390 protein-coding genes, 7 tRNA genes, 3 rRNA genes and 4 pseudogenes (2 of these 404 running past the window's edge) are annotated in these 461,373 nt (G+C 66.9%); 227 read left to right on the top strand and 177 right to left on the bottom strand.

Annotated features, from left to right (window positions below; genetic code table 11):
- Together ACZ50Z_RS13655 and ACZ50Z_RS13650 are read left to right on the top strand one after the other, a co-directional pair.
- Positions 1-958, top strand: the 3' portion of a protein-coding gene (locus ACZ50Z_RS13655) for an NAD(P)-dependent malic enzyme (RefSeq protein WP_464484032.1). Its footprint begins 242 nt before the window's first position; 958 of the gene's 1,200 nt are visible here — the last part of the coding sequence; the start codon falls outside the window, past its left edge; its stop codon occupies positions 956-958.
- The gene (locus ACZ50Z_RS13650; RefSeq protein WP_464484031.1) at positions 955-1,827 is read left to right on the top strand and encodes a glycine betaine ABC transporter substrate-binding protein; all 873 of its coding nucleotides are present in this window, start codon (positions 955-957) and stop codon (positions 1,825-1,827) included. Before ACZ50Z_RS13655 ends, ACZ50Z_RS13650 begins: the two co-directional genes overlap by 4 nt.
- Positions 1,828-1,830: 3 nt before the next feature.
- Here the strand turns inward: ACZ50Z_RS13650 and ACZ50Z_RS13645 are convergent, their stop codons facing one another.
- From ACZ50Z_RS13645 to ACZ50Z_RS13630, 4 genes are all read right to left on the bottom strand, one after another.
- Positions 1,831-2,682, bottom strand: coding sequence for an SDR family NAD(P)-dependent oxidoreductase (locus ACZ50Z_RS13645; RefSeq protein WP_464484030.1), 852 nt, complete (start codon positions 2,680-2,682; stop codon positions 1,831-1,833).
- Positions 2,683-2,793: 111 nt separating this feature from the next.
- Positions 2,794-3,621, bottom strand: a complete 828-nt coding sequence (locus tag ACZ50Z_RS13640; RefSeq protein WP_464484029.1) for an SDR family NAD(P)-dependent oxidoreductase — start codon at positions 3,619-3,621, stop codon at positions 2,794-2,796.
- A gap of 87 nt (positions 3,622-3,708) precedes the next feature.
- Positions 3,709-7,425 carry a multifunctional oxoglutarate decarboxylase/oxoglutarate dehydrogenase thiamine pyrophosphate-binding subunit/dihydrolipoyllysine-residue succinyltransferase subunit gene (locus tag ACZ50Z_RS13635; RefSeq protein ID WP_464484028.1) on the bottom strand — a complete coding sequence of 1,239 codons (3,717 nt, stop codon included), beginning with the start codon at positions 7,423-7,425 and terminating at the stop codon, positions 3,709-3,711.
- A gap of 199 nt (positions 7,426-7,624) precedes the next feature.
- Complete coding sequence (locus ACZ50Z_RS13630) at positions 7,625-8,404, bottom strand: hypothetical protein (RefSeq protein WP_464484027.1); 780 nt, start codon at positions 8,402-8,404, stop codon at positions 7,625-7,627.
- 272 nt (positions 8,405-8,676) lie between these two features.
- Here ACZ50Z_RS13630 and ACZ50Z_RS13625 point away from each other — a divergent pair, with 272 nt between their 5' ends.
- The gene (locus tag ACZ50Z_RS13625) at positions 8,677-10,686 is read left to right on the top strand and encodes an MFS transporter (RefSeq protein WP_464484026.1); all 2,010 of its coding nucleotides are present in this window, start codon (positions 8,677-8,679) and stop codon (positions 10,684-10,686) included.
- Here ACZ50Z_RS13625 and ACZ50Z_RS13620 read toward each other — a convergent pair.
- Positions 10,683-14,105: a TM0106 family RecB-like putative nuclease gene (locus tag ACZ50Z_RS13620; protein ID WP_464484025.1), complete on the bottom strand. Its 3,423-nt coding sequence runs from the start codon at positions 14,103-14,105 to the stop codon at positions 10,683-10,685. The two genes, ACZ50Z_RS13625 and ACZ50Z_RS13620, sit on opposite strands and share 4 nt — an antisense overlap.
- A 60-nt stretch (positions 14,106-14,165) precedes the next feature.
- Positions 14,166-14,771, bottom strand: a complete 606-nt coding sequence (locus ACZ50Z_RS13615) for an LppP/LprE family lipoprotein (RefSeq protein ID WP_464484024.1) — start codon at positions 14,769-14,771, stop codon at positions 14,166-14,168.
- 177 nt (positions 14,772-14,948) lie between these two features.
- Between ACZ50Z_RS13615 and ACZ50Z_RS13610 the strand changes: the two genes are divergently transcribed.
- Positions 14,949-16,649 carry a DEAD/DEAH box helicase gene (locus ACZ50Z_RS13610; RefSeq protein ID WP_464484023.1) on the top strand — a complete coding sequence of 567 codons (1,701 nt, stop codon included), beginning with the start codon at positions 14,949-14,951 and terminating at the stop codon, positions 16,647-16,649.
- A complete protein-coding gene (locus ACZ50Z_RS13605) occupies positions 16,646-17,797 on the top strand; it encodes an acyltransferase family protein (protein WP_464484022.1) in 1,152 nt (383 codons plus the stop codon). Before ACZ50Z_RS13610 ends, ACZ50Z_RS13605 begins: the two co-directional genes overlap by 4 nt.
- A 5-nt stretch (positions 17,798-17,802) precedes the next feature.
- On the opposite strand, the gene ACZ50Z_RS13600 is transcribed toward ACZ50Z_RS13605, so the two are convergent.
- The gene (locus ACZ50Z_RS13600) at positions 17,803-18,384 is read right to left on the bottom strand and encodes a TetR/AcrR family transcriptional regulator (RefSeq protein ID WP_464484021.1); all 582 of its coding nucleotides are present in this window, start codon (positions 18,382-18,384) and stop codon (positions 17,803-17,805) included.
- Positions 18,384-19,625 carry a cytochrome P450 gene (locus ACZ50Z_RS13595; protein WP_464484020.1) on the bottom strand — a complete coding sequence of 414 codons (1,242 nt, stop codon included), beginning with the start codon at positions 19,623-19,625 and terminating at the stop codon, positions 18,384-18,386. The genes ACZ50Z_RS13600 and ACZ50Z_RS13595 overlap by 1 nt, the downstream gene beginning before the upstream one ends.
- Before the next feature lie 236 nt (positions 19,626-19,861).
- Between ACZ50Z_RS13595 and ACZ50Z_RS13590 the strand changes: the two genes are divergently transcribed.
- Entirely contained in the window at positions 19,862-20,845 is a 984-nt protein-coding gene (locus ACZ50Z_RS13590) for an NAD(P)/FAD-dependent oxidoreductase (protein WP_464484019.1), read from the top strand.
- Positions 20,846-20,962: 117 nt separating this feature from the next.
- Here ACZ50Z_RS13590 and ACZ50Z_RS13585 read toward each other — a convergent pair whose 3' ends face one another.
- Entirely contained in the window at positions 20,963-22,330 is a 1,368-nt protein-coding gene (locus ACZ50Z_RS13585) for an FAD-binding oxidoreductase (RefSeq protein ID WP_464484018.1), read from the bottom strand.
- A gap of 65 nt (positions 22,331-22,395) precedes the next feature.
- Here ACZ50Z_RS13585 and ACZ50Z_RS13580 point away from each other — a divergent pair, with 65 nt between their 5' ends.
- The 3 genes from ACZ50Z_RS13580 to ACZ50Z_RS13570 are packed head-to-tail and all read left to right on the top strand — an operon-like array spanning position 22,396 to position 25,435.
- Positions 22,396-23,232, top strand: coding sequence for a uracil-DNA glycosylase (locus ACZ50Z_RS13580; RefSeq protein ID WP_464484017.1), 837 nt, complete (start codon positions 22,396-22,398; stop codon positions 23,230-23,232).
- Entirely contained in the window at positions 23,229-24,359 is a 1,131-nt protein-coding gene (locus tag ACZ50Z_RS13575; RefSeq protein WP_464484016.1) for an FAD-binding protein, read from the top strand. The genes ACZ50Z_RS13580 and ACZ50Z_RS13575 overlap by 4 nt, the downstream gene beginning before the upstream one ends.
- Before the next feature lie 44 nt (positions 24,360-24,403).
- Positions 24,404-25,435 (top strand): LLM class flavin-dependent oxidoreductase, encoded by a 1,032-nt coding sequence (locus ACZ50Z_RS13570; protein ID WP_464486227.1) that lies wholly within the window; start codon positions 24,404-24,406, stop codon positions 25,433-25,435.
- Between the two features lie 7 nt (positions 25,436-25,442).
- On the opposite strand, the gene ACZ50Z_RS13565 is transcribed toward ACZ50Z_RS13570, so the two are convergent.
- Both ACZ50Z_RS13565 and ACZ50Z_RS13560 read right to left on the bottom strand, forming a co-directional pair.
- A complete protein-coding gene (locus ACZ50Z_RS13565) occupies positions 25,443-29,282 on the bottom strand; it encodes a diguanylate cyclase domain-containing protein (protein WP_464486226.1) in 3,840 nt (1,279 codons plus the stop codon).
- A 224-nt stretch (positions 29,283-29,506) separates the two neighbouring features.
- Positions 29,507-29,941, bottom strand: a complete 435-nt coding sequence (locus ACZ50Z_RS13560) for an HIT family protein (protein WP_464486225.1) — start codon at positions 29,939-29,941, stop codon at positions 29,507-29,509.
- A gap of 84 nt (positions 29,942-30,025) precedes the next feature.
- Between ACZ50Z_RS13560 and ACZ50Z_RS13555 the strand changes: the two genes are divergently transcribed.
- A complete protein-coding gene (locus tag ACZ50Z_RS13555) occupies positions 30,026-31,411 on the top strand; it encodes an amidase (protein ID WP_464484015.1) in 1,386 nt (461 codons plus the stop codon).
- A gap of 6 nt (positions 31,412-31,417) precedes the next feature.
- Here ACZ50Z_RS13555 and ACZ50Z_RS13550 read toward each other — a convergent pair whose 3' ends face one another.
- Positions 31,418-31,912 carry a DNA-deoxyinosine glycosylase gene (locus tag ACZ50Z_RS13550; protein ID WP_464484014.1) on the bottom strand — a complete coding sequence of 165 codons (495 nt, stop codon included), beginning with the start codon at positions 31,910-31,912 and terminating at the stop codon, positions 31,418-31,420.
- A gap of 40 nt (positions 31,913-31,952) precedes the next feature.
- Here ACZ50Z_RS13550 and ACZ50Z_RS13545 point away from each other — a divergent pair, with 40 nt between their 5' ends.
- Both ACZ50Z_RS13545 and ACZ50Z_RS13540 read left to right on the top strand, forming a co-directional pair.
- Complete coding sequence (locus ACZ50Z_RS13545; RefSeq protein WP_464484013.1) at positions 31,953-33,077, top strand: adenylate cyclase regulatory domain-containing protein; 1,125 nt, start codon at positions 31,953-31,955, stop codon at positions 33,075-33,077.
- Positions 33,078-33,355: 278 nt separating this feature from the next.
- A complete protein-coding gene (locus tag ACZ50Z_RS13540) occupies positions 33,356-33,940 on the top strand; it encodes a hypothetical protein (RefSeq protein ID WP_464484012.1) in 585 nt (194 codons plus the stop codon).
- 43 nt (positions 33,941-33,983) lie between these two features.
- On the opposite strand, the gene ACZ50Z_RS13535 is transcribed toward ACZ50Z_RS13540, so the two are convergent.
- The 4 genes from ACZ50Z_RS13535 to ACZ50Z_RS13520 all read right to left on the bottom strand — a co-directional run bounded on the left by ACZ50Z_RS13535 (position 33,984) and on the right by ACZ50Z_RS13520 (position 40,866).
- Positions 33,984-35,765 carry a serine/threonine-protein kinase PknH/PknJ gene (locus ACZ50Z_RS13535; protein ID WP_464484011.1) on the bottom strand — a complete coding sequence of 594 codons (1,782 nt, stop codon included), beginning with the start codon at positions 35,763-35,765 and terminating at the stop codon, positions 33,984-33,986.
- A 163-nt stretch (positions 35,766-35,928) separates the two neighbouring features.
- Positions 35,929-37,074, bottom strand: coding sequence for a BTAD domain-containing putative transcriptional regulator (locus ACZ50Z_RS13530; protein ID WP_464484010.1), 1,146 nt, complete (start codon positions 37,072-37,074; stop codon positions 35,929-35,931).
- Between the two features lie 124 nt (positions 37,075-37,198).
- On the bottom strand, positions 37,199-39,103 hold the full coding sequence (locus ACZ50Z_RS13525) for an ABC transporter ATP-binding protein (RefSeq protein ID WP_464484009.1): 1,905 nt from the start codon (positions 39,101-39,103) through the stop codon (positions 37,199-37,201).
- Positions 39,100-40,866 (bottom strand): ABC transporter ATP-binding protein, encoded by a 1,767-nt coding sequence (locus ACZ50Z_RS13520; RefSeq protein ID WP_464484008.1) that lies wholly within the window; start codon positions 40,864-40,866, stop codon positions 39,100-39,102. The genes ACZ50Z_RS13525 and ACZ50Z_RS13520 overlap by 4 nt, the downstream gene beginning before the upstream one ends.
- A 162-nt stretch (positions 40,867-41,028) precedes the next feature.
- Between ACZ50Z_RS13520 and ACZ50Z_RS13515 the strand changes: the two genes are divergently transcribed.
- A complete protein-coding gene (locus ACZ50Z_RS13515; protein ID WP_464484007.1) occupies positions 41,029-41,586 on the top strand; it encodes a DUF3558 domain-containing protein in 558 nt (185 codons plus the stop codon).
- Positions 41,583-42,137 carry a DUF3558 domain-containing protein gene (locus tag ACZ50Z_RS13510; protein ID WP_464484006.1) on the top strand — a complete coding sequence of 185 codons (555 nt, stop codon included), beginning with the start codon at positions 41,583-41,585 and terminating at the stop codon, positions 42,135-42,137. Before ACZ50Z_RS13515 ends, ACZ50Z_RS13510 begins: the two co-directional genes overlap by 4 nt.
- Positions 42,138-42,220: 83 nt before the next feature.
- Here the strand turns inward: ACZ50Z_RS13510 and ACZ50Z_RS13505 are convergent, their stop codons facing one another.
- A complete protein-coding gene (locus tag ACZ50Z_RS13505) occupies positions 42,221-42,724 on the bottom strand; it encodes a SixA phosphatase family protein (RefSeq protein ID WP_464484005.1) in 504 nt (167 codons plus the stop codon).
- A gap of 163 nt (positions 42,725-42,887) precedes the next feature.
- Between ACZ50Z_RS13505 and ACZ50Z_RS13500 the strand changes: the two genes are divergently transcribed.
- From ACZ50Z_RS13500 to ACZ50Z_RS13490, 3 genes are all read left to right on the top strand, one after another.
- Positions 42,888-44,039, top strand: a complete 1,152-nt coding sequence (locus tag ACZ50Z_RS13500) for a metallophosphoesterase family protein (RefSeq protein WP_464484004.1) — start codon at positions 42,888-42,890, stop codon at positions 44,037-44,039.
- Positions 44,036-46,657, top strand: a complete 2,622-nt coding sequence (locus ACZ50Z_RS13495) for an AAA family ATPase (RefSeq protein WP_464484003.1) — start codon at positions 44,036-44,038, stop codon at positions 46,655-46,657. The genes ACZ50Z_RS13500 and ACZ50Z_RS13495 overlap by 4 nt, the downstream gene beginning before the upstream one ends.
- Positions 46,658-46,752: 95 nt before the next feature.
- Complete coding sequence (locus ACZ50Z_RS13490) at positions 46,753-47,997, top strand: alpha/beta hydrolase (RefSeq protein ID WP_464484002.1); 1,245 nt, start codon at positions 46,753-46,755, stop codon at positions 47,995-47,997.
- Here the strand turns inward: ACZ50Z_RS13490 and ACZ50Z_RS13485 are convergent.
- The 4 genes from ACZ50Z_RS13485 to ACZ50Z_RS13470 are packed head-to-tail and all read right to left on the bottom strand — an operon-like array spanning position 47,984 to position 53,382.
- Positions 47,984-49,618, bottom strand: coding sequence for an ABC transporter family substrate-binding protein (locus ACZ50Z_RS13485; protein WP_464486224.1), 1,635 nt, complete (start codon positions 49,616-49,618; stop codon positions 47,984-47,986). The genes ACZ50Z_RS13490 and ACZ50Z_RS13485 overlap by 14 nt on opposite strands.
- A 34-nt stretch (positions 49,619-49,652) precedes the next feature.
- Positions 49,653-51,488, bottom strand: coding sequence for a dipeptide ABC transporter ATP-binding protein (locus ACZ50Z_RS13480; protein WP_464484001.1), 1,836 nt, complete (start codon positions 51,486-51,488; stop codon positions 49,653-49,655).
- Entirely contained in the window at positions 51,485-52,357 is an 873-nt protein-coding gene (locus tag ACZ50Z_RS13475) for an ABC transporter permease (protein WP_464486223.1), read from the bottom strand. The genes ACZ50Z_RS13480 and ACZ50Z_RS13475 overlap by 4 nt, the downstream gene beginning before the upstream one ends.
- 47 nt (positions 52,358-52,404) lie before the next feature.
- Positions 52,405-53,382: an ABC transporter permease gene (locus ACZ50Z_RS13470; protein WP_464484000.1), complete on the bottom strand. Its 978-nt coding sequence runs from the start codon at positions 53,380-53,382 to the stop codon at positions 52,405-52,407.
- Between the two features lie 186 nt (positions 53,383-53,568).
- Here ACZ50Z_RS13470 and ACZ50Z_RS13465 point away from each other — a divergent pair, with 186 nt between their 5' ends.
- Entirely contained in the window at positions 53,569-54,060 is a 492-nt protein-coding gene (locus ACZ50Z_RS13465) for a beta-class carbonic anhydrase (protein WP_464483999.1), read from the top strand.
- A 65-nt stretch (positions 54,061-54,125) separates the two neighbouring features.
- Here ACZ50Z_RS13465 and ACZ50Z_RS13460 read toward each other — a convergent pair whose 3' ends face one another.
- Entirely contained in the window at positions 54,126-54,566 is a 441-nt protein-coding gene (locus ACZ50Z_RS13460) for a PaaI family thioesterase (RefSeq protein ID WP_464483998.1), read from the bottom strand.
- Positions 54,567-54,674: 108 nt separating this feature from the next.
- Between ACZ50Z_RS13460 and cysD the strand changes: the two genes are divergently transcribed.
- From cysD to ACZ50Z_RS13445, 3 genes are read left to right on the top strand one after another with little or no spacing between them, the layout of a single operon-like run.
- Complete coding sequence (cysD, locus tag ACZ50Z_RS13455; protein WP_464483997.1) at positions 54,675-55,604, top strand: sulfate adenylyltransferase subunit CysD; 930 nt, start codon at positions 54,675-54,677, stop codon at positions 55,602-55,604.
- Positions 55,604-57,454, top strand: coding sequence for an adenylyl-sulfate kinase (gene cysC, locus ACZ50Z_RS13450; RefSeq protein WP_464483996.1), 1,851 nt, complete (start codon positions 55,604-55,606; stop codon positions 57,452-57,454). Before cysD ends, cysC begins: the two co-directional genes overlap by 1 nt.
- 58 nt (positions 57,455-57,512) lie before the next feature.
- Positions 57,513-57,998: an Rrf2 family transcriptional regulator gene (locus ACZ50Z_RS13445; RefSeq protein WP_036458436.1), complete on the top strand. Its 486-nt coding sequence runs from the start codon at positions 57,513-57,515 to the stop codon at positions 57,996-57,998.
- A 17-nt stretch (positions 57,999-58,015) separates the two neighbouring features.
- Here ACZ50Z_RS13445 and ACZ50Z_RS13440 read toward each other — a convergent pair whose 3' ends face one another.
- Positions 58,016-58,405 (bottom strand): VOC family protein, encoded by a 390-nt coding sequence (locus ACZ50Z_RS13440; RefSeq protein ID WP_464483995.1) that lies wholly within the window; start codon positions 58,403-58,405, stop codon positions 58,016-58,018.
- A gap of 55 nt (positions 58,406-58,460) precedes the next feature.
- Positions 58,461-58,874: a VOC family protein gene (locus ACZ50Z_RS13435; RefSeq protein WP_464486222.1), complete on the bottom strand. Its 414-nt coding sequence runs from the start codon at positions 58,872-58,874 to the stop codon at positions 58,461-58,463.
- Positions 58,875-58,940: 66 nt separating this feature from the next.
- On the opposite strand from ACZ50Z_RS13435, the gene ACZ50Z_RS13430 reads away from it, so the two are divergent.
- Both ACZ50Z_RS13430 and ACZ50Z_RS13425 read left to right on the top strand, forming a co-directional pair.
- A complete protein-coding gene (locus ACZ50Z_RS13430; protein ID WP_464486221.1) occupies positions 58,941-59,819 on the top strand; it encodes an LLM class flavin-dependent oxidoreductase in 879 nt (292 codons plus the stop codon).
- Positions 59,820-59,893: 74 nt separating this feature from the next.
- The gene (locus ACZ50Z_RS13425; protein ID WP_464483994.1) at positions 59,894-60,760 is read left to right on the top strand and encodes a tetratricopeptide repeat protein; all 867 of its coding nucleotides are present in this window, start codon (positions 59,894-59,896) and stop codon (positions 60,758-60,760) included.
- A 16-nt stretch (positions 60,761-60,776) separates the two neighbouring features.
- On the opposite strand, the gene ACZ50Z_RS13420 is transcribed toward ACZ50Z_RS13425, so the two are convergent.
- Positions 60,777-62,495, bottom strand: a complete 1,719-nt coding sequence (locus ACZ50Z_RS13420) for an NAD-binding protein (protein ID WP_464483993.1) — start codon at positions 62,493-62,495, stop codon at positions 60,777-60,779.
- A 196-nt stretch (positions 62,496-62,691) separates the two neighbouring features.
- Positions 62,692-63,063, bottom strand: a complete 372-nt coding sequence (locus tag ACZ50Z_RS13415) for a nuclear transport factor 2 family protein (RefSeq protein WP_464483992.1) — start codon at positions 63,061-63,063, stop codon at positions 62,692-62,694.
- A 119-nt stretch (positions 63,064-63,182) separates the two neighbouring features.
- Between ACZ50Z_RS13415 and ACZ50Z_RS13410 the strand changes: the two genes are divergently transcribed.
- Positions 63,183-63,662 (top strand): NUDIX domain-containing protein, encoded by a 480-nt coding sequence (locus tag ACZ50Z_RS13410; protein ID WP_464486220.1) that lies wholly within the window; start codon positions 63,183-63,185, stop codon positions 63,660-63,662.
- 76 nt (positions 63,663-63,738) lie between these two features.
- Positions 63,739-64,248: an Rv2253 family sensor-like surface protein gene (locus tag ACZ50Z_RS13405; RefSeq protein ID WP_464483991.1), complete on the top strand. Its 510-nt coding sequence runs from the start codon at positions 63,739-63,741 to the stop codon at positions 64,246-64,248.
- 13 nt (positions 64,249-64,261) lie between these two features.
- Here the strand turns inward: ACZ50Z_RS13405 and ACZ50Z_RS13400 are convergent, their stop codons facing one another.
- Positions 64,262-64,954, bottom strand: a complete 693-nt coding sequence (locus ACZ50Z_RS13400; protein WP_464483990.1) for a glycoside hydrolase — start codon at positions 64,952-64,954, stop codon at positions 64,262-64,264.
- A 198-nt stretch (positions 64,955-65,152) separates the two neighbouring features.
- On the opposite strand from ACZ50Z_RS13400, the gene ACZ50Z_RS13395 reads away from it, so the two are divergent.
- Positions 65,153-65,455, top strand: coding sequence for a hypothetical protein (locus ACZ50Z_RS13395; protein ID WP_464483989.1), 303 nt, complete (start codon positions 65,153-65,155; stop codon positions 65,453-65,455).
- Between the two features lie 65 nt (positions 65,456-65,520).
- Here ACZ50Z_RS13395 and ACZ50Z_RS13390 read toward each other — a convergent pair whose 3' ends face one another.
- Positions 65,521-66,540 carry a Fic family protein gene (locus ACZ50Z_RS13390; protein ID WP_464483988.1) on the bottom strand — a complete coding sequence of 340 codons (1,020 nt, stop codon included), beginning with the start codon at positions 66,538-66,540 and terminating at the stop codon, positions 65,521-65,523.
- A 332-nt stretch (positions 66,541-66,872) separates the two neighbouring features.
- Between ACZ50Z_RS13390 and ACZ50Z_RS13385 the strand changes: the two genes are divergently transcribed.
- From ACZ50Z_RS13385 to ACZ50Z_RS13370, 4 genes are all read left to right on the top strand, one after another.
- Complete coding sequence (locus ACZ50Z_RS13385; protein ID WP_464483987.1) at positions 66,873-67,187, top strand: hypothetical protein; 315 nt, start codon at positions 66,873-66,875, stop codon at positions 67,185-67,187.
- 78 nt (positions 67,188-67,265) lie between these two features.
- Complete coding sequence (locus ACZ50Z_RS13380; RefSeq protein ID WP_464483986.1) at positions 67,266-68,045, top strand: TIGR04255 family protein; 780 nt, start codon at positions 67,266-67,268, stop codon at positions 68,043-68,045.
- The gene (locus tag ACZ50Z_RS13375; RefSeq protein ID WP_464483985.1) at positions 68,042-68,542 is read left to right on the top strand and encodes a hypothetical protein; all 501 of its coding nucleotides are present in this window, start codon (positions 68,042-68,044) and stop codon (positions 68,540-68,542) included. The genes ACZ50Z_RS13380 and ACZ50Z_RS13375 overlap by 4 nt, the downstream gene beginning before the upstream one ends.
- Positions 68,539-68,991, top strand: a complete 453-nt coding sequence (locus ACZ50Z_RS13370) for a hypothetical protein (protein WP_464483984.1) — start codon at positions 68,539-68,541, stop codon at positions 68,989-68,991. Before ACZ50Z_RS13375 ends, ACZ50Z_RS13370 begins: the two co-directional genes overlap by 4 nt.
- Before the next feature lie 231 nt (positions 68,992-69,222).
- Here ACZ50Z_RS13370 and ACZ50Z_RS13365 read toward each other — a convergent pair whose 3' ends face one another.
- The 6 genes from ACZ50Z_RS13365 to ACZ50Z_RS13340 all read right to left on the bottom strand — a co-directional run bounded on the left by ACZ50Z_RS13365 (position 69,223) and on the right by ACZ50Z_RS13340 (position 70,975).
- A complete protein-coding gene (locus tag ACZ50Z_RS13365) occupies positions 69,223-69,612 on the bottom strand; it encodes a hypothetical protein (protein WP_464483983.1) in 390 nt (129 codons plus the stop codon).
- 150 nt (positions 69,613-69,762) lie between these two features.
- A complete protein-coding gene (locus ACZ50Z_RS13360; RefSeq protein ID WP_464483982.1) occupies positions 69,763-69,993 on the bottom strand; it encodes a hypothetical protein in 231 nt (76 codons plus the stop codon).
- Positions 69,990-70,148, bottom strand: a complete 159-nt coding sequence (locus ACZ50Z_RS13355; protein WP_464483981.1) for a hypothetical protein — start codon at positions 70,146-70,148, stop codon at positions 69,990-69,992. The genes ACZ50Z_RS13360 and ACZ50Z_RS13355 overlap by 4 nt, the downstream gene beginning before the upstream one ends.
- Positions 70,149-70,223: 75 nt before the next feature.
- Positions 70,224-70,397 (bottom strand): hypothetical protein, encoded by a 174-nt coding sequence (locus tag ACZ50Z_RS13350; RefSeq protein WP_464483980.1) that lies wholly within the window; start codon positions 70,395-70,397, stop codon positions 70,224-70,226.
- Positions 70,390-70,770, bottom strand: a complete 381-nt coding sequence (locus tag ACZ50Z_RS13345; protein WP_464483979.1) for a hypothetical protein — start codon at positions 70,768-70,770, stop codon at positions 70,390-70,392. The genes ACZ50Z_RS13350 and ACZ50Z_RS13345 overlap by 8 nt, the downstream gene beginning before the upstream one ends.
- Positions 70,771-70,899: 129 nt before the next feature.
- A tRNA-Arg gene (locus ACZ50Z_RS13340) sits at positions 70,900-70,975 on the bottom strand.
- A gap of 115 nt (positions 70,976-71,090) precedes the next feature.
- Here ACZ50Z_RS13340 and argS point away from each other — a divergent pair.
- The 21 genes from argS (at position 71,091) to ACZ50Z_RS13235 (ending at position 92,887) form a co-directional block, all read left to right on the top strand.
- A complete protein-coding gene (gene argS, locus ACZ50Z_RS13335; RefSeq protein ID WP_464483978.1) occupies positions 71,091-72,743 on the top strand; it encodes an arginine--tRNA ligase in 1,653 nt (550 codons plus the stop codon).
- A complete protein-coding gene (lysA, locus tag ACZ50Z_RS13330) occupies positions 72,740-74,158 on the top strand; it encodes a diaminopimelate decarboxylase (RefSeq protein ID WP_464483977.1) in 1,419 nt (472 codons plus the stop codon). The genes argS and lysA overlap by 4 nt, the downstream gene beginning before the upstream one ends.
- A gap of 3 nt (positions 74,159-74,161) precedes the next feature.
- Positions 74,162-75,487, top strand: a complete 1,326-nt coding sequence (locus ACZ50Z_RS13325; protein ID WP_464483976.1) for a homoserine dehydrogenase — start codon at positions 74,162-74,164, stop codon at positions 75,485-75,487.
- Positions 75,484-76,566: a threonine synthase gene (thrC, locus tag ACZ50Z_RS13320; protein ID WP_464483975.1), complete on the top strand. Its 1,083-nt coding sequence runs from the start codon at positions 75,484-75,486 to the stop codon at positions 76,564-76,566. The genes ACZ50Z_RS13325 and thrC overlap by 4 nt, the downstream gene beginning before the upstream one ends.
- Before the next feature lie 85 nt (positions 76,567-76,651).
- Positions 76,652-77,596 (top strand): homoserine kinase, encoded by a 945-nt coding sequence (gene thrB, locus ACZ50Z_RS13315; RefSeq protein WP_464483974.1) that lies wholly within the window; start codon positions 76,652-76,654, stop codon positions 77,594-77,596.
- A gap of 267 nt (positions 77,597-77,863) precedes the next feature.
- Positions 77,864-79,729 carry a transcription termination factor Rho gene (gene rho, locus ACZ50Z_RS13310; RefSeq protein ID WP_464483973.1) on the top strand — a complete coding sequence of 622 codons (1,866 nt, stop codon included), beginning with the start codon at positions 77,864-77,866 and terminating at the stop codon, positions 79,727-79,729.
- 183 nt (positions 79,730-79,912) lie between these two features.
- The gene (gene rpmE, locus ACZ50Z_RS13305) at positions 79,913-80,146 is read left to right on the top strand and encodes a 50S ribosomal protein L31 (protein ID WP_464483972.1); all 234 of its coding nucleotides are present in this window, start codon (positions 79,913-79,915) and stop codon (positions 80,144-80,146) included.
- Between the two features lie 99 nt (positions 80,147-80,245).
- Positions 80,246-81,319 (top strand): peptide chain release factor 1, encoded by a 1,074-nt coding sequence (prfA, locus tag ACZ50Z_RS13300; RefSeq protein ID WP_464483971.1) that lies wholly within the window; start codon positions 80,246-80,248, stop codon positions 81,317-81,319.
- 46 nt (positions 81,320-81,365) lie between these two features.
- A complete protein-coding gene (gene prmC, locus ACZ50Z_RS13295; RefSeq protein ID WP_464486219.1) occupies positions 81,366-82,277 on the top strand; it encodes a peptide chain release factor N(5)-glutamine methyltransferase in 912 nt (303 codons plus the stop codon).
- Between the two features lie 48 nt (positions 82,278-82,325).
- Complete coding sequence (locus tag ACZ50Z_RS13290; protein ID WP_464483970.1) at positions 82,326-82,985, top strand: L-threonylcarbamoyladenylate synthase; 660 nt, start codon at positions 82,326-82,328, stop codon at positions 82,983-82,985.
- A gap of 26 nt (positions 82,986-83,011) precedes the next feature.
- A complete protein-coding gene (gene rfe, locus ACZ50Z_RS13285; RefSeq protein WP_464483969.1) occupies positions 83,012-84,223 on the top strand; it encodes a UDP-N-acetylglucosamine--decaprenyl-phosphate N-acetylglucosaminephosphotransferase in 1,212 nt (403 codons plus the stop codon).
- 216 nt (positions 84,224-84,439) lie between these two features.
- A complete protein-coding gene (locus ACZ50Z_RS13280; protein ID WP_464483968.1) occupies positions 84,440-84,934 on the top strand; it encodes an ATP synthase subunit I in 495 nt (164 codons plus the stop codon).
- Entirely contained in the window at positions 84,927-85,685 is a 759-nt protein-coding gene (gene atpB / locus ACZ50Z_RS13275) for a F0F1 ATP synthase subunit A (RefSeq protein ID WP_464483967.1), read from the top strand. The genes ACZ50Z_RS13280 and atpB overlap by 8 nt, the downstream gene beginning before the upstream one ends.
- An 84-nt stretch (positions 85,686-85,769) precedes the next feature.
- Positions 85,770-86,018: a F0F1 ATP synthase subunit C gene (locus ACZ50Z_RS13270; RefSeq protein ID WP_024636915.1), complete on the top strand. Its 249-nt coding sequence runs from the start codon at positions 85,770-85,772 to the stop codon at positions 86,016-86,018.
- A gap of 9 nt (positions 86,019-86,027) precedes the next feature.
- Positions 86,028-86,561 (top strand): F0F1 ATP synthase subunit B, encoded by a 534-nt coding sequence (locus ACZ50Z_RS13265; RefSeq protein ID WP_464483966.1) that lies wholly within the window; start codon positions 86,028-86,030, stop codon positions 86,559-86,561.
- A gap of 6 nt (positions 86,562-86,567) precedes the next feature.
- Entirely contained in the window at positions 86,568-87,908 is a 1,341-nt protein-coding gene (locus ACZ50Z_RS13260; RefSeq protein WP_464483965.1) for a F0F1 ATP synthase subunit B/delta, read from the top strand.
- A 69-nt stretch (positions 87,909-87,977) separates the two neighbouring features.
- On the top strand, positions 87,978-89,633 hold the full coding sequence (atpA, locus tag ACZ50Z_RS13255) for a F0F1 ATP synthase subunit alpha (RefSeq protein WP_464483964.1): 1,656 nt from the start codon (positions 87,978-87,980) through the stop codon (positions 89,631-89,633).
- Between the two features lie 6 nt (positions 89,634-89,639).
- The gene (locus ACZ50Z_RS13250) at positions 89,640-90,554 is read left to right on the top strand and encodes a F0F1 ATP synthase subunit gamma (protein WP_464483963.1); all 915 of its coding nucleotides are present in this window, start codon (positions 89,640-89,642) and stop codon (positions 90,552-90,554) included.
- Between the two features lie 26 nt (positions 90,555-90,580).
- Positions 90,581-92,032, top strand: a complete 1,452-nt coding sequence (atpD, locus tag ACZ50Z_RS13245; RefSeq protein ID WP_464483962.1) for a F0F1 ATP synthase subunit beta — start codon at positions 90,581-90,583, stop codon at positions 92,030-92,032.
- 39 nt (positions 92,033-92,071) lie between these two features.
- Complete coding sequence (locus ACZ50Z_RS13240) at positions 92,072-92,437, top strand: F0F1 ATP synthase subunit epsilon (protein WP_464483961.1); 366 nt, start codon at positions 92,072-92,074, stop codon at positions 92,435-92,437.
- A gap of 6 nt (positions 92,438-92,443) precedes the next feature.
- Positions 92,444-92,887 (top strand): DUF2550 domain-containing protein, encoded by a 444-nt coding sequence (locus ACZ50Z_RS13235; RefSeq protein WP_464483960.1) that lies wholly within the window; start codon positions 92,444-92,446, stop codon positions 92,885-92,887.
- Between the two features lie 30 nt (positions 92,888-92,917).
- Here the strand turns inward: ACZ50Z_RS13235 and ACZ50Z_RS13230 are convergent, their stop codons facing one another.
- Positions 92,918-93,502 carry a cob(I)yrinic acid a,c-diamide adenosyltransferase gene (locus ACZ50Z_RS13230; RefSeq protein WP_464483959.1) on the bottom strand — a complete coding sequence of 195 codons (585 nt, stop codon included), beginning with the start codon at positions 93,500-93,502 and terminating at the stop codon, positions 92,918-92,920.
- A gap of 92 nt (positions 93,503-93,594) precedes the next feature.
- On the opposite strand from ACZ50Z_RS13230, the gene murA reads away from it, so the two are divergent.
- The 4 genes from murA to rrf all read left to right on the top strand — a co-directional run bounded on the left by murA (position 93,595) and on the right by rrf (position 100,336).
- Positions 93,595-94,848, top strand: coding sequence for a UDP-N-acetylglucosamine 1-carboxyvinyltransferase (gene murA / locus ACZ50Z_RS13225; protein WP_464483958.1), 1,254 nt, complete (start codon positions 93,595-93,597; stop codon positions 94,846-94,848).
- A 371-nt stretch (positions 94,849-95,219) separates the two neighbouring features.
- A 16S ribosomal RNA gene (locus tag ACZ50Z_RS13220) occupies positions 95,220-96,750 on the top strand.
- A 281-nt stretch (positions 96,751-97,031) separates the two neighbouring features.
- Positions 97,032-100,142 (top strand): 23S ribosomal RNA (locus ACZ50Z_RS13215).
- Between the two features lie 81 nt (positions 100,143-100,223).
- A 5S ribosomal RNA gene (rrf, locus tag ACZ50Z_RS13210) occupies positions 100,224-100,336 on the top strand.
- The 16S, 23S and 5S rRNA genes sit together here, the layout of an rRNA operon.
- 341 nt (positions 100,337-100,677) lie before the next feature.
- Here rrf and ACZ50Z_RS13205 read toward each other — a convergent pair.
- Together ACZ50Z_RS13205 and ACZ50Z_RS13200 are read right to left on the bottom strand one after the other, a co-directional pair.
- Entirely contained in the window at positions 100,678-101,853 is a 1,176-nt protein-coding gene (locus ACZ50Z_RS13205) for a PPE family protein (RefSeq protein WP_464483957.1), read from the bottom strand.
- Positions 101,854-101,865: 12 nt separating this feature from the next.
- Positions 101,866-102,165: a PE family protein gene (locus ACZ50Z_RS13200; RefSeq protein ID WP_464483956.1), complete on the bottom strand. Its 300-nt coding sequence runs from the start codon at positions 102,163-102,165 to the stop codon at positions 101,866-101,868.
- Between the two features lie 358 nt (positions 102,166-102,523).
- Between ACZ50Z_RS13200 and ACZ50Z_RS13195 the strand changes: the two genes are divergently transcribed.
- Positions 102,524-103,678 carry a PPE family protein gene (locus ACZ50Z_RS13195; RefSeq protein ID WP_464483955.1) on the top strand — a complete coding sequence of 385 codons (1,155 nt, stop codon included), beginning with the start codon at positions 102,524-102,526 and terminating at the stop codon, positions 103,676-103,678.
- Between the two features lie 56 nt (positions 103,679-103,734).
- Here the strand turns inward: ACZ50Z_RS13195 and ACZ50Z_RS13190 are convergent, their stop codons facing one another.
- From ACZ50Z_RS13190 to ACZ50Z_RS13175, 4 genes are read right to left on the bottom strand one after another with little or no spacing between them, the layout of a single operon-like run.
- On the bottom strand, positions 103,735-104,451 hold the full coding sequence (locus ACZ50Z_RS13190; protein ID WP_464483954.1) for a hypothetical protein: 717 nt from the start codon (positions 104,449-104,451) through the stop codon (positions 103,735-103,737).
- Between the two features lie 23 nt (positions 104,452-104,474).
- A complete protein-coding gene (locus ACZ50Z_RS13185; protein WP_464483953.1) occupies positions 104,475-104,792 on the bottom strand; it encodes a hypothetical protein in 318 nt (105 codons plus the stop codon).
- A gap of 53 nt (positions 104,793-104,845) precedes the next feature.
- Positions 104,846-105,337 (bottom strand): methylated-DNA--[protein]-cysteine S-methyltransferase, encoded by a 492-nt coding sequence (locus tag ACZ50Z_RS13180; protein ID WP_464483952.1) that lies wholly within the window; start codon positions 105,335-105,337, stop codon positions 104,846-104,848.
- Positions 105,334-106,821 carry an AlkA N-terminal domain-containing protein gene (locus ACZ50Z_RS13175; protein WP_464483951.1) on the bottom strand — a complete coding sequence of 496 codons (1,488 nt, stop codon included), beginning with the start codon at positions 106,819-106,821 and terminating at the stop codon, positions 105,334-105,336. The genes ACZ50Z_RS13180 and ACZ50Z_RS13175 overlap by 4 nt, the downstream gene beginning before the upstream one ends.
- Before the next feature lie 213 nt (positions 106,822-107,034).
- Between ACZ50Z_RS13175 and ACZ50Z_RS13170 the strand changes: the two genes are divergently transcribed.
- Entirely contained in the window at positions 107,035-108,108 is a 1,074-nt protein-coding gene (locus ACZ50Z_RS13170) for a GGDEF domain-containing protein (protein WP_464483950.1), read from the top strand.
- A gap of 13 nt (positions 108,109-108,121) precedes the next feature.
- On the opposite strand, the gene ACZ50Z_RS13165 is transcribed toward ACZ50Z_RS13170, so the two are convergent.
- Positions 108,122-109,747 carry an adenylate/guanylate cyclase domain-containing protein gene (locus tag ACZ50Z_RS13165; protein ID WP_464483949.1) on the bottom strand — a complete coding sequence of 542 codons (1,626 nt, stop codon included), beginning with the start codon at positions 109,745-109,747 and terminating at the stop codon, positions 108,122-108,124.
- A 45-nt stretch (positions 109,748-109,792) separates the two neighbouring features.
- Here ACZ50Z_RS13165 and nucS point away from each other — a divergent pair, with 45 nt between their 5' ends.
- Both nucS and ACZ50Z_RS13155 read left to right on the top strand, forming a co-directional pair.
- Positions 109,793-110,464, top strand: a complete 672-nt coding sequence (gene nucS, locus ACZ50Z_RS13160) for an endonuclease NucS (RefSeq protein WP_464483948.1) — start codon at positions 109,793-109,795, stop codon at positions 110,462-110,464.
- 23 nt (positions 110,465-110,487) lie between these two features.
- Positions 110,488-110,796 carry a hypothetical protein gene (locus tag ACZ50Z_RS13155; RefSeq protein WP_464483947.1) on the top strand — a complete coding sequence of 103 codons (309 nt, stop codon included), beginning with the start codon at positions 110,488-110,490 and terminating at the stop codon, positions 110,794-110,796.
- Positions 110,797-110,807: 11 nt separating this feature from the next.
- On the opposite strand, the gene mce is transcribed toward ACZ50Z_RS13155, so the two are convergent.
- A complete protein-coding gene (gene mce / locus ACZ50Z_RS13150; RefSeq protein ID WP_464483946.1) occupies positions 110,808-111,275 on the bottom strand; it encodes a methylmalonyl-CoA epimerase in 468 nt (155 codons plus the stop codon).
- A gap of 89 nt (positions 111,276-111,364) precedes the next feature.
- On the opposite strand from mce, the gene ACZ50Z_RS13145 reads away from it, so the two are divergent.
- Both ACZ50Z_RS13145 and ACZ50Z_RS13140 read left to right on the top strand, forming a co-directional pair.
- Entirely contained in the window at positions 111,365-112,546 is a 1,182-nt protein-coding gene (locus ACZ50Z_RS13145; protein ID WP_464483945.1) for an acetyl-CoA C-acetyltransferase, read from the top strand.
- 182 nt (positions 112,547-112,728) lie between these two features.
- A complete protein-coding gene (locus tag ACZ50Z_RS13140; RefSeq protein WP_464483944.1) occupies positions 112,729-113,637 on the top strand; it encodes a co-chaperone YbbN in 909 nt (302 codons plus the stop codon).
- Between the two features lie 53 nt (positions 113,638-113,690).
- On the opposite strand, the gene ACZ50Z_RS13135 is transcribed toward ACZ50Z_RS13140, so the two are convergent.
- From ACZ50Z_RS13135 to ACZ50Z_RS13125, 3 genes are all read right to left on the bottom strand, one after another.
- A complete protein-coding gene (locus tag ACZ50Z_RS13135) occupies positions 113,691-114,881 on the bottom strand; it encodes an IS30 family transposase (protein ID WP_464483774.1) in 1,191 nt (396 codons plus the stop codon).
- A 146-nt stretch (positions 114,882-115,027) separates the two neighbouring features.
- Positions 115,028-117,229, bottom strand: a complete 2,202-nt coding sequence (gene glgB / locus ACZ50Z_RS13130; RefSeq protein ID WP_464483943.1) for a 1,4-alpha-glucan branching protein GlgB — start codon at positions 117,227-117,229, stop codon at positions 115,028-115,030.
- Positions 117,230-117,264: 35 nt separating this feature from the next.
- On the bottom strand, positions 117,265-119,358 hold the full coding sequence (locus tag ACZ50Z_RS13125; RefSeq protein ID WP_464483942.1) for an alpha-1,4-glucan--maltose-1-phosphate maltosyltransferase: 2,094 nt from the start codon (positions 119,356-119,358) through the stop codon (positions 117,265-117,267).
- 293 nt (positions 119,359-119,651) lie between these two features.
- On the opposite strand from ACZ50Z_RS13125, the gene glgP reads away from it, so the two are divergent.
- Positions 119,652-122,312, top strand: coding sequence for an alpha-glucan family phosphorylase (glgP, locus tag ACZ50Z_RS13120; RefSeq protein ID WP_464483941.1), 2,661 nt, complete (start codon positions 119,652-119,654; stop codon positions 122,310-122,312).
- Between the two features lie 10 nt (positions 122,313-122,322).
- Here the strand turns inward: glgP and ACZ50Z_RS13115 are convergent, their stop codons facing one another.
- Both ACZ50Z_RS13115 and ACZ50Z_RS13110 read right to left on the bottom strand, forming a co-directional pair.
- Positions 122,323-124,347, bottom strand: a complete 2,025-nt coding sequence (locus tag ACZ50Z_RS13115; protein WP_464483940.1) for an ATP-dependent DNA helicase — start codon at positions 124,345-124,347, stop codon at positions 122,323-122,325.
- 8 nt (positions 124,348-124,355) lie between these two features.
- Positions 124,356-125,663 (bottom strand): nicotinate phosphoribosyltransferase, encoded by a 1,308-nt coding sequence (locus tag ACZ50Z_RS13110; protein ID WP_464483939.1) that lies wholly within the window; start codon positions 125,661-125,663, stop codon positions 124,356-124,358.
- 66 nt (positions 125,664-125,729) lie between these two features.
- Here ACZ50Z_RS13110 and clpS point away from each other — a divergent pair, with 66 nt between their 5' ends.
- From clpS to rph, 7 genes are all read left to right on the top strand, one after another.
- Positions 125,730-126,035 carry an ATP-dependent Clp protease adapter ClpS gene (gene clpS, locus ACZ50Z_RS13105; protein ID WP_055404466.1) on the top strand — a complete coding sequence of 102 codons (306 nt, stop codon included), beginning with the start codon at positions 125,730-125,732 and terminating at the stop codon, positions 126,033-126,035.
- A gap of 24 nt (positions 126,036-126,059) precedes the next feature.
- Positions 126,060-126,641 carry an oxidative stress transcriptional regulator AosR gene (gene aosR, locus ACZ50Z_RS13100; RefSeq protein ID WP_464483938.1) on the top strand — a complete coding sequence of 194 codons (582 nt, stop codon included), beginning with the start codon at positions 126,060-126,062 and terminating at the stop codon, positions 126,639-126,641.
- Positions 126,642-126,646: 5 nt separating this feature from the next.
- On the top strand, positions 126,647-127,711 hold the full coding sequence (locus ACZ50Z_RS13095; RefSeq protein WP_464486218.1) for a P1 family peptidase: 1,065 nt from the start codon (positions 126,647-126,649) through the stop codon (positions 127,709-127,711).
- Between the two features lie 60 nt (positions 127,712-127,771).
- A complete protein-coding gene (locus tag ACZ50Z_RS13090) occupies positions 127,772-128,443 on the top strand; it encodes a rhomboid family intramembrane serine protease (protein ID WP_464483937.1) in 672 nt (223 codons plus the stop codon).
- Positions 128,440-129,255 (top strand): glutamate racemase, encoded by an 816-nt coding sequence (gene murI, locus ACZ50Z_RS13085; RefSeq protein WP_464483936.1) that lies wholly within the window; start codon positions 128,440-128,442, stop codon positions 129,253-129,255. Before ACZ50Z_RS13090 ends, murI begins: the two co-directional genes overlap by 4 nt.
- Positions 129,256-129,327: 72 nt before the next feature.
- Complete coding sequence (locus tag ACZ50Z_RS13080; RefSeq protein WP_067170375.1) at positions 129,328-130,110, top strand: cyclic nucleotide-degrading phosphodiesterase; 783 nt, start codon at positions 129,328-129,330, stop codon at positions 130,108-130,110.
- 35 nt (positions 130,111-130,145) lie between these two features.
- Positions 130,146-130,925, top strand: a complete 780-nt coding sequence (gene rph, locus ACZ50Z_RS13075; protein ID WP_464483935.1) for a ribonuclease PH — start codon at positions 130,146-130,148, stop codon at positions 130,923-130,925.
- Between the two features lie 62 nt (positions 130,926-130,987).
- Here rph and ACZ50Z_RS13070 read toward each other — a convergent pair whose 3' ends face one another.
- Positions 130,988-131,434 carry a nitroreductase family deazaflavin-dependent oxidoreductase gene (locus tag ACZ50Z_RS13070; protein WP_464483934.1) on the bottom strand — a complete coding sequence of 149 codons (447 nt, stop codon included), beginning with the start codon at positions 131,432-131,434 and terminating at the stop codon, positions 130,988-130,990.
- 152 nt (positions 131,435-131,586) lie between these two features.
- Between ACZ50Z_RS13070 and rdgB the strand changes: the two genes are divergently transcribed.
- Positions 131,587-132,201 carry an RdgB/HAM1 family non-canonical purine NTP pyrophosphatase gene (gene rdgB, locus ACZ50Z_RS13065; protein ID WP_464483933.1) on the top strand — a complete coding sequence of 205 codons (615 nt, stop codon included), beginning with the start codon at positions 131,587-131,589 and terminating at the stop codon, positions 132,199-132,201.
- Between the two features lie 167 nt (positions 132,202-132,368).
- Here rdgB and ACZ50Z_RS13060 read toward each other — a convergent pair whose 3' ends face one another.
- Positions 132,369-132,719 carry a DUF3817 domain-containing protein gene (locus ACZ50Z_RS13060; protein ID WP_464483932.1) on the bottom strand — a complete coding sequence of 117 codons (351 nt, stop codon included), beginning with the start codon at positions 132,717-132,719 and terminating at the stop codon, positions 132,369-132,371.
- Complete coding sequence (locus ACZ50Z_RS13055; RefSeq protein ID WP_464483931.1) at positions 132,716-133,096, bottom strand: hypothetical protein; 381 nt, start codon at positions 133,094-133,096, stop codon at positions 132,716-132,718. The genes ACZ50Z_RS13060 and ACZ50Z_RS13055 overlap by 4 nt, the downstream gene beginning before the upstream one ends.
- A gap of 78 nt (positions 133,097-133,174) precedes the next feature.
- Here ACZ50Z_RS13055 and ACZ50Z_RS13050 point away from each other — a divergent pair.
- A tRNA-Leu gene (locus ACZ50Z_RS13050) sits at positions 133,175-133,258 on the top strand.
- 96 nt (positions 133,259-133,354) lie between these two features.
- Positions 133,355-133,597: a hypothetical protein gene (locus ACZ50Z_RS13045; protein WP_464483930.1), complete on the top strand. Its 243-nt coding sequence runs from the start codon at positions 133,355-133,357 to the stop codon at positions 133,595-133,597.
- A gap of 8 nt (positions 133,598-133,605) precedes the next feature.
- Here the strand turns inward: ACZ50Z_RS13045 and ACZ50Z_RS13040 are convergent, their stop codons facing one another.
- Positions 133,606-134,031, bottom strand: a complete 426-nt coding sequence (locus ACZ50Z_RS13040; protein WP_464483929.1) for a thiol-disulfide oxidoreductase DCC family protein — start codon at positions 134,029-134,031, stop codon at positions 133,606-133,608.
- A gap of 280 nt (positions 134,032-134,311) precedes the next feature.
- Between ACZ50Z_RS13040 and ACZ50Z_RS13035 the strand changes: the two genes are divergently transcribed.
- From ACZ50Z_RS13035 to ACZ50Z_RS13025, 3 genes are all read left to right on the top strand, one after another.
- A complete protein-coding gene (locus tag ACZ50Z_RS13035) occupies positions 134,312-136,936 on the top strand; it encodes an ABC transporter ATP-binding protein/permease (protein ID WP_464483928.1) in 2,625 nt (874 codons plus the stop codon).
- Positions 136,933-138,669, top strand: a complete 1,737-nt coding sequence (locus tag ACZ50Z_RS13030; protein WP_464483927.1) for an ABC transporter ATP-binding protein — start codon at positions 136,933-136,935, stop codon at positions 138,667-138,669. The genes ACZ50Z_RS13035 and ACZ50Z_RS13030 overlap by 4 nt, the downstream gene beginning before the upstream one ends.
- An 87-nt stretch (positions 138,670-138,756) precedes the next feature.
- Positions 138,757-139,836, top strand: coding sequence for a phosphotransferase family protein (locus tag ACZ50Z_RS13025; protein WP_464483926.1), 1,080 nt, complete (start codon positions 138,757-138,759; stop codon positions 139,834-139,836).
- 4 nt (positions 139,837-139,840) lie between these two features.
- Here ACZ50Z_RS13025 and ACZ50Z_RS13020 read toward each other — a convergent pair whose 3' ends face one another.
- Genes ACZ50Z_RS13020 through ACZ50Z_RS13010 form a run of 3 tightly spaced genes read right to left on the bottom strand, consistent with a single transcriptional unit; the run spans position 139,841 to position 142,332 of the window.
- Positions 139,841-140,269, bottom strand: coding sequence for a pyridoxamine 5'-phosphate oxidase family protein (locus tag ACZ50Z_RS13020; RefSeq protein ID WP_464483925.1), 429 nt, complete (start codon positions 140,267-140,269; stop codon positions 139,841-139,843).
- A 48-nt stretch (positions 140,270-140,317) separates the two neighbouring features.
- Positions 140,318-141,139 (bottom strand): mycofactocin-coupled SDR family oxidoreductase, encoded by an 822-nt coding sequence (locus ACZ50Z_RS13015; protein WP_464483924.1) that lies wholly within the window; start codon positions 141,137-141,139, stop codon positions 140,318-140,320.
- A complete protein-coding gene (locus ACZ50Z_RS13010; protein ID WP_464483923.1) occupies positions 141,139-142,332 on the bottom strand; it encodes an acyl-CoA dehydrogenase family protein in 1,194 nt (397 codons plus the stop codon). The genes ACZ50Z_RS13015 and ACZ50Z_RS13010 overlap by 1 nt, the downstream gene beginning before the upstream one ends.
- Positions 142,333-142,445: 113 nt before the next feature.
- Between ACZ50Z_RS13010 and fabG the strand changes: the two genes are divergently transcribed.
- The 6 genes from fabG to ACZ50Z_RS12980 all read left to right on the top strand — a co-directional run bounded on the left by fabG (position 142,446) and on the right by ACZ50Z_RS12980 (position 148,033).
- A complete protein-coding gene (gene fabG, locus ACZ50Z_RS13005) occupies positions 142,446-143,195 on the top strand; it encodes a 3-oxoacyl-ACP reductase FabG (RefSeq protein ID WP_464483922.1) in 750 nt (249 codons plus the stop codon).
- 87 nt (positions 143,196-143,282) lie between these two features.
- Positions 143,283-144,500, top strand: a complete 1,218-nt coding sequence (locus ACZ50Z_RS13000) for an acetyl-CoA C-acetyltransferase (protein WP_464483921.1) — start codon at positions 143,283-143,285, stop codon at positions 144,498-144,500.
- A complete protein-coding gene (locus tag ACZ50Z_RS12995; protein WP_464483920.1) occupies positions 144,497-145,699 on the top strand; it encodes a CoA transferase in 1,203 nt (400 codons plus the stop codon). Before ACZ50Z_RS13000 ends, ACZ50Z_RS12995 begins: the two co-directional genes overlap by 4 nt.
- A gap of 23 nt (positions 145,700-145,722) precedes the next feature.
- Positions 145,723-146,916 (top strand): acyl-CoA dehydrogenase family protein, encoded by a 1,194-nt coding sequence (locus ACZ50Z_RS12990; protein WP_464483919.1) that lies wholly within the window; start codon positions 145,723-145,725, stop codon positions 146,914-146,916.
- Between the two features lie 4 nt (positions 146,917-146,920).
- Positions 146,921-147,595, top strand: coding sequence for a GntR family transcriptional regulator (locus tag ACZ50Z_RS12985; RefSeq protein ID WP_464483918.1), 675 nt, complete (start codon positions 146,921-146,923; stop codon positions 147,593-147,595).
- A gap of 75 nt (positions 147,596-147,670) precedes the next feature.
- Entirely contained in the window at positions 147,671-148,033 is a 363-nt protein-coding gene (locus ACZ50Z_RS12980) for a hypothetical protein (RefSeq protein WP_464483917.1), read from the top strand.
- Here the strand turns inward: ACZ50Z_RS12980 and ACZ50Z_RS12975 are convergent.
- The 6 genes from ACZ50Z_RS12975 to ACZ50Z_RS12950 form a co-directional block, all read right to left on the bottom strand.
- On the bottom strand, positions 148,030-149,559 hold the full coding sequence (locus ACZ50Z_RS12975; RefSeq protein ID WP_464483916.1) for a class I adenylate-forming enzyme family protein: 1,530 nt from the start codon (positions 149,557-149,559) through the stop codon (positions 148,030-148,032). The genes ACZ50Z_RS12980 and ACZ50Z_RS12975 overlap by 4 nt on opposite strands.
- Complete coding sequence (locus ACZ50Z_RS12970; RefSeq protein ID WP_464483915.1) at positions 149,552-151,093, bottom strand: class I adenylate-forming enzyme family protein; 1,542 nt, start codon at positions 151,091-151,093, stop codon at positions 149,552-149,554. Before ACZ50Z_RS12970 ends, ACZ50Z_RS12975 begins: the two co-directional genes overlap by 8 nt.
- A complete protein-coding gene (locus tag ACZ50Z_RS12965) occupies positions 151,083-152,552 on the bottom strand; it encodes a class I adenylate-forming enzyme family protein (protein ID WP_464483914.1) in 1,470 nt (489 codons plus the stop codon). Before ACZ50Z_RS12965 ends, ACZ50Z_RS12970 begins: the two co-directional genes overlap by 11 nt.
- Positions 152,552-153,346, bottom strand: a complete 795-nt coding sequence (locus ACZ50Z_RS12960; RefSeq protein WP_464483913.1) for an enoyl-CoA hydratase/isomerase family protein — start codon at positions 153,344-153,346, stop codon at positions 152,552-152,554. Before ACZ50Z_RS12960 ends, ACZ50Z_RS12965 begins: the two co-directional genes overlap by 1 nt.
- Positions 153,343-154,155, bottom strand: coding sequence for an enoyl-CoA hydratase/isomerase family protein (locus ACZ50Z_RS12955; protein WP_464483912.1), 813 nt, complete (start codon positions 154,153-154,155; stop codon positions 153,343-153,345). The genes ACZ50Z_RS12960 and ACZ50Z_RS12955 overlap by 4 nt, the downstream gene beginning before the upstream one ends.
- Before the next feature lie 104 nt (positions 154,156-154,259).
- Positions 154,260-155,081: an enoyl-CoA hydratase/isomerase family protein gene (locus tag ACZ50Z_RS12950; protein ID WP_464483911.1), complete on the bottom strand. Its 822-nt coding sequence runs from the start codon at positions 155,079-155,081 to the stop codon at positions 154,260-154,262.
- A gap of 225 nt (positions 155,082-155,306) precedes the next feature.
- On the opposite strand from ACZ50Z_RS12950, the gene ACZ50Z_RS12945 reads away from it, so the two are divergent.
- Both ACZ50Z_RS12945 and ACZ50Z_RS12940 read left to right on the top strand, forming a co-directional pair.
- Positions 155,307-156,002 carry a hotdog family protein gene (locus tag ACZ50Z_RS12945; RefSeq protein ID WP_464483910.1) on the top strand — a complete coding sequence of 232 codons (696 nt, stop codon included), beginning with the start codon at positions 155,307-155,309 and terminating at the stop codon, positions 156,000-156,002.
- Positions 155,999-156,895, top strand: coding sequence for an enoyl-CoA hydratase/isomerase family protein (locus ACZ50Z_RS12940; protein WP_464483909.1), 897 nt, complete (start codon positions 155,999-156,001; stop codon positions 156,893-156,895). The genes ACZ50Z_RS12945 and ACZ50Z_RS12940 overlap by 4 nt, the downstream gene beginning before the upstream one ends.
- A gap of 19 nt (positions 156,896-156,914) precedes the next feature.
- On the opposite strand, the gene ACZ50Z_RS12935 is transcribed toward ACZ50Z_RS12940, so the two are convergent.
- Entirely contained in the window at positions 156,915-157,715 is an 801-nt protein-coding gene (locus ACZ50Z_RS12935; protein ID WP_464483908.1) for a TetR/AcrR family transcriptional regulator, read from the bottom strand.
- Positions 157,716-157,907: 192 nt separating this feature from the next.
- On the opposite strand from ACZ50Z_RS12935, the gene ACZ50Z_RS12930 reads away from it, so the two are divergent.
- Positions 157,908-158,705 (top strand): SDR family NAD(P)-dependent oxidoreductase, encoded by a 798-nt coding sequence (locus tag ACZ50Z_RS12930; RefSeq protein ID WP_464483907.1) that lies wholly within the window; start codon positions 157,908-157,910, stop codon positions 158,703-158,705.
- A gap of 53 nt (positions 158,706-158,758) precedes the next feature.
- A complete protein-coding gene (locus ACZ50Z_RS12925) occupies positions 158,759-159,775 on the top strand; it encodes a dihydrodipicolinate synthase family protein (protein ID WP_464483906.1) in 1,017 nt (338 codons plus the stop codon).
- A gap of 62 nt (positions 159,776-159,837) precedes the next feature.
- Here the strand turns inward: ACZ50Z_RS12925 and mbp1 are convergent, their stop codons facing one another.
- On the bottom strand, positions 159,838-160,077 hold the full coding sequence (mbp1, locus tag ACZ50Z_RS12920; RefSeq protein ID WP_464483905.1) for a microaggregate-binding protein 1: 240 nt from the start codon (positions 160,075-160,077) through the stop codon (positions 159,838-159,840).
- 263 nt (positions 160,078-160,340) lie between these two features.
- On the opposite strand from mbp1, the gene ACZ50Z_RS12915 reads away from it, so the two are divergent.
- Genes ACZ50Z_RS12915 through ACZ50Z_RS12890 form a run of 6 tightly spaced genes read left to right on the top strand, consistent with a single transcriptional unit; the run spans position 160,341 to position 167,110 of the window.
- Complete coding sequence (locus ACZ50Z_RS12915; protein WP_464483904.1) at positions 160,341-161,165, top strand: enoyl-CoA hydratase; 825 nt, start codon at positions 160,341-160,343, stop codon at positions 161,163-161,165.
- Between the two features lie 19 nt (positions 161,166-161,184).
- On the top strand, positions 161,185-162,387 hold the full coding sequence (locus ACZ50Z_RS12910) for an amidohydrolase family protein (protein WP_464483903.1): 1,203 nt from the start codon (positions 161,185-161,187) through the stop codon (positions 162,385-162,387).
- A 22-nt stretch (positions 162,388-162,409) separates the two neighbouring features.
- The gene (locus tag ACZ50Z_RS12905; RefSeq protein WP_464483902.1) at positions 162,410-164,035 is read left to right on the top strand and encodes an acyl-CoA synthetase; all 1,626 of its coding nucleotides are present in this window, start codon (positions 162,410-162,412) and stop codon (positions 164,033-164,035) included.
- The gene (locus ACZ50Z_RS12900) at positions 164,032-164,862 is read left to right on the top strand and encodes an amidohydrolase family protein (protein WP_464483901.1); all 831 of its coding nucleotides are present in this window, start codon (positions 164,032-164,034) and stop codon (positions 164,860-164,862) included. Before ACZ50Z_RS12905 ends, ACZ50Z_RS12900 begins: the two co-directional genes overlap by 4 nt.
- Before the next feature lie 2 nt (positions 164,863-164,864).
- Entirely contained in the window at positions 164,865-165,917 is a 1,053-nt protein-coding gene (locus ACZ50Z_RS12895; RefSeq protein WP_464483900.1) for an acyl-CoA dehydrogenase family protein, read from the top strand.
- Complete coding sequence (locus ACZ50Z_RS12890; RefSeq protein WP_464483899.1) at positions 165,917-167,110, top strand: acyl-CoA dehydrogenase family protein; 1,194 nt, start codon at positions 165,917-165,919, stop codon at positions 167,108-167,110. Before ACZ50Z_RS12895 ends, ACZ50Z_RS12890 begins: the two co-directional genes overlap by 1 nt.
- A 66-nt stretch (positions 167,111-167,176) precedes the next feature.
- Here ACZ50Z_RS12890 and ACZ50Z_RS12885 read toward each other — a convergent pair whose 3' ends face one another.
- The 4 genes from ACZ50Z_RS12885 to ACZ50Z_RS12870 all read right to left on the bottom strand — a co-directional run bounded on the left by ACZ50Z_RS12885 (position 167,177) and on the right by ACZ50Z_RS12870 (position 172,190).
- Complete coding sequence (locus ACZ50Z_RS12885) at positions 167,177-168,409, bottom strand: amidohydrolase family protein (RefSeq protein ID WP_464483898.1); 1,233 nt, start codon at positions 168,407-168,409, stop codon at positions 167,177-167,179.
- A gap of 87 nt (positions 168,410-168,496) precedes the next feature.
- Positions 168,497-169,642, bottom strand: coding sequence for a thiolase family protein (locus ACZ50Z_RS12880; RefSeq protein WP_464483897.1), 1,146 nt, complete (start codon positions 169,640-169,642; stop codon positions 168,497-168,499).
- A 102-nt stretch (positions 169,643-169,744) separates the two neighbouring features.
- Entirely contained in the window at positions 169,745-170,959 is a 1,215-nt protein-coding gene (locus tag ACZ50Z_RS12875) for a CaiB/BaiF CoA transferase family protein (protein ID WP_464486217.1), read from the bottom strand.
- Positions 170,960-170,981: 22 nt separating this feature from the next.
- Entirely contained in the window at positions 170,982-172,190 is a 1,209-nt protein-coding gene (locus ACZ50Z_RS12870) for a cytochrome P450 (protein WP_464483896.1), read from the bottom strand.
- A gap of 109 nt (positions 172,191-172,299) precedes the next feature.
- On the opposite strand from ACZ50Z_RS12870, the gene ACZ50Z_RS12865 reads away from it, so the two are divergent.
- On the top strand, positions 172,300-173,796 hold the full coding sequence (locus tag ACZ50Z_RS12865) for an aldehyde dehydrogenase family protein (RefSeq protein ID WP_464483895.1): 1,497 nt from the start codon (positions 172,300-172,302) through the stop codon (positions 173,794-173,796).
- Entirely contained in the window at positions 173,793-174,998 is a 1,206-nt protein-coding gene (locus ACZ50Z_RS12860; protein ID WP_464483894.1) for a cytochrome P450, read from the top strand. The genes ACZ50Z_RS12865 and ACZ50Z_RS12860 overlap by 4 nt, the downstream gene beginning before the upstream one ends.
- Here ACZ50Z_RS12860 and ACZ50Z_RS12855 read toward each other — a convergent pair whose 3' ends face one another.
- From ACZ50Z_RS12855 to ACZ50Z_RS12830, 6 genes are all read right to left on the bottom strand, one after another.
- Entirely contained in the window at positions 174,999-175,841 is an 843-nt protein-coding gene (locus ACZ50Z_RS12855) for an SDR family NAD(P)-dependent oxidoreductase (protein ID WP_464483893.1), read from the bottom strand.
- The gene (locus tag ACZ50Z_RS12850) at positions 175,838-176,311 is read right to left on the bottom strand and encodes an SRPBCC family protein (RefSeq protein WP_464483892.1); all 474 of its coding nucleotides are present in this window, start codon (positions 176,309-176,311) and stop codon (positions 175,838-175,840) included. Before ACZ50Z_RS12850 ends, ACZ50Z_RS12855 begins: the two co-directional genes overlap by 4 nt.
- 1 nt (position 176,312) lies before the next feature.
- Positions 176,313-177,965 (bottom strand): acyl-CoA synthetase, encoded by a 1,653-nt coding sequence (locus ACZ50Z_RS12845; protein WP_464486216.1) that lies wholly within the window; start codon positions 177,963-177,965, stop codon positions 176,313-176,315.
- An 85-nt stretch (positions 177,966-178,050) separates the two neighbouring features.
- The gene (locus tag ACZ50Z_RS12840; RefSeq protein WP_464483891.1) at positions 178,051-178,671 is read right to left on the bottom strand and encodes a PaaI family thioesterase; all 621 of its coding nucleotides are present in this window, start codon (positions 178,669-178,671) and stop codon (positions 178,051-178,053) included.
- The gene (locus ACZ50Z_RS12835; RefSeq protein WP_464483890.1) at positions 178,668-179,297 is read right to left on the bottom strand and encodes a cysteine hydrolase family protein; all 630 of its coding nucleotides are present in this window, start codon (positions 179,295-179,297) and stop codon (positions 178,668-178,670) included. Before ACZ50Z_RS12835 ends, ACZ50Z_RS12840 begins: the two co-directional genes overlap by 4 nt.
- The gene (locus ACZ50Z_RS12830; RefSeq protein WP_464483889.1) at positions 179,294-180,301 is read right to left on the bottom strand and encodes a Rieske 2Fe-2S domain-containing protein; all 1,008 of its coding nucleotides are present in this window, start codon (positions 180,299-180,301) and stop codon (positions 179,294-179,296) included. The genes ACZ50Z_RS12835 and ACZ50Z_RS12830 overlap by 4 nt, the downstream gene beginning before the upstream one ends.
- 84 nt (positions 180,302-180,385) lie before the next feature.
- On the opposite strand from ACZ50Z_RS12830, the gene ACZ50Z_RS12825 reads away from it, so the two are divergent.
- The 5 genes from ACZ50Z_RS12825 to ACZ50Z_RS12805 are packed head-to-tail and all read left to right on the top strand — an operon-like array spanning position 180,386 to position 185,004.
- Positions 180,386-180,838, top strand: a complete 453-nt coding sequence (locus tag ACZ50Z_RS12825) for a nuclear transport factor 2 family protein (protein ID WP_464483888.1) — start codon at positions 180,386-180,388, stop codon at positions 180,836-180,838.
- Positions 180,831-182,453: a flavin-containing monooxygenase gene (locus tag ACZ50Z_RS12820; RefSeq protein WP_464483887.1), complete on the top strand. Its 1,623-nt coding sequence runs from the start codon at positions 180,831-180,833 to the stop codon at positions 182,451-182,453. Before ACZ50Z_RS12825 ends, ACZ50Z_RS12820 begins: the two co-directional genes overlap by 8 nt.
- An 18-nt stretch (positions 182,454-182,471) precedes the next feature.
- Positions 182,472-183,590, top strand: a complete 1,119-nt coding sequence (locus tag ACZ50Z_RS12815; protein WP_464483886.1) for an alpha/beta fold hydrolase — start codon at positions 182,472-182,474, stop codon at positions 183,588-183,590.
- Positions 183,590-183,970: a nuclear transport factor 2 family protein gene (locus ACZ50Z_RS12810; RefSeq protein WP_464483885.1), complete on the top strand. Its 381-nt coding sequence runs from the start codon at positions 183,590-183,592 to the stop codon at positions 183,968-183,970. Before ACZ50Z_RS12815 ends, ACZ50Z_RS12810 begins: the two co-directional genes overlap by 1 nt.
- Positions 183,967-185,004, top strand: coding sequence for a TIGR03857 family LLM class F420-dependent oxidoreductase (locus tag ACZ50Z_RS12805; protein WP_464483884.1), 1,038 nt, complete (start codon positions 183,967-183,969; stop codon positions 185,002-185,004). Before ACZ50Z_RS12810 ends, ACZ50Z_RS12805 begins: the two co-directional genes overlap by 4 nt.
- A 68-nt stretch (positions 185,005-185,072) precedes the next feature.
- On the opposite strand, the gene ACZ50Z_RS12800 is transcribed toward ACZ50Z_RS12805, so the two are convergent.
- Positions 185,073-186,578, bottom strand: a complete 1,506-nt coding sequence (locus ACZ50Z_RS12800; protein ID WP_464483883.1) for an acyl-CoA carboxylase subunit beta — start codon at positions 186,576-186,578, stop codon at positions 185,073-185,075.
- Between the two features lie 216 nt (positions 186,579-186,794).
- Between ACZ50Z_RS12800 and ACZ50Z_RS12795 the strand changes: the two genes are divergently transcribed.
- Positions 186,795-188,015 (top strand): cytochrome P450, encoded by a 1,221-nt coding sequence (locus tag ACZ50Z_RS12795; RefSeq protein ID WP_464486215.1) that lies wholly within the window; start codon positions 186,795-186,797, stop codon positions 188,013-188,015.
- A 53-nt stretch (positions 188,016-188,068) separates the two neighbouring features.
- On the top strand, positions 188,069-188,911 hold the full coding sequence (locus ACZ50Z_RS12790; protein ID WP_464483882.1) for an SDR family NAD(P)-dependent oxidoreductase: 843 nt from the start codon (positions 188,069-188,071) through the stop codon (positions 188,909-188,911).
- A 2-nt stretch (positions 188,912-188,913) separates the two neighbouring features.
- On the opposite strand, the gene ACZ50Z_RS12785 is transcribed toward ACZ50Z_RS12790, so the two are convergent.
- Together ACZ50Z_RS12785 and ACZ50Z_RS12780 are read right to left on the bottom strand one after the other, a co-directional pair.
- Entirely contained in the window at positions 188,914-190,071 is a 1,158-nt protein-coding gene (locus ACZ50Z_RS12785) for a Zn-dependent alcohol dehydrogenase (RefSeq protein WP_464483881.1), read from the bottom strand.
- Positions 190,068-191,300 carry a cytochrome P450 gene (locus ACZ50Z_RS12780; RefSeq protein WP_464483880.1) on the bottom strand — a complete coding sequence of 411 codons (1,233 nt, stop codon included), beginning with the start codon at positions 191,298-191,300 and terminating at the stop codon, positions 190,068-190,070. The genes ACZ50Z_RS12785 and ACZ50Z_RS12780 overlap by 4 nt, the downstream gene beginning before the upstream one ends.
- A 316-nt stretch (positions 191,301-191,616) precedes the next feature.
- Here ACZ50Z_RS12780 and ACZ50Z_RS12775 point away from each other — a divergent pair, with 316 nt between their 5' ends.
- The 3 genes from ACZ50Z_RS12775 to ACZ50Z_RS12765 all read left to right on the top strand — a co-directional run bounded on the left by ACZ50Z_RS12775 (position 191,617) and on the right by ACZ50Z_RS12765 (position 195,164).
- Positions 191,617-192,573, top strand: a complete 957-nt coding sequence (locus tag ACZ50Z_RS12775; RefSeq protein ID WP_464483879.1) for an alpha/beta hydrolase — start codon at positions 191,617-191,619, stop codon at positions 192,571-192,573.
- A 198-nt stretch (positions 192,574-192,771) separates the two neighbouring features.
- Complete coding sequence (locus tag ACZ50Z_RS12770; RefSeq protein WP_464483878.1) at positions 192,772-193,923, top strand: acyl-CoA dehydrogenase family protein; 1,152 nt, start codon at positions 192,772-192,774, stop codon at positions 193,921-193,923.
- A complete protein-coding gene (locus ACZ50Z_RS12765) occupies positions 193,920-195,164 on the top strand; it encodes an acyl-CoA dehydrogenase family protein (protein WP_464483877.1) in 1,245 nt (414 codons plus the stop codon). Before ACZ50Z_RS12770 ends, ACZ50Z_RS12765 begins: the two co-directional genes overlap by 4 nt.
- On the opposite strand, the gene ACZ50Z_RS12760 is transcribed toward ACZ50Z_RS12765, so the two are convergent.
- A complete protein-coding gene (locus ACZ50Z_RS12760; protein ID WP_464483876.1) occupies positions 195,161-197,128 on the bottom strand; it encodes a SpoIIE family protein phosphatase in 1,968 nt (655 codons plus the stop codon). The genes ACZ50Z_RS12765 and ACZ50Z_RS12760 overlap by 4 nt on opposite strands.
- 336 nt (positions 197,129-197,464) lie before the next feature.
- On the opposite strand from ACZ50Z_RS12760, the pseudogene ACZ50Z_RS12755 reads away from it, so the two are divergent.
- Positions 197,465-197,938: pseudogene (locus ACZ50Z_RS12755) on the top strand (DUF421 domain-containing protein); the annotation flags it as partial.
- A gap of 30 nt (positions 197,939-197,968) precedes the next feature.
- On the opposite strand, the gene ACZ50Z_RS12750 reads toward ACZ50Z_RS12755, so the two are convergent.
- From ACZ50Z_RS12750 to ACZ50Z_RS12715, 8 genes and pseudogenes are all read right to left on the bottom strand, one after another.
- Entirely contained in the window at positions 197,969-199,177 is a 1,209-nt protein-coding gene (locus tag ACZ50Z_RS12750) for an amidohydrolase family protein (RefSeq protein WP_464483875.1), read from the bottom strand.
- Between the two features lie 81 nt (positions 199,178-199,258).
- The gene (locus tag ACZ50Z_RS12745) at positions 199,259-200,314 is read right to left on the bottom strand and encodes a hotdog fold thioesterase (RefSeq protein ID WP_464483874.1); all 1,056 of its coding nucleotides are present in this window, start codon (positions 200,312-200,314) and stop codon (positions 199,259-199,261) included.
- Positions 200,315-200,825: 511 nt separating this feature from the next.
- Positions 200,826-202,328, bottom strand: a complete 1,503-nt coding sequence (locus ACZ50Z_RS12740; RefSeq protein ID WP_464483873.1) for a class I adenylate-forming enzyme family protein — start codon at positions 202,326-202,328, stop codon at positions 200,826-200,828.
- A 7-nt stretch (positions 202,329-202,335) separates the two neighbouring features.
- Positions 202,336-203,271 carry an acyl-CoA dehydrogenase family protein gene (locus ACZ50Z_RS12735; RefSeq protein WP_464483872.1) on the bottom strand — a complete coding sequence of 312 codons (936 nt, stop codon included), beginning with the start codon at positions 203,269-203,271 and terminating at the stop codon, positions 202,336-202,338.
- Positions 203,268-204,425 (bottom strand): acyl-CoA dehydrogenase family protein, encoded by a 1,158-nt coding sequence (locus ACZ50Z_RS12730; protein ID WP_464483871.1) that lies wholly within the window; start codon positions 204,423-204,425, stop codon positions 203,268-203,270. Before ACZ50Z_RS12730 ends, ACZ50Z_RS12735 begins: the two co-directional genes overlap by 4 nt.
- Positions 204,422-204,847, bottom strand: a pseudogene (locus tag ACZ50Z_RS12725) (acyl-CoA dehydrogenase family protein); the annotation flags it as partial. The gene ACZ50Z_RS12730 and the pseudogene ACZ50Z_RS12725, both read right to left, overlap by 4 nt.
- Positions 204,848-204,904: 57 nt before the next feature.
- Positions 204,905-205,483 (bottom strand): annotated as a pseudogene (locus ACZ50Z_RS12720) (acyl-CoA dehydrogenase family protein); the annotation flags it as partial.
- Positions 205,484-205,524: 41 nt separating this feature from the next.
- Complete coding sequence (locus tag ACZ50Z_RS12715; protein ID WP_464483870.1) at positions 205,525-206,604, bottom strand: acyl-CoA dehydrogenase family protein; 1,080 nt, start codon at positions 206,602-206,604, stop codon at positions 205,525-205,527.
- Positions 206,605-206,680: 76 nt separating this feature from the next.
- Here ACZ50Z_RS12715 and ACZ50Z_RS12710 point away from each other — a divergent pair, with 76 nt between their 5' ends.
- Entirely contained in the window at positions 206,681-207,538 is an 858-nt protein-coding gene (locus ACZ50Z_RS12710) for an LLM class flavin-dependent oxidoreductase (protein WP_464483869.1), read from the top strand.
- 3 nt (positions 207,539-207,541) lie between these two features.
- On the opposite strand, the gene ACZ50Z_RS12705 is transcribed toward ACZ50Z_RS12710, so the two are convergent.
- Both ACZ50Z_RS12705 and ACZ50Z_RS12700 read right to left on the bottom strand, forming a co-directional pair.
- Entirely contained in the window at positions 207,542-208,258 is a 717-nt protein-coding gene (locus tag ACZ50Z_RS12705; protein WP_464483868.1) for an SDR family oxidoreductase, read from the bottom strand.
- Positions 208,259-208,277: 19 nt separating this feature from the next.
- Positions 208,278-209,099 (bottom strand): FadR/GntR family transcriptional regulator, encoded by an 822-nt coding sequence (locus ACZ50Z_RS12700; RefSeq protein WP_464483867.1) that lies wholly within the window; start codon positions 209,097-209,099, stop codon positions 208,278-208,280.
- Positions 209,100-209,193: 94 nt separating this feature from the next.
- Here ACZ50Z_RS12700 and ACZ50Z_RS12695 point away from each other — a divergent pair, with 94 nt between their 5' ends.
- From ACZ50Z_RS12695 to ACZ50Z_RS12665, 7 genes are all read left to right on the top strand, one after another.
- Positions 209,194-211,599, top strand: a complete 2,406-nt coding sequence (locus ACZ50Z_RS12695) for a CaiB/BaiF CoA-transferase family protein (RefSeq protein WP_464483866.1) — start codon at positions 209,194-209,196, stop codon at positions 211,597-211,599.
- A gap of 19 nt (positions 211,600-211,618) precedes the next feature.
- Positions 211,619-211,813, top strand: a complete 195-nt coding sequence (locus ACZ50Z_RS12690; RefSeq protein ID WP_009957531.1) for a ferredoxin — start codon at positions 211,619-211,621, stop codon at positions 211,811-211,813.
- Between the two features lie 254 nt (positions 211,814-212,067).
- Positions 212,068-213,195 carry an aromatic ring-hydroxylating oxygenase subunit alpha gene (locus tag ACZ50Z_RS12685; protein WP_464483865.1) on the top strand — a complete coding sequence of 376 codons (1,128 nt, stop codon included), beginning with the start codon at positions 212,068-212,070 and terminating at the stop codon, positions 213,193-213,195.
- 10 nt (positions 213,196-213,205) lie between these two features.
- Positions 213,206-214,771 (top strand): AMP-binding protein, encoded by a 1,566-nt coding sequence (locus ACZ50Z_RS12680; RefSeq protein ID WP_464483864.1) that lies wholly within the window; start codon positions 213,206-213,208, stop codon positions 214,769-214,771.
- Positions 214,772-214,807: 36 nt separating this feature from the next.
- Positions 214,808-215,233 (top strand): nuclear transport factor 2 family protein, encoded by a 426-nt coding sequence (locus tag ACZ50Z_RS12675; protein ID WP_464483863.1) that lies wholly within the window; start codon positions 214,808-214,810, stop codon positions 215,231-215,233.
- Between the two features lie 13 nt (positions 215,234-215,246).
- The gene (locus ACZ50Z_RS12670) at positions 215,247-215,777 is read left to right on the top strand and encodes an FAS1-like dehydratase domain-containing protein (RefSeq protein ID WP_464483862.1); all 531 of its coding nucleotides are present in this window, start codon (positions 215,247-215,249) and stop codon (positions 215,775-215,777) included.
- On the top strand, positions 215,774-216,235 hold the full coding sequence (locus ACZ50Z_RS12665; protein WP_464483861.1) for a MaoC/PaaZ C-terminal domain-containing protein: 462 nt from the start codon (positions 215,774-215,776) through the stop codon (positions 216,233-216,235). Before ACZ50Z_RS12670 ends, ACZ50Z_RS12665 begins: the two co-directional genes overlap by 4 nt.
- Before the next feature lie 223 nt (positions 216,236-216,458).
- On the opposite strand, the gene ACZ50Z_RS12660 is transcribed toward ACZ50Z_RS12665, so the two are convergent.
- Positions 216,459-217,925, bottom strand: coding sequence for an aldehyde dehydrogenase (locus ACZ50Z_RS12660; RefSeq protein WP_464483860.1), 1,467 nt, complete (start codon positions 217,923-217,925; stop codon positions 216,459-216,461).
- Positions 217,926-218,062: 137 nt separating this feature from the next.
- Between ACZ50Z_RS12660 and ACZ50Z_RS12655 the strand changes: the two genes are divergently transcribed.
- Complete coding sequence (locus tag ACZ50Z_RS12655; protein WP_464483859.1) at positions 218,063-219,418, top strand: lipocalin-like domain-containing protein; 1,356 nt, start codon at positions 218,063-218,065, stop codon at positions 219,416-219,418.
- On the opposite strand, the gene ACZ50Z_RS12650 is transcribed toward ACZ50Z_RS12655, so the two are convergent.
- Both ACZ50Z_RS12650 and ACZ50Z_RS12645 read right to left on the bottom strand, forming a co-directional pair.
- Positions 219,407-220,552 (bottom strand): aromatic ring-hydroxylating oxygenase subunit alpha, encoded by a 1,146-nt coding sequence (locus tag ACZ50Z_RS12650; protein ID WP_464483858.1) that lies wholly within the window; start codon positions 220,550-220,552, stop codon positions 219,407-219,409. The genes ACZ50Z_RS12655 and ACZ50Z_RS12650 overlap by 12 nt on opposite strands.
- Before the next feature lie 76 nt (positions 220,553-220,628).
- Positions 220,629-221,474, bottom strand: coding sequence for a helix-turn-helix domain-containing protein (locus ACZ50Z_RS12645; RefSeq protein WP_464483857.1), 846 nt, complete (start codon positions 221,472-221,474; stop codon positions 220,629-220,631).
- Positions 221,475-221,559: 85 nt separating this feature from the next.
- Between ACZ50Z_RS12645 and ACZ50Z_RS12640 the strand changes: the two genes are divergently transcribed.
- From ACZ50Z_RS12640 to ACZ50Z_RS12620, 5 genes are all read left to right on the top strand, one after another.
- Positions 221,560-222,000, top strand: a complete 441-nt coding sequence (locus ACZ50Z_RS12640; protein ID WP_464483856.1) for a hypothetical protein — start codon at positions 221,560-221,562, stop codon at positions 221,998-222,000.
- A 49-nt stretch (positions 222,001-222,049) separates the two neighbouring features.
- Positions 222,050-222,772, top strand: a complete 723-nt coding sequence (locus ACZ50Z_RS12635; protein WP_464483855.1) for a DUF1906 domain-containing protein — start codon at positions 222,050-222,052, stop codon at positions 222,770-222,772.
- A 551-nt stretch (positions 222,773-223,323) separates the two neighbouring features.
- Positions 223,324-232,575, top strand: a complete 9,252-nt coding sequence (locus ACZ50Z_RS12630) for a fatty acid synthase subunit beta domain-containing protein (protein WP_464483854.1) — start codon at positions 223,324-223,326, stop codon at positions 232,573-232,575.
- A 9-nt stretch (positions 232,576-232,584) separates the two neighbouring features.
- Entirely contained in the window at positions 232,585-232,977 is a 393-nt protein-coding gene (gene acpS, locus ACZ50Z_RS12625) for a holo-ACP synthase AcpS (protein ID WP_464483853.1), read from the top strand.
- Positions 232,974-234,359, top strand: coding sequence for a M20/M25/M40 family metallo-hydrolase (locus ACZ50Z_RS12620; protein WP_464483852.1), 1,386 nt, complete (start codon positions 232,974-232,976; stop codon positions 234,357-234,359). Before acpS ends, ACZ50Z_RS12620 begins: the two co-directional genes overlap by 4 nt.
- On the opposite strand, the gene ACZ50Z_RS12615 is transcribed toward ACZ50Z_RS12620, so the two are convergent.
- Positions 234,356-234,796: a nitroreductase family deazaflavin-dependent oxidoreductase gene (locus ACZ50Z_RS12615; RefSeq protein ID WP_464483851.1), complete on the bottom strand. Its 441-nt coding sequence runs from the start codon at positions 234,794-234,796 to the stop codon at positions 234,356-234,358. The two genes, ACZ50Z_RS12620 and ACZ50Z_RS12615, sit on opposite strands and share 4 nt — an antisense overlap.
- Positions 234,797-234,928: 132 nt before the next feature.
- Here ACZ50Z_RS12615 and ACZ50Z_RS12610 point away from each other — a divergent pair, with 132 nt between their 5' ends.
- Positions 234,929-236,287: a cytochrome P450 gene (locus ACZ50Z_RS12610; RefSeq protein ID WP_464483850.1), complete on the top strand. Its 1,359-nt coding sequence runs from the start codon at positions 234,929-234,931 to the stop codon at positions 236,285-236,287.
- On the opposite strand, the gene bcp is transcribed toward ACZ50Z_RS12610, so the two are convergent.
- Entirely contained in the window at positions 236,288-236,761 is a 474-nt protein-coding gene (bcp, locus tag ACZ50Z_RS12605) for a thioredoxin-dependent thiol peroxidase (RefSeq protein ID WP_464483849.1), read from the bottom strand. It lies immediately after the preceding gene.
- A gap of 78 nt (positions 236,762-236,839) precedes the next feature.
- On the opposite strand from bcp, the gene ACZ50Z_RS12600 reads away from it, so the two are divergent.
- Entirely contained in the window at positions 236,840-237,067 is a 228-nt protein-coding gene (locus ACZ50Z_RS12600) for a DUF3618 domain-containing protein (protein WP_464486214.1), read from the top strand.
- Here ACZ50Z_RS12600 and ACZ50Z_RS12595 read toward each other — a convergent pair.
- From ACZ50Z_RS12595 to ACZ50Z_RS12580, 4 genes are all read right to left on the bottom strand, one after another.
- Positions 237,054-238,793: a DUF3556 domain-containing protein gene (locus ACZ50Z_RS12595; protein WP_464483848.1), complete on the bottom strand. Its 1,740-nt coding sequence runs from the start codon at positions 238,791-238,793 to the stop codon at positions 237,054-237,056. The genes ACZ50Z_RS12600 and ACZ50Z_RS12595 overlap by 14 nt on opposite strands.
- Positions 238,794-238,900: 107 nt before the next feature.
- Positions 238,901-239,167 carry a hypothetical protein gene (locus ACZ50Z_RS12590; RefSeq protein WP_464483847.1) on the bottom strand — a complete coding sequence of 89 codons (267 nt, stop codon included), beginning with the start codon at positions 239,165-239,167 and terminating at the stop codon, positions 238,901-238,903.
- Positions 239,168-239,304: 137 nt separating this feature from the next.
- A tRNA-Lys gene (locus tag ACZ50Z_RS12585) sits at positions 239,305-239,380 on the bottom strand.
- A 191-nt stretch (positions 239,381-239,571) separates the two neighbouring features.
- Positions 239,572-240,810: a GNAT family N-acetyltransferase gene (locus tag ACZ50Z_RS12580; protein WP_464483846.1), complete on the bottom strand. Its 1,239-nt coding sequence runs from the start codon at positions 240,808-240,810 to the stop codon at positions 239,572-239,574.
- A gap of 195 nt (positions 240,811-241,005) precedes the next feature.
- Here ACZ50Z_RS12580 and ACZ50Z_RS12575 point away from each other — a divergent pair, with 195 nt between their 5' ends.
- The 3 genes from ACZ50Z_RS12575 (at position 241,006) to ACZ50Z_RS12565 (ending at position 245,717) form a co-directional block, all read left to right on the top strand.
- Positions 241,006-243,372 (top strand): MMPL family transporter, encoded by a 2,367-nt coding sequence (locus tag ACZ50Z_RS12575; protein ID WP_464483845.1) that lies wholly within the window; start codon positions 241,006-241,008, stop codon positions 243,370-243,372.
- A gap of 74 nt (positions 243,373-243,446) precedes the next feature.
- A complete protein-coding gene (locus ACZ50Z_RS12570; RefSeq protein ID WP_464483844.1) occupies positions 243,447-244,349 on the top strand; it encodes a DMT family transporter in 903 nt (300 codons plus the stop codon).
- Between the two features lie 156 nt (positions 244,350-244,505).
- Positions 244,506-245,717, top strand: coding sequence for a L,D-transpeptidase (locus tag ACZ50Z_RS12565; protein ID WP_464483843.1), 1,212 nt, complete (start codon positions 244,506-244,508; stop codon positions 245,715-245,717).
- A gap of 8 nt (positions 245,718-245,725) precedes the next feature.
- Here ACZ50Z_RS12565 and ACZ50Z_RS12560 read toward each other — a convergent pair whose 3' ends face one another.
- From ACZ50Z_RS12560 to orn, 3 genes are all read right to left on the bottom strand, one after another.
- The gene (locus ACZ50Z_RS12560) at positions 245,726-246,139 is read right to left on the bottom strand and encodes a hypothetical protein (protein WP_464483842.1); all 414 of its coding nucleotides are present in this window, start codon (positions 246,137-246,139) and stop codon (positions 245,726-245,728) included.
- Between the two features lie 84 nt (positions 246,140-246,223).
- Positions 246,224-246,299 (bottom strand) — tRNA-His (locus ACZ50Z_RS12555).
- Positions 246,300-246,348: 49 nt separating this feature from the next.
- On the bottom strand, positions 246,349-246,996 hold the full coding sequence (gene orn, locus ACZ50Z_RS12550; protein WP_464483841.1) for an oligoribonuclease: 648 nt from the start codon (positions 246,994-246,996) through the stop codon (positions 246,349-246,351).
- Between the two features lie 257 nt (positions 246,997-247,253).
- Here orn and ACZ50Z_RS12545 point away from each other — a divergent pair, with 257 nt between their 5' ends.
- Entirely contained in the window at positions 247,254-248,819 is a 1,566-nt protein-coding gene (locus ACZ50Z_RS12545) for a helicase HerA-like domain-containing protein (RefSeq protein ID WP_464483840.1), read from the top strand.
- 244 nt (positions 248,820-249,063) lie between these two features.
- Here the strand turns inward: ACZ50Z_RS12545 and cmrA are convergent, their stop codons facing one another.
- Positions 249,064-249,870 carry a mycolate reductase gene (cmrA, locus tag ACZ50Z_RS12540; RefSeq protein ID WP_464483839.1) on the bottom strand — a complete coding sequence of 269 codons (807 nt, stop codon included), beginning with the start codon at positions 249,868-249,870 and terminating at the stop codon, positions 249,064-249,066.
- Positions 249,871-249,938: 68 nt separating this feature from the next.
- Between cmrA and ACZ50Z_RS12535 the strand changes: the two genes are divergently transcribed.
- Positions 249,939-251,279 carry an MFS transporter gene (locus ACZ50Z_RS12535; protein ID WP_464483838.1) on the top strand — a complete coding sequence of 447 codons (1,341 nt, stop codon included), beginning with the start codon at positions 249,939-249,941 and terminating at the stop codon, positions 251,277-251,279.
- 44 nt (positions 251,280-251,323) lie between these two features.
- On the opposite strand, the gene ACZ50Z_RS12530 is transcribed toward ACZ50Z_RS12535, so the two are convergent.
- Together ACZ50Z_RS12530 and ACZ50Z_RS12525 are read right to left on the bottom strand one after the other, a co-directional pair.
- Positions 251,324-252,103, bottom strand: a complete 780-nt coding sequence (locus ACZ50Z_RS12530; RefSeq protein WP_464483837.1) for an MmpS family transport accessory protein — start codon at positions 252,101-252,103, stop codon at positions 251,324-251,326.
- Between the two features lie 62 nt (positions 252,104-252,165).
- Entirely contained in the window at positions 252,166-252,807 is a 642-nt protein-coding gene (locus ACZ50Z_RS12525) for an SACE_7040 family transcriptional regulator (protein ID WP_464483836.1), read from the bottom strand.
- 195 nt (positions 252,808-253,002) lie between these two features.
- On the opposite strand from ACZ50Z_RS12525, the gene ACZ50Z_RS12520 reads away from it, so the two are divergent.
- From ACZ50Z_RS12520 to ACZ50Z_RS12485, 8 genes are all read left to right on the top strand, one after another.
- Positions 253,003-254,592 (top strand): carboxyl transferase domain-containing protein, encoded by a 1,590-nt coding sequence (locus ACZ50Z_RS12520; protein WP_464486213.1) that lies wholly within the window; start codon positions 253,003-253,005, stop codon positions 254,590-254,592.
- A 5-nt stretch (positions 254,593-254,597) separates the two neighbouring features.
- Positions 254,598-256,595: an acetyl/propionyl/methylcrotonyl-CoA carboxylase subunit alpha gene (locus ACZ50Z_RS12515; protein WP_464483835.1), complete on the top strand. Its 1,998-nt coding sequence runs from the start codon at positions 254,598-254,600 to the stop codon at positions 256,593-256,595.
- Positions 256,592-257,758: an acyl-CoA dehydrogenase family protein gene (locus ACZ50Z_RS12510; protein WP_464483834.1), complete on the top strand. Its 1,167-nt coding sequence runs from the start codon at positions 256,592-256,594 to the stop codon at positions 257,756-257,758. The genes ACZ50Z_RS12515 and ACZ50Z_RS12510 overlap by 4 nt, the downstream gene beginning before the upstream one ends.
- Positions 257,740-258,252 carry a MaoC family dehydratase gene (locus ACZ50Z_RS12505; protein WP_464486212.1) on the top strand — a complete coding sequence of 171 codons (513 nt, stop codon included), beginning with the start codon at positions 257,740-257,742 and terminating at the stop codon, positions 258,250-258,252. The genes ACZ50Z_RS12510 and ACZ50Z_RS12505 overlap by 19 nt, the downstream gene beginning before the upstream one ends.
- Complete coding sequence (locus ACZ50Z_RS12500; RefSeq protein WP_464483833.1) at positions 258,249-259,070, top strand: HpcH/HpaI aldolase/citrate lyase family protein; 822 nt, start codon at positions 258,249-258,251, stop codon at positions 259,068-259,070. Before ACZ50Z_RS12505 ends, ACZ50Z_RS12500 begins: the two co-directional genes overlap by 4 nt.
- Positions 259,071-259,319: 249 nt before the next feature.
- Entirely contained in the window at positions 259,320-260,402 is a 1,083-nt protein-coding gene (pdhA, locus tag ACZ50Z_RS12495; RefSeq protein WP_464486211.1) for a pyruvate dehydrogenase (acetyl-transferring) E1 component subunit alpha, read from the top strand.
- A gap of 9 nt (positions 260,403-260,411) precedes the next feature.
- Positions 260,412-261,467 (top strand): 3-methyl-2-oxobutanoate dehydrogenase subunit beta, encoded by a 1,056-nt coding sequence (gene bkdB, locus ACZ50Z_RS12490; RefSeq protein WP_464483832.1) that lies wholly within the window; start codon positions 260,412-260,414, stop codon positions 261,465-261,467.
- On the top strand, positions 261,464-262,648 hold the full coding sequence (locus ACZ50Z_RS12485) for a dihydrolipoamide acetyltransferase family protein (protein WP_464483831.1): 1,185 nt from the start codon (positions 261,464-261,466) through the stop codon (positions 262,646-262,648). The genes bkdB and ACZ50Z_RS12485 overlap by 4 nt, the downstream gene beginning before the upstream one ends.
- A gap of 17 nt (positions 262,649-262,665) precedes the next feature.
- Here the strand turns inward: ACZ50Z_RS12485 and ACZ50Z_RS12480 are convergent, their stop codons facing one another.
- From ACZ50Z_RS12480 to ACZ50Z_RS12470, 3 genes are all read right to left on the bottom strand, one after another.
- A complete protein-coding gene (locus tag ACZ50Z_RS12480) occupies positions 262,666-263,436 on the bottom strand; it encodes an enoyl-CoA hydratase (RefSeq protein WP_464483830.1) in 771 nt (256 codons plus the stop codon).
- Between the two features lie 453 nt (positions 263,437-263,889).
- Entirely contained in the window at positions 263,890-264,300 is a 411-nt protein-coding gene (locus tag ACZ50Z_RS12475; protein WP_464483829.1) for a hypothetical protein, read from the bottom strand.
- A 956-nt stretch (positions 264,301-265,256) separates the two neighbouring features.
- Positions 265,257-265,330 (bottom strand) — tRNA-Arg (locus ACZ50Z_RS12470).
- A gap of 186 nt (positions 265,331-265,516) precedes the next feature.
- On the opposite strand from ACZ50Z_RS12470, the gene lipQ reads away from it, so the two are divergent.
- From lipQ to ACZ50Z_RS12420, 10 genes are all read left to right on the top strand, one after another.
- On the top strand, positions 265,517-266,764 hold the full coding sequence (gene lipQ, locus ACZ50Z_RS12465; protein ID WP_464483828.1) for an esterase LipQ: 1,248 nt from the start codon (positions 265,517-265,519) through the stop codon (positions 266,762-266,764).
- A gap of 158 nt (positions 266,765-266,922) precedes the next feature.
- Positions 266,923-268,392: a WS/DGAT/MGAT family O-acyltransferase gene (locus ACZ50Z_RS12460; protein ID WP_464483827.1), complete on the top strand. Its 1,470-nt coding sequence runs from the start codon at positions 266,923-266,925 to the stop codon at positions 268,390-268,392.
- Positions 268,389-270,122, top strand: coding sequence for an HAD-IB family hydrolase (locus tag ACZ50Z_RS12455; protein WP_464483826.1), 1,734 nt, complete (start codon positions 268,389-268,391; stop codon positions 270,120-270,122). Before ACZ50Z_RS12460 ends, ACZ50Z_RS12455 begins: the two co-directional genes overlap by 4 nt.
- On the top strand, positions 270,119-272,473 hold the full coding sequence (locus ACZ50Z_RS12450) for a glycerol-3-phosphate 1-O-acyltransferase (protein ID WP_464483825.1): 2,355 nt from the start codon (positions 270,119-270,121) through the stop codon (positions 272,471-272,473). Before ACZ50Z_RS12455 ends, ACZ50Z_RS12450 begins: the two co-directional genes overlap by 4 nt.
- Positions 272,474-272,501: 28 nt before the next feature.
- Positions 272,502-274,544: a bifunctional copper resistance protein CopD/cytochrome c oxidase assembly protein gene (locus ACZ50Z_RS12445; RefSeq protein WP_464483824.1), complete on the top strand. Its 2,043-nt coding sequence runs from the start codon at positions 272,502-272,504 to the stop codon at positions 274,542-274,544.
- Between the two features lie 215 nt (positions 274,545-274,759).
- The gene (locus tag ACZ50Z_RS12440) at positions 274,760-275,242 is read left to right on the top strand and encodes a single-stranded DNA-binding protein (protein ID WP_464483823.1); all 483 of its coding nucleotides are present in this window, start codon (positions 274,760-274,762) and stop codon (positions 275,240-275,242) included.
- A gap of 78 nt (positions 275,243-275,320) precedes the next feature.
- The gene (gene ettA, locus ACZ50Z_RS12435; protein WP_464483822.1) at positions 275,321-276,997 is read left to right on the top strand and encodes an energy-dependent translational throttle protein EttA; all 1,677 of its coding nucleotides are present in this window, start codon (positions 275,321-275,323) and stop codon (positions 276,995-276,997) included.
- Positions 276,998-277,075: 78 nt separating this feature from the next.
- Entirely contained in the window at positions 277,076-281,920 is a 4,845-nt protein-coding gene (locus ACZ50Z_RS12430; RefSeq protein ID WP_464483821.1) for an NAD-glutamate dehydrogenase, read from the top strand.
- Entirely contained in the window at positions 281,917-282,330 is a 414-nt protein-coding gene (locus ACZ50Z_RS12425; protein WP_464483820.1) for an acyl-CoA thioesterase, read from the top strand. The genes ACZ50Z_RS12430 and ACZ50Z_RS12425 overlap by 4 nt, the downstream gene beginning before the upstream one ends.
- A complete protein-coding gene (locus ACZ50Z_RS12420) occupies positions 282,318-282,989 on the top strand; it encodes a DUF8185 domain-containing protein (RefSeq protein ID WP_464483819.1) in 672 nt (223 codons plus the stop codon). The genes ACZ50Z_RS12425 and ACZ50Z_RS12420 overlap by 13 nt, the downstream gene beginning before the upstream one ends.
- Positions 282,990-283,068: 79 nt before the next feature.
- Here the strand turns inward: ACZ50Z_RS12420 and ACZ50Z_RS12415 are convergent, their stop codons facing one another.
- The 3 genes from ACZ50Z_RS12415 to ACZ50Z_RS12405 form a co-directional block, all read right to left on the bottom strand.
- Entirely contained in the window at positions 283,069-284,085 is a 1,017-nt protein-coding gene (locus ACZ50Z_RS12415) for a pyridine nucleotide-disulfide oxidoreductase (RefSeq protein ID WP_464486210.1), read from the bottom strand.
- 79 nt (positions 284,086-284,164) lie between these two features.
- Positions 284,165-285,757, bottom strand: coding sequence for a glycoside hydrolase family 13 protein (locus ACZ50Z_RS12410; protein WP_464483818.1), 1,593 nt, complete (start codon positions 285,755-285,757; stop codon positions 284,165-284,167).
- Positions 285,757-286,152, bottom strand: coding sequence for a globin (locus tag ACZ50Z_RS12405; protein WP_464483817.1), 396 nt, complete (start codon positions 286,150-286,152; stop codon positions 285,757-285,759). The genes ACZ50Z_RS12410 and ACZ50Z_RS12405 overlap by 1 nt, the downstream gene beginning before the upstream one ends.
- A gap of 145 nt (positions 286,153-286,297) precedes the next feature.
- On the opposite strand from ACZ50Z_RS12405, the gene ACZ50Z_RS12400 reads away from it, so the two are divergent.
- The 3 genes from ACZ50Z_RS12400 (at position 286,298) to ACZ50Z_RS12390 (ending at position 287,702) form a co-directional block, all read left to right on the top strand.
- Positions 286,298-286,945 carry an HNH endonuclease gene (locus tag ACZ50Z_RS12400; protein WP_464483816.1) on the top strand — a complete coding sequence of 216 codons (648 nt, stop codon included), beginning with the start codon at positions 286,298-286,300 and terminating at the stop codon, positions 286,943-286,945.
- 66 nt (positions 286,946-287,011) lie between these two features.
- Positions 287,012-287,248, top strand: coding sequence for an aa3-type cytochrome oxidase subunit CtaJ (ctaJ, locus tag ACZ50Z_RS12395; RefSeq protein WP_464486209.1), 237 nt, complete (start codon positions 287,012-287,014; stop codon positions 287,246-287,248).
- Entirely contained in the window at positions 287,235-287,702 is a 468-nt protein-coding gene (locus ACZ50Z_RS12390; protein ID WP_464483815.1) for a DUF5130 domain-containing protein, read from the top strand. Before ctaJ ends, ACZ50Z_RS12390 begins: the two co-directional genes overlap by 14 nt.
- Here ACZ50Z_RS12390 and pepN read toward each other — a convergent pair.
- Complete coding sequence (gene pepN / locus ACZ50Z_RS12385) at positions 287,699-290,311, bottom strand: aminopeptidase N (protein ID WP_464483814.1); 2,613 nt, start codon at positions 290,309-290,311, stop codon at positions 287,699-287,701. The genes ACZ50Z_RS12390 and pepN overlap by 4 nt on opposite strands.
- 91 nt (positions 290,312-290,402) lie before the next feature.
- On the opposite strand from pepN, the gene ACZ50Z_RS12380 reads away from it, so the two are divergent.
- The 5 genes and pseudogenes from ACZ50Z_RS12380 (at position 290,403) to ACZ50Z_RS12360 (ending at position 292,811) form a co-directional block, all read left to right on the top strand.
- Positions 290,403-291,026, top strand: a complete 624-nt coding sequence (locus tag ACZ50Z_RS12380) for a mycothiol-dependent nitroreductase Rv2466c family protein (protein ID WP_464483813.1) — start codon at positions 290,403-290,405, stop codon at positions 291,024-291,026.
- Between the two features lie 50 nt (positions 291,027-291,076).
- Complete coding sequence (locus ACZ50Z_RS12375) at positions 291,077-291,556, top strand: ribose-5-phosphate isomerase (RefSeq protein ID WP_464483812.1); 480 nt, start codon at positions 291,077-291,079, stop codon at positions 291,554-291,556.
- Positions 291,557-291,573: 17 nt separating this feature from the next.
- Positions 291,574-292,380, top strand: a complete 807-nt coding sequence (locus tag ACZ50Z_RS12370; protein ID WP_464483811.1) for an Fpg/Nei family DNA glycosylase — start codon at positions 291,574-291,576, stop codon at positions 292,378-292,380.
- Positions 292,381-292,438: 58 nt separating this feature from the next.
- A pseudogene (locus ACZ50Z_RS12365) lies at positions 292,439-292,573 on the top strand (hypothetical protein); the annotation flags it as partial.
- Between the two features lie 85 nt (positions 292,574-292,658).
- Positions 292,659-292,811 carry a hypothetical protein gene (locus ACZ50Z_RS12360; RefSeq protein ID WP_464486406.1) on the top strand — a complete coding sequence of 51 codons (153 nt, stop codon included), beginning with the start codon at positions 292,659-292,661 and terminating at the stop codon, positions 292,809-292,811.
- Here the strand turns inward: ACZ50Z_RS12360 and ACZ50Z_RS12355 are convergent.
- Positions 292,804-293,994, bottom strand: coding sequence for a serine hydrolase domain-containing protein (locus ACZ50Z_RS12355; protein WP_464483810.1), 1,191 nt, complete (start codon positions 293,992-293,994; stop codon positions 292,804-292,806). The genes ACZ50Z_RS12360 and ACZ50Z_RS12355 overlap by 8 nt on opposite strands.
- Before the next feature lie 32 nt (positions 293,995-294,026).
- Positions 294,027-294,097: transfer RNA gene (locus ACZ50Z_RS12350), tRNA-Gly, on the bottom strand.
- A gap of 149 nt (positions 294,098-294,246) precedes the next feature.
- On the opposite strand from ACZ50Z_RS12350, the gene ACZ50Z_RS12345 reads away from it, so the two are divergent.
- The 4 genes from ACZ50Z_RS12345 (at position 294,247) to clpP2 (ending at position 297,107) form a co-directional block, all read left to right on the top strand.
- A tRNA-Pro gene (locus ACZ50Z_RS12345) sits at positions 294,247-294,323 on the top strand.
- 65 nt (positions 294,324-294,388) lie between these two features.
- Positions 294,389-295,756, top strand: a complete 1,368-nt coding sequence (tig, locus tag ACZ50Z_RS12340) for a trigger factor (RefSeq protein WP_464483809.1) — start codon at positions 294,389-294,391, stop codon at positions 295,754-295,756.
- Between the two features lie 128 nt (positions 295,757-295,884).
- Positions 295,885-296,475, top strand: coding sequence for an ATP-dependent CLP protease proteolytic subunit ClpP1 (clpP1, locus tag ACZ50Z_RS12335; protein WP_008255177.1), 591 nt, complete (start codon positions 295,885-295,887; stop codon positions 296,473-296,475).
- The gene (gene clpP2 / locus ACZ50Z_RS12330; protein ID WP_464483808.1) at positions 296,472-297,107 is read left to right on the top strand and encodes an ATP-dependent CLP protease proteolytic subunit ClpP2; all 636 of its coding nucleotides are present in this window, start codon (positions 296,472-296,474) and stop codon (positions 297,105-297,107) included. Before clpP1 ends, clpP2 begins: the two co-directional genes overlap by 4 nt.
- 21 nt (positions 297,108-297,128) lie before the next feature.
- Here the strand turns inward: clpP2 and mmuM are convergent, their stop codons facing one another.
- Positions 297,129-298,058 (bottom strand): homocysteine S-methyltransferase, encoded by a 930-nt coding sequence (mmuM, locus tag ACZ50Z_RS12325; protein WP_464483807.1) that lies wholly within the window; start codon positions 298,056-298,058, stop codon positions 297,129-297,131.
- A 339-nt stretch (positions 298,059-298,397) separates the two neighbouring features.
- Here mmuM and clpX point away from each other — a divergent pair, with 339 nt between their 5' ends.
- From clpX to proB, 15 genes are all read left to right on the top strand, one after another.
- Positions 298,398-299,678: an ATP-dependent Clp protease ATP-binding subunit ClpX gene (gene clpX, locus ACZ50Z_RS12320; RefSeq protein ID WP_067252479.1), complete on the top strand. Its 1,281-nt coding sequence runs from the start codon at positions 298,398-298,400 to the stop codon at positions 299,676-299,678.
- A 426-nt stretch (positions 299,679-300,104) separates the two neighbouring features.
- Entirely contained in the window at positions 300,105-302,060 is a 1,956-nt protein-coding gene (locus ACZ50Z_RS12315) for a 2-oxoacid:acceptor oxidoreductase subunit alpha (protein ID WP_464486208.1), read from the top strand.
- A 49-nt stretch (positions 302,061-302,109) separates the two neighbouring features.
- Complete coding sequence (locus tag ACZ50Z_RS12310) at positions 302,110-303,210, top strand: 2-oxoacid:ferredoxin oxidoreductase subunit beta (RefSeq protein ID WP_464483806.1); 1,101 nt, start codon at positions 302,110-302,112, stop codon at positions 303,208-303,210.
- 28 nt (positions 303,211-303,238) lie between these two features.
- Positions 303,239-303,820: a molybdenum cofactor guanylyltransferase gene (gene mobA, locus ACZ50Z_RS12305; RefSeq protein ID WP_464483805.1), complete on the top strand. Its 582-nt coding sequence runs from the start codon at positions 303,239-303,241 to the stop codon at positions 303,818-303,820.
- Positions 303,821-304,683: 863 nt separating this feature from the next.
- Positions 304,684-305,238: a transglycosylase family protein gene (locus tag ACZ50Z_RS12300; protein WP_464483804.1), complete on the top strand. Its 555-nt coding sequence runs from the start codon at positions 304,684-304,686 to the stop codon at positions 305,236-305,238.
- 110 nt (positions 305,239-305,348) lie between these two features.
- Positions 305,349-306,608, top strand: coding sequence for a saccharopine dehydrogenase family protein (locus ACZ50Z_RS12295; RefSeq protein WP_464483803.1), 1,260 nt, complete (start codon positions 305,349-305,351; stop codon positions 306,606-306,608).
- A gap of 58 nt (positions 306,609-306,666) precedes the next feature.
- Complete coding sequence (locus tag ACZ50Z_RS12290) at positions 306,667-309,315, top strand: valine--tRNA ligase (RefSeq protein WP_464483802.1); 2,649 nt, start codon at positions 306,667-306,669, stop codon at positions 309,313-309,315.
- Positions 309,312-310,781 (top strand): bifunctional tetrahydrofolate synthase/dihydrofolate synthase, encoded by a 1,470-nt coding sequence (gene folC, locus ACZ50Z_RS12285; protein WP_464483801.1) that lies wholly within the window; start codon positions 309,312-309,314, stop codon positions 310,779-310,781. The genes ACZ50Z_RS12290 and folC overlap by 4 nt, the downstream gene beginning before the upstream one ends.
- 80 nt (positions 310,782-310,861) lie before the next feature.
- Positions 310,862-311,164 (top strand): DUF4233 domain-containing protein, encoded by a 303-nt coding sequence (locus ACZ50Z_RS12280; RefSeq protein WP_464486207.1) that lies wholly within the window; start codon positions 310,862-310,864, stop codon positions 311,162-311,164.
- 62 nt (positions 311,165-311,226) lie between these two features.
- Positions 311,227-311,637: a nucleoside-diphosphate kinase gene (gene ndk / locus ACZ50Z_RS12275; RefSeq protein ID WP_464483800.1), complete on the top strand. Its 411-nt coding sequence runs from the start codon at positions 311,227-311,229 to the stop codon at positions 311,635-311,637.
- A gap of 342 nt (positions 311,638-311,979) precedes the next feature.
- Positions 311,980-314,826, top strand: a complete 2,847-nt coding sequence (gene rne / locus ACZ50Z_RS12270) for a ribonuclease E (protein ID WP_464483799.1) — start codon at positions 311,980-311,982, stop codon at positions 314,824-314,826.
- A 211-nt stretch (positions 314,827-315,037) separates the two neighbouring features.
- Positions 315,038-315,349 carry a 50S ribosomal protein L21 gene (gene rplU / locus ACZ50Z_RS12265; RefSeq protein ID WP_007769829.1) on the top strand — a complete coding sequence of 104 codons (312 nt, stop codon included), beginning with the start codon at positions 315,038-315,040 and terminating at the stop codon, positions 315,347-315,349.
- 47 nt (positions 315,350-315,396) lie between these two features.
- A complete protein-coding gene (gene rpmA / locus ACZ50Z_RS12260; protein WP_064943816.1) occupies positions 315,397-315,663 on the top strand; it encodes a 50S ribosomal protein L27 in 267 nt (88 codons plus the stop codon).
- A gap of 90 nt (positions 315,664-315,753) precedes the next feature.
- On the top strand, positions 315,754-317,253 hold the full coding sequence (obgE, locus tag ACZ50Z_RS12255) for a GTPase ObgE (RefSeq protein ID WP_464483798.1): 1,500 nt from the start codon (positions 315,754-315,756) through the stop codon (positions 317,251-317,253).
- Positions 317,250-318,353 (top strand): glutamate 5-kinase, encoded by a 1,104-nt coding sequence (proB, locus tag ACZ50Z_RS12250; RefSeq protein ID WP_464483797.1) that lies wholly within the window; start codon positions 317,250-317,252, stop codon positions 318,351-318,353. Before obgE ends, proB begins: the two co-directional genes overlap by 4 nt.
- 73 nt (positions 318,354-318,426) lie before the next feature.
- On the opposite strand, the gene ACZ50Z_RS12245 is transcribed toward proB, so the two are convergent.
- Entirely contained in the window at positions 318,427-319,077 is a 651-nt protein-coding gene (locus ACZ50Z_RS12245) for a TetR/AcrR family transcriptional regulator (RefSeq protein ID WP_464483796.1), read from the bottom strand.
- Between the two features lie 105 nt (positions 319,078-319,182).
- Here ACZ50Z_RS12245 and ACZ50Z_RS12240 point away from each other — a divergent pair, with 105 nt between their 5' ends.
- Complete coding sequence (locus tag ACZ50Z_RS12240; protein WP_464483795.1) at positions 319,183-320,460, top strand: cytochrome P450; 1,278 nt, start codon at positions 319,183-319,185, stop codon at positions 320,458-320,460.
- Here ACZ50Z_RS12240 and ACZ50Z_RS12235 read toward each other — a convergent pair.
- Both ACZ50Z_RS12235 and ACZ50Z_RS12230 read right to left on the bottom strand, forming a co-directional pair.
- Positions 320,457-321,305: an NAD-dependent protein deacetylase gene (locus ACZ50Z_RS12235; RefSeq protein ID WP_464483794.1), complete on the bottom strand. Its 849-nt coding sequence runs from the start codon at positions 321,303-321,305 to the stop codon at positions 320,457-320,459. The two genes, ACZ50Z_RS12240 and ACZ50Z_RS12235, sit on opposite strands and share 4 nt — an antisense overlap.
- Positions 321,306-321,321: 16 nt before the next feature.
- Entirely contained in the window at positions 321,322-321,867 is a 546-nt protein-coding gene (locus ACZ50Z_RS12230; protein ID WP_464483793.1) for a cysteine hydrolase family protein, read from the bottom strand.
- A 59-nt stretch (positions 321,868-321,926) separates the two neighbouring features.
- On the opposite strand from ACZ50Z_RS12230, the gene ACZ50Z_RS12225 reads away from it, so the two are divergent.
- Positions 321,927-323,969, top strand: a complete 2,043-nt coding sequence (locus ACZ50Z_RS12225; protein ID WP_464483792.1) for an NAD(+) synthase — start codon at positions 321,927-321,929, stop codon at positions 323,967-323,969.
- Between the two features lie 23 nt (positions 323,970-323,992).
- Here the strand turns inward: ACZ50Z_RS12225 and ACZ50Z_RS12220 are convergent, their stop codons facing one another.
- Complete coding sequence (locus tag ACZ50Z_RS12220; protein ID WP_464483791.1) at positions 323,993-324,871, bottom strand: ribokinase; 879 nt, start codon at positions 324,869-324,871, stop codon at positions 323,993-323,995.
- Between the two features lie 154 nt (positions 324,872-325,025).
- Here ACZ50Z_RS12220 and ACZ50Z_RS12215 point away from each other — a divergent pair, with 154 nt between their 5' ends.
- From ACZ50Z_RS12215 to ACZ50Z_RS12170, 10 genes are all read left to right on the top strand, one after another.
- Positions 325,026-327,215 (top strand): adenylate/guanylate cyclase domain-containing protein, encoded by a 2,190-nt coding sequence (locus tag ACZ50Z_RS12215; RefSeq protein ID WP_464486206.1) that lies wholly within the window; start codon positions 325,026-325,028, stop codon positions 327,213-327,215.
- Positions 327,215-328,618: a mechanosensitive ion channel domain-containing protein gene (locus tag ACZ50Z_RS12210; protein WP_464483790.1), complete on the top strand. Its 1,404-nt coding sequence runs from the start codon at positions 327,215-327,217 to the stop codon at positions 328,616-328,618. Before ACZ50Z_RS12215 ends, ACZ50Z_RS12210 begins: the two co-directional genes overlap by 1 nt.
- 214 nt (positions 328,619-328,832) lie before the next feature.
- On the top strand, positions 328,833-330,116 hold the full coding sequence (locus tag ACZ50Z_RS12205; protein ID WP_464483789.1) for a glutamate-5-semialdehyde dehydrogenase: 1,284 nt from the start codon (positions 328,833-328,835) through the stop codon (positions 330,114-330,116).
- Positions 330,117-330,151: 35 nt separating this feature from the next.
- On the top strand, positions 330,152-331,027 hold the full coding sequence (locus ACZ50Z_RS12200; protein WP_464483788.1) for an AAA family ATPase: 876 nt from the start codon (positions 330,152-330,154) through the stop codon (positions 331,025-331,027).
- A 10-nt stretch (positions 331,028-331,037) separates the two neighbouring features.
- On the top strand, positions 331,038-332,486 hold the full coding sequence (locus ACZ50Z_RS12195) for a vWA domain-containing protein (RefSeq protein ID WP_464483787.1): 1,449 nt from the start codon (positions 331,038-331,040) through the stop codon (positions 332,484-332,486).
- A gap of 128 nt (positions 332,487-332,614) precedes the next feature.
- Positions 332,615-333,283: a nicotinate-nucleotide adenylyltransferase gene (gene nadD / locus ACZ50Z_RS12190; RefSeq protein ID WP_464483786.1), complete on the top strand. Its 669-nt coding sequence runs from the start codon at positions 332,615-332,617 to the stop codon at positions 333,281-333,283.
- Positions 333,280-333,675, top strand: coding sequence for a ribosome silencing factor (gene rsfS, locus ACZ50Z_RS12185; RefSeq protein ID WP_464483785.1), 396 nt, complete (start codon positions 333,280-333,282; stop codon positions 333,673-333,675). The genes nadD and rsfS overlap by 4 nt, the downstream gene beginning before the upstream one ends.
- Positions 333,672-334,346 carry a glucosyl-3-phosphoglycerate phosphatase gene (gene gpgP, locus ACZ50Z_RS12180; RefSeq protein ID WP_464483784.1) on the top strand — a complete coding sequence of 225 codons (675 nt, stop codon included), beginning with the start codon at positions 333,672-333,674 and terminating at the stop codon, positions 334,344-334,346. Before rsfS ends, gpgP begins: the two co-directional genes overlap by 4 nt.
- Entirely contained in the window at positions 334,336-335,136 is an 801-nt protein-coding gene (gene octT, locus ACZ50Z_RS12175) for a diglucosylglycerate octanoyltransferase (protein ID WP_464483783.1), read from the top strand. Before gpgP ends, octT begins: the two co-directional genes overlap by 11 nt.
- 5 nt (positions 335,137-335,141) lie before the next feature.
- A complete protein-coding gene (locus ACZ50Z_RS12170) occupies positions 335,142-335,975 on the top strand; it encodes a DegV family protein (protein WP_464483782.1) in 834 nt (277 codons plus the stop codon).
- A gap of 51 nt (positions 335,976-336,026) precedes the next feature.
- On the opposite strand, the gene ACZ50Z_RS12165 is transcribed toward ACZ50Z_RS12170, so the two are convergent.
- From ACZ50Z_RS12165 to ACZ50Z_RS12135, 7 genes are all read right to left on the bottom strand, one after another.
- On the bottom strand, positions 336,027-338,930 hold the full coding sequence (locus ACZ50Z_RS12165; RefSeq protein WP_464483781.1) for an MMPL/RND family transporter: 2,904 nt from the start codon (positions 338,928-338,930) through the stop codon (positions 336,027-336,029).
- Positions 338,927-339,391, bottom strand: coding sequence for an MmpS family transport accessory protein (locus ACZ50Z_RS12160; protein ID WP_464483780.1), 465 nt, complete (start codon positions 339,389-339,391; stop codon positions 338,927-338,929). Before ACZ50Z_RS12160 ends, ACZ50Z_RS12165 begins: the two co-directional genes overlap by 4 nt.
- Positions 339,392-339,556: 165 nt before the next feature.
- Positions 339,557-340,615, bottom strand: a complete 1,059-nt coding sequence (locus tag ACZ50Z_RS12155) for an NAD(P)H-dependent amine dehydrogenase family protein (protein ID WP_464483779.1) — start codon at positions 340,613-340,615, stop codon at positions 339,557-339,559.
- A gap of 83 nt (positions 340,616-340,698) precedes the next feature.
- The gene (locus tag ACZ50Z_RS12150; protein ID WP_464483778.1) at positions 340,699-342,465 is read right to left on the bottom strand and encodes an AMP-binding protein; all 1,767 of its coding nucleotides are present in this window, start codon (positions 342,463-342,465) and stop codon (positions 340,699-340,701) included.
- A gap of 10 nt (positions 342,466-342,475) precedes the next feature.
- Entirely contained in the window at positions 342,476-343,588 is a 1,113-nt protein-coding gene (pe, locus tag ACZ50Z_RS12145) for an acyltransferase PE (RefSeq protein WP_464483777.1), read from the bottom strand.
- Between the two features lie 57 nt (positions 343,589-343,645).
- Positions 343,646-346,648 carry an MMPL/RND family transporter gene (locus tag ACZ50Z_RS12140; RefSeq protein WP_464483776.1) on the bottom strand — a complete coding sequence of 1,001 codons (3,003 nt, stop codon included), beginning with the start codon at positions 346,646-346,648 and terminating at the stop codon, positions 343,646-343,648.
- Between the two features lie 97 nt (positions 346,649-346,745).
- The gene (locus tag ACZ50Z_RS12135) at positions 346,746-348,167 is read right to left on the bottom strand and encodes a condensation domain-containing protein (protein ID WP_464486205.1); all 1,422 of its coding nucleotides are present in this window, start codon (positions 348,165-348,167) and stop codon (positions 346,746-346,748) included.
- Between the two features lie 320 nt (positions 348,168-348,487).
- Here ACZ50Z_RS12135 and ACZ50Z_RS12130 point away from each other — a divergent pair, with 320 nt between their 5' ends.
- A complete protein-coding gene (locus tag ACZ50Z_RS12130) occupies positions 348,488-359,530 on the top strand; it encodes an SDR family NAD(P)-dependent oxidoreductase (RefSeq protein ID WP_464483775.1) in 11,043 nt (3,680 codons plus the stop codon).
- A gap of 157 nt (positions 359,531-359,687) precedes the next feature.
- Positions 359,688-360,878 carry an IS30 family transposase gene (locus ACZ50Z_RS12125; RefSeq protein ID WP_464483774.1) on the top strand — a complete coding sequence of 397 codons (1,191 nt, stop codon included), beginning with the start codon at positions 359,688-359,690 and terminating at the stop codon, positions 360,876-360,878.
- A 70-nt stretch (positions 360,879-360,948) separates the two neighbouring features.
- On the opposite strand, the gene ACZ50Z_RS12120 is transcribed toward ACZ50Z_RS12125, so the two are convergent.
- From ACZ50Z_RS12120 to ACZ50Z_RS12110, 3 genes are read right to left on the bottom strand one after another with little or no spacing between them, the layout of a single operon-like run.
- A complete protein-coding gene (locus ACZ50Z_RS12120; protein ID WP_464483773.1) occupies positions 360,949-361,371 on the bottom strand; it encodes a PPOX class F420-dependent oxidoreductase in 423 nt (140 codons plus the stop codon).
- Positions 361,372-361,374: 3 nt separating this feature from the next.
- A complete protein-coding gene (locus ACZ50Z_RS12115) occupies positions 361,375-362,490 on the bottom strand; it encodes an acyl-CoA dehydrogenase family protein (protein ID WP_464483772.1) in 1,116 nt (371 codons plus the stop codon).
- Positions 362,491-362,497: 7 nt separating this feature from the next.
- Positions 362,498-363,658, bottom strand: a complete 1,161-nt coding sequence (locus tag ACZ50Z_RS12110; RefSeq protein ID WP_464486204.1) for an acyl-CoA dehydrogenase family protein — start codon at positions 363,656-363,658, stop codon at positions 362,498-362,500.
- Positions 363,659-363,857: 199 nt separating this feature from the next.
- Here ACZ50Z_RS12110 and ACZ50Z_RS12105 point away from each other — a divergent pair, with 199 nt between their 5' ends.
- The 3 genes from ACZ50Z_RS12105 to holA are packed head-to-tail and all read left to right on the top strand — an operon-like array spanning position 363,858 to position 367,252.
- Positions 363,858-364,712 (top strand): ComEA family DNA-binding protein, encoded by an 855-nt coding sequence (locus ACZ50Z_RS12105; protein ID WP_464483771.1) that lies wholly within the window; start codon positions 363,858-363,860, stop codon positions 364,710-364,712.
- A gap of 50 nt (positions 364,713-364,762) precedes the next feature.
- The gene (locus ACZ50Z_RS12100; protein ID WP_464486203.1) at positions 364,763-366,268 is read left to right on the top strand and encodes a ComEC/Rec2 family competence protein; all 1,506 of its coding nucleotides are present in this window, start codon (positions 364,763-364,765) and stop codon (positions 366,266-366,268) included.
- Positions 366,269-366,298: 30 nt separating this feature from the next.
- The gene (gene holA, locus ACZ50Z_RS12095) at positions 366,299-367,252 is read left to right on the top strand and encodes a DNA polymerase III subunit delta (RefSeq protein ID WP_464486202.1); all 954 of its coding nucleotides are present in this window, start codon (positions 366,299-366,301) and stop codon (positions 367,250-367,252) included.
- 9 nt (positions 367,253-367,261) lie between these two features.
- Here the strand turns inward: holA and rpsT are convergent, their stop codons facing one another.
- On the bottom strand, positions 367,262-367,522 hold the full coding sequence (rpsT, locus tag ACZ50Z_RS12090; RefSeq protein ID WP_464483770.1) for a 30S ribosomal protein S20: 261 nt from the start codon (positions 367,520-367,522) through the stop codon (positions 367,262-367,264).
- 145 nt (positions 367,523-367,667) lie between these two features.
- On the opposite strand from rpsT, the gene ACZ50Z_RS12085 reads away from it, so the two are divergent.
- The 4 genes from ACZ50Z_RS12085 to ACZ50Z_RS12070 are packed head-to-tail and all read left to right on the top strand — an operon-like array spanning position 367,668 to position 371,870.
- Positions 367,668-369,356 (top strand): circularly permuted type 2 ATP-grasp protein, encoded by a 1,689-nt coding sequence (locus ACZ50Z_RS12085; protein ID WP_464483769.1) that lies wholly within the window; start codon positions 367,668-367,670, stop codon positions 369,354-369,356.
- Positions 369,343-370,320, top strand: a complete 978-nt coding sequence (locus ACZ50Z_RS12080; RefSeq protein ID WP_464483768.1) for an alpha-E domain-containing protein — start codon at positions 369,343-369,345, stop codon at positions 370,318-370,320. The genes ACZ50Z_RS12085 and ACZ50Z_RS12080 overlap by 14 nt, the downstream gene beginning before the upstream one ends.
- The gene (locus tag ACZ50Z_RS12075; RefSeq protein WP_464483767.1) at positions 370,320-371,159 is read left to right on the top strand and encodes a transglutaminase family protein; all 840 of its coding nucleotides are present in this window, start codon (positions 370,320-370,322) and stop codon (positions 371,157-371,159) included. The genes ACZ50Z_RS12080 and ACZ50Z_RS12075 overlap by 1 nt, the downstream gene beginning before the upstream one ends.
- A gap of 18 nt (positions 371,160-371,177) precedes the next feature.
- Complete coding sequence (locus ACZ50Z_RS12070; protein ID WP_464483766.1) at positions 371,178-371,870, top strand: hypothetical protein; 693 nt, start codon at positions 371,178-371,180, stop codon at positions 371,868-371,870.
- Positions 371,871-371,882: 12 nt separating this feature from the next.
- Here ACZ50Z_RS12070 and ACZ50Z_RS12065 read toward each other — a convergent pair whose 3' ends face one another.
- Positions 371,883-372,725 carry a ribonuclease Z gene (locus ACZ50Z_RS12065; RefSeq protein ID WP_464483765.1) on the bottom strand — a complete coding sequence of 281 codons (843 nt, stop codon included), beginning with the start codon at positions 372,723-372,725 and terminating at the stop codon, positions 371,883-371,885.
- 169 nt (positions 372,726-372,894) lie between these two features.
- Between ACZ50Z_RS12065 and ACZ50Z_RS12060 the strand changes: the two genes are divergently transcribed.
- Entirely contained in the window at positions 372,895-373,323 is a 429-nt protein-coding gene (locus tag ACZ50Z_RS12060; protein WP_464483764.1) for a CBS domain-containing protein, read from the top strand.
- Positions 373,324-373,489: 166 nt separating this feature from the next.
- Here the strand turns inward: ACZ50Z_RS12060 and ACZ50Z_RS12055 are convergent, their stop codons facing one another.
- Positions 373,490-374,092 (bottom strand): type II toxin-antitoxin system PemK/MazF family toxin, encoded by a 603-nt coding sequence (locus ACZ50Z_RS12055; RefSeq protein ID WP_464483763.1) that lies wholly within the window; start codon positions 374,090-374,092, stop codon positions 373,490-373,492.
- 117 nt (positions 374,093-374,209) lie between these two features.
- Here ACZ50Z_RS12055 and lepA point away from each other — a divergent pair, with 117 nt between their 5' ends.
- Genes lepA through ACZ50Z_RS12040 form a run of 3 tightly spaced genes read left to right on the top strand, consistent with a single transcriptional unit; the run spans position 374,210 to position 377,620 of the window.
- Positions 374,210-376,081: a translation elongation factor 4 gene (lepA, locus tag ACZ50Z_RS12050; RefSeq protein ID WP_464486201.1), complete on the top strand. Its 1,872-nt coding sequence runs from the start codon at positions 374,210-374,212 to the stop codon at positions 376,079-376,081.
- A 2-nt stretch (positions 376,082-376,083) separates the two neighbouring features.
- Complete coding sequence (locus ACZ50Z_RS12045) at positions 376,084-376,842, top strand: sensor domain-containing protein (protein ID WP_464483762.1); 759 nt, start codon at positions 376,084-376,086, stop codon at positions 376,840-376,842.
- 34 nt (positions 376,843-376,876) lie between these two features.
- The gene (locus tag ACZ50Z_RS12040; RefSeq protein ID WP_464483761.1) at positions 376,877-377,620 is read left to right on the top strand and encodes a sensor domain-containing protein; all 744 of its coding nucleotides are present in this window, start codon (positions 376,877-376,879) and stop codon (positions 377,618-377,620) included.
- A 143-nt stretch (positions 377,621-377,763) separates the two neighbouring features.
- Here the strand turns inward: ACZ50Z_RS12040 and ACZ50Z_RS12035 are convergent, their stop codons facing one another.
- Positions 377,764-379,803 (bottom strand): glycoside hydrolase family 15 protein, encoded by a 2,040-nt coding sequence (locus ACZ50Z_RS12035; protein WP_464483760.1) that lies wholly within the window; start codon positions 379,801-379,803, stop codon positions 377,764-377,766.
- Between the two features lie 127 nt (positions 379,804-379,930).
- Between ACZ50Z_RS12035 and ACZ50Z_RS12030 the strand changes: the two genes are divergently transcribed.
- The 5 genes from ACZ50Z_RS12030 to ACZ50Z_RS12010 all read left to right on the top strand — a co-directional run bounded on the left by ACZ50Z_RS12030 (position 379,931) and on the right by ACZ50Z_RS12010 (position 384,273).
- Positions 379,931-380,125: a hypothetical protein gene (locus tag ACZ50Z_RS12030; protein WP_464483759.1), complete on the top strand. Its 195-nt coding sequence runs from the start codon at positions 379,931-379,933 to the stop codon at positions 380,123-380,125.
- Between the two features lie 336 nt (positions 380,126-380,461).
- Positions 380,462-381,493 carry a sulfate ABC transporter substrate-binding protein gene (locus tag ACZ50Z_RS12025; protein ID WP_464483758.1) on the top strand — a complete coding sequence of 344 codons (1,032 nt, stop codon included), beginning with the start codon at positions 380,462-380,464 and terminating at the stop codon, positions 381,491-381,493.
- Positions 381,490-382,362, top strand: a complete 873-nt coding sequence (gene cysT / locus ACZ50Z_RS12020; RefSeq protein ID WP_464483757.1) for a sulfate ABC transporter permease subunit CysT — start codon at positions 381,490-381,492, stop codon at positions 382,360-382,362. The genes ACZ50Z_RS12025 and cysT overlap by 4 nt, the downstream gene beginning before the upstream one ends.
- Positions 382,359-383,177: a sulfate ABC transporter permease subunit CysW gene (gene cysW / locus ACZ50Z_RS12015; RefSeq protein ID WP_464483756.1), complete on the top strand. Its 819-nt coding sequence runs from the start codon at positions 382,359-382,361 to the stop codon at positions 383,175-383,177. Before cysT ends, cysW begins: the two co-directional genes overlap by 4 nt.
- A 13-nt stretch (positions 383,178-383,190) precedes the next feature.
- Positions 383,191-384,273 (top strand): sulfate/molybdate ABC transporter ATP-binding protein, encoded by a 1,083-nt coding sequence (locus tag ACZ50Z_RS12010; protein WP_464483755.1) that lies wholly within the window; start codon positions 383,191-383,193, stop codon positions 384,271-384,273.
- 16 nt (positions 384,274-384,289) lie between these two features.
- Here the strand turns inward: ACZ50Z_RS12010 and ACZ50Z_RS12005 are convergent, their stop codons facing one another.
- From ACZ50Z_RS12005 to ACZ50Z_RS11995, 3 genes are all read right to left on the bottom strand, one after another.
- Positions 384,290-385,033: a phosphoadenylyl-sulfate reductase gene (locus tag ACZ50Z_RS12005; RefSeq protein WP_067171593.1), complete on the bottom strand. Its 744-nt coding sequence runs from the start codon at positions 385,031-385,033 to the stop codon at positions 384,290-384,292.
- Complete coding sequence (locus ACZ50Z_RS12000) at positions 385,030-386,697, bottom strand: nitrite/sulfite reductase (protein WP_464483754.1); 1,668 nt, start codon at positions 386,695-386,697, stop codon at positions 385,030-385,032. The genes ACZ50Z_RS12005 and ACZ50Z_RS12000 overlap by 4 nt, the downstream gene beginning before the upstream one ends.
- Positions 386,698-386,809: 112 nt before the next feature.
- Positions 386,810-386,866 (bottom strand): Ms4527A family Cys-rich leader peptide, encoded by a 57-nt coding sequence (locus tag ACZ50Z_RS11995; RefSeq protein ID WP_350494663.1) that lies wholly within the window; start codon positions 386,864-386,866, stop codon positions 386,810-386,812.
- 238 nt (positions 386,867-387,104) lie between these two features.
- Between ACZ50Z_RS11995 and hemW the strand changes: the two genes are divergently transcribed.
- Positions 387,105-388,277, top strand: a complete 1,173-nt coding sequence (gene hemW / locus ACZ50Z_RS11990; RefSeq protein WP_464483753.1) for a radical SAM family heme chaperone HemW — start codon at positions 387,105-387,107, stop codon at positions 388,275-388,277.
- Between the two features lie 17 nt (positions 388,278-388,294).
- Here hemW and ACZ50Z_RS11985 read toward each other — a convergent pair whose 3' ends face one another.
- Together ACZ50Z_RS11985 and ACZ50Z_RS11980 are read right to left on the bottom strand one after the other, a co-directional pair.
- The gene (locus tag ACZ50Z_RS11985) at positions 388,295-389,494 is read right to left on the bottom strand and encodes a sodium-dependent bicarbonate transport family permease (RefSeq protein WP_464483752.1); all 1,200 of its coding nucleotides are present in this window, start codon (positions 389,492-389,494) and stop codon (positions 388,295-388,297) included.
- 280 nt (positions 389,495-389,774) lie between these two features.
- The gene (locus ACZ50Z_RS11980) at positions 389,775-389,987 is read right to left on the bottom strand and encodes a hypothetical protein (RefSeq protein ID WP_464483751.1); all 213 of its coding nucleotides are present in this window, start codon (positions 389,985-389,987) and stop codon (positions 389,775-389,777) included.
- 345 nt (positions 389,988-390,332) lie between these two features.
- Between ACZ50Z_RS11980 and ACZ50Z_RS11975 the strand changes: the two genes are divergently transcribed.
- From ACZ50Z_RS11975 to ACZ50Z_RS11965, 3 genes are all read left to right on the top strand, one after another.
- Complete coding sequence (locus tag ACZ50Z_RS11975; RefSeq protein WP_464483750.1) at positions 390,333-391,685, top strand: salicylate synthase; 1,353 nt, start codon at positions 390,333-390,335, stop codon at positions 391,683-391,685.
- A 172-nt stretch (positions 391,686-391,857) separates the two neighbouring features.
- Positions 391,858-392,874, top strand: coding sequence for an acyl-ACP desaturase (locus ACZ50Z_RS11970; RefSeq protein ID WP_464483749.1), 1,017 nt, complete (start codon positions 391,858-391,860; stop codon positions 392,872-392,874).
- 156 nt (positions 392,875-393,030) lie between these two features.
- Positions 393,031-393,153: a hypothetical protein gene (locus tag ACZ50Z_RS11965; RefSeq protein ID WP_464483748.1), complete on the top strand. Its 123-nt coding sequence runs from the start codon at positions 393,031-393,033 to the stop codon at positions 393,151-393,153.
- 70 nt (positions 393,154-393,223) lie between these two features.
- On the opposite strand, the gene ACZ50Z_RS11960 is transcribed toward ACZ50Z_RS11965, so the two are convergent.
- The 6 genes from ACZ50Z_RS11960 to ACZ50Z_RS11935 all read right to left on the bottom strand — a co-directional run bounded on the left by ACZ50Z_RS11960 (position 393,224) and on the right by ACZ50Z_RS11935 (position 399,603).
- A complete protein-coding gene (locus tag ACZ50Z_RS11960) occupies positions 393,224-394,141 on the bottom strand; it encodes a MerR family transcriptional regulator (RefSeq protein WP_464483747.1) in 918 nt (305 codons plus the stop codon).
- A gap of 14 nt (positions 394,142-394,155) precedes the next feature.
- Positions 394,156-395,658 (bottom strand): flavin-containing monooxygenase, encoded by a 1,503-nt coding sequence (locus tag ACZ50Z_RS11955; RefSeq protein WP_464483746.1) that lies wholly within the window; start codon positions 395,656-395,658, stop codon positions 394,156-394,158.
- A complete protein-coding gene (locus ACZ50Z_RS11950) occupies positions 395,655-396,575 on the bottom strand; it encodes a ferritin-like domain-containing protein (RefSeq protein ID WP_464483745.1) in 921 nt (306 codons plus the stop codon). The genes ACZ50Z_RS11955 and ACZ50Z_RS11950 overlap by 4 nt, the downstream gene beginning before the upstream one ends.
- A gap of 27 nt (positions 396,576-396,602) precedes the next feature.
- Complete coding sequence (locus tag ACZ50Z_RS11945; protein ID WP_464483744.1) at positions 396,603-397,445, bottom strand: SDR family NAD(P)-dependent oxidoreductase; 843 nt, start codon at positions 397,443-397,445, stop codon at positions 396,603-396,605.
- Positions 397,446-397,447: 2 nt separating this feature from the next.
- Complete coding sequence (locus tag ACZ50Z_RS11940; protein WP_464483743.1) at positions 397,448-398,452, bottom strand: alpha/beta hydrolase; 1,005 nt, start codon at positions 398,450-398,452, stop codon at positions 397,448-397,450.
- A gap of 119 nt (positions 398,453-398,571) precedes the next feature.
- Positions 398,572-399,603, bottom strand: coding sequence for a fused (3R)-hydroxyacyl-ACP dehydratase subunits HadA/HadB (locus tag ACZ50Z_RS11935; RefSeq protein ID WP_464483742.1), 1,032 nt, complete (start codon positions 399,601-399,603; stop codon positions 398,572-398,574).
- Positions 399,604-400,018: 415 nt separating this feature from the next.
- Here ACZ50Z_RS11935 and ACZ50Z_RS11930 point away from each other — a divergent pair, with 415 nt between their 5' ends.
- From ACZ50Z_RS11930 to ACZ50Z_RS11920, 3 genes are all read left to right on the top strand, one after another.
- The gene (locus tag ACZ50Z_RS11930; RefSeq protein WP_464483741.1) at positions 400,019-401,389 is read left to right on the top strand and encodes a tetratricopeptide repeat protein; all 1,371 of its coding nucleotides are present in this window, start codon (positions 400,019-400,021) and stop codon (positions 401,387-401,389) included.
- Between the two features lie 118 nt (positions 401,390-401,507).
- A complete protein-coding gene (locus ACZ50Z_RS11925; protein ID WP_464483740.1) occupies positions 401,508-401,771 on the top strand; it encodes a hypothetical protein in 264 nt (87 codons plus the stop codon).
- Between the two features lie 109 nt (positions 401,772-401,880).
- Complete coding sequence (locus ACZ50Z_RS11920) at positions 401,881-403,500, top strand: thiolase C-terminal domain-containing protein (RefSeq protein WP_464483739.1); 1,620 nt, start codon at positions 401,881-401,883, stop codon at positions 403,498-403,500.
- A gap of 10 nt (positions 403,501-403,510) precedes the next feature.
- Here ACZ50Z_RS11920 and ACZ50Z_RS11915 read toward each other — a convergent pair whose 3' ends face one another.
- From ACZ50Z_RS11915 to ACZ50Z_RS11895, 5 genes are all read right to left on the bottom strand, one after another.
- Positions 403,511-404,674 (bottom strand): NDMA-dependent alcohol dehydrogenase, encoded by a 1,164-nt coding sequence (locus ACZ50Z_RS11915; RefSeq protein ID WP_464483738.1) that lies wholly within the window; start codon positions 404,672-404,674, stop codon positions 403,511-403,513.
- A 29-nt stretch (positions 404,675-404,703) separates the two neighbouring features.
- The gene (locus tag ACZ50Z_RS11910) at positions 404,704-406,176 is read right to left on the bottom strand and encodes an aldehyde dehydrogenase family protein (protein WP_464483737.1); all 1,473 of its coding nucleotides are present in this window, start codon (positions 406,174-406,176) and stop codon (positions 404,704-404,706) included.
- Positions 406,170-406,964, bottom strand: a complete 795-nt coding sequence (locus tag ACZ50Z_RS11905; RefSeq protein WP_464483736.1) for an SDR family oxidoreductase — start codon at positions 406,962-406,964, stop codon at positions 406,170-406,172. Before ACZ50Z_RS11905 ends, ACZ50Z_RS11910 begins: the two co-directional genes overlap by 7 nt.
- A 2-nt stretch (positions 406,965-406,966) precedes the next feature.
- On the bottom strand, positions 406,967-408,247 hold the full coding sequence (locus ACZ50Z_RS11900) for an amidohydrolase family protein (protein ID WP_464483735.1): 1,281 nt from the start codon (positions 408,245-408,247) through the stop codon (positions 406,967-406,969).
- A 118-nt stretch (positions 408,248-408,365) separates the two neighbouring features.
- Positions 408,366-408,998, bottom strand: a complete 633-nt coding sequence (locus ACZ50Z_RS11895; RefSeq protein WP_464483734.1) for a TetR/AcrR family transcriptional regulator — start codon at positions 408,996-408,998, stop codon at positions 408,366-408,368.
- Positions 408,999-409,119: 121 nt separating this feature from the next.
- Between ACZ50Z_RS11895 and ACZ50Z_RS11890 the strand changes: the two genes are divergently transcribed.
- Complete coding sequence (locus ACZ50Z_RS11890; RefSeq protein WP_464483733.1) at positions 409,120-410,262, top strand: ABC transporter substrate-binding protein; 1,143 nt, start codon at positions 409,120-409,122, stop codon at positions 410,260-410,262.
- Here ACZ50Z_RS11890 and ACZ50Z_RS11885 read toward each other — a convergent pair.
- A complete protein-coding gene (locus tag ACZ50Z_RS11885) occupies positions 410,254-411,309 on the bottom strand; it encodes an NAD(P)H-dependent amine dehydrogenase family protein (RefSeq protein WP_464486200.1) in 1,056 nt (351 codons plus the stop codon). The two genes, ACZ50Z_RS11890 and ACZ50Z_RS11885, sit on opposite strands and share 9 nt — an antisense overlap.
- Positions 411,310-411,440: 131 nt before the next feature.
- On the opposite strand from ACZ50Z_RS11885, the gene ACZ50Z_RS11880 reads away from it, so the two are divergent.
- The 3 genes from ACZ50Z_RS11880 to ACZ50Z_RS11870 are packed head-to-tail and all read left to right on the top strand — an operon-like array spanning position 411,441 to position 414,801.
- Positions 411,441-412,679, top strand: coding sequence for a cytochrome P450 (locus ACZ50Z_RS11880; RefSeq protein ID WP_464483732.1), 1,239 nt, complete (start codon positions 411,441-411,443; stop codon positions 412,677-412,679).
- A 15-nt stretch (positions 412,680-412,694) separates the two neighbouring features.
- Complete coding sequence (locus tag ACZ50Z_RS11875; RefSeq protein ID WP_464483731.1) at positions 412,695-413,759, top strand: NAD(P)H-dependent amine dehydrogenase family protein; 1,065 nt, start codon at positions 412,695-412,697, stop codon at positions 413,757-413,759.
- A gap of 43 nt (positions 413,760-413,802) precedes the next feature.
- Positions 413,803-414,801, top strand: a complete 999-nt coding sequence (locus ACZ50Z_RS11870; RefSeq protein ID WP_464483730.1) for a hypothetical protein — start codon at positions 413,803-413,805, stop codon at positions 414,799-414,801.
- A 6-nt stretch (positions 414,802-414,807) separates the two neighbouring features.
- Here the strand turns inward: ACZ50Z_RS11870 and ACZ50Z_RS11865 are convergent, their stop codons facing one another.
- On the bottom strand, positions 414,808-415,611 hold the full coding sequence (locus tag ACZ50Z_RS11865; RefSeq protein WP_464483729.1) for an SDR family NAD(P)-dependent oxidoreductase: 804 nt from the start codon (positions 415,609-415,611) through the stop codon (positions 414,808-414,810).
- 15 nt (positions 415,612-415,626) lie between these two features.
- Complete coding sequence (locus tag ACZ50Z_RS11860) at positions 415,627-416,406, bottom strand: SDR family oxidoreductase (protein ID WP_464483728.1); 780 nt, start codon at positions 416,404-416,406, stop codon at positions 415,627-415,629.
- Between the two features lie 294 nt (positions 416,407-416,700).
- On the opposite strand from ACZ50Z_RS11860, the gene ACZ50Z_RS11855 reads away from it, so the two are divergent.
- Genes ACZ50Z_RS11855 through ACZ50Z_RS11845 form a run of 3 tightly spaced genes read left to right on the top strand, consistent with a single transcriptional unit; the run spans position 416,701 to position 419,528 of the window.
- Complete coding sequence (locus ACZ50Z_RS11855; protein WP_464483727.1) at positions 416,701-417,717, top strand: hypothetical protein; 1,017 nt, start codon at positions 416,701-416,703, stop codon at positions 417,715-417,717.
- Positions 417,718-417,723: 6 nt separating this feature from the next.
- A complete protein-coding gene (locus ACZ50Z_RS11850; protein ID WP_464483726.1) occupies positions 417,724-418,827 on the top strand; it encodes a dihydrodipicolinate reductase in 1,104 nt (367 codons plus the stop codon).
- Positions 418,824-419,528 (top strand): alpha/beta hydrolase, encoded by a 705-nt coding sequence (locus ACZ50Z_RS11845; protein ID WP_464483725.1) that lies wholly within the window; start codon positions 418,824-418,826, stop codon positions 419,526-419,528. Before ACZ50Z_RS11850 ends, ACZ50Z_RS11845 begins: the two co-directional genes overlap by 4 nt.
- 45 nt (positions 419,529-419,573) lie before the next feature.
- Here ACZ50Z_RS11845 and ACZ50Z_RS11840 read toward each other — a convergent pair whose 3' ends face one another.
- Positions 419,574-421,184, bottom strand: coding sequence for a class I adenylate-forming enzyme family protein (locus ACZ50Z_RS11840; protein ID WP_464483724.1), 1,611 nt, complete (start codon positions 421,182-421,184; stop codon positions 419,574-419,576).
- 76 nt (positions 421,185-421,260) lie between these two features.
- Here ACZ50Z_RS11840 and ACZ50Z_RS11835 point away from each other — a divergent pair, with 76 nt between their 5' ends.
- The 4 genes from ACZ50Z_RS11835 (at position 421,261) to ACZ50Z_RS11820 (ending at position 424,989) form a co-directional block, all read left to right on the top strand.
- Positions 421,261-421,830: a nuclear transport factor 2 family protein gene (locus ACZ50Z_RS11835; protein WP_464483723.1), complete on the top strand. Its 570-nt coding sequence runs from the start codon at positions 421,261-421,263 to the stop codon at positions 421,828-421,830.
- 135 nt (positions 421,831-421,965) lie between these two features.
- Positions 421,966-423,198 carry a CaiB/BaiF CoA transferase family protein gene (locus ACZ50Z_RS11830; protein WP_464483722.1) on the top strand — a complete coding sequence of 411 codons (1,233 nt, stop codon included), beginning with the start codon at positions 421,966-421,968 and terminating at the stop codon, positions 423,196-423,198.
- On the top strand, positions 423,195-424,427 hold the full coding sequence (locus ACZ50Z_RS11825; RefSeq protein WP_464483721.1) for a cytochrome P450: 1,233 nt from the start codon (positions 423,195-423,197) through the stop codon (positions 424,425-424,427). Before ACZ50Z_RS11830 ends, ACZ50Z_RS11825 begins: the two co-directional genes overlap by 4 nt.
- A gap of 13 nt (positions 424,428-424,440) precedes the next feature.
- On the top strand, positions 424,441-424,989 hold the full coding sequence (locus tag ACZ50Z_RS11820; RefSeq protein ID WP_464483720.1) for a hypothetical protein: 549 nt from the start codon (positions 424,441-424,443) through the stop codon (positions 424,987-424,989).
- On the opposite strand, the gene ACZ50Z_RS11815 is transcribed toward ACZ50Z_RS11820, so the two are convergent.
- Genes ACZ50Z_RS11815 through ACZ50Z_RS11780 form a run of 8 tightly spaced genes read right to left on the bottom strand, consistent with a single transcriptional unit; the run spans position 424,947 to position 431,664 of the window.
- Positions 424,947-425,564 (bottom strand): TetR/AcrR family transcriptional regulator, encoded by a 618-nt coding sequence (locus ACZ50Z_RS11815; protein WP_464483719.1) that lies wholly within the window; start codon positions 425,562-425,564, stop codon positions 424,947-424,949. The genes ACZ50Z_RS11820 and ACZ50Z_RS11815 overlap by 43 nt on opposite strands.
- Positions 425,565-425,577: 13 nt before the next feature.
- Positions 425,578-426,756, bottom strand: a complete 1,179-nt coding sequence (locus tag ACZ50Z_RS11810) for a lipid-transfer protein (RefSeq protein WP_464483718.1) — start codon at positions 426,754-426,756, stop codon at positions 425,578-425,580.
- On the bottom strand, positions 426,753-427,205 hold the full coding sequence (locus ACZ50Z_RS11805; protein WP_464483717.1) for a MaoC family dehydratase: 453 nt from the start codon (positions 427,203-427,205) through the stop codon (positions 426,753-426,755). The genes ACZ50Z_RS11810 and ACZ50Z_RS11805 overlap by 4 nt, the downstream gene beginning before the upstream one ends.
- The gene (locus tag ACZ50Z_RS11800; RefSeq protein ID WP_464483716.1) at positions 427,202-428,311 is read right to left on the bottom strand and encodes an acyl-CoA dehydrogenase family protein; all 1,110 of its coding nucleotides are present in this window, start codon (positions 428,309-428,311) and stop codon (positions 427,202-427,204) included. The genes ACZ50Z_RS11805 and ACZ50Z_RS11800 overlap by 4 nt, the downstream gene beginning before the upstream one ends.
- Positions 428,312-428,331: 20 nt before the next feature.
- Entirely contained in the window at positions 428,332-428,745 is a 414-nt protein-coding gene (locus ACZ50Z_RS11795; RefSeq protein ID WP_464483715.1) for a Zn-ribbon domain-containing OB-fold protein, read from the bottom strand.
- Positions 428,745-429,296, bottom strand: a complete 552-nt coding sequence (locus ACZ50Z_RS11790) for an FAS1-like dehydratase domain-containing protein (RefSeq protein WP_464483714.1) — start codon at positions 429,294-429,296, stop codon at positions 428,745-428,747. The genes ACZ50Z_RS11795 and ACZ50Z_RS11790 overlap by 1 nt, the downstream gene beginning before the upstream one ends.
- Positions 429,293-430,492 (bottom strand): acyl-CoA dehydrogenase family protein, encoded by a 1,200-nt coding sequence (locus tag ACZ50Z_RS11785; protein ID WP_464483713.1) that lies wholly within the window; start codon positions 430,490-430,492, stop codon positions 429,293-429,295. The genes ACZ50Z_RS11790 and ACZ50Z_RS11785 overlap by 4 nt, the downstream gene beginning before the upstream one ends.
- A complete protein-coding gene (locus ACZ50Z_RS11780; RefSeq protein WP_464486199.1) occupies positions 430,492-431,664 on the bottom strand; it encodes a cytochrome P450 in 1,173 nt (390 codons plus the stop codon). Before ACZ50Z_RS11780 ends, ACZ50Z_RS11785 begins: the two co-directional genes overlap by 1 nt.
- Positions 431,665-431,895: 231 nt before the next feature.
- Here ACZ50Z_RS11780 and ACZ50Z_RS11775 point away from each other — a divergent pair, with 231 nt between their 5' ends.
- Complete coding sequence (locus ACZ50Z_RS11775) at positions 431,896-433,356, top strand: aldehyde dehydrogenase family protein (protein ID WP_464483712.1); 1,461 nt, start codon at positions 431,896-431,898, stop codon at positions 433,354-433,356.
- On the top strand, positions 433,353-435,722 hold the full coding sequence (locus ACZ50Z_RS11770) for a CaiB/BaiF CoA transferase family protein (RefSeq protein WP_464483711.1): 2,370 nt from the start codon (positions 433,353-433,355) through the stop codon (positions 435,720-435,722). Before ACZ50Z_RS11775 ends, ACZ50Z_RS11770 begins: the two co-directional genes overlap by 4 nt.
- A 101-nt stretch (positions 435,723-435,823) precedes the next feature.
- On the opposite strand, the gene ACZ50Z_RS11765 is transcribed toward ACZ50Z_RS11770, so the two are convergent.
- From ACZ50Z_RS11765 to ACZ50Z_RS11755, 3 genes are all read right to left on the bottom strand, one after another.
- Entirely contained in the window at positions 435,824-436,300 is a 477-nt protein-coding gene (locus ACZ50Z_RS11765; RefSeq protein ID WP_464483710.1) for a MaoC family dehydratase, read from the bottom strand.
- Positions 436,297-437,490: an amidohydrolase family protein gene (locus ACZ50Z_RS11760; protein ID WP_464483709.1), complete on the bottom strand. Its 1,194-nt coding sequence runs from the start codon at positions 437,488-437,490 to the stop codon at positions 436,297-436,299. Before ACZ50Z_RS11760 ends, ACZ50Z_RS11765 begins: the two co-directional genes overlap by 4 nt.
- 100 nt (positions 437,491-437,590) lie before the next feature.
- Positions 437,591-438,220 (bottom strand): isochorismatase family protein, encoded by a 630-nt coding sequence (locus ACZ50Z_RS11755; RefSeq protein WP_464486198.1) that lies wholly within the window; start codon positions 438,218-438,220, stop codon positions 437,591-437,593.
- Positions 438,221-438,270: 50 nt separating this feature from the next.
- On the opposite strand from ACZ50Z_RS11755, the gene ACZ50Z_RS11750 reads away from it, so the two are divergent.
- A complete protein-coding gene (locus ACZ50Z_RS11750; RefSeq protein ID WP_464483708.1) occupies positions 438,271-438,705 on the top strand; it encodes a nuclear transport factor 2 family protein in 435 nt (144 codons plus the stop codon).
- A 7-nt stretch (positions 438,706-438,712) separates the two neighbouring features.
- Here the strand turns inward: ACZ50Z_RS11750 and ACZ50Z_RS11745 are convergent, their stop codons facing one another.
- Positions 438,713-439,615, bottom strand: coding sequence for a TIGR03619 family F420-dependent LLM class oxidoreductase (locus ACZ50Z_RS11745; RefSeq protein ID WP_464483707.1), 903 nt, complete (start codon positions 439,613-439,615; stop codon positions 438,713-438,715).
- On the bottom strand, positions 439,612-440,727 hold the full coding sequence (locus ACZ50Z_RS11740) for an acyl-CoA dehydrogenase family protein (protein ID WP_464483706.1): 1,116 nt from the start codon (positions 440,725-440,727) through the stop codon (positions 439,612-439,614). Before ACZ50Z_RS11740 ends, ACZ50Z_RS11745 begins: the two co-directional genes overlap by 4 nt.
- A gap of 321 nt (positions 440,728-441,048) precedes the next feature.
- On the opposite strand from ACZ50Z_RS11740, the gene ACZ50Z_RS11735 reads away from it, so the two are divergent.
- From ACZ50Z_RS11735 to ACZ50Z_RS11720, 4 genes are read left to right on the top strand one after another with little or no spacing between them, the layout of a single operon-like run.
- The gene (locus tag ACZ50Z_RS11735; protein WP_464483705.1) at positions 441,049-442,245 is read left to right on the top strand and encodes an amidohydrolase family protein; all 1,197 of its coding nucleotides are present in this window, start codon (positions 441,049-441,051) and stop codon (positions 442,243-442,245) included.
- Between the two features lie 7 nt (positions 442,246-442,252).
- Positions 442,253-443,218: an acyl-CoA dehydrogenase family protein gene (locus tag ACZ50Z_RS11730; protein WP_464483704.1), complete on the top strand. Its 966-nt coding sequence runs from the start codon at positions 442,253-442,255 to the stop codon at positions 443,216-443,218.
- A 2-nt stretch (positions 443,219-443,220) separates the two neighbouring features.
- Positions 443,221-444,426, top strand: coding sequence for an acyl-CoA dehydrogenase family protein (locus ACZ50Z_RS11725; RefSeq protein WP_464486197.1), 1,206 nt, complete (start codon positions 443,221-443,223; stop codon positions 444,424-444,426).
- Positions 444,423-445,979 (top strand): class I adenylate-forming enzyme family protein, encoded by a 1,557-nt coding sequence (locus tag ACZ50Z_RS11720; RefSeq protein ID WP_464483703.1) that lies wholly within the window; start codon positions 444,423-444,425, stop codon positions 445,977-445,979. The genes ACZ50Z_RS11725 and ACZ50Z_RS11720 overlap by 4 nt, the downstream gene beginning before the upstream one ends.
- Before the next feature lie 4 nt (positions 445,980-445,983).
- Here the strand turns inward: ACZ50Z_RS11720 and ACZ50Z_RS11715 are convergent, their stop codons facing one another.
- The 11 genes from ACZ50Z_RS11715 to ACZ50Z_RS11665 form a co-directional block, all read right to left on the bottom strand.
- Positions 445,984-447,168 carry an amidohydrolase family protein gene (locus ACZ50Z_RS11715; protein WP_464486196.1) on the bottom strand — a complete coding sequence of 395 codons (1,185 nt, stop codon included), beginning with the start codon at positions 447,166-447,168 and terminating at the stop codon, positions 445,984-445,986.
- Between the two features lie 65 nt (positions 447,169-447,233).
- Positions 447,234-447,992: an SDR family NAD(P)-dependent oxidoreductase gene (locus tag ACZ50Z_RS11710; RefSeq protein WP_464483702.1), complete on the bottom strand. Its 759-nt coding sequence runs from the start codon at positions 447,990-447,992 to the stop codon at positions 447,234-447,236.
- The gene (locus ACZ50Z_RS11705) at positions 447,989-448,627 is read right to left on the bottom strand and encodes an SDR family oxidoreductase (RefSeq protein WP_464483701.1); all 639 of its coding nucleotides are present in this window, start codon (positions 448,625-448,627) and stop codon (positions 447,989-447,991) included. The genes ACZ50Z_RS11710 and ACZ50Z_RS11705 overlap by 4 nt, the downstream gene beginning before the upstream one ends.
- Complete coding sequence (locus ACZ50Z_RS11700; protein WP_464486195.1) at positions 448,596-449,000, bottom strand: hypothetical protein; 405 nt, start codon at positions 448,998-449,000, stop codon at positions 448,596-448,598. The genes ACZ50Z_RS11705 and ACZ50Z_RS11700 overlap by 32 nt, the downstream gene beginning before the upstream one ends.
- 31 nt (positions 449,001-449,031) lie before the next feature.
- Positions 449,032-449,718 carry a hypothetical protein gene (locus tag ACZ50Z_RS11695; protein WP_464483700.1) on the bottom strand — a complete coding sequence of 229 codons (687 nt, stop codon included), beginning with the start codon at positions 449,716-449,718 and terminating at the stop codon, positions 449,032-449,034.
- Positions 449,719-450,050: 332 nt separating this feature from the next.
- Entirely contained in the window at positions 450,051-451,514 is a 1,464-nt protein-coding gene (locus ACZ50Z_RS11690; RefSeq protein WP_464483699.1) for a class I adenylate-forming enzyme family protein, read from the bottom strand.
- Positions 451,511-452,311, bottom strand: coding sequence for an enoyl-CoA hydratase/isomerase family protein (locus ACZ50Z_RS11685; protein ID WP_464483698.1), 801 nt, complete (start codon positions 452,309-452,311; stop codon positions 451,511-451,513). The genes ACZ50Z_RS11690 and ACZ50Z_RS11685 overlap by 4 nt, the downstream gene beginning before the upstream one ends.
- Positions 452,308-453,123 carry an enoyl-CoA hydratase/isomerase family protein gene (locus ACZ50Z_RS11680; RefSeq protein ID WP_464483697.1) on the bottom strand — a complete coding sequence of 272 codons (816 nt, stop codon included), beginning with the start codon at positions 453,121-453,123 and terminating at the stop codon, positions 452,308-452,310. The genes ACZ50Z_RS11685 and ACZ50Z_RS11680 overlap by 4 nt, the downstream gene beginning before the upstream one ends.
- A complete protein-coding gene (locus ACZ50Z_RS11675; RefSeq protein ID WP_464483696.1) occupies positions 453,120-454,379 on the bottom strand; it encodes an acyl-CoA dehydrogenase family protein in 1,260 nt (419 codons plus the stop codon). Before ACZ50Z_RS11675 ends, ACZ50Z_RS11680 begins: the two co-directional genes overlap by 4 nt.
- 7 nt (positions 454,380-454,386) lie before the next feature.
- The gene (locus ACZ50Z_RS11670) at positions 454,387-455,193 is read right to left on the bottom strand and encodes an enoyl-CoA hydratase/isomerase family protein (RefSeq protein WP_464483695.1); all 807 of its coding nucleotides are present in this window, start codon (positions 455,191-455,193) and stop codon (positions 454,387-454,389) included.
- A gap of 4 nt (positions 455,194-455,197) precedes the next feature.
- Positions 455,198-456,448 carry a hotdog family protein gene (locus ACZ50Z_RS11665; protein WP_464483694.1) on the bottom strand — a complete coding sequence of 417 codons (1,251 nt, stop codon included), beginning with the start codon at positions 456,446-456,448 and terminating at the stop codon, positions 455,198-455,200.
- An 89-nt stretch (positions 456,449-456,537) separates the two neighbouring features.
- Between ACZ50Z_RS11665 and ACZ50Z_RS11660 the strand changes: the two genes are divergently transcribed.
- The gene (locus tag ACZ50Z_RS11660; RefSeq protein WP_464483693.1) at positions 456,538-457,371 is read left to right on the top strand and encodes an enoyl-CoA hydratase/isomerase family protein; all 834 of its coding nucleotides are present in this window, start codon (positions 456,538-456,540) and stop codon (positions 457,369-457,371) included.
- An 11-nt stretch (positions 457,372-457,382) separates the two neighbouring features.
- Here ACZ50Z_RS11660 and ACZ50Z_RS11655 read toward each other — a convergent pair whose 3' ends face one another.
- On the bottom strand, positions 457,383-458,249 hold the full coding sequence (locus ACZ50Z_RS11655) for an SDR family NAD(P)-dependent oxidoreductase (RefSeq protein WP_464483692.1): 867 nt from the start codon (positions 458,247-458,249) through the stop codon (positions 457,383-457,385).
- A 106-nt stretch (positions 458,250-458,355) separates the two neighbouring features.
- On the opposite strand from ACZ50Z_RS11655, the gene ACZ50Z_RS11650 reads away from it, so the two are divergent.
- Positions 458,356-459,882, top strand: a complete 1,527-nt coding sequence (locus tag ACZ50Z_RS11650) for a class I adenylate-forming enzyme family protein (RefSeq protein WP_464486194.1) — start codon at positions 458,356-458,358, stop codon at positions 459,880-459,882.
- On the opposite strand, the gene ACZ50Z_RS11645 is transcribed toward ACZ50Z_RS11650, so the two are convergent.
- Positions 459,879-460,283 carry a Zn-ribbon domain-containing OB-fold protein gene (locus ACZ50Z_RS11645; protein WP_464483691.1) on the bottom strand — a complete coding sequence of 135 codons (405 nt, stop codon included), beginning with the start codon at positions 460,281-460,283 and terminating at the stop codon, positions 459,879-459,881. The genes ACZ50Z_RS11650 and ACZ50Z_RS11645 overlap by 4 nt on opposite strands.
- Positions 460,283-461,373 carry the 3' portion of an acetyl-CoA acetyltransferase gene (locus ACZ50Z_RS11640; RefSeq protein WP_464483690.1) on the bottom strand. Its footprint extends 55 nt past the window's final position, so the window shows 1,091 of its 1,146 coding nt (coding positions 56-1,146); its start codon lies beyond the right edge, outside the window; the stop codon is at positions 460,283-460,285. Before ACZ50Z_RS11640 ends, ACZ50Z_RS11645 begins: the two co-directional genes overlap by 1 nt.

Genomic DNA, 461,373 nt, shown 5'->3' with positions numbered 1-461,373 from the left:
CGACGGCAGTGCGGTGCTGGGCCTGGGCGACATCGGGCCGGCGGCGTCGTTGCCGGTCATGGAGGGCAAGTGCGCCCTGTTCCAGGCATACGGCGGGCTGAACGCCATCCCGATCGTGCTCGACACCAAGGATCCCGACGAGATCGTGGAAACCCTGGTGCGACTGCGCCCGACGTTCGGCGCCGTCAACCTCGAGGACATCTCCGCGCCGCGCTGCTTCGAGATCGAGCGCCGAGCCATCGAGGCGCTGGACTGCCCGGTGATGCACGACGACCAGCACGGCACGGCCATCGTGGTGCTGGCCGCGCTCATGGGTGCCAGCAAGCTGCTCGGCCGGGACATGAGCTCGCTGAAGGTGGTCGTTTCCGGGGCGGGGGCGGCTGGCGTCGCGTGCACCAATCTCCTTATGGTGATGGGTGTTTCGGACATCACCGTCCTGGACTCGCGCGGAATTCTGCACACCGCCCGCGACGACATGAACGACGTCAAGGCGGCTTTGGCGCGGCGCACCAATCCCGACGGCCTGACCGGCAGCGCCGCGGAAGCCATCCGGGGCGCCGACGTGTTCCTCGGTCTGTCGGGCGGCGTGGTCCCCGAAGAGATGATCGCCACGATGGCGCCCAACGGGATCGTGTTCGCTTTGTCCAACCCCGATCCGGAGATCCACCCCCAGATCGCGGCCAAGTACGCCTCGGTGGTGGCCACCGGCCGCAGCGACTTTCCGAATCAGATCAACAACGTGCTGGCGTTCCCCGGGGTTTTCCGCGGTGCGTTGGAAGCCGGCGCCCGCCGGATCACCGAGAAGATGATGGTCGCCGCGGCCGAGGCGATCTTCTCCGTGGTCAGCGACGACCTTGCTCCCGACCGGATCGTTCCCAGCCCGTTGGACCTGCGCGTCGGGGAAGCCGTTGCCGCGGCCGTGGCCATCGCCGCCGACACGTCCGTCTCCGAGGGGTGAGAATCGGCCGGCTGGCGGCACCGCTGCTCGCCGCCATACTCGCCGTTTCCGGTTGCTCGACCGACACCGGCGGCGATCGTCGCGCCGGCGCGGAAGTGGTGGTCGGGTCCCGCTCCGATACCGAGTCGGCGCTGTTGGCCGGCATCTACGCGGCCGCGTTGCGGTCCTACGGATTTGGCGCGCGGTTCCAGGCAACCACCGATCCGAAGGCCCAATTGGATTCGGGCGCAGTCACCGTCGTTCCCGCCGTCACCGGCCGGGTGTTGCAGGACCTGCAGCCAGGCGCGACGGCGATGTCGGGCAAAGACGTCTACCGCGCGATGATCGCCGCCCTGCCCGAGGGCATCGTGGCCGGCGACTACACCACGGCCGCCGAGGACAAACCCGTGCTGCTGGTGAGCCGGGCCACCGCCAAGGCGTGGGGCGGCAGCGAAGTCAGCGCGGACCTGAGCACGCTGCCGCAACACTGTGCCGCTCTCGTCGTCGGGACCATCGCCGGCCACCGGGCGCCATCGGTCATCGGCCCCTGCCGCCTTCCGGTTCCGCGTGAATTCCCGAATGGCACAACGATGTTCGCGGCGATCGCGGCAGGACAGCTGACCGCGGGATGGACGACGACAGCCGACCCCGGCACGCCCGCGGACCTGGTCGCCCTGGCCGATGCCAAGCCCGCGCTGGTTCGTGCCGAGAACGTGGTGCCGCTGTATCGCCGCAACGCGCTCAGCGATCGGCAATTGTTGGCGATCAACGAAGTGGCCGGCGTGCTGGACACCGCCGCCCTGATCGACATGCGCCGGCAGGTCGGCACCGGCGCCGACCCGCAGGCGGTGGCGGCGGGCTGGCTCGCCGAGCACCCGCTCGGGCGCTAGAGGTCAGCGCTTGGGCAGTAGCCGGGTGACAAAGTCCTTCACCCGGCCCATGACGGGCCCGCCGACCAGTCGCTCGTAGTTGGGACCGGCGACCCGGACCAGCAGGTCCATCGCCTTCACGTCGGGTCCCACCAGCACCCGGGCCTTGTTCTTGCGCACACCTTCGAGGATGAGCTGAGCCGCCCGCTGCGGGGTGGTCTTGGCCTGCTGTTCCTCGAACACGCTGGCCAGCTCGGCGTGGTCGAGCCCCTCGACGCCGGTCGCGTTGCGGGCGAACGCGGTCTTGATGCCGCCGGGGTGCACTGTCGTCACCCGCACCGGGTGACCGGCCCGCGCCATCTCCTGGTGCAGCGCCTCGGTGAAGCCGCGGACGGCGAATTTGGCCGAGACGTAGGCCGCCTGGCCGGGCGCGGAAAACAGGCCGAGCGCGCTCGAGATGTTGATGACGTGTCCGTCGCCGGAGGCGATCAAATGCGGAAGAAACGCCTTGGTGCCGTTGACGACGCCCCAGTAGTCGACGTCAATCACGCGTTCGATGTCCTTGAACCGGCTGTCCTCGATGGACCCGATGAACGTGATGCCGGCGTTGTTGTAGATCTGGTTGACCGCACCGAAATGCTCGTGGACCGCGTCGGCATAAGCCAGGAAGGCGCTGCGCTCGGTCACGTCGAGCTGGTCCACCTTGACCGGCGCTCCGATTGCCGCGAGCTGCTCGGCGGTCTGCGCCAGCCCTGCGGTGTCGACGTCGCTGATCGCTAGTTTGGCGCCGGCGCGGCCCAACTCGACCGCCAGCGCCTGGCCGATGCCCGAGCCGGCGCCGGTGACCACGGCGACCTTGCCGGCGAACCCATCCATGCAACACTCCCTCGACCAGGCTTGACCGCGTTGACGCTAATCGTTACCAGCGATGGTGACCAGAGCAGGGGGAAATGGTGAATCGACGAGCCCGACGCACTGAGAGATCGGTCACTGCTTGGGCAGCAGCCGACCCATGACGGGCCCGAACAGCTGCTGGTAACCCGAACCGGTCAGGCGAACCAGGACGTCCAACACCTTGGCGTCCGCCCCGACGAGCACCCGCGCCTTCTTCTTTCGCACCGCGTCAAGGATGATCTGGGCGGCGCGGTGTGGGGTGGTCTTAGCCAGCCGCTTGTCGAACAGCTTGGCCAGCTCCGCCTGGTCGAGCCCCTCGGCGGTGGTGGCGTTGCGCGCGATCGCAGTTTTGATGCCGCCCGGGTGCACCGTCGTCACCGCCACCGGGTGGCCGGCCGCCGCCATCTCCTGGCGCAGCGCCTCGGTGAAGCCGCGAACGGCGAACTTGGCCGAGTTGTAGGCCGCCTGTCCGGGCACCGAGAAGAGCCCGAACACGCTGGAGACGTTGATGACGTGACCGTCTCCGGAGGCGATCAGGTGCGGAAGGAACGCCTTGGTGCCGTTGACGACGCCCCAGAAGTCGACGTCCATCACGCGTTCGATGTCCTTGAACTGGCTGACCTCGACGTCACCGGTAAAGGCGATGCCGGCGTTGTTGTAGATCTGGTTGACCGTGCCGAAGTGCTCTTTGACGGCGTCGGCGTAGGCCAGGAACGCTTCACGTTCGGTCACGTCGAGGCGATCCACCTTGAACTGCGCACCGATGGCCTTCAGCTGCTCCTCGGTGTGGCCCAGGCCTTCGAGGTCGACGTCGCTGATGGCCACCTTGGCCCCCGAGCGAGCCAACTCCAGGGCCAGCGCCTGCCCGATCCCCGAACCCGCGCCCGTCACTACCGCGACCTTGCCGGCGAACCCTTGCATGAGCACCCTTCCTAGTTGGCCCGTTTGCGTCGAGGCTAGCCGGTACCGGCGGTCCCTGATACCTGCGGGTCGCCGATACAGACCGAATCAGCCGAAGGCGGTGTCGATGATCTCTTGCTGCTCGACGGCGTGCACCTTCGACGAGCCCGACGACGGCGCCGACATCGCCCGGCGGGAAATCCGCTTGAGTCCGGTCAGCTTGTCGGGCAGGAGCTCGGGCAGTTCCAGGCCGAAGCGCGGCCAGGCACCCTGGTTGGCCGGCTCCTCCTGGACCCAGAAGTACTCCGTGGCGCTCGGGTAGCGATCCAGCGTCTCGCCCAGCCGGCGCTTGGGCAACGGGGCGAGCTGCTCGATCCGCACGATCGACACGTCGTCCCGGTTGTCCTTGGCCTTGCGGGCCACCAACTCGTAGTAGAGCTTGCCGCTGGTCAGCAGGACCCTGCTGACCTTGCTGCGATCGCCGATGCCGTCCTCGTAGGTCGGTTCTTCGAGCACCGAGCGGAACTTGATCTCGGTGAAGTCCTTGACGTCGCTGACCGCCGCCTTGTTGCGCAGCATCGACTTGGGCGTGAACACGATCAGCGGGCGCTGCACGCCGTCAAGGGCGTGCCGGCGCAACAAGTGGAAGTAGTTCGACGGCGTGGACGGCATCGCGATCGTCATCGACCCCTCCGCCCACAGCTGCAGGAAGCGCTCGATGCGGCCCGAGGTGTGGTCGGGGCCCTGGCCTTCGTGGCCGTGCGGCAGCAGCAGCACCACGTTGGACAACTGACCCCACTTGGCCTCACCGGAGCTGATGAACTCGTCGATGATCGACTGTGCGCCGTTGACGAAGTCCCCGAACTGGGCCTCCCACAGGACGAGGGCGTCGGGATTGCCCACGGTGTAGCCGTACTCGAAGCCGACGGCGGCATATTCCGACAGCGGGGAGTCATAGACCAAGAACTTGCCGCCGGTGGGCGCGCCGTCGGCGTTGGTCGCCAGCAGTTGCAGCGGCGTGAACTCTTCGCCGCTGTTGCGGTCGATGATCACCGAGTGCCGCTGCGAGAAGGTGCCGCGGCGGGTGTCTTGCCCCGACAGCCGCACCAGCTTGCCCTCGGCCACCAGCGAGCCCAGCGCCAGCAGTTCGGCGAAGGCCCAGTCGATCTTGCCCTCGTAGGCCATCTCCCGGCGCTTCTCCAGCACCGGCTGCACCCGCGGGTGCGCGGTGAAGCCCTCGGGCAGCGCCAGGAACGCGTCACCGATGCGGGCCAGCAACGCCTTGTCCACCGCGGTGGACAGGCCCGCGGGCAGCATCTGGTCGGCCTCCACCGATTCGCTCGGCAGCGCGCCGTGCTTCTCGAGCTCGCGGACCTCGTTGAACACCCGCTCGAGCTGGCCCTGGTAGTCGCGCAGGGCGTCCTCGGCTTCCTTCATCGAGATGTCACCGCGGCCGATCAGGGCTTCGGTGTAGCTCTTGCGGACCCCGCGCTTGATGTCGACCACGTCGTACATGGCGGGGTTGGTCATCGACGGGTCGTCGCCTTCGTTGTGCCCGCGCTTGCGGTAGCACAGCATGTCGATGACGACGTCCTTTTTGAACTCCTGCCGGAAGTCGACGGCCAGCTTGGCCACCCACGCGCACGCCTCCGGGTCGTCGCCGTTGACGTGGAAGATCGGCGCCCCGATCATCTTTGCGACGTCCGTGCAGTACTCGCTGGACCGCGAGTACTCGGGCGCGGTGGTGAACCCGATCTGGTTGTTGGCGATGATGTGGATGGTGCCGCCGACGCGGTAGCCGTGCAGATTCGCCAGGTTCAGCGTCTCGGCGACCACGCCCTGGCCGGCGAACGCCGCGTCGCCGTGCAGCATCATCGGCACCACCGAGAACGCCTTGTCGTCGCCGTGGTCCTCGGCGCCGCGGTCCAGCAGGTCCTGCTTGGCCCGAACCAGGCCTTCGAGCACCGGGTCGACGGCTTCCAGGTGCGACGGGTTGGCGGTCAGCGAAACCTGAATGTCGTTGTCGCCGAACATCTGTAGGTACACGCCGGTGGCGCCCAGGTGGTATTTGACGTCCCCGGAACCGTGCGCCTGCGCCGGGTTGAGATTGCCCTCGAACTCGCTGAAGATCTGTGAGTACGGCTTGCCGACGATGTTGGCCAGCACGTTGAGCCGGCCGCGGTGCGGCATCCCGATGACCACCTCGTCGAGCCCGTGCTCGGCGCACTGGTCGATCGCCGCATCCATCATCGGAATGACGCTTTCCGCTCCTTCCAGCGAAAACCGTTTCTGCCCAACGTATTTGGTTTGCAGGAAAGTCTCGAAGGCCTCGGCGGCATTCAGTTTGCTCAGGATGAACTTCTGCTCGGCAACCGTCGGTTTGACGTGCTTGGTCTCGACACGCTGCTGTAGCCATTCCTGTTGTGCGGGATCGAGAATGTGGGTGTATTCCACACCGATGTGGCGGCAGTAGGCATCGCGCAGCAGGCCCAGCACGTCGCGCAGCTTCTTGTACTCGCAACCCGCGAAGCCGTTGACTTTGAATACCCGATCGAGGTCCCACAGCGTCAGACCGTGGTTGAGGATCTCGAGGTCGGGGTGGCTGCGGAACCGGCTGCCGTCCAAGCGCAGCGGGTCGATGTCGGCCATCAGGTGACCGCGATTGCGGTAGGCCGCAATCAACTCCATCACCCGGGCGGTCTTGTCGACGATCGAGTCCGGGTTGTCGGTGCTCCAGCGCACCGGCAGGTAAGGGTTGCCCAGCTCGCGGAAGATCTCGTCCCAGAACGCGTCCGACAACAGCATCTCGTGGATGGTGCGCAAGAAGTCGCCGGATTCCGCGCCCTGGATGATGCGGTGGTCATAGGTCGAGGTCAGCGTGATCAGCTTGCCGATCCCCAGCTCGGCGATGCGTTCCTCGCTGGCGCCCTGGAACTCGGCGGGGTATTCCATGGCGCCGACGCCGATGATGGCGCCCTGGCCGTTCATCAGCCGCGGCACCGAGTGCACGGTGCCGATGGTGCCCGGGTTGGTCAGTGAAATCGTTACGCCGGCAAAGTCTTCGGCGGTCAGCTTGCCGTCGCGGGCCCGCCGCACGATGTCTTCGTAGGCGGTAACGAATTGCGCGAACCGCATGGTCTCGCAGCCCTTGATGCCGGCCACCACCAACGAACGCCTGCCGTCCTTGCCCTGCAGGTCGATGGCCAGACCGAGGTTGGTGTGCGCCGGGGTGACAGCGGTTGGTTTGCCGTCGACCTCGGCGTAGTGCCGATTCATGTTCGGGAACTTCTTGATCGCCTGCACCAGCGCGTAGCCGAGCAGGTGGGTGAACGAGATCTTGCCGCCGCGCGTTCGCTTGAGTTGGTTGTTGATGACGATCCGGTTGTCGATCATCAGCTTGGCGGGAACCGCACGCACACTGGTCGCCGTCGGCACGTCCAGTGAGGCCGACATGTTCTTGACGACGGCGGCCGCGGCGCCCCGCAGCGTCTGCAACTCGTCGCCCTCGGCCGGCGGGGGAACGGCGGCCTTCGCCGGCGCGGGCCGTGCCGGGACCCCGTTGCCGGCGGCCGTGCTGACGGGGGGCGCGGGCTTGGGGCTCTGGGGGGCCGCCGGGGTCGGCTTCGCGGGCGCGGGAGCTGTGGCCGGCCTGCCATCACCGCTGGTAGGGGCCGCCGGCGCTGCCTCACCCGTCGACTCGGGGTTGTAGTCGACCAGGAACTCATGCCAGCTCGGATCCACCGACGAGGGGTCATCGCGGAACTTGCGGTACATCTCCTCGACCAGCCATTCGTTTTGACCGAACGGTGAACTTATGTTGCTCACGACCGCAGTTCGCCTCAATCCCTTTGTCCTACAGGGTCACCGCGGCGGCTATCGCGCGGCGCCTGCACCCTCCTCGGTCCTGGCGGGCCGAGCACCTCATACCCATGGCGGTACCCATTGCTTCCGCCCTATAAAGGCTAACCTCTCGCCACCAATCTGCCAGGCGGACCGGGGGGCTCCGGGGAGGGCTTGGTGGGTGCTAGCCGGCTTCGTGGATCGGGGGCACCAGATGCAGCGCGCGGGGCCAGCGCGCGGGTGGAGCGCCGAACGCCCGATTGGCGTTACGGACCATCTTCTTGCCGGCGAGGTAATTGCCGACCGCTCCCACCACGACACCGATCCCGACAGGCAGCAGTTTGCCGAACAACAGGGCGCCCCGCCGCACGGTGTACCTCCTGACCCACGACTTGAGCAGCCGCGAGTTCAGTCCCGACATCGACGACAGCGGCAGGGCGGCCAGGCTCTCGGAAATCCAGCCGCCGCTGGTGCGTCGCGCACCTATCAACTGCGCGACGGCGTGCTCGCTGTCGTCACCGACGAGCACCGCGAGCACCAGGGCGCGGCGTCGTTCCCGGTGATCGGCCGGGATGTCGTGGACTACCGCGACCGCCAACACGAAGAACGCGGTGGCCTCCAGGAACGTCACCGTTTCCGCGGCCGCCGCGGACAGCGCACTCAACGTGCCGATCCCGGGGACGGTCGCTGCGGCCCCCACGGCAACGCCGCCGGCCGTCACGATGGCCACGTAACGCTTCTGCAGCTTGGCCAGGATCTGCGCCGGGCTGGCATCGGGATCGGCATTGCGCAGCCGGGTCACGTAGGCCTCCGCGGCCGGCCCCTGTATCCGCGAGCTGCGCTCGATGACCTGCGCCAACGCCCGCGCGGACATCTTGGGTCGACCGTGCTTGCCGGTCGGCGCCTCTCCCGCGTTGGCCATGGTGAAAAACCGCTTCGGCGACCTGTTCCGTCGGGCCCGCATACTGTCTCTCCTGCAAATGGGGTTCTTTCAGGCTAACGTGCCCGCGGCAAATCCTGACGAGTTATCGATCCTCCGCGGATCCGTGGCTGCCGGCCCTCTTGCGCCACCGGGAATAATGCAGGCTGGATGTCTGCGACGGCCAGGCCGTTGGTCGGTCGTCGTGATGAACGGTTCGCCGTGCGCGCGGTCGATGACCTGGTAGTTCGGTCCGGTCGACCAGACGGGCCGATGCGGCGTAACGGCATCGTCGGGAGCGAAACGAGGTGGGGTGGATGACCACGGCTGCGCCCCGCACGCCCCGAGGTGAGTGGCGTGCGGGTTCGGGGCCGGCGCAGGCCGCCCATCGCTGGGATTTCATCACCCGCAGCTCGCCGCACTCACAGAACCCGTGGAACCCGCTTTGGGCGATGATGATCGGCTTTTTCATGATCATGGTCGACTCGACCATCGTCGCGATCGCGAACCCGACGATCATGGCCAACTTGCGCATCGGCTACGACACGGTGGTCTGGGTGACCAGCGCCTACCTGCTGGGTTACGCCGTCGTGTTGCTGGTGGCGGGGCGTCTCGGCGACCGGTTCGGCCCCAAGAACCTGTACCTGATCGGCCTGGTGGTCTTCACCATCTCTTCGGTGTGGTGCGGACTGTCGGGCAGCGCGGCGATGTTGATCGCGGCCCGCGTCGCCCAAGGCATCGGAGCGGGCGTGCTCACCCCCCAAACCTTGTCGACGATCACCCGGATCTTCCCGCCGGAGCGGCGCGGCATCGCGGTGAGTTTGTGGGGCGCCACCGCGGGAGCCGCCAGCCTGGTGGGTCCGCTGGCCGGCGGTCTGCTGGTCGACGGGCTGGGCTGGGAGTGGATCTTCTTCGTCAACGTCCCCATCGGTGTGATCGGGCTGGCGTTGGCGTACTGGCTGATCCCGGTGCTGCCCACCCAGTCACACCGGTTCGACCTGATCGGCGTCGGGCTGTCCGGGGTGGGCATGTTCCTGATCGTGTTCGGGCTACAACAGGGCCAGGCCTCGCACTGGGAGCCCTGGATCTGGGCGTTGATCGTCGCGGGATTCGGGTTCATGACGGTGTTCGTGTTCTGGCAGTCGGTGAACCCCCACGAACCCCTGATTCCGTTGGTGATCTTCGGCGACCGCGACTTCTGGCTGTGCAACGTCGGGGTGGCCATCGTCTCGTTCGCCGCGACGGCGATGATGTTGCCTCTGACGTTTTATGCGCAGGCCGTTTGCGGGCTGTCGCCGACGCGCTCGGCCTTGTTGATCGCGCCGATGGCGATCGCCAACGGGGTGTTCGCGCCGTTCGTCGGCAAGATCGTCGACAAGTACCATCCGCGGCCGGTGCTCGGTTTCGGCTTTTCGGTGCTGGCGATCGCGCTGACCTGGCTGACCTTCGAGATGTCGCCGACGACGCCGATCTGGCGGCTGGTGTTGCCGTTCTTCGCGATGGGCGTCGCGATGGCGTTCGTGTGGTCGCCGCTGACGGCGACCGCGACGCGTAACCTGCCGGCGCAGCTGGCCGGCGCGGGGTCTGCGGTGTACAACTCCGTTCGCCAGCTCGGCGCGGTGCTCGGCAGCGCCGGCATGGCCGCATTCATGACCTGGCGGATCAGCGCCGAGATGCCGCGGCGACCGTCCGGTGGGGGCCTGGACGAGGACGCGATCACGTTGCAGTTGCCCCGGTTTCTGCGCGAACCGTTCGCGGCCGCGATGTCGCAGTCGGTGCTGCTGCCGGCGTTCATCGCGTTGTTCGGGATCATCGCCGCCCTGTTCTTGGTGGGCTTCGCGCCCTGGTCCCGCACCGGCCGGGGCGGCGACGATTTCGGGCCCGACGAGGATGACATCGTCGACGACGATTATGACGACGACGAGTACGTCGAACTCGTCCTCCTGCGCGATTCCGATGTCGAGCGCGGTGGCGCGCCGTCAGGGGAGCGGGCTGCCGCGGCGCCCCCGCCCGCCGGGATGCGGCATCGCGGCCCGGGCGATTCGTGGCACGGCGTGCTCGACGAACCCGTCGCGCAAGTCCAACCAATTGGCTTTGCCCACAACGGGTCTCATGTGGACAGTGGCAAGCGCCTGCGTCAGGTGGCGGTGCGGCGCTCGGTCAAGCCCAGCCCGCCGGTGGAGCGACTGACCCGGCCGCCACGCCGTCCCCACAGGGGTCCGGCGGGTCACCACTTCACCGACGGTGACTCGCTGCGAGGTCAGCACCACCGCGCCGATCCCGACGATGATCCCACCGGTTACGGCCGGCACTCGTCGGGCAACTAGGCGCCGCAGCGCAGATCGGGTTGGGCGAGCGCCAGGAATGCGCCCAGGTCGGTCAGGCCCGCGGGCGTGGCGGGCAGGTACTCCGTCAGCGACGGCGACCGCACGATCACCGCGGCATATTGCGCCCGGCTGACGGCCACGTTGAGCCGATTCCTGTTGAGCAGAAAGGAGATTCCGCGCGGCACCACGTCCATGGACGACACCGTCATCGAGACGAACACCACGGGCGCCTGTGCGCCCTGGAACTTATCGACGGTCCCCACCCGCACCCCGTCCAGCCGGGCAGCGCTCAACCGGCGACGCAGCAGGGCCACCTGCGCGTTGTAGGGCGCCAGCACCAGCACATCGGCGGCCGTCAACGCCCGGCAGCCGTGCTCATCGGTCCACGACGCGCCGATCAGTCGCCCGATCTCGGCGGCGATCGCGTCGGCCTCCTCAGGGCTTTCGGTCGAATTTCCCTGGTGCTCAACCGAAATCAGCTGCACGCCGGGCCGGTATCCGTCCAGGCGGCGGGCGCCGGCGCATTCGTGGGAATGCAGCCTGCCTTCGTAGGACAGCGCGGAAACCGCGGCGCAGACGGCCGGGTGCATGCGATAGGAGAGATCCAAAAAGTAGCCACGTTCGTCGGGCAGGGTGCGCTGGCCGTCGACCAGCCAATCCAGCGCGGAGCTGTCGACTGGCTCGGGGTGGGTGCCCTGGCTCACTTGCGGCAACTGCTGAGGGTCCCCGAGCAGCAGCAGATTCGCGGCGGCCGGGGCCACGGCGATGGTGTTTGCCAGACAGAATTGGCCGGCCTCGTCGATCACCAGCAGATCCAGGCTCCCCGGCGGTATCCGATTGAAGTTGGCGAAATCCCATGCGGTGCCGCCGATCACGCAACCCGGCGTGTCGGCGAGGAATGCGGCGTATGCGCTGCCGTCGATCTCTCGCCAGCGCGGAGCCTGGTGGTCATAGCGTTTCTTCGCGATCCGTTGCGGATCCAGTCCGGCGTCGATCACACAGTCCAGCAGGTTTTCGACCGTGGCGTGCGATTGTGCGACGACACCGACGCGCCAGCCGTGCTGGGTGACCAGGCGTTGGATTACCCGCGCGGCCGTGTGCGTCTTGCCGGTGCCGGGCGGCCCGTGCACCGCCAGGTACGACGAATCCAAATCGAGTAGCGCGGCGGTGATGTCGGTGACGGTGTCGGTGCCGCGGGGCAGGGGAGTGCCGCTGCGCGCGCGGGGCGCGCGGCGCAGCAGGACATCGACGATGGCGCTGTCGGGCAGGCGCGGCAGCCCGTCGCCGACCGCGGCGGCGGTTGCCCCGATCGACTCCCGCAGCGCCGTGGTCGGAATGGGTGGCCCGGGGGTCAGCGCGAAGGGCAGCTGGTGAAATGGCTTGCCGTCGCTGCTAACTCGTTCGAGGACGACCACTCTGGTGGGCACCGCAGGGTCGTCGGCTTCGACGACGGTCGCCCGTCCGGCCGCACGCCGGTCCGGACTGTCGGTCATGCCGGGCGGCGCCGGCGGTTTGTACAGCGCAAAGACGTCGCTCTTCAGCTCGCCGCGCGCCAGCTCGCCGCGCAGCTCCAGCCGGCGCTGAGGTTTGCGCGCGCGGGGCGGTGTGTGCCAGTCGACGCTGACGGATGCGGCCTCGGCGACGAAAACGTCGGTGTTGTCCGCCCATTCGTCGACGGGGAAGTTCAGCCGGTCGAAATGCGCCCACCAGAACGGTTTGTCCTCGCGCCGGTGGTAGCCGCGCGCAGCGGCCACCAGCGCCACCGCCGTCTGCTCCGGGGTGCGCTCGTCGATGCCGGCAGCCCCGGTGAACGCCGACAGGGTCACCGCCAGCTGGTCGCGGTCCTCGACGGTGTTGCCGTCCCCCACGGGCTGGGCGCCGATCGGTACGACGCCGGATTCATAGGCGCGCAGCATCAGCCAGTTACGCAATTCCTGCGTCGATCGGCAGTCGTAGTGGTTGTAGTCCTCGATCTCCTTGAGCACGGAGGCGGCCTCGTCGTCGCGGCCCTCGGCGCGCAGGCCGCAATACCGCGCGTAGGAGGTGATCGAACCGGCGGCGGTGGTCACGTCGCCCGCGCGCAGTTGGGATCCCATGTAGAGCGGCTCGAGCGCCTTGAGACTGAATGACTCCGCGCCGACGCGAATGCTCCTGCGCACCAACGGGTAGAGGTCGACGAGCGTTCCGCTGCGCAGTAGTTCGTCGACTTCGTCCTCGCCGACGCCGTAGCGCCCGGCGAGCCGCAGCAATGCGGTCTTCTCGTAGGGCGCGTAGTGATAGATGTGCATGTTGGGGCGACGCTTGCGCCGTTTGGCCACCATCGCGAGGAAATCGGTCAGCGCCTCGCGTTCGTCGGCCCGGCTGTGTGCCCACAACGGGCGGAACTTGCCCGCAGGCCCGGCCTCCAAGACGCCGAACAGATATTCCAGGCCCCAGTCGCGACCGTCGATGGTCCACAGTGGGTCGCCTTCGAAGTCGAAGAACAGATCACCGGGGTCCGGCTCGGGGAGCAGCGCCAGCGGCTGCGCGTCGATGACCTGGACCTGCGGAATACCGGTGTCGCGTTGGCGCACTTGCAATTTCGCCTGGGCCCTCAACGTGGTGACGACACCCGCGGCCAGCTCGGGTACCGGCCCGCTGTGGGCGGCCAGTTCGGCGACGGTGGTGATGCCGGCGTCGAACAGTTTGTCCCGCTGGCTTACTCGCAAGCCGGCGACCAACAGCACGTCGTCGGTGGCCCGCAACTGCTCGATGCAGGACGGACAATGAAAACAGGCCGCCACACTTTCGTCGTCCCACCGCACCGGGGTTCCGCCCGCATGGTGGTCGTCGAGCAGCCTTTGCAGCCGCGCCCGCTGTGAACGATAGACCGGGACCAGGTCGCAGACGCGGTGCCGCACAGCCGTTCCGTCCCCGAGCCGCAGTTCGGCCTCGGGCGCGACCGGCACGCCCGAGGCGGCCAGCACATCGGCGTAGGCGGCCAGTTGCAACAGCGCGGTCACCTTTTCCGAGCGGGCCAGCTTGGTGTCGACGACCCGATACTGCTCGCCGTCCCGTATCAGAAAGTCGGCGAATCCGAGGAAGCGGCCGTCGAACATCGCGGCCTGATACACCGCGGGGGCGCCGCGAGCGGCGGCGCGCAGCGTCGCGTCGGTGGCCGCCGCCAGCCCGGCGGGGGTGTAGGCCGGGCGGCCGATGACCGCGAGGGCATCCCCGAACCGCTCGCGCAATCGCGCGAGCTCGCGTCGCTCATGCTCGTCGCCGAGGGCGGCTGTGCGCGTGAGCAGTTCGTCCTCGATCGTGGTCGCCGGTCCGCGGCCAAGTTTCGCGTCGAAATCCCGCAGCAGCGCGAATTCGCAGCGGGCGGCAGCGGCAAGGTCCGACGCGCTGTAAACGATGTTGTCGCCGGTCACGAACACTGGAGCCACTGTAGGTGAGGGCTCCGACATAGCGACCGCGCCCGCCGCGCGTGCCCGGGATCAGTGTGCGGGCGTATTGCCGATCAGTTCGACCGCGTTGCCGTTCCAATGGAACTTCACATCGGTGTTCAAGCCCTTGATCCCGCCCGGGTAGGTCAGGGCTACCGTGTCGCCCGTGGTTTGTGCCGGATCAATGCCATTGAAGCCGTAGGTGTCGGGGACGCCCTGCGGGATGAACTGGCCGAGGTGGAACAGCACCGCGCGGGTGGTGGGACTGACCGCGTTGGTGTTGGCCTTGATGATCACCGCCGACAGCTGCGCGCACTGGTTGTAGTTGCCGGCCAGCGGCTCGGGATTCCACGGCTGCTGGCTGCGCGGGTCGCGGGGCAGTTCGGAGACCACCTTCGCGATCGTGGGCGAGGCGAGGTTGACCGCGCACGGATCGACCGGCGACGCGTTGCCGGGCTGGGCGGCCGGCGATGGCGTGGCCGGCGCCGTGATCGACGCGGTCTCGGAAGTCGTCCTGGCCTGCGGCGTCTTGGCGACCGTGGAATCTCCCGAGCCGCAGCCGGTCAACGTGACAGCGATTAAAGCGACAGCGGCCGAGCAGGTCAGTGGCTCGGTACGGCACGGTAGCGACCACACATCGACGCACCGTACCGTCATCGGCTCCGCGGGTGTGGCAGGCGTGGCCGGGTCCCGTCCGGCTGTGCTGATGATCACGCCGGCCGCCCGTGGCGCTCAGCGGCCGCTGAGCTCGCGATCCCCACTGGAGTCTTCTGGTGGTGACCCGCAGCGCTCAGCGTCCGCTGAGCTCGCGATCCCCACTAGACTCCTTGGGCGATGACCCTCTCAGACAGCTCGACGGGAGCTGCCTCCACGACGTTTGCCGACCTGCAGATCCACCCCTCGGTGCTGCGGGCGGTCGCTGACGTCGGCTACGAATCACCCACCGGCATCCAGGCCGCGACGATCCCGGCGCTGATGGCGGGCTCCGACGTCGTCGGGCTGGCGCAGACCGGCACCGGCAAGACCGCCGCGTTCGCGATCCCGATCCTGTCCAAGATCGACGTCACGAGCACCGCCACCCAAGCCCTGGTGCTCGCCCCGACCCGGGAACTGGCCCTGCAGGTCGCCGAGGCGTTCAGCCGGTACGGAGCCCACCTGCCCAAGATCAACGTGCTGCCGATCTACGGCGGCTCGTCCTACAGCGTGCAGCTCGCCGGGCTGCGCCGCGGCGCCCACGTCGTGGTCGGCACGCCCGGTCGGGTGATCGACCACCTCGAACGGGGAACGCTGGACCTGTCCCACGTCGACTATCTGGTGCTCGACGAGGCCGACGAGATGCTCACCATGGGCTTCGCCGAAGAAGTCGATCGGATCCTGTCCGAGACCCCGGAATACAAACAGGTGGCACTGTTCTCCGCGACCATGCCGCCCGCGATCCGCAAGCTCACCACCAAGTACCTGCACGATCCGCTCGAGGTCAGCACCAAGGCGAAAACCGCTACCGCCGAGAACATTTCGCAGCGCTACATCCAGGTCGCGGGCCCTCGCAAGATGGACGCGCTGACCCGGGTCCTCGAGGTCGAGCCGTTCGAGGCGATGATCATCTTCGTCAGAACCAAACAGGCCACCGAGGAAGTCGCCGAAAAGCTGCGGGCGCGAGGTTTCTCCGCGGCCGCCATCAACGGAGACATCCCGCAGGGCCAGCGCGAGCGGACCGTGGCCGCCCTGAAGGACGGCAGCATCGACATCCTGGTCGCCACCGACGTGGCCGCGCGCGGGCTCGACGTGGAGCGGATCTCGCACGTGCTCAACTACGACATCCCGCATGACACCGAGTCGTACGTGCACCGGATCGGGCGCACCGGCAGGGCCGGACGTTCGGGAACCGCGCTGCTATTCGTCTCCCCGCGAGAGCGCCACCTGCTCAAGGCGATCGAAAAGGCCACGCGACAAACGCTCACCGAAACCGAGTTGCCCACGGTAGAGGACGTCAACGCGCAGCGGGTGGCCAAATTCGCCGATTCCATCACCACCGCGCTCGCAGCCCCCGGCATCGACCTGTTCCGCAAGCTGGTCGGAGACTACGAACGCGAGCATGACACCCCGATGGCCGATATCGCCGCCGCGCTGGCCCTGCAGTCCCGGGACGGCGAGGAATTCCTGATGGCGCCCGAACCCCCGCGCGAGCGGCGTGAGCGGCGTACCGAACAGCGTGATCGTCCCGAAAAGCCACGGTCGACAAGGCCTTTCGCCACGTACCGCATTGCGGTGGGCAAGCGTCACAAGATCGGTCCGGGCGCCATCGTCGGCGCCATCGCCAACGAGGGCGGGCTGCATCGCAGCGATTTCGGCCACATTGCGATCGGGCCGGATTTCTCGTTGGTGGAGCTGCCGGCCAAGTTGCCCAGGTCGACATTCAAAAGACTTGAGCAGACCCGTATTTCGGGGGTGTTGATCAACCTTCAGCCGGACAGGTCCTCCGGCAAGGCCCGTGGCCGGGACGGCGGGAAGCCGCGCAGGAAACACGGCGGATGACACTGTCCGAAGAACAGGACGCCCAGGGCGGGCTCGAGCAGACCTCGCGCGTCGATCGCGTCGCCTCGCTGACCGGCGTCCGCGCCGTCGCCGCGCTGCTCGTCGTCGGCACCCACGCGGCCTACACCACCGGCAAATACACACACGGCTACTGGGGCCTGGTCGGTTCCCGGATGGAGATCGGAGTGCCGATCTTCTTCGTGCTCTCCGGTTATCTGTTGTTTCGGCCGTGGGTGAAGTCCGCCGCGAGGGGCGGCCCGCCGCCGTCGCTGAGTCGCTATGCGTGGCACCGGGTTCGGCGCATCATGCCCGCCTACGTCGTCACTGTGCTGTTCGCCTACGTGCTCTACCACTTTCGTGAGGCGGGGCCAAACCCCGGACACTCGTGGCTGGGATTGGCGCGCAACCTGACCCTGACGCAGATCTACTGCAACGGCTATCTGGGAAAGTATCTGCACCAGGGGCTGACCCAGATGTGGAGTCTGGCGGTGGAGGCGGCGTTCTACGTCGTGCTGCCGTTGCTTGCGTACCTGTTGCTGGTGCTGATCTGCCGGCGCCAGTGGCAACCGAAACTGGTGCTTGGCGCCCTGGCGGGGATGACGTTGATCAGCCCGGCGTGGTTGGTCCTGGTGCACACCGACCACTGGTTTCCCGACGGCGCCCGGCTCTGGCTGCCCACCTATTTGGCGTGGTTTCTCGCCGGCATGATGCTCACGGTGTTGCAGGAGATGGGCGTGCGCGGGTACGGGTTCGTGGCGATCCCGCTGGCGATCATCAGCTATTTCATCGTGTCCACTCCCATCGCCGGCGCGCCCACCACCTCCCCGGCAACGCTGAGCGAAGCGTTGTTCAAGACCTGCTTCTACGCCGTGATCGCCGCGCTGGCGGTGGCGCCGCTGGCTCTGGGCGGCGCGCCCGGTGCTCAAGGCTGGTATTCGCGGCTTTTGGCCAGCCGCCCGATGGTGTGGCTGGGGGAGATCTCCTACGAGATCTTCCTGATCCACCTGATCACCATGGAATTCGCGATGGACTACATCGTCGGCGCGCGCGTCTACACCGGTTCGATGCTGTACCTGTACGTCGCGACGCTGGTGGTGACGATCCCGCTGGCGTGGCTGCTGCACCGGTTCACCCGTGTGCGGGATTGAGCAGGTTAGTCCCGGGCGGAAACCGGCGTCACGATCGGGACGACGAATTCCTCGATCATCGCCCGCTCCTCGTCTTCGTCGCGGCCCGGATAGGTCAGCAGCGAAACGATCACCCGCACCATCCAGCGACCGCGGCGCTCGATGACGGCGGGATCGTCGGGTCCTAACGACTGCAGGAACGCCACCGCCAGGGCCGCGATGACGTCCGACTGCCCGGCCAGTTCACCGCCCACCGGCGGGCGGGTGGTGGCAAACCACGATGCCAGCGCGGGGCTTTCGCGAACCATTTCGAGTGTGACGAGAATGCTCGCGATCAGCCGTTCGCGCGGGTCCTCGATGCCGCCGGTGCGCGCGAGGATCTTGCGGCCCAGCCGGTGGGTTTCGCGGTGAATGTAGGCGGTTCGCAGCGTCTCGCGGTTCTCGAAATACCGGTACAGTGTCGCGCGGGAACAGCCTGCCGCGCGGGCGATTTCGTTCATGCCGATCGAGTCCGAGTCGCGCTGCGTGTAGAGCTGCTCGGCCGCATCGAGGATCCGGTCGGCGGCCGCTTCGCTCCGGTGCGTACCCAGCCAGTCGTTGCCGGGCATCAGGACTTCATCCGAATCGGCACCGACAACGGGCGCCGCACATAATTGCCGCCGGCCCAGACGATGCCGGATTCGTCCACCTCGAAGCTCGGGCAACGGGTCAGGAGTTCGGTCAGCGCGACGCGGGATTGCATCCGCGCGGCGGCGGCGCCCAGGCAATGGTGGGCGCCATGGCTGAAAGTCAGGATGTTGCGGGGGCATCGGGCCACGTCGAGTTCGCCTGCATCCGAACCATACTGGCGTTCGTCGCGGTTGGCCGAACCGTAGAGCAACAGCGCCCTGCGCCCAGCCGGGATGGTCGTCTCGCCCACGGTCACGTCCCGGGTCGCCGTGCGGGCCAGGCCCTGCACCGGCGAGGTCATCCGCAGCAATTCCTCGACCGCATCCGGAATGCGGCCGGGGTCGTCCACCAGCAGCTGACGTTGGTCGGGGCGTTCGTGCAGCAGCGGCATCGAACCGCCGAGCATGCCGGTGACGGTGTCGTTGCCGCCGGTGACCATGGTGAAGGTGAACGCCAGGATCGACAGGGTGCCGGCGATGTCACCGTCGGCGCCCACTCCGGCGGATACCAGGTGCGAGATGGTGTCGTCCGCGGGCTCGGTCCGGCGCCTTTCGATCAGCCCGGTGAAGTAGGTCATCATCGATCCGACCGCATCGCCGACGGTTTCCAGCGCGCCGGCAACGCCGCCTTCGGCGGTGTTGGCCGCGACGATGGCCTGGGTCCAGCCGTCGAACTGAGCCCAGTCCTCCTCGGGCACACCGAGATAGTGGGCGACCACCATCGACGGCAGCGGTTTGAACAGCTCCGCGACGATGTCGCCGCCGCCGGCCGAACGCAACCCCTCGATGCGCTCGACGACGAATTCGGTGACCTTGGGCTCCACGGCCTCCACCTGCCGCGGCGTGAAGCCGCGCGACACCAGCTTGCGGAACTCGGTGTGTACCGGTGGATCCTGCATCACAAACGGTGGATTATCCTGCAGCCCAATTAGTTCCAGGTCATCGTAGTTGACGGTCAGGCCCTTGGCGGAGGAGAAAGTCTCGTGGTCGCGGGCCGCGGCCCACACGTCGGCGTGCCGGGAGAGCACGTAGTAGTCATGCTCGGGGTGATTGGGTGGCACCACGTGGTGCACCGGGTCGTGATCGCGCAAGGCGCGGTACATCGGCCACGGATTGGGCCAGGTGTCGGCGGTGGCCAGCTGGAAAGCGACCGGTGCTTCGTGAGACATAACGACAGCCATGTCTCATTCGTACGACAATGATTACGCTCTGTCAACCCGTCGGGCTCAATCGGAACGCATATGCATTGCTCACATTGCTCATTGGCCGCCCGGGCAGCGACTGGCACCAGGCACGAGGTGGACACCCGGGCGTCGTGTCGCGAACCGCGGCGCACCCGGGCGTCGACAAAGTCCCTCGTTTGCCTGCATGGCAAACAAGGTTGGCGTTTTCGGCGGTCGTAGGCAAGCTTGGATGCATGAGTGAGTCATGGGATTGCGTGATTGTCGGAGGCGGTGCCGCCGGGCTTAGCGCCGCATTGGTGCTCGGACGGGCTCGCCGACGCACACTCCTTGTGGACGGCGGCGCGCAAAGTAACAGGGCCGCTCATGGAATAGGCGGTCTGCTGGGCCATGATGGCCGCCCGCCTGCCGAGTTGTACTCTGCTGGCCGGGCCGAGTTGGCCGCGTATCCGAGCGTTGAGATTCGAGACGGTGAAGTCCTCTCCGCTGAGCACGGTTTCGTCGTCGGGCTGGCCGACGGGCGGCGCGAGCGTACCCGCACGGTGCTGTTGGCTACGGGGATGGAGTACCGCGCGCCGAACATTCCGGGGCTACAGGATCTTTGGGGACGGTCGGTGTTTCACTGCCCGTTCTGTCATGGCTGGGAGGTCCGCGATCAACCACTCGCTGTCGTGGCGAATGGTGAGCGGGCGGTGCATTCCGCGTTGCTTCTGCGCGGCTGGAGTGATGACATCGTTGTCCTCACCAACGGACCAGCCACGCTGGCTGCCGAGCACCATCGGCTGCTCGGGGCGGCGGGGATCGCCGTGGATGAGCGGCCTATTGCGCAATTCGCCTCGCATGCAGGTGACTTGACGGGGGTTGTGTTCGACGACGGCTCCCGCATGATGCGCGCCGGTGCGCTGGTGGTGGCGACGCTGCACCAGCGTTCCGCGCTGGCCACTCAACTGGGTGCCGCCGTCGCCCCGCCGGGACCGATGGCCGCCGACGCCCTTGCAGTTGATTCCTTCCAACGCACATCGGTGCCCGGCGTCTTCGCCGCCGGTGACCTCTGCGCCCAGGTGCCGCAGGTGGCGGCGGCGGTGGCCAGTGGCTCGCTGGCCGGCGCCGCCGTCGTGCAGGGCTTGTTGGGCGGTGACGTGGGATTGCCGACGCCGCCATGGCCCACGGTCGCGGCGAACGACAACGACTATGCCGATGCCTCAACACCGACACGGTGACCCTGGCACTGAGGGCTGAATCCTTCGAAGTTCGCGAGCGCCGAGTGTGCGGCCAGCCGCACGCTGGTGACCGGGTGTGCGGCTAGCCGCACACCTGAGCCGACTTCGGACAGGGAACTAGATGCCCGATCCGGGGTTGAGGATGCCCTGCGGATCCAACGCCTGCTTGATCCGCCGGTTGAGGTCCATCACGTCGGGGCCGAGATAGCCGGCCAGCCAGGGCCGCTTCAACCGGCCGACGCCGTGCTCCCCGGTGATCGTGCCGCCGAGACCGACGGCCAGGTCCATGATCTCACCGAACGCCAGATGGGCGCGTTCGGTCATGTCAGCGTCGGCGGGGTCGTAGACGATCAGCGGGTGGGTGTTGCCGTCGCCGGCGTGGGCGATCACTGAGATCATCAGGTCGCGTGCTGCGGCGATGCCCGCGATCCCGGTGACCAGTTGACCCAGCGCCGGAAGCGGCACGCCTACGTCCTCGAGCAGTAAAGAGCCTTTGGCTTCGACCGCCGGGATGCAAAACCGCCGCGCGACGACGAACGCTTCGCCCTCGTCGGGGTCGTCGGTCGAAAACACTTCCGTGGCAGCGCTTTCCGCGAACACCTTGGCCATGATCTCGGCGTCCTCGCTGCCGGCGCGGCCACGCTCGTCGGACCCGGCCACCAGCATGGCCGCCGCCCCGCGGTCCAGGTCCATGCGCAGCGTGTCTTCGACGGCGTTGATCGCCACCGAGTCCATGAACTCCAGCATCGAGGGGCGAAGCCGCGCGGTGACCCCGAGCACCGCGTCGACCGCGTCCTGCACCGACGCGAAGCTGGCGACGACGATGCTCGACGCGTTCTGCTTGGGGACCAACCGCAGCGTCACCTCCGTGACGACGCCCAGGGTGCCTTCGCTGCCGACGAAGAGTTTGGTCAAAGACAGGCCGGCGACGTCCTTGAGTCGCGGCCCGCCCAGCCGGACGGCGGTGCCGTCGGCCAGCACCACCTGCATGCCCAGCACGTAGTCGGTGGTGACGCCGTACTTCACGCAGCACAGGCCGCCGGCGTTGGTGGCGATGTTGCCGCCGATGCTGCAGATTTCGAACGACGACGGATCCGGCGGATACCACAGGCCGTGTTCGGCGGCGGCTTTTTTCACCTCGGCGTTGAACAGTCCGGGCTGACATACCGCGGTCCGGGTCACCGGGTCGACGGCGATGTCGCGCATCTTCTCCGTCGAGAGCACGATGCCGTTGTCCAGGGCGGTCGCCCCGCCGGACAGGCCGCTGCCGGCGCCGCGGGGCACGACGGGCACCCGGTTGGCGGTGGCCCAGCGCAGCACGGTCTGCACCTCCTCGGTGCGTCGCGGCCGTACCACGGCCAGCGGTTTGCCGGCCGACGGGTCGAACGCGCGGTCCTGGCGATAGCCCTCGGTCACGGCGGGATCGGTGACGACCATCCCGTCGGGCAGGTCGGCGATCAGGCTGGCCAGGGCGTCAGAGCTCACGGCCCGATAGTAAGCCCGCTTCTCGGCCTCGGACGGCGCCCGGGTCTGCGGGGCGTCGCGGCTGAATGCAGGATGTTCATGTGCTCGACCATCCCCGTACCGGCCAGCCGTTCGACTCTCCGGTTGGCGCGGGTACTGGATGGCCGGGTGATCCGGCCACGCCGCAGACCCCGGTGGCGGCCGATGCCGCGCGGGTCGTCTCGCTCGCGCAACAGGCCACCTCGATCCCCGCACTCGACGCCCTGGTCAGCGTGTGCCGGGCCTGTCCGCGGCTGGTCGACTGGCGCGAAGAGGTCGCCGTCGTCAAGCGCCGGGCCTTCGCCGACCAACCCTATTGGGGGCGACCGGTGCCCAGCTGGGGAGCGGCGCGACCCCGGCTGTTGATCGTCGGGTTGGCGCCCGCCGCGCATGGCGCCAACCGCACGGGCCGGATGTTCACCGGCGACCGCTCCGGCGACCAGTTGTACGCGGCGCTGTTCCGGGCGGGCCTGGTGAACCAACCGACCAGTGTCGATGCCGCGGACGGGTTGCAGACCAAGCGGATTCGGATCGTCGCGCCGGTGCGGTGTGCGCCTCCCGCCAACGCCCCAACCCCCGCCGAGCGGGACACCTGCTGGCCGTGGCTGCAGGCCGAGTGGCAACTGGTGGCCGAGCACGTTCGCGTGGTCGTGGCCCTCGGCGGTTTCGGCTGGCAGATCGCGCTGCGATTGCCGGGCGTCTCCGGTAGGACAGCGGGGCGCAAGCCCCGGTTCGGCCACGGCGTGGTTGCCGACCTGGCGCCCGGCGTGCGGCTGCTCGGCTGCTACCACCCGAGCCAGCAAAACATGTTCACCGGTAGGTTGACACCGGCAATGCTCGATGACGTCTTCCGCGACGCAAAAGAACTGGCAGGGATCAAGTGAGCGAGATTCTCGTTTCCGGCGCCAGCGTGGCGGGCACGGCTGTCGCGTTTTGGCTTGGGCGGCATGGCCATTCGGTTACCGTGGTGGAGCGTCATCGAGGCCCGCGGCCGGGTGGTCAGGCGATCGACGTGCGGGGCCCGGCGCTGACCGTTCTCGACCGCATGGGTCTGCTGGCCGCCGCCCAGAAACGCACGACGCAAATCCGCGGCTCCTCGGTGGTCGACCGTGACGGCAATGAACTGTCCCGTGACACCGAGTCGACGCCCACCGGCGGACGTATCGACAGCCCCGACATCGAACTGCTGCGCGACGACTTGGTCGAATTGCTATACGGCGCAAGCCAATGGACGACCGATTACCTTTTCGACGACACCATCACCGCGCTTGAGGACGATGGCGCGGCCGTCCGCGTCACCTTCGAGCGCGCCGCGCCACGCGCATTCGACCTCGTCATCGGCGCGGACGGATTGCACTCCAACGTACGGCAATTGGTGTTCGGGCCGGAGGAGAATTTCATCGAGCGGCTGGGCACGCACGCGGCGATCTTCACTGTGCCGAATTTCTTGGACCTGGACTACTGGCAGATGTGGCACTACGGGGACTCCACCATGGCGGGGATCTACAGCGCCCGAAACAACACCGAGGCCCGGGCCATGTTGGGTTTCATGGAGCCGGAGCTGCGGATCGACTACCGCGACGCCGAGGCCCAGTTCGGTGAGCTGGAGCGGCGGATGGCCGGTGAAGGATGGGTTCGCCCGCAACTGCTGGAGTACATGCGGACCGCACCGGATTTCTACTTCGACGAGATGTCGCAGATCAAGATGGACCGCTGGTCGCGTGGCCGGGTGGCGCTGGTCGGCGACGCCGGGTATTGCTGCTCGCCCCTGTCTGGGCAGGGAACCAGCGTCGCGCTGCTGGGCGCGTACATCCTGGCCGGCGAGCTCAAGTCCGCTTCCCAGGACGGGACCACCGATCACGAACGCGGATTCGTCGACTATCAGCGTGAGTTCGTCGACTACGTGCAGCGCAACCAGTGGCTCGTTGTGGACAACATCCCGGGCGGCGCCCCGATACCGCAAGAGGTGTTCGACCGCATCGTCGCCTCGATCACCCTCAAGGACTATTGAGCGGGTCCGGGAACGTTTGCGTGGCCGCGCACGTTGACGCCATCGTGCGTCTTTCCGTCCTTGACCTCATCCCGGTGCGCACCGACCAGACGACCGGCGACGCCCTGGCGGCCACCGTGCAGCTGGCGCAAGCCGCGGATCGGCTGGGTTTTACCCGCTACTGGGTCGCCGAGCACCACAACATGCCTTCGGTCGGTGCGACCAGCCCGCCGGTGGTGCTCGCCTATCTGGCCCCGCAGACCTCGCAGCTGCGGCTCGGCTCGGGCGGGGTGATGCTGCCCAACCACGCGCCGCTGGCCGTGGCCGAACAGTTCGCGCTGCTGGAAGCGGCCGCGCCGGGCCGCATCGATCTTGGCATCGGCCGGGCGCCGGGATCCGATCCGGTGACCTCCTACGCGCTACGGGGCGGGCAGGACGGCCGGGACATCGAGAACTTCCCGGAATACCTCGACGACGTCGCGGCGCTGATGAGCGCGCGCGGCGTGCGGGTTCCGTTGCGCTCGGGCGACTACACACTCAAGGCCACCCCGGCCGCCGCGACCGAACCGCGCCTGTGGCTGCTGGGTTCGTCGATGTACTCGGCGCACCTGGCCGCCGCCAAGGGGCTGCCGTACGTGTTTGCACATCACTTCTCCGGCAAGGGAACCGAAGAGGCGCTCGAGGTTTACCGCTCCCGATTCAAGCCCAGCGCCGTGGCCACGGAGCCGCGGACGTTTTTGACGGTCAACGCGGCGGTGGCCGAAACCCGCGAGGAGGCAACGGCTTTGATGCTTCCTAACCTGCAGATGATGGCCAAGCTGCGCACCGGGCAGCCGCTCGGGCCCGTGCCGCTGGTGGAGGAGGCCGCGATGGCCGAGCTGACGGGACAGCAGCAAGGGATAGTCGACAGCGGCCTGCGACGCGCCGTCCTGGGCGCGCCGACGGAGGCCGCCGAGCAGATCCGGACGCTTGCCGAGCGTTTCGGCGTCGACGAGGTGATGGTGAACCCGGTGGCTTCGGCCCGCGCCGGCACCGAGGCCGACGAAGCACCGGCGCGCGTCGCGACGCTGGAGCTGCTCGCCAAAGAGCTGTTCTGAGTCCCGCTCACACCCGGCGGTTGGACTGGCTGGAGTGCGGTTCGGGCGCGTGGGTGGCGATCCAGTTCCGTAACTCGTCCGGCGGCAGGGGAGGGCAGTGCACGAAACCCTGGGTGATCATGCAGCCGTACCGGCGCAGCGCGTTCAGGGTCGCCTCGTTCTCGACACCCTCGGCGACGAGGTCGGCGCCCAGGTTGTGCGCGAGCGCCACCGTGGACCGGACGATGGCGACCGATCGCGCGTCGTGCGCCAGGCGGGTGACGAAAATTCGGTCGAGTTTGAGCTCGTCGACCGAAACCTCTTGCAGCCGAGCCAATGACGACCAGCCGGTGCCGTAATCGTCCAGCGATATGCGAATTCCCAGGCGTTGCAATGCCGCGACGGTGTTGCGGGATCGTGCGGAATCCACCAGCGCGCTCTCGGTGATCTCGAGGATGAGCGCGTCCGCGGGCAGGTCATAACTCGCGAGCAACCGCTCGACCGTGCCGACGAGCTCTATGTCGAGCAGGTTGGTCGTCGATAGGTTCACCGCGACGGTGAGCGTGATGCCCTGCTCGCGCCAGCACCGGACCTGTTGCAGAGCCATGCTCAGGGTGCGGTTGGAGATCTTGCGCATCAGGCCCGCGCGTTCGGCGACGGGCAAGAACTCCTCCGGCAGCAGCGTTCCGCGGGTGGGGTGCTGCCAGCGCAGCACAGCCTCGATGCTGTGAACGCTGCCGTCGCGCCCGTCGATCTTGGGCTGGTAGTGCAATCTCAGCTCGTCGGTGTCGAACAAAGCCGTCCGCAAGTCCTCGATAAGGTCGGGGTCGTTGTTCCGATACACCTCAAACGACGAGTCGTAGACCGCGATCTTGCTGCGGGCGGATTTGGCGTGCGCCATGGCGGTTTCGGCGCGGCTCAGCAGTTCTTGCGGATGGTCGCAGTGGTCGGGACACAGCGCGATGGCGATGCGGCCTTCGACTTGGACGGTGATCGGATCCAAGGCGATCGGCTCACTCAACGCCTCCAGCAGCCGGCCAGCCTGCGCGCTGGCGGCGGTGAGATTGGCTCCGTCTGCGAGCAGCACGGCGAATTGGTCGTCACCGACCCGCGCAAGTATGTCGTCGCGACGGACACTGCCGGACAACCGGTTTGCGATATGGCACAGCAATTCATCGCCGAATTGTCCGCCGATCGACTCGGTGATCTCGTGAAAATCACTCAGGCTCAACAACAACAATGCCCGCCGTGCGTGCGCTCTGCCCGGCACCGGCGATGCCGTAGCGGGCAGCGCGGTCAGGGCGCTCGTCAATGAGTGCCGGTTGGGCAGCGCGGTCAACTCGTCGGTCATGGCGTGCTTGTCGTTCGTGTGCAGCAGGCTCACGTCGCGGAAGGTCAGCGAGAATCGAGCGGTCGCCACGACCAGGCTCAACGCCGCCAGTGTCGCGGCCAGTCGCGAATGATGCGCCAGGACAATGACTCCCAGAGCGACAATGGAGGTTGTCACCGGGGTGATGTACGGGCTGAATCGGTGTCTGGGTAATGGTGCCGTCGACGACGAAGGGGACCAGCTGGCCATCGCGATGAGCAACGATGACGCCGGCCAACAGGCATCCAGGAAGGTGCCGATCCGATAGGAGCCGGCGGTCGTCTGGAATAGATAGGCCACGTCCGCCACCGCAAACAAGACCAGCCCGCCCGCCAGCAGCACCCAGCGAACTTCTTTGCGCCAACCGAGTATTGGCAACATGCCGGCGGCCAGCGCCAGGAGCACCAGGTCAATCCACGGGTAGACCAAGCCCATCCACACCGTCGCCGGCGTGCGTAACGTCGCCGCACGCATGGGGCCCTCCGTCACGGCGGCGGCCACCGCCGCCAACGTCAGGGCGCACACCACCGAGTCGAGCTGAATATAGATCGGCAGCCGCTTGAAGCGTGCCCGCATGAGCAGCAGCAGCCCGGCGTAGACCAGCGGGTAGTACGCCAAATACACCGGGTCGGCCACCGATGGGGATCGACCGTTGGGCACCCACAGGGCGTAGACGATGTCACCCAAGGCGGCGAACGCCATACCGGCGGCGATCAGGGACCAGGCCGACCGGTCCGGCGCGACGCGGTACGCGCGAAGCCCAACCAGACCGGCGGCCAACACATTCAGCGCCGAATACAGCGTCGTGGCCGAGAGCATCCCGTGCCCCGCATCCGGATGCACGACGCTGGAGGCGGCGAAGGCGATCAAGCCAATCACCAGCACCGCGAAGCCAACCCGGACACCCCTCGATGGCCCATGGTCAGCGTCCGCAACATCGTCGGCGGGTGGTGTCGCGACGTCGGAAGCGGGCGGTGGAGCCTGCGGCGCCGCTTCGGCGGCGACGCCGACGGCGACACGCGAGGCGACCGCGGATCCGTGCGAGCCCGGCGACGGCGGGAACGCATACGGTAGCGGCAGGTCTGGCATGAAGCTGCGGATGCATTGTCCGCCTTCGCGTTTGGCGGCGTACATGGCGAGGTCGGCATGGCGCAGCAGCTGATCGACCGTGCAGGCCGACGCGCCGGTGCACACCGTGAATCCGATGCTGGGACGGACCGTGATCGGAATGCCGTCGATCAGGATCGCCCCGGCGAACGCGTCGAGGATCCGATGCGCGGTCGCCTGCGAGTCTTTGACGGAAGCCTCGATGACCGCCGCGAATTCGTCGCCGCCAAGGCGGGCGATCGTCCCGTTTTCTCCCAACGCCGCGGTGAGCCGCCCAGCCACCCGGACCAGGAGTTCGTCGCCGGCCGGATGGCCCAGGGCGTCGTTGACCGACTTGAAGTTGTCGAGGTCCAGGCACAACACCGCGATGGGCGTGCCGTTGGGATGCCGGCGCGCCACGGCCTGTTCCAGCCGCTGTAGGAACAGGGCCCGATTCGCCAGACCGGTCAGGTTGTCACGAAAGGCCTCGCGCGCGACTTCCGACAACAGGTTCTGGTTGTCGACCAGGACGACGAATTGCCGGGCCAGGACCGCGGCCACCAGGATGCCCAGGGCGGCCAGCATGGGGTCGTGCACCGAGTTGCCTGCCACGTGCGCCCAGCCCACGGCGGCGGCGAGGATCAGCGGCAGGTAGGGCAGCCACAGCCGGGCACGGAACTCGACCTCCTCCGGCGATGCCGGCGCGGGACGCTCGTGCGCGGCGGCCAACGCCGCCAGCGCCACTATCGCCAGACCCACCACGCGGCCCAGGTCACCGACGCCGCCCGTGTGATAGCTGGCGATACCGGCATGGAAGACCAGCACCATGTCGGCGATGCAGATGGTCGCGATCCCGCCGGCGAGCAGGCTGCGGCTCGGCCGGTCGCCGGGGCGAGCCCGCGACAGCATCAGGATCGCCGTCGTCACCTGGACGATGTCGGCGAAGACCTCCGCCGAGGTCACCACCCGCGCGCCGGAATGCTTCTGCAGCTGCGCTTCGACCACGAACACCCAGGCAAGGACGAACAGCGACGTCGCCACGATGAGACCGTCGAGAAGCAGACGCCGGGGACTGTTGCGAGACAACTGGGACAGCAGCACCAACGAGGCCATGGCGCCGAACGGCCACAGCAGCAGCACGAAATCGGCGGCCGCAGGATGGCTGGCGTGGTCGAATTCCGGGCGGACGTCGTACACCGCCCAGATGACCTCGCCGGCGGCCCAGCCGAGCAGGGCCGTCACCAGCGCCAGCCAGCCGCAGCGCTGCCGCGCGGCCTTGAAGCGGGCCGCGCGCCCGGCGTATGCCGCGGTGATGGCAAGGCACACCGCGATGACGAACCCGCTGACCGGGTGCGGTCCGTGCCAGTCCTCGTAGGAGGACAGCAGGATCAACAAACCGGCTGCGCCGTAAATGCCGGCGAGCAGCCACCCGGCGGGCGCGGGCACCCCCGAGCGTCGCCACGGATTCACCGCCCGCCGTTTCATCACCGCTCCAGCCGCTCCCCTGCTGTGTGGTGAAGAAAGGAACAACTTCACCACGAGTTACAGGGCATTAAACCGCTGCAGACGTGCGCCAAGTGTGGCTTTTGCCAGGTTGGTGCGGCCTTGTGCTCCAAGGGGGGCGGCCGGCACCGCACCTAATCCGGCTGACTTGCGTCGATGCGAGCCAGTGCGTTGCGGAGGATCTCGCCGGTGGCGTCGCGGTCGGGGTCGCGGCGCAGCAGCATTCCTTTGGCCACCGACAGCTTGTCGCCGTTGCGGCGCGGCAAGACGTGCAAGTGGATGTGGAACACCGTCTGAAAGGCGGCGCTGCCGTCGTTGATGGCGATGTTGGTCGCGTCGGCCAATTCCGTCGTGCGCGCGGCCCGGGCGATGCGTTGACCCAGGGTGACCATTCCGGCCAGCGTCTCCGGTGTGGTGTCGGTGAGATCGACGCTGTGCCGCTTGGGCACCACCAGCGTGTGGCCGCGAGTGAAGGGGCGGATATCGAGGATCGCCAGGTAGTCGTCGTCTTCGTAGATCCGGATGGCCGGAGCTTCGCCGGCGACGACCGCACAGAACACGCAGGACATGTCGCCCACGGTACTTAATGCTGCGCCATCACCACGGCGAGACCAGCGGCCACCCGGCTCGATTTTGGGCGATAGGCTGCCGCAGTGAACGATCTCGCCTTCGCCGGCGCAGCGGCACAAGCGCGCATGCTGGCCGACGGTGAACTGACCGCACCGGAGTTGCTCGAGGTCTACCTGGACAGGATTGCCCAGCTCGACAGCCAGCTGCGGTGCTACCGCGTGGTGCTCGCCGACAAAGCCCGCTACGAGGCCGCCGCGGCGCAGGAACGGCTGGATGCGGGCGAACGGCTGCCGCTGCTCGGAGTGCCGATCGCGATCAAAGACGACGTCGATGTCGCGGGGGAGGTGACGACCTTCGGCAGCGGCGGGTACCGCCCCGCGGTGAGCTCCGACGCCGAGGTGGTGCGCCGGCTGCGCGCCGCGGGCGCCGTCATCGTGGGCAAAACCAATGTGCCCGAGCTGATGATGCTGCCGTATACCGAGTCGCTGACCTTCGGAGCCACCCGCAACCCGTGGGATCCTCGATGCACGCCGGGCGGCAGCAGCGGTGGCAGCGCCGCCGCGGTCGCGGCCGGGCTGGCCCCGCTGGCGTTGGGATCCGACGGGGGCGGCTCGATCCGCATCCCGGCGACCTGGTGCGGCGTGTACGGCCTGAAGCCGCAACGCGATCGGGTGTCGCTGGAACCGCATGACGATGCCTGGTACGGGTTGAGCGTCAACGGCCCGATCGCCCGCACGGTGATAGATGCGGCTTTGTTTTTGGATGCGACCTCGACGGTGCCTGGCCCCGAGGGGGAGTTCGTGACCGCGGCCACGCGAAGCCCCGGTCGGCTACGAATTGCGTTGAGCACCAAAGTCCCAACCCCACTGCCGGTTCGGGTCGGCAAGCGAGAGTTGGCCGCCGTCGACCAAGCCGGCGCGTTGCTGCGCGATCTCGGGCATGACGTCATCACGGCCGACCCGGAGTATCCGGCCGCGCCGATACTCACGAACTACCTGCCCCGCTACCTGCGCGGCATCTGCGACGACGCGGACGCCCTGGCTCATCCGGAACGTCTGGAACCACGCACCCGCAACATGGCGCGCTTGGGGTCTTTTTTCTCGGACCGTCGGATGGAGTCCATCCGGGCGGCCGAGGGGAACGTCATCGCGCGGATCCAGGCGATCTTCGACGATGTCGACGTCGTCGTCACGCCCGGAACAGCAACGGGCCCATCGCGTATCGGCGCCTATCAACGGCGCGGCGCCGTGTCGACGCTGCTGAGGGTGGGCCAATACGTTCCCTACCAACAGGTCTGGAATCTGACCGGACAGCCCGCCGCCGTCGTGCCCTGGGACTTCGACCGCAACGGTATGCCGATGTCGGTTCAGCTCGTCGGCCGGCCGTTTGACGAGGCGACGCTGTTGTCGTTGTCGGCGCAGATCGAAGCCGCCCGTCCGTGGGCCCTTCGCCGGCCGCCGGTGTCCTGAGCGGGCCTAAGCGTTCGCCACCACCGCCCACGCTGCGAGCTTGGCCCCCGGCCGCATCGCGTGGGCCGGGCTGCTCGACGGCAGTCGGTGGTACTGGATCTCGTCGGGTGGTACCGCCCGCCTGCGGTAGAGCTCGGCGGCCTTGACGCCGTTGAAGTACACCGTCTTGATGGCGGGGTGATCGGCGAAGAACTCGCCAAAATCGTTGACCACCAGGCTCGTCGGGTCGATGGCCGAGTCGGCGCTGCCGCGGCGGCGGCACGCGTGAAGCACATCCCAGAGCGCAATGCCGCGGGATTGCACTTCCGCCAGACGCCTGTCGTAGGGTGCGGTGGCCTCGAAGCCGAACAGCTCACCGGTGATCGACCAGAACGCGTTGCGCGGATTGGCGTAGTACTGGCCGGCCACCAGCGATTGCGCACTGGGGAACGAACCCAGGATCAGCGCCCTAGCGCGCTCGTCGACGACCGGTGGGAATCCCCGCAGCAACGGTGTGTTCATCACCCCACATCATGACCCGCCGGCGTTGTACGTTGGCGACGTGCGCGACGGGGACGACCACAGCATCGACGACCTGCTCGAAGGGCTCGAGGGAACCGCGCGCACGGAACGGGCCGAACTGGTGCAGTGGCTGTTCGAACAGGGCGTCACCGCCCAGGAGATCCGGGCGACCAATCCGCCTCTGCTGCTGGCCACCCGCCACCTCATCGGTGACGACGGCACGTACGTGTCGACGCGGGAGATCAGCGAGACCCACGGCATCGACCTGGGACTGCTGCAGCGCGTGCAGCGCGCCATTGGCCTGGTCCGCGTCGACGACCCCGACGCCGTCGTTCACATGCGCGCCGACGGTGAAGCCGCCGCCTTCGCCCAGCGGTTCGTCGAGGTGGGCCTGGACCCTGAGCACGTGGTTCTCGTGATCCGGGTGCTCGCCGAAGGCCTGTCGCGGACCGCGGAGGTCATGCGGTACTCGGCGCTTTCGGCGATCATGCGCCCAGGCGCTACCGAGCTCGAAATCGCCCAAGCCTCAAAGGCTTTAGTCACCGAAATCGCGCCCATGCTCGGCCCGATGATCCAGCACATGTTGTTCATGCAGCTGCGCCACATGATGGAGACCGAAGCGGTCAATGCCGCCGAGCGCGCCGCCGGCAAGCCGCTCCCGGGCGCGCGCCAGATCAGCGTCGCCTTCGCCGACCTGGTCGGCTTCACCCGCATCGGTGAGGCGGTCACGCCCGAAGAGCTGGGGCATTTGGCCAACCGGCTGGCCATCCTCGCCCGCGACATGACCGTCCCCCCGGTGCGTTTCATCAAGACCATCGGCGACGCGGTGATGTTCGTCTGCCCCGAGCCGCAGCCGTTGCTCGACGTCGTCGTGAAACTGGTCGAAGCGGTCGATTCCGACAACGACTTCCCCCGGCTGCGGGCGGGGGTCGCCTCCGGCATGGCGGTCAGTCGCGCCGGCGATTGGTTCGGCAGTCCGGTCAACGTGGCGAGCCGTGTCACCAGCGTGGCGCGCCCGGGCACGGTCCTGGCGGCGGATTCGGTGTGGGACGTCATCGGGGAGCGCGGCGAGTTTTCCGGATCGTTCGCCGGCGCCCGCCGCCTCAAGGGCATCAAGGGCGAGGTCAAACTGTTTCGGATCCGGCGCGGCGACGGGGAGGAGTGACGGCCGCCGGCAGCGCTGGTATCGATATGGGCAGGCCCGGTGCGACTCCTGGGGGCGTCTGACTCCGTCTTACGCGTGTCCTACGCGGCCGGATTCCTACCCCGTGTTCCGGCACTTCGAATTGGTCGCTTCCCGGGCCTGCTTCGCTACCCAAAATACGCCGTCGAACAGCCCGGATCAACGGTTTTTCGGGTCCGGGAACGAGTTCGGCACCCGGCGGTCTTTCGCCCCCGGCGAACGGTGTTCCGTTACATCTGCAACGGTGTAATCATGTAATCATGAAAGCCCATCACACACACGGGCGGCGATACGGCCGCCCCGGAGGCTGGCAGCAAGCCCAGCAACCCGACCCCGGCGACGCCGCAGAATGGTTCGCCGGTCGTCTCCCGGAAAAGTGGTTCGACGGCGACCCCACGGTGATCGTCGACCGCGAAGAAATCACCGTCATCGGAAGGCTCGCGGACGCGGCGAGCTCCGAAAGCGGGGAGACCGAAGCCCGCGCGGCCGGACGGGCGTCACGATTCCGCGAGGAAACGCGATCCGAGCGAATGCATATCGCCGACGAAGCCCAGGATCGGTACGGACGCAAGGTTTCCTGGGGGGTCGAGGTCGGCTCGGCATCGGGCACCGAACGAATCCTGTTCACCCACATCGCCGTACCTGTCATGACCCGCCTGAAGCAGCCGGAACGCCAGGTGCTCGACACGTTGGTCGACGCCGGCGTCGCCCGGTCCCGCGCCGACGCCCTGGCGTGGTCGGTGCGGCTGGTCGGTGAACATGCCGAGGAGTGGCTGGCGAAATTGCGCGACGCGATGACGGCGGTCGACGACCTGCGTGCGCAGGGCCCCGATCTGCAGTCTTAGCAAAGCCGTAGCGCCTTAACGGCATTGGCGCGTCACCGTCGCGCTACTCGTTGTCGATCCTGGCGACAATCTTGTCCGCGATCTGACCGCCTTGATCGCTGATGTGGTACCCGCAGGCGTTGATATCGACGATCACGTTGTTGGCCAGGCTCAGTGCGCGCTGGCACTCCCAGCCGTCAGCGCCTTCCTGGGTGTCCATCAGCGTGATCTTCGGCGGGGCCCCTTGAACCTGAGCGAACGTCCACCGGTAGGTCTTGCTCTTGTTCGTGACGGTGACCGTCTTGCCGGCGCAGCCCTTCCACTTCTCCGCCGAGTTCTCCAGGAAGCTCCTGGCCTTAGCGACGGACGGAAACAGCACGACCGCTTGGTTGACCCAGTGGTCGTAGTTGTCACCCGGCTCCGAGGACACCAGTCCGCTCACCGAGGTGTAACCGGTGCCCGCATACACCGGGTCTTGCGTCGTGTAGAGCGCGCCCTGGCAATCCGGCGTCGACACCGTCACCGACGAATTGTCCGTTGACGTAATGGGTTTGCCCGGCTGAATGGTCGACGAGCCCATCACGGTGTTGATATCGGACGGAGCGAGCAGAAGGCCGCTGAGACGGTCGGCCTCCAGCGGGGCGGAGGGCGGCGGTTCCGGATTGGGCCGCACGACGAGCCAGATGCCCAACCCGCTCCCGATGAGAACGAACACCAGCGCGACGGCCGCGATGACGGGCCAAAGCTTGCGGCGCGGCCTGGGCGGGGGCTGGCTCCAGGGCCCCGAGTGGACGAACTGCGGGGGCGGAGCTCCCCAAATCGCGTTGCCGCCTTGGTAATACGGCGCCCCGACCGGCGGCGGCGGCGGGGCGTTGAATGCGGGCTGATACGGCGGAGGGGGCGGCACGGGGGGCGCCGGTGCGGTGCTCCGCCGGGCGTCGGCGTTGCCGGCCGCGGGCAGTGCGGCCTCCTGGCTGCGGCGCAAGATGGTGGCGGCGCGGTCTCGGTCGGGGTGGCTCAGAGCTTGCTTGGCGGCCAGTGCGAGGTCACCCGCGCTTGCGTAGCGGTCCTCGGGCTTTTTGGCCATGCCGCGGCCGATCACCGCATCGAAGGCTTTGGGGATATCCGGGCGCTGCTGACTGGGCGCGGGTATGGGGTCCATCATGTGCGCGGAGATCAGCACGCCGGCGCTGTCTGCCCGATAGGGCGGGGACCCCGTCAGGCACTCGAACAACACACACGCCAACGCGTAGATATCCGCGCGGTAGGTGACCTCGGCATCGGAAAACCGTTCGGGCGCCATGTATTTCCAGGTGCCGACCGCGGTGCCGAGTTGGGTGAGTTTTTCGTCGGTGGTGGCGCTGGCGATGCCAAAGTCGACGAGGTAGGCGAAGTCGTCGCTGGTGACCAGGATGTTTTGCGGTTTGACGTCGCGGTGCATGACCCCGGCGGCGTGCGCGGCGTCGAGCGCGGACGCGACCTGTGTGATGACCGCGACGGCGCGTGGTGGGCTCAGCGGGCCGAAACGTTTGAGCACGCTGTCCAGGTCGATGCCCTCGACCAAACGCATCTCCAAGAAGATCTGGCCGTCGATTTCGCCGTAGTCGTGTATGGGCACCACGTGGGGTTCCTGCAAACGTCCGGCGGTGCGGGCTTCACGTTTCATCCGCTCGCGAAACACGGGGTCTCTGCTGAAACTTTCGGAGAGCAGTTTGACCGCTACGGTCCACTCTTTGACGGTGTGCTCGGCCTCGTAGACCTCACCCATCCCACCGCGGCCCAGCAGCCGTTTCAGGTGGTAGGGCCCGAACATCGACCCCGCCCGTGAGGCCTGCTCGTCGCTCATTTTTCATCCTTCCAACCCGACCCCCGGCCCGCCGGTCCTACGGCAACGTTGCGGGCACACGCACGGTCGCGACCCGTGACCGAGCAATCATGACGGTAAGCGCCCACCGGCCCGGCCGCACGATAACCGCGACAATCGCCGGTCGTGTCGGCGCGTGTGGTTGCTAGGCCCCGTTCGGGTTGTCAGCAGCCAGTTGGAAGGTGAATTCGTGGTCGCAGATGCGTATCCGGTCACCATCCTGCAGGCCGGCGGCGGCGGCGATCCGTTGGTTCTGCACGTGCACACCGTTTGAGGACCGCAGGTCGTTGATCATGTAGCTGCTTCCCGTGTCGACGATGACGGCATGGTGCCGGCTGACTTTGGGGGAGTCGAGGACGATGTCGTTATCGCTAAGGCGCCCAATCGTCGTCGACGCGTGCAACGGATACCTGCGCCCGGACGCGTCGTGCAGATGCGCGACGGCGTTGCGGTCTGACGCCGCGGTGTACTGCTCGAGCACGGTGATCGTGACCGCCGCCGTCGTCATGGCGTTCTTCTTGGCGTCCAGCGGTTCCTGGCGCAGGATCCGGTCGTTGAGGGCGCGCAGGTTTTGGCCCGGGTCGATCCCGAGGTCATCGGCGAGCGATTTCTGCACCCGGCGGTAGGCCGCCAGCGCGTCGGACTGGCGGTCGGTGAGGTAATAGGCCGTCATCAACTGGGCCCACAGTTGCTCGCGGTACGGATGTTCCTGGGTGAGCGTCTCGAGCTCGGTGATGACGGTAAAGGCCCGCCCACAGGCGATCTCGGCCTCGGCCTTCGCCGTGTGAGCGAAAATCTTCTCCTCGACGAGGGAGGTGGTGAACGCGCCGACGAACCGAAAGTCCGCCAGGTCCTCGAGCACCGGGCCGCGCCATTGGGCCAGCGCGGCCGAGAGGTGCTGACTGGCCTGTTCGAACCGGCCCGCGGCCGCCGCGTGCAGCCCGGCGGCGTTTTCGGCGTTGAACCGGCCGAGATCGCAAGCGTCCTTGGGGACATTGAGCCGATAACCCGGCGGGGCCGCGAACAACACCGCGCGCGGGTCGACTCCGGCGCCGCTCAGCAGCTTGCGCAGATTGGACACGTAGGAGTGGATGCTGGCCCGCGCCCCCGACGGCGGCGACTCGTCCCACAGGGCGGTGATCAGCCGGTCGACGCCGACCGGGTTGTTGCGGTTCATCAGCAGCACGGCCAGCACCGCCCGCTGCTTGGGCGTGCCCAACGGCACCAGGGCGCCGTCAACGCTCATCTCCAACGGCCCGAGTAGCCCGAAGTCGAGACGTTTGTCCGCCATCGCGCCTACCAGCCTTTCCCGTCCGCGGCGTCGGGTGCCCACGAGGTCACGAGTGTGATTGTGCCGTCAAGCGCGCGGATTCGTCGGGAATCCCAGCGTGGCCTGTGCCGGACGTTTTCGCGTGTCAGGCCCGCGTCATCGCGTAGTAGGCGCCGCGCCGGGCCAGCAGTTCGGCGTGGTTGCCTTGCTCGACGATCCGGCCGCCCTCGACTACGAGGATCCGGTCGGCGTCGCGGATCGTCGAAAGGCGATGCGCGATAATGAAACTCGTACGATCCCGGCGCAGTTCGCACATAGCGCGCTGGATGAGCGCCTCGGTGCGGGTATCCACCGAGCTGGTCGCCTCGTCCAAGATCAGCAGCTGCGGGCGGGCGAGGAATGCGCGCGCGATGGTGATCAGTTGTTTTTCGCCGGCGCTGATGTTGGCGCCGTCGCCGCTGACCCGGGTTTGGTAGCCGGCGGGCAGCGATCGCACGAACCGGTCGGCGTATGCCGCCTTGGCGGCGGCTATCACCTCGTCGTCACCGGCCTCGGGGCGCCCGTAGGCGATGTTCTCGGCGATCGTCCCGTCGAAGAGCCAGGTGTCCTGCAACACCATGCCGATCCGCGACCGCAGCGAATGCCGGTCCATAGTGGTGATGTCCACCCCGTCGAGGAGGATCTGACCGGCGTCGACGTCATAGAACCGCATCAACAGGTTCACCAGCGTCGTCTTGCCCGCCCCGGTCGGTCCGACGATCGCCACCGTGCTCCCCGGTTCGGCCACCAGCGACAGGTCTTCGATCACCGGGATGCCCGGTCGATAGGCGAACCCGACATGCGCGAATTCGACCCGCCCGCTGGATCTCGGGGCGGCGCCGGAGGCGGGCTCGGGATCGGGCGATTCTTCGGGTTCGTCGAGCAGGGCGAAGACCCGTTCGGCACTGGCCACCCCGGATTGCAGGGTGTTGTACATCCCGGCCAGTTGGCTCAGGGGCGAATTGAACTGCCGCACATACTGAATGAACGCCTGGATGTTGCCCAGGGTGATGCGCCCGGTGGCCACCTGCAGCCCACCTACCACGGCGACGGCGACATAGCCGAGGTTGCCGATGAACGTCGTCGCGGGCGCCACCAGGCCGGAGAAGAACTGGGCGCCGAAACTGGACCGGTAGACGTCGTCGTTGAGGGCGCGAAACTGTTCGCGGGCGGCGGCCTGGTGGCCGAACGTCTTGACCACGGTGAATCCGCTGTAGGTCTCCTCGATGTGGGCGTTGAGGCGCCCGATGCTCGTCCATTGGGCGAGGAAAAGGCGCTGGGAACGGCGTGCGATCGCCCGCGTCGCCAGCAGCGACAGCGGCACCGTGAAGACGGTGATCCCGACCAGCAGCGGCGAAATGGACAGCATCATCGCCAGCACCGCCGCCACGGTGAGAACCGATGTCAGCAGCTGGCTGATCGTCATCGACAGTGACGATTGGACGTTGTCGATGTCGTTGGTGACCCGGCTGAGCAGCTCGCCGCGCTGGCATCCGTCGAAATACGACAACGGCAACCGGTGGACCTTGTCCTCCACATCGGAACGCAGCGCTACCATGGTGCGCTGCACTGTAACGTTGAGCAGCCGGGCTTGGGCCCAAACCAGCACCGAGGCAACGAGATAGAGGGACAGCGCCAGCATCAGCGTTCGTGCGACCGCGCCCAGGTCCACACCGTGACCGGGCACCACGTTCATCCCGGACAGCAAGTCGGCGAAGGTGCCCTCACCCCGGGCGCGCGCGGCGGAAACGGCCTGTGCCTTGCTGATGCCGGCGGGCAGCCGGCGGCCGATGACGCCGTTGAACAGCAAATCGGTGGCATGGCCGAGGATTCGCGGAACGATCACTCCGATCACCGTGCCAGCGACGCCTAGCGTGATCACCGCGATGCTCAGCCCGCGTTGCGGCGCAAGCTGTTTCACCAGCCGGGCGGCCGACCCCCAGAAATCGCGGGACCGCCCGGCCGGCGCCGGGGCGATGCCGCGGGTCGCGGTGCCGGCCGACGGGGTCATGGCGCGCCCCCGAGCCGGCCCGACGGCATGGCGCCCACGGCTTGTGAATCGGCGAATTCCGCGTAGGTCGCGCTGTCGGCCAGCAGCGACTCGTGCGTGCCGGCGCCGACCAGTCTTCCGCCGTCGATGACGATCACCTGGTCGGCCTGGGCGGCGGTCGAAACCCGTTGAGTGACAACGATGACGGTGGCGTGCCCGGATATATGTTCCAGGGCCGCGCGCACCCGAGCGTCGGTGTGCACATCGAGGGCGCCGAAGGAGTCGTCGAACAGATAGATGGCCGGGCGCCGGATGACGGCCCGCGCGATGGCGAGTCGTTGTCGTTGCCCACCCGAGAAGTTGCTGCCACCCTGGGCCACCCGGGTGCGAAGCCCGTCCTCGTGGGCCGCCACGAAATCGTCGGCGGCGGCCACCCGCAACGCTTCCCACATGTCCTCGTCGGCGATGTCCTGCCCCGGGGCGGCGCCGTAACGCAGGTTGTCGGCGATCGTTCCGGAAAAGAGGTAGCCGCGCTGGGGGACCAGACCGATCGCCGACCACAGCCGCTCGGTGTGGTAGTCGCGGACGTCGACGCCGTCGACCAAAACAGCTCCGCCGGTCACGTCGTAGAGCCGGCAGATCAGGGAGACCAGCGTCGACTTTCCCGAACCCGTGCTGCCGACGATCGCGGTGGTGGTTCCGGGTCGGGCGCTGAACGAAATATCTTGCAGCACTGGACGGTCAGCGCCGGGATAGGTGAACGTCGCGCCGTCCAGGGAGACGACGCCGGTGATGCCGCCCGGCGGAGAGGTCGGACTCGACGGGTTGGTGACGGCGGGGCGGGTGGCAAGCACCTCGGTGATCCGTTCGGCGCATACCGTCGCTCGCGGCAACACCACCAGCGTCATCGTCGCCATCAACACGGCCATCAGGATCTGGGTGAAGTACGCCAGGAAGGCGGTCAGGGAGCCGACCTGCATTTGGCCGCGATCGATGCGCAGCCCGCCGAACCAGATCAGCGCCACGCTGGACACGTTGATGGTCAGCGTGGTCACCGGAAGCATCAACGCCTGCCAGTTGCCGGCCCTCAGTGCGGTGTTTGACAGCGCGGCGTTGACTCGCGCGAAGCGGTCACGCTCGAAACCCTCCCGGGCGAACGCCCGGACCACCCGGACGCCGGCCAGCTGGTCCCGCATCACCCGGTTGATGCCGTCGATGAGTCCCTGCATTCTGCGGAACAGGGGCAGCATGTGCGACATCACCCAGAAATTGGCCACCGCCATGATCGGCACGCTGACCAGCAACAGCCACGTCAGCGCCGCCTCCTGGTGGAGGGCCATGACGATTCCGCCGAGGCACATGATCGGGGCCGTCACCAGCACCGTGGCCGTGATCTGGACCAGGTACTGGATTTGCCGCACGTCGTTGGTGCTGCGCGTCAGCAAGGTCGGTGCACCGAATCGGGCGCTCTCGCGCTCGGAAAAGGTGACGACGTGTTCGAACATCGCCGCGCGCAGGTCGCGGCCGAATCCCATCCCGGTCCGGGAGCCGAAATAGACCGCGCCGACCGCGCACAACGCCTGCAAGCCGGTGGCCCCGAGCATCACCATGCCGAGCCTGCCGATCGTCGCGGTGTCGCCCTTGGCGACGCCCTCGTCGATGATGGCCGCGTTGACGGTCGGCAGGTACAGCGACGCGAGGTTGCTGATCAGCTGCAGCACCATCAGCGCTGCGACCAGCCGGCGGTACGGCTGGATGTACTGGCGCAGCAGTGCCAGGAGCATGGGGTAACTGTCGCACACCGTCGACGCCGAGGGTCGACGCACGCGCGGCACGCGTTGACGGCACGGAAATACCTGCTCAGGCGCGTCGGTGGTTGACCCGCTGGGCTGCCGCTACAGTGCATCGTGTGGACCAGCAGCGGGCGGAACGGAAGCAGGGCAGCGGTGCGGCGTAGCGCGAGGGCGCTGGCTCTTGTGGCGTCAGCATTGACGATCCTGATTCCCGCGGTGGCCGCCTGCTCCGATTCCGGCGGCAACAAACCCGGGGCGACAGCATCCTCGACGCCGCAGAAGGGGCAGGGGAACCACGGGCCGATGTTCCCGCAGTGCGGCGGCATCAGCGACCAGACGGTCGCCGAGCTGACCCGGGTGTCCGGACTGATCAACACCGCCCGCAACTCCGTCGGCTGTCAGTGGCTCGCCGGTGGCGGCATCCTTGGCCCGCACTTCTCCTTCTCCTGGTATCGCGGTAGCCCGATCGGACGCGAACGCAAGACCGAGGAGCTCTCACGTGCCAGCGTCGACGACATCAACATCAACGGCCACGGCGGTTTCATCGCTGTCGGGAACGAGCCGAACCTGGGTGACTCGCTGTGCGAAGTAGGCATCCAGTTCCAGGACGACTTCATCGAGTGGTCGATCAGTTTCAGTCAGAAGCCGTTCCCGCCGCCGTGCGATATCGCGAAAGAGCTGGCTCGTCAATCGATTGCGAACTCCAAGTGACGGCCCCGAGCAGGACGACCGCTCGTGCCGCCGCGGCGGTTTTGATCGCTGCGCTGCTGGTGCTGACGGGGTGCTCGCGGTCGATCGGGGGCAACGCGGTCAAGGCGGGCGGCAACGTGCCTCGCAACAACAACTCCCAGCAGCAGTACCCCAACCTGCTCAAGGAATGTGAGGTGTTGACCAGCGACATTCTGGCCAAGACCGTGGGCGCCGACCCACTGGACATTCAGAGCACGTTCGTCGGCGCGATCTGCCGGTGGCAGGCGGCCAACCCGGCGGGCCTGATCGACATCACGCGGTTCTGGTTCGAGCAGGGCAGCCTGAGCAACGAGCGCAAGGTCGCGGAATTCTTGAAGTACAAGATCGAGTCGCGGCCCATCGCCGGCATCGACTCGATTGTGATGCGTCCCGACGACGCCAATGGCGCGTGCGGCGTGGCCAGCGACGCGGCCGGGGTGGTCGGTTGGTGGATCAACCCGCAGGCGCCGGGCATCGATGCGTGCGGGCAGGCCATCAAGCTGATGGAGTTGACGCTGGCCACCAACTCCTAGCGGGTGCGCCGTGCCGTCGAACGTCGACGTCTTGTCGTCGATTTCGTCTTGAGCTCAACAAGTCGACGTTCGACGCAGTGCGGTTAGCGCGGGACGACGAAGTCGACCAGCGATGCACCCCCGAGTTCCAGCTCTTCCCATGCACACGGCACCGACAGGACCGCGATCGCGGACGTCGGGAACTTGGCTGAAATGCGTTCGGCCGCAGCGACATCGGTGCCCGTGGCGCGGCCCAGCCCCAGCGCCAGAGCCGACATCGTCGGCTCGTGTCCGATGACGAGCAGCGTGGCGATGCCGTCGTCGACCGTGTTGATCTCGTCGATCAGCGTGCCCGGGGTGCTGGCATAGAGGCGCTCGCTGTATCGCACCGGCGCGTCGATGCGGGTGTTCCGCAGCGTCTCGCGGGTCCGCGTCGCCGTGGAGCACAGCACCGCGTCAATGGCGGGCGCGCTGGCGCGCAGCCAGTCGCCGGCGAGCCAGGCCTGCCTGATGCCGCGGGGCGCCAGGGGCCGATCGTGGTCGGCGACCCCGTCCGGGTAGTCGGACTTCGCGTGCCGCATCAGCAGCAAGGTGCGCTCGGCAGTCACGAAGAATCAGATTAATCAGTGCGCCAAGCCGGCCGGGCATGCCCTCGGCACAAGATTTTGCGCGGGGCCGAGACCTGCCGATCGAGGTCCCGCGTCTTGTCGGTGCGCAGACCTAAACTCGCGATGCCCCGGTAAACACGCAGTTCGAAAGGGGGTCGCCCGCATGCGATTCCTGCACACCGCCGACTGGCAACTGGGCATGACCCGGCACTTCCTCGCCGGCGATGCCCAGCCACGCTATTCGGCGGCCCGCCGCGACGCGGTTGCCGGTCTGGGTGCGCTCGCCGCGGAGGTGGGTGCCGAGTTCGTCGTGGTGTCGGGTGACGTCTTCGAGCACAACCAGCTTCCGCCGAAGGTGATCGGACAGTCCTTGGAAGCCATGCGCGGCATCGGAATTCCGGTGTATCTGCTTCCGGGCAATCACGACCCCCTGGACGCGTCATCGGTGTACACGAGCGCGATGTTCACCGCCGAGCGTCCCGACAACGTGGTGGTTCTCGACCGTGCCGGGGTTCATCAGGTTCGTCCCGGGCTGGAAATCGTCGCCGCGCCGTGGCGGTCGAAGGTGCCGACCACCGACCTGGTCGCCGAGGTCCTCGATGACCTTCCGGCGGCGGCGGGCACCCGGATCCTCGTCGCGCACGGCGGGGTCGACGTCCTGGACCCCGATCGCGACAAGCCCTCGCTGATCCGGCTCGCCAAGCTTGACGACGCGCTGTCCCGCGGCGCGGTGCACTATGTGGCGCTGGGGGACAAGCATTCTCTGACCCAGGTCGGCGGCACCGGCCGGGTGTGGTACTCCGGGTCGCCGGAAGTCACCAACTTCGATGATGTGGAATCCGACCCGGGTCACGTCCTGGTCGTGGACATCGACGAAGCCGACCCGGGGCGCGCGGTCTCGGTAACCGCGCGGCACGTCGGACGCTGGCGTTTCGTGACGATGCACCGGCAGGTCGACACCCGCCGCGACATCGCCGATCTCGACGTGAACCTGGACCTGATGACCGACAAGGAACGCACCGTGGTGCGCCTGGCGCTGACGGGCTCGCTGACGGTCACCGACCGCGCCGCGCTGGACGCATGCCTGGACAAATACGCGCGGTTGTTCGCCTGGCTAGGTCTGTGGGAGCGGCACACCGACCTCGCGGTGATCCCGGCTGACGGTGAGTTCAGCGATCTCGGCATCGGGGGATTCGCCGCCGCGGCGGTCGAGGAGCTGGTGGCGACGGCGCGCGAGCAGGATTCCGCCACCGCCGTCGACGCTCAGGCAGCCCTGGCGCTGCTGCTGCGGCTCACCGATCGGGGCGCGGCGTGAAGCTGCATCGGTTGATCCTGACGAACTACCGCGGCATCTCGCACCGGGAGATCGAATTCCCCGACCACGGCGTCGTGGTCGTGTGCGGCGCCAACGAGATCGGCAAGTCATCGATGATCGAGGCCCTGGATCTACTCCTGGAATCCCGGGATCGGTCGACGAAGAAAGAGGTCAAGCAGGTCAAGCCCACCCACAGCGACGTGGGATCCGAGGTGTCCGCCGAAATCAGCTGCGGCCCTTATCGTTTCGTCTATCGAAAGCGGTTTCACAAGAAGTGCGAAACGGAGCTGACGGTCATCACGCCGTACCGCGAACAGCTGACCGGCGACGAAGCCCACGAACGGGTCCGGGCGATGCTGGCCGAGACGGTGGACAGCGACCTGTGGCACGCCCAGCGGGTGCTGCAGTCGGCGTCGACCGCCGCGGTGGATTTGTCCGGGTGCGACGCGCTGTCGCGTGCGCTCGATGTCGCCGCCGGCGACAGCGGCGGGCTCTGCGGCACTGAGCCGTTGCTGATCGAGCGAATCGACGCCGAATACGGGCGGTATTTCACCCCGACCGGGCGTCCGACGGGACAGTGGGCTGCCGCGATCGCCCGGCTGGCCGATGCGGAGGCCGCCCTTGCCGAGTGTGCGGCCGCCGTCGCCGAGGTCGACGAGCGGGTCTCTCGCCACGCTGTTTTGACCGAGCAGGTGGCCGACTTCTCCCAACGACGCATCGCCGCCGGCCCGCGCGTTGCGGCCGCGCAGGAAGCCGCCGAGCGGATCGCCGAGCTCACCGCCCAGCATCGTGAAGCCCAATTGGTGGCCGCGGCCGCGGAGGCCACCAGCGCCGCGGCGGCCGCCGCCCACACCGGGCGCGCGCAGCTGCTCGCCGAAATCGACACCCGCGCCGGCGCCGTCGCCGAAACGGAAGCCCAGGCGCATCAGGCCGCGGCCGCGCACTCGGCGGCGCGTGCCGAGGCCGAGGCATGCGACGCCACGCTCCAGCAGGCCACCCAGGTCTTGGCCGACTTGCAGCGCCGGGTCGACGCCGCGCGGCAGGCCGTTGACCGGCTCGCAGACCGCGAGGAGGCCGACCGTCTGAGCACCCGACTGGCCAAGGCCGATGCCATCGAGCGGGATCGTGAGCGAATCTGCGCCGAGCTCAGCACGATCGTGCTCACCGAGGAATCGCTGCGCCGAATCGAGGACGCCTGCGCCGCGGTCGATCGCATCGGAGACCAGTTGGCGTCGACGTCGGCCGCGATCGAATTCACCGCCGCCGCGGACATTCATTTGGTGGTCGGCGGCGAACGAATCTCGTTGTCCGCGGGGCAAAGCTGGTCGATCACCGCCGTCGGGTCCACCTCGGTCGAGGTTCCCGATGTCCTGACCGCCCGGGTCACCCCGGGCGCGGCCACGCTGGATATTCATGCGAAACATGATGCGGCACAACAAGAAATGTCCGCAGCGTTGGAGGCAGGCGAGGTGGCCGATCTCGCCGCCGCGCGGTCGGCCGACCAGCGGCGCCGGGAGCTGCAGAGTACTCGCGATCAGCTCAACGCCACCCTGGCCGGATTGCGCGGTGACGAGCAGATCGACGAGATGCGCTCGCGCCTGGCGCAGCTACGCGCCGAACACCCGGCCGACCCGCGGCTGGGTGGCACGGACATCGTCGCTGCCCGCGCTGAACTCGAGGCGGCCCAGCAGGGTCACGCGGCCGCGTCGACCGACTGCGAGGCTCGCCGTCAGGCCGCCACCACCGCCGCCACCGCGCTGGCCGAATTATCCACCCGGGCAACCATTCTGCAGAACACAGTGGGCGTTCAGCGCGCGGAGCTGCAGGCGGCCGCGGGCCGGCTGGCCGCCGAGCGCGCCTCGGCCAGCGACGAAGAACTGGCGTCGTCGGCCGACTCGGCGGCGCGCGCCGAAAAGGCCGCGGAACAACGGGTCAGCGAGCTCGCCGGCGCCCTGGACGCCGCGTCCCCCGATGCGGTCGCCGCCGAATTAGCCGAGGCCACAAAGGAAGCCGAGTCGCTGCAGGAGCGCTACGAAGACGCCGCCCGCGCGTTGCGCGAAATCACCATCGAACTCTCGGTGTTCGGCAGTGAGGGGCGACAGGGCAAACTGGACGCCGCGCAGACGGAGCGCGAGCACGCCGCCACGGAGCACAGTCAGATCGGCGGGCGGGCCCGGGCCGCGCAACTGCTGCGCTCGGTCATGACCCGCCACCGGGACACCACCCGGAGACGCTACGTCGAGCCCTACCGGGCCGAGCTGCAGCGGCTCGGACGTCCCGTGTTCGGTCCGAGTTTCGAGGTCGACATCGACAGCGACTTGTGCATCCGCAGCCGCACGCTCAACGGCATCACGGTGCCCTACGAATCCTTGTCCGGCGGCGCCAAGGAGCAACTCGGCATCCTGGCCCGGCTGGCCGGCGCCGCCCTGGTCGCCAAGGAGGACGCCGTCCCGGTGGTCGTCGACGATGCACTGGGTTTCACCGACCCCGACCGCCTGGCCAAGATGGGGCAGTTGTTCGACAGCGTCGGCACGCACGGGCAGGTCATCGTGCTCACCTGCAGCCCCGACCGCTACGACGGTGTCCGGGGCGCGCATCGCATCGATCTCAGCGCCTAGCGCGCGCGCTGACCTCGGCCGATACGGTCGGTGCGACGATCCAGCGTCGCCGTGGCGCCGTGCCTGCAGAATGGGACCATGGCGGTCCGACACGAATGACGATGAACGCGAAGCGGAGCCGGGTACAGCAAAAGCTGGCGGAACTGCCCGGCGTGCGCGCCGTGCGCCGGCCGATCTCCCCGCACAGCGCCGAAGAGTTCGATCTGTACTACGTGCGCACGGGCTGCAAGTCCCCTCACCCGCTCGTCATCATTCCCGGCGGCCCCGGGGTTGCGTCGGTGCAGATGTACAAGGGGCTGCGGCGACGCGCCGCGGCGGCCGGTCTCGACGTCATCATGATCGAACACCGCGGGGTAGGGATGTCGCGCCACGACGATTCGGGTGCCGATCTTCCCCCACAGGCGATGACCGTCAACCAGGTTGTCGACGACGTCGCGGCGGTGCTCGACGATGCCCACGCGAACTCGGCCATCATCTATGGCGCGTCCTACGGCACCTATATCTCGGCCGGGGTCGGAGTGCGCCATCCCGACCGCGTCCACGCGATGGTGCTCGATTCGCCGCTGCTGTCGCGGCACGACATTGTCATTGTGCGGCGGGCGATCCGCCGGTTGTTGCTCAGGGGGGATAGCCCCGAGACCGTCGGATTGGCGCCGAAAATGCGCAAACTCGTCGATGCCGGCGTCATGACCCCGGCCGCGACTCAGGTCGTCGCGACCATTTACGGCTACGGTGGCGCCGGGTTGCTCGAGCGTCAACTCGATCTGTTATTGGAGCGCCGGAAGCTGTTGTGGTGGACGCTATCCCGGTTCACGACGCTGAGCAATCTGCCGTACCGCTATGAGGAAGATCTGGTGAGCCGCATCGCGTTCCGCGAGCTGGACTATGCGGCCGAACCCGACGGCCTGCCCCTGGATCCCGCCGTGGCCGAAAGCGAAGCACGCACCCAGCGAGTGAGCTTCGAGGACGAGCCCTACGACCTGCCCGCCGAAATGCCGAGTTTCAGATGGCCCACCGCGGTGATTTCCGGGGGTCGGGACCTCATCACCCCGCCGGCGGTGGCCGATCGCGTCGCGTCGTTGCTGCCCAATGCGGTGCTGTTGAGCCTGCCGAGTATGGCGCACAGCGCGCTGGATTTTCGCGAGCCCGTCGCGCTCGCCGCGGCCGACGCGGTTCGGCGCGGCGACCTGAAGGGGCTTGCCGCCCGGGCATCGGCGCTGGACGCGCTTCCGCCGCGGCCCGAGGTGCGTCTGCTGTGGAAGTTGATCGAAACGGCGGCCGCCGCCGAAGGCGCACTGCCGATCCCGACGCGGCTGCTGCGCCGGCTCAGCCTCGCGTGAATCCGATGGCGGTGTAGTCCAGGTCGCCAAGGCCCGCCGCGCCGAAGTTGGCCAGCGTGCTGCGCACCGCGATATCGCCGGGCGACTGGGTGAGCGGGAGGCTGAACCCCTCCGCCCAGATGAGTTTGTCGAGGTCGTTGGCCAGTGCCCGCGCCTTGTCGGGGTCGAGTTCTTCCAGGGTCCGTTCGATGGCGAAGTCGATCTGCGGGCTGCCGATCTTGCCGAAGTTGCTTTCCCCATCGGACTTGTAGATCTGGGTCAATGACGAGAGCGGGAAAGCGTCTCCGAGCCAACCGAACTGGGCGAGATCGAAGGCGCCGACATTGATGTAGTTGGTGAAGAAGCCGCTGCCCGCGCGGGCGACAAGTTCGAGCTTGACGCCGATTTGAGCGAGGCTGTGCTGGGCGATCTGCGCGAACTGCCTGTTGCCCTGGGCATCGTAGAACAGGTCACGAATGACGAGCTGGCGCCCGTCCTTCTCCCGGAACCGGCCGACCTGCTTCCAGCCCAAGGCGTCGAGCTCGCGCTTGGCCGCCGCCGGGTCATAGGGAGCGACGGTGCTGTTGTCCTGATAGCCCTTTTGGCCCGCGACGTAGATGTGGTTGCCCAGTGCCACCGGGTCGCTGGTGAGGCCGTATTGGACCACCTCGGCGATGGTCTGCCGGTCGATTCCCTTGGACACCGCGACCCGCAACGCCTGGTCGGCCAGGATTGATCCCGGGGCGCCGTTGAATGTGATGTGAGACCAGGCCGGGCCGGGGGCGCGCCGGATGGTGATTCCCTTGGTGCGCTGCGCGATGGTCAATTGATCGATCGTGCTGAGCCCGGTGGCGTCGATCGTGTTGTTCTGCAGCGCCGGCAGCCGGGCGGCATCGTCGAGCACCAGGTAGGTGATGTTGTCCAGGCGAGGCCGCGGGCCCCACCATTTAGGGTTGCGGCTCAACACAATCCGCTGGGTCGTCCGATCCAACGATGTTGCGACGAACGGACCGGCCGACGGGCCGGGCCCGTCGAGCTGGCCCTTGTTGAACGCCTCCGGGGTAGCCGTCATGCTTTTGGGCAGCAGCATTCCGTTGCCGGCGAACATCCCTCGCCACTCGGCGTATGGCTTGGCGAACGTCATGACGGCCTGCCGGTCGTCGACTCCGCGCGTCACCGAGGCGACGCGGTCAGCACCGCTGGGCCCGGCGATCTCGAAGTTCTTGTCGGCACCGCTCAGGGCGTGAACCTGGCTGGCGATGTCCTCCCAGGTGATCGGCGTGCCGTCCGACCACACCGCCTTGGGGTTGATCGTATAGGTCACCACTTGCGGTGCGGTTCCGGTTAATTCGATGCTGGTGAAGTAGTCGGTGTCGACCGCCGTCGAACCGTCCGGCCCGATGACGAAGGCACGCGGCAAGGTGGCCTTCGTCATCGCGGCGACCTCGGCGGAATTGCCGTCGATATGCAAGATGTTGAAGTTCGGCGGGAAGGCGGTGAGCGCGAGCCGCAGGTCGCCGCCGTCTTGCAGGGTGGCCGGATCGTGCGGGTTGATGTCGCTGGTCGTCCCGATCCGCGCGTTTTGCCCCGCTTCCGGAATCACGTTGATCGCCGGTGAACAGCCCGGCAGCGCCAGTGCCATGGTGAAAAGCACTGCCACGAGACGGATACCGCGGCTACCCACGGCGGCCCGGATCCGGTTGCGGCACCGCGGCCAGCAGGTGCCGGGTGTATTCGTGTTGCGGGTTGTCGAAGACCTGCCGGCTGTCGCCCTGTTCGACGATCGTTCCGGCATGCATCACGACCACCTCGTGCGCGAGGTGCTTGACCACCGAAAGATCGTGGGAGACGAACAGATAGGACAAATCGAACAGCGCTTGCAGATCGAGCAGCAGGTTGATGATCCCGGCCTGAATGGAGACGTCGAGCGCGGAGACGGGTTCGTCGAGCGCCAGGATCTTCGGCTGCAGCGCCAGCGCGCGCGCGATGCCGATGCGCTGCTTTTGCCCGCCGGAGAACTCGGCGGGGTAGCGGATCGCGTCAACGCGGCGCAGCCCCACGATGTCGAGCAACTCGGCGACCCGTGCGTTGGTGCGGCTGTTGTCGAACCCATTGGCGCGCAATGGTTCAGCGAGGAGCTCGAACACCGGCAGGCGCGGGTCCAGCGAGGCGACCGGGTCCTGGAACACGACCTGAATGTCGCGCCGCAGCGATCGTCGGCCGGATCGGCTCAGCGTCGTGACGTCGGTGCCCAGCACCTCGATCGATCCCGATTCGGGGCCGGTGAGTTCCAAGATTTCGTGCAAGGTGGTCGATTTCCCCGAACCGGACTCGCCGACGATGCCCAGGGTGCGGCCCTGCCGCACGTCGAAGCTGACGCCGTCGACCGCGCGCACCTCGCCGGCGCTGCGACGCAACACGCCCTTCGTCAGTCGGTAGGTCTTGGTCAGGTCACGCACCCGGACGACCACCGACGCGTCACCGGATTCCGCCGAATGGGCCGTAGTGCTGACACCGTAGATGTGCGCGGCGCTACGGCCACCGACCTGATCGGTGCGGATGCAGGCGGCCCGGTGCTCGGTGCCGACGAGAAGCAATTCCGGCTCCTCGAGCCGGCATTCGTCGATGGCCAGCGGGCAGCGGGGCGCGAACGGGCAGCCGGGATCCAGGCCGGCCAGCGACGGCGGCGCGCCGGGGATCGGCACCAAGCGGGTGCCCTGCGCGGCGTCCAGCCGCGGAACCGAACCCAACAGGCCGACGGTGTATGGCATTTGGCGGGCCCGGTAAAGGTCGTGCACTTCGGCGGATTCGACGACCCGTCCCGCGTACATCACCAGAGCCCGGTCGGCGAACTCGGCGACCACACCGAGGTCGTGCGTGATGATCAGCACCCCGGCGCCCGTGACGTCGCGTGCGGTCTTGAGGACGTCGAGGATCTGCGCCTGCACGGTGACGTCCAGCGCGGTGGTGGGCTCGTCGCAGATCAGCAAATCGGGGTCGTTGGCGATCGCGATAGCGATGACGATCCGCTGTCGTTCGCCGCCGGAGAGCTCGTGCGGAAAAGCGCGGGCGCGGCGCTGCGGCTGGGCGATACCCACCAGCTCGAGCAGTTCGGCCGCGCGGTGACGGGCCGCTCTTTTGCCCACCCTCGGCTGGTGGATCTCGATCGCCTCGGCGATCTGGTCGCCGACGGTGTACACGGGCGTCAGCGCCGACATCGGGTCCTGGAACACCATGCCGACCGTCTTGCCGCGAAACCGCGACATCGCGTCGTCGTCCAGGCCCAGCAGCTCGGTGTCGTGCAGCTTGACCGAGCCGCGCACCCGCGCGTACTCGGGTAACAGGCCCACGACCGCCATCGCCGAAACGGACTTGCCCGAACCTGATTCGCCGACCATGGCGACGACTTCGCCCCGGTCGACGCGGTAGCTCACGCCACGCACCGCGGTCACCGAATCGCCGCCGGTTGCGAAGGTCACCGCCAGGTCGGTCACCTCGAGCAGGGGGCTCATCGACCGCCCCGAACGGGCGTGCTGCCGGGGTCGAGCGCGTCCCGCAGGCCGTCGCCGGTGAGGTTGGCGCACACCAGGATCAGCACCAGCACCCCAGCGGGAAACAGGAACACCCACGGGAAGGTGGTCGCCGACTGGGTGCCATTGGCGATCAAGGTACCCAGCGACACATCCGGTGGCTGAATGCCGAAACCTAGGAAGCTCAAGCCGGTTTCGGCCAGGATGGCCGAGGCGACGTTGAGCGCCGCGTCGATGATCAGGATGGAAGCGACGTTGGGCACCACATGTCCGACGATGATGCGGCGGCTGGACACGCCCATATACCGCGCGGCGCGGATGAATTCGCGCTCGCGCAAACTCATGGTCATCCCGCGCACCATGCGGGAGCTGACCATCCAGCCGAACCCGGCCAGCAGTAGGACCAGCGCCAAGACATTGGCCGAGTCCTTGATTCGCGGCGTCACGATGGCGATGAGGATGAACGCGGGCACCACCAACAGCAGGTCGACCACCCACATCAGCACGCGGTCGCGCCAACCGCCGAAATAGCCCGACACCGACCCGACGGTGGCCGCGATACCGGTGGAGATGACTGCGACGCAGACACCGATCAGCATCGACTTCTGCATTCCCCGCAGGATCTGCGCCAGCAGGTCTTGGCCCAGCGCGTTGGTGCCCAGCCAATGGCGCGCGCTGGGCGGCTGCAGCAGCGCGGTGAAATCGAGGTCCTCGTAGGAATAGGGCAGCACTGCGGGCAGCGTGTAGCAGCCGACAAACAGCAGCACCAACAAGCCCAGCGACGCCACCGCGAACCGATTGCGCACGAACCTGCGCAACACCAGCGTGCGGCGCGAGGTGAAGGCCGCCACTTCGTGCCCCGAAAAGCCATGGGCGCCATCGGTGTTCGCCTGGGCGGTCATGACACCCGGACCCGCGGGTCGAGGGCCGCGTAGAACACGTCCGAGAGCAGACCGGCCAGCAACACCACGGCGCCGGAGAACAAGGTGATGGCCGCGATGATGTTGGTGTCTTGCGTCGCGATGCCCTGCACCAGCCATTCGCCCATGCCGTGCCAGCCGAAAATCTTCTCCACGAACACCGCCCCGGTGACCAGCCCGGCCACGCCATAGGCGAACAGGGTGGCCAGCGGGATCAGCGCGGTGCGCAACCCGTGCTTGATCAGCGCACGCCGACGGGTCAGTCCCTTGGCGCGGGCGGTGCGAATGAAATCCTGGCCGAGCACGTCGAGCATCGCGTTGCGCTGATAACGGCTGTATCCGGCCGCTGCGGCCAGCGCCAAGGTCAACGACGGCAACACCAAATGCCGCAGCCGGTCGAGTAACTGCGCGGCGGTCCCACCGGTCACGCCCGGTGAGGTCTCCCCGGTGTAGTCGAAAATGTGTAGGTCCACGGCCCAGTTCACCCGCAGCGCGGCAAGGATCAACAGGCTGGCGATGACGAAGGTCGGGGTGCTGAGGACCAGCAGGGCCGCCATGGTGACGACCCGGTCGCTGAGTCGATATTGCCGAATGGCGCCCCACGCCCCGGCCGCGATGCCCGCGATGGTGCCCACCAGCGAACCAATGATCAAGAGGCGCAGCGTGACTCCGATACGGCGCCCCAGTGACGCTGCGACGGGCTGCCCGGTGATGGTCTTGCCGAAGTCGCCGCGCACGACGTGTGACGCCCAGTGCGCGTAGCGGATCGGTACCGGCTCATCCAGACCCAACGTGTGGGCCTTGGCGTCGATCACGGCTTGCGGGGGGCGGGGATTGCGCTGCAACAGGCTGTCCAGCGGCTTGAAGGCGACCGACGTCAGGCAAAACGTCAAAAACGATGCCAGCGCCAGCAGCACGACGTAGTTGAGCAATCGGCGTGCCAAAAACCGAGTCATGCCCGTCCGCACAGCCCACGTCGCATTGGGACAGGTTATCGAGCCGGCAGCATCGCGTCGCGGCTCGGCGCCCGGCGCGTTTGGTGGCCTTTAGATCTGCATGATTCTCATGCGTGAATCGCGTGTGATCGGTTGTTAGCATCCACCCCGGTACTAAGCGGCCGCGACAGTCCCGAGGAGGCTTGCGTGACGGTTACCGAGGATTACCTGGCCAACAACGCCGACTACGCGAGCACCTTCAACGGGCCGCTGCCGATGCCACCGAGCAAACATGTCGCGGTCGTCGCGTGCATGGACGCCCGGCTCGACGTCTACCGCGTGCTCGGGCTCAGCGAGGGGGAAGCCCACGTCATCCGCAACGCAGGCGGAGTCATCACCGACGACGTCATCCGCTCGCTGGCCATCAGCCAGCGACTGCTGGGAACGCGGGAGATCATCCTGATCCACCACACCGATTGCGGGATGCTCACGTTCACCGACGATGACTTCAAGCGCAGCATCCAGGAGGAGACCGGGGTCAAACCACCGTGGGCGGCCGAGGCGTTCCCGGATATCGCCGAGGACGTCCGGCAGTCGCTGCGCCGCATCGAGGGGAGTCCGTTCGTCACCAAGCACGTCTCCGCGCGCGGATTTTTCTTTGACGTCGCCACGGGCAAGCTCAACGAGGTCACAATCTAGAAGCTTGCGCCGAGCGTGCAGCCACGGCGAAAATGTGGCCTGGTCCGTGCACGTTCGGCGGCGCTTCAGCCGACCTTGTACGTCGCCAGCGCCTTGGCGACCAACGTGCCCCCCGCGTCGACGATCTCGGCCTCGCAGTTGACCAGCGACCGGCCGCGTCGCAGCACCCGGCCGATGCCGATCACGTCGGTGGCCCGAGCCGGGGCCATGAAGTCCAGCGCCATCGAAACCGTCACGCCGCGCAGTTCCGGCGGGGCCGGGACGCCGCACCACGCCGCCGCCATCACGGTGAGGTCGGCGAGGGTGGCGATGGCCCCACCGTGAACCATGTCGCCGAGCGTCACGTTGGTCGGGTCCCACGGCAGCCGCAGCCGCACGTCGCCCTCCTCGAGCCGGTCGGCGACGATGCCCAACTTGACGACGAACGGGGACTGGGGGAGGAACTGCGCGATGACGTCGCGACCGCTCGACGCGGGCGGGCCAGAACGTCCGCAGGTAGAAGTCATCCGTCCATGCTTTCGCACCTCAGGTTGACAGCGCCAGCGTCAACTGGTGTCATATATCGCTAAGCTACTAAATATGGTCAGTTCTGCCAGGTTTAACTAGAGGAAGCTATGACCAGCGATCTGAAGACGGCCCCCACCGTCGGACAGTACGAATTGAGCCATCTGCGCTCGCTGGAGGCGGAGGCGATCCACATCATCCGGGAGGTGGCCGCCGAATTCGAGCGGCCGGTGCTGCTGTTCTCGGGCGGCAAGGACTCCATCGTCATGCTGCACCTGGCGTTGCGGGCGTTTCGCCCCGGCCGGTTGCCGTTCCCGGTCATGCACGTCGACACCGGGCACAACTTCGACGAGGTGATCGCGACCCGCGACGAGTTGGTCAACGAGCACGGGGTGCGCTTGGTCATCGCCTCCGTCCAGGAAGACATCGATGCCGGCCGGGTCGTCGAGCCGCGCCAGGGACGCAACCCGATTCAGACCGTGACACTGCTTCGCGCCATCCGGGAGAACAAGTTCGACGCCGCGTTCGGCGGGGCGCGCCGCGACGAGGAGAAGGCCCGCGCCAAGGAGCGCGTGTTCAGCTTCCGCGACGAGTTCGGTCAATGGGATCCGAAGGCGCAGCGGCCCGAGCTGTGGAATCTATACAACGGCCGCCATCACAAGGGTGAGCACATCCGGGTCTTCCCGCTGTCCAACTGGACCGAGTTCGACATCTGGTCCTACATCGGCGCCGAGAAGATCGCCCTGCCGCCGATCTATTACGCGCACCGGCGCAAGGTGTTTCGTCGCGACGGCATGCTGTTGGCGGTCGATAAGAACATGCACCCGCGCGATGACGAACCCGTCTTCGAGGCGACGGTGCGCTTCCGCACCGTCGGGGACGTCACGTGCACCGGATGCGTGGAATCCGAAGCCGCCACCGTCGACGAGGTCATCGCCGAGACCGCGGTGTCCCGGCTCACCGAACGCGGGGCGACCAGGGCCGACGACCGGATCTCGGAGGCCGGCATGGAAGACCGCAAACGACAGGGATACTTCTGATGGCCCCGCCCACCACGCTATTGCGCCTGGCAACCGCAGGTTCCGTCGACGACGGCAAGTCCACCCTGATCGGTCGCCTGCTGTATGACTCCAAAGCCGTCATGGAAGACCAGTGGGCGGCGGTGGAGCAGACGTCGAAGGACCGCGGCCACGACTACACCGACCTGGCGCTGGTGACCGACGGCTTGCGGGCCGAACGCGAGCAGGGCATCACGATCGACGTGGCCTACCGCTACTTCGCCACTCCCAAGCGGAAATTCATCATCGCCGACACCCCCGGCCACATCCAATACACCCGCAACATGGTCACCGGGGCGTCGACCGCCCAGCTGGTGATCGTGCTCGTCGATGCGCGGCACGGCCTGTTGGAACAGTCACGCCGGCACGCCTTCCTGGCGTCGCTGCTCGGCATCCAGCACATTGTGCTCGCCGTCAACAAGATGGACCTGATCGGTTGGGACAGAGAGAAATTCGAGGCGATCCGCGACGAGTTCCACGCCTTCGCCGCGCGGTTGGACGTCCATGACGTGGCCACCATCCCGATCTCGGCGCTGCACGGCGACAACGTGGTGACCAAGTCGGACCAGACGCCGTGGTACGACGGGCCGGCATTGTTGTCACACCTCGAAGAGGTGTACATCGCCGGTGATCGCAACATGGTCGACGTGCGGTTCCCGGTGCAATACGTCATCCGCCCCCACAGGCGCGAACATCAAGACCACCGCAGTTACGCCGGCACCGTCGCCAGCGGCGTCATGCGTGCCGGGGACGAGGTCGTGGTGCTGCCCGTCGGCAAGCACACCCGCATCACCGCGATCGAGGGTCCGAATGGTCCGGCGGAAGAAGCGTTCCCGCCGATGGCCGTATCCGTGACCCTCGCCGACGAGATCGACATCTCGCGGGGTGACCTGATCGCCCGCACCCACAATCAGCCCAGGGTCGCCCAAGAGTTCGACGCGACGGTGTGTTGGATGGCCGACGGCGCGGCGCTCGAGCCCGGCCGCGATTACGTCATCAAGCACACGACCCGCACCACGCACGCCAGGGTGACTGCGCTCGAATACCGACTCGACGTCAACACGCTGCACCGCGATAAAACCGCGACGGCGTTGCAGCTCAACGAGCTTGGCCGCATTTCACTGCGCACCCAGGTTCCGCTGCTGCTCGACGAGTACACCCGGAACCCCAGCACCGGGTCGTTTATTCTCATCGACCCGCACACCAACGGCACCGTGGCGGCCGGCATGGTGTTGCGCGACGCCTCGGCGCAGGCGGCGAGCCCAAACACCGTGCGGCACAAGCCCTCGGCGATCGCCGAGACCCGGCCCCGGGGCAAGACGGTGTGGTTCACCGGTCTGTCCGGTTCCGGGAAGTCGTCGGTGGCCATGCTGGTCGAGCAGAAGCTCCTCGAAAGCGGCGCTCTGGCTTACGTTCTCGACGGGGACAACCTGCGCCACGGTTTGAACGCCGACCTGGGCTTCAGCATGGCGGACCGTGCCGAGAACCTACGCCGGCTCGCGCATGTGGCGGCGCTACTCGCCGACTGCGGCAACGTCGTGCTGGTGCCGGCGATCAGCCCGCTGGCCGAGCAACGCGAATTGGCCCGCAAAGTGCACGCCGAGGCCGGCTTCGACTTCATCGAGGTGTTCTGCGACACCCCGATCGACGAATGCGAAAAGCGTGACCCCAAGGGGTTGTACGCGAAGGCCCGCGCCGGTGAGATCACCCAGTTCACCGGCATCGACAGTCCGTATCAGCCGCCGGCGAACCCCGACCTGCGGCTCACTCCGGACGGCACCATCGAGGAGCAGGCGCAGCAGGTCCTCGACCTGCTCGAATCGCGCGGGTAGCGCGCCGGCCCCGCCCGGCTGCACCGAAATCCCCGCAGCGGATGGCACAATCCTGAGAGTGCGCATGTCAGCGAAGGCGGAGTACGCCGTGCGGGCGATGATCCAGCTCGCCACGGTGGCCGACGGGACGCTGGTGAAGACCGACGACTTGGCGCAAGCCCAGGGCATCCCGCCGCAATTCCTCGTCGACATCCTGACCAACCTGCGCACCGACCGGCTGGTGCGCAGCCATCGTGGCCGCGAGGGGGGCTACGAATTGGCCCGTTCCGGGAGCGACATCAGCATCGCCGACGTGCTGCGCTGCATCGACGGACCACTGGCCAGCGTCCGGGACATCGGTCTCGGCGACCTGCCGTATTCGGGACCGACCGCCGCGCTCACCGACGTCTGGCGCGCGCTGCGTGCCAGCATGCGATCCGTGCTGGAACAAACGACCCTGGCCGACGTCGCCACCGGCGGCCTGCCCAAGCATGTCGCGCAACTGGCCGACGACTACCGGAAACAGGAAAGCCAGCGGCACGGCTCGGCGCGCACCGGCGACTAGCCAACGCGCTCAACGACTCAGCCCGCTGACCCGTAGGGGCGGGTGAGGATCTCCATGGCATGACCGGAGGGGTCGGTGAAATACACCCCGCGCCCGCCGTCATTGTGGTTGATCTCGCCGGGACGCTTGGCGCCCGGATCCGCCCAATGCTGCATGCCACGAGACCGGATCTTGTCGTAGATCGTGTCGAACTCCTGCTCGGACACCAAGAAGGCGTAGTGCTGGCGCGGGATGTCCGCGCCGTCGGGCGCGTCCGCGTAGTCCAGGTTGGCGCCGTGCTCGAGTTCGACAACCATGAAGTGGCCGAACGGCTTTGGGCTGGGCAGCCCGAACAGCTCGGTGAGGAACTCGGCGGATTCTCGCTTGTCGCGTGACGCGACGATGGTGTGGTTGAAACTGATGCTCATAGTTCTGTCCAGTCAACCACCGGTCGCCCGGAGCGACAACGCTCCAAGCCGTGCGCTACTTGGGTGCGGTCAGCTCCAGCGCGATGTTGTCGGGGTCGCGAAACTCCAGGATGTATGACGGCCCGATGTCCTTGATCGGCTCGTGAGCCACGCCGAGTTCATCGAGATGCGCTGCCGCCGAATCTAATTCGGCACGACTGGTGAGCCGGAACGCAATGTGGTCCAGCCCGACGCGGTCCTCGTCGAAGCGGTCCGCGGCGACGGGCCGCAGCCCGAGCAGCGTGCCGCCGAGGTCGTAGATGACACCTCCGAACAAAAAGCTCAACTGGGTGCGGGTGGATTCGTCGGCGTTGTCGGGGACCTCGAGCAACACCGGCCAGCCGAACACGCTCTCGTAGAACTGCCGGGATCGCTCGATGTCGGTCACGGTCAGGCGGACATGCGCGATGGAGGTGCTGGTGAAGTCCACTCGCTCCATGGTTCCACTGATGGGCGACATGTTAAACATGCCAGAATCGCCGTCGTGCAGATAGCGATGACCATGCCGGTGATGGAACCGGATCTGGATGCGGCGGTGCTCGAGACCTGGGCGCGCGCCATTGACGAGGGGCCGTTCTCGTCGCTGTGCTGGGGCGAGCGCATCGCGTTCGACAACCCGGACAACCTGACGCTGCTGGGCGCGCTGGCCGCCTGGACCGACCGGGTGCGGCTGCTGACGACCGTGATCGTGCCGCAATTGCACGACCCGGTCATGCTCGCAAAGGGGCTGGCGACCGGCGACTTGCTCAGCGGCGGCCGATTGACCGTCGGCATCGGGGTGGGCGGCCGGCACGAGGATTACCACGCGGTCAGTGCGGACCCGGCCACGCAGACCATGCGCGACATGGCCGAACGGGTGGCCGTGATGAAGCGCGTCTGGGCGGGGGAAAAGACCACCGACTCGGTGCTGCCCGTCGGACCGGCACCGGTGCAGCCCGGGGGTCCACCGTTGTTCGTCGGCAGTATCGGTCCGAAAACGATCCGCAGCGCCGCGGCGTGGGCCGACGGGCTGGCCGGCACCACCCTGGATCTCGACGTGGCCAAGCAGAACGAGCTGTTCGACGTCACGCGCGACGCGTGGGCGCAGGCCGGCAAGCCAAAACCCCACCTCAGCACGTCGTTTTGGTTCGCGTTCGGGTCGCCCGAGGAATCCCGCGCCCAGATGCACCGCCATCTGCGTCGCTACATGAACTGGATACCGGCCGAATACGTCGACGCCCTGGCGCCGACGACCGGCTGGGCGGGCAGCGAGGACGAGCTGCTGGAGGTGTTGCGCGCGTTCGAGGAGATCGGCACCGACGAGGTTCAACTCATCCCGACGAGCTCGGATGTCGACCAGGTCCGCCGCGCCGCGGACGTGGCCGCGCGACTGTAGCCCGTCCGGCCCGGGCCGGGGGGCCGGCACAGGGTGAATTGCCGCATCGGCGCGGTGGCGTTTTCATTAGCGGCATGACGCAGCAGGAGCTGCCCGCCCCGCTGGCCGAAATGACCGGGCTGATGGCGAAGTGCGCGAACAACGGTGATTTCGCCGGGGCCGCGCTGCAGGCAAACGAGCTGGTGACCCTGTGCCGGGCCACGCTGGGGGAGCGCGATCCCAACGTCCTCGAGCTCAAGGTGGCGTTGGCCACCGTGCAGCTGCGGGCGGGCGAGGACGCCGCCGTCTACGCCGACCTCCAAGGATTGATCCCCGACCTGGTCGAGGTACTCGGCCGCGATCACCTGAGCACTTTGACCGCTCGGCATCTGCTGGCGGGCCGCCAACAGCCCCCGTTGTCGTCCCTGTCGGAATGGTCACGGCTCGTCGCCGACGAACAACGCGTCCTGGGGGCCGAACACGAGAGCACGCTGATGGCTCGCGAAAGGGTCGCCGAGAAGCGTTGGGAGATCGGTGATTTTGACGCTGCCATGGCCGAGGGGCAGCACGTGCTCGGGGCGCGGCGCCGGGTGCTCGGTGACGATCACGCCGACACCCTCGGGACGCGGTTGATGCTGGCGATCTGGCGGGGCCGGGCGGGCGACATCCCGTCGGCGGTCACCGAACTCGAGTGGCTGATCGGCGAACTGCGCGACAAGCTCGGCGGCGACCACGTTCACCTGCTCATGGCGCGGCACATGTTCACGCTGTGGGCCCCGGACCGGGCCGGCGTGACGGACGGGGTCGCGGCATGGGAAGCGTTGGTCGAGGAAGAGACCCGCGTACTCGGCGACGAGCATCCGGTGACCGTCGCGGCCCGCCAGGAATTGGCCGGCTGGTGTGCCCGGCACGGCGGGCGCGCGCAGGGACCCGGTACTCCGGTGGACTGGTCTGCTTCCTGAGCTGGATATTCCGCGGTCAGGTCGCCGCTTTGTCCGCCGGGCGCTCGTCGTCGACGGAAGGCTCCTGAGGCGGCTGCCCCTTGCGCAGCGTCTCCAGCAGCTCCCGGTACGGCCCGACCAGGTAGACGGTGTCGCCGCCGCGCAGCCAGGCGTCGCGGCGCGGGTGTAGCTCGACCGGGGTGTCCCGACGGGTGATCGCGATGACCCGGGTCTGGGTGGACATCTCGAACATCCGCAGCCCATCGAGTTCGCTGCCGGCCGCCACGTGCATGGCGCCGACCATGAAGGAACGCTGCCCCACGGAGAACGTGCCCAGCACCTGCAGGCCCATCGCGGCGCCGATGAACCAGGGGGCGGCCAGGTCGACCGTCGACCGGACGTTCTCGAACCCGAACCGCTTGGCCACCGCGTCGCCGAGGGTGCGGTCATAGATACGCAGCACGATCGGCACGTCGGGCCGGTTGACCTCGGGCATCACCCGGGGACCCAGCATCTCGCGCAGCACGATGCCGATCTCGATGTTGACCATGTCGTCCTGAGTCAGCACGGCCACGGCCCGGGCGCGGTCGACGCGCGCCGATTCCAATGTCTGGCGCAGCGTCGCGTCGCCGAAGATCACCGGCACGTCGAGTTCGGCAGCCGTCGACAGGAACCGGTTGTTCTCGTCGCGTTCGATCACCGCGACGTCGTATCCGGCCGCGGTCAGATCGCCGACGACGCGGCTGCCAAAGGAACCCAGTCCAACCACGATGATGTGGTCGCGTAGGTGGCGCGCGCGCCGAACTCCGGCCGATTGCAGGACGCGGCGCGACAGCAGCAAGTCCGCCACGAAGGCGACGAGCAGCGCGGTGGTGGTCACGCCGGCGAACATCAGGGCGACGGCGAAGATCCGTAGCCACGCGGATTGCTGGGCGAAGGTGAATTCACCGTATCCCACGGTGGTGATGGTCTCCGCGGTGAAATACATTGCGTCCAGCCAGGACAGGCGGGGCTTCGTGTAGGAGAAGTGCACGACGATCGTCGACGCGAGCAGCAGGCTGAGTGCGAGCAGCATGGCGGGGAAAAGCATGGGGTTCACGTCGTCACGCATCGCGCGTGCGGCGTCGGAGGCGCGTCGCACCCATGATCGGCGAGAGCGCGTGGCGGTCGCCTCGGGTGTTTTGATGCCGCGCGCGGCCAGCTCGTCGGCGCTGCCGATCATCGCGGTCCAATCGCCGGCGCGCACTTGATGGTCGCGGCCGGGACAGGGCACCACCTCGTCGGGGGTGGCGGAGTTGTTGCCGTGGATCACGGCCACCGGTGCCAGGTCGCCGTAGATCTCTCGCAGGGTCGCGTCGCGCGGCGCCTCGGCCCCCGACACGACGAAGTTGATGCCGGCCGCCTCGACCGGATGGGTGTTGCTCGCCAGGCAGGCCTCGACCACCGAGGGCGCCGCGAGGTCGGCGACGTCGAGGATGGCGCCGGGACCGTTGTCGGCGGCCACCGCTCCACGCAGCACGTCGTTGCCCAACCGGGCGACCACGCGCAGATTCGGATTCGTTTTCCTTGCCAGCAAAGCGTTTTCGAGATTCTTCGCGTCGTCATGTCCGGCACAGACGATGGCGCTCGCCCGGGAAAGGTCGGCGCCGGCGAGCTCTTCGCTGGGCAGCTTGACTATGGTGGCGCCCGCGCGCTTGAGCTCCTTGGCAATGGTGGTTGCGAGCACGTCGTCGCCGCTGACGATGATGTCACCCATAAACCCCACCTTTGATGACATTGGCGCTCACTTGTTGTTACGACTATCGGGCACCGTGTCGATTGACGCCAGTGCGACATGTTCTGGAACGCGATTTGAATTTGGCGGGTCGCCGCGTTGTGAGCCGCGGCCAAGGCGCTGCGACCGTGGGTGCAATTCCGAGTGGAGTTGTATGCCAACCGAATTGGCGGGCGGGCTATAAGACCTGAACGTCAGAGGGTGACCAGAACGCCCGCATCGACGTGATTTTGGCGTCCGCGTCGAACGACATCGTCGAGATGGGTGAGATCCGGGTGCGGCTGTCGCCGGCGTCCAGCGTGAGGTGCCAGAAGAAGGCGGCTTCGCTGCCGGAGACCCGCAATTCGGCGAGTTCGGTGTCCTTCTTGGCGTCTTGGAAACCCGCGTAGAACCCGCGGATGGCGTCATGGCCGCGGCGGATGTCGGCTCCGATCGGATCCTCGATGGTGGCGTCGGCGGCGTACAGGGTGACGATGTCGTCGGCGGTGCCCGTGGCGACGAGCGCGAGGTAGCGATTGACGGTCTCGGTGATGGCTTCTGGGGACGGCATGGATTCGGACGCTACTCCCTCACCATGGCGGCCGCGTCAGGTGCGGCAGTCACGGCGATACTGGCGGCGTGACGTTTATCGAATGCCTCGCGAGCCGCGAGATCTACCGGAATCCGTGGATGGTGCTGCGCGAGGATGACATCCGGCGCCCGGACGGCAGCGCGGGCATCTACGGCGTCATCGACAAGCCGGCCTACGCGCTCGTCATGCCCTACGACGGGCACCGCTTCCGGTTGGTCGAGCAGTTTCGCTACCCGATCGGGCAGCGCCGGTGGGAGTTTCCGCAAGGCACCGCGCCAGATCTGGCCGACGCCGAACCGGCCGAGTTGGCCGAGCGTGAGCTGCGCGAGGAAACCGGGTTGCGCGCAACGACGTTCGAGGCGCTCGGCCAACTCGACGTGGCTCCCGGGATGACCAGTCAGCGCGGCTGGGTGTTTCTGGCCACGGGGATCATCGAGGGCGAAGCCGACCGCGAACACGAGGAACAGGACATGCGCAGCGCGTGGTTCGCGCGCGACGAGGTCGAGCGGATGATTCGCGCGGGAGTCATCGCCGACGCGCAGTCGATCGCCGCCTACGGCCTGTTCCTGTTGCGCTGAGGACCGCCGCCGCGAAACACCGCGATCGTGTCCTCGCCGAGATCGCACCGCGTCATCGGGCGCCCACCATTGATCCATGCGACCGAGGTTTCGGGTAGTTGCGGTGCTCGTTGCCGCGGCTGCCTCGGTCGCCGGAACGCCCGCGGTCGGCGCGCAGGCGGCGGCGCCGTCGTGGAACGGCAAATACTCGCTGGTGCGGTATGCGGCCGGCAAATCCGGCACCAGCGTCGCCGCGAGGCAGGCCGAACCCAACTTCAGCGCCGACTACGTCTTCACCACCGCCTGCTCGTCGGGCCAGTGCGTGGCCACCGCCACCGACGGCCCCGCGCCGAAGAATCCGACCCTGCCTCAGCCGTCGCACTACACCTGGGATGGCGCGAAATGGGTGGAGCGCTTCGACTTTCAATGGGATTGCTATATGGGCGAAGGCGTGCAGAAGGTGTGGGCGCCGGCGCGGTCGTGGGCCTTCTACACCCCGCAGGCGGACGGATCGTTGCGCGGTGTCTGGCACACCGACATCAACGGCGGCCCGTGCCGCGGGACCGTCGAGATGCCGGTGGCCGCGTTTGCCGCCGGGCGGGCCTGACGGAGGCGCCTTATCAGTCCGGCGGCGCGCCGGTCATGGAGGCGATGTAATAGACCTCGCGGCCGGTGGGATAGCCGCCCCCACCGGTGGCGATGTGGACGTGGTCGTAGTGGTCGGCGGTCTCTGAGCCGAGGTCCGCCATCCAGTTGCCCCCACCGACGCCCGGGTAGATCTTCTGCCGCCAGATGACGTGGTTGATGCCCCACCGCTTCGCGTTCGCCAGCGCATACCCGGCGATCTGATTGCCGAGTTCGATGCCGTCAGGAGTGTGGAAGTTCGGGATCATCACGTCGATCGCCAACCCGTGGGGATGCCACGGCAGCGGGTCCTCGCGATATCCGTAGATCGTCTTGATCTGGGGGAAAAGCACGCCGATGACGCGGGCCGCCCAAATGGTCTTGACCTGTAGCCGATCCTCGGACGCCACGCCGCGGGGCAACGCGAGCTGGAATTGCTGGCCGGCGGACGGGGCGGGTGGTGCCAGCGCGGTGAGTGCCTCCACCTCGGCGGGGCTGGCGGTGTGCGGCGGGGTGACGGGTGACGGAGCCGCCGCGGCGCCGGTGGTGGGGCTGGGGGTCGCCGCGGGCGTCTCGACGCAGCAGCGCGGCTTGGTGCCCTGGGCGTGGATCATGGCGGCCGAGACGACGAGCGACGCCGCGATGGCCAGCCATCGGCCGGCGCCCTTGGTGAACACTTTCACGCCCACGGCCAGCAGCTTAATGGCGCCTGTGACGCGTGTGGCGGTGTTTTCACAACACCGGCCCCGTGGCCAGGTTTCCGTAGCGGCCGACGGCGCCGCCACGTGTCTTTCAACCACATGCGACCGTCTCGGCGACGGCAGAAGTGGGTAAACAACGCACGTATCTGGTTCGGGATCGAGTCACCGGTTGAAAGGCGGCATCACATGGTTCGTCACGAGGGAGGCCGCTGGGACGTTGGAGTCAAGGACGCCGCGGTCTATGTCGAGCGCATCTCCGACAGCGACGAGCGCGTCTTCGAGGATTCGTTAACCGCTGAGGAGGCCCGGGACGTAGCCGGGCTGTTGACGAAGTACGCGGACAAACTCGACGAGGCACGGGACGCCGATAAGGCGAAGGAGACCGACGAGAGCGAGACCGAGCGGTCCGACGAGCAGAGCAAGTCGGACGAGGATCAGGAGTCCGACACGGACGAGGCGTCCGACGAGGCAGAGAATTCCGGCAACTGACTTAGCCGCTGCACGCTGGGTAACGCGTTAACGTTGTTGCACAGCGCAATAACTCGTTATAGAAGTCAGCCTCGCCGGCCGGCCCGATCGGCGAATGCGTCGAGCGCGGCGAGCACTTCAGGAGAACGCCACACCCGGTTGCGGGGCCCGCTTGTTGTCCCCACGAGGATTCCCGCCTCGGCGAGCGGGTTGAGATAGCGGTGAGCGTTAGTGGATTCGATGCCGAGCTCCTGAGCCAGTATTGCGGCGTTAACGACCGGGCGGCGGGTCAACAGATCGGCGACCTTCCACACCGTCGAATCGGACCGCGCGGTGATTACGTCAGTCCAGCGTTCCCTGATACCGCGAATCTCCGCGACCAGTTGACGTCCGTTCCCGATGGCCAGGACACTGGCCAGCGAGAAGCGTTCGGTAATCGGCGCGGCGTCGCCGTCACGGTAGGCGGTGAGCGCGGCGAAGTACGAATCGGTATCGGCCAGCAGCCCTGCCGAGATCGGCACCGTCACCTGGTGGGTCAGACGTTTGTTGCGCAGCATGGCTTGCACCAATGCCCGACCCGTGCGTCCGTTTCCGTCGGTAAACGGATGAATGGTCTCGAACTGAGCGTGGGCCACTGCGATCTGCGGCAGCGCGAGAACATCGGCGCGCCGCGCGAAGGTGAGCAGGTCATCGATGGCGCCGGGGATTAGCTCGTGGCGTGGGCCGACGAATGTCGCGCCGATGGGAGTGGACCCACCGCCGATCCATACCGGCTCGGTGCGGAATTCGCCGGGGGTATGGCGTGGCTCGCTCGCCGTCAGCGCACGGTGCATCGTCAGGATCGCGTCGGTGTCAACGGTGTCGGACAGGGAGATCGCTGCTTGCATCGCGACGGTATTGGCGACGATCATTTCGGCGTTGCGCTTCGCCTTGCCGCCGGGCAGCTCGGCCTCGGCGATAGCTCGCGATGATGCGGTCAGGTTTTCGATTTGCGAGCTGGCCGCGGATTCCGACCGCATCAACACGGCAGCAAATGGTGCGATTTCGCCTCCCAGCTCGGCGTCGAAACGCGTGATCTCGCGGCTGGCGGATTCGGCTTCCGCCAATGCGGACGGCGGCAAGTCCAGGACCAGGTCGGCAATCTTGGCCGGCACGGCGGGGTGGTAGGTGCCGTACTTCGGCCGCGTTGCGCTCGCGTACCGCGCCCCTTGTGGTTCCCAACGGACGCGGTCGTGGGCGACGGGGCGAAGTGAAGTCATGGATCCCAGTTAACGTCACTTACACAATTAAGTGAAGTTAATATTGCTCGTTGGCTTCACTTAGCGTGCGCGGCCGTCAATCCCGGTCCGGTTGAAACGCCTGGTAAAAGGGGTGCCCCCGGCAGGATTCATCGACCGGTGTTCGCCGGGCGTCCGATTGGTCGGCCCCGAGGTGTTTCGTGCAGTGCCCGCATTGCGGCGGTGAGCATCGCCACGAGCGGCGGGCGATGGGCAGCCAAAACGGTCTTGGCCGGCTGTCATCGCGGGCCTGGTCATCGCGGGCCTGGTTGTTGCCGCACGTACGAGATCCCGCGGGACCGGAAACGCCCGTGGTGACCCGGTGGCGGTGGTGGTCGCTGCGGCGGCGCCTGGCCGACCTCAGGGCGCGGATCGCGGCGTTGGAAGCCGGGCGGCCGCCGATCGTCACGTGGAAGCCGGATCTGGCGGCGCGCGGGCGGCCCCGGTTGCAGGGATGCAACACTCGGTCACACTAGATTGGAGTACATAGCGCAGCGATGAATGGAGCCACAGGTGGTTCGACGCCGTTGACCAGCGCATTTTCGCGAGGAGGCTTGCCGTCGTTCAGCTCGCCCCCGGCGGTGGAGGTTGTCGTCGGTGTTGAGTTCCTTCCCTTGCCAGGTCTGGGACCGATCAAGCTTGTCGGACTCCACGGGCTGTGGGCTGACCGGTTCCCGAAACTACTTGAACAGCCGGCATTGCCACCCACAGCACCACCGGCAAGTGGGGCGCAGGGTTTTTTTCAGTTCCAGATCAGCCTCGGGGCGCCGGCTTTGCGTCTCTGGATGCTCAACGAGAGCGAAGATGAGCTCCTTCAAGTTCAAAACGACCGGTTGGTGCTCAACTGGCGCCGAACGCTCGGCGACGACCGCACATATCCCCGATACGATTACTTGCGTGACATCTACCAGCGCGTTTACGCAGATTTTCACGAGCAAGTAGCACGTTTGAACGTCGGCACTTTTCGCCCCCACACGGCCGTTGTGAGTTATATGAACAGGTTCGAGCTCGGAGCGGATGAACAGCTCAAAGACGTCATCGCGCCACTCAATCAATCTTGGAATCTGCTCAGCAACGCGACGCCGGAAATTACTATGAACGTACCTGTCACGTCCGGCGACAGCCCCGATGCGCTGAGCGGCCAACTGACGGCCAAGGCGTCGATCGACCAAATGGATCGGAAATATGGGTACCTGGAAGTTATTACGCGCATCGGCGTGAGTGAGCCCGGCGGCGATGTGGTTGCCTGTCTTGACCTGGCACATTGGTCTTGCGTAAACGGTTTTGACCGCCTCACAACCGAAAAAATGCACAAAAGATGGGGGAAAGAATGACGGCAACCCTCGAACCATATGTTCGCGACCCGGCCACCCGGCGCTGGGTCAAACAAGCATGGCAGCCCGACGTTCCTCCCACTCGCGACGAACTGCTCACATACGCGCAGACGCGAATCGCCGCGCTCACTGCGGCGGATGCACCCCGTCAGGCCCTTGGATGGCAGCCCGTCCACGGCGTGGTCGCGAGCTTCGCTATGGCCCTGCTCAACACCGTGGTTGATGGAGATGACCGAGCTACACCACAGGTCGCGCCAACACCAGACGGTGGCCTCGATATCCAATGGCTGGTATCTGGCGATTCCCTAGAAATCACAGTCGATCTCGATGACGGAATTTCTATTGTCGGACGATATGACAACGGCGAGTACGCTTTTGAGCCTGTCGACTGGACGTTTGATGGAGATGTCAAACTGTTGTATGAAGCGGCGCTTTCAGCCGGACGCTTCCTTGAGAAGATCAGCACAGGGATCCAGCGCCGTGTTCCGATCCGGTGAAGGCGGATGACCCCTCCATTGACGGGGCCGAACAGCTGTACTGGCGCGCACCGGAGCTCCCGCTAGACAACTGGACGGTTTTCGACGAAGGCCGAGAGAGCCACAGAGTTCGAGGCGGGGCCTTCGTCTGGAATGAAGACGGGGTGTCCTGCTACATGCACAGCATCCTCACCGAGCTCGGATTGGATTTTCACGCGATCAAAGATGAACCACAAAACGGCATCCTGTCCGTCCTAGCCCAAAACGTCCGGGAATCTGAATTGGGCGTGGCGGCCGATCCGAACCCTGACTACATCTCAGCCGACCAACTGCAGCCGCGCGACCGAGCTCACGCCCTGATCGTTCACGGCGATGACGTCGGAAAGAAAAAGCGCAAAAGACTTACCTCGACGCTTGCACAAACTGCGCGGATCGTGCATTGGGGCGAAGCCGGCAGTGAGCCGAGGTGATGGGACGACGGTTGAGTCTCTTCGCCCAAGCCGAGGTGGGCTAGCAGCCGGTCACACCGACCCCGGTTGGTCGAAACCCCAGTTGTCGCATCGCGACACGGAAATCGTCCGGCGGCAGGGAGACTAGGCGAGGCCCTGCGCTGCGGTCGTTGGCCCGCCACGCATTAACGGCGGCGTCCAATCCTGGTGAGTTGGTCAATTGTGTTGCTTCCCTTCGGTGTTGGTGATTGGTCAGTGGAATAGGCTCACGATGAAGCCGACAAGCATGCAGCCGCCGAACAATGCGCCAATGACGACCAGCGTTGCCTGGTTCTCCGACATCCGGCCAAGCCAGTTCGCGGTCGGCGACGCAGGTGCCCCTTTTGTGCGTCGCACGTGGCCGCTTTCGTCGACGCTCACCGTGGTGCGCTTCTCGCCGCCGTCGATCGCCAAGATGATCCACACCGGCAGCCATAGACCTAACAAGAGAACGGTTACCAGCAGGTGCAAAACGTGATTGACCGGCTTGCCCGTGGCCACGACGGCCGACGTCGGCATGCGTGCCTCGACGCGGCCGCCGCGTGCCACCGCCGCCATTAACTCCTGGTCGAGCGCGCTGGCACGCTCTGATTCGGACAGCATTTACGTCACCTCCGGTAGGCCATGGAAAGCGGCTCACGGTAACAACCGTCGCCTGTGGTGCGGGCGTGAATTGGTCGCGCTCATACAGATGCCACAGAAAATGCCCCGCCGGGGTCCGGCGGGGCGCTATTCCTGGCTGGTTAAGCCGGGCTACACGTTGGGCGGTGAGGCCGGCGGTGTCCCGGCGGCACACATCTGCTGTAGGAACCAGCGGTACATGACCGCGCCCATCGGGTTTTGCATGTCGAGCCGCGGGTCGGCCGGTTTGAGCTGCCCATTGCACTGCACGTAGCCCGGCGGCGGCGCAGGGTCTGCGTGTGCGGTTGGGCGTCCCATCCACACCGCGGCGACCGCCGTAGCGGTGATCAGCGCGGCCCTCACCGGGCGTCCCAGATGAGCGCGGCGGTGACGGCCGCGGCGATGAGGCCGCATACCAGGAGGAACGGGGCGTAGTTGAACACCGCGCCCCACGACGCCGGCACCGGATCCTCCTGGCCGGGATCGTCGTCGGCCCACGCCAGCGAAGGGGTGGGCATCCTGCGCCTGGGTCGGAAGCATGTCGGTGGGATTCGCCGCGGCCCCAACCGTGGTGCCCGCTGCGTGGTTGTCGGTCATCGCTTCCCGCCCAGGTATTGGCCGAGGAGGATTGCGCCCCACAGCATCGCGCTGAACGCGCCCGCGAGAAGGCCGTCGGCTACCCCAACCTCGGCGGCGCCGAAGTATGTCACGGCGAGGGTCACTGCGACCGCGGCGGCAACACGTTCCAGCCAACTGCGGTTACTCATCGGGCGCCGCCCAGGGCGGACACCCTGCCGGGTGGCGCTGCTTGGTGGCGAGGATCGCCCGCTGGTAGTCGGCCCGGGCGGCGTCCAGTTCCCGCACGACGAACGCCCACGCCTCGGCGGCGTCGGCGGATTGCGTGGTGTCGTCGATCCAGTCCGCTGGCGTGGAGGCGTCAATGTGCCCGGTGAACGTGACGTCGCCGTCTGGGCCGACGCGGCGGCGGATGACGCCGGTGACGTGCGGCAGGTTCAGCGCGGCTGTGTCGTGGACGATGAAACGGTCACCGCGGAGGTGCAGGTCTGCGACGGCTGGCACGGTTGGGCGGTCGATGTGGGCGGTGTTGACGTCGTGGGTGTTGACTGGCTGGAGGGGCATTGTTGTGGCTCCTGTGTGTCGCGGTTGGGGTGATCCGCGAGCAAACTGGAGCGGCGTGGCCGAATAACAGCCGGACAACAGTGCGGTCGTCTGCTAGGGTCAAAAACCGTTCCTGACCTGCATAAACACTGGTGCCCCCGGCAGGATTCGAACCTGCGGCCTTCTGCTCCGGAGGCAGACGCTCTATCCCCTGAGCTACGGGGGCGCGACAACTTTGTTGGTGCACCATTGGGCTCCGACAGACTAGCGCATCGAGGCGGCCGCGCTGGCACCGCAATGGATTCGAGGCCCGGGCACCCGAGCCAATAGGATGGACGCTCGTGACCCCCGCTGACCTCGCCGAGCTGCTCAAAAACACCGCCGCCGCGGTGCTGGCCGAGCGCGGGCTGGACGCTGCCATGCTGCCGGCGACGGTGACGGTGGAGCGGCCCCGCAATCCCGAGCACGGCGATTACGCCAGCAACCTGGCGATGCAGCTGGGCAAAAAGGTGGGCGCCAACCCCCGCGAGCTGGCCGGATGGCTCGCCGAGGCGCTCACGGAGGCCGACGGCATCGTGTCTGCGGAGGTGGCCGGACCGGGCTTCATCAACCTGCGCCTCGAGGCGTCGGCGCAGGCGGTCGTCGTCAACAACGTCATCGACGCCGGTGCTCGCTACGGCCACTCCGACGCGCTGGGCGGCCAGCACGTCAACCTGGAATTCGTCTCGGCCAACCCGACCGGACCGATTCACATCGGCGGAACCCGCTGGGCCGCGGTCGGCGACGCGTTGGGCCGGTTGCTGTCCACCCAGGGCGCCGACGTGGTGCGCGAATACTATTTCAACGACCACGGCGCCCAAATCGACCGCTTCGCCAGCTCGCTGATCGCCGCCGCCAAGGGCGAACCCACTCCGGAAGACGGCTACGCCGGCGCCTACATCAACGACATCGCCGCCCAGATCCTGCAGAAGGCGCCCGACGCGCTGAGCCTGCCCGGCCCCGAGATGCACGAGACCTTCCGCGCCATCGGCGTCGACCTGATGTTCACCCACATCAAGGAGTCGTTGCACGAATTCGGGACCGACTTCGACGTCTACACGCACGAAGACGCGATGCACACCAGCGGCCGGGTCGACGAGGCCCTCGCGAAACTGCGTGAGTCCGGCAACATCTACGAGAAGGACGGCGCAACATGGTTGCGCGCCAGCGCGTTTGGTGACGACAAGGATCGCGTCGTGATCAAAAGCGACGGGAAGCCGGCCTATATCGCCGGTGACATCGCCTACTACCTGGACAAGCGGCACCGCGGCTTCGACCTGTGCATCTACATGCTCGGCGCCGACCACCACGGGTACATCGCCCGCCTCAAGGCCGTGGCCGCCGCCCTCGGCGACAACCCGGCCACCGTCGAGGTGCTCATCGGCCAGATGGTCAACCTGGTCCGCGACGGCCAGCCGGTCCGGATGAGCAAACGCGCCGGAACCGTGCTCACGCTCGACGACCTGGTCGAGGCGATCGGGGTCGACGCCGCGCGCTACAGCCTGATCCGGTCCTCGGTGGACACCCCGATCGACATCGATCTGGCGCTGTGGTCGTCGGCGTCCAACGAAAACCCGGTCTATTACGTCCAATACGCGCACGCCCGGCTCTCGGCGCTGGCCCGCAATGCCGCCGAACTCGGCCTGAGCCCCGATACCGGCAACGTCGGGCTGCTCAGCCATGACAAGGAGGGGGCGCTGTTGCGCACCCTCGGCGAATTCCCCCGGGTGCTCACGACGGCGTCGTCGCTGCGCGAACCGCACCGGATCTGCCGCTACCTGGAAGACCTCGCGGGCGATTACCACCGGTTCTACGACTCCTGCCGGGTGCTGCCGCAGGGCGACGAGGAACCCACCGATTTGCACACCGCGCGCCTGGCGCTGTGCCAGGCGACCCGCCAGGTGATCGCCAACGGCTTGGCGATCCTCGGCGTCACCGCCCCGGAGCGAATGTGAACGTTCATCCCGCCGGTCCCCGGCACGCCGAAGAGACCCGCCACGCCGAAAGCCCACCACGGCCGCAATCGGCCGAGGAGTTGCTGCTGCTGGCGCCAAACGTGTGGCCTCGCAACACCGCTCGCGACGAAGCCGGTGTCGCCAGCATCGCGGGCGTTGCGGTGACCGACCTGGCCCAGGAGTATGGGACCCCGCTGTTCGTCGTCGACGAGGACGACTTCCGCTCCCGCTGCCGGGAGATCGCGTCGGCGTTCGGAGGCGGCAAGAACGTGCACTACGCCGCGAAAGCCTTCCTGTGCAGTGAGATCTCCCGCTGGATCGACGAGGAAGGTCTGTCGCTCGACGTGTGCACCGGCGGCGAGCTGGCCGTTGCGCTGCACGCCAACTTCCCGCCGGAGCGGATCACCTTCCACGGCAACAACAAGTCGATCGCCGAGTTGACCGCGGCGGTCAAAGCCGGTGTCGGCCATGTTGTTTTGGACTCGATGACCGAGATCGAGCGGCTGAACACCATTGCCGGCGAGGCCGGCATCGTCCAGGACGTCTTCGTCCGTCTCACCGTCGGTGTGGAGGCGCACACCCACGAGTTCATCTCGACCGCACACGAGGATCAGAAGTTCGGACTGTCGGTGGCCAGCGGCGCGGCGTTGGCCGCCGTGGGCCGGGTGTTGGAAACCGAACACCTGCGGGTGGTCGGTCTGCACAGCCACATCGGGTCGCAGATCTTCGACGTGGCCGGCTTCGAACTCGCCGCCCGCCGTGTCCTCGGCTTGCTGCACGAGGTCGTCGAGCAGTTCGGTGTCGAGAAGGCCGCGCAGATCTCTACCGTGGATCTCGGTGGCGGACTTGGTATCTCGTATCTGGCCGCCGACGATCCGCCGCCGATGGACGAATTGGCCGCCAAGCTGAGCGCGATCGTGAAGAACGAGTCGGAGGCCGTCGGGTTGCCGACACCGCGGCTGGTGGTCGAGCCCGGCCGCGCCATCGCCGGACCCGGCACCATCACCCTCTACGAGGTGGGCACCGTCAAGGACGTGGACGTCAGCGCTACGGCTCACCGGCGCTATGTCAGCGTCGACGGCGGCATGAGCGATAACATCCGCACCGCGCTCTACGACGCCCAATACGACGCCCGGTTGGTTTCGCGGCTCAGCGATGCGCCCGCGGAGTTGGCGCGCGTCGTCGGAAAGCATTGCGAGAGCGGCGATATCGTCGTGCGCGATACGTGGGTCCCCGGCGACCTGCACCCCGGCGACCTGATCGGCGTGGCCGCCACCGGTGCCTACTGCTATTCGTTGTCGAGTCGTTACAACATGATCTGCCGTCCCGCCGTCGTCGCGGTGCGCGACGGGCGCGCGCGCCTGCTCCTGCGCCGCGAGACGGTCGACGATCTACTGAGTCTGGAAGTGAGGTGAACGGTGCCCCGTGACGAAAAGCCGGTCGGTGTAGCCGTACTCGGGTTGGGCAACGTCGGCAGCGAAGTTGTCCGAATCATCGAGGACAGCGCCGATGACCTCGCGGCTCGCGTGGGCGCGCCCCTGGTGCTGCGCGGCGTCGGAGTGCGCCGCGTCGCCGACGACCGCGGCGTCTCCGCCGAGCTGCTCACCGACGACATCGAAGCTCTCGCCGCGCGCGACGACGTCGATATCGTCGTGGAGTTGATGGGGCCGGTCGAGCCGTCCCGCAAGGCCATCCTGTGCGCCCTCGAGCATGGCAAATCGGTCGTCACAGCGAATAAGGCGCTGCTGTCCATCTCCACCGGAGAGTTGGCGCAGGCGGCCGAAAGCGCGCATGTCGACTTGTATTTCGAGGCGGCGGTCGCGGGTGCCATCCCCGTCATCCGGCCGCTCACCCAGTCGCTGGCGGGGGACACGGTGTTGCGGGTCGCCGGCATCGTCAACGGCACCACCAACTACATCTTGTCCGCGATGGACAGCACTGGCGCCGACTACGACACCGCGCTGGCCGAAGCCAGCGCGCTGGGCTACGCGGAGGCCGACCCCACCGCCGACGTCGAGGGCTACGACGCCGCGGCCAAGGCGGCGATCCTGGCGTCCATCGCCTTCCACACCCGGGTGACCGCCGACGACGTCTATCGCGAAGGCATCACCAAAGTCACCCCGGCCGACTTCGAGTCCGCCCGAGCCCTGGGCTGCACCATCAAGCTGCTGTCCATCTGCGAGCGCATCTCGGGTGACGATGGCCAGGAACGGGTTTCGGCCCGCGTCTATCCCGCGCTGGTGCCGCTGTCGCATCCGCTGGCCACGGTCAACGGCGCGTTCAATGCGGTGGTGGTCGAGGCGAAGGCCTCCGGAAGGCTGATGTTCTACGGCCAGGGCGCCGGCGGGGCGCCGACCGCGTCTGCCGTGGCCGGTGACCTGGTGATGGCTGCGCGCAACCGGGTGCTCGGCAGCCGCGGGCCGAAGGAATCCAAGTACGCCCAACTCCCCGTGGCCCCAATGGGTTTGATCTCCACGCGCTACTACGTCAGCATGAACGTGGCGGATAAACCCGGCGTGTTGTCCTCGGTGGCAGCCGAATTCGCCAAGCGCGAGGTGAGCATCGCCGAGGTGCGGCAGGAGGGCGTCGCGGACGAGGACGGACGACGGGTGGGGGCCCGGATCGTCGTCGTCACCCACCGCGCCACCGACGCCGCGCTGTCCGAAACCGTCGACGCGCTCGCCGATCTCGATGCCGTGCAGAGCGTGACAAGCGTGCTGCGACTGGAAGGGACCACCCTATGAGCGCACCGCGCACCGCCGTCCATCAGCCGTGGCCCGGCCTCATCGAGGCCTACCGGGACCGGTTGCCGGTGGGCGACGACTGGACCCCGGTCACCCTGCTCGAGGGCGGCACCCCGCTGATCCCGGCGGCCCGCCTGTCGGAAAAGACCGGCTGCAGAGTTCATCTCAAGGTCGAGGGCCTCAATCCCACCGGCTCCTTCAAAGACCGGGGCATGACGATGGCGGTCACCGACGCGGTGGCACGCGGCCAGCAGGCCGTATTGTGCGCCTCGACCGGCAACACCTCGGCGTCGGCCGCGGCGTATGCCGCGCGCGCCGGGATCACCTGCGCGGTGCTGATCCCGCAGGGCAAGATTGCGATGGGCAAGCTCGCGCAGGCGGTGATGCACGGCGCCAAGATCATCCAGATCGACGGCAACTTCGACGACTGCCTGGAACTGGCTCGCAAGATGGCCGCCGACTTTCCGACGATCTCGTTGGTCAACTCGGTCAACCCGGTGCGCATCGAAGGCCAGAAAACGGCCGCCTTCGAGATCGTCGACGCACTCGGCGTCGCGCCCGACGTGCACGCCCTTCCGGTCGGCAACGCGGGCAACATCACCGCGTATTGGAAGGGATACACCGAATATCACCACGAGGGCCTGATCGACAAGCTGCCCCGCATGCTGGGCACCCAGGCGGCCGGCGCCGCACCCCTGGTGAACGGAGCGCCGGTCAAGAACCCCGAAACGATTGCGACCGCGATCCGCATCGGCGCGCCCGCGTCGTGGACGGCCGCGGTCGACGCGCAGCAGCAATCCAACGGCCGCTTCCTGGCGGCCACCGACGAGGAGATCCTGGCCGCCTACCACTTGGTGGCCGAGTCCGAGGGTGTCTTCGTCGAACCCGCGTCGGCGGCCAGCGTCGCGGGTCTGCTCAAGGCCGTCGACGACGGCTGGGTGGCCCGTGGGTCGACGGTCGTGTGCACGGTGACGGGCAACGGCCTCAAGGATCCCGATACGGCGCTACGGGATATGCCGACCGTGACCGCGCTGCCGGTTGATCCGGTCCTGGTGGTCGAAAAGCTGGGGCTGGCCTAGTGGCGATCGCAAGCGCGGCGGAGCCGGGCGCAGCGGGTCGGCACGCATTGGGATCTCTTGAAGCTCGCGCACCGAAGGGTTGTCGGTGACCTCGACGCTGCCCGTCGGGCTGGTGGCCACCGCCGTGGTGTCGGCGTCCAGCGCCAACCTTGGCCCGGGCTTCGACAGCCTCGGTCTGGCCTTGAGTCTTTGTGACGAAATCATCGTAGAGACAACGTCTTCCGGCTTGGTGGTTTCGGTCGAGGGGGAAGGCGCCGGCCAGTTGTCGGTGGGCCCCGACCATCTGGTGGTGCGCGCTATCGAGCGGGGTCTGCAAGCCGCCGGGGTCCGCGCTCCCGGTCTGGTGGTGCGCTGCCGCAACGCCATCCCGCACTCCCGCGGCCTGGGCTCGTCCGCGGCGGCGGTGGTCGGCGGCCTCGCGGCCGTGAACGGCCTTGTTGCACAGACGGATTGGACGCCGCTCAACGATGCCCAGCTGATCCAGCTGTCGTCGGACTTCGAGGGTCATCCCGACAACGCGGCGGCCGCCGTGCTCGGCGGGGCGATCGTGTCGTGGGTCGACCGCGGCGCTGATCACCCGCGGTACGCGGCGGTGCCGCTACGGCTTCACCCCGACATCCAGCTGTACTGTGCGGTTCCCGAGGAACGCTCCCTGACCGCGGAGACCCGGGTGCTGTTGCCGGCCCAGGTCAGCCACGACGATGCGCGCTTCAACATCAGCCGCACCGCATTGCTGGTGGTCGCGCTCACCGAACGCCCCGATCTCCTCATGGCGGCCACCGAAGACGTGCTCCACCAGCCGCAGCGCGCGCCGGCCATGCCCGCGTCTGCGGAATATTTGCGGCTGTTGCGGCGTCATAACGTGGCGGCGACGCTTTCGGGGGCCGGTCCCTCGCTGATCGCGATGACCACCGCGGCGGAGTTGCCCCCGGAGGTGGTGGAGTACGGCGCCACAAACGGATTTGCCCTCATCAAGATGGCCGCCGGCGAACGAGTTCGCTGGACTCCGGGAGTCACCGTCTCGGGTTGATCAACAGCGTGGCCGGAGGGTTTGCTTGCTTCCAGCAGGGATGGGGGCTATCCTCGGAGCCGTCCAGCAATTGCAGCATCTGCATCTGCATCCATACTGCCTTTCCGCTAGGACAACACCAATTCTTCTTGTGGACGAGGTTCGCCGTTTACTCCGCCGATCCAGGCGATCACCGTTGCAGACTCGATGATTGGGCGCACTCGGCAATTTGGCTGATTGCAACGAACCCCCCGTATGACGTGATCAGCGGGGGAAGAAAGGAACTCCGTGACTGATACGGACCTGTTCACGGCTGGCGAAAACACTGACGCCAATCAACTGACCAATGCCGTGACCACCGACGCTCCCGCCGCGAAGACGAACGCTTCGGCCGGTGCCTTGTCCACCATGGTGCTACCCGAGCTCCGTGCGCTGGCTAATCAGGTCGGCGTCAAAGGGACGTCGGGCATGCGTAAGAACGAACTGATCGCCGCGATCAAGGAAGTCAGGGGACAGGCCAACGGCGCTCCCGCCAACGGCACGAAGTCCGCTGAGGACAGCGGCAAGTCGGGCACCAAAGACGCCGACACCAAAGACAATAAGGACGACAACGCCGCCGACGCACCGGCGGCCAAGGAAGGCCAGAACGGCGCGGCCACCGAGGCGCCGCGCCGCGAACGACGCGGTGCTTCCCGCGATGCGGGTTCGGCCGCCCGCGGCAACGACGACGCCGATCGCGAGCGCACCGGCAGCCGAGATGGCGGCGCCACCGGCGAGGCCGATGGCCGCGAGCAAGGCAAGCAGGACAAAGACAACCAGAACGAAGACCGCGGCCAGGGCGGCGGCGAGGATCAGCAAAGCTCCGGCGGCCAGCAGGGTCGTGGCGGGTCGAACCAGCAGGACGACGACGGCGAGGGACGTGGGGGCCGGCGGGGACGCCGCTTCCGCGACCGCCGGCGCCGGGGCGAGCGATCCGGCGAAGGCGGCGACGCCGAACTGCGCGACGACGACGTCGTACAGCCCGTGGCCGGCATCCTTGACGTTCTCGACAATTACGCCTTCGTGCGTACGTCCGGTTACCTGGCCGGCCCGCACGACGTCTACGTGTCGATGAACATGGTGCGCAAGAACGGCCTGCGCCGCGGTGACGCCGTCACCGGCGCGGTCCGCGTGCCGAAGGAAGGCGAACAGCCCAACCAGCGGCAGAAGTTCAACCCGTTGGTCCGCCTGGACAGCGTCAACGGCGGCTCGGTCGAGGACGCCAGGAAGCGGCCCGACTTTTCCAAGCTGACGCCGCTGTACCCCAACCAGCGCCTGCGTCTCGAGACCACCGGCGACCGGCTGACCACCCGGGTCATCGACCTGATCATGCCGATCGGCAAGGGCCAGCGCGCGCTGATCGTGTCGCCGCCCAAGGCGGGTAAGACGACGATCCTGCAGGACATCGCCAACGCGATCACCAAGAACAACCCGGAATGCCACCTCATGGTCGTGCTCGTCGACGAGCGCCCCGAGGAGGTCACCGATATGACCCGCTCGGTCAAGGGCGAGGTCATCGCCTCGACCTTCGACCGGCCGCCGTCGGACCACACCTCGGTCGCCGAGCTGGCGATCGAGCGGGCCAAGCGGCTGGTCGAGCAGGGCAAGGACGTCGTCGTGCTGCTGGACTCGATCACCCGCCTCGGGCGCGCCTACAACAACGCGTCGCCGGCGTCGGGCCGCATCCTGTCCGGTGGTGTCGACTCCACCGCCCTGTATCCGCCCAAGCGGTTCCTGGGCGCCGCCCGCAACATCGAGGAAGGCGGATCGCTGACCATCATCGCCACCGCGATGGTCGAGACGGGATCCACCGGTGACACGGTCATCTTCGAAGAGTTCAAGGGCACCGGTAACGCCGAGCTCAAGCTGGACCGCAAGATCTCCGAACGGCGAGTCTTCCCGGCGGTCGACGTGAACCCGTCCGGCACCCGTAAGGACGAGCTGCTGCTGTCGCCGGACGAGTTCGCGATCGTGCACAAGTTGCGCCGTGTGTTGTCGGGGCTGGATTCGCATCAGGCCATCGACCTGCTGATGTCGCAGCTGCGCAAGACGAAGAACAACTACGAGTTCCTGGTCCAGGTGTCCAAGACGACGCCTGGGATGGACAACGACTAGCTCGTTCGGAAAGGCCTGAGAGCACCCGGGAATGCGGGGGCGCGGTCCTGTGTTTGGGATGATGGTGGTTGACCTGGCATAATCGGGGCTCGATTATCCGCAAACCGCCTGAGGTTCTGCAGTTCACGCCCGACCGTCTGGTTCCCGGACGGGGGCGGGCGACAAACGATCGAAGAGGACACCATGAAAGCTGACATTCACCCCGCGTACGCGGAGACCACGGTGCTCTGCGGGTGCGGCAACACCTTCCAGACGCGCAGCACCAAAGAGGGCGGTCACATCACCGTCGAGGTCTGCTCGCAGTGCCACCCCTTCTACACCGGCAAGCAGAAGATTCTGGACAGCGGCGGCCGGGTCGCCCGCTTCGAGAAGCGCTACGGAAAGCGCAAGGCCGGAGCTGCTGCCGACGACAAATAGCTCGGTTACCGACGCCCGAACTGTGCGTGCTGTCGCACAGGCCGGGCGTCGGTTTGCGTTTGCGGGACTGACGGGCGACAACGGGGCAGGAGGTGTGGCATGACGAAGCCGGTACAGACCATTGACGTGCTGCTGGCCGAGCACGCCGACCTCGAGCAACGGCTGGCCGACCCCGAACTGCACAGCAATCCCGACGAGGCCCGCAAGGCCGGACGTCGCTTCGCGCGGCTGGCCCCGATCGTCGGCACCTACCGCAAGCTGACGGCAGCACGCGAGGACCTCGAGGCCGCCCGCGAGCTGGCCGCCGACGACGCTTCGTTCGCCGCCGAGGCGACCGACCTGGAATCCCGGGTGGCCGAGTTGGACACTCAGCTCACCGACATGCTGGCACCGCGCGACCCGCACGACGCCGACGACATCGTGCTCGAGGTCAAATCCGGCGAGGGCGGCGAAGAATCGGCGCTGTTCGCCGCCGACCTGGCCCGGATGTACATTCGGTACGCAGAGCGGCACGGCTGGACCGTCACCGTCCTGGACGAAACCACCTCGGACCTCGGCGGTTACAAGGACGCCACGCTGTCCATCGCCAGCAAGGGTGATTCGGCCGACGGGGTCTGGTCGCGGATGAAGTTTGAGGGCGGGGTGCACCGGGTGCAACGCGTCCCGGTGACGGAATCCCAAGGCCGCGTTCATACTTCGGCGGCCGGTGTGCTCGTCTACCCCGAACCCGAAGAAATCGGCGAGGTGCAGATCGACGAGTCGGACTTGCGCATCGATGTCTACCGCTCGTCGGGCAAGGGCGGCCAGGGCGTCAACACCACCGACTCCGCGGTGCGGATCACGCACTTGCCCACCGGCATCGTGGTCACCTGCCAGAACGAGCGCTCGCAGCTACAGAACAAGGCCCGCGCGCTGCAGGTGCTGGCGGCTCGCCTGCAGTCATTGGCCGAGGAACAGGCGCTGGCGGACGCGTCTGCGGACCGGGCCAGCCAGATCCGCACGGTGGACCGCAGCGAGCGCATCCGCACCTACAACTTCCCGGAGAACCGGATCGCCGACCACCGGATCAACTTCAAGTCGCACAATCTCGATCAAGTGCTCGACGGCGACCTGGACACCTTGTTCGACGCGCTGGCCGCCGCCGACAAGCAAAGCCGGCTGCAACAGGCATGACGGCCCGTCGACGATGCAGGGTGAACCGATGAGGGGGAGCGGGACAATCCAGCTCGTCCTGTGGCGCGCGATCGACGATGCGACAGCCACCCTCGCCGAAGCGGGAATCGATTCCGCGCGTTGGGATGCCGAGCAGCTGGCCGCGCACCTGGCGGGCGTCGACCGCGGCCGGCTGGCCTTGCTCGAGTCGCCCGGCGAGGACTTTTTCGGACGCTACCGCGAGGCGGTGGCCGTCCGTTCGCGACGCGTGCCGCTGCAGCATCTGCTGGGGACGGCGGCGTTCGGTCCGGTGGTGCTGCGGGTCGGTCCCGGCGTCTTCGTTCCCCGACCCGAAACCGAGGCCCTGCTGGAATGGGCCAGCGCGCAACAACTTGCGCCGCGGCCAGTGGTCGTCGACCTGTGCACCGGGTCCGGCGCTTTGGCGGTGGCGCTGGCCCGCCATTGGGCCGCGCTGGGTCGGGAGGCGCGAATCGTCGCTCTCGACAACTCCGATGCAGCTCTCGAATATGCGCGGTCTAACGCCGACGGCACGGCGATCGAAATCGTGCGCGCCGACGTCACCGAACCCGGCCTGCTTCCGGAACTGGACGGACGGGTCGACCTGATCGTTGCCAACCCGCCCTATGTTCCCGACGGCGCGGTTCTGGATCCCGAAGTCGCCCAGCATGATCCCCACCGAGCGGTGTTCGGCGGGCCGGACGGGATGGCGGTGATCGCGCCGATCGTCCGCCTGGCCGGCCGCTGGCTGCGTCCCGGCAGGCTGATCGGCATCGAGCATGACGACACCACGTCGCGCCAGACGGTGGAATTGTTCGGCCACACGGGGCTTTTCGAGCACGTCCAGCCGCGGCACGACCTGACCGGCCGGCCTCGATTCGTGACAGCTCGCAGGAGTGGCGCCCGTGACGTGCGTCGCGACGATGCAGAGCGCAGCGATGAGGAGGAGTGGCGCCCGTGATGTGCGTCGCGACGATGCAGAGCGCAGCGATGAGGAGGAGTGGCGCCCGTGACTGACGTCTTTGACTGCGCCGACCCCGACCAGCGCGCGCTCGGAATCGCCGCGGCGGCAGGGGCCCTCAAAGGCGGGCGCCTCGTGGTCATGCCGACCGACACCGTGTACGGCATCGGCGCCGACGCTTTCAACAGCGCCGCGGTCTCGGCGCTGCTCTCGGCGAAGGGGCGGGGCCGTGACATGCCGGTGGGCGTGCTGGTCGGCTCCTGGCACACCATCGAGGGACTCGTCTACACCATGCCGGACGGGGCCCGCGATCTGATCCGCGCGTTCTGGCCGGGCGCCCTCAGCCTGGTGGTGACCCAAGCGCCGTCGCTGCAGTGGGACCTCGGCGATGCCCGCGGCACCGTGATGCTGCGGATGCCACTGCACCCGGTCGCCATCGAGCTCCTGCGTGAAGTGGGACCCCTGGCGGTCTCGAGCGCCAACATCTCCGGTCGTGCGGCCGCGGTGAACGCCGGCGAGGCGCGCACTCAGCTCGGAGATCTCGTGGACGTCTACCTGGAAGCGGGTCCGTCCGAGCAGGGCGCCGCCTCCACGATCGTGGACCTGACCGGTGCCACGCCTCGCATCCTGCGGCCGGGCCCGGTGAGCGCGGAGCGCATCGCCGAGGTGCTCGGCACCGATCTTGAAAGCCTGAGCGTCGAGGCCTGACTGGAGCGGTTGTCGAGCTCCCAGGTTTGTGCACTACGGTCTCGTTGGTGTCCAGCGACGTGACCAACCTTGCCGGTGGTTTGCTCGCCCTTTCCGATCGCGGCGCCGGTGTTCCGCTGCGCGAGCTGGCGCTGGTGGGATTGACCGCGGCGATCATCACCTATTTCGCGACCGGTCCGGTACGCGTGCTGGCGACCCGGCTGGGCGCGGTCGCGTACCCGCGGGAGCGCGACGTCCACGTGACGCCCACCCCGCGCATGGGCGGCCTGGCGATGTTCCTCGGCGTTGTCACCGCCGTGTTTTTGGCCTCCCAGCTCCCGGCACTCACCCGCGGGTTCGTCTATTCCACCGGTATGCCGGCGGTCCTGGTGGCCGGCGCGGTCATCATGGGGATCGGGCTGATCGACGACCGTTGGGGATTGGATGCCCTGACCAAGTTCGCCGGCCAGATCACTGCGGCCAGTGTGCTGGTCACCATGGGCGTGGCCTGGAGCGTCCTGTACATCCCCCTGGGTGGCGTCGGCACCATCGTGCTCGACCAGGCGTCGTCCATCCTGCTGACCCTGGCGCTGACCGTATCGGTGGTCAACGCGATGAACTTCGTCGACGGGCTCGACGGTCTGGCCGCCGGACTGGGCCTCATCACCGCGTTGGCGATCTGCATGTTCTCCGTCGGGCTGCTCCGCGACCACGGCGGCGATGTCCTCTTCTATCCGCCGGCGGTGATCTCGGTGGTGCTCGCCGGGGCGTGTCTGGGCTTTCTGCCGCACAACTTTCATCGCGCCAAGATCTTCATGGGTGACTCCGGTTCGATGCTGATCGGCTTGATGCTGGCCGCCGCCTCCACGACGGCGGCCGGGCCCGTTTCGCAGAACGCCTACGGCGCCCGGGACGTGTTTGCCCTGCTGTCGCCGTTCCTGCTGGTGGTGGCGGTGATCTTCGTGCCGATGCTCGATTTGCTGCTGGCCATCGTGCGCCGCACCCGAGCCGGCCGCAGCGCGTTCAGCCCCGACAAGATGCACCTGCACCACCGGTTGCTGCAGATCGGCCATTCGCACCGCCGCGTGGTGTTGCTGATCTACCTGTGGGTCGGCATCGTCGCGTTCGGCGCGGCAAGCACGATCTTTTTCCGTCCCCGCGACACCGCCGCGGTCATGCTGGGCGCCATCGTGGTCGCCGGCGTCGCGACGGCGATCCCGCTCTTGCGCCGGCGCGACGACTACTACGACGAGGAGTAGTAGTAGGGGCCTGTTGTGTGGTACGGTCCAGGTAGAACCCCAAAAAGCCGCACAGGCGACCGGCCCCTCGGAAGCTCATCCGATCGGGCTGGTTCAAGACCGGCCTCGGGAGATACCCCTTGGGTGATTCAACTGTGACGTGCGATACGCTCGGCGGGCCACCGATCAGTCGGTCGAGGGGTTCCCGTTTCACCAACCTGGGATTGAGGTGCTGCAGTGACGACACCAGCGCAGGACGCGCCGTTGGTGTTTCCCTCTGTTGCCTTCCGTCCGGTTCGGCTTTTCGCGATCAGCATTGCCATCACGGCGGTAGCGGTGCTCGCCGCCGGATTGTCCGGGCACCTGATGGTCGGCGTCTTCTTCGGGATCGGGCTGTTGCTGGGTTTGCTCAACGCGGTACTCGTGCGTCGCTCCGTTGAGTCGATCACCGCGAAGGATCACCCGCTGAAACGGTCGATGGCCGTCAACTCGGCGTCACGGCTGGCCCTCATCACCGTGATCGGGCTGATCGTCGCCTACGTCTTCCGGCCCGCCGGACTGGGCGTGGTGTTCGGATTGGCGCTGTTCCAGATCCTTTTGGTGGCATCGACAGCGCTGCCGGTGTGGAAGAAACTGCGCGCCGGCGACTGGGCGGAATCCGCGGACGGTGCCGGAGGCGGCGTCATCGCAGGATCGGAAGGTACGGAAGGAAGGAACACCACCGATGCCTGAGACGACGTTCCTGGCCGAAGGTGCGATCGAGGTTGGCGAACACAACCACGCCACCTGGCTCGGCATGACCGTCAACACCGACACCATCATGTCGACGGGGATCGCCGCGCTGATCGTGCTCGCGCTGGCCTTCTTCCTGCGGGCGAAGATCACCTCGACCGGTGTCCCCAGCGGTGTTCAGTTGTTCTGGGAGGCCATCACGGTCCAGATGCGCGATCAGATCGAGAGCGCGGTCGGCATGCGGATCGCGCCGTTCGTGTTGCCGCTGGCCGTCACCATCTTCGTGTTCATCCTGATCTCCAACTGGCTGTCGGTGCTCCCGCTGCAATACACCGACGCCGCCGGGCACACCACCGAGCTACTGAAGTCGGCGGCCGCGGACATCAATTACGTTCTGGCGCTGGCTCTTTTTGTCTTTGTCTGCTATCACGTGGCCGGCATCTGGCGCCGCGGCGTCGTCGGACACCCGCTCGCCGTGCTCAAGGGCCACGTGGCATTCCTGGCGCCGATCAACGTTGTCGAGGAGCTGGCCAAGCCAATCTCGTTGTCACTCCGACTTTTCGGCAACATCTTCGCCGGTGGCATCCTGGTCGCGCTGATCGCGCTGTTCCCGCCGTACATCATGTGGGCGCCCAACGCGATCTGGAAAGCCTTCGACCTGTTCGTCGGGGCGATCCAGGCCTTCATCTTCTCGATCCTGACGATCTTGTACTTCAGTCAAGCCATGGAGATCGAGGATCACCATGACTAAAGCCACGATGAATTGTTTTGTCCCACGCACCATTACAGAGGCCTGGTAGACCCCTACCAGATATCAAGGAGGATAAGAATGGCTCTGGACCCCCAAGTCGCTGCCGCTGCACTCATCGGCGGTGGACTCATCATGGGCGGCGGCGCGATCGGTGCCGGTATCGGTGACGGTATCGCCGGTAACGCGCTGGTTTCCGGGATCGCCCGTCAGCCCGAGGCGCAAGGCCGGCTGTTTACGCCGTTCTTCATCACCGTCGGTCTGGTTGAGGCGGCCTACTTCATCAACCTGGCCTTCATGGCGCTGTTCGTCTTCGCCACACCCGTCGGCACCTAGTTCGCTGTGATGGGTGACGCGAGCCTGAGCGTTCTGGCGTCCAGCCAGGTGGTGGCAGAGGGAGGCAACAACTTCCTCGTTCCCAACGGCACCTTCTTCTTCGTGCTGGCCATCTTCCTGATCGTGCTGGCCGTCATCGGCACGTTCGTCGTGCCGCCGGTCATGAAGGTGTTGCGCGAGCGCGACGCCATGGTCGCCAAGACGGTCGCCGACACCAAGAAGGCGGCCGAGCAGTTCGAGGCGGCCCAGGCCGATTACGAAGAAGCCATGACCGAAGCCCGAGTGCAGGCGTCGTCGTTACGCGACAACGCGCGCGCCGAAGGCCGCAAGGTCGTCGAGGACGCACGCGCCCGTGCCGAGCAAGAAGTGATGTCGACGTTGCAGCTGGCCGCCCAGCAATTGAAGCGGGAAAGGGACGCCGTGGAATTGGATTTGCGTGCCAACGTGGCGTCCATGTCGGCGACGTTGGCCAGTCGAATCATCGGCATCGACGTCGCTCCCGCTGCAGCGACCACATCCGCAACCAAGACATCCGGACGGTAATTACGTATGTCGACTTTCATCGGCCAGTTGGTGGGCTTTGCGGCCATCGTGTTCCTGGTGGTGCGCTATGTCGTGCCGCCGGTGCGTCGGTTGATGGCCACGCGGCAGGCCACGGTGCGCCAGCAGTTGAAGGACGCCGCCGCGGCAAGCGATCGGTTGACCGAGTCGACCACCGCCCACAGCAAGGCCGTGGAGGACGCCAAGGCGGAGTCGAAACGCGTTGTTGAAGAGGCGGAGTCGGACGCCAAGCGCATCACCGAGCAGTTGGAGGCGCAGGCCGGCGTCGAGGCGGAACGCATCAGGTCGCAGGGCGGCCGCCAGGTCGACCTGCTGCGCACCCAGCTGAGTCGTCAGTTGCGCCTGGAACTCGGTCACGAAGCGGTGCGCCAGGCCGGCGAGCTGGTGCGGAACTTCGTCGCCGACTCCGCGCAGCAATCGGCCACCGTGGATCGATTCCTCGACGATCTCGACGCGATGGCGCCCGTGGGCACCGACGTCCAATATCCACTGATGACGGAGATGCGCTCGTCGAGCCGCATCGCGCTGACCAACCTGGCCGAGCGGTTCAGCACCATCGCCAAAGACCTTGACAACAAGGCGCTTTCCACCCTGTCCGGGGAACTGGTCGCGGTGGCCCAGGTCCTGGATCGCGAAATCGTCGTCACGCGGTATCTCACCCAGCCGGCCGAGGACGGGTCACCCAGGGCCCGGTTGATCGAGCGGTTGTTCACCGGCAAGGTCGGTGATCCCACCCTCGACGTGCTGCGCTCAGCCGCCTCGGAGCGGTGGTCGGCCAACGCCGACCTCATCTCCGCCCTCGAGCACGTGTCGCGGCAGGCGTTGCTCGAGGTCGCCGAGCGCGAGGACAAGGTCGACGAGATCGAAGAGCAGCTGTTCCGGTTCTCGCGCATTCTGGACGCGCAACCGCGTCTGGCCATCTTGTTGGGCGACTACGCCGTTCCGGTGGAAGGCCGAGTTGGGTTGCTGCGCAAGGTGCTCGCCGGCGCGAACACCCGGGTGAACCCGATCTTGGCCGCCCTGCTGACCCAGACGATCGAACTGCTCAGGGGCCGGCCGGCCGAGGAGGCCGTTCAGTTCCTGGCAAAGGTCGCGGTGGCGCGCCGCGGCGAAGTCGTCGCGCAAGTCAGTGCGGCAGCCGACCTGAGCGACGCCCAGCGCACTCGTCTCACCGAGGTGCTCAGCCGTATCTACGGTCACCCGGTGTCGGTGCAGCTGCAGATCGATTCCGAACTGCTGGGCGGGTTGCTCATCGCCGTGGCTGACGAAGTGATCGACGGGACGCTCTCGTCCCGCCTGACCGCCGCCGAGGCGCAGTTGCCCGACTGACCAAGACCGACCAATCACAAACCTATTCCGACACACGCGAACGAAGATCAAGTAGGAAGACGAAAAGCCATGGCCGAGTTGACAATCTCCGCTGATGACATTCAGAGCGCCATCGAGGAGTACGTAGGCTCTTTCAGCTCCGACACCTCCCGCGAAGAGGTCGGTACCGTCGTCGACGCCGGTGACGGCATCGCCCACGTCGAGGGCCTGCCGTCCGTGATGACTCAGGAGCTGCTCGAGTTCCCCGGCGGCGTGCTCGGCGTCGCGCTCAACCTCGACGAGCACAACGTCGGCGCGGTGATCCTGGGTGACTTCGAGAAGATCGAAGAAGGCCAGCAGGTCAAGCGCACCGGCGAGGTCCTCTCGGTGCCCGTCGGCGACGCCTTCCTGGGGCGTGTGGTCAACCCGCTGGGCCAGCCGATCGACGGCCAGGGCGACATCGAAACCGACGTCCGGCGCGCGCTGGAGATCCAGGCGCCCTCGGTGGTTCAGCGGCAAAGCGTGAAAGAGCCGCTGCAGACCGGCATCAAGGCCATCGACGCGATGACCCCCATCGGTCGTGGCCAGCGCCAGCTGATCATCGGCGACCGCAAGACCGGCAAGACCGCCGTGTGCGTGGACACCATCCTCAACCAGCGCCAGAACTGGGAGTCCGGCGACGAGCGCAAGCAGGTGCGCTGCGTGTACGTGGCCATCGGCCAGAAGGGCACCACGATCGCCTCGGTCCGGCGTGCCCTCGAAGAGGGTGGCGCGATGGACTACACCACCATCGTCGCGGCGCCGGCCTCCGACTCGGCCGGGTTCAAATGGCTTGCGCCCTACACAGGTTCGGCGATCGCCCAGCACTGGATGTATGACGGCAAGCACGTGCTGATCGTCTTCGACGACCTGAGCAAGCAGGCCGAGGCCTACCGCGCGATCTCGCTGCTGCTGCGCCGCCCGCCCGGCCGCGAGGCTTACCCGGGCGACGTTTTCTACCTGCACTCAAGGCTTTTGGAGCGCTGCGCCAAGCTTTCCGACGAACTCGGGGGCGGCTCGATGACCGGCCTGCCGATCATCGAGACCAAGGCCAACGACATCTCGGCCTACATTCCCACCAACGTCATCTCAATCACCGACGGGCAGTGCTTCCTTGAGTCCGACCTGTTCAACCAGGGTGTGCGGCCGGCCATCAACGTCGGTGTCTCGGTCTCCCGCGTCGGTGGTGCCGCGCAGATCAAGGCGATGAAGGAAGTGGCGGGTTCGCTGCGTTTGGACCTGTCGCAATTCCGCGAACTGGAATCGTTCGCCGCGTTCGCCTCCGACCTGGACGCGACGTCGAAGGCCCAGCTGGACCGCGGTGCGCGGCTGGTGGAGCTGCTCAAGCAGCCGCAGTACCAGCCCATGCCCGTTGAGGAGCAAGTGATTTCGATCTTCCTCGGCACCGGTGGTCACCTGGACTCGGTGCCCGTGGAGGACGTCCGGCGCTTCGAAACCGAATTGCTGGACCACATCCGGGCCTCCGGAGAGACGATCCTGTCGGGGATCCGCGACACCCAGAAGCTCTCCGACGAGGCCGCCGAAGAACTCGAGAAGGTCATCAAGAACTTCAAGAAGGGCTTCGCCGCCACCGGTGGTGGTTCGGTGGTGCCCGACGAGCACGTCGAGGCGCTCGACGAGGGCGAGCTCGAAAAGGAATCGGTGAAGGTCAACAAGCCTGCGCCCAAGAAGAAGGCAAAGAAGTAGCAACCTATGGCTGCCACACTTCGTGAATTGCGCGGACGCATCCGCTCGGCTGGGTCGATCAAAAAGATCACGAAGGCCCAGGAGATGATCGCCACATCGCGCATTGGAAAGGCGCAGGCCCGCCTGGAAGCCGCCCGCCCTTATGCGTTCCAGCTGACCGCGATGCTCACCACGCTGTCGGCCGAAGCGGCGCTCGATCATCCGTTGTTGGTCGAGCGACCGGAACCGAAGCGGGCAGCCGTCGTGGTGGTCTCGTCCGACCGTGGTTTGTGCGGTGCGTACAACTCCAGCATCTTTCGGCGCTCCGAGGAGTTGTTCTCCCTGCTGAGGGACGCCGGTAAGACGCCGGTGCTCTACACGGTGGGCCGCAAAGCGTTGAACTACTTCAAATTCCGCAACTGGGATATCACCGAGTCGTGGACGGGCTTCTCCGAACAGCCCACGTACGAGAACGCTGGGGACATCGCGTCGACCTTGGTCGATGCGTTCATGAAGGGCACCGGCGACGAGGATCAGCAGTCGGATGGCGGCGAAGGCGTCGACGAACTACACATCGTCTACTCGGAATTCAAGTCGATGATGTCTCAGGCGGCAGTGGCGCACCGGATCGCCCCCATGGTGGTCGAATACGTCGAGGAACAGCCCGAAGTACGTACCCTGTATTCGTTCGAGCCGGACGCGACAACGCTTTTCGAGTCGTTGTTGCCGCGATACCTGACCACCCGGGTGTACGAGGCGCTGCTCGAATCCTCCGCCTCGGAGCTGGCATCGCGCCAGCGCGCGATGAAGTCGGCCACCGACAACGCGGACGATCTGATCAAGGCTCTGACGCTGATGGCGAACCGCGAGCGGCAGGCCCAAATCACCCAGGAGATTAGCGAAATCGTCGGTGGCGCAAACGCGCTCGCCGATGCGCGCTAGATAGGCCCCACGAGGAAGCGAAGAAAATGACTGCTACTGACGAAAAGACTGAAAAGTCGACCAAGAACGACACCAGCGGCCGCGTGGTACGGGTCACCGGACCGGTCGTCGACGTCGAGTTCCCTCGGGGTTCCGTGCCGGAGCTGTTCAATGCGCTGCACGCGGAGATCTCGTTCGAGGAATTGGCGAAGACCCTCACGCTCGAGGTCGCCCAGCACCTCGGGGACAACCTGGTGCGCACCATCTCGCTGCAGCCCACCGACGGCCTGGTGCGCGGTGTCGAGGTGACCGACACCGGTCGCTCCATCACGGTGCCGGTCGGCCAAGAGGTCAAGGGCCACGTGTTCAACGCGCTGGGCCACTGCCTGGACAAGCCCGGGTACGGAGAAGAGTTCGAGCACTGGTCGATTCACCGCAAGCCGCCGCCGTTCGAAGAGCTGGAGCCTCGCACCGAGATGCTCGAGACCGGCCTGAAGGTCGTCGACCTGCTGACCCCGTACGTGCGTGGTGGCAAGATCGCGCTGTTCGGCGGTGCGGGTGTGGGCAAGACGGTGCTCATCCAGGAGATGATCAACCGTATTGCCCGCAACTTCGGTGGTACGTCGGTGTTCGCCGGCGTGGGGGAGCGCACCCGTGAGGGCAACGACCTCTGGGTCGAGCTGCAAGAAGCCAACGTGCTCAAGGACACCGCGCTGGTGTTCGGTCAGATGGACGAGCCGCCCGGCACCCGTATGCGAGTGGCGCTGTCCGCGCTGACGATGGCGGAGTGGTTCCGCGACGAAGCCGGCCAGGACGTGCTGTTGTTCATCGACAACATCTTCCGGTTCACCCAGGCCGGCTCGGAGGTGTCGACGCTGCTCGGTCGTATGCCGTCCGCGGTGGGTTACCAACCCACGCTGGCCGACGAGATGGGCGAGCTGCAGGAGCGCATCACCTCGACGCGCGGTAAGTCGATTACGTCGATGCAGGCGGTGTACGTGCCCGCTGACGACTACACCGACCCGGCGCCCGCGACGACGTTCGCGCACTTGGATGCCACCACCGAGCTGTCGCGGGCGGTGTTCTCCAAGGGCATTTTCCCCGCGGTGGACCCGCTGGCGTCCAGCTCGACCATCCTCGACCCGGGTGTGGTCGGCGACGAGCACTACGCCGTCGCGCAGGAGGTCATCCGAATCCTGCAGCGCTACAAGGATCTTCAGGACATCATTGCGATCCTTGGTATCGATGAGCTGGCCGAGGAGGACAAGCAGCTGGTGCAGCGCGCACGGCGCATCGAGCGATTCCTGTCGCAGAACATGATGGCGGCCGAGCAGTTCACCGGGCAGCCAGGTTCCACGGTTCCGCTGAAGGAGACCATTGAGGCGTTTGACCGCCTGACCAAGGGTGAGTTCGACCACGTGCCCGAGCAGGCGTTCTTCTTGATCGGTGGCCTGGACGACCTGGCCAAGAAGGCCGAGAGCCTTGGTGCCAAGCTCTAATTCGCAGCTGGACCGAGACGGATCGAAAGGTGGTGTGGAGTGGCCGAATTGAACGTCGAGATCGTCGCCGTCGACCGAAAGATCTGGTCGGGTGAGGCGACGTTCCTTTTCACCCGCACCACTGTCGGTGAGATCGGCATCATGCCGCGGCACATTCCGCTGGTGGCACAGTTGGTCGACGACGCAATGGTGCGCGTCGAACGCGAAGGCGAAGACGATCTGCGGGTCGCGGTGGACGGCGGATTCTTGTCCATCACCGAGGAATCGGTGACGATCCTCGCCGAATCCGCCGAGTTCGAGTCGGAGATCGACGAGAGCGCCGCCAAAGAGGATTCTGAGTCTGACGATCCGCGTATCGCCGCCAGGGGGCGTGCGAGATTGCGCGCCGTCGGCGCGATCGACTAATCGCCGATGAGCGCGCCCATGACGGCGATGGTCGTGCTCGTCGTCGTGCTGGGGGCCGCCGTCGTCGGGCTGAGTTATCGGCTGTGGAAGCTTCGCCAGGGCGGCACGGCGGGGATCATGCGAGACATTCCCGCGGTGGGCGGTCACGGCTGGCGGCACGGCGTAATCCGTTACCGCGGCGGCGAAGCCGCGTTCTACCGGCTTTCCAGCCTGCGACTGTGGCCGGACCGACGGCTGAGCCGGCGAGGCGTGGAGATCGTGACCCGTCGCGCGCCGCGTGGCGACGAGTTCGACATCATGACCGACGAGATCGTCGTCATCGAGCTGCGTGACACGACCCAGGACCGCAGGTCTGGCTACGAGATCGCTTTCGACAAGGGCGCATTGACCGCGTTCTTGTCCTGGCTGGAGTCGCGCCCGTCGCCGCGCTCACGCCGGCGCAGCATTTAGACCGCAGCACCGAACGCTCTGCGGTTTGGGCTAACTCGGGCTGGCTTCTCCGCCGCCCGGCTTCCACAGCACATCGCCGTCGGGGTTGGCGACCCGCGACAGGATGAAGAGCAGATCCGAAAGGCGGTTCAGGTATTTCGCGGGTAGGACGTTGACCTGCTGTGGCGCGGCATCGATCGCGGCCCATGCCGAGCGCTCGGCCCGGCGCACCACGGTGCGGGCGACGTGTAAGTACGCCGACAATGGCGAACCGCCCGGCAGCACAAAAGAATTCAGCTTCGGCAACGACTCGTTATATGTGTCACACCACTTTTCGAGCCGGTCGATGTAGGGCTGGGTGACCCGCAAAGGCGGGTATTCGGGGTTTTCGACCACCGGGGTGGACAGATCCGCGCCGGCGTCGAAGAGATCATTCTGGATCTGGCGCAGCACGGCCTTGAGCTCGTCGTCGGGGTGCCCGATGGCGACGGCGACGCCGATCGCCGAGTTGGCCTCGTCGCAGTCGGCGTAGGCCACCAGGCGGGGGTCGGTTTTGGGAACCCGCGAGAAGTCGCTCAATCCGGTGGTGCCGTCGTCGCCGGTCCGCGTGTAGATACGAGTCAGGTGCACTGCCATGAGCAAACGGTACTGCGGAGCGTGCCGGGGCCGGGACTGGGCTCGATGCTGGCCGACTGACAACCCGATACCGCTTCACTAGACTGACGCGGGTGGCTGAGCGATTCGTGGTGACCGGCGGCAACCGGTTGTCAGGCGAAGTCGCGGTGGGGGGCGCAAAGAACAGCGTGCTCAAGCTGATGGCCGCGGCGTTGTTGGCCGAAGGCACCAGCACCATCACCAATTGCCCGGACATCCTCGATGTGCCGCTGATGGCCGAGGTGCTGCGCGGCCTCGGCGCGACCGTCGAACTCGACGGCGACGTCGCCCGCATCACGTCGCCCGATGAGCCCAAATACGACGCCGACTTCGCCGCGGTGCGCCAGTTCCGGGCTTCGGTGTGCGTGCTGGGCCCACTGGTCGGTCGGTGCAAGCGGGCCCGCGTCGCCCTCCCGGGCGGAGACGCGATCGGGTCGCGGCCGCTGGACATGCACCAGGCCGGCCTGCGCCAGCTGGGCGCGCATTGCAACATCGAGCACGGCTGTGTGGTGGCGCAGGCTGATACGTTGCGCGGCGCGGAGATTCAGTTGGAGTTTCCGTCGGTGGGGGCTACCGAGAACATCCTGATGGCCGCGGTCGTGGCCGAAGGCGTGACCACGATCCACAACGCCGCACGAGAACCGGACGTCGTCGATCTGTGCACGATGTTGAACCAGATGGGCGCGCAGGTCGAAGGCGCCGGTTCGCCGACGATGACCATCACCGGCGTCCCGCGGCTGCACCCGACCGAACATCGCGTCATCGGGGATCGGATCGTCGCCGCCACGTGGGGTATCGCCGCCGCCATGACGCGCGGAGACATCGAGATCACCGGCGTTGACCCGGCGCACCTGCAGGTCGTGCTGCACAAGTTGCACGACGCGGGCGCCACGGTCACCCAGACGGAAAACAGCTTTCGCGTGGCCCAATACGAGCGGCCGAAGGCCGTCAACGTGGCGACCCTGCCGTTTCCCGGATTCCCCACCGACCTGCAGCCCATGGCGATCGCGCTGGCATCGATCGCCGATGGCACGTCGATGATCACCGAGAACGTGTTCGAGGCGCGGTTTCGTTTCGTCGAGGAAATGATTCGGCTGGGTGCCGACGCCCGCACCGACGGGCACCACGCCGTCGTGCGCGGGCTGCCGCAATTGTCGAGCGCGCCGGTGTGGTGTTCGGACATTCGGGCAGGTGCCGGCCTGGTGTTGGCGGGGCTGGTCGCCGACGGAGACACCGAGGTCCACGACGTCTTTCACATCGATCGCGGCTACCCGTTGTTCGTGGAAAACCTGGCGATTTTGGGAGCGGAGATCGAGCGGGTAGAGTAACCAAAGTCAGTGCCCCACAAGCCCGATCACCAACGCGAAGGTGGACGAAGTCGGGGCTTGACTCCCTCGCTGGATTGGTACTAGCCTGGCACGGCTGCTCCCGAAACGGTCTCTGGAAGACCAAAACTGGGAGTTGACGAAACTGCCGGAACTGTATTAAGCTGGCAGGGTTGCCCCAAAACGGGCGAAACAAGTGTTGTTTGAGAACTCAATAGTGTGTTTGGTGTTTTTGTTTGTTGTTGTTTTTTGGCCATATCTATAACACCCCCGTGTGCGGATATGGCCGGTTATTTTGATGCCAGTTAATGGTGTCTTTTTGTTAGGTCAGATTTTCTCTGATTGTGAATTCACCTCGTTCATCGAGGAGTTTTTGTTTGGAGAGTTTGATCCTGGCTCAGGACGAACGCTGGCGGCGTGCTTAACACATGCAAGTCGAACGGAAAGGCCCCTTCGGGGGTACTCGAGTGGCGAACGGGTGAGTAACACGTGGGCAATCTGCCCTGCACTTCGGGATAAGCCTGGGAAACTGGGTCTAATACCGGATAGGACCTTTAGACGCATGTCTTTTGGTGGAAAGCTTTTGCGGTGTGGGATGGGCCCGCGGCCTATCAGCTTGTTGGTGGGGTGATGGCCTACCAAGGCGACGACGGGTAGCCGGCCTGAGAGGGTGTCCGGCCACACTGGGACTGAGATACGGCCCAGACTCCTACGGGAGGCAGCAGTGGGGAATATTGCACAATGGGCGCAAGCCTGATGCAGCGACGCCGCGTGGGGGATGACGGCCTTCGGGTTGTAAACCTCTTTCACCATCGACGAAGGTTCGGGTTTTCTCGGATTGACGGTAGGTGGAGAAGAAGCACCGGCCAACTACGTGCCAGCAGCCGCGGTAATACGTAGGGTGCGAGCGTTGTCCGGAATTACTGGGCGTAAAGAGCTCGTAGGTGGTTTGTCGCGTTGTTCGTGAAATCTCACGGCTTAACTGTGAGCGTGCGGGCGATACGGGCAGACTAGAGTACTGCAGGGGAGACTGGAATTCCTGGTGTAGCGGTGGAATGCGCAGATATCAGGAGGAACACCGGTGGCGAAGGCGGGTCTCTGGGCAGTAACTGACGCTGAGGAGCGAAAGCGTGGGGAGCGAACAGGATTAGATACCCTGGTAGTCCACGCCGTAAACGGTGGGTACTAGGTGTGGGTTTCCTTCCTTGGGATCCGTGCCGTAGCTAACGCATTAAGTACCCCGCCTGGGGAGTACGGCCGCAAGGCTAAAACTCAAAGGAATTGACGGGGGCCCGCACAAGCGGCGGAGCATGTGGATTAATTCGATGCAACGCGAAGAACCTTACCTGGGTTTGACATGCACAGGACGCGTCTAGAGATAGGCGTTCCCTTGTGGCCTGTGTGCAGGTGGTGCATGGCTGTCGTCAGCTCGTGTCGTGAGATGTTGGGTTAAGTCCCGCAACGAGCGCAACCCTTGTCTCATGTTGCCAGCGGGTAATGCCGGGGACTCGTGAGAGACTGCCGGGGTCAACTCGGAGGAAGGTGGGGATGACGTCAAGTCATCATGCCCCTTATGTCCAGGGCTTCACACATGCTACAATGGCCGGTACAAAGGGCTGCGATGCCGCAAGGTTAAGCGAATCCTTTTAAAGCCGGTCTCAGTTCGGATTGGGGTCTGCAACTCGACCCCATGAAGTCGGAGTCGCTAGTAATCGCAGATCAGCAACGCTGCGGTGAATACGTTCCCGGGCCTTGTACACACCGCCCGTCACGTCATGAAAGTCGGTAACACCCGAAGCCAGTGGCCTAACCCTTGGGAGGGAGCTGTCGAAGGTGGGATCGGCGATTGGGACGAAGTCGTAACAAGGTAGCCGTACCGGAAGGTGCGGCTGGATCACCTCCTTTCTAAGGAGCACCACGAAAAGCACTCCAATTGGTGGGGTGCGAGCCGTGAGGGGTTCTCGTCTGTAGTGGACGGGAGCCGGGTGCACAACAGCAAATGATTCCCAGACACACTATTGGGCCCTGAGACAACACTCGGTCAGTCCGTGTGGAGTCCCTCCATCTTGGTGGTGGGGTGTGGTGTTTGAGTATTGGATAGTGGTTGCGAGCATCTAGATGAGCGCGTAGTCCTTTGTGGCTGATGCGTTTATCGAAATGTGTAATTTCTTTTTTAACTCTTGTGTAAGTAAGTGTTTAAGGGCGCATGGTGGATGCCTTGGCATCGAGAGCCGATGAAGGACGTGGGAGGCTGCGATATGCCTCGGGGAGCTGTCAACCTAGCATTGATCCGAGGATTTCCGAATGGGGAAACCCAGCACGAGTGATGTCGTGTTACCCGCATCTGAATATATAGGGTGCGGGAGGTAACGCGGGGAAGTGAAACATCTCAGTACCCGTAGGAGAAGAAAACAATTGTGATTCCGTCAGTAGTGGCGAGCGAACGCGGAACAGGCTAAACCGCACGCATGCGATACCGGGTAGGGGTTGTGTGTGCGGGGTTGTGGGAGGATACATCTCAGCTCTACCTGGCTGAGGGGTAGTCAGAAAGTGTCGTGGTTAGCGGAAGTGACCTGGGATGGTCTGCCGTAGACGGTGAGAGCCCGGTACGCGAAAACCCGTCACCTACCTTGTATCAATTCCCGAGTAGCAGCGGGCCCGTGGAATCTGCTGTGAATCTGCCGGGACCACCCGGTAAGCCTAAATACTTCTCGATGACCGATAGCGGATTAGTACCGTGAGGGAATGGTGAAAAGTACCCCGGGAGGGGAGTGAAATAGTACCTGAAACCGTGTGCCTACAATCCGTCAGAGCCTCCTTGTGGGGTGATGGCGTGCCTTTTGAAGAATGAGCCTGCGAGTCAGGGACACGTCGCGAGGTTAACCCGTGCGGGGTAGCCGCAGCGAAAGCGAGTCTGAATAGGGCGCATCCCCTTTGGGGTGTAGTGGCGTGTTCTGGACCCGAAGCGGAGTGATCTACCCATGGCCAGGGTGAAGCGCGGGTAAGACCGCGTGGAGGCCCGAACCCACTTAGGTTGAAGACTGAGGGGATGAGCTGTGGGTAGGGGTGAAAGGCCAATCAAACTCCGTGATAGCTGGTTCTCCCCGAAATGCATTTAGGTGCAGCGTTGCGTGGTTCACCACGGAGGTAGAGCTACTGGATGGCCGATGGGCCCTACTAGGTTACTGACGTCAGCCAAACTCCGAATGCCGTGGTGTAAAGCGTGGCAGTGAGACGGCGGGGGATAAGCTCCGTACGTCGAAAGGGAAACAGCCCAGATCGCCGGCTAAGGCCCCTAAGCGTGTGCTAAGTGGAAAAGGATGTGTAGTCGCAGAGACAACCAGGAGGTTGGCTTAGAAGCAGCCACCCTTGAAAGAGTGCGTAATAGCTCACTGGTCAAGTGATTATGCGCCGATAATGTAGCGGGGCTCAAGCACACCGCCGAAGCCGCGGCACATTCACCTTTACGGTGGATGTGGGTAGGGGAGCGTCCCTCATTCAGCGAAGCCTCCGGGTGACCGGTGGTGGAGGATGGGGGAGTGAGAATGCAGGCATGAGTAGCGATAAGGCAAGTGAGAACCTTGCCCGCCGTAAGACCAAGGGTTCCTGGGCCAGGCCAGTCCGCCCAGGGTGAGTCGGGACCTAAGGCGAGGCCGACAGGCGTAGTCGATGGACAACGGGTTGATATTCCCGTACCCGTGTATGGGCGTCCCTGATGAATCAGCGGTACTAACCACCCAAAACCGGATCGACCATTCCCCTTCGGGGGCATGGAGTTTCGGGGCTGCGTGGGACCTTCGCTGGTAGTAGTCAAGCAATGGGGTGACGCAGGAAGGTAGCCGTACCAGTCAGTGGTAATACTGGGGCAAGCCTGTAGGGAGAGCGATAGGCAAATCCGTCGCTCATTAATCCTGAGAGGTGATGCATAGCCGGTTGAGGTGAATTCGGTGATCCTCTGCTGCCAAGAAAAGCCTCTAGCGAGCACATACACGGCCCGTACCCCAAACCAACACAGGTGGTCAGGTAGAGAATACCAAGGCGTACGAGATAACTATGGTTAAGGAACTCGGCAAAATGCCCCCGTAACTTCGGGAGAAGGGGGGCCGGAATACCGTGAACACCCTTGCGGTGGGAGCGGGATCCGGCCGCAGAAACCAGTGGGTAGCGACTGTTTACTAAAAACACAGGTCCGTGCGAAGTCGCAAGACGATGTATACGGACTGACGCCTGCCCGGTGCTGGAAGGTTAAGAGGACCCGTTAACCGTAAGGTGAAGCGGAGAATTTAAGCCCCAGTAAACGGCGGTGGTAACTATAACCATCCTAAGGTAGCGAAATTCCTTGTCGGGTAAGTTCCGACCTGCACGAATGGCGTAACGACTTCCCAACTGTCTCAACCATAGACTCGGCGAAATTGCACTACGAGTAAAGATGCTCGTTACGCGCGGCAGGACGAAAAGACCCCGGGACCTTCACTACAACTTGGTATTGGTGTTCGGTACGGTTTGTGTAGGATAGGTGGGAGACTGTGAAATACAGACGCCAGTTTGTATGGAGTCGTTGTTGAAATACCACTCTGATCGTATTGGACACCTAACGTCGAACCGTATATCCGGTTCACGGACAGTGCCTGGTGGGTAGTTTAACTGGGGCGGTTGCCTCCTAAAATGTAACGGAGGCGCCCAAAGGTTCCCTCAACCTGGACGGCAATCAGGTGACGAGTGTAAGTGCACAAGGGAGCTTGACTGCGAGACTTACAAGTCAAGCAGGGACGAAAGTCGGGACTAGTGATCCGGCACCCCCGAGTGGAAGGGGTGTCGCTCAACGGATAAAAGGTACCCCGGGGATAACAGGCTGATCTTCCCCAAGAGTCCATATCGACGGGATGGTTTGGCACCTCGATGTCGGCTCGTCGCATCCTGGGGCTGGAGCAGGTCCCAAGGGTTGGGCTGTTCGCCCATTAAAGCGGCACGCGAGCTGGGTTTAGAACGTCGTGAGACAGTTCGGTCTCTATCCGCCGCGCGCGTCAGAAACTTGAGGAAACCTGTCCCTAGTACGAGAGGACCGGGACGGACGAACCTCTGGTATACCAGTTGTTCCACCAGGAGCACGGCTGGATAGCCACGTTCGGACAGGATAACCGCTGAAAGCATCTAAGCGGGAAACCTTCTCCAAGATCAGGTTTCTCACCCTTTTAGAGGGATAAGGCCCCCCGCAGACCACGGGTTCGATAGGCCAGACCTGGAAGCTCAGCAATGAGTGCAGGGAACTGGCACTAACCGGCCGAAAACTTACCAACACACAATCGCAACCACAGTCCAATTCATGGCTTCATTGCCGTGTAACACCGCACCCCCCACCAAACAAATTTAAATAGAGTTACGGCGGCCACAGCGACAGGGAAACGCCCGGTCCCATTCCGAACCCGGAAGCTAAGCCTGTCAGCGCCGATGATACTGCCCATACGGGTGGAAAAGTAGGACACCGCCGAACATACACAAAAACACCCCCGGCAACGGGGGTGTTTTTGCATTTGCAGCCAAAAGCGGTGGGGGACAGGCAGTTCCGGTGAGGGCGCCGGCAGTTGGAGAGATATCGGCGCCACGGTCAGCTCATGTGCACAGCCTCTGCTTCGGAGCTGGATCGCGGCGGACGGTTCACTCGACGGGTATGCGGGGGTCCGGCCGGGGCGTGGCGAAGTGCCAAACCTGCGTCGCCTCAGTGGGTGTCGATGCGCGCGGCCCGGCCGGCAGGGCGTCGCCGTGACCGATGTTCAATCGAACGACGTTGTCGTGAACCGGATGTCGACCGGGACGCGCGGGGTGATCGTTGAGCTATCCGGCAAACGGCGGGCGTGCCATCACCGTGGGACGGATCCCATAGCGCGGACCGGCACCGGACGAGCCGGCGCCGGCACCCGCCAGTGGCATCCCGCCCAGCAGGTTTCCGGGCCCTGACGTTTCCGGAGTTGTGATGAAGCGGCTGAGCGGAATTGGCGAAGCCCCAGAGGCCACGGCCGGGCCTGCGGCCGAGGCCCAGCTGGCCGGCACGGAGAGGCCGCCGACCGGGGCCGCGCTAGCCAGACCCGCTGAGATGGCACCGCCTGCGGCGCCCACGGCCCGCCCAGCAGCGGGTACGGCCGCCGCGGCAGCGGCGCCCGCCCCTTCGGCGGCCGCTTTGGCGGCCGGCGCCACGGCCTTCGACAGCGATAGAAAGTGGGTCGACATGCCGGTAACGCGATAAACCATCGCGAGGGTGTTCTGGGCGGGGCTGGCATATTCTGCCCAGGCGTCAAACGCGGGATTCTGTTCCAGCAGATCCGTGATCGGCACCGGGGCCGTTTCCCCGGCCGTCGGCGAGGCGAGTGTCTGCAGCGTGGGCGGCACTGAGGACAGCAACTGTGATTGCGTGGACTCAGCGCCGCCGGCCGACGTGCCGGCCGCCCGGGCGACCGAGGCGGCTTGCATGGCCTCGCCGCCGGGGTTCGTCGTCTCAGTCGGTCGAGTGAACGGCGTTACTTGGGCAACCGGAGCGCTCTGGCCGGCGTAGCCGTACATCGCGCCTGCGTCTTGAGCCCACATTTCCGCGTACTGCGCCTCGAGCTGCGTGATCAGCGGCGTGTTTTGACCCAGGACATTGGTCGACACCGCCTGCACAAGCTGGATGCGATTGGCCTCGATCAGGGGCGGAGGCACGGTGGCGCTAAACGCGGCCTCGTACGCGGCCGTTGCGGCCCTGGCCGAGATGGCGGCTTGTTCGGCCTGCGCGGCGGTGGTTCGCATCCAGGCCACATAGGGTTCGGCGGCGCTTGCCATTTGCGCCGACGCCGGGCCCATCCACTCTTCGCTGACCAGTTGCGTGATGATCCTCTCGTAGTCAGCCGCAGCGGAATCTAACTCGGCCGCCAGCAGGTTCCAGGCCCGTGCCGCAGCCATCAGCGACGCCGGCCCCGCGCCGGAATACATGCGCCCAGAATGGATCTCCGGGGGTAACGCTCCGAAATCCAGCATCTCTCACCGTCCTCAGCTGGATGCGGCGGCGTTGATGGCCTCGGTTGCCTCATAGGAGCCGGCGCCGAGGTGCAGCATTCTCACGAAGCTGTCGTGAATCATCGTGGCCTGGGCGCAGACCGTCTGATACATCTGCGCGTGCGTGGCGAACTGAGCCGCGACCAGCACCGAGACCTCGTCGGTTGCCGCGGGAACCACGCCCGTTGTGGGCGTCGCCGCGGCTGCATTCTGTGCGGCCAGCGCCGAACCGATAGCGGCCAGGTTCCGTGCTGCGGCGGATAACGCTTCCGGTTGGGTCGTCACGAACGACACGGTGATTTCTCTCCTCGCTGGTTCAGGTTTCCGGCGGCCTCCAAAAAGCCGCTCCCCCAGCGAGGTTAGGTGCTGCGTGACCAATAGTGTATTAATAAAGACAAGTGTTCATCTTCAGCTACATTCAGTTCATTTCTATGAACTTTCACGTACATATATGTACCTACGATCACATATGTGAACCGTCGTCCACTCATACGGGCTAGTTGCCGCGGTCGCAGAGGGGCACCGCGTTCGTGACTGAACGGCTGACGCTGTCGGCTGCGCCGGGCGGTACTCGTGCACAAATATCTGACCACAGTTTCGGGCGGCACTGGCGCGTATGCGAAAGCCGCCGACCAGGCGAGGGGACCGATTAGTGGATTACGGCGCGCTTCCGCCGGAAGTCAACTCCGGGCGTATGTACGTCGGGGCGGGTGCGGGGCCGATGTTGGCGGCCGCCGCAGCCTGGGACGGGCTGGCCACCGATTTGTACATCGCGGCCGCGTCCCACACCTCGCTGATCTCTGAACTCACATGCCTATGGACGGGTCCCGCGTCGGCATCGATGGCCAGCGCTTCGGCGCCGTACGTGGCGTGGCTGGCCGCGACCGCCGCGCGCGCCGAGCAGACGGCCGTCCAGGCGAAGGCCGCCGTCGCAGCCTACGAGGCAGCGTTTGCGATGACGGTTCCACCACCGGTGATTGCCGCCAACCGCGCGCAATTGATGATGTTGGTCGCGACGAATTTCTTCGGGCAGAACGTCCCCGCGATCGCGGCGACCGAGGCCCAATACGCCGAGATGTGGGCCCAGGATGCGGCCGCGATGTACGGCTACGCCGCGGCGTCGGCCGGCGCGTCGGCGTTGACCACCTTCGATGAGCCGCCCTCCACCACCACCCCGGCGGGGCAGGGCGGACAAGCGGCGGCGGTCGCCCACGCCGCCGACACAGCGGCCGGAACGAGCACCCAGCCCGGCGCATCCACCTCCGGGCTGGCAAATCTCAGACTGGTCTCCGACGGACTGGTGGATGCATCGACTGGGTCATCGGGATCGTCCACATCGGAATCCTGGAAAAAGTGGACATCCCTATATACCAGCCACCTTGGGATCGCCTATAACCATATGGGCGACTGGGAGCACATGATGAAGCTCTGGGAAGGTGCCATGCCGGCCGCCGCTACCAGCAAAGGTATTACCGCAGCCACGGCCGTGCCCGGTGTGGGCGGAACCCTCGGTGGCGGCCCGGTGTCCTCGGGCGCGTCGTCGGCTGTCTCGGCGGGTCTGGGCAGGGCGGGCACGGTGGGCCACTTGTCGGTGCCGCAGAGTTGGGCCGCTGCGGCCCCGGCGACGACCGCGGAAAGCAACCTGTCGGCGCTCAGCAGCGCCACTGTTGGCTCCGAAGCAAAGGGAGGGGGCCTGCTCCGCGGCATACCGCTGACCGGCACGGGCCGGTCTGCCGGTGGGAAGGTGGTTGGACAGCGATACGGCTTCCGCCATGCCGTCATGGCGCGGTCGGTGGTCGGTGGATAAACGCCGAGACTGGTGACTCGCGCCGATCGCTGGTGTCGACGTTCGCGCGAGTTGGCCTATTTGTCCGAAGTGAACCAGGCAACCTTGGCCTGCCACGATCGGGCAGACCCGTAGGCGAAGCCGATTGCGCTCAGGCAGGCGCACAACCAGACGGGCAAGACGATATCGGAGCCCGCCCAGGCAGTGCCCATCTGAATCACGGTGGCTGCCACGCCGAATGCGGCCGAGGTCAGATAAAGGTCGACGGTCGTCGTCGAGCGGGGATCCGTCCGCAGAATCAGGAGCAGTCGTCCGGCGTAGCCGAGTAGGTAGATCATCAGGGCGCCCAATACCAACCAGTAAGCCGCAAGCCAGACGTCGCTGGCCGGGGCGGCGAAGAAGTCCAGGTGATGGCCTTCGTCGGCGATGATGAACAGCGCCACCAGCAGCGGTACCGCAAGCCGCAGCGGCCGTGTGACGTGCTTGCGGAACAGATTGCGCTCGTGGGTTTCGTCGACGAGACGGATGAGGCCATGCCGGATGATGGCCGTCACCGCGAAGATCCAGCAGATGTGGCCGAGGAGATGTTGTACGTTCCACAGCCCGAAGACGCGGTGCAGGGGTGGGCCGAGCGCGGCCGCCGCCCAGTGCGACATCAGCAGCACGGCGCAGCCGTGCAGGGCGATGTTGCGGGTTGCGCCGGCCTCCCATCGGGAGCGCCAGGTGTCGCGTCGGATCCACAGGCTGCACAGGATGGCGGCCAAGGTGGCGATGATGAGTGCGGTTTTGATCATTAAGTGGGTCCCGGCAGTGCCGCTCAGACGGGCGGACTGTTGGGATCGGGGCGAAGGTCGCGCAGTCTGGGCGGGCCGGCCTGGCCGGCCTGGGATTCCAGGTACTCGGCGACCGACGCGGGTTCGATCAGGCCGTAGCGGACCTGCAGGTCAATCGGGTTCAGCCCCAAATATTTAGCCGCCCTGATCAGGTTGTCGGCGGTGATCAGCCTGCCCTCGCGCGCCGCCTTGTAGTACGCGGACTTGCGGTAGCCGAATGCTTCGTAGACCTCGGTGGCCGCCAAGGGCCTACCCACCAGGTACGGCAGGACCACGGCTGGGTCCTTCGCACTGTCGTCCACAAATATGGACGATAGCGCCGTTCGACGCACCTCGCAAAAGAAGCGCGGGGGCGTCAATCGAACAGCGTTGCGCAGCTGTGGGTCCGTTCCAGATCCAGCAGTGTGCGTTTGCGCTGGAGGCCGCCGCCGTAGCCGGTGAGGCTGCCGTTCGCGCCGATCACCCGGTGGCACGGGACGACGATGGCGATCGGGTTGTGCCCGTTGGCCAATCCCACGGCGCGGGCGGATCCGGGAGCCCCGATCTGTTCGGCGATTCGTCCATACGACCTGGTCTCTCCGTAGGGGATCGTCAGCAACGCCTTCCACACGCGCCGCTGAAACTCGGAGCCGTGCAGATCGAACTCGAGATCGAAGTCGGTGCGCTCGCCGGCGAAATAGGCGGTCAGCTGCTCGACGGCAGCGCCGAAGGCCCGCGGGTTCGGCGACCAGCCGGTGCGGCTCGGCTCATATGTCTGGTCAACCATCCGTAGGTTCGTCAGCACCGAGCCGCGACCGGCCAGGGTCAGCAATCCGATGGGGCTGTCGATGGTGCGGTACTCGATCATGCGACCTCCTGTGGCGGCCAATGGTTTACGGGATGCTCGAGGGTGGTCCAAAGATATTGGGTGGCATAGGAACGCCAGGGGCGCCAACGGGCGCCACGTTCGACGAGGGAGCGTTCGTCGGACGGCAATCCCAGCTGTTTGGCGGCCAGGCGCAGCCCGAGATCGCTGGCGGGGAAGGCATCCGGGTCGCCGAGGCCGCGCATCGCAATCACTTCCGCGGTCCAGGGGCCCACCCCGGGCAACGCGAGCAATTGTCTGCGGGCACTGTCCCAGTCGCAGCCCGTGTGCAGCACGATGTTGCCGTCGGCGAGGCCGGCGACCAATGCGCTCAGCGTGCGGCGGCGGGCGTTGGGCACCGCAAGGTGGACGGGGTCGATCTCGGCGAGCTCTTCGACGGACGGGAAGGTGTGGGTCAACGTCCCCTCGGCATCGTGGACCGGCCGTCCGTACGCGGCGACCAAACGCCCGGCGTGGGTGCTGGCGGCCCTGGTGGACACCTGCTGTCCGAGCACCGCGCGCACCGCAAGTTCGGCCTCGTCGACCGTGCGCGGAATGCGCTGCCCGGGCGCCTTGGCCACGACGGGGCGCAGCTCCGCGTCCCCGCCCAGTGCTTCGTCGACCGCTTCGGGGTCCGCATCCAGGTCCAGCAGCCGCCGGCAGCGGGCGATCGCCGTGGTCAGATCGCGGAAATCGTCGAGCACGAGGACGCACCGGACATGGTCGACGGCGGGCGCCAGCGTCACGATGGCGTTGCCGAACGGAAGGCGCAAGCTGCGTCGGTACGCGCCGTCGCGGACCTCCTCGCAACCTGGGACCGTGCCGGCCGCGAGATGACCGAAGACGCCCTCGTAGGCGAAGGGTGTGCGGACCGGAAGCCGAAGGCACACGGTGCCAGGCGAATTGGCCTGCGCTGCGGTCCGCGCGGCGGCGCGCTCGCGCAGGGCGCTCGGTGTGCCTTCGAACACCGAACGCACGGTGTCGTTGAACTGCCGGATGCTGGAAAAACCCGCGGCGAATGCGACGTCGCCGAACGGCAGGTCCGTCGTCTCGATCAGCACGCGGGCGGTCTGCGCCCGCTGCGCACGGGCCAGTGCGAGGGGTCCGGCACCGACCTCGGCCTGCAGGAGCCGTTCGAGCTGGCGCGTGGTGTAGCCGAGGTGGGCGGCCAGACCGCCGACGCCATCGCGGTCCACCGTGCCGTCGGCGATGAGCCGCATCGTGCGCGCCACCACGTCACCGCGCACGTTCCATTCCGGGGATCCTGGAGAGGCGTCGGGACGGCACCGTTTGCAGGCCCGAAAGCCGGCCCGCTGGGCGGCCGCCGCCGTGGGGTAAAACCGCACGTTACGGGCGAACGGCGGCCGCACCGGGCAACTGGGACGGCAATAGATTCCGGTGGTCAGCACGGCGGTGACGAACCAGCCGTCGAACCGCGCGTCCTTGGACTGGACGGCGCGGTAGCAGCGGTCGAAATCGTCGTGCACGCTTCCAGGCTTACACCCGCGGACCGACAAAACTAGCGGAAAAGCGACATCGTGGTGAGCGGCCGGCGCACCGGCGCCGGTCGGCTCACGTCCAAGTGGCTTTCTTGTCGATTCGAGGTATTTCCAGCACACGATGGTATTTACTGTGACCCAACTCGCCGGCTCGGACGGCGTGACCCGACGGGGTGAGTGAGTTCGGGGAAAGGCGAACTGATGAAGCGGCTGGCGACGTGGTGGGGGCAGGACGACCACTTCGATTGGCTGACAGGCTATTTGCAAGCGCACGGGCTGAGCACCTACACCCGCAGGGTGTTGGCGGTGGTGGCGGCGTCATTGATGCTGGTGCCCGTGAACGTGTTCTACGGCCCCGTCCCGTTGTATCCACATGTGGCGCTGACGGTTTCGGTTGTGGCCGCGGTGATCGGAATGGCGATGACGGTGCTGTGGTTGAGTGGGTGGCCCACTCGGCGCCAGTCGATTTTCTACATCATGACCGGCACGGTCTCCATTGGCGGTGGCTGCCTGTGGCAGCCCCAGCCGCTCGTCGGCCTGATGGCGTGCTCGGCGCTGTCGGTGACAGGCGGCTACATCGCGTTCTTCCACACCTCCAAGCTCATGACGCTCAACTTCTGCGCGGCCAGCGCGATCGGCGCCTGGCAAGCGGTGCGCCTGGCCGCCACCGGGCAGGCCGTGCTGGCCTTCACCGGCTACTTCCTGGTGCTGGAACTCAACGTGGTCGTCCCGCTCGCCATCCAGGTCGTGGTGCGCGCCCTGTGGGTGGATCTCTCGCGGGCCAACCGCGACCCGCTGACCGGCTTGCTGAACCGGCGCGCCTGCGACCGGGCGATCGTCGGCCGGATGCTCGCCGGCGCCCACCACATGTTCCTGGCGGTGGCGATGGTCGACCTGGACCGCTTCAAAGAGCTCAACGACACCCGCGGGCACGCCGCCGGCGATGAGGCGCTCATCGAGGTGGCGGGCACCCTGACGACCGCCTGCGGTGAGACGGCCATCGTCGGGCGCGTCGGCGGGGAGGAATTCTTGGTCGCCGACATCGTCACCGCCGAACAATTGCCGGAGTGGGGCCGACAGCTCTGTGACGCGATCGCCGCGATGGATACGTCGGTGACCGCCAGCGTCGGAATCGCCACCCTGGCGTTGCGCAGCGTCGTCTCGGACTATGCCGAGCACTCATTCCACCAACTGGTCGCCCAGGCCGACACCGCGATGTATGAAGCCAAACGGTGCGGCGGCAACCAGAGTCGCCACCGTCAGGTGGCGGTCTGAGCCCGCCGAAGACCTACTGAGCGGGTGGAGCGACGTCGACGAGTGACGCCAAGCGGGTGGGACGCTCGTGCCCGCGCAGGGTGACCGTGTCGCCCAACGACCAACGGGCCCGCTCTTTTTCGCTTGCTCCCTCGATGGCGTCGGCCGTCGCCAGCAGACGGTTGGTGTGTGACTTGGCGAGCTCGCACAGCCGCGCCGCCTCGTTGACCGGCTCACCGATCACGGTGTATTCGAATCGTTCTTTGGCGCCGACATTTCCGGCAATGACCTGACCCGCCGCCACACCGATGCCGGCCTCGAGGTCGGACATCTCGTCGGCCAGCCGTTCGGCGATGCACCGCGCGGCGGCCAAGGCCGCATCTTCGGGACTATCCAGCCGGTTCGGCGCACCGAAGATCGCCAGCGACGCGTCGCCCTCGAATTTGTTGACCAGCCCGCAGTAGCGGTCCACCTCCTCGACGACGATCGCGAAGAAACGGTTCAGCACCGCAACGACTTCGGCCGCAGGTTGGCTCGTCACCAGCTGCGTCGAACCCACGATGTCGATGAAGACGACGGCCACGTGGCGTTCCTCGCCGCCCAGCTTCGGCCGTTCGCGTTCCGCGGCCAGCGCGACCTCACGCCCGACATGGCGGCCGAACAGATCGCGCACACGTTCGCGCTCGCGCAGGCCGTCGACCATCGTGTTGAAACCGCGTTGCAGCTCGCCGAGTTCGGTGCCGTCGAACACCACGAGGTCCCCGCGCAGATCGCCCCGCTCGACGCGCGCGAGCGCCGCACGGACCACCCGCACGGGCGTCGCGGTGAGCCAGGCCAGGATCCACATCAGGACGCATCCGAAGATCAATGGCGCCATCGACACGATCAAAACCGCCACCGCGAACTGCGTCTGGGTCAGATTGCGCAGCACCAGCTCGAAAAAAGCCAGCATCATGATCCCGATGACGGGCACGGCCGAGCCGAGGAACCAGACCACCATCGTCCGGCCCATGATGCCCGCCGCGAACCGCCGCGGCGGTGGCCCCGCCTCGAGCGCCTGGGCGGCCACGGGACGCAGCGCGAACTCCGCGAGCAGATAGCTAGCGGTGGCGACCACCACCCCGCAAAAGCTCACGACGAGAAGGAACCGCGGGATGAACTGGGTGTTGGCCAAGCCGAACAGCGTCGTCAGCAGTATCGTCCCGACGCCCCACAAGACGAGGTCGACAAGCGCGATGCGCCACGGGGCCACAAAGGTGTTCCGCTCGTCCTCGGCAGTCGGCGTGCGCTCCTCGATCGCCCAGCGCAGCGCGATCACGGTCCGGCGGGTGATCCAATACGTGCCCCACGCCGAGGCCGCCACGATGTAGGCCGGTGAAGCCCCGAAGGTGATCCACGCCGGCGCGTCGTCGAACACGCTCGGCACCGGAATGGCGACGGTCACCAAAAACAGGGCGACGGCCACGCCGATCAGGTTCGCCCCCAGCACCAGCACCGTCATGATGATCTGGATGCGCACCCGGCGACGCCCCTGGCTCTCCGACACCCGCCCGAGCAGCAGGGAGCCGTAGGCCGGCGTCTTCGGCAGACGGCCGCTCTGACGGGTGACGCGCTCGAGCACCCGGCCTATTCGTTGCGCCAAAGACCTGTTGGCCGACATGGTGGCGTCAGCCTAATTTGTCGGCCACGCTCTAAGGTGAGTCGGGTGCGTCTAGTGATCGCTCAATGCACCGTTGACTACGTCGGCCGGCTCACCGCGCATCTGCCCTCCGCGCGCAGGCTGTTGCTGTTCAAGGCCGATGGGTCGGTCAGTGTGCACGCCGACGACCGCGCCTACAAGCCGCTGAATTGGATGAGCCCGCCATGCTGGCTGACCGAGCAGCCCGGTGATCCCGCGCCGGTGTGGGTCGTCGAAAACAAGGCGGGCGAACAACTGCGCATCACCGTCGAGGAGATCGAACACGACTCCAGCCACGATCTCGGCGTCGACCCGGGGCTGGTCAAGGACGGCGTCGAAGCCCACCTGCAGGCGCTGCTCGCCGAGCACGTGCAGCTGCTGGGCGAGGGGTACACCCTGGTACGTCGCGAATACATGACCGCCATTGGCCCGGTCGATCTGTTGTGCCGCGACGAACGCGGCGGCTCGGTGGCGGTGGAGATCAAGCGGCGCGGCGAGATCGACGGTGTCGAGCAGCTCACTCGCTACCTCGAGCTGCTCAACCGGGACACCCTGTTGGCGCCGGTGCAAGGGGTCTTCGCGGCTCAGCAGATCAAGCCGCAGGCGCGCACCCTCGCCGTCGATCGCGGGATCCGTTGCCTCACATTGGATTACGACAAGATGCGTGGCATGGATAACGACGAGTACCGGCTGTTCTGACGGCCCGTCACTAAACTGATCGCATGTCTCGGCGCCGCACCCCGCCACGTAGGCAGCGGCCGGTGGCGCCGCCGCCGGCGCTGCGCCGGGTGGAGGTCGGTCCCGACGGCCACGAGTACGAGGTTCGTCCTGTCGCGGCGGCCCGCGCGGTCAAGACCTATCGGTGCCCCGGTTGCGATCACGAAATCCGCTCCGGCTCAGCGCATCTGGTGGTGTGGCCGATCGATACGGCGCTCGGGGGCGGCGCGGGTCACGTCGAGGACCGCCGGCATTGGCACACGCCGTGCTGGGCGCACCGGACTACCCGCGGTCCCACCAGGAAGTGGTCTTAAAGGATCGGGTCTCAGGCGGCCGGTTCGACGAGCTCGATCAGCACGCCGCCGCCGTCCTTGGGGTGGATGAAGTTGATCCGGGAGTTTGCCGTGCCGCGACGGGGCGCGTCGTAGATCAACCGCACGCCTTGCTCGCGGAGCCGCTCGACCATGGTGTCGAGGTCGCTGACCCGAACGGCCATCTGCTGGATGCCCGGCCCGCGCTTGTCGAGGAACTTCGCGATCGTCGAGGAGTCGTCGATCGGGGCCATCAACTGGATCTGTGCGGTGCCCGCCGGGGCGCCCCGCACCGCCAGCATGGCTTCGCGGATTCCCTGCTCCTCGTTGACTTCCTCGTGCACCAGGATCATGCCGAGGTGGTCGTGGTACCAGTCGATGGCGGCGTCCAGGTCGGCGACTGCGATGCCGACGTGATCGATCGCCGTCACCAGCGAGGTGGCCAGGATCTGACGGGCGTCAACTTGATCGGTCGTCATCACATAACGGTAACCTGGCGGCAAAGATTGCGCTTCTCCGGGAGGCCGAAAGGGCCGTCGGGGGAGCGCCTAGCAGGCCTTAGGAGATAGTCATGACGACGTCGGTGATCGTTGCTGGAGCACGCACACCCATCGGCAAGTTGATGGGTTCGCTGAAGGATTTTTCGGGCAGCGATCTGGGTGCCATCGCGATCGCCGGCGCGCTGGAGAAGGCCAATTTGCCGGCCTCCGCCGTCGAGTACGTGATCATGGGCCAGGTGCTGACGGCCGGGGCGGGTCAGATGCCCGCACGCCAGGCGGCCGTGGCGGCGGGCATCGGCTGGGATGTTCCGGCGCTGACGATCAACAAGATGTGCCTGTCCGGAATCGACTCCATCGCGCTGGCCGACCAGCTGATCCGCGCCGGGGAGTTCGACGTGGTGGTGGCCGGTGGTCAGGAGTCCATGTCCAAGGCGCCCCACCTGCTGATGGACAGCCGCTCGGGCTACAAGTACGGCGACGTCACGGTGCTGGACCACATGGCCTACGACGGCCTGCATGACGTGTTCACCGATCAGCCGATGGGCGCGCTCACCGAGCAGCGCAACGACGTCGACAAGTTCACCCGCGCCGAGCAGGACGAGTTCGCTGCGGGTTCGCACCAGAAGGCGGCCGCGGCGTGGAAGGACGGCGTCTTCACCGACGAGGTGGTGCCCGTCAACATCCCGCAACGCAAGGGTGATCCGCTGCAGTTCACCGAGGACGAGGGCATCCGCGCCAACACCACGGCGGAGTCGCTGGCCGGCCTCAAGCCGGCGTTTCGCCGCGATGGCACCATCACGGCCGGTTCGGCCTCCCAGATCTCCGACGGCGCGGCGGCGGTGGTGGTGATGAGCAAGGCCAAGGCGCAAGAGCTGGGACTGAGCTGGCTGGCCGAGATCGGCGCCCACGGTGTGGTGGCCGGACCGGACTCCACGCTGCAGTCGCAGCCGGCCAACGCGATCAAGAAGGCGATCAGCCGCGAGGGCATCTCGGTTGACCAGCTCGATGTCGTGGAGATCAACGAGGCGTTTGCCGCGGTCGCGCTGGCCTCGACCCGCGAGCTGGGCGTCGATCCCGACGTCGTCAACGTCAACGGCGGTGCGATCGCGGTCGGGCATCCCATCGGGATGTCGGGAGCGCGCATCACCCTGCACGCGGCTCTGGAATTGGCCCGGCGCGGGTCCGGCTACGCCGTCGCGGCGCTGTGTGGGGCCGGCGGGCAGGGCGACGCCCTGATTCTGCGGGCAGGTTAGCCAGGGGCCGCGGCTCCCAGCGAGGTTGCTGGCACGCCGCGGCAGCAAAAGTTTTGTGATCTTCGTCATACAGGCCGATCACACCCCATTTTTGCGGCGATTCGCGGTCCCGACGAACCCGTGCCCGAGCGCCGCTGCCACCGGGTGGAGCGGTAGCCCGCGCGCATGACAAACTTGACGACGTGACGCGTCCGCGACCTTCCATCGGCCCCGCACTGACCGGCGCTGTCGATCTGTCCGGTCTCAAGCAGCGCGCCCAGTCGCCCCCTCCCGGGGGACCCGCGCCGTCGTCCGGCGAGGGCGGCGGCATCACCGCGGTCACCGAGGCCAACTTCGAGGCCGAGGTTCTGCTCCGATCCGAGGAAGTGCCGGTCGTCGTCCTGCTGTGGTCCCCGCGCAGCGACGCGTGCGTCCAGCTGCTCGACACGCTGTCAGGACTGTCGGGCCAGGACAACGGCAAGTGGTCGCTCACGACCGTCAACGTCGATGTCGCGCCCAGGGTCGCGCAGATCTTCGGTGTCGACGCGGTCCCGACCGTGGTGGCGCTGGCGGCCGGGCAGCCGATCTCGAGTTTCCAAGGCGTGCAGCCGACCGAGCAACTGCGCGGCTGGCTGGATCAAATCCTTTCCGCGACTGCCGGGAAGCTAAGGGGGGCAACGGGTTCCGGCGAACCCGACGTCGTCGACCCCGAGCTGGCGGCGGCCCGCCAACAGCTGGAGGACGGCGACTTCGAGTCCGCCAAGGCGTCCTATCAGTCGATCCTGGACGCCAACCCGGCCAGCGCGGAAGCCAAAGGTGCGATCCGCCAAATCGACTTCCTGACACGCGCGACCGCGCAACGCCCGGACGCCGTCGCTGTCGCCGACGCCGCGCCCAGCGACATCGAAGCCGCCCTCGCGGCCGCCGACGTGCAGATCCTCAATCAGGACGTCGCCGCCGCCTTCGAGCGCCTGATCGCGTTGGTGCGCAGCACATCCGGCGATGATCGCGCGTTGGTGCGCACCCGCCTGGTGGAGCTGTTCGAACTCTTCGACCCGGCAGATCCCGAGGTCGTCGCCGGGCGACGCAACCTCGCCAACGCGCTGTACTAAGGCGAATTCAGCTCAGCGAACGTCGAGTTGTTGGGGCAACCAGCGCGGCGGTTTCACGCGGTGTTTGCAACAGCGGGTGGTTTTGACGGGTTGGAGAGTAGTTCGTCGAGGGCTTCGGCGGGGGTTTTCCAGCCCAGTGTTTGGCGGGGCCGGTTGTTGAGTTTGGCGGCGACGTAGTCGAGGTAGTCGGCGGGAAACGCGGATAGGTCGGTGCCTTTAGCAAAGTATTGGCGCAGCAGTCCGTTGGTGTTTTCGTTGGTGCCGCGCTGCCACGGTGAGTGGGGGTCGCAAAAGTAGATATCCAGTTGGGCGGCCTCGGCGATGGCGATGTGGTTGGCCATTTCTTTGCCTTGATCCCAGGTCAGTGTTTTGCGCAGGATTGCCGGCAGCTGCGCCATTTTGGCCACGATGGCCTCCTGCAGCGCCAGCGCTGTGTGGTCCTCAGGCAGGTGCAGCAGCATCACGAACCGCGTCATCCGCTCCACCACGGTGCCGATCGCCGAGGCCGATGCGGCGCTGCCCAGGATCAGATCGCCCTCCCAATGCCCGGGTACGGCGCGGTCTTCGACCTCGGGTGGGCGCTCGCTGATGTTGACCATGTTCGGGATGCGGCCGCGGCGCTGATCGGCGCGGCGCTGGGGTTTGCGCAGTGCACGCCCGGTGCGCAGGCAGCTGTGCAACTCGCGGCGCAAGTTCCCTTTGCCCTGAACGTAAATCGCTTGATAGATCGTCTCGTGGGACACCCGCATCTCCGCCTCGTCGGGAAAATCCATCACCAGCCGCTGAGCAATCTGGGTGGGACTGTGCTGGTCTTGCAACCGAGTCTGCACCTCATCATGCAGCCGCTGGTTGGTGGCCAGCTTGCCCGGTTTGGGCCGGCGAGCCCGCTCCCGGGCGCGCGCATGGGCCTTACTCGCGCGATAACGCGGCCGGGGATCCCACCCGCCGCGCCATCGGGCGCCGAATCGATACCGCGCCCGGTAGCGCCCGCGGCACCACCCATTGCGGTTGATCTCACGCATCACCGTCGTTGGGTGACGACCCAACCGATTCGCGATGTCACGGATCGACTCGCCACGGGCCACACCGTCCTGGATCTCTTCGCGCTCCTCATAGCTCAGCCGAGGCCGCGAGCGGGGCCCAACTGCTGGAAACTTTGGTCTCACCCCGCCAGCATCAGCAAACCATTGCTGACCACTGGACATCGACACGCCGACAGCCACCCCGGCCTCACCGGGCGACATTCCCTCCTTGATGTGATCCCAAAACCGACGGCCCAACCATGACAACGACGACGGACGCACAACAACTCCTCATCTAGAAGCTGTTGCATTCACCCCCTGAAGGGAAGCGCCGTAATCGCGTAACGAGTCGACGGTCGGCGCGGTAATCAGCCCAAATCCGGTTCCAGCCACAGGGCCGACGTGGGCGGCAACACCAACACCGCCGACGCCGGGCGACCGTGCCACGGGTCTTCGGTGGCGTCGACGCCGCCCAGGTTGCCGACTCCCGTGCCGTTGTAGATGGTGGCGTCGGTGTTGAGCACCTCGCGCCACCGGCCGGCCGACGGCAGGCCTAGTCGGTAACCGCCGTGTTCGGCACCGGCGAAATTGAACACGCACGCCATCACCGAGCCGTCCTTGCCGTAACGCAGGAAGCTCAAGACGTTGTTGCCCGAGTCGTTGGCGTCGATCCAGGAGTAGCCGTCGGGGACGGTGTCCTGGCTCCACAGCGCCGGGTGGCTGCGGTAGATGTCGTTGATGTCGCGCACCATGCGCAGGACGCCGTTTGAGAATCCCTGCTCGTCGAGCTGCCACCAATCCAGACCGCGCTCCTCGGACCACTCGGCGCGCTGGCCGAATTCCTGGCCCATGAACAACAATTGCTTGCCCGGATGCGCCCACTGGTAGGCGAGCAGGCTGCGCAGACCGGCGGCCTTGACGTGATTGTTGCCGGGCATCCGGCCCCACAGCGTCCCCTTGCCGTGGACCACCTCGTCGTGGCTGATCGGCAGCACGTAGTTCTCGCTGAACGCATACAGCATCGAGAACGTCATCTCATGGTGGTGATAGCTCCGATAGATCGGATCGCGGCTGATGTAGTCGAGCGTGTCATGCATCCAGCCCATGTTCCACTTCATCGAAAAGCCAAGGCCGCCAAGGTTTGTCGGCCGGGTGACGCCGGGCCACGAGGTCGACTCCTCGGCGATGGTGACGATGCCGGGGGCGCTCTTGTGCGCGGTGGCGTTCATCTCCTGCAGAAACTGGACGGCCTCCAGGTTTTCCCGCCCGCCGTAGATGTTCGGGGTCCAGCCGCCTTCGGGGCGTGAGTAATCCAGGTACAGCATCGAGGCGACGGCGTCCACCCGTAGGCCGTCGATGTGGAATTCCTCGAGCCAGAACAAGGCGTTGGCCACCAGGAAGTTGCGCACTTCCCGACGGCCGAAGTCGAAAACATAAGTGCCCCAGTCGAGTTGCTCACCGCGCTGAGGGTCGGAGTGCTCGTAGAGCGGGGTGCCGTCGAAGCGGGCAAGCGCCCACGCGTCCTTCGGGAAGTGTGCGGGCACCCAGTCCACCAGCACGCCGATGCCGGCCTGGTGCAGGGCGTCGACCAGGCCCCGGAATTCGTCCGGGGTGCCGAACCGCGACGTCGGCGCGTAATACGACGTCACCTGGTATCCCCAGGATCCGGCGAAGGGGTGTTCGGCGACCGGCAGCAACTCGACGTGGGTGAAACCGTGTTCCACAACGTAATCCGTCAGCTCGCGGGCCAACTGGCGATAGTTGAGCCCGGGTCGCCACGACCCCAGGTGAACCTCGTAGGTGCTCATCGGCTCGAACACCGGGTTGCGCCCGGCGCGCGCCGTCATCCAGTCCGCGTCTTCCCAGGTGTACTTGCTGCGCGTCACCCGGGAGGCGGTGTGCGGAGGTACCTCGGTGGCAAATGCCATGGGGTCGGCGCGCTCGGTCACCACGCCGTCGGCGCCGTGGACGCGGAACTTGTACAGCCCCTCGAGGGGAAAACCGGGCCAGAACAGCTCCCACACACCCGACGAGCCCAACACCCGCATCGGGGCTTCGTTGCCGGTCCAGCCGTTGAACTCGCCGATCAGGCTGACGCCCTTGGCGTTGGGCGCCCACACCGCGAAGGACACCCCGTTGACGACGCCGTCGGCCGTGGTGAACGAGCGGGGGTGTGCGCCAAGGACTTCCCAGAGTCGCTCGTGGCGCCCTTCGGCGAACAGGTGAAGATCGACCTCGCCCAGGGTGGGCAGGAAACGGTATGCGTCGGCGACGACGTGCGGGTCAGAACCCTCGTAGGTGATCTGGAGCCGGTAGTCGATCAGGTTGGTGAAGGGCAACGCCACGGCGAACAGGCCGGCCTCGACGTGCTGCATCGGAAATCGGTCGTCGCCCACGAGCGCGACGACTTCCACCGCGTGCGGCCGGTATGCCCGGATGACGGTGTGGTCGCCGTACTCGTGGGCGCCCAGCATGCCGTGCGGGTTGTAGTGTGCGCCGGCGACCAGGCGCGACAGGTCGGCAGGATCGGGCGCCAGGTGCGTCCGCGCGAGTTGGTCGGCTTGGCTCATGTCCCTTTCGCCTCCGGTCCGTTTCATGTCCTGTCTCAATGCCTGCGCAGCAGCGTCATTCGAGCGTCATGCGGCACTAGCGGCATGTTGATGATGTGTGCGACCGCCTGCCCAGGATCGATGCGAACGTAATTGGCCTGCCCCCATTGGAATTCCTGGCCGGTAATCTCGTCGCGCACCCAAAACCGCTCGTAGGGCTCCATACCCAGTGCGGCCATATCTAAAAACAGGGTCGCTTCCTCGGGGCCGAACGCGTTGAGCGTCACCACCACCAACACGCAGTCGCCGGTGGCCGGATCGAACTTGCTGTAGGCCATCAATGCGTCGTTGTCCACGCTGTGGAAGTGGATGGTGCGCAGCTGCTGCAACGCGGGGTGCAGGCGGCGAATCGCGTTGAGCTGCGTGATGAACGGCTCGAGCGAGCGTCCTTCGGCGAGCGCACCCGCGAAATCGCGGGGCCGCAATTCGTACTTCTCCGAGTCCAGGTACTCCTCGCTGCCTTCCCGTACCGCGCGGTGCTCGAACAACTCGTACCCCGAATACACGCCCCAGGCGGGGCCCATCGTCGCTGCCAGTACCGCACGGATGGCGAACATCCCGGGCCCGTTGTGCTGCAGGATGGCGTGCAGGATGTCGGGGGTGTTGACGAACAGGTTGGGCCGACGGAAATCGGCCAAAGCGGCGATGTCGTCACCGAATTCGGTCAGCTCCCACTTCGCCGTGCGCCAGGTGAAGTAGCTGTAGGACTGGGTGAACCCCAGTTTGGCCAGCCCGTACTGGCGGGCCGGCGGCGTGAAGGCCTCGGAGAGAAACAGCACATCGGGGTCGATGGCCTTCACCGCGGCGATCAACCACGCCCAGAAGTCCGGTGGCTTGGTGTGCGGGTTGTCGACGCGAAAGACCTTGACGCCGTGGTCCATCCAATGCCGGACCACGCGCAGCACCTCGTCGTAGAGGCCGGCCGGGTCGTTGTCGAAGTTGATCGGGTAGATGTCCTGGTACTTCTTCGGCGGGTTCTCCGCGTAGGCGATGGTGCCGTCGGGCAATTCGGTGAACCAGTTGCGATGGTTTCGCGCCCAAGGGTGGTCCGGTGCGCATTGCAGCGCCAGATCGAGCGCCACCTCCATGCCCAACTTGCGTGTGGCGGCGACGAACGCGTCGAAGTCGGCGATGGTGCCCAAATCCGGGTGGACGGCGTCGTGGCCGCCCTCGTCACTCCCGATCGCCCAGGGGGAACCCACATCTCCGGGAGCGGCGGTCGGGGAATTGTTGCGCCCCTTGCGATGTACCCTGCCGATCGGATGGATCGGCGGCAGGTAGACGATGTCGAATCCCATGGCCGCGATCCGCGGGAGCGCGGCGGTCGCCGTGGCGAAGGTGCCGTGCACCGGGTTGCCGTCGGCGTCCCATCCGCCGGTCGAGCGGGGAAACATCTCATACCAGGAGCCGAACCGGGCCAACGGCCGATCGACCCAGACGCTGTACTGCTCGCCGCGAGTGACGAAATCGCGGAGCGGGTAGTCCGCCAGGATTTCCTCGATCTCGGGCCCCAGCGCCGGCGCGGTTCGGGTGACCGGGTCCCCGGGCGCGCGGAGTGCCGCAGCGGCGGCCAGCAACGGCTCGCGCCGGGCGCGCGGCACCTCGGTCGCGGCACGTTCGAACAACCCCGCGCCGACCAGCAGATCGTTGGACAACTCCTTCTCGCCCTGCCCGGCGTCCAGTTTGGCGACCAACCCGTGTCGCCAGGAGTGAATCGGGTCGCCCCACCCGTCGACGCGGAAGGTCCACAGCCCGACCTGGTCGGGCGTGAACTGGCCGTGGAACACATAGGGCTCCAGGCCCATCGTCATCGGCAGCGCCAGCGGCTTGATCCGTTGTTGGTCGACCTTGCCGTCGCGGTCGGTGACCGGCTTTGCCGGGGCCTGAACCGCTTTGACTCGCCGCGTCTCCGTCACCTGCGGATAGCCGGGCCCGAGGTAGCGCACGACCAGGGTTGCGGCCACGGCCTCGTGGCCTTCTCGCCATACTGCGGCGCTGACGGGCACGACCTCGCCGACTACGGCTTTCGCGGGAAACGCGCCACAGGAAACGACCGGCTGGACGTTATCGATCTCGACACGACCGGGCACCACCACTCCGTTCGATTTGCCCGGTCCCTCTGCGCCCCGCTTAGCGGGCCGCAATCGTCACCGGGGCGATCCGATTGTGTGCGGCCAGTCCGGCGTGTGCTGCGTGCGGAATGCCGCTCGTCGGGAAACTTCCTGTCGTGGGGAACTTTCTGTGCGGGGAAGCATCGTTGCGACCCCGATAACTAACCGATACCCACCCTAGTCTTCGGTCACACCCCGCCAAGGACAGCGAGCGAAAAGCGGTCTTTCCCGCCGCCGTGCGCGGGCTGGAATCCTCAGTAAGGTAGGGACGCGTGAAAGCCCTCCGCCGGTTTACCGTCCGTGCTCACCTTCCCGAGCGTTTGACCGCGCTGGACCAGCTCTCGACCAACCTGCGGTGGTCGTGGGACAAGCCGACCCAAGATTTTTTCGCGACCATCGACCCGGACCTGTGGCAGCGGTGCGGCAGCGATCCGGTGGCGTTGCTGGGCGCGGTCAACCCGGCGCGGCTCGACGAGTTGGCGATCGATGAGGCGTTCCTTCGCCGGCTCGACGAGCTGACCGCCGATCTGGACGACTACCTCAGCCGTCCGCTGTGGTACCAGCAACAGCAAGAACACGGTGCGGAAATGCCTGCCGCCGTCGCCTACTTCTCGATGGAATTCGGCATCGCCGAAGTCCTGCCCAACTATTCCGGCGGACTGGGCATCCTCGCCGGTGACCACCTGAAGTCCGCGTCGGATCTGGGGGTGCCGTTAGTGGCGGTCGGCCTGTATTACCGCTCCGGCTACTTCCGGCAGTCGCTGACCGCCGACGGGTGGCAGCACGAGACCTATCCGTCGCTGGACCCGCAGGGGCTGCCGTTGCGGCTGCTGACCGACGCCACCGGCGAACCCGCCCTGGTTGAGCTGATGCTGCCGGATTCCGCGCAGTTGCACGCCCGGATCTGGGTCGCGCAGGTGGGCAGGGTCCCGCTGCTCCTGCTCGATTCCGACGTCCCCGAGAACGAGCACGATCTGCGCGGCGTCACCGACCGCCTGTACGGGGGCGATCAAGAACACCGGATGCGCCAGGAGATCCTCGCCGGCATCGGCGGCGTGCGGGCGATCCGCGCCTACACCGCCATCCACGGCCTGCCCGCGCCCGAGGTGTTCCACATGAACGAGGGACACGCGGGGTTCCTGGGCGCGGAACGCATTCGCGAGCTGATGACGGGTCCGGGGCTGGACTTCGACACCGCGCTGGCGGTCGTGCGCTCGAGCACGGTGTTCACCACGCACACCCCGGTGCCCGCCGGCATCGACCGTTTCCCCATCGACATGGTGCGGCTGTACTTCGACGACCACCTCGGCGACGACGCGGGATCCGGCCGCGACGGCGCGGCGTCCGATGCCACGAGCGCGCCCGTGTTGCTGCCGGGGGTGCCGACGGCACGCATCCTGGCGCTCGGGGCCGAGGATGACCCGGCCAAGTTCAACATGGCCCACATGGGTCTGCGCCTGGCCCAGCGGGCCAACGGGGTCTCGTCGCTGCACGGCCGGGTGAGCCGGGCGATGTTCAACGACTTGTGGCCTGGATTCGACGGCGCCGAGGTGCCGATCGGGTCGATCACCAACGGAGTTCACGGGCGCACGTGGGCGGCGCCGCAGTGGTTGCAGTTGGGCCGTGAGCTGGCGGGGGCGGATTCGTTCAGCGATCCGGGGGTGTGGCTGCGCCTGCAGCAGGTCGATGCGGGTCACCTGTGGTGGATTCGTTCGCAATTGCGGGCACAGCTGGTCGACGACGTGCGGCGCCGGTTGCGCCGCTCATGGCTGGAGCGTGGCGCTTCGGACGCCGAATTAGGTTGGATAGCAACGGCTTTCGATCCGGAAGTGCTGACCATAGGGTTCGCTCGCCGGGTGCCGACGTACAAGCGGTTGACGCTGATGCTGCGCGATCCACATCGCCTGGAGCAGCTGCTGCTCGACAGCGAACGTCCGATCCAGCTGATCGTCGCCGGCAAGTCGCACCCGGCGGACGACGGTGGCAAGGCGTTGATCCAGCAGGTGGTGCGCTTCGCCGACCGGCCCGAGGTTCGGCACCGCATCGCGTTTCTGCCCGACTACGACATGTCGATGGCGCGGCTGCTGTATTGGGGCTGCGACGTCTGGCTGAATAACCCGCTGCGGCCGTTGGAGGCCTGCGGCACTTCGGGAATGAAGAGCGCCCTCAACGGCGGGCTGAACCTGTCCATCCGCGACGGCTGGTGGGACGAATGGTACGACGGCGAAAACGGTTGGGAGATACCGTCTGCCGACGGGGTGGCCGACGAGGAGCGCCGCGACGATCTGGAGTCCAGCGGCCTGTACACGCTGCTGGAAGAGGCCGTGGCGCCGAAGTTCTACGAGCGTGACGAACGCGGGGTGCCGCCGCGGTGGATCGAAATGGTGCGCCACACCGTACAGACGCTCGGCCCGAAGGTCCTGGCGTCGCGCATGGTGCGCGACTACGTCGAGCAGTACTACACGCCCGCGGCCCAATCGCTGCGCAGGACGGTCGCGCCCGCCGACGGCGCGGACGACGCGGCGGCTGGCGGCGAGTTCGGCGCCGCCCGCGAGGTGGCCGCCTATCGCCGGCGCGCGTACGGGGCATGGCCGAAGATCGTGATCACCGACGTCGACAGCACCGGCCTGCCGGACAGTCCCGTCCTCGGCTCCAAGCTGACCCTGACCGCTACCGTTCAGCTGGCCGGGCTGGCGCCCGACGAGGTCACGGTCCAGGCGGTGGTCGGCCGGGTCGACGCCAGCGATGCCCTGCTGGAACCGGTCACCGTCGAGATGTCGTACACCGGCACGGCCGAGGGCGGCAACCAGGTGTTCTCGACGACGACGCCGCTGCCGCTGGCGGGATCGGTCGGATACACCGTGCGCGTGCTGCCCCGCCATCCGATGCTGGCCGCCAGCAACGAGCTCGGCCTGGTCACCCTGGCCCGGTAAGCGGACCCGTTCAGGCCGACAGGCCTTCTTGCGGGTCCGAGGCGCCCCGCAGCCGCTGCAGCGCCTCGCGCACCTGCCCCCCGTTGGTGGTCTGCCAGAACGGCGGCAGCGAGGCCCGCAGGTAGCCGCCGTACCCCGCGGTGACCATGCGCGAGTCGAGCACCGCGACCACCCCGCGGTCGGTAACGCGGCGCAACAGCCGGCCGGACCCCTGCGCCAGCAGCAGCGCCGCGTGGCTGGCCGAGACGGCCATGAAGCCGTTGCCGCCGCGCGCGGCGACCGCGCGCTGGCGCGCCCCCAGCAGGGGGTCATCCGGGCGGGGGAACGGGATGCGGTCGATCAGCACCAGCGACAGCGACTGCCCGGGCACATCGACGCCCTGCCACAGCGACAACGTGCCGAACAGCGAGGTCTGCGGCTCGGCGCTGAACCGTTCGACCAGGGCCGACGTGCTGTCATCGCCCTGGCACAGCACCGGCGTCGACAGCCGTTCGCGCATGGCCTCGGCGGCCGCGCGGGCCGCCCGCATCGACGAGAACAGGCCCAGGGTGCGCCCGTCGGCCGCGGTGATGAGCTCGGCGATCTCGGTCAGCTGCTCGGCCGAGCCGATGCCGTCGCGCCCGGGCGGAGGCAGGTGCGCGGCCACGTACAGGATCCCGGCCTTGCCGTGCTGAAACGGCGACCCCACGTCCAGGCCGCGCCATCGCGCGTCGCCGTCGTCGCCCGTCGCGGCGGTGAGGCCCCACGCCGCGGCCATGGCGTCGAAAGAGCCGCCGATCGTCAGCGTCGCCGACGTCAACACCACGGTCGACCGTGAGAACACGCGCTGACGCAGCAGCCCGGCGACCGACAGCGGGGCCACCCGCAACACCGGGCGCGGTGAACCCCGGTTCTCCTCGTGTTCCAGCCACACCACGTCGGTGCGGTCGGGGATGGCCGGTCCGAACGACGCGAGCACCCGCGACGCGGTGTCCGAAATCTCGCTGAGCGCGGCGACGGCTTCCGCGCGCGCCGACGCCGCCTTGGCGTCATTGGTGGTGTCGATCGCCGAGCGCGCCGCGGTCGCGACGTCGCGCAGCGCGGTCAGATACGTCGCCATGTCCTCGTCGAGGCGGTCGATGCGTCCCGGCGTGCCGTCGTGGATCGCCGCGGCGAAGTTGGCGGTCGTCGCGTCGAGGCGCTGGATCAGCTCCGGGCCCACCAGCCGGCTGATCCGCCGCGAGGCCACCCCGAGCGCGGCCGACGTCAGCTCCGCGGTGGCCACCGAGGTCACCCGGTCCACCAACTCGTGTGCCTCGTCGACCACCAGCAGCGCATGCTCGGGCAGCACCGCGGATTCGGACACGGCGTCGATGGCCAGCAGCGCGTGGTTGGTGACCACCACGTCGGCGCGGCCGGCCAGGCCCCTGGCCCGCTCGGAGAAGCACTCGGTGCCGAACGGGCAGCGGGCCACCCCGAGGCATTCCCGCGCGGAAACGCTGACCTGAGACCAGGATCGGTCGGGGACGCCGGGTTTCAGATCGTCGCGGTCGCCGGAGTCGGTGGTCGACGCCCACTCGGTGAGCCGTTGCACGTCGCGGCCCAGCGTGCTGACCGCCATGGGGTTGAACAGTTCCTCTTGCGGCCGTCCGTCGGCGTCCTCACCGTCGGCCGCGCCACCATTGTGAATCTTATTGAGGCACAGATAGTTTCGTCGACCCTTGAGCAACGCGAACTGCGGGCGGCGCGGCAGTGCGTCGGCCAGCGCGTCGATGAGCCGGGGCAGATCGCGATCGACGAGCTGACGTTGCAGGGCGATGGTGGCCGTCGACACGACGACGGGGGAGTCGTCGCTCAGGGCATGCACGATCGCGGGCACCAGATAGGCGAGCGACTTGCCGGTGCCGGTGCCGGCCTGCACGACGAGGTGCTCGTCGGTGACGAAGGCCTGCGCCACCGCGGCGGCCATCTCCTGCTGGCCGCTGCGTTCACTGCCGCCCAGCGCGGCCACGGCGGTGGCCAGCAGCTCGGGCACGGACACGTCGGACGTGGTCACTCCCTCGGTCAGGTCCGGATCTGCGTCGTCGTGACCGCGGGTTCGCCATGCGACAAGTTCAAACCCTCCCACGGCAGACTGCGCAGCCCGGAAGCTACCAGCTCGCGCGCCGCGGCGAGGTTCGGTTTGGACACCAGCTCCCCACCGCGGACCAACGGGACGGTCAGCACCCGGGCCGGTTCGCCGACGTCGGGCTGACGGCCGGCCGGATACAGCACCTCCTCGGTGATGGTGCCGGTAGTGCGCGAGATACGCAGCGCCTCTTTGTGTCCGCCGTGGGATTCCTTGTGGCTGCTGCGCTTTTCCACCGCCAGGCCGTCCACCTCGACGAGCTTGTACACCATGTTCGCCGTCGGTGCGCCCGAGCCGGTCACCAGCGACGTGCCGACGCCATAACTGTCCACCGGCTCGGCGGCCAGCGCGGCGATCGAGAACTCGTCGAGGTCACCGGAGACCACGATGCGGGTCCCGGTGGCTCCCAGCTCATCGAGCTGCTGACGCACCTGGCGGGCCAGCACGCCCAGCTCGCCGGAATCGATGCGCACCGCGCCGAGCCCCGTGCCGGCAGCGGCCACCGCGTTGGCCACGCCGGTCGTCACGTCATAGGTGTCCACCAGCAGGGTGGTGTCGACGCCGAGCGCCTCAACCTGCGCCCGAAAGGCCGCCAATTCGGTCGATTCCGCGGGGGTGTCGGCGCGCGCGTGCAGCATCGTGAACGCGTGCGCGGAGGTGCCCTCGGCCGGTATTCCGTAGCAGCGCTGGGCCTCCAGGTTGGAGGACGCGGCGAAACCGGCGATGTAGGCGGCCCGGGCCGCGGCGACGGCCGCCTGCTCGTGGGTTCGCCGCGACCCCATCTCGATCAGCGGGCGGCCCCTGGCCGCGCTCACCATCCGCGCGGCGGCGGACGCGACCGCGGTGTCGTGATTGAAAACCGACAGCGCCAGCGTTTCGAGCACCACGCATTCGGCGAACGTCCCGCTGACCGACAGCACCGGGGATCCGGGGAAGTACAACTCGCCTTCGGCGTATCCGTCGATGTCGCCGCCGAACCGGAAATCACGCAAGTACCGCAACGTGTCTGGATCGAGGAATTGCCTGAGCGACTGGCAGGCCTCGTCATCGAACGTGAACCGGGGCAGCGCCTCGAGCAGCCGGCCGGTGCCCGCGACGACGCCGTAACGCCGCCCCGCGGGAAGGCGGCGGGCAAAAAGCTCGAAGGTGGTGCGGCGATTGGCGCTGCCGTCCCGCAGCGCCGCCGCCAGCATCGTCAACTCGTACTTGTCGGTCAGCAGCCCCGTGACGAGCGGGTCGTTCATTCCATAACGGTATCGGCTGCCCTGCGGGCTCGGTCACGTCGTCCATCCCTCGGTATCGTGTAGGCCATGGTTGTTATGTCAGCGCCCACTAAGCCGGGCACTACAGGACAACGCGAGTCCGCTCCGGTCGAGGTCACGGCGAGCCCCTGGGTCACGATCGTCTGGGACGACCCGGTCAACTTGATGACCTACGTGACCTACGTGTTCCAGAAGCTGTTCGGCTACAGCGAGCCGCACGCCACCAAACTGATGCTGCAGGTGCACAACGAAGGAAAGGCCGTGGTGTCCGCCGGGAGCCGGGAGTCCATGGAAGTCGATGTGTCCAAGCTGCACGCCGCCGGTTTGTGGGCGACGCTGCAGCAGGACCGCTGACGCTCGAGGCGCTGGCGATTCCCTGTGCGCAAATGGAAGCGCGTCGAGACCGCGAACGGTCCCCGGTTCCGGTCGGCCCTGGCGTCCCACGAGGCGGCGCTGCTCAAAAACCTGGCCACGGCGATGATCGGTTTGCTCGACGAGCGTGAATCATCTTCGCCGGCAGACGAACTCGAGGAAATCACCGGCATCAAGACCGGGAATGCCGAACCGCCGAAAGACCCCACCCTGCGCCGGCTGCTGCCCGACTTCTACCGAGACGACGACCAGGACACCGCGCCTCCCGATGCCGCGGACAGCCTGAACGCCGCGCTGCGCAGCCTGCACGAACCGGGCATCGTCGAAGCCAAACGCGTTGCGGCACAACGGTTACTGGACACGGTCCCCGAGGTCGGCGGCAAATTCGAGCTGAGCGAGGACGACGCGAACTGTTGGATCGGGGCCGTCAACGACATCCGGCTGACGTTGGGCGTCATGCTCGAGGTCGGACCGGAGGGCCCCGAGCAGTTGCCCGCCGATCATCCACTGGCCGTGCACTACGACGTCTATCAATGGCTCACCGTCCTGCAGGAGTACCTGGTGTTGGTGCTCATGGGGTCCCGGTGACCGCGATGGGCGCGATCACCGACGTCGCCGGAATCCGCGTGGGTCACTACCAACGATTGGACCCCGACGCCTCGTTGGGAGCGGGCTGGGCCTGCGGCGTCACCGTGGTGCTCCCGCCTCCGGGGACCGTCGGCGCGGTCGATTGCCGCGGCGGGGCCCCCGGCACCCGGGAGACCGACCTGCTGGACCCGGCCAACACCGTGCGGTTCGTGGACGCGGTGCTGCTCGCCGGGGGCAGCGCCTACGGCCTGGCCGCCGCCGACGGCGTCATGCGGTGGCTCGAAGAACAGGAACGCGGCGTGGCAATGGGTGAGGGCGTCGTGCCCATCGTGCCGGCAGCGGTGATCTTCGATCTCCCCGTCGGTGGCTGGCAGTGCCGCCCGAGCGACGAATTCGGCTACCTCGCCTGCGCGGCCGCCGCGCAAGAAGGCGCCGACGGTGCGGCGATGGGCGTCGGGAACGTCGGCGCCGGGGTGGGGGCCCGGGCGGGAGCGCTCAAGGGCGGTGTCGGGAGCGCCTCGACCACACTGCCGAGCGGTGTGACCGTCGGCGCGGTGGCCGTGGTGAACTCCGCGGGCGAAGTCGTCGACCGGGCCACCGGTTTGCCGTGGATGGCGGACCTGATCGAGGCGTTCGGACTCCGGCCGCCGCCGCCCGAGCAGATCGATGCGCTCGCCCAGCTGCCGTCCCCGTCGGACCCGTTGGACAACCCGCTCAACACCGTCATCGCGGTCGTCGCCACCGACGCCGCCCTGAGCCCCGCGGCGTGCCGCCGGGTGGCAATCTCGGCCCACGACGGCCTGGCCCGCAGCATCCGGCCGGCGCACACGCCGGTCGATGGCGACACGGTGTTCGTCCTGGCCACCGGGGCGGTCGAGGTTGACCCCCCGTCGTCCGGTCCGAACCCAGTGCCGGCCGCGTTCTCCCCGGAGACGCGACTGGTCACCGAGGTCGGCATCGCGGCCGCCGATTGCCTGGCGCAAGCGGTGCTGGGCGGTGTGCTGGCCGCCGAATCCATCGCCGGGATACCGAGCTACCGCGACGTGCTGTCCGGCGCGTTCGGCCGATGAGGAATCCGCCCGCCGCGCCGGTAGCCTTGACGATGCTGGAAACGCGCTGGAAGGGCCGCCATGGGTAAGACCGCTCCGAGGGCGTCCGGCGCCCGGGCGACGAAGCGGTCCACTGCGGCGGTGGGCGCCGCCACGATCCTCACGTTCGTCGTGCTGCTCTATTTCGTTGAGCTGATCGACCAGATGACCCGGCATTCGCTGGACGCCAACGGCATCCGGCCGCTGGAGGTCGACGGCCTGTGGGGCATCGTCTTCTCCCCGCTGCTGCACGCGAGCTGGGAGCACCTGATGGCCAACACCGCGCCGCTGCTGGTGCTGGGATTCCTCATGACGCTGGCGGGGCTGTCCCGGTTCGTCTGGGCGACCGCCATCGTGTGGATCGTGGGTGGCTTCGGCACCTGGCTCATCGGCGACGTCGGCAGCAGCTGCGGCCCCACCGACCACATCGGGGCTTCCGGCCTGATTTTCGGCTGGCTGGCCTTCCTGTTGGTGTTCGGGATCTTCGTCCGTCGAGTGTCCAACATCATCATCGGGCTGGTCGTGATGTTCGCCTACGGCGGCGTCCTGCTGGGCGCCATGCCGGTGCTCGGAGTCTGCGGTGGCGTGTCCTGGCAGGGTCATTTGTGCGGGGCGATCGCCGGCGTGATGGCCGCCTATTGGTTGTCCGCGCCGGAACGCAAGGCCCGGACGGGAAAGGCGGCCGGCGCCGCGTCGCCGCGCCCCAAGACATGAGCGCAGCGCTGGCGCCCGTCGGGGTTTTCGACTCCGGGGTCGGGGGATTGACCGTCGCGCGGGCGATCATCGACCAACTGCCGGACGAGGACATCATCTACGTCGGCGACACCGGCCACGGGCCCTACGGCCCGCTGACCATCCCCGAAGTCCGGGCGCACGCGTTGGCCATCGGGGACGACCTCGTTGGGCGCGGAGTCAAGGCGTTGGTCATCGCCTGCAACACGGCATCGGCGGCCTGCCTGCGCGACGCCCGCGAGCGCTACGACGTGCCCGTCGTCGAGGTGATCCTGCCCGCGGTGCGCCGCGCCGTCGCGACCACACGCAACGGGCGCATCGGCGTCATCGGCACCCAGGCGACCATCAACTCGCACGCCTATCAGGACGCCTTCGCCGCCGCCCGCGACACCGAGATCACCGCGGTGGCCTGCCCGCGGTTCGTCGACTTCGTCGAGCGCGGCGTGACCAGTGGGCGTCAGGTGCTCGGTCTGGCCGAGGGCTACCTGGAGCCGCTGCAGCGCGCGCAGGTGGACACGCTGGTGCTCGGTTGCACGCACTACCCGCTGTTGTCGGGACTCATCCAGTTGGCGATGGGTGAGCACGTGACGCTGGTGTCCAGCGCGGAGGAAACTGCCAAGGAAGTCGTTCGGGTGCTCACCGAACGGGACCTGCTTCGGCCCCATGACGCGTCGCCCGCGACCCGTGTCTTCGAAGCCACCGGCGACCCCGACGCCTTCACCACATTGGCGGCCCGATTCCTCGGTCCCGCCGTGTCCGGAGTCCGGCCCGTTCATCAGGTGCGCATTGATTGACCACCGGGCGAGATTCTCGTCACACCAATGCGGCCATGTTTTCGTCATGGTCCTATCGGGCATGGCACAGTAGTGTCCGTGCGAATAACCGTGCTCGGCTGCTCGGGCAGCGTGGTGGGTCCGGATTCGCCTGCGTCGGGTTATCTGCTCCGGGCACCGGACACTCCGCCGTTGGTCATCGATTTCGGCGGGGGTGTCCTCGGCGCGCTGCAGCGCTATGCCGACCCCGGTTCCGTGCACGTGTTGTTGTCCCATTTGCACGCCGACCACTGCCTGGATTTGCCCGGACTGTTCGTGTGGCGGCGCTATCACCCGACGCGCCCGCTCGGTAAGGCCTTGCTGTACGGCCCCGGCGACACCTGGTCGCGGCTGGGCGCGGCGTCCTCACCGTACGGCGGTGAGATCGATGACTGTTCGGACATCTTCGACGTGCGTCACTGGGTCGACGGTGAGCCGGTGACGATCGGCGCGCTGACGGTGACGCCGCGGGTGGTCGCTCACCCGACCGAGTCCTACGGGTTGCGCATCACCGATTCCTCAGGCGCATCGTTCGTCTACAGCGGTGACACCGGTGTCTGCGATCAGCTCGTCGAATTGGCACGCGGTGCCGACGTTTTCCTCTGCGAGGCGTCCTGGACGCACTCGGCGGACAGGCCGCCCGCGCTGCATCTGTCCGGGACCGAGGCCGGCCGGGCCGCGGCCGAGGCCGGTGTTCGCGAATTGCTGCTGACACACATCCCGCCGTGGACTTCGCGCGAGGACGTGATCAGTGAGGCCAAGGCCGAGTTCGACGGTCCCGTGCACGCGGTGGTGTGCGGTGAGACGTTCGATATCCGCCGCTCCGAGAGGGTCTGAGTACACCCGGTTAGGGTTGGCTTAGGGTTGGCGTCGTGACGAGACGAGAAGACGGCCGCCTCGACGACGAGCTTCGGCCCGTCGTCATCACCCGCGGTTTCACTGATCACCCCGCCGGTTCGGTACTGGTCGAATTCGGCCACACCAAGGTCATGTGCACCGCCAGCGTGACCGAGGGTGTGCCGCGCTGGCGCAAGGGTTCGGGCCTGGGGTGGCTGACCGCGGAGTACGCGATGCTGCCGTCGGCGACCCACACGCGCTCGGACCGCGAATCGGTCAAGGGACGGCTGTCGGGGCGCACCCAGGAGATCAGCCGGCTGATCGGACGGTCGCTGCGGGCGTGCATCGACCTGGCGGCGTTGGGGGAGAACACAATTGCCGTCGACTGTGACGTGTTGCAGGCCGACGGGGGCACCCGCACCGCGGCCATCACGGGCGCATTCGTGGCGTTGGCCGACGCGGTGACTTATCTCGGGGCCGCGGGCAAGCTGTCGGATCCCCGGCCGTTGTCGTGCGCCATCGCGGCGGTCAGCGTCGGAGTGGTCGACGGCAGGGTCCGGGTGGATCTGCCTTATGAGGAGGACGCCCGCGCCGAGGTGGACATGAACGTCGTCGCCACCGACACCGGCACCCTCGTCGAGGTGCAGGGAACCGGTGAGGGCGCGACCTTCCCGCGTTCGACGTTGGACAAGCTCCTCGATGTGGCGCTGGCCGCCTGTGACAAGTTGTTCGCCGCCCAGCGCGAGGCGCTGCAGCAGCCCTATCCGGGTGAGCTCCCGGAGGGGGCGCCGGTGCCGAAGGCGTTCGGCAGCTGACCGTGGCTGATAGTGACGACCCGCTGCGCCCGGCTTCGCCGCGCTTGCGATCGTCACGGCGGCTACTGGTCGCCGACCTTCCGCAGCTCGAATATTGGGATGGTGCGGGCGGTTTTTGACTGGTAGTTCGAGAAGGCGAACGCGGGTACGGTCGCGTTGATCTTGGGGATGACCGCCTGGCGTTCGGACGCGTCGAGCTCGTGCGCGACGACATCGAACGAGTCGGTGGCGACTTCAACGTGCGCGCGGGGGTTGGCCCGTAGGTTGTGCACCCACCCGGGGTGGACGTCGGCGCCACCGTAACCGGCGACGATCAGCAGCTTGTCGTCGATACGGAAGACCACCAGCGGCGCGACGCGCGGCTCGCCGGACTTCGCGCCTTTCGTAGTGAGTAGCAACAGCTCGTTGCCCTCGAATCGTCCGCCCACCTTGCCGGCGTTGGCGCGAAACTCGTCGGTGATGTTGTTATTGAGCGCCCTGAGCGTCTCGTTATCGGGTTTTTGACTCACTCTGGACGAAGCTGGTTCGTCGCCCCGTCTATTCCTTGCGGTGCGTGTCGCGTCGGCACTGCTAATGCGATTCGCCTCAGCGACCCGTATCTCGCACTCCGTAAAGTTGCCGGCGTACATCGGCAACAGCTCAGACGCGTGTTTAGGAAGAGATGATGACCCGGCTACTGGTCGCGAGCCGCAACCCGAAGAAGTTGGCCGAGTTGCGCCGGGTCCTCGACGCCGCCGGCCTGACCGGACTGACGCTGGTGTCGCTCGACGACGTCGCCCCGTTCGAGGAGGCGCCGGAGACCGGCGCGACTTTCGAGGAGAACGCGTTGGCCAAGGCGCGCGACGCGTTCACCGCGAGCGGATTGCCCAGTGTGGCAGACGATTCCGGGCTGGAGGTGGCCGCACTGAACGGCATGCCGGGCGTCCTGTCGGCGCGCTGGTCGGGAAACCACGGCGATGACGCCGGCAATACCGCGTTGCTGTTGGCGCAACTGCGCGACGTGCCCGACGAACGGCGCGGCGCGGCGTTCGTGTCGGCCTGCGCGCTGGTGTCGGGGGCCGGTGAGGTCGTCGTCCGCGGCGAATGGCCCGGCAGCATTGCGCGGGAACCGCGCGGCGAGGGCGGTTTCGGGTACGACCCGGTGTTCGTGCCCAGTGGGTACGAGCGCACGGCGGCGGAGCTCAGCGCCTCGGAGAAGGATGCGGTCTCGCATCGCGGTCGCGCGCTGCGGGCGCTGCTGCCGTCGCTCGAGATGCTTGCCCGGTCCGGGGGCTGAATCCTCCGCGTTTGAGGCGTTGGCAACAGGGGTCACACCCGTCGCTGCGCGGGGTGACAGGCAAAGTGCCCGCCTCTCAGCGACAAACCACGGTCGCGCGGCGTTGTCGCGCGGAGGTGGGCATTACGCGTCTCGCCTCCGGGAGAGACGGGTGTGGCTGCTGTGGCCTACAGGCCGAACTGGGCTTTGACGTCGCGGGTTTGGAAGTGCTCGACGATGATCCCGAGCAGCGGGATGGTCCCGGACAGCAGCACGCCGACCGTCTTGCCGATCGGCCAGCGGACCTTGATCGCCAGGTTGAATGCGGTCAGCACGTAGATGAAATACACCCAGCCGTGCACCACTTCGATCCACCGGATCTCGTGGTCGAAGACCAGGTGCGAGACGATCTCGTAGCACAGCGCGATGAGCCATAGGCCCGTCGTCCAGGCCATGATCCGGTAGCCGAGCAAGGCGGTGCGGATCTTGTCGGCGGGCACTGCGGGCACTGCTCCGCCGGGCGTCTCCGGTGTGGTCATGCTGTTGTCCTCTTTTGCTTTTCGGCGTCTTGTGCGGCGAGTTCGGCCAGGTAATGGTTGTACTCCCGCAACGCCGGGTCATCGGGCGCCCGCGGGGCGGGCATGGGTCGCTCGGGCAACAGCCCGGCGGGGATCTCGGTCACGGTGTCGGTGCTGCGCGGCTGTGGTGGTTCCTCTTCGTAGCGCACGAATTTGCGGTAGGCGTATACGCAGAACCACGCGAACAGCGGCCACTGCAACGCGTAGCCGAGATTCTGAAACGATCCGGAGACCGATTGGAACCTGGTCCACTGCCACCAGCCCAGGGCCAGGCAGCCGCACGCCGCGATGATCACCAGGGCGATCAGCGCGGGTCTGCGACGGTGTGTAGTGGACACCCCTTGACCGTACCGCGCGCGAATGCGCGCCCGTCGCCGACGAGTTGGCTATGTCACAAGCGGTACGATCGGCACGCCGCGGGCGTGGCGAAATTGGCAGACGCGATGGTTTTAGGTGCCATTGCTCGAAAGAGCTTGGGGGTTCGAGTCCCCCCGCCCGCACACAGGTGAACACCCGAGCACGAAATCTTGCGCGGTGTAGGCGCCGATCTCTTCTTGCGGGGTACATGAAACCCACAGGACACAAGGGAGAACGCCATGCCCACCGGATATGAGTCATTACCGCGAGGCGAAAAGGCCTTCACCGCAGACGATGTCGCGACCGCAGAACGCCGAGCCGCCATGGCCCGCGCACGCGCCGCGCGCGCCGCGGCGCGCAGCCTCGAGCAATCCGGGGACCAATATGAGCGCGTCGGCGAGATGCAAGACCGGACCGTCGCACCGGGCATGCCTCACACGGACCTGCACCAAGCGGACCCCGCTTCCGGCGCCGGCTACTGACCGACGCCTCAGTCCTCCACGAAGCGGGCGCGAACCTCCGGGGTCGGCAGTGGACAACTGTCGTACTTGCCGAAGACCCGATAGCGGATGGCGGCGAACCCGTCGTAGAGCCAGTCGCGCAGGGGAGTCGGCACCAGGCGGGCGATCTTGAGCACCCTCCATGGACCGCCCAGGTAATCCACGACGCGCAACGCGGCCTCGGACCGGACGGCCACCCGTTCGGAGGGCTGACCCGGGTCGTCGACGAACACCACCGAGTCGACGTTGCCGATCTCCGGATGGCGCTCGATGATCGCTTTGGCGAAAACGCTCTCCAGGGCCGCAAACCGCAGGACACCGGCGGGATCGACGCGAAGTATCGTGCGCACCGCCCGGTTGCACACGCCGCAGACGCCGTCGTACAGCAGTACCGGCGCCGCTGACTCACTGCTCATAGTTCCCACGTTACTGACCGCCGCGGAAGGTGGAGAGGTACTCAGGTTGACCTATGGTAAGGCAACCCTTAGTTTGTGGGGGTAACGTACCAAGTCGTGACCGGCCGGCCAGTGATCCACGGCGGGGTGCCGCCTGGACGGGGGCGCGGCAGATGTCGAATTCACAGGTTCTGCGGCCCTCGCCGGCCGCATCGATCCGTGGCCCTAGGGCGGTGATCCCGCCGGGCCGTCAGATCGGCGAGGCCGTCGCGGCGCGGGGCGCCGCGAGAAAGGACCGCTAATGGCACGCGGATTCTCCGGTGTGATGTTGCGCAGCTTCGGCGCGCGCGACCACACCGCGACGGTGATCGAAACCGTCCGGATAGCCCCGCACTTCGTGCGCGTGCGCATGGCGTCGCCGACGCTGTTCGAAGACGTGGACGCCGAACCGGCCGCATGGCTGCGGTTCTGGTTCCCGGATCCGGACGGTTCGAAAACGGAATTCCAGCGCGCGTACACGATTTCGGAGGCCGACGTTGCCGCCGGGCGCTTCGCGGTCGACATCGTGCTGCACGATCCCGCCGGTCCGGCGTCGCAATGGGCGCGCACCGTGCAGCCCGGCGCCACCATCGCCGTCATGGCGCTCATGGGTTCGTCGCGCTTCGACATGCCCGACGAGCAGCCGGCCGGATACCTGCTCCTCGGCGACTCGGCGTCCATTCCGGGGATGAATGGGATCATCGGCGTCGTCCCCGAGGACGTCCCGATCGAGATGTACCTCGAACAGCACGACGACAACGACACACTGATCCCGATCGCGCAGCACCCCCGTCTGCGTTTACATTGGGTCGCCCGTCACGACGAGAAATCCCTTGCCGCGGCGATCGAAAGCCGAGATTGGTCCGACTGGTACGCGTGGGCGACGCCGGAGGCCACGACGCTCAAGCAGGTGCGGACCCGGCTGCGCGACGAGTTCGGCTTCCCCAAATCCGAGGTGCACGCCCAGGCCTACTGGAGCGCCGGGCGTGCCATGGGCACCCGCCGCGGCGACGAGCCCGAGGGATCTGAAAGCGTCACCCCCAGCGTCGCCCCGGAAGCGGTTGCGGTGCAACTGGAGTCGGCTCAGCAGGTTCCCGAGGCGGTGCCTGCCCCGGTGCCCCGTGGAAACTGGCGCGCCCAGGCCGCCGGCCGATTGCTCGCGCCACTACGCGGGGCGCTCATCCTGTCGGGTGTGTTGCAGGCGGTGATCACGCTGGTGCAGCTGGCGCCGTTCGTGCTGCTGGTCGAGCTGGCCCGGCTCCTGGTATCCGGGGCGCCCGCGTCCCGGCTGTGGAACGTCGGTATCGCCGCGGTGTCGCTGCTGGGCCTGGGGGCGTTGCTGGGCGCCGCCCTCACCCTGTGGCTCCACGTCGTCGACGCGCGATTCGCCCGCGATCTGCGTACGAGCTTGCTGCGCAAGCTGTCTCGGCTTCCGCTCGGCTGGTTCACCGCCCGCGGATCGGGTTCCATCAAGCAGCTGCTCCAGGACGACACGTTGTCCCTGCACTACCTGGTCACCCACGCCATCCCGGACGCGGTGGCCGCGGCCGTCGCGCCGGTTGCGGTGCTGGTCTATCTGTTCGTCGTCGACTGGCGGGTAGCGCTGGTGCTGTTCGCGCCCGTGCTGGTTTACCTGGTGCTGACGTCGGCGCTCACGATTCAGTCGGGCCCGCGCATCCCGCAGTCGCAGCGCTGGGCCGAGACGATGAGCGGTGAGGCCGGCGCCTACCTGGAGGGCCAGCCGGTGATCCGCGTCTTCGGCGGTGCCGCCGCATCGAGTTTCCGGCGCCGCCTGGACGAATACGTCGGGTTCCTGGTCGCCTGGCAGCGCCCGCTGGCCGGCAAGAAGACGTTCATGGATCTGGTCACCCGTCCCTCGACGTTCCTGTGGCTCATCGCGGTCACCGGCACCCTGCTGGTGGTCGGGGGGCGGATGGATCCGGTGAACCTGCTGCCATTCCTGTTGCTGGGCACCACCTTCGGCGCACGCCTGCTCGGGATCGCCTACGGCCTCGGCGGCATCCGCGCCGGCATGCTGGCCGCCCGGCGACTGCAGAACACGCTCGACGAACCCGAACTCGCCGTGCGCGATCACGGCGAACCAAACGGGGAGTCGGCCAAGGCGGTGGCGTTCGACAGCGTCAGCTTCGGCTACCGTCCCGGCGTTCCCGTGATCCACGACGTGTCGCTGACCTTGCGGCCCGGCACGGTCACCGCGCTGGTCGGCCCGTCGGGATCCGGCAAGTCGACGCTGGCGGCCTTGCTGGCCCGGTTCCACGACGTCGATCGGGGCTCGATACGCGTTGGGGGACAAGATATCCGGTCCATGACGGCCGACCAGCTCTACACCCAAGTCGGATTCGTGCTGCAGGAAACGCAATTGGTGCACGGCACCGTGGCGGAGAACATCGCGCTGGCCGCACCCGATGCCACGGCGGCGCAGATCGAACAGGCGGCGCGCGAGGCGCAGATCCACGACCGCATCATGCGGCTGCCGAACGGCTACGACACCATGCTGGGCGCCGGTAGCGGCCTGTCCGGCGGGGAGCGTCAACGCCTCACCATCGCCCGCGCGATCCTGGCCGACACCGGCGTTCTCATCCTCGACGAAGCCACCGCGTTCGCCGACCCGGAATCGGAATACCTTGTGCAGCAAGCGCTCAACCGCTTGACACACGACCGCACCGTGCTGGTGATCGCCCATCGGTTGCACACCGTCACCCGGGCCCACCAGATCGTCGTGCTCGATCACGGCCGCATCGTCGAACGGGGCACCCACGACGAGTTGCTGGCCGCCGACGGCCGATACCGGCGCCTGTGGGAGGGCGGCCATCGGGACCACAGTGATCAGGTGGCCGCCGGCGCGGCCGGGAAGGGCGCCCGATGATCCGCACGTGGTTGAGCCTGGTGCCGGCGGATCGCCGCAACCGGGTGATCGCCTACACGGTCCTGGCGTTGATCTCCGTGGTGGTGCGGGCGGTCGCCACCGTCCTGCTGGTTCCTTTGGTGGGCGCGTTGTTCAGCGACGCCCCGCACCGCGCGATGGTGTGGTTGGGCTGGCTGAGCGCCGCCACCGCGCTCGGCTGGGTGATCGACACCGCGACGGCGCGCATCGGCTTCAATCTGGGCTTCGCTGTGCTGGACCACAGCCAGCACGACGTGGCCGACCGACTGCCCGGCGTGCGGCTGGATTGGTTCACCGCCGAGCACACCGCGACGGCGCGGCAGGCAATCGCCGCGACCGGCCCCGAACTCGTCGGCCTCGTCGTCAACTTGCTCACGCCGCTCATCTCGGCGGTGCTGCTGCCGGCCGCCATTGCGGTGGTCCTGCTGCCGGTCTCCTGGCAACTGGGCCTCGCCGCCCTGGGCGGACTGCCGCTGATGCTGGGCGCGTTGTGGGCGTCGGCACGCCTGGCGCGTCGCGCCGATTCCACTGCCGCCGAGGCCAATAGCGCGCTCACCGAGCGGATCATCGAGTTCGCCCGCACCCAGCAGGCGTTGCGCGCCGCGCGGCGCGCCGAACCGGCCAGGAGCCTGGTCGGCGACGCGCTGGCCGCCCAGCACGGCGCGACCATGCGCCAGCTCTCCATGCAGGTCCCGGGTCAGCTGCTGTTCAGCCTGGCCAGCCAGCTGGCGCTGATCCTGCTGGCCGGGGCGACCACCGCCCTGACCGTGAACGGGACGCTGTCGGTGGCCGAGGCGATCGCGCTGATCGTCGTCATCGTGCGCTACCTCGAGCCGTTCACCACGATCAGCGAGCTGGCGCCGGCGCTGGAAAGCACCCGCGCCACGCTCGACAACATCCGCTCGGTGCTCACCGCGCCGCTGATGAGTGCCGGCGCCGGCGCCCTGGCGGGCAACGCGGCGCGCCGTATCGAGTTCGACGATGTGGTGTTCCGCTATGACGGCTCCGGTGCGCCGGTGCTCGACGGGGTGAGCTTCTCGTTGGAGGCGGGCGGCACGACGGCGATCGTCGGACCGTCCGGGTCGGGCAAGAGCACCATCCTGGCGCTGATCGCCGGACTGCACGAGCCCACCCGCGGACGGGTGCTGATCGACGGTATCGACGCGGCGACGCTGGACGCCGACGCCCGGCGCGCGGCGAGCAGCGTCGTGTTCCAGCATCCCTACCTGTTCCACGGGTCGATCCGCGACAACGTGTTCGCCGGGGATCCCGGCGCCGGCGAGGACCGGTTCGCCCGCGCAGTGGCGCTCGCCCGGGTCGACGAGCTCGTCGCACGGTTGCCCGACGGCGCCGACAGCGTCGTCGGCGAAGCCGGCTCGGCGCTCTCGGGCGGTGAACGCCAACGGGTCAGCATCGCCCGCGCGTTGCTCAAACCCGCGCCGATACTGCTGGTAGACGAGGCGACCAGCGCGCTGGACACCGAGAACGAGGCCGCGGTCGTCGACGCGCTGACCGCCGACCCGCACTCGCGCACCCAGGTGATCGTCGCGCACCGGCTGGCCAGCATCAGTCACGCCGACCGCGTCCTGTTTCTCGACGGTGGCCGGGTGGTCGAGGACGGCACGGTCGACGAATTGCTCGCTGCGGGCGGTCGTTTCGACGAATTCTGGCGGCAGCAGCACGAGGCCGCCGAATGGCGCATTCTGGCCGATTAGTTCACCGCTGTTGACCGCAACTCTTGCGGTATGCCTTACAGTTGGTCAGTCGGATCGAGCTGTCCGCGGACAGGAGGCGTGCTGGGAATGAGTGCTGTGCTGTCGTCGATACCGCGTTATCCCGGCGATGTGACCCCGGCGTGGTTGTCGGCCGCGCTCAGTGGCCGCGGCACGCCCGTCGAGGTCGCCGAGGTGGACGTGGCCGCGATCGGCACCGGACAGACCGGCGCCACCTACCGGGTGAGCGCCCGCTACGCGACGGATCCCGGTGACCTGCCGCGGACCTTCGTGATCAAACTGCCGGCCCAGGACGACACCGTGCGCGACCGGGTCGTCATCGGATACCGCAGCGAATGCGCGTTCTACTCGTCGGTCGTCGACCGGGTGCAGGTGCCGACCCCGCGGTGCTTCTACTCCGAGATCACCGAGGACGCAATGGATTTTGCCCTGTTGCTCGCCGATCAGGCGCCGGCCGTGCAGGGCGATCAGCTCATCGGCTGCGGTGAAGCCGAAGCGCGGCTTGCGGTTACCGCCCTGGCCGGCCTTCACGCGCCCAGCTGGTGTGACCCCGCCTGGCTCGATTTCCCCGGCATCGCGTTCGCTCGGCCCGACGAGGCCGGTGCGGTCGGCATGGGCGAAGTGGCGAAGATGAGCGTCGACATCACGCTGGAGAAGCTGGGCGATCGGATGAGCGCCGAGGACCGCGATACCTTCAGCGCGGCAATGGGTTTGATCACGCCGTGGCTGCTGTCCGAGTACGACCGGTTCGCCCTGCTGCACGGCGACTACCGCCTGGACAACCTGCTGTTCGACCCGGACCGGACCCGGGTCAGCGTCGTCGACTGGCAGACGCTCGGCGTCGGCCTGCCGGCCCGTGATCTCGCCTACTTCACCGCAACCAGCCTCAATTCGCAGCTGCGCGCCGACGTCGAAGAGGACCTGGTCGCCGACTACCACCGCTCACTGACGGCCGGCGGCGTCAGCGACTACGACCGCGAAACATGTTGGCGCGATTACCGGCTCGGGGTGCTGCAGGCGCCGCTGATTTCGGCGCTGGGGTTCGCGTTCGCCTCCGCGACCGAACGCGGCGACGACATGGTGCTGGCCATGCTCAGCCGCGGCTGTCAGGCGATCCGCGAGCTGGGCACGCTGGAACTGATCGGCTGAGACCTCAGAGGTCGCCGGTGAAGTCGGCGCTCAGCCAACGGTCGGGCCGGATGGTGAACAGCACTTCCTCGACGCCTTCCATGCTGGCCACGAACGCCTGCCCGCCTTCCTCGCCGAGGTAGCGAACGGCGATGGCTTCTTGCAGATCGGTCGGCGCCGGTTTGGTGGTCTCGACCACCGCGCCCTCGACCACCACGTACTGGTACGGCGGCTCCTCGCGCTGGACGACCAGCGTCACCACCCCGGCCCGTTCGATGAGCCGAGCCTTGCGGCTGGACGCGCCCGTCATGATCCGGACGTTGCCGCCCGGCGTGTAGTCGTACCAGATCGGGACGCTGGCCGGCGGGCGGCCGTCGGTGGCCGCGACGGACAGGACGCCGACGTGCTTGGCGGCCAGGAACTCCTGACGTTCGGTCTCGGTGAAGGCTTTCATGTGGCCTGAAAGCGAGGATGCGGGCGATCTATTCCCGCCGCGCCGGTCTCAGTACTGCGTCGAGCCCTGATCGACCGGGATCTGCGCGGCGGTGACCTTGCGGGACTCGTCGCTGGCCAGCCAGCACACGGTGTCGGCGATCTCCTCCGGCTCGGCGACCCAGTCGGGCAGGAACGGTGTGAGGACGTGGGAGAGCTGCGGATTGGTCTCCATCGTCTTGCCCACCGCTGTGACCATGTCGCCCGACCCCATCGGCGTGTTCACCGGCCCGGGATGGACACTGTTCACCCTGATCGAATGCTTACCCAACTCGGCGGCGAAGGCCCGCGCCAGACCGGTGACGGCGTGCTTGCTGGCGGTGTAGTGAATCATGAACGGCTGCATCTTCATACCGGCCGCGGAACTGATCAGGATGATGGAGCCGCCGCGGCCGCCCTCGATGATCTTGTCCGCACCGGCCATCACGGTGTTCCACGTGCCCGTCACGTTGATGTCCATGACGTCGCGGAAGTCTTCCGGCGTGATGGTGTCCCAGGCCTGGGGCGCAGCAACGCCGGCGTTGGCGACGATGATGTCCAGGCGCCCCAGCGCGGCGACGCCGTCCGCGACGACCTTGCGGAGTCCGTCGAAGTCACGCGTGTCCACTACCGAGGCGATGATGCGGCTGTTCGACTCTTCGACCAGGCGCACGGTTTCGCTCAGGTCGTCCGGACTCGCCGGGTCGTAGGGAACGCACGACGGAAGCTTGCCGGCGATGTCGACGGCGATGATGTCCGCACCCTCGGAGGCCATGCGCACCGCATGCGCCCGGCCCTGGCCGCGTGCCGCACCGGTAATCAATGCCACTTTTCCGGCAAGCTTGCCTGCCATTAACGCTCCTTCGTTGTGGTAACCCGCCCGGCCGCCTTGACCAGATTCGAGCCGATGATGAGACGCTGAATCTCGCTGGTGCCCTCGTAGAGCCGCAGCAGGCGCACGTCACGGTAGATGCGTTCGACCGGAACGCCACGCATGTAGCCGCTGCCGCCGTGGATCTGCACCGCGAGATCCGCGACACTGCCGGCCATTTCGGTGCAGAACAGCTTGGCCGCCGACGGCGCGATCCTGCGGTCCTGATCGGTGACCCACAGCCGCGCGGCGTCGCGCACCAGCGCCCGCCCGGCCATCACGCCGGCCTGCTGGTCGGCGAGCATCGCCTGCACCAACTGGAAGCTTCCGATTGCCGCCCCGCCCTGCGTCGCGGTGGCGGCATACGCGACGGATTCGTCGAGCGCGCGTTGGGCGGCGCCCACGGCGAGGGCGGCGATGTGCACTCGCCCGCGGGCCAGCGAGGTCATCGCCGCCCGATATCCGATGTCTTCGCTGCCGCCGATCAGCGCGCCGTTGTCCACCCGGACGTCGTCGAAGGCGACGTCGGCGGTCCACGCGCCTTCCTGGCCCATCTTGGCGTCCTTGGTGCCCACCTGCACGCCGGCGGCATCGGCGGGAACCAAGAAGACCGCGATCCCCGGTCCCTGGTCGTCGGCCGGCCGGGTGCGGGCGAAGACCACGAAAAGGTTGGCGACCGGCGCATTGGTGATGAAGCGCTTCTGCCCGGAGATCACCCAATTATCGCCGTCGCGAACGGCTTTGGTGCGCAGGCCGGCAGGGTTCGATCCGGCGCCGGGTTCGGTCAGTGCGAAGGAGGCGACCACCTCGCCGGACGCGATCGACTCCAGCCAGCGCGACTTCTGTTCGTCGGTGCCGAACCCGACCAGAACCTGCCCGGCGATGCCGTTGTTGGTGCCGAACATCGACCGCAGCGCCAGTGAGGTGTAACCCAGCTCCATCGCCAGCTCGACGTCCTGCATCAGGTTGAGGCCAAGACCGCCCCACTCCTGGGGGATCGCGTAACCGAACAGCCCCATCCTCTTGGCCTCGTCGCGCAGGTCGTCGGGGACGCGATCGTCGTCGAGGATCTCCTGCTCGCGCGGGACGACCGCGCTGCGGACGAATTGCCTTGTCTGAGCCAGGATCTCGCGAAAGTCCTCGTCGGAGACTTCGGCGAATTCGGCGGCGGCCATCGGCTCCACGCTCCTCTCCCGATCCGGGGCACCCCGGTTCAGGGAAGGATCCTATATCAAATATGATATTTGCCTGGTGGGTGCCCGATGGTGGCGATAACAGAGAAGGATGTGTGATCGGAGTGTCGTTGTTGGCAGGTCAGACCGCAGTAATCACAGGCGGAGCGCAAGGACTGGGTCTGGCCATCGCGGAGCGCTTTGTCGCCGAGGGAGCGCGGGTGGTGCTCGGCGACGTCAATCTCGAGGAGACCCAGGTGGCGGCCAAGCAGCTGGGCGGCGACGACGTCGCGGTCGCGGTCCGCTGCGATGTCACGCAGTCATCCGACGTCGAGACGCTGATACAGACCGCGATCGAGCGGTTCGGCGGCCTGGACATCATGGTCAACAACGCCGGGATCACCCGGGATGCGACGATGCGCAAGATGACCGAGGAGCAGTTCGATCAGGTCATCAATGTCCACCTGAAGGGGACCTGGAACGGCACCCGGCTGGCCGCCGCCATCATGCGGGAAAACAAGCGCGGCGCGATCATCAACATGTCCTCGGTGTCCGGCAAGGTCGGCATGGTCGGCCAGACCAACTATTCGGCGGCCAAGGCCGGCATCGTCGGCATGACCAAGGCGGCCGCCAAGGAGCTGGCGTATCTGGGCGTGCGGGTCAACGCGATCGCGCCCGGCTTGATTCGATCGGCCATGACGGAGGCCATGCCGCAGCGCATTTGGGATTCGAAGGTGGCCGAGGTGCCGATGGGCCGCGCCGGTGAACCCAGCGAAGTCGCCAGCGTGGCGCTGTTCCTGGCGTCTGATCTGTCGTCGTATATGACCGGCACCGTCATGGAAATCACCGGCGGCCGACACCTGTGAGCACTCGCGCGAGCAGACGCAGAATCGCACAATCCGCACGGCATCAATGCGATTTTGCGTCTGCTCGCCACCAAGACAGGAGTCACAATGCGTGAAGCCGTCATCTGTGAGCCGGTGCGGACTCCGATCGGCCGCTACGGCGGAATGTTCAAGGCGCTCAGCGCCGTCGATCTTGGTGTCACCGCCCTGAAGGGTCTGCTCGAGCGAACGGGGCTGGCGACCGACGCCGTGCAAGACGTGATCCTCGGCCACTGCTATCCCAACAGCGATGCGCCGGCGATCGGGCGCGTGGTGGCGCTGGATTCCGGTCTGCCCGTGACGGTTCCGGGCATGCAGGTCGACCGGCGCTGCGGTTCGGGTCTGCAAGCGGTGATCCAGGCGTGCCTGCAGGTGGGCCACGGTGACCACGATCTCGTCGTCGCCGGAGGCTGCGAAAGCATGAGCAACGTCGCCTTCTATTCCACCGATATGCGGTGGGGCGGCGCCCGCGGTGGTGTCCGGGTGCACGACGGTCTGGCGCGCGGCCGCACGACCGCCGGCGGACAGCACTACCCGGTGCCGGGCGGAATGCTGGAAACGGCCGAGAATTTACGCCGCCAGTACGGGATTTCACGCCAGGAACAAGACGCGCTTGCGGTGCGGTCGCATCAGCGCGCGGTGGCGGCACAGAAAGACGGTGTCCTCGCCTCGGAAATAGTTCCAGTGGTCGTTCCCGCCCGACAGGGTGACGAAGTCATCGACACCGATGAGCACCCGCGCGCGGACACGTCGTTGAACTCGCTGGGCAAGCTCAAACCCGTTCTGCTGAAGGAGGACCCGGAGGCAACGGTGACGGCCGGCAACTCCAGCGGCCAGAACGACGCCGCCTCGATGTGCGTGGTGACCACACCGGAGAAGGCCGATGCGTACGGCCTGACGCCGCTGGTGCGCCTGGTGTCCTGGGGTGTGGCGGGGGTCGCGCCCAACATCATGGGCATCGGGCCGGTCCCCGCGACGGAGGTGGCGCTGGCCAAGGCGGGCCTGCAGTTGTCCGACATCGACCTCGTCGAGCTCAACGAAGCCTTTGCCGCGCAAGCGCTTGCCGTGATGCGGGAATGGAATTTCGGTGCGGCCGACCAGGAGCGGACCAATGTGCACGGTTCGGGCATCTCGCTGGGCCACCCGGTCGGCGCGACGGGCGGACGGATGCTGGCCACGCTGGCGCGCGAGCTCAACCGCCGGCAGGCGCGCTACGGGCTGGAGACCATGTGCATCGGTGGCGGCCAGGGACTCGCCGCCGTCTTCGAACGGGTCGCATCGAGATGACCGAACCCGGGTTGCCCCTGAACGGCCTCACCGTCGTCGAAGTGTCCAGCTTCGTCGCCGCGCCCCTGTGTGGCATGACGCTGAATCAACTTGGCGCAGAGGTGATTCGGATCGACCCGATCGGCGGTGCGTCCGATGTGCGGCGCTGGCCGCTGACGGCGGACGGTACGTCGATCTATTGGACCGGCCTGAACAAGGGAAAGCGTTCGGCCACCATCGATCTGCGCTCCGCCGACGGCCAGGCATTGGTGCAGCGGCTGATCGTCGAGGGCGACGGCATCGTCGTCACCAACGCCGCGGGGCTGTCCTGGCTGAGTCACGACGTCTTGGCGGCCGAGCGTCCCGACGTCATCCACGTCCAATTGCTCGGGCGCGGTGACGGTTCCACCGGCGTGGATTACACGGTCAACGCCGGCCTCGGCTATCCGCTTGTCACGGGTCCGGCAGATCATGCCGGTCCGATCAATCACGTCTTGCCGGCCTGGGATGTGTGCTGCGGACTGTACGCCGCGCTGTCCGTCGTCACCGCCGTCCGCCACCGAGAACAGACCGGGGCGGGGAAGCGGATCACCCTGGCGCTGGAGGACGTCGCGCTGGCCACCGCCGCCAACCTGGGGCTGCTCACCGAGCCGCAGGTCAATGGGACGCAGCGCGAACGGCTGGGCAACGCCATCTATGGCCAGTACGGGCAGGACTTCACCAGTCGCGACGGCGCCCGGTTCATGGTCGTCACCCTCACCAAGCGACACTTTCGCGATCTGGTCGAGGTCACCGGCACCCATGCCGCGGTGTCGGCACTCGCCGAGGCGCTCGGAGTGGACTTCGGGTCCGAAGGCGACCGGTACCGGTACCAGGACGTGCTGTCCGGGCTGTTCGCCACCTGGTTCAGCGACCACAACGCCGACGAGGTCACCGCCGCGCTGTCGAGTACCACGGTGCTTTTCGAGCGGTACCGAACCTTCGCCGAGGTGGCGGCGGGACCGAAAGTCACTGACAACCCGCTGTTTTCGCGATTGCAACAGCCGGGCCTGGGTGACTACTTCGCGCCCGGCCTGCCGGCCGCGTTCGACGGCGCCCATCCCGCCAGCGCTCCCGCGCCCGCCTTGGGACAGGACACCGCCGATGTCCTTCAGCGGCTGTTAGGGCTCACCGCCGCCGAGGTCGAGCGCCTGGCGAACGCCAAGACCATCGCGGGCTGAGCAGCCGGAAGGAGCCACAGCACATGACCAGACTCGCCCAGACGCTCGGCTTGACCGAGGTCCAGACCGAGATCATCGCCACCGTACGGCAATTCGTCGACAAGGAAGTCATCCCCAACGCGGTCGAATTGGAACGCGCCGACACCTACCCGCAGGCCATCGTCGACCAGCTGCGTGACATGGGTCTGTTCGGACTGATGATTCCCGAGGAGTACGGCGGCCTGGGGGAATCGCTACTGACCTACGCCCTGTGCGTCGAAGAGCTTGCGCGCGGGTGGATGAGCGTGTCCGGGGTGCTCAACACCCATTTCATCGTGGCGTACATGCTGCGCCAGCACGGCACCGACGAACAGAAGCAACGCTTCCTGCCGCGCATGTCGACCGGCGAGACGCGCGGCGCCTTCTCGATGTCGGAACCCGAGCTGGGCTCCGACGTCGCCGCGATCCGCACCCGGGCCCGACGCAACGACGACGGCACCTACGCCATCGACGGCCAGAAGATGTGGGTGACCAACGGCGCCACCTCGACGCTGGTGGCGGTGCTGGTGCGCACGGACGAGGGCTCGGACAAGCCGCACCGCAACCTGACCGCGTTCCTGGTCGAGAAGCCGGTCGGATTCGGCGAAGTCGTTGCTGGCCTGCGCATTCCGGGCAAGATCGACAAGCTGGGCTACAAGGGAATCGAAACCACCGAGATGATTTTCGACGGCTATCGGGCCAGTGTCGATGACGTTCTCGGCGGGGCCACGGGGCAGGGCTTCTTCCAGATGATGGACGGCATCGAGGTCGGCCGGGTCAACGTGTCGGCGCGCGCATGCGGGGTCGGGATTCGCGCTTTCGAGCTCGCGGTGCGCTACGCACAACAACGCGAGACCTTCGGCAAGCCGATCGCCGAGCACCAGGCCATCGCCTTTCAACTGGCCGAGATGGCTACCAAAGTCGAAGCCGCACACCTGATGATGGTGAATGCGGCACGGCTGAAGGACTCGGGGGAGCGCAACGACGTCGCGGCCGGGATGGCCAAGTACCTATGCAGCGAGTACTGCGCCGAGGTCACCCAGCAGAGCTTCCGGATTCACGGCGGCTACGGCTATTCCAAGGAATACGAGATCGAGCGGCTGATGCGTGATGCGCCGTTCCTGCTCATTGGCGAGGGAACCAGCGAGATCCAGAAGAACATCATCAGCAAGCGACTGCTCGCCGAGTACCGGGTGTGAAACGATGAGCATTCCGGATTTCGCTGCGCGGCCTCAACTTTCCGAGGACGTTGCCCGCTTGATCCGCAGCAGGATCTTCGACGGCACCTACGCCGCCGGGTCCTACGTCCGGCTCGATCAGCTGGCCGCGGAGCTGGGCATCAGCGTCACCCCGGTGCGCGAGGCGCTGTTCGCGTTGCGCGCCGAAGGCTTGATCGCCCAACAGCCGCGCCGGGGTTTCGTGGTGTTGCCGGTCACCGGCCGCGATGTCACCGACGTGGCGAACGTGCAGGCGCACGTGGGCGGTGAGCTGGCCGCGCGGGCCGCGATCAACATCACCGACGATCAACTGCGCGAGCTCAAAGAGATCCAGGCGCAGTTGGAAGATGCGTATGCCGGTGATGAGCACGAGCACACCGTCGGCCTGAACCACGAATTTCATCGGGCCATCAACATTGCCGCCGATTCGCCGAAGCTGGCGCAGCTGATGTCCCAGATCACCCGCTATGCCCCCGAATCGGTTTTTCCGGCGATCGAGGGCTGGCCCGAACAGTCGATGAAAGACCATCGGCGGATCTTGTCCGCGCTGAAAAAGCGCGACGGCAAGCTGGCGCGCGAGGCGATGTCGGAGCACCTCGCCGCCGGTGCGATTCCGTTGATCGATCACCTCATCGCGCACGGTGTGGTGGTGGAGGAATAGCCGCCACCAACCCTTGTCGCACGGCCGGGCCGGGCCTACGCTGCGATCAGGGTGGGCAACGAACGGAGAGACAAGATGCCCGCAAAGCTTCGCGCATCGGCCCTATTCGTTGCAACGCTGACAGGCCTCGCCCTCGCGGCGCCGGCCCGCGCCGACCAGGTCGACCCGATCCCCGGTAACGGTATTTTTGTCGTGGGGCCCGACATCGCGCCCGGCCTCTACCACACGGGTGGCTCGGGGTCGGCCTTCGGTGTGTGGATCAACAATGTGCCGACCCAGGACTCGATGTGCTCGTGGTTCACCTACAGCACCCCTGACGCGAACAAGGACCATGTGCTGCAGACGAATACCTCGATCGGCCCGATGTACGCGAACATCAACTCCGCGGTCAAGGCCTTCGAGTCGCAAAACTGCCAGCCCTGGACGCGGGTCCCCTAGGACCGGCTAGCGGCGACCAACATCTCCCGCAGCCGGCGGGCGTCGATCTTGCCGGTGCCGCCGCGCGGCACGTCGTCGTCGCAGTCCAGCAGCAGCCACACCGTGGGTACCTTGAAGGCGCTCAGCACTTTTCGCGCCGACGCGTGAAGCCGCTCGGGGGTGAGAGCGTCGTCGCACACTACCGCCGCGCCGACCCGTTCGCCCCCGGGGCCGGGCACGTTGGTGACGAAGGCGTTGTCCACGCCGTCGATGGTGCGCAGCGCGCGCTCGACCTCGCTGGGGTAGACGGTCGCACCGCTGACTTTGAACATGTCGTCGGATCGCCCGTGGTAGAACAGGAATCCCTGGTCGTCGAGATGGCCGAGGTCGCCGGTCGGATAGAAGCCGTCCGCGGTGAAGAGCTCTTCACGGCGGCGGCCGCAGATGCCTCGCAGCGTGTGCGGTCCGCGGATCTGGATCATGCCGGCGGTCCCGGTCGCGGCGGGCTCACCGCTTTGGGGATCGACGATGCGAACTTCCATGCCCGCAAACGGCTTTCCGCAGCTGCCCCACGCCGTCGCGGGCATGTCCGCGTCGGCGGGGTAGCCGCAATACGGCCCGAACGCCTCGGTCATGCCGAACAGCGTCGCACGAGCCCCGGGCTGGGAGCGCTGCTCGGGCGGCAACAGGGCTTCGAGGCTGCCGGGTCGCAGCGCCGAGAGATCGACGCCGACCGAGTCGGCGTGCCGCGCCAGCGCCTCGGCCTGGTCGGGCCAGCCGCGAAACAGGGTGACCCGTTCGCGCTCCAGCAGTCGCAGGGTGGTTTCGGGCCGGGGGATTTCCTCGGTCACCAGGGTGGCGCCGGCCAGCAGGGCGGACAAGATCCCGCTACCGAACCCACCCACCCAGAAGAACGGCATCGGTAGGTACAGGCGGGTTTCGGCGGTGATGCAGCGTGCCGCCAGCCCCGACTGCACGGCGCCCAGCGCGTTGCCATGGGAGTGCACGACTCCCTTGGGTAATCCGCTGCTGCCCGACGTGAACATGATGACCAGCGGGTCGGCGGGAGTGACCGTCTCGGTCATCGCGTCGATGATCCGGCGGGCCCGCTCGCTTCGTTCGGCGTTGTCGAGCTGATCGGCCCGCCAAACCTGTTGCAACGCCGGAAGTTCGGATTTCGCCACCGTCTGCAGGTCGTCGAGATAGCGATGCCCGCGGAATTCCTCGACGCTCACCAGGAACTGAACGGCGGCGACCCGCAGTTGATCGGCGAGTTCGCCGGCCTGCAGCAGGGTGCTCAGCGGCACCAGGACGGCGCCGATGCGGGTGAGCGCGATGGCGATCTGTACCCAGCGGGTGCCGTTGGGCATGATCAACCCGACCCGGCTGCCCTTGCCGACACCGGCCTCGACGAACGCCGCGGCCAAATCGCGTGTGGTGATGTCGAGTTCGCGGTAGCTGATCCGCGACGTGGGATCGATCACCATCGACGTGTCCGCGTCGTGCTGGGCGCGAAGCCTTACCAGTTGGTCGATGGTGCTAGGCATCGAAGAGCTTTCTCAGGCGCCGCATGTCGACCTTGCCGCTGGACAACAGCGGCAGGTCGGTGCGGGGCAGGGCGAGAAACCGTTTGGGAATCTTGTACGACGACAGCTCCCCTTTGAGTTTTTCCCGCAGGGCCGATTCGTCGAAATCCGGCTGGACGACCACGGCCGCGACCAGTTCTCCCCGTTGGGTATCGGGGACGCCCATCACGTACGCCTCGGCGCCCGTGACCCGGGTGATGGCCTGCCCGACCTCGGCGGCCGAGACGTTGGCGCCCGCGGTCTTGATCATGGCGCTGAGCCGGCCGACGAAATAGACGAATCCGTCGGCGTCGGTGCGCACCAAATCGCCGGTGTGAAACCAGCCGTCGGCGTCGAAGCACTCCTCGCGAGTGCGCTTGTAATAGCCCTGCATCACGTACGGCCCCCGGATGCAGAGTTCACCCACTCCGGAGTCGTCCGGATCCGCGATCATCGTCTCGAAGCCGGGCGCGGGCTTACCGAACGATCCCCGCCGCGTTTCGGGTTGATCGGATTCGTCCCCGCTGATCAAGACGACGCTGCCGGCCTCGGTCATCCCGAGCATGTTGTGCCGCAGCTCCGGGTCGGCCGGCCTGGTGTCGGGGGCCATGATCGGGTAGAGGTTGCCGCGCCGCATCGATGACAGATCACGCTCGGGGTAGCTGGGGTGGTCGGCGAGGTGAGCGATCCCGGCCGCGAAACCGTTGGTCATGGTCGGCCTTTCGGCCTCCAACAGGTCGAGCGTGGCCGCCGCGTCCACGGCGTTGGAGCAGACCAGGGTCGATCCGGCCATCAAGGTGGCCAGCAGGCCGAAGGCGAACCCGCCGATCCAGAAGAACGGCGAATTGCAGAACAGCTTGTCCGAAGCGGTCAAGCCGCGGATCGTGTTGAGGTTTCTTTGGTGGCCGAGCAGTGCGGCGTGCGTGTGCACGACGCCTTTGGGGGCACTGGTTGATCCGGACGTATAGACGATCGCCAGCGGATCGCAGTCGTAGACAGCGTCTTCGGCCGCCCGCAACAGCGCCGGATCGACGGCGCCGGCCAGCGCGCACACCGTCTCGTGAGCGAACGCCACGCGGCGCAGTTGCGGTACCGCGGGGCACAACACGCGATCGCCGGAATCGACGTCGACCCCCGGAAGAACTTCGGACAGTCGCCGGGCATAGTCATGAGACCGAAAAGACCTGACGCTCAACAGGATTTCGACATCGCTGTCGACGAGTTGTTCGCCCAGTTCTCGAGCCGTGACGAAGGTGGAGAACGGGACCACCACAGCACCGATTCGCGCCGCCGCCAGCATACCGACGACGAAGTCGGGCCCGTTCGGATGCAGCAGTCCCACATGGGTTCCCTTGCCGGCGCCGAGGGCCATCAGACCGCGGGCGAGCTCGGCCGACCGGCGGTCGGCTTCGACGTATCCGATGCGGTCGCCGTCGCAGACCAGGAGCGGGTGATCCCCGCGCGAACGCGCTTGGTGTCGCAACGTCGCGGCGACCGTCAAAGGATCAGCGCGCATGGTTGCGCGGCGCCGCGGGCTCGCGGAAGTGGTCCCGGATCGCGCCGAGGTCGGCCTTGCCCGACGGTGTTCGCGGAATGGTGTCGACGATCGCGATCTCGGTCGGAATCTCATACCGCGCCAAGCGCTCTCGTAGATGCTCCACAAGCGCGTCGGCATCGGCGGCACCAGGCTCGCGCAGTTCGACCATCGCCACCGGCGTCTCACCGAGCCGCTCGTCGGGCCGGGCGATCACCGCCGCGCCCGCCACCGCGGGGTGGCTCTCCAGCGCCGTGCGGACGTCGTCGGGCATCACCTTGAAGCCGCCGCGGATGATCGCCTGGTCGGCGCGGCCGACGATCCAGAGGAACCCGTCGGCGTCGATGCGTGCCATGTCCGTGGTCCGCATCCACTGCGCGGCGGGCCCCAGTTGCCCCGGTTTGACCTCCAGCAGGCCGACGTCATCTGGGCCCAGCGGTGTTCCGTCGTCGGCGACCACCCTGAGCTGAGCGCCCGGATTGGCCCGGCCGACGCTGCCTCGTTTGGCCTGCCAGTATTGCTGATAGTCGGGAAGGGTCCAGCCCGCCACCCCGCCCCCGAATTCGGTTGCCGCATAGGACGTCAGCACCGGGATGCCGTACTTGTCGGTGAAGGCGTCGGCGTCGTCGGCCGACAGCGGCGCCGTGCCGCAGGTGACGGCCCGGACGCTGTCCAGGTCGGCTCGCGGCACGTCGGAGTGTAAGACGGTGCGCAGGGCCGCCGGCACCAGCGAGACGGCGCGGGGCCGGTGCTTGCGTACCGCCTCGGCCCAGGCGTTGAGCTCGAATCGCTCCAACAGCACGAACGGTCTGGCCTCGGCGATGCATTGCAGCACGCGGAACACCCCGCCGATGTGCACCAGCGGCGAGTTCACGATCGCGACGCCACGCCGCAGCTCGGTCGGCGCCGGGGCACGGGCGGGTTCGGTGCCCATCACGCTGCGCGCCAACATGTCGTAGCTCAGGTCGATTCGCTTGGGTGGGCCCGTTGTGCCGCTGGTCAACATGCGCACCGCGACACCGCTCGGCGGACCGGGCGCCGCGCCGGGTTGGCCGGACACGTCGACGTCGTCGGACGGCCCCGCAATCGCGACCGTCGGGGTGCCCGACGTCACCAGCGCCGTCAGATCCTCGCGCTCGCCGACGATCAGGGGAAGCCGCAGTCGCGCGATGTCGGCCTTGGTGCGCTCGTCGCCGCGCGCGGGGTTGATGACCACGACGGTTCCGCCGCCCAACAGCACACCCAGAAAGGCCGCCACGTGCCCCGGCCGGTTGCGCAGCAGCATCCCGACTTCGCCGCCGGCGGATAGTCCGGCGATGCGCTGCGCCAACGTGCCGACCTGGGCCCACGAGATCCATTGGCCGCCATACTCGATGGCGGGTGAGTCGGGCTCGAGGCCGAGCACGTCGGCGATGCGCCGGCTGAGCGGGTGACGCGGCATCAGCGGATCTTCGGCGTGCGCGTGGTGGGCCGGTCGCCGGAATTCGTCTGCGCGGCCAGTTCCGCGGTGCCCAGCGGGTTTCCCAGCCGGGTGTAGATGAGGTTCTGTTCCAGCGCGGCGCGATACGGCTTGTCCAGCGATTCCCAAATCGCTTTCACCGTGCCCTGCGTCGCCGTCGGTGGCTTGGCGGCGATCGTCGCCGCGATCTCGTGCGCGCGGTCCCAGAGCCGATCGGCCGAGACGACCTCGGACACCAATCCGATGCGCAGCGCGGTGTCGGCGCCGACCCGCTCGTCGTTGCCCATCAGCGCGATACGCAGCGTCTCGCCGAGACCGACGCGGCGCATCAGGCCGATCGGTTCCAGCGCGCAGACCAGACCGGCCGACACGTGGGAGTCGAAGAACGTGGCGTCTTGCGAGCAGATCACCACGTCGGATTCGTTGATGAAGTAAAACGCGCCGGCGGTGCACATGCCCTGGACCGCACAGACCACCGGCTTCCACATCTTCTGCCATTTGGGACTCAGGGCTTCGCCGGGATCTTCGTGGTTCCAGATGTTTTCGGGTTGCCCGTAGGGCGTCTTGATGTCCAGTCCCGCGCTGAACGCCCGGTCGCCGGCGGCCCGCAGCACCACCGCGTGCACCGACTCGTCGAGCTTGACCGCGCGCCAGGCGCGGGCCATCTCCTCGCACATGGTGCGATTGAACGCGTTCAGCTGCTCGGGCCGGTTCAGCGTGATGGTGGCGACGTGGTCGGTGGGGTCGACCTCGAGCAGGATCGTTTCGAACGTCATCGGCACTGCCAATTCGGTTTGCGTTTCTCGACGAACGCCTTGGGTCCTTCGGCCGCGTCCTCGGTGCGCAGCACCCGCTCGCGGAAGGTTTCGGCGAGGATCTCCGCCTCGTGCAGCGGCACATTCAGGCCCTTGAGGATGGCCAGCCGGGTGCCCCGGACGGCCAGCGGCGCATTGGAATTGACGATGTCGGCGATCTCGTGGGCCCGGTCGAGCAGGCGGTCGTGCTCGACGACTTCGCTGATCAGTCCGAGCTCGTAGGCGCGTTCCGCGCTCATCCGCTCGTGCTTGCCCATCAGCGCCATCCGCAGGGCGATCGAGCGGGGCAGCACGCGGGACACCCGCACCAATTCGCGTCCGGCCACCAGCCCGATGCTGACGTGCGGGTCGAAAAACGTCGCCTGGTCGGAGGCGATGACGATGTCTGTCGTCGTGACCCAATCCATGCCTGCGCCACAGCAGATTCCGTTCACCGCGGTCAGCACCGGCTTGGCCGTGGTGCGAAACGGCGGCGTGCCCTCCTGCGGCGCCTCCCATTGGTCGTACGTCGAGAGGTAGGGCCGCTCGTAGATCACCTTGCCGTCTTCGGGAATCTCTTTCACGTCGGCGCCGGTGCAGAACGCGCGGCCGGTACCGGTGACGATGGTCAGCCAGACGTTGTCGTCGTTCTCGGCCTCGTCGTAGGCCGCCCGCAGCTCGGTGATCATGTGCGGGCTGAGCGCGTTGAGGGCGTCCGGGCGGTTCAGGGTGATGGTCGCGGTGTGGCCGTCGACCTCGTATTTGATCGTGTCGAACGAATCAGTGGGCATCAGTCATTCCTTCGTCTAGCGCTGCGTGTGAACGTCGAGCGTGGGGCGTATGGACGAATTCGAGGCGGTTGCCGTGCGTAGGGCCCACACTCGACGCCCGAGATCTAGCGTCCACGAAAGTCCGGATCCCGCCGCTGCCGGAAGGCCTCCAGGCCCTCCTTGAAATCGCCCGTCCGGCAAGACAACTCCAGGTTGAACAACTCCTGGTTCAGCGACTGGCTCAGCGTTGCATGCTGGCCGAAGTTCAGGGCCTGCTTGGCCAGCCCGATCGCGACGGTGGGTCCGGAGGCCAGCCGGGCGACCAGCTCGTCGGCGGTGCGGTCGAGGTCGGGCCCGCTCACGGCCTGGTGAATGAGACCCCAGTCGGCCGCGTCGTTCCCACTCACCCGCTCACCGAGCAGCAGCATCCGCCTGGCCCGCGCCAGGCCGACGAGCCGTGGCGCCAGCCAGGTGGACCCCGAGTCCGGGCTGAATCCGCGGTCGAGGAATGGTTCCCAGAAGACCGCATCGCCGGCGGCCACGGTGAAGTCAGCGGCCAGCGCGAGATTGCACCCGAATCCCACGGCCCATCCCCGCACGCTGCACACCACCGGCAGCTGAATGCCGGCGACGAGTTCGATCACGCGATGAGCGGCATGGGGCACGCGGCGCACCAGATCACCGGTGCGGGGACGTTGGCCGCCGGGGTCGTTGGCGGCCACCCAATCGGAGCCGGTGCAGAAATCGTCGCCGGCTCCGCGGATGTGCACGGCGCGCAGCGAGTCGTCGGAGGCGACGGCGGTCAGCGTCTCGATCAGCGTCCCGATCATCAACGGCGTCAACGAGTTACGCCGGGATGGGCGATCGAGCGTGAGCAGTAACACCGCACCCTCTCGATGCGCTGTCACCGAACCCTCGGCTCCGGCCGCGCCGGCCCCTTGACTCACCGTCGATCCGGCCTTTCTCCGCCGTTACGGTTACCCATACAGTAGGCAATACGATTGATACGCTGTATAAGTTAGCAAGGATACGCTGCCTGCGAAACTACCCGGGTAAAAGAGGGAATCATGGCCCACGCTGGTGGCCCTGCAGAGCGCAGCGATGAAAAGGAGTGGCGGCTATGACCGCGCCGACGACGATGCAGAGCGCAGCGATGGGGAGGAGTGGCGCCTATGACCGCGCCTGAGGAATACGCCGCGCCGGCGTCGACGCATGACGACGGCGCCAGATTCGGCGAGGCGCCGCTTGCCCAGACCGTGGCCGCCGCCGCGGCCATGCGCCGCCTGAGCTCACTGCTGGTGTCGCTGGAGCATCCGCACCCGGCGGTGGACGCCATGTTGGACAAGTTCGCCGAGTGGGAGGGCGAGTTGTCGGCTGCCGCGCCGACCGACAACGCGCCGCGCATCGGCGAACTGCCCGACGATCCCCGGCGCGTCTATCTCAATCACGCCACCGACATCGGCGCCTACAACCCGTGTTTTCCCGAGTACTGGTTCACCGAATTCGATGCCGAGACGGCAACGGGAGGCGTCGAATTCCCGGTGATCTACGAAGGGCCGCCGGGACTGGTGCACGGGGGATTCCTGGGCGTCTTCTTCGACTGCGTCATCCAGCACCACAATTGCGTCACCGGCCTTTCCGGCAAAACCCGATCCTTGGCCGTGACGTTCCGCAGACCCACACCGGTGTTGACCGAACTGCAATTCGACATCGCGCGCTCGGAAAACGAACGGGGCATCACGTCGACCGCGCGACTGTTGCTCGACGATGAAGTGCTGTGTACGGGTGAGGTCAACACGTTGGCGTCACGGCCGGAGAAGCTTGCCGGATCGCGATTCGGCAGGCGCCGAAAGGAGTCCGACAAATGACCGCTTCGAGCACCTCTGATGATCGCGTGCTCTTCGACGTCGACCCCGAGCGGCGCATCGCGACGATCACGCTGAACAATCCCCAACAGCGAAACTCCTACGACGCCGCCATGCGCGAGGCCGTCGCCCGGTGCCTGGACCGGGTGGCCGAGGACGACGACCTCACGGTGGTGTTACTGCGCGGGGCCGAGGGCGTGTTTTCGACCGGAGCCGACATGAACAACGCCTACGGGTGGTACGGCGACAAGGCCAAGTCCTCCGATGACGCGGCCGCCAAACGTCGGCCGAGCCAGCGGCGCCGACTCACCGTGGACCGCAAGACTTTCGGCTTCTATCACAATTTCATGGGCTTCCCGAAGGTGACGGTGGGGGAGATCGCCGGCTACGCGCTCGGCGGCGGCTTCGAGATGGCCCTGATGACCGACATCGCGGTCATCGCGCGTGATACCAAGATCGGCATGCCGGCAACCCGCTTCCTGGGCCCCGCGTTGGGCAGCTTGCACATGTTCTTCCACCGGCTCGGGCCGGTGCTGGCCCGGCGGCTGCTGTTGACCGGTGACATCATCGAGGCGGGCGAGATCGAACACCTCGGAATCTTCACGGAGACCTGCGATCCCGGTTCGGTGACGGCCCGGGCGCGCTACTGGGCCGAGAAGGCGGCGAAGATGCCGGCCGACGGGGTCGTCATCGCCAAGGAGGCGTTCCGGCTTGTCGAGCAGAGCCAGGTGTACCAGGGTGAGGAGGTCGCCAGCTATCTGTTCCACGCCTTCGGTACCAACCTGCAGTTCGGCCCGGACGAATTCAACTTCGTCAAGACTCGAGCGCAGCACGGCGCCAGGGAAGCCTTCCGGCTACGCGACGAGCACTTCCACGTGCCCGAACCCGAGGCGTGACTAGCGTTTTCGGGTCAGGCTAGCGATTCGCCGGCGCCTTGGATCGCCCTCGCGCGGTCGACGCCTTGCGCTGGCGGCTCGCCCCCGTCTTGCCGTTGGACTTGTTGCTCTCGTCGATGAGCCTGCTCGCGTGATCGAGGATGCAGGTGAGGCCGTACTCGAAATTGGTTTCGTCCGGGGCCCCGATTCGGTGTCCGATTCGGGTGACTTGGGCAAGAAGCGGGGTCTTTTCGGGGTCGATGGCGACGGCGTCCTCGATGGCGCGGGGGCCGACGTCCGACGACTGGTTCTTTTCGTACAGCCGTTGCAACACCACCGATCCGCGGACGTGAACCGAGATCGCCGAATAGGTGTCGAATGCGTCCTCCGGCGACAGGCCGGCCTGCACCAGATTGGCCACCGCCTTTTCCATCTCCTGTGCGCCCATCCGCGCGGCTTTCGGAGACAGCGCCGCCCGAATCAGAATCAGGTCGCACAGAATTGGGTTACCCATGAACGTCTTACGCATCAGGCGCGCGTGGTTGGCCAACGTCTCGCGCCAGTCGCTGGCTTCGACATAGGGGGTGGCGAACACGTACTTGCTCAGGGCGCGGTCAGTCATCGCGTTGAGCAGGTCGTCCTTCTTGCGGAAGTACCAGTAGATGCTCGTCACACCCACGCCGAGATGTTTGCCGAGCAGCGGCATGCTCAGGTTGTCGATCGACACCTGTTCCGCGAGTTCGAATGCGCCACTGATGATGTCGTCGGGATTGATGGACCCGCGTTCGCGTCGCTGACGCTTATCGGCGGTTGCCTGTTTTGCCACTACGGGCACCTCCATCAACATCTGTTTCGTGCATGCAGTCTGCCAGCCGTGTTGCCGGTAAAGTCGAATTTACCGGCTCTTCTGTTCTGACCTGCGTATACGCTTTCGTGTCGTAATTTCCCTCTGCTACTGTAATACCTATCGTAGGCTTTTTGGTAAATCGGCTGGACAGGCGAAAATGCCCAGGTTAGAGCTACGGATTAAGCAATGGATCTAGGGCTGGCAAAGGCCACCGCGGTGGTGGTCGGCGGTAGCCGCGGTATGGGTTTGGCCACCGCGCGCTGCCTCGCCGACGAGGGTGCCCGCGTCGCAGTGGTCGGCCGTAGCCGTGACGCGCTGGACTCCGCGGTGACCGATCTCACGCAGCGGGGTAGCCCGGACGCGCTCGGGCTCGTCGCCGACATCGGGGACGACACCGCCGTCAACAACGTGTTCGGTGAGCTTTCACGACGCTGGGACGGCGAACTCAACGCTCTGGTCATCACGGTGGGGCCTGGCGCCGCGGGCACCTTCGAGGATTTGACCGATGACCACTGGCGGCAGTCGGTCGAAGACGGGGTGCTGGGCATGGTGCGCTGCGTGCGGGCCGCGCTGCCGCTGCTGCGCAAGGCGCAGTGGGCGCGGATCGTGAACTTCTCGGCGCACTCGACCCAGCGACAAAGTGTGATGCTGCCCGCGTACACGGCGGCGAAGTCGATGCTGACGAGTGTTTCAAAGAATTTGTCCCTGTTGCTGGCCAAGGACGAGATCTTGGTCAACGTGGTATCGCCGGGCAGCATCGCCTCGGAATCACTGGTGGGCTGGGCGGATTCGGTGGGTGTCGACGGCCACGATCCCTATGCCCTGATGGAGGCCATCGGCAAGCATTTCGGTCACCCCGCGCATATGCCGCGGGCCGGCCTTCCCGAAGAGATCGGCCCGGTCGCCGCGTTCCTCGCTTCGCGGCGCAACTCCTACATGACCGGAGCCAACGTCAACGTCGATGGTGGTTCAGACTTCACCTGACTTCCCCTGACCATGGGTCGAAGAAATCGATTGGTAGACAGAAGGAGTCGACTGTGGCTACGGCAGCAGAAGCGCGCGCGTGGGCGCCTGGCGCATTGCGGGGGATCGGTGACTCCCTTTATACCCCGTTCTGCGGCACCGACGGCGACGACATCGACTGGGACGCCTACCGGACGCTGGTGCGTTACTGCGTGGGTGATCTCGGACACCCGATGTTGTGGTGCACCAGTGGGATCGCGGAGTTCTGGTCGCTGACACTCGACGAGCGGAAGCGCCTGCTGGAGGTTGCGGTCGAGGAGGCGCGCAGCCTCAATCCCGGTGTGGTGGTGCAGGCGTGCACGGCGGCGATGTCGGCCAAGGACTGTCTGAATTTGACGCTGCACGCCCAGGAGGTGGGTGCCGACATCGTTTACATCCAGACGCCGATGATGGAAGCCCACGGGGGCGAAGGCGTGCTGCGCTTTTTCCAATACATCGCCGCGCGCACGAATATCGCTCTGGGCATGTTCAATTCGCCGTCGTCGGGCTACGTGTTGACTCCGGCCGAGAGCGCACGCATCTACGACGAGGTGCCCGCGGTGTGCGCCACGAAGGAGGGCGCCTTCCGGCCGGCGAGCAGCCGTCTGCTGCACGAGCTGGCGCCCGGTCTGACGGTGTGGGAATGCGACAAGACGGTCTACCGGGCCGGGTGGCTGCGTGACGGGATCGTGTGCCCGGCCCAACTGGGCACCGCGGGCTACCTGTTCGAAACGCCTGAGCGGCGATTGTTTTCCGAGTATTGGGATTTGGTGCAGAGCGACAAGCTCGTCGAGGCCATGGATTACGGCCGCGAGTCCGGGATGGATCAGTTCGACCTCGACGTCGGGTCGTGGTGGACGTGCTACCCGGGGCGCGCGGATTACTTCACCCACTGGGGTGGCGCGTTCAAGTACGCCGCTTCGCTGCTGGGGTTGCCGATCGGTGCGTATCCGCATTCCCGCCCCCCGCAGGCCGAATTGCCCGCCGAGGCGAAGACTCAGATCGAGCGGGCCTACTACCGCCTGGGCTTGATCCAAACGGTGTTGCACTAGAACGGATTACAACGCGAAGCGGGCCCGGTCGGATCACCGGGCCCGCTCGCTCAGCTGGCCGTTTACTGCTGCTCGGCCCGCTCGCGTTCCTCGTACGTCTTGGCCTTGCCGCGAGCCTTCTCGGCGGCGGCTTCCTTTTTCCCGGCGCTGCGCTGGGCGTCGGCCTTGTCCTGCTGGGCCTTGCCCTCTTCGATCAGGTCGTTGTGGCCGATGATGATGCCGATGACCTGCTTGGTCTTCCCGAGGACGTCTTCTACGATGCCCCGAACGAGTTCGACCGGGCCGCTCTTGGTGTCAACCATTGCCTCTCCTTCCCCCATGTGATGGTTGGCTTCTCTACGCGTTCCCGATCACGGGGTCGAAGCAAACATGGGTCAGCGTGTCGATCGCCACAGCCGTTGCCGCCCCTCGGCTCGGGGCGTCGTCGCGGTGGGGGCCACGACGCCCAAAATCGCTGTTTAGTCGCCGTTCACGGCGGTTTGGGCGCAGTTGTGGAATGCGGTACCGATAGGTATACAGTATGGGTACAAACTCGCCAGCTGGTCAGCTATGAGGGGACGGTTCGATGAGTGCCGCCGACCGTGTGGTCACCGATGAAGCGGTGCTGTATGAAACCACTGAAACCGGTGTTGCGGTCGTGACCTTCAACCGCCCCGAGCGGCTCAACGCCTGGGGTCCCGACATTTCGAGGGGCTTCTACGCGACCATCGACCGTGCCGAAGCCGACCCCGCGGTCCGGGTGATCGTGCTGACGGGTGCCGGCAGGGGATTCTGCGCGGGCGCGGATCTGGGTGGCGCGGGATCCATCGACGAAAAGCTCGGCGACGGCGACACGGACGTCACCAAGTTGGTGGGCGATCGTCACCCGCACTTCCTCACCGGGCTGCGCAAGCCGATCATCGCCGCAGTCAACGGCGCGTGCGTCGGCATCGGTCTAACCCACGCGCTGATGTGTGACGTCAGGTTCGCGGCGACCGGAGCCAGATTCGCCACCGCATTCACCCGCCGCGGTTTGATCGCCGAGTACGGGATCTCTTGGATCCTGCCGCGGCTCGCCGGTTGGGGCCCGGCGATGGACCTGCTGCTGAGCGGGCGCACGTTCTTCGCCGAGGAGGCCGCGGAACTGGGACTGGTCACCGACGTCGTCGCGCCAGATCAGCTGATGGCCCACGCCATGGCGTACGCCGAAGACATCGCGCGCAACTGTTCACCGGCGTCGCTGGCGGTGATCAAGCGGCAGGCCTACGGCGACGCGCTGCGCGATGTCGCCGATGTCAGCGCCCGCGCCGAAACACTCATGCACGAGTCGCTGTTGCGGCCCGACGTTGTCGAAGGCATCACGAGCTTCCTGGAGAAGCGGCCACCGCGGTTCCCGCCGTTGGCCACCTAACCAGCCGGAAAGGAACATCATGACCACCCTGAACTATCAACCGATCGATGTCGACAACCACTACTACGAGCCGCTGGACTCGTTCACCCGTCACTTGGACAAGCGGTTCAAGCGACGCGGCGTCCAGATGGTCAACGAGGGCAAGCGCACCTGGGCCGTAATCGGGGACCGCGTCAACCATTTCATCCCCAACCCCACCTTCGACCCGATCATCGTGCCGGGCTGCCTGGACCTGTTGTTCCGCGGCGAGATTCCCGAAGGCGTCGACCCGGCCTCGCTGATGAAGGTCGAGCGGCTGGCGGCTCACCCCGAATATCAGAACCGCGACGCCCGCATCGCGGTGATGGACACCCAGGACATCGAGACGGTGTTCATGCTGCCGACTTTCGGCTGCGGGGTGGAAGAGGCGCTCAAACACGACATCGAGGCGACGATGGCCTCGGTGCACGCGTTCAACCTGTGGCTCGACGAGGACTGGGGCTTCGACCGTCCCGATCACCGCATCATCTCCGCGCCGATCATCTCGCTGGCCGATCCGGTCAAAGCCGTCGAAGAGGTCGAGTTCGTGCTGGCGCGCGGCGCCAAGCTGGTGCTGGTGCGGCCGGCGCCGGTGCCCGGCCTCGTCAAGCCGCGGTCGCTGGGCGATCCCAGCCACGACCCGGTATGGGCCAGGCTGGCAGAAGCGGGAGTGCCGGTGGGATTCCACCTGTCCGACAGCGGCTATCTACACATCGCGGCGATGTGGGGCGGCAAGTCGACGTTCGAGGGGTTCGGTGCGAAAGACCCTCTGGATCAAGTGCTTCTCGACGACCGGGCCATCCACGACACGATGGCCTCGATGATCGTGCACGGGGTGTTCACCCGTCATCCGAAGCTCAAGGCGGTCAGCATCGAAAACGGTTCCTACTTCGTGCACCGGCTGATCAAGCGCCTGAAGAAGGCGGCCAACAACCAACCCCAGCATTTCCCCGTAGACCCGGTGGACCAGCTGCGCAGCAACGTGTGGATCGCCCCCTACTACGAGGACGACCTGCCGGAGCTGGCCGAAGTCATCGGCGTCGACAAGATCCTGTTCGGTTCCGACTGGCCGCACGGGGAAGGGCTCGAATCGCCGGTGTCGTTTGTCGAGGAGCTGAAGGGTTTCGGCGAGTCCGACATCCGAAAGATCATGCGGGACAACGCGCTCGACCTCCTCGGCGTCCAAGTCGGCTCGGCGGCCTGACTATCGGGGCGCGGGTACTTCCGTGAGTGAATGGACCATCGGGGCGGTGCTCGACGAGATCGCCGACGTCATCGGCGACCGGACGATGACGGTGTGCGGCGAGCGTCGCAGCACCTTCGCCGAATCGGCGGACCGTACCCGCCGGCTGGCGAACTTCTTGGCGAGCAGGGGATTTGGTGCGCACCGGGAGCGCGCGGAATTGCAGAACTGGGAATGCGGGCAGGACCGTGTTGCGCTGGTGATGCACAACGACCTGTACCCCGACATGGTCATCGGCTGCCTCAAGGCGCGGACCGTCCCGGTGAACATCAACTACTACTACACGCCGCGCGAGGTCGGTGAACTTCTCGATTACGTACAGCCTCGGGCGGTCATTTACCACCGTGCGCTGGGCGCCAAGTTCGCCGACGTCCTGGCCCGCGCGGGCACCGATCTGTTGATCGCGGTCGATGACGGCAGCGAGGCGCCGGACCTTCCGGGCGCGGTGGCACTGGAAGACGCGCTGGCGCAAGGGGATGCCGATCAGCGTGTGACCGGTTCGCCGGATGACCTGCTGATGATCTGCACCGGCGGCACGACCGGTCGGCCCAAGGGTGTGCTGTGGCGGCAGTCCGACATCTATGTGTCGTCGATGGTGGGTGCGGATCATGCCTGCGCTGCGGAGATTCACGACAAGGTACGGGGGGCGGCCGGGGCGCCGTGGTTCGCGGTGTCGCCATTGATGCACGCGGCCGGCATGTGGACGGCGTTCTCGGCGATCATGGCGGGCACGCCCGTGGTGATGTACGACACCGGCAAAAAACTCGATCCGCGAACGGTGTTGGAAACGGCGCAGCGGGAGAAGGTCGGTTTGATGACGATGGTCGGCGACGCCTACGCCGCGCCATTGGTGGCCGAACTGCGTCGCGGCACCTACGACCTGTCGTCGCTGTACGCGATAGGCACCGGCGGCGCCGCAACGAACCCGAAATATCAACGCGCCCTTGTGGAGTTGATCCCCCAGGTCACGGTCATCAACGGGTACGGCTCGTCGGAGACCGGAAACATGGGATTCGGCCACAGCCGGCGCGACACGCAATCCGAGACGTTCACCCTGCGGGACGGGGGACTGGTTCTCTCCGAGGACTACAGCCACTTCCTGTGTCCGGGCGAGCCCGAGGTGGGCTGGGTCGCCAGGGAAGGCCGAATCCCGTTGGGCTACTTCAACGATCCCGACGCCACCCGCAAGACCTTTCCCGAGATCGACGGCAAGCGGGTCGTGATATCGGGCGACCGCGCCGGGCTGGAGCCCGACGGCACGCTGCGGCTGTTCGGCCGGGACTCGCTGGTGGTCAACACCGGCGGCGAGAAAGTCTTCGTCGAGGAGGTCGAAGAGGTGCTGCGCGCCCACCCGGCGATCGCCGACGCGCTGGTGGTCGGGCGCCCCAGCGAGCGCTGGGGAGAAGAACTCGTCGCTCTCGTCGAAGTCCGCCCGGAGGCCGCCGCGACGCCCGACGAACTGCACACGCTGTGCACCGCACAACTGGCACGGTTCAAGGCGCCCAAGGAATTCCTCTTCGTCGAGCACGTCCAACGCCTGGGCAACGGCAAGGCCGATTACCGTTGGGCGAAACGTCACGCGACAGCAAAGGCGCCGATGTCCACATGAAAGCAATCGATTGCCTGGTCAACGTGCATTTCGGCGAGACCGAGAAGCAACCGACCTGGATGCTCAAGGTACGTGACGACTACTTCAAGGGTCCGGAGTCCATGTTCGCGCCCGTCGAGTTGTCCGCGCTGATCGACGAAATGGACGAACAGGGCGTGCACAAAGCCATCCTGATGGACAACCTCGTTAAGCCGTCGGTGACGGCGCGCAAGTTCGTCGAGGAGAAGCCCGAGCGGTTCGCCCTGGCGATGGGCGGGGTGAACCTGCTGCGGCCCATTCCTTCGCTGCGGGAACTCTCTGCCGTCGTCGACGACCTCCCCGTGGCGTATGCGGCTGTGGGGCCGAGCTTTTGGGGCGACGGCCAGTACCCGCCCAGCGACGCCGTCTATTACCCGCTCTACACCAAATGCGCCGAGCTCGAGTTGCCGCTGTGCATCAACACCGGCATCCCGGGTCCACCCATTCCCGGGGAGGTGCAGAATCCGATCCATCTCGACCGGGTCTGTGTGCGATTCCCGGAACTGAAGCTGTGCATGATCCACGGCGCGGATCCCTGGTGGGACGTCGCGATCAGACTGCTGATCAAATACGCCAACCTGCGCCTGATGACGTCGGCGTGGTCGCCGAAGCGATTACCGGAGAGTCTGCTGCACTACATGCGGACCCGCGGGAAGGGCAAGGTGATGTTCGCTTCCGATTGGCCCGTCCTGAAAATGCACCGCGTCGTGCCCGAGGCCGCCGCGCTGGATCTGCCCGCCGATGTCCTCGAAAACTATCTCTACAACAACGCCCACGAATTCTTCTTCGGTGGCCAGGAGGAGCGCTGAGTATGGACCGTTACGAACTTCGCAGGCTCGACTACAGCCTGACGTCGGATCACGAGGCGTTGCAGGCCGCGTACCGCGATTTCTTCAAGACGCATTGCCCGATCGAGACGGTGCGCGCCGCGGAGGAGACCGGCTTCGACAAGAACCTCTGGGAGCGGTTGTGCGCCATGGGCGCAACGACGATGGCCGTGCCGGAATCCGCGGGCGGAGACGGTGCGACGCTCGTCGATCTGACCTTGGTCGCCGAGGAGGTCGGCCGGTCGCTGGCGCCGGTGCCGTGGATCGACCAGGTCTGCACCGCGCGTCTGCTGGCCCGGCTTGGCGCGGCGGAACCCGATGTGGTTCAAGGTAAGCGACTGGCCGCGTTCGATCCGCAGCACGACAGCACCTCCGGGTTGCGGCTGCTGCCCACCGGGTCGATCGCCGACCAGATCATCGTGCGCGACGGCGCGGATGTCGTGGCGCTGAGTTTCGGTACCCGCCCGACGAAGGTGGACAACATCGGCCGGCTGCCGATGGCTTGGGTGGATCCGGCGGCCGCCGACACGCGCACCGTGTTGGCCGGCGGCCCAGAGGCGCTGGCGGAATATCAACGGGCGCTGGATGAGTGGCGTGTGCTGTCCGCCGCGGCGCTGGTGGGTCTGGTGGAAGAGACCATGACGATCGCCGCCGAGTTCGCAAAGACCCGCTACACGCTTGGAGTGCCGATTTCGACCTTGCAGGGGATCTCGCACCCGCTGGCCAACATCGCCATCACCGTGCAGGGCGGCCGCAATCTGGCGCGCCGCGCGGCGTGGTTCCTGGACAACGAGCCCGACGAACGGCCCGAGCTCGCGCCCTCGGCGTTCGTGTTCATGGCCGAGGAGGCGGCGAAGGCCGCGACCATGGCGGTGCATGTGCAAGGCGGCCTCGGTGTTTCGGCGGAGGCGGCGGCGACGGCGTATCTGGTGCGTGCCCGCGGCTGGGCCCTGGCCGGCGGGGATCCCGGCGCCAGCGCGAAGTACATCGGCGAGCTCGTGGCGGCACGCGAAGGCGACTCGAGAAAGGGCGCATAGTGGATTTCTCCCGCGTCACGCTGTCCGACGACGACCAGCGTTTCCTCGACGAAGCGCGCGATTTCCTGCGCACGCATGTGACGGAGGACGTCAAGCGCCGGGACCGCGAGACAGGCGACAACTTCGACGAGGGGGTGCACCTGGCGCTGGGTGCCGCCGGATACCTGGAACGCGAATGGAAGCCGGAAGCCGAAGGCGGTTTCAGCCGGGTGCATCGCCGTATCTGGGAACTGGAGAAGCGGCGTGCCCACGTGCCCTGGGTGACCTGGGGGACCACCGCCATGGTGGCGCGTTCGGTCGCGAGGTTCGGGTCCGCCGAACTGAAGGAGGAAGTGCTGCCGGGCGTCTTCAGCGGCCATGTTCGGCTGTGCCTGGGCTACACCGAGCCCGAGGGCGGATCCGACATCGCCACCTGCAAAACCCGTGCGGTGCGCGACGGCAACGGCTGGATTGTCAACGGCTCCAAGATGTTTACCACCGGCGCACACAACTGCCGATACGTGTTCCTCATCACCAACACCGACCCGACTGCCCCGAAGCACAAGAGCCTGACCATGTTCCTGGTCCCGCTGGACTCAGAGGGCATCGAGATCCAGGGCATCCGCACGGTCGACGGCGATCGCACCAATATCGTCTACTACAGCGACGTGCGCGTCGACGACAAGTACCGGCTGGGCGACGTGAACGCGGGATGGACCGTGCTGCGCGAACCGCTCAACGTCGAGCACGGTGCGGTGGCGGCCTCCCCCGACGGCCTGCAGGATGTGTCGATCATGATGCATCAGGCCGGTTTCATGGCCGACGCGCTGGACAAGGCCGCCGGCAAGGTGTCAGAGCCGGATCCGAACGGGCGCAGGCTCATTGACGATTCGGCGGTGGCGTACCGGTTGGGGCGCAGCGCCGCGCGGATGGAAGCCGCGCTCAGCGCGCCCAGCATCTTCGGCCGCGTCGCGCTCGCGCAGACGATGCGCGATATCTCCCCGGATCTGATGGACATCCTGGGCACGGCGTCCACCCTGCCGATCGGCACCGACGGTGCGGCCGACGACGGCGCCGCGGAGTATGTCTTCCGGTTCGCGCCGCTGGTCGGGATTTACGGCGGCACCCTCGAGGTCTTCCGCAACATGATCGCGCAATACATGCTCGGCCTCGGCAAGCCGGCCTATGCGCCGGTCGCACAGAAGGCTTCCTAGCGCGAGCAGACGCAGAATCGCACGTCCGAAACTCGAATCGTGCGATTCTGCGTCTGCTCGGCGGGGCTAACCGGTGCCTGCGAGGGCGGGCGGGTTGACCGCCGTGGGGTCGGGGTTGGCGATCGGCAGGCCCATGAAGCGGCGCGCGTTGTCGCCCATGAAGTCATAGGTGCGCCGCTCGTCCATGTCGTCGGCGTATTTCCAGAAGCCCTTGGGTTCGGGGAGGCCTTCGGGGTGCGGGTAGTCGGAGCCGAACAGCACTCGGTCCCATCCGACCGTGTCGACGACGTCGGCCACGCAGCCCTCCCAGAACGGGCTCACCCAGATGTTGCGCCGGAACACGTCGTGCGGATGCTCCGGGAAATTCTGCGGCATCTTCTTGTACAGGTCTTCGAAGTCGTTGAACAGCGGGAAGATCGACGAACTGCCGTTCTCGACGCTGGCGATGCGCAGCTTGGGGAAACGGGTCAGGGTGCCGTGGCAGATCAGGCTGGTGATCATGTCGGCGATTTCGCGATGGCCCAGCACCATCCAGCGAAAAGCGCTCATGGCCATGAAGTTCTGGGTGTGGGGCGGTTCCCACGTGCCGACATAGTCGTCCAGCGGCGGGTAGCTGGCATGCAGCACGATCGGCAGGCCCGCGGCCTCGACATCACGCCAGAACGGGTCGAATTCGGGTAGGGCCGGCGACCGCCAGCCGTGGACGCCGTTCACCGGACCCGGTTTGATCAGCGCCGCCCGAACGCCGTTGCCCAGCAGGTAGTCCAGCTCGCGCTGGGCGGCATCGACCTCGGACAAATTGATGATGGGCGTGGAGAAGACGCGCTCGGCGTAGTTGTAGGTCCAGTGTTCGGCCATCCACTGGTTCAACGCGTGGACGATCGCCAGCGTCAACTCGGGGTCGTCGGCCGAGGAGTGCTCGACCAGGCTGGCCAGCGTCGGGTAGTTCAGCGCCTCGACGACACCCTGGCGGTCGAGTTCGGCCAGCCGATCGACGGGATTGCGGGTCGCGGCCGGCGCCGCGATGGCCGCGCCCTGCATCTCGCGCAGCGTGAGGCCCTCGGTGTTTTCCCCGGCGAAGAACCTCTCGTGCGCGCCGGGCGCGGCGACGCGCTCGAACGTCGGGTTGGGGATGAAGTCACTGACCCTGTTGTTGATCACGATGCGGGTTTGCCGCCCGAATTGGGCGAATTGGACGGCCCGCGAATACCTTTCCGGAAGGAACTTCGTCAGCGCTTCCGGTGTTTCGTACATGTGCTGGTCGGCGTCGAAGATCGGCGCCCTGGTGAATTGAGCCATCGGACAGGTGCCCTTTCTTTGCGCGAGCAGACGCAGAATCGCAGATTCGAGACTCGAATCGTGCGATTCTGCGTCTGCTCGCCGAGGTCAGGTGGTGAGGATGGTGGCCGCGGCGGTACCGGGCGCGCCGTAGAGCTGGGCGAAGCCGACGCGCGGTTCGCCGGGCACCTGGCGATCGCCCGCCTCGCCGCGAAGTTGGCGCACCAACTCGTGGATCTGGCGCAAACCGGACGCCCCGATCGGTTCGCCGTTGGCGATCAGCCCGCCGTCGGTATTGATCGGCATCGAGCCGGTGATCTCGGTGGCACCGTCGGCTAGCAGCTTCTCCTGCTCACCGTCGGCGCAGAACCCGCATTCGGCCATGTGAATGATCTCGGCGCCGGCGTCGGTGTCCTGCAGCTGAATGACGTCGACGTCCTTCGGTGCCACACCCGCCTTTTCGAATGCGGCCCTGGCTGCATATACGGTCGGCGCCACATCCTCGTCGACCGGGGCGAAGGTGGTGTTCACCTCGTAGGCGCCGTAGCGGCGGGTGCGCACCTCGACCGCCCGCAGGAAGACCGGCTTATCGGTATAGCGGTGCGCGATGTCGGCGCGGCACATGACCACGGCGGCGGCACCCTCGTCGGGCGCACAGAACATGTACTGCGTGAGCGGATAGTTCAACATCGTCGAGTTGAGGATCTCGTCTTCCGGAATCGGTTTGCGCCGAAACGCGTTCGGGTTCTGCGCGCCGTTACGGAAGTTCTTGGCGGCCACCTTGGCCAGCGACCGCTGGGAGATGCCGTGCTCGTGCAGGTAGCGGTTGGCCTTCATGCCGAAGAACTGGGTGGTCAGGTACTGCCCGTTCTCGGCATACCAACGCGGCATCCCTACCAGAGCCGGGTCCTCGATGAACGCGCCGCGCGGATGCTTGTCCAGGCCGAGGGCGATCCCGATGTCGTAGTCGCCCAACCGGATTCCGTCGGCGCAGGCCTTGGCGGCGCTGGCCGCCGTCGCGCAGGCGTTGAACACGTTGGTGAAGGGAATACCCGAGAGCCCGACCATGCCGACGATCGCGTCGGGGTTGGCGACCGTCCAGCTGCCTCCGGTGGCGGCCTGGACGTCCCTCCACTGCACGCCCGCGTCGTCGACCGCGATCCGGATGGCGTCGACACCCATCTCCATCGCGGACTTGCCTTCGAAGCGTCCGAAGGGGTGCAGGCCCACGCCGATGATCGCGACGTCATTCATATGCGCCTCTCCTCCTCATCGCTTCGCTCTGCATCGTCGCCGGCGCGATTCATATGCGCCTCTCCTCCTCATCGCTTCGCTCTGCATCGTCGCCGGCGCGATTCACGCGATAGCTCCTGATTCTTTGAGCTCGGCGATACGGTCCCACTCCATTCCGAGTTCCATCAGAACGATTTCGGTGTGCTCGGATGCCTGCGGGGCCCGAGTGGTGACGAGCGGTTCGTGGTTGAACTGCACCGGTCCGCGGACGACCTTGAATGGTGCACCGCCGTCGTTGGCCTCGACTTCGACGATCATGTCGTTGGCGAGCGCTTGCTCGTCGCCGGCAAGATCGATGAGGCTCTGGAACGGCGCCCACTGGCCTTTCATCGTCTTCAGGTGCTGTCGCCAGTAGTCGAAAGGCTTGCCGGCGAAGGCCTTTGCGATCAGTTCGGCGGCCGCATCGGCGTTTTGGATCAAGGGCAGCACGTCGGAGAAGCGGGGGTCGTCGGCCGCCTCGGGCATGCCGAGGTGCTCGAAAGTGTCGCGAATGTAGCCCGTCGGGCTGACGATGCACAGGTTGATGGTGCCGCCGTCGGACGTTTCGTAGTTGCCCAGAAAGGGATTCACGGATGCGGCCGCAGATCCCGGCATGGGGGTGCGCATGACCTCGCCGGTTTCCATGCCCTGCGTGACGCTGGCGCCCGCCGCCCACCACGCCGTGCTCAGCAGCGACACATCGAGCTCGACGGCCTCGCCGGTGCGCTCGCGGTGCAGCAACGCGGCCGAGATGCCGCCCGCGATGAACATGCCGCCGATCGAGTCACCGAATGCGGGAATGCCTTGTCCCAGTGCGCCGCCCAACTCCTCGGGCGTCAGCGCGTACCCCACGCCGCTGCGCGTCCAGAACGCGGTCCCGTCGTAGCCGCCGACGTCACGTTCGGCTCCCTTGTCGCCGTAGGCGCTGCCGCGGGCATACACGATGTTGGGGTTCACGGCGCGGATGTGTTCCACATCGAACTTGTGCTTCTGCCGCTGCGCAGGCATGTAGTTGGTCAGGAACACATCGGCGGTCTTGGCCAGCTCGTAGATCACTTCTTGACCGCCGGGCGTGGAGACGTCGATCCCGACGCTGCGCTTGCCGCGGTTGGGATGCTCTATCAACGGATGCCGGTCGGGATCGAGCTGGAACCCACCCATGTTGACGAAGCCGCGCTGGGTGTCGCCGCGCGCCGGGTGCTCGACCTTGATGACGTCGGCGCCCCAGTCGGCGAGGATCGCACCGGCGGCGGGGACGAACGTGAACTGCGCAACCTCGAGGACCCGAAAGCCCTGCATTACCTTGACCATTCCCGGGACCCTACTTCGCGTCGAACGTAACCGGAAGCGCGGTGGGCGAACGGAACGGCTGACCGTGGACATGCGGATCGTCATCGGTGAGCAGGTTGAGGTTGGTCACCCGATCCAGCAGGCATTCGAGTGCGACCCGGGTTTCCATGCGCGCGAGGTGCAAACCCAGGCAGGTGTGCTCGCCGGCGGCAAACGAGATGTGCGGTACGTGCGCACGGAAGATATCGAACTCTTCCGGTCGCTCCCAGCGGCGTTCATCGCGATTCGCCGAGCCGATACACACGTCGAGAACCGACCGGGCCGGAATCTTGACCCCCTCTAGTTCGGTGTCTTCGGCGGTGAACCGCTGCACCGTGGTCAACGGCGTCTCGAAGCGCAGCCCCTCCTCGATCGCCGGGGCGATCAACGTGCTGTCGGCCTGCACCGCGGCGAGCTGCTCGGGGTGGGTCAGGAGCAGGAAGAGCAGGTTGCCCGAGGACCGGTAGGTGGTTTCCAACCCGGCGGGCAGGAGCAGCCGCAAAAACGAGTAGATGGCTTCGTCGCTGAGCTTTTCGCCATCGATCTCCGCGGTGACCAAGTCACCGATGATGTCTTCGGTCGGCTTGGCCTTGCGCGCTTCGATCTGCTCGAGGAAGTAGTCCTTCAACGCCGCCGACGCTTCAAAGGCGCGTTCGTACTTGACCGCGTAGCTGATCAATTCCACCGCGCGCCGGTGGAACATGGGCAGGTCATCTTCGGGCAGACCTAACAGCGTGGCGATGACCCGGGTGGGGAACTCGAACGTGATCTGGCGGACCAGATCGGCCTGGCCGGCGTCGATGAATTCGTCGATGAGGGCGTTGCAGATCGGCCGCACGACGGTGGGCTCCCAGCGGGCCAGGGCCTTGGACTTGAACGCCGCGGACACCAGGTTGCGGTGGTCGCGGTGCTTTTTGCCCTCCATCGCCAGGATGGTCGGCCCCATGAACAGGCCGATGGTGGTGTCGTACATCGCCGAACTGAACACCCGGCCGTCGCGAAACGCCTTGTTCACCGCGTCGAACGACACCGCCGCGAAAGACCGCTTGGGTCGCAGCGACTCGGGGGTCTTGGCGTAGTCCATGACGGTGCCGTGATAGACCCCGCCCTCGCTGCGCTTCCGCGCGAAGTAGGGGTACGGGTCACGGAGGTAGTCGTTCGGCTTATCGCCGGCGACGGCGTCCTGAAGCTGACTTTCCACGGCTGCTCTCTGGCTCGGGTACACGGTCGCACTGAAAGGATTGCCTCGTACTGTAAAGATTACAGTAGACTATATCGTCGCGGCTACGGCTGCCGTAAGCTGTGCAGCCATGGGTGCAGTTGGCCAACAGGTTGACAGTCCGGCGGGGCAGCAGCGGGCCGATTTGCAGGCGATGCTGGACCGGCAGCGGCGATCCTTTGTGGACGAGGGGCCGCCCACCGCCGCGGTCCGGTGCAACCGCATCGATCGGCTGATGGCGCTGCTGTTGGACAACAGCGACGCGTTCATCGAAGCCATGGCGGCCGACTACGGCACCCGGTCCAGGGCGGCCTCGTTGTTCACCGAGATCATCGGGATCACCTCGGTGGTCGAACACACCAGATCCCATGTGGCGCAATGGATGCGTCCGTCCAAGCTGATGCTCGCCGCCCGGCTGTGCGGGCTGCGGGCCGAAGTCCAGCCCACCCCGCTCGGCGTCGTCGGGGTGATCGGACCGTGGAACTTCCCGGTCAATCTCGTGGTGCTGCCCGCGTCGGCGGCGTTCGCTGCCGGTAACCGGGTGATGATCAAGATGTCGGAGATCACCGCGCACACCGCGGATCTGATGGCGGCGACCGCGCCGAAGTACTTCGACCCGACCGAGCTCGAGGTGGTCACCGGCGGGGCCGATGTCGCGGCCGCGTTCGCGGAGTTGCCCTTCGATCACCTGTTCTTCACTGGCTCGCCGTCGGTGGGCGCACTGGTGCAACGCGCGGCCGCCCGGAACCTCGTTCCGGTGACGTTGGAACTCGGCGGCAAGAACCCGGTGGTCGTTGCGCCGGGCGCTGACATCGCACGGTCGGCGGCGCGCATCGCCCGCGCCCGGATGGTCAACGGCGGACAGGTCTGCGTCTGCCCCGATTACGTCATGGTGCCCGACGACCACGTCGAGGCCTTCGTCGACACCGCCCGCGAAACGCTGCGCGGCATGTTCCCGACGGTGATCGCCAACGCCGATTACTGCTCCAGCGTCAACCAGGCAAATTTCGACCGGGTGGTGCGCCTGATCGACGATGCGCGGGCGCACGGTGCGCGCGTGGAAACGATTGCACCGGAGCGTGAATCACTGCCCGACCCCGCCAGCCGCAAAATCGCGCCCACCCTTGTCCGCGACATCGACGACCGGATGCTCATCGCCGACGAAGAGGTCTTCGGCCCCGTGCTGGCCGTCCTGGGCTACTCGCGCCTGAACGAGGCGATCGACTACATCAACCGCCGGCCGGCGCCCCTGGTGGCCTACTGGTACGGTCCCGACGGCGACGATTTCCGCACCTTTGTCCGCAACACCCGCAGTGGCGGCGTGGCCCGCAACGACTTTGCGGCGCAGATGATCCCGTCCGCGGCGCCGTTCGGGGGAGTGGGGCGCAGCGGGATGGGCGCCTATCACGGCAAGGCCGGCTTCGACGCGTTCAGTCATTACCGCACCGTGGTCGGCAACGACCTGCCGTTCAGCATCACCGGAACCGCGGCGCCGCCATTCGGCAGTCCGTTGCGGTTCTATGCCAATACCGCCCTGCGGATCGCGCGGGCCCGCACCCACCGGCGGCTCAAGGAGGCGTCGAAATGACCGTCGCCGAACTGGAATTCGACCCCTTTTCGGAGGACTTCTTCAACGGGCCGTACGAGACGTATCGCCGGATGCGGGAGGAAGCCCCGGTCTACTACAGCGAACGGTACGATTTCTACGCGCTCAGTCGCCACGTGGATGTCGCTACGGCGTACAAGAACTTCGAGACGTATTCGTCGGCGCGCGGGGTGGACCTCGCGGCGGTGCGCTCGGAGGAACCCATGGGGCACAAGTCGATCATCATGATGGACCCGCCCGAGCATCGGCACATGCGCGGCCTGGTCAACAAGGTGTTCACTCCGCGCGCCATCGAAGCGATGCGCCCGCTGGTGACCGGCCTGATCGACCGCTATCTTTCCGCCACCGATCCCGCGGGATTCGATGTCGTCCAGGATTTTTCGGCGTTGTTCCCCGTCGAAGTCATCACAACCATGCTGGGCGTCCCCGAGGAGGATCGCCAGCAGATCAGGCTGTGGCTCGACGAATTCCTGCACCGTGAGCCGGGCGAGGTCGAGATGTCGGAAGCCGGCTTCCAGGCCGCCACGCAAATGGCGATCGCCTACTACCAGTTGGTGAAGGAGCGCAGGGCCGCGCCGCGCGACGACATGATCAGCGCGTTGGTGGCGGCCCGGGTGGAGCGCGAGAACGGTGAGCTCACCGCGTTGGACAACATCGAAATCGCCCAGTTCGCCGTGCTATTGGGCGGGGCGGGCGCCGAGACGGTGACCAAGCTGGTCGCGAACGCGGTGGTGCTGTTTGCGCACCATCCCGAGCAGTGGCAGAAGCTCCTCGACGACCGCAGCAGGGTCACGGCCGCGGTTGAAGAGGTGCTGCGCTACGAATCCCCGAACCAGTACAACGTGCGCTGTTCGCGCGAGGATGTCACCCTGCACGGCGTCACCATCCCGGCCGGCAAGCCGGTGTTCCTGCTCCTGGGCTCGGCCAACCGTGATCCCGACGCCTGGACGAAGCCAGAGGTCTTCGACATCGACCGCGACCGCGCCGAGGCTCAGAACCTCGGGTTCGGCTACGGCATCCACAGCTGCCTCGGGGCGGCGCTGGCGCGGATGGAAAGCGTTGTCGCACTGCAGAGGTTGCTCGATCACATACCGCGCTACGAGGTGGACTGGGCCGGCTGTCGCCGCGTCAACATGCAAAACGTCGCCGGCTGGAACAACGTCCCGGTCCGAGTGCTGCGCTAGTCAGGTGCCGGCGCGGCCCGAACGGGCGTTCGTCACTCGTGCGGCGTGGGCCTGCAGAGCGGCGTAGTGCGCGCCGAGCAGCCGGGGCATCGCGGCTATCGCGCGTCCGTCGGGCCCGATGAGGATTCTGGCCCGGTTCTTCTCGGCCCCGCGGAGAATGAGGCGAGCGGCCTTCTCGGGCGAGGTGAGCGCTGCGCGCGCGAAGAGTTTCGCGGCCATGTCGGGATCCTCGGTGGCCGCGGCGCGCATGTTGGTCCCGAAGTTGGTTCGGACCACGCCGGGGTGCACGCAGTGCACCGTCACCGGATGGCGTTCGATGATCATTTCCTGGCGCAGCGCCTCGGTGAAACCGCGCACCGCGAACTTCGCCGTGCTGTAGGCGCCCTGATAGGGCACCGCGATCAGTCCGAAGGCGCTGGACAGGTTCACCAATCGCGCGGGGCGCTCCGAAGTGCCGGACTCGATCAGCTGCGGCAGGAACGCCTTGGTCCCATTGACAACGCCGCCGACGTTGATGCCGATGAGCCAATCGAAATCGGTCCACGACATGTCCGCCACGCTCGCGAACAGGTCAACTCCGGCATTGTTGAACAACATTGAGGCGGGCCCGAGCTGCCCGCGCACGTCCTCGGCGAAGCTCAGCACCGCGTCCCGGTCCGCCACGTCGACCCGGTACGGCGTCACCTGGCCGGGCCGGCACGCGGCCTGGGTCTCGGCAAGGCCCTTTTCGTCGATGTCGGAAGCCGCGACGTGCGCGCCGTCCGAGGTGAGCGACCGCGTCAATGCGCGGCCGATGCCAGAGCCGGCACCTGTGACGACGGCGATACGCCCTTGATACTTCATGAATTTCCCGCTTCCACGATCGCGCGGATCCGGTCCACCGAAAGGTCAAGGTTCCTTTGCAGGTCCTTGCGACGATCCCTGACGAACAAGAACAGGTACTCGAAAATCAGCACGCCGAAAGGCAGTTGAACGCACATCCGGAACTCTTCGGTGAGGCGCGCCGTGCCGGCGGTGGAACCGGGTTCGATGAGATACGTCCACTGCGTCCAGTCCCCGCCCATGGCCTGGACGACGAACGAAAACCTCTGTCCTGGCGCCGCTTCGACGACGTTCGCCACGGTCCGCCACCGGCCGAGTCGGCGACGATTCCACGCACGGAAACGGTCCGGACCCAGCCACTCCGCACGTGTCGTCTCGGGACTCCACTCGGGGATTCGCGTGACGTCGGAGATGACGGCGTAGATGCGCTCCGCCGGAGCGCGCACCTCCGTCGACGCCGTCAGTGTCTCGCCCTCGTGGAGCAGCGGCATTTCAGCCGTTCACCGCCTGATCGCGCGCCCACCGATAGTCGGCCTTGCCCGACGGGCTGCGCTCGATGACCGGTCGGAACACGATCGCCTTGGGCAGCTTGTAGCGCGCCAGCGACTGCGCCGCGTGGGCCACCAGCTCCGCGGCCTCGGCGCCGGCGCCCGCGGCGAGCGCCACCACGGCGACAACCTCCTGGCCCCATCGCTCGCTCGGCCGCCCGGCGACCACCACGTCGGCCACCGCGGGATGCGACGCGATGGCCGTTTCGACCTCCTCGACGAAGATCTTCTCGCCGCCGGAGTTGATGGTCACCGAATCCCGGCCCAGCAATTCGATGGAGCCGCCGGCGCCGTGGCGCGCGCGGTCGCCGGGGACGGCGTAGCGAACGCCGTCGATCACCGGAAAAGTCTTGGCCGTCTTGGCCGCATCGCCCTTGTAACCGAGCGGAACATAGCCCCGCTGCGCCAGCCAGCCCATCCCGTCGTGCCCGGGTTCCAGGATGGCCGTCAGATCCTCGGCCGCGACGAACGTGTCCGGCCCGGCGTTGAACGTGCCGGTCGCCACCGCCCCCGAGCTCGACATGTGATGCATCTGCGCGCCCGTCTCCGACGACCCGACGCCGTCGATGACAACGGCGTTCGGCAGCACTTCGATCAACCGTTGCTTGACGTACGGGGTCAGCAGGGCGCCGCCGTTGGCGACCACCGCCAGCGACGACACGTCGGCGATCCCCTTCTCGATGGCGGCGACCAGCGGGCGCGCCATCGCGTCACCGACCACCGTGACCACCATGACTTTCTCCCGCTCGATGGTGCGCACCACGTCGTCGGCGTCCAGATGATCGACGACGGTGGGAAAGACGACGGACTGGCCCGTGGTGATCGCCGTCATCACGCTCCACTGCGCCGCGCCATGGATCAGCGGGGGCAGAATCATCAGCTTGGTGCCCGGGCCCGCGGCGGCGCGCTCCACGATTTCGTCGACGGACGCCGAGGGCTCGCCGGTCATCAGGTTCCGGCCGCCGAAGGACGTCATGAAGATGTCGTGCTGGCGCCACAGCACGCCCTTCGGCATCCCCGTCGTGCCCCCCGTGTACAGGACGTACAGGTCGTCGGCCGAATGCTGCACCGCTGGCGGTTCCGGGTCCACCGACGCCAGGGCGGCCTCGTAATCGATTGCGCCGTCGAGCAAGTCGTTGCCCGAGTCGTCGGCGATCTGGATCAGCACGCGCAGCTGCGGCAGATTCGGGAGGATCTCGGCCACTCGCGGGGCGAACGCGGCGTGGTAGAGCAGCGCGGTCGCCCCGGAATCCGCGAGCAGATATTGCAGCTCGCTCTTCACGTAGCGGAAGTTGACGTTGAACGGGGCGACCCGCGCCTGGAAGCTGCCCAGCAGCGCCTCGACGAATTCGTTCCCGTTGTAGGCGTAGAGGCCGAGCAGGTCTTGGCCCACCTCGTGGCCGGCCAGCGCGGAGCGCTCGGTGTGGCAGCCCAGTCCTTGGGAGTGTAGGTAGGCCGCGAGCCGATTCGAGCGGTCGATCACCTGCGCGTAGGTGTAGCGACGGTCCCCCTGGATGATGAGCTCGCGGGCGGGGAGGGCGGCCGCGACGGCCTGCGCGACCGCCGGCACCGTGAATGTTGTTGTGGTGTCCACTATTTCCTTTCCGCCGAGCAGACGCAGAATCGCATGCGCGAGGCTCGCGCAGTGCGATTCTGCGTCTGCTCGCCAAACCGGGGCCGTCTCACGGCTGGTGGGGTAGCAGGCGAACCATCAGGCCGTTGGCTTCGCTGAGCAACGTGCCGCCGGCGTCTGTCATAGTAGCGTCAATGAAAACTTTCCTGCCCTCGGCTTTGGTGATGCGGCCCTGGGCGGTCAGCGGCCGGTCAATCGGGGTGATATTCCGGTAGTCGACGTGCAGGTACGCCGTGCGCGTCGGCCGGATGTCCGCGGTGGACACGACCATGCCGAACACCCAGTCGTAGAACAGCGGGATCATGCCGCCGTGCACGGCCCTGTTCCCGCCGATGTGCGCGGTAGTGAAATGCCCGGTCATCTGCACGCCGCCGGGGCCGGACTCGGTCACCATCCAGGGCGGCAGCAGGGGATGGGCCAGCCCGGGCAGGCTCAGCACCCGGCCCGCCACCGCCTCGATCTCCGGGACCTGGTGACCGTCCAGCAGCGCGCAGGCGTTGTCCAGGTGCGCGGTCGCGGCGGCCCACAGCGCGGGGTCCGGCTTGGTGGACACGGTCAGGTCCTGCAGACGCCGGAGCGCGGCGACAAACGGGCCCAGTTCGGCGGGGGCGTCCTCGACGGGTTTGACGTCGGGGAAGCCGCCGCGGACGTCCGGCGCGGTGTCGGTCATCGCGTTCCCTCATCCCAGACCCGGAGCAGATCGTCGGTGCTGGTGATGGTGGCCAGCAGCGACAGCGTGTTGGCGATCATCGCTGCACCATAGTCGGCGGGAATACCGGCGACGGCGTCGCGGGGCACGACGACCCGGTAGGCGGCGTTGACGGCGTCCATGACGAGGTTGGGGATCGCGATGTTCAGCGAAACCCCCACCACGACGATGGTCGACACCCCGAGATTGCGCAGCACCGCGTCCAGGTCGGTGCCGCCCATCGGGCCGACGCCGTGCCAGCGACGCAACACCAAATCCGAAGGCTGCGGCCCCAATTCGGGCAATAGCTCCGCGCCCGGCGTGCCGGGCGTGATGTCCACCTGGTTGCCGCCGCCCATCGCGAAGATCTTCGCGTTGTGGTTGGAGCCGAGCCCGTCGGGCCGCCGCTGCACCAGGCAGTGCACGACCCGCACGCCGGCCGCCCGCGCCACGGGCAGCAGCCGCGCGATGTTGGGCAGCGCCTCGCGGCGGGCCTCCTCGGCGAGCATCGCCAGTCCGGCGTCGGGACCCATCACCGCGCCCTGGCACTCCTGGGTGACGATCGCGGTGTGCGCGGGCGTGGTCAGCGCGGCCAGCCGGTCCGTCATGCGGGGGCGCCCACCGGCGCGACGTCGTAGAACTGCGTCGCCCACTTCCTCAGCGCCATATAGCCTTTCGCGTCGGTCTTCGACAGAGCGGGGTTCTCCACATACTTCTGGTAGCGCCAGATCTGCAGGTCGTCGAACACCGTGGACAAAAACTGGTTCTCGATGAGCTCCCGCAATTTGCCTTCGGGGACGGGTGCGGTGTCGCCGGGGATTCGCGGCCACCAGATCGAATAGAACAGGTCCGAGCATTCGTCGTCGACGGGTGTGCAGGTGAAGATCAACCGATGGTTCTGCACGCCCTCGAAGACGCTGATCGCCCCGCCGAGCCCGAACAGGTGGCTGTGGAACCGCAGCGCGAGGTCTTGCGCGTCGTCGCTGCGCGCGTTGGGCCAGCCCGCAATGAACTGCCACTCGTGGTCGACGATTTTCCAGTCCAGCACCCGGGGCGTCACGGTGGCGTGGTGGACGTACTCGAAATGGGCGCTGTCGGGGGCGTTTTCGGCCACGATCTGCGGGTGCACCGGCTCGCGCTCCGCGCGCCGGGAAAACTCCGGATACGCCCGGTAGTACTGCGCGGGATCGGTCTCGAATTGCGGGAACTTGCGGAAGATATCCGGCATCTCCCACTGCGGTTCCTTGCCGTCGGGGTGGTGCCAGATGAACACGCAATCGTATTGCTCCTGGACGGGATACACCTTCAGTCGTAGCCCACGGTTCGGGCGGTCCGGCTGGTAGGGGATGTACTTGTTGCATCCGTCCGGACCCCAGCGCCAGCCGTGGAACGGGCACTCCACGCAGTCGCCGACGACCTTGCCGCCGTGGCCGATGTGGGCGCCGAGATGCTTGCAGTGTGCTTCCAGGACGTGCAGCTCACCGGACTCGTCACGGTAGGCGACCAGATCCTCGCCGAAATAGTGCAGCGGCCGGACCTCGCCGGTGGGAAACTCTGGCGACCAGCCGACCATGAACCAGCCGGTGACCTTCCAGGTGAATGGGACTTTCACGCCGAGCGCCTCTCGTGGTCGTTGATACTAAATCCATTACAGTATAGATTTCAGCAGTCCGGCCCGCGAGCGGCAAGGAGTGACATGACGACAGCGGCTGACGAGCTGGAAGCCATCCGGCAACTGAAGGCGCGCTACTGCCGTTTCCTGGACACCAAAGACCTCGAATCCTGGCGCGCCGTGTTCACCACCGACGTCGTGGTCACCCTGGACATGGCGGTGTCCACCGCGGGTGCCGACCCCCAGACCGCGCCACCGATCGAGGGGCTGGAGAACTTCGCGCCGATGGTGATGGGCGGTCTGCAGGGCGTAGCGACCAAACACCATTGCCACACCCCCGAGATCACGCTCACCTCCGCCACCACTGCGACCGGAATCTGGGCGATGGAGGACTTGCTGATCTTCGGTGATGGCCGCGAGTTGTACGGGGCCGGGCACTACCACGAGACCTACGAGAAACGGGACGGTTGCTGGCAGATCAAGACCTTGCACCTCACCCGAACCATCTTGAGGATGACCGGAGGTGACAATGACTGACGGTCAGTCCCCTTTCGACGTCCTCGTCATCGGCGCCGGATTCTCCGGGCTGTACATGCTGTACCGGCTGCGGCAACTCGGGCTACGCACCCGTGTGGTGGAGATGGCCGAAAACGTGGGCGGCACCTGGCTTTTCAACCGTTATCCCGGAGCCCGCTGCGACATCGAGAGCATCGAATACTCCTACAGCTTCTCCGAGGAGATTCAGCAGGAGTGGGTATGGACCGAGTCGATGCCGGCCCAGCCCGAGATCGAGGCCTACCTGAACTTCGTGGCCGACCGGCTCGACCTTCGCCGCGACATCCAATTCGGCACCAAGGTCGTTGCGATGACGTTCGACGAAGAAGCCGCGACGTGGTCGGTGCGCACCGAAGCCGGCGAGACGTTCCGGGTTCCGTTCGTCGTCGCCGCCTCCGGCATCCTGTCGGTGCCGCTGGAACCCGACATCCCCGGGATGGGCACGTTCGCCGGGCTATCGCTGTTCACCAGCCGCTGGCCCGACGGGGGCGTCGACCTCACCGGCAAGCGGGTCGGCGTCATCGGCACCGGCTCGACCGGCGTGCAGCTCATTCCTGTAGTTGCCCGAGAAGCCCTGCACCTGTCGGTGTTTCAGCGCTCACCCGCGTACACCTTGCCCTGGCGGGTGCATCGGTTCTCCCCGGGCGAGCTCGACGACATGAAGGCCCGCTACGGCGAAATCCGCGCGGCCCAGCGCGCCCACCCGATCGGCGCGGCCCGGCTGAGCGCCTTCTCGGTCCTGCTCGAAATGCTCGGCAGGCCGCCGCTGAAGTCGGCGACGCGCGAAGAACAACTGCGCGCCATCGAGGAGAACGGCGTCATGGGCGCACTGAACTGGGGCGACATCTTCTTCGACATCGACGCCAACCGGATGGCCGCCAAGTTATACGGCGAGGCGGTGGCCCGCATCGTCAAGGACCCCGACACCGCCGCATCCCTGGTGCCCGTGCATCCCTTCGCCTGTAAGCGCCCGATCATCGACCAGGGCTACTACGAAACGTTCAACCGGGACAACGTCACCCTGGTCGACCTGCGGAAGTCGCCGATCCGCGAAATCACGGCCGCGGGCATCCGCACCGAGGACCGATTGCACGAACTCGACGTCCTCGTCTACGCCACCGGGTTCGATGCCATGACCGGCGCGCTCAGCCGGATCGACGTCCGTGGCCGCGGCGGTATGTCGCTCGGCGAATTCTGGTCCACCGAAGGACCGCTGTCGTATCTGGGTCTGGCGGTCGCCGGGTTCCCGAACCTCTTCACGGTTCAGGGCCCGGGCAGTCCGAGCGCCGCGACCAATTTCGTCGCCGCCCTCGAACAGCACGTGGAGTGGATCGGCGATTGCCTGGCGTATCTGCGCGCCAACGACATCCGGACGATCGAGGCGCGCAGCACCGCTCAACAGGAGTGGATCGACCACGCCACGGCGCTCGTCGCGCCGACGGTTCTGGTCCATCCGTCGTGCAACTCCTGGTACAACGGTGGCAACGTGCCGGGTAAGAAACGGATGTATATGGGCTATACCGGCGGGATCCCCGAGTACCGGCGCCGCTGCGACGAAATCGCGGCGGGCGGATACACCGGGTTCAAACTGGCGTAGCTGTTGAAGGTGAGCGACATGGCGAAGGCATTGACCGGGCTGAGCCTGGCTAAAGATGTGGCCCGGGAACTCGGAATGCTGGTGCCGCGTACGGTGGCCGGCCTGCAGGAGTCCACCGGTTGGTCCCCGCTGTCGCCACGCGGTGCGCGCCAGTTCGGTGAAGTCATGCTCGACGAGCTTGTGCTGAGCGGATTTTCGCTGTTGGGCGGCAGCCCCGCGGCGATGCGCCCGCTGGATGCGTGCACCGCGGCCGCCGAGGAGCTCTCTGCGCTCGGCATCGACCGCGCGCATGGTGAGCCGAAACCGTTGCGGGCGACCTCGATACGCCGGCGCCGCATCGGCGGCCTGGCGTACGAGCGGCTGAGCTTCGAACACGATCCGGCCTTGCCGCCGACGCTTCGGGCCGACGGCTTGGGCGGCCCGGCGCGGGCGGTGGTGCATGTGTGCCGACACCGCGATGGGCCCCGGCCGTGGCTGGTATGGGTGCACGGCGCCGGGCAGGGCGGCACCGAGGACCTGCTGATGTCCGGGATCGGCCGGATACACCGCAAGCTCGGGTTCAACATCGCGATGCCGGTGCAGCCCGGGCACGGCTGCCGGCGCGGGCAATGGCCGGCGTACCCGGACATGGATCCGCTCGGCAACGTCGCGGGAATGATGCGCGTCGTCTCGGAGGTGCGCACCGTGGTCCGCTGGGCGCAGGCGCAGGCCACTGCCGTTGTGGTGGCCGGGATTTCGATGGGAAGCCCGGTGGCGGCGCTCGTGTCGCACCTGGAACAGATCGATGCGGTGGCCCTGTACACGCCCATCCTGGGACTCAACGCGATGATCGCGCGGCACCTGCAGCGTTGGGGGCCATCGCGCCAGGGGTTTCGCGAGTTGCTGGAATCTCCCGTGGTCACCCAGTTGACGTCGGTGATCGACCCCTTGGCGGTCACGCCGTCGCCGCCGCCGGAACGCCGGCTCATCGTCGGGGCGTGGCACGACCGGATGGCGATGCGCGAGCCCACGACGTCATTGCAGGAACATTGGGCCGGCCAGCTGTACTGGTACGACGGCAGCCACGTCGGGCACATCTTCTCCCGGCGCGTGCAGCGCATCACCGACCGATTCCTGCGTGACGCGGTGCCCGGCTGATGGCGCCCACGTGGACGGCGCGGACGGTGGTCGAACTCTACAACCTCGTCGTGTGGAACGAACGCAACGTCGAGCTGGCCGAGGAGTTGTTGGGCGACACCGTGATTCGGCACGAGGTCGGCACGTCGCGCACGCTGACCCGCGCCGAAGCGGTCCAGCGGGTGGTGGACATGTGGCAGGCGGCCGAATCGTTGCACTTCGACCTCAATGTCGTCATCGAGGGCGACGACGGCGAACACGTGGCGATCGTCTACAACTCGACGATCAGGACCAAGGACGGCACCGAGACCAATATCGCCAGCATCGAAGTGTTCCGCGTCGTCGACGGCAGGATCACCGAGGTGTGGAACAGCGGCTATCAGCAAGGAGTTTGGAATTGAGTGACCGTACGCTTGATGAATTGGGCTTCTATCTGCTGGCCGGCGCCGGGGGCGAGGGCCCGGCGACGTTGATGGACGAGGCCCGCCGCGGCGAGGAACTCGGCTTCGGCACCGCATTCATCTCCGAGCGGTGGAATGTCAAAGAGGCGTCGTCGCTGGTCGGGGCGGCGTGCGCGGTGACCGCGCGCATGCAGATCGCCACCGCCGCAACCAATCACAACACCCGCCACCCGCTCATCACCGGCTCGTGGGCGACCACCATGCATCGCCTCTCGGGCGGCCGATTCACCCTGGGCGTCGGCCGGGGCATCGCCGCGATCTACGGGGCCTTCGGCATACCGGCGGTGACGACGGCGCAAATGGAGGACTGGGCCCAGGTCATGCGCCGGCTCTGGCACGGCGAGCTGATCTTCAACCACGACGGCCCGATGGGCAAGTACCCCATCCTGTTTCTCGATCCGGACTTCAACGAGGACATTCGGTTAGCCCTGGTGGCGTTCGGCCCCAACACGCTCGCGCTCGGCGGCCGCGCGTTCGACGACGTCATCCTGCATACCTACTTCACTCCGGAAACCTTGCAGCGCAGCGTCGAAACCGTGAAGTCGGCCGCGGAGAAGGCGGGCCGCGACCCCGACAGCGTGCGGGTGTGGTCGTGCTTCGCGACCGTCGGCGACCACCTGCCCGAAGAGTTGCGACTCAAGAAGACCGTCGCGCGGCTGGCCACCTATCTGCAGGGCTACGGCGACCTGCTTGTCCAAACCAATGACTGGGATCCCGCTGTGCTGCAACGGTTCCGCGAAGACCCGGTCGTCACATCGATCGCGGGCGGGATCGACCACAAGGGCACGCCCGAGCAGATCGAGCACATTGCCACGCTGATCCCTGACGAATGGCTCGAGCCCTCCGCGACCGGGTCGGCCGAGCAGTGCGTGGATCGCATCCGCAAGGAGTTCGACTACGGGGCCGACGCGGTCATCATGCACGGCGCGACACCCGACGAGCTCGAGCCGATCGTCGCGGCCTATCGGTCTTGACCGCGAAAGTGCAACTGGCGACGCGTTTCCCGAGAGGCGCAGTCGGTAGATGCACTCTCGCGGCGGTCCTACGGAAGAATCACGGTCCGGGTAACCGGCTCGGCGGCGGCCTGCCTGCTGTTCAGGCCGCGCTTCAGCGCAGCGAGCAGGGCGTCGCGTGTCTCGCGGGGATCGATCAGTTCGTCGAACCCCATGTGCTCGGCCGACCGATACGACGCCTCCAGCTCGGCGTTGCGCAGCTTCGCCGAGAGGTCTTCGCCGGCGTGTGAGGCGCGGCTCAGCGCCGCCGCGCTCATGGCGCCCATCGTCGCGCCGGGGTAGGCGAAGGTCGCGACCTGATGATCAAAACCCAACAGCGACATGACCATCGAGCCAAACCCGTACGCCTTACGCAGCGTGAGGTGCAGCTTCAACGTGGTGGCCGCCGTCTGCGCGGCGAACATCCGCGCGCCGGCGCGCAGCACGCCGGTGCGCTCGGATCGGCTGCCGGGCAGCATGCCGGGATTGTCGGCGAGGAACACGATCGGCAGGTGGAAGGAGTCGGCCACCATGATGAAGTGGGCCGCCTTGTCCGCGGCGTCGGCGTCGATGGATCCCGCGAGCACCTGAGGCTGGTTGGCCACCACCGCGACCGGGTGGCCGCCGAGGTGGGCGAGCGCGCAGACGATCGCCTTGCCGAACTGGGGCTGAACCTCGAACCAGTCGGGGTTGTCGAAGACCACGTCGAGCACGGCGCGCATGTCGTACACCCGGCGGTTGTCGCGGGAGACGATGTCGAGCAGCTCCGGCGTCGGCCGCGGCTCGCCGGCTGCCCCGGCTTCGGAGGCGGATTGCGGCGACGGGTATGACCATGCGCTCGGCGGGAAGTAGGACAGGTAGCGGCGGACGTCGTCGAGCACCGCTTCGTCGTCCTCGGCGACGTTGTGGATGACGCCGCTGGGCAATGCGACGTCCGGGCCGCCCAGGTCCTCCTTCGAAATCTCTTCTCCGGTGGACTCTTTGACGACGGGCGGCCCGGCGGTGAAGATCGCGCCCTGTCGGCTCATGATCCGAAAGTCGCAGACCGGGGCGACCAGGGCGCCGTGTCCGGCCGAGGGGCCCAGGACGGCGGCGACGGTCGGGACGCGCCCCGAGCATTGGGCCTGCGCGAGCAGGTCGGTCGGCGTGCGCCCGTAGTGCCCGCCGGTCGGGCGGAAGCCCGCACCTTCGAGCAGCATGACCAACGGAATCTTGTCGCGCAGCGCCAGTTCGGCGATGCGGTACCGCTTGGAATTGCCGCCGGGTCCGATGCTGCCGGCCAGGGTGGTGAAGTCCTCGGCGCCCAGCATCACCGGTGAGCCGTTGATCGAACCGGAGCCGACGACCAGCCCGTCGGCGGCGGTCTCCCCACCGACCAGCGTGCCGAGCTCGCGGAACGTGCCGGGGTCGAGGAGATACTCGATCCGCGCGCGGGCATCCAGCTTGCCCTTGCCGCGGTGCTTGTCGAGCCGCTCCGGCCCGCCCATTTCGAACGCGTGCTGACGGCGCCGCTCGAGATCGTCGAGCGTTTCTCCCCAGTCCTGGGCTTTCGGCATGCCTATGTCCTACCTCATGGGGGATTGGTCGCGCGACCAGTCCTATGGTGGCGACCCGCCGCACCCGCGCTTCTGATTCCCACTGGCTTGCAGGGTCACATACTGGATTGCTTACTGTAAAGTTACCCGCATGCCTGATGCCCCGCGCCTCAAGGTCCGTCTTTCGCCCGCGGGGACACCCCGAATCGAGGAGTTTCACCAGTGAGCACAACCACGATGGACGGGGCCGCCAACCTGCTGGCGGACCCGTTGGCGTACACCGACGAGCAAGGGCTGCACGCGGCGCTGACCCACCTGCGCGCCAACGCCCCGGTGTCCTGGGTGGAGGTCCCGAACTACCGGCCCTTCTGGGCGATCACCAAGCATGCCGACATCATGGACATCGAGCGCGAAAACATGCTCTTCACCAACTGGCCGCGCCCGGTGCTGACGACCGCGGAAGGCGACGAGATGCAGGCCGCCGCCGGCGTGCGCACCCTGATCCACATGGATGACCCCCAGCACCGGGTCGTGCGCGCGATCGGCTCCGACTGGCTTCGCCCAAAGGCGATGCGGGCCCTCAAGGTTCGCGTCGACGAACTGGCCAAGATCTACGTCGACAAGATGATGGCCGCCGGGCCCGAATGCGACTTCGTCCAGGAAGTCGCCGTCAATTACCCGCTCTACGTGATCATGTCGCTGCTGGGCCTGCCCGAGGCCGACTTTCCCCGCATGCTCAAGCTGACCCAGGAGCTGTTCGGCAGCGACGATTCCGAGTTCAAGCGCGGTAGTTCCAACGAGGATCAGCTGCCGGCGTTGTTCGACATGTTCCAGTACTTCAACGGTGTGACGGCGTCGCGCCGTGAACACCCGACCGAGGACCTCGCCTCGGCGATCGCCAACGCCCGCGTCGACGGCGAACCGCTGTCGGACATCGACACCGTGTCCTACTACCTCATCGTTGCCACCGCGGGCCACGACACCACCAGCGCCACCATCTCCGGGGGCCTGCAGGCGCTCATCGAGAACCCCGACCAGCTGCAACGCCTGCGCGACAACCTCGACCTGATGCCGCTGGCCACCGATGAGATGATCCGCTGGGTCACCCCGGTCAAGGAGTTCATGCGCACCGCCGCCAGCGACACCGTCGTGCGCGGAGTGCCCATCGCCGCAGGCGAATCCGTGCTGCTGTCCTACGTATCGGCCAACCGCGACGAGGAAGTCTTCGACGAGCCCTTCCGCTTCGACGTCGGTCGCGACCCCAACAAGCATCTGGCGTTCGGGTATGGCGTGCACTTCTGCATGGGCGCGGCGCTGGCCCGCATGGAGGTCAGCAGCTTCTTCTCCGAGCTGCTGCCACGCCTGAAATCCATTGAACTGACCGGTGACCCGGAGCTGGTCGCCACGACGTTCGTGGGCGGACTCAAGCATTTGCCGGTCCGTTACTCGCTGACCTGATCGCTTCGGGCCACCGGCGCTGACGATGCGGTGGGGATCGATACACTTCTGCCGTGACGTCAAAGACGATCGTCATCACGGGCGCCAGCGACGGCATCGGCGCGGCGGCGGCCCGCCGGATCAGCCGTGGCGGGGACAATGTCGTTTTGGTGGGCCGGTCGGAAAGCAAGACCGCGGCTATGGCCGGGGAGTTGGGCGCGCGCTACCTCCTGGCCGACTACTCCGACCTGTCCCAAGTTCGGACGCTGGCAGACGAAATCCGGTCCGCCTGCCCGCGCATCGACGTCTTGGGCAACAACGCCGGGGGAGTGTTCTCGAAGCCGCATCGAACGGCCGACGGCCACGAGATCACGCTCCAGGTCAACTACCTCGCGCCGTTCTTGCTCACCACGCTATTGCTGGACGTGCTCCTCGGCTCGCATGCCACGATCGTCAATACGTCCAGCTCGTCGCAGCGCCTGCTGCGCAACGTCAAGCTGGCCGATTTCGACACGACCGACCGGCGCCGGCCCAGCACCGCCTATGCGCTGGCGAAGTTGGCAAACATCTTGTTCACCAGGGAATTACATCGGCGCTACGGCCCCGATGGGCTCTCGGTTGCGGTGGTTCACCCCGGCTTTGTCAACACCAACATCGGTCACTCGTCCGGCTCGCGCTTTCTGACGACCATGCAGCGCACGCCGGTCAGCCGGATCATCGCGACCGCGGACAGGGGCGCCGATCAGCTGGTCTGGCTGGCGACCAGCTCGCCCGGCGTCGACTGGACCGCCGGCGAGTACTACGTGAAAGGCAAAGTCGCGAAAGCCAATCGTGCGGCCGACGACCCCGTTCTCGCGCGTGATTTGTGGGAGCGCACCATGGCCAAGGTCGTTCAGGGCGCCGCGCCCTCGAGCTGAGGTCAGCCGATCCCGAAATCGATGATGCCGCGGACGATCTTGCCGTTGAGCAGATCGTCATAGGCGTCGTTGACCTCGTCGAGGCGATAACGCTTGGTGATCATCTCGTCGAGCTGCAACTGACCGGTCTCGTACAGCTTCGCCAGCCTGGCGATGTCCGCCTTCGGGTTACATGAGCCAAAGATGGTGCCGGCCAACGTCTTATTGGTCAAGATGAAGTCCTGTAAGTCAAGCTTGACCGACCGGGTCAATTGCGACGTCATGCCGGTGAGCACGCAGGTGCCCCCCTTGCGGGTGAGCCGAACCGCATCGCGGACGTCGTCGGCGGTGATCAGCGACGGCGAGACCACGACGGCGTCGGCCATCACTCCGTACGTCAGGCCACGCACCAGGTCCAGCGCCTCGGCGGTGGTCGCCACGCTGTGCGTGGCACCGAATTGCAGCGCCGATTTCTGTTTGAAGTCAACGGGATCGACGGCCACGATCTGTGCGGCGCCGTTGATCCGGGCGCCCTGGATGGCACCCGTGCCGATCCCGCCGACACCGATCACCACGAGGGTGTCGCCGGCACGCATGTTGGCCCGATTGGCGACCGAACCGTACCCGGTCGGGATGGCGCAGGACAGCAGCGCGCTCGACGTCAGCGGCAGGTGCTGCTCGATCTTCACCAGTGAATTCGTCGACACCACCGTGTGTTCGGCGAAAGCGCCGATCTTGGAGATATGACCCAACTTCCGGCCGTCGGCGGTGTGGTGGCGGAACGTGCCGTCGGTCGGCATCCCGGGCACCATGGTGCCGATGCCCTGGTCACAGAGGTACTCGATTCCGCTGGCACACCAACGGCATTGGCCGCACACGGCGACGAAGGACATCACCACGTGGTCACCCGGCGCCAAGTCGGTGACGCCGGGCCCGACCTCGCGCACGATGCCGGCGCCCTCGTGGCCGCCGATCGTCGGGAACATGGTCGGCAGACCGAGGGATCGCATCACCTCATTGGGCGCCGACATGTCTCCTTTGAGGATGTGGTCGTCGGAGTGGCACAAACCGGCGGCGGCCATCTGCACCAGGACCTCACCGGCCTTGGGCGGATCCAGTTCGAATTCCTCGACCGACCACGGCCCGCCCACGTCGTGCAGGATCGCTGCGCGGCTTCTCATGCGGCGGGGGCGAAAGTGACCGGAAGCTTGTTGGGCGACCGGAAGGTGAGCCCGACGATCTTGGATTCCACGCCGGTTCCGTCGTCGGGAACGAACGCCAAATCGTCGACGCGGTCGAACAGGCTGTTCAACATGACTCGCGTTTCCAACCGTGCCAGGTGCATGCCCAGGCACATGTGAATGCCGCCCGCGAACGCGATGTGGGCTTGGCGCGGGCGGCGGATGTCGAACGTGTTGGCGTCGGTCCAGCGGCTCTCGTCGCGATTGGCCGAACCCATACACATGTCGATCTGGGCGTCGGCCGGGATTGTCTTACCGCCGATTTCGACCTCCTCGGTCGTGGTCCGCATGACCGTGGTCAGTGGCGTTTCGAAGCGTAGGCCCTCCTCGATCGCCATCGGTAGTAAGGACCGGTCCCGGCGCACCATCGCGAGTTGTTCGGGGTGGGTCAACAGCAGGTACAGCAGATTGCCCGACGAACGGTACGTGGTTTCCAGCCCGGCGGGAAGGAGTAGTCGCAGAAAGGCGATGATGGCCTCGTCGGTAAGCTTCTCGCCGTCGATCTCCGCGGCGACCAGGTCGCCGATGATGTCATCGGTGAGCTTGCGCCTGCGTTGCTCGACCTGCTTGAGGAAGTAGACGTAGAGCTCGGTGGCGGCGTTCAACCCCGCCTCGATGTCGGTCGGGATCGAGATCAGGTCGAGCGACAGCCGCCTAAACAGGTCGAGGTCTTCGGCGGGCAGACCGAGCAGCGTGGAGATGATCCGCGTCGGGAACTCGAATGTCACCGCCTTCACCAGGTCGGCCTGGCCGTCGTTCTTGATTTCTTCGACGAGCTGATCGCACACCGGCCCGATGACCGACGGCTCCCACCGCGCCAGCGCGGTGGCGCGGAAGGCTTTGGCCACCAGGTTGCGATGATCGTGATGTTCCCTGCCGCCCATCGCCAAAATGGTGTGTCCCATCACCAGTCCGATGGTCTTGTCGTAGGCGGCCGACGTGAAGACCCGGTCGTCGCGGAACGCCTGGGAGACACCGTCGTAGTCGAACAGGACCCATTCGTCGTCGGGCCGCAATTCCTCGGGCAGCTGCCCGGGATCGCCCAGCGAGCCATGCCAGACCGGGTCCGTGTGCCGCATGTACTCGAAGAACGGATAGGGACTGGTTTCGCCGGTGAAGTCGAGCGGGGGGACCACGGGCAGACCGTTCTGGTCAGTGCTGAGCGTCATCAGCGCTTCCTCCTGGAAACAACCGAGTAAGGCCGTTCGCGCGGACCGATTGTCGACCGCCCGCGAGTCCACGGCGGGTTTGTGCCGAGCGGAATTTAGCTATCATAGTATAAATAGCAACGAAGCCCAACGGCCCGCGCGATGGCTGCCACCCGTAAGGGCATTCCGCACCGCATTCGATGCGGTCGCTCTCCTGCGCCGCGTCCGCCGGGATTCGTCGCGCGTCGATACCTACCTCGTCTGCCGCCGGTTAAATGCGCAGGTCTACCTTGAAGGTGGTTTAGCGTGCATGACGAGCCGGAGAAAATGAATAGGTATGACACAAACGAACCTGGCCCGGCCACACGGCCTCACCCGCATCGACCCGGTGCTGCGCGATGCCGCCGTTGAGTTAGGCGCCTTCGAATTCCGCGCCGAGACGCTGGACGCCGAGCGGGAGCACGCCAACCTGCTGGCCGCCCAGCGCGCCGCGGCGGCCGACACCAGCGGCGTCTCCATCGACTCCCGATCCATCGCCGGGCCGGGCGGCCAGCTGGGGCTTCGCTTGTACCGCGGCCGCACCGAATCCGCCACGCCTCTGGTGGTGTACGCCCACGGCGGCGGGTTCGTCACCGGGAACCTGGAGACAGACCATGCGCACTGCGTGGAGTTGGCCCGCGAGGGCGACTGTCTGGTGGTTTCCGTCGACTACCGCCTGGCGCCCGAGAATCCGTGCCCGGCGGCGCTGGACGACGTCGAAGCGGCCTTCCGTTACGCGGTCGACAACAGCGCGGAACTGGACGCCGACGCGAGCCGCATCGCGGTCATGGGCCGCGACGCCGGCGCGGCGCTGGTCGCCGGTCTGACCCAGCGAATGTTCGATCAGGAAGGTCCACCCATCCTGATGCAGATCCTGCACCAGCCGATGCTCGACTCCGACGCGACGCCCTCGCGCCGGGAGTTCCAGCGCACCCCGGGCCTCAACGGTCCGGCCGTGAGCCGGGCGTGGAACCACTACCTCGGCCACGCCAGCGCCAGTGGGCAACACGTCCCCGCGCACCGGGCGAACCTCGAGGGCCTGCCACCCACGTTCGTCAGCTGCTCCGAGATCGATCCGTGCCGAGACGAGGCCATCGACTACGCCAATCGGCTGCTGCATGCCTACGTCCATACCGAATTGCATGTGATCGCAGCGACCTTCAATGGCTTCGACTCGATGGTGCCGGATTGGATTGTTTCCCAGGAGAACCGGGCGCTGCACGCTCAGGCGGTGCGCCGTGTGTTCGCTATGTAGGAACGGTTCGTCAGGCTAACCCGCGGATTCTTCGTCACCGTTGTTACCGACTGAACTCCGGTATCTCTTACCGTATCGCCCGTTGCTAACATCAGAAACGCCAGCCAACCGAGGACCGATCGGGCGGATGATCAAAGAGCCAAACCATTTCCGTTGCACCCGCAGCGATCGAATGTCAAGAAGGATCCCCTCGGCACCATGACCACCATCGACTCTCCCGAAAAGATCCTTTTCGCCTCGACCACCCAAGCCTTTCTGGAAAAGGAAGTGCCGCTGCGCCGGGTACGGGAGCTCCATGCCGAGGGCACGTCGTTTGACCCCGCGTGGTGGCGACGCGCCGCCGAGCTCGGCTGGACGGCGCTGCTCGTCCCGGAGGAGCTGGGCGGCGGAAGCGTATCGGAGAGCGGCTTTGCCGATCTGGCGATGGTCGCCGAGCAACTCGGAAAGACGGTGGCTCCCGGGCCGCTGTATCCGGTCAGCACCGTGCTGTCGGCGCTCGCGGAGTGCACGAATTCCGACGCGCACACCGACACCATCGACTCGCTGATAGCGGGTGAATCGGTGGCTTCGTGGGCGGTTTATGAGCCCGGCCGGGGCTGGGCACCGCTGGATCCCTCGGTGACGGCCACCGAGACCGACGCCGGTTACCGCATTGACGGCATCAAGGACCGCGTCGAGGCGGGCGCCCAGAGCGCGGCGCTGCTGGTGGTGGCCCGCTGCGGCCCGAATGCCGGTGAGATTCGCCAGTTTCTGGTCCCGACGGACGCGCCGGGCGTCGGTGTCGAGGCCCAGCAGTCGGTAGATCTGGTCAAGCACTACGCCCAGGTGCGCTTCGACGGTGTCGTCGTACCACGGTCCGCGGCGGTCGGCACCGCCGACGAGACCGCCCCGCTCATCGATCGGGAAAGCCAGATCGCCCAGGTGTTGCAGTGCGCCGAGGTGGTCGGCGTCCTGCAAACGGTGTTTGACTTCACCGCCCAATGGGCGCTGGACCGGCACACATTCGGTCGCCCCCTGGCGTCGTATCAGGCCCTCAAGCACAAGTTCGCCGACATGAAGCTGTGGCTGGAGGCCTGCCGGGCCACCACGTGGGCGGCGGTCGACGACGTGGCCGCCCGCGCGCCGCAAGCGGGTTTGTCGGCCAGCATCGCCAAGTCCTATGTGGGGGAGATGGCCGGGCAGATCGTCCAGGCCTGCGTGCAGATGCACGGCGGAATCGGCGTCACCTGGGAGCATGACCTGCACCTGTATCTTCGGCGGGTTGCGTTGTACCGCGGCATGTTTGGCACACCCGAGGAACACAACCTGCGGGTGTACGAGTTCGAAAAGGCGGGGCGTTCGGACCGATGACGCACACCGAATCTGTCGCAGAATTCGCCGCCCGGGCCAGGGCATGGCTGGCCGAGAACATGCCGGCCATCGACCGCGACTCCCCACCACCGGCCCCACGCGACGATGAACGGGCGTGGCTGCGGGCCCGAGAACTGCAAAAACGCTTGTACGACGGCGGATTCGCCGGCATCTGCTTTCCCCGCGAGTATGGCGGCCTGGGGCTGGACTACGAATACCAGAAGGCATTCGACGCCGAAACCCTCGACTATGAAATGCCGTTGATCCTCAACACCCCGACGTTCACCATCTGCTGTGCCACGCTGCTCGACACCGGCAGCGAAGACCAGAAGAAGCAGCACATCGCCGCGGCGCTGCGCGGCGAAGAGGTGCTGGTGCAACTGTTGAGCGAACCCAGCGGCGGATCGGACCTGGCCGGCGTGCTCACCCGGGCCGAACGGCAGGGCGACCGTTGGATCATCAACGGCGCCAAGACCTGGAGCACGAGCGCGTTCGCCGCCGATTACGGCCTGTGCCTGGCCCGCACGAATTGGGATGTGCCCAAACACGAGGGCCTGACCATGTTCCTGGTGCCCATCGCCCACCCGGGAATCACGTTGCGGCACATCACTATGTTGAGCGGTTCCACCGAATTCTGCGAGGAGTTCCTCGACGGGGTCGACGTTTCAGACGACGCGGTCGTGGGGGAGGTCAACGGCGGCTGGGCGGTCGCCTCGCGACAGCTGTACCACGAACGCCGGGCCGTCGGGCAGGGCTCGGAGTTCGCCAGCGGCAGCGGCAGCGAGGGAGGCAACGCGATCCCGGTCGACTACGTGAGCCTCGCGGAGAAGACCGGGCAGGGCGGCGACCCACGTGTGCAGGAGAAGGCCGGCCGGGTCCTGGTGCACCGGGCCGTGGCCGAGCAGTTGATCGGCCACGTGTCGCGCAGTGTCAGAGACGGCGTCCTGCCGCCGGCGGCCGGAACGCTCATCAGACTGTTTCACTCCGAGACCGTGACCACGGACGTCGACACGGCGCTGGAGATTGCGGGAAGCGCCGGCGTGGTGGGGGAGCAGGGCGCCGGTCTTGAGGCGGGGCTGCGCTACTTGTCCCGGCAGACGGTCGCGATCGGCGGCGGGACAACGGAAATGGCCCGCAACGTCATCGGCGAACGGGTGCTGGGCTTCCCCCGCGAATATGCCGCCGACCGCGGTGTGCCGTTCAACCAGGTGCGGCACGGCGAGCGATCCGAGCGGTCCTAGCCTTCCGCGACGACGTTCTCGGCCAGGCCGCTGACCACCGGGATCTGTACCAGTGACAAGACGTGATGCGCCGGGCTTCCCGGTGGGGCCACCAGCACGTACTCGCTGCCCTGCCGGCGCGCCCGCTCCCGGGCGGCGGCGAGGGCGCTGACGCCCGCCGAGCCGAGGTGAGTGACCGCGCTGAGATCGATCGTCAACGGTGCAACGCCGGAACGGCTTTCGACCGCGATCTGACGGTCCAGGGTGGACGCGGTGTTGGAATCGACGTCGCCGCTGACCACGATGCGCCCCGGTTCGGTGACCGCGGAGACGAATTCGGAATTGACCGTCCGCCGACCGGTCGCGCGGCTGACCAGCGAGTCGGTGACGAAGTCCGCCGGCCGCGACAGGTGGTGCGTCACACTGGCGGTCGTCCCGTCGGGGCCGTGACTGACGTGCGCCTGCGACACCAAGGCTTCGGCCATGGCGAGGCCGCGGCCGCGGCCGGTCTCGCCTTCGCGGTGATCCTTCCATCGTCCGCGGTCGATCACCGAGACGTGCAGATCGCCTTCGCCGGACAGCATCCCTTCGACGACAACGCCGTCGGAGACGTCGGTGGCGTATCCGTGTTCGACCGAGTTCTCGACGAACTCCGAGATCGCGTGCACGACATCGGAGATGTCGTCCGCGTTGGCGCCGATCTCCGACAGCCACTGCCGCAGCCGATTGCGTACCGTGCGGGCGGCGTGCAGCGTCGCGTCCAGCGTCATGGTCAGCGCTGCGGGCGGCGTGCGGCGCTGCGCCGCAAGCAGTGTCACGTCGTCGCTGTAGCCGGTCGCACGCAGCAGCAATTCCAGTGTCTCCGAACAGATTCGGTCGATCGGTCGCACCGACGATTCGATGACGAAGCCGCGCTGGCCTCCCACGATATTCGCGGCAAGCTCGGCGAATTCGGCCGTGCTGGCGCCCAAGGGCCGGCCGGGCCGCTCGATCAGGCCGTCGGTGTACAGCAGGATCGAGTCGCCCACGTCGAGGAACTCGGTGCGGACCGGAAAACCGGTGCCGCTGCCGAGCGGACCGGCGCCGGAAGGCTCGAGATAGCGCGAGGTCGCGTCCGACGTCACCAGCAGCGGTGGCGGGTGACCGGCGGTGCAGTACCGGAATTCGCCCGTGCCGAAGTCGAGCGCGCCGACGCAGATCGTGGCCGTGTTCGACCCGGGCACGTGCTTGCGGAACCGGTCGACGGCCTCGAGCGCCTCGGCGATCGGATATCCCGCCACGATCTGCATCCGCAGTGCGGTCCGCAGTTGCGACATCACCGCCGCCGCTTCGACACCATGACCCACGACGTCGCCGACGACGAGAACCAGCCTGTCCCCCAGGGGAATCGCATCGAACCAGTCGCCACCGGCCGCGGTGTCCTCCGCGGCGACGAGATACTGCGCGGTGACGTCCGCGCCGGGAATGACGGGCACCGACGGCGCCAGCAACGCCTGCTGCATGACGGTGGCGGAATCGCGGACGTTGCGGTACCTCTGCGACAGCTCCTCGAGGCGCGCCTCGGCGGCCATCCGCGTTTGCACCCGGTCTGTGACGTCGGTGAATGCCAGCTGCACGCCCTCGATCGTGCCGTCCCCGTCGCGGCGGGCCGTGACGACGAAGTCGAAGAAGTGTTCCTGCGCTTGCCCCGCGCCGTCGAAGTCGGCTTGGACCCGCCACTCCGTTCCCGATTGCGGCTCGCCCGTTTGGTACACCCGGTCGAACATCTGGATGATTTCTTGGCTCACCAGCTCGGGATAGACCTCGCGCGTGAGTAGCCCGATCGAGTCGATGGGCGGACTTAGGACGCGGTAAGCCGCGTTGACCGCGACAAATCGGTGGTCGGGCCCCTCGAGCCCGACCAACAGCATGGGGACATGCTCGAAGACGCGCCGTACATCCTCGGCGGCACCGACTGTTCTGTCCCAGTCCTTTTCGGCCACCATCTGGCCGTTCCTCCTCGCAGTTTTCGACGGGCCTGCGGGCAATGCAGTGTCGTAAACCGGGTCAAATGAGTTGACCTATTTTGCACACGTAGATGTTCAGATTAGCAATGGTATTAGTTGCATATCGCAACGGTTTGATACCGGAGTGTTATATCAACTCATTTTGACGGAAGCCCAAATTAACGCTCTCGCAAATCGATAGCCGTCGACCCCGAAAAGGTCCGTTTGTGCGCGCACGGGCGGGGTACCACGCCGCCGTGGCCGTGCGGACGGCATTGTGCCTTCGCAACTGGATTACACCGGCCGCAGGCGATTGAGACCGAGTGGGGGATTGCGATGCGTGACCTGCTGGTGCAGTTCTTCGATGGGTGGCAGCCGGCGGTTTCCGCAGCGCTCAAGGCGCTTGCGCTATTTCTCACAGCGGCGATGGCCTTCCGGCTCATGCTGCGGCGCACTATCGCCGAGTTCACGCCGTTCGACTGGGTAACCGCCGTCGCGGTCGGCGCCATCGTGGGACGCACCGCGACGGCCGCCGACACCTCGTGGTTCACCGGGACCGCAGCACTGCTCACGTTGATCGCTGCCCACGATCTAGTGGCGCGATTGCGTTTTGTCCCGTGGGTACGCCGACTTGTTGACCCGCCGGTGCGGGTGCTGATCAGCGACGGCAAAGTAAATGGGGCAAACCTCAAGCGCTGCAGGCTAACTCGGGAAGACCTGGACGCGATCCTGCGCCAACATGGTCATCAAACGGCCGCCGATGTTCGCTTGGCCGTGTTCGAAACCAAAGGTGCGGTCTCCGTCTTCGCCGATGCCGAACCGGCCGACACCGAGCGTCAATCAGGCCGAGACGGGCTTCTTCGACGCCGGCGCGGAAACCTTCATCAGCTTCATCAGGTTGCCGCCCATGATCTTTGCCTTGTCTTCGTCGCTGAAGTCGGCCAGCTCGTCGACGAACGTGATCGGGTCCTTCAGGCCCTCAGGGTGCGGCCAGTCGGATCCGAAGACCACCCGGTCGGTGCCCACCATGTTGACGATCTCGGTGAAGCGGTCCTCCCAGAACGGGCTGACGTAGACGCACCGCTTGAACGTCTCGATCGGGTCCTCGGCGAACGCTTGCGGCATCTTCTTGTAGACGCCCTTGAGGCCCCGGAACAGCGTCGGCACCCAATCGGCGCCGTTCTCGATGGACAGGATCCGCAGGTCAGGGTTGCGGGTCAGCGCGCCATGGCAGATCAAGGCGCCAAACGCATCCTCGATGGGTCGATGACCCATGGCCAGGCTGCGGAAGGCGGTCGGCTTGAACGGCAAAAACTCGTCGCCCGGCTCCCAGATGTTGAGCAATTCGGAATACCCGCTGTCCGAGGCGTGCATCGAAACGGGGATCTCGGCACGCACGCAGGCCTGCCAGAACGGGTCGAATTCTTCGAGCCCGAACGACCGGCTGCCGCGGTAGCCGGGCACCGGCGCGGGCCGCACCAGCACGGTGCGGGCGCCGCGTTCCAGGCACCACTGCAACTCCTCGAGCGCGCGGTCCACGATCGGCAGCGTGATCACCGGGGTGGCGAAGATGCGGTCCTGGTAGTTGAACGACCACTGCTCGTACATCCACTCGTTGAGCGCGTGGATGACGTCATGGGTCATCTCCGGGTCGTCCTTCATGCGCTCCTCGACCAGGCTGGCCAGTGTCGGGAACATCAGCGCGAAGTCGATGCCGAGTTCGTCCATGACCTCGAGGCGCGCGCCCGGTTCCCGGAAGGCCGGGATGGCTTTCATTGGCTCGCCGAGGATTTCGCGATAGCTCTTGCCCTGCGACCCATTGCGGAAGTAGTCCTCCTGGGCACCGGGACGGGCCACTACTTCGAACGTCGGGTTGGGGATGTAGTCGCTGATGTGGCCGCGCACGACGATCTTGGTGCGGCCGCGGACCTGGACGTAGTCGATGACGTGCTTGCGCTTGTCCGGCAGGAACTTGGTCAGCGCTTCCTGCGGCTCGTACATGTGGTTGTCCGCGTCGAAAACGGGGAAGGGAAGCTCGCGAGACGGCATGGCGATCTCCTTGCAAAAAGTTCTAAATTCTCACTGCGTGGTAACGACGTTACCACTGTTGGGCAGCGAGGTATACCCGCGTTACCCGTCCGCCCGCGGCGCGATCGTCGGCGTCACGCCGTTGATGATGGCGAAGTTGACCGTGGCGGTGGCGAGCAGCTCGTCGTCGCCGTTGCCGTCGCCATCGCCTGCGCCTTCGCCGAAGATGTCGACCTGCATCACCATCGCCCGTCGCCCGGATCGCAACACCTTGGGCACCGCGAACGCCGAGCCCTGCCGAGCGGGCCGCAGGTAGCGGACGAACAGATCCGAGGTCGTCATCGTGGTGCCCGGCTCCAGATAATCCAGCCCGAATTGGCCGCCCGCGACGTCCACCAGTGTCGCGATCAGGCCGCCCTGTAAGGCGCCGGACGTGTTGACCACCTGCGGGCTGACCGGCATGGTCATCGCGAATTCGCCGTTGCGGCTGCCGGGGCGCATGCCGATCTGGGCGAACAACTCGGCCAGCGACGGGACCGTCGACTCCCCGTCGGTCTCGCGGATGCCCAGCGCGCGGCTGCAGAAGTCGTAGAGCGCGCCGGTGTCGACGGGTGTGCCGTTCAATTCCGAACCCAGCCAATGCAATCGCTGCGCACCCATCACCGTCTGCATGACGATGGCGGCGGCCGCGCCGACATCCAATCCGGGGTTGAAGACGCCCTCGGTGATGCCCTGCCCGACGATGTCGCGAATCAGCCGGTGCAACGGTGAGAGCACCCGGGCGTAGTCGCGGGGGCGGGTCTCGGCCAGGTGCTGGTTGTAGAGGGTCAGCGCCCGATTCAGGCTGTCCTGGATGCTCGATTCCGGTTGCTGGCTGAGGCGCTCGATCAGCAATTTCAGTGCCGAGGTGCTGTCCAGTCCCGTGGTTTCGGCGCGCCATGCGTGCACCGACTGGGCGATGGTTCTGTCGAACAGCGCCAGCAACAGTTCGTCCTTGCTGCTGAAGTGTTGGTAGAAGGCGCGCAGCGACGTCTTGGAGCGGGCGACGACCTCCTGCACGGTGAAATCGGTGCGGCCCGTTTCCCCCAGAATCGCGACGGCGGTCTTGATGAAGCGGTCGCCGCGCGTTACTTCGGCTTCGTCGTTCAGGGCGGTCATGGGCCAATTCCCTTCGGCTGCGCTGGTCAAGCTTTGAGAATGAGGTTACCGCGCTCGGTGGCATATGTGTGAAGACAGAACTGAGGCCGGTCCGCCCTGTGACGCGGGCTGTGCCGGATCACGCGGAAGATCGACCGGGCGGGACCCCCATTTGACGGTGCGTCGATGGCGCCTCATTCAATTCGCGGTTCATAACAGCCTCAGCGCAAGCGCATATGCCACCGCTGAGGAGGTCGGTTGCGCAGGTCGGCTGCACCGACCGCGCTTTGGTGCACCTGACATGGCCGTAGATCGGTGCGTTCGACGTCTCCTATTGTGACGAGGGTATCGCTCATTCGAGCCGTCATTTTCACCATCTGCACATCGTGGGAAACAAAGACAGCCCTCAGATGCGCTCTGTCGCAATGGTTTTACGCTGAATTGAGCACTTTTCTCGGCCAGCTCCGTGAGCAACCTAGCGGACACCTTCGCGTGGAGTTCCGCCAACGGCTGACGCAAGATGTGGCAACCCTCAGCCGCCCCGGGCCTCGATCATCGCCGAACGGTTGACCTTGGTTGCCGCGGTGCGCGGTATCGCGTCGACGAACTCCACCGTCTTGGGCGCCTTGTACGGGGCCAGGCGGCTCTTCGCGTAGTCGATCACGAGTTGTTCGGTGAGGGACTCGGCGCCGTCGGCGCGCTGGATCACCGCGTGCACGCGGCGACCCCACTGCGGATCGGCGAGGCCGATCACGACGACATCGGCGATGCCGGGATGGCCGGCCAGTGCCGACTCGACCTCGGCCGGAAAGACATTGGCGCCGCCACTGACGATCATGTCCACGCGGCGGTCCACGATGTAGAGAAAGCCGTCCTCGTCGAGATGGCCCATGTCCCCGGCGGAGCGAAAGCCGTCCTCGGTCGACGGCAACGGCGGCGCCCCGCCCAGGTAGCGGTAGCCCGCGCTCATCGCCGCCCGCAGATACACGTCCCCGTCCTCGCCGGGGCCCAGCGGCCGCTTCTCGGCATCGAGGATCCGGATCTCGGTGTCCCGGAACCCGCGGCCCACGCTGCCCGGGTGGGCGAGCCACTCGTCGCCGCGCAGCGCGGTGAGACCCAGGTTTTCGGTCATGCCGTACGCCGTCACGATCTGCTCCGGGCTGAGCAGTTCGAACCAGGTGTGCAGCAGCGACGGCGGCATCACCGCGGCGCCCTGCAGGATGAAGACGATGCTGGACAGGTCGCGCTGTCGGACGTCGGGGCGGGCCGCGATGCGCGCCAGCATGGTGGGCGTCGCGGTGAAGTTGGTGATCCGGAAGCGCTCGATCACATCGAGAGCCAATGCGGCGTCGAACTTTTCGAGTATCACCAAATGGTCGCCGGCCAGCAGCATGAGCAGGGTGGCAAAACCGTTGGTGTGATACATCGGCGCGGGCACCATGATGGTCTGCGGCTGGGAAACCGGTGTCCAGTTCGACAGGAACGGTTCCCCCTGCTGGGGGATCCACAGCGAGGGCGCCAGGTTGAGGATCACCTTGGGCACGCCGGTGGAACCGCTGCTGCAGATCCCGTTAGCTGTGGGGGAGACGGCGACCGGCAGCGGATCGTCGGGCTCACCGGCCGCGCGGGCGTCGAGGTCCCAACGGCTCTTTTCGTCGACGACGACGGCGGGATCGATCACCTCGCGCACCCGGTCGCGCTCCCACTCGGGAAGGTCCCAATGCATAGGGACGGGAACCGCGCCGATCTTCCAGCAGCCCAACGTCGCCAGCACGAGATGCTGGGAGTTCGGAATGGCAAGCGCCACAAGGGAACCAATGGACGCACCGCTGGCGGCGAGCGCCCGGCCCCACTGGTTGGCGCGGGCGTCGAGTTCACCGAACGTCAGCGCCTGCGCGGTGCCGTCGAGCGCCACGATCGTGACGCCGCTATCGTCTCGCCGTTGCTCGGCGAGCTCTTGCAGCTTGGTTCCGAACGGAACTCCGTCCGCGAACGGGTTCGCCGCCGCGTCAGCCGCGACAGGTTCGGTCGTCATATGCGGCTCACGCGGATACCGGCTCGCTGAACAGCGTTTCCAGCGACCCGTCCGACACGCTGGGGATCAGGCGCAGCGCGAGTTCGTCGGTGCCCAGCGGCAACCGGATCAACGGCTGAGTGTGCCGGTCGAGCACGCTGACGTCGGACTCGTCGCAGAAACCCAGGGCGCCGAGTAGCTGGTGCGATGTGCGCATCACCTGCCGGGCTGTATCGGTGGCCTTGAGCCGAAGCACCAGGGCGTCGGCCGAATGAATCTGCGGCGGCAGCGATTCGGGTCGGCAGGTCGTGTACTTCGCGAGTTCGTAAAGCCCGCGGACCGCGACGGCGGCATCCGCGACGGCAAACCTGACGGCCTGAAAGTCCGCGAGCGGCTTGCCGAACTGGATCCGGGCGCGCACATGCTCGGTGACGATCTGCAACGACTGCTGCACCGCTCCCAGAATCCGCCATGATCCCAGCACGAGATGAAGGTTAACGTCGGTGGCCGGGACGCTTCCCTCGGGTGCGCCCAAGGTGGCCGGAACCAGGAAGGGGCCCAGCTTGGCGCCGGTCCGCGCCGCCGGCTGCGGCCGGTACCGATTGCCGTCCAGGTCCGCGGCGATCCAGTCACCGGCAAGATCGTTGTGGTCGATGCGTGGGGCCCTCGGATTCACCAGGGCCAGGCGCGCGCCGTCGATCGACAGCAGCTCCTCCACCAGTGGATAGGGCAGTACCGTGGCGCCGGCGGCCTGGCACAGCACCGCGGCGGCCAGCAGATCGTCGCGGGCCGAGCGCACGTCGAGGTCGAACGCGCCCACCTCGTTCAGCGCGGCGCGCGCGGCGTCGCGGACGGTGTCGTCGGTCTCGGCGCGCAGCGCGGCCGGCGGCCCACCCAACCGGGTGAGTCGCTTGCCGGCGACGGCGGCGAAATCGCTGATGTCCTGCGGCAGATCGGTTTTCACCGGCTTCCTCCCAACACGTCCCGTGCCACCAGCATCTTCTGCACCTCGATGGTGCCCGATGCCACGGTGGCCGCCTGTGCATAACGCCAATGGTCTTCGATGGCCCCGTGCAGCGGTGCGGAGCTGCCGTTGTCCAGCGCCGTGGGGCCCAGCACGTCGAACAGCAGCTCGGCCACCTGCTGATCGAGGGTCGTCGTGACGATGCGGGCGGCGCTGGCGGCCGCCCCCGCCGCCGGATCGTCCTGCAATGACACGGCGCGATAGGCCAGCAGCCGGGCGACGCGCAGGTCGACCAGCGCCCGCACCCACCGGGTACGAATCGTCTCGGGCAGCTCATCCCACTCGTCGCCGAGTTGACTGCGCATCCGTTCGAGTAGCGACTCGCACCGCGCGTACCGGGCGATGCCCACTCGCTCGAAGGCCAGCGCCTCGCGCATCACCCGCCAGCCGTCGCCGACCTCACCGAGCACGTCGCCGGGAAACGCCTGCACGTCGTCTAGGAACATCTCGTTGAGGTGGTGCGGTCCCAGCATCGACGGGATCGGCCGGACGGTGAAGCCGGGGCGGTCCATCGGGATCAGAAACAGGGTGAGCCGCTTGTGTTTTGGGGCGTCGGGTTCGGTGCAGGCCGCCAGCACGCACCAGGACGCCATCAGCGCGTACGACGTCCATACCTTCTGGCCGGTGATGCGCCACCCGTCACCGTCGGCGACGGCGCGGGTACGCAACGACACCAGGTCGGTTCCGGCCTCGGGCTCCGAAAAACCCTGGCACCAAATGACATCACCGGCGGCGATGGCCGCCAGGTGCTTGGCCTTCTGTTCTTCGGTCCCGTAGCGCATCAGCGCGGGCCCGACCCAGTTGATCCCCATGTACTGCGGACCGCGGGGCTCGTGTTGGGCCCACATCTCCTCGCGCAGCACCGTCTGCTGCCAGACCGAACCCCCGCCGCCACCATGCTCTTTCGGCCACGCCAGCGCCAAAAGGCCCTCGGTGGCCAGCAGTTTGCAGAACGTCTCGGTGGTGGCGAGGTCCTGTGGGTTTTCGGTGCAGGCGCCGAGGAATTCGGCGGGGATGTGGTTGGCCACCAGCTCACGCAGGTGGCTTCGCAGTTGCCCGGCGTCGTCGCCGAGGTCGTAATCCATCGTGGTCATCCCTTCGGCAGTCCGAGCAGCCGCTCGGCGATGATGTTGCGCTGTACCTCCGACGTTCCGCCGTAGATGGTCGCGGCCAGCGCGTCCTGACGTTCGAACAGCAGATCCGGGTCGGCCGCCGACTCCGGGCCCGCGGCGGCGGCGCCCAGTTCCCAAACACGCTGCAAGGTCAGCGATCCGAGCAGCTTCATGGTGTCGGCTTCCGGGCTGGGTCGTCCGGCCAGTTCGTTGCCCAGCGCGCGATATCCGGTGGCCCGCAAGGCTTCTGCGTCGGCGAGCAGCGAGCCGAGCTCGGTGTAGACGTCGTCGCCCTGTACCCCGGCGCCGGCGGTGCGCACCGCGTCAAGCCCGCGTTTGATCTCGACCCAGTTCATGATCCAGATCATCTGCCGTTCGTGCTGCAATGACGACATGGCGACATTCCAGCCGCCGTTGAGCGGTCCCAGCAGATCGTCGGCCTGCACCTCGACGTCGTCGAGGAAGACCTCGCAGAACGTTTCGTCGGAGATCGACGCCATGCGGATGGGTTCGATCCTGACCCCGGGCACGTGCAGGTCGAGAATGAAGCAGGAGATGCCGCGGTGTTTCGGCGCCTCGGGATCCGTGCGGGCATACAGCGTGCACCACCGCGACTCGTGGGCCTGGGTGGTCCAGATCTTGTGGCCGTTGACCCGGAACACGTCTCCATCGCGTTCGGCGCGCGTGCGCAGTCCGGCGAAATCGGACCCGGCTTCGGGTTCGGACATGCCCAGCGCCCACCACTCATCACCGCGTAACAGCGGAACGAGCAGGCGCTCGACCTGGGCGGCGGTGCCGAACTGGCGAATGCCGGGTGCGGCGACGTTGGGTCCGGCGATGTTCGGCAGCTTGGGTGCCGAGCGCAGCGCGGCCTCGATCCGGACTTCCATGGCGTCGCGCAGACCCAGCGACCGACCGCCGTGCTCGCGGGGCCAGGTCGGCTGGATCCACCCGGCCTCGAAAGCGGCTCGTTGGTAGTCGCGCCGCAGGCCCAGGTCCCACCTGTACTGCCGATACTTGGCGTAGTAGTCGTCGGGCAAAAACTCCGCCAACCACGCACCGAATTCCTCAACCAGGGCACTCAAGCGGCACCCCCGCAGAATCGGCGGCCAACCTCGTAGTACAGGGCGCGGCTGTCGCCGAGCAGCGCGGCGCCCTGCCAGGCGCGCCTAACATAGAGGTGCACGTCGTGTTCCCAGGTCTGTCCGAGCGCGCCGTGCACCTGGACCGCGGTGCGCGCACAGCCGGCGGCCGCGTCACCGGCCGCCGCTTTGGCGAGGGCGGCGGAGGTCCAGGTATCGCCGGGTGCGGCGGCCGGGTCGGCGAGCGCGGCCGCCGCCGCGTAGGTGAGGCTGCGGGCGCGTTCCAGGCTGACGTAGTTATCGGCCAGCGCGTGTTTGATCCCCTGGAAGGCGCCGATCGGCTGGCCGAACTGACGCCGCGCCTTCGCGTGCTCGACGGAGCGGTGCAACGCAGCGCTCGCGACACCGATCAGGTCGGCGGCGCAGGCCACCCACGGCGCCGTCAATGCGGACTCGGCGTCGACGCTCGCGACGGCCACGGGCTCGGCGTCGATGTCGACCGCCGCCAACGGCTGGGCGGGGTCGGTGGAGTCGGTCGCCGGCACCACCGTGACACCGTCACCGCAACGCACGACCGCGGCCACGGTGTCACCGCCGTCGTCGCGGGCGAGCGTGGCGACCAGCTCGGCGCGCGACAGGTGGGGGACCGCGACCGCGCGGCCGCGTAGCCGTCCGTCGCGCAGGGTCGTGGGCGCACCGGGCAGTCGCGACCCGGGTGCGTGGACGGCCAGGGTCGCCACGGCGCCGCCGGCGATGTCGGCCAGGACCGCGTCGAGGCCGGCGTAACGCAGCACGCCGGCGGCCAGACCGACGCTGCTCAGCAAGGGGATCGGCGCGAGGGCGGCGCCGCATTCCTCGAGAACCACGGCGAGCTCGACCGGCCCGAAGTCGCCCGCCCCGTCCTCTGAGGGCGCGGCGAGTTCGGTCCAGCCGAGGTCGACGACCGTCTTCCACAGCGCGCGCCAGCGCTCGGGATCCGTGATCGCTTGGCGGGCGGCCTCAGGCGGGCACTCCGTACGTAATATGTCGCGTACGGTGTCGCGCAGCGACAACTGCTCCGAGTTCAGCCCTACATCCATAAGACCTCTAACATAGTAAAGATAATAAACTAGCCCGGCCGTCAATGGCACGGGGCCGGACGCATATAGGTGGCGCATGGTCGAGTGGTATCTGTTCCTGCCTCAGGTCCGGTTGTCGGCGGCGGACATCGCCGAGCGGGCGCGCCGGGCCGAGGCCAGTGGCTTCGACGGCATCGTCTTCATCGATCACCTCGAGGCGCCCGGACTGCCCGACGAAAGCATCTGGGAGGCAATGGGGATTGCCACCTGGGTGGCCGCCAAGACCGAACGGCTGCGGATCGGGCACCTGGTGCTCTGCGACGCGTTTCGGCATCCCGCGGTGCTGGCCAAACAGGCGGTCACCCTCTCCGACGCATCCGGCGGCCGATTCGAGCTCGGTCTCGGGGCGGGGTCGTGGCCCGCGGAGTTCGCCAGATTCGATGTCGGCCAGCAGGATCCGAAAGCGAGGGTCGATCAACTCGACCGGCACGTGAGACTGCTCAGGCAGTACTGGGGCGACGACGGGCACGCCGAGGCGGCGCCGCAGGCTCCGCGACGGTCGTACCCGATACCGCTGGTCCTGGGTGGCAGTGGACCCCGGATGATGGAACTCGTTCGCAGATACGCGGATTGGTGGAATCTGCCGGCGCATCAATTGGAAAAGTTGCCGACGTTGGCCGTGGCCGCGGGGACGGCCCGGTTGTCGATCCAGCAGATGGTGGGCTTCGTGCGGTCGGGCAGCGACCCCGACGCCGTGCGCGAGGTGAGCACCCGGCGATTCGGCAACCTGGGATCCGGACTCGTCTGCGGGGACGCCGACGAGCTGATCGGGCACTTCACCGGACTGGCGGGCCAGGGGGTCGAGCGGTTCTATGTCTGGTTCGCCGACTTCGCCGCGCCCGACTCCTTGCACGAGTTCGGCGAATCGGTGATCAAGCCCTTCCCGGCGCCGTAGGCGTCAACCCCGTTGCGCGCGGCGGCGGGCCTCGGTGGGCACGACCGGCGGTCGCGCGTACGGGCCGCGCTCCACCGCGGACAGCCGGATCTCCGGCAAATCGACAGACGGGTCAACGGTATCCAGCCACACCACCGCCTCGGCGACGTCGGAGACCGCGATCGCATACATCTCGAACGGAACGTCCTGCAGCATCTCGGTGGCCACCGGGCCCGGCGTGACGATGTGCACGCTGATGCCGTCGCGATCGACTTCGAGCGCCAGGGCCCGCGCGAACGCGTTCATGCCGGCTTTCGAGGCGGAGTAGGCGGTGCGGGCGGGCATCGGCTCGTGTGCCGCCGAGGACGAGATGAACACCAGCCGCGAGCCCGCCTTCATCCTGGGCAGCACCGCGGACGTCACCACGAAGCACGAATCCAGGTTGGCCGACATGATGGCCTGCCACTGCTCGAATGTCTGCTTGCGCGCGTAGGTTCCACCGAGCGCCCCCGCCGCATGCACGACGAGGTCGATTTCCTCCAATGCGCTTATCGCGGCGGGGAATCCGATCGGGTCGGAGGCATCGGCCACCACATGGCGCGCACCGATCTCCTCGGCTGCGGCGCGCAAGGCGTCTTCCCGGCGCGCCGAGAGCACCACGTCGTAACCACGCTCAACCAGCTTGCGGGCGCACCCTTTTCCGATCCCGCCGCTACCGCCGGTGACCAATGCGGTTCGCATGACCGTTGCGCTCCGCCCTTCAGGAGTGCCGGATATCCCGCGACCGCGACAAGGCCTGCGGGGAAAGCGCATAGATGCGTTGATCGTGCTGACCGGACAGGACATAGGTCTGCGTGTCGGCGAGGTGGCGTCCGGCGATACGTCGGGCCCGGTCGACGTTGCCTTCCGCGATCGTCTCGGTCAGCTTGATGTGCGTGTTGAGCACCGCGCGGCGCTGAGCGAGCGAGGGGTAGGTGCCACGCGACGCGCTCTCGTCGGCCCACTGTCGTTCGTGACTGGTCCACAGCGTCTCCAGGCTGCCCACGACCGCGATGATCGTGTGGTTGCCGCAGCCGCGGACAACGAGATCGTGGAATTCACGGCCGATTTCGGTGAACCGGCGACCGTCTTCGAGGTGTTCGGCCATCGATTCGTTGATCCGCGTGAGCTCGGGAACCAGGGTGTCGGCCCGGTCGGGGCGGCGGGCGGCCAGGGCGGCGCAGGCGGGCTCGAGTTCCTGCAGCGCCATGCCGAGATCGGCAACCTCAACGGACTCGCTCTGCAGCAACAGGCCGAGCATGTAGGCGGCGCTGGTCTTGGCCGGGGCGTGGACGACGGCGCCGCCGCGGTTGCCCCGCCGCACCGAGACCAGCCCCTCGGTTTCCAGGATCCGCAAGGCCTCGCGCAGCGACACCAAACTCACGTTGAACTGTTCGACGAGCACCTCTTGGCGCGGCAGGAGATCACCGTCGGCGAGGTCGCCGTCGATGATCTGACGGCGCAACTCATCGGCTACGATTTCGGCGATCCGCGGCGCCGACAACCGGCGCCGGGCGTCGGGGCCAATTCCCAAGGCGGTCATCCGATCCTCAAAACGAAAGCAACTCGCTGGCTTAGCTATTTTAGCAGTAATGATATAAATAGCTTCTCTGATCGCGCGTCGATCGGAAGGGCGGGTGCAATTGAGCGAGCGGTCCGAAAGCCGGCCGACACCGCTACACGATTTGCGTGTCGTCGAGATCAGTGACCGGATAGCGGGCAGCTACTGCGGGAAGCTGCTGCTCGACGCCGGCGCCCAGGTGTGCAAAATCGAGCCGCCGCAAGGGGATTGGCTGCGACGGTATACCGCTAGCGGTTCGCCGGTCGCCGAAGACGGCGCCGCGCCGTTCTTCAGCTATCTCAACGCGGGCAAGCGCAGCATGACGTTCGCCCCCGGCGGCGAAGATTCGGTGCGCCTTCGCGCCGTGCTGGGCGCCGCCGACGTCGTCGTCGTCACCGCTGGCCCGGCGCGGGCCGCCGCCTTGGGCATCGATCCGCGGCAACTGCTGCAACGCTCGCCGCGGACCGTCATCGTCACGATCTCCGATTTCGGCTGGACCGGTCCCTACGCGGACCGCGCGGCCAGCGAATTCACTTTGCAGGCGTGGGCGGGCTCACCGGGCTTCCGGGGCGACCCCGCCGGCCCCCCGATCTCCATCGGCGGCGACCTGGGCGAGTACATGGGCGGTGTGTTCGCGGCGTTCGGGGCGCTGGCCGTGCGCCGCCGCGTCGAGCGCGGCGGACCCGGCGAGCACCTCGACCTGTCCATGCTGGAAGCGCTCACCACGATGCAGAGCAGCGAATGGCTGCATTCGCAACTGCTGCGCGTCCCGCCGATCCGCCGTACCACCGAAGTGCCCTCGATCGAGCCCGCCAAGGACGGCTACGTCGGAATCACCATGGTCACCGGCCAGCAATGGCTCGACTTCGCCGCGATGGTCGAATGCCCGCAATTCGAGGAGATCGAACAGCTGCGATTTCAGATCGGCCGGTGGCAATACCGCGACCTGATCCGCGAACAGATCCATCCCTGGCTGGCCGAACGGACCGTCGCGGAAATCGTCGAGCTCGGACAGCTGTTCCGGCTGCCGATCGCCGCGTTGGGCAACGGCTCCACCATCCGGGACCTGGAATACGTGCGCCAGCGCGGGACCTTCACCCAGAACCCGGCCGGTTTTCACCAGCCCCGCCCACCGTGGCTGATGTCGGCCTGCGCGCCCGCACGCGTGGGCGCCACGCCGCCGCTTGGCGAGGCCGATGACGAGTCACCTTGGCGCCGTGACGAATCCGAATCCGAGCCCGCGCGCGACGGGCTACCGCTGGCCGGTGTGCGCATCATCGACCTGACCGCGTTCTGGGCCGGGCCCGCCGCGACCCACCTGCTGGCCGCCTTCGGCGCCGACGTCGTCAAGATCGAATCGATCCAGCGGCCCGACGGCATCCGCTATTCGGGCGGAATGCGCAATGACGTCGACGACTGGTGGGAATACGGGTGGGTGTTCCACGCGATGAACACCAACAAGCGTTCGGTCACACTGGATTTGGGATCCGAGGACGGCCGTCGCCTGTTCACCGAACTGGTCGCCGGCGCCGACGTCGTGATCGAGAACTTCTCGCCGCGGGTGATGGAGCACTTCGGCCTCACCGCCGAGGTGCTGCTCGGGATCAACCCCAAACTCGTGTTCGCCCGGATGCCCGCGTTCGGCGTCGAGGGCCCGTGGCGGGATCGGGTCGGCTTTGCCCCCACCATGGAGCAGATCGCCGGCCTGGCCTGGGTGACCGGCCTGCCCGAGGCCCCGCCCGTTGCCCCGCGCGGGGCCTGCGACCCGCTGGCCGGTGTGCACGCCGCGTTCGCCGTGCTCGCCGCGCTGAGCTTTGCCGAGCGCACCGGATCGGGACAGTTGGTCGAGTTGCCGATGCTCGAAACGGTGCTCAACGCCACCGCGATCCAGGCGATCGAGTCCGAGGTCTTTGGTGTCACGTTGAGCCGTCGGGGCAACCGCGGTCACGGCGCGGCGATCCAGAACATCTACCGCTGCGCCGGCGACAAAGACGATTGGATCGCGGTGACCGTTCGCGACGATGCGCAGTGGCGTGCGCTGGTTGACCTGATGGACCGTCCGGCATGGTGTGACGACGATGCCCTGTCCACCGTTGCCGGGCGCCGGCAACGAGCCGATGACATCGACGCACGGCTGGCGCGTTGGTTCGCCGGCCAGCCCCTTGAATCGACGGTGGAACGCTTGGCCGACGCGGGAATTCCCGCCGCGCCGGTGGTGTCGCCGTCGCTGGTCACCGACAATCCGCAGTTGCGCGAGCGGGGGTTTTTCGAAGCGCTGCATCACGGCAGCACGGGCCTCGGCCTCTACCCGTGTCCGCCGTTCGCCCTGCTCGACGGCCAAGACCAATGGCTGCTGCGGCCGCCGCCGAAGCTGGGCGAGCACAATGAAGAGATCCTGCGCGATCGGTGCGGGCTGACCGACGACAAACTGACACGCCTTGCGACCAGCGGGGTGATCGGGACCCGACCCAAGGGTCTGTGAGAGAAGTGGAGGGCATCTGATGCGCGTGACAGTCGACGAAAACCTGTGTGAGGCCAACGGCTTCTGCGAATCGCTGGCGCCGGACGTATTCGAGTTGGGGGACGCCGACGTGGTGCAGATCGCCGACGGTCCTGTGCCGGCCAGGCTGGAAATAGACGTGCGCGCCGCGGTGGATCAGTGCCCGAAGGCCGCGCTACGGCTCGTCGAGGACTGATCTAGTCGCGGCGGGCTCACCGCCCGTCGCTCAGCGATATCGCCAGCTCGGCGATCCCCAGTGTGGCAACCCGGCGAACAGGACGTCGGGAAAGCCGTTGCACCACAATGACGGATCGGGCGGATCGCCCGGTGCAGCCGTCGTCATCGCAACTCGTTCTTCGAAGACGCAGCGTCAACCGCTGAGCGCCGCGTTGACGTTCTATGCTTAAGATAGTAAAAATAGAGCAAGTCGTCGAACCCGCGGGAGTGCTCGTGACGCATACAGTTTCGGATTCGGCCCAGGAATCGGCCGAGGACCCCTCGGAGCGAGAGTTCGGGCAGGCCGGCATCGCATTGTCGACCTACCGCTTCCCGACGGGCTGGTTCATCGTCGCCTTCGGCTCCGACCTGGCCCCCGGTCAGGTCAAGCGCGCGCACTACTTCGGTGAGGAGCTGGTGCTCTTCCGCACCGAATCGGGCCAGGTCCACGTGATGGACGCGTACTGCCAGCATCTCGGCGCGAACCTCGCCGTCGGCGGCACCGTGGAGGGCGAGAACATCGTCTGTCCCTGGCACGGTTGGCGATGGCGCGGTGATGGCAGCAACGCGCTGATTCCCTACAGCAAGATCGGCTGCAAGAACAACGTCCGCATCCGGACCTATCCGAGCATGGAGTGGTACGGCTTCGTCCTGGCCTGGCACGAACGGCACGGGCGGGCCCCGTATTGGCAGCCTCCGGTGCTGCCCGAGCTGGAGACCGACGAGTACTACCCCTTGCACCCGCACACCCAGATGCTCAACCGGGTCAAGGTACACCCGCAGATGATCATCGAGAACGCCGCCGACCCCTACCACGTGCAGTACGTGCACAAGGCCGCCAATCCGGCCACCACCGCGTCGTTCGAGGTGGCCGGCTACCACCTGCACGCCACGGTCAACGCCCATTTCGGCGGGGGGCGGGCGCAGACGTGGCTGACTCCGAACGGGCCGGTCGACGCCAAGATCATTTACGACAACTACTCGCTGGGGCTGGGCGTGGTGCGATTCCCCAGCGAGCTGGTGGCCACCGTGCAGGTCACCGGCCAGACGCCGGTCGACGAGGACTACACGGACTACTTCTACACACAGGCCTCCGTTCGTGAACCGGGCGATACCGGTGACGCGCCCACCGGACGCGCCGCTCGGTTCCTCGCGCTTCAGCAAGAAGTCATCAAGCAGGACTTCTTCACGTGGGAGAACATGAAGTATCTCGAGAAGCCGAATCTGGCTCCCGAAGAGGCGCACGATTACGCGGCCCTTCGCCGGTGGGCGCACCGCTTCTATCCGGGAACGCAACCGTCGCCGTCCGATTTCGGCTACACCGCCGAAGGCGAGCCCGACCCGGCGGCTTCCCAAGCCTGATGAAACCCTGATGCCCGGTCCCGCCGATTTCGGTGTCGAGAGTTTCACCGTGCCGGCCGTGCTGGATCGGCGGGCCGAGGAGCACCCCGACCGGGTGATGATGTCGATCGCCGGCGTCGACGTGACCTTCGAGCAGATGCGGCGACGGTCCCGCGCGGCGGCGAACATATTGTCCGGCTTAGGGGTCGGCCGTGGCGACTGCGTGGCGTTGTTCACCGCCACCTGCCCGGAGTGGGTCTACTTCTGGCTGGGCGCGGCGCGCATCGGCGCGGTCAGCGCGGCGATCAACGCCGCGAACAAGGGCGATTTTCTCCTGCACACGATCCGATTGTCGCGCGCCAAGGTGATCTTCACCGATGCCGAGCGGCGACCCCGGGTCGACGAGGTCGTCGGCCAGCTGGACCCGGGGACCGACGTTGTGGTGCTGGACGATTCGCTCACCGAGGCGTTGCGCAGCACACCCGTTCACCCGGTGAGCGACAGCCCTGCGGGGGCGACGGATGTGGGGGTGCTGTTCTACACGTCTGGCACGACCGGACCCTCGAAAGCGGTTGCCACGACGTGGCATTACCTGTTTTCGGTGGCCGCGACCGCCGCTTCGGCATGGGAGTTCGGCGCGGGCGAGGTGCTGTGGACGGCGATGCCGCTGTTCCATTTGAGCGCGGCGCCCAGCGTGCTGGCGCCGATGCTGGTCGGCGGAACCACCGTGTTGGCGAAGGCCTTTCACCCCGGCCAGGTGTGGGATGAGGTACGCGCCCACGGCGCCGTGGGTTTCGCCGGCGCCGGCGCAATGGTGTCGATGCTGCACAACCTGCCCTCCGATCCCCGTGACGCGCAGCTGCCGCTGCGCTTCATCTCCGCCGCGCCCATCGACGCGGTCTCCTACCGCGACATCGAAAAGCGTTACGGCTGCCGGATCGTCACCATGTACGGATTGACCGAGGCCTTCCCGATCGCCCTCAAGGCCGCGTCAGACGAGGGCGTGCCCGGAACTTCCGGGCGGCCCAATCCCGATTTCGACGTCCGCATCGTCGACGAGCGTGGCGATCCGCTGCCGCCCGGCGCGGTGGGGGAGATCGCGTGCCGGCCCAAGCGGGCCCACGTGATGAGCGAAGGCTATGTGGGCCAGGGGATGCGGGTAGATCCGCACCCGGAGTGGTTCCGCACCGGCGATCTGGGGCGGCTCGATGGCGATCAGAACCTGACTTATGTGGACCGCGTCAAAGACTCGTTGCGCAGGCGCGGCGAAAACGTCTCCTCGGTCGAAGTGGAGACCGTGGTCATGCGCCACCCCGCGGTGGCCGAAGCCGCGGCCGTCGGAGTCCCCAGCGAGCTGGGCGAAGACGACATCCTGTTGGTCGTGGCGTTGCGCCCGGGCGCCACGTTGGAGTGCGCGGAGCTGCTCGACTTCTGCGCGGCCCGCATGCCGTACTTCTGCGTGCCGCGATACGTCGAGGCGATAGATGAGCTGCCGAAGAACATCGTTGGGCGTGTACGCAAAGACCTGTTGCGCAACCAGGGTGTGAATCCCGGCGCATGGGATCGTGAGAAAGAGGGGTATACCGTTGCCCGGTAACGTCGCCCGTCACTGTGAGAGAGGCTGCGAAGCGAAATGACCATGACCTATCAGGAAGAGCAGCTGCTCCATGCCGCCACGGGCCGCGCCGCCATCCTGAATCTCAACGCTCGGCACAATCGGGCCTATTCGGAGGGCGACCGCGAGCGTTGGATCGCCACCTTCCGCCATTCAGGTGCCAGCTACACCCGTGACGGTGAGGCGTTCACCGATCTGCGCGCGGCCTTCGACGGCGGCGACGGGCAACGGTTGATCACGGTCGACCACGAGATCACCGTCGACGGGGTCAACGCCGACCAATATTGCGTCGCCGTGCTTTTCGCCGCCATGTTCGAGGACACCGCGCTACGGGCCACCGGGATCTTCCGCGACTCGCTCGTCTACGAGCGCGGTGGATGGTACTTCACATCCCGTACGTTGCAGTGGGATTCAGTCCCCAGCCGGCATCCGCTCGTTATGTGAGCGGCAACGATACGTGGATCAGGATTTCAGTCACCGGCTGGCCTTCGGCACCTACGAGGATGCGCTGCGAATGGTCGGCGCGAAAAGCGAACCTCGCACCGCAGCCACGGCGGTCAGCGCTGCGCGCATCCAATTGTTCGCCGCGATGGTCCGCGATCCGAACCGTTCCTATTGGGATTCCGAGTTCGCTTGTCGGCAGTGGGGAGGCCTGCTCGCACCGCCCGCTTTGCTGATGGGGTGGTTGATCGCGCCGCCCTGGCAGCCCGGAGGTAGGCGATCCGGTTCGTTGATCGCCCTGCGGGTGCCGCTGCCGGGGACCACATTCATCAACGCGGCCAACGAGGTTGAATTCCCCGAGCCCATCATCGAAGGCGACGTGCTGACCGTCGTCGACGAGCTGGTATCGGTGTCACCGGAAAAGCGGACCAGGCTTGGCGTCGGGCATTTCGTCGAGACACTGGAGACCTATCGTCGCCAGGACGGGACCGTGGTCGCCACCTCCCGCAACACCCTGTTTCGCTTCACCCCCGAAGGCTCCTCGTGACCGGCGACGGCCCGGACTTCGACCGGATCACCGTTCCGGTCGAGCTGCCCGAGGTGGTGGACCACATCAGCTACCAGCGCGTGGTGGAGAACACCGGGGCAACGTGGGACTACTTCCCCGGCCACTTCGATCCGGATTACGCACAAGCTCAAGGGCATCCGACGATCTACGTCAACACGATGCACCTCGCCGGCTTCGCCGACCGGGTCGCGACCGAGTGGGCGGGCCCCCGCAGCCGCGTGGTGCGCCGCTCCATGCGGCTGACCGGGTCGGTGTACGCGGGCGACACCATCACCGGCCGCGGACGGGCCGTGGCCAAACGGCGGGACACCTCGGTGGACCCGCCGCGCTGTCTGGTCGACATCGAGATCCAGGTGACCAATCAGCATGGCGCCCTGTGCTGCCCTGTCGAGCTGACGTTGCAGGTGCCCGACGGCCCGCCTCAAGGCGATGGATGAGGTAGTCGAGCTGCACCTGTCGGTGTGCCGCCGGTTCGGCGAGGCGGCCGCGTTGAGCGTGAATCGTTGGCGCCGAGTGTGAATCGTCGGCTTTGAGTGGGAACACGGGGAGGCGACACGCCGACAATCCCGACCAGGAGTTCACACTCGAAGCCCAGGATTCACAGTCAAGTGCTCACCGCGCTGGGACCGCGATCCCTCATGGCGCGGCGCACCTGAGCGCTCATAGCGGCGGCAGCTGCCCCTTGCAGATCAGCGTCTGCAGCTCGACATACTCGTGCAGGCCCTCGGGGCCGAACTCGCGCCCGATGCCGGATTGCTTGAATCCGCCGAACGGTGCCCCGATGTCGAGGGTGTACATGTTGATGCCGTAGGTCCCGGTGCGTACCGCGGCCGCGACCTCGAGGCCGTGCCCGATGTCGGACGTCCACACCGAGCCTGCCAGACCGTAATCGGTCTCGTTGGCGATGCGGATCGCGTCGTCCTCGTCGCGGTAGCGCAGCACCGTCAGCACCGGCCCGAAAATCTCCTCCCGGGCGATGCGCATGTCGTTGGTGGCGTCGGCGAACAGCGTCGGCTGCACGTACCAGCCGCGCTCGGACGGGCTCTGTTCGCCACCCAGGATCACGCGGGCGCCTTCGCTGCGGCCGGACTGGATGTAGTCCTGGACGCGGCGCTGTTGTCGTTGGGCGACAAGCGGTCCGATGTCGGTGGCCTCGTCGGCCGGGTCTCCGACGTTGAGCGCTGACATCATGCCCGCCAGCGCGTCGACGACCTCGTCGTGCTTGCGGTCGCTGACCAGGATTCGGGTCTGAGCGACGCAGGCCTGGCCGTTGTTCATCAGGCCGGCGCTCTTCAATCCGGCCACGGTCTTGTCGACGTCGGCGTCGTCGAGAATGATCGCCGCCGACTTGCCGCCCAGCTCCAGGCTCACCCGCTTCAGCTGTTCCCCGCACAAGGCGGCGATCCGGCGCCCGACGGCGCTGGAGCCGGTGAACGCGATCTTGTCCACGCCCGGGTGGCACACCAGCGCCTCGCCGACGTCGGTGCCGCCGGGCAGGACGGAGACCACGCCCTCGGGCAGGTCCAGCTGCTCGATCATCTCGGCCAACCACAAAGCGTCCAAAGGTGTTTCGGGAGCGGGCTTGACGATCACCGTGCAGCCCGCGATCAGGGCGGGGATCAGCTTGGGCATGATCAAAAACTGCGGCACGTTCCACGGCACGATCGCCCCGACCACCCCGACCGGGGCCCTGCGCAGGTGCACCTCGCCGAGCACCCCCTGGCGGCGTTCGGTCCAGGGAAAGTCGCGGGCGGCGGCCAGCGAGAGATGGATCAGCGATGCGGCGGCCGCCCCCTGGCCCATCCGGCTGAAACTGCGCGGCGACCCCATCTCGTCGGTGATCAGGTCGGCCATCTCGTTCATGTGACCGGTGTAGATCGCGGCCAGCTGTTCGACCTTGGCCATCCGATCGGCATGACTCATCCGTGGCCACGGCCCGTGATCGAAGGCGCGCCGCGCGGCGAGCACCGCGGCGTCGACGTCCTCGGGGCCGGCCGCCTGCACGTGGCCCACCGGCTCCTCGGAGTGCGGCGAGATCACGTCGAGCTGTTGGGGATTGGCGGGCTTGCGCCACTGCCCTCCGATGAACACTTCGTCATAACGACGATGGTCGGAATTCTTCGTCATCGGGCGCCTCCTCGAGGCAGCGGTGGGTGCAGTCAAGACCGTGACCGTAATTCGCTATTGACGCTAACATAGCGAAGAAAGAGCGAGGCGGGAAGCCGCGCGCGGATCATCAGCGACGACGTCGAGGCGGGCGCGATATGAAGAGCGACTGGCGCACTTACCCATTCCAGTTGGTGGCCGGGGACGACCAACTCGAGTTTCCCGCTGCCGAAGGCGAACACCCCGACCAGGAATCGGACACCTGGTTCATCGCGGGCCAGCTGGATGCCGCCGAGACCGACCGGTCCTTTGCCTTCCTGACCATCTTCAACAAGAACCGGCCCGGCGGGACGATCGTCGCCGACTTCTACACGATGGCGCTCTTCGATCTCGACACGGGCGATTACGGCACCTACACGGATTACGACATGCCCCCGGCCAACCTCGAACCGGGAGCGCCGCGCAAGATGGAGCTGGCCACGGGCTATCTCGACATCAGCTATGCCAGCGGCGCCGGAACCGCGTCGTGGGCCGCGTGCCGCAACGGCGACGGGGGTCTGCTGCCCTACACCTACCGCGTCAGCCTGGTGGGGGAGGACCGCGCCGGTCGGCGCATGCGGCTGGACCTGGCCGTAACCCCCACGCGCGCACCGACTCCGGTGGGCGCATCGGCCTACAACGGCAAGATCGCCTGCTTCGGCCAAGACGACACCTACTCCTACTTCCAGACCGGTATGGCGATGACCGGCACGCTGCGCTGGGGCGGGGAGGTCCACCAGGTCTCCGGCAGCAGCGGCCATGTCGATCGCCAATGGTTCCCGAAGTATGCGGGCGGTGGGGGCAGCGGAGGGGACCCGCGGGCCAGGTCGCACGAATGGCGCACCATCAACTTCGACAACGGCGTCGACCTGAGCATCTGGCGACAGTTCGACCGCACGAACGGCAATGTCCTGCAGCCCTTCACCGGTGTCACCGCGAGCTACCCCGATCCCGCCACGTCGCCGCGATGTGCCGAAGACATCGAGGTGACGATCAGCAGTTACGTCCGGTGGCCGGAGGCGGTGCGGCCCCTGGTGCGCCCGCTCGCCCCGGCCCGGTACCTGCCCGATCGCCACCGGATCACCTGTCCCACACTGGGACTCGACATCGTCGGTGAGCCCGTCGTTGCGGCGCCCGCGCATGGCCTGCCGATCGAATACATGGAAGGGCCCTACCGTTACCGCGGGACTCTGGGCGGCCAGCAGGTGACCGCGTTCGCCTTCAACGAACGATCGCTCGCACTGTATCGGGATTGGGAACTGGTCGAGGTGCTGTCCACCACGGTCACGAACACCGAACCGTCCGACCCCGACCTGCACGCGGCGGTGGATCAGCTGGTGGTGTTGGTCGCCGCGGGGCGTCGAAGCGAGGCGATCGAATTGCTCACCAAAGCGCGCCTCGGCCAAACCGGCGTGCTGGCAACGCTATTGGACGACCTGGTGGCGGTGCTATCGGTGGACGAGTCAGCCGGCTGAGCCCGCCAGCGCCTCGGCCCACGTGATGTGGCGGTGCTGCAGTCCCGGCTCGTTGCGGCCGAACAGCAGGTGGTCACGGACCCCCGTTTCGAGGTTGGCCTGCAGCCCCTCCACCAGCCGGTAGTCCTCGTCGCGCACGGTGGCGTGCGCATAGTCGAAGACGGCTTGAGCGCCGGCGGCCACCGATTCGTCGGACAGATCCTGTGGTGTGGCGTTCTGGTGCACGGTGATCGACCTGCCGGGCTGAACACCCGGGTAGACGCGGAACAGTTCGCCGTTGGCGATCGTCACCGAAAGCACGATGTTGGGAAACAGCGCGTAGATCACCACCATGTTGTGGAACGGGTTCCATTGTTCCTCGGGCACCTCGTCGAGCTCCAGGATGGTGTTGAGCGGAAAGATCAGCCGGTGGTGCGGGCCGAAGGAGTCGAACACCGTGCAATTGCTGCGCGCGATGGTGGCGAAGGTCTGCTGATGGACGGTGGCGAAATGGTAGTTCTCGGCGAAGGTGTCGATCGCCAGTTTCCAATTGATCGGGGAGTCGAGCACCTTTTCGCCCAACGGCGACCAGCGTCCGATGCCCCAGGAGTCGAGTTCGTCGGCGAGCGGACCCAGGTGCGCGGCCACGTCCAGCGTCCTACCGGGATCCAGTGAGACCCAGAGGAATCCGGCGAATTCGGTGGCCGGGAGTTCGGCCAGGCCGTCGGACTTGACGGCAGCGCCGGGAAAGCCTTCACGTCCGGGCAGCCCCACCAACCGGCCGGTGTTGTCGTATGTCCACGCGTGGTAGGGACAGGTGAACCGCTTGGCGGTGCCGCATCCCGTGACCACCTGTGACTGCCGATGCAGGCAGACGTTGTCGAACGCCTTCACCGATCCATCGGAGGTTCTGGTCAGCAGGATGGACCGCCCCATCACCGTCTTGGTGCAATACGCCCCGGGGGCGGGAAGCTCGGACACGTAGCCGACCAATTGCGGGCTGGCCAGCAGCATGGCCCGGTCGAGGTGGTGACGGTCGGGGCTGGTGTAGTCCCGCGCGTCGACCCGGTGCTCGCTCGGCGCGAGGTCGGTTGTCTTGTCGCGCGCCAACTTCAAGGCGCGACGGGTCAGGTCGATGAGCTGGTCGCGTTCCATCTGAAACTCCGGTTGCAGTCAAGCGCTCGCGGTAACCCTACTAACTTTATAGTGATAATAAATTAAGGTCCACGCGCTAGCCCGAGCCGATGTAGGGGAGCACCTGCGGGTGCTGCTGCGCGATCGACCGCAGCCGCTGATCGCGATCGAGACCGTGCAGGTAGGCGGCGGTGGTCGGGTCCGCGGGAAAGAACGACTCGATCATGAGGCTTTCCACCGAGATGTCGAGCGGACTGCCGAAGGTGGCGATGGTGCTGACGAATCGGAGCTCGGTGTCGTCCAGCGTGAGCATCCGAAACGGCACATACAGCTCGCCGGTGCGCTCGCCGCGCTCGGCCCCCTCGGGCGCCGGATAACTCGAGAGCTCCCCGTAGAGGCGGCGGATGTCGGGGGCCGCGGTGGCCTGAGCATGCCGGCGAACCCGACCCAGGATGGACGCGTGCACCTCGGCGCGGTTGAGCAACCGCCGCGCCAATCCCCGCGGGTGCAGGCACAGCTTCATGACGTTGATCGGCGGGCGCAGCAACTCCGGGTCGACCCCTTCGGCGAGCACGACGCAGCCCACATTCCCCGCTATCAGGTTCCAGCAGGCATCCGTGACGATGGCCGGGTACGGCGCGTGGCCGGCCAGCACCGAGTCGACGGCCGCTTTGACCGGCCGCATGCGTTCGGCATCCAAGGTGTGCTCCCCGAACATGGGCGCGTAGCCGCCGTCGAGCAACAGTCGGTTGCGCGCGGCCAGCGGGAGATCCAGGGACTCGCCGACGCGCAGCAACAGGGCGCGGCTGGCATTGGCCCTGCCGGTCTCGACGAAGCTGAGATGGCGGGGCGAGACACCGAGCTGATGGGCGAGTTCCATCTGGCTCAATCGCCGACGGGTGCGCCACTCGCGCACTGCGCTACCCGCTGAACCCCCAGGCATGTTCGGAACCTAACGCCGCTGCGTACACCTATCCACTACCTCGAAGGTAATCGACGTAGTTACCTGTGCGGCGAAGACTGCATTTATGACCACCACATCGAAACCCGCCGTGCCGTCGCAACCCGTCGGCCTGCGCCGCGCCTTTGCCGCGGCCGCCGTCGGCCGGATCCTGTTGGGCGCCACCGCGTTTGCCTACCCGGCATCGCAGACCCGCATGAACGGGGTGCCGGATCACATGCTGTCCACGGAGCTCAAGTATTTGATCCGCATTTTCGGGGCTCGCGCCTTGGGCCTGGGGGTCGGCTATCTCAGCAGCGACGAACCCAACCGCCGGCGCTGGCAATACATCGGCCTGATGGTCGACACGCTGGACAACCTCAACGCCCTGATGGAGCTCAGACGCCTCGAGCGCGGCGACCCCAGGGTGCGCTCACTGTTGAGCCTTATGGCGGTGACCGGCCCGTACGCCGTGCTGGGCGCGGTGGGCGCGCTGCAGCGCCGATGCGGCACTGTGACACACATGTGACCAGTGTGATCAATGTGTCATATGGGGTTCCTGTCGTACCCTGTGGCTTGTGTCATCGGTTTCGCGGCGCGACCTGTTCAAATACGCGGCCGCGGCGCCTGCCCTCTTGGGTCTGGGCGCCGCCGGTGCGTCGCTCGGCGCCGCGCCGGCCTCGGCGTCGCTGGGCACCCTGCTGGACTACGCGGCCGGAGTCATCCCGGCCAGCCAGATCCGGGCCGCGGGCGCCGTGGGATCGATCCGGTACGTCTCTGATCGACGGCCCGGTGGCAAGTGGATGCTCGGCAAACCGATCCAGGTTGCCGAGGCGCGCGACCTGCACAGCAATGGACTCAAGATCGTCTCCTGCTACCAGTACGGCAAGGGCAACACCGCGGACTGGCTGGGCGGCGCCAACGCCGGCCTGCAGCACGCGCAACGCGGAATGCAGCTGCACGCGGCGGCCGGCGGCCCCGCCGCCGCGCCCATTTATGCCTCGATCGACGACGACCCCTCCTACGAGCAGTACAAGAGCCAGATAGCGCCGTACCTGCGGTCATGGGAGTCCGTCGTCGGTCATCAGCGCACAGGCGTGTACGCCAATTCGAAGACCATCGACTGGGCACTGCACGACGGATTGGGCTCCTACTTCTGGCAACACAACTGGGGCTCACCCAAGGGGTACGCCCACCCCGCCGCCAACTTGCACCAGGTTGAAATCGACAAACGCAGCGTCGGCGGGGTCGGCGTGGACATCAACGAAATCCTCAAACCCCAATTCGGGCAGTGGGCCTAGCGCCCCATATCGCCGTCCGGCCCGACCGGGACGCGGACTCTTAGAAAGCCCAGCAAACACTCGTTCGCTCATTTTCGGGACGCGCGCACACGCGCGCTCGGTGGACGGCGTCGCCAGAGGCGCTCAGGCGGCGCCCCGCGACCCAAAATTTTTATATAACGATTCGATAACAAAACTGCTTTGATCTGCGCAGTTATAGCTACTCGACCGTAACCACCTGCATGCAGCAGGTTTGTGAATCGCGTGCGCGCCGCCGGTCAAACCGCGTGTTACCCACGACACGGTTACCCATGCGTAGAACTCGCCAGTAACCGATCACCACGCAAAACGGGCCTGGAATCTTATGACACTCTTAGTACAGCCGATGAAGTCCGTCGCACCGCTCAGCGCCATCCGGGCGGTCCACCGACAACGCAGCGGCCGCCGTTTCCCGGCTGTGATTCGACGCTGAACCACGCCGCATCGAGGAGCACCGGCGAGTGCCCACCCTCTGGTGGTGACCGCCCATACGAACCGATACGTAAAGACGCATACCAGGGGAGACAGAAAAGGTGACGATCCACGAGCATGACCGGGTGTCCGCCGAGCGCGACGGGCAGGGCCCGCACGGGGGCAAGCACGCAGCCGGGGACACCCATGCTCTTGTCGACCGCCTGACGGCCGGTGAGCCCTACGCCGTGGCATTCGGTGGCCAGGGCAGCGCCTGGCTGGAGACCCTTGAAGAACTGGTGTCGTCTGCCGGCATCGAATCGGATCTGGCGGCGCTGGTCGGTGAGGTGGAACTGCTCCTCGAACCGGTGGCAAAAGAGCTGGTCGTGGTTCGTCCGATCGGCTTCGAACCGCTGACCTGGGTCCGCGCGCTGGCCGCCGAGGACCCGATTCCCTCCAACAAGCACCTAACCTCGGCCGCGGTATCGATCCCGGGCGTGCTGCTCACCCAGGTCGCGGCCGTGCGCGCGCTGGCGCGACAAGGCATGGATCTGAGCGCGACGCCGCCCGTGGCCGTCGCCGGACACTCCCAGGGCGTGCTCGCCGTCGAGGCGCTCAAGGGTGGGGGCGCTCGCGACGTCGAGCTGCTGGCGATGGCCCAGCTGATCGGCGCGGCCGGGACGCTGGTCGCCCGTCGCCGCGGAATCTCCGTGCTCGGCGACCGGCCGCCGATGGTGTCGGTCACCAATGCCGATCCCGAGCGCATCAGCCAGCTGCTCGCCGAGTTCGCGCAGGACGTGCGGACCGTGCTGCCGCCCGTGCTGTCCATCCGCAACGGCCGTCGGTCGGTCGTCATCACCGGCACCCCGGAACAGCTCTCCCGCTTCGAGCTCTATTGCCAGCAGATCTCGGAGAAGGAGGAGGCCGACCGGAAGAACAAGCTGCGCGGCGGCGACGTCTTCTCCCCGGTGTTCGATCCGGTTCAGGTCGAGGTGGGCTTCCACACGCCCCGGTTGGCCGACGGCATCGACATCGTCGGCACCTGGGCCGAGAAGGTGGGCCTGGACGTCGCCCTGGCCCGCGAACTGACCGAATCCATCCTGGTGCGTCCGGTCGACTGGGTCGAGGAGATCACCCGCGTCAACGACGCCGGCGCCCGGTGGATCCTCGACCTGGGCCCCGGCGACATCCTGACCCGGCTGACCGCGCCGGTGATCCGCGGCCTGGGCGTGGGCATCGTGCCCGCCGCGACCCGCGGCGGGCAGCGCAACCTCTTTACCGTCGGCGCCGTCCCCGAGGTGGCGCGGGCCTGGTCGAGCTACGCCCCGACACTGGTTCGCCTGCCCGACGGCCGGGTCAAGCTCTCGACGAAGTTCACCCGCCTGACCGGCCGCTCGCCGATCCTGCTCGCGGGCATGACCCCGACCACGGTCGACGCCAAAATCGTGGCAGCCGCCGCCAACGCAGGACACTGGGCCGAGCTGGCCGGTGGCGGGCAGGTCACCGAAGAGATCTTCGCCGACCGGATCGACGAGCTCGCCGGGCTGCTCGACGACGGTCGCACCTACCAGTTCAACGCGCTGTTCCTCGACCCCTACCTGTGGAAGCTGCAGGTCGGCGGCAAGCGGCTGGTGCAAAAGGCGCGTCAGTCCGGCGCCGCGATCGACGGTCTGGTCATCAGCGCCGGTATCCCCGAGCTGGAGGAAGCCGTCGAGCTGATCGAGGAGCTGGGCGACGTCGGCATCAGCCACGTCGTCTTCAAGCCCGGCACCGTCGAGCAGATCCGCTCGGTCATCCGCATCGCCACCGAGGTGTCCACCAAACCGGTGATCGCGCACATCGAGGGCGGGCGCGCCGGCGGCCACCACTCCTGGGAAGACCTCGACGACCTACTGCTGGCGACCTACTCGGAGCTGCGGTCGCGTTCCAACATCACCGTCTGCGTCGGCGGCGGCATCGGCACGCCCGAGCGCGCGGCCGACTACCTGTCCGGGCGTTGGGCGCAGGCCTACGGTTTCCCGCTGATGCCGATCGACGGAATCCTGGTCGGCACCGCGGCGATGGCGGCCAAGGAGGCCACCACCTCGCCGTCGGTCAAGCGGATGCTGGTGGAAACGCAGGGCACCGACCAGTGGATCGGTGCCGGGAAAGCCTCCGGTGGCATGGCGTCCAGCCGCAGCCAGCTCGGTGCGGACATTCACGAGATCGACAACAGCGCCTCGCGCTGCGGACGGCTGCTCGACGAGGTCGCCGGTGACGCCGACGCCGTCGCCGAACGCCGCGACGAGATCATCGCGGCGATGGCCACCACCGCCAAGCCGTATTTCGGCGATGCAGGCGAGATGACCTACCTGCAGTGGCTGCGGCGCTACGTCGAGCTGGCCATCGGCGACGGCGACTCCACCGCCGACACCGCCGCACCGGGCAGCCCGTGGCTTGCCGACACGTGGCGCGACCGATTCCAGCAGATGCTGCAGCGCGCCGAAGCGCGTTTGCACCCACAGGATTTCGGCCCCATCGAGACGCTGTACAACGACGAGGCGCTGCTGGAGAACCCCGAGGCGGCGATCGATCTGCTGCTCGACCGGTACCCCGACGCCGAAAAGATCCAACTGCACCCGGCCGACGTGCCGTTCTTCGTCACCCTGTGCAAGACGCTGGGCAAGCCGGTCAACTTCGTGCCGGTCATCGACAAGGATGTGCGGCGCTGGTGGCGCAGTGACTCGCTGTGGCAGGCGCACGACGCCCGCTACGACGCCGACCAGGTGTGCATCATTCCGGGCACCGCGGCCGTCGCCGGGATCACCCGCATGGACGAACCCGTCGGTGAACTCCTGGACCGCTTCGAGCAGGCGGCCGTCGACGAGGCGCTCGCCGCCGGAATCGAGCCGACCGCCGTCACGTCGCGCCGCACCGGCCGCGCGGATGTGACCGGACCGCTGGCCGTGGTGCTGGACGCCCCTGACGTGCAGTGGGCCGGTCGCACCGCGATCAACCCGGTCCACCGGATCGCCGACCCCTCCGAGTGGCTGGTGCACGGAGACTCTGAAGGACCCGAGAGCCGCCGCGCCACGCATTCGTCGACCGGGGCGCGCCTTGCGGTCGACGGCGACCGGGTCGTTCTCAGCGTCCCGGTGTCGGGGGTTTGGGTTGAGATCCCATTCACCTTGCCTCCCAACACTGTTGACGGTGCGACACCGGTGGTCTCCACCGACGATGCCGCCACGGCCATGCGTGCGGTGCTGGCGATCGCGGCCGGCGTCGACGGGCCGGAGTTCATGCCCCCGGTCGCCGATGGCACAGCCACCGTCACGGTGGACTGGGACCCCGAGCGCGTCGCGGACCACACCGGCGTCACCGCCACTTTCGGGGAACCGTTGGCGCCCAGCCTCACCACCGTGCCCGACGCCCTGGTCGGCCCGTGCTGGCCCGCGGTCTTTTCCGCGATCGGTTCGGCGGTCACCGACGCCGGCATCCCGGTCGTGGAGGGTCTGCTGAGCCTGGTGCATCTCGACCACGCCGCGCACATGGTGGGCGCGCTGCCGAAGAATCCGGCTCAATTGACGATCACCGCAACGGCTTTGGCGGCCGCTGACACCGACATGGGACGTGTCGTTCCCGTCTCGGTCACCATCGCGGGCACCGACGGTGACGTGATCGCGATGCTCGACGAGCGTTTTGCGATCCTCGGACGCACCGGTGCGGCCGAACTGACCGACCCGGTGCGTGCCGGCGGCGCGGTCTCGGAAAACGCCACCGACACCCCGCGTCGGCGCCGCCGCGACGTCACGATCGCCGCGCCCGTCGACATGCGTCCCTTCGCGGTGGTGTCCGGCGACCACAACCCCATCCACACGGACCGGGCCGCCGCCCTGCTGGCCGGTCTGGAATCGCCCATCGTGCACGGCATGTGGCTATCGGCCGCCGCCCAGCACGCGGTGACCGCCACCGACGGTCAGGCCCGCCCGCCGGCGCGGCTGATCGGCTGGACCGCCCGCTTCCTGGGCATGGTGCGTCCCGGCGACGAGGTCGCCTTCCGCGTGGACCGTGTCGGAATCGACCAGGGCGCAGAGGTTTTGGAAGTCACCGCCCGCATCGGAGCGGACCTGGTGATGTCGGCGACGGCGCGCCTGGCCTCCCCGCACACCGTCTACGCGTTCCCCGGCCAGGGTATTCAGCACAAGGGCATGGGCATGGACGTCCGGGCCCGGTCCAAGGCCGCCCGCAAGGTTTGGGACAAGGCGGACAAGTTCACTCGCGACACGCTCGGCTTCTCGGTCTTGCATGTGGTGCGCGACAACCCGACCAGCATCATCGCCAGCGGTGTGCCCTATAACCACCCCGAGGGCGTGCTGTACCTGACGCAGTTCACCCAGGTCGCGATGGCCACGGTGGCGGCGGCGCAGGTCGCCGAGATGCGTGAGCAGGGCGCCTTCGTCGAAGACGCGATCGCCTGCGGTCACTCTGTTGGCGAGTACACCGCGCTGGCTTGCGTCACCGGCATCTACGAGCTGGAAGCGTTGCTGGAGACGGTGTTTCACCGCGGATCGAAGATGCACGACATCGTGCCGCGCGACGAGCTGGGTCGGTCCAACTACCGGCTGGCCGCGATTCGTCCGTCACAGATCGACCTGCCGGATGACGAGGTCCCGGGATTCGTCGCCGATATTGCGGCGAATACCGGTGAGTTCCTTGAGATCGTCAACTTCAACCTGCGCGGGTCGCAGTATGCGATCGCGGGCACGGTCCGCGGACTCGAGGCGCTGGAAGCCGAGGTGGAGCGGCGACGCGAGATCACCGGCGGCAAGCGCTCGTTCATCCTGGTGCCCGGCATCGACGTGCCGTTCCACTCGCGGGTGTTGCGGGTGGGAGTCGCGGAGTTCCGGCGCTCGCTCGACCGAGTCATGCCGCGCGATAAGGATCCCGACGTCATTATCGGGCGCTACATCCCCAACCTGGTACCCCGCCCATTCACCCTGGACCGCGACTTCATCCAGGAGATCCGCGACCTGGTGCCGGCCGAGCCGCTCGATGAGATCCTCGCCGACTACGACACCTGGCTTGCCGAGCGCCGCATCGAGATGGCACGCACCGTCTTGATCGAGCTGCTGGCATGGCAGTTCGCCAGCCCGGTGCGCTGGATCGAGACCCAGGACCTGCTGTTCACCGAGGAGGCCGCCGGCGGTCTGGGCGTGGAGCGGTTCGTCGAGATCGGTGTGAAGTCGGCGCCGACCGTGGCGGGGCTCGCGACCAACACTCTCAAGCTGTCCGAATATGCCCACAGCACAGTCGAAGTGCTCAACGCCGAGCGCGACGCCGCGGTGCTGTTCGCGACCGACACCGATCCCGAGCCGGAGCCCGAGGCCGAGGAGCTTGTCGAGGCGCCGGAGGCGTCCGGCGCGCCGGTGGAGGCCGCCCCGGCGGCCCCCGCGCCGGCGGCCGCGTCATCCGGCCCGCGCCCCGATGACATCGGATTCGACGCCGCCGACGCGACTTTGGCGTTGATCGCGCTGTCGGCCAAGATGCGCATCGACCAGATCGAGGAGCTGGATTCCATCGAATCCATCACCGACGGTGCGTCGTCGCGGCGTAACCAGCTGCTGGTGGACCTCGGTTCGGAGCTGAACCTCGGCGCCATCGACGGCGCCGCCGAAGCCGACCTGGCCGGGCTGCGCGCGCAGGTGACCAAGCTGGCGCGCACCTACAAGCCTTTCGGCCCAGTGCTTTCCGATGCCATCAACGACCAGCTGCGCACGGTGCTGGGGCCCTCGGGCAAGCGGCCCGCCGCCATCGCCGAGCGGGTCAAGAAGACCTGGGAGCTGGGTGAGGGCTGGGCCAAGCACGTCACGGTCGAGGTCGCGCTGGGAACCCGCGAGGGCACCAGTGTCCGCGGCGGCGCCATGGGTCATCTGCACGAAGGTGCGTTGGCCGACGCCGCATCCGTCGACAAGGCCATCGACGCCGCGGTCGCTTCCGTCGCGGCGCGCCGCGGCATCGCGGTGGCGCTGCCGTCATCGGGTGGTGGCGGCGGAGGTGCGACCATCGATGCGGCCGCGCTGGGCGAATTCACCGCCCAGATCACCGGACGCGACGGCGTGCTGGCGTCGGCGGCCCGCCTGGTGCTGAACCAGCTGGGCCTCGATGACCCGGTCAGCGCCTCGCCGGCTGCCACCGATGCCGAGCTGATCGACCTGGTGACCGCCGAACTCGGCGCGGACTGGCCACGTCTGGTCGCGCCGGTGTTCGAGCCGAAGAAAGCCGTGCTGTTCGACGACCGGTGGGCCAGCGCCCGCGAAGACCTGGTCAAGCTGTGGCTGACCGACGAGGGTGACATCGACGCCCGTTGGGTGAGTCTGTCCGAAAGGTTCGAGGGCGCGGGCCATGTCGTGGCCACCCAGGCCACGTGGTGGCAGGGCAAGGCCCTGTCCGCGGGCCGGCAGATCCACGCGTCGTTGTTCGGCCGGATCGCGGCCGGCGCCGAGAACCCGGAACCGGGTCCCTACGCAGGCGAAGTCGCCGTGGTGACGGGCGCCTCCAAGGGCTCGATCGCGGCCTCGGTCGTCGGTCGGCTGCTCGACGGCGGCGCCACCGTCATCGCCACGACGTCGAAGCTCGACGACGAGCGGCTGGCGTTCTACCGGGGCCTGTATCGCGACCACGCCCGTTACGGCGCGGCACTGTGGGTGGTCGCGGCCAACATGGCGTCCTACTCCGACATCGACACCCTGGTCGAGTGGGTCGGCACGGAGCAGACCGAAAGCCTTGGGCCACAGTCGATTCACATCAAGGACGCGCAGACCCCGACGCTGTTGTTCCCGTTCGCCGCGCCGCGCGTTGTCGGCGATCTGTCGGAGGCCGGCTCCCGCTCCGAGATGGAGATGAAGGTGCTGCTGTGGGCGGTGCAGCGGTTGATCGGCGGTCTGTCGAAGATCGGCGCCGAGCGAGACATCGCGTCGCGCCTGCACGTCGTGCTGCCCGGCTCGCCCAACCGCGGAATGTTCGGCGGCGACGGCGCCTACGGTGAGGCCAAGTCAGCGCTGGACGCGCTGGTGACACGTTGGCACGCCGAAACCTCGTGGGCGGCAAGGGTCAGCCTGGCGCACGCGCTGATCGGCTGGACCCGCGGCACCGGGCTGATGGGCCACAACGACGCCATCGTCGACGCGGTCGAGGAGGCCGGTGTCACCACGTACTCGACCGACGAGATGGCCGCAATGCTGTTGGCCCTCTGCGACATCGAGTCGAAGGTGGCGGCCGCCAGCGCGCCGATCAAGGCGGACCTGACCGGTGGGCTCGGTGAGGCCAACCTCGACATGGCCGAGTTGGCCGCCAAGGCCCGCGAGCGATCCGCCTCGGGTGAGGACGACGACGCCGAAGCGCTCGAGGCCGAGGGCAGCATCGCCGCGTTGCCTTCCCCGCCGCGTGGCTTCAGCCCGGCACCGCCCCCGGAATGGGCGGACCTCGACGTCGATCTGGCCGACCTGGTGGTGATCGTCGGCGGCGCGGAGCTCGGACCGTACGGTTCGTCGCGGACCCGCTTCGAGATGGAGGTGGCCGGCGAGCTGTCGGCGGCCGGGGTGCTGGAGTTGGCCTGGACCACCGGGCTGGTCAAGTGGGAGGACGATCCCCAACCCGGTTGGTACGACACCGAATCCGGCGACTTGGTCGACGAGTCGGAGTTGGTCGATCGTTACCACGACGCCGTCGTCGAGCGGTGCGGTATCCGCGAATTCGTGGATGACGGTGCGATCGACCCCGATCACGCCTCACCGCTTCTGGTCAGTGTCTTCCTCGACAAGGACTTCTCGTTCGTGGTGTCCAGCGAGGCCGACGCGCGCGCGTTCGTCGAATTCGATCCCGAGCACACCCTGGCCCGGCCGGTACCGGAGTCCAGCGACTGGGAGGTGGTCCGCAAGGCGGGCACCGAGATCCGGGTTCCGCGCAAGACCAAACTGTCCCGGACCGTCGGCGCGCAGATCCCCACCGGGTTCGACCCGACCGTGTGGGGCATCACCCCGGACATGGCCAATTCCATTGACCGGGTGGCGTTGTGGAACATCGTGGCGACCGTGGACGCGTTCCTGTCCTCGGGCTTCACCCCGACCGAGCTGCTGCGCTGGGTGCACCCGAGCCTGGTGGCCTCCACGCAGGGCACCGGCATGGGCGGCATGACCTCGATGCAGACCATGTACCACGGCAACCTGCTGGGCCGGGCCAAGCCCAACGACATCCTGCAGGAGGTCCTGCCGAATGTTGTTGCGGCCCACGTCATGCAGTCCTACGTGGGTGGTTACGGCGCCATGGTGCATCCGGTCGCGGCCTGCGCGACGGTCGCGGTGTCGGTCGAGGAGGGCGTGGACAAAATCCGGCTCGGCAAGGCCGAATTCGTGGTCGCCGGCGGCTTCGACGACCTGACGCTGGAGGCCATCATCGGCTTCGGTGACATGGCGGCCACCGCCGACACCGAGATGATGCGGGCCAAGGGCATCAGCGATTCGAAGTTCTCGCGCGCCAACGACCGTCGCCGCCTCGGCTTCCTGGAAGCCCAGGGCGGTGGCACCATCCTGCTGGCCAACGGTGCGCTGGCGGCCAAGATGGGATTGCCGGTGCTGGCCGTGGTCGGCTACGCGCAGAGCTTCGCCGACGGCGTGCACACCTCGATCCCGGCACCCGGCCTCGGGGGCCTCGGGGCCGGCCGCGGTGGCAAGGACTCGGTGCTGGCGCGGTCGCTGGCCAAGCTGGGTGTGGGAGCCGACGACATCGCGGTCGTGTCCAAGCACGACACCTCGACGCTGGCCAACGACCCCAACGAGACCGAGCTGCACGAGCGGCTGGCTGACTCGATGGGCCGGTCACCGGGCAACCCGCTGTTCGTGGTGAGCCAGAAGACCCTCACCGGTCACAGCAAGGGTGGCGCGGCAGCGTTCCAGCTGATGGGCCTGTGCCAGATGCTGCGTGACGGCGTCATCCCGCCCAACCGAAGCCTGGATTGCGTCGACGACGAGCTGGCCACCGCCGGTCACTTCGTCTGGGTGCGTGAGGCTTTGGACCTGCGCGGCAAGTTTCCGCTCAAGGCCGGCCTGGTGACCAGCCTCGGCTTCGGCCACGTGTCGGGTCTGATCGCGCTGGTGCACCCGCAGGCGTTCATCGCCGCGCTGGACCCGTCCGATCGGGACGCCTACCGCAAGCGGGCCGAGCAGCGCATGCTGGCCGGTCAGCGCCGGTTGGCCTCCGCGATCGCCGGTGGGCGGCCGATGTACGAGAAGCCGGCCGATCGACGGTTCGACCACGACGAGCCGGAGAAGCGGCAGGAGGCGGCGATGTTGCTCAACGCGGATGCCCGCCTGGGCGAAGACGATCTTTACGTCGGCTAGGGTCGGTGCGTGGCGATCGTCGGAGTAGGCATCGATCTCGTCTCCATCCCTGATTTCGCCGAGCAGGTCGATCAGCCGGGAACTGTCTTCGCCGAGACATTCACCCCGGGTGAGCGCCGCGACGCCTCGGACAAGAGCTCGTCGGCGGCGCGTCATCTGGCGGCCCGCTGGGCGGCCAAGGAAGCGGTGATCAAGGCCTGGTCGGGGTCTCGGTTCGCGCAGCGGCCTGTGCTGCCCGAGGACATCCACCGCGACATCGAGGTGGTCACCGACATGTGGGGGCGGCCCCGCGTGCGCTTGAGCGGCGACATCGCCAAACACCTGGCCGACGTGATCATTCACGTGTCGCTGACGCACGAGGGGGACAGCGCCGCCGCGGTCGCCATCCTGGAGACTCCTTGAGCGCGAGCAGACGCGGAATCGCACGGGGAGGCGAGTATTCATGCGACTCTGCGTCTGCTCGCGCAATAGAAGAGCGCGTGCGCGAGGTGTTGCCGTCGGTCCGGCGAGACCTGGAGGACCTGGTGCGCATCGAATCGGTGTGGGCCGACCCCGCCCGGCGCGACGAGGTGCGCCGCAGCGCGCAAGCGGTGGCAGAACTGTTGTCGCAGGCGGGTTTCGGCGACGTGCGGATCGTCAGCGAAGGGGGAGCGCCCGCGGTCATCGCGCGTCACCCCGCGCCGCCGGGCGCGCCGACAGTGTTGCTGTATGCCCATCACGACGTGCAGCCCGAAGGCGACCGCAGCCAATGGAACTCGCCTCCCTTCGAGCCGACCGAGCGCGACGGCCGGCTCTACGGCCGGGGCAGCGCAGACGACAAGGCCGGCATCGCAACACATTTGGCGGCGTTCCGGGCGCACAACGGGCAACCGCCGGTCGGGGTGACCGTCTTCGTGGAAGGCGAAGAGGAATCCGGCTCCCCGTCGCTGGGACGCCTGCTCGCCGCCCACCGCGACGCGCTGGCCGCCGACGTGATTGTCATCGCCGACTCCGATAACTGGAGCACCGAGATCCCCGCGCTGACGGTGACGCTGCGCGGCCTGGTCGATTGCGTGGTCGAGGTCGCAACGCTGGATCACGGGCTGCACTCGGGCATCTGGGGCGGCGTGGTGCCCGACGCGCTGAGCGTCCTGGTGCGGCTGCTGGCCAGCCTGCAAGACGACGACGGCAACGTGGCCGTGGCCGGGCTGCACGAAACCACCGCGGCCGATGTCGACTACCCACCCGAGCGGGTGCGCGCCGACTCCGGCCTGCTCGACGGGGTATCCGAGATCGGCTCGGGTTCGGCGCCGCAGCGGCTGTGGGCCAAACCGGCCATCACGGTGATCGGCATCGACACCACGCCCGTCGAGAAAGCGTCGAACACGCTGATCCCGCGGGCGCGCGCCAAGATCAGCATGCGCGTGGCCCCAGGCGGCGACGCCACCGCGCACCTGGACGCGCTGACAGCTCACCTGCAAAGCCACACCCCGTGGGGCGCGCACGTCACCGTCAGCCGCGGCGACATCGGTGAGCCCTACGCCATCGACGCCAGCGGCCCGGTCTACGACGCCGCGCGATCGGCGTTTCGGCAGGCATGGGGCGTCGACCCGATCGACATGGGCATGGGCGGCTCGATCCCGTTCATCGCCGAGTTCGCCGCGGCTTTCCCGCAGGCCAAGATCCTGGTGACCGGGGTCGAGGACCCCGCGACCCAGGCGCACAGCATCAACGAGAGCCTGCACCTGGGCGTGCTGGAACGGGCCGCGACCGCCGAGGCGCTGCTGCTGGCCAACCTGGCCTAGCGCGTGGGCGTCAGCACCACGACGGGAATCGGGCGCGACGTCTGCTCCTGGTACCTGGCGTACTGGCCTTTGTTGACCTTGTTGACGATCTCCCATAGCCGAGCGTATTCGGGATCGCCCGGCAGGACGGTCCGCGCCGCGGCACCGAAACGCCTTGGGCCGACGTTGATTTCGACCTCGGGTCGCGCCTTCACGTTGTGGTACCAGCCCGGCGAGCGCGCGGCGCCGCCGTTGGACGCGGTCACCAGGTAGTCCTCGCCGTCGCGGCCGTAGGCCAGCGCCGCCGTGCGCGGCTCGCCGGTCTTGGCCCCCACCGTGTGCAGCAACAGGCTCGGAATCCACATCATCCGGTGCCCGATCCAGCCGTGGGTTCCCCGATACACGTGATCGTGGAACCGGATGAACCCGGCGAGCGCTTTCTCGGGAAGGGAACTCATGGCGGTCAGTATCGCTGAGTCGACAGGATCTCTGCCAAATGAGCCGACAGGCGCGCAAAATGCATAACGAGACCGACCGTCTCACTGCATACTGCTTCTATACGCAGCCACTCGTCCGCAGGAGAGGCCACCGTGAGCACGGAAGACACCCTGACCGGCAAGGCCAACCGTTACCACTTTGATCGCCACACGCCGGAGTACCGCGAGCGATTCGCCGAGATCACCGAGGATATGCACGCCAAATGCCCGGTGGCGTGGACCGACACCTACGACGGCCATTGGGTGGCCGCGGGCAGCCGCGAAGTCTTCGAGCTCGCTCGCTGCCCGCACGTGTCCAACGACCACGACGTCACCGGCGAAGGCACCGGCTACAAGGGCATCACGATCCCCACGCTGCCGCAGGGCACCGGCGTCCGTGGCGGCATGCTCGAGATGGACGAACCCGAGCACGGCGTGTACCGCAGCGTCCTCAACCCGTACATGTCGCCCGCGGCCGTCAAGCGCTGGGCGCCCTTCGTCGACGAGATCGTGCGGGCCAGCATCGACGAGAAAATCGAAATCGGTCGGATCGACTTCGTCGACGACCTCGCCAACGTCGTGCCCGCCGTCCTGACATTGGCGATGATGGGCGTTCCGCTGAAGAAGTGGCGGCTCTATTGCGAGCCGGCCCACGCCAATGTGTACACGCCCGCCGATTCCCCGGATGCCCCAAGGGTTTTGGAGCAGACGCTGGCGATGGGGGCGGATCTGTTCAATCACCTGCTTGAGATTCGCGAGAACCCGCGCCCGGGCTTGGTGGACGCGATGGCACGAATGACCATCGACGGCGAACCCGCCCCCGATGCCGAACTGGTCGGCATGCTGGGCCTGATCATCGGCGGAGGTTTCGACACGACGACGGCGCTGACCGCGCACGCACTCGAATGGTTGGGCGAAAATCCCGAGCAGCGCGAGCTGCTGAGGCGGGAACCCGAAGCGTTGCTCGACTCGGCGACCGAGGAATTCCTGCGTTTCTTCACCCCCGCTCCCGGGGATGGTCGCACGATCGCCGCCGATCTCGAAATCGCGGGCACGCAATTCAAGGAGGGCGATCGCCTGTGGTTGTCCTGGGCGATGGCCAACCGCGATCCCGCGGTGTTCCCCGAGCCGAACCGATTGGACCTCGGTCGTAAGAACAACCGGCACTTCAGCTTCGGGCTCGGCATCCACCGCTGCATCGGCTCCAATGTCGCGCGGGTCGTGTTCAAGTCGATGCTGACGGCGGTGCTCGACCGCATGCCCGACTACCGCTGCGAACCCGAGGGCACCGTGCACTATCCGACCATCGGCGTGATCCAGGGCATGCAGCACCTGCCGGCGACCTTCACCCCCGGCAGGCGGCTCGGCCCGGGGATCGACGAGACGCTGGAGAAGCTGCAACGGGTGTGCGACGAACAGGGGATCGCGCGGCCGATCACCGAGTACAAGGAGGCCGCCGTCATCGGCGACTGACTAGACCGACAGGTCGCGGCGCAGTTTGGCGACGTGGCCGGTGGCCTTGACGTTGTACTGCGCGACGGCGATCTTGCCCTTCTCGTCGACCACGAACGTGGAGCGGATGACGCCCGTGACTGTCTTGCCGTACATCTGTTTTTCGCCGTAGGCGCCGTAGGCCGTCAAGACCTTGCGGTCGGGGTCGGACAGCAGCGGAAACGTCAGCCCCTCCGCGTCACGGAACTTGGCGAGCTTCTCGGGCTTGTCGGGGGAGATGCCGAGGACGTCGAGACCGGCGCCGTTGAGCTCGGCCAGACTGTCGCGAAAGTCGCACGCCTGCTTGGTGCATCCCGGCGTCGACGCGGCCGGATAGAAGTAGACGATGACCCGGCGCCCCTTGTAGTCGGCCAGCGACACCTTGTTGCCGTCGGCGTCGGGCAGGCTGAAGGAGGGCGCTTTGTCGCCCGGTGCAAGCCGCGTGGTCTCGGTCAAGATGCTTCCCCTTTCGGTTCACCTGAGCATCGGCACTAGGGTAGTTCCTCAGGTGCACGAGGCGACTTGGAGGACACAGTGGCGGACCGCGACCCCGAAGCCATCAAGCGAGACATCGACGTCGCCCGTGACCAGCTGGCGGCCACCGTCGATTCTCTTGCCGAGCGGGCGAACCCGCGTCGCCTCGCCGACGACCTCAAGGTCCGGGTGATCGGATTCGTGCAGAAACCCGTGGTGCTGGCGTCGCTGGCCGGGGTCGGGGCGATTGTCGTGGTGGTGGCGGTGCGCCGCGTCAGGAACCGCTGACGCGATCACCCTGGACGTACACCGGAATGTCGTCGGCCCAGGGCTGATTCACGACCATGTCGGTGACGTCGCAGTAGCCGCGCTCGAATTCGCCGGTCGCGGCGTCGACCAGCCGGTATTCCTGCCGTTGCCGGTGGATGGGTTGGGCGTCGAGGATCACGACCCGCACCTCGCCCGGTTCGAATCCGCAGCGCTGCTGCAGCGCCTCGATGAGGCACTCGTTGTGCATGTGCCCGTCGCCGAAGTTCCACCCGAGAACCATTGAGCACAGGACTTCGCCCTCGCACAGGTTGTAGTCGTCCTCGTCGTAGTCCGCCATCGCCCGGTGCGCCAGGGTGAGCAGCGCGCGCCCGTGCGTGTTCATGCCCCGGAACGCCAGGGCGAGGTGCAGCGGGACCAGCGTTTCCTCTTTGCTGCCGTACAACCGCTCGAGCTGCAGGTGCTGCATCGGGCCGAGCGCGCGCGAGCCGACGCGGAACTTCTCGTCGGCCGACGGGCGCACGCACCACAGGGTGGTGTCCCAGTTACCGGCGTAGTAGCGCATGCCGGGCAGGAAGGAGACCTTGCGCGGGTAGAGGTTCCCCGCCACGACGGTCCCGGCGATCACCACGAACAGGACGGCGATCGGCCACGGGTTGTCGATGCTCGACAGGCCCAGCTGTGCGTGGGTGACGAACAGCCACAGCACGCCGAAGATCATGAACACGTTCCATTCCAGCGGCACGCCCATCGGGAAGGCCAGCAGGATGTTGAGGTGAAACACGATCATCACAAACGCGGCGAGTGCCGTCGGCCAGCCGCCGGCCGAGAACAGCAGCACCAACGGGACGAGACCTTCGACGGCGGTCGAGAAATGCGCGATGAAACCCGCCAGCGCGCTGGGGCGCAGGTCGTCGGGATAGCGCTTGAACATCGACCGCTTGAGGGGCCCCGACGGGATGAACGGGTTGTTGGCCAGCATCGTCGAGATCACGAACGGGAAGTGTTTGTTCAGCTTCGACGTCGCCGCGCCCAGCCAGATCACCATGAAAACGACCTTGGCCCCGACGACGATGTCGGCCCCGGCGAACAGGAACGTCAACGCCAGCGGTGCGTACACCTCGGCGCGCGCGGCCAAAAAAATCACCTTGTCGCGCAAGCTGATTAGGGCCAGGACGCCCAAGACGGCGGCGGTCTGCCACCGCGGCAGCACGCCGATCGCGGTGTCCAGGGCGGCAATCGGGCCGGTGCCATCGGACAGCAGCGCGAACACCAACAGCACCAGCAGGGTGCCGTAGATCAACGCGTCGAACGCAGTTCTGTTGCTGCCCTTGGTCAGCGGCACCCGATGCGGCCAGGGCGGCAACCGGATGGTGCCGGGTCGCAGCCAGTACAGAATGGAACCCATCGGTGGGAAGTAGCGCCCGGCGAGCGGGCCGAAGCAGCATCCGAGGCCCACGACTTCGAACAGCATCGTGAAGAGCACGGCCTTCTGGAACACGATCGGCTCCGCCCACCAGGCACTGACCTGGGTGAAGCCCCCGATGCCGCGGGTGGACCACGCGAACAGCCACCCGCCGAGGATGTACAGCGCAATCTTCACGCCATACATCACGTGCATCACCAGTGGCGTGCCGAACCCGTGCTGGGCGATGTGGCGCGCCATCGGCACGATCCGTTCAGCGCGTGGTCGTGCGCTCCAGTCGGCCACATCGACGACGGGCAGATTGGGCCGGATGAACCCCATTGCAGCTCCTTCGACGCAGCAAGACCAAGCGGCGCCAGCAAGAAATTACCTGTACGAAGCGCTGCTGTGGGGTGATACGACCGCAACAGGTTGATGGGCCGAACCGGCTACTCCCACCCCGGGGGATCGTTCTCGGCCATGTACGCCTCCCACGCCGCGCGCCGCATCGCCCGCGTGTGCAGGTCCTGGCAGATCGCCCGCGCCGCGGCGGCGTCGGCCGCCCGGCCGAGGTCGTGGTGCACGAGGCCGTCGTCGACCCGCTCGGCGCGGAAGCCGCCGGTGGAGACCGCGTGGACGCGGTACTCGCTGCGGTCATCGATGTTGGCGTGGAAGTGGCCCTCGTGGGGTTCGACCCATTTCAGCTCGGTTTTCACAGGTCCCCTTTGGACAAACGCCGTCGCAGCGATGGTAGGTCGCGCGGGGAACCAAGGGAAAGGGGAGTCCCACGACACTGGCGGCAATGGCACCCGATCGAGGTGAAGAGACGCCGAACCATGAAAAATTCGGTGCGTGGTGCGCCGTCAGGGTTTCGAACCCCGGACCCGCTGATTAAGAGTCAGCTGCTCTACCAACTGAGCTAACGGCGCTTGTGGTCGGCCGAGACCGCGTAGGCGACAATAACAGGCGTTCTGCCGCGGAGTGAAATCCCGACCGTTGACCAGGATAGCTTGCCCGTGCCCGGGCGAAGGTCCACAGTGGACCTCGCCGGGCCGGACATCGCCCCGCAGTTTTCATGCACCGACGAAATTAATTGCCGCACAAGGTGTTTGCGCGGTTGTCACAACACCGTGCCGCAGAAGGGTGCCCGGTCGGTGGCGAAGGCGGCGTCCAGCTCGGCCAACGCGCCCGAGCGCGCTTCGGTGATGCGGCCGGCCCGGGCCAGCTGGGACGCTCGGTGCGCCCCCATGTAGATGGTGGCCAGGTCGGCAAGGCCGATCTCGATGTCCGCGGGCCCGTCGCACGGCGTGCACTTCCCGGCACCGCCGCGAATCTGCAGCGCAAACCGTCCGCCCGCGAGCGCAAGCGGGTCTGTGACTTCCAGCACGAGGTCGGCATCGGCGGTGTAAGTGCGGGCGCCCAGCACCTCGGGAACGTCGTTGATCCGCACCCAGAGGAAGTCGCTCACGCCGTCGATCTCCGCGGCCCGTTGGTCCGTGAGCTTGAGCGGAAGCGGGTCGTCGCCAGGCACATCGATCTCGATGCGATAGAACATCTCCAGCACCAACAGCGTCTGCAGCAGCTCGCTGTGAGCTTCATCGGTGACAGGGCAGAAGTCCTCGACGACCACCGTGCCCAGGGGAGGGCGAAACGCATGCTGTTGCGACCCGACGACCCGATACGTCAGGAAGCCGTCGGGATGGATCGTGTAATGCAGCGCCGACCCGTTGCCCCGCTGGGTTTCCCGGTCGTCCATGTAGTCGGTCCACCACGCGTCGTCGCGGGTGATCGCGCCATTGGTTGCGGCACACCATCGTTCGTAGATTTCGGGCAGGTGACCTCTGGCCTCGGCGGCGTTGACCTCGCGCGCCCGGCTGCCGCTCGGCGCGTCCCGCAACTTCGCGAAGCGGCGATCGATCGCATAGGTGTGGCTATAGCTGGCCACGCCGGCGCCAAAGCCGTCGTACATGGCGGTCTGCGTCGGAACACCACACACGATCGGATAGCCGCGGTCCAACAGAATTCCGAGTCCCTTCGCGCTGAGTTGCGCCCAAAGTCCTTTGCCCTGATGCGTTGACGCGACGGCGATCATCGTCAGCCACGCGGCCCGCAGGTTGCCGCCGCCCGGCACGGTGAGCCGCGAGCGGTAGATGATCGACGTTCCCACCAGAAACGGATGCTCGGGCTCGGAAACGTCCTCGGCAATGAGAATGTCCTCGAGGTTGACCCGACGTTTCCACGCTTCGAGATCCTCCGGGCCCACCGGATCGCCGAAGGTGCGGGCCTGGTTTTCGAAGACCGCCTGCCAGTCGTCTTCGGTCGGATGCCGAATGTTGGTGCCGTCGTCCGTCGTGTCCATTGCACATCCAATCCGCTTGTAGCCCAGGCAAACCGGCACTGCGCACACTGAAGCCATGTGCCGAGTGTGCTTGTACGTTCGATACCCGAGTACCAGATGGTCAAACCTCAAGGCTTGCCCACTCGACCACGGGCTGACGCGCATAATCGGCGCCGGGGCGGGTCAAAAGACGCTGTTTCGGGTAGGCGATACGCCATGCTGCAGGTAATCACCCGGCTTGCCATTGCCGCGCCGCGCCGCATCGTCGGGATCGCCGTCCTGGTGTTGGTGGGAGCAGCAGTCTTCGGGCTTCCGGTGGTCAACAGCCTTTCCGGCGGCGGCTTCCAGGACCCGACCTCGGAGTCCGCGCGCGCAACCGGGGTCCTCCGCGACAAGTTCAACCAAACCGACCAGCAGATGCTGATCGTGGTGACGGCGCCGGACGGTGTTCGCAGCGATCAGGCGCGCCGGGTCGGCACCGACATCGTCGACCAGCTGAAACGATCGCCGTGGGTGCTCAACGTGTCGTCGGCGTGGACCATGCCGCCCGATCGTGCCCAGGCCGCGGCCCAGCTGATCAGCAAGGACAACAAATCGGGGATGATCGTCGCCGGCCTGAAAGGCGGCGAGAACGACGCGCAGAAGTACGCCAGCACGCTGACCAGCGACCTGGTGCACGACCGCGACGGCGTCACCGTGCGTGCGGGCGGCATGGCCGTGGCATACGCGCAGATCAACGGACAGAACCAGCGGGATCTGCTGCTGATGGAGTCGATCGCGATCCCGCTGAGCTTCGCGGTCCTGGTCTGGGTGCTCGGCGGCGTGGTGGCGGCGACGCTGCCGATCGTGCTGGGCTTGTTGGCCATCGTCGGCACCATGTCGGTGCTGCGGGTGATCACCTTCGCCACCGACGTGTCGACCTACGCACTGGACCTGAGCATCGCCATGGGCCTAGCCCTGGCCATCGACTACAACCTGCTGATCATCACCCGCTACCGCGAGGAGCTGGCCCGGACGGAGGACCGGGACCGGGCGCTCTACCGCACCATGGCCACCGCCGGTCGAACCGTGCTGTTCTCGGCCACGACCGTCGGGCTGTCGATGGCGGTGATGGCGCTGTTCCCGATGTACTTCTTGAAATCGTCCGCCTACACCATCGTGGTCACCGCGATCATCGTGGCGATCGCCGCGGTGGTGGTCACCCCGGCGGCGATCGTGCTGTTGGGGCCCCGCCTGCACGTGCTGGACGCCCGCCGGGTCATGCACCGCATCCTGCACGGTCAGCGGTCGTTCCGCGACCACGCGCACCGGCCGCTCGAAGAGCAGTTCTGGTACCGGTCGACCCGGTACGTGCTGCGCCACGCCCTGCCGGCCGGGTTGAGCGTCGTGGCGCTGCTGCTGTTGCTGGGGGCGCCGTTCCTGGGGGTCAGGTGGGGCTTTCCGGACGAGCGCGTGCTGCCCGAATCCGCGTCGGCGCGCCAGGTCGCCGACATGCTCGACAACGACTTCGCGAACGGGTTCGGCACCGGGGTGACCGTCGTGGTGCCCGACGCTCGCGGCGTGACGCCCGCCGACCTGCAGCGGTACGCCGCGGAACTGTCGCGCGTGCCCGACGTCTCCGCGGTCAGCGCACCGGCGGGAACGTTTGCCGACGGGAATCGGGTCGGGCCGCCCGTCGCGGCCACCGGCGTGGCCAACGGCAGCGCGTTCTTGACCGTCTCCACCACCGCGCCGCTGTATTCGCAGGCCTCGAACGCCCAGCTGGACCGGTTGCATCAGGTTGCCGGGCCGGGCGGGCGCTCGGTGCAGATGACCGGCCTGGCGCAGATCAACCGCGACAGCGTCGACGCGATCACGAACCGACTGCCGATCGTCTTCGCCCTGATCGCGCTCATCACCTTTGCGCTGCTGTTCTTGCTGACCGGCAGCGCCGTGCTGCCGCTGCAGGCGCTGGTGTGCAACGTGTTGTCGCTGACGGCGGCGTTCGGGGCGATGGTGTGGATCTTCCAGGACGGCCACCTGGGCGCGCTGGGCACCACCCCCAACGGGACGTTGAACGCCAACATCCCCGTGCTGCTGTTCTGCATCGCGTTCGGGCTGGCCATGGATTACGAGGTCTTCCTGGTCTCGCGCATCCACGAGTACTGGCTGGCCTCACAAGCCATGCGGGAGGCGCCGGCCACCGCGGCCGAGGCCCGCGCCGCCACCGACGAGAGCACGGCGCTGGGCATCGCCGGCATCGGCCGGGTCGTCACCACCGCCGCGGTGGTGATGTCGATCTCGTTCGCCGCGCTGATCCCCGCGCACGTGTCGTTCATGCGGATGCTGGGCCTGGGCCTCACGCTCGGCGTGCTCGTCGACGCCACCCTGGTGCGCATGGTCCTGGTCCCCGCGTTCATCCACCTGCTGGGCCGCTGGACGTGGTGGGCGCCGCGGCCGTTGCTCTGGTTGCGGGAGCGGTCCGCCGTCGGGGAGGACGGCGAAATCGCGGTGGGACGTGGCCGCTGGGCCCGCGACGCATCCAACGCGGGGCGGGCACTGATCAGACGGTGGCCCACCAAGGCCGCGACCGGGCGCGGGTGAACCGAAATGTGTTGTGAGGCAATCACTTCGACCCGAACCCCGTCGCCGATGCCCGCGAGGACGGAGTAATCGTCATGGGCCGAACCGATATCGCCGCACTCCTCGCATTGAGTTCTGCGCTGTGCGTCGCGATCGGCGACGTTCTGCAGCAACGAGCGGCGCACTGCATCTCCGACAGGGCGCTCGGCTCCGTCGAGCTGTTCGCCAACCTGCTTCGCAGCCAACGATGGTGGTGGGGCACCGTGCTGTTGGCGGCCAGCATCGGCTTGCAGGCCGCGGCTCTGGCCGGGGGATCGGTGTTGCTGGTGCAGGCGCTGCTGATGTTTTCGGTGCTCTTCGCGCTGCCCATCAACGCCAGGTTGTCGCATCGCGCCGTGACCGCCAGTGAGTGGATGTGGGCGGCGTTGTTGACGGCCGGGGTCAGCGTGGTCGTCATCGTCGGCAACCCTCAGGCCGGTCATTCGGGCGCCTCGCTGGGAACGTGGGCCGCGGTGGCCATCGTCCTGGCGCCCCTGTTGGTCGGTTGTGTGGTGGCCGGGCGGATCCGCGGCGGGGCCGTGGCGGCGGTGCTGTTCGCGTTCGTCTCGGGGTCGCTGTGGGGCGTCTTCGCGGTGCTCACCAAGGAGGTCGTCGCCCGGCTCGGCGACGGCATCGGGGCGATGACCCGGACTCCCGAGCTCTACGCCTGCATCCTCGTCGCGCTCGGCGGGGTGGCGTGGAGCCAGTCGGCGTTCCGTGCCGGGCCGCTGACGGCGTCCATGCCCACTTTGCAGATGTCGCAGCCGGTGGTGGCCGCGGTGCTGGGCGTCGTTGTCCTCGGCGAGACGCTGAACACGGGTCATGCCGGGATGATCGCCTTGGTGGCGGCCGCGTTGGTGATGACGGCGGCCATCGTCAAACTCGCCCGTGTCGAGGCGGTCGCGACCCGCGACCGGGTCGAGGCGCAGCGCCACGAGGAAGCCGGTCAGCCCGCGTAGCTGACCGTGCTGCGGCGTCGCTGACCTGGCTCGAGTGACGAAGTCATTGCGGCGGAGACACCGATCGGCCGCCCTGGTCGGTGTGGGCATGTGGAGTCGGCTAAACCCTCTAGAATGCCTGCAGCTAGGTCAGCGGTGACCAACTTCGAGAATTGAATGGAAGGTCACTGGATGACGCCTTTGCGTGGACGCCGATCGTGGCTGGCAGCCGCGATGGCCACGGTCGCTGTGTTTGCCGTCGCCTGCGGTGGCAACCACGCGGCCGCGCCGGCGAAGGTCATCTTCGACAAGGGCACTCCGTTTGCCGACCTGCTGGTTCCCAAGCTGACCTCCTCGGTGACCGACGGCGCCGTCGGCGTGACGGTGGATGCACCGGTGACGGTGAGCGTCGCCGACGGCGTGCTCGCATCGGTCACCATGGTCAACGAAAATGGCAGGTCGATCAGCGGGAAGCTGAGCCCCGACGGCCTGCGCTGGTCCACCACCGAGCAGCTCGGCTATAACCGGCGCTACACGCTGAATGTCAAGGCGACGGGGCTGGGTGGCGCGGCCAGCAAGCAGATGACCTTCGCGACGAGTTCACCCGCCCACCTGACCATGCCGTACGTCAGTCCGGTCGACGGTGACGTGGTGGGCATCGGCGAGCCGGTGGCGATCCGCTTCGACGAGAACATCGCGGACCGGGCGGCGGCGCAGAAAGCCATCAACATCACCACCAACCCGCCGGTGGAGGGCGCGTTCTACTGGCTCACCAATCGTGAAGTGCGTTGGCGCCCAGAGCATTTCTGGAAGTCTGGGACGTCCATCGACGTGGCCGTCAACACCTACGGGGTGGATCTGGGCGACGGAATGTTCGGTGAGGACAACGTCAAGACGCACTTCACCATTGGCGATGAGGTGATTTCGACCGCCGACGACACCACGAAGACGGTGACCGTGCGGGTCAACGGTGAAGTCGTCAAGACCATGCCGACGTCGATGGGCAAGGACAGCACGCCAACGGCCAACGGCGTCTACATCATTGGCGCGCGGTTCAAACACATGATCATGGATTCGTCGACCTATGGCGTTCCGGTCAACTCGCCCAACGGGTATCGCACCGAGGTTGACTGGGCCACCCAAATGTCCTACAGCGGAGTCTTTGTGCACTCCGCGCCGTGGTCGGTCGGCGCCCAAGGCCACACCAACACCAGCCACGGCTGCCTGAACGTCAGTCCCAGCAACGCCGAATGGTTCTACGACCACAGCAAGAGCGGTGACATCGTCGAGGTTGTTCACACGGTGGGGCCCACCCTGCCGGGGATCGAGGGGCTCGGCGACTGGAACATCCCGTGGCCGGAGTGGAAGGCGGGCAACGCCAACACCTGATCGGTCCGTCAGTCGATCTTGTGCCAGCTTCCGCAGCTTCGGGTCATGAACGCGGTATCGGTCGGCAAAATCTGAACCACCTGGGGGCCGTCGCCGACGTTGTTGTCGATGATGTCGTTGGTGTCGAAACTGCGCAGCCTCGCCCAATAGCACCCGTATTTGCCGCCGTCGGTGCGATAGGTGCCCGCGGCGATGTCCTTGTTCACGATGTAGGTGCCGTTGGCCTCGATGGACGACTTCGGTCCCGGCGGGGGTGGCGGCGCGACGGTCTTCGTCACCGTTTTGGTCTCCGCCGGCCGGGTCGAGATGACGGTGGTCGCCGTGTGGCTCGATCCGCCGCAGCCCGCGAGAAGCAACGCGAGCGCCGTGAGCGCGGCTTGCGTCGCTCGCTTCGGGGGCGAGACAGGGCGTCGTCTGTTCACTGGCTTCCACTCGTGGACGCGACAGCGGTGCGCGGAGTCGCTACCACCGTAAAAGGTCAGGGAGCGGCGATGCTCCCTGACCAATGGGGTGAGTGACGGGACTCGAACCCGCGACATTCAGGATCACAACCTGACGCTCTACCAACTGAACTACACCCACCATGGCTGTGTGCCGGCCCGCAGGCCTGCACGAGCAGCGACTGTAGATACTAGCGGCTCGTCGGCGCGCTGGCCGAATCGCTTGGTCCCGGTGCGTCTTTTCCGCCGTCAAGGGAGGTGACTACCGCCTCGATTTCGCTGGTAGACGGGCCCGGTGGGGACACGAACGCGGTGCGCCGATAGAACTGCAATTCGCGGATCGATTCATGGATGTCGGCCAGTGCGCGGTGGGCGAGCCCCTTGGTGGGCTGACCGAAGTAGATCCGCGGATACCAGCGCCGGCAGAGCTCTTTGATCGAACTCACATCGATCATGCGGTAGTGCAGGAACGTGTCCAGGGCGGGCATGTCGCGCACGATGAATGCGCGGTCGGTGGCGATCGAGTTTCCGGCGAGCGGCGCCGTCTTGGGTTGCTTGACGTGTTGGCCGATGTAGTCGAGCACCATCGCTTCGGCGGTCGCCAGGTCCACAGTGGATGCCCGCACCTCGTCGATCAGCCCGGAGCGCGAATGCATTTCGGTCACCACGTCACCCATCGCTTCCAGCGCGGCGTCGTCGGCGTGGATCACCACGTCCACTCCGTCGCCAAGGATGTTCAGATCGGCGTCGGTGACCAGGGCCGCGATTTCGATCAGCTTGTCCGAACCGAGGTCGAGTCCGGTCATTTCGCAGTCGATCCACACCAATTCGTCTCGCACAGCGCTCAGACTAGTGGCGACCGCAAGCGCGGCGGAGCCGGGCGCGGCGGGTTGCCACCGTCGGAGGAGGCGCGACCGCAAGCGCGGCGGAGCCGGGCGCGGCGGGTTGCCACCGTCGGAGGAGGCGCGACCGCAAGGGCGGCGGAGCCGGGCGCGGCGGGTCGCCACGCTGGGTCTCGCCCCCGGATCCGCCCGAGAAGTAGGGTGAGCGTTGTCGAACTGCATGCCGAATCACTGGGGAAGAGGGGCGCAGCACGATGAGCACCGATTCAGAGGCAACAGCGGCGAACCGGATCGCGGACGGCTACGCCGTCGACGGCCAGGCACTGGAATTGGGCACCGTCGTGGTCGACGGCACTGTCGACCCGGGCGCGCAGATCCGCATTCCGCTGGCGACGGTGAACCGGCACGGACTGGTGGCCGGCGCCACCGGAACCGGCAAGACCAAAACGCTGCAGCTGATCGCCGAACAGCTCAGTGCCGCGGGCGTGCCCGTGCTGATGGCCGACGTGAAGGGCGACCTGTCTGGGCTGTCCACGGCGGGGGAGGGCAACGACAAGACTGCGGCGCGCGCCCGCGACACGGGCGACACGTGGGAGCCGACGGGGTTCCCGGTGGAGTTCCTGTCCCTGGGCACCGGCGGACTCGGCGTGCCGGTTCGGGCCACCGTCGACAGCTTCGGCCCGGTCCTTCTGTCGAAAGTGCTGGGGCTCAACGCGACTCAAGAGTCGACCCTGGGCCTGATCTTCCACTGGGCCAAGGAAAAGAACTACCAGTTGGTCACCCTGGCCAATCTGCGTGATGCGATCACCCACCTGACCAGCGAGGAGGGTAAGGCCGACCTGAAATCCCTTGGCGGCGTGTCGTCTACGACGGCAGGTGTCATCCTGCGCGCGCTGGTGAACCTCGAGGGTGAGGGCGGCGACACGTTCTTCGGCGAGCCGAAGCTCGACCCGAACGATCTGCTGCGCGTCGACGCGGGTCGCGGCACTATCTCACTGCTGGAGTTCGGCGGCCAGTCGCTGCGTCCGGTCATCTTCTCCACCTTCCTGATGTGGTTGCTGGCAGACCTTTTCACGGTCCTGGACGAGGTCGGTGACATCGACAAGCCCAAGCTGGTCTTCTTCTTCGACGAGGCGCACTTGCTGTTCGCCGACGCGTCCAAGGCCTTCCTCGAGCAGGTCGAACAGACCGTCAAGCTGATCCGCTCCAAGGGCGTCGGGGTGTTTTTCTGCACCCAGTTGCCCACCGATCTGCCCAACGACGTGCTGTCTCAGTTGGGCGCGCGAATCCAGCATGCGCTGCGGGCGTTCACCCCCGACGACCAGAAGGCGCTGTCCAAGACCGTGCGCACCTACCCGAAAACCGATGTCTACGACCTGGAATCGGCGTTGACGTCGCTGGGGATCGGCGAGGCCGTCGTGACCGTGCTCTCCGAAAAGGGCTCGCCCACCCCGGTCGCGTGGACCCGCATGCGGGTGCCCCGCTCGCTGATGGCCTCGATCGGCAACGACGCGATCAAGGCCGCGGCCAAAGACAGTGACCTGCAGGCAAAGTACGGCCACACCGCTGAGCAACCCGCGCAACCCCAGGATGCGCACCCCCCGTCGCAGCCGCCGCAGACCCAGTCCGACTACCCACCGGTCCCGCCGAATGACCCGGTCCCGCCGATGCCGGAGCCCGCCGAGCCCAAAGGCGCCAAAGGGCCGTCGATGTGGGAGGAAGTGCTGCAGAACCCGACGGTGAAAAGCGGCATCAACACGGCGATACGCGAAGCGGTGCGAAGCATTTTCGGCACCGGCCGTGGCCGCCGCCGCAAGTAGCAGGGGCCCTTCGTCGCGAGCGCCGATCGCGGGCGTAACGCCACGGCGAAGAATCGCGCGCGAAACCGCCCCTGCGTTACGCCCGTGAGCGAAGGGGCCCGCCGCCGCAAGTAGCGGGGGCCGTTCGTCGCGAGCGTAACCTGGCTGCGAAAATCCGGGCCGCAAATCGCAGCCACGTTACGCTCGCCGGGCTTGTGGTGGACCCAAGCCGCGTTACGCTCGCGCGGGCTTGCCCACCAGCCGCCTACCCGCCGCCGAGCTTTTTGTAGAACGCACCCACGATGGGCGCCACGATGGCGCGCGGTGCGTATCCGCTGGCCACCGACATGGCCTTGGAAGTCAGGCCGGGAACGACGCGCATCTTGTTGCGGCCCAACGCATCCAGCGACACCCGTGCGGTGTGCTCCGTCGAGATCCACAGGAAGTCTGGTACCAGTCGCTCCACGATCGACGCTTCGGTCTCGGCGGGCAGGTCGGTGCGGACCGGGCCGGGCGCCAGCAGTGTCACGTTGACGCCGGACCCGCGGAGTTCACCGCGCAGCGACTCGGTGAACGTATTCACGAACGCCTTGGTGGCGGCGTAGGTGGCGTTGTAGGGGATCGGTGAATTGCCGGCGGCCGAACCGGAAATCAGGATTCCGCCGGCCCTGCGCTCGACCATGCCGGGCAACACCGCCAGCGTAAGATCGTGCACCCCAAGGACGTTCAGCTGTAATTGTGCTTTCTCGGCGGCCGGATCGAGCGTGGCGACCGGACCGAAGGTCGCGGTGCCCGCGTTGGCGCACAGGATCGAGATAGGGCGGGCGGCCAACTCGTCGCACAGTTTCGCGCGGTCGCCCGGGTCGGCCAGATCGGCGGGCCGCACGTCGACGGTGACGTGATACTTCTCGGACAGGCGGGCGGCCAGGTCCTTGAGTAGATCCTCGCGTCGCGCGGTGACGATCAGGTTGTGTCCGCGGGCGGCGAGTTCGGTGGCCAGCGCTTCACCGATGTTCTGCGAAGCTCCGGTGACAACGGCGCGCGCCTCGGGGCTTGGAGCGGGTATCGGCATGCGCCAATCGTAGACAGCCGGCGAAACGCCATCCGCAGCCGATCGCCGGCGCCGCTAGAGTGCCGGGCATGAGTCAGCCGGAGTTGCGTTCCGCCGCCCCCGTGCGGTCTCGCGTCGTCGCGTGGGCGCTGTGGGACTGCGGCTCGACCGGGCTGAACGCGATCGTGGCCACCTTTGTCTTCGCCGTGTATCTGACCAGCAGCGTCGGGGTGGGCATCGGGGGCAGCACCACCCCGGCGAGCTGGCTGGGCCGCGCGGCGGCCATCGCGGGGTTGACCGTCGCGGTTTTGGCGCCCGCCGTCGGCGTGTGGGTGGAGTCACCGCATCGCCGGCGGGTGGCGCTGAGCGTGCTGACCGCCGCGGCGGTGGCGCTGACCAGCTCGATGTTCTTCATCCGCGACCGGCCCGGCTACCTGTGGGCGGGTCTGGTGCTGTTGGGGGCGACGGCGGCCTGCGGGGACCTGGCCAGCGTCCCGTACAACGCCATGCTGCGTCAGCTTTCGACACCGCAGACGGCCGGCCGGATATCCGGATTCGGCTGGGCGGCAGGTTACGGCGGCAGCGTCCTGCTGTTGCTGGTGATCTACACCGGCTTCATCTCCGGATCGGACTCGGGACCGGGCGCCACCCGCGGACTGCTGCGAATTCCCTTGCAGGACGGGCTTTATGTCCGCGAGGCGATGCTGGTGGCCGCGGCCTGGCTGGCGGTGTTCGCGCTGCCGTTGCTGTTCGTGGCGCAGCGACTGAGCGAGCCGGCCGAGGCGTATCGGCCCACGAGCATGTTGGGCGGTTACCGCAAGCTGTGGACCGAGGTGTCCGCGGAATGGCGCCGCGACCGCAACCTGGTGTACTTCCTGGTCGCCAGCGCGTTGTTCCGGGATGGGCTGGCGGCGATCTTCGCCTTCGGCGCGGTGCTCGGCGTCAACGTGTACGGCATCTCCCAGGCGGACGTGCTGATTTTCGGGGTGGCGGCGTGCGTCGTCGCCGCGGTCGGCGCGGTGCTGGGCGGGTTCGTCGACCACCGGGTCGGCTCGAAACCCGTCATCCTGGCCTCCCTCGCCGCGATCATCACCCTGGGGCTGACGTTGATGGTGTCGTCCGGGCCGGTCGCCTTCTGGGTGTGCGGGCTGCTGCTGTGCATGTTCATCGGGCCGACGCAGTCGTCGTCGCGGGCCCTGCTGCTGCAGATGGCCAAACACGGCGGGGAAGGCGTCGCGTTCGGCCTCTACACCATGACCGGGCGGGCCGTGGCGTTCCTGGCGCCGTGGCTGTTCTCGGTGTTCGTCGACGTGTTCGGCGCCGTGCGCGCCGGCCTCGGCGGGATTTCGCTGGTCTTGATCGCGGGGCTGGTGGCGATGCTGGTGGTCCGCGTTCCGCAGCGCGGCGCCCCGGTCACCGAGCCCGTGTAGGGGCGTCTCGAGCGTGGGGGATATGTACGTGGGGCGGCGAGGCGTCAGCCCCGGGCGTCGCAGATCGTCAGCCCGCCGCCGACGCGCTTGCTCACCTGAACGCCGTTGACGGTGACGGTGCAGGTGACGCTGTGCCCGATGTTGACGATCGTGACGTTGGCCGGATGGACGGCCGATTTCGCCAGACTGACTTGCTTGCTCCACGGCAGCGCGACGTTGAATTCGGTCTGGATGAGATCGCCGGTGTCGATGTACATGATGCTGATCGCGCGGCCCTCGCCCGTGACGGTGTAGACGACGTCCTGCATGGCCGCCGGGCCGGTCGTCGGGGTGGGCAGCCCCGGGACGGTCGTCGGCGGTATCGGCGCCGGGATGAGGGTCGGCGACTTGCGCGCCGAGGGGGTCGGGCTGTCCGGACTCGGCTCCGGCATCGCCGGCAACGGCGGGACGGCGGTCTGGGTCTTGATCGCGTCGTTGGCGAGCGCCAGCGCAATCACCAAAGCGATGACCAGCAGCACCGCCGCGCCGGCGGCGATCCACAGCCAGCGCGGCGATTTCGGTCCCCCAGGCGGTAGGGGAGCCATGCCCTGCGCGTGCAGCTCGTCCGACGGAGGAAGGTCTTGCTGCCAATACGCCGGCAACCGCCTGGTCGTGTTCGTCTCGTTGGTGGTGGGCGCCCAGGGCGACATCGTCCCGCCATAGGTGGGGGCGTACGGCGTCTGATCGGCGTATGCAGGATCGGCGGGCGGCGCGTACCGCGGCTGCTGCGGCCCCGGTAGCGATGGACTAAACCGCTCGGTGGGACGTGAATCGTTCATGTCCACCTCATGGCTTGCAGGGTACCTGGGCGATGCGCTGAAGCGCTTACTCCCTTGTGACGCGGAGCTCAGGGGCACTGATTTCCGGCCGCGAGCGCGGCGGTCGTCATCGCGCGCATGACGGTGCGCACGCTCTTGCTGCGCGAGGTATCCGGAGATTTCATGCTGTGCGGCGTCGAATTCAGCAGGCCGAACGCGGCGTGCGCGGTCAGCCGGGCGTCGGCCTCGGCCAGCTGTGGGTTCAGCTCGCGCAGCACCCCCACCCAGACCTCGACGTATTGGCGCTGCGCTTTACGCACCTGCTTTTCGGCCGCCCTGGGCAAATACGCCAGGTCGCGATCTTGGATGCGGATCAGGTCGGGTTCGGTCAAGGCGAAGTCGAGATGGAAGTCGATCAACCCGTCCAGCGCGACGGCGGCATCGGAGCTATGGGACCGCACCTGCCGCGCGCCGGCGAGCAACCGGGTGCTGATTCCCACTAGTAATTCGACCAGAAGCGATTCTTTGTTGGGGAAATGGCGGTAGATGGCGGGACCGCTGACGCCGGCCGCGGCGCCGATGTCTTCCAGTCGCACCGCGAGAAATCCACGTTCGGCGAACAACCGTTCGGCGGCGGACAACAGTTGTAAGCGGCGGTCGGATTTCAACTGGCTCCGACGATTTGGGGCGTCGGCGCCGGCGGCCTGGCCTTCGGAGGCAGACGCTGTCATGACGGACCTCCGTGTGGTGAATCGTCACCAACGTAGCACGAGTTATTCGCAATTAACTCGCGTTTTTCGCCGGGTACCGTGCTCCCTGGACCGGCACCGACGGCAATGGTATTCTCAAGCCCCGAGTTAATGAGTATTAACTCAAAAGGTGTACCGCCCGACGGCAAGGAGGCTGCTGCGGCGATGGACAAGGTGATGACCGCGCCGGCGAAGGCTCCCGAGGCGTCGTTCGCCGACGAGCACCGCCGGCTGGTCGGCGAGCTCAACACCAGGCTGGCCGCGGCCGCGCTCGGCGGCAACGAGCGCGCGCGGGAACGCCACGTCAGCCGCGGGAAGCTGTTGCCGCGCGAACGGGTGGACCGCCTGCTCGATCCCGGCAGCCCGTTTTTGGAGCTCTCACCGCTGGCAGCCGACGGCATGTACGACGACGAATCGCCCGGAGCCGGCATCATCACCGGCATCGGCCGAGTGTCCGAGCGCGAGTGCGTCATCGTCGCCAACGACGCCACCGTCAAGGGCGGCACCTACTACCCGATGACGGTCAAAAAGCACCTGCGCGCCCAAGAGGTGGCGTTGCAGAACCGGCTGCCGTGCATCTACCTGGTCGACTCCGGCGGCGCGTTCCTGCCGCGCCAGGACGAGGTCTTTCCCGACCGCGAGCACTTCGGCCGCATCTTCTTCAACCAGGCGACTATGAGCGCCAAGGGAATTCCGCAAGTCGCCGCGGTGCTGGGGTCGTGCACGGCCGGCGGGGCCTACGTGCCGGCGATGAGCGACGAGGCCGTCATCGTCCGCGAGCAGGGCACCATCTTTTTGGGCGGCCCGCCACTGGTCAAGGCGGCGACCGGCGAGATCGTGTCGGCCGAGGACCTCGGCGGCGGCGACCTGCACTCGCGGGTTTCCGGCGTCACCGACCACCTCGCCGACGACGACGAACACGCGTTGCGGATTGTCCGCTCGATCGCCGCCACCTTCGGCCCGCGTGAGCCCAGCCCGTGGGAGGTGCGGTCCCCGGTCCCGCCGCCGTGCGCGCAAACCGAGCTCTACGACGTGGTGCCACCGGACCCGCGGGTGCCCTACGACGTGCACGAGGTCATCGTGCGGCTGGTCGACGGCGGCGAATTCAGCGAATTCAAGGCCAACTACGGCAAGACCCTGGTGACCGCGTTCGCCCACATCCACGGCCACCCGGTGGGGATCGTGGCCAACAACGGGGTGCTCTTCAGCGAATCCGCTTTGAAGGGTGCGCATTTCATCGAGTTGTGCGACAAGCGCAAGATCCCGCTGCTGTTTTTGCAGAACATCGCCGGGTTCATGGTGGGCCGGGACTACGAGGCCGGGGGCATCGCCAAGCACGGCGCCAAGATGGTCACCGCCGTCGCCTGCGCCCGGGTGCCCAAACTGACCGTCGTGATCGGCGGATCCTATGGGGCGGGCAACTATTCGATGTGTGGTCGGGCGTACTCGCCGCGCTTCTTGTGGATGTGGCCCAACGCCCGGATCTCGGTGATGGGCGGCGAGCAGGCCGCCTCCGTGCTGGCCACCGTGCGCGGTGAGCAGCTCAGCGCGGCGGGCAAACCATGGTCGGCCGACGAGGAAGAGGCGTTCAAGGCGCCGATCCGCGGACAGTACGAGGACCAGGGCAACCCGTATTATTCGACGGCCCGGCTGTGGGACGACGGGATCATCGACCCGGCTGACACGAGAACATTTGTCGGGCTTGCCCTTTCGGTGTGCGCCCAAGCACCGTTGGAACCCGTCTCCTACGGCGTCTTCCGGATGTGAGTGCAGTGTTCGAGACAGTATTGGTGGCAAACCGCGGCGAGATCGCGGTGCGGGTGATCCGGACGCTGCGCCGGCTGGGCATTCGGTCGGTGGCCGTCTACAGCGACCCCGATGCCGGCGCGCGGCACGTCCTCGAGGCCGACGATGCGGTCCGACTGGGACCCGCGGCGGCGCGCGAGAGCTACCTGAATATCGAGAAGGTGGTCGACGCGGCCGTGCGCACCGGATCTCAGGCGATTCACCCGGGGTACGGATTCCTCTCCGAGAACGCCGATTTCGCTGCGGCCTGCGAGCGGGCCGGTGTGGTTTTCCTGGGGCCTCCCGCGCAGGCGATCCAGGTGATGGGCGACAAGATCACCGCCAAGAACGCGGTCGCCGCCTTCGACGTCCCGGTGGTTCCCGGCGTGGCCAAACCGGGGCTGAGCGACGACGAGCTGGTCGCGGCCGCGGACGAGGTCGGATACCCGGTGCTGATCAAGCCGTCGGCTGGCGGCGGCGGCAAGGGCATGCGCTTGGTGGAAGAGCCGGGCAAGCTGCGCGAAGCTTTGGTGGGCGCGCGCCGCGAGGCCGCCTCGTCCTTTGGCGACGACACCCTCTTCCTGGAGCGATTCGTGTTGCGCCCCAGGCACATCGAGGTGCAAGTGCTCGCCGACACGCACGGCAACGTCGTGCACCTCGGCGAGCGGGAGTGCAGCCTGCAGCGGCGCCATCAGAAGGTCATCGAAGAAGCGCCGTCACCGTTGCTTGACGAGGCGACGCGCGCGCGCATCGGGTCGGCCGCCTGCGACACCGCGCGCAGCGTCGACTACGTCGGCGCGGGCACGGTCGAGTTCATCGTCTCCGCCGACCGTCCCGACGAGTTCTTCTTCATGGAGATGAACACCCGCCTGCAGGTCGAGCATCCGGTCACCGAGGCGGTCACCGGGCTGGACCTGGTGGAGTGGCAGCTACGGGTCGCCGCCCGCGAGAAGCTGACGTTCGCCCAGGACGACGTCGAACTGCGCGGGCACGCGATCGAGGCCCGCGTGTACGCCGAGGATCCGGCGCGCGGATTCCTGCCCACCGGCGGGCGGGTGCTACAGGTCTTCGAACCCTCCGGTGACGGGGTGCGGGTCGACTCGTCGCTGCTGCCCGGCACGGTGGTCGGCAGCGACTACGACCCGATGCTGAGCAAGGTGATCGCCTACGGCGCCGACCGCGACGAGGCGCTGGCGAAACTCGACCGGGCGCTGAGCCAAACCGCAATCCTGGGCGTGCAGACCAATATCGAATTCCTGAGGTTCCTGCTCGCCGACGAGCGGGTGCGGGCCGGCGAGCTGGACACCGCGCTGCTGGACGAGCGGCTGGCGGACTTCGCCCCGCTACCGGCCCCCGATGACGTGCTCGCGGCGGCCGGGCTCTACCGGCAATCGGCGCTGGCCACCCGGGCACGCCACTTCGCCGGCAATCCCTGGGCGGCACCCACGGGATGGCGCGTCGGCGGCAGCGCGGCGCCGGTTCGCACCGACATGCGAACCCCGCTACGCAGCGAGACGGTGTCGGTGTGGGGGCTTCCCGAGTCCGCCGCGGTGCAGGTCGGCGACGGCGAAACCCGTTCGGCCGCCGTATATGTCGAGCCGGCGCGGATGAGCGCGGTGATCGGCGGCCTGCGTCGCGACTACCGATGGGCTGAAGCCGACCGGCACCTGTGGATCGCCGACGAGCGGGGCACCTGGCATCTGCGTGAGGCCGAGGAGAACAAGATTCATCGCGCCGCGGGCGCGCAGCGGGCCGAGATCGTCAGCCCGATGCCCGGCAGCGTGATCGCCGTCCAAACCACCTCCGGCACCGAGGTTTCCGAGGGCGACGTGGTGGTCGTCGTGGAGGCGATGAAAATGGAACATTCGCTGGCCGCACCGGTTTCGGGCACGGTGGAGGTGTTGGTCTCCGTGGGTGATCAGGTAACCGTGGATCAGGTGCTGGCCCGGCTGAGCCCGGAAGAAGAAAGCAAGGACGAGACATGACGACATCCATCACCGCGGGGACGCTCCCCAAGGAATACGAAGATCTGCGGAACACCGTCGCCGAGTTCGCGCGCACCGTCGTCGCCCCGGTGTCGGCCAAACACGATGAGGAGCACAGCTTCCCGTACGAAGTCGTCGCCAAGATGGGGGAGATGGGGCTGTTCGGCCTGCCTTTCCCCGAGGAGTACGGCGGTATGGGCGGCGACTACTTCGCGCTGTCGCTGGCGCTCGAGGAACTCGGCAAGGTCGATCAATCCGTGGCGATCACGCTCGAGGCCGGCGTGGGCCTCGGTGCCATGCCGATCTACCGGTTCGGCACCGAAGAGCAGAAGCAGAAGTGGCTGCCGGACCTGGTCGCGGGCCGGGCGCTCGCGGGCTTCGGGTTAACGGAGCCGGGCGCGGGTTCCGACGCCGGAGGCACCCGCACCACCGCCCGGCTCGACAACGGCGATTGGGTGATCAACGGGTCCAAGCAGTTCATCACCAACTCGGGCACCGACATCACCTCCCTGGTCACCGTCACCGCGGTCACCGGGGCCGCCGCCGACGGCAAGAGGGAGATCTCGACGATCATCGTGCCCAACGGCACGCCGGGATTCACCGTCGAACCGGTCTACAACAAGGTCGGTTGGAACGCGTCGGACACCCACCCGCTCAGCTTCGCCGACGCCCGAGTTCCCGAGGAGAACCTGCTGGGCGCGCGCGGACGGGGGTACGCGAACTTCCTGTCGATCCTGGACGAGGGCCGCATCGCGATCGCCGCGCTCTCGACCGGGGCGGCACAGGGCTGCGTCGACGAGAGCGTCAAGTACGCCCAGGAGCGCCAGTCGTTCGGCCAACCGATCGGCTCCTACCAGGCGATCAGCTTCAAGATCGCACGCATGGAGGCGCGTGCCCACGTCGCCCGCACGGCGTACTACGATGCCGCTGCAAAGATGTTGGCGGGCAAGCCCTTCAAGAAGGAGGCGGCCATCGCGAAGATGATCGCCTCGGAAGCGGCGATGGACAACGCCCGCGACGCTACGCAGATCCACGGAGGGTATGGGTTCATGAACGAGTATCCGGTGGCGCGTCACTACCGCGACAGCAAGATCCTCGAAATCGGTGAGGGCACCACCGAGGTGCAGCTGATGCTCATCGCGCGATCGCTGGGCCTGTCGTGACGGAAGGCAAGTCAATCATTCAGCGGGGCTTGTGGTTTGAAGAGTTCGAGATCGGCACCACCTACCTGCACCGCCCCGGCCGCACGGTCACCGAAGCCGACAACGTCTTGTTCACCACGCTGACCATGAACACCCAGTCGCTGCACCTCGACGCCGCCTGGGCCGCCGAGCAGCCGGGCTTTCGGGGCGAGCGGCTGGTGAACTCGATGTTCACCCTCTCCACCGTGGTGGGGCTGTCGGTGTCGCAGCTGACGCTCGGCACCATCGTGGCGAACCTCGGCTTCTCCGAGGTGTCGTTCCCCAAGCCCGTCTTCCACGGCGACACCCTGTACGCCGAAACCGTGTGCACGGCCAAGCGCGAATCGAAGAGCCGCCCCGGCGAAGGCATCGTCACCCTCGAGCACACCGGACGCAACCAGCACGGCGACGTCGTCGCGCGCGCCGCGCGCACCACGCTGGTCCAAAAGCGCCCGCCCGACCAGGAGGCCAAGTGAACCTGCACGACGCCGGCCCCGGATGGCTGTTCTGCCCGGCCGACCGTCCCGAACGTTTCGCGAAGGCCGCCGCCGCGGCCGACGTGGTGATCCTCGACCTCGAGGACGGTGTGGCCGAGGCCGATAAGCCCGCCGCGCGCAAGGCCTTGCAGGAGACGCCGCTGGACCCCGGGCGTACCGTCGTGCGGATCAACGCCGCCGAGACCGACGAATATCCCCGCGACCTCGAGGCCCTCGCCGGTACCGCCTACACCACGGTGATGCTGTCCAAGACGGAATCGGCGGCGCAGGTGGACGCGTTGGCCCCGCGCGACGTGATCGCGCTGCTCGAGACGCCGCGCGGCGCGGTCTTCGCCACCGAAATCGCCGGGGCGCAGGGCACGGTGGCGCTGATGTGGGGCGCCGAGGACCTGGTCGCCACGCTCGGCGGGAGCTCCAGCCGCTGGGCAGACGGGACCTACCGGGACGTCGCGCACCACGTGCGGTCGACGGCTCTGCTCAACGCGTCCACCTTCGGCCGGGTGGCGCTCGACGCGGTCCACCTGGATATCCGCGACCTCGACGGCTTGCGGGCCGAGGCCGAGGACGCGGTCGCGCTGGGGTTCGGCGGCACCGTGTGCATTCATCCCAGCCAGATCCCGGTGGTGCGCGAGGCGTATCGCCCCAGCGAGGACAGGCTGGACTGGGCGCGACGGGTGCTGGTGGCCGCACGCAGCGAACGCGGGGTGTTCGCGTTCGAAGGGCAAATGGTCGACTCCCCGGTGCTCAAGCACGCGCACATGACGTTGCGCAGGGCGGGTGAGTCGGTCCCCGGCTGACCGTTCCGGCGGTCGGTGGCACCGGCCTACCGGGTGCACCCGCGACACGCTCCGCAGTCTTCGCAATCAACGCGGTCTCTTCTCATTTGAGGGCATAATGGTGAATACGCCAGTGTCGCGGCGAGCGAAGTCTTTCGTGTAGCTGGCGATCGACGTCCGCTCGCGGTAGGTCTCGGCTGACCGTTTGCTGTGACCCGCTGTGGCTCGTGGGGCCACGCGGCACCCAGCGAGGGAGGCGGTGTGGCGCAGATGTCTCAGATGCCCATGGCTGTCGACCTCGAACCGGTGCAACTCGTCGCCGCCGATGGCACGCCGACGTCCGAACGCCGTTACGGCCGTGACCTTCCCGCGGAAACGCTGAGCTGGCTCTACGAGCTGATGGTGATCACCCGCGAACTCGACGCCGAATTCGTGAACCTCAAGCGGCAGGGCGAGCTGGGGCTCTTCGCGTCCTGTCGCGGTCAGGAAGCCGCCCAGATCGGCGCGGCGGCGTGCCTGCGCAAGACCGACTGGTTGTTTCCCCAATATCGGGAGTTGGGCGCCTTTTTGGTGCGCGGCATCCCGCCCGGGCACGTGGGGGCGGTATGGCGCGGAACCTGGCATGGCGGCCTGGAATTCACCAAGAAGTGCTGCGCCCCGCTCGCCATTCCGATCGGCACCCAGACCCTGCACGCCGTGGGGGCGGCGATGGCCGCCCAACGGCTGGGCGAAGATTCGGTGACGCTCGCTTTCCTCGGTGACGGTGCCACCAGCACGGGAGACGTGCACGAGGCGCTGAACTTTGCCGCCGTGTTCACCACGCCCTGTGTGTTCTTCGTGCAGAACAACCAGTGGGCGATCTCGACGCCGATTTGCAAACAGACCGCCGCACCCTCGCTGGCGCACAAGGCGATTGGCTACGGCATGCCCGGAATTCGGGTGGATGGCAATGACGTCTTGGCGTGCTACGCGGTGACGGCCGAGGCCGCGGCGCGCGCCCGCGCCGGTGATGGCCCGACCTTGATCGAGGCGATCACCTACCGCATCGGCCCGCACACCACCTCCGATGACCCCAGTCGGTACCGGACGCAGCAGGAAGTCGATCACTGGGCGGCACTGGACCCGATAACGCGGTACCGCACTTATCTGCGGGTCCAGGGTCTGTGGTCGGAACGTCTGGAGGAACGGATCATTGGCCGCGCACAGCGAATGCGCACCGAATTGCGCGACGCGGTGGTCGACGCACCCGATTTCGACATCGACGAGGTGTTCACCTCGGTGTACGCCGAGATTATGCCGGAACTACAGGCGCAGCGCCGGCAGCTGCGGACCGAACTCGACCGAAGCGATTGAGAGGCGTCCATGACTCAGCTCGCTGATCGTCCGACCGGCCACGACGAAACACTTGCCGCCGCAGTGGAAAACGTGGCGTTGGGTGTGCAGTCGTTGACCCTGGTGCAGGCGGTCAACCGCGCCCTGCACGACGCGATGGCCGCCGACGATCGGGTGCTGGTGTTCGGCGAGGACGTCTCCGCCGCGGGAGGGGTGTTCCGGGCCACCGAGGGACTGGCCGAGGCGTTCGGCGACAGCCGCTGCTTCGACACGCCACTGGCGGAGTCCGCCATCATCGGCATCGCGGTCGGGCTGGCGTTGCGTGGCTTCGTGCCCGTGCCCGAGATTCAGTTCGACGGGTTCTCCTATGCGGCGTTCGACCAAGTGGTCAGCCACCTGGCGAAGTACCGCACCCGCACCCACGGCGAGATCAATATGCCGGTGACCGTGCGCATCCCGTCGTTCGGGGGAATCGGTGCCGCAGAACATCATTCGGATTCCACCGAATCCTATTGGGCGCACACCGCCGGATTGAAGGTGGTGGTGCCGTCCAGCCCGGCCGACGCGTATTGGCTGCTGCGCCACGCGATCGCCTGCCCGGACCCGGTCATGTTTTTGGAGCCGAAGCGGCGCTACCAGGGCCGCGGCCCGGTCGACGCCACCCGGCCCGAACCACCGATCGGGCGAGCGATGGTGCGCCGGCCGGGCACCGACGTCACCGTCGTGACCTACGGCAGCCTGGTCGGCACCGCGGTCGCCGCCGCCGATGATGCCCAGCGCCAACGCGGCTGGAACCTGGAGGTCATCGACCTGCGCTCACTGGTACCCCTGGACTTCGACACCGTCGCAGCGTCGATCCACCGGACCGGGCGCTGTGTGGTGATGCACGAGGGGCCACGCAGCCTGGGGTTCGGAGCCGAGCTGGCTGCGCGCGTTCAAGAGGAGATGTTCTACGAGCTGGAGGCGCCGGTGTTGCGCGCGTGCGGGTTTGACACCCCCTACCCGCCGGCCCGGTTGGAGAAGTGGTGGCTGCCCGGCCCCGACCGGCTGCTGGACTGCGTCGAGCGCGCTTTGGAACAGCCGTGACCGGCCCGTCCGCTCGGCAACGCATCAAGCCGTTTCGGGTCCCCGACCTCGGCGAGGGACTGGAAGAAGTGACGGTGACGCAGTGGAACGTCGCGGTGGGCGACGACGTCGAGCTCAACCAGGTGTTGTGCACGGTGGAGACCGCCAAGGCCGAGGTGGAGATCCCCAGCCCGCACGCCGGACGGATCGTCGAAATCAACGGCGCTGAGGGCGATGTGCTCAAGGTGGGGGCGGTGCTGGTGCAGATCGACACGGCGCAGCGCAACGGCGACCTACCGGCCGCCGAGATGGAGCCGCCGCCCACACTGGTCGGCTATGGCGCCGATGCCGGTGTCGACAGCAGCCGGCGATCCGGTCGTCCGCTGGCCGCCCCTCCGGTACGCAAGCTGGCCAAACAATTGATGGTCGACCTGGCCTCGTTACCGCACAGCGCCGGGGCCATCATCACCCGCGAGGACGTGCTGGCGGCGGCCGGCGGGACCGGGAACGGCGCCGACGTCCGATCGGTTCATGGTGTGCGGGCCCGGATGGCCGAGAAAATGGCGCTGTCGCACAAGGAGATTCCCGCCGCGAAGGTCACCGTCGAGGTGGACTGCGCCGAGCTGGTGCGGCTGTCCGAACGGCTCCGCACGACGGACCAGAAGATAACGCCCTTCGTGCTGACGCTGCGATTGCTGGTCATCGCGTTGCGCCACAACGAGATTCTGAACTCGACCTGGGTCGACTCGCCGGAAGGTCCACAGTTGCGCGTCGACCACCGGATACACCTGGGCATCGCCGCCGCCACCGAGCGCGGGCTGCTTGTCCCGGTGCTCTCCGACGCCCACACCAAGACGACGCGCGAACTGGCAGCTCGCGCGGCAGAATTGATCGCCGCAGCACGTGCGGGCACCCTGACGCCGGGGGAACTGAGGGGCTCGACGTTCACCGTGTCGAACTTCGGTGCGTTGGGTGTGGACGACGGCGTGCCGGTGATCAACCATCCCGAAGCGGCCATCCTCGGGATGGGAGCGATCAGGCCGCGGCCGGTGGCTCTCGACGCCGAGATCGTGGCGCGCCCGTCGATGTCGCTGACCTGTGTGTTCGATCACCGCATCGCCGACGGCGCGCAGGCCGCCCAATTCGTCTGCGAGTTAAGGGATCTGATCGAGTCACCGGAAACCGCCCTGCTGGATTTGTGACCGCATCGTGCGGCGGGCTACTTGCGTTGCGCCGCGGCCAATCTCTGCGCGAATTCTGGTGACTGGATGGAATGAGCCTGCGGCCCAAGCTCGGCGCGCATGGCCTGCTGGTGTTGCTCGTGGTCCAGCGACCCCGGGCTGATGGTAGCCCGCATAGTCGCCTTGGTCGCCAGCACCACCTCGCGCGGCGCCGCCGCCGGCCCGGCGGCCAGTTCCAGCGCCGCGGCCACCGGATCATCGGCGACACTGAGTGCCAGGCCATGCCGCACCGCGGCCTCAGCGTCGAAGCGCATGCCGAACAGCAGGGCCGCACGGGCGACCTGCGGGCCGACCACGCGCTGCAGCATCCACGTCGCGCCCCCGCCCGGGTGAAGCCCCAGCTTCTGGAACCGCGCATCGAACAGGGCGGCGGGTCCGGCGATGCGCACGTCGGCCGCCAGGGCCAGATTCAGACCCGCCCCGACCGCCGCGCCGTTGACTGCGGCGATGGTGGGGAGACGGCAACTGCCGATGGCCATGAAGCCGTCGTAAAGCTGCTGCAGACCGGTCTCGGCCCCTTGCGTCCCCGCAGCCCCCAGCGCACTGAGGTCGGCACCGGCGCAAAATGCCTTGCCGGCTCCCGTGACCACCACGGCGTGCACATTGGGATCGGCTTCGGCCCGCTCGACTGCCTCGCGCAGGAGCCCCGACGTCTCGGCGGTGACCGCGTTGCGCCGGCCGGGATCGTTGACGGTGATGAGTGCGACGCGGTCGTCGACGTCGAGCAGGACAAGGTCGGACTGGGCCATATCGGGCACCTTCGGCTTGAGGGTTGGGTAGCGGGTCCGCCTGAGCCGCCCCGTTCGTTCGGCGGCGGCGCGACGAGCGAGGTAAGGGTACTTCGCGCCCTGGGGTGCGGATCGGCCGGCGTGAGCGCGATTAGCGGGGGACGCGGGAAAGGGGAGCCCCAAAAAAACGTCGACGGCCGGCTTATTAGACATCGCCGGGTCTGGACGCCATTCACCGCCGCCCGGTGTTCCTGCACCCGAACTGGTGCAAACACGCCAATCTTTGCCGGGTGCGCGAGTGAAGTCGGAATCTACAACTAATGCTGTGTTTACCAATTCGTTATGTGCGACTTTTGGGACACTTGGTCTCGTCTGCGGAAAGACCTGCGCAAACGCGCGGTTCGTCAGCCTTCGCGCAGATCGGGACGGGGGCCGTCAGCGGCTCGTCCCGGACGCGGGTGGGCTTCCGGAAAACTAGGACTCCGGTTTCGCCAACTTCTTAGCTAGCTCATCGAGTTCGGCCTGACGCTCACGCACCGCGCACCCCCGCTGATCCAAGCCCGCTCCCTGCAGAATGGCCCTCGGCAGGGCTGTGCTGCGCAACTTGATGTTGGCGTAATGGATTGCAGCATCGATCATTTCGATGTAGCGCTCCGCGTCATGTTCCGAGCAGGAGCCCTCGATCCGCTGGACTTCGTCCCAGCACGGATAGGCGGAATACCGCGCGTCGAGTTGGTGCTGCGATACCTGAGATCCGAAGTAACATCGCCAGTCTCGGCTCAGCCAGCCCCTCGTCTTGACTTCGACTTTGATTCGACTACCCACGCCGGCAATGAACCTCGGCTCGCCGACACGGACTACCGGCTGCCAGTCATTTGACGCCATATATCGCCAACCCCTCGAAGAGAAGACGCCCTAACTAATGATCTCCCCGAGGACGTCAACTGCTCGTCGTGACACGCTGTTCCCAGAATACTGAATCCGCAAACTTTGGATAGTCACTTTGACTACTTCCGGCCGGCCCACGGTATGTGGACCGGCCGAATAGCCATTACCGCCGGTTCTATGAGTGCGCTTTGTGCCCGCTGATTTCATGCGCAAACAATGCCGTGACCTGCGTTGCTGCGCCATTTCGCGGCGCTTGACCGCACGGCCTCAAGCCGTCGGCCGCCACCCGCCGAGCGGGCCGGCCGAAGCCCGCGGGCAAGGATTCATTGAGATTCCGCCAAGGCCGCCTCCGCAACCTCTTCTCAGCTCGCGAGAGCGCCCATTCGGCACCGACCCTAGGAGCAACCCATGCGGGACGCGACGGACCAAAAGACGAACGATCGGCGGCTCGGATTCCTGCGCCTGACGCTGGTCTCCGCCACAACGGCGCGTGACGCGACAGGCTCGGCGATGTCGTGCAATTCAGCGCCGACCGGAAATCGGAAGGGGTCTGGCAGTTTGTCGCGGCGCGATAGCCGCAATAAGGCAATCGGTGCAATGGGTTTCGGTCATCCTCGCTGGTCTCGCGACCTGTGTTCCGTCAACGCCGAACGAGCGCCACCATCGGTCGCCTGCCGGAGGGTTTTTTTCCGCGGACCGCCGCGGGAGACGTTGGCCGGGCTTACGCTCTGTGGTTATGACCAGGGGGAAAAAGGTCCTGTTTGCGCTGGCGCTCGCGTTCGCCGTCTCAACGACGTCGGTGAGTTGCATACCTATTGACATACCCACCTGCCCGGCGGGTGGCGGTCCGGTCGGCTGCTGATCGCCAGCGCGCTGTAGCGGCGGGAACGCCCCATCGGATGCCGGTGTCATAGCGCGATTGCTGCGCCGCCCGCGGATTCTGCCTCTGGCTGCGCCCCCGGCAGGATTCGAACCTGCGACCTAGGGATTAGAAGGCCCTTGCTCTATCCACCTGAGCTACGGAGGCAATGCGCAGGTCAGTCTATCCAACCGCGCCCGCCGGCCCGATTCCCCGCCGCCACGCGCACGAAAAGCCTTCCCGCGCCGCGTTTATCGGTTATCGTGATGGACCTCGACACACGTACAACATCGGCCGGCAATCGGCCGTTAACCGCAGCGAGGCGTGTGCCTAACGTCGAGGGGTGACGTTGTCATGAGCGTGGCCAGTAACCTGACTTCGCGCTGTTCGTGGGCTGGCGACCAGGCATCACGCCTGGCGGCCGACGCCAGGGTCGCCTATCAGGCCGGCAGCCTGTTGCTGCGCGGCGGCCCGCTCGCCCTGGGCTTATTCGCCGGCTGGCTGTCCACGGAGTTCCCGCCGCACGTCGTCACCGGTCACGCGCTGTCACGGGTCGCTCATCCCTCGATCGGCCGGGTCGGCAAGACGTGGGCCGCCCAGCGCGCCGATCAAACCCTCACCACCGCGCTCGAGGAATCCTTCGGCCCCGACTTCCGTGAGCAGGTGTGTCACCCGACCACCGTGGGTACCGTGTGCGCCCCGCGCGGTGGCCTGCTGGGCAGGCCCGGGCCGCACCGTCGGTATGCCGCACAGACTTCCGACATTTCTTACGGCCCCCGCGGCCGCGACAACCTCCTCGATATCTGGCGGCGCGACGACCTGGCGCCGGGATGCCGGGCGCCGGTGCTCATCCAGGTGCCGGGCGGTGCGTGGGCGCTGAACGGCAGACGCCCGCAGGCCTACACGCTGATGAGCCGCATGGTCCAGCTCGGCTGGATCTGCGTGTCGATCGACTACAGCAAGAGCCCGCGCAGCGCCTTCCCCGCGCACCTCATTGACGTCAAGCGCGCGATCGCGTGGGTCCGGGAGAACATCGCCGACTACGGCGGCGACCCCGACTTCATCGCGATCACCGGCGGCTCCGCGGGCGGGCACCTGGCCTCGCTGGCGGCACTCACCCCGAACGATCCCGACTTTCAGCCCGGTTTCGAAGAAGCCGACACAGGCGTCCAGGCGGTCGCCCCCTATTACGGCGTCTACGACTTCACCGACTTCGAGAACATGCACGAACTGATGCTGCCGTTCCTGGAGCAGTTCGTGGTGAAGGCCCGCTACGCCGACGCGCCGGAGCGGTTCACCGCGGCGTCGCCCATTTCCTATGTGCATGCCGAGGCTCCGCCGTTCTTCGTGCTGCACGGCGAGAAAGACGAGCTGGTTCCGAGTGGCCAGGCCCGCGCCTTCTGCGCGGCGCTGCGCGCGGCCGGCGCCCCCACGGTGGGTCACGCCGAACTCGCCAACGCGCATCACGCTTTCGACATCACCCCGACGGTTCGGTCGCGGCTGGCGGCCGACGCCGTCGCCGATTTCCTGGGTGTCGTCTACGGGCGGCGCGTCAGCGCGGTCCTGGATTCGCTGCCGCTGTCGGCCACTACCGCCAGTTGAGCGCCAGTTGAGCGCCCGCTGAGCGCGCGCTCCACTCCTCGCCGCTCCTTTCACCAGCGGGGTAACCCGGCTAGCGTTGTGGTGACCATCAGGGTTCGCGGGGCCAAGGCGGGAGGCGTGATCGACGGTGACAAGGTTGGTTCGTCGAGTTGATGACCATGACTGAGTCCGTCGAGGCGATCAGATTGTCCGACGAGCTTGGGCCGGTCGACTACCTGATGCATCGGGGCGAGGCGAATCCCCGCACCCGGTCGGGGATCATGGCGCTGGAGTTGTTGGACACGACACCGGACTGGCAGCAGTTCCGGGCCCGGTTCGAAAACGCTTCCCGACGGGTGCTGCGGCTCCGGCAAAAGGTGGTCGTGCCGACGCTGCCGACGGCCGCGCCGCGCTGGGTGGTCGATCCCGATTTCAACCTGGATTTCCATGTCCGACGGGTGCGTGTGTCCGAACCCGGCACGCTGCGCGACGTCTTCGACCTCGCCGAGGTCATCCTGCAGTCACCGATGGACATCTCCCGGCCGCTGTGGACGGCCACCCTGGTCGAGGGTTTGGCCGACGGGAAAGCGGCGACCCTGCTGCATGTGAGCCACGCCGTCACCGACGGTGTCGGCGGGGTCCAGATGTTCGCCGAGATCTATGACCTCGAGCGCGAACCGCCCGCCAAGCCGACGCTGCCGCTGCCCATCCCTCAGGACCTGTCGTCGAATGACCTGATGCGCCAAGGCCTTAACCATCTGCCCGTCGCGGTGGTCGGCGGTGTCCTGGGTGCGCTGTCCGGGGCGGTGTCGGCGGCGGGGCGGGCGGTGCTTGAACCGACGGCCACCGTTTCGGGGATCGTCGGGTACGCCATGTCGGGGATGCGGGTGCTCAACCGGGCCGCCGAGCCGTCGCCGCTGCTGCGCCGGCGCAGCCTGACCACCCGCACCGAGGCGATCGATATCCCGCTCTCCGACCTGCACAGGGCCGCGAAAGCCGGCGGCGGGTCGATCAACGACGCCTACCTCGCCGGGCTGTGTGGAGCGTTGCGCCGCTACCACGAGGCGTTCGGCGTGCCGATCAGCACGCTGCCGATGGCGGTGCCGGTCAACCTTCGGGCCGAAGCGGACAACGCCGGCGGCAACCGGTTCACCGGCGTCAACCTCGCCGCGCCGATCGGTACCGCCGACCCGGTCTCCCGCATGAAGAAGATCCGCGCGCAGATGACCCAACGCCGCGACGAGCCGGCGATGAACATCATCGGTTCTTTTGCCCCGGTGCTCAGCGTCTTGCCCACCGCGGTGCTGGAAGGACTCACCGGCTCGGTGATCGGCTCGGACGTCCAGGCCAGCAACCTTCCGGTCTTCCCGGGAGACACCTACCTCGCCGGCGCAAAAGTGTTGCGGCAGTACGGCATCGGCCCGCTTCCCGGCGTGGCGATGATGGTCGTGCTGATCTCGCGTGGCGGCTGGTGCACCATCACGGTGCGCTACGACAGGGCCTCGGTGCGCAACGACGCGCTGTTCGCCCAGTGCCTGCTGGACGGTTTCGACGAAATCCTGGCGCTGGCAGGCGATCCGCCGCCACGCGCGGTGCCCGCCTCGTTCGCCGAGCCGGCCGTGTCGTCGCGATCGGCGGCGAGCTCATGAGCGCCGCCGAAGAGCGGGCCGACGGCGGGGCGGACATGCGGCTGCCCGGCTCGGTGGCCGAGATCATGGCCAGCCCCGCCGGGGCGAAGATCGGCGCGTTTTTCGACCTGGACGGCACCCTGGTCGCCGGGTTCACCGCGGTCATCCTGACCCAGGAGCGGCTGCTGCGCCGCGACATGGGCGTGGGGGAGCTGCTCGGCATGGTCCAGGCCGGTCTGAGTCACACCCTGGGGCGCATCGAATTCGAGGCCCTCATCGGAAAGGCGGCCGCCGCGCTGACCGGGCGGCTGCTGGACGACCTGGACGAGATCGGCGAGCGGATGTTCGTCCAGCGGATCGAGTCGCGCATCTACCCGGAGATGCGCGAGCTGGTGCGCGCACACATGGCCCGCGGGCACACCGTGGTGCTCAGCTCGTCGGCGCTGACCATCCAGGTCAACCCGGTCGCACGCTTCCTCGGGATCCCCAACACGCTCACCAACAAATTCGAGACCAACGAAGACGGCATGCTCACCGGTGGCGTCGAGAAGCCGATCCTGTGGGGTCCGGGCAAAGCCGCTGCGGTGCAACGCTTTGCCGCCGAGCACGACATCGACCTCAAGGACAGCTACTTCTACGCCGACGGTGACGAGGACGTCGCCCTGATGTACCTGGTCGGCAATCCGCGGCCGACGAATCCCGAAGGCAAGATGGCCGCGGTGGCCAAACGCCGCGGCTGGCCGATCCTGCGATTCAGCAGCCGGGGCCCGGTGGGGCTGCGGCGGCAGGTGCGCACGCTTGCCGGACTCGGCTCGATTGTCCCCGTCGGCGCCGGCGCAGTGGCGATGGGAGTGCTGACCGGCAGCCGGCGGCGGGGCGCCAATTTCTTCACCTCCGTGTTTTCCCAAACCGTGCTCGCGACCACCGGAGTACATCTCAATGTCGTCGGGAAAGAGAATCTGACCGCGCAACGCCCGGCCGTCTTTATCTACAACCACCGCAACCAGGTTGACCCCGTCATCGCCGGCGCGTTGGTGAACGACAACTGGGTTGCCGTGGCCAAAAAGGAATTACAGAAGAACCCGATCATGGCCCTGCTCGGCAAGGCGTTGGACGGAGTGTTCATCGACCGTGACGATTCGGCCGCAGCGCTGGAGACCATGCGCACGGTCGAAGAAAGAGCCAAGAACGGGCTTTCCATAGTGATGGCTCCCGAAGGCACCCGGCTGGACACCACCGAGGTCGGCCCCTTCAAAAAAGGGCCGTTCCGCCTCGCGATGGCCGCGGGCATCCCGATCGTCCCGATCGTGATCCGCAACGCCGAACTCGTCGCCGCCAGGAACTCGACCGTCATCAACCCGGGCACTGTCGACGTCGCGGTCTTCCCTCCGATCTCCGTGCAGCACTGGACACTTGACACGCTGGACGAGCGCATCGCCGAGGTGCGCCAGCTGTACCTGGACACGCTCGCCCACTGGCCCGTCGACGAACTGCCGCAGGTCGACCTCTACGCCGAAAAAAAGGCAGCCGCCAAAGCCCGCGGACGGAGCACCAAAACCACCGCCAAGAAGGCCGCGTCGAAAAAGGCTCCGGCCAAAGCGGCGAGCAAACCTCGCGCGAAAAAGGCTGCGCCCAAGTCGAATCCGAACGAATCCGAGGTAGCCCTCAAACAGGGTGAGGTACAACAGCCCGCCGCGGACGGAACAGTCGGCGCCGAATCACCGGAATCGCCGCCCCGAGGGCATCCGTGACCGAACCCGCCGCAGATACCAGCGCCATCCTCGCCGGAACCGACTCGCTGGTATTGGCGTCGATGGCCTCGTCGGTCGAGATGGAACTGATCACGACGTGGCTGAATCAACAGCGCGCCGACCACCCGGGCGCGAAATTCGACCTGGTCACACTGCCCGCCCTCGATGCGCCGCCGGACGCAATGACATCCTTGGCCGAGCAACTCGAGTCGGGAGAAGGCCGCTCCATCGTCCCGGTGCGGGTGTTCTGGCTGCCCCCGCCCGACCGCGGGCGGCTCGCAAGGCTTGCCGGGCTGCTGCCCGGCCGGGATCCCTATCACCCCAACCAACGCCTGCAAGCCCAGATCCTGCGCGGCGCCCCGCAGCGGGCGCGGGTAGTGGCCGGAGAATCGGCCACGGTCTCCGAACTCCGCCGGCAATGGCGCGACACCACCGTCGGCGACGACAAGAGCGACTTCGCCCAATTCGTGATCCGCCGCGCCATCTTGGCGATGGAACGCGTCGAGTACCGAATCCTCGGCCCGCAGTACAAGTCGCCGCGGCTGGTGAAGCCGGAAATATTGGCATCCAGCCGATTTCGCGCCGGTCTCGCCAAGGTCCCGGGCGCCACCCTCGACGAGGCCGGAAAGATGCTCGACGAACTCGCTACCGGGTGGAGCAGGGCGTCGGTCGACTTGGTCTCGGTGCTCGGCAGGATGATCAGCCGCGGGTTCGATCCCGAGATCGACTACGACGGGTATCAGGTCGCCGCCATGCGCACCGGTCTGGAAGCCCACCCGGCGGTGCTGTTGTTCTCCCACCGGTCCTACATCGACGGCGCGGTGGTGCCGGTGGCGATGCAGGAGAACCGGTTGCCGCCGGTGCACGTCTTCGCCGGGATCAACCTGTCGTTCGGGGCGATGGGCCCGCTGCTACGGCGTTCCGGCGTGATCTTCATCCGCCGCAACATCGGCAACGACCAGCTCTACAAGTACGTGCTGCGCGAATACGTCGGCTACATCGTCGAAAAGCGGTTCAACCTGAGCTGGTCTATCGAGGGCACCCGCTCGCGCACCGGAAAGATGCTGCCGCCCAAGCTCGGTCTGCTGGCCTACGTCGCCGACGCGTACCTGGACGGCCGCAGCGAAGACATTCTGCTGCAACCGGTTTCGATCAGCTTCGACCAGCTGCACGAGACCGCCGAGTACGCCGCCTATGCCCGCGGCGGGGAGAAGACCCCCGAGGGCGTCGGCTGGTTGTACAACTTCATCCGGGCGCAGGGCGAGCGCAACTACGGCAAGATCTACGTCCGGTTCCCCGACGCCGTGTCGATGCGCCAGTACCTCGGCGCCCCGCACGGTCCGCTGGCACAAGACCCGGACGCCAAACGGCTTGCGCTGCAGAAGATGTCGTTCGAAGTCGCATGGCGGATACTGCAGGCGACGCCGGTGACGGCGACCGGCCTGGTGTGCGCCTTGCTGCTGACCACGCGCGGCGCGGCGCTGACGCTGGGCCAGCTGCACCACACGCTGCAGGACTCGCTGGACTACCTGGAACGCAAACAGAATCCGATGTCGACCAGCGCACTGCGGCTGCGCTCGCACGACGGTGTGCGCGCGGCGGTCGACGCGCTGTCCAACGGACACCCCATCACCCGGGTCGACGGCGGCCGCGAGCCGGTCTGGCGGATCGCCCCCGAAGAGCAGCACGCCGCGGCGTTCTACCGCAATTCGGTGATCCACGCTTTCCTGGAGACCTCGATCGTCGAGCTCGCGCTGGCGCACGCCCGCCACGCCGAGGGCGACCGCATGGCGGCGTTCTGGGCCCAGGCGATGCGGCTGCGTGATCTGCTGAAGTTCGACTTCTACTTCGCGGACTCGGCGACCTTCCGGGACAACATCGCCGAAGAGATGGCGTGGCACAACAATTGGGAAGCCCACGTCGCCGCCGGAGGCGAGGAGATCGACGCGCTGCTGTTCGCCAAGCGCCCGCTGATGGCCGACGCGATGTTGCGGGTGTTCTTCGAGGCCTACGAGATCGTCGCCGACGTGCTGCGCGACGCGCCGGCGGACATCGGGCACAAGGAATTGACCGACTTGGCGCTGGGCGTCGGGCGGCAGTATGTGGCGCAGACCCGGGTCCGCAGCAGCGAATCGGTGTCGACGCTGCTGTTTGCCACCGCGCGCCAGGTTGTCGACGACCAGGACTTGATCGCCCCCGCCCCGGACCTGGCCGAGCGGCGGGCCGCCTTCCTGCGCGAACTGCGCGGCATCCTGCAGGACTCCAACTACGTCGGACGGATCGCGCGGGATCAGTTCGTGGCCCGCGAACTCAACGATCGCCAGGATCGGCTGGACAGCCAAACTCTCTAGCACGGGAGCCCGCCCATACCCTGGGGGTATGACCGTCGCACCGCCGGCCGGCAAGTCCCCGACCGAGGCCGCACCCCAGCGCCGCGCGTCGGTGTGGCCGGTGCTGGTCGGTGTTGCCGTGCTGGCGGGCTGCACGGCCGCCGGAATCGGGACGCTCTCGCTGGCCAGCGCGTTGACCGCGACCGGCCTGCCCGACCCGGGCCCGGTGACCACCCTGGGGCTGCCATTCGTCCGGGCAGCTGGCGAGATCGCCGCGGTGCTCGCCGTCGGGTCGTTTCTGTTCGCCGCGTTCCTGGTGCCGCCCCAACGCAGCGGTGTCCTCGACGCCGACGGCTACCGCGCGCTGCGGCTGGGGACCGTCGCCTCGGGCGTGTGGGCGGTGTGTGCCGCCCTGCTGGTCCCGTTGACCATCTCCGATGTGTCCGGTCACGCGGTCGCCGACATCAGCCCGGCGCGCATCTGGTCGTTGGCGGGTCTGGTCAACACCGCCTCGGCCTGGCGCTGGACCGCGATCCTGGCCGCCGTGATCACGCTGGCCAGCCTGTCGGTGCTGCGCTGGTCGTGGACGCCGGTGCTGCTCGCCGCGTCGGTGCTGACGCTGATCCCGCTCGGGCTGACCGGGCATTCATCGGCCGGCGGCTCGCATGACCTGGCCACCAACGGCCTGCTGATCCACCTGGTCGCCGCCAGCCTGTGGGCCGGCGGCCTGCTCGCCCTGCTCGCCCACGCCCTGCGCGGCGGCGCCCGCACGGGCCTGGCGGCGCGGCGCTTTTCGTCGATCGCGCTGTGGTGCTGGGTGGCGATGGCGTTGAGCGGACTGGTCAACGCCCTGGTGCGCGTCCAGCCGGGCGACCTGCTCACCACCGGCTATGGGCGCCTGGTGGTCGCCAAGTTCGTCGCGCTGTGCCTGCTGGGCGGCGTCGGCTGGCGCCAGCGGCGCGTGAGTGTGGCTGCGCTGCAAGCAAATCCGTCCCCGGCGCGGGCACGTGGCGCGCTGATCAGGCTGGCGCTGGTCGAGGCCGCGCTGTTCGGCCTCACGTTCGGCATCGCCGTCGGGCTGAGCCGCACCGCGCCGCCACCGCCCCCGGCCCGGCTGCCGACGGTGCCCGAGGCCGAGATCGGCTACGACTTCGACGGGCCCCCGACCGTGGCGCGCATTCTTTTCGATTGGCGCTTCGACCTGATCTTCGGCACCGCGGCCATCGTGTGCGCCGCGCTGTATGTGGCGGGCGTGGTGCGGCTGCGCCGCCGGGGCGACAAGTGGCCGCCGGGCCGGACCTTCTCCTGGCTGCTCGGCTGCCTGGCGCTGCTGTTCGTGACGTCCTCGGGCGTCGGGCGCTACATGCCGGCGATGTTCAGCATGCACATGGTGGTCCACATGTGCCTGTCGATGCTGGTGCCGATCCTGCTGGCACTCGGCGCCCCGGTCACCCTGGCGCTGCGGGCGCTACCCGCCGCCGGGCGTGACGATCCGCCGGGCATGCGGGAGTGGCTGTTGGCCGCGCTGCACAGCCGCTTCTCGCGGTTCCTCACCAACCCGGTCGTGGCCACCGTGCTGTTCGTCGCTGGGTTCTACGGGCTGTACCTGTCCAACCTTTTCGACATCACCGCGAGCAGCCACGCCGGGCACCTGGCGATGAACCTGCACTTCCTGTTGAGCGGCTACCTGTTCTATTGGGTGGTGATCGGGGTGGACCCGACGCCGCGGCCGATCCCGCCGCTGGCCAAGGTGGCCGTGGTGTTCGCCTCGTTGCCGCTGCACGCGTTCTTCGGGGTGGTGCTGATGGGCACCAAGAAGGTGCTCGGCGCCGACTATTACCGCTCGCTGGGGCTGAGCTGGCACACCGACCTGCTGGGCGATCAGCGACTCGGAGGCGGTATCGCCTGGTCGGCGGGGGAGTTCCCGCTGGTGATCGTGATGCTGGCGCTGCTGGTGCAGTGGGCCCGCAGCGACCGTCGCACCGCCAAACGACTGGACCGGGCGGCCGACCGCGACGATGACGCCGAGCTGGCGGCCTACAACGCGATGCTGGCCGAACTGGCGCGTGGCGAGGCACCGGGAAGCCGCTGAGCTTCGGCGAGCGTAACGCCACGGCGAATTTCCGCCTGATTTTTCGCCCTGGCGTTACGCTCGCGATCCGCCTGAGCCGGGCCTCGAACTGATCCACAGTCGCGGGTTCTTCCACAGGGCAGATCGGCCGGCGCCCCATTGCCCAGTCGTCCCGTCGGTACCGGCGCGCTTACTGGCAGCCATAGCCAGAAAAGCAACCGAGAAGGGATCAACTCATGTTCGAAACCCCGCTTACCGTCGTCGGCCACATCGTCAACAACCCCGAACGCCGGCAGGTCGGCACCCAGGAGGTCATCAAGTTTCGTGTCGCCAGCAATTCCCGGCGGCGCACGGCCGACGGCGCCTGGGAGCCCGGCAACTCGCTGTTCATCAACGTCAACTGCTGGGGCAAGTTGGTCACCGGTGTGGGCGCCGCCCTGGGCAAAGGCGCACCGGTGATCGTCGTGGGCCACGTCTACACCAGCGAATACGAAGACCGCGACGGCAACCGCCGCTCGTCGCTGGAGATGCGCGCGACCTCCGTCGGGCCGGATGTGTCCCGCGCGATCGTGCGCATCGAGCGGCCCGGCTACACCGGTCCGACCCCCGGCGACGCCAGCGCCACCCCGGCGGATGCGGCCGACGGCGCAGGTGAAGGCACGGATGCCGATGGCAGCGCCGAGTCCGACGACGCGGCGCCGCTGTCATTGTCGGCTTAGCTGCGGGCCGGGGCCCGCCGGGCGCGCTTTAGGATGGTTCGCGAGATCACTCGCTAATCAGAAAGGCATAACCGCGGCATGGCTGAGTTCATCTACACGATGAAAAAGGTCCGCAAGGCGCACGGCGACAAGGTGATCCTGGACGACGTCACGTTGAGCTTCTATCCAGGCGCCAAGATCGGTGTCGTTGGGCCCAACGGCGCCGGCAAGTCGAGCGTCTTGCGGATCATGGCGGGCCTGGACAAGCCGAACAACGGTGACGCCTTCTTGGCCAACGACGCGACCGTCGGCATCCTGCTGCAGGAGCCGCCGCTGAACGAGGAGAAGACCGTTCGCGGCAACGTCGAGGAGGGCCTGGGCGAGATCAAGGTCAAGCTCGACCGCTTCAACGAGGTCGCCGAATTGATGGCCACCGACTACTCCGACGAGCTGATGGAGGAGATGGGCCGGCTGCAGGAGGAGCTCGACCACGCCGACGCGTGGGACCTCGACTCGCAGTTGGAGCAGGCCATGGACGCGCTGCGCTGCCCGCCGCCCGACGAGCCGGTGACCAACCTGTCCGGTGGCGAGCGCCGCCGCGTCGCGCTGTGCAAGCTGCTCCTGTCCAAGCCCGACCTGCTGCTCCTCGACGAGCCAACCAACCACCTGGACGCCGAGAGCGTGCAGTGGCTCGAGCAGCACCTCGCCTCGTATGCGGGCGCGATCCTGGCCGTCACCCACGACCGCTACTTCCTGGACAACGTCGCCGAATGGATCCTGGAACTGGACCGCGGACGCGCCTACCCGTACGAGGGCAACTACTCCACGTACCTGGAGAAGAAGGCCGAACGGCTCGCGGTGCAGGGACGCAAGGACGCCAAGCTGCAGAAGCGGTTGACCGAGGAGTTGGCCTGGGTGCGCTCCGGGGCCAAGGCGCGCCAAGCCAAGAGCAAGGCGCGGCTGCAGCGCTACGAGGAGATGGCGGCCGAGGCGGAGAAGACGCGCAAGCTCGACTTCGAGGAGATCCAGATCCCGGTCGGTCCGCGGCTGGGCAACGTGGTGGTCGAGGTCGAGCACCTCGACAAGGGGTTCGGCGGTCGCACCCTGATCAAGGACCTGTCGTTCACCCTGCCCCGCAACGGCATCGTCGGGGTCATCGGCCCCAACGGCGTCGGAAAGACCACGCTGTTCAAAACCATCGTCGGTCTCGAGCAGCCGGACAGCGGCACGGTCAAGGTCGGCGAGACCGTCAAGCTGAGCTACGTCGACCAGACCCGCGCGGGCATCGATCCCAAAAAGAACGTCTGGGAAGTTGTCTCCGACGGACTGGACCACATCGTCGTCGGCCAGACCGAGGTGCCGTCGCGGGCCTACGTGTCGGCGTTCGGGTTCAAGGGACCAGACCAGCAGAAGCCGGCCGGTGTCCTCTCGGGTGGCGAGCGCAACCGACTCAACCTCGCGTTGACGCTCAAGCAGGGCGGAAACCTCATCCTGCTCGACGAGCCCACCAACGACCTCGACGTCGAAACCCTGAGCTCGCTGGAAAACGCCCTCGAGCAATTCCCCGGCTGCGCGGTGGTGATTTCGCACGACCGGTGGTTCCTGGACCGCACCTGCACGCACATCCTGGCGTGGGAGGGCGACGACGACAACGAGGCCAAGTGGTTCTGGTTCGAGGGCAACTTCGGCGCCTACGAGGAAAACAAGATCGAACGGCTCGGCGCCGAGGCGGCGCGGCCGCACAGAGTGACCCACCGCAAGCTGACGCGCGACTAGTGTCGGCTCTGCCCCCCGCCGCGCGGGATCGGGGCGTTGGAGCGCAGTGACAACCGTCGCCAGTTGGGAGCAGTCGGCATGACGATCGATCCCGAAGCCAAACAGGATGTCGAGCCATGGACGACCTTCACGCAGCAGCAGGACATTCCCCAGTGGATCTCGAGAGCCTATGTGGAGAGCTACCGCGGCCCGCATAGTGACCAGTCGGGGGGCGCGGAGACCAGGCCCATCGACCTGACCGTCCCGGCGGCGATCGTCACTCCGGCCATGCTGAGCGCGCACTACCGGCTCGGCCAGCACCGCCCCGACGGCGAAAGCCGCGTCGCCGTCTACGCCGCGGAAGACCCCGCCGGGTTCGGGCCGGCGTTGCAGGTCGTCACCGACCATGGCGGCATGCTGATGGATTCGGTCACCGTGCTGCTGCACCGGCTCGGCGTGCCGTACACGGCGATCATGACTCCGGTGTTCGACGTGCACCGCAACCCCGCCGGAGAACTGCTCAGCGTCAAAGCCAAGGCCGAGGGCGCATCGCAATACGCCGGCGAGGCGTGGATCCACGTGCAACTCCTGCCGTCCGTCGATAGCAAGGGGCTCACCGAGGTCGAACGGCTGCTACCCAGGGTCCTGGCCGACGTTCAACAGGTCGCCAGCGACGCGTCGGCCCTCATCGCCGCCCTTGACGACCTGGCCGCGCAGGTGGAAGCCAATGCGCAAGAACACTTCTCGGCGCCGGACCGCGATGACGTCGCGGCCCTGCTGCGCTGGCTGGGCAACGGCAACTTCCTGCTGCTCGGCTATCAACGCTGCCACGTGCACGACGGCCGGGTCTCCGGCGACGGGACGCCCGGCCTGGGCGTCCTGCGCACCCGCACCGGCTCGCGCCCCCGGCTGACCGACGACGACAAACTCCTGGTCCTGGCGCAATCCGTGGTGGGCAGCTATCTGCGCTACGGCGCCTACCCGTACGCCATCGCGATTCGCGAGTACGTCGACGGCGGCGTCCTCGAGCACCGCTTTGTCGGGTTGTTCACGGTCGCCGCCATGAACGCCGATGTCCTGGAAATCCCGACGATTTCGCGCCGGGTTCGCGAGGCGCTGGCGATGGCCGACAGCGACCCGATCCACCCCGGCCAGCTGCTGCTCGACGTGATCCAAACCGTTCCCCGCTCGGAGCTGTTCACGCTGAGCGCCGAACGGCTGTTGGCGATGGCCAAAGCGGTGGTGGATCTGGGGCCGCAGCGAAATGCGTTGCTGTTCCTGCGCGCCGACAGCCTCCAGTACTTCGTTTCCTGCCTGGTATATCTGCCCCGTGACCGCTACACCACCGCGGTCCGACTGCAGATCGAAGACATCCTGGTCCACGAATTCGGCGGCACCCGACTGGAATTCACCGCGCGGGTCAGCGAATCACCATGGGCACTTATGCATTTCATGGTCCGCCTGCCTTCCGATGACCCCGGCGCCACGCCCGTCGACGTCTCCGAGGACAACCGAATCCGCATCCAGGCCCTGCTGAGCGAGGCGGCGCGAACCTGGACCGACCGGCTGATCGCGGCCGCCGCCGACGGTTCCGTCGGGCACGCCGACGCGGAGTACTACGCCGACGCCTTTCCCGAGGTCTACAAGCAGGCCGTCATCCCGGCCGACGCCATCGATCACATCGCGATCATCGAAGAGCTGCAAGATAATTCGGTCAAGCTGGTGTTCCATGAAAGCGAGGACGGATCCGCCCAGCTGACCTGGTTCATGGGCGGACGCACCGCCTCGCTGAGCCAGCTGCTGCCGATGCTGCAGAGCATGGGCGTGGTGGTGCTCGAGGAGCGGCCGTTCACGGTCACCCGCTCCGACGGGCTGCCGGTGTGGATCTATCAGTTCAAGATATCCCCGCACCCGACCATCGAGTCGGCGTCGACGCAAGCCGAGCGCGACGCGATGGCCGAGCGATTCGCCGACGCCGTCACCGCGATCTGGCAGGGACGCCTCGAGATCGACCGCTTCAACGAGCTGGTAATGCGCGCGGGGCTGCGATGGCAACAGGTCGTTCTCTTGCGGGCCTACGCAAAGTACTTGCGGCAGGCCAACTTCCCCTACAGCCAGTCCTACATCGAATCGGTGCTCAACGAACACCCCTCGACCGCAAGGTCGCTCGTCGCGCTCTTCGAGGCGCTGTTCGACCCCGACCCGTCGCGTTCCTCGACGGGTCGCGACGCCCAGTCGGCCGCCGCCGCGGTCGCCGCCGACATCGATGCCCTGGTGGGGCTTGACACCGACCGCATCCTGCGCGCCTTCGCGTCGCTGGTGCAGGCGACGCTGCGGACCAATTACTTTGTGACACGCGAGGGTTCGGCCCGCGCCCGCGACGTGCTCGCCATCAAGCTGGACGCCCAGCTGGTCGACGAGCTGCCGTTGCCGCGCCCCAAGTACGAGATCTTCGTCTATTCACCGCGGGTCGAAGGCGTGCATTTGAGGTTTGGCCCGGTAGCCCGCGGCGGGCTGCGCTGGTCGGACCGCCGCGACGACTTCCGCACCGAAATCCTGGGTCTGGTCAAGGCGCAAGCGGTCAAGAACGCCGTCATCGTGCCGGTCGGGGCCAAGGGCGGATTCGTCCTCAAGCGGCCACCGCTGCCCACCGGGGACGCCGCCGCCGATCGGGACGCCACCCGCGCCGAAGGCGTTGCCTGCTATCAGCTGTTCATCTCCGGCCTGCTCGATGTCACCGACAACGTCGACCATGCCACCGGGGACGTCAGCGCGCCGCCGGAGGTGATACGGCGCGACGGTGACGACGCCTACCTCGTGGTGGCGGCGGACAAGGGCACCGCCACCTTCTCCGACATCGCCAACGACGTCGCCAAGTCCTACGGCTTCTGGCTGGGCGACGCGTTCGCGTCCGGCGGGTCGGTCGGCTACGACCACAAGGCCATGGGCATCACCGCCAAGGGCGCGTGGGAGGCCGTCAAACGCCACTTCCGGGAGATGGACGTCGACACCCAGACCGACGACTTCACCGTGGTCGGCATCGGTGACATGAGCGGCGACGTCTTTGGCAACGGCATGCTGCTGAGCAAACACATCCGGCTGCTCGCCGCCTTCGACCATCGGCACATCTTCCTCGACCCCGACCCCGACGCGGCGGCCTCGTGGGAGGAACGCCAGCGGATGTTCGACCTGCCGCGGTCCAGTTGGGACGATTACGACACGTCGCTGATCAGCGAGGGCGGCGGGGTGTACAGCCGGGAACACAAGTCCATTCCGGTGAGCTCCCAGGTTCGCGACGTGCTGGGCATCGGCGGTGAGGTCACCGAGATGACCCCGCCCAACCTGATCAAGGCCATCCTGCAGGCGCCGGTGGACCTGCTGTTCAACGGCGGGATCGGCACCTACATCAAGGCCGAGTCCGAATCCGATTCCGACGTCGGTGACCGCGCCAACGACCCGGTGCGGGTCAACGGTTCTGCGGTGCGCGCCAAGGTGATCGGCGAAGGCGGCAACCTCGGGGTGACCGCGTTGGGCCGCGTCGAGTTCGACCTGGCGGGCGGCCGGATCAACACCGACGCGATGGACAACTCGGCGGGCGTGGACTGCTCCGACCACGAGGTCAACATCAAGATCTTGATCGACTCCCTGGTCACCGCCGGCAAGGTCAAGCCCGACGAACGCAAACCGCTGCTCGAGTCGATGACCGACGAGGTCGCCCAACTGGTGCTCACCGACAACGAGGACCAGAACGACCTGATCGGCACCAGCCGTGCGAACGCGGCCAGCCTGCTGCCCGTGCACGCCAGGCTGATTCAGTACCTGGTGGACGAGCGCGGCCTCAACCGGGAGCTGGAAGCGCTGCCTTCGGAAAAGGAGATCCAGCGGCGCTCCGAGGCCGGCATCGGGCTCACCTCACCGGAGATGTGCACCCTGATGGCGCACGTGAAGCTCGGCCTCAAAGACGAGATGCTCGAAACCGAACTGACCGAACAGGACGTGTTCGCGTCGCGGCTGCCGCTGTACTTCCCGAAACCGTTGCGGGAACGGTTCACTCCGGAGATCCGCACGCACCAGCTGCGTCGCGAGATCGTCACCACCATGCTGATCAACGACCTGGTGGACGCCGCCGGCATCAGCTACGCCTTCCGGATCGCCGAAGACGTCGGAGTGGGGTCGGTCGACGCGGTGCGCACCTACGTCGCCACCGACGCCATCTTCGGCGTGGGGGAGATCTGGCGGCGCATCCGCGCGGCGAACCTGCCTGTCGCGCTGTCGGATCGGCTCACGCTGGACACCCGGCGGCTGATCGACCGCGCCGGACGCTGGCTGCTCAACTACCGACCGCAGCCGCTGGCGGTCGGCGCCGAGATCAACCGGTTCGCCGCCAAAGTGAAGGCGCTGACCCCGCGCATGTCGGAATGGCTGCGCGGTGACGACAAGGCCATCGTGGAAAAGGAAGCCGCGGAATTCGCCTCCCAGGGCGCGCCCAAAGACCTGGCCTACACCGTGGCCGCCGGCCTCTACCACTTCAGCCTGCTCGACATCATCGACATCGGCGACATCAACGACATCGACGCCGCCGAGGTCGCGGACACCTACTTCGCCCTGATGGACCGGCTAGGCACCGACGGCCTGCTGACGGCCGTGTCCGAGCTGCCCCGACGGGACCGCTGGCATTCGTTGGCGCGCTTGGCAATCCGTGACGACATCTATGCGTCGCTGCGGTCGCTGTGCTTCGATGTGCTCGCCGTGGGCGAGCCCGACGAGAGCGGCGAAGAGAAGATCGCCGAGTGGGAACACCTGTCCGCGTCCAGGGTCGAGCGGGCACGCCGGACTCTGATCGAGATCCAGGAAAGCGGGGACAAGGATCTCGCGACGTTGTCCGTCGCCGCGCGACAAATCCGTCGCATGACCCGCACGAGCGGAAGAGGTTCATCGAGTTGAGCATCGGCTTCGTCGCGCCCGTGCTGGTGCGCTGGTCAGACATCGACATGTACCAGCACATCAACCACGCCACCATGGTCACGATCCTCGAAGAGGCGCGGGTCCAGTTCCTGCGCGAGGCATTCGAGGTCGACATCAGGACCATCGGGTTGCTCATCGCCGAAGTCTCGGTCACCTACAAGGGTCAGTTGCGGCTGACGGATTCGCCGCTGCAGGTGACGATGTGGACCAAGCGGTTGCGGGCGGTCGACTTCACGTTGGGCTACGAGGTGCGCTCGGTCAACGCCGATCCGGATTCGAAGCCCGCGGTCATCGCGGAGTCGCAACTGGCCGCCGTCCATATCGAGGAGGAGCGCCTCGTGCGGCTTTCGCCGCAGCACCGGGAGTATCTGCAGCGGTGGATCAGGTAACCGACCGCGGCCTGTGGCTGGGCGCACCGTCGAGGGCCGAGCATCGCAGGGATTTGGCCGCATTCCTCGATCGCGCGCTGCGGCTGGACGAGGCGGCGATCATCCGCTTGCGGGCCCGATCGCAAGGCCTGCTGACCGCCTGGTTCGCAACGGGTTTCGACGTGCTTGCCTGCAGGGTGGTTTCGGGCGAGGTCCGGCCTCCGGATCTGTCCGTGGGCGCGGACGCGCTGGCGCGCGGCCTGTCCGCGATGGACGACTCGGGCTACGTCGATCCTGGCTTCGGCATGGACTCGGCGTGGCGGGGCGCGCTACCGCCGGAATCCGGCTTCACCCACATCGAGGACATCCCGGCGAGGGTGGTGCTCGGGCTGGCGCAAAGCGGCGCACGACTTGCCAAGGAGCACAGTAGTTCTCACGGGCCGCCGGTTTCGCTGCTCGACCAGGAAGTCATCCAGGTGAGCGCCGGCGACGTACACGTGGGGTTGCCCATGCGCTGCGTGTTCGCCCTGACCGCGATGGGTTTCCTGCCGCAGTCACCCGATGCGGTCGACGCCGAGGAATTGATTCGGGTCCGCATCACGCCGACGTGGCTGCGTCTGGACGCCCGGTTCGGTTCGGTGTATCGCCGCCGCGGCGACCCGGCGCTGCTGCTGGGCTGATGCTGGCGTCCCTACGGCTCGCCGAAAGAAAATCGGGCTGAGTTTAAAGCGTCGTCCGGCGGCCCAGCGGACGCGCAGATCAGGGGCCGTAGCTCAGCCACAGCGGCAAAACGGTATCCAGATGGTCCATGAATTTCTTCAGCCCCACCCGGAATTGCCCGTACCCGTACGGGTCTTCGACGTATTGCGGAAACGCGATGCCCACCCCGAACAGGCCGGGGGCGAGGATTCCGTTGGTGCGGTTGTAGTCCAGCGGGCCCCACTGCGGTGTCTCGGGCAATTGTCGGCGCTCGAAGCCGACGGTGTAGACCGCCCGGTCGCACCGGGCGAGCTGTTCGGCGAACTCGGGGCTGGATACCCAGCATCGCTCCAGGCGCTCCGGGAGCACCCCGTCGATGTTCTCCCGCGCCCACACCGCCGCCTGGCCCTTCAGTCCGGTGTCGTCGAACAGAATCCAATCGTCAAAGTACACAGCGTATTTCAGGGGGCTTCGGTAGAAGTTGATCACCCGCTTGACGGGATGGCGCAGCAAATTCGGCAGCACGATCATGGATGAGTGCGACGAGCCGAACACGGCGATCGTCGCGCCCTGCAGCGGCTCGCGTGCGAGCTTCTCGGGATCGAGGGCGACCTCTACCGGAATCTCGTCGAGCCCTGGGTGGCACAGCTTCTTGGCGACCGCCCCGACGGCCAGGATCACGTTGGTGGCGACGATGTCGTCGTGTTCGGTCTCGATCCGCCACCGCCGGTTTTCCAGGTACAGCGCGGTCGCGGTCGTCGTGAAGACGACGACCTGCTCGCGAAGATGCCCGGTGATCCACACCAGCGGTTCGGCGACCAGACCCAGCGCGCAGGTTTCCCGCGGGTCGATTTCCCGCAGCGGCATGGGCCGGGCCTCGTCGAACCGAAATGACTTGGAGCCGTTGAAGTATTCGAGGAACAGACCGACGTGGGTGTTGCTCGACACCGACCGCCACTTTTGGCCGATGTCGCCGCCGGCGAAGGCGGGATCGATCCAGGCGATCTTTTCAGCCGCAATCCCGTGATCCAGCAGCCTTCCCACCGCGGCGACACCTGCCGGCCCGGCACCGATCACTGCCCACGCGTAGGAAGTCATGCACAACATATAGAGCAGTGGACGGCGAAACGCCCACCGGCGGTCACCCTCGAGTCGGCTACGCCAGCCACGCCGCGGCGTCCGGGGGAAGCTTGCCGTCGAGCAGGGGCGCGCTCGCCAGGATGAGTTCGCCCGGCGGCAGGGGCAGGGGCTGTGCGCCGGTGTTGAGCGCGCAGACCAGTCCACCGGGACGCCGGAAGATCACCGCGTCGCCGGAGGCGTCGAGCCACTCGACACCGTCGCCGTCGAATTCGACTCGGTACTTGCGCAATTCGAGCGCGCGCCGGAAGAACGACAGCGTCGAGTCGGGATCGGCGCTCTGCTTGTCGACGGTCAGCGCCGCCCAGTCCGTCGGCATCGGCAACCAGGTGTCGGCGGAGGACGAGAACCCGAACGGGGGAACGTTGCCCGACCACGGGATCGGCACCCGGCATTTGTCGCGGCCGCGCTCGGTGTGCCCGGAGCGTTCCCAGGTCGGGTCCTGCAGCACCTCGTCGGGCAGCTCGACGTCGGGCAGCCCCAGTTCCTCGCCGTTGTAGACGAACACCGCGCCCGGCAGGGCGAGCATCACCATCGCCATCGCGCGGGCCCTGCGCAGCCCGACCTCGCCGCCGCCGTAGCGGGTGACCTCCCGGCCGACGTCGTGGTTGGACAGCGTCCAGGTCGGGACGGCGTCTTGCAGGGCGGTGGCGGCCAGCGAGTTCTGGATCGCGTCACGGATCTCGGCGCCGTCGAAGTCGATCCGCGTGAGCCGGAAATTGAATCCGAGGTGCAGTTCGTCGGGCCGCAGGTACTCCGCCCAGCGGGCGTTGTCGGTCACCCAGACCTCGCCGACCGTCACCGCGCCGGGGTAGTCGTCGATCACCCTGCGGATGTCGCGGTGGATGTTGTGCACGCTCGGGTTGTTGAAGCGCGGGTCGTCGTCGTCGTGGTGCAGCACCTTGGACTCGACGTCGGGCGAATCCGGCAGGCCGGCCGGCTTGGCCATGCCGTGCGCCACGTCGATGCGAAAGCCGTCCACGCCGCGTTCCAGCCAGAAGCGCAGCGTCTTCTCGAAATCGTCGAAGACGTCCGGGTGCTCCCAGTTCAGGTCCGGCTGCTCGGTATCAAACAGATGCAGATACCACTGGCCGGGGTGGCCGTCGGGTTCGACCACCCGGGTCCACGCCGGCCCGCCGAACACCGAGGTCCAGTTGTTTGGTGGCAGCTCCCCGTCGGCGCCGCGGCCGTCGCGGAAGAAATATCGTTCCCGCGCGTCGGTGCCCGGCCCGGCCGCCAGCGCCGCGGCAAACCACGGGTGCGCCGAGCTGGTGTGGTTGGGCACCACGTCCATGGTGATCTTCATGCCCCGCTCGTGCGCCGCGGCGATCAGCCGTTCGATCGCGGCCATCCCGCCGAAGAGCGGGTCGATGTCGCGTGGATCGGCGACGTCGTAACCGTGGTCGGCCATCGGGGAGACCGTGACCGGGTTGAGCCAGATCGCGTCCACGCCGAGTTGCTCGAGGTGATCGAGGCGGGCCGTCACCCCGTCCAGGTCGCCGACGCCGTCGCCGTCGCTGTCGGCGAACGACCGCGGATACACCTGATAGAACACCGCGCTCGACCACCACGCTGTCGGGCTCACGCCGCTCCGTTCGGTTCGCTGAGGCATCAGAACGACGAGTTGACGAGCGAGTCGGCGGCCATCTCCAGATAGCTGAGCAACGCGCGGCGGTGCTCGTCATCGAGTGTCGCCGAATCGATGGAGGCGACGGCCGTGTGCATGCAGCGCAGCCACGCGTCGCGCGCCAGGGGAGTGATCCGGAACGGCACGTGACGCATCCGCAACCGGGGGTGTCCGCGCCGGTCGGAGTAGGTGCGTGGGCCGCCCCAATACTGCTCGAGGAACATCCGCAGGCGCTCCTCGGCGCCGTCGAGGTCGTCCAGCGGATAAAGCTCGCTCAGAATCTCGTCCTCGGGCACCTGGGCGTAAAAGCGCGACACGATCGCGTGGAAAGTCTCGGCACCGCCGACAGCGTCGTAGAAGGACTGTCCTACCTCTTCCATCGCCGTCCATTGTGGGGCATCCTCGCGGCGGCAAGCGTAGGCGGCCCGATCCCGCTCCCGCTGTTCACCGGTTGGACACGGCGTTTCACCTGCAATAGGGGTGCGATTGGCGACGAATCATGGTGGACTGTTCGACGGAGGATCTATGGCGCAGGGCAAGAGACGCCGCAGCCACCGCAGTCAGGTAGCCGCGGCAGGGTTAACCGGGCCCACAACCGCGTCATCGCTGCACAGTGTTGAGATCCATCCACCCGCCCGCCCGGAGAGCGCTTCCATCTGGAGTCGCCGGCGGGTGCTGCTGCTGAATTCCACCTACGAGCCGCTGACCGCGCTGCCGATGCGGCGCGCGATCGTCATGGTGATCTGCGGCAAGGCCGACGTGGTGCATCACGACCCGGCCGGTCCGGTCATCCACTCGGCGACCAGCTCGATCGTGGTGCCCTCGGTCATTCAGTTGCGGTCGTATGTCCGCGTTCCCTATCGGGCGCGCGTCCCGATGACCCGCGCCGCGCTGATGCACCGCGACCGGTTCTGCTGCGCCTATTGCGGGGCGAAGGCGGACACCGTCGACCATGTGGTGCCCCGCAGCCGCGGCGGCGACCATTCCTGGGAGAACTGCGTCGCCTGCTGCTCGGGCTGCAACCACCGCAAGGGCGACAAACTGCTCAGCGAGCTCGGCTGGGCGCTGCGCCGGCCGCCGATGCCGCCGACGGGCCAGCACTGGCGGCTGTTGTCGACGGTCAAGGAGCTGGACCCCGCCTGGGCCCGATACCTCGGCGAAGGCGCCGCCTGAACGACAATCGGTGTCCGGGCGCGCCGGTAGATCGCGTGGTGGGATACGGTTTGCGTCGTGAGTCCTATGCATCTCCACCTGATCATCGTCGGAATACCGCTGTTGCTGGTGGTCGCCCTGTCGGTGCTGATCTGGTCCCGCAAGGGGCCGCACCCGGCGACCTACAAGCTGGGCGAGAAGTGGACGCATCCGCCGATCCTGTGGGCCGCCGTCGGTGAAGAGGTCGGCCACAGCCATGGCGGACACGGGGGGCACGGCACGTCGGAATTCTCAGTTGGAGGTGGCGCCAGTGGCACGTGGTGAGGTAGCGACGAAGGAACCCGCCGAACTGCCCTACGGTTCGGTGATCACCACCAGCGGACGGATCTCCGGGGTCACCGAGCCCGGCGAACTGTCGGTGCACTTCCCGTTTCCGACCAAAGACCTCGTCGCCGTCGATGACGCGCTGAAATTCGGGTCGAGGGCCTCCAAGACGCGGTTCGCGATCTACCTGGGCGACCTGGGCGGCGACACCGCCGCGCGGGCCCGCGAAATCCTGGCCGACGTGCCGACACCGGACAACGCGGTGCTGCTGGCCGTCTCACCCGACCAGAAGGTCATCGAGGTGGTCTACGGTTCCGCAGTCCGCGGGCGCGGCGCCGAGTCGGCCGCACCGCTGGGTGTGGCCGCCGCGTCCTCGGCATTCGAGCGCGGCGATCTGGTGGACGGGCTGGTCAGCGCGATCCGCGTGCTGAGCGCGGGAATTTCGCCGGCTTAAGCTTTTTCGGCCTGGACGGCGGCGTCGAAGCGGCGCGCCCGCAACGAACGCTTCACCCCGGCCTGGCCCTCGAGCACCAGCCGCCGCAGCGCGGCCGGCACCTCGGGGTCCGACAGGAACTCATCGGCCGCGGCGACGGCGTCGTCGCTGATGTCCCAGTGCGGATACAGGCCGATCACCACGGTCTGGGCCACTTCACTGGATCGGCGCGCCCACACCCCAGAGATCGCCCCGAAGTACCGCGCTGTGAACGGCTTGAGCAGTTCATGCTGCGACGGCGGGGCGATGCCCGCGATGATCGCGCGGGCGGTGATGTTGGCCAGGGTGTCGTCCTCGACCACCGTCGTCCACGCCGCTTCCTTCACCGGCAGCTGGGGCCGCGCGGTCGCGGCCTGGGCGCCGTGCCGCTTGCCGGCGGCGGTCGGGTCGCGCTGAACCTCGGCGTCGATGAACGGTGTGGCGGGACCGTCGGAGTCGATGTCGCCGGCGGTGGCCAGCGCGGTGACGATCCGCCACCGCAGGTCCGTGTCGATCTCGAGGCCCGGCAATCCGAGGTCCGCCGGGTCGCTGCTGTTGGCCAGCGTCGCCAAAGTCTCCACGTGCCGCACCGACAGGACCGACGAGCACAGCGTGTTGACGAAGGCGAGCTGGTGATCCGACCCGGGCTGCGCGGCGCGCGCCAACTCCAATAGCCGGTCGGCGAACTGCGGCCAGCCCTGCTCGCGCGCCCAGCCGGGCTCGGCGTAGGACGCCAGCGCCGTCTGCGCCTGCAGCAGCAGCCGCTGCGCCACCCCGACCTCGGTTTCGGCGTGCACGCCGCCCGCCACCAGGGCCACGAAGTCGCGGGCCCGCAGTTCGGCCTCGCGCGTCATCTCCCAGGCGGCCGACCAGACCAGCGAGCGTGGCAACGGTTCGGCGATGTCGGCGATGCGCTGCAACGCGGTGCGCAGCGACTCGGCGTCCAGGCGCAGCGAGCAATACGTCAGGTCGTCGTCATTGACCAGCACCAGTTGGCCCCGCGAAACCCCAACCAACGCAGGAACTTCCGTCACAGGGCCTTCGACGTCGAGTTCTTCGCGGCGCACCCGGACCAGCTTCCCCGACCCGTCTGAAGCATCCAGATCGTAGATGCCGATGGCCAGGCGGTGTACCCGAGTCTCGCCGGCGCCCGGGGCGGCGCCGCTCTGAGTGACCGCGAAGCGGGTGAATGTGCCGTTGGAGTCGACGTCGAAATCGGCCCGCAGCGTGTTGAGCCCGGTCGTCTTCAGCCACTGCTGACCCCAGTCGGACAGGTCGCGCCCCGACGCCTTCTCCAGCGCGGCGACCAGATCGTCAAACGTGGCGTTGCCGAACGCGTGGGTGCGGAAGTAATCGCGCAGCCCCGCCAGGAAGTGCTCGAGCCCGACGTAGGCGACGAGCTGCTTGAGCACCGACGCGCCCTTGGCATAGGTGATGCCGTCGAAGTTCACCTCGACCGCGGCCAGGTCCGGAATATCGGCGGCGATCGGATGGGTCGACGGCAACTGGTCCTGGCGGTATGCCCACGACTTTTCGACCGTGGCGAACGTGGTCCAGGCTTCGGTGAATTCGGTTGCCTCGCTTTGGCACAGCACCGACGCGAACGTCGCGAAGGACTCATTCAGCCACAGGTCGTCCCACCAGGCCATGGTGACCAGATCCCCGAACCACATGTGCGCCATCTCGTGCAGCACCGTCTCGGCGCGACGTTCGTAGGACGCCCGGGTGACCTTGCTGCGGAAGACATAGTCCTCCAAGAACGTCACCGCGCCCGCGTTCTCCATTGCGCCGGCGTTGAACTCGGGGACGAACAGCTGATCGTATTTTCCGAAGGCATAGGGCAAGCCAAAGTTCTTGTGGTAGAAGCCAAATCCTTGCTTGGTCTGGGTGAAAAGCCGCTCGGCGTCCATGTATTGCGCCAGCGACGCCCGGCAATAGATGCCCAGCGGGATTTCGCCGTGTTCGTCGGTGTAGGCGTCCTTCCACTCGGCGTACGGGCCGGCGATCAGTGCGACCAGATAGGTGCTCATCCGCGGGGTGGTGGCGAACGTGTGCAGGGCGGCCCCGTCCGTGTTCACGGACACATTTGCGCCGTTGGAGATCACCTTCCAGTGCCGGGGCGCGGTCACCCGCACGTCGAAGGTCGCCTTGAGGTCGGGCTGGTCGAAGCAGGCGAACATTCGCTTGGCGTCGGCGGTTTCGAATTGCGAGTACAGGTAGGTCTCGTTGTCGACCGGATCGACGAACCGATGCAGACCCTCGCCCGTGTTGGAGTAGCGGCAGTCCGCGTCGACCACGACGACGTTGCGGCCGGCCAGCCCGCGCAAGGCGATCCCGGTGGATTCGTCGTACCCGGAGACGTCGAGGTCGCGGCCGTTGAGCGTGGCGCCGCGCACCGTGTCGGCGGCGATGTCGATGACCGTGTCGGCGCCGGCGAGCGCGTCGAAGACCACAGTGGTGACCGAGCGGAAGGTCCGCTCGCCGGGACCGCCGTGGGAATCGGTGAGATCGAGATCGACCTGATAGCTGGCGACGGTGATCAAAGAAGCGCGCTCGACGGCTTGCTCGCGGGTGAGGTTGGGGAGTGCCACGTGTCCAACTTACGGGTCGGGCACAGCGGGAACAGGAGCGAGAGGCCTACGGTTGTGCAGATCAGACTTCCCACCGACGAGAGGACCGGACATGCCCGCCGACGCGCCCGCGAAGAACAAAGCCGATTTCTGGTTCGATCCGCTGTGCCCGTGGGCGTGGATCACCTCGCGTTGGATCCTCGAGGTGGAAAAGGTCCGCGACATCGAGGTGAACTTCCACGTGATGAGCCTGGCGGTGCTCAACGAAAACCGCGAGGACCTGCCGGAGAACTACCGCGAAAACATGAAGCGGGCCTGGGGTCCGGTGCGGGTGGCGATCGCGGCCGAGCAGGCCCACGGCGCTGAGGTGCTCGGGCCGCTGTACACCGCGATGGGAACCCGGATCCACAACGAGAACAACAAGGAACTCGAGGACGTGATCAAGCTCGCGCTGGACGACGCCGGGTTGCCGGCGGACCTGGCCGCGGCCGCCGACAGCGACGCCTACGACGAGGCCGTGCGCAAGAGTCACCACGCCGGGATGGACGCGGTCGGCGATGACGTCGGCACGCCGACCATCCACGTCAACGATGTGGCGTTCTTCGGGCCGGTGCTTTCGAAGATTCCGCGGGGTGAGGAAGCGGGCAAGCTGTGGGACGCCTCGGTGGCCTTCGCGTCCTACCCGCACTTCTTCGAGCTCAAGCGCAGCCGCACCGAGAAGCCCGCGTTCGACTAGAGCCGTTGCGGTCGGTTGGGCGGCCGCGCGGCTATGTAAGGATTGCGGGCATGCGCGTCTACCTCGGCTCTGACCACGCCGGATTCGAGCTCAAGCAGCAGATCAGCGAGCACCTCGCGAAGTCCGGCCATGAGCCGATCGATTGCGGCGCCTTCACCTACGACGCCGACGACGACTACCCGGCCTTTTGCATCGCGGCCGCGACGCGCACCGTGGCCGACCCGGACAGCCTGGGCATCGTGCTGGGTGGGTCGGGCAATGGCGAGCAGATCGCGGCCAACAAGGTCCCCGGTGCGCGGTGCGCGCTGGCCTGGAGCGTCGAAACCGCAACGCTGGCCCGCGAACACAACAACGCCCAGCTGATCGGCATCGGCGGCCGCATGCACACGGTGGCGGAGGCGCTGGCCATCGTCGACGCCTTCGTGACCACGCCATGGTCGAAAGCCGAACGCCACCAACGGCGTATCGACATCCTCGACGAATACGAACGCACCCACCAAGCCCCGCCGGTACCCGGCGCGGCGGGCTGACGCCGAAAGGTCCGCGCGTGCCCGAAGGGCATACCCTGCACCGGCTGGCCCGGCTGCACCAACGCCGTTACGCCGGCGCGCCCGTGTCGGTGTCCAGCCCGCAGGGCCGCTTCGCCGATGCGGCCGCGGCGGTCGACGGCCGGGTGTTGCAGCGCACCAGCGCCTGGGGCAAGCATCTTTTCCACCACTACGCCGGCGGCCCGATCGTGCATGTGCATCTCGGGTTGTACGGCGCCTTCACCGAGTGGGAACGCCCGGACGACGGGTCGTTTCCCGAGGCGGTCGGCCAGGTGCGGATGCGCATGATCGGCGCCGGCTACGGCACGGACCTGCGCGGCCCGACGGTGTGCGAAGTGATCGACGAAGGACAGGTCAGCGACGTGCTGGCCCGGCTGGGTCCCGACCCGCTGCGCGGCGACGCCGATCCATCGTGGGCCTGGAAGCGAATCGCCAAGTCGCGCAGGCCCATTGGCGCGCTGTTGATGGATCAGACCGTCATGTCCGGCGTGGGCAACGTCTACCGCAGCGAGTTGCTGTACCGCCACGGCATCGACCCGTTCCGCCCGGGCCGCGACGTCGGCGAGGACGAGTTCGATGCCGCCTGGACCGATCTGGTGGCGTTGATGAAGGTGGGTTTGCGCCGGGGCAAGATCATCGTGGTGCGCCCCGAACACGATCACGGCGCGCCGTCCTACCGTCCCGACCGCCCCCGCACCTACGTCTACCGGCGTTCCGGGGAACCGTGCCGCGTGTGCAAGGACCCGATCCGCACGACCGTGCTGGAGGGCCGCAACGTGTTCTGGTGCCCGACGTGCCAGAAATGACGACAAAAGCGTCGGCGTCGGTGGTTTGAATTCAAACGGTGTGGGCATTGCAGTCTCCATGAAGACTCTCGTTCGATCAGCTGCAACAATTTCCGCCATCGCAGGCCTCGGCCTTGCGGGCCTGGGCGTCGCGACCGACGCGCAGGCGCATCCCAGCAGCCCGTTCCCGCAATGGTGCCCTGGGGATTTCTGGGACCCCGGCTGGGGCGACAACTGGGACACCGGAAACTGCCACGACAACTGGCGCGGACCCGGACCTAATCCGTACAACGGCCCGGGTGGTCCCGGTGGCCTGGGCGGACCGGGTGGACCCGGCGGACCCGGTGGGCCTGGCGGTCCCGGTGGACCCGGCGGTGGCGGGCCCGGCGGCGGCGGGCACGGCGGGGGCGGCGGTGGAGGCGGCGGCGGTCACTGACCGCGCCGCTAGATGACTCCCAGCACGGAGTAGACCTCGTTCGACAGCACCAGGCTGCGCGGGTCCGCGTTGGCCTTGGTGGGGTCGAAGTGGTTCGCGACATAGGCGTAGCCGATGCGGTGCTCGAGGTCGACGAACCCGAACGAGCCACCCAGCCCGCCGTGGCCGAAGATCCGCGGGTTAGGTCCGTTGACGCAGCGCTGGTTGAGCATGTATCCGAGACCCCAGCCATGGTCGGCGACCCGCGGCCCCAGCACCAGGTCGGCGTCCCGCCCGCCCTGACAGACCCGCACCAGGTCCATGTGCTCACGGCTGAGCACCTTCTCCTGGGCGAGCGCGTTGTAGAACGTCGCCAACCCCAGCGCCGACACCTGTCCGTTGGTGCCGGGAAACTCGAGTTCGCGCCACAGGCTGAGATCGTGGGAGCCGAGTTCGTCGTCGGGGGCGAACCCCATCGAGATGGACAGCCCCGCCTTGGGGTGCTCGGCCAGGCTCGTCGGATAACCCGGCGCCTTCGCGTCGGCAAGCAGGTCCCGGGCGTGCGGCTTGTTGACCCGCTCGGCGCACCGATGTTGCTCGGCCAGCGGCAACCCGATATGGACGTCGGCGCCGAACGGTTCGGCGATCTCGGTCCGTAGGTACTGGCCGATCGTGCGGCCGGTGACCCGGCGGAACACCTCGCCCATGATGAAGCCGAAGGTGGTCATGTGGTAGCCCTGGGCGGTGCCCGGCTCCCACCAGGGCTCGGCGGCGGCCAGTTGTTCGCAGACGTAGTCCCAATCGGCGACCTGTTCCCAGCGCATCCGGGTGCGCGGGCCGATCACGCCGGAGCGGTGGCCCATCACCATCGCCAGCGTGATGTCCTGTTTGCCAGCCTGGCCGAACTCGGGCCAGTAGTGGGCCACCGGAGCCTGCAGGTCCAGCTCGCCGCGGTCGGCGAGCTGGTGCACGCAGGTGGCCGACAGGCCCTTGGTGCCGGATAGCACGGTGGTCAGGGTGTTCTGCTGCCAGGGCCGGATGCGGGCGCCGTCGGCCCAGCCACCCCACAGGTTGACGACGAGTGACCCGTCCACCCACACCGCGACGGCCGCGCCGACCTCGTCGCCCAGCGTGAAATTGCGCTCGAACGCGTCGCGGACCCCGACGAAATCCGACGCGCATGAGCCATGGATCGACGCGTCCGTCGTCGGGTCGCTCATGGCGCCTCTCTATCGAGCAGATAGTTAGCCCGAGCGGGCGACGGGAATCGAACCCGCGTAGCTAGTTTGGAAGACTAGGGCTCTACCATTGAGCTACGCCCGCATGTAATTAGTCGAGCGTGACTGTAGCTGGCGACGAAGATCAAATCTAATCGACGCGGCTTTGTGATCGCCCCGTGAGGTCCGCGAGGTCGCTGCCCAAGCCTGTGACGGACCCGGCTTTGCGGGGCCTTAGGATCATCGAGGTCAGCGCGGGGTGTAGCGCAGCTTGGTAGCGCATCCGCTTTGGGAGCGGAAGGCCGCAGGTTCAAATCCTGTCACCCCGACCAGCACGACCGGCCCGCGCGCTGCGCGGCCCACCGACCACCAGGAACGAGCACCGAGGAGCACACCCGTGAAGAGCACCGTCGAGCAGTTGAGCCCCACCCGGGTGCGCATCAATGTGGAGGTCCCCTTCGCCGAACTCGAGCCGGACTTCCAGCGGGCCTACAAGGAGTTGGCCAGTCAGGTGCGCCTGCCCGGCTTCCGGCCGGGCAAGGCGCCGGCGAAGTTGCTGGAGGCCCGCTTCGGCCGCGAGGCGATGCTCGACCAGGTGGTCAACGACGCGCTGCCCGCACGCTACGGACAGGCGGTCGCCGAGTCCGAGGTGCACCCGCTGGGCCAGCCCGAGATCGAGGTCACCAAGAAGGAGTACGGCGAGGAGCTGGCGTTCACCGCCGAGGTCGACATCCGCCCCAAGCTCACCCTGCCGGACCCGGGTTCGGTGACCATCTCAGTGGACCCGATCGAGGTCAGTGACGACGACGTCGACGCCGAACTGCAGTCTCTGCGTGCCCGATTCGGCACCCTGACCGGGGTGGAGCGACCCGTCGCCGACGGCGACTTCGTCTCCATCGACTTGTCGGCCACCATCGACGGCGAAGAGGTGCCGGGCGCCACCGCGCAGGGACTGTCCCACGAGGTCGGCTCCGGCCGGCTCATCGCGGGCCTCGACGAGGCGCTGGTCGGTTTGTCCGTCGACGAATCCAAGGAGTTCACCGCGCAGTTGGCCACCGGCGAGCACGCGGGCAAAGACGCGCAGGTGACCGTCACGGTCAAGTCGGTCAAGCAGCGCGAGCTGCCCGAGCCCGACGACGAGTTCGCCCAGTTGGCCAGCGAGTTCGACACCATCGAGGAGCTGCGGTCCAGCCTGCGCGAGCAGGTCGGCCAGACCAAGCGCGCGCAGCAGGCCGAAAGCATCCGCGACGCCGCGATCGACACGCTGCTCGAGCAGGTCGACATCCCGCTGCCCGAAGCGATCGTGAAGGCGCAGGTTGACAGCGCGCTGCACAACGCGCTGCACAGCCTCAACCACGACGAATCCAAGCTCGACGAGGTGCTCGCCCAGCAAGGGAAGTCGCGCGAGGAGTTCGAGACCGAGACGCGCGCCGCCGCCGAGACGGACGTCAAACGGCAGCTTTTGCTCGACGCGCTGGCCGACGAACTGCAGGTGCAGGTCGGCCAGGACGACTTGACCGAGCGGCTGGTCGCGACGTCGCGGCAGTACGGCATCGAGCCCCAGCAGCTGCTGGCCTACCTTCAGGAGAACAACCAGCTGCCGTCCATGTTCGCCGATGTGCGCCGGGCGCTGGCCATCGCCGAGGTGATCCGCGCGGCGACGGTCACCGACACCGCCGGAAACACCGTCGACACCGATGAGTTCTTCGGCAAGCGCGGCGAGCCCGACGCCGAAGAAGCCACGGAGGCTGACGCAGAGGAGTGACCGCGCGATGACGCTGTGAGCGAACGCGCCCCGTTTGAGGGGTGCGTGGCCGCGAAACGGCGGGCCCGGTTGGTTAGTGTCGGTGAAGACAGATCTGACAGAAAGCAGGTACCCCGGTCGTGACTGACATGCGTTCAAACTCGCAGGGTCTCAACCTCACGGACTCCGTCTATGAGCGCTTGCTGTCCGAGCGCATCATCTTCCTGGGTTCGGAGGTGAGCGACGAAATCGCCAATCGGCTGTGCGCGCAGATTCTGCTGCTCGCCGCCGAGGACTCCACCAAAGACATTTCGCTCTACATCAACTCGCCCGGCGGATCGATCAGCGCCGGCATGGCGATCTACGACACCATGGTCCTGGCGCCGTGCGACATCGCCACCTACGCGATGGGCATGGCCGCCTCGATGGGGGAGTTCCTGTTGGCGGCGGGCACCAAGGGCAAGCGCTACGCGCTGCCGCACGCCCGCATCCTGATGCACCAGCCGCTCGGCGGGGTGACCGGTAGCGCCGCCGACATCGCCATCCAGGCCGAGCAGTTCCACGTCATCAAGAAGGAGATGTTCCGGCTCAACGCGGAATTCACCGGCCAGTCGATCGAACGCATCGAGGCGGATTCTGACCGCGACCGCTGGTTCACCGCGCAGGAAGCCCTGGAGTACGGCTTCGTCGACCACATCATCACCCGCGCCGCCCACATCACCAATGGAGAAGCCCAGTGAACCCCGAAACCCAGCCTCAGGCGCGCTACATCCTGCCGTCGTTCATCGAGCACTCCAGCTTTGGTGTCAAGGAATCCAATCCTTACAACAAGCTGTTCGAGGAACGCATCATCTTCCTCGGCGTCCAGGTCGACGACGCGTCGGCGAACGACATCATGGCGCAGTTGCTGGTGCTCGAGTCGTTGGACCCCGACCGCGACATCACCATGTACATCAACTCGCCGGGTGGCGGATTCACCTCGCTGATGGCGATTTACGACACCATGCAGTACGTGCGGGCCGACATCCAGACCGTGTGCCTGGGGCAGGCCGCCTCGGCGGCCGCGGTGCTGCTGGCCGCCGGGACCCCGGGCAAGCGGATGGCGCTGCCCAACGCCCGGGTGCTGATCCACCAGCCTTCGCTGCAGGGCGTGATCCAGGGGCAGTTCTCCGATCTGGAAATCCAGGCCGCCGAGATCGAGCGGATGCGCACCCTCATGGAGACCACGCTGGCCCGCCACACCGGCAAGGACGCCGCGACGGTCCGCAAGGACACCGACCGCGACAAGATCCTGACCGCCGAAGAGGCCAAGGAGTACGGGATCATCGACACCGTGCTGGAGTACCGGAAGCTTTCCGCCCAGTCGGCGTAGCCCTTTTCGCCGAACGTGCACTCATTGCGAATTCTCGGCTGAATTTTCGCGCTCAGTGCACGCTCGGCGAAGATCCGCAATATTGGCCGGCCGCGTCCGGCAGCAGCCGCCGACGATGCGGGCCCCGGCCGCAATCCACTGCGAGGCCAGGTCCGCGCTGAAGCTCGGCCGCCCGGTCCACTTGTGCCGCACGGCATCCCAGCGTTCCCCGCTGTTCGGGTAGACGATGACGGGCTTGCCGATCTCCGACGCCGCCGCGACCGCGGGCAACACGTCGTCCGGCGCGCAGCAGTTGACCCCGACGGCCACGATCTCATCGACGCCGGCGGCCACCGCGAAGGCGTCGGCCAGCCGCTGTCCGGCGCGGGTCCGGTTCCCGTCGATGGTGTAGCTCAACCAGGCCGGCTTCCCGGCGGAGCGCACCAGGTCGACCAACGCTTCCGCCTCGTCGACGTCGGGCACGGTTTCGCACGCGAGCACGTCGGCCCCGGCGTCCGCCAGGATCTCCAGCCGCGGCCGGTGCCATCGCGCCAACGCCGCGACCGACAGCCCGTAGCGTCCCCGGTACTCCGAACCGTCGGCCAGGGCCGCGCCGTACGGCCCGACCGAGGCGGCGACGAAAAGGCCCGCAGGCCGGCCACCGGCCTCGTCCCGCGCGGCCTTCGCGAGCTCTACGCTGCGGCGCAACAGCCGGTCGGTGTCGCGTCGATCCAGCCCGCGTGCCGCGAAACCCTCGTACGACGCCTGGTAGCTGGCCGTCGTCGCGATCGTGGCCCCGCCGCGAAAGTAGGCGGCGTGGACGGCGACGATCTCGCGCGGGGCGTCCGCGAGCAGCCTGGCCGACCACAACCGGTCGGACAGGTCATGGCCGCGCGCTTCGAGCTCGGTGGCCAAGCCGCCATCGAGCAGCACGGTTCCGCTGGGCCAGGTGAAGCCCACGGCCAAACCCACGTGGCCACTGTAGGGTGATTTCGTGGGGGTCCGCCCAGGCCTCGTGTGATCGTTTTGGGTTGGTCGGCACCTCTGCCGGAGGCTGGATCGGGCGGCCGCCGGACTCGGTGGCATTACGACCGCGACACGCCAAAGACACGCAAAGCGCGTCTTTCGCGAGCGACGGGCACTGTGTGGCTATATCTTTCCTCCATACGGAAGCGGCAGGAACTCCCGCAAATACCATGGGCGCGATTCGGCGTTTATGGTCGCGGCGGGCCCGATCAAGCGGGTAGCGTCGGTGATTACATGCGGGGACAGGGAAGACCACGGCGAATAGGAAGTAGGCACTGACGCACCATGGCACGCATCGGAGACGGCGGGGACCTGCTGAAGTGCTCGTTCTGCGGGAAGAGCCAGAAGCAGGTCAAGAAACTCATTGCTGGCCCCGGTGTATACATCTGCGATGAGTGCATCGACCTCTGCAACGAGATCATCGAAGAGGAGCTCGCCGACGCCGACGACGTGAAGCTCGATGAGCTTCCCAAGCCGATCGAGATCCGCGAATTCCTCGAGGGCTACGTCATCGGGCAGGACACCGCCAAGCGGACGCTGGCTGTCGCGGTCTACAACCACTACAAGCGGATTCAGGCCGGCGAGAAGGGCCGGGACTCGCGGCACGAGCCGGTCGAGCTGACCAAGTCCAACATCCTGATGCTCGGACCCACCGGGTGCGGCAAGACCTACCTGGCCCAGACGCTCGCCAAGATGCTCAACGTCCCGTTCGCCATCGCCGACGCCACCGCCCTGACCGAGGCCGGCTACGTCGGTGAGGACGTCGAGAACATCCTGCTCAAGCTCATCCAGGCCGCCGACTACGACGTCAAGCGCGCCGAGACGGGCATCATCTACATCGACGAGGTCGACAAGATCGCCCGCAAGAGCGAGAACCCGTCGATCACCCGCGACGTCTCCGGGGAGGGCGTCCAGCAGGCCCTGCTGAAGATCCTGGAAGGCACCCAGGCGTCGGTTCCCCCGCAGGGCGGCCGCAAGCACCCGCACCAAGAGTTCATCCAGATCGACACCACCAACGTGCTGTTCATCGTCGCGGGGGCGTTTGCCGGCCTGGAGAAGATCATCTACGAGCGCGTCGGCAAGCGGGGCCTGGGCTTCGGTGCCGAGGTCCGCTCGAAGGCCGAGATCGACACCACCGACCACTTCGCCGATGTCATGCCGGAAGACTTGATCAAGTTCGGCCTGATTCCCGAATTCATCGGTCGGCTGCCGGTGGTCGCGTCGGTCACCAATCTGGACCGCGAGTCGCTGGTCAAGATCCTGTCCGAGCCGAAGAACGCTCTGGTCAAGCAGTACCTGCGGCTCTTCGAGATGGACGGCGTGGAGCTCGAGTTCACCGACGACGCCCTGGAGGCGATCGCGGATCAGGCGATCCACCGCGGCACCGGGGCACGTGGCCTGCGCGCCATCATGGAAGAGGTCCTGCTGCCGGTGATGTATGACATCCCCAGCCGCGACGACGTCGCCAAGGTCGTGGTGACCAAGGAGACGGTGCAGGACAACGTGTTGCCGACGATCGTGCCGCGCAAGCCGTCGCGCACCGAGCGCCGCGACAAGAGCGCCTAACTAGCCTGGCCGGCCCGGCCAGCGCGCTGGCGGACCGGCGCGCCGCCAAGCGGGCGCTGGTCGTCGGGTTCTATTTGATCTCTGTGCTGCAGGCGCTGGCGATGCCGGAAACGGCGGCGGCCAAACTCGGCGCCGCGAAACCGGGCATCCGGAGGCAGACACGGTATGAACGACGGTTGCTAACGCGCAAGACGTGACCAACGCCACAGTTTACCGAGCTACTCATCAGTAGACGGCGCTGACGTCGCGTTTTGGCTGCGAGCTCGGCCGAGATGACGCCTCAGAGACGGCCATGGCGATCGAAAATCAGTGCCATAATTGATACTTCCAGTGACATAAAACCGTCACGGCCGGAAAGTCAATTTCACGGGCGTAATCTAGTTTGCGCGCGGTGTCGGTGCGGTGAACAAAGTGGAGGGCAAAGACGTGGATCCGAACGGCAGCGGAGCCGGATCAGACTCACAGAACGGGGCTTCCCCGAACGGATCCGCCCGTCAGCGCCTCGAACAGGTCGTCATTCGCTTCGCCGGAGACTCCGGCGACGGCATGCAGCTCACCGGCGACCGGTTCACTTCCGAGGCAGCGCTTTTCGGAAACGACCTGGCGACACAGCCGAACTATCCCGCCGAGATCCGCGCCCCCGCAGGCACGCTGCCCGGCGTCTCGTCCTTCCAGATTCAGATCGCCGACTATGACATCCTGACCGCCGGCGACCGGCCCGACGTGCTCGTCGCGATGAATCCGGCCGCGCTCAAGGCCAACATCGGCGACCTGCCCCGCGGCGGCATGGTGATCGCGAACTCCGACGAGTTCACCAAGCGCAACCTGACCAAGGTCGGTTACGTCACCAACCCGCTCGAGACCGACGAGTTGTCCGACTACGTCGTGCATTCCGTCGCGATGACCACGCTGACGCTCGGCGCCGTCGAGACGATCGGCGCGACGAAGAAGGATGGCCAGCGCGCCAAGAACATGTTCGCGCTGGGCCTGCTGTCGTGGATGTACGGGCGGCCGATCGAAACCAGCGAAAAGTTCATTCGGGAGAAGTTCGCCCGCAAGCCCGAGGTCGCCGAGACCAACGTGCTGGCGCTGAAGGCCGGCTGGAATTACGGCGAGACGACCGAGGCGTTCGGCACCACCTACGAGGTGTCCCGGGCGACCCTGCCGTCGGGCGAATACCGCCAGATCTCGGGAAACACCGCGCTGGCGTACGGCATCGTCGCGGCCGGCCAGCTCGCGGACATCCCGGTCCTGCTCGGCAGCTACCCGATCACGCCGGCGTCCGACATCCTGCACGAGCTGTCCAAGCACAAGAACTTCAACGTGCTCACCTTCCAGGCCGAGGACGAAATCGGCGGCATCTGCGCGGCGATCGGCGCCTCGTATGGCGGCGCGCTGGGAGTGACCACCACGTCGGGGCCCGGCATTTCGCTCAAGTCCGAAGCGCTCGGGCTGGCCGTGATGACCGAACTGCCGTTGCTCGTCGTCGACGTGCAGCGCGGCGGGCCCTCGACCGGGCTGCCCACCAAGACCGAACAGGCCGACCTGCTACAGGCGCTGTACGGCCGCAACGGCGAGTCGCCCGTTGCGATCCTCGCGCCCCGGTCGCCGTCGGACTGCTTTGAAACGGCGCTCGAGGCGGCGCGCATCGCGGTCTCCTACCACACCCCGGTGATCGTGTTGTCCGACGGCGCGATCGCGAACGGGTCCGAGCCGTGGCGCATTCCGGACGTCAGCACGCTGCCGCGCATCACCCACGCCTTCGCCAAGCCGGACGAACCGTTCCAGCCTTACGCCCGCGACCCCGAGACGCTGGCGCGGCAGTTCGCCGTTCCGGGCACCCCGGGGCTCGAGCACCGCATCGGCGGTCTGGAAGCGGCGAACGGCTCGGGCAACATCTCCTACGAGCCGGTCAACCACGACCTGATGGTCCGGTTGCGCCAGGCCAAGATCGATGGCATCTCGGTTCCCGATCTGGAGGTCGACGATCCGACCGGCGATGCCGAGCTGCTGCTGATCGGGTGGGGCAGCTCGTATGGTCCGATCGGTGAGGCCTGTCGGCGCGCGCGGCGCAAGGGCATCAAGGTGGCGCACGCGCACTTGCGCTACCTCAACCCGTTCCCGGCGAACCTGGGCGAGGTGCTGCGGCGCTATCCGCAGGTGGTGGCGCCCGAAATGAACTTGGGCCAACTGGCGTTCGTGCTGCGCGGCAAGTACCTGGTGGACGTGCAGTCGGTCAGCAAGGTGCAGGGTGTTGCGTTCCTGGCCGACGAGATCGGCCGTGTCATCCGCGCCGCGCTGGGCGGCACACTGGCCGAAGTCGAGAACGACAAGACGATGGTCGCCAGAATGGCGGCGGCAACGGTTGGGGCCAGCGCATGATCCGCGCCGGCGCCAATGCAGAGCGAAGCGATGAGGAGGAGCGGCGCTCGTGACTGACCTGATCGGCAACTTGGCGGGCAAAGACCTCGGTGTGACCGCGAAGTTGACCAAGAACGACGGGGTCCCCACGTTGTCTGCGGAGGACCAGCCCCAGAAGTCCAAGGACTTCACCAGCGACCAAGAGGTGCGCTGGTGCCCGGGCTGCGGGGACTACGTCATCCTCAACACCATCCGCAACTTCCTGCCCGACCTCGGGTTGCGGCGCGAGAACATCGTGTTCATCAGCGGCATCGGCTGCTCGAGTCGCTTCCCGTATTACCTCGAGACCTACGGTTTCCACTCGATCCACGGCCGTGCGCCGGCGATCGCCACCGGACTGGCGCTGGCTCGCGAGGACCTGTCGGTGTGGGTGGTCACTGGTGACGGCGACGCGTTGTCGATCGGCGGCAACCACCTGATCCACGCGCTGCGCCGCAACGTCAACATCACCATCCTGCTGTTCAACAACCGGATCTACGGGCTGACCAAGGGGCAGTACTCGCCCACCTCGGAGGTTGGCAAGGTCACGAAGTCGACCCCGATGGGGTCGCTGGACCACCCGTTCAACCCGGTGTCGTTGGCCCTGGGCGCCGAGGCGACCTTCGTCGGGCGCGCTTTGGACTCCGATCGCAACGGCCTGACCGAGGTGCTGCGCGCCGCCGCCGGGCACCGGGGCGCCGCCGTCGTCGAAATCCTGCAAGACTGCCCGATCTTCAACGACGGCTCGTTCGACGCGCTCCGTAAGGAAGGCGCCGAGGAGCGGGTCATCAACGTCCGTCACGGTGAGCCAATTGTGTTCGGCGCCAACGGTGAATACTGCGTGGTGAAGTCCGGGTTCGGCCTGGAGGTGGCCAAGACCGCCGACGTGTCCGTCGACGAGATCGTGGTGCACGACGCGCACAGCGACAACTCGGCCTACGCCTTCGCCCTGTCGCGGCTGTCGGATCAGAACCTCGAGCACACCGTGTTGGGCATCTTCCGCAATGTCAGCAGGCCCACCTACGACGACGCGGCGCGCTCGCAGATTCAGGCGGCCCAGTCGGCGAAGCCGTTCGACTCCGCGGCGCTGCAATCGCTGTTGCGCGGCCGCGACACCTGGTCCGTCGACTGACGTGGCCGAGCAGGTGCCCGACACAACAATGTCACTGGCGGGGGTCGTGCTGGCCGGTGGCGAGTCGCGGCGAATGGGCCGCGACAAGGCGACCCTGCCGGGTCCCGGCGGGGCCGCCACGTTGCTCGAGCACGTGGTCGGGGTCGTGTCCCAGCGTTGCGACTCGGTTTTCGTGATGGCCGCGCCGGGGCAACCGCTGCCCGAGGTGCAGGCGCGGGTGCTTCGCGACGAGGTGCGTGGTCAGGGCCCGCTGCCGGCGACCGGAGCCGGCCTGCGGGCCGCGGCGGAAACCGGCGCCCGGTACGCCTTCGTCTGCGCCGTCGACATGCCGCTGCTGTCAGCGGGTTTGATCGACGACCTGACCGGGCTGGCCGCCGAGACCAACGCCGAAATCGTGCTGCCGTGGGACGGTCGCAGCCACTACCTCGCCGCGGTGTACCGCACCGATCTGGCCGGGCGGATCGACGGCCTTGTCGCGGCCGGGGCCCGCTCGATGCGAGCGTTGATCGACGCCTCCGACGCCCAGCAGATCGTGCTGCCGGAATCGCGTTTCCTTGCCAACGTCAACTCGGAGAGCGACCTGCGCGCTCTCGCGCAGCTGCAGGCCTGACACTTAATCCGCCGTACTAATCGGTGCGGCGGAATCTCTTCACAAATCCCCTCCACGCATCGGCGCTCTGTCGTGATCCGTTGGGGCAAAGTCGCGTTGAGGATCCTCGAGCCGATTCGACTGCCTAAGATCTCGGCGGTCCCGGCGCTCAGCTCCCTGGTTTTTTCGTGAAACATCTTGTCTCCGTGCGTGATTACACTAAAGCCGTTGTCCGGCAACATAATCCTCGACATCCAAAGCGGACCGGCGCGAGTAGATTGGCGAATAGCGATGTGGGGCAGGGTAATTCAACATAACGTTACCGTTTTTCGTCCATCGGGCGTGGCGGCTGGAGAAACGGCGGAGGTATGCGGTACGCTGCGCCGCCCAGGCGTGAGCGCGGCAGATCCCTTGTAGCCGCGGCAAATCGGCGACGGTGCCCAAATAAACGTGCGCCAGCTCACAAAATGCGCGTGATTAGCCTCACCATTTGTTTGCGGATCCGACGGGCCTGCCCGCGGCGAAAATTTCACTGTGACCTGCGTAAATACACCTGCTATCGCGGCGTGATCGCGTCGTTATCGAAACGAGATCAGCGATTTCCGAAGATGACGAACGCTTCGGCGTTCTCTACGGTCCCTGTTAGCCCGCAACGGGTTACGAAAAAGTAATCAACAAAATTGAATCCACATACCCGCGTGTGAGCGGCGCCACGGACGGCGAGAGCCCGACCGTGGGCGGTGGGTGACAACCCGCCGGGCATACCTGGCCCGCCGCTGTCGTGCCTGACCCAGACGGCACGTTCCAAAGCAGGCATTCAAACCAACGCTTTCAGCCCACCTGCGTGGGCTTGTTTTGGCGCGCGCGCAGCGAAAGGAAAGATATTGAAGAACGTCCGCAAGACGCTCATTCTTGCCGCGGTCACGGGCACGCTCGTGACCATCCCGTCGGCCACCGCCCACGCAGACGAAGCGGTGGGCTTCGACCCGAACTTGCCGGCCGCCGGCCCGGAGCTTCCCGCCCCTGACGCGCCCGCCCCTGACGCGCCTCCGGCTCCGGACGCCGAGCTGCCGCCGGCTCCGGACGCCCCTGCGCCTCCGGCCCCGGACGCCCCGCCGGCTCCGGACGCGCCGCCGGCCCCCGCGGGGTTCGACCCGAACGTTCCGCCTCCCGGCCCGGACGTCCCGCCGCCGCCGGCCCCGCGGGCGTACAGCGTCAACTGGGACGCCATCGCGCAGTGCGAATCGGGCGGCAACTGGGGCATCAGCACCGGTAACGGCTTCTCCGGTGGTCTGCAGTTCACCCCGAGCACCTGGCGCTCCAACGGCGGCAGCGGCTCGCCGGCCGGCGCCAGCCGCGAAGAGCAGATCCGCGTCGCCGAGAACGTGCTGCATTCGCAGGGCATCGGCGCGTGGCCGGTGTGCGGGCGCCGCGGCTGATCGACCGCTTCCCGCATACGTATAAGCCGTACAGATAAGGAGTGCCGGGCCCAGTGCCCGGCACTCCTTCGCTCCAGCCGTCGCCAACTGCGTCGGGTAGCGTCGGGCCCGTGACCGCAACGCCGCGCGAATTCGACATTGTGCTGTACGGGGCGACCGGCTTCGTCGGGAAGCTCACCGCCGAATACCTGGCCAGCTCGGCGCCGGACAAACGGATCGCGCTGGCCGGCAGGTCGACCGATCGGCTGCGTGCGGTCCGCGACACGCTCGGCGACACGGCGCGGTCATGGCCCGTCCTGAACGCGGATGCCTCATCGCCCTCGACACTCGACGAGATGGCGGCGCGCACCCAGGTCGTCATCACGACGGTCGGCCCCTACACCCGCTACGGGTTGCCACTGGTGGCCGCCTGCGCGGCGGCCGGCACCGACTACGCCGACCTGACCGGTGAGGCGATGTTCGTCCGCGACAGCATCGACCAGTTCCACAAGCAGGCCGCGGATACCGGCGCCCGCATCGTGCATGCGTGTGGATTCGATTCCGTCCCGTCAGACCTCAGCGTCTATGCGCTGTACCGCGCGGCCCGCGATGACGGCGCCGGCGAACTCGCCGACACCGACCTGGTGGTCCGTTCCTTCTCCGGCGGGGTGTCCGGCGGCACCGTCGCGTCCATGTTGGAGGTGCTGGACACCGCCTCCCGCGATCCCGAGGCCCGCCGCCAGCTCGCCGACCCGTACACGCTCAGCAGCGACCGCGCCGCCGAACCCGACATCGGCCCGCAGCCCGACCTGCCCTGGCGCCGAGGTCGGCGGATCGCGCCGGAACTGAACGGGCTGTGGACCGCGGGCTTCGTCATGGCGCCCTACAACACCCGGATCGTGCGGCGCAGCAACGCGCTGCTGGACTGGGCTTACGGCCGCCAGTTGCGGTACAGCGAAAGCATGAGCCTGGGCTCGTCGCCGATCGCGCCGGTCGCCTCCGCCGTGGTGGGCGGGGTCGGCGCGGCAACCTTCGGCTTGGGCAGCCGGTTCTTCCGGCTGCTGCCGCGCCGGCTGGTGGAACGCATCGTGCCCAAACCCGGCACCGGCCCGAGCGAGGCCGCCCGGGAGCGCGGCTACTACCGCGTCGAGACGTACACCACGACGAGCACCGGCGCCCGCTACGTGGCGCGCATGGAGCAGCGCGGCGATCCCGGCTACAAAGCGACCTCGGTGCTGTTGGGGGAGTGCGGCATGGCGCTGGCATTCGACCGCGACAAGCTCCCGGACCTGCACGGCGTCCTCACACCCGCGGCCGCGATGGGCGACGCGCTGCTGGACCGCTTCCCCGCCGCGGGTGTGTCCTTGCAGGTTGACCGGCTCGCGGGGTGACCCGGGTCACGGTTCGGGCACTTACACGAGGGTAAACGGCGCTCCCTAGAATTGACGGGTGACCGCCAGCCGCAGCCCCGCCACCGACCTGCCCAAGTCGTGGGATCCCGCTGCGGCCGAGAGCGCGATCTACCAGAAGTGGGTCGACGCCGGATACTTCGCGGCGGACCCGGCCAGCGCCAAGCCCGGCTATTCGATCGTGCTGCCGCCGCCGAACGTGACCGGCAGCCTGCACATGGGTCATGCGCTCGAACACACCATGATGGACGCCCTGACCCGCCGCAAGCGGATGCAGGGATACGAGGTGTTGTGGCAGCCGGGCATGGATCACGCCGGAATCGCCACGCAGAGCGTGGTGGAAAAGCAGCTCGCGGTCGACGGCAAGACCAAAGAGGACTTGGGCCGGGAGCTGTTCGTCGAGAAGGTCTGGGACTGGAAGCGCGAGTCCGGCGGCGCCATCGGCGGCCAGATGCGCCGGCTCGGCGACGGGGTGGACTGGAGCCGCGACCGCTTCACCATGGACGAGGGGCTGTCGCGGGCGGTCCGCACGATCTTCAAGCGGCTCTACGACGCCGGCCTGATCTATCGGGCCGAGCGGCTGGTCAACTGGTCGCCGATCCTCGAAACGGCGATCTCGGACATCGAGGTCGACTACCTCGACGTCGAGGGCGAGCTGGTGTCGTTCCGGTACGGCTCGCTCGACGACGCGCAGCCGCACATCGTGGTCGCCACCACCCGGGTCGAGACGATGCTGGGCGACACCGCCATCGCCGTGCACCCGGACGACGAGCGCTATCGCCACCTGGTCGGCACCACGCTGCCGCACCCGTTTGTAGACCGGCAGCTCGTCATCGTCGCCGACGAGCACGTCGACCCCGAATTCGGCACCGGCGCAGTCAAAGTCACGCCCGCACATGACCCCAACGACTTCGAGATCGGGCTGCGGCACGGGTTGCCGATGATCTCGATCCTGGACACCAAGGGCCGGATCGTCGACACCGCAACGCAATTCGACGGCATGGACCGCTTCGAGGCCCGGATCGCGGTGCGCGAGGCGCTGGCCGCCGAGGGCCGCATCGTGGAGGAGAAGCGCCCGTACCTGCACAGCGTCGGACACTCGGAGCGCAGCGGCGAACCTATCGAGCCGCGGCTGTCGCTGCAGTGGTTTGTTCGGGTGGAGACGCTGGCCAAGGCGGCCGGCGACGCGGTGCGCAACGGCGACACCGTGATCCACCCCGCGAGCATGGAGCCGCGCTGGTTCGCTTGGGTCGACGACATGCGCGATTGGACGATCTCGCGGCAGCTGTGGTGGGGCCACCGCATCCCGATCTGGTACGGCCCCGACGGCGAACAGCGCTGCGTGGGTCCCGACGAAACGCCACCAGAAGGCTGGGAACAGGACCCCGACGTCCTGGACACCTGGTTCTCCTCGGCGCTGTGGCCGTTTTCCACCCTGGGCTGGCCGGAGAAAACCCCCGAGCTCGAAAAGTTCTATCCGACAAGCGTTCTGGTGACCGGCTACGACATCTTGTTCTTCTGGGTGGCCCGGATGATGATGTTCGGCACCTTTGTCGGCGACGACGACGCCATCACCCTGGACGGCCGCCGCGGCCCGCAGGTGCCGTTCACCGATGTCTTCCTGCACGGGCTGATCCGCGACGAGTCCGGCCGCAAGATGAGCAAGTCCAAGGGCAACGTCATCGACCCGCTGGACTGGGTGGAGCTCTTCGGCGCCGACGCCCTGCGGTTCACGCTGGCCCGCGGCGCCAGCCCCGGCGGTGACCTGGCGATCGGCGAGGACCACGTCCGCGCGTCGCGCAATTTCTGCACCAAGCTGTTCAACGCCACCCGCTACGCGCTGCTCAACGGCGCGCGGCTGGCCCCGCTGCCCCCGGCGGCGCAACTCACCGATGCCGACCGCTGGATCCTCGGGCGGCTGGAAGAGGTTCGCGCTGAGGTCGATTCGGCGTTCGACAACTACGAGTTCAGCCGCGCCTGCGAGGCGCTCTACCACTTCGCCTGGGACGAATTCTGCGACTGGTACCTGGAATTGGCCAAGACGCAACTGGCCGAGGGGATCACGCACACCACGGCCGTGCTGGCGGCGACGCTGGACACCCTGCTGCGGCTGCTGCACCCGGTGATCCCCTTCATCACCGAAGCCCTGTGGCAGGCGCTGACCGACAGCGAGACCCTGGTGATCGCCGACTGGCCGCAACCGTCCGGGATCACGCTGGATCAGGTTGCTGCACAACGGATTACCGACATGCAGAAGCTGGTGACCGAGGTGCGCCGGTTCCGCAGCGACCAAGGCCTGGCGGACCGGCAGAAGGTGCCCGCCCGCATGACCGGTGTCGACGAATCGGATCTGAGCACCCAGGTCAGCGCGGTGACCTCGCTGGCGTGGCTCACCGCCGCCGACCCGGAGTTTCGCCCGTCGGCGTCGGTGGAAGTGCGGCTCAGCGGCGGCACCGTCGTCGTCGAGCTCGACACCTCCGGCACCATCGACGTCGACGCCGAACGTCGCAGGCTGGAAAAGGATCTCGCCGCGGCGCACAAGGAGCTGGCGTCGACCACCGCCAAACTGGCCAACGAGGATTTCCTGGGCAAGGCCCCGCAAAACGTGGTCGACAAGATCCGGGACCGCCAACGCCTGGCCCAGGAGGAGACCGAGCGGATCAACGCGCGGTTAGCCGGGCTGCAATGACGGAGCCGCCCGAGTGGGCTGAGGATCCCGAAGTTCCCGGCGCCATTCCCACGCCGGATCCCACCCCGGACGAGATCGCTTCCCTGTTGCAGGTCGAGCATCTGCTGGACCAGCGCTGGCCCGAGACCAAGATCGAACCGAGCCTGACCCGGATCAGCGCACTGCTGGACCTATTGGGTTCACCGCAGCTGGCCTACCCGTCCATCCATGTCGCGGGCACCAACGGCAAGACCTCGGTGGCCCGCATGATCGACGCGCTGATCACCGCGCTGCACCGGCGCACCGGGCGCACCACCAGCCCCCACCTGCAATCGGCGGTCGAACGCATCTCGATCGATGCCAAACCGATCAGCCCGGCGCAGTACGTGGCGACGTACCGCGAGATCGAGCCGTTCGTGCAGATGGTCGACGCGCAATCACAGGCTGGCGTTTTCGGGAAGGCTGGACCGCGACTGAGCAAGTTCGAGGTGCTGACCGCGATGGCCTTCGCCGCCTTCGCCGACGCCCCCGTCGACGTCGCCGTAGTCGAGGTGGGGATGGGCGGGCGCTGGGACGCCACCAACGTGATCAACGCCCCCGTGGCGGCCATCACCCCGATCGCCATCGACCACGTCGACTATCTGGGCGACGACCTCGCCGGCATCGCGGGGGAAAAGGCCGGCATCATCACCCAGGCTCCCGAGGGCGCACCCGACACGGTCGCGGTCATCGCCCGCCAGGCGCCCGAAGCGATGGAAGTGTTGCTGGCCCAGACCGTGCGGGCCGATGCCGCGGTGGCCCGCGAGGATTCGGAGTTCGCCGTGTTGGGCCGCCAGGTCGCCATCGGCGGGCAGGTGCTGCAGCTGCAGGGGCTGGGCGGGGTGTACTCCGACGTCTACCTGCCGCTGCACGGAGAACACCAGGCGCACAACGCGGCGCTGGCGCTGGCCGCTGTCGAGGCCTTCTTCGGGGCCGGCGCGCAGCGTCAACTCGACGTCGAGGCGGTTCGCGCGGGCTTCGCCGGGGTGGTCAGCCCCGGCCGGCTGGAGCGGATGCGCAGCACGCCCACCGTGTTCATCGACGCCGCGCACAATCCCGCCGGTGCGGCCGCGCTGGCGCAGACGCTGGCCGGCGAATTCGACTTCCGCTACCTGGTCGGGGTGCTCAGCGTGCTCGCCGACAAGGACGTCGACGGCATCCTCGCCGCCCTGCAACCGGTCTTCGACGCCGTCGTGGTCACCCACAACGGGTCCCCGCGGGCGCTCGACGTCGAATCGCTGGCCCTGGCGGCGCGCGAGACATTCGGGCCCGACCGGGTGAGCACCGCCGAGAACCTGCGCGACGCCATCGACGTCGCGACAGCGCTGGTCGATGACGCCGCGCTCGACGGGCAGGCCGAGGACTTCTCGGGGACCGGCATCGTCATCACCGGCTCGGTCGTCACCGCCGGCGCGGCGCGGACCCTGTTCGGACGTGATCCGCAGTGACCCGACCCGACTCACCCGAGAACCCCGAGGAGTCGCCCCCGACGGGGCCGGCGGACCCCTGGCGCAGCTTCGGCGCGGTGATGGCCCTGACGCTGTTTCTGGAAGCGATCGTGGTGCTGCTGGCGATCCCGGTGGTGGGCGCGGTCGGCGGCGGACTGACGACGGCGTCGCTGACCTACCTGATCGGCCTGGCCGTCCTGCTGATCCTGATGGGCGGGGTGCAGCGCAAACCCTGGGCCATCTGGGCCAACCTCGGCGTGCAGGTGATCCTGCTCGCCGGGTTCGCCGTCTATCCGGGGGTGGGCTTCATCGGCGTGCTGTTCGCCGGGCTATGGGGCTTGATCGCCTACTTCCGGGCCGAGGTTCGCCGCAGACAGGGGTAGACCGGCGGCAAGGACAAGCTCTGACCCGCCGCGTACGCACCTGGTTATGTACGCTGTCCGCCGTGACCGAACGGACATTGGTACTGATCAAGCCGGACGGCGTCCAGCGACAGCTGGTGGGGGAGATCATCGGCCGGATCGAGCGAAAAGGCCTCACCCTCGCCGCGCTGGAACTCCGGCACGTCAGCCAAGATCTCGCCGCCCAGCATTACGCGGAGCACGAGGGCAAGCCCTTCTTCGAGTCGTTGCTGGAGTTCATCACCTCGGGGCCGGTGGTGGCGGCCATCGTGGAGGGGCCGCGGGCGATCGCGGCGTTCCGGCAGCTCGCGGGCGGTACCGACCCGGTCGAGAAGGCGGTCCCGGGCACGATCCGGGGCGATTTCGGGCTGGAGACGCAATTCAATCTGGTGCACGGCTCGGATTCGATCGAGTCGGCCAAGCGAGAAATCGGGCTCTGGTTTCCCGGCGCCTAGAGCTGCGGCGATAGGTTCCGCGGCGCGGTGCTGACCGGGTTTGCCCGGCCGGGGTTCCTCAGGTGTGGGTTGGCCGCCGACGTGATGTGGGATACTGATCTCGGGTGAACGTCGCCGGACCGGCGTCAGACACCCGAATGAAGACTTAGACAAGCGCGACCATAGCCCCGTCGCCTTGGTTCGCTGCATGTCAGGCCGTCATTCAGCACGGCGCCGAGTGGGTTCTAACCTGAGCCGCTCGGGGCGAGACCATCACAAGCCCGGGAGAAGTGACCCGGGCCAATAGCGAAGCCCTCGCGTGGCCGCGTCGCAACGACGCGCCCGGGGGCTTGAGGAGAATACGTGGTAGACGGTGCACCAACTGCAGACCCATCAGAAGAATCGACCCGGCCCGAGGAGCTGCCCGACCGGTTGAGGGTCCATTCGCTGGCCCGAACGCTGGGAACCACCAGCAAACGGGTGTTGGACGCGCTCAGCGAGCTGGACGGGCGGATTCGCAGCGCGCATTCCACCGTGGACCGCGCCGACGCGGTGCGGGTGCGTGACCTGCTGGCCGCCCAGCCCCCGGAGACTCAGGAGGATGCCGGCGCGGCCGCCGGAGCCGACGCCGGCGAACCCGAGTCCCGGCTGCTGCTGGAAACCCCCGACAACGCCGCCGAGCGTCCGCATTACATGCCGCTGTTCGTCGCGCCGCAGCCGCTGGACAGCGACGACGACAGCGGCACCGACGAGGATGCCGACTCCGACGATTCCGACGGCGACGACGACGAGCAGGCCGACCGGCCGTCGAACCGGCGGCGCCGTCGCGGCCGCCGCGGGCGCGGCCGTGGACGCGGCGAGCAGGGCGGTCCCGAGGGCCAGAACGACGGCGGTGACGACGACGAGCCGCAGGGCCGGGGCAAGAAAGCCGCCCAGTCCGAAGCCGGCGATTCCGACGACGCCGACGACGAGGACTCCGACGACGCTGACGACTCCGACGGCGGTGACGACGGTTCGGCGGACGGTGGCAACCGCCGCCGCCGCCGGCGCCGGCGGCGCAAATCCGGATCGGGCGACGACAACGACGAGGCGCCCTCGCCCGACGACCCGCCCAACACGGTCGTGCACGAGCGGTCGCCCCGCAGCGGCAAGAACGGCGGCGACGGCGGCAACTCGAGCAACGAGATCAAAGGCATCGACGGCTCGACTCGGCTGGAGGCCAAGCGGCAACGGCGCCGAGACGGCCGTGACGCCGGGCGGCGCCGCCCCCCGGTGCTGACCGAGGCCGAGTTCTTGGCCCGCCGCGAGGCCGTCGAACGCGTCATGGTCGTCCGCGACCGGGTCCGCAGCGAGCCGCCACACCAGGGTTCGCGGTACACCCAGATCGCGGTGCTCGAGGACGGCATCGTCGTCGAGCACTTCGTCACCTCGGCCGCGTCGGCCTCGTTGGTCGGCAACATCTACCTCGGCATCGTGCAGAACGTGCTGCCCTCGATGGAGGCGGCGTTCGTCGACATCGGTCGCGGCCGCAACGGCGTGCTCTACGCCGGCGAGGTCAACTGGGAAGCGGCCGGGCTGGGTGGATCCGACCGCAAGATCGAACAAGCGCTCAAGCCCGGCGACTACGTCGTCGTTCAGGTCAGCAAGGACCCGGTCGGGCACAAGGGCGCGCGGCTCACCACGCAGGTGTCGCTGGCGGGCCGCTACCTGGTCTACGTGCCCGGCGCGTCGTCGACAGGGATCAGCCGCAAGCTGCCCGACACCGAGCGCCAGCGGCTCAAGGAGATCCTGCGCGAGGTCGTGCCGTCCGACGCGGGGGTGATCATCCGGACCGCGTCCGAGGGCGTGAAAGAAGAAGACATCCGCAACGACGTCACCCGCCTGCAGGAGCGCTGGAAACAGATCGAGGCCAAGGCGATCGAGATCAAGGAGAAGGCCGCCGGTGCCGCGGTGGCCCTCTACGAAGAGCCCGACGTGCTGGTCAAGGTCATCCGCGACTTGTTCAACGAAGACTTCGCCGGCCTGGTGGTCTCCGGTGACGAGGCCTGGAACACCATCAACGAATACGTGAATTCCGTTGCGCCCGACTTGGTTTCGAAGCTGAGCAAACACGAGCCACCCGCCGGGCCGGACGGGTCGGCGGGGCCGGACGTGTTCGCCGTGCACCGGATCGACGAACAGCTGGCGAAGGCGATGGACCGGAAGGTCTGGCTGCCCTCGGGCGGCACCCTGGTGATCGACCGGACCGAGGCGATGACCGTGGTCGACGTCAACACCGGCAAGTTCACCGGGTCCGGCGGTAACCTCGAGCAGACGGTCACCAAGAACAACCTCGAGGCGGCCGAGGAGATCGTGCGCCAACTGCGGCTGCGCGACATCGGCGGCATCGTCGTTATCGACTTCATCGACATGGTGCTCGAATCCAACCGCGATCTGGTGCTGCGCCGGCTCACCGAGGCGCTGGCCCGTGACCGCACGCGCCATCAGGTGTCCGAGGTCACCTCGCTCGGTTTGGTGCAGCTGACCCGTAAGCGGTTGGGCACCGGGCTGGTCGAGGCCTTCTCGACGTCGTGCCCGAACTGCGGCGGCCGCGGCATCTTGCTGCACGCCGACCCGGTGGATTCGGCCCCGTCGAACGGCCGCAAGTCCGAGTCCGGGGGCCGGCGCGGCCGGCGCAAGAAGAACAAGGCCGAGGAGCCGGTTGTGGCCAAGGTGCCCGCCCACGCTCCGGGCGAACACCCGATGTTCAAGGCGATGGCGGCCGGCTCGTCCACGCAGGCGCCATCCGACGACGACGAATCCGACGAGGCCACCGAGGAAGCCACCGACGAGTTCGAGCCGAAGAAGGCGACGCGCGACGAGGACGTCGCCGACACCGACCAGGAGGACTTCGACGACTCGGACGACGAGGACTCGGACGACGATGAATCGGATGACGAGGACTCGGACGACGATTCCGATGACGACTCGGATGACGATTCGGACGACGATGACCTCGATGACGAGGAAGACCTGGGCGACGATGACGAGGATCTCGAGCTAGAAGACGACGACCTGGACACCGAGGACTCCGACGATTCCGACGACTCCGAGGATTCCGAGGCCGGGCAGGGCTCGGCGGCGGCGGACCAGGGGGGTCCGGCCGCCGGTCGGCCCCGGCGCCGACGTGCGGCGGGCAGGCCCGCCGGACCGCCGATCCACGCGGACTGAGCGCCAAAGCCCGGTGGTGTCCGGTTTGACCCTGTAGCCGCTGGTCACGTACCCTTGGACAGTTGTCGTCAGGCCGGGCGACTAAGCTTTGCCGGCGGCAGCGGGACTCCCGTGAATCGGCGCAGGCCCGCAACCCAGACCCACCACGTGCACCGCGGCTGGTTCGCGCGCGACGCGCCGAGCAGCGGTTAGAAGAAGGAGCAGAGCAACGATGGCGACCTACGCAATCGTCAAGACGGGCGGCAAGCAGTACAAGGTCGCCGTCGGGGACGTGGTCAAGGTCGAGAAGCTCGAGTCTGAGCCGGGTTCGAACGTGTCGCTGCCGGTCGCACTGGTGGTGGACGGCGCCAAGGTGACCACCGATGCGGCCGCGCTGGCCAAGGTCGCGGTCACCGGCGAGGTGCTCGAGCACACCAAGGGCCCCAAGATCCGTATCCACAAGTTCCGGAACAAGACCGGCTACCACAAGCGTCAGGGACACCGTCAGCAGCTGACGGTCCTGAAGGTCACCGGCATCAAGTGACGAGCCGTCAGGCGAAGAACAGACAGCACTGAGTAAAGGACGACGCAATGGCACACAAGAAGGGCGCTTCCAGCTCGCGCAACGGTCGCGATTCCGCCGCACAGCGGCTGGGTGTGAAGCGATTCGGCGGCCAGGTCGTCAAGGCCGGCGAAATCATCGTCCGTCAGCGCGGCACCAAGTTCCACCCGGGTGTCGGTGTCGGGCGCGGCGGTGACGACACCTTGTTCGCCAAGGAAGCCGGCGCCGTCGAATTCGGAATCAAGCGCGGGCGCAAGACCGTCAACATCGTCGCGGCCGGGCAAACCACCGACTGAGCGCCGCGAGCGTGCACCCACTGCGATAATTCGAGGCAATTCTCGCAGTACCCGCACGTTCGGCGAGCGAGACGGGTGAGAGGACCCACAATGCCTCGGTTCGTCGACCGCGTCGTCATCCATGCGCGCGCCGGTTCCGGGGGCAACGGCTGCGCCTCGGTCCACCGCGAGAAGTTCAAGCCGCTCGGCGGCCCCGACGGCGGCAATGGCGGCCGCGGCGGCAGCATCGTCTTCGTCGTCGATCCGCAGGTCCACACCCTGCTGGACTTTCATTTCCATCCCCATGTCACCGCGCCCTCGGGCAAGCAGGGGATGGGCAGCAACCGCGACGGCGCCGCCGGTGCCGATCTGGAAGTCAAAGTTCCCGACGGAACCGTCGTCCTCGACGACAACGGCAGGCTGCTGGCCGACCTGGTCGGCGCGGGCACCCGCTTCGAAGCCGCCGCCGGTGGCCGCGGCGGGCTGGGCAACGCCGCGCTCGCCTCGCGCGCGCGCAAGGCCCCCGGCTTTGCGCTGCTGGGCGAGCAGGGCGAGACCCGCGACCTGACGCTGGAACTCAAGACCGTCGCCGATGCCGGCCTGATCGGTTTTCCGTCGGCCGGCAAGTCGTCGCTGGTGTCCACCATCTCGGCGGCCAAACCCAAGATCGCCGACTACCCGTTCACCACGCTGGTGCCCAATCTCGGGGTGGTGTCGGCCGGTGAGCACACCTTCACCGTCGCCGACGTTCCCGGCCTCATCCCCGGCGCCTCGCAGGGCCGCGGACTGGGCCTGGACTTCCTGCGGCACATCGAGCGATGCGCGGTGCTGGTGCATGTCGTGGATTGCGCCACCGCGGAGCCGGGCCGGGACCCGATCTCCGATATCGACGCGCTGGAGGCCGAACTCGCCGCGTATACACCCACGCTGCGAGGGGATGCGACGTTGGGTGATCTCGCCGAGCGGCCCCGCGCGGTGGTGCTCAACAAGATCGACCTTCCCGAGGCACGCGAGCTCGCCGAATTCGTCCTCGACGAGGTCGCCGAGCGCGGCTGGCCGGTGTTCCTGGTGTCCACGGTCGCGCGAGAAGGTTTGCAGCCATTGATCTTCGGGCTGTGGAAGATGATCTCGGAACACAAGGCCGCCCAACCGGAGATCGTGCCGCGCCGTCCGGTGATCCGTCCGGTCCCGGTCGACGACAGCGGGTTTCGGGTGGAAGCGGATCCCGAGCAGCCGGGCGCTTTCGTGGTCAGCGGCGCGCGGCCCGAACGCTGGGTGCGTCAGACCAACTTCGACAACGACGAGGCCGTGGGCTATCTCGGCGACCGCCTGGCGCGCCTCGGGGTCGAAGAGGAACTGCTGCGGCTGGGTGCGCGCCCGGGGTGCGAGGTGACCATCGGCGACATGACGTTCGATTGGGAGCCGCAAACACCTGCGGGACAACAGGTTGCGCTTTCGGGCCGGGGAACCGACGCGCGCCTCGAGCGTAGCGAGCGTGTCGGCGCCGCGGAGCGCAAGGCCGCCCGGCGCCAGCGCCGCGCCGGCGACGATGCAGAGCGCCGCGATGCGGAGGAGCGGCGCAGAACCAAAGAACGCGGCGAGGAGCCGTGAGCCCCCATCGCGACGCCATCCGCAACGCTCGCAGCCTGGTGGTCAAGGTGGGTACCAACGCGTTGACCACCGAGGCCGGAGTGTTCGACGCCGGCCGACTGGCCGGCCTCGCCGACGCGATCGAGGCCCGGATGAAGGCGGGCACCGACGTCGTGATCGTGTCCTCCGGTGCCATCGCCGCCGGCATCGAGCCGCTCGGATTGTCGCGTCGCCCCAGGGATCTGGCGACCAAGCAGGCCGCCGCCAGCGTCGGTCAGGTGGCGCTGGTGAATTCGTGGAGCGCCGCGTTCGGCCGCTACGGCCGCACGGTCGGGCAGGTGCTGCTGAGCGCTCACGACATCTCGATGCGCGCCCAGCACACCAACGCCCAGCGCACGCTGGATCGGCTGCGGGCACTGCATGCGGTGGCGATCGTCAACGAAAACGACACGGTGGCCACTAACGAGATCCGGTTCGGCGACAACGACCGGCTTTCGGCGCTGGTGGCGCACCTGGTCGGCGCCGAGGCGCTGGTGTTGTTGTCCGACATCGACGGGCTGTATGACTCCGATCCACGCAAAACCCAAGGCGCGCAGTTCATTCCGGAGGTTTCGGGTTCGGTGGACCTGGTCGGCGTGATCGCCGGGCCCGGCAGCGACTTGGGCACCGGCGGCATGACCTCCAAGATGTCGTCGGCGCTGCTGGCCGCCGACGCCGGTGTGCCGGTGCTGCTGGCCGCCGCCGCCGACGCCTCGACCGCGCTCACTGATGCCTCCGTCGGCACGGTGTTCGCCGCGCGGCCCGCGCGGATGTCGGCGCGGCGGTTCTGGGTGCGGTACGCCGCCGAGGCGGCCGGTGCGCTGACCCTCGACGAAGGGGCGGTGCGCGCGGTCGTCGGGCAGCGCCGCTCGCTGCTTCCGGCGGGAATCACCGCGGTGTCCGGCCGGTTCTTCGGCGGCGACGTCGTCGAATTGCGTGGGCCGGACGCGGCGATGGTGGCTCGCGGCGTGGTCGCCTACGACGCGACGGAGCTGCTCACCATGATGGGGCGCTCGACCAGCGAGCTGCCCGGCGAGCTGCGCAGGCCCGTGGTGCATGCCGACGACCTGGTGGCGGTCTAAGGGGCGAGCAGACGCAGAATCGCATGATTTGGTCTTCGAACGTGCGATTCTGCGTCTGGTCGCGCAATTACCGTCAGCTTTCCGTCGTGGGCTTGAGATATAGTGCGCCCCAAACGATCTCGGCGAGGGCGGCGGCCAGCTCGGCATCGTAGCCGGGCGGCTGCGCCGGGAGGTTCTGCTGGCAGGCGCGCTCGACCATCCAGGTGAGCGCGCTGGCGGTGGTGACGGCCGCCAGTTCGGGGCGGATCGAGCCGTCGGCCTGGCCCTCTTCGATGACCCGGGTGAGCTGCCCGGAGATTCCGGTCAGCAGTTCGCGGTACGTATCCCCGGTCAGTGTGTCGTAGGCGGCCATCTCGTTGAGCGCGACCAGCACCGCCTGGTGCCGTCGATAGGTGGCGATGATGCTGCTCATCGCCGTGCGCACGTCATCGGGGTCGTGGCGCCCGGCCACCGTCCACCAGCGCCGTGCGCCGTCGGTCAAATCGCCGAACACCTGGCCCGCGAGTTGGCGGAGCAGATGGCCTTTGTCCTCGAAGTAGATGTAGAAGCTGGCACGCGAGATGCCCGCCTCCCCGGAGAGCCGATCCACGCTGAGCTCGGTGAAGCTCGCGCCGTCGCGCATCAGCCGTTCGGTGGCATCCAGCAGCCGGCGCTCCATCTGCTCGCGCCGCTGCTCACGCCCCGCGCTTCGGTGGCCCTGCGGCTTGCGGGTGAGCGACGGCATGCGCCGAGCATAGCCGAGCCGTCGACATGTTGACTAGACACACTGTCTAGGCATATCGTCGCGTGGAGTCTGTGACCGGCGTCATACAGGAGAGGAACAGCCACCATGGCCGTGATGACGGGTACACCGGGGGCCGAGAAATCCGGCCGCGCCTACGACGAGATCGACCTGTCTTCACGGGCGTTCTGGTCCACGACGGCGGCGGATCGGGAACGCTCCTTCGCCGTGCTGCGCGCCGAGCGCCCGGTCAGCTGGCATCCGCCGGTCGAGGACTCGCTGATGCCCGATCCCACGGATCCCGGCTTCTGGGCGGTCACCCGGCGCGCCGACATCGTCGCGGTCAGCCGCAACAACGACGTCTTCCTGTCCGGCCAGGGGGTGATGTTCGAGAGCATCCCCGTCGAGCTGCTCGAGGCGTCGCAGTCGTTCTTGGCGATGGACCCGCCGCGACACACCAAGCTGCGCAAGCTCGCCCACGCGGCGTTGAGCCCCCGGCAGGTGCGCCGCATCGAGGATTCGATCAAGGCCAACGCGAAGACCATCGTCGACGAACTGCGGGCCGCCGGCAGCGGCGCGGATTTCGTTGACCACTGCGCCAAGGAACTGCCCATCCGCACGCTGTCGGACATGATGGGAATCCCGGAATCCGAGCGCGAGCGCATGGCACACGCCACCGACGCCCTGGTCTCCTGGGCCGACCCGGAATTCCTCAACGGCCGTCCTGCGATGGAGGTCCTGATCGAAAACCAGCTGTACCTCCATCAGGTCGTCGGTGCCCTGGCCACCGAACGACGTGAGCGCCCGGGCGACGACCTGATCAGCAGCCTGGTGACCGCGGAGGTGGACGGCGACCGTCTGGAAGACGCGGAGGTGGCGGCGTTCTTCGTGCTGCTCTCGGTGGCGGGTAATGACACCACCCGCCAGACCATCAGCCACACCCTGAGGGCGCTCACCGACTTCCCCGACGAAAAAGCTTGGCTGCTCGACGATTTCGACAACCGCATCGGCACCGCCGTCGAGGAGTTCATCCGCTGGGCGACCCCGGTCATGACCTTCCGCCGCACGGCGGCAACGGATATCGAGCTGGACGGTCAGACCATTCTGGCGGGGGAGAAGGTGGTGATGTTCTACCCGTCCGGCAACTGGGACACCGACGCGTTCGACCACCCCGAACGCCTGAACCTGGGCCGTGACCCCAACCCGCACGTCGGCTTCGGCGGCGGCGGGTTGCACTTCTGCCTCGGCGCGCACGTCGCCCGGGCACAGCTGCGGGCCATCTTTGGCGAGCTGTTTCGACAGCTGCCCGGCATCCAGGCGGGCGAGCCGACGTATCTGGCCGGCAATTTCGTGCACGCCGTTCGCGGCATGCCGTGCACCTTCTAATGCGTTGCCAGCGGCGATAACTCGTCGGCGAGCAGCGCGAGCAGTTCGGAGCACCCGCCGTCGACCTTCACCGTGGCCAGCTCGTCGCCGCGGGTGCTGCCGCGGTTGATGATGGCGACCGGCATGCCCAGCGCGGCCGCGTGCCGCACGAATCGATAGCCGGAGAACACGGTCAGCGACGACCCGGCCACCAGCAGCGCGTCGGCCTCGTCGACCATCTGATACGCCTGCGCGACAACATCTTTGGGAACGCTGTCTCCGAAATAGACGATGTCGGGTTTGAGCATGCCGGCGCAGCGCGGGCAGTCGAGATAGCGGAACGACGTGGTATCGGCCACGACGGCGTCGGCATCGGGAGCCACCGCCAGCCCGCCGATCGCCTCGGCGCGCTCGATGAATCCGGGGTTGAGCGCTTCCAGCTGTTCGGCGAGCGCGGCGCGGCTCATGGTGTGGCCGCAGCTCGGGCAGATCACCCGCGCGTAGGTGCCGTGCAGGTTGATGACGTTGCGGCTGCCGGCCTTGGTGTGCAACAGGTCGACGTTCTGGGTGATGACGCCGGTGACCACCGACGCTGCCTCGAGGGCGGCCAGCGCCCGGTGGCCCGCGTTGGGCAGCGTGTCGTCCATGTGCCGCCAACCGACATGGTTGCGCGCCCAGTACCGCTGCCGAAACGCCGCGTCGCCGATGAACTGCTGAATGGTCATGGGATTGCTGGGCGGTGAATCGGGCCCGCGGTAGTCGGGGATGCCGGAATCGGTGGAGATGCCCGCGCCCGTGAGCACCGCGATCCGGCGCCCGGCCAGCAGCGTGACCAGTTCCGGGGATTCGGCGCGGGTGACGGTCACCTGCCCAGGGTACGGATCAAGCCGGGCCCAGGCAGCCCGCCGCGGTCGTGAGCTCGGCGGACATGTTCTGCTCCATCATCTTGCACGCTGCCGCACCCAGCTCGGCGTCGATGTGGGCGACCGCATCCGTCGGGATCACGACGGGAAAGTGCCGCACGTAGGCGTCCAGGGCCGTGTAGAGGATGCACTGCTCGGTGACCTGGCCGGTGATGATCAACCGCTTGGTGTCCAGCCGGCCCAGCAGGTACGCCAGCGCGGTCGAATAGAACGCGCTGTGGCGGACCTTGGTCATCAGCCGGCTGCCCTCGGCGGGGGCGATCGGCTTCACCAGATCGGGCCGCGCCCCGTCGAGCGCCGAGCGGACGATTCCGGAGAATTCGGCGGTGAAATCGCCGTAGTTGTCGTTGACGTAGATGAGGTCGACCTTGTCGGACGCGCGTGCCCGCCGGACCAAATCGGCCAAAGGCTCAATGATCTTCTCGACATTGGGTATTAGATCTTCAGCGTCGGGATGTTGATAGGTATTCATCATGTCGACCACCAGGACAGCAGTGTCGCTCATGCCGTTGGGGATACCCGGCGGCGAGGAGTTGACACCCTCGAGGCGACAATGGAAGGGCGATGGACTTTTACAACGCTTACAGCCAGGGCTTTGCCCGCGTCGCCGCGTGCACCCACCACACCGTCATCGGTGACCCCGCGGCGAACGCCGAATCGGTTCTGCGGATGGCCCGCGAGTGCCACGACGACGGCGTTGCGCTGGCCGTTTTCCCGGAACTGACGTTGTCCGGCTATTCCATCGAAGACATCGTCCTGCAAGACCTGCTGCTCGACGACGTCGAAAGGGCCCTCGCGGACATCGTCGCGTCCTCGGCCGAGTTGTTGCCGGTCTTGGTGGTCGGCGCGCCGGTCCGCCACCGGCACCGCATCTACAACGCCGCCGTGGTCATCCACCGCGGCGCGGTGCTCGGGGTGGCGCCGAAGTCCTACCTGCCCACCTATCGAGAGTTCTACGAGCGCCGCCAGATCGCCCCGGGCGACGACGAGCGCGGCACCATCCGGCTCGCGGGGGTCGAGACGCCGTTCGGCCCGGATCTGCTGTTCGCCGCCTCCGACCTGCCCGGCTTCGTGCTGCACGTGGAGATCTGCGAGGACATGTTCGTGCCGATCCCGCCCAGCGCCGAGGCCGCGCTCGCCGGTGCGACGGTGCTGGCCAACCTGTCTGGCAGCCCCATCACCATCGGCCGCGCCGAGGACCGCTGCCTGCTGGCCCGTTCGGCCTCGTCGCGTTGCCTGGCCGCCTACGTGTATTCGGCTGCCGGAGAAGGCGAATCGACGACGGATCTGGCCTGGGACGGTCAGACCATGGTGTTCGAAAACGGTGTGCTGCTCGCCATGTCCGAGCGCTTCCCGAAGGGGGAGCGACGCAGCGTCGCCGACGTCGACATCGAATTGCTCCGCTCGGAACGGCTCCGGATGGGCACGTTCGACGACAACCGGCGCCACCACCGGACGACGGCGGAGTCGTTCCGGCGCATCGAGTTCCGGCTGGACCCACCGGGCGGCGACATCGGGCTGCTGCGCGACATCGAGCGGTTCCCCTTCGTGCCGGCCGACCCGCAACGGCTGGAACAGGATTGCTTCGAGGGCTACAACATCCAGGTCGCCGGCCTCGAACAGCGGTTGCGCGCTTTGGATTTCCCGAAGGTCGTCATCGGTATTTCCGGTGGGCTGGACTCGACGCATGCGCTGATCGTCGCCGCGCGCGCCATGGACCGCGAACAGCGGCCGCGTAGCGACATTCTGGCGTTCACGCTGCCCGGCTTCGCGACCGGGGACCGCACCAAGCGCAACGCGATCGAGCTGTGCCGTGCCCTGGGGGTGACGTTCTCCGAGATCGACATCCGCGAGACCGCGGAGCTGATGCTCAAGGAGATGGATCATCCCTTCTCGCGTGGCGAGAAGGTCTATGACGTCACGTTCGAGAATGTGCAGGCCGGCTTGCGCACCGACTATCTGTTCCGGCTGGCCAACCAGCGCGGTGGCATCGTGCTGGGCACCGGCGACCTGTCCGAACTCGGATTGGGCTGGTCGACCTACGGTGTCGGCGACCAGATGTCGCACTACAACGTCAACGGCGGCGTGCCTAAGACGCTGATCCAGCACCTGATCCGTTGGGTGATTTCCTCGCAGCAGTTCGAGTCGGAGGTCAGCGAGGTGCTGCAGTCGGTGCTCGACACCGAGATCACCCCGGAGCTGGTTCCCAGCGGCGAAGAGGAAGAGTTGCAGAGCAGCGAGGCGAAAGTCGGCCCGTTTGCGCTGCAGGACTTTTCACTGTTCCACGTGTTGCGCTTCGGTTTCCGGCCGTCGAAGATCGCGTTTTTGGCCTGGCATGCGTGGAGCGATCCCGAGCAGGGCAATTGGCCGCCGGGCTTTCCCGAAGACAAGCGGCCGTCATACTCGCTCAAGGAGATTCGGCACTGGCTGCAGGTCTTCGTGCAGCGGTTCTACTCGTTCAGCCAGTTCAAGCGTTCGGCATTGCCCAATGGGCCAAAGGTGTCGCACGGCGGTTCGCTGTCCCCGCGCGGGGACTGGCGTGCCCCGTCGGACATGTCGGCCCGCATCTGGCTCGACGAGATCGAACGCGAAATCCCCGAAGACTAGGGGCAGCCGCCGCGGTCAAGCGGCTAGGACGCGTTCTGCAGCGCGTTGTCGATCGCCTCGGCGTCGGGTGCGCAATCACCGGCGCCGGGAACCAGCGTCGCCAGCGCGCCCGCCGCGCAGGCGCGCTGTAGCGCGAGCCGCCGCTCGTCCGGTGAGCCGGGGTTGGGCGGCCAGTTCGCGGCGAGTACACCGGCGAACACGTCGCCTGCGCCGGTGGTGTCCACCGCGTCCACTGCGGGGGAGGGCACCGAGTACTCGCCGTCGGCGCCGACGTAACGGGCGCCGCGCGAACCCAGGGTGACCACCAGGTGTGTTGGGCGCCAAGGCCATTCGTTGGCTTCCTCTTCGTTGGTGATCACCACGTCGGCGGCCGCCGCCAACTCGCCCAGCGACGCGGGATCCTGACCGGCCGGTGAGGCGTTCACGACGACGACCGCCCCGGCCGAACGGGCTTGTTGCGCCGCCGCGACCGCCGTGTCGACCGGGATCTCCAGCTGGGTCAACATCACATCGCAGTCGGCGACCACGCTGCGCGCGCGGTCATCGGTCAGCGTGAAGCTCCCGTTGGCGCCCGGCGCGACCACGATGGTGTTCTCGGCGTTGGCATCCACGACGACGATGGCGGTGCCGCTGGGCCCGGGGATTTCGACGGCCCCGTCGAGCCCGACCCCGTTGGCCCGCAAGTGTGCCCGCAACTGCTCGGCGGCCGCGTCGTCACCGACCGCACCGACGAACTGCACGCGCGCACCCGCGCGCGCCGCCGCTACCGCCTGATTGCCGCCCTTACCGCCGGGCGCCTGTGTCAGGGACGACGCCAACACCGTTTCGCCGGGCCGCGGAAGGGCTCCGACGCCCAGCGAGAGATCGATGTTCACGCTGCCGACTACACATACCCCTGCCATGGGGCCCGACGTTAGTCGTGTCGGGATGGCGATGCACGCGTGGGGCACCAGCGCTTTTGACGCCCGATCGCGTCACGGCAAACGCTCAATATCTTCCTGTGTGCGCGCTAGTCTGCTGCGTGAGGAGCTGGATCCCGAGAAAAGGGGCAGGCAATTGACGACGAGCGAGCTAACCGATGCCGCACCCCCCATCGACCCCGCCCCGGCACCCCAGTCCGCGGCGCGTACGCGCCCGCTGCGCAGCCGTTTCCGGTTCGGCATCCAATCCAAAATCCTGATCACCATGCTCCTCTCGAGCATCTTGGGCGTCGCGGTGATCGGCCTCATCGGGGCCGTGTCGGGCCGCACCGCGTTGCGGCAAGTCGAATCCGAACGATTGATCGAGATGCGCGAGTCCCAGAGGCGAGCGGTGCAGGCATTGTTCAGGGAGCTGACGAGTTCGCTGATCGTGCAGAGCGGCGGGTTCGGCATCAACGACGCAACGGCGAACCTCACCGCCGCGTTTGCCCAGCTGGCCAATGCGACCATCACGCCCGCCCAAGAGCAGACCCTGGTCAATTACTACGAAAACGACATGATCAAACCGATCAAACAGATCACCGGTAACGCGATCGATCTCAAGGCGGTGCTGCCGAGTTCCAACGCGCAGAAGTACCTTCAGGCGCACTACACCGCGGCGCCCAGGCCGGCCGCCGATTCGCCGCCCGCCGAGGACGCCGGCGACGGCAGCCCGTGGTCGGCGGCCAACGCGCACTTCGACTTTTTCATGCGCGGTATCGTCAACCGCTTCGATTACCGCGATGCGCTCCTGCTGGACATGCAGGGCAACGTCGTCTACAGCGTCATGAAGGGTCCAGATCTGGGGACCAATATCCTCACCGGTCCCTATCGCGGATCCAACCTGCGCGGCGCCTACCAAAAAGCCATGGCGTCCAACGACGTCGACTTCGTCTGGATCACCGACTTCGCCCAGTACCAGCCGCAACTCGACACTCCCACGGCGTGGGTGGTGTCGCCCGTCGGCATGAACGGCAAATTCGAAGGGGTCATGGCCCTGCCGGTGCCGATCGGGAAGATCAACACGATCATGACCGCCAACAAGCATTGGGAAGCCGCGGGGATGGGCCCGGCGACCGAGACCTATCTCGCCGGGCCCGACGACCTGATGCGTTCCGATTCAAGGGTATTCATCGAAGACCCCAAGCAATACCGGCACGAGGCGATCGAGGCCGGCACGCCGCCCGACGTCGTGGACAGGGCGCTGCGCCTGGGGGGCACCACGTTGGTGCAGCCGGTGCCGACCGCGGGCCTTCGCGCCGCCCAGCGCGGGGAGACCGGCGTCATGAGCGCCACCGACTACACGGGTAATCGGGAGCTGGAAGCCTACGCCCCGCTGAACATACCCAACTCCGATCTGCACTGGTCGATCCTGGCAACCCGCGACAACTCCGATGCCTTTGCGCGGCTGGGCCGGTTCAGCAAGAACCTCGTCATTGCGGTCACCGCAATGATTTTCGCTATTTGTGTGGCCTCGATGTTCGTCGCCCAGGCGGCGGTACGTCCGGTCCGCCGCCTCGAGGAGGGCACCCGCAAGATCAGCTCCGGTGATTACGACATCAACATCCCGGTGCGCACGCGCGACGAAATCGGTGATCTCACGGCGGCTTTCAATGAGATGAGCCGAAACCTCGCCATCAAGGAGGAGCTGCTCAATGAGCAGCGCCGCGAGAACGACCGCCTGATGCTGGCCTTGATGCCCGAGTCGGTGCTGCAACGCTACCGCGACGGCGAGGCGACGATCGCCCAGAAACATCAGGACGTCGCCGTCATCTACGCCGACATCGTCGGCCTCGACGAAATCTTCACCGAGATGCCGGAAGCCGAATTGGTGGGCACTGTCGACGAGCTTTTCCGGCAGTTCGATTCGGCCGCCGAATCCCTCGGCGTCGAACGGATCCGCACGTTCCACAACGGTTATCTCGCCAGCTGTGGGGTCGTCACCCCCCGGCTGGACAGCATCCACCGTGCCGTGGACTTCGCCCTCGAAATCGGCCGCATCATTGATCGGTTCAACAGTCAGAGCAGCCATCAGCTGGGCCTTCGCGTCGGCGTCAACACCGGCAACGCCGTCAGCGGATTGGTGGGCCGCTCCGGCCTGGTCTACGACATGTGGGGCGGCGCGGTGAGTCTCGCCTACCAAATGCACAGCGGCGCACCGCAGGCCGGCATCTACGTCAGCTCGCAGGTATATGAAGCGATGCGCGACGTTCGCCAGTTCACGGCGGCGGGCACGATTTCGGTCGGCGGGACCGATCAGGCGATCTACCGGTTGCTGGAGCGCTGATGAACATCTTCGGTTCGTCATGGTTCTACTGGGCGGTCGGCATCGCGATCGGATTGCCGGTCGGGATGATCCTTCTCACCGAACTGCACGATGCGCTACTGCGCAGGCACAGCCCCCTGGCCAGGCAGGTCGCGCTGCTGCGCAACTACCTGCTACCGCTCGGCGCGCTGTTGCTGCTCTTGGTCCAGGCCTCGGGGATTCCGGCCGGCGACATCCCGGTGCGAATCCTCACCACCGTGTTCGGCCTGCTGGTGGTGGTGCTGCTTTTGTCCGGGCTCAACGCGACCGTGTTCGAACGCGCCCCCGAAAAAAGCTGGCGCAAAAGGCTTCCCACCATCTTCATCGACGTGGCCCGCATCGCGCTGATCTGCGTCGGTCTGGCGGTGATGTCGTCGTACATCTGGGGTGTGCGGATCGGCGGTCTGTTCACCGCGTTGGGCATCACATCGGTCGTCATCGGCCTGATGCTGCAGAACTCCGTCGGACAGATCGTCTCGGGCTTGTTCATGCTGTTCGAGCAGCCGTTCCGGATGGATGACTGGCTCGACACCGGCACCGCGCGCGGGCGCGTCGTCGAGGTGAACTGGCGCGCCGTGCACATCGACACCGGCAGCGGAATCCGGATCATGCCCAATGCGGCGCTGGCCACCACGTCGTTCACCAACCTCAGCCGCCCGCCCGGGCCGCACAAGGTGGCGATAACGACGGCCTTTTCCACCGCCGACGCGCCCGACCGGGTGTGCGCGGTGTTGTCGCGGGTGGCCCGGGCGCTGCCGCAGCTCAAGGCCGGCAGCGTGCCCCGCTCGGTGGCCGTGGGCGGCGGCGAGTACCGCACGACGATCGGATTGGACTCACCCGCCGACGCCGGCGCCGCTACGGCCACGTTCCTGCGCTGGGCCTGGTACGCGGCCCGACGCGCGGATTTGCATCTCGACGACGCCGATGACGACTTCTCGACGGTGCAGCGCGTCGAGCACGCGTTGCACACGGTGGTGGCGCCGGCCCTGCGGCTCAGCACCGAAGAACAGCGGGCTTTGCGCTCGTCGGCGCGAATCGTCCGATACGGCATGGACGAAATCGTGGAGGACGCCGGACAGGTGCCCGCGGCGATGACGTTCTTGGTCGCCGGCCGGGTGCAGCTCACCGCCACCGCCGACGACGGGACGGTCGTGCCCATCAGCACGTTGTCCGAGGGCGCATTTCTCGGGCTGACGGCGCTGACCCGCCAACCCAACCTGGCCAGCGCGTATGCCCTGGAAGAGGTCACCGCGCTGGAGATCGATCGAGAACACATCGAGCATCTGGTGATGCGTGCCCCGACGTTGCTGCAGAACTTCGGCAACATCCTCGAAGAGCGGCGCAGCAAGGTGCGCTCGGCCCGGCGCGGCGCCGCCGTCGGCTAGTGGCGATCGCGAGCGCGGCGGAGCCGGGTGAGGCGGGTCGCCACCATTCGGCCTAGTGGCGATCGCGAGCGCGGCGGAGGCGGGCGAAGCGGGTCGCCACCATTCGGCCTAGTGGCGATCGCGAGCGCGGCGGAGGCGGGTGAAGCGCGTCGCCACCATCGGAGATAGATCGGGCCGCGTCACCCGGGCTTTTGGGGCCGGATACCCTGGTTCAATGAGTCTGCAGGCACCATTGCGCAGCGGAGCGACCCAACAGCGGGAGCCTGACTTGCGCCGGGAGGTGCACGACGCCGCCCGCCGCGCGCGCGTCGCCTCCCGTGTGTTGGCGTTGTTGCCGACCGTCGCCAAAGACCAGGCGCTGCGTTCGGCGGCCGAGGCGATCACCGCCCACGCCGAACTGATCCTGTCCGCCAACGCCGACGACGTCGAGGCCGCCCGCGCCGGCGGCACGCCCGCCGCGATGCTTGACCGACTGGCCTTGGACACCAAGCGCGTTGAGGGCATCGCCGCGGGCCTGCATCAGGTCGCCGGGCTGCCCGATCCCGTCGGGGAGGTGTTGCGGGGCTACACCTTGCCCAACGGGTTGCAGCTGCGCCAGCAGCGGGTCCCGCTCGGCGTCGTGGGAATGATCTACGAGGGCCGGCCCAACGTGACCGTCGACGCGTTCGGTTTGGCGCTGAAGTCCGGCAACGCCGTGTTGTTGCGCGGCAGCTCATCGGCGACCAGGTCCAACCAGGCGCTGGTGCAGGTGTTGCGGGCGTCGCTGGTCAGCGAGGACCTGCCCGCCGATGCGGTGCAGTTGCTTTCGTCCGACGACCGCGCCACGGTGACGCATCTGATCCAGGCCCGCGGCCTGGTCGACGTGGTGATCCCGCGCGGCGGCGCGAACTTGATCAACGCGGTGGTCCGCGACGCGCAGGTGCCCACCATCGAGACCGGGGTCGGCAACTGCCACGTATACGTGCACGACGGCGCCGATTTGGATGTGGCGGAGCGGATTCTGCTGAATTCGAAGACGCGCCGGCCGAGCGTCTGCAACGCCGCCGAGACGCTGCTCGTCGATGCCACGATCGCCGAGGAGGCGCTGCCGCGGCTGGTGACCGCGCTGCAAGGCGCCGGTGTGACCGTGCACGGCGGTTTCTCCCAGGACGCGCACGAGGACGATCTGCGGCGCGAGTACTTGTCGATGGACATCGCGGTGGCGGTGGTCGACGGGATCGACGCCGCGATCGCCCACATCAACGAGTACGGCACCGGCCACACCGAGGCCATCGTGACCACCAATATGGCTGCGGCACAACGGTTTACCGATGCCGTCGACGCCGCGGCGGTGATGGTCAACGCGTCCACGGCCTTTACCGACGGGGAGCAGTTCGGTTTCGGCGCCGAAATCGGCATCTCCACCCAGAAATTGCATGCCCGCGGTCCGATGGGGCTCCCCGAATTGACTTCGACCAAATGGATTGCGTGGGGAGACGGACAGACCCGTCCGGCCTGATACCCCGCGGAGAAAGTGTTTTAGGAGAACCGATTGTGAGTGTGCCCGCCCGGTCAAAGCCGCTGTTCGAAGACATCGACGACGTCTCGCGGCGGTTGGCCGAGACCGGCTACCTGCCCGACACCGCGACCGCGACGGCCGTGTTCCTGGCCGACCGGCTCGGCAAGCCGTTGTTGGTGGAAGGCCCGGCCGGCGTGGGCAAGACCGAATTGGCCCGCGCCGTGGCCCAGGCCACCGGGTCAGGCCTGGTCCGCCTGCAGTGCTACGAGGGGGTCGACGAGGCGCGCGCCCTCTACGAGTGGAACCACGCCAAGCAGATCTTGCGCATCCAGGCCGGCTCGGGCGACTGGGACCAGACCAAGGATGACGTGTTCAGCGAGGAGTTCCTGCTGCAGCGTCCGCTGCTGACCGCCATCCGGCGCACCGAGCCCACGGTGCTGCTCATCGACGAGACCGACAAGGCCGACATCGAGATCGAGGGCCTGCTGCTGGAGGTGTTGTCCGACTTCGCCGTGACCGTCCCCGAACTGGGCACGATCACCGCCGAGCGCACACCCCTGGTGGTGCTGACCTCCAACGCCACCCGCGAACTGTCTGAGGCGCTCAAGCGTCGCTGCCTGTTCCTGCACATCGACTTTCCCAGCCCCGACCTCGAACGCCGCATCCTGTTGTCCCGGGTTCCCGAGTTGCCGGCACATCTGGCCGAGGAGCTCGTGCGCATCATCGGCGTGCTGCGCGGGATGCAACTCAGGAAGGTCCCGTCCATCGCCGAGACCATCGACTGGGGTCGCACGCTGCTCGCACTGGGCCTGGACACCATCGACGACGCGGTCGTCGCCGCCACGCTGGGCGTGGTGCTCAAACATCAATCCGACCAGCAGCGCGCGGCCGGCGAGCTGCGGCTGAACTAGGAACCCCGCCATGGCCGCCCGCCGCATCCGACCCTCCCGCCCGCTCGCCCCGCACGGGCTGCCGGGCCATCTGGTCGGATTTGTGGAAGCGCTTCGCGGGGCGGGGATTTCGGTCGGCCCGTCGGAGACGGTGGATGCCGGCCGGGTGATGGCCACCCTCGGCCTGGGTAACCGCGAGGTACTGCGCGAGGGCATCGCGTGCGCGGTGCTGCGCCGCTCGGACCATCGCGAAACCTATGACGCCATGTTCGACCTGTGGTTCCCGGCGGCGCTGGGCGCCCGCGCGGTGGTTACCGAGGACGAGGCAAACGACGCCCCGGACGACAACGCGTTGCCGCCCGACGACGTCGAGGCGATGCGCCAGATGCTGCTGGATCTGCTCGCCGAAAACCCCGACCTCGCCGACATGGACGAGCGTCTGGTGGCGATGATCGCCCGCATCGTCGAGGCCTATGGGAAATACAGCTCCAGCAGGGGCCCGTCCTTCTCGTCGTATCAGGCGCTCAAGGCGATGGCCCTGGACGAACTCGAGGGCAAGCTGCTGGCGGGGCTGCTCGCCTCATACGGCGACGAACCCACGCCCTCCCAGGAGGAGATCGCCAAAGCGCTTGCCGCGCAGCGGATCACCCAGTTGCGCAAGATGGTCGACGCCGAGACCAAGCGGCGCACCGCGGAGCAACTGGGCCGCGATCACGTCCAGATGTACGGCATCCCACAGCTTTCCGAGAACGTCGAGTTCCTGCGCGCCTCCGGTGAGCAGCTGCGCCAGATGCGCCGCGTGGTGGCACCCCTGGCCCGCACCTTGGCGACCAGGCTGGCGGCACGCCGGCGGCGCAGCCGGGCCGGGTCGATCGATCTGCGCAAGACGCTGCGCAAGTCGATGTCCACCGGCGGGGTGCCCATCGACGTCGTGCTGGCCAAGCCGCGCCCGGCGCGGCCGGAACTGGTGGTGCTGTGCGATGTCTCCGGCTCGGTCGCCGGGTTCAGTCACTTCACCCTCCTGCTGGTACACGCTCTGCGCCAACAGTTCTCGCGCGTTCGTGTGTTCGCTTTCATCGACACCACCGACGAGGTGACCCACATGTTCGGGCCGGAGGCCGACCTGGCCGTGGCCATCCAGCGGATCACCCGGGAGTCGGGCGTCTACAGCCGCGACGGCCATTCCGACTACGGCAACGCGTTCGCGTCGTTCGTGCAGGCGTTTCCCAACGTGCTCTCCCCGCGCACCTCGCTGTTGGTGCTGGGGGATGGTCGCACCAACTACCGCAACCCCGAAACCGAGCTGCTGTCCCACATGGTGACCGCCAGCCGGCACGCGCACTGGCTGAATCCCGAGCCCAGGCATCTGTGGGGAAGCGGCGACTCGGCAGTGCCGCGCTATCAAGAGGTCATCGCGATGCACGAATGCCGGTCCGCCAAGCAACTGGCCGCGGTGATCGACCAGCTGCTGCCCGTGTGAGGGTTTCTCCGGGCGTTGTCGCGCGGAAGTGGGCACCAAGGCATGCCGGACGGGGCGGGGACTGATGTGGCGCATGTGGCAACAGCTAGGCCATGCCCCCATCCCCGCCTCAAGTAAGCTGGCACATCGTGCAAAAGCAGCTTCGCAGGTTAGGAGTGATGGGTGGGACGTTCGACCCCATCCATTACGGCCACCTGGTCGCCGCCAGTGAGGTCGCCGACCTGTTCGACCTCGACCAAGTCGTGTTCGTGCCCAGCGGTCAGCCCTGGCAGAAGGATCGGCACGTCTCCGCCGCCGAGGACCGGTATCTGATGACGGTGATCGCCACGGCGTCCAATCCCCGTTTCTCGGTCAGTCGGGTCGACATCGACCGCGGCGGCCCCACCTACACCAAGGACACCCTGCGCGATCTGCACGCCCTCAACCCCGACTCGGAGCTGTACTTCATCACCGGCGCCGACGCGCTGGCCTCGATCCTGTCCTGGCAGGGCTGGGAGACCCTGTTCGAGCTGGCGCACTTCATCGGGGTGAGCCGGCCCGGTTACGAGCTGCGGCGCGAACACATCACCGGGGTGTTGGGTGAGCTCCCCGACGACGCCCTGACCCTGGTGGAGATACCGGCACTCGCGATCTCGTCGACCGATTGCCGTGGGCGTGCGGCGCAGCGGCGACCGCTGTGGTACCTGATGCCCGACGGCGTCGTGCAGTACGTCTCCAAGCGCCGGCTCTACCGCGCCGACGCGGGACCGGCGGTGGCCGTGAACGAAACCAGCCTGACCCCAGGGGATCTCTCATGAGCGCCACGCAGGAAGCCATCGACATGGCGGCGGTGGCCGCCGGCGCCGCCGCCGCAAAGCTCGCCGACGACGTCGTCGTCATCGACGTCTCCGCCCAGCTCGCCATCACCGACTGCTTCGTGATCGCCTCGGCGTCCAACGAGCGACAGGTCAACGCCATCGTCGACGAGGTCGAGGAGAAGATGCGCAAGGCGGGATACAAACCCGCGCGCCGCGAGGGCACCCGCGAAGGCCGTTGGACGCTGCTGGACTATCGCGACATCGTCGTGCACATTCAGCACCAGGACGATCGTGACTTCTATGCCCTGGACCGGCTGTGGAGCGACTGCCCGGTGGTGCCGGTGGACCTGGACGAGCGCGGCGGGGACTCCGAAGACGCGAGCGCGCCATGAAGATTCGTCGGCTGATCATGTTGCGGCACGGGCAAACCGAGTTCAACGCGGGCAGCCGCATGCAGGGTCAGCTCGATTCCGAACTCAGCGAACTCGGGCGGGCGCAGGCTATCGCGGCCGCCGAGGTGCTGGGCAAGGTGCAGCCGTTGCTGATCGTGTCGTCGGATCTGCATCGCGCCTATGACACCGCGGTCAGGTTGGGGGAGCGGACCGGCTTGGCGATCCGGGTCGATCAGCGGCTGCGGGAGACGCATCTGGGCGACTGGCAGGGATTGACCCACACCGAGGTCGACGCGCAGGCACCCGGCGCCCGGCTGGCGTGGCGCGAGGACGCCACGTGGGCCCCGCATGGCGGCGAAAGCCGGGTGGACGTCGCGGCGCGCAGCGTGCCGCTGGTCGCCGAATTGGTGTCCGGGGAACGGGAATGGGGCGACCCCCACGGACCGGATCGCCCGGTGGTGCTGGTGGCCCACGGGGGACTGATCGCCGCGCTGTCGGCCGCGTTGCTCAAGCTTCCCGTCGCCAACTGGCCAATTCTGGGTGGCATGGGCAACGCCAGCTGGGTTCAGCTTTCCGGTCATTCCGGCGACGAGGGCGACGAGTTCGAGAACATCCGCTGGCGTCTTGATGTGTGGAACGCCTCGGCACAGGTGTCCAACGATGTCCTCTGAGCAGCGGCACAGGCCGACACTGCTGATTTTCGCCGACTCGCTGGCCTACTACGGTCCCACCGGAGGGCTGCCCGCCGACGATCCTCGCATCTGGCCGAACATCGTTGCCGCCCAATTGGGTTGGGATGTGGAGCTGATCGGCCGCATCGGCTGGACGTGCCGGGACGTCTGGTGGGCGGCGACCCAGGACCCGCGGGCGTGGGCCGCGCTACCGCGCGCGGGCGCCGTCATCTTCGCCACCGGGGGAATGGATTCGCTGCCCTCGGTGCTGCCCACCGCGCTGCGTGAGCTGATCCGCTACGTGCGCCCGCCCTGGCTGCGACGCTGGGTCCGCGACGGCTACGGGTGGCTGCAGCCCAGGCTCTCCCCGGTGGCCAGGCCCGCGCTGCCGCCGCACCTGAGTGCCGACTATCTCGAACAGACCCGTGGCGCAATCGATTTCAACCGTCCCGGGATTCCGATCGTGGCGTCGCTGCCGTCGGTGCACATCGCCGACACCTACGGTAGGGCACACCGCGGCCGGGCGGGCACCGTGGCCGCGATCACCGAATGGGCGCAAAAACACGATGTACCCCTGGTCGATCTCAAAGCCGCTGTCGCAGAACAGGTCATGAGTGGTCGGGGAAATCCTGACGGGATCCATTGGAATTTCGAGGCCCACCAGGCGGTCGCGGAGCTGATGCTCAAGGCGCTCGCCGAGGCCGGCGTGGCGACGATGCAGAGCGCGCAGCGCGATGAGGAGGAGCCGCGCAATCAGCCCGGCGTGGCCAACGAGAAGCCACGCGGGTAGCGCTCGTGACCGTAATTGTGGTGACCGACTCGTCGGCCCGGCTGCCGGCCGACCTGCTCGACAAGTGGGGGATCCGCGTCGTTCCCCTGCACATCCTGCTCGACGGCAACGATCTGCGTGACGGTGTGGACGACATTCCGGGTGACATCCACAAGCTGGCGGCGACCACCGCGGCGGCCACCCCGGCCGAACTCGCCGACGCGTACCAGCAGGCGTTGGCCGACAGCGGAGCCGACGGCGTTGTGGCCGTGCATATTTCGTCGGCACTGTCGGGCACCTGCCGGGCCGCCGAGCGCACCGCGGCCGACCTGGATCCCAACGTTCGGGTCGTCGACTCGAAATCGGCCGCGATGGGCACCGGCTTCGTCGCCCTGGCCGCCGCCCGGGCCGCCGCCGACGGTAAAGACGTCGACGCCGTCGCGGACGCCGCGCGCGCGGCCGTGGCACGCGGGCACGCTTTCATCGTGGTGCACCGGCTGGACAACCTGCGCCGCAGCGGACGCATCGGCGGGGCGGCGGCGTGGCTGGGCACCGCGCTGGCGCTCAAACCGTTGCTGCGTATCGACGACGGGAAACTCGTTCTGGCCCAACGGGTCCGCACTGTCAGTCACGCGACGGAGGCGATGATCGACCGGGTCTGCCAGGTCGTCGGCGACGGCGCTGCCGCGCTGGCGGTGCACCACGTCAACAACCCCGACGGCGCCGCCGAGGTGGCCGCGGCGCTGGGCAAGCGGCTACCGGCGTGTGAGCCGGCGATCGTCACCGAGCTGGGACCGGTGCTGGCGCTGCACGTCGGCGCCGGGGCGGTCGCGGTGAGCGTGGCGCTCGCGCCACGCTAGTGGCGATCGCAAGCGCGGTGTAGCCGGGCGCGGCGGGTCGCCACCATCGGATTAGGTGGCGCGCACCGGCCGTCGCGCGTTATCGCCGCGCGGGTGCACCACCTGCGGCCACCAGAACCACCGCCCGAGCAACGTGGCGATCGACGGCATCAGCAACGTACGCACGATCAGCGTGTCGAGCAGCAGACCGATGCAGACGGTCGACCCGAACTGACCCAGCACCCGCAGATCGCTGCCCAGCATGGACGCCATGGTGAAGGCGAACACCAGACCCGCGGCCGTCACCACACCACCGGTCCCGGCCATCGACCGGATGATCCCGGTCTTGAGGCCGTGATGGATCTCTTCCCTGAACCGGGACACCAGCAGCAGGTTGTAGTCGGATCCCACCGCCAGCAGGATGATGACCGCCAGCGCCATCACGATCCAGTGGATATTGATGCCGAACAAATCCTGCCAAATCAGCACGGACAGACCGAAGGACGCCGCGATCGAGCTGGCAGCGGTGCCGACGATGACCAGCGCGGCCACCACGCTTCGGGTCAGCAGCAGCATGATCATGAAGATCAGCGTCAGTGACGCGATGACGGCAATCATCAGGTCGTACTTCTCACCGTCGGCCATGTCCTTGAACGTCGCGGCGGTTCCGCCCAGATACACCTTGGCGTCGGCCAGCGAGGACTGCTTCAGCGCCTCCTGCGCGGCGGTGCGCTCGGCCGCCACCCGTTCAATTCCTTCCGGCGTCATCGGATCGTCCTGGTGGGTGATGAAGAATCGCGCCGACTTACCGTCCGGGGACAAGAACATGCGCAGACCCGTCTGGAAGTCGGGGTTGTCAAAGGCTTCTGGTGGCAGGTAGAAGAAGTCGTCGTTCTTCGACTGATCAAAGCTCTGCCCCATGACGATCCCGGTGTTGCTCATCGCCTCCATCTGGTCGATCATCGCCTTGAACGTCTGGTAGAGCGTCAGCGTGATGCCCCTGGTCGTTTTCAAAGTGGCGATCAGCGTGGGAAACAGCTCGGTCAGGTCGCGTGATGCTTTGGCGGTGTGCGTGATGTCGGTCGTCAGATAGTGGAACTGCTCGGCCAATTGGTCGAACCCGTCGAACGTGTCGAACAAAGACCGCAGCCCGATGCACACCGGAATGTCGTAGCAGTGCTTCTCCCAGTAGAAGTACGTGCGGACCGGCCGGAACGTGTCGTCGAAATCGGCGATGTGGTCGCGCAGGCTGTCGGTGATCTGCGACGTCACCTGCGTGGTCTTGGCGCTGTCGTCGGCGGCGTTCGCCAAATCGAGCGACACCTCGTATTGGCGCTGTGTCGTGTCGATCTGGGTCTGCAGGTCATCGGCCATCTTGAGGATGTCGTTCATACGCTCTTTGAGGAAGCCCATGTTCTGCATCGTCGTCTGGCTCTGGACACTGTTCTGAAATGGAATCGAGCTGTGCTGGATGGGAATTCCCAGCGGCCGGGTGATGTCCTGAACCATGGCGATGCCGAGCGTGCGCATCTCGTTTTTCGCCACCCGGTCCAACACCAGCATGTCGGCCGGGTTTCGCATGTCATGGTTGGCTTCGACCATCAACAAGTCAGGGTTCATCCGGGCCTCGGAGAAGTGCCGGTTCGCGGCCTCTTGCCCTTGATTGGCTGGGGCTGACAACGGCAGGTAGTGCCGATCGTTGTAGCTGGGCTTGAAGCCCGGCAGCGCCACCATGCCGACCAGCACGATCGCGGCACTGACGGCCAAAATGGGTGCGGGCCAACGCACGACCGCGGTACCCACCCGGCGCCACAGTCGCCCTCGCTTCGCCTGCCTTTCGAAGAGGTGGAAGCGACTGCCGATGAAAACGACCGCCGGACCGAGGGAAAGCCCGGCGAGCACCACGACCAGCATGCCGATCGCCACCGGCGCGCCCATAGTGTTGAACCAGGGCAGCCGGGTAAAACTCAGGCAGTAGGTGGCTCCCGCGATCGTCAGTCCGGAGCCCAGGACGACCGGGGCGACGCCCTTGAATGTGGTGTAGTAAGCGGTTTCTCGGTCCTCGCCGGCGGCCAACGCTTCTTGATATCGCCCGACGAGGAAGATGCCGTAGTCGGTTCCCGCGGCAATCGCCAGCATGGTGAGGATGTTGGCGGCGAACGTGGTGAGCCCAAATGCGTTGTTATAGGCCAGAACCGCGACGACACCCCGCGCGCACGCCAGCGCCACGAAGGTCATGAAAAGCTGGATCAGCGTCGTGACGATCGACCGGTAGACCAGCAGCAGCATGATCGCGATCGCGCCCAGGGTGAACAGCGTGATCTTGGCCAGGCTGGCATTACCGATGATGTGCATGTCGTCGGACAGCGCCGCGGGACCGGTGACATAGGCCTTCACACCGGGTGGCGCCTTGTTCTCGTCGATGACCTTGCGGACGGCGTCCACGGAATCGTTGGCCTGCGTGGTGCCCTGATTACCGGCGAGATTCACCTGCACGTACGCGCCCTTGGCGTCGGCGCTCTGCGCTCCCGCGGCGGTCAGGCGGTCGCCCCAGAAGTCCTGGATGTGCTGGATGTGCGCGGGATCCTTGCGCAGGTCTCGGATCAGCTTGTCGTAATACTTGTGCGCATCCGGGCCCAGCGGCTGCTGACCCTCCAGGACGATCATCACAGTGCTGTTCGAGTTGAATTCGTGGAAGTTACTGCCCAGGCGCATCATCGCCTTCATCGACGGCGCGTCCAGGGGAGTCATCGGCGCCGAATGCGCCTCGCCGACCACTTCCAGGGAGGGGACCAGGACGTTCACCAAAACCGTTATCACGACCCAGCCCAGGATGATCGGGATCGCAAAGATGCGGATCGCATGGGGGAGGTAGGGGCGGTGGCCGCGCTCGGCCTTGGACAGGCCCCCCGCTTTGATGGGGCCGGTATCGGCGGCGCTCAGGTCGCGTTCGGTCTCGTTGTTCACATTGCTCATGCGGACTTCACCAAGCAGAAGGTCTGGGCGTTATGGCCGTCGGAGTTCTGGTTGTCGCGGACGACGCCGTCCACGGTGATCTTGCAGTTGATCGTGCTGCCGTTGCTTTGCGCCATGATGTTGGCGCTCACCGAGGGCAGCGTGGTCGAAATCGTGGTCGACCATGGCAGCGGGGCGTTGTTGACCTGATGTGTGTTGGCGTTTTCGTCCCAGTAGTTGATGTTCGCCGTGGTGCCCGGGGCGCCGGAAATCTCGTAGACGACGACCTTCGGGTTGAACTGCACGATTTCGATTCCCTTGCCGGCGTTCGCGTTGAGATCTTCTGAGCCGAAGAGCTTGTGCAGCCGCGACACCACGAGTGCAGACAAAGCCAGAACGACCACCAGCAGCAGCGGAATCCACCCACTTTTCAGCGCGCGGGTCAAGACGCCGGGGCGAGGACCTGATTTCGGATCAGCCATCACCTGACCGCCTTTCGCCCACCGCTTCGGGCCTTGCCGCAAAGCTCACCAACCATCGCCGACGACACCGATGTCAACGGAAAATTTGCTCAGCTAGGCATCCTAACCTTAGTGCACGCAAGCGTTCCTCCTGGGGGCCGCCGCGTGTGGCGAACGGCATATCCCCTATTGGGCGAGACGGCCGGTCACCGGCGGCAAATCCGCGAGCGTCACGATGCCCGGCCGGGCCGCCACCACCGCCGGGACGGCATTGGTCACGGGCATCGCGGTGTAGATCATTCCCAATCCCATGAACCCGGGCTCCGTCCAGTCTTTGGGCGGCAGACAGTGCAGAACGGTCCGCATGTTGGGCAGCCCGAACACCTGAATGACGTGCCCGTGCTCGAGCGGTTTGGGCGGGACGACGTGGCTGCCCATGGTCCAGTTGAATCCGACGCTGACAACGTTGCGATCGCCGACCCAGGCGCGGTGGTATCCATAGACGCTGCCCACGGTTCCGGCGGGGATTTTCATGAACCCCAGATCGGAGTCACCAGTCGCCGCGGTGAACGTGACGTCGAAGGTCATCTTGTCCAGCTTCGCCCCGATCGCGTCGGCCATCATCGCCGCCGACTCGGCGAAGACCTCGCTTTCCCGCCGCACGTTTTCGGCCAGGCCCGGGGTGTCGGGGTCTTGCGAAAACCCCATGGCCGTTTGGGTTTCCGCCGATTCGTAGGTCGAGCAGTCCACCGACTCGGTGATTCGGATCTCGTCGACGCGCTCACAGGATGCGGACAGCACCATGCCGACCATGTTGGTCATGCCCGGGTGCGCGCCGCTGCCGAAGATCGTCGACTTGCCCTTCTGACAGGCGTCCTCGATGCGTCGACGGTCGTCGGGCGTCTGCTTGCCGCCGGTGATCCACGCCGCGCTGGTGCACACGTTGACTCCCGATTCCAGCAGTCGCACCAGCTCGTCGACGCTGGGCCACAGCGGGTTGTAGCAACACGCGTCGGCGCCCAGGGCGAGCAGCGCGTCGATGTCGTTGGACGCTTGCACCCCGGTCGGTTCCGGCCAGCCCGCCAGCTCGGCGGCGTCCACGCCGACCTTGTCCTCGCCGTGCGCGTACACGCCGACCAGTTCCATGTCGGGGCGCCCGATGATGGCGTGCAGCGAGCGCCGCCCGATGTTCCCGGTCGTCCACTGGATGACGCGTAGGGGACGGTCAGTGCTGGTGGTGCTCATCGTGGCTCCTTTGCCGCTGCGGGGGGTGGAACCATTATGCGAAGCGCGCTTCCGGTCGGCGCGCGCGCGTCCACCGCTGCGGTTCAGGCGTCCAAGCGGGCGAATTGCTGCTGGCTGTACTGCTCCACACACGCGGCGCGCCGAATCTTGCCGCTGGTCGTGGTGGGAATGGATCCGGGCGAGACCAGGACGAGGTCCCCGACATTGACGCCGTGCGTATTGGAAATCGCGGAGGTGACGTCGGTCTTGACGGAGGTGAGCCAGTGCCTATCGTCCTGGGCCTCCTCGGTGGAACCGCCCCGCTTCTTGAGCTCGATGACGGTGACCAGCTTTTCGGTACTGTTCACCGGAACCGATATCGCCGCGACCCGACCGCCCGTGATCTCTTGGACCGTCGCCTCGATGTCCTCGGGATAGTGGTTGCGCCCGCGGATGATCAGCAGATCCTTCATGCGGCCGACGATGAACAGCTCACCCGAGTGGATGAAACCCAGGTCGCCGGTTCTCAGCCAGGGGCCGTCGGGCGTCCCCGGCGACGGGTCGACGAGGGTGGCGCCGAAGCAGCGCTGCTCGGAGGGCGGCTTGCGCCAGTAGCCGTCGGCGACGTTCTCGCCATGCACCCAGATTTCGCCGATCGCGTCCGGCGGGCATTCGCGGCTGGTCTCGCTGTCGACGATCCGCAGCGTGGGCGACTGCGGCACCCTGTACCTGACGAGCGACGCAGCCTTCCCAGCCTTCCCAGCATTGCCGGACGAGCACGGCCGGACGCGGCCCGCGCCCAGTTCGTCGACGTCGAAGTGGGCCGCCGGCGCGGATTCACTCCAGGTGCCGGTCGCCACGAAGACGGTGGCCTCCGCCAAACCGTATGACGGGCGCATCATGTGGTCGCGGAAATTGAAGTGCGCGAACCGATCCACGAAGCGGTGCAAGGTGGCGGGCTCGACGCGCTCGGCGCCGCTGATGATGCCCAGCACGTCGCCGAGGTCCAGCCCGGCCAGGTCTTTGTCGGTGGTCTTGCGGGCGGCCAAGTCGAAGGCGAAGTTGGGCGCGGACGACCACGCGCGAGGATTTTCGGCCAGCGCCCGCAGCCACCTGGCCGGCCTCTCCAAGAACCCGACCGGGCTCGTCAGCTCGGCGCGGTGGCCGCTCAGGATGGGCGCGCAGACTCCCAGCACGAGACCCATGTCGTGGTAGAAGGGCAGCCACGACACGATCGTGGCCTGCGACGGGATGGTGGTTCCGAAGTCGACGAAAAAGCTGCGCATCAGCTGTGCGAAATTCGCCTCGAGATTCCGATGCGAGATCATCACCCCGGTCGGCGTCCGGGTCGAACCCGAGCTGTACTGCAAATACGCGACGCTGGGCAAATCGTCCGTCGGAACGCTCGTTTCGCCTTCGCCATCGAGGTTCATCGAATCGATTTCGACGATCTTGGGGACATCGTCCATGCGCGCCTGATCGACATATTCGGCGACGTCTTCCGCGACGTCGGACGTCGTGAGAACCACCGACGGCGAGGTGTCGGCGAGGACCGCGCCTACCCGCTCATCGCTCGAGCCGCGATGCGGTAGCGGCAGCGGAACGGCGATGAGCCCGGCCTGCATGGACCCCAGGAACGCCGCGACGTAATCCATGCCCTGGGGCGCCAGGATCACCGCCCTGTCCCCGATCGACCCGTGCGGGCCGAGGTCGCGCGCCACATTGAGCGTTCGGCGCGATACTTGCGACCACGTGAGCGTCTCGCGCACGCCAGCCCAGTCGTGCTGATAGTCGGTGAACGTGTAGGCCACTTCGTGGGGCCGCAGGCTGGCACGTCCGTGCAGCATGGAGAGGATCGATGACTGAGACATAGGCGCGTGCTCAGTCGGTGCCGGGGGACAGCGCGGACATGGCACCGCTGAGGATCTGTGTAAGCGGGTCGCCACTGCCGAGTGCCGCTTGGTTGACTGGGGCGATGACTTCGGCCGGGTCGAAGCCGTGCACCGGATCCACCTGGACCGGAGCGGTCGACGGGTCGTCGTTGCGCGCGTAACCCGCATTCACCCGGGGAATCAGGATCGCGTCGAGCTTGTTCAGCGTGTCCTCGTCAATCCCGACGTATTTGAGCGGCATGACGAGCGGGAGGTGCTTTTCCGGAACCATGATCGTCGTGTCTTTCGCGCCCCTGGAGTTGATCGTTGTTCTGATGTTCTGCGGCGGCACCATGCTCGGGTTCGTGAAGGCCACCGCCGTGTGACCGGTGGCCAGGCCCAGCAGCGTGTTCGCGAGGGCGAACATGTTGTCCGGCCGGTCTGGGAAGTCGGCGATCAAGTCGTAGGACGCCACGAACCTGTTTGTGTCGTACTGGCTCTCGTACTGGGGCGGCATGGTGTAGTCCAGTGCGGGGACGACGCTGCCGACGGGGAACATGGCGGTCAGGAAGCTCTGACCGAAGGCATGGTGCCCGATCGGGTCGCCGAATGTGGCGAAGTTCAGTTTGTCCGGCGGGGGAGCGGTCGGGTCATTTGCCAGCCGCGCCTGCTCGCCGTCGACCACAAACCCACCCTCGGACAAGCCGATGGCCGTGCCCGGGCGGCCGGTGCGGACCGCCGCATCGAGGTTGTCTATTCCCTCGACGACCGACTCGCCGATGCTGGGCCCGTCCACGCCCAGGCCCGGGAATTGCTCATCGAGCTTGCCGATGCCCGGGAAGAGCCGCTCCAGCACGTGCCCCTGAATCTGACCCGCCGGGTAGGGGACGATCTCGCGCTTCTGGCCGGGGAACCAATGGGCGCCCTCTTGGCGGATGTATTCGTCGTAGGGGATGCCCGCAACGTGAGCGCCTCCGAGGGCGAACGCCGTCTGGTCGCCGGGTGCCCCCGGGGTCGGTGGGCCGCCGATGGGCGACTCGTCGGCCGTCGCGGTATTGACGCCGAAACACCCTGTGGCACCGACGGTTACCAGCGCCGTCACTCCCGCGAGTAGTTTCTTCATCCCTACTCCTGACCGGTCGGATTCGCCTCGTAGTCTCACATACATCATGTGCGGGTGCTAACCGGGCTGCGGCTCGGCGCGTCCGCTCGGCGACCGCGCGCTCCCTCGGGAAGGCCACCAGTTCGCCCGTCCGACCAGCGCGGCGATGGCGGGGACCGTGATGGTGCGCACCAAGAAGGTGTCCAGCAAAATTCCCACCCCGATCACGAAACCGCCCTGGACCACGGTGCTGATGCTGGAGAACAACAGGCCGCACATCGAGGCGGCGAAGATCAGACCCGCCGCGGTGATCACACCGCCCGTCGAGCCGAGCGTCCGGATGATGCCGTACCGCATGCTGTGCGGAGACTCCTCCCGCATTCGGGAGACGAGCAGCATGTTGTAGTCGGCTCCCACCGCGACCAACACCACGAATGCGAGCGGGGGCACGCTCCAATGCAATTGCTGGTCCAACAGGTATTGAAATACGAGCACGCCGATACCCACCGCGGACAAATACGAAATGACCACGGAAGCAACCAGATACAGCGGCGCGACAATCGCACGCAGCAGCGCGATCAGGGTGAACAGCACGACCATAAGCGTGACCGCGATGATGAACCGAATATCGTGCTGGTAGTAGTCACGCGTGTCCTTCAGGGCGACGGTATATCCCGCCATCGACACCGTGGCGTCCGCCAATGCGGTATTCGGCTGGGCCCCGCGCGCGGCCGCGGTGATCGCGTTGACCTGATCCATCGCTTCGGTGCTGAACGGATTCAGTTTGGTTTGAACCAAATACCGCACCGAGTGGCCGTCCGGCGAAATGAATACCTTGGCCGCCTTCTGGAACTGCTCTAACTGCAGCAGCTGGGGTGGGATATTGAACCCGGCCATTGCCGGATGTGCGGCATCGCGTTTCAGCGACAACAGAAACGCCGCCGACTCGTTGAGCCCGCTGCCGAGCTGCTTGAGTTGGTCGACGAGTTGAGCCACCGCGTCGGCCACCTGGCGGCTGCCTCCGGCTAATCGGTTTGCGCCGTCTTGCACGGTGTTCAGATTTGTTTGCATGCCACCGGGTTTGTCCAGCCCCATGGAGTGCAGCACCTTGGTGAGCTTCGCCAGCGAAGCGCGCACCCGATCGGTCGACGCCTTGAGGGCCCGTTTGTCCGGGGCCTGCTGCAGTCGATGGGCCAGCTCGTTGATCGCGTCGAGGTCCGCTTGATTTTGCGGGCCGACCAGCTGCTCGAATGCCCCGCGGGTGTCGCTGCACGACGGATCGACATCGCACCTCGGGTTACCCTGCAGCGCCGCCAGCACCGGGCCTATCCAGGCGAAGACGTTCTTGGCCGCGGAGAAGTTCCAGCCCATCGAGTTGCTGATCGCGTTGACGTGGTCGACGAGTTGGGCCGCGATGTCGACCTGTTTCACCAGCGCGTCGCCGGTGTACTGGCTCTTCGCCGACGAGAAGGCGCTCTCCAGCTCCTGCACGCTAGCGGCAAGCTGAACGACCTGGCCTCGCACGTTGCCGAGGTTGTCGGCCAGCGTGCCCGCGCCGGCGACCAGCCGGTTGAGGTCGTTGGTGTGGTCCTTGATCAGGGTGGACCCGTCCGCCAGCAGGGTGCCGATGGCGCCCGCCTGATAGGTCGCCCGGAATTGTTCCGGCACATTGCCGGTGGGGCGGGTGATGCCGCTGACCGCAGCGACATTCGGCAGTTGGCTGACCCGGTCCGCCATCTGTTCCAGGTCCGCGAGGGCCTTGGGCGTGCGCAGGTCGTGCGGCGATTGGACCAGGATGTATTGCGGAATGGACTGATTCACCGGGAAATGGCGATCCAGTGCGGTGTACCCGATGGAACTCGGCGCGGAAGGCCGCAGGGCCTTGCGATCGTCGTAGTTGTAGCGCACCAGGCCGGCGCAGCTGGCCAGGACGATCAACACCAGCACGCTGGCAACCAGATTGACCTTCGGCCGCCGCACGATGCGGATGCCCGAGCGCCGCCAGAATCGCGCGGTCAGTTCGCGCCGGGGTTTGACCCAGCCGCGCCGCCCCGCAAGCACCAGGACGGCCGGCAGCAACGTCAGCGCGGCGAGGAATGCCACACCGATCCCGATTGCCGCCGACGCCCCGACCGTCTTGAACACGCCCATCCGGGCGAAGCTGATCAGCAGGAAGGTGATCCCGACGGTGGCCGCCGACGCGGCGATCACTTTGCCGATCGAGAACATCGCGCGCCTGACCGCCTCATCGGACTTGGCACCCGACCGCAAATAGTCGTGGTACCGGCTGATGAGAAAGACCGCGTAATCCGTTCCGGCCCCGGCCATTATGGCGCTCAGGAAGACGACGGACTGATTCGAGACACCCGAACCGGTGAGCTGCGAGTAGCCCGCTACCACCGCCTGCGCGATCACCAGGGATGCGCCGATCGTCAGCAACGGCAGCAGCATGGTGACCGCGCTGCGGTAGATCACCAGCAGCACGACGAGCACCAGAACCGCGATCGCCAGCTCAATGGGCATCCGATCCCGAGCGCCCGCGACCGTGAGGTCGGCGACGGTCGCCGCGGGCCCGGTGAGGTTGACCGTCAGCGGCGTGCCGGATTGTTGCAAGACGCGTTTGACGATGTCATCGATCCGGTTGAACGCGGCGTACGAGCGGGGAGTGCCCAGCTCGCCCGCGACGCCGACCGGAAGCACCCAGGCCTTGTGGTCTTTGCTGGTCACCGCCGAGCGCAGGGCCGGTGTGCTGACGAAATCCTGCAGCATCACGACGTCGCGCGTGTCCTGGCGCAGCGCGTTCACCAGCTTGCGGTAGGTGGCTTCGTCGGCCGGGCCCAGGCCGTTGTCGTTGGTCAGGACCACCAACAAGAGGTTTTCTGAGCCCGATTCGTGAAATGCCGCGGTCATTTCTCGGGCGGTGACACTCGACGGCGCATCGCCGGGCAGGATGGCGAGCGGATGCTTCTCGGCCATCTCGCTCAGCGATGGGAAAGTCAGCGGCAGCGCGACCGCAATCGTGACCCAGATCCCGATCACTGCCCAGGGCCACCGCACCACAAAATCGGCTAGCCGTCGCATACCGCCCTCACCCCCGGCCGGCGGCAACGCGGCCGCACTCGACCGGGCCCGGTCAAACCACGCGATGTCGCATCACGTGCCATCGAAGTGCTCCACGCTACGCGACGCGTCCCCAGCTCCCGCTGCCGGCGACCCGCACACATACCGACTTCATCGCTTCCATATAGCGGACAACCGATTTCCGGGCGACCGGGTTGTCCGGATGCATGATCGCCATGACCGTGCCCTCCCCGTACCGGAATATATAAATGGTCAGCTGGTGGGAATACCGGCCGTCCGGGTAGATCCCGATATTGTTCGCAAGCCCCAAGTCGGCGGCAGCAAGAATGGCGTTGAGGGGCGCGGCGCCGCCATGAAAGAAGTTCGACACCGGAAAGTTTGATTGCGGCCAGCGCAACCACGGCGCCAGTTCCAACACGCGGTAGTAGGGCACCTTCGCCATATCCAGGCTGTTATCGAAAGAAGCCTGCGCCGACCACGCGGCATCGCCGAAAGAGGCAGCCGCTATCGGCACGGTGATCGGAATCAAGCCGGTAAACCAGCCCTGCGTCATGAAATTGTCGGTGCCTTTGCGCGAATCCCGCGGAGTAAGCCCGTAATACGTCAGAGCGCCCGTGAATTCGTGCTCCACCAAAGCGAGGCAGGCGAACAGGCCCCCGACAAAGCGCGCGCCCGCCGCCGCGCACGCCGATTCGAATCGCTCCGTCTGCGCGACATCCATCAGCAGTAATGAGGTCATGTCGCTGCTGCTCGATTCCCGCGGGTTGCCCAGCGGCAGCGGGAATTCGGGAAAGCCCCCATTATTGTTCTCGGCGAAGTCAATCCACGCGCGCACCTCGGGCGAATCAAGGGTCAGTGTCGATGTGTATTCGCGTTCGCGGATGCAGAAATCGTCGAAGCTGCCGGCATCGGGAAGAGTAAGGGCCTCACCGCCCCCGCTCAACGCCGTGTACATGCCGTTGGCCTCCATCATCGTGGTGCCGATCAGCGTCGCGTCCCCGTGGACATGGTCCATGGCCGCGAAGAAGGTGAAATGGCCCTCGCTCTGGATGATCCCGAAGGTGAAACAACCCCATTCCAGCGGATTTGGTATGGCCACCACGTGAGCGTGTATCTCGTCCGCCGTCATCTCGCCGTGCTCGACCGGGGCGAACTCGATGTCGCCAGGATCGTTGAGAGTGTGCCTGACGAACTCTGAGTCACCGGTGTCCTCGAACCAACTGCGAAACGTGTCGTGCCGGCGCAGGTACGCGTTGACGGCGTGGTCCATCGCGGCAATGTCGCACGTCCCGGCTACCTCACACGTGGCGATGATCTGCCGTGAGAAGTTCAGCCCGGCGGCCGTGCGTTCACGGTAGTTCCGAAGATGTTGGGCCTGCATGTAACTGACCGGCACCGAGCTGACCGGGGCTTGTCGGGCCTTTTCGGTGGCCGCGGCGGTCGGCTGCCATGAGGTGACCGAGCCAGGGGTCAGCGTCCAATCATCGAGTGAGCCGATCGTGATCTTCCCGATGCGCAAAGCTTCGTCCTCCTGGGTTTGAACGTCGGCGGCCACGCCGGCGGCGAGACCAAGATAAACCCTCGAAGTGATCGCCGTCGCAGCCGTGCGAGCCACCGCCTACACTCGCTCACGGATCCGACCGGCCTTCGTGGTGATCGAGTCGCGGCGATCGAGTTGTGGCGATCGAGCGGCCGGGCGGGGATGCAGGGCGGCGGCCGCGCCGGCCGCCGCTGCGCGATGCGGGCGCTGCGAATGCGGTGTTGGCCTCCGGAATGTTTCTCCGAGCGCAACTGCCCTCCGCGGGGATCGATCTTGACCGGCCAAGAGAGGACAAGCGCATGGCATCCGTCGAAGGTCTGGGGGAATCGGCATCGGGTTTTGCGATCGTCGGTTATGCGGCGCGATTTCCGGGAGCCGCTGACGCGGGCGAGTTCTGGGATGTCTTGCTGCACGGCCGGGATGCGATATCCGAAGTGCCGCAGGACAGGTGGGACGTCGACGAATTCTTCGACCCCGAGCCGGGTGCGCCGGGCAAGGTCGTCACCCGTCGCGCGGGCTTCGTCGACGACGTAACGGGGTTCGACGCCCCGTTCTTCGGCATGTCGACGCGCGAGGTCAGGTTGATGGACCCGCAGCACCGGATCTTGCTGGAGACGGCGTGGCGCGCGGTGGAGCATTCGGGCTACGCGCCAACGGATCTGGCCGACAGCAACACTGGTGTCTTCGTCGGTCTGGCCACGCACGACTACCTGGGAATGGCCTCCGACGAGTTGACCTATCCCGAGATCGAGGCCTACATGGCCATCGGGACGTCGAACGCGGCCGCGGCGGGACGGATCAGCTATCGGCTGGGGCTGCAGGGGCCGGCGGTCGCCGTCGATACCGCGTGCAGCTCGTCGCTGGTCGCCATCCATCAGGCGTGCCAGGCGCTGCGCCTCGGAGAATGCGACCTCGCCCTGGCCGGCGGCGCGAACGTGCTGCTCACCCCGGCCACCATGATCACGTTCTCCAGCGCGCACATGCTCGCGCCCGACGGTCGGTGCAAGACGTTCGATGCGGCCGCCGACGGCTACGTGCGCGGCGAGGGATGTGGCGTCATCGTGATCAAGCGCCTTGAGGATGCGATGCGCGACGGGGACCGGATTCGGGCGGTGATCCGCGGCAGCGCGATCAACCAGGACGGCGCGTCGGGTGGATTGACGGTTCCGAACGGAGTTGCCCAGCAGCGCGTCATCGCCGACGCGCTCAAGCGCGCCGACCTCGAGCCGCGCGATGTCGCGTACCTGGAAGCGCACGGCACCGGGACATCGCTGGGCGACCCCATTGAGGCCCAGGCCGCGGGCGCGGTGCTCGGGGCCGGGCGCCAACCCGACCAGCCGTTGCTGATGGGCTCGGTGAAGACCAACATCGGACACCTGGAAGCGGCCGCGGGCATCGCGGGCGTGATCAAGGTGATCCTGTCCCTCGAGAACGAGCTGCTGCCCCAGCACCTTCACTTTGAGAACCCGTCGCCCCACATCCCCTGGGAACGGCTGGCGGTGGAAGTCGTCAAGGAAGCCACGCCCTGGAAACGCAACGGGCAGCGGCGCATTGCGGGGATCAGCTCATTCGGATTCGCCGGGACGAACGCTCACGTCATTCTGGAGGAAGCACCCGAGCAGGCCATGCCCGCCCCCGCGGAATCGGCTTCGGTCGAGCCCGCCGGGGACCGGCGGTTCAGCATCCTTCCGTTGTCGGCGCGAACGCCGGCCGCGTTGACGCGGCTGGCCGAGGAATACAGCGCCTGGTTGAGCGCGAACCCGCAGGCCACCCTGGAGGACGTGTGCTTTACCGCCGGGGCGGGCCGAGCGCACTTGGAGCAGCGGGCCGCGTTGGTGGTCAACTCGCGGGAATCGGCCCTGGAGTTGCTCGGCGCGCTCGCCGAGGAGCGCCCGGCGCCCGGATTGTTCCGTGGCGAATCGCATGACACCCCGAAGACGGCGTGGTTGTTCACCGGTCAGGGCAGCCAATACCCCGGCATGGCCCGGGAGCTGTTCGACACCGAGCCGGTGTTCGCCGAGACGCTGACCCGTTGCGCCGCCGCGGTCGCCGACATCCTCGAAAAGCCGTTGCTGGACGTCATTTTCGATATGGACAGCCCGGATGGCGAAGCGACGCTGCAGCAGACCTCCTACGCACAGCCCGCCTTGTTCGCGGTGGAACTGGGCCTGGCCCGGCTGTGGCAGTCATGGGGCTTCGAGCCCGACGTGGTGCTGGGCCACAGCGTCGGCCAGTACTCGGCGGCCTGCGTCGCGGGCGTGCTCAGTCTCGAGGACGGCGCGCTGTTGATGGCCGAACGCGGTCGTCTCTTCGGCAGCCTGCCCGCGGGCGGCCGGATGGTCGCGGTGTTCACCGCCGCCGAGCGGGTCGAGCGGCTGACCGACGAGTTCCCCAGCCTGTCCGTCGCCGCCTACAACGGCGTCAACACCGTATTGTCCGGACCGGCAGCCGATTTGGAACCCGCAGTCGCCGGATTGACGGCCGATGGTGTCCGATGTGACTGGCTGGACACCAGCCACGCGTTCCACTCAGCGCTCCTGGACCCGATCCTCGACGAATTCGAATCGTATGCGGGGAGGTTCAACTTCGCTGCGCCACAACGGATCTTGATCGACAACCGCACCGGAGCCGCGCTCGGCCGCAGTGTGAAGCTCGACGGCGCCTACTGGCGCCGGCACGCGCGCCAGCCGGTCGAGTTCGCCAAGAGCGTGCGCACTCTTGCCGAACTGAACTGCAAGTTGCTGCTCGAGATCGGGCCGCGACCGGTGCTCACCGCCGCGGCCCTCGGGGCGTGGCCCGACCCGGCCACCGCACCCCGGGTGATCACGTCGCTGCGGCGGAATAGCGCTGACCACCGGCAGATCACCGAAGCGGTCGCCGACGCGTATGTGCTGGGCCACCTGCCCGACTACGCCGCGTTCCGGCGGCCGCACGCGCGAAAGCTCGACCTGCCCACCTATCCGTTCGAGCGCCGTCAATACTGGTTCCGGGATGACCGCGAGCGCCCCGACCAACCCCAGACCGCCGGTGGACCGCGTACCGAAACCGTCCGCCTTCTCGAGGACGGCCGGATCGAGGAACTTGCGGCGCTGCTCGGCGGTGTGAGCGACGATCCTCAAACCCTGCAGGTACTCACCAAGCTTGCGGCGCAACACAATCAACAGCGTACGACCCGGTCCATCGGGGACGACCGCTACGAGATCCGCTGGGGCAAGGCGCCTTCTCCGCTGCCCCGCGCGGACGCGGACGAGGGAGCCGGCTGGATCGTCGTCGCCGACGATGCCGACGCGGTCCAGCCGTTGGTCGACCTGCTGACCGCGCGCAACCACCGGCACCGGGTCGTCGGGCTGCCGGTCTCCGACGCCGACGAGGAACGGCTCGTTGAGACGTTGCGCGCCGCGGCAACCGACGATGCGTCGTTACGCATCGTGCACGCCGCCGCCCTGGAGACCGGGACCGCACCGTCGATGCGGTCGCTGTTGCGGATGCAACACCGGGTCCTGGGCGCAACGCGGCGGCTCTTTCGCGCCGCGGTGAGCGCCGAACTGCGCAGCCCCATTTGGATCGTGACCCGCGGCGCGCAGCGCGTCACCGACACGGACACGGTGGCGCCACAGCAGAGCTGCCTGTGGGGATTCGGGCGCGCCGCGTCGCTGGAGCTCCCGCAGGTGTGGGGTGGACTCGCCGACCTGTCAGAAGTCGGCGACCACGCAACCGACGAATGGTCCGCGCTCATCGACCGGATCGCCGCGTCGCGCGGCTCGGACGTCCGGGAAGACCAGTTCGCGCTGCGCGATGGTGCGGTCTATACACCCCGGTTGGCCCGGCGTGTCGGGCCGCCGGGCGGTACACCGCTGCAACTGCGCACCGACGCAACATATTTGGTGACCGGGGGACTGGGCGCGATCGGACTGGAGATCGCCGGATACCTGGCCGCGAACGGGGCCCGGCATCTGGTGCTGACCGGCCGTCGCGCGCCCAGCGATGCCGCGCAACAGCGCATCGACTCCCTCGTTGAACAGCACGGCTGCCAAATCCGCGTCGTGGCTGCCGATGTCGCCGACGCACATGACGTGGCCCGCCTACTGGCAGGCGTGCAGGCCGAACTGCCACAGCTGGCCGGCATCGTGCACGCCGCGGGCGAGATCGGCACCACCCCGCTGAGCGCCCTGCACGACGACGAGGTCGATCGCGTCTTTGCCGGCAAGGTTTGGGGCGCTTGGCATTTGAGCGAGGCGGCGGCCGAGCTCAAACTCGACTTCTTCATCAGCACTTCCTCGATCGCCTCGGTGTGGGGTGGATTCGGCCAGACTGCCTACGGCGCCGCGAACGCCTTCCTCGACGGCCTGGCCTGGCGCCTGCGACAGCAGGGCATCCTCGCCGTCAGTGTCAACTTCGGGCCGTGGTCGGCAGGCATGGCCGACGCGAAATCCCGTGCGCGACTGGAGCAGCGCGGAGTCCGGACGTTGTCGCCGGGCGACGCGCTCGCGGGCCTGGCCGATGCCGTGGCGGCCGGCGCGGCAGAGGGCCTGGTGCAGGGTGTGGTGGCCCGGATCGACTGGGCGCGCTTCCTGCCGCTCTATCAGCAGGCGGGCAGGCGGGCGTTCCTGGCGGAGTTCGAACGCGAGGTGCCCAGCCTGATGAATGCCGCGGGGCCCTCGGCAACCCCGGCGGGAAAGACCCCCTTGGTGGAGCGGCTCACCGGCGCCCCGGTGCAGCAGCGCAAGAAACTTCTGACCGACTACCTGCGCGACGCGGTGTCGGAGGTTACGCGCGTCGATGCCGCCGAAATCCGCGAGGACGCAGGGTTTTTCGACCTCGGCATGGATTCGCTGATGGCCGTCGAATTGCGGCGCCGCATCGAACAGGGCGTGGGCAAGGAGATCCCGGCCACCCTGGCGATGGATCACCCACGGCTGTCCGACGTGGCCGACTACCTGCTCAGCGACGTGCTCGAGCTCGGCGATCAGGGATCCTCGAAATCAAGGCCGCAGCCGGCAGCGGCCGTGCCGACGCGCACGGACGAACCGATCGCCATCGTCGCGGTGTCCTGCCGTTTCCCAGGCGCACCCGACCCGGAAGCGTTCTGGGAGGTGCTCTCCGAAGGTGTCGACGCGATCCGCGAGGTCCCGGAGGACCGATTCGACATCGACGAGTTCTACGACCCGGACCCGGACGTTCCGGGTAAGACCTACACGCGGTTCGGCGGATTCCTCGACGAAATCGACGGGTTCGATCCCGAATTCTTCGGCATCTCACCCCGCGAGGCCGTCTGGATCGAGCCGCAGCAGCGGCTGATGCTCGAAACGGTGTGGGAGGGCCTCGAACGGGCCGGCTACGCGCCGGCCGCCCTGCGCGGCAGCCGAACCGGGGTCTTCGTCGGGGTGGCGGCCAACGAGTACGCGCATCTGCTGTCGTCGGAGTCGATCGACAAGATCGAACCCCACTTCATCACCGGCAACGCGCTCAACGCCATCTCCGGCCGGATCGCCTTCGCGCTGGGATTCGAAGGACCCGCGGTGGCGATCGACACCGCATGCAGCTCGGCGTTGGTCGCCGTCCATCAGGCCTGCCAGGCCCTGCACTCCGGTGACTGCGACATGGCGTTGGCCGGCGGCGTGAACGTGTTGCTGAGTCCGGTGACGGTCGTCGCGGCCTCCCGCGCGCGGATGCTTTCGCCGGTCGGGCGATGCAAGACCTTCGACGCCTCCGCCGACGGTTACGTACGCAGCGAAGGCTGCGGGATTCTCGTCCTCAAGAGGCTGAGCGACGCGGAGCGCGATGGCGACCGGATCTGCGCGGTCATTCCCGGCAGCGCGGTCAACCAGGACGGGGCGTCCAGCGGTTTGACTGTACCCAATGGTGGTGCGCAGCAACGGCTTATCGGCTCGGTGCTGGCTCGCTCCGGCCTGACGGGCGGGGATGTCGATTACCTCGAGGCGCACGGAACGGGCACGCCGCTGGGTGACCCGATCGAGGTACAGGCGGCCGCGGCGGCCTACGGGGACTGCCGCGAGGTCGACCGGCCGCTGCTGATGGGCTCGGTGAAGACGAACATCGGGCACACCGAATCGGCTTCGGGAGCAGCGGGTCTGATCAAGGTGGTGCTGTCGCTGCAGCATGGGGTGCTGCCGCAAAGCCTGCACTTCGAGGAGCCGTCGCCGCACATCCCGTGGGATTCGCTGCCGGTGCGGGTCGTGGACACGGCGATGCCGTGGCCACCCAACGGCAGACCGCGGCGCGCGGGCGTGAGTTCCTTCGGGTTCACCGGCACCAACGCGCACGTGCTGGTCGAGGAGGCGCCGGCGCGAACTGTTTCCGCCGAGCCGCTCGCCGACGAACGCGTGGCGGAGCCGGAGTCGGGGGCTCAGGCCGGACAGGCGAGGGTGCTGGCGCTGTCCGCGCGGTCACCGGAAGCGCTGGTGGCGTTGACGCGGCGTTACCACAAATGGCTGACCGCCCACCCGGATGTGGATCTCGCCGAGGTCTGCCTGACCGCCGGAACGGGACGCTCGCACTTCGAACACCGCGCCGCGCTGGTCGTGGATTCGGTCGACGGTGCGCGCGAGGCGCTTTCCGAATTGGCGGAGAACCGCCTGCGGCCCGGCGTCGTACGGGGCGAGCACACCCACCACCCGACGACGGCATGGTTGTTCACCGGCCAGGGCAGTCAGTACCCGGGCATGGCGCGTGACTTGTTCGACACCGAACCGGTTTTCGCCGAAACCGTGACACGTTGTGCGGAGGCGGTCAGCGACATGCTGCCGCATCCGTTGCTGGAGGTGCTGTTCGCCACCGATCGCGAAACCGGTGGCGAAGCCGGGGAAAGGCTGCGGCACACGTCGTTTGCGCAGCCGGCACTGTTCGCCGTCGAGATGGGCCTGGCCCGGCTGTGGCAGTCCTGGGGAATCCAACCCGACGTGGTGCTGGGGCACAGCGTGGGCCAGTACGCGGCGGCCTGTGTGGCCGGCGTTTTCAGCCTCGAGGACGGCGCCCGGCTGATGGCCGAGCGTGGCCGGATGTTCGGCAGCCTGCCCGAAGGTGGGCGCATGGTGGCGGTTTTCGCCGACCCCAAGCACGTCGAGCAGGTTGCCGCCGAATTCCCGCGCGTGTCGGTCGGGGCCTACAACGGCCCCAACACCGTGCTGTCGGGACCGGGCGAGGATCTCGAGCAGATCGTCGCCAAATGCGGGGACGACGGGATCCGTTGCACGTGGCTGCAGACCAGCCACGCCTTCCACTCGGAACTGCTCGATCCGGTGCTCGACGAATTCGAGTCGTACGCGGCGCAATTCCGGTTCGCCACCCCGACGATGCCGCTGATCTGCAACCGCACCGGTGCCGTGCTCACGGCCCAGACGCCGCTCGACGCACAGTACTGGCGCAGGCATTCCCGACAACCGGTGCAATTCGCCGAAAGCGTGCGCACCGTGGCGGCGCTGGGCTGCTCGGTGCTGATGGAGATCGGCCCGCAACCGGTGCTGACCGGCGCCGCGGTGCAGGTCTGGCCGGAGCACCTGTCCGCTCCCCGCGCGATCGTCTCGCTGCGCAAGGGCGTAGGCGATCGACGCCAGATAGCCGACGCGCTGGCCGCGGCCTACGTCGGCGGTCTTCGTCCCGATTTCGCTGCGCTGCATCATCAGTCGCGCCGCAGGGTCGAGTTGCCCACCTATCCGTTCCAGCGCCGCCGCTTCTGGCCCAAGACCTCCGGCATCGCCCTCGACGGAGGGGCCGGTCCGTCGTCGGGCATCCTCGGCAACGCGAAAGACCTCGCCTCGGGCGACTCGGTCTACACCAGCCGGTTGTCCGTCAAGTCGCAGCCGTGGCTGTCCGACCACGTCATCTACGGGACCGTCGTCGTCCCCGGCGCGACCTATGCGGCGATGGCCCTGGCCGCGGTCGGCGCCCCGGCGCGGGTGAGGGACGTCTTCTTCTACGAGCCGATCATCTTGCCCGAGAAGAGTTCTCGTGAGGTACAGCTGACGCTGCACCCGCTGCAGGACGGCGGCGAGTCCACCTTCCAGGTGCACAGCCGCCCGTACGGTGAACGCGGCGCCGAATGGTCGTTGAACGCCGAAGGCACCGTCGTTAGCGGCGCCGATGAGGAGCCGGCGACCGAGGGTGATCCGATCGACGAAACGATCGAGCGCTTGAACCGCATGCGACCGCAGGAGCTGTTCGAGACGTTCGCGGACTTGGAGCTGGCGTGGGGGCCGACCTGGTCGGGTTCCCTGAAGTCCCTGTGGCTCGGCGAGGGCGAGGCGATCGGCGACATCCTCGTCGGTGAAGAACTCGCCGAACAACTCGGCGGCGAGCCGATGCACCCGGTGCTGATGGATTTGTGCACCGGGGTCGCCTTCCCGGCCTTCCCGGCGCTTCTCGCGGCCGAACAGGGCGTCAACGATCTGTTCCTGCCGCTGCGCTACGGGCAAGTGGCGCTGCGGGAGAAGATGCCGCGGCGGTTCTACTGCCGCGCGCGGTGGCACAGCAGCGAACTCAACAGCGAAACCCAGGTCTTCGACCTCGATTTCGTCGATCGGGATGGCAGTCACCTGGGCGGGATTCGCGAGTTCACCGTCAAGCGGGCCCCGCGCGAGGCGCTGCTGCGTGGCCTGGGCGGCGATGCCACCCGGTTGCTCTACACCCTGGGCTGGCACGAGGTGCCCCCACCACCGAGCGAGGAAGCCGGAGACGCCGCCGGCACCTGGCTGATCGCCGGCTTCGACGAACTGGCCGCCAAGGTGCCGGGCTGCATCCCGCTCGACCGCGCCAACGATCCGGATCCGTTGGGGCAGGTGCTGACTCAAGCCCACGAACGCGGGCTGCCGTTCTCCGGTGTCGTCTGGCGTAGCAAGGCGCCGAACGGCGAAGAGTCGAGCGCCGAGGTCACGGCGCGCCTCGAGACCGAAATCGCCAACCTGCTCAGCGCCGTGCACACCGTGCAGCGCGGTGAGGTGAAGCTGCCCGGCGGATTGTGGATCGTCACCGAGCGTGCCGTGGCCACCGAATCCGGCGAGCCGGTCGACCCGGTGCAGGCGGCGCTGTGGGGCTTCGGCCGCACCACGATCAACGAGGAGCCAGCGCTGCGCGCCAAACTCGTCGATTGCGACGGGACACCCGAAGCCGTGCAGGCTCTGGCCGCCCTGCTGGCCGCGCCGATCGACGAGCCGGAACTCGCCGTGCGGCAAGGAAAGCTGCTGGCCTCCCGGTTGCTGCCGTGGGCGCGCAGCGGTCATCTCACGGTGCCCCGCGGACGCGACTTCGTCCTGGCGCCCACCGAACGCGGCGCGATCGACAACCTGCGGCTGACCGAGGCGGACGTGCCGCCGCCGGACGAGGGCTACGTGCAGGTCCGGGTCGAGGCCGCGGGCCTCAACTTCCGCGACGTGCTCAACGTCCTCGGCCTCTACCCGGGCGACCCCGGACCGATCGGTGGCGACTTCGCCGGCGTCGTCACCCAATTGGGCGACGGTGTCACCGGAGTCGAAGTGGGGCAACGCGTCTACGGCTCCATGCAGGGCGCGTTCTCCAGCCGGTTCAACGTGCCCGCCCAGTTCTTGGCGCCGATCCCTCCTCGCGTGAGCGCGGTCGAGGCGGCGACGATTCCGGCTGCGGCGCTGACCGTGCGGCTGTCCTTCGACTGGGCGCAGCTGAAACCCGGCGACAAGGTCCTCATCCACGCCGCCAGCGGCGGTGTCGGCCTGGCGGCGGTCCAGATGGCCCAGCAGCTCGGTGCCGAAGTGTTCGCCACGGCCAGCACGTTCAAGCGCGCGACGCTGCGCAAGCAGGGTGTGAAGCACGTCTATGACTCGCGCACAACGGATTTCGCCGATCAGATCCTGGCGGACACCGACGGTGCCGGGGTGGACGTGGTCCTCAACTCCCTGACCAGCGAAGGGTTCATCGAGGCGACGCTGAAGGCCACCGCCAAGAACGGCCGCTTCGCCGAGATCGCCAAGCGCGACATTTGGACACCCGAGCAGATGGCGCAGGCGCGTCCCGACATCGCTTACGAGATCGTGGCGTTGGACACGGTGATGTTCACCGAACCCGATCGCATTCGCGACTTGCTCACCGAGGTGTCGCAGGGTTTGGCCAACGGTGAGTGGACGCCCCTGCCCGCGGAGGTCTACCCGCTCACCGAGGCGCGAGCAGCGTTCCGCCGCATGCAGCAGGCGCGGCACATCGGCAAGATCGTGGTCCAGATACCGAATCCCCTGCAGCCGCGGCCCGATCGGAGCTACCTGATCACCGGCGGGCTCGGTGCGATCGGCCTGCACACCGCGGCGCATCTGGCCCAACTCGGTGCCGGTGACATCGTCTTGACCAGTCGGCGCGAGCCCGACGCGGACGCACAACGGCAGATCGAGGAGATCACCGAGCGCTACAAGTGCCGCGTCCACGTCTTCGCCGCCGACGTCGGCGACGAGTCCGAGGTGGCGAAGCTGTTGGAGCGCATCCGCGCGGAATTGCCGCCGCTGGCCGGCGTGGCGCATCTGGCGGGCGTGCTCGACGACGCGCTGCTGTCACAGCAGAGCCTCGATCGCTTCCGAACGACGTTGGCGCCCAAGTCGTTCGGCGCCTACCACCTGGACAGGATGACGAAGGACGACGAGCTGGACTTCTTCATCGTGTCGTCGTCGGTGTCGAGCCTGTTCGGTTCGCCCGGACAGTCCAACTACGCGACCGCCAACGCGCTGCTCGACGGCCTGGTCGCGCGGCGAAGGGCCCAAGGCCTGCCGGCGACCGCTGTCAACTTCGGTCCCTGGGCCCAAGGGGGCATGGCCTCCTCGGAGGCCGCGACCGCCAACATCAGTGCGCAGGGCCTGATCCCGCTGGAACCTTCGGCCGCGCTCGGCGCCCTCGCCGAGGTCGTCGCCAATGGAACCGGCCAGGCCACCGTCCTCAAGGCCAACTGGCAGCGCGCCGCCAAAGTGCTGGGCAGTTCGCGTCCGCCGATCCTCGATCTCGTGTTACCCAGCGCCGCCGGAGAGGTGACCGGTGACAGCGAGTTGCTCAAGCAGCTGATGGAGATCCCGGTGCCCCAGCGCGCCGGCTTCGTGACCGAATTCCTGCAGCGGGAGGTGCAGAACTTCCTGCGTCTCGCGTCGCCGCCCGCCGCGAGCAGTCGGTTCCTGGACCTGGGGACCGATTCGCTCATGGCGATCGAGCTCCGCAACCGGCTGCACAGCCAGTTCGGCGGCAAGTTCACGATCAATGCGACGGCGGTCTTCGACTACCCGACCATCGGGGGGCTCGCGGAATATCTCGTGGGCCAGCTTCCCGACGCGGACGCGGGGACGGACGAGCCGGATTCGGTTGCGGCGCCGGAGCCGTCGTGATGACCGGGGGCGGGGGCGCACGAACGTCGACTTGTGGCGCGGAATCTCGGCTTCCCTTCAGGGGGTGAATGCAACAGCTTCTAGATGAGGAGTTGTTGTGCGTCCGTCGTCGTTGTCATGGTTGGGCCGTCGGTTTTGGGATCACATCAAGGAGGGAATGTCGCCCGGTGAGGCCGGGGTGGCTGTCGGCGTGTCGATGTCCAGTGGTCAGCAATGGTTTGCTGATGCTGGCGGGGTGAGACCAAAGTTTCCAGCAGTTGGGCCCCGCTCGCGGCCTCGGCTGAGCTATGAGGAGCGCGAAGAGATCCAGGACGGTGTGGCCCGTGGCGAGTCGATCCGTGACATCGCGAATCGGTTGGGTCGTCACCCAACGACGGTGATGCGTGAGATCAACCGCAATGGGTGGTGCCGCGGGCGCTACCGGGCGCGGTATCGATTCGGCGCCCGATGGCGCGGCGGGTGGGATCCCCGGCCGCGTTATCGCGCGAGTAAGGCCCATGCGCGCGCCCGGGAGCGGGCTCGCCGGCCCAAACCGGGCAAGCTGGCCACCAACCAGCGGCTGCATGATGAGGTGCAGACTCGGTTGCAAGACCAGCACAGTCCCACCCAGATTGCTCAGCGGCTGGTGATGGATTTTCCCGACGAGGCGGAGATGCGGGTGTCCCACGAGACGATCTATCAAGCGATTTACGTTCAGGGCAAAGGGAACTTGCGCCGCGAGTTGCACAGCTGCCTGCGCACCGGGCGTGCACTGCGCAAACCCCAGCGCCGCGCCGATCAGCGCCGCGGCCGCATCCCGAACATGGTCAACATCAGCGAGCGCCCACCCGAGGTCGAAGACCGCGCCGTACCCGGGCATTGGGAGGGCGATCTGATCCTGGGCAGCGCCGCATCGGCCTCGGCGATCGGCACCGTGGTGGAGCGGATGACGCGGTTCGTGATGCTGCTGCACCTGCCTGAGGACCACACAGCGCTGGCGCTGCAGGAGGCCATCGTGGCCAAAATGGCGCAGCTGCCGGCAATCCTGCGCAAAACACTGACCTGGGATCAAGGCAAAGAAATGGCCAACCACATCGCCATCGCCGAGGCCGCCCAACTGGATATCTACTTTTGCGACCCCCACTCACCGTGGCAGCGCGGCACCAACGAAAACACCAACGGACTGCTGCGCCAATACTTTGCTAAAGGCACCGACCTATCCGCGTTTCCCGCCGACTACCTCGACTACGTCGCCGCCAAACTCAACAACCGGCCCCGCCAAACACTGGGCTGGAAAACCCCCGCCGAAGCCCTCGACGAACTACTCTCCAACCCGTCAAAACCACCCGCTGTTGCAAACACCGCGTGAAACCGCCCGGGGCGCCGACTCAACAAGTCGACGCTCGGCGGGCTAGGGGTTCAGTCGGCCGACTACGCGCTCAGTCGCTGATGTCGAATCCGGCGTTGACTTTGGTCGGTCGCACCCGCACCACCAACTCGCCGGGAACGGCGTTGCGGCGGCCGAATTCGTCGGCGCGCTCGGCGCCCATGTAGCGGGCGCCGGTGCGGGTGGCGATATCCAGCACGTCCGCGGGGTCCTCGCTCACCTCGGCCAGGCCCTGCACCTGCACGAAGGAGTAGGGCGGGTGCGGGTCGTCGACGCAGATCACTACGCGCGAATCACGGGCTATCGCACGGCCTTTCGACGTGTCACGGCCGGTGTTGAAGGCGAGCTGGCCATCTTGGACGACGAACCATACCGGCACGACCAGTGGCCTGCCGTCGGCGGCGACGTAGCCCAGCATCCCGGTGCGTGTCCCGGTCGACAGAAACTCGATGACTCTGTCCGACAGCTCGGCCATGCGCTAAAGGCGGACCAGGTCGTAGTCGCCGAGGTGGTCGATCAGGTTGTGCAGGTGCTCACCCGAGGTGCCCAGGGTGTGTTCGATCGCGGTGAGCCGGGCGGCGTAATGGCTGATCGGATACTCCGCGGTCACACCGATGCCGCCGTGCATCTGAATCGATTCCTGCGCGATGTGGCGGGCCGAGCGGCCGATCTGCAGCTTGGCCCGCGAGGCGATCACCGGGTCGAGGTTGCCGTCGGCGATCGACATCGCCGCGTACAGGCTCATGCTGCGCGCCAATTCCAGCGACACGTACATGTCGGCGGCGCGCTGGGTGAGCGCCTGGAATTTGTTCAGCGTGACACCGAACTGCTTGCGGGTCTTGAGGTAATCGGTGGTCAGGCGCAGTGATTCCTCCATCGCTCCGAGCGCTTCGGCGCATAGCGCCGACTGGATGCGGGTGATGGCGGTGCCGATGGCGCCCGACACGTCCGCCGCCTCACCCAGAGGTTCGGCGGCGGCGGAGTCGAGATCGATCTGGGCGCCGCGCTGTCCGTCGAAGGTCCGGTACGGGTGCCGCGTCACAGTTTTTTCGGACCCGGCGTCGACGAGGAACAATCCCGCGCCGCCGTCGGACAGGGCGGCGCTGACCACCAGCGTGTCGGCGCAGTCCCCGGCGAGTACCGGGTTCTTCCGGCCGGTCACAGTCCACGAATCACCTTGCTGCGCAGCCTTGGTGGTCAACTCGGCGGACGGTTTGCGTTGGCCCGGCTCGAGGTGGGCGAAGGCCAGCAGCCGTTGTCCGGACGCGACCTCGTCGAGCAGCTGCTTCTGTTCCTGGCTGCCCAGCTCGGCGATCAGCGCGCCCGGTCCCAGCGCGGCGTGCAGGACGGGTTCGGGGGCCAGCCGGCGCCCGATCTCGGTGAGCACCACCGCGATCTCGATCTGGCCGGACTCCTCGGGTTCGAAGCCCAGCCCGAGGATCCCGGTGTCGGCGAGCTGGCTCCAGACCTCGCGACTCCAGCCCAGGTCGGACCCGATGACCTTATTGCGGCTTTCCGGGTCATAGGTGCGCGCCAGCAGGTCGCGGGTGGTGTCGCGGAGCAGGGACTGCTCGTCGCTCAACTGAAAGTCCATGGCTGCCTCACAATCCCAGAATGGTGGACGCGATGATGTTGCGTTGCACTTCGCTGCTGCCGCCGTAGATCGACGTCTTGCGGTAGTTGAGGTAATGCGGCGCACTGTGCTGCGCCCAGGAGGGCGACGCGATGTCTTCGCCATTGGCCGGCAGCGCATCCGGCCCGGCGACCTCGACGAGCAATTCGGTGGCGATCTGCTGCAACTGGCTGCCGCGCAGCTTGAGCACCGACGAGGCCGGGTTGGGCTGCCCGTTCGCGGAGTCGGTGACCACGCGCGACTGCGTGAGTTCCAATGCGAGCAGCTCGTTTTCGGCTTCGGCCAGCCGCGCCGCGAATAGGGGATCCTCGAGCACCCCGGTGGCCGCGGCGTGCTTCTTCACCTCGGCGAGACGCACCTTGGTCCGGCCCACGCCGGCGATGCCGGTGCGCTCGTTGCCAAGCAGGAATTTCGCGTACGTCCAGCCCTTGTTCTCTTCTCCGACAAGCTGATTGGCCGGCACGCGGACGTCCTCGAAGAAGACCTCGTTGATTTCGTGGCCGCCGTCGATCGTCTTGATGGGTCGCAGCGTGATGCCCGGCGTGTTCATGTCGAAGAGCAGGAACGAGATGCCGGCCTGACGCTTGGGCGCCTGCGGGTCGGTACGGACCAGGCAGAAGATCCAGTCCGCGTACTGGCCGAGCGTGGTCCAGGTCTTCTGGCCGTTGACGACGTAGCTGTCGCCGTCGCGGACCGCGGTGGTGCGTAGCGACGCCAGGTCCGACCCGGCCTCCGGCTCGGAGAAACCTTGGCACCACCAGATGTCGAGGCTGGCCGTCGGCGGCAGGAAGCGTTGTTTGACTTCCTCCGAACCGAATTCGGCGATCACCGGACCCACCATCTTGGTGTTGAAGTTCAGCGGTTCCGGGACGCAGGCCAGCTGCATCTCGTCGGCCCAGATCTGGTGCTGGGTCGGCGTCCAGTCCTTGCCGCCCCATTCGACCGGCCAGTTCGGTACCGCCAAACCGTGCTCGTGCAAGATCTTGTGGCTGGTGACGATGTCGTCGCGGTTCACTTCCGCCGCGCCCTGGCGCACCCGGTCGCGCAACTCCTGGGGAATCTTGGTCGTGTAGACGCTGCGGAGTTCGTCGCGGAACGCGGCTTCCTCGGGCGTGAGCGCCAGTTGCATGGCAGCCTCCTGTCGTTTCGGGGTGAACGTGACGCCCATCGCCCAGAGCTGATTTCTGGCGATGCTGGTCGTTCGCTCAACCTCCATCTTGACCCATCCCGTGCGGGCACTGTGCACAGCCTCGGGTTAGTCCACAGAATGGCCCGCCGGAGCCCTTCGCCCGGGCGGTTGCGGCGGTGCTCGGACCTACGGTCGGCCCATGCGAACAGAACTTCCGGCCGAGCGCCTGCAGCGACGGCTCCGCGCCGAACCGGATGCCGATGCGCACGCAGAAGCCAAGGACTCCGGGTCGGCCCCGAGCGAGGGCCCGCCGGACGACGACCAGAATTCGCTGCTGCCGCGCTGGCTTCCCGACGCGTCCCAGGAGCGGGGCTGGGTGGCGAAGGTGCGCGCCGACCCGGGACGCGCCGGCGCCATCGGGCTGGCGATCGTGGCGGCGCTGGCGGTGCTGGTCACGGTTTTCACGTTGGTGCGCGACCACCCGGCGCCGGTGATGTCGGCCAAGCTGCCGCCGGTGGAGAAGGTGTCGACGGCAAGCCCGCGTTCCTCGACGAGCCCGACCGCCGGACCCGATCATCCGGTGGTCGTCAGCGTGGTGGGCCTCGTGCACACCCCGGGATTGGTGACGCTCGCACCTGGCGCCCGCATCGCCGACGCGCTGCAGGCCGCCGGCGGCGCGGTGAACGGCGCCGACACCATCGGACTGAACATGGCCCGCCCGCTCGGCGACGGCGAGCAGATCGTGGTCGGCCTCGCTCCCGCGTCGGGACAGCCGACGGCCCTGGGCAGTTCGGTGACCTCCGGATCGACACCCACGAAAGCGCCGCCCCCGCGGCCGGGGTCGGTCAAACCGAAACCGGGCGAGGCGGTGGACCTCAACACGGCGACGGTGCAGGAACTCGACGCGCTGCCCGGCGTCGGCCCGGTCACCGCGGCCGCGATCGTGGCCTGGCGGCAGGCCAACGGCAAATTCACCAGCGTCGACCAGCTCGCCGATGTCGAGGGCATCGGGCCGGCGCGGCTGGAGAAGCTCCGCGCCCTGGTCCGTGTCTGACCCGGGTGCACCACCCCGGCCCCGCCGCCTCGCCCGCCGCGCGTGTCGATGTGCGCCTGGTGCCGGCAGCGCTGACCTGCTGGGCGGTGACCGCCGGCGGGATCTGGTGGCCGATCGGGCGCACGCTCGCCTGGTGCTGCGTCGTGGTGATCGGCGCCGCCGGAGCGCTGGCGTGGCGCGCGCTGCGTTGGCCCGGCCGAGGAGCGCGGTTGCGGGCGATCGGCGCCGGGCTCGCGGGGATCGGTGTCGTGGGTGCGGGATTCGGGATCGCGATCGCGCTGCGCGCCGACGCGGTCGATCGCCACCCGATCACCGCGGCGTACGGCATGACCGCTGCGGTCACCGTCACGCCCAACGAGAGCCCGGTGTCGCTGGGGAGCGGACGGTTGATGTTTCGAGCGACCCTGCAACGCCTGCGCGACGCCCAAACGTCGGGCCGGGTAGTCGTTTTCGCGCGCGCCGCGGATTTCGGTGAGCTGATGGTGGGGCAGCCGCTGCGATTCAGCGCACGCATCAGCCGCCCGACGCGGCGCGACCTGACGGTCGCGGTGCTCAACGCGTCGAGTCGGCCGGCCAGGGGCACCGCGGGCACCCTGCAACGGGCGGCGCATAACGTGCGCAGTCGATTCGCCGCGACGGTCCGCGATGCGTTGCCTGGCGAGCAGGCCGCGCTGCTGCCAGCGCTGGTGCTCGGCGACACCTCGGCGGTTCCCAACGGCACCGGCCGCGATTTCCGCGCGGCAGGCATGACCCACCTGATGGCCGTGTCGGGGGCCAACGTGACGATCGTGTGCGCCGCCGTGCTGTTCTCGGCCCGATTGATCGGTCCCCGAACGGCGGTCGCATTCGCCGCCCTGGCGCTGGTGGCCTTCGTCATCGTCGTGCAGCCGACGGCCAGCGTGTTGCGGGCCGCGGTGATGGGTGCCATCGCGCTGACGGGAATGCTGACTTCGCGTCGGCGGCAAGCCATTCCGGCCCTTGCCGCCACGGTGCTGCTGTTGTTGGCCGTCGCCCCGCAGCTGGCCGTCGACGTCGGGTTCGCGCTGTCGGCGCTCGCCACGGCCGCGCTCATCGTCGTCGCACCGGTCTGGTCACGGCGGCTGGTGGGCCGCGGCTGCCCCAAGCCGCTGGCCGATGCGCTGGCCGTCGCCTGGGCCGCGCAGATCGTGACCGCGCCGCTGGTCGCCGCGATCTCCGGCCGTTTCAGCGTGGTCGCCGCCGCCGCCAACCTCGTCGTGGCGGCCGTGATCGCGCCGATCACGGTGCTGGGGACGGCGGCGGCTGCGCTCTGCCCGGTCTGGCCGGCCGCCGCGCGGCTGCTCATTCGCTTCACCGGCCCCGAATTGTGGTGGGTCGGCAGCGTCGCCCGCTGGGCGGCCGGCATGCCCGGCGCGACGCTACCAGTCCCCGAGGGCATACCCGGCACGCTGCTCGTCGGCGGTGTGACGGTGCTGATGATCGTGTCGTGGCGGTGGCGACCCGTCCGCGTGGTGGCGGGAGCGGTCGCGCTGACCGGGCTGGCCTGGGCACTGTCCGGGATCGTCGGTCGGTCGTGACACCATCGTGGGGTGAGCGAGGTTTCGCCGTTGCACCTGGTGCTCGGAGACGAGGAGCTGCTGGTCGAGCGGGCGGTCGCCGACCTGCTGCGCTCGGCGCGGAAACGGGCCGGCAAGGACGCTGACATTCCGGTCAACCGGATGCGCGCGGGTGACGTCAGCACCTATGAGCTCGCCGAGTTGCTGAGCCCCTCGCTGTTCGCCGACGAACGCATCGTCGTGCTGGAGGCCGCCGGCGAAGCGGGCAAAGACGCTGCCGCGGTGATCGTTTCGGCCGCGACCGACATGCCCGCGGGGGTTGTGCTGGTCGTGGTGCACTCGGGCGGCGGCCGGGCCAAGGCGCTTGCCACCGACCTGCAGAAGCTCGGCGCCGAGGTGCACCCGTGCGCGCGGATCACCAAACTCAGCGAACGCATCGACTTCGTCCGCAAGGAGTTCCGCGCCCTGCGCGTCAAGGCCGACGAGCAGACCGTGAGCGCGATGCTCGACGCGGTCGGCTCCGATCTGCGCGAGTTGGCGTCCGCCTGCTCCCAACTGGTCGCCGACACCGGCGGAGCCGTCGACGCCGCCGCGGTGCGGCGCTACCACAGCGGCAAGGCCGAGGTGAAGGGCTTCGACATCGCCGACAAGGCGGTGGCCGGCGACATCGAAGGCGCCGCCGAGGCGCTGCGGTGGGCGATGATGCGGGGCGAGCCCCTGGTGGTCCTGGCGGACGCGCTGGCCGAGGCGATCCACACCATCGGCCGGGTCGGCCCGCTGTCGGGCGATCCCTACCGGATGGCATCGCAGCTGGGGATGCCGCCCTGGCGGGTGCAGAAGGCCCAAAAACAGGCCCGGAATTGGTCGCGGGAGACCGTGGCCACAGCGATGAAGGTTGTTGCCGCGCTCAACGCGAACGTCAAGGGGGCAGTGGCGGACGCCGACTACGCCCTGGAATCCGCGGTCAGACAGGTTGCCGAGCTAGCCGCCCAGCGCAGCCGCTGACGCGGGGCCTCAGAGCTTGTTGAGGGCCTGCGCCAGCGCCGACTTCTTGTTGGCGGCCTGGTTCTTGTGGATCACGCCCTTGCTGGCGGCCTTGTCCAGCTTGCGGTTGGTCGACACCAGCAGCTCGGTGGCCTTTTCCTTGTCGCCGGCGCTGGTGGCCTCGCGGAACGCGCGGACAGCGGTGCGCAGCGACGACTTCACCGACTTGTTGCGCAGGCGAGCGCGCTCGTTGGTCTTGTTGCGCTTCTGCTGCGACTTGATGTTGGCCACGCTCGAGTTCCTTCTTCGATCAGACGTTTGGTTGGGGCGCCGGAAATCACCACAGCGATTGCCCAGGTTATCAGTGAGTTACGTTTTCTCCCAAAACGGGAACACGTGGGCTGCCAAGACGTCGATTTGAGGCAGCATCTGAACAGTGAGTCTGACGAACCAGCTTGAGGAGACCAGGCGGGGTTTTCGCGCTGCGCGCTCTGAGCGGATTTTCGGCGGATACAACACGTCCTCGGATGCCTACGACATGGCCTTCGACGAGATGTTCGACGGTGCGGGCGCCGTTCGTGGTCCCTACAAGGGCATCTATGCCGAACTCGCGCCGTCGGACGCCTCGGAACTCAAGGCCCGCGCCGAAGCGCTCTCCCGCGCCTTCCTCGACCAGGGCATCACCTTCTCTTTGTCGGGCCAGGAGCGGCCCTTTCCGCTGGACTTGGTGCCGCGGGTCATCTCGGCCGCCGAGTGGGCCCGACTCGAGCGCGGCATCACCCAACGGGTCAAGGCCCTCGAGATGTACCTCGACGACATCTACGGCGACCAAGAAATCCTCAACGACGGGGTGATCCCGCGCCGCCTGGTCACCTCCTGCGAGCATTTCCACCGCCAGGCCATGGGCATCGTCCCGCCCAACGGGGTGCGGATCCACGTCGCCGGCATCGACCTGATTCGCGACGAAAAGGGCAATTTCCGGGTCCTCGAGGACAATCTGCGCTCGCCGTCGGGCGTCTCCTATGTGATGGAGAACCGCCGCACCATGGCGCGCGTCTTCCCGAACCTGTTCGCCACGCATCGCGTGCGTTCCGTCGACGACTACGCCGGCCACCTGCTGCGGGCGCTGCGCAACTCCGCGGCCACCAACGAGGCCGACCCGACGGTCGTGGTGCTGACCCCGGGCGTCTACAACTCGGCGTATTTCGAGCATTCGCTGCTGGCCCGTCAGATGGGCGTCGAGCTGGTCGAAGGGCGCGACCTGTTCTGCCGCGACAACCAGGTGTACATGCGCACCACCGAAGGGGAGCGTCAGGTCGATGTCATCTATCGACGCATCGACGACGCCTTCCTGGACCCGCTGCAGTTCCGCGCCGACTCGGTGCTGGGAGTGGCCGGCCTGGTCAACGCCGCCCGCGCCGGAAACGTCGTCATCTCCAGCGCGATCGGCAACGGCGTCGGCGACGACAAACTCGTCTACACCTACGTGCCCACCATGATCGAGTACTACCTGGGTGAGAAACCGCTGCTGGCCAACGTCGAGACGCTGCGCTGCTGGCTCGAGGACGAACGCGAAGAGGTGCTCGACCGGATCGACGAGTTGGTCCTCAAGCCGGTCGAGGGGTCCGGCGGCTACGGCATCGTGTTCGGCCCCGAGGCCTCCGAGAAGGAGCTGGCCGCCGTCGCCAAGAAGGTCCGCGACGATCCGCGGAGCTGGATCGCCCAGCCGATGATGGAGCTGTCGACCGTGCCGACCCAGGTCGGCAGCGCGCTGGCACCCCGCTACGTCGATTTGCGGCCGTTCGCGGTCAACGACGGCAACGACGTGTGGGTGCTGCCCGGCGGCCTGACCCGGACGGCCCTGGTCGAAGGGTCACGGGTGGTCAATTCCAGCCAGGGCGGCGGCTCCAAGGACACCTGGGTGTTGGCGTCGCGCGCCTCGGCCGGCGACCACGAGCTCGAGGCGGCCGAGGTGGTGCGCGCGTTGCCGACCTCGATGCCCGACCCCATGTCGGGTGACTCGCCGCGGCTGGCCTCGCAACAGCCCCAACCCACCGAGCAGCCGGTGCGCGAGCAGCTCGAACAACAGCAGCAACAGCGGGCGGTGCACGATGCTCGCACGTAACGCCGAGGCGCTCTACTGGATCGGGCGCTACGTCGAGCGCGCCGACGACACCGCGCGAATCCTGGACGTGGCCCTGCACCAGTTGCTCGAGGATTCCAGCGTCGACCCGGATCAGGCTTCGCGCCTGCTGCTGCGGGTGCTCGGCATCGACCCGCCGGATCATGAGCTGGATGTGTGGTCGTTGACCGATTTGGTCGCCTACAGCACCAACGCCCAGGGCGGCTGCTCGATCGTCGATGCGATCACCGCGGCGCGCGAAAACGCGAAGTCGGCGCGGGAGGTGACGTCCAGCGAGATCTGGGAGTGCCTCAACACCACCTATCACGCCCTGCCCGAACGCGAACGCGCCGCCAAACGCCTTGGGCCACATGATTTTCTGTCGTTCGTCGAGCGGCGGGCGGCGATGTTCGCCGGCCTGGCCGACTCGACGCTGTCGCGCGACGACGGGTATCGCTTCATGGTATTAGGCCGCGCGATCGAGCGGGTCGACATGACCGTGCGGCTGCTGTTGTCCCGGGTCGGAGACAGCGCCTCGTCCCCGGCGTGGGTGACGCTGCTGCGGTCTGCGGGGGCGCACGACACGTATCTGCGCACCTATCGCGGTGTGCTCGACGCGGGCCGCGTGGTCGAATTCATGTTGCTCGACCGGCTGTTTCCGCGTTCGGTGTTCTATTCGCTGCGTCTGGCCGAACACAATCTCGACGAGCTGGTCCGCACCCGCCAGAGCCGGATCGGGGCCACCGCCGAGGCCCAGCGGTTGCTCGGGCAGGCCCGCAGCGAGTTGGAGTTCGTCCAGCCCGGCGTGCTGCTCGAGACGCTGGAAAACCGGCTGGCCGGCCTGCAGCGCACCTGCCGCGACGTCGGGGAAGCATTGGCGTTGCAGTACTTTCACGTCACCCCGTGGGTGGCGTGGTCGGACGCCGGTCAGCGCGCCCGTCTGGTCAGCGGGAAAGAGGACGGCTGATGTGGCGGCTGCGGGTGGTGCACACCACGGGGTACGCCTACCAGTCGCCGGTGACCGCCTCCTACAACGAGGCGCGGCTGACCCCGCGATCGAACAACCGCCAGAACGTCATCCTCAACCGCGTCGAAACCATTCCGGCGACCCGGTCCTACCGCTACATCGACTACTGGGGCACCGCGGTGACGGCGTTCGACTTGCACGCGCCGCACACCGATCTCACGGTCATGTCCTCCTCGGTGGTGGAGACCGAACGCGCCGAAACGCCGGCCGCCGATGCGGGCTGGGACGACCTGCGCTCGGATGCCGTGATCGATCGCTTCGACGAGCTGCTCCGCCCCACGGAACACACCCCGGCCAGCAAGCGGGTGGCATCGGTGGGCAAGAAGATCAGCAAAACCCACGCGCCAGCCGAAGCCGTTGCCGCCGCGGCTAATTGGGTGCGCGAGCAGCTCGAGTACCTCCCGGGAACCACCAGCGTGCACTCGTCCGGGCTGGACGCGCTGAAGGAGGGCAAGGGCGTCTGCCAGGACTTCGTGCACCTGTCGCTGATGTTGTTGCGCGGCATGGGAATTCCAGCGCACTACGTTTCGGGATATTTGCATCCCAAACGTGACGCCGTCGTGGGGGACACCGTGGACGGGCGAAGCCACGCGTGGATCGAGGCGTGGACGGGCGCGTGGTGGAGCTACGACCCCACCAACAACGCCCAGATCACCGAGCAGTATGTCGGCGTGGGTGCGGGTCGCGACTACTCCGATGTCTCCCCGTTGAGGGGCATCTACTCCGGGGAGGGCGCCACCGACCTCGACGTGATCGTGGAGGTGACGCGGCTCGCCTAACCGGAATACCGTGGCGTGATGAACGATTCACCCGGCGGCACGTCCCGGCCCGAGGCGAATCACCGCGGGCCTTCCCTGACGGCGCTGTCCCTGTTGTGCATCGGGCTGCTCTTCGGTGGGATCGCGGTCGGGGTCGCGATGGGCGGCGTCATGCCGTTGCCGTACGGCCCCGTCAGCGCGGTGGCGGCGTACGTGCGCGCCGAGCCGGTGGCCGTGCGGGTGATGGCGGTGGCGGTATTCGCGTCGTCGGTCCCGTTGGCGCTCTACGCGGCGGCGGCCGTCGCGCGGCTGAGGCAGCTCGGAGCCGGCCGCGCGACGGCCGCGATCGCGCTCACGAGCGGCGTCGCGGCGGCCGGGGCGCTCGGGCTCTCGGGATTGCTGGGGTGGACGCTGTCGTGGCCGGAAGTCAGCGCCGACACCTCTGTGGTGCGGGCGTTGTATTTGTTGGTCTTTCTCACCGGCGGCCCGGGCCACATCGTGGCGTTGGGCGTGTTGGTCGCCGCGATGGCGGCGCCCGGGGGAGTGTTGTCCGGGCCGCTCTCCCGGACCGGCCTGGCGACTGCCGTGCTCGCCGAATCGGCGGCCGGGGTGTTGATCTGGCCGGCGCTGGGCGTCCTGTTGCCGATCGCGCGGGTCGTGGCGCTGGTCTGGCTGGTGGTGGCCGGCATCGTCATCGCCCTTGTGACGCAACGGGATTCGTCATCCCGGTGAGCCGCCACCGCCTCAGGAGGGCGCGTCGACCTGAACCCGGTGCAGGTCGTCGCCGAGCTCGATGCGCCCACCGAACTCCCCGGCGGCCAGCGCTCGCCACTGGTCTTCCTGGCCGGGTACCAGCGCCGGCACATAGTGCGTCATGACGAGGGTGCCCACGCCCGCGCGGGCCGCGGTTGCCGCCGCTTCTTCCACCGACGAGTGGTAATCGCAGATGTCGACGAGACGCTGCTGGGGGATGGCGGTGACGATGTCCTTACGGATCACGGTGTGCACCAGGGCGCCGGCGCCGGCCGCGAGCTCGTCCAGGCTCGCGCACGGCACGGAGTCGCCGGCCAGCACCACCGATGCGCCCTCGTATTCGATGCGGAACCCGATGGTCGGGGCGACTGGCCGGTGATCCGTGGCGCCCACCCGGATCGAGACGCCGTCGCGGTCCCACACGGGACCGTCGGTGTATTCGTGGACCTCGACCGCCGGCGGCGCGGTCAGATCGGCGTGATGGGCGATCCGGTAGCCGATGTCGTGGTGGAACGCCTTCAGCGTCGCCTCCACCAGTTCGGCGGTGCCGGGCGGCCCGATGATGGGCAGCGGCGCGGGATCGGGGGTGAAGGTGCTGATCCACCGCGTGATGAGGACGTCGCCGAGGTCGCCGACGTGATCGCTGTGCAGGTGGGTGAGCAGCAGCGCCGACAAGCCCGCGGCGCCCACGCCGACCGCCGCCGCGCGCTGGAGCACCCCGCGCCCGCAGTCCGCCAAAAACACCTGCCCGCCGGCCCGCACCAGGGTCGACGGCCCGGCGCGGTTCGGGTCGGGGATCGGACTTCCGGTGCCCAGCAAAGTGACCTCGATCATGGCGCTTATCTTGCAGGCCCCGCCCGCGCCCAGTGGCCCAATCGAACGATCCGGCCGCACCTCGGCGCTTGGACACAATCTGTTTGCAGGTTCTCTTGGTGCCTTTTCCGCCGCGCGAGTTAGCCGTAGCCTGATGTGAAGCGGATCACAAACCCGGCTGGAGGCCTTGATGCGGATTGCGGACGTCTTGCGGAATAAGGGCGCGGCGGTGGTGACCATCAACCCGGACGCGACGGTTCGTGAGCTGCTCGCGGGCCTGACCGAGCAGAACATCGGCGCCATGGTGGTGGTCGGCGCCGAGGGCGTCGTCGGCATCGTGTCGGAGCGCGACGTCGTGCGCCAGCTGCACACCCATGGCGCCAGCGTGCTGTCTCGCCCGGTGTCCAAGATCATGACCACCATGCTGGCCACGTGCACCAAGACCGACGAGGTCGACGCCATCAGCGTGCTGATGACCAAGAACCGGGTGCGCCACGTGCCGGTGCTCGACGGGAAGAAGCTGATCGGCATCGTCAGCATCGGTGACGTGGTGAAGACCCGCATGGAAGAACTCGAGGCCGAGCAGCAGCAGCTGCAGTCCTACATCACTCAGGGCTGATTGCCCGACTCCTCTTCAGGCCGCACCGCGGCCTGCATCGTCGCCGGGCGGGGCTGATTGCCCGACTCCTCCTCAACCCGCGCGCCGAGCGTGCGCTCAGCGCGAAAATTTTGTCCTTTTCTCGCAGTGGGTGCACGCTCGGCCAATCGCCTGGCGGCGGCGAGGCTCACCGCCAGGAGTAGTCGGCGCGCAGCCGGGCCGCGACCACGTCGAAGATCTCGCGGTCCAGGATGGCGCCCTCGCGGCGGATGCCCTCCTCGGGCACGTCGAGCACGCGGTCTAGCCGGACCCAGCTGGACCTGCCCTCGTAATCCCAACTGCCAGAACCGATTCCAACCCATTCGGAATCGGCGGCGTGGCGTTCCTGGCTGGAGACCATCAACCCCAGCAGGGTGCCGCGGTCACGCCCCACCACCAGCACAGGCCGGTCCTTGCCCCGGCTGGGGTCGTCCTCGTAGACCACCCACGTCCAGACGATTTCGCCGGGGTCGGCCCGCCCGTCCAGACTCGGTGCGTACACGAGTTTGCGGGCCCGCTGCGCGGTGGGCAAGCTGCTGCTGGTCACCGGCCGGCCCGCGACCGTCGTGTCGGACGGTGGCGGCGCGGCAGCGGCGATGACGTTCGCGGTGATCCGAACGGCCTGCTGCAGCTCGCGCAGCACGGTCTGGGAATTCTGCACCTGCCGGGCCAGCCGCGGCACCCCGCTGAACACCAGATTCTCGGCAAACCGCTGGAACGTCTTCCACTGCGATTTCCGGGCAGACGCCATATTCGCAGCATAGACGCGAGCGATCGGGCGCGACTGTGTCCAAGTAGGTCCACACGACGCTGCATAGATACGCTGGACATACCCGCGAACCGCCAGTAAAACGGCCACGCCGCGCCCATCACGTTTGACGTAGACCAGGAGATTCCCATCAGCAGTTTCGCCGACAAGACCTTCACCGCGCCGGCGCAGATTCGGAATTTCTGCATCATCGCCCACATCGATCACGGCAAGTCGACGCTGGCCGACCGGATGCTGCAGCTCACCGGCGTCGTCGATGAGCGCTCGATGCGCGCGCAGTACTTGGACCGGATGGACATCGAACGCGAGCGCGGCATCACCATCAAGGCGCAAAACGTGCGGCTGCCCTGGAAGGTCGAGGATCAAGACCATGTGTTGCACCTGATCGACACCCCGGGCCACGTCGACTTCACCTACGAGGTGTCGCGCGCGCTGGAGGCCTGCGAGGGCGCGGTACTGCTGGTCGACGCCGCGCAGGGCATCGAGGCGCAGACCCTGGCCAACCTCTACCTGGCGCTGGACCGCGACCTGACCATCATCCCGGTGCTCAACAAGATCGACCTGCCGGCGGCCGACCCGGACCGCTATGCCGGAGAACTCGCCCACATCATCGGCTGCGAGCCCGACGACGTGCTGCGGGTGTCCGGCAAGACCGGCGAGGGAGTGGCGAACCTGCTCAACGAGGTGGTGCGGCAGGTGCCGCCCCCCCAGGGCAACGCCGACGCACCGCTGCGCGCAATGATCTTCGACTCGGTCTACGACATCTACCGCGGCGTGGTGACCTACGTGCGGGTGGTCGACGGCAAGATCACCCCACGCGAACGCATCGCGATGATGTCCACCGGCGCCACGCACGAACTGCTCGAGGTCGGCATCGTCTCGCCCGAGCCGAAGGCCAGCGAGGGCCTGGGAGTGGGCGAGGTGGGGTACCTGATCACCGGGGTGAAGGACGTCCGGCAGTCCAAGGTCGGTGACACCGTGACGACGGCCAAGCACGGCGCCGTCGAAGCGCTGACCGGGTACCGCGAACCCAGGCCGATGGTCTACTCGGGGCTGTATCCCGTGGACGGTTCGGACTACCCGGTTCTGCGCGACGCGTTGGACAGGCTGCAACTCAACGACGCGGCCCTGACGTACGAGCCGGAGACGTCGGTGGCGCTGGGCTTCGGATTCCGTTGTGGCTTTTTGGGTTTGCTGCACATGGAGATCACCCGCGAGCGCCTGGAGCGGGAGTTCGACCTGGATCTGATCTCGACGTCACCCAACGTCGTGTACCGGGTGATCAAAGAGGACGACACCGAGATCATCGTGACCAACCCGTCGGACTGGCCCGAAGGCAAGGTGCGCGCCGTCTACGAGCCGGTGGTGAAGACGACCATCATCGCGCCCAGCGAGTTCATCGGCACGATCATGGAGCTGTGCCAGTCGCGCCGCGGCGAGCTCGGCGGGATGGACTACCTGTCGCCCGAACGGGTGGAGCTGCGCTACACCATGCCGCTGGGCGAGATCATCTTCGATTTCTTCGACTCCCTGAAGTCACGCACCCGCGGCTACGCGAGCCTCGACTACGAGGAGGCCGGCGAGCAAGAGGCGGCGCTGGTCAAGGTCGACATCCTGTTGCAGGGCGAGGCGGTCGACGCGTTCAGCGCGATCGTGCACAAGGACGGCGCCTCGGCCTACGGCAACAAGATGACCACCAAGCTCAAAGAGCTGATCCCGCGCCAGCAGTTCGAGGTGCCGGTCCAGGCGGCGATCGGCTCGAAAATCATTGCGCGCGAAAACATCCGAGCCATCCGCAAGGACGTGCTATCCAAGTGCTACGGCGGTGACATCACCCGTAAGCGCAAACTTCTGGAAAAGCAGAAGGAAGGCAAGAAGCGGATGAAGACCATCGGGCGGGTCGACGTGCCGCAGGAAGCGTTTGTCGCGGCGCTGTCTGCGGACGCGGCGGGGGACAAGGGCAAGAAGTAGCCATGCGGATACTCAAAGCGGCGGCGACTCTCGCCGCGCTCGCCACGGTGGTGACGAGTTGTGGCACCGTCGTGGACGGAACGGCCAAGCCGGCGCCGAACCTCAAGCTGCGACCGTTGACTGGCGCGTCGGTCAGCAAGGTCCTGCTCGACGGCGCGACGCTGTCGCGGATGCTCGACCAGACCTTGATCTCCCGCGACCCGGCCCAAGTCGGCGGCCCCGAGAAGCTCTACCAGGTCAAGCGGTCGACGTCGCAGGCCGGTTGCCTGGGTGTGACGGCGATGCTGCAGAAGAGCGTGTACCGCTCCGCTGACGTCCAGGACGTCGCCTCGGTGTCGTGGTGGAACAACGGCGAACCGGCGCAGGTGATCACCGTGATGGAGGGGGTGGTCACGCTGCCGTCGGCCGCGCAGGCTCAGGCACTGTTCGCGCAGTTCTCCCAGCAGTGGCAACAATGCAACGGCATGACGACCTCGGAACAGACCGGCCCGATCAGCACCACGAACGTCATCAGCGATGTCCGCGGCACCGCCACCACCATCGCGGCGACCAAAACCGCCACCTCGGTGCTGCCCAACATGCCGGCCCTGCGGCCCACCCCGCAGGCGCGTGCCATCGGTATCCGGTCGAACTGCCTCGTGGAAGTCGAGGTGGTGTTTTTCGGTGGGCGACGATCCACCGACCCGGGGTCGGCCGACGTGAACGCCAGCGCACTCGACATCGCGCACGCCATGATGGACAGGGTCAACGCGCTCGCGTGAGGTCGCGCTGGGCGCCGGGAAGGCAAGACGAGAAATGAAAAGCCGGTGGCGCGCGCCAGCCGCGGTGATCGCGGTGCTGCTGGCGAGTGGGTGCACCGAAACCACCTCCGGCACAGCCACTCTGGCACCCGACGCGGGGCGGGTGCCAGCCATCAAGCGGGCCTTGTTCGACGGCACCGCGCTGGCAAAGCTGCTCGACCAGCCGTTCCAGCCGTACCCGCGTTACTCGGAGTTCGGCGGCGGCGACAAATTGGGAACCACGTGGGATAAGGCGCAGCCCGCCGAGTGCATCGGCGTCGTCTATTGGATGCAGCGGGGCCCGTATGGCTCGGCGCCAGTACAAGAAACGGCCGCCGAAATGTGGGTGCACAAAGGGGATTCGGTGAAGATCGACTTTGTCCAGCAAGGCATCGTCGCGTTGCGGACGGCTGCGGACGCCGACGCGCTCTTCGCCAGGTTCGTCGCGCAGTGGCAGAAGTGCGACGGGACCACGCTGATCGTGCCGCCGACCGATATATACGGTACGGAAGCCATCTCCGACGTGCACGTCCAGGATTCGGTTGTCGCGGCTACGGTTTCGATGGGATCCGGCCCGCACTCGATTTTGAACGCAACGCCCGTGGCCCGGGCCCTCGGCGTCAAGGGGCCTTACCTGGTCGAGATGACGGTCGACTTCATCCCCATTTATGGGCCAGGAGATCAGGGCAACGGCGACATCAACACCACCGCCATCGACCTCACCCACGCGCTCATGGACAAACTCGGCGCCCGTAGCTGACGCGGCGCCAGCCGATACGAGGGCGGACCTGATGGTGGCGACCCGCTTCGCCCGGCCCAACGGCCGCGCTCGCGATCGCCACGTTTGATGGTGGCGACCCGCTTCGCCCGGCCCAACGGCCGCGCTCGCGATCGCCACGGGAACTACATGGGCGCGTTCGCGGGCTGGAACATCCCGGAGCCGTCGGCCTCCTCCTCGGCGCGAATGACGTGCACCACCGCGTTGATCAGCGCCAGGTGGGTGAACGCCTGCGGGAAGTTGCCCAGCTGGCGACCGGTGCGCGGCTCGATCTCCTCGGCGTAGAGGTGCAGCGGGCTGGCATACGACAGCAACCGCTCGCACAGGCGCTTGGCGCGGCGCACCTCGCCGATCTCGACCAGCGCCGACACCAGCCAGAACGAACAGATCGTGAACGTGCCCTCCTCGCCGGACAGACCGTCGTCGGTCTCCTCGACCCGGTAGCGCAGCACCAAGCCTTCCTGGGTGAGCTCGTCGGCGATCGCCAGCACTGTGTTGCGCACCCGCGGGTCGTCCGGCGGCAGGAACCGCGTCAGCACCACCAACAGCAGCGAGGCGTCCAGCGCGTCGCTGCCGTAGCGCTGGGTGAACACGCCGCGGGAGTCCACGCCGTGCGCCAGGATGTCGTTCTTGATCTCCTCGGCGATGGCGCGCCACTGCTGGGCGTAGCTCTTCTCGCCCTGGCGTTCGGCCAGCTTCGCCCCGCGGTCGAGCGCCACCCAGCACATCACCTTCGACGACGTGAAGTGCTGCGGTTCCCCGCGCACCTCCCAGATGCCGCGGTCGGGCTCGCGCCAGTGCTTGATCGCCTCCTCCACCTGCTTCTTCAGCACCGGCCACAACGTCTCGGGGACCTGCTCACGCGACTTGGCGTGCAGGTAGAAGGAGTCGAGGATGGAGCCCCAGATGTCGTGCTGGACCTGGTCGAAGGCGCCGTTGCCGATGCGCACCGGCCGGGCCTGGTCATAGCCGGAAAGGTGATGCAACTCCTCCTCGACCAGGCTGCGCTCCCCGCCCACGCCGTACATCACCTGCAGCGGGTGCCGCTCGTTGTTGTTGGCCCCCGAGACATCGGCGATGAACGCGAAGAAGTCGTCGGCCTCGCGGTCGAGCCCGAGCGTGTACAGACCCCACAACGCGAACGTCGAGTCGCGCACCCAGGCATAGCGGTAGTCCCAGTTGCGTTCGCCCTGCGGTGTTTCCGGCAGCGACGTGGTGCTGGCCGCCAACAGCGCTCCAGTGGGCGAGTAGGTCAAGCCCTTCAGCGTGAGTGCGCTGCGCTGCAGGTATGCCCGCCACGGGTGGTCGGGGAAGTTCCCGATGTTGATCCACTGCCGCCAGCACTCGGTGGTCTGCCACATCTTGTCGGCGGCCTCTTCGTAGGTCTGCGGCGCCGGATGTTTGGTCCAGCTCAGGGCGACGAACACGTCGTCGCCCTCCTTCATCCGGGTGCGGGCGCGCGCTTCCCGGCCCTCCAGCCCGATCCGCAGGTTGGTGGTGAGCCGCAGCGTCGGGTGGGCGTCGGGTTGCTTGGTGGCGCGCGCGATGGCCTCGCCGTACGCGTTGGCGGAGTATTCCCAGGTGGCGCCGACCCGGTGGTAGTCGAACGCCGGCTCGCAGCTCATCATCAGTTCGACGGTGCCGCTGACGCAGCGCACCGTGCGCAGCAGGATATGCTCGGCGTCCCAGTCCATCGGGGTGCGGCGATGCGTGCGCGACCGGCGGTCCAGGTCGTGCCAGGGGCCCATGACCAGCGCGTCGCGCACGATCAGCCACCCGGTGTGCGTCTGCCAGGTGGTCTCCATGATGAGGCTGCCCGGCAGATACCGGCGGGCCGACGGCACCGAGACGCCATAGGGCCCCAACCGGAAGTGGCCGGCGCTGCGGTCCAGGATCGCCCCGAACACGCTCGGCGAGTCCGGCCGCGGCACGCACAGCCACTCCACCGACCCGGCCGGCGAGATCAGGCAGGTGGTTTCCCAATCCGACAGGAACGCGTAATCGGCGATCGGCGGAAACGGGTTACGCAGGGCCGCGCTGGGCGCGAGGGGGCCGGGTGTGCGCAGGTCGATGGACGAGGACATCGACGTCGCGGCAGCCGCCGGCAACGCTTCCTCGGGCATGGTGTCGGCCGGTTGGTCGTCGGGCTGAACATGCAGAACCATCTGGACATCATCGACCGCGCGGCGGCCCGGCGTCCAACGTTTCGCCGAGGCGGCGTGGCGCGCACCTGCCCGGGTGCCGACGTTCACGCATTGGTTTTGTGCGGCAGCGCCGAATAGGGTGAGCTTCGTGAATGCGTTCCTCAACTGGTGGGACGGCAACGAGCTGTGGCTTTCGGGGCTGCCTTTCGTGCTGCAGGCCACGGTGGTGATGCCGGTCGTGCTGGCGGTCGCCTACGTGACGGCGGCCCTGCTCGACGGCCTGCTCGGCAAGGGCATCGAGTTGATGCGCCGTGCCCGCCATGCCGGTGAGACATCCGGGTAACGCGTATGCCTCGGTCGCACGTGACGTTGATTCTCCTCATCTTGGTGGCGCTGGTGATCGGCACCTGGCTGGTCACCCACGTGATGCACCGCTGAGACGCCCGTGGCGGTTGCCCGGCGCCGGCTGCGGTGGCGGCACCGTCAATTCCTGTTAGGCTTCCCGCCATGCGCGTGGCGTTTGGCATTCCAGGGTGCTACGCCTTCGTGCACTGTTGTCGCTGACTCCCAAACCCGTGTGCGGTCTGGTTCTGGAGTTCTCGAATTCTCCTGAAGTTCTAGTTGCCTTTCCGCTGAGACGGGACCGAGATCCGATACGTTCCCCACCGGAAGGCCTTCGATGGACATCAGGACCGCATTGCGTTGGCGGCCTGTCTCAGCCCTGGTTTTAATAGCAGGCCTCGTCGCCGGCTGCCACGGGGGCGCAAGCGATGCCGTCGGTGGCGGTGGGCTGGCCGGCGCGCACACCAGCATCACGCTGGTTGCCTACTCGGTCCCGGAACCCGGATGGAGCATGGTCATTCCGGCGTTCAATGCCTCCGAGGAAGGCAAAGGCGTCCAGGTGGTGACGTCCTATGGGGCGTCCGGTGACCAGTCCCGCGGCGTCGTCGACGGCAAGCCGGCCGATGTCGTGAACTTCTCCGTCGAACCCGACATCGCGCGATTGGTCAAGGCCGGCAAAGTCTCTAAAGACTGGAACACCGACGCCACCAAGGGAATCCCGTTCGGCTCGGTGGTCACACTCGTGGTGCGCAAGGGCAATCCGAAAAACATCAAGGACTGGGATGACCTGCTGCGGCCCGGTGTTGAGGTCATCACGCCCAGCCCGCTGAGTTCGGGGTCGGCCAAGTGGAATCTGCTCGCGCCGTATGCCGTCAAGAGCGAAGGGGGCGCCAACAGCGCGGCCGGTGTGGATTTCATCAAGAAGCTGGTGACCGAGCACGTCAAACTCCGCCCCGGATCGGGGCGCGAAGCCACCGACGTCTTCGTCCAGGGCAGCGGCGACGTGCTGATCAGCTACGAGAACGAGGCCATCGCGACCGAGCGGGCGGGCAAGGCGGTCGACCACGTCAACCCGCCGCAGACCTTCAAGATCGACAATCCGGTCGCCGTCGTCAACACCAGTCCCCACCTGCAGGCGGCCGTCGCCTTCAAGAATTTCCAGTACACGGCCGCGGCCCAAAAGGTCTGGGCGCAGGCAGGTTTCCGGCCGGTCGACCCGGCGGTCGCCGCCGACTTCCGCGGCCAGTACCCCGTGCCGAAGAAGCTGTGGACCATCGCCGACCTCGGCGGCTGGAGTACGGCGGATCCGCAGCTGTTCGATAAGAACACCGGCAGCATCACCAAGATCTACACGCAGGCCACCGGATGACGGCCATCACGCCGGACCCGATGGCGATCCGCCCCGAACTCAGCGGCGAACCCGGGCACGGGCCGCTGCACGGACGTGGCCGGGGGACCACCGCCCTGCGGGTCGGGGCGGCCACGGTGTGGCTGTCGGTGATCGTGTTGCTGCCGCTGGCGGCGATCGCCTGGCAGTCCGCCGGCGGCGGCTGGCACGCGTTCTGGCTCGCGGTCACCTCGAACGCCGCGTTGGAGTCGTTCGAGGTGACCCTGACGATCTCGGCCGGGGTGACCGTGCTCAACCTGATTTTTGGCCTGGTGATCGCGTGGGTGCTGGTGCGCGACGACTTCGTCGGGAAGCGCCTCGTCGACGCGATCATCGATCTGCCGTTCGCGCTGCCCACCATCGTCGCCAGCCTGGTCATGCTGGCCTTGTACGGCAACAACAGCCCGGTCGGGCTCCATCTGCAGCACACCGCGTGGGGTGTGGCGGTGGCTTTGGCCTTCGTCACGCTGCCGTTCGTGGTCCGCGCGGTCCAACCGGTGCTGCTGGAATTGGACCGCGAAGTCGAGGAGGCGGCGGCGTCGCTGGGCGCCAGCGGCCCCAAGATCTTTACGTCCGTGGTGCTGCCGGCTCTACTGCCCGCCCTGTTATCCGGTGCGGGCCTGGCGTTCTCACGCGCGATCGGCGAGTTCGGGTCGGTGGTGCTGATCGGCGGTGCGGTGCCGGGTAAGACCGAAGTGTCCTCGCAGTGGATACGGACGTTGATCGAGAACGACGACCGCACCGGTGCGGCCGCGATATCCATTGTGCTGTTGGCGATCTCGTTCGTGGTCCTGCTCATCTTGCGGGTCGTGGGCGGGCATGCGGCCAAACGCGAGGAGCTGGCCGCATGACGTCGTCCGCGGGAGTCCGCTACGGGCTGCGCTTCGTGGCGCTCGGATACATTTTCGTGTTGCTGGTCGTGCCGGTGTCGTTGATCCTGTGGCGGACATTTCGACCCGGGTTCGGCCAGTTCTACGCCTGGGTCAGTACCCCCGCGGCGATCTCGGCGCTGAACTTGACGTTGCTGGTGGTGGCCATCGTGGTGCCGCTCAACGTGGTTTTCGGTATTCCGACAGCATTGGTGCTCGCGCGCAACAGGTTTCGCGGCAAGGGCGTGCTCCAAGCGATCATCGACCTGCCGTTCGCGGTCTCGCCCGTCATCGTGGGCGTGGCGTTGATCGTGTTGTGGGGTTCGGCAGGTGCGCTGGGGTTCGTCGAAAAAGACCTCGGCTTCAAAATCATCTTCGGTCTGCCGGGCATCGTGCTCGCCAGCATCTTCGTCACCCTGCCGTTCGTGGTGCGTGAGGTCGAGCCGTTGCTGCACGAGTTGGGCACCGACCAGGAGGAGGCGGCGGCAACGCTGGGTTCGGGCTGGTGGCAGACGTTTTGGCGGATCACGCTGCCCTCCATCCGGTGGGGCCTGACCTACGGCATCGTGTTGACAGTCGCACGTACCCTAGGTGAATACGGTGCGGTGCTCATAGTGTCGTCGAACCTGCCGGGGAAGTCGCAAACGCTGACATTGCTTGTTTCGGACCGATACAACCGCGGCGTCGAGTACGGCGCCTACGCGCTGTCGACCCTGCTGATGGGGGTTGCCGTGCTGGTGCTGGTTTTCCAGGTGGTCCTCGATGCCCGCCGCGCCCGAGCGGCGAAACAAGCCTGACGAGGAGAATGACGTGACAGACACCGGTACCGGCCGGGACGACCTCGCCATCATCGTGCGCGACGCGTACAAACACTATGGCGATTTCGTCGCGCTGGACCACGTGGACTTCGTGGTGCCGACCGGTTCGCTGACGGCGTTGTTGGGTCCCAGCGGCTCGGGCAAATCGACCCTGCTGCGCATGATCGCCGGCCTCGACCAACCCGACAGCGGGACCGTCACGATCTACGGTCGTGACGTGACCGGCGTGCCCCCGCAGCGCCGCGGCATCGGGTTCGTCTTCCAGCACTACGCGGCGTTCAAGCACCTGACCGTCCGCGACAACGTGGCGTACGGGCTGAAAGTCCGCAAGCGACCCAAGGCCGAAATCAAAGCCAAAGTCGACAACCTGCTGGAAGTGGTGGGGCTCAGCGGTTTTCAGAACCGCTATCCCAACCAGCTCTCCGGTGGTCAGCGACAGCGGATGGCGCTGGCGCGGGCGCTGGCGGTCGACCCGCAGGTGCTGCTGCTCGACGAGCCGTTCGGCGCGCTCGACGCCAAGGTGCGCGAGGATTTGCGGGCGTGGTTGCGCCGCCTGCACGACGAGGTGCACGTCACCACCGTGCTGGTCACCCACGACCAGGCTGAGGCATTGGATGTCGCCGATCGGATCGCGGTCCTCAACCACGGCCGCATCGAGCAGATCGGATCCCCGACCGACGTCTATGACGCCCCGGCGAACGCGTTCGTGATGTCGTTTTTGGGCGCGGTGTCCACGCTGAACGGCGCCTTGGTGCGACCGCACGACATCCGGGTGGGCCGCAATCCCGAGATGGCGATCGCCGGCGGCGACGGCACCGCGGAGTCGATCGGGGTGGTGCGCGCCACCGTCGACCGGGTGGTAGCGCTGGGTTTCGAGGTGCGGGTCGAATTGACCAGCGCCGCCACCGGTGGCTCCTTCACGGCACAGATTACGCGCGGCGACGCCGAGGCCCTGGCGTTACGCGACGGCGACACCGTCTACGTGCGCGCGACCCGGGTTCCACCGATCGCCCCCACTGCGGAGGATTCTGGCCGCAAAGCGGACGAGGATGAGAGCACGCTGACGTCGGCGTGACGATCGGCGCCGGTCGTCAGGAAGCGTGCAGTCCGCATTCGGTCTTGGACAGCCCCTGCCAGCGCCCGCTGCGCGGGTCGGCGCCCGCCAGTGGCTTGGCCGTGCAGGGGGCGCAGCCGATCGACGAATAGCCTTCGTAGATCAGCGGATTGACCAGCACGCTGTGCTCGTCGATGTAGTTCTGCACGTCGTCGTCGGTCCAGGCGACCATCGGGTTGACCTTCACCAGCTTGAAGCCCTCGTCGAACCCGACCACCGGGGCGTTGGCGCGCGCGGCGGTTTCGCCGCGGCGCAGCCCGGTCACCCACGCCGAGTATCCGCGCAGCGTCTTGCCCAGCGGGGCGACCTTGCGCAGCCGGCAGCATTCACCGGGGTCCCGCGCGAACAGGTCCTTGCCCAGGAGTTTGTCCTGCTCGGCGACGGTTTGCTCGGGGGTGACGTTGAGCACCCGGATGTCGTAAACGGACTCGATGGCGTCGCGCGTACCGATGGTCTCCACGAAGTGGTAGCCGGTGTCCAAGAACACCACCGGAACACCCGGGCGCACCTTGGCGGCCAGGTCGATCAGCACGGCCTCCTGCATGCTGGACGCCACCACGTAGTTGCAGGTGGCCCACCCGCGCGGCCCGTTGATGCCGCCGAACGTCTCGTCGGTCCAACGCAATACGTCGCTGGCGCTGGCGCCCTCCAGCTCGGCCGCACCCCGGGCGGCGAGCTCCCGCAGCTCGGCCTCGGAATGCCTGGTCGTTCGTTCGCTCATCGCAAATCGTCCTCGTCTGCTCTCATGGCCCACTGTGCGAAACGTTCACCCTCGCCGCGATATTTCAAGAAGTTGCGTGCGAGCCGCTCGATGTAGTCGCAGAGTTCGTCGCTGGTGACCTTGTGCTGACGCAGTTTTCGGCCGAAGCCGCTGTCTTGGCCCAGGCTGCCGCCCAGGTGTACCTGGAAACCCTCGACCGAGCCGCCCTCTCCGTCGTCGACCATCTGGCCCTTCAGCCCGATATCGGCGACCTGGATGCGTGCGCACGAGTTGGGGCAGCCGTTGATGTTGACGGTGATCGGAACGTCGAGCTGTAGGTTGATGTCCGCGAGGCGACTTTCCAGCTCGGGCACCAAAGACTGCGCCTTGACTCGTGTTTCGGCGAACGACAACTTGCAGAACTCAATCCCCGTGCACGCCATCACATTCCGGCGCCACTGCGACGGCCGGGACTGCAGGCCGAGCGCCTCCAGACCGGCGATGAGCTCGTCGAGCTTGTCGTCGGGGACGTCGAGGACCACCAGCTTCTGGTAGGGGGTCAACCGGATCCGGTCCGAACCGGCCGCCTCGGCGAGGTCGGCCACTGAGGTGAGGATGGTGCCCGACACCCGTCCCGCGATCGAGGCCACGCCCACCGCGTTGAGCCCGTTCTTGAGCCGTTGCACGCCGACGTGGTCGATCGGATGCGGTACCGGCTCGGGCGCGGGCCCGTCGATCAGCGGACGCTTGAGGTACTCGGTTTCGAGAACTTCGCGGAACTTCTCGATGCCCCAATCCTTGATCAGGAACTTCAGCCGCGCCTTGGAGCGCAGCCGTCGGTAGCCGTAGTCGCGGAAGATCGAGGTCACCGCGTGCCACACCTCGGGCACTTCCTCGAGCGGCACCCAGGCGCCCACCCGTTGGGCCAGCATCGGGTTGGTCGACAGTCCGCCACCGACCCACAGATCCAGCCCGGGGCCGTGCTCGGGGTGGTTGACACCGATGAACGCGATGTCGTTGACCTCGTGCACCACGTCTTGCAGACCCGAGATCGCGGTCTTGTACTTGCGCGGCAGGTCGGCGAAGTCGGGCTGGCCGATGTAGCGCTGGGCGATCTCGTCGATCGCCCAGCTCGGGTCGAGCACCTCGTCGAGCGATTCGCCCGCCAGCGGTGAGCCCAGGATCACGCGGGGGCAGTCGCCGCACGCCTCGGCGGTCTGCAATCCGACGTCGGTCAGCCGCCGCCAGATTTCGGGGACGTTCTCGACCTCGATCCAGTGGTACTGGATGTTTTCGCGGTCGGTGATGTCGGCGGTGTCGCGGCCGAATTCGGTGGAAATCTGGCCGACGGTGCGCAGCGCCGCCGTCGACAGCGCACCGCCGTCGCAGCGCACCCGCATCATGAAGTACCTGGCCTCGAGCAGCTCGGCGTTGTCGTCGCCGGTGAAGGTGCCGTCGTAGCCCTGCTCACGCTGCGTGTACAGGCCCCACCAGCGGAAGCGCCCACGCAGGTCGCTTTTGTCGATGCTGTCGAAGCCGTTCTTGGCGTAGATGGTCTCGATGCGCTCGCGCACGTCCAGCGGGGCGCCGGCCTGCTTCATCTCTTCGTTCGGGTTCAGCGGCTCACGATTCCCCAGTGCCCATTGGCCCTCGTTACGGGCCTTCGCGGGTCGGGCGGTGGTCATCGGAAGTTCTCCTTCAAAAAGATCGCCAGCGCGGCCAGCACAGTTCACCGGCACTTAGGGGCGGCACGGAACCGTCAGCCTGCTGGAGACACAGTGGGCTGGGTCTACCACGTCAAGGCAGACAGATACAGCTGCAAACGCGCTTGAGATCGATGTGCCGTCGCGCCACGAGCACAATGTGCGGGCTGGGCTGGGCGACAGTCACGCCACCATTGTGCCACGGACCGCGACGGGCCGCGCGAGCAGGTCAAATCTTCGCTCACCATGATTAAAATTACCGCGCAGGCCTGGGAGACCGGTCACCGAAGCCCCAGAGGTTCCTGAGATCGCTTGCCGCGACGTCGGTCGTCGGTGCGGCCGGGTTCGACGCCCCCGGGGGCACCCGTCCGCCGTGGGATCATTTGGACATGGCCATTCGCGAGGAGTCGGTCGATCTGCCCGACATGCGGGTGATCGCCGGACAGCCGTTTGGCATCTATGTGCATGTCCCGTTCTGCGTAACACGTTGCGGCTATTGCGATTTCAACACCTACACCCCAGCCGAGCTGGGCGGAGTCAATCCCGACGCCTGGCTGGGTGCCCTGCGGGCCGAACTGAAACTGGCCTCCGCGCGACTGCAAGCGCCGCAGGTGAGCACCGTGTTCGTCGGAGGTGGGACGCCCTCGCTGCTCGGCGGTGCGCGACTGGTAACGCTGCTGGACATGGTGCGTGAGCACTTTCCGCTGGCAGCGGACGCCGAGATCACCACCGAGGCCAACCCCGAGTCGGCGTGGCCGGACCTCTTCGACGCCATCCGTGCGGCCGGCTACACCCGGGTGTCGCTGGGGATGCAATCGGTGGCGCCCCGGGTGCTGGGCGTCCTCGACCGCATTCACACCCCGAACCGATCGGCGGCCGCCGCCCGCGAGGCGCTGGCCGCGGGATTCGAACACGTCAGCCTCGATCTGATCTATGGAACGCCGGGGGAGTCCGACGACGACGTGTTGCGGTCGGTCGACACCGCGATCGACACCGGCGTCGATCACGTCTCCGCCTACGCGCTGGTGGTCGAGGAAGGCACCGCGCTGGCGCGGCGGGTGCGGCGCGGCGAACTGGCCGCTCCCGACGACGACGTGCTGGCGCACCGCTACGAATTGGTCGACGCGCGGCTGAGCGAGGCCGGGATGTCCTGGTACGAAGTGTCCAACTGGTCGCGACCGGGTGGTCAATGCCGGCACAACCTGGGCTACTGGGACGGCGGACAGTGGTGGGGCGCCGGGCCGGGCGCGCACGGATACGTCGGTGCCACGCGCTGGTGGAATGTCAAGCATCCCAACGCATATGCCGAGAGGTTGTCCGCGGCGGCGCTGCCGGTCGCAGGATTCGAGCAGCTCGACGCCGATACGCTGCACACCGAAGACGTGCTGTTGAAAGTCCGTCTGCGCCAAGGCCTTCCGTTTGACGTGTTGAATTCCGAAGAGCGTGAACGCGCCGCGGGCGTCGTCGCCGACGGGTTGCTGGTGCCGGCCGGTGACAGGCTCGTCCTCACCGATCGGGGGCGGCTGCTGGCGGACGCCGTCGTGCGAATGCTATTGGGGTAGGGGCCTCATCCGCGCGGTCAGACCCCGAACCAATGCTCGAAGACCCGGGCGATCTCGATGTAGAGCGGGATGCCGACGGTGACGTTGTAGGAGAACGTCAGACCCAGTGAGGCGGCCAACGGCAACGTCGGGCTGGCCTCGGGGATGGCGAGGCGCTGTACCGCCGGCACGGCGATATAGGACGCCGCGCCGCACAGGACCGCGAATAGCACGTAGGTCCCTGTCTTGAAGTCGGTGTGGGTGAGCGAGGCGTAGCTGCAGGCGACGAAGATACCCAGTGTCGCAAAGACATTCGGTGCCACAAGCCCGAAGACGATGAATCCGGGGCCCGCCGTGCGCAGGTCCTTCAGCTTGCGCGACGCCGTCATGCCCATCTCGAGCAGGAACAGGCACAGCACGCCCTGGAACGCCATCACGAAGAACTTGTCGTCGTCCGCGACGACCTTCTGTCCCTGTAGCCCACTGACGAGACCGATGATGATGCCGCCCATCAGCAGGACCAGCCCTGGATTGAGGAACACTTCTTGAAACAACTCGCGGGACAAGATCGGCATCCGCGTGGCCTTGACGCGCTCAGGGCTCTGGTCGGGCTCCCACTGCGCAAGCGTGTCCACCTCGTGCTCGAGGCTTTGGCCCTGCCGGGGACGCGCGGCGCTGCCCGGGCCGACCCCGACCTTGACCGGCGGCGTGTAGCCGGGCTCGTCGGGCATGTATCCGGCGGAGTCCATGCCCCGGTGGCGCAATCGGGCCACGAAGTACAGCGCGACCAGGCAGCCTGGAATCTCCATCACCGCCAGCATCACCGGCATGTAGGCGTTGAAAGCGATGTTCACGGCGGCCAGCACGGCCACACAGGTGGCAAAGGTCCCCGCCGAGTCCGACCCGTAATAGCCCGCGATCGTCGCGCGGTCCACCTTCCGAAGGGATTTCAGCCGACTCAGGCCCAGGTAGGCCAAACCGCCAATGGCACAGTTCAACACGAAGCCCAGGACGATGAATCCGACGATGGCGCCGACGCTGGAGGCGCTGATTTTCGCGAGCTCTTCGCCGCCGTGCCATCCGATGGCCAGCAACAGGTACAGGGTCAACCCCTGATAGATGACGTAGGGGAATTCGAAGCGCACCTTCAGGATGGGGATCAGAAAGCCGAAGTAGAAAAACAGCAGGAGCGGCTTGAAGAGGTTATGGGTGAAGTTGTGCCAAAACTCTTGCAGCATCGATGCCTCCGTTGAGTAGACCCGCGATCAGGGGGAGCACCGTCCGCAAACGCGGAGCAACCACGAAACATCCCGACGACCGTCCAGAACTTATCCCCGCGGCTGTCGGGCCGCCACTTGAAAGCAAGGCGGCAGCCCGGGGCCTTCCAGGGCGGCACCGGCCCGTAAACGCACTGTTCAGGGGCGATTCGATGCGACGATATCCGGCGCGCGCCAACGGCTCTTCGACCGTGAATTTGGTGTGAAAGTGCTGTGTATTTACTGTAAAGTCAAATTGGGATCAGCGTAGCGGCGAGTTAAGCGAACCCCTGACCCCGGCGCCTTTTCTTCGATGGGTCACTGACAGCCAGGCCGAGGGCGAATAGTGTGTCGTGATTTCCTCGAAGCCGTCGACGCGGGAAACCGAAAGCACACCGGTCTGTTGATTGATTTCAAGCTCGTCGCCCTCGCTCGCCTGAACTTCCTCGCCATTGAAGAGGCGAATGCTGAACACGACGTTCCTCCAATCCAGCGAATCCAGGCGGACGGACCGTGACACCAGGACGAGTCTCGCGCCCACAGTCGGTCGTTTGCGCGACCGCGGCGTAAACGGTTGGGAAACATTCGAAGTGGCGAGCCTCACAACGGGCCGGCAGCGCCCGACCTTGGAAACCGGCGGAGCCGCGGCCTAGCTGCGGGAACGGCGTTGCCTGGGGGCGGATCGGCGCCATGCCGCGAGTAGCCTCGGGTCGGGTGGGGCTTTAACTCCGAGGGAGTTTTAGCTCAATGCGCCCGCCGAAGGCCAACTCGATGGGATCGGTTGCGCATAGCTACATAGGTTAGGCTACATTTACTAACCGTGACCGAGGTCAGCGTCGAGACAAGTTCCGCCAGTTCTGCGTCGCCATCGATCCCGCTTCCCGCCCATATCGACCCGGCGGACCTGGCGGCCGAGTTGGCCGTGGTGCTGTCCGAACGCGTCGGGGAAGAGTATCTGCTTTACGAGCGCGGCGGCGAATGGGTGCTGGCCACCGGTATACACGCCATGATCGAGCTGGACAGCGACGAGCTGCGGGTGATCCGCGATGGCGTGACGCAGCGCCAGCAGTGGTCGGGGAGGCCCGGGCCGGCGCTGGGCGAGGCCATCGACCGCCTGTTGCTGGAAACAGACCAACTCTTCGGCTGGATCGCATTCGAATTCGGGGTTTATCGCTACGGACTGCAGCAGCGTCTGGCACCGGGAACCCCACTGGCGCGGGTGTTTTGGCCGCAGGGTCGCATCGTGGTGTCCCGGGAGGCCATTCGTCTGTTCGACGCGTCGGCCGACCACCGCGACGTGGTCCTGGGTGTGCTCGGCGACGGCGTGCCCGGTCTTCGCGAAGCCTCGGCGGTCGACGTCATCACCGACCCCTCCGACTACCGCGATCGGGTGGCGTCGGCCGTGGCGGAGATTGCGGCGGGTCGCTACCACAAGGTGATCCTTTCCCGTTCTCTCGAAGTGCCTTTCGCGCTCGACTTCCCGTCCACCTACCGGCTGGCCCGCCGGCACAACACCCCGGTGCGGTCGTTTCTGTTGTCGCTGGGGGGAATTCGTGCCGTGGGCTACAGTCCCGAACTGGTCGCGGCGGTCCGTCGCGACGGCGTCGTGGTGACCGAGCCGCTGGCGGGCACCCGGGCGCTCGGTCGGGGTGAGGCGCGTGATCGCGAGGCACGCGATGACCTGGAGTCGAACTCCAAAGAGATTGTGGAACACGCGATTTCGGTGCGGAGTTCGCTGCAGGAGATGACCGAGATCGCTGAGCCCGGCACCGCGGTCGTCACCGATTTCATGACGGTGCGCGAGCGGGGGAGCGTGCAGCACCTCGGCTCCACGGTCAGCGGCCGCCTGGGCACGTCGAACGACCGTATGGACGCGCTCGAGGCGCTGTTCCCGGCAGTCACCGCCTCGGGCATCCCGAAAGCGGGCGGTGTCGAGGCGATCATGCGCCTCGATGAGGGACCGCGCGGATTGTATTCGGGTGCGGTCGTGATGATTTCGGCCGACGGCGGGCTGGACGCGGCGCTGACGCTGCGCGCGGCCTACGAACGTGACGGTAGGACCTGGTTGCGGGCCGGGGCCGGCATCATCGAAGAGTCGACGCCCGAGCGCGAATTCGAAGAGACCTGCGAGAAGCTGTCCACGCTCGCGCCCTACCTGATTGCGCGCCCGTAGGCGCCTGATCGCTCGCCGGCGCTGCTAGCCGGACCCTTCTGTTCGCCTCATCACGATTCGGCCGCAGGGACTTTCGGCCCTAGATGGCGACGGCTGTGCGTGTCATCTTTATGTAACCGCATGACACACATACATCGCGCGTTGCGGCCGCCACAGATAACTGGAGGGTTCCGTGCCCAAGGACCTGACTAACCTGCAGCTACTTCACGAACTCGAGCCGGTGGTCGAGCGCCTGCTCAACCGTCACCTCTCGATGTTCAAGGAATGGAGCCCGCACGATTACGTCCCCTGGTCGGACGGCAGGAACTTCTACGCACTGGACGGTCAGGATTGGGAGCCCGAGCAGACCCATCTGCCCGACGTCGCTCAGGTGGCGATGGTCCAAAACCTGTTGACCGAAGACAATTTGCCGTCGTATCACCGCGAGATCGCAATGAACTTCAGCATGGATGGTCCGTGGGGGCAGTGGGTGAATCGGTGGACCGCCGAGGAGGCCCGGCACAGCACCGCGCTGCGAGATTACCTGGTCGTCACCCGCACCGTCGACCCGGTGGAGTTGGAAAAGCTGCGGCTCGAGCAAATGACGAGGGGCTTCAGCCCGGGCCAGAACCGCCAGGGCGATATGTTTGCTGAGGGTCTGTTCGATTCGGTCATGTATGTCTCGTTCCAGGAGTTGGCCACCCGCGTGTCGCACCGCAACACCGGCAAGGTCAGCAACGACACCATCGCCGAACAGCTGATGGCCAGGGTGTCGCACGACGAGAACCTGCACATGATCTTCTACCGCGATGTCAGTGCCGCGGGCCTGGACATTGCGCCCAATCAAGCGATGAAGTCGGTGCACCGGATTCTGCGCAATTTCAAGATGCCCGGATTCACGGTGCCCGAGTTTCGGCGAAAGGCGGTCATCATCGCCGTCGGCGGTGTCTATGACCCGCGCATCCATCTCGACGAAGTGGTCATGCCCGTATTGAAGAAGTGGCGCATTTTTGAACGCGAAGACTTCACCGGCGAGGCCGCTCGGATGCGCGACGACCTCGCCCTTCTCGTCAAGGAACTCCAGGACGCCTCCGAGAAATTCGACGAGTCCAAGCAGCGGTACCTCGAACGCGAGGAGCGAAGGACCGAGAGGATCACCGCCAGCAAAGTCCTGCAATCGAAAGGGACGCTGACGCTGAGCGGGCACTGATTGAAGTTATGCGCAGCGCAAGCTCGGGCGTATGGCCGCGCAATGCGAAAATTCTCAATGGCCAGTTAAGGGTTGACAGCGAAGATCCGCCATTCTTATGTTTTTTCGCAGAGTTGCCTTTAGCATCTGTCCCAACTTCAACGGGATGGAGTATTCGTGTCTGGTCTCAAGTCCAAAGCCATTCTTGCCGTGATGTTGGCGCTCGCTTTCCCCACGGCCGCGGCCTGCACGGGCACCTACACGTGCCTGACGTGCACCGTCGTCGCGACCCCGATTTAGCGGTGATCGACGCGACATTGCGCACTCGCGGAACGAGGCGGCGGAGGACAATCCCGAAAGCCACCGCCGCTTAGGCCGAAGAACTCGACTCGACGAGATAGTCAGCCAAAATGCGGCCCACCAACGACTCGATATTAGATTCGATCGACGCCGCGAGCGTGGCGGTGACCGTCGACACGGCTTGAGTCCGGAAGCGCACGAGCATGGTGATCAGCTCGGCGATTTCGGCGTCGGCCGGCAGCGGCTCGCCGGGCCTGATGCGGTCCAGCACGTGTTCGGCTCCGGCGCGCACCAGCATGTCGCTGATCTTGTCGATCTCGGGGACGATCTGCTCGTGCAGGTCGATGAGCTTGTCCAATTCGACGCCGTAGCCGCGGATCTCGTTGAACGCGTCGATCAGCTTCGGGCGGGTGATCGTGGCGCGGGGCCCGTCGATCCGGATCACCTGAAGCGCGACCAGCCGCTCGAAGGCTCGCGGATCGTCGACGAGCCGCTGGGCGTCGGCCAGCGGCATGGTTTCCGGCTTTTCGGTGGTCCACGGACCCGCGATGGCGGTTTCGAGGCCCAGCACGTCGCCGAGGTTCTTGCCTTCCTCCCACGCGCTCAACATTTCTCGCACATGCGCGATGGTGTAGCCGCGGTCGAGCATCGAGGTGATCAGCCGCAAGCGGGTCAGGTGGGTGTCGTTGAACAGCGCGATGCGCCCGACGCGCAGGGGCGGGGGCAGCAGCCCGCGGTCACGGTAGACGCGGATGTTGCGGGTCGTGGTGCCCGCCAGCCGGGCCAGGTCGTCGATCCGGTACTCGCCGGAGTTCGCGGCGCCGTGCGGGTGATGGACCGCCGCGTCGAAAAGCTGTGACACCGCGGCTTCGATCATCTGGCGATATTCCCGCGATTGGCGCCGCACGCGTTTGGGCGCGCGCCGCACGTTGTGCAGCACGCTGGCGATGGTGCCGGGCTCAGGCCGCGACGCGCGCTCGGTTGCCATGTCAGTGCGCCAGCTTAGGCGGACCGGGTGGCGTGCGCCCGGGCGCGCGCCACCGCCTGATAGTCCTCATACCGGAAATCTTTCATCTGGCGAAGATACTGCGTGGCGAAGCCGGGATACATCGACCCGTTGAATCCGTCCTTGGTGAGGTACCAACTGCGGCACCCCGACATCCACGTCGTCTTGGTCAGCCGGCGCTGCAGTTCCTCGTTGTGGCGACGCTGGACCGGTTCGCGGACGTCGAGATAGCGCAGGTCTTCGTTGAGGATGGTGGTGATCCCGCGCACCACGTAGTCCAACTGGCCCTCGATGTAGACCAGCAGCGAGTTGTGACCGGGTCCGGAGTTGGGGCCGGTCATGACGAACAGGTTCGGGTATCCGTGCACGTTGATGCTCTTGTAAGCCTGTGCGCCGTCGGCCCATTCGGTCGCCAGCGAACGACCCCCGAGGCCGGTGACCGGGAAGGGTGGACCGGTCAGGTGCACGTCGTAACCGGTGGCGAACACGATGCAATCGAGGTGGTGCTCGATGCCGTCGCTGGTGCGGATGCCGGCCGGGCTCAACGTGGCGATCGGCCAGTCGATGAGCTTGCAGTTGTCGCGTTGCAGCGCGGGGTAGTAGTCGCTGGAGACCAGCATGCGTTTGCACCCGGGCCTGAAGTCGGGCGTCAGTTGGCGTCGCAGCCACGGATCCTTCACCTGAGCGCGCAGGTGCGCGCGCCCGAGCCGGGCGACCAACGACGTCAGGGGCGTGTCCCACACCAGCGCCGTGGCGCTGGCTTCGTGGCCCCAGTAGAGAGCCTGACGCGCAAGCTGTTGGGTGGCAGGGACTTTGGCGAACAAAGATTGCACAGCCGGTGGGGTGGCGACGTCCAAGCGCGGTAGCACCCAGCACGGCGTGCGCTGGAAGACCTTGACGAACTCGGCCCGCTTGACCAGCTCGGGGATGATCTGGATCGCGCTGGCCCCGGTACCGATGACCGCGACGCGTTTGCCCGCGAAGTCGTAGTCGTGATCCCAGCGGGCGCTGTGGATCTTGTGCCCGCGGTAGCTGTCCAGGCCGCGGATCTCCGGGAAGCTGACGTCGGACAGGGGGCCGGATGCCAGCACCACGCTGCGGGCGCGAAATTTCTTGCGGTTTTTGGTGGTGGCGGTCCAGACGCCGGCTTCCTCGTCGAAGGACAAGTCCTTGACCTCGTGGCCGAACTTGATGCGCGCGCGGATGGCGAACCGGTCCGCCATCTCCTCGAGGTGGCGATAGATTTCCGGTGCGGGGGAGTAGGTGCGCGACCAGGTCGGATTTTTGACGAACGAATACGAGTACAGCAGCGACGGGACGTCACAGCTTGCACCGGGATACGTTGTGTCACGCCAGGTTCCGCCGACGCGGTCGGCGCGCTCCAGTATCACGATGTCGTCGACTCCGGCTTCGGCCAACCGGATCGCTGCACCCAATCCGGTGAAGCCGGCCCCGATGATGAGTGCCGCGTGGGCACCGGTGCTGTTCGCCATGCTCACGCCGCCGGCTCGTGGGTGAGTTCTCCGACCCACGTCGGCACCGACGGAAGCAGGGGCCGCGGATACCGGTCGGAAAGCCACACCATCGTGTTCGCCAGCAGGTGGTATGGGTGGCGTGGGTTGGTGACAACCCCGGCGTAGCGCCTCAGGAAACGATAAGTCGGTACCCGCCTGGTACGTTCGCCGCGATCACCGAGCTCTTTGAAGCGTTTCACGGCCCGGTACAGCCGCTCTGGCTCCATGCCCATGGCGGTGATCTCGTTGCGGATCCTGTTGATCAGCGGTGCGCCCATGATCGCGCCGATGATGAGACCCGGAGTCGCATTGTGACCGACGAAGTCGATCAGGAGCCGGCGGATCTTTGCGTGCCCGATCATGTCGAGCACTTCGAAATCGACGACCAGATGGCGTGATTCGTCATTGTTGATCTTTTCGAAAACCTGGTGGCAGAGGGGGTCGTGCACCTCGTCGAGGAGGAATTTCAACAGGGCGCCGTCGAGTGCGACTTCGAGCATCGGAATGACGGTGCCGAGCAGAGACAGCGGCATGTCATCGGCCCAGCGGTCCAACCAGTCGATCGCCAGTCGGATGTTCACGTTCGGTTCGGGTATCTCACCGTCGCTGAGCATGCCCCAGCGCTTCATCAACGCCAGTTCGGCGTTGGCGTGGCGCTGCTCCTCGGCATGGAAGTAGCGGTAGATCTCGGCGATGGTCGGTGTGGGTGCCTTCTTCGCCAGCGCCGCGAAGCCCCTGGCGCCGATGTTCTCGATCCAGCACAGGTCGGCCATGAACGCCTTGAGCTGTGGCCGCTGTTCATCACTGATCATGTCGGCGCCGGGCGCATCCCAATCGATATCGGCGAGTGCCCACTGCCGGTCCTTGATCTTGGCGAGCATGGCTTCCATGTCGATGGCCACCGGGAGCTCCTTTGCGCGTCGGGTGTTTCAGGGCAGGTTGATACGGGAGAGCAGGCCGGCCGTGCGCGTATAGGCCTGCGGGGCCAGGCGTTTGATGTTCCATCCGACCTTGGCGTCGAACTGCGGCATGCAGTACAGCTCGCCGCGGTCGTGTGTGTCCAGACACGTCCGCGCGACTTTCTCCGCGGATAACCCGGTCCAGCGCATCAATCTGGCGGCAAGCTCACTGGATTGTTCGCTGATGCGGCCGGACTCGAGAATGTTCGTCTTGACGAAGGTCGGACACAAAACGGTGACCCGCACCGCGGTGCCGGCCAGTTCGGCGGCCAGGGTCTCCGACAGGGACAGCACGCCTGCCTTGCTCACGTTGTATGCCGCCATACCCGGAGCGGCGCCGAACGCCGCCGCGGAGGCCACGTTGATGATGCCCCGGTGCGTACGGGTCGGCTCGGCGTTGCGCAGGATCGGGGTGAACACGTGGCAGCCGTGAATCGGGCCCCACAGGTTGATACCCAGGGTCCAGCTCCAATCGTCCAGCGGCGCATCGCCGATCGCGGCACCACCGGCGCCGACACCCGCGTTGTTGATCACCAACGTCGGTGGCGACGCGAACCAGGCCTGCGACTGTTCGGCCAGCGCCTGCACCTCGTCGAATCGTGATACATCGCAACGGATCGCTGTGGCCTTGCCGCCCTGTTCGGTGATCGTGTCGACCGTGCGTTGGGCCGCACTTTCGTCGATGTCGCTGCACACGACCGAGCCACCGCGACGACCGAGTTCGACGGCGAACGCCGCGCCGATACCGCTCCCGGCGCCGGTCACCACCGCCGATGCGTTGCGGCTGATCTTGGGCTTGTTGAGTCCGAACATCGTCAGCGGGCCTCCTCGGCCAGGGTGCGGGCGTCTTGCAGGGCGTGGGCGATGAACCGCGCGACGTAGGCCATGGCCTTGGCGGCCTCGGGGGTCATGCGCGGCAGCGCCTGGAAGACGTGCACCTGGTGCGGCCAGATCTGGAGTTCGCATCTGCCCCCGGCGGTTTGGATGTCGGCGGCGAGTTGGCGCGCGTCTTCTTGCAACATCTCGGCGCCGCCGGCCTGGATCAGGGTGGGCGGAAGCGCGGGGCCGTTGGCGACGTCGAGCGTCAGCCGCTGGTGGGTGAGGTCGATGCCGCTGTGGTAGAGCCCGACCAACCGCACCGCGTTCGCCGCGCTGGTGGCGGGGTCGGGACGAATCCTTTCCCGGGCCAGAGCCAGTTCGAACGTGAGGTCGTACAGGGGAGAGAACAACACCATGGCGGCGGGATGCTCAACCCCGGGTTGCAGCAGCAGATCGACGGACAGGTGGCCGCCCGCCGAATCTCCTGCGATCACAATCTGTTTCGGTGGCACACCGCAGGCGTTCACCAGCCAGTCCCAGCCCGCGCGCACGTCGTCGGCCGCGCTGGGGAAGCGATGCTTTGGAGCGAGTCGGTAATCGATGCAGAACACCGGCAGGCCCGTCAGGGCCGAGAGCCAGGATGTCAAGCGGCGGTGCGTCTTTGGCGAACACACGGCATACCCGCTGCCGTGCACGTAGTAGATGGCGCCCTCGCTGATCGAGGATCGTTCGGCTTCGCTGGTGGGGGTGCGCGGCCCGTAGACCCATTCCCCCTTGACGCGGCGGCCGTCGGGCAGTCTGGTGTCTACCGGCTCGACCCGGGTGCCCGCGAGCGAGGGGCCGAAGGTTCCCATGATCCTGGCGATGATCCGGCGTGACAACCACAATCCCCAGGCCCGTTCGGGCGGGATCACACTGGTGATCGGCCGCAAGGTGTAGGCACTTACCGCCGCCGCGCCGCGGGATCGCAACGAGCCACGAGCCGGAACTCCGTCCGTCATGCAATGTAGTCAACACCAAATGGTGACATTGGTCAATGGCAGCTTTGGGGGGTGCTTGGCGGTGATGCCTGCGGGCTACTCCTTGTACAAACAGATGTCAGTTCTTGTCAAAACAGATGTCAGCGGAAGCGGATGTTCAACGTCGCCAGGCCAAATATCTTGCGGCCGGCCGACTTTGCGCCGACGATCACGACTCCGCTGCGGGTTTCTGGGTCCAGTGATTTGATGCGGCCGCTGTATTCGATATCGGCACCCTCGGCGGCGGACACGACCACGGGCTGGGACAGCCGCACCGCGTAGCGGGTAACCGCACCGGGATCGCCTGACCATGCCGAGCCGAATCCGGCACCCAACGCCATGGTGAGCATTCCGTGGGCGATCACGTCGGGCTGCCCCGCCAGTTTGGCGAGGTTTTCGTCCCAATGAAGCGGGTTGGCGTCGCAGGCCACCCCGGAGTAGTTCACCAGGTCGCCGCGCGACAGTCGGGCGTGGTGGACCGGTAATTCGTCGCCGACCTTCACGTCATCGAAGGATGGTGTTCCCGGGGTGCGGGTCGTGCCTGCGTGGGCGATCCGCACCTCGTCCGCGGGGCGCACCGTCTTCTGGTAGTCCTCTTCGGAGTAGTCGATTCCGGCGAGATTCACGTCGTGCATCATCACTTGCTGCGCGACGCTCCTGATCGTCGGATCGACATCCTCGGCGGTGACGCCCACGACGGTGGTGTGCAGGGTGTGCACCCGCTCGCCGGCGGTGTCGGTGAACGTGTTGGTCACGGTGATCAAGTCTCTGCCGGCGATCCTGCGCACCGAGGACAGTTCGACGTCAACGTGCAGTTCGTCGCCGGCCACGATCGGGCGGTGTTGTTCGAAGACTTCTTCGGTCTGCAGGTACATCTCGTAGCCGATGACCACCGACTCGAACAAGTGCCGATTGGCGGCCATGGCCGGGGCCGACGTGAATGTCAGCGGCGCCACCAGGTCCGGATATCCCAGTTCAGCGGCAGCGTCGAGTTTCCAGTGCGCAGGGTGATAGTCCTGCACGGCACGGGCGAACTCGCGGACTTTCTCGCGGCCGACCTGGTAAGTGTCGTCGATCCGGTAGTAGTGGCCGACCCGCGCTTCGAGAGCCGACGCTTCTGCTGCTGCTGTCATGGATTGCCCAACTTTTCTGCCGACCTATTCACGGAAGCCGACACACGAACACTAACCCGGCGACACCAGGCCACCGGAGGCCGCAACACGGATGACCATATTGCCCGAGTAATTACCGCTGGCCGACCCTCTCCGACGTCATCGACACACTCGGTGTCGACCGCATCGACGACCACCACTTCGTCGCTATCCAGTCGGCAGTCTTAGGAACCGCCACGAAGATGAGACAAACCCGTCCGCCATTTTGGTCAGAATTCTGCAACACCGCAGGTGGCATGGCCGTCATCCGTCACGCGATCTGAGAACCTACACTACGATCGCCGACATGGGACTGCGGCAAACACCGCCGTTGAACCATCCGACTGTGCGGTCGAAACGCTCGAGGGCTTGCCAGGCAGAACGAAAGTGAGCGCACATGTCTGACACATCAGACCAATCTGCCGATGACCCAGTCGCACAAGCGATCACCAACTGGCAGTCCGCTCATGACGCGTGGGGACCCAACCACGAGTCGACTCTGGACGCGCTGCTCGCCCTTGCATCCGCGCGCTGGGGCGCCGGTGACAGCGTCGGCGCGGTGCGCGACGCCGCCACGGTGCTGGCGGGACGTCGCGAAACATTGGGCGCTGAACACCCCGCTACCCTCTCGGTGGCCGGGCTGGTTGGGATTTGGCGCTTCGTGCGCGGCGACGCGAGGGCACTCGAGGAGGTACGCGAGCTCGTCCCGGTGATGACCCGAGTTCTCGGCGCTGAACACCCGGACACCTTGTGGGCCACGCACACTTTGGCGACGGGGGTGGACGGCAGTGATGATCCCGCCGGGCGCCTGGTGCGTTGGGTGCAGTTATGTGGCGCCGAGACAAGGGTATTCGGCCCTCGCCACGAGTTGACGTTGTCGGCCGCCTACGGCGTGGCGGTGGCCCGCCACGCGCTGGGTGACCCCTTCGGCGCCAGCACCGATGCGTTGGTTGTCGTCGGCTACCGCCGACGCCTCTTGGGAGAACATCATCCCGACACGTTGGCCGCGCAGTTATCGCGGTTGAGTTGGCTGTGTGAGGCCCAAGGGTGCAACGATCACACCCTGAAAGAGTTCGACACGCTGATCGTGGACCTGCAAAACGCGGTCGGCCACGACCACGAAAACACCCTCGCTGCCCGCTACAACCGCGCTAGGTGGACGCCGGACACATCCAACGAAATCGAGCGGATCTCCGAATGGGAAGTTATCGCCGAGGATCTCGCGCGTGTCCTCGGCGAGCAGCACCCGGTAACCGTCGCCGCCATCCAAGCGCTCGCCGCCGCCCGCGCCGAATGGGAAGACAGCCTCAACGAGACCCGCAACATTGCCTTTGATCTGTACGTCGATGCTGAATCTGAAGACCGCGGCATCGATGTCATGCCCGGCCGGGATTGGATGAACCCGGGCAACCTCGACGATGACGCCCAAGACAAGGTCGCCGAGGACGCCGACGAACAACGTTCCGAGCGGGCCGATCTGATGGAGCACACGATCGCGGTCAAAAAGGCGCTTGCCCGCACGGCGAGAACCCACGGTAACGACGACATCGAGACCTTGCAGTGGAGGTACTACCTTGCCTGGTGGCTATGGCAAGGGCATGAATTCGACCCCGCCGGACCACGCGCCCAAAAACTCATCGACGACTGCGTGCGCCTGCTCGGTGATGACCATCCACTCACCGGTGCGGCGCGTGCCCTCCAAGATCACATCATCAATCGTGACTGGGGTGGGCTGAGCCCGTTTTGGGATGGCAGCGATTCGGTCTGAGGCGCGCTGTGCTCTGCAGTCCGCGGTCATTGCGGGCTGTTGTCTCGGGGGTGGCACCGGGCCATCGGGCCGCGGATGAACCGTCGCGACAGGCCCGAGTCAGAAATAGGATGCACCCATGACCGTCCTGCTTTGGCTCTGCTTCGCCGCGTTTGCCGCGTCGGCGGCCGCGGGCATCTATTACCTTGGCGACCGTCCAGCGCGGCGACGTGCGCTCAAGGTCTCGGCGATCTCGATCGGTGTCGCATTTGCGCTGCAGGCCATGTTTACCTATTACGACGACTCGCCGCGCTGGACAGCCTGGCTGTATGCCATAGCCGCGATAGCGATGCCACCCTTCATCATTTGGTCGTCGCGACGGGAGGAACGGCGCAAGGGCTGAGCCGTGTGAGACCATTGACGGCAATGAATATTTCTATTTTGGAGAATGCACATATCCATCTCGGCGAGCGGCTGCCGTTCCGCGGTCGTGCTACCGGCGGGCGAGCGAAATGAGACTACTGCCCCAGCTCACCCCGTGGAATGAATGGTTCTGGACCTCGGGCCAGGACGGCCACCTGCGCATCCAGCGCTGTACCGAATGCCATACGTACGTGCATCCACCGGTGCCGATCTGTCCGTCGTGCCGTGCGACATCGGCTGAACCCGAGGTGGTTTCGGGGCGGGCGACGGTGGTGGGCTATACGCTCAACGAGCATCCGTGGATCCCCGGGTTCGAGCCACCCTACGTCATCGCCGTGGTGGCGCTCGACGAGTGCGCCGACGTGCGGCTGACCTCCAACATCGTCGGCTGCCCTCCCGAGGAGGTGCACGTGGGCCAGCGCGTCACCGTGCGCTTCGAAAACGTTGACGACGTCTGGCTTCCGCTGTTCGAACCCGCAGGCGGCACCGACGAGCGAGACCTCGTGGGTCCTTCCGCGCCTCCCGCGCCGCGACGGCCGGTGACGGCCGAGCGGTTCGAGCACCGATCTGTGATCTCGGGCGTCGGCCGGTCTGCCACCGGCCGTAGGCTGATGGTCGATCCGTTGTCGCTGACGGTGGACGCCTGCCTGGCCGCCGTCGCCGATGCGGGCTTGGAACTTGCTGACATAGACGGTCTTTCGACGTACCCGGGTCCGGTGGGCATGGGCATGAGCGAAGGCGGGATCGGAGCCGTTGAAGAGGCGTTGCGCATCCACCCAACCTGGATCAACGGCGGCATGGACCTGCCCGGTCAGGGCGGTGCGATCATCGCCGCGATGCTGGCGGTGTCCGCGGGCCTCTGCCGGCATGTCCTGTGCTTCCGGACGGTGTGGGAGTCGACCTTCGCCGCGCTTCGGCTGCCCGGGGGCGGCGGACGGGTGACGGGCCCGCAGCAGTGGTCGTTGCCGTTCGGCGCCGCCTCCGCCGCCAACTGGATCGGCGTGAATGCCAACCAGTATCTGCACCGATACGGCGCCGACCGAGAACTCTTCGGCATGATCGCCGTGAACGCGCGCCGCAATGCCGCGCTCAACCCGTTGGCCATCTACCGCGACCCGATGACGATCGACGACTACTTCGCCGCGCGCCCCATCACCTCACCCTTCGGCTTGTACGACTGCGACGTTCCCTGCGACGGTTCGATCGCGGTCGTGGTCTCCGATGCCTCGGCCGCCGGCGACCTGCCACGTCCGGCGGTGCGCTGCGACGCCATCGGAACACAAGTCGCCGAACGCATCTCGTGGGACCAGGGAACCCTGACCCATGAGCCCCAGGTCATCGGCCAGGCCGCGCACTTGTGGAGTCGCACTGACCTGCGACCCAAGGACGTCGACCTGGCCCTGTTGTACGACGGCTTCACGTTCAACTGCGTGTCGTGGCTCGAGGCCCTGGTTTTCTGCGGATTCGGTGAGGCCCAGGGATGGCTGGACGGTGGCAGGCGCATCGCACTGGACGGCGAACTCCCACTGAACACGCACGGTGGCCAGCTCTCGGAGGGACGCCTCCACGGATTCGGCTTCGTCTACGAGGCGGTGCTGCAATTGCGCCACCAGGCCGGTAGCCGTCAGGTCAAAGACGCCCGCACCGCCGTCGTCAGTACCGGTGGGGGAGTCCCGTCCGGGGTCATGCTGTTGCAGCGCGCGACCTGACGTCGCAACGCTATTCGAACGCGATGACGCCGCGGATGTTCTTGCCGTCGCGAAGGTCCTTCATGGCCTCGTTGATGTCGTCGAGCTTGTATTTCTGCGTGACCAGCTCGTCGAGCTTGATCAGGCCCGCCTCATACATCGCCAAGAGTTTCGGCATAGCCTCGCGCGGGTTCAGCTCGCCGTAGAGCACGCCTTTGAACGTCTTGCACGAACTGACCATGTCAGTGAGGACGATCGGCACCATCAGGTCGGTGATCTTCGGCATCCCGGTCAGCACACAGGTTCCGCCCTTGCGCAACAACATCATCGCCGTCAATATCATGTCCGCCGGCACGACCCCGGGCGTGAGAACAACCCGGTCGGCCATCACGCCCCAGGTGATCTCCTTGACCAGGTCAAGCGCGGCACCGATGTCGACGGCGGTATGAGTGGCGCCGAATGTCGGCGCGACGTCGCGTTTGAATTCGTTGGGGTCGACCGCGACAATGTGCTTGGCGCCGGCGACTTTCGCGCCTTGCACGGCGTTCATGCCGATTCCACCGACACCGACCACGACGACGGCGTCGCCCGCTTGGGTTCCCGCTGCCACCGATCCCGACCCGAATCCCGTCGTCACCCCGCAGGACACCAGCGAGGCGGCCTCGAGCGGAATCCAGTCGTGGACTTTGACCAGCGAGCGCTCGGAGGCCACCACGTACTCGGAGAAGGTGCCGACCTGCATCATGGCCATGAGGTCCTCGTCGCCGAGGTGGCGCCGGCGGGTGCCGTCGGTGGTCATGGCCTTGCTGTAGATGTCGGCGCCCACGTCGCACAGGTAGGTGTAGCCGCTGGCGCACCATCGGCAGTTGCCGCACGCCGGCAGGAACGAAATAGCCACGTGGTCACCGGGCTTCAGCGTCGTCACCCCGGGCCCGACCGCCTCGACGACACCGGAACCCTCGTGCCCGCCGAGCATGGGGAACCATTCGGGGACCGGAAGTCCGGACGCCCGCATCATCTCCTCCATCTCCGCGGTCGGCACACTGTCGCCGGTATAGAAGTGTTCGTCGGAGTGACAGATCCCCGCATAGGCCATCTTCACCAGCACTTCGCCGGCGTGCGGCGGATCGAGCTCTACTTCGGTGACTTCCCAGTCCACACCGACACCGCGCAACACCGCTGCTTTCGATTTCATAGCGTCTCTTTCGTTGGGGCGGATTCCGGTCAGGACACCGGCCAGCCGACAGTCTTTGTCTCGGTGAAGATCTCGAGGCCCTCGATGCCGCATTGGCGGCCCACGCCCGACTGCTTGTAACCGCCGAATGGCGCGTCTGCGCCGTACCACAGTCCGCCGTTGATGCCGAGCGTGCCGGTTCTGATCCGGCTCGCCACGGACTTGGCGCGCTCGAGGTCGTTGGCGAACACCATGCCCGACAGGCCGTAGATCGATTCGTTGGCGATCCGCACGGCGTCGTCGTCGCCGTCGAAGCCGATAACCGAAAGCACCGGCCCGAAGATTTCCTCCTGTGCGATGGTCATCCTGTTGTCGACGTTGGCGAACACGGTCGGCTCGACGAAATAGCCCCTCGGCAGGTGCTGGGGGATTCCGCCGCCGGTGACGAGTCGGGCACCTTCCTGCTTGCCCTTCTCGATATATCCCAGGACCCGCTCGTGTTGCTTCTTGGACACCACGGGCCCTTGCAGGACCGAGGGATCGGTGGGGTCACCGTATTTGTTCTTTTCCATGGCGGCCTTGACGATTTCGACCGCTTCGTCGTAGCGAGAGTTCGGCACCAGCAAGCGGGTGGGCATTGCGCAGCCCTGCCCGGCATGCATGCAGATGAAGGCGCTGCCGCCGACGGCGCCGCCGATGTCACCGTCTTCGTCCAGCACCAGGTAGACGGACTTGCCGCCGAGTTCGAGAAAGGTGGGTTTGACGGTCTCGGCTGCGGCTGCCATGACGCGCCTGCCGGTGGCCGTCGATCCGGTGAACGCCACCATGTCGACCAACGGCGACGTCGAAATCACCTCCCCGACAAGGTGATCAGAGGAGGGCACGATGTTGATCACCCCGGGCGGGATGTCGGTGTGTTCGGCGATGATCCGGCCGATCCTGGTGGCGTTCCACGGCGTGTCCGGGGCGGGCTTGAGCACGCAGGTGTTGCCCATCGCCAGGATGGGGCCGATCTTGTTGAGGATGATCTCGAAAGGGAAGTTCCACGGGGTGATGACGCCGACGACGCCGATCGGCTCTTTCCAGATCTCGCGGGTCGTGAGGCTGCCCATGCCGAACGCGTCCTTGTCGGGAAGCGGACGCTTCCAGGCGAATTCGCCGATCATGCCGGCGGGCCAGGTCAACGCCTCGTTAAGGGGCACGTCCAGCTGCGGCCCGTAGGTCGACAACACTGGGCAGCCCACTTCGGCGACGAGTTCGGCGCGCAGGTCTTCGCGCTCCGCCTCGAGCGCCGCCTGCAGTTGTCGCAGTCCCGCGGCCCGGGCATCGCCGTTGCGTGACCACTCGGTGTTGTCGAACGCGTGCCGCGCCGCGGCGATGGCGCGTTCCATGTCGGCGCGGGTCCCGTCGCAGGTGGCGCCGAGGATCTCTTCGGTCGCCGGATTGATGTTGTCGAACTGCCGTCCGGTCTCGGACTCGACGAGCTTGCCGTCGATGAGCATTCGCGATTCGTGGTTCACCATTGGCGAAGTTCCTTCACTGCGTCGGAGGCTCGCGGAGCCAGGGTCAGAGAGGGAATGAAACTGCTATTGCCGCAACGGATGACGGAATGTACGACTTCGGTCAGATGGTCGGCGTCGACGAGTCCGCCCAGCATGTACTTGTTTTCCATCCAGAATTTGATCGCCGATTCCAGGGCATCCGGGTCCCAGCTCTTGTTGAACTCGGTTTGCGCGTCGCCGGTGCCGCCGAGGCTGTCGCCCACCGCCAGACGGGTGAAGCCGATCTCCGGATGTTCGATGCGCCAGGCCTCGACGAGCTTGTCCAGTGCGCCCTTGGTCACCGCGTACGCGCCGAGCAGCGGCCACGGAGTCGTGTAGGACGCACTGAGCGACGACAGGTAGACGGCCGAGCCGGCCGATGCCGCCAGGTGGGGCGCCGCGGCCGCTGTGACCAGCGAAGCCCCGGTGACGTTGGTGGCGAATAACTGTGCCCATTGTTCCGCGGTCATCTCGCGCAGTGGCGCCAGCACTCCCATACCGGTCGTGTACACCAGGGCGTCGAGACCGCCGAGCGCGTCGACCACTTCGGACATGGCCTTGCGGCACGCGTCGGTCGCGGTGACGTCACACGCGACCGCCACCGCGCCGTTGCCGGCGTCCTTGGCGGCCTCGACCAACCTGTCATATCGACGCGCCAGCAGCGCGACATGGGCGCCCCGGTGCGCCAGTCCGGTGCCGATGCATCGGCCGAGACCGGCGGAGGCGCCGACGACTGCGACTCGCAACGGTGGGTGTCTCGTGTCAGACATTGTCAGACATCGAGTTTCGCGCTGACGGAGCCGAGGGTCGCACCCGCGGTCCGTTCGAACCGGCCGTGATCGAAACTGCGGATCTCGACGTCGTGATCACCGACCCCGGCACGCAGCGCGCCGACCGTGCACTGCTCGCGGGCTCGGTGCTCGAACGGGTCGAACGAATACCACCGGCAGGCATTCTCGTAGGTGATCTTGTTGACCTCGCCGTCGGGCATGCCGGCCATGACGAGCGCGAGTTCCTCGGCCGCCGTGGGCCACGACGAATCGGAGTGCGGATAGTCGCATTCCCAGGCAATGTTGTCGATGCCGACGTCGTGGCGCAGCTTGACTCCGATCGGGTCGGCGATGAAACAGGTTAGGAAGCGCTCCCGGAAGACCTCGCTGGGCAGCCGGTCGCCGAAGTCCTGGCCCGTCCACCGATGATGCATCTCGTACGTGCGGTCGAGCCGGTCGACGAAATACGGGATCCACCCGGTGCCGCCCTCCGAGAGGGCGAACCGGACATCGGGGAACTCCTTGATGACGCGCGACCACAGCAGGTCGGCGGCCGCCGAGCAGACATTCATCGGCTGCAGCGTGATCATGACGTCGATGGGGGCGTTGTCCGCAGTCATCGTGATCTTGCCCGAGGACCCCAAGTGGACGGAGAGCACCGTATCGGTGTCCGAGAGCGCGCGCCACATCGGATCCCAGTACTCGTCGTGGAAGCTCGGAAAGCCCAGGGTGGCGGGGTTCTCGGTGAAGGTTACTGAGTGGCAACCCTTCTCGGCATTGCGTCGGATCTCCTTGGCGCACAACTTCGGATCCCACAGCACGGGTAATCCCATTGGCAGGAACCGCCCGGGATAAGAGCCGCACCACTCGTCGATGTGCCAGTCGTTGTAGGCCTGGGTGACGGCAAGGGCGAGGTCTTTGTCGGGATGCGTGGCGAACAACCGGCCCGCGAAACCGGGGAAAGACGGGAAGCACATCGACCCGAGCACACCGCCGGCGTCCATGTCCTTGACTCGCTCATGAATGTCGTAGCACCCCGGTCGCATCTCGTCGAAGGCCGTGGGTTCGATGCCGTACTCCTCGCGTGGGCGGCCCGCCACGGCGTTGAGGCCGATATTCGGAATGATCGCGCCGTTGAAGGTCCAGACCTCCGAACCGTCGGACCGCCGAATCACCCGCGGCGCCTCGTCGGCGTACTTGTCCGCAACCCGGCCCTCGAACAGGTGCGGCGGCTCCACAAGGTGGTCGTCGACGCTCACCAAGATCATGTCTTCGGGCTGCATGGGTCTCCTAGTGCAGAGGTTGAGAGCGAGGTTATCAGGGTGTAGAGGAACTATATTCAATTGTGAAAATGCGCGTTTTCACGATGGCGACGTTCAGCCCGGGGCCGGGCCAGGATGATCACCGCCGCAATATTTTTCGGGGCTCGACGGCGAAGGAAAGCAGCAGCCGGTCGAGGACTTTGGCGGCCCGTCGGCGCGCCGCGGTGGGGTTTGCGGAGTGCGCAACCAGAAGCGAGGCCTCCTCGAGCGCGGCGACGAGCATGTGCGTCAGCTCCCCGACGGGTTGGTCGTCGATGATGCCCGCTGCGATCGCCTCGCGGACCACGTCGTTGATGAGGGCGATGCTGTTGCCCTCCTGAATTTCGCGCAGGGTCTGCCAGCCCAGCACCACCGGCCCGTCGACGAGGATCACCCTCTGTACGGCGGGCTCGGTTGCCGCTTCGAGAAACCCGTGCAGACCGATCGTGAGCCGTTCCCATGGGTCGACGCCGGGCGGGGGAGCGGCGATGGACCGAAGCGTGAGGTCGTTCTCGACGTCTTCGAACACGGCGCGAAACAGCTCGGCCTTGTCCTTGAAGTGGTGATAGAAAGCGCCGCGGGTGCCGACTCCCGACCTCGCCACGAGGTCACCGATGCTGGTATTGAAGAATCCCTGTTCCACGAACAGTTCCCGGCCCGCCTCGATCAGGTCGCGCCGCGTCTGCTCGCCGCGCGCGCGTCGATCGTCGTCCGCCCCACCGCGCTGCGCCATGTCGACGATCGTAGCAACATTCATTCTGAATGTTGAGTGTCAGGCGCGGCCGGTGTCGGCGCGCGACACCGACGAGACGGCAGGAGGCCTGTTTCAACCTCCATCCTGTATGTTGCCGGCTATGGCAGACGAGGTTCGCGCATACGGTTCGGTTGCACCGCTGAAAGTCGGCATGCTCAACGACTATCCGACGTCCGGCGATACCGATAACGACACCGTCGCCGCGCTGCGGCTGGTGATGGACGAAGCCTATGCCTCCGGACTGCTCGACCGGCCGATCGAACTCGTCATACGCAACGTCGTCGGCCTGCCCAACGGCACCTACCTCGCGGTCGAACGGGCCTTCGACGAACTCGTCGCGGAGGGCTGCCTGGCGATCTTCGGCCCGTGGGTATCGGACAACGTGGTGCCGCTGCGTTCCCATGTCGAGGTCACCGCGCGGGTTCCGATCGTCACCCTGTCGGGATCTGAGGGGGCGCTCGGCGAATGGTGCTTCGCACTGAACAACGGCTCGATGCCCGAGGAACCGGTCATGCTGGCCGCGGTGATGATCGGCGATCGCCGGTCACGCATCGCCATTGCCTATGAGTCGTCGCTCATCGGCAAGGAATACCTTGCCTTCGCCCAAAGAGCCTACGACGCGGCGGGTTTGAAGGTGGTCGCGACCGTGGCGATTCCACAGGTTGAGACTGACAAGGCCGAGGCGGTCACCGCGCTGCGCGCGGCGGAGCCCGATGCGCTGGTGCACGTCGGATTCGGCCACGGCCTGTGGGGTTTCACCGATGCGCTGCGGGCCGCGGGCTGGGATCCGCCGCGATACACGACGACGGCGTTCGAAATGGCGCACATCAATGCCGAGTGGATGCGGCACCTGTCCGGCTGGATCGGCCTGGACAGCTACGACGAGCGCAACACCGTCGGACAGGCCTTCCTCGACCGCTTCGAGGCGCGATACGGGCGCCGGCCGCGACACTCGATGCCGGGCCTGTCGCACGATGCCGCCACCGTGATCGTGCGTGGCCTCGCCGCGGCGCGCCCGCTGACCGGTGAGGGGGTGAAGAACGGGGTGGAGCAGGTGAAGCTCGTCCCGGCAGCCAGCGGCGCACCCGGCACGTTCTTGCGGTTCGGCCGGTTCGTCCGACAGGGCTGGATGGGATCCGACTATCTCATCGCCCGAAGGGTACTGCCCGATGGCAGCGCGCACGTTTTCCACGCGGCACCCAGCGACCACATCGCCCGCGCGGTCGCATCCACGTCACGCTAGTTGGATCGCGCCGAACACCGGGGCGGTCACGATGCCGGGTGGTTGGGCGAGCACGTAGGGAATGGCGCGTACCGCGCCCATCGCGATCATGAGGTGACCAGGCATGGCGTGCTGGCCCGAGGGCGCCATGCCGTCGAGCCCCACGTCGAGCTGGAGTTCGAAGCTGGGCTCGCCCTTGATGACCGCGCGGATCAGCGGCGCCTTCTCTCCGGGCGCCAGCGGCGCCATGCCCCACTGGGGAAGGTCACGGGTGAGCACCCACTCCTCGTGAATGGAAAGCAACGGCCGCCCGGACCAGTGTCCGACCCACGAAAACCGCTGCCCGACAACCGTTCCCGCCTCGATCGTGCCGGCCAAGACCTCGATGTCGTGCGACAGCGTGGTGGCGTCGACCGTCACATCGATGTGCGACAAGCTAATCCCCAGGACATCGGCCGTGGCGTTGAGGGCCTGGCGGTAGGCCATGTCGAGCTTCTTGATGATCGGGGAGTTAACGACATCTTCCGGTGGCCTCCCCATGCCCATGAGGTCCACCAGCATCGGTCGGCTGCCCACGGCCGAAACGTCGGTGGCCTCGTAGAGGTCGATGCGGTCGATGGACTTGCTCAGGCCCGTCACCGTCGCGACGAGTCGTTCGAACATGAAGCCGGGGTTCTCGCCCGCCGCGTGAAAGCGTGACCCGCCCGCTCGGCACGCCCTCGTGAAGGCCGATTCGGTCTCCGCGCCGTAGGTGGGTAGGTGGTTGTACGACGTCGTGGTGATGACGGTGCTGCCCGCCGCGAGAAGGCGGCAGATGTCCTCGGCGTTCGTCTCGACGGCGTGGGCCTTGCTGGCCGCGTGCACCACGACATCGGCGCCCAGGGCGATGATGTCGTCCTTGTCCGCTGTCGCGATCACGCCCGTTGTCGGCGGCAACCCGCAGAGTGCGCCCGCGTCGACGCCGGCCTTCGCCGGGTCGTATACCAGCACGCCCACCAGCTGATAACGCGGATTCTCAATCAGCTCCTGCAACGCGGCCCGACCGACGGCGCCGGTGGCCCATTGCACGACACGAATGACCAATCGAATGCTCCAGGTTGCGCTTTCGGATTGTGGCGATGTTCTGGTTCGTCCAACCTACATCATGTAGGTTTGCAACCGACAAGGTGTATGTTGAGCGGCCGTACGGGAGGTGGCACGTGGCGGAGCCTGCGGTTACTGACGACATCGAGCAACGCATTCGCGAAGCTCAGGAGAAGTTCAACGCCGGAATGGGCGCCGACGGCGACGCGACGCCCTACCCGCTGCTGCGCGAGTTGCGTCTGAAGGCGGCCGTTCACCCCGGGTGGCCGGAGATGGGCGTGCCCGAGGACGGACCCGAGGGCGCGAAGACATTCACGGCGTACTCGTTTGACGCGGTCAAGGCCGTCTTCACCGACAACATCACCTTCAGCACCCGGATCTATGAGGACGTGGTGCGTCCGCTGCAAGGTCCGACGATCCTGGAGATGCAGGAACCCGAGCACGCCACGTACCGCAGGTTGCACGAATTCGCGTTTGCCAGGTCATCGATGAAACGCTGGGACACCGAACTTGTTGGGCCCCTCGTGGATCGCACGATCGCGAAAATCCGCGACGACAAACGCGCCGACCTGGTCACTGCGGTGTTCATGCCGATCCCGGTCCGGATCATCGCCGCCCTGCTCGGGTTGCCCGAATCCGATATCGGTGAGTTCCACCGGCTGGCGATCGACCTGCTGGGCTTTCGCGCTGACATGGAAACCGCGTTGAGGGCCTCTGCGGAGATGAAGGAGTACTTCGTCGGAGTCCTTGCCGACCGGCGAAAGTCGCCGAAGGACGACATGGTGACCATCCTGTCCCAGGCCGAAATCGACGGGGTGAGAATGTCGGACGAACAAATCTACGGATTCATGCGCAACCTCCTGCCCGCGGGCGCGGAGACCACCTCGCGCTCGACAGCCAGCCTCGCATTCGGCCTGTTGACCCACACCGACCAACTCGATGCGGTGCGCGCCGACCGCAGCCTGTTGCCGCAGGCGATCGAGGAGGGCATCCGGTGGGAGACACCGCTGCTCAACTTCATCCGGGAAGTCACCGCCGACACCGAGATTTTCGGCCGCCATATCCCGAAGGGTTCGACGATGGTGGTGAACCTCGGCAGCGCCAACCATGACGAAACACGTTGGGAGGACGCCGAGGCCTTCGACATCTTCCGGGAACGCAAGCCGCACATCGGGTTCGGCCACGGCGCCCACGTGTGCTTGGGAATGCACCTGGCGCGGTTGGAGAGCACCAAGATCTTCAACGCGCTGCTCGACGAACTCCCGGGGCTGCGGCTCGACCCCGACGCCCCGCCGCCCTACGTGACCGGCACGATGTTCCGCTCGCCACCGCGCCTCGACGTGGTGTGGGACTGAAGGAGATCGCCTGACATGCCTCGCGTGATCCAGTGGGCGACCGGGGTGACCGGCACGATGTCGCTGCGCCACGTCTTGAGCCGGCCGGACCTGCAGCTGGTCGGCGTGCGGGTGTACGACGCGGCAAAAGCCGGGGCGGACGCAGGCACGCTGTGCGGGCTCCCGGAAGCAGGAGTGCTCGCGTCCGCCGATCGCGACACCATCATCGGCACCGACGCGGACGTGGTGCTCTACATGGGCAAAGTGGAGACCGACACGCCGGGCTGCTTTGCCGATGTCTGTGATCTGTTGGCCTCGGGTAAAAACGTGGTGGCTACCGGCAGCCGGTTTGTTCATCCGCGCTCGCTGCACGACTCGCTGGCGGACGGCATCGAAAAGGCTTGCCGTGCCGGCAGTTCGTCGTTTCTCGGGCTGGGCCTGTACCCGGGCTTCGTCGCTGAGTCGCTCGCGCCGATCCTGTCCCGCCTGACCGAGCGCACCGAGCGGATCAGTGTCCGGGAGGTGCTGAACTACTCGACCTACGCGAGCCACGACCTGATCTTCAACGCGATGGGATTCGGTCATGCGCCGGATGACCCGACGCCGTTGTTGTCCAACACCGACTATGCCGCGAGCGCATGGATCGGCAGCGTGACAGTGCTCGCGCAGGCGCTCGGACTCCGTATCCAGTCCGTCGAAGGGTTCCGCGAGGTCGTGACGACTCCGAGGGCGCTGACGGTGGCCGCCGGCGAGATTCCCGCAGGAACCGTGGGGGCCATGCGCTTCGGCGTCGTGGCCGACTGCGGCGAAACCACACTCGCCGTCGAACATCTCACCAGGATGGCCGACGACTTGGCCCCCGACTGGCCGACCGAGATCGGTTATGCGGTGACGTTTGAGGGCAAGCCCAGCATGACCCTTCAGCTCGTGATCGGCTCCCACAGCGAGGATCACACCGAGCAGGGCTGTCTGGCCACCGCGATGCACGCCGTCAACGCCATCCCCGCGGTGATCGCGGCCGAACCGGGACTCTACGACTTGTCGACGATCACCCCGTTCGTCGCGCACTGGACTGAGCGCGGCGCCGTACCAACGACGTAAGCGCTTACCCAAACATCCACCGCGACCCCGCGAGGAGAGTTGAGTGCTCAAATCGATTGATTTCCAGGTCCTTCGCGAGACACCGTCCCTCGCGCATTACCGGCGCGGGTGGCTCCCGGGCCCTGGCACGGGACTGTCGGGAATCTGGCTCGGCGCAGTCGTCGCCGACGCATCCGGTCAAAACTACTGGGGGGTGCGGGGATGCGACGACTTCCTCACCGGAATGACCCACGTCGTGTCCCCGGTGTGCGGATTTCGATCGCTGCCGAAAAACCTAGACGACGACGCGCCCCACCTTTACCTCGAATACTCGACGCTCGACTGGTTCGAACCGCTGCAATACGTCGACGACGGCGAGACCGTGCGGCTGTCGTATCCAAGCGGCCGGATCGAACGTAATTCCAACGGCTTTCACTGGTATGACGCCAGCAACCGATGGGAGATACACGGTCGGACCGTCAGCGACATCGTCCTCACGCACGTGCCCGCGCAGGACGGCATCGCCGACGACGTCTACTACCGCCACGAACTGATGTACGCCACCGGCACCGTCGACGGTGTCGAGGTATCCGGCTACGCACATCAGGACTTCGCTTACGGGCCGCCGGGAAAGGTGTACACCGAACTCCCCATCGCCCGGCACCTGCAAGGTATGTGGGTGTCCTGGCTGCATGAGCTCGACGACGGGCAACTGGGCGGGGGCAGCTTCTGGCAGGGGCGCGAAGGTGTGGCGTTCGGCCCGGGCTATCAGCTCAAAGACGGTGTCACCACGGTGCAGAAGGGCATCACCACGAAGCCGACATTCAACGAAACCGGACGGATGACCGCGTTGGAGGCGACTATCGGCACCGACTCGTACAGCTTCGCGTTCGAATCCAGTGGCAGCCCCCTGCACGTGTTCGGTTCCCTGACGAGCACCTCATCGGGTGCACGGCCGGCGCGCAGCTGGTGCTGGGTGGAGTACAGCGGAAATATGCTGACACCGGAGTTGCTCGACGCGGCCACCGCCGTGTTCAAGCTGGCGCGGGGACTCGATCGATGACGTGGGTCAGATGAAGTCCGATCCGCCGTCGACGTTGACGGTAGCCCCTGTGACGTAGCCATTGCGTCGTGACGCCAGATAGGCGGTGACGGAGGCGATCTCTTCGGGCACGCCGGCGCGACCGACATCGCAGGGATGCCCGTAGGTCTTCTCGACCCAGGTCATCACGTGCTTCGGATCCGAGGAGTCCAGCCCGTCGGCGGCGAGCGCATCCCGCAGGATTTCGGTGAAACTGGCCGTCACGATGGTGCCGGGGCAGACGCAATTGACCAGGATTCCCTCGGCACCAAGGCTTTTGGACAGGTTCTTGGTGAAGCTCGACAGTGCCGATTTGGCGGCCGTGTAGGCGACCAGGAGCGAGCTTTGGCGCTGGATCGAGTGCGCCGAGAGCGTGACGATGCGAGCCCAATCCGCCGATCGCAACATGGGCAGCGCGGCCCGCGCCGAGCGCACCGCGGACAGTGTGCCGAGGTCGAATGCGGCGTGCCAGTCGTTGTCGTCGAGGTCTTCGAACGCCCCCGCGCTTGGACCGACGGTGTGCACCAGGACATTCAGGCTGTCCCATGCATGACCAACGGACGCGAACGCCGACGTGATGGACTCGGCATCGGACATGTCGACGCTGATCGTCAGCACCTCGGGGGCACCCGCGCTGCGGATTCGCCGCGCAGCGCAGTCCAATGCGGACTGGCCGCGCGCCATGATCGCCACGGAAGCGCCCTCGGCGCCGAGACTCTCGGCGATCGCCAGCCCCATCCCCTTGCTTCCTCCGGTGACCACCGCCGTGGCGCCATCGAAACCCAGGTCCATCGAGTCGCCCTTTCCTTACCGGCTACCGGTGAACGCCTGCTGGCCCTTGATGATTCGGGGTGCCAGGTGAACGATCTCGCTGACCACGGTGGGGTTAGCACGCGAAATGGCAACAAGGGAAAGCATGGCGTTGGCCACGTCCTCGACGGTGGACATCTCGTCGGGGATCTGGCCCCCGTGCTCCCAGGCCCGGTAGAGATCGGCGAGCAGGTCGCGATCGGCTCCGCGCAGGATCTCGGTGTCACAGGTGGGTCCTACGCTGACCCGGATCAGTGCGATCTCGGGGTGTTCGGCCCGCCAGGAGCGCAGGATCTCGTCGAGCGCGGCCTTGCTCGCGTGGTAGGCCGCCACACCGGCACGGGGGCGGCCCACGTCGTGGCTGGACGCGACAACGACCGTGGCGTTGTCGGCCAAGTGGGGGAGTGCGGTCCGCAGGACGTGGGAGGCGCCCACGGCATTGACGGCGTACGCGTGCAGCCACGTCTCCACATCGGTCTCTTCGATCAACGCGAACGGCACCACGGCACTGGTGAATACGACGGCGTCCAGCTTCCCGAGGTGGGCGACAACGTCGTTGATGACGGATTCGATGGCGCGCGGATCGGACACGTCGAGCTCGTGTGCCGTTCCGCCGAGCCGATCGGCCAGCTCCGACAGGCGGTCCACCCGCCGTGCGGCGAGGGCCACCGCCGCGCCCCTGGAATGGGCGGCATGCGCCAACGCTTGTCCGATGCCGGAAGATGCCCCGATGATCAGCATCCGTGTCCCCGCGATGCTGGAGTGCCGGTCGCTCATACTCTGCTTCCTTCGGGTGGTTTCATGATTGACGGCTGCGCTGACGCTACCCCAATTCTCGCATGTGAGAATTAATATTCTCAGTGGGGCGGGTCGACGCCGTGGGGTGGCGGGCTAAATCCGATCAACTCAGCAGAAAGCTTGTTTACGCCCATCGGGAACGCATATTCTCGACGGTCGAGGGTCTCTCTCGCGGCGGGAAGGACGGAAGCGGATGCGGGACATGACGTCGCTTGCCCGGGGGTCATGACGAATACCGTTGACGCGGCTAGTGAACCAGGCTCGTCCGAACGCATGGGAACGGACCGCTCGCCGTCGCGGTCGAGCGTCGGGTGGGGGCTATTCATTGTCGCCTACCTGGCCTTTGCGGTCGTCACCGTCGCGACCGTCCAATCGGGCACCCACGGGGATGCGCGCATCACCAACCCTAGGCCGGGCCCGGCGCCATATCCGCCGTTCCTCGGGTTCGATAACTGGCCGCTGGTGGTCGCACTCAGCTCCATCCCGATGGCGATCGGCCTGATCGGAACGTTGGTGTGGCTCTCGGTGCGGCAGCGCAGGGTGCACTGGGCAGTGGTGATCGCGTTCGCGGGCCTGATCACCGGCGCGCTGGATCCGATGGCCAACTGGGCGACATTCGCGATCTTCGACCCGCGCATGCTGCACTTCCCGCTGTCATGGCCGTATGTGAACATTGCGCCGAATCTCGAGCCCGCGTTGTCCTTCCTCGGCGGCTACGCGGCCTATTACCTACTCAACGGGCTGGGAATCCTGCAACTTCACGACCGCTTCTTGGATCCGATGGTCCCGCGCACCAGTTGGCCTGCGCGCCACCGGCTTGCTGCGGTCTTCCTCGGTGCCTTCCTCATCGCTGTACCGCTGAACGGGCTTGTCCAGTTCACCTGGCTGAGGTTCGGCATTTTCTACTATGCCGAGGCGGTCGGACCCACCCTGCAGATCGGCCACGTCCATTTCCCACTCATCATGGCGGTGTACGACTCGTTCATCTTTGCCATGGTCGCCGTCATGTGCGTCCGTGACGACGGAGGCGAGCTGGTGCTGATCAACCAAATCTGCCGCCAACTTCCGGCGGGGCCGGGCCGCAACACGGTCACGCTGACGCGGCAGCTCCTCGTTTCGGCTTCGGTGGGTCTCGTATCGTTCGCGATACCGCTAGCGATACTGGCCGCACTGCGAGCCGCGGGGTTGTCGGCACCCGCGTATGAGCAAAACCCGTATCCGAATGTCAAGGTATACGACCCTTACGGGCACCTTGAGGAATCGGGCAAGCCGGGACCCTTCTACAAATGAGGTCTTATGACTGACAACGCCTTCGCCCGCTATCGCGTCGTCCATATCGGGACGGGTCTCACAGGAAGAGAAGCGCTCCGGGCCACGATCATCGACCCTGCACTTGAGCTTGTAGGGGTGAAGGTTTCCACCCCGAGCAAGGTTGGCACTGATGCGGGCCGGCTCTGCGGGGTGGGGGAGGTCGGCGTGACGGCGACCGGGGATATAGCAGACATCATTGCGCTGAAACCCGACTGCGTATCCTACTGTGCGACAGCGGTCCGCCGGGAGGAGGACGCAATCGCGGATATCGCCGCGCTGCTGGAGTCGGGAATCAATGTCGTGACGATCTCGACGATTCCGATGGTGTACCCGGACGCCGCGCCGGATCGTTGGCGTGCGGTGCTCGATTCAGCCACAAAGAAAGGTAATTCGACGTTCTACGCTACCGGCAGCGAGCCCGGCTTCATCAGCCTCAATCTTCCGACAGCGCTGCTTTCCGGCGCGGGCGCGGTGGATTCGTATCGGATGGATGAGTACGCGATCGCGTTGGATAAGTCCTATCCGATCTGGGATGTATTGCACGAGTCGATGGGTTTCGGCAAGCCGGACGGCCACGTGCCCGCGCGGATAGCCTCGGGCAAGGTGAATCATGACTGGGAGACGGTCGTACGCTATCTTGCGGACATCCTCGGGATCGAACTCGAGCGCGTGGAGCTCGATTGGGAGACAGTGCTGGCTCCAGGCAATCTTCCAACCGCCGTCGGTGTGGTGCCGTCGGGAACGATTTGTGGGCACCGCTGGAAGCTTTCCGGCGTTGTCAACGACCGGGACGTGGTGGCGGTTCAATATTTCGCGACTGTGAGTTCGACACCGTGGCCCGAAGACTGGCCGAAGCCCTCGCGGGAGGAACAGGGCGGCATGGTCATTCGCGTTGAAGGAAACCCCAGCATGAGCCTGGAACTGTACTTCGAACAGTCCCACGGAGACCGGATCAATCCAGGAATCACGGCCACCGCGATGGCCGCGGTCAATGCGATTCCTTGCGTGGTGGCGGCGCCTGCTGGCGTCATCGAATCACCACTGGCCGGAACCGGAATCGTCAGTCGACTCTCCCGCACCGCACGTTGACCGTATTCGCGCTGCTGCACGGCGGGCTGCATTATGGCTCCTGCTGGGATGAGGTCCGCACGGAGCTATCTCGGCGCGACCATCGCGCGGTCGCGCCGGATCTCCCGGTCGATGACGACTCCGCAGGAGCGCTGACGTGGGCGCGAGTGGCGATCGATGCGATCGACCGAGAAGTCGACGGTGCTTCCGAGGACGTTGTCGTGGTCGCGCACCCGATCTCGGGACTGTGCGCCCCCGTCATCGCCACCTTGTACCCGGTGTGCCACATGGTGTTTGTCGGTGGACTACTGCCCGTCCCCGGCCGGTCGTTCGTCGAGCACCTGGGTGCCAACCCCGACGCGATCACCTTTCCGGAACCGCAAGGGCACGGGGCCGGCCCGTTCGGCCTCAGCTGGGAGTCGGTACACGAAGGCTTCTACCATGACTGCCCGGAAACCTTGGCGCGTCGTGCATTCGACGAACTGCGGCACCAATCGTTCACTGTGTTCACCGAGCGCTGTCCGATCGATCGCTGGCCCGACACGCCGTCGACCTACGTGCTCATGCGGGATGACCGCGCGGTCGGGGAAGCGTGGGCACGGCGCAACGCGGTCGGTAGGATCGGAGCACGGATCGTCGAATTGGACGGCGGGCACTCGCCCTTCTTCGCCCGTCCGGCCGAGCTCAGCGCGGTCCTCCTGAAGTTAGCGACTTTGGCGTGAACGGAAGCCGACGAGCCAACGTGCCCGCGCGCATCCGGTTACCCCTTAGCGGCGCGATAACAGTCCGGAGAGCTGCTGCGCGAGCTCCGACTTCTTGACCTTTCCGGTCGCGGTGAACGGCAGGTCCTGTTTTGCGGTGACCCAGATGAACTTCGGCACCTTGTATGCCGACAGCCGGTCGCGCAGTTGCGCCCGCAAGGACTCGCCGTCGACCGCTAATTCCCCGCGCGGCACCACCGCCGCGGCGACCACTGTCCCGTCGTCGCTGTCGGCGCCGACCACGTACGCCTCGAGCACGCCGTCGCAGTCGGCCAGCGCCAGTTCCACTTCGCTGGGCGTGACGTTGGTGCCGCCACCCGTCTTGATCAGGTCGCCCAACCGTCCGGTGAATGTGATCCAGCCGTCGTCGTACTCGACGCCACAGTCGCCCGTCCGGTAGTAGCCGTCAGCCGTGAAGACCTCCTCGCGCTCACGCTTGTACAGGCGCTGCATCAACGAGTATCCGCGAACCCAGATTTCGCCGGGCGTGCCGATGGGCGACGGCCGCCCCGTGTCAGGGTCGACCAGCACATGGTGCAGCCCTTCGATTGGCAGACCGCCGGTTTCGGACCGATCGGGCGGCTGCGGCAGATAGGGGTCGCCCCCGATGTGATTGCCACACAGCTCCGTCATTCCCAGGCCACTAGAGCCCTTTGGCCGACGCTGGGGTGGCACCATCGCGGGCATGCTGGTGCGTTGCACCGAGCTCAGGTCGCGTGCGGGAAAATCGGGATGCTCGGCCAACGTCTTGCCCTGCTGCGGCCAGCCCAGCGTGATCGTCGCGCGGTGGCGCTCCATGAGCTCGAGCGCCTCGGCCGCGTCGAACGCGGGCTGGGTGACCAGCGTTGCGCCATGGTGAATCACCGCATGCAATCCGGTGATCAGTCCTCCCACCCAGAAGAATGGCATGGCGGTGAACATCACGTCATCGTGGGTGACGCCGTACATGAACGTGAGATTGTAGGTATGCCGTACGAGTGTGCCCTGGCTGTGCACGGGCCCCTTCGGGTCGCCGGTACTGCCCGAGGTGTAAATGATGGTCACGTCATCGGCTGGTGTCACACACAATTCCACGTCGACCAGGAAGTCGGCGTCGTCGGCCGACATCTCGCCATCACCGTCGATCGCTGTCATCCACGGCTGATCGGATGCGCCCCACACCGCAACGGTCCGCAGAAACGGCGCTTTTCGCACCGCGATGCGCCCGGGCTGGCGCTGATCGGAGAGCCCCGGCAGCGCCTCTTGCAGGCGGGCGACGAAGTCGTGATTGCGAAACCGCGGCCAGGTCAAGATGGCGCGCAGATCGGCATGGCGTGCGGTCCAGGCGAGTTCGGACGCCCTGTAGAACGTGTTGAGCGGCACCGCGACCGCGCCGATGCGCGTGGTGGCAAACCAGGCCAACGCCCAATCGACGCTGTTCGGCATCAAGATTCCGACGTGGTCGCCCTTGCCTATGCCCTCCGCCAACAGGGAAACCGCCAACGCGGCCGAGCGCCGGTCAAGGTCGCGATAGGTCAATTCCTGCCCTGCCACGATGAGGAACGGCTTGTCCCCGAAACGTGCCGCGCAGGACCTCACCAGAGCAGGAATCGTGGGCAAGATATTCGGGAAGGGCATGAGCGCAGGATAGTAGCCCTTGCGGAAAACGAGAACACAGATTCTCATGAAGTGGTCGTCGGCTTACAATTCCGCCATGTCCACAGAGTCGGGGAGTTCCGCCGGCGCCGATCGGTTTGACCGGGTGGAGTCGAGCCTCGCGATCAGTCAGCTGCCCAGCCGGTACGCCATGGCCCTCGATGCGCGCGATCTCGGCGCGCTGGTGGCGCTGTTCGTCGACGATGTCGACGCCGGCACCGAGGGCCAAGGCAGAGAAGCGCTCAAACGTTGGTACGACCGGGTCCTGCGGCGCTTTTACCGCAGCATCCACCTGATCTGCGGCCACCAATTCGATTTTGTCGACGCTGACCACGCGTCCGGGTCGGTGTATTGCCGTGCCGAACACGAGGAGGGCGCCGGGTGGTTCGTGATCACGATGCGCTACGACGACGTCTACGAGCGCCGCAACGGCCAGTGGCGCTTCGTCAAGCGGCGGGAGCATCCCTGGTACTCGGTCGACGTGACGGAGCGCCCGGGTCCGGAGTTCATGCGCTGGCCGACCGACGTTCGGCTGCGTGCGGCCATGCCCCAGCGCATGCCCACGTGGCGGGCCTTCTGGGCCGACGGAGATCCAGCGCTGCCCGAGCGGCTATCGGCGCGCCCATAGCATCCGGCGCTGGTCGCCTCCACGCGCCGACGCGGTTTACAAATCCACCCGAAACTGACATTCTCACATAGTGCAATCGAGCGTTTTCGCCGTTGCTGACCTGCCGGTGCGCTCGCACCCGTACCACTGAGATCAATGGAGGCCGTCATTTCCGACGACAAAGTGCTCAGCGGCGTCCGCGTGCTGGAGGTTGCGGCGTGGACGTTCGTACCGTCGGCCGGCGCCGTGCTGGCCGAGTGGGGCGCCGAGGTTATCAAGGTGGAGCCCCGCGAGGGCGGTGATCCGCAGCGCGGCCTCGTCACGATGGGCATCGTGGACGAGGGCGGTGGCACGGTCAACTACATGATCGAGATACCGAATCGGGGGAAGAAGTCGATCGGCGTCGATTTGAGCACCCCTGGCGGTCAGGAGGTCGTTCGGAAGCTCGCCGCCACGTGCGACGTATTTCTCACCAGTTATCTGCCGAGTCGCCGCAAGAAGATGGGCATCGACGTCGACGACATCAAAGCCGTGAATCCGGGTGTTGTGTACGTGCGCGGGTCGGGCCACGGCCCGAAGGGTCCCGATTCGGACAAGCCTGGCTACGACGGCGTCTCCTACTGGGCGCGCGGCGGCATCGCCACCATGCTCACCGAAGACGGCGACGAGTTGGTGCGGTCGCGGCCGGCCTTTGGAGATCTCCTCGGGGGCATGACAATCGCAGGGGGGATCGCGGCCGCACTGTACAAGAAGGCGACCACCGGTCGCGGCTCGGTTGTGGATGTCTCCCTGCTCGGGCTCGCGGCCTGGAACCTCAGTCCCGATGTCGCGGTGAGCCAGATCCACGGTGGCAGCTCGATCCCGAAGTACAGCCACGCCGATGCGCCTAACCCGTTGGTGGGAACCTACCGCACCAAGGACGACCGTTACGTCCAGCTGATGATGCTGCAACTCGACAAGTTCTACGCCGAAGCGATGCGTGCTTTCGGCCTACCGGAATTGATCGATGACGAGCGATTCGCCGATCCCGCATCGCGATTCGCCCACCGAACGGAACTCATCGCCCTCATGGACGATGTGTTTGCGAAGCGCACACTCGCCGAGTGGCGCGAACAGCTGGCCAATCTTTCCGGTGCCTGGGGAGTGGTGCAGACACCGGATGAGCTCTGCCATGACCCGGCGGTGACCGCGAACGGCTATGTCGCGCACACCGCGACGACGAACGGTTCGCCGTACTCGCTGCCCACGAACCCCGTCCAGTTCGACGAACGGGCCGTTGTCCCGCCCGGGGCTCCCGAACACGGCCAGCACACCGAAGAAGTCTTGATGGAGGCGGGCTTGGACTGGGACACCATCGCGAACTACAAGGAAACCGGGGCGATCCTATGAGTGCAACGCGATCGCGGATCGCGTCGGATAACCCCGTTGACTTCGACCCTTTCTCGGACGACTTCTTCAATGGTGCGTTCGACACGTACCGTCGCCTGCGCGACGAGGCTCCCGTTTATTACAACGCAAAGTGGGACTTCTGGGCCTTGACGCGTTACGAGGACGTGGCGCCCGCCACCAAGGACTACGAAACCTTCTCCTCTGCCAAGGGCGCCACGCTGGACATGGTGCAGGCGCACGACGATGCGCTGCCGGTGCCCAAAGTGATCATCTCGATGGACCCGCCCGAACATCAGAAGATGCGCCGGCTGGTGAGCAACGTGTTCACTCCCCGCGCTATCGCCGCGCTGGAAGACATGGTGCGCGAGAAGGTTTACGAGCGCCTTGACACGCTCGACCCGTCGTCCTTCGACGTGGTGGCCGACTTCTCTGCGCTGTTTCCGAACGAGGTCATCACGACCATGTTGGGAGTGCCGAAGCAGGATCGCGACCAGATCCGGCTCTGGCTCGATCTGCTGCTCGAACGCCGCCCGGGTGAGATCGCCACCACCGCAGAGGGTTACGAGGCCTCGACGAAGACCGGCATCTACTACTACAACCTGGTGCAAAAGCGCCGGACCGAACCCCGCGACGACATGATCAGCCGTCTCATCGAGACCGAGATCGAGCGAGACGGGCAGGTGGAAAAGCTCACCGACGTGGACATCACCGGCTTCGCCACCATGCTCGGGGGAGCGGGCGCGGAGACCGTCACCAAGCTCGTCGGCAACGCCGTGGTCGCCTTCGCCGAATTTCCCGACCAGTGGCGAAAGTTACAGGAGGACCGCACCAAGATTCCCGCCGCGATCGAGGAATTGTTGCGCTATGAGGCGCCATCGCAATACCAGGTCCGCACCGCCACCCGCGACGTGATGTTGCACGGCACGGTAATTCCCGAAGGCAGCGCCGTCCTGCTGGTCACGGGATCGGCGACACGCGACGAGCGCATGTTTCCCGATCCCGATCGGCTGGACATCGACCGCGAGCGCAAGATGGGCTTCAATCTCGCATTCGGGTACGGCATACACAGCTGTCTGGGAGCGGCGCTGGCGAGGATGGAGAGCCGCATCGCGCTGGAGGCGCTGCTCGATCTCCTCCCAGACTACGACGTGGACCGCAGCGGGCTGCATCGCGTGGCGATGTCGAACGTTTGTGGGTGGTCCAATGTGCCCGTGCGCAAGCGTGGTTAAGGAAGCAGGGACAATGGCGTCCGACCGAGTGGCCCGACACCGCAGGATCGCCCACGCAAAATGGGAGACTTACGCAAGCGCTCCGGATACCGGAAAAATTACCTATGGCGATGAGTGGATCTATGCGCCGGATGCCGTGATGATGTGCCCCTTGTTCAACGATGGCGCCGATCACCGGATGGCTGATCTCGCCTCCGACGAACTCTTAACGGCCATGCAGAACTTCGCGCCAGACGGTGACATGCTCACGTGCGAATTCCGCATGTGGTGGAAGCACATGCCCGACTTTCGAATTGTCACCCCTTTCGAATGCCGGCCGGCCGAGTGGGGGTTCGCGGTCCGCGACACCTATGCGGGCACGCTGGCCGACGGGACGGTGCTCGAGCTTCACGAGTGGGATTATGTGTGGACCAACGAAGAGGGTCACATAACTCGTTGGGAGTGGTTCGTCGATTCGCGGGAGTGGTACCCGTTCCTCGAGCTTATCGGCCTCGACCCCGACGGTCTGACGTATCAGGCCTACACGCTGAACTTCCTGCGAGAAGGCAGCATTGCGGGCTGAAATCCCCGCACCACAAAACCGCGGACGAAGTCCGCGACCACCTCGTCGTCGCTCATGTCGAGGTAGGGCGACGCGGTGGTGAACAGCGAGAACAGCATCCGCGCAAACCATTCCGTTGCCGAGCGGACGTCAAGGTCGGCGCGGACCTCGCCGGTCAGCCGCGCAGCCGAGACATAGGGTGCGAGAAACTCGCTGCATTCCCGCAGCAGGGTCGACGCATTCTTGGTCAACATCAGGCTGACCTCGTCTTGGTCGAAATAGGTTTCGGGCTCGACTACCCGGCGCGCCTGCGTGACGAAAACGCCCGCCCGGACCAGCTTTTCCTCCAGTGTGCTGCCACCGTGGCGGTCGATCGCCTTGGCCAGCCTGCGGTAGAAGCTCTGAGACGCCGCCTCCGCGCAAGACTCGACAATCGTCTCCTTGTCCCGAAAGTACTCGTAGAAGGTGCTTCTCGACACATCAGCGACGCGCACGATATCGACGATCGTCGTCTTCCGCAACCCGTGCGTTCGGAAGCACACGAACGCCGCCGAGATGAGCATCTCGCGGGTGTCGACCGCCGTCGCGTGCGTCACCTGGGATGCTCCCTCAGCGATCGGGTGCGAGGATCAGACCGCTCGTCGGCACGCCCGTGCCCGACGTGACAAGCACGTGTTCGACGTCGTCCACCTGATTGTGCGACGTGCCGCGGACCTGGCGGACACCCTCGGTGATGCCGTTCATGCCATGGATGTAGGCTTCGCCGAGCAGTCCGCCGTTGGTGTTGATCGGCATCCGGCCGCCCAGTGACAGCTCCTCGACCGAGACGAAGTCCTTGGCCTCCCCGCGGCCGCAGAAGCCGAGCTCCTCGAGCTGGGTGAAGACGAACGGTGTGAAGTGGTCGTAGAGGAAGGCCGTCGAAATGTCTTGCGGTTTGAGACCCGAATTGCGCCACAGCTTGTCGCCGACGACACCCATTTCCGGCAGCCCCGTGATCTCCTCGCGGTAGTAGCTGGTCATGACCTCGCCGTCGTAGGCGGCGCCCTGTGCGGCGGCGGTGATGACGGCGGGCGGCTTGGCCAGGTCGCGCGCTCGCTCGACGCTCGTCACCACCATGGCAACGCCGCCGTCGCTTTCCTGGCAGCAGTCGAGCAGTCTCAGCACGGGTTCGATGATCCACCGCGATTGTTGGTGTTGCTCAATGGTTATCGGCTTCTGGTAGAACCAGGCGTCGGGATTGTTCGCGGCATGCTTGCGGTCGATGACCGAGATCTTGCCGAAATCGGCGTTGGTGACGCCGTAGGTGGCCATGTACCGCTGGGCGTGCAAAGCGACCCAGGCGGCCGGCGTCATGAAACCGAACGGAGCGTAGGGTGCCATCCACAGTGGCGTCACGCCCGGCTGACGTCCGGCGCCGCCGAAGCGGAATCCGGAGCGTTCGTTGAACGCGCGGTAGCACACCACCGCTTCCGCCGCACCCGTCGCGACCGCCATCGCGGCCTGCATCACCGTTCCCGCGGCCGCGCCACCACCGTGTGGGACCCTGGTGAAGAACGTCAGGTCCCGGATCCCGACATTGCGGGCGACCTCGATCTCCTCGTTGTCGTCGACGCTGAACGTGACCATGCCGTCGATGTCGGCGGGACGAAGACCGGCGTCGCTGATGGCGGCTTTGACTGCCTCGCAGGCCAGTTGCATCTCGCTGCGACCCGACTCCTTGGAGAACTCGGTTTGGCCGATCCCGACGAGGGCGGCCCGGCCGCCGATACCGCAGGAGCCCCCGTTCATGCATCCACGCCTTCGAGCAGGCTGAGCACCGCGGTCCCCGAGACGTGGTCGCCGAGGCTGTTGGTTCCTTTGAACGTGACCTCGATGAATCCTTCGCCGTCGGCCGACGATTTGTCCGTGACGGATCCGGTGAAGCGCATCGGATCATTCGGGTAGGCCGGAACGCCGAGGCGAATGGACAACTTTTTGATCATCGCCTCGGGGCCTGCCCAGTCATGAAGGAACTTCACGCAAAGCCCATTGGTCGTCAGGATGTTCAGGAAAATGTCTTTTGATCCTTGGGAGTTCGCAAAATCGCGGTCATGGTGCACGGGCATGTAGTCGCGGGATGCGATGGCACCGGCGACGATCAGTGTGGTGGTCACCGGAACGTCCATCGGGGTGACTTCGTCCCCCACGTTGATGGAATTCCATGCGCGCGTGGTGGTGCGGTCGACGGTGGAGGTCATGTGTTTCCTTCCGTGTATGCGGCGCCGAGCCGGGCGAGTTGTTGGGGGGCGGAGCCTAACGAGAGCTCGATCTGCTTGGCCCACAGGAAATAGCGGTGCAGCGGGTAGGTGACGTCAATACCCATGCCGCCGTGCACCTGTTGGGCCGACGCGACGACCCGGGCGCCCGCTTCAGCGGCCCAGAACTTGGCGATGGCGGCCGCACGAGCCGCGGGCCGGCCCTCGGCGATCAGCCACGCCGCGTGCCACGTGGTCCAGCGAATCGCTTCGACGTCGATGAACGCGTCGGCCAGCCGCTGCTGCACGGCCTGGAATGAGCCGATGGGTCTGCCGAACTGCTCGCGTTCGCCGGTGTATGAGGCGGCGATCTTCAACGCGCGCTCGGTCACCCCGACCTGCATGGCACACAATCCGGCGAGCGCCCTGGCGTACAGCGAGCCGACGGCGTCCGCACCGCCGGCCCTGTTGAGCCGACGCCCGATCGCGCCGGCGAGCTCGACGTCGGCATACGGCTCGCCGTTGGTGGTGTCGGCCGGCGAGACGACGACGCCGTCTGTTGCCGTCTCGACGACGAACAGGCCGGGGCCATCGTCCGCCTGCGCCGAAACCACGATGGCGTCGGCAAGCTGCGCCGCGGGCACGAGCTCCTTCACCCCGGTGAGGGTCCAGGCGTCGGCATCAGCGCGCGCGATGGTGCGCGGCGCGGTCGGATCGGAATTCCCCGGTTCGGCGAGTGCGGCGGTCAGGATCGTGTCGCCGTCCACCACCTTCGGAAGGAACCGTTGCTGGATGCTCGAATCACCGTGCCGCGCAATCGTATCCGCGCCGAGCACCAGGGTCGCGTAGGCGGGGACCGGTGCGACGCTCCAGCCGACCTCGGCCAGGAGCACGCCGAGGTCGAGGAAGCTGCCACCGCTGCCCCCGACGGATTCGGGAAGCGCGATGCCCAGCAGGTCCGACGATGCCAGCTCCTGCCACAGCGCACGATCGAAGCGGTGCTCGCCCGATTCCAGGTCGGTGAGGTGTTCGGGCGTGGCGCGGTGGTCGAAGAGTTGACGAGCAACCTTGCCGACGGTCTCTTGTTCTTCGGTGAAGGAAAAGTCCATGTTCGCCTGGTGCCTCGTGTTCAGCGCGCGGGCCGGAACTGGTGCAGCACCAGCTCGTCCCCGCTCGGGATGGCTTCGAACTTCTCGTAAAAGACCTCGACGGGCAGGCCGACCTCGATCGCCGCGGGCTCGATGCCGCACAGGTTCGACACGATGCGCACGCCTTCGTCGAGTTCGACCAGTGCGACCACATAGGGGTACTGGAGGAAGGGGAGCGGCGGGTACTGCGGCATCACAAAGCTGTAAACCGTTCCGCGCCCGGTCGATTCGACCGAATCCCAGTTGAGCGACTGGCAATTGCCGCACATCGGTCGGGGTGGCACCCGCAGCGTTTTGCAGTCGGTGCATCGCTGGATCAGCAGCTTGTGGTCCTTAAGGCCCGACCAGAAGAATTCGGTGTCCGGGCTGATCGACGGGGCGAGTCTGGTGGCCATCAGCTTCCCGTCTTGAATCGCAGCGTGCGGAACCATTGGCGGCCGATGACGTCACCGTTCTGATCGCGGTAGGTGGTCACCCACGTGACGAAGAATCCTTTGCCCATCGCCGTCGTCTTCTCGTCGGAGATCGAGTCGAAAGCCGTCTCACCGGTGATCTCGTCACCGACGCGGGGATAGCGTTCGATCTCGAACTCCGAGTTCGTCGCGATGATGCCCGTGTAGCCCGCGTCGGAGAGGAATTGCAGCGGGTTGGTCTTGATTTCGATCGGCACGCCGCCGCGTTCATGGATGCCGGCGAGCTTGGGCGGAGGCATCGTCCAGCTCTGCAGCATCACCGGCGGGGAAACCAGGCCACCGTAGCGGGAGTTCTCCGCGAACTCGGCATCGAGGTAGGCGGGATTCATGTCATCCAACGCGTACGCCCAGTGCCGGATCATCGTGGCATTCACCGGATCAGGCGCGCGGGCGGGTCTGCCGACTCCGTCGGTGGGCGTCCCGATGAGCGCGTCGAGACGTTCCCGCAGGTCGTCTTTGGCTAGCTCTGTCACGTGGATTTCCCCTTTCCGGAGGGCCGCACGTCCCGGGGCGCGCGCGGCATCCCGAGACCGGCCATAGCGATGATGTCGCGTTGAAGCTCGTTGGCTCCGCCGCCGAATGTGTTGATGACCGCCAGGCGGTATGCGCTTTCCAGCTCGCCCTTGAGCGGCGCCGCCGAATCCTTGCGCACGCCGGACTGTCCCACGACTTCAAGTAGTTCGCGCGCGACCTGCTGGGTGAGCTCGGTGCCGAATACCTTTGCCGCGGAGGCCTCGCCCATCCCGAGGGCACCCGAGCTCATCGTCGCGTTCACGCGCAGGTTCAGCAGCCGGTAGGCGGCGACCTGCGCTTCCACTCGGGCCAGGGCCTGCTGCACCCAGGGCTGGTCGATGACCGTGCCGTCGTCGAGCGGTGTCGTCGACGCCCATTTCAGCGTCTTGGCGAAGAGCGGCTCGAGGGCGCCGAGATTGCCGAGGGCGGCGCGCTCCAGGTTGAGTTGGTTCGTCACGAGCGTCCAACCCTGGTTTTCGCCGAGCACGATGGCGCTCTCGGGTACCCGGACGTCATCGTAGAACGTGTAGTACGTGGAGACCCCCGGCATCGTGTGCAGCGGCTTCCAGGAGAAGCCGGGCGAATCGGTCGGCACGATGAACAGGGTGATTCCCTTGTGCTTCTTGACAGTTGGATCGGTGCGCGCCGCCAACCAGATGTAGTCGGCAAACTCCGCGCCGCTGGTGAACATCTTCGAACCGTTGATGACGAACTCGTCGCCGTCGCGCACTGCGGTGGTACGCAGCGACGCGAGGTCGCTGCCCGCGCCCGGCTCCGAGTAGCCGATCGCGAAATCTACGGTGCCTTTGAGGATTGCGGGGAGGAACGTGGCCTTCTGCTCCTCGGTGCCGTACTGAATGAGGGTGGGGCCCACCGTGTTCAGGGTGACGAACGGCAACGGTGCGTTGACCCTGCGCGCTTCCTCGGAAAAGATGTACTGTTCCAACGCGGTCAGCCCGCCGCCGCCGTATTCGACCGGCCAGGCGACCCCGAGCAGTCCGGCGTCGCCGAGAGCGCGCCTGCACTCGGTCATCGCGGCGCCGCCCTCGGTCAGGTTGGCGACGGCGGCGCGGCGCTCCGGGGTCATGACCGCCTCGAGGCGGGTCCGATAGTCCTTGCGGAGCTGCTCCTGTTCGGGTGTGTAGTCGAAGTCCATCAGGTGTCCGTTCCCAGCCGCACCGGCATGCGTTTCACACCTGGCACCATCGTGGCGCGAAGTCGTGACACGTCACCGGTGAGCTCGATCGTCGGATATGTGCCGAGCAACACCTCGAACATCACCCTGGCCTCCAGGCGGGCCAGTTGCGCACCCAGGCACGCGTGCTCACCGGCCCCGAACGCGATGTGCGGGTTGGGATTACGGGTGATGTCGAACTCTTCGCACGTGGGGCCGAAGATTTCCTCGTCGCGGTTGGCCGCGCCGTAGAGCATGACCACGGTGTCGCCGGCCCTGATCTGCTGGCCGCGGATCTCGACGTCCTCGGTAGCGCGGCGGGCCATGTGGGTGACCGGACTGGTGTATCGCAGCATCTCCTCGACCGCGCACGGCAGCAGTGACGGGTCCGATCGCAGGAGCGCGAACTGGTCGGGGTGGTCGATCAGCGCCAACGTGCCCAATGCGATGAGGTTGCGGGTGGTTTCGTTTCCGGCGACCAACAGCAGGAAGGAGAAGTTGAGCAGGTCCGCGTCGGACAGTCGCTCGCCGTCGACCTCGGCCGCGGCCAGGATGCTGAGCAGATCGTCCTGCCCGCTGACCTCGCCGGAGCGTCGCGCGGCGATGAGCTTGGTGAAGTATTCGTACAGCTCACCGAGTGCGACGATCGAGTCCAGTTCGATGTCCGGGTCGGCGGTGCCGACCGCCGCGTCCGACCATGCGCGGAACTGCTCCCAGTCTTCGGGTGGGGCGCCCAGCATTTCCGCGATCATCCGGGTGGGAAGTGGCGCGGCGATCTCCTCCGCGAACTCGTACTCCCGCGACGGGTCGACACTGTCGACGATGCCTTTGACGATCTGGCGCACTTTGGGCTCGAGCAACTGCACCTGGCGGCGGCTGAAGCCGGAGTTGATGAGCTTGCGAAGCTGGCGGTGACGAGGGGGATCGGTGAAGATCAGGTTGCCCTCCTGAACGGGTTCAGGCTGCGTGGGATCCGGGATCGTGATGCCCTTCGTCGACGAGAAGGACAGCGGGTGGCCCGAGACGTAGCGGACGTCCTCGTACTTCAACAGCGCCCAGAAGTTCGTGACGTCGTTCCACACGACGGGCGTCGTGTTGCGGAGTTCCCGGTAAATCGGGTAGGGGTCGCCGGCGTAAAAGTCCGGTGAGTGCAAGGGAACAGTAGTAGTGGGCACAGCATGCCTTCCTCGACACTGAGGTTTGTCAGACACATAGATCAAGAATGTCCGTTCTCAAGGTGTCTACAGCAAGGCCGGATCATCTGTCAATCGAGGTATATGTGGCCCGAAAATAGTGTGAATTAGCCGTTGACGGCGTTGCGGCCTGCCGTGTACACACAGGTTGAGTATGTAAGTTCTCTGGGTGGCAGTCAGGAAGGCAGGCAGATGACCGGGTCGCGTTCCCTTCTCGGCACCTATGGGCACTACATCGACGGCCAATGGGTCGATCCCGACAGTGGGCGCTACGACGTCATCAACCCCGCCACCGAGGCGGTGATCGAAACGGCGCCCGATGCGAGCGTGGCCCAGGTCCAGCAGGCGATCGCGGCGGCCAGGGCGGCGTTCGACACGGGCCCGTGGCCCGCGGCCGAACCCGCGGAACGGGCCCGATGCCTGCGACAGCTCAGCGATGCGCTGCTGGCGAAGGGGGAGGAGGTCTACGCCCTCGCGCAGGCCGAATGGGGTTGCTCGGCGAACGAGCGGCTGATCCACGTCGATGGCCCGGCGTTCATGGTCGGTCACGCCGCTGAGCTCGCCACGGAGCCCGCCGAGGCGCCCATGGACGCGTGGGGCGCGGCGGGCACCACGCTGTTGCGCTACGAACCGCTCGGTGTGGTGGCGGCCATGACGCCGTGGAACTTTCCGCACACGCTCAACGTCATGAAGCTGGGTGCGGCGCTCGCCGCGGGAAATACGCTCGTACTCAAGCCTTCACCGCTCACACCGCTGGCGGGACTCGCCCTCGCTCGCATCATCGATGAGGACACCGACATTCCGGCCGGCGTGGTCAACGTGGTCACGCCCACCGGCGTCGAGGCCAGCAGAAGCCTGACCCTGGACCCCAGGGTCGACATGGTCAGCTTCACCGGCAGCTCCGCCGTCGGCCGCGATGTGATGGCGGGCGCGGCGACCACGATGAAGCGCGTCTTGCTCGAATGCGGAGGCAAGTCGGCGACCGTACTGCTACCCGACGCCGATGTCAGCGACGATCTGCTGGCGCGGCTGTTGTTCGAGGGATGCACGATGCACGCCGGCCAAGCCTGCATTCTCAACAGCAGGCTGCTGCTGCCCGATGTGCTCCACGACGAGGTGGTCGATCGGCTTATCGAGTTGTCCCGCGCGGTCGTCATCGGAGATCCCGTCGATCCGGCGGTCACCATGGGCCCGTTGATCAGCCGCGAGCACCTCGAGCGCGTCGAGGGATTCGTCAAACGCGCCGAAGCCGATGGGGCAACCGTGGTGGCCGGCGGGGCCCGTCCCAAGGATCTGAGCAGCGGTTTCTATTTCGAGCCAACGATAGTCACTTCCTCCTCCGCGGATGCGTACATCGCGCAGGAGGAGGTGTTCGGTCCCGTGCTGACCGTGCTGCGCTACCGCGACGACGACGATGCGGTGGCCATCGCCAACAATTCGTCCTACGGGCTCGGTGGCGCGGTGTGGGGGAGCGACCTCGATCGCGCGGTGGCGATCGCGCGCCGGATCAGGACAGGACAGGTTTCGATCAACGGCACGATTCCCGGAGACGCGCCCTTCGGCGGCTTCAAGCAGAGCGGAATCGGTCGGGAGGGCGGCGTGATGGGGCTGCGGGCCTACATGGAGCCCAAGGCCATCGGGATACCCGCGTGAACCGGCCGCTGACGGGCTTGCGTGTCGTCGAGTTGGCCTCCGAGATCGCGGGCCCCTACTGCACGAAGCTCCTCGTGGATCTCGGCGCCGACGTATGCAAGATCGAGCCGCCCTCGGGCGACCCGCTGCGCAGCTGGGGTCCGCGAAGTGGGCTGTTCGAGTACCTGAACGCCGGAAAGCGCGGTGCCACAATCGACCTCGCCCGTGAACGCAACGTCGTGGCGGTCCACAACATGCTCGCCCAGGCGGATGTGCTCGTCGAGGACCTGCCGCCGGGCGCACCCCAGCGCCTGGACTGGGGCTTGGACGCTGGCACCCTCGAGCAGGTCAACCCGAATCTCGTCGTGGTGCGCCTCTCCAGCTTCGGTCAGCAGGGGCCGCTGCGCGACCGGGCGACGACCCCGCTGACGCTGCAGGCGGCGGCGGGTTGGATCAACGTGCGTGAGCCCAGCCGGGCGCCGGTACAGGCCGGCGCCCGGATCCCGGAGTACATCGCCGGCGGTTACGCGGCGCTGGGTGCGCTGACCGCACTGCGCATCGCGGCCGCTGGAACGAACCGGCCGGTCGAGGTGGACGTGTCGATGTTCGAGTCGCTGCTGTCGACGCTGCCCTATCCGATGCTGATGGCCGCGCGCCTGAAAGCCCTTGGCCTGCCGACAAATTCCAAGGCCGCGCCGATGTTGGGTATCGTGCACGCCGCCGATGGATGGATCGGAATCAATTGCCTGACCGGCCAGCATTGGCTGGACGTGTGCGCAATGGTCGGGTTGCCCGAGTTCGGCGACCACCAGCTCGCGATCATGCTCGGCGGTCCCGAGCGCGACGAGTTCTTCGCCAAGGCCCAGCCCTTCCTTGACTCGATGCCCGTCGCTGACCTCGTCGAATTGAGTCAGGCCATGCGCATACCCGCGGCGCCGATCACCGAGGGTGACACGGTCCTGGACTGTCCGCAGTACGCCGAGCGAGGATTTTTCGTCGAGTCCGCCAGTGAGGCGGGGAGATTCACCCGACCGGGAGCGCCGTTCCGGCTCTCGAAGACCCCGGTCCCGGCGCCCTCGCCCGCGCCCGCGATCGGAACGGACGTGAAGCCCGCGTGGAGCGAGCGCGGCGCACCGCGCTCGACGGGCGAGGCCCCCGACGTCTCACTGCCCTTCGCAGGGTTGAAGGTGTTCGACTTGACCACCTTCTGGGCGGGCGCGTATCTGACGTGCTACCTCGGTGCGTTCGGGGCCGACGTGATCAAGGTCGAGTCCATTCAGCGCCCCGACGGGCATCGCTACTCGGGCTCGCTGCTGCGTGAGGGCGACGACTGGTATGAGCGCGGCCCGCTGTGGCAGGGAACCAATCTCAACAAGCGCGACATCACCCTCGACCTCACCTCCGCCGCCGGCCGGGAGCTGGCGCGGCGGCTGGCCGCCGAAGCCGACGTGGTGGTAGAGAACTTCTCGCCGCGCGTGGTCGAGCAATTCGGGCTGGACTACCACTCCCTCGCGCGCCTCAACCCCGGCGTAATCATGGTGCGGATGCCCGGATTCGGGCTGGAGGGGCCGTGGCGCGACTACGTGGGCTGGGCGCTGAATATCGAACAGGTGTCGGGTATGTCGGCCGCCACCGGTTATGCGGACGGCCCGCCGTGCAATCTGCAGGGGCCCGCCGACCCGATCGCCGGCGTGCACGCATGCGTCGCCCTGCTGGCAGCGCTCGAGCACCGGCGAACCACCGGCGAGGGGCAGCTGATCGAGGCCGCGCAGATCGAGGTCGGCGCGGCGGTGACCGCCGAACCGGTCATCGAATACTCGTTGACGGGAGCGGTGCGGCCGCGCGAGGGAAACCGCCACCGCGAATACGCGCAGGGCGTCTACGCGACCGGCAACGTCGACGACTGGGTCGCGCTCTCGGTGCGTGACGACGCCGACTGGCGCGCGCTGCTCGACGCCATGGAACGACGCGACCTGTGCGACGACCCGAGGTTTGGCACCGCACAAGCGCGCCGGGAAAACCATGACGAATTCGACGAGGTAGTGACGGCTTGGACACGCGGGCAATCCGCGGACGAGATCGTGGCGGCGCTCGACCGCCGTGGCGTGCCCGCCGAGCGACTACTGACGGCCGATCGGATGTATGACGTCGAGCAGCTCGACGCGCGGGGCTTTTATCAGGATCTGGACCATGCGATCACGGGCCGGCATCGGTTTCCGGGCTGGCCGTTCCGCATCACGCCGGGACCCGTGCGCCATCACCGGTCGGCGTCACCGACGCTGGGGCAGCACAACGCCGAAGTGCTTGCGGCCCTCGGCCTGTCCGCCCAGGAGATTGCCGCGCTGCGTGAACAACGCGTCATCGGAGAACGCGTGCTCAACGCGTAGGCGCACATGGGTTGCCGAGCGCGGGCCGTACGGCCGAAAAATGCGAGATCTGTGTACTTAGCCCCCATACTCGGCGTGTCCACCAAAGCGCGCGCGTCAGATCAGGCGTCGACCATCGCGGCGATCGTGTCGACGACGCAGGCCGGGCGGTCGCTGCCCTCGACTTCGACGGTGACGCGCACCGTGGCCCGGCCTCCGTTCTCGTTGCGCTCGACCTTCACCAGTTCGGCCCCTGCCCTGATGCGGGAATCGACCGGTACCGGCGCGGGGAACCGTAGCTTGTCCGAGCCGTAGTTCACCTGCATCGCCAGCCCGGTCACCCGGTAAATCTGTTGCACCAGAATGGGTACCAGCGACAAGGTCAGATAGCCATGCGCGATGGTCTTGCCGTAGGGCCCAGTGGCCGCCTTCTCCGGGTCGACGTGAATCCATTGGTGGTCACCGGTCGCCTCGGCGAACAGGTCGATCGCTTTCTGGGTGACCCGGTGCCAGTCGCTGAAGCCGAGGTGCTCGCCGACGTGAGCCTCGAAGTCGGCGATTCCGTCGTACACCTTCGCAGAGGTGGGCGCCTGCGTCATGCCGGGACCTTGAGCCCCAGCTGCTCAATCGCGTTGCCGCCCATGAGCTTCGCCTTGACCGACTCCGTGATGCCGTCCAGCCGGTCGACAAAACTCAGCGGGTCGCCGATGCCCTCGGGGTGCGGGAAATCTGAGCCGAACATCACGTGGTCCTCACCCATGATCTCGATGATTCCCTTGATGTCGTCCTCGAGGAACGGGTGGATGTAGATGTTGCGCTTGAACACCTCGACGGGGTGTTCGTCGAATTCCTTGGGCATTATCTTGTACGCGGTGTTGAGCTGTTCGAGCAGGTTTCGCACCCACCCGCTGCCGTTCTCGACGCAGAAGATCTTCAGATCGGGGAAGCGTGACAGCGCGCCGTGGCAAATCATCGCGGCCAGGGTGTCCTCGATGGCGCGATGGCCCATCACGACCTCGCGCAGCGCGCTCGGTTTGAAGGACAGGTACTCGTCGCCGCCCTCCCATTCCATGAGGTGCTTTTGGTAGCCGCTGTCCGAGGCGTGCATGGTGACCGGCATGCCGGCGTCCACGACCTCTTCCCAGAACGGGTCGAACTCGGGCAGGCCCATGGAGCGCGAACCGCCGAAGCGGCTGGGCACGGGTGCGGGTCGCACCAGGAACGTCTTCATGCCGCGCTCAAGGCCCCAATGGAATTCCTTGATGGCTTCGTCCACCAGGGGCAGGCAGATGACGGGGGTCGCGTAGATCCGGTCGTGGTAGTTGAACGTCCAGTGCTCGTGCATCCACTCGTTGAGCGCGTGAATGATCGCGTGGGTGAGGATGACGTCGTCGGTCGTGCGTTCCTCGATGAGGCTGGCCAGCGTCGGGTACATCACGCATTGGTCGATGCCGAGATCGTTCATCAGCTCCAGCCGGGGAGCGGGGGCCTGATATGCGGGAATGACATCCATTGCCTCGCCGATGAATTCGCGAAAGTTGAGCCCTTCGGGATTGTTGCCTAGGAAATAGTCCTCGGCGCTGCCCGGCCTGGCGACGCGCGCGAACGTCGGGTTGGGGATCATGTGGCTGATGTGGTCCTTGACGACGAGCTTGGGCCGGCCATTGACCTCGACGTAACCGACCTTCCCGCGGTGCTCCTTCGGCAGGTACTTCGTGAGCGCGTCCGTCGTCTCGTACATGTGGTTGTCGATGTCGAAAACCGGGTACGGCAAGGAACGGGAAGACATTGAACTTTCCTCCTGAGCAGCGAATATGATCATTTACGCTATTTGAGAACGACGTTATCACCATCGTCGCGCGACATCCAGATCGGGGTAGACCTCGCGCTCAGCCCAATCCATCCCACGCGTCGACCACCGCATCCGACGAGGTCACCGTGGCGAGCAGGGACAGGGTGTTGTCGATGATCGAATCGGCGTACTCCCGAGGGAAGCCACTCACCGCATCCCGCGGCAACACGAACTGGTAGCTACGGTTGACGGCGTCCATCACGAAGTTCGTGATCGCGACATTGACCGAAACCCCTACTCCCACAATTGTCCTGATACCGAGGTTGCGCAGCACGGAGTCGAGGTCGGTGCCGCACATCGGCCCGACACCGTGGGTGCGGGTGAGGACGAGGTCGGTATCATTCGGGCCGAACTCGGGCAGCACCGAGGCGCCCGCGCTGCCTGGCGCGAGGTCGGCGTCAAAGGACTTACCCGCCGCGAACAGCCGGGCATTCGTGTTGGAGCCGCGACCGTCGGCGCGCCGTTGGACCAGACAATGCACCACCGTGACACCGGCCGCCCTGGCGGCGGCGAGCAGCTTGGCGATGTTGGGAATGGCTTCGCGGCGGGCCTCCTCGGCGAGCAATGGGAGGCCGGCCTGCGGACCTATCACGCCGCCCTGGCACTCCTGGGTGACGAGCGCGGTGGTCGCGGGATCGAGCAGTTCTTTCAGGCTGGGTTGCGGCATGAGAATAGACGTTATCGTGTGGCGGAACGCATTTTCCACGAGGAGGGTCGATGGAGTTTTGGGAGCTCGAGGTGCGGGAGGCGGTGCGGCAGACGATGGCCGATTACACGGCAGCCACCGATCGATTCGATCTTCGTGCGCTGGCGGCATGCTTTTGCGACGACGGCGTGCTGGAATTCACCGGTGGCGACAAGCCGCTGACGGGACCCGCGCAGATCGCGGCCGGCCTCGGCGCGGCGATGACGCGACCAACGCGGCCGCGGCAGGCGCCGACGCAGGTCCGACACCACGTCTCGAGCATCAGGTTCGCCTCGGTGCGCCGCGACCGCGTCGAGGCCAGCAGTTATTTCGCGGTCCACACCGACATCGGGCTCGACCACTGGGGCCGTTACCGCGACGTGCTCGTCCCCGCGGGCGACCGGTGGCTGTTTGCCCATCGCCGGATCGGCGTGGATGCTTTCGCGTCCAACAGCCTGATGGGGTGAGGGCACGTCACCCCGTGATGAATTCCTTGCCGAACGCGCGCGAACGCTCGACGAATTCGGCCCTGTCCGCACCCGGCGGGGCGATGGTGAGCCAGGTGACCCCGGCCGCAGCGAGCCTTTCGATGGTCGCGTGACGCTCGTCGTTTGATCGACTGTCATCCAACAGGTTTCCCGCGGAGAAGCAGATATCCAGTGGTGCGGTGCGGCCGATTTCGGCCGCGTACTGCTTGGCCCAGTCGATAGCGAGCTGGAACTCGTCGATCGTCGAAATCTCCGCGGTGCGCGACGCCGCCGCGTAGCCGAACGTATTGAACGGTGCCCACCCCTGAGCGCGCGCTACCGCCCGGCGAACGGCAGGCTTGCTGTTGCCCCCGACCCACACCGGCGGGGGACTCGCCGGCAGCGGCCGCAGCCGAACCCCGCGCGCGGCGAAGGAGGTTCCTTCGTAGGCGATGTCCGCACCGGTGAGCACCTTGTCCAGCACGTCGAGAGCCTCGTCGAGCAGGGCGCCGCGGTTGTCGAAATCGATTCCGAGGGCTTTGAATTCGGGCTTGAGATAACCCGCGGCCGTCCCGAGGATGAGCCGCCCCTTCGACAGCGCCGCCAGGCTTTGGATCGATTTGGCACCGAGAAACGGGTTGCGGTACGCGGCGATGTAGACGTTGGTCAGCAGCTTGACCTCGGTCGTCGCGGCGGCGGCGAACGACAACGCGACGAACGGGTCAAGCGCGTGGTGGCCGCCGTGGTCGAGCCATTTCGCGTCTGGCGCGGGGTGGTCGGTGACGTGGACCGCCGCGAATCCGCTCGCCTCGGCCACCCCCGCGATGTCGGCGATGGCTTCGGCGGTTACGAACTCATCGACCGCCTCGACACGCTGGGTGGGCAGTTCGAGGGAGAAGGAGACCGTCACGAGGATCCTTTCGCTGCGGAGACGAGCGTCGCCAGGCGTTCGGCGTGGTAGTCGGGGTCGCCGAAGATCAACTGGGTGACCTTGGCGCGTCGGACGAACAAGTGGGCGTCGTGTTCCCAGGTGAAGCCGATGCCGCCATGGATGCGCATGTTGTCGAGCGCAACCTGCAGGAAAGCCTCCGAACACACCATTTTCGCGACGGACGCGGCGGTCGGGAGGTCGTCGGTGTCCGCCACGTCGGCCGCATGTGTTTGCGCAGACCGCGCGCCCTCCACCTGAACCAACATGTCTGCGCACCGATGCTTGACGGCTTGGAAGCTGCCGATGGGCCGGCCGAACTGAATTCGATTTCTCGCGTAGTCCACGGCCATGTCGAGGCACCGTTGCGCCGCGCCGACCTGCTCGGCGGCCAGCGCGATGAGGGCGAGGTCAAAGGTGCGCGCGAGGGGGTTCGCGGCGCCACCGTCGGTTCCGATCAGGTCTGCTTGCACGCTGTCGAATCGCACGCGGGCTATTTTGCGGGTGCGGTCGAGGCCGGCCAGGGGCGTGCGTTGAAGCCCGCCCGACCCGGCACCTACGGCGAACAGCGAGATGCCCGCATCGGTGACGGCCGGCGCCAGGATGACGTCCGCGGTGTGACCGTCGATCACCAGCGGTGCCTCACCGCGGAGCCGATAGCCGGTGCCGTCGCGGTCGGCCCGCAACGCCACGGCGGAGGGGTCCCAGGCAGCGAGCCGGCTGTTGAGGATCAGCGTCGCGGTGGTGGAGCCGCCGATGAACGCGGGGACGAACCGTTCCACCGCCTCATCGTCACCGCTGGCGAGGAGGGCCTGTGTCGCCAGGGCCACGGTGGCGAAAAACGGGGAGCACAGCAGCGCGCGTCCCATTTCCTCGAAGACCACTGCCAATTCGGCCATGCCGGCGCCGGCACCACCCCATCGCTCGGGGACGGCGATGCCGTGCAGGCCCAATTCGCCGGCCATCTGGCGCCACGACACCTTGTCGTACCCGGACTCCGTCGCCATCAGCGTGCGAACGGTTTCACTGGGCGACGTCACGGTCAGGTAGTCGCGCACGACGCTGCGAAGGTCGTCGACCTCAGTTGTCGGCACGCGCGTTTCCTGATGTCGCAGCGCTCAGACTTTCATGCCGGTCGGGTGCGGGCCTGGCGTTCGCCGGCGCGGAGGGTGCCCCTGTGCGGTAGGCAAACGTATTGCCCGGCATGGCAATCCGTAGACTCATCGGCGCCCATCCGATCAGCTTGTCGGTCAGGGGTTTTGATGAGGTCATGTCTTCCTTTGCGCGATCGCGCCCGACGAGGCGCCGCTCATTTCGGCCGCCCGGCAAATCCACCCGAGATAGCCATTGCCGGATCAGGATAGTATGTTTTGTGAAAATAGAGAATAATCATTCTCGCCTGAAGGAGCGAAGCGGTGACGACGAGACTCGACTACGGCATCTTTGACTGCGACACCCACTGCTACGAGACGCGGGACGCATTCACCCGTTATCTGCCGGAGGAGTTTCGGGACCGGGCGATCACCACGGTGCGTGGGGCTGACGGCGTAGAGGTGATCCTTGCGGGGCGTCGGGTCGCCACCTTCAACAGCGAAGGGGGGCTGGGGCTCGACGTCGCCTATCGGCCGGGATCGCTCAAGGAGATGCTCAAGCAGATGGGATCGGGCAACCCCGAGGAGTCCTACGAGCCGCAACCCATGCAACCGGAGTTCATCGAGCGCGCCGCACGCCTTGCAGTCATGGCGGACCAGAACATCGAGCGTATGGTCATCTATCCCAGCGGTATGGCCCTGGCCGCCGAACACTACGTCGATGACACGGCGGCACTGTATGCGAATCTGCGCTCTTTCAACCGATGGTTTGATGAGGAGTGGGGATTCAACTACGAGGACAAGATCTTCGCCACGGCGCTGCTGTCGTTGCGCGACTTGGATTCTGCGATCGCCGAGGCAGAGGCGATCATCGCGCAGGGCGCAAAGTTCGTGCTGCTGCCAACCGGGCCGGCCTACGGTCGATCACCCGGCGACCCGTACTTCGACCCCATTTACGCGCGCTTGCAGGAGGCCGGCTGCATCCTGGTCTTCCACATCATGCCGTTCTGGTACTTCAATGCGATCTCGCCCGCCTGGGGACAGAACTCCGACCCCGCGTCTTGGCACATGTCGGCGTGGCAGTGGATGAACGTGTATGGCCAGCGGCCCATCGAGGAGACGTTGTCCGCGCTCATCTTCGACAACCTCTTCGGTCGGTTTCCGGGGCTGAACGTCCTGGTCGCCGAGCACGGGGCGGAATGGGTGCCGTTCTTTGTCAAACATATGGACAAGAGCCGTGGCATGGGTCGCAACGGTCCGTGGATCGGTGGCAAGCTGACCGAGCGGCCGTCGGCGATCTTCCGCCGCCACGTCCGTGTCGTGCCGTACCCCGAGGACGACATCCCGGCGATCGTTGCGGGTTTGGGATACGACGACTGTCTGGTGATGGGCTCGGACTATCCGCACGCCGAGGGCCTGGCTGTGCCGGCCGAGTTCGCCAAGCTGCTCGACCCGCTCGACGACGCCGCCAAGCGGCGGATCATGCGCGACAACGCCGACCAGTTGCTCTCCAGGAGTTAGCAGCGCAATGGCAGAACAGGACTCAGCCGACGTCGACCTCGACCTGCTGAGGGCATCGGCACGGGAGTTCCTGGCCGACCGCGGCGAGAAGGAATCCCTCAAGGACCTCGCGGCAATGGACTGGACCGGTCTGCTCGTCACCGAGGACATGGGTGGCGCCGGCTGGCGTCCGGTCGAAACATGCGTGGTCGCGGAGGAACTCGGGCGAGCGAAAGACAGATCGACGTGGTTGGGAACCACGGTGGCCGCCGCGGCCCTCGCCTCGGCGCCCGACGACGCGAGGCAACAGTTGTTGCCCGGTCTGCTCGATGGCACGATGTCGGCTGGCGTCGCCGTCGTCGACTCGGCACGCATAATTCGCGGCGACGAGATCGACATCGTCCTTATTCTGGGGCGCAACGGAATTCACCTAGTGCGCGACCTGGAGCCCGCGCGGTTGGTGCCGGACGATGATCTGCTCGACGTCACCAGAACGGTATGGCGTATCGACCTCACGGACGCGCCCAGCGCCCTGATCGGGCCGCCCGAGCGGGCGACGGAGCTCATGGCCGTGGCTCGGCTGCTCGTTTCCGCCGACTCCGTGGGTGCGGTCTCGATGACCCTGGAGCGGCTGACGGCATACCTGCGGGAGCGCGTGGCGTTCGGGGTCCCGATCGCGAGCTTCCAAGCGATTCAGCACCGCCTTGTCGAGCTACTGGTCTTCGAGGTCAAAGCCCGCGCCGTCGTCATGAAAGCGGCGCGTGCCATTGCCGCGGCCGACCACCGGGCGGGCGCGCTGACGGCGGCAGCGCACGCCTTCGTAGCGGCGAAAGCCGCAGCCGCCGTGGACGAATGCATGCAGCTGTCCGGCGGCATCGGATTCACCTGGGAGTATCCACTGCACCACGAACTGCGCCGCGTCTTCACCAACGGCCAGCTGATGGGCACGGCGCGGTCGAGCCGGGCGTTGCTGGCGGAGGTGTCCGGTTGGTGAGCGTGTTCGGGAACCGGCCCCCTCGACCCTCAGAGGCGCAGCTGACCGAATTCAGGAATCGCGTCAGAGCACACATCGCCGAGCACGCCCCGGTGATCGAAGCGCGCGAAGGCCATCGAGCGCCCGAGACCGCCGAACAGGAAGCACTGCTGCGCGCCTGGTTCGCCGGGCTATTCGAGGCAGGGTTCGTCGGCGCGGACTGGCCGGTCGAATACGGCGGTCGCGGCGACTATCACCCGCTGCACGACCGCGTCGTGAGTGAGGAGATTCTGCGCGCCCGCGCACCACGGCCGGTGGATCAGGTGAACCTGGCCGCACACGTCTTGTTGCACTTCGGTTCCGAGGAGCAGAAGCGAATGCTGCTGCCACCGATCCGGCGCAGCGACCATGTCTGGTGCCAGCTGCTCAGCGAGCCTGACGCCGGCAGCGACATCGCCGCAGTGCGCAGCCGCGGTGCGCGGCAAGGGGATGGAAGCTGGCTGATCGACGGGCAGAAAACCTGGATCACCGACGGCCACTGGGCCGACATGGGCCTTGCGCTGATCCGCACCGACCCGGCCTCGTCACGCCACCACGGCCTGTCGGTGTTCACCGTGCCCCTTGCGGCGGACGGCGTCGAGATTCGCCCGATCCGCACCATCGGGGACGCGATCGAGGTCAATGAGGTCTTCCTCACCGGAGTCAGGCTGGGTGCCGACAGCTTGATCGGCGAGGTGGGCCAGGGCTGGTCGATCATCATGGCGGGCCTGGACTTTGAACGATTCGGCATCGGCGGGAACGTCATCCTGCTCGAACTGCTGATCGACGATCTGGTCGCGGTGGCGAGACACGCACAGGTCGACGGCGTGGTGGCGTTGGGGTGCGGTGACGTCCGCCAGGAGGTCGCCGAGCTGGCCGTGGAGGTCGAAGTGGCCAAAGCGTTCATCGACGATCACGTGGAGCGGCTGACATCGGGCGACGAACAACCGGGTGACGGCTCGATAGCCAAGTTGAGCTTTGCGGAGACGTATCACCGCGTGGCGGCCTACGGGGCGGAGTTGGCAGCTTCTGCGACGGTCGCCGGGGTCGAGGACCCGGAAGTGCAGAACGCCAAACAGCGGTTGCGGGAATGCTGGTTGTGGTCGCGCGCCTACACGATATCGGGCGGCAGCTCGGAGATGATGCGCAACATTCTTGCCAAGCGCCGACTGCACTTGCCGAGCCGGTGACCACACATCGCCCCGCGCAGACGTACTGGTCTCTGGTCGAGACCGCGGCGGGAGCGCACCCTGACCGGGTGGTGCTCGCGGACGACTACGGGCGCAGCCTGTCCTGTGCCCAGCTGCGGGACTCCGCACTGAGGTGCGCGGCGGCGCTGGCGCAGCGGGGGATCGGTGCGGGCACGGTGGTGTCGTGGCAACTGCCGACCACGCTGGAGACGATGGTCGTCATGACGGCCTTGGCCCGCCTCGGCGCCGTCCAGAATCCGGTGCTGCCGATCTGGCGCGAAAGCGAACTGCGTTACGTGACAGCGCAACTCGCGACCGACGTCATCATCGTACCGGGGCTGTGGCGCAGTTTTGACCACACCGCGCTCGCGCATCGGCTCGCGGCTGAGCGGCCCATGCGGGTCCTGGTCATCGACCACGACGAACCCATTGCCGACGGGCTTCGATTGCCCAGCGGTGATCCGGAAACGCTGCCTCCTCCTCCGAGCAGCGCGGAGGACCCGCGGTGGATCTACTATTCGTCGGGCACCACGGCGGCACCGAAAGGGGCGCGGCACTGTGACCGCTCGATCATCGCCGGCTCGGCGGGGGTCGTCGGGATCGTCGGGGCTACCAGTCGTGACGTCAACCCGATCGCGTTTCCGGTTTCGCACATCGGCGGCGCCGCCATGCTTGCCGCGGGTCTGCACACGGGCATGAAACTGGTGCTGTTCGACGGTTTCGACCCCGTCGAGACCCCGTTAGCCATCGCGGCGCACCGCCCGACTCTGTTGGGCAGCGCGACCCCCTTCTTTGTCGCTTACATGGCGGCACAGGCCAAGCATGGTGACGAGCCGCTCTACCCCGCCCTGCGCGGCTGCGTCGGCGGCGGTGCACCGATCACCGCCGAGTTGGGACGTCAACTGCGGGAGAGGTTTCCGGTCAATGGCGCGGCCAACTCCTGGGGTTTGACCGAGTTTCCAGTGGCTACCTCGCAGACGCCGAACGGGTCGCCCGATCTCCTCGACCGGACCGTGGGGCGACAGGTGCCGGGGGTGTCGGTGCGGGTGGTCGACGCCGCGCAGCGCGAGGTCGGCATCGGCGAGGAGGGGGAGCTTCGCCTCAAGGGCCCGCAATGCTTCCTCGGCTATGTCGACGCATCTCTGGATGCTGACGCGTTCGACGCCGAAGGGTGGTTCCGCACAGGGGATCTGGGCCGCATCGACGACGACGGCAACGTCGTGGTCACCGGCCGGATCAAGGATGCGATCATCCGCAATGCCGAGAACATCTCCGCGCTCGAGGTCGAGGGCGTGCTGGCGAGCCACCCGGGAGTGGCCGACGTCGCGATCATCGGCGTGCCCGATGAGCGGACCGGCGAGCGCGTTTGCGCCGTCGTGGTCGTGCGACCGGACGCGGTGGTCACGCTCTCCTCGGTGTCCGAACACTGCCACGCGCACGGACTCAGCAAGCACAAAACGCCCGAGCGGATCGAAATCGTCGATGCCCTACCGCGTAACCTCACCGGCAAGGTGCTCAAGACCGAACTACGAGCCCGGTTTGGGAGTCCGTGACCGGTCAGACGCCGATGAGTTCCTTCAAGTTGCCACCCATCACTCGTGCCGTGGTGGCCGCGGGCAGGTCTGCGAGTTCCTTGACGAAGTCCGCGGGGGCGGCCAGCCCCTCGGGATGCGGATAGTCCGATCCGAACATCACCCGATCCGCGCCGAGAATGTCGACGAGGTGCGACATGTCCTCTTCATGAAACGGGTTGACCCATACATGCTTGCGGAAGACGTCGCAGGGATGCTCGCTGAACTCGCGCGGCTTCTTGCGGTACACCCGATCAAACACGTCCATCAGTCGCTGCGCCCACGACCCGCCGTTTTCGACGACGCCGATCCGCAGGCCCGGAAACCGCTCGAACACCCCGTGCGCGATGAACGCGGCGAGTGTGTCGAAGATGTGGCGGCTCTCTTCGTAGATGAAGCCGCGGAACTTCGTCAGCTGGAAGCCCTGGAACTCCTCGCCACCCTCCCAATCGGAGAGATAGCGGTCGTAGCCGGCGTCGGAGTTGTGCATCTGGACCGAGATGCCCGACGACTCGACCAGCCGCCAGAAGTCGTCGAACTCGGGCAGCGCCGGCGAGCGCGAGCTGCCGTCTTCCCGGGGCACCGGCGCCGGCCGGATCAGCACCGTCCTGGCGCCGTTGTCCAGGCACCACTCGAGCTCCGCGACACCCTTTGCGGGATCGTTGAGCGAGATCGCCGGGACCGCGAAGATGCGGTTCTCGTAGTTGAACGTCCAGTCGTCGAGCAGCCAGCGGTTGAACGCGTGGGTGACCGCATGAGTGAGCTCGGTGTCGGACTTCGTGCGTTCCTCGAGCATGCCCGCCGTGGTCGGGAACATCACGGCGCCGTCGACGCCCTGGCGGTCCATCAGCGCCAGGCGCAGGTCGGGGCGCCGGAATTCGTCGGGACAGCGGATCGGGTCGGCGAGTTCCCGCAGCGTCTTGCCCTCCGGGTTGATCCCGCGGTAGTAGTCGGCCCACGCCCCTGGCGTGGGAATCACTTCGTAGGTGGGGTTCGGAATGCACGCGGTGACCACGCCGAGGATCTGCAGTTTTTTGCGGCCGTTGACGTCGACGAACTTCAGCGCCTCGGAGTATTGCTCCGGTAGATACCGCGTGTAGGCGTCGATGGTTTCGTACATGTGGTTGTCGGCGTCCCACACCTCGAACGCTTTGTCGTCGCTCACCAGCACCTCCAGCATGTGTGAGAATATCAATTCTCGATCATAGCGAATGGTGGTATCTGTAGCGAACGGGCTCAGAGGTTCATGAAATGGCCGCCATCGACGCCAAGCGTTTGGCCGGTGACGTATCGCGCGGCGGGGCTGACGAGGAATGCGACGGCTGAGCCGACGTCGCGTTCAGGGTCTCCGATGCGTCCCAGCGGGATTCGGCGTGCCAGCCTTTCCTCCATCGCCGGCTCGGCCTCGATCGCCGCGGTCATCGCGGGTGAATAGGCCAGCGGTGAAACGACGTTCACCGTAATGCGGTGAGGGGCCCACTCGCGCGCGAGGCTCTTGGCGAAGCCGCGTAGCGCCCCCTTCATCGTGGCGTAGAGAGGCAGTGTCGCACTGCCTTCGATGCCGGCGGGCGAGGTCATGACGAGGAATGTTCCGCCCCGCTTCTTCAAGGCGGGGAAGGCGGATGTGGCGCAGTGGTGGGCTCCGCGCAACGACGCCGAGTAGTGGTCCGCCCAGAGCGCACGATCGACATCAGCCAGTTGGTGTGGCCGGCTCGAGGCGTTGCTCGTGGCGTTGTGCACGACGGCATCGAGTCGCCCGGTGGTCGCCACGGACAATTCGATTGCCGCGGCGACCGCTTCACCGTCGGTCACATCGCATCGTGCCCATGTCGCGTCATGCCCACGCGCGGTAATTTCGTCGGCGACGGCGGACCCCGCCTCGGATCTGGCGGCGACGACGACGTGCGCCCCGGCCTCGGCGAGAGCCAGGGCGATGCCACGGCCGACGCCGGCGCCCGAACCGGTCACCAGCGTGGTGAGGCCGCGCAGGCTCATGGCAGCATCACCGAACCTCCATCGACGACGATCGTCTCGCCCAGCACGTGGCCGATGTCGGCGCGCAAGAGAAACGTCACGGCCTCGACGACCGAATGCAGAAGTGTTGAGTCGTCGTGGCACACCGCGGCGGTGAGGTGTGCCGAGGAAGCGTCCATCGCCGGGGCGAACAGGCGCAGCGGAGCCGCGACGAGGTTGACGGATATCCCTTGTGGCTGCCATTGGCGCGCCGCGGATTTCGCCATCGCCCGGATGCCTTCCAGTGCGGTGGTGTAGGCCACCAGTTGGGCGGCGCCGGCAATGCCGATCGTGGGTGTGACAACGACGATGCGTCCCGTTTCGGCTTTGAAGGCGGACCGTGCTTGCCCTAGCGCGGCGAGCGCGGACCACATCGCTCCGTCGACGATGCGATCCCAATCGTGGCCACTGAGGCCGGCCAGATCGGACGGCCGTGGGGGAGGGGCAGTGCCAACGACGACGACCGCACCGGTGATATCCGACGGCAGCTCCTCTTCTGGTTCCGCGACAATCGCGTCGAGTTCGGCTGCCAGGCCGCGCGTCAGCCAGTCAGCCGGACCGAATACGACGATGGACGGGGCCACGTCACCGGCTCGGCTGGCGCGCCACGCGTTCATCGTGAATCTTCACCAACTCCCTGAACCCGATACGTACGTACCGGGGCTTGGGTTGGATGCCCCAATCGTCGCGCGCAGTGTGTTGGCCGGCGGCTTCAGGGGGACCGCCGAAGGGCGGGCCGCCGAGCGGGTAGGGCTGTCGGCATTCGAGACTGTCGTCGGAGAAGCGCACCTTCATGAGCTCACTGCAGATCTCGGTCAGTGACAGCGTCGGCCAGCCATACCAGACCGCCATCACCGGGACGGTCAACGAGCCCTCGATCACCAGCCCGAACAGGCAGACGTACAGTCCGCGTTTGAGCCATTTGTGCATTCTGGCCCACGTAGGCGTCGTTCCCATCGCCAACGATTCAACCGAAACATCCGGCCCCACAGTGGAATTAGACACGACGGCCCTTTCGAGATTAGTCGGAGAAGATCTCTCGGTTGACGGTGTGCAGATACGGAATGGCGAGGAACGGCGTCACGTAGAAGATGTTGAACGCCCACCAGCCAAGAACCGGCAACCCGACCGCCGCGTAGCGGACGTCGGCGTACATCGTCATGTTGAGGATGTAGCCGGTCCACACGATCACTCCGAACCAGCACGTCACGATCGTCCACTGGTGCCCCCAGCGCTTCATTTGAAGCAGGCCGATGGCGGCGGCGATGCGCATGGGAAAGGCGATCAGCACGCAGACCATGACCCAGGCCTTCTCGCCGGGTGCCGCGGCTCCTCCAATCCAGAGTTCGTTGTAGTGCCAGAAGTAGCCGGCGTCGATCAAGTTGCCCCATGCGGTGAAGACCGTGCGGGTGATCAACGCGTGGTTGGCGAAAAGGTCGAGCGCCCAGCCGATGCTGTTGAGCGCGGCGTCGAGGATGATGACGTAACCGATGAGCGTGACCATCATCGGCCGCACCGACAGACCCTCGCGCTGCGCCTTTCTCAGCAGCCAGATGCCTCGGCAAAACACGGGCAGTCCGACGATGCCGAGGACGAGGGTGCCCATGAGCGCGGTACCTGCGATGCACCAGCGATCCGCGCGCCGCTGCATGTCACGGGTTTGTGCCTCGTGCTCGTCCGTGGTGAGCGAGGGGGATGGACTCATCATCGATTACCAATCCCTCGTGAAATACATCTGGAGCTGGATCGCAAACATCGCGATCAGCACTCCGTAGATGAAGATCTGAAACGCGATCAAGCCACGCTTCCGTCGTCGATCCTGATCGTCCACTGCGCCTCCCGCGCTCGTCAGAACGTGCCGATGTTGGCGAGCATCCAGTAAAAGAAGGCGACCAGCCCGCACATCACTACCCAGGTCACCGCGATTCGAATCAGTTCCTGCCACATGAGACCCTCCGGTCGAAGCAACGTCGTGCCCCAAACGTTAACATCACTCTCAGTAATGAGAACAATCGTTTCCGCAGTGCACCTCGTGGCGGGTCAGGCGTCCGCGAGCGCCGCCAGTTTGCGTTTGACCACCTTGCCGACGTCGTTGCGGGGCAGCTGTTCGACGAACACGATGCGTACCGGAACCCGGTAGGGCGTCAGGCGCTCTCGACACCACGACACGAGGCGGGCTTCGGAGACCGAATCATCGCCCCTGACGACGAACGCCCACGGCACCTCCCCAAGCCGCTCGTCGGGAACGCCCACCACGGCGGCTTCCCGCACGCCATCAGCGGCCAGAAGCACGTCCTCCACGGTGCCGGGAAACACCTTGAGGCCACCGCGATTGATCATGTCCGATACCCGGCCGTCGAGCCACAGGAAGCCGTCGTCGTCGAACCAGCCGAGGTCGCCGGTGTGGAACCAGCCGTCATCGGTGAGCCGATCCAGGAAGGCCGGATCGATGTTCCGGGCGGACGTGGTCGGCGTGCGGACCATCACCTCGTCGTCGGTGATCGTGACATCGATGCCGGGCAGCGGCCTGCCGACTGAACCCAGTTTGGTCTCGCCCCACTCGCGGGCGTCGGCGGCCGACCAGCCCACCACCTCGCCCCCGAGTTCGGTCTGGCCGTAGGAGTTCAGCACGATCACGCCGAACCTGTCCCGGAATCGGCCCGCCTGAACGGGCGACAGGGGAGCGGTGATCGACCGCACTATCTTGAGCGGGGAGAGGTCCGTGACCGAGTCGTCGTGCAGGACCATGGTCAGCGCTGCGGGTGGCAGCACCGTGGATCGCAGCCGGTGCCGGCGGACCAGCGCGGCGAAATCGGACGGAGAGAATCGGTCCATCAGCACGACACCCGACCCGGCCCGGAAGGCGAACAGGACCTGGTAGATGCCGGCCCACAGCGACAACGACAAGGGCACCAGGTTCGGCATGGGTGTCCGTTTCGTTTGGGCTGAAGCGGATTCGGAGCCCGATTTGCCGCCGCGAAGTTTGGCCAGCAGCCGGTCGATCAGATCGAGCACCGTGGTGTGACGCAGCGGCACCGGTTTGGGCGGACCCGTCGTGCCGGATGTGAACTGCAGCAACGCCACATCACCGTCGTAGGACCGGGCGTCGGCGGGCTGGTCTGACGATGTGGCCGTCGTCCACGTCAGCGCGTCCCCGGTGACGACCGGCAGTTGATAGGTCGAGAACCTTTGTACGAGTTCGGGAGTGGTGATGACGGCAACGGGGCGCAGCGTTTCCAGTTGGGCGACGATTTCGGCGTCGGCCGCTCTCGGATTCAGCGGTGTGTAGACGCCGCCGGCGTGCCACGTGCCGAACAGCGCGGCGATGGTGGTGGCGTCGTTGGGCAGCATCGCGGCGACCACCTGGCCCGTCCTCAGGCCGCTGTCGGCGAGCAGCATGCCGAGTTGTTGGGCGCTGGCCGACAACTCGTCGCGCGATACCTCAGCCGCGACCGTGTGCACCGCGACCTCGGGCAAACCGTCCAGCAGCGCCGCGAGGCTCACGAACCGGCCTCCAGCGGGGCCCAATTCGGGGTGCGCTTGTCCGCGAAGGCGAGGGGGCCCTCGTTCTGGTCCGGATGTCCCCACATCGACGTCAGGTGCTTCGCACCCTCGCGGCACGCGTCGGTGAGGCCGTATTCGAGGGCGCCCCACAGCGCCCGCTTGGTGGCGCGCATCGCCGCGGGCGAGTTCTTGGCGATCTTCTCGGCGAGCTCCTGGGCGACGTCCCGCAGCCTGTCGGGCGGATCGACCACCTGACTGATCATGCCGAGTTCGTATGCGCGCTGGGCGCTGAGGCGTTCGTGGCTGCCGACGAGCGCCATCCGCAGCACGGCCTCGGCGGGCATCTTGCGCATCAGTGCGATCGTCTCGAGCGCGCTGACCTGACCGATGGACACGTGGGGGTCGACAAAGGTCGCATCCGAGGACGCGATGACAATGTCGGCGTCGGCCACCCAGTGCAACCCGCCGCCCGCGCACACGCCATTCACCGCGGTGATGACCGGCTTCTCGACATTGCAGTGCCATGCGCTCAGCTTCAGGTCCAGCGTGCGCATGGTCTCCTGAAATTGCAGCACGGATTCGCCATCGAGTTCTTCGACGTCGGCGCCGACCTGAAAGGCTCGGCCGTTGCCGGTGTGCACGATTACGCGGACGTCGGGATCGGAGTTCAATTCCGCCCAGGCCCTGGGGAATTCCTCGCGCATCACGACGTCGTAGGCATTGAGACGGTCAGGCCGGTCGTTGATGATCCAACCGACGGGACCGCGCCGCTCGACGATGAGTCTCTGGTAAGTCATGACACCTCCGCTGCGTCCGCCGCCGGTTGCCACCGCGGCATGCGCTTCTCGCGCCACGCCCGGACACCCTCCGCATGGTCGGGGTGGTTGCGCAGCCGCCAGATCTCATCGGCGGCATCGCTGCGTGCCCGGGTCATGCCGACCTCCAAGGAGCGCCAGAGCGCCTTCTTGGTGGCGCGCATCGCGGTCGGCGAATTGGTGGCGATCGCGGCCGCGAGTCGCCCGGCCGCCGCGCGAAGGCGGTGGGCAGGCACCACCTCGGACAGAACCCCCAACTCGTAGGCGCGCCGCGCCGAGAGGCGTTCACCCTTGCCGCTCAGCGTCATTCGAAGAATCGCCTCCATCGGCGACTTGCGCGCCAGCGTGATGGCCTCGTAGGCGACCGCCTGGCCGATCGACACGTGGGGGTCGACGAACGACGCGCCCTCGGCCGCAATCACGATGTCGGCGTCGGCCACCAGATGCAGACCGCCTCCCGCGCATACCCCATTGACCGCGGCGATCACCGGCTTCCAGACGTCGCAGTGCCAGGACGAGATCTTCAGCTCGGCGTCTCTGGTTCGGCGGGAGTGACGTCGCATGGCTTCCTTGTCCCGCGCGACCTGGACCACGTCCATTCCGGTGCAGAACGCCGTGCCGTTGGCGGCGTTGACGATCACGCGGACGTCGGGATCGGCATCGAGTGCTGTCCATGCGGATTCGAGTTCGTCGAGCATCAGGGCGTCGAAGGCGTTGCCGGCGTCGGGCCGGTTGAGGATCAGCCAGCCGACGCCGTCGGACGTGGACACGTTCACCCGCTCATAGGGCCTCATGAGCGGGGAATGTCCTTCCAGGGCTTGCCTTTCCAGGGGTCAGGCTCCTTGGGTAAGCCGAGGACGCGCTCGCCGAGGATGTTTTTGTTGATGTCGGTGGTGCCGCCCTCGGTTCCGTTGGCGAGGCTGCGCATCATCCCCTGGACATCCCGGGGCAGCATGTCCGCATCGTCGGTGGCGGGCCAGGCGACCGCCGCCGTACCCAGCAGATCGACCATGAGGTCCTGGATCGACTGGTTCAGCGTGGCCTGGTGCACCTTGCCGATCGACGACGCCGCGCCGGGTGACTGGCCGGCTGAAAGTGCAGCGCGCACACGCTCATTGGTCCAGCCGCGGACCTGCTCTTGGGCCCATAGGTGCATCACCTTGTTCCGGATCACCGGATCGGCCCAGCGTCCGGTCTCCTTGGCGAGGGTGATCAGCCGTTCGGCGCTCGAGCCGCCGAGGCGGCCCATGCCGCCCGAGCCGGAGCCGGACACCATCTGTCGCTCGCTGGACAGTGTCGACGCACTGACGCGCCAGCCGTCGTTGACGTCGCCGACGCGGTGAGCGTCGGGCACCCGTGCCCCGTCGAGGAAGACCTCGTTGAATTCGGCCTCGCCGGTGATCTGGCGGAGCGGCCGCACCTCGACGCCGGGCTGGCGCATGTCGAGCAGGAAGTACGTGATGCCTTGGTGTTTGGGCCGGTCGGGGTCCGTGCGCGCCAACACGATCGCGAAATCGGCCTCATCGGCCCATGTGGTCCACACCTTCTGGCCGGAGATCACCCAGTCCGCGTCGTCTTCCGGGCCGTCGCGTACGGCCCGGGTGGCCAGTGAGGCGAGATCCGAGCCCGCCCCCGGCTCGCTGAACAACTGGCACCATTTCTCCTCGTTACGCACGATCGGCGGCAGGAACCGTCGGCGTTGCTCCTCGGTCCCGTGGCTGAACAGTGCGGCGGCGGCGTTGTTGAGCCCCAGTGGGTTGAGCCGCGCGAGGCGCAGCGGCGCGAGCACGTGCTCGATGGCGCGCGCGACGTCGTTGTGGACGCCGAGGCCGCCGTGCTCGGGTTGCCACGTCGGTGCCACCAGGCCCGCCCCGGCGAATTGCGGGTACCACCGGCGGTAGTCGTCCGGGCTGCGGACGGCCCGCAGTGCGGCGGCCCCCTCGGCCGCGGCCGACCGCCACGAGGCGGGAACCTCGGCATCGATCCATCGCCGCACTACCGCGACCGCCTCGTCGGCCGGTGTGTCCTGGGTGATCGGAAGCTGTGTCATGGTCTCTTCAGCGGCCCGTGAATTCTGCGTGACGTTTGTCGCGGAAGGCCGCCAGCCCCTCCTTGAAATCATCGCTGCGGCTGGATAATTCGAGCGCCAGCGCCTCATTCTGGAGATGCCGGTCGAGGTCGAGCCCGTTGGCGCTGTGCAGCAGCCACTTGGTGAGCCCGAGCGACACCGTGGGCGCTTCACCGAGTTGTGAGACGAGTTGCTCTGCGACCGAGTCCAATTCATCGGAAGCGCAGACGCCGTGGATGATGCCCCACTCGGCGGCCGCGGCCCCGGTGATCTCGTGACCCAACATCAGCAGCTGTCGGGTGCGTACCAACCCGATGAGCCGTGGCAGCAACCAGGCCGCACCGCTGTCGGGCGTGAAGCCGCGGGCCATGAATGGCTCCCAGAACCGGGCATCGGCGGCGGCGACGCAGAAATCCGACGCCAGCGCGATGTGGAAACCCAGCCCGGTCGCCCAACCGCGGACCACGGCGACAATGGGCACCTGCGTCTGAAGCATCAACGGAATCAGCCGATTGGCCTTGTTCGGCAGGCGGCGCTGCGTGCTGCCCACGCGTGGTTTCCGTTCGGATTTCGCGTTGTTGGCGATCAGGTCCGCGCCCGCGCAGAAGTCGGGTCCGTCGGCGTCGATCCTGATGACCCGCACCGATTCGTCGATGCCGGCGTCGGCGAGATGGGCGATCATCGCGTCGAGCATGACGTCGTTGACGGCATTGCGGCGGTCGGCGCGGTCGAGGGTCAGCCGCAGGATCGGGCCCTGCTGTTGGGCCAGAAGGCCTGGGACACTGCGGTAACTCATGTGCTCAGCGCTCGGCGAACTGTTCCGTGACGGCGGTCAGCAGCTCGCTCAGGTTGGCCGCTCCGCCCGGCGGGTCGGGCAGGCGCACGGGTCCTCGGTCGCGGCTGGGCAACAGGATGGTGGCGTGTCCCGGCGCGGTGACCTGGCCGCGGTGGTTGGTCGCCGCGAGCTCGAGGTCGACCGCGGGGCGTTCGCCGTCGGCGAGGTACTTGCGGGCCACGGTGCCGGTGATCGTGTGGACGTCGCCGACATAGTTGAACAGACGAAACTCGCAATCTAGCTTCCACAGCCAGGCGTCGTCACCCATCCAGTCCGTGCACAAGTGGATCAGCCACGTCTCGCGCATGCGGCCGTAGTCGAACGTCGTGGGATTGCCGGCGTTGCGCGCGGCGTCGGGCTCCCAGTGCACGCGTTGCTGGGCATCGGGAACGCCGTATTCGTTGGGGGTATAGAAGCGGGGGATGCGCCGGCGGTTGCGCCAGGCCAACCGGAGCGGTCGCACGCCGTACATGCCGGTGCCCATGCCGACGTGCCAGCAGACCATGTCGGTGACCGTCAGCGGGCCCTTGGTCAGCGCCCCCATCTCGTCGCCCTCGCTGACGTCTTCCCACCATCGCGGGTCGGCGCCGCGCGGGCTTTCGCGCGCGTAGCGTTCGTCGAGCTCGGCGATCTCCTCGGCGGTCCACGTCTTGAGCTCGACGGTGTCGTATTTCTTCCGGCCGCGTGCCTTGCTGCGCTCGGTGCGAATCATGTTGCGGTACTGGCCGCCCAGGATAGTGCCCTCGTCGTCGCGGAATACCTGGGCGGACCACTCGTGGATGGCGCGGTCGGCAAACTCGCTTTTCTTGTCCAGCGCGGCCACCAGGGCATTGCGTCTGAAGATGCGGTGGTTGGCGCGCAGTGGCGCCCACCATTCCCGAGTCGATGACGCGTAGAACGCGTGCACCCCGCGCAGGGGGTCGCCCTTGGTCAGTGCGCGATCCTCGTCGGAGAGCGTGGTGACTTCGTCCTCTCCGATCAGCGTGTCGCCGCCGACGAGGGCGGGCGGGGCGACAGACTCTCCCCATACAGATTTCGCGGCGTATTCCGGATCGGCCCACAACGGGTTGGCGTCACCGTAGCTTTCGGCGACGTGACGAAACGTGTCCTCGTTGGGGCGGTAGTAGTGCGGCGGCTGCGTGTGTGGGACGGCGATGCCGATGGTAGCCCGCAGCCTGGCCAATCCCTCGTCGGTGATCAGGCCCGTCTGCCCCATCGGATTGCCTCCTCGTTGTGGCCCGCGTCGTAGCCCGGACAAGGTGGAAATTAAGATACCCGAAAAACGGAAACGCCGTTAACGCAGGGGTGAACGCGATGTCAGACGAAGCATCCGGAATCGTGTGTGCGATCGGCGCCGACGGCGTCGCGCGGATGACAATAGATCGCCCGGAAGCGGGAAACTCGTTGTCGCCCTTGGCGCGTGACGCACTCACCGAGGCATTCATGCGGGCCAATGAGAACCCCGCCGTCCGCGCGGTGCTGTTGTGCGCCACCGGCACTCGGCACTTCTGCGCCGGTGCCGGACTCGCACTGCAACCGGCCGGTGCGGGCGCTGCGGCCGAGTCGACACCACGGCGCCCGGGTGACGTCGCGCGGATGCTTCAGCAGGGCTGGCAGCGGCTGGTCGCCTCCATTCTCGACTGCGACAAGCCGGTGATCGCGGCGGTCAAGGGAACGGCCGCCGGGGCGGGGGCGAGCCTGGTCCTGGCGTGCGATTTGGTAGTCATGTCAACGGAGGCAAGGCTTGTCGAGGCGTTCGTGCATCGCGGGATCCTGCCGGATTCCGGTGCCATCCACCTGCTGACGAGAATCGTGGGTTTGCGCAAGGCGACCGAACTGCTGATGCTCGGTGAGCCCGTCGACGCGGCGGCGTGCGAACGCCTCGGACTGGTCAACCGCGTGACCGCGCCCGAGGACACCGACGCGGTCGCCGAGGAGCTCGCGGCCCGCTTGGCCGGGGGTCCGACGGTCATGCTGGCGCTGACCAAGCGGCTGTTGTCGGTGTCGTCGGAGTCGGATCGGCACCGCGCGTTCGAGCAGGAGGCTTGGGCGCAGGAGCTGGTGTCGCGTACGGCGGACCTCCAGGAAGGGCTCGCGTCCTTCGCCGAACGCCGCACACCCAAATTCCTCGGCCGCTGACCTCCGACGCGTCAGCTCGCGGTCGGCCCGCCGCGGATGGTGAACGTGGCGCTCTCGTCGATCTCGTCGATCGACGCCGCCACCGACTCGGGGGTCAGCGACGTGTCTTCGACGCCCTTGGTGACGCCGATGAAGACCCGTGACACCTTTCCCGCGCCCACCGAGTAGATGTGCGCGGTGCGGTCGCACGACTGATGGCACAGATAGACCACGACGGGCGTGACGAGTTCGGGCTGCATGGACTTGCCGGCCTCGCCCATGATGTCTTCGGTCATTCGCGTCAGCGCGATGGGGGCGATGGCGTTGATGGCAATGCCGTTGCGGGCGCCCTCGATGGCGAGAACGTGCATCATGCCGATCAGGCCCATCTTCGCCGCGCCGTAGTTTGCCTGACCGAAATTGCCGAAAAGACCGGTGCCCGAGGTGGTTTGGACGATCCTGCCGTAGTTCCGTTCCCGCATGACCGGCCACACCGCCCGAGTGACGTTGAACGCGCCGTCCAGGTGCACGGCCATGACGGCGTCGACTTGCTCGGCGGTCATGTTCTTGAACGCGGCGTCGCGCAGGATCCCCGCGTTGTTCACCAGCACGTCAACCTGTCCGAAGGCGTCCATCGCGGCCGCCACGATCGCCGCGCCGCCCTCCTCGGTGGCCACCGAATCACCGTTGGCGATCGCGGTGCCCCCGGCCGTGGTGATCTCGTCGACCACGGCTTGGGCCGCCGAGATCGAGGCTCCGCTGCCGTCCACCGAACTCCCGAGGTCGTTGACCACGACCCTGGCGCCGCGCCGGGCTAGTTCGAGCGCATGGCAGCGGCCCAGTCCGCCGCCGGCCCCGGTGACGATGGCCACCTGGTTGTCGAAAGTCATTGAATGCATGGGGAGAGGTTACATTTACCTAATCGAGAACGATGATTTGCATCGGAGGACACCCATGACTGGCCCGATCGACCTGCTCCAACAGGCGCGGCGACGAGCCGAAGAACTGCGGCCCCGTTATCGCGCGGCCGGTTTCTGGGCGGCGGAGCCGGGCGACGTGGTCCGGTCGGCCGCACGCCGGCACGCCGACCGGCTCGCCGTGGTCGAGCGCGGCACCGAACTGACCTATGGCGAGCTGGACGGGCGCATCGATTCGGCCGCCGGCGCGATGGTCGATGCCGGCGTCGGCCCGGGCTGCGCGATGGTCCTGGTGGTCGGCAACGACGTGGACTCAGTGGTGTCGATTCATGCCGCGCTACGCCTCGATGCGGTGGTGCTGGTGGTGCCCCGCAGCGCCGGGGCCGCGCAGCTCGCCGACATCCTCACCCGCACCGGTGCGCGATACGGCGCGGCCCCGAACTGGCCGATGATCACCGAACCGGAACTGTCGACGCGTTGCCGTTGGATCGAACTCGGGCGTGACGACCGGACGCGCCCGCGCCGGCCCTCACACCCGGTGCGGCCCGCGGATGAACCGTGCTTCGTGCTGTACACCTCGGGGACAACCTCTCGGCCGAAGGGCGTCATCCACTCGCTGAGCACGTTGGCGACGGCATCGAAGAATTACGTCGCCGCGGCGGGACTCGGTTCCGACGATCGGATCTTTTTGATCAGCCCGCTCGCATCGGTCACCGGCGTCCTGCAAGCCCTGTTCATCGGGCCGATGCTGGCGATACCGGTGATCCTCGAAGACCGCTGGGACCCGCCGGCGACCTGCGAATTCCTCGTCGCGTCGGGCGCGACGTGGTACGGAGGCCCGGACCGGCTGCTGGATCGGATGCTCGACGAGGCCGTGGCCCGCCACGCCGCCGTTCCCTTACGCGCGGCGTATCTCGGCGGCACGATGCTGGACCGGCGGATCGTGGAACGCATCGAAGACGATTTCGGCATCGTCGTCATGCGCGCCTACGGGGCCTCGGAAATCCCGGTCAGCACCTCCGGCCTGCGAACCGAATCCCGAGACGTGCGCCATGGCGACGACGGGGTGGCGCTCGACGAGGTCGAGGTGCGGGTCGGTTCCGCCGCCGAACCCACCGAGTGCTGCATCAAGGGGCCGCACACCTTTCTCGGCTACACCGACGCCGAGGACGACCGACACGCGTTCGAGGGCGAATGGTTTCGCACCGGCGATGTGGCAGAAGTTGTCGACGGCCGACTCCGGATCGTCGGTCGGATCAAGGACATCGTGATCCGCAACGGGCTAAAGATCGCGGCCGCCGAAGTGGAGGAAGCGGTCTCGCGGATCGCCGGAGTGCGCGAATGTGCCGCCTACTCCGTCCCCGACGCCACCACCGGTGAGCGACTGGCCATCGCGGTCGTGCTCGAACCCGGCATGAAACCTGGCCTTGAGATCTCGCTCGCGGCAGTCACCCGGGCCCTCGTCGCGGCGGGGCTGCCGAAATACAAACTGCCCGAAGAGCTTGTGTTCTGGGACGAGCGCCTTCCGGTCAACGCCAACGGCAAGGTCGACCGCGCCGCACTTGACGTCAGGTCGGCCGGGCGAGAGCGGCTGCTCGCCGACCGGCTTGCCTAGCCGGCAGCGGGATGGAAGACGGGGACGACGAATCCGTCTTCGTCGTCGCGGAAGGCGAGCACCAATTCCATGTCGGCGCACAAATCCTCGATGCGGCAATTCTCCACGATCGTCATCAACCGCGGCCCCTCCTCGAGGTCCACCATCGCCAGGACGTACGGCGTGCGAACGTCGAAAGGCGCGGCGTTGCGGTGAATGACACTCCACGTGTAGAGCCGTGCGCGACCGGTGGCCTGCACCAACTCGACGTCCCCACCCCAACAGTGCGGGCAGAACGGCCGGGCGTACAACGATGACTGACCGCAGGATCGGCAGGCGTTCACCGTCAGCTTGCGCTCCTGCACGGCCGACCACCACGCCTGGCCGTCAGCGTCGATCGTGGGTCGATCCGGGGCCGTCATCACTGTCTCCCGAGAATCATTGTGGCGCTGTGGGTAAAGAAGCCGCCCATGGCGTGCACGCACGCCAGCCTGGCCCCGCTGACCTGGCGCGGTCCGCATTCGCCGCGCAACTGTCGCACCGCCTCCACCATCAGGAACATCCCCCGCATGCCCGGGTGACAGGACGCCAGGCCGCCGCCATCGGTGTTGGTCGGGAGCGCGCCGCCCGGACGAAGTGCGCCGGACTCGATAAAGGGTCCCCCGTCCCCCTTGGCGCAGAAGCCGAGGTCCTCCACGGTCAGCAGGACGGTAGACGTAAAGGAGTCGTAGAGCTGGCATACATCGATGTCGGTCGGGTCGACGCCCGCCCGCGCGAACGCGGCTGGACCCGAGCGGGCCGCGGGCGACGTCGTGAAATCGGGCCAGTGGCTCATGCTGACGTGCGACGTCGCGTCGGCCGCCCCGAGAATCCAAACCGGTTCCTTCGCACAATCTCTGGCCACGCGCTCGCTGGCCAGCACGACCGCACCGCCGCCGTCGGTCCGTAGGCACACATGCTTGGTGGTGAACGGATCGGCCAACATCGGCGCAGTCGCGACGTCCGCGACGGTGATGCGGTCCCGCTCAAATGCGTTCTCGTTCATGGCCGCCCACTCGTGGGCCGCGACGGCGACTTCGGCCAGTTGGTCGACAGTGGTGCCGAATTCGATCATGTGGCGCCGGGCCGCCATGGCGTACTTGGCAATCAACGTGGGGCCGTAGGGCGCCTCGTACTGCAGCGCGCCACCCGTTCCCATCGCGGCAGTTGACGCGCGCACCTGGCGCTTGACATCGGAGCGCGCGGTCGATGAATAGGTCAACAGCGCGACGTCGATTTCCCCGGCCGCGATGGCGGCGGCCGCATGACCGGCCATCACCTCCCACGACGATCCGCCGACATTGGTTGCGTCGACCCAGGTGGGTCTCAGGCCCAGGTACTCACTGACTTCGACGGGGGGAAGCAACGTTCCGTGCCCGCCGAAACCGTCGATGTCCTCCTTGGTGAGCCCGGCGTCCGCGACCGCCCGTCGCGACGATTGGGCCATGAGTCCCATGGCGGTCTTATCGGGTA

This window comes from Mycobacterium sp. NTMscope_MAC_269, from assembly GCF_976985695.1.
The sequence above is the reverse complement of the archived record's forward strand: the minus strand, read 5'-3'. Positions and strand labels throughout refer to the sequence as shown.

What these genes read in the sequence shown, in the direction of transcription:
- ACZ50Z_RS12430 (WP_464483821.1), top strand. Translation starts at nt 277,076, where the DNA reads ATGACGATCGATCCCGAAGCCAAACAGGATGTCGAGCCATGGACGACC.
- ACZ50Z_RS12705 (WP_464483868.1), bottom strand. Translation starts at nt 208,258, where the DNA reads ATGCGAACCGCATTGGTCACCGGCGGTAGCGGCGGGATCGGAAAAGGG.
- ACZ50Z_RS11805 (WP_464483717.1), bottom strand. Translation starts at nt 427,205, where the DNA reads ATGACCTCCACCGTCGACCGCACCACCACGCGCGCATGGAATTCCATC.
- ACZ50Z_RS13425 (WP_464483994.1), top strand. Translation starts at nt 59,894, where the DNA reads ATGACGCAGCAGGAGCTGCCCGCCCCGCTGGCCGAAATGACCGGGCTG.
- ACZ50Z_RS12115 (WP_464483772.1), bottom strand. Translation starts at nt 362,490, where the DNA reads ATGGACTTTCAGTTGAGCGACGAGCAGTCCCTGCTCCGCGACACCACC.
- ACZ50Z_RS12160 (WP_464483780.1), bottom strand. Translation starts at nt 339,391, where the DNA reads ATGGCTGATCCGAAATCAGGTCCTCGCCCCGGCGTCTTGACCCGCGCG.
- ACZ50Z_RS11705 (WP_464483701.1), bottom strand. Translation starts at nt 448,627, where the DNA reads ATGAACGCGTGGCGCGCCAGCCGAGCCGGTGACGTGGCCCCGTCCATC.
- cysT (WP_464483757.1), top strand. Translation starts at nt 381,490, where the DNA reads ATGACGGCCATCACGCCGGACCCGATGGCGATCCGCCCCGAACTCAGC.
- ACZ50Z_RS12715 (WP_464483870.1), bottom strand. Translation starts at nt 206,604, where the DNA reads ATGGATGTAGGGCTGAACTCGGAGCAGTTGTCGCTGCGCGACACCGTA.
- ACZ50Z_RS12060 (WP_464483764.1), top strand. Translation starts at nt 372,895, where the DNA reads ATGCGGATTGCGGACGTCTTGCGGAATAAGGGCGCGGCGGTGGTGACC.
- ACZ50Z_RS13345 (WP_464483979.1), bottom strand. Translation starts at nt 70,770, where the DNA reads ATGCCCCTCCAGCCAGTCAACACCCACGACGTCAACACCGCCCACATC.
- ACZ50Z_RS11835 (WP_464483723.1), top strand. Translation starts at nt 421,261, where the DNA reads ATGTCCACAGAGTCGGGGAGTTCCGCCGGCGCCGATCGGTTTGACCGG.
- ACZ50Z_RS13180 (WP_464483952.1), bottom strand. Translation starts at nt 105,337, where the DNA reads ATGATCGAGTACCGCACCATCGACAGCCCCATCGGATTGCTGACCCTG.
- ACZ50Z_RS12140 (WP_464483776.1), bottom strand. Translation starts at nt 346,648, where the DNA reads ATGCGACGGCTAGCCGATTTTGTGGTGCGGTGGCCCTGGGCAGTGATC.
- ACZ50Z_RS12980 (WP_464483917.1), top strand. Translation starts at nt 147,671, where the DNA reads ATGCCCGCAAAGCTTCGCGCATCGGCCCTATTCGTTGCAACGCTGACA.
- ACZ50Z_RS12195 (WP_464483787.1), top strand. Translation starts at nt 331,038, where the DNA reads ATGGCCGCCCGCCGCATCCGACCCTCCCGCCCGCTCGCCCCGCACGGG.
- ACZ50Z_RS12220 (WP_464483791.1), bottom strand. Translation starts at nt 324,871, where the DNA reads ATGGCAGGGGTATGTGTAGTCGGCAGCGTGAACATCGATCTCTCGCTG.
- ACZ50Z_RS12935 (WP_464483908.1), bottom strand. Translation starts at nt 157,715, where the DNA reads ATGGAGGTGCCCGTAGTGGCAAAACAGGCAACCGCCGATAAGCGTCAG.
- ACZ50Z_RS12545 (WP_464483840.1), top strand. Translation starts at nt 247,254, where the DNA reads ATGAGCACCGATTCAGAGGCAACAGCGGCGAACCGGATCGCGGACGGC.
- ACZ50Z_RS12970 (WP_464483915.1), bottom strand. Translation starts at nt 151,093, where the DNA reads ATGCGCGCTGATCCTTTGACGGTCGCCGCGACGTTGCGACACCAAGCG.
- ACZ50Z_RS13090 (WP_464483937.1), top strand. Translation starts at nt 127,772, where the DNA reads ATGGGTAAGACCGCTCCGAGGGCGTCCGGCGCCCGGGCGACGAAGCGG.
- ACZ50Z_RS13630 (WP_464484027.1), bottom strand. Translation starts at nt 8,404, where the DNA reads ATGCGGGCCCGACGGAACAGGTCGCCGAAGCGGTTTTTCACCATGGCC.
- ACZ50Z_RS13095 (WP_464486218.1), top strand. Translation starts at nt 126,647, where the DNA reads ATGGGCGCGATCACCGACGTCGCCGGAATCCGCGTGGGTCACTACCAA.
- ACZ50Z_RS12105 (WP_464483771.1), top strand. Translation starts at nt 363,858, where the DNA reads ATGCGAACAGAACTTCCGGCCGAGCGCCTGCAGCGACGGCTCCGCGCC.
- ACZ50Z_RS13535 (WP_464484011.1), bottom strand. Translation starts at nt 35,765, where the DNA reads ATGAGCGACGAGCAGGCCTCACGGGCGGGGTCGATGTTCGGGCCCTAC.
- ACZ50Z_RS12745 (WP_464483874.1), bottom strand. Translation starts at nt 200,314, where the DNA reads ATGACCGCCCTGAACGACGAAGCCGAAGTAACGCGCGGCGACCGCTTC.
- ACZ50Z_RS11940 (WP_464483743.1), bottom strand. Translation starts at nt 398,452, where the DNA reads ATGACGGACGGAGTTCCGGCTCGTGGCTCGTTGCGATCCCGCGGCGCG.
- ACZ50Z_RS13135 (WP_464483774.1), bottom strand. Translation starts at nt 114,881, where the DNA reads ATGTCGCCCGGTGAGGCCGGGGTGGCTGTCGGCGTGTCGATGTCCAGT.
- ACZ50Z_RS12770 (WP_464483878.1), top strand. Translation starts at nt 192,772, where the DNA reads ATGACCACCATCGACTCTCCCGAAAAGATCCTTTTCGCCTCGACCACC.
- folC (WP_464483801.1), top strand. Translation starts at nt 309,312, where the DNA reads ATGACGGAGCCGCCCGAGTGGGCTGAGGATCCCGAAGTTCCCGGCGCC.
- ACZ50Z_RS13595 (WP_464484020.1), bottom strand. Translation starts at nt 19,625, where the DNA reads ATGGCTGTCGTTATGTCTCACGAAGCACCGGTCGCTTTCCAGCTGGCC.
- ACZ50Z_RS12860 (WP_464483894.1), top strand. Translation starts at nt 173,793, where the DNA reads ATGACCGTCGCCGAACTGGAATTCGACCCCTTTTCGGAGGACTTCTTC.
- pe (WP_464483777.1), bottom strand. Translation starts at nt 343,588, where the DNA reads ATGAAGAAACTACTCGCGGGAGTGACGGCGCTGGTAACCGTCGGTGCC.
- ACZ50Z_RS12825 (WP_464483888.1), top strand. Translation starts at nt 180,386, where the DNA reads ATGACGACAGCGGCTGACGAGCTGGAAGCCATCCGGCAACTGAAGGCG.
- clpX (WP_067252479.1), top strand. Translation starts at nt 298,398, where the DNA reads ATGGCACGCATCGGAGACGGCGGGGACCTGCTGAAGTGCTCGTTCTGC.
- ACZ50Z_RS13030 (WP_464483927.1), top strand. Translation starts at nt 136,933, where the DNA reads ATGATCCGCACGTGGTTGAGCCTGGTGCCGGCGGATCGCCGCAACCGG.
- ACZ50Z_RS12895 (WP_464483900.1), top strand. Translation starts at nt 164,865, where the DNA reads ATGGACCGTTACGAACTTCGCAGGCTCGACTACAGCCTGACGTCGGAT.
- ACZ50Z_RS12565 (WP_464483843.1), top strand. Translation starts at nt 244,506, where the DNA reads ATGGAAGGTCACTGGATGACGCCTTTGCGTGGACGCCGATCGTGGCTG.
- ACZ50Z_RS12965 (WP_464483914.1), bottom strand. Translation starts at nt 152,552, where the DNA reads ATGCCGCGTCACCCGCTCAGCCGGCGCATCGCCGACGTGCTCGGCCTC.
- ACZ50Z_RS12840 (WP_464483891.1), bottom strand. Translation starts at nt 178,671, where the DNA reads ATGACCGACACCGCGCCGGACGTCCGCGGCGGCTTCCCCGACGTCAAA.
- ACZ50Z_RS12990 (WP_464483919.1), top strand. Translation starts at nt 145,723, where the DNA reads ATGACCAGACTCGCCCAGACGCTCGGCTTGACCGAGGTCCAGACCGAG.
- ACZ50Z_RS12710 (WP_464483869.1), top strand. Translation starts at nt 206,681, where the DNA reads ATGGTCGAGTGGTATCTGTTCCTGCCTCAGGTCCGGTTGTCGGCGGCG.
- ACZ50Z_RS11760 (WP_464483709.1), bottom strand. Translation starts at nt 437,490, where the DNA reads ATGTCTTCCCGTTCCTTGCCGTACCCGGTTTTCGACATCGACAACCAC.
- gpgP (WP_464483784.1), top strand. Translation starts at nt 333,672, where the DNA reads ATGAAGATTCGTCGGCTGATCATGTTGCGGCACGGGCAAACCGAGTTC.
- ACZ50Z_RS12035 (WP_464483760.1), bottom strand. Translation starts at nt 379,803, where the DNA reads ATGGTTCTGCATGTTCAGCCCGACGACCAACCGGCCGACACCATGCCC.
- ACZ50Z_RS12075 (WP_464483767.1), top strand. Translation starts at nt 370,320, where the DNA reads ATGTGGCGGCTGCGGGTGGTGCACACCACGGGGTACGCCTACCAGTCG.
- ACZ50Z_RS13470 (WP_464484000.1), bottom strand. Translation starts at nt 53,382, where the DNA reads ATGACTCGGTTTTTGGCACGCCGATTGCTCAACTACGTCGTGCTGCTG.
- ACZ50Z_RS12110 (WP_464486204.1), bottom strand. Translation starts at nt 363,658, where the DNA reads ATGCAACTGGCGCTCACGCCCGAGGAAGCCGCGTTCCGCGACGAACTC.
- ACZ50Z_RS13045 (WP_464483930.1), top strand. Translation starts at nt 133,355, where the DNA reads ATGCCCACCGGATATGAGTCATTACCGCGAGGCGAAAAGGCCTTCACC.
- ACZ50Z_RS11795 (WP_464483715.1), bottom strand. Translation starts at nt 428,745, where the DNA reads ATGGCCACCAGACTCGCCCCGTCGATCAGCCCGGACACCGAATTCTTC.
- glgB (WP_464483943.1), bottom strand. Translation starts at nt 117,229, where the DNA reads ATGAGCCAAGCCGACCAACTCGCGCGGACGCACCTGGCGCCCGATCCT.
- ACZ50Z_RS13230 (WP_464483959.1), bottom strand. Translation starts at nt 93,502, where the DNA reads ATGGCAGTGCACCTGACTCGTATCTACACGCGGACCGGCGACGACGGC.
- ACZ50Z_RS11915 (WP_464483738.1), bottom strand. Translation starts at nt 404,674, where the DNA reads ATGAAATCGAAAGCAGCGGTGTTGCGCGGTGTCGGTGTGGACTGGGAA.
- ACZ50Z_RS13040 (WP_464483929.1), bottom strand. Translation starts at nt 134,031, where the DNA reads ATGAGCAGTGAGTCAGCGGCGCCGGTACTGCTGTACGACGGCGTCTGC.
- ACZ50Z_RS12615 (WP_464483851.1), bottom strand. Translation starts at nt 234,796, where the DNA reads ATGAGTTCCCTTCCCGAGAAAGCGCTCGCCGGGTTCATCCGGTTCCAC.
- ACZ50Z_RS13035 (WP_464483928.1), top strand. Translation starts at nt 134,312, where the DNA reads ATGGCACGCGGATTCTCCGGTGTGATGTTGCGCAGCTTCGGCGCGCGC.
- ACZ50Z_RS12780 (WP_464483880.1), bottom strand. Translation starts at nt 191,300, where the DNA reads ATGACGCTCAGCACTGACCAGAACGGTCTGCCCGTGGTCCCCCCGCTC.
- ACZ50Z_RS13580 (WP_464484017.1), top strand. Translation starts at nt 22,396, where the DNA reads ATGCAGGATGTTCATGTGCTCGACCATCCCCGTACCGGCCAGCCGTTC.
- ACZ50Z_RS12975 (WP_464483916.1), bottom strand. Translation starts at nt 149,559, where the DNA reads ATGCCTAGCACCATCGACCAACTGGTAAGGCTTCGCGCCCAGCACGAC.
- ACZ50Z_RS12025 (WP_464483758.1), top strand. Translation starts at nt 380,462, where the DNA reads ATGGACATCAGGACCGCATTGCGTTGGCGGCCTGTCTCAGCCCTGGTT.
- lipQ (WP_464483828.1), top strand. Translation starts at nt 265,517, where the DNA reads ATGAGCGTGGCCAGTAACCTGACTTCGCGCTGTTCGTGGGCTGGCGAC.
- ACZ50Z_RS12080 (WP_464483768.1), top strand. Translation starts at nt 369,343, where the DNA reads ATGCTCGCACGTAACGCCGAGGCGCTCTACTGGATCGGGCGCTACGTC.
- ACZ50Z_RS11875 (WP_464483731.1), top strand. Translation starts at nt 412,695, where the DNA reads ATGCCTCGCGTGATCCAGTGGGCGACCGGGGTGACCGGCACGATGTCG.
- ACZ50Z_RS12640 (WP_464483856.1), top strand. Translation starts at nt 221,560, where the DNA reads ATGACCACCACATCGAAACCCGCCGTGCCGTCGCAACCCGTCGGCCTG.
- ACZ50Z_RS12005 (WP_067171593.1), bottom strand. Translation starts at nt 385,033, where the DNA reads ATGAGCGAACGAACGACCAGGCATTCCGAGGCCGAGCTGCGGGAGCTC.
- ACZ50Z_RS11695 (WP_464483700.1), bottom strand. Translation starts at nt 449,718, where the DNA reads ATGATGAGTCCATCCCCCTCGCTCACCACGGACGAGCACGAGGCACAA.
- ACZ50Z_RS13190 (WP_464483954.1), bottom strand. Translation starts at nt 104,451, where the DNA reads ATGATCAAAACCGCACTCATCATCGCCACCTTGGCCGCCATCCTGTGC.
- ACZ50Z_RS13540 (WP_464484012.1), top strand. Translation starts at nt 33,356, where the DNA reads ATGAAAGCCCATCACACACACGGGCGGCGATACGGCCGCCCCGGAGGC.
- ACZ50Z_RS12960 (WP_464483913.1), bottom strand. Translation starts at nt 153,346, where the DNA reads ATGACGTTCGAAACGATCCTGCTCGAGGTCGACCCCACCGACCACGTC.
- murI (WP_464483936.1), top strand. Translation starts at nt 128,440, where the DNA reads ATGAGCGCAGCGCTGGCGCCCGTCGGGGTTTTCGACTCCGGGGTCGGG.
- ACZ50Z_RS11750 (WP_464483708.1), top strand. Translation starts at nt 438,271, where the DNA reads ATGGAGTTTTGGGAGCTCGAGGTGCGGGAGGCGGTGCGGCAGACGATG.
- ACZ50Z_RS13490 (WP_464484002.1), top strand. Translation starts at nt 46,753, where the DNA reads ATGACGATGAACGCGAAGCGGAGCCGGGTACAGCAAAAGCTGGCGGAA.
- ACZ50Z_RS12535 (WP_464483838.1), top strand. Translation starts at nt 249,939, where the DNA reads ATGAGTCAGCCGGAGTTGCGTTCCGCCGCCCCCGTGCGGTCTCGCGTC.
- ACZ50Z_RS13025 (WP_464483926.1), top strand. Translation starts at nt 138,757, where the DNA reads ATGAGTGCTGTGCTGTCGTCGATACCGCGTTATCCCGGCGATGTGACC.
- cysW (WP_464483756.1), top strand. Translation starts at nt 382,359, where the DNA reads ATGACGTCGTCCGCGGGAGTCCGCTACGGGCTGCGCTTCGTGGCGCTC.
- octT (WP_464483783.1), top strand. Translation starts at nt 334,336, where the DNA reads ATGTCCTCTGAGCAGCGGCACAGGCCGACACTGCTGATTTTCGCCGAC.
- ACZ50Z_RS12130 (WP_464483775.1), top strand. Translation starts at nt 348,488, where the DNA reads ATGGCATCCGTCGAAGGTCTGGGGGAATCGGCATCGGGTTTTGCGATC.
- ACZ50Z_RS13480 (WP_464484001.1), bottom strand. Translation starts at nt 51,488, where the DNA reads ATGAGCCCCCTGCTCGAGGTGACCGACCTGGCGGTGACCTTCGCAACC.
- ACZ50Z_RS12355 (WP_464483810.1), bottom strand. Translation starts at nt 293,994, where the DNA reads ATGAGCGACCCGACGACGGACGCGTCGATCCATGGCTCATGCGCGTCG.
- ACZ50Z_RS13145 (WP_464483945.1), top strand. Translation starts at nt 111,365, where the DNA reads ATGACGACGTCGGTGATCGTTGCTGGAGCACGCACACCCATCGGCAAG.
- ACZ50Z_RS12995 (WP_464483920.1), top strand. Translation starts at nt 144,497, where the DNA reads ATGACCGAACCCGGGTTGCCCCTGAACGGCCTCACCGTCGTCGAAGTG.
- ACZ50Z_RS13460 (WP_464483998.1), bottom strand. Translation starts at nt 54,566, where the DNA reads ATGACTTCTACCTGCGGACGTTCTGGCCCGCCCGCGTCGAGCGGTCGC.
- ACZ50Z_RS12150 (WP_464483778.1), bottom strand. Translation starts at nt 342,465, where the DNA reads ATGTCTCAGTCATCGATCCTCTCCATGCTGCACGGACGTGCCAGCCTG.
- rdgB (WP_464483933.1), top strand. Translation starts at nt 131,587, where the DNA reads ATGATGACCCGGCTACTGGTCGCGAGCCGCAACCCGAAGAAGTTGGCC.
- ACZ50Z_RS12985 (WP_464483918.1), top strand. Translation starts at nt 146,921, where the DNA reads ATGAGCATTCCGGATTTCGCTGCGCGGCCTCAACTTTCCGAGGACGTT.
- ACZ50Z_RS13430 (WP_464486221.1), top strand. Translation starts at nt 58,941, where the DNA reads ATGACCATGCCGGTGATGGAACCGGATCTGGATGCGGCGGTGCTCGAG.
- ACZ50Z_RS11925 (WP_464483740.1), top strand. Translation starts at nt 401,508, where the DNA reads ATGACCGTCCTGCTTTGGCTCTGCTTCGCCGCGTTTGCCGCGTCGGCG.
- ACZ50Z_RS12775 (WP_464483879.1), top strand. Translation starts at nt 191,617, where the DNA reads ATGACACAAACGAACCTGGCCCGGCCACACGGCCTCACCCGCATCGAC.
- thrC (WP_464483975.1), top strand. Translation starts at nt 75,484, where the DNA reads ATGAGCGCACCGCGCACCGCCGTCCATCAGCCGTGGCCCGGCCTCATC.
- ACZ50Z_RS12570 (WP_464483844.1), top strand. Translation starts at nt 243,447, where the DNA reads ATGGGCCGAACCGATATCGCCGCACTCCTCGCATTGAGTTCTGCGCTG.
- ACZ50Z_RS12750 (WP_464483875.1), bottom strand. Translation starts at nt 199,177, where the DNA reads ATGCCGTCTCGCGAGCTTCCCTTCCCCGTTTTCGACGCGGACAACCAC.
- ACZ50Z_RS12155 (WP_464483779.1), bottom strand. Translation starts at nt 340,615, where the DNA reads ATGAGCACCACCAGCACTGACCGTCCCCTACGCGTCATCCAGTGGACG.
- ACZ50Z_RS12405 (WP_464483817.1), bottom strand. Translation starts at nt 286,152, where the DNA reads ATGGAAGAGGTAGGACAGTCCTTCTACGACGCTGTCGGCGGTGCCGAG.
- ACZ50Z_RS11655 (WP_464483692.1), bottom strand. Translation starts at nt 458,249, where the DNA reads ATGCATTCAATGACTTTCGACAACCAGGTGGCCATCGTCACCGGGGCC.
- ACZ50Z_RS11825 (WP_464483721.1), top strand. Translation starts at nt 423,195, where the DNA reads ATGAGTGCAACGCGATCGCGGATCGCGTCGGATAACCCCGTTGACTTC.
- ACZ50Z_RS13060 (WP_464483932.1), bottom strand. Translation starts at nt 132,719, where the DNA reads ATGACCACACCGGAGACGCCCGGCGGAGCAGTGCCCGCAGTGCCCGCC.
- atpA (WP_464483964.1), top strand. Translation starts at nt 87,978, where the DNA reads ATGGCCGAGTTGACAATCTCCGCTGATGACATTCAGAGCGCCATCGAG.
- ACZ50Z_RS12865 (WP_464483895.1), top strand. Translation starts at nt 172,300, where the DNA reads ATGGGTGCAGTTGGCCAACAGGTTGACAGTCCGGCGGGGCAGCAGCGG.
- prfA (WP_464483971.1), top strand. Translation starts at nt 80,246, where the DNA reads ATGACGAAGCCGGTACAGACCATTGACGTGCTGCTGGCCGAGCACGCC.
- ACZ50Z_RS13415 (WP_464483992.1), bottom strand. Translation starts at nt 63,063, where the DNA reads ATGCCGTCCCCAGAAGCCATCACCGAGACCGTCAATCGCTACCTCGCG.
- ACZ50Z_RS12400 (WP_464483816.1), top strand. Translation starts at nt 286,298, where the DNA reads ATGGCGCAGGGCAAGAGACGCCGCAGCCACCGCAGTCAGGTAGCCGCG.
- ACZ50Z_RS12930 (WP_464483907.1), top strand. Translation starts at nt 157,908, where the DNA reads ATGGATCTAGGGCTGGCAAAGGCCACCGCGGTGGTGGTCGGCGGTAGC.
- ACZ50Z_RS13000 (WP_464483921.1), top strand. Translation starts at nt 143,283, where the DNA reads ATGCGTGAAGCCGTCATCTGTGAGCCGGTGCGGACTCCGATCGGCCGC.
- ACZ50Z_RS12525 (WP_464483836.1), bottom strand. Translation starts at nt 252,807, where the DNA reads ATGACAGCGTCTGCCTCCGAAGGCCAGGCCGCCGGCGCCGACGCCCCA.
- ACZ50Z_RS13550 (WP_464484014.1), bottom strand. Translation starts at nt 31,912, where the DNA reads ATGAACACACCGTTGCTGCGGGGATTCCCACCGGTCGTCGACGAGCGC.
- ACZ50Z_RS12730 (WP_464483871.1), bottom strand. Translation starts at nt 204,425, where the DNA reads ATGACCACGATGGATTACGACCTCGGCGACGACGCCGGGCAACTGCGA.
- ACZ50Z_RS13590 (WP_464484019.1), top strand. Translation starts at nt 19,862, where the DNA reads ATGAGTGAGTCATGGGATTGCGTGATTGTCGGAGGCGGTGCCGCCGGG.
- ACZ50Z_RS12785 (WP_464483881.1), bottom strand. Translation starts at nt 190,071, where the DNA reads ATGAGAAGCCGCGCAGCGATCCTGCACGACGTGGGCGGGCCGTGGTCG.
- ACZ50Z_RS11900 (WP_464483735.1), bottom strand. Translation starts at nt 408,247, where the DNA reads ATGCAGCCCGAAGACATGATCTTGGTGAGCGTCGACGACCACCTTGTG.
- ACZ50Z_RS12580 (WP_464483846.1), bottom strand. Translation starts at nt 240,810, where the DNA reads ATGGACACGACGGACGACGGCACCAACATTCGGCATCCGACCGAAGAC.
- rpmE (WP_464483972.1), top strand. Translation starts at nt 79,913, where the DNA reads ATGAAAGCTGACATTCACCCCGCGTACGCGGAGACCACGGTGCTCTGC.
- ACZ50Z_RS12810 (WP_464483885.1), top strand. Translation starts at nt 183,590, where the DNA reads ATGGCGCCCACGTGGACGGCGCGGACGGTGGTCGAACTCTACAACCTC.
- ACZ50Z_RS12835 (WP_464483890.1), bottom strand. Translation starts at nt 179,297, where the DNA reads ATGACGGACCGGCTGGCCGCGCTGACCACGCCCGCGCACACCGCGATC.
- ACZ50Z_RS13405 (WP_464483991.1), top strand. Translation starts at nt 63,739, where the DNA reads ATGCGACCGAGGTTTCGGGTAGTTGCGGTGCTCGTTGCCGCGGCTGCC.
- ACZ50Z_RS12445 (WP_464483824.1), top strand. Translation starts at nt 272,502, where the DNA reads ATGACCGTCGCACCGCCGGCCGGCAAGTCCCCGACCGAGGCCGCACCC.
- ACZ50Z_RS11680 (WP_464483697.1), bottom strand. Translation starts at nt 453,123, where the DNA reads ATGAGGCCCTATGAGCGGGTGAACGTGTCCACGTCCGACGGCGTCGGC.
- ACZ50Z_RS13375 (WP_464483985.1), top strand. Translation starts at nt 68,042, where the DNA reads ATGACGGCAACCCTCGAACCATATGTTCGCGACCCGGCCACCCGGCGC.
- ACZ50Z_RS12700 (WP_464483867.1), bottom strand. Translation starts at nt 209,099, where the DNA reads ATGACCGCCTTGGGAATTGGCCCCGACGCCCGGCGCCGGTTGTCGGCG.
- ACZ50Z_RS12245 (WP_464483796.1), bottom strand. Translation starts at nt 319,077, where the DNA reads ATGCCGTCGCTCACCCGCAAGCCGCAGGGCCACCGAAGCGCGGGGCGT.
- ACZ50Z_RS12760 (WP_464483876.1), bottom strand. Translation starts at nt 197,128, where the DNA reads ATGGTGGCCGAAAAGGACTGGGACAGAACAGTCGGTGCCGCCGAGGAT.
- ACZ50Z_RS12680 (WP_464483864.1), top strand. Translation starts at nt 213,206, where the DNA reads ATGCCCGGTCCCGCCGATTTCGGTGTCGAGAGTTTCACCGTGCCGGCC.
- ACZ50Z_RS11840 (WP_464483724.1), bottom strand. Translation starts at nt 421,184, where the DNA reads ATGCCCTTCCCGAATATCTTGCCCACGATTCCTGCTCTGGTGAGGTCC.
- ACZ50Z_RS11865 (WP_464483729.1), bottom strand. Translation starts at nt 415,611, where the DNA reads ATGGACCTGGGTTTCGATGGCGCCACGGCGGTGGTCACCGGAGGAAGC.
- ACZ50Z_RS12900 (WP_464483901.1), top strand. Translation starts at nt 164,032, where the DNA reads ATGAAAGCAATCGATTGCCTGGTCAACGTGCATTTCGGCGAGACCGAG.
- ACZ50Z_RS12660 (WP_464483860.1), bottom strand. Translation starts at nt 217,925, where the DNA reads ATGACGAAGAATTCCGACCATCGTCGTTATGACGAAGTGTTCATCGGA.
- ACZ50Z_RS12000 (WP_464483754.1), bottom strand. Translation starts at nt 386,697, where the DNA reads ATGACCACCGCCCGACCCGCGAAGGCCCGTAACGAGGGCCAATGGGCA.
- ACZ50Z_RS11820 (WP_464483720.1), top strand. Translation starts at nt 424,441, where the DNA reads ATGGCGTCCGACCGAGTGGCCCGACACCGCAGGATCGCCCACGCAAAA.
- ACZ50Z_RS12230 (WP_464483793.1), bottom strand. Translation starts at nt 321,867, where the DNA reads ATGAGCGACACTGCTGTCCTGGTGGTCGACATGATGAATACCTATCAA.
- ACZ50Z_RS13525 (WP_464484009.1), bottom strand. Translation starts at nt 39,103, where the DNA reads ATGACCCCGTCGGCCGGCACCGCGACCCGCGGCATCGCCCCGGCGCCG.
- ACZ50Z_RS12945 (WP_464483910.1), top strand. Translation starts at nt 155,307, where the DNA reads ATGACCGCGCCTGAGGAATACGCCGCGCCGGCGTCGACGCATGACGAC.
- ACZ50Z_RS13440 (WP_464483995.1), bottom strand. Translation starts at nt 58,405, where the DNA reads ATGAGCATCAGTTTCAACCACACCATCGTCGCGTCACGCGACAAGCGA.
- ACZ50Z_RS12380 (WP_464483813.1), top strand. Translation starts at nt 290,403, where the DNA reads ATGCCCGCCGACGCGCCCGCGAAGAACAAAGCCGATTTCTGGTTCGAT.
- ACZ50Z_RS12650 (WP_464483858.1), bottom strand. Translation starts at nt 220,552, where the DNA reads ATGGAACGCGACCAGCTCATCGACCTGACCCGTCGCGCCTTGAAGTTG.
- ACZ50Z_RS13365 (WP_464483983.1), bottom strand. Translation starts at nt 69,612, where the DNA reads ATGCTGTCCGAATCAGAGCGTGCCAGCGCGCTCGACCAGGAGTTAATG.
- ACZ50Z_RS12850 (WP_464483892.1), bottom strand. Translation starts at nt 176,311, where the DNA reads ATGCCGCTGCTCCACGAGGGCGAGACACTGACGGCGTCGACGGAGGTG.
- ACZ50Z_RS11775 (WP_464483712.1), top strand. Translation starts at nt 431,896, where the DNA reads ATGACCGGGTCGCGTTCCCTTCTCGGCACCTATGGGCACTACATCGAC.
- ACZ50Z_RS13410 (WP_464486220.1), top strand. Translation starts at nt 63,183, where the DNA reads ATGGTGCTGCGCGAGGATGACATCCGGCGCCCGGACGGCAGCGCGGGC.
- ACZ50Z_RS12915 (WP_464483904.1), top strand. Translation starts at nt 160,341, where the DNA reads ATGAGTGCCGCCGACCGTGTGGTCACCGATGAAGCGGTGCTGTATGAA.
- ACZ50Z_RS12575 (WP_464483845.1), top strand. Translation starts at nt 241,006, where the DNA reads ATGCTGCAGGTAATCACCCGGCTTGCCATTGCCGCGCCGCGCCGCATC.
- mbp1 (WP_464483905.1), bottom strand. Translation starts at nt 160,077, where the DNA reads ATGGTTGACACCAAGAGCGGCCCGGTCGAACTCGTTCGGGGCATCGTA.
- ACZ50Z_RS12280 (WP_464486207.1), top strand. Translation starts at nt 310,862, where the DNA reads ATGGCCCTGACGCTGTTTCTGGAAGCGATCGTGGTGCTGCTGGCGATC.
- mobA (WP_464483805.1), top strand. Translation starts at nt 303,239, where the DNA reads ATGTCACTGGCGGGGGTCGTGCTGGCCGGTGGCGAGTCGCGGCGAATG.
- ACZ50Z_RS11910 (WP_464483737.1), bottom strand. Translation starts at nt 406,176, where the DNA reads ATGGTGAACCACGAATCGCGAATGCTCATCGACGGCAAGCTCGTCGAG.
- ACZ50Z_RS12375 (WP_464483812.1), top strand. Translation starts at nt 291,077, where the DNA reads ATGCGCGTCTACCTCGGCTCTGACCACGCCGGATTCGAGCTCAAGCAG.
- ACZ50Z_RS13420 (WP_464483993.1), bottom strand. Translation starts at nt 62,495, where the DNA reads ATGGGTGACATCATCGTCAGCGGCGACGACGTGCTCGCAACCACCATT.
- ACZ50Z_RS11945 (WP_464483744.1), bottom strand. Translation starts at nt 397,445, where the DNA reads ATGTTCGGACTCAACAAGCCCAAGATCAGCCGCAACGCATCGGCGGTG.
- rplU (WP_007769829.1), top strand. Translation starts at nt 315,038, where the DNA reads ATGGCGACCTACGCAATCGTCAAGACGGGCGGCAAGCAGTACAAGGTC.
- ACZ50Z_RS12475 (WP_464483829.1), bottom strand. Translation starts at nt 264,300, where the DNA reads ATGGCGTCAAATGACTGGCAGCCGGTAGTCCGTGTCGGCGAGCCGAGG.
- ACZ50Z_RS12480 (WP_464483830.1), bottom strand. Translation starts at nt 263,436, where the DNA reads ATGGCCCAGTCCGACCTTGTCCTGCTCGACGTCGACGACCGCGTCGCA.
- bkdB (WP_464483832.1), top strand. Translation starts at nt 260,412, where the DNA reads ATGACTCAGCTCGCTGATCGTCCGACCGGCCACGACGAAACACTTGCC.
- ACZ50Z_RS12645 (WP_464483857.1), bottom strand. Translation starts at nt 221,474, where the DNA reads ATGCCTGGGGGTTCAGCGGGTAGCGCAGTGCGCGAGTGGCGCACCCGT.
- ACZ50Z_RS11895 (WP_464483734.1), bottom strand. Translation starts at nt 408,998, where the DNA reads ATGGCGCAGCGCGGTGGGGCGGACGACGATCGACGCGCGCGCGGCGAG.
- atpB (WP_464483967.1), top strand. Translation starts at nt 84,927, where the DNA reads ATGCCTGAGACGACGTTCCTGGCCGAAGGTGCGATCGAGGTTGGCGAA.
- ACZ50Z_RS13640 (WP_464484029.1), bottom strand. Translation starts at nt 3,621, where the DNA reads ATGCAAGGGTTCGCCGGCAAGGTCGCGGTAGTGACGGGCGCGGGTTCG.
- ACZ50Z_RS12595 (WP_464483848.1), bottom strand. Translation starts at nt 238,793, where the DNA reads ATGGGGTTCATCCGGCCCAATCTGCCCGTCGTCGATGTGGCCGACTGG.
- ACZ50Z_RS12510 (WP_464483834.1), top strand. Translation starts at nt 256,592, where the DNA reads ATGACGACATCCATCACCGCGGGGACGCTCCCCAAGGAATACGAAGAT.
- ACZ50Z_RS12455 (WP_464483826.1), top strand. Translation starts at nt 268,389, where the DNA reads ATGAGCGCCGCCGAAGAGCGGGCCGACGGCGGGGCGGACATGCGGCTG.
- ACZ50Z_RS13600 (WP_464484021.1), bottom strand. Translation starts at nt 18,384, where the DNA reads ATGCCCGGCAACGACTGGCTGGGTACGCACCGGAGCGAAGCGGCCGCC.
- rsfS (WP_464483785.1), top strand. Translation starts at nt 333,280, where the DNA reads ATGAGCGCCACGCAGGAAGCCATCGACATGGCGGCGGTGGCCGCCGGC.
- ACZ50Z_RS12815 (WP_464483886.1), top strand. Translation starts at nt 182,472, where the DNA reads ATGGCGAAGGCATTGACCGGGCTGAGCCTGGCTAAAGATGTGGCCCGG.
- ACZ50Z_RS12690 (WP_009957531.1), top strand. Translation starts at nt 211,619, where the DNA reads ATGCGCGTGACAGTCGACGAAAACCTGTGTGAGGCCAACGGCTTCTGC.
- ACZ50Z_RS11920 (WP_464483739.1), top strand. Translation starts at nt 401,881, where the DNA reads ATGAGACTACTGCCCCAGCTCACCCCGTGGAATGAATGGTTCTGGACC.
- ACZ50Z_RS12165 (WP_464483781.1), bottom strand. Translation starts at nt 338,930, where the DNA reads ATGAGCAATGTGAACAACGAGACCGAACGCGACCTGAGCGCCGCCGAT.
- ACZ50Z_RS13265 (WP_464483966.1), top strand. Translation starts at nt 86,028, where the DNA reads ATGGGTGACGCGAGCCTGAGCGTTCTGGCGTCCAGCCAGGTGGTGGCA.
- ACZ50Z_RS11800 (WP_464483716.1), bottom strand. Translation starts at nt 428,311, where the DNA reads ATGGACTTTTCCTTCACCGAAGAACAAGAGACCGTCGGCAAGGTTGCT.
- ACZ50Z_RS11960 (WP_464483747.1), bottom strand. Translation starts at nt 394,141, where the DNA reads ATGGCAACCGAGCGCGCGTCGCGGCCTGAGCCCGGCACCATCGCCAGC.
- ACZ50Z_RS12765 (WP_464483877.1), top strand. Translation starts at nt 193,920, where the DNA reads ATGACGCACACCGAATCTGTCGCAGAATTCGCCGCCCGGGCCAGGGCA.
- ACZ50Z_RS12675 (WP_464483863.1), top strand. Translation starts at nt 214,808, where the DNA reads ATGACCATGACCTATCAGGAAGAGCAGCTGCTCCATGCCGCCACGGGC.
- ACZ50Z_RS12955 (WP_464483912.1), bottom strand. Translation starts at nt 154,155, where the DNA reads ATGCCCACTGATTCGTTCGACACGATCAAATACGAGGTCGACGGCCAC.
- ACZ50Z_RS11670 (WP_464483695.1), bottom strand. Translation starts at nt 455,193, where the DNA reads ATGAGTTACCGCAGTGTCCCAGGCCTTCTGGCCCAACAGCAGGGCCCG.
- ACZ50Z_RS12880 (WP_464483897.1), bottom strand. Translation starts at nt 169,642, where the DNA reads ATGAATGACGTCGCGATCATCGGCGTGGGCCTGCACCCCTTCGGACGC.
- ACZ50Z_RS12655 (WP_464483859.1), top strand. Translation starts at nt 218,063, where the DNA reads ATGAAGAGCGACTGGCGCACTTACCCATTCCAGTTGGTGGCCGGGGAC.
- ACZ50Z_RS13110 (WP_464483939.1), bottom strand. Translation starts at nt 125,663, where the DNA reads ATGAACGACCCGCTCGTCACGGGGCTGCTGACCGACAAGTACGAGTTG.
- ACZ50Z_RS11905 (WP_464483736.1), bottom strand. Translation starts at nt 406,964, where the DNA reads ATGTCTGACACGAGACACCCACCGTTGCGAGTCGCAGTCGTCGGCGCC.
- ACZ50Z_RS12225 (WP_464483792.1), top strand. Translation starts at nt 321,927, where the DNA reads ATGGACTTTTACAACGCTTACAGCCAGGGCTTTGCCCGCGTCGCCGCG.
- ACZ50Z_RS11765 (WP_464483710.1), bottom strand. Translation starts at nt 436,300, where the DNA reads ATGACGCAGGCGCCCACCTCTGCGAAGGTGTACGACGGAATCGCCGAC.
- ACZ50Z_RS13520 (WP_464484008.1), bottom strand. Translation starts at nt 40,866, where the DNA reads ATGCTCCTGGCACTGCTGCGCCAGTACATCCAGCCGTACCGCCGGCTG.
- cmrA (WP_464483839.1), bottom strand. Translation starts at nt 249,870, where the DNA reads ATGCCGATACCCGCTCCAAGCCCCGAGGCGCGCGCCGTTGTCACCGGA.
- ACZ50Z_RS13010 (WP_464483923.1), bottom strand. Translation starts at nt 142,332, where the DNA reads ATGGCCGCCGCCGAATTCGCCGAAGTCTCCGACGAGGACTTTCGCGAG.
- ACZ50Z_RS11810 (WP_464483718.1), bottom strand. Translation starts at nt 426,756, where the DNA reads ATGAACGGGGGCTCCTGCGGTATCGGCGGCCGGGCCGCCCTCGTCGGG.
- ctaJ (WP_464486209.1), top strand. Translation starts at nt 287,012, where the DNA reads ATGCATCTCCACCTGATCATCGTCGGAATACCGCTGTTGCTGGTGGTC.
- pdhA (WP_464486211.1), top strand. Translation starts at nt 259,320, where the DNA reads ATGTCTCAGATGCCCATGGCTGTCGACCTCGAACCGGTGCAACTCGTC.
- ACZ50Z_RS13205 (WP_464483957.1), bottom strand. Translation starts at nt 101,853, where the DNA reads ATGCTGGATTTCGGAGCGTTACCCCCGGAGATCCATTCTGGGCGCATG.
- ACZ50Z_RS13605 (WP_464484022.1), top strand. Translation starts at nt 16,646, where the DNA reads ATGACACTGTCCGAAGAACAGGACGCCCAGGGCGGGCTCGAGCAGACC.
- ACZ50Z_RS12440 (WP_464483823.1), top strand. Translation starts at nt 274,760, where the DNA reads ATGTTCGAAACCCCGCTTACCGTCGTCGGCCACATCGTCAACAACCCC.
- ACZ50Z_RS13610 (WP_464484023.1), top strand. Translation starts at nt 14,949, where the DNA reads ATGACCCTCTCAGACAGCTCGACGGGAGCTGCCTCCACGACGTTTGCC.
- ettA (WP_464483822.1), top strand. Translation starts at nt 275,321, where the DNA reads ATGGCTGAGTTCATCTACACGATGAAAAAGGTCCGCAAGGCGCACGGC.
- ACZ50Z_RS12800 (WP_464483883.1), bottom strand. Translation starts at nt 186,578, where the DNA reads ATGCCGAAAGCCCAGGACTGGGGAGAAACGCTCGACGATCTCGAGCGG.
- ACZ50Z_RS12120 (WP_464483773.1), bottom strand. Translation starts at nt 361,371, where the DNA reads ATGGCCGAGCTGTCGGACAGAGTCATCGAGTTTCTGTCGACCGGGACA.
- ACZ50Z_RS13235 (WP_464483960.1), top strand. Translation starts at nt 92,444, where the DNA reads ATGAGCGCGCCCATGACGGCGATGGTCGTGCTCGTCGTCGTGCTGGGG.
- ACZ50Z_RS11935 (WP_464483742.1), bottom strand. Translation starts at nt 399,603, where the DNA reads ATGACAGCAGCAGCAGAAGCGTCGGCTCTCGAAGCGCGGGTCGGCCAC.
- ACZ50Z_RS11830 (WP_464483722.1), top strand. Translation starts at nt 421,966, where the DNA reads ATGGAGGCCGTCATTTCCGACGACAAAGTGCTCAGCGGCGTCCGCGTG.
- ACZ50Z_RS13500 (WP_464484004.1), top strand. Translation starts at nt 42,888, where the DNA reads ATGCGATTCCTGCACACCGCCGACTGGCAACTGGGCATGACCCGGCAC.
- ACZ50Z_RS12855 (WP_464483893.1), bottom strand. Translation starts at nt 175,841, where the DNA reads ATGAAGTATCAAGGGCGTATCGCCGTCGTCACAGGTGCCGGCTCTGGC.
- ACZ50Z_RS11890 (WP_464483733.1), top strand. Translation starts at nt 409,120, where the DNA reads ATGGCAGACGAGGTTCGCGCATACGGTTCGGTTGCACCGCTGAAAGTC.
- obgE (WP_464483798.1), top strand. Translation starts at nt 315,754, where the DNA reads ATGCCTCGGTTCGTCGACCGCGTCGTCATCCATGCGCGCGCCGGTTCC.
- ACZ50Z_RS13260 (WP_464483965.1), top strand. Translation starts at nt 86,568, where the DNA reads ATGTCGACTTTCATCGGCCAGTTGGTGGGCTTTGCGGCCATCGTGTTC.
- ACZ50Z_RS13170 (WP_464483950.1), top strand. Translation starts at nt 107,035, where the DNA reads ATGAAGCGGCTGGCGACGTGGTGGGGGCAGGACGACCACTTCGATTGG.
- ACZ50Z_RS12125 (WP_464483774.1), top strand. Translation starts at nt 359,688, where the DNA reads ATGTCGCCCGGTGAGGCCGGGGTGGCTGTCGGCGTGTCGATGTCCAGT.
- ACZ50Z_RS13625 (WP_464484026.1), top strand. Translation starts at nt 8,677, where the DNA reads ATGACCACGGCTGCGCCCCGCACGCCCCGAGGTGAGTGGCGTGCGGGT.
- ACZ50Z_RS11665 (WP_464483694.1), bottom strand. Translation starts at nt 456,448, where the DNA reads ATGGGGCAGACGGGCCTGATCACCGACGAGGGATTGGCCAGGCTGCGG.
- ACZ50Z_RS13350 (WP_464483980.1), bottom strand. Translation starts at nt 70,397, where the DNA reads ATGAGTAACCGCAGTTGGCTGGAACGTGTTGCCGCCGCGGTCGCAGTG.
- clpP1 (WP_008255177.1), top strand. Translation starts at nt 295,885, where the DNA reads ATGCGTTCAAACTCGCAGGGTCTCAACCTCACGGACTCCGTCTATGAG.
- ACZ50Z_RS13645 (WP_464484030.1), bottom strand. Translation starts at nt 2,682, where the DNA reads ATGGATGGGTTCGCCGGCAAGGTCGCCGTGGTCACCGGCGCCGGCTCG.
- ACZ50Z_RS12820 (WP_464483887.1), top strand. Translation starts at nt 180,831, where the DNA reads ATGACTGACGGTCAGTCCCCTTTCGACGTCCTCGTCATCGGCGCCGGA.
- ACZ50Z_RS11755 (WP_464486198.1), bottom strand. Translation starts at nt 438,220, where the DNA reads ATGCCGCAACCCAGCCTGAAAGAACTGCTCGATCCCGCGACCACCGCG.
- ACZ50Z_RS13020 (WP_464483925.1), bottom strand. Translation starts at nt 140,269, where the DNA reads ATGAAAGCCTTCACCGAGACCGAACGTCAGGAGTTCCTGGCCGCCAAG.
- ACZ50Z_RS11850 (WP_464483726.1), top strand. Translation starts at nt 417,724, where the DNA reads ATGACTGACAACGCCTTCGCCCGCTATCGCGTCGTCCATATCGGGACG.
- ACZ50Z_RS11985 (WP_464483752.1), bottom strand. Translation starts at nt 389,494, where the DNA reads ATGCTGCAAGAGTTTTGGCACAACTTCACCCATAACCTCTTCAAGCCG.
- ACZ50Z_RS11645 (WP_464483691.1), bottom strand. Translation starts at nt 460,283, where the DNA reads ATGACGGCCCCGGATCGACCCACGATCGACGCTGACGGCCAGGCGTGG.
- ACZ50Z_RS12910 (WP_464483903.1), top strand. Translation starts at nt 161,185, where the DNA reads ATGACCACCCTGAACTATCAACCGATCGATGTCGACAACCACTACTAC.
- ACZ50Z_RS12410 (WP_464483818.1), bottom strand. Translation starts at nt 285,757, where the DNA reads ATGCCTCAGCGAACCGAACGGAGCGGCGTGAGCCCGACAGCGTGGTGG.
- ACZ50Z_RS11930 (WP_464483741.1), top strand. Translation starts at nt 400,019, where the DNA reads ATGTCTGACACATCAGACCAATCTGCCGATGACCCAGTCGCACAAGCG.
- rpmA (WP_064943816.1), top strand. Translation starts at nt 315,397, where the DNA reads ATGGCACACAAGAAGGGCGCTTCCAGCTCGCGCAACGGTCGCGATTCC.
- ACZ50Z_RS12205 (WP_464483789.1), top strand. Translation starts at nt 328,833, where the DNA reads ATGAGTCTGCAGGCACCATTGCGCAGCGGAGCGACCCAACAGCGGGAG.
- ACZ50Z_RS11860 (WP_464483728.1), bottom strand. Translation starts at nt 416,406, where the DNA reads ATGAGCGACCGGCACTCCAGCATCGCGGGGACACGGATGCTGATCATC.
- ACZ50Z_RS12040 (WP_464483761.1), top strand. Translation starts at nt 376,877, where the DNA reads ATGAAAAGCCGGTGGCGCGCGCCAGCCGCGGTGATCGCGGTGCTGCTG.
- ACZ50Z_RS11710 (WP_464483702.1), bottom strand. Translation starts at nt 447,992, where the DNA reads ATGAGCCTGCGCGGCCTCACCACGCTGGTGACCGGTTCGGGCGCCGGC.
- ACZ50Z_RS12885 (WP_464483898.1), bottom strand. Translation starts at nt 168,409, where the DNA reads ATGGCTCAATTCACCAGGGCGCCGATCTTCGACGCCGACCAGCACATG.
- ACZ50Z_RS12740 (WP_464483873.1), bottom strand. Translation starts at nt 202,328, where the DNA reads ATGACGACCGAACCTGTCGCGGCTGACGCGGCGGCGAACCCGTTCGCG.
- ACZ50Z_RS13530 (WP_464484010.1), bottom strand. Translation starts at nt 37,074, where the DNA reads ATGGCGGACAAACGTCTCGACTTCGGGCTACTCGGGCCGTTGGAGATG.
- ACZ50Z_RS12070 (WP_464483766.1), top strand. Translation starts at nt 371,178, where the DNA reads ATGAACGATTCACCCGGCGGCACGTCCCGGCCCGAGGCGAATCACCGC.
- ACZ50Z_RS13485 (WP_464486224.1), bottom strand. Translation starts at nt 49,618, where the DNA reads ATGGCACTGGCGCTGCCGGGCTGTTCACCGGCGATCAACGTGATTCCG.
- ACZ50Z_RS11730 (WP_464483704.1), top strand. Translation starts at nt 442,253, where the DNA reads ATGGCAGAACAGGACTCAGCCGACGTCGACCTCGACCTGCTGAGGGCA.
- ACZ50Z_RS11785 (WP_464483713.1), bottom strand. Translation starts at nt 430,492, where the DNA reads ATGGACTTCGACTACACACCCGAACAGGAGCAGCTCCGCAAGGACTAT.
- ACZ50Z_RS11685 (WP_464483698.1), bottom strand. Translation starts at nt 452,311, where the DNA reads ATGACTTACCAGAGACTCATCGTCGAGCGGCGCGGTCCCGTCGGTTGG.
- ACZ50Z_RS12940 (WP_464483909.1), top strand. Translation starts at nt 155,999, where the DNA reads ATGACCGCTTCGAGCACCTCTGATGATCGCGTGCTCTTCGACGTCGAC.
- ACZ50Z_RS12460 (WP_464483827.1), top strand. Translation starts at nt 266,923, where the DNA reads ATGACTGAGTCCGTCGAGGCGATCAGATTGTCCGACGAGCTTGGGCCG.
- ACZ50Z_RS13355 (WP_464483981.1), bottom strand. Translation starts at nt 70,148, where the DNA reads ATGCCCACCCCTTCGCTGGCGTGGGCCGACGACGATCCCGGCCAGGAG.
- clpS (WP_055404466.1), top strand. Translation starts at nt 125,730, where the DNA reads ATGGTTGTTATGTCAGCGCCCACTAAGCCGGGCACTACAGGACAACGC.
- ACZ50Z_RS12875 (WP_464486217.1), bottom strand. Translation starts at nt 170,959, where the DNA reads ATGCAGGGCTTTCGGGTCCTCGAGGTTGCGCAGTTCACGTTCGTCCCC.
- ACZ50Z_RS11855 (WP_464483727.1), top strand. Translation starts at nt 416,701, where the DNA reads ATGGGAACGGACCGCTCGCCGTCGCGGTCGAGCGTCGGGTGGGGGCTA.
- ACZ50Z_RS12520 (WP_464486213.1), top strand. Translation starts at nt 253,003, where the DNA reads ATGACCGCGCCGGCGAAGGCTCCCGAGGCGTCGTTCGCCGACGAGCAC.
- hemW (WP_464483753.1), top strand. Translation starts at nt 387,105, where the DNA reads ATGGCCATTCGCGAGGAGTCGGTCGATCTGCCCGACATGCGGGTGATC.
- ACZ50Z_RS12240 (WP_464483795.1), top strand. Translation starts at nt 319,183, where the DNA reads ATGGCCGTGATGACGGGTACACCGGGGGCCGAGAAATCCGGCCGCGCC.
- ACZ50Z_RS12210 (WP_464483790.1), top strand. Translation starts at nt 327,215, where the DNA reads ATGAACATCTTCGGTTCGTCATGGTTCTACTGGGCGGTCGGCATCGCG.
- ACZ50Z_RS12045 (WP_464483762.1), top strand. Translation starts at nt 376,084, where the DNA reads ATGCGGATACTCAAAGCGGCGGCGACTCTCGCCGCGCTCGCCACGGTG.
- ACZ50Z_RS13250 (WP_464483963.1), top strand. Translation starts at nt 89,640, where the DNA reads ATGGCTGCCACACTTCGTGAATTGCGCGGACGCATCCGCTCGGCTGGG.
- ACZ50Z_RS13395 (WP_464483989.1), top strand. Translation starts at nt 65,153, where the DNA reads ATGGTTCGTCACGAGGGAGGCCGCTGGGACGTTGGAGTCAAGGACGCC.
- cysC (WP_464483996.1), top strand. Translation starts at nt 55,604, where the DNA reads ATGGCCCCGCCCACCACGCTATTGCGCCTGGCAACCGCAGGTTCCGTC.
- ACZ50Z_RS12055 (WP_464483763.1), bottom strand. Translation starts at nt 374,092, where the DNA reads ATGGCGTCTGCCCGGAAATCGCAGTGGAAGACGTTCCAGCGGTTTGCC.
- ACZ50Z_RS13015 (WP_464483924.1), bottom strand. Translation starts at nt 141,139, where the DNA reads ATGGCAGGCAAGCTTGCCGGAAAAGTGGCATTGATTACCGGTGCGGCA.
- ACZ50Z_RS13560 (WP_464486225.1), bottom strand. Translation starts at nt 29,941, where the DNA reads ATGTCCTGCGTGTTCTGTGCGGTCGTCGCCGGCGAAGCTCCGGCCATC.
- ACZ50Z_RS11675 (WP_464483696.1), bottom strand. Translation starts at nt 454,379, where the DNA reads ATGACACAGCTTCCGATCACCCAGGACACACCGGCCGACGAGGCGGTC.
- ACZ50Z_RS13165 (WP_464483949.1), bottom strand. Translation starts at nt 109,747, where the DNA reads ATGTCGGCCAACAGGTCTTTGGCGCAACGAATAGGCCGGGTGCTCGAG.
- cysD (WP_464483997.1), top strand. Translation starts at nt 54,675, where the DNA reads ATGACCAGCGATCTGAAGACGGCCCCCACCGTCGGACAGTACGAATTG.
- ACZ50Z_RS13615 (WP_464484024.1), bottom strand. Translation starts at nt 14,771, where the DNA reads ATGACGGTACGGTGCGTCGATGTGTGGTCGCTACCGTGCCGTACCGAG.
- ACZ50Z_RS13155 (WP_464483947.1), top strand. Translation starts at nt 110,488, where the DNA reads ATGTCTCGGCGCCGCACCCCGCCACGTAGGCAGCGGCCGGTGGCGCCG.
- ACZ50Z_RS12795 (WP_464486215.1), top strand. Translation starts at nt 186,795, where the DNA reads ATGGACGGGGCCGCCAACCTGCTGGCGGACCCGTTGGCGTACACCGAC.
- atpD (WP_464483962.1), top strand. Translation starts at nt 90,581, where the DNA reads ATGACTGCTACTGACGAAAAGACTGAAAAGTCGACCAAGAACGACACC.
- ACZ50Z_RS12065 (WP_464483765.1), bottom strand. Translation starts at nt 372,725, where the DNA reads ATGATCGAGGTCACTTTGCTGGGCACCGGAAGTCCGATCCCCGACCCG.